A 384,280-nucleotide genomic window follows, 5' to 3' on the forward strand; every position below is an offset into this window, starting at 1 on the left:
GGCGCGGAGGGTGGATCACCTATGCCGAGCAGTGCGGGCAGCTCGCCGAGGCGAAGAAGGACCCGTACTGCGACTGGCTCGCTGATGCGCCCGCCCAGGTGATCCAGCTGACCCTCAAGGACCTGGACCAGGCGTGCCGCAAGCATGGCACGTGGAAGGTGCGCTGGAAGTCGAAGGCGAAGTGGCGGCCCTCGTTTCGCTTCCCCACCGCCGGACACCTGCCCGTAGAGCGGATCGGCCGCAGGTGGGGGCGAGTGTTCCTGCCCAAGTTCGGGTGGGCGCGGTTTCGGATGTCGCGCCCGCTCGGGGGGAGCGTCAAGTCCGCAACCGTGTCCCGGGACGGCGAACACTGGTTCATCAGTTTCCTGGTCGAGGATGGGATCGCGGAGCGTGGGGAACATGCCTGCCCTGGATGGGTGGGCGTGGACCGGGGGGTGGTCACGGCCGCCGTGACGTCGGACGGGGAGTTCTTCGACCGCCGCCACGCCGGAACCGGCGGGGTCTCCTCCCGGCAGCCGCCACAGGAGACGAAACGGGAGACGAAACAGGACCGGCAAGACGACCTCGGGTATGTCACACCCGGCGAAGCGGAACGGTATCTACGTATGCAACGCCGACTCGCCCGCACGCAGAAGGGATCGAAGCGTCGCAAGAAGGTCAGGGCCGCGATGAGTGAGGTCATGCGGCGAGTGCGGTGGCGGCGCGCTGACTTCAACGCCCAGGCCGCGCACCGGCTCACCCGCATGTACGGGCATGTGGTCATCGAAGATTTGAACACCAGGGGTATGAGCGCGGCTGTCAAGCCGAAGCCCGACCCCGATCGGCCGGGCAGGTTCCTACGCAACGGCGCGGCGGCGAAATCCGGGCTCAACAAGGCGATTCTCGACAAGGGCTGGTACGGGCTGGAAGTCGCTCTCCGCGCCAAGGCGCGCTACACCGGCAGCGTCATCCATAAGATCAACCCCGCGTACACGTCCCAGACGTGCCCGGAACCTGCGTGCGGGAAGGTGGACGGGAAGAGCCGCAAGAGCCAAGCGATCTTCTCCTGCACTTCCTGCGGGCACAGCGAGCACGCCGACATCGTCGGGGCGAGGAACATCAAGAGCAAAGGACAGGCGGCCGGGCTGGTCGTCTCAGGGCGTGGAGACCCACCCGGGTCCGCGAAACGTCAAGCACCCCGCTCCACAGCGCGGGCCGCGCAAGCGGCACGAGCTGCCGCATAGCGGCACGGGAATCCCCATCCCTTCAGGGCGGGGAGCAGGTCAAGAGCGACGTCCCCAGCGGCGCTTGGGCTTCTGCGGAGGCAGCGGCTGGATGGCGGTCACATCGGCGGGCGCCCCATCGGCGGCCAGCCCTTCGAGTGTGGGCCCTTCGAGGGTAGGCCCTCCGGCACCAGGCCCTTCGGCACCAGGTCGAGGCTGGCCAATGCTCTGCCACGGCTCGGCGTCGCCGGTCTCGGCGGCTGAGGCGGCGCCCAGCGGGCGCTCAGGCGAGTCTTCGTACGGACCGGCACCACCGGGCGGGATGTCCGCGGGCGGCTGCTCAGCAGGGACCAGAGCCTCGAACGGGGCCCGGTACGACTCCCCCTGGGGCTCGGGACGACTGAAGGCATCGAAGTCGGACTTGGCCGGCTCCTGGCTGAACGTGTCGAACTCGTCCGGATGCAGCACCATGGGCTCGCCCGCCGCCATGGGCGGCTGCGCGGGCTGGCCGTACATGTTCGGGTCCTGATAGACCGCGCCGTACTGGACCTGTCCCCCCGGATAGGTCTGTACGGGGACGAAGCTGATAATCGGCGCATACGCCGTACCGCCCGGATAACCGGGCGCCGCGAAACCGGCAGTGGCATAACCGGGGCCCGCCGGATAGCCCATCCCGCCCGGTCCACCGGGGGCTCCCGGGAAGCCGGGCTGACCAGGGCCGCCCTGTGGACCCGCCTTGCGTACGGCCGCCGCGTGGGCCATCCGGCGCAGCCGCCCCTCGAAGATGAGCACCGCGAACAGCACCAGCAGCACCAGTACGAGCGCCGGGATGCTGAGCTGCTGCGTCAGCGTCCGCTGGTCGTACTCGGGGGCCGCGTTACGCAGTTCGAGCGGGACCGACTCCTCCGTCGAGCTCTCCGTCAGACTCGGCGACGGCGTCGTCGAAGGGGTCTCGACGGGCGCCACGGTGGGCAGGACGACGTCCGTGTCCGTGGGCTCGGGCGTGGACGAGGTGGTGGTCGCGGTCGGCACCTCCACGTTCTGCGACGGCAACGACTGCAGCTGCGAGGGCGTGGTCTTGGGCGTGCTGGGGGTCGAGCTCGGCGTCTTCGACTGCTTCGGGGTGCTCGTCTTCGTCGTCGTCTTCGTGGGCGCGGTGACGGTCTTGGTGATCGTCGTTTCCGGGTCCGGAGTGGGGGTGTCCAGCGTCGTGGTGACCGTGACGGTGGTCTCCGGCGTGATGTCGCACACCTCGCCCGCTTCACAGGGCTCGACGGCGGGGTCGTAGGCGACCGCGGAGGCGCTCGCGCTCTGGAGGACGAAGGGAACCGCACCGGCACCCGTCAGCCCTAAGGCCAGGATCAGTGCGGACACGGCCGTCGCTCGCGTACGTGCCACCTGTGCCCTCCGCGCAGTCCCGGAACCATGGTCAAGGGAATCCTAGCCGGGTAAAAGTAACAGTAAAGACGGAATTACAACACCTTTCGTCGCAATCGCGCCCGTTGTGCCCTGGCGACCAGCCACAGCGCACCGAGCAGCACCGCGATCCCGCCCGCGACCCATGGCAGCCCGCGTACGCCTGCCAGGGGATTCACCCGCTCGGCCGGTTGAAAGCGGTTACCCGTAATGGCGAATGGCAAGGGCGGCCCAACTTCTTCTGCCGATGTCATGGCCCCCCAACCGGTGCCCGCACCGGCGCCGAAACCCGGAGCACCAAGTCCGGGAGTGCCGCCTTGTGGGGCTTGTGGGGTGCCGCCTTGTGGGGTGCTCACTTCTGGAGCCCCGGCTCTGGGCGTGCCGCCGACGACTCCTGAAGTGCCGCCGACTCCCGGCGTGCCGAGCCCCGATGTCGGCGGCGGGAGGACCTGGGGCAGGCTCAGTGCGGGCCCGCGCCGCAGCTCAGGCGCCGGGACCTGGACGGCCGTCCCGTTCGGTACGGGGCTGGACGCGTGCGCATGACCGGCTGAGACCATCCGCAGATGGGACTTCGCGGTATGCCCGTTTCCAGGGCGTACCCTTCCGGCGACCGCCGTCTTGTCTGGGCGAGCGTCCTTGGCGCCGTGTTCGACGCGTACCGCTCGGCCGCTCAGCGTGACGTCACCACGCGGGATCTCGACGAACGTCCCCGCGCTGTCATCGCCGGACTCCCCGCGGCCGCTCGCCCCGACAGGCACGCTCACTGGGGCCTTGACAAAGGTCGTGGTCGAGCCGACGACGGTCGCGACACCGCCGCCCGCCGTGTCACGCGCTCGAGCCGCCGCCGTGAGTACGACCTCCTTCGGCCCGTGCGGCACGGTGAGCAGCACGTCCACGAACCGATCCCCCGCCGCATCACCCAACGCACACACCCGCGCCACGGGGACCACGCCCGGAGCCACCCCGCCCGCCGCGACTGCGCCCCCTGGGCGCGTCCCGCCGGGCGCGGTCCCATCCGACCCGCTCACGCCGTGCCCCGCCACACCTTGCGCCATCGCACCCGACGCGTTGACCACTGGCGCGGTCGGCACCAGCGCGGTCCTCAGCGACGGGGCCGGCGCCGACGACGGCCCGGACGCCAGGACGCCTCGCGACATCGCCGCCTCGGCGACCGGTCGCCCATCCACCGACGCCTGTCCGTCAGTCGCCTCACCAGCGACCAGGGCGTTCAGCGCGGCAGTCCGAGCCGCCAGAGCACCGCCCGGGGTAGCCTGCCCGCCCGCAACCCGCCCATCGCTAGCCGGCCCACCCGAAACCGCCTGTCCACCCGAAACCGCCTGCCCGCCCGGAATCGCCAGCCCACCCGGGGCTGCCTGCCCACCCGGAATCGCTCGCCCCTCAACCGCCTGATCCCCCGGCCCACCCACGATTCCCGGAGCCGTGTCCAGCAACCCACCAGCAGGCAAGCTGGGGCACGTCATCGACGTCAGCGCGTTCGCCGGGCTGGTCGCCACCGCGAGCCGGGCGTCGCTGCCCATCCCCTCCAGGCTCACCCGAAACCGCAGCGCATCCCCCGTACGTACCCATCGCCCGATCCCGCCGGCATCGCCCAGTCGCTCGAAGACCAGCGCGATCCCAGCCCCGCCAGCGGCCCTGAAGACCTCGGCCGCCACGGGCTCGCACTGGATGCCCGCCAAAACCGACGCCCCCGCGAAGGCCAGTGCCCCCGCCACGATCCAGCCATGTCTGACCACGTCGCCTCCCCTCAGGCCGCGTGACATTACACTCAGTAATCGTTATGTCACCCAGGGGAGATGGTTAACCCTGTCGGAGCAGATCTTCCACGGCTTCCATGACCGGCAGATCCGCCCCGAGCCAGGCCACGTCGTAATACTCGCCAGGTCCGAGCCACCGCAGCGCCAGATGCTCCTTGGCCTCCGGTACGCCCGAGGCCAGGGAGGCCAGCCAGGCCCGCATGACGTACCCCTCGGACAGCGGCCAGTCGCCGCCCACCCGCGCGCCCACCGACACGGTCACGCCAAGCTCCTCGCGGCACTCCCGGATCAGCGCCTCGATCTCGCTCTCGCCGGGATCCACCTTGCCGCCCGGGAACTCCCACCCGCCGGCGAGGGCGGGCGGCTCGGCCCGCTGCGCGGCGAGTACGCGCCCATCCGAGGAGACGATCGCCGCCGCCACCACGATCACCGTCATACCGCCACCACGACCATCATCACGCCGTCACCACGATCACTGTCATAGTGCGGCATTCTGCAGCTTCTTGAGCTGTTCGAGCACGTCGGGGTTCTGTAACGGACGGGTGAAACCCATAATATTGCCGCGCGCTTGATACGTCGTCACCTTGATCGGCCCGCACAGCGTGCAGCGGGCCTCCACCATCTTGCCCTTCGACACGATCATTCCGACGTGCCCGGGGTTGTCCGGCCCCGTGCCCGGCCCGGCGTTGAAGAACACCAGGTCGCCCGCCTGCTCGTCACCCTGCGGGATCTTCACGCCGAACGGCCACTGCCCGAACGTGGTCCGCGGGATCGACAGCCCGGCCGCCCGGTAGGCGGCGTAGATGATGCCCGAGCAGTCGAAGGCGTCGGGTCCGGTCCCGCCCCACAGGTACGGCTTGCCGCGCTGGGCCAGCGCGAACTCCAGGATCTTGGCCACCACGTCACTCGGCGCGGCCTCGACCAGCGGATCGTCGCAGGCCTCGTCGGCCTGCGGCGGCACCTCGACGTCACCGGACTTGGCGTAGCCCTTGGCGATCTGCTCGACCTGGTCGACGTACCACCAGGCGCGGTTGTAGATGAACAGCGCCTGGCGTACCTTCTCCGGAGCGCCGTTGCGCTTGAGCATCTTCGCGGCGCCCAGGATCGCGTCGGCGGGGTTGTAGATGTCAGCCACGCCGTCACCGTCGCCGTCGGAGGCGTACCCGTTGAACTTCGACGACATCGCGATCCGCGCCTTGCCGCCCCACGTGCCGATCAGGAACTGCATCGGCCCGGCCGCGCCCGCGTAGTTGGTGCCGCTCTTGACGCCCGCCATGTTCGAGCGGCCGTGGTCGGTCTCGCGCTTGCCGACGGCGGCCAGGATGTTCCACTGGACGCCGATCTTCGTGCCGAACTTCTTGTAGAGCTCCAGATAGTCGGCCGGAATGTCGGAGGCGCCGGTGTCGGACACCTCCTGTACGGGCGTGTCGCCGTTGACGCAGTCGGTACGGGCGGTGCTCCCGCTGCCGAGGAACGACGGGATCGAGGTCATGAGCATCGGCGACATGATGACGACGGCGAGAAGCAGCACCCCGGCGGCTCCAAGCGCCAGGGCGACGCGAGCGCGGGAGGTGTTCACCCTTGGGTGTCTCCGTCCTGGCCCGCGTCGGCGGGTTGCAGGTCGAAGACCCGCCAGTCGGCGCCCATCTGACTCACGGTGACCGCGTAGTCGTCCACGACCTGCTTGTTGCCGCTCTTGGCGGTGATCTGCTGCGTGCCGGTCACCACGAAGATGACGGACGACTTCTCGACCTGCCTGATCTCCTTCATCTTGGCCGTCCCCGCCGCCACGAGTTCGTCGGCGCGGTCGCGCTCGACGGTGCCGGGCGAGGTGCGCGTCCTGGCGAGCACGTTGCCGAACTCGGCCGTGGTGAACACCTTGACCCGATCCACATAGGCCGAGGGCTCCTCGTCGTAGCGGAACGTTCCGTACGCGGCGGTGAACCGCTCGGCCAGGTCGGACGCCGCGGCGAGCTGCTCCTTGGTCATCGGCAGGTAGGAGTAGATGTCGAACGGCTTGCCGCTGGCGGTCGCCAGCGGCTTGCTCGGCGCGGCCGGTGAGACGGTCGTGGTGTGGCCGGCGGGCGCCTTCCCTGCGTCCGGTTCGCCGGAGTCCGGCCACATTGTCAGGTAGATGCCGACGGCGGCGATGACCACCACGATGGCGGCGAAGGCGACGCCCCGCCTGTCACCCGGCTGCGCCATGATCAGTCCCTGTCCGGATTGCTGGGCTTGAGCCAGAAGGGCACGGACGGCTCGCCCTCACCGGAGCCGCCGCCACGGCGGCTGCTCGGCAGCCAGAGCGGCGGCGCCTCCGAGGAGCGGCCCTTCGGCTCGTCGGCCGGACGCCGACCACCTGAACCGCCGCCCCCGAACATCCCGCCGCCCGACGACCCACGACTCGCCGACCGGGACCCGCCAGAACCGCCGGAACCCCCCGAACCGCCCGAGCCACCCGAACGACCGGAGCCACTCAGCCAGGACCCACCCGACCCTGACCCGCCCGACCTGGAGCCGCCAGAACCGCCGGAACCACCGAACCGCGTGCCACCCGACCTGGAGCCACCGGAGCCGCCCGCGCCACGCCGTGACGCCCAGCCACCCCCGGAACCTCCACCGAACCAGCCACCTCCACCGGCCCCGCCACTCCCCGCACCGGCGCTCCCGGCACCGGCGTTCCCAGGACCGGCGGCGGACCCGCCTGACGGCCGCGCTCCACCAGGCGACGGAGTGCCACGAGTGCGGGTCGGCGTGCCGCTCAGGTTGAGCGGCGGCGCGGCCCCGGCCCGCGGTGCGGGAACCTGCCGGCCCGCGGCCTTCCCGTCCTGCTTGTCGGTGTTCAGCGGCGCCGCCGTGGCGGGGACCCGGGTGCCGGACGCGGCCACGCCCTCCGCGCTCTCCTGCCCACGGGCCCGCCCCTGGGCGACCGTGGACGCCGCCGCCGCGGTGCCCGCCGACGCGCCCATCGCGGCCGCCTGGATGAGCGGCTCGGCCTTACGCGCACCCCAGCGGCCGATCCTGGCCGCCGCCACCGGCGGCAGCGCCGAGGACGACCGCTCGAGTACGGAGGAGGACGCGGCGTCGCCGAGCATGCGCGTGGTCAGCGTGTGCCCGTTCATCGAGGCGAACAGGTGCTGGAACGGCCGCCGGTAGAAGAACACCGCGATCGTCAGCAGCGCCATGAACAGGATCTGCAGCCCCCACGGCATGGCGGTCGAGATGATCAGCGCATAGCCGTACACCAGCACGCCGAGCACGAGCGCGAGCACGGCCTGCCGGAGCAGCGTGCCGATCAGCATCTCCACCCAGCGCATGGCGATGATCCGCCCGCTGCCCGGATGCACGCCGATCAGCAGGAACACCGGCCCGAGTATGAGCAACAGCAGGAAGCCGACCTTCAGCACCAGCAGCGAGACCGCGACCAGGAAGATGAGCACCCCGGCGACCAGGGCGGCGATCAGCGCGCCGATGGCCACGCCGAGCCTGCTGGTCCAGTCACGGCCGGAGAAGATCATGTAGCGGGAGTCGTTCTTCAGCTTCTCGGCGATCTCGGCGTACTTGGCCTGATGCGCGCCGACGTCCGGCGCCGGTTGGTTGGCCGTCGCGGCGGGGATCGACTGGGTCTCCAGCATCGTACGGCCGAAGTCGCGCACGATCGGCTGGTTGGGGTCGGCGGTGCCGAACAGGCCCATCAGCCACGGCTTGCAGACCAGCGTGGACCACAGCGCCTCGGCGTTCTGGTCGACCCCGGGCGTGCCGGTCTGGCCGTAGCCGCCCGCCTTGACCTGCGGGTTCGTCTGGCCGGGGCCGGGCAGGCAGGAGGCGCCGCCCGCGCCGGGCAGGCCGGAGAAGGCGGAGTTGACGACCTCGCCGGTCTTGTCCGTGACGATCGTGCCGAGGCCGGTGAAGTCGCCGGGCCGACTGAAGAACCAGGTCGCGACCGTGACCGCGAGCACCATCCAGATCACGCCTTCGGCGGTGGTGGTGGCCCGCTTGCGGATCAGTCCGTACCAGGCCAGCCAGATGGCGCCGAGGATGACCAGCGGCCGGAGCAACGGCCAGTACATCGCGTTGGACAGGTTCGTCACGATGTCATCGACCACGTCCTTGATGGACTGCAGCGGCCCTTCCGTGGCCGCTGCCTGGTAGGTGGTGATGGTCACCCGGTCGATCGCCTTGGCCCACAGGAAGATCGTGTTGGCCCAGGTGTTGCCGAGCACCGCGGCGAAGTCGGAGCAGCCCAGGTCATAGGTGTGCCAGAACTGGCCGCTCATGCCGAACTGGGCGTAGTTGGTGGTCGGCGCGGCCGTGGCGCCGCCCTCGGGCGCGGGCGGCTGCATCATGCCGTCGGAGCCGCTGCCGATCACCTCGGGCGCGAGCGCGCCGGACAGGTCACACGGGGCCGCGGCGGCGGGTGAGAGCGAGCCCACCACGATCGGCACCACGAGGATGCCCACGAGCAGGGCCAGAGCGAGCGCGAGCCGCCTGGGTAGCCGGATCTTCATGACCGCACCTCCTGCGCTCTGCCGCCCACTCCCCCTTGAAGATCATGATGCCCGTTGTCGCTGGGTTTGTCGTGTGTCGGATTGGTGTCGAGCCAGCGGAGCAGGTCTTCGGAGATCAGGTCTACTCCGATGCGGCCCGCCCTGCCATCCAGATCACGGAAAATGCATTCGCCGTTGCCGAGCGATCTCAGCACCGCCTTGTGCTCTTCCGATGCCTCCACGCCCAGCAGGGACATCACGTGATCGACCTCCACCCGCTCGGTGGACCTGAACGCGAAGACCGAGGACAGACAGTTGGTGACCTGCTCGTTCAGCAGGTCGCCGGCATTCTGTGAGACGAGCACCAGCGCGGTGTTGCGAGAACGACCCATGCGGCTGACCTCCGGCACCAGCTTCGCACCCTCGGGCGTGGACGTGATCGCCCATGCCTCGTCCAAGAAGATCGCCTTGGGCGCGCGGCGGTCCAGGCTGTTCATCAGCCGCCGGGCGAACTGGGAGACCAGGTAGAGCAGTGCTACCGACAGCCGCTGCTCATAGGAGTAGTCGTCGCGGCCCGTCGCCACGTCGGGCAGCGTCAGGCCGCCGAGCGTGAACACGGTCGTCCAGCCCTCGGTGTCGACCTGGTCGCCTCCTGAGGGATCGAAGCAGAGTTTGGCCAGCCGCATCTCCGACATGGAGCGGAGTACGGCGCCGAGGTTCTTGGAGGCGGCGTCCGTGGACTGCTCCAGGAACTCCACCACCTTGCCGAGCGACGGGTCCACGCCGTTGGAGACAGCCGCGACGGCCTGGATCATCGCCGACTCGCGTTCCTCCGACATCCGGGGCAGCAGCAGGCGCAGCGTCTCGGTGGCCATGGTCTTCTTGGCCGCGATGTCGTCGCCGAACGAGAACGGGTCGAGCAGACCGGGCGCCGCCGAGCCGAGCGGGATGACGCGGGCCTTGCGCTCGCGCTTCTGCAGCAGCTGCACCAGCGACTCGGCGTCGCCCTTGGGGTCGATCACGGCGACGGTGACGCCGCGCAGCGCCATCTGGTAGATCATCAGCAGCGCGAGCGTGGTCTTGCCGCCACCGGGCTCGCCAGTGATCGCGATGGCCGTCGGCCGGTTGCGGGTGGCCGCGACCAGCGGGTCGAAGTGCACGATGCTGCGGGCCCTGCCGACGGTCTCCCCGATGTACGGCCCGAGCCAGCCCTCGCTGCCGTCGCCCAGCCGGTCGCCCAGGTCCACGGTCGCCGTGGCCATGCCGCCGGCGATCGTCCGCAGCGGCTGCCGCTGGGCGTAGGCGTTGACCCTGACCTTCTCGCCCGGCAGCGCCTCGCAGAACAGCGAGAACTGGTCGCCCGTCGAGCTGACCACGTCGATGCCCATGTCACGGTAGTGCTCGACGACCGCTTCGACCCGTTGTACGCACAGGTCCTCGGTCGGGGCCGACACGATCAGCCGGTGCCAGCCGTACACGAAGGGCAGCCGCTCCTTCGTGATGCCGTGCTCCAGCATGCGGGCCGCGTCGATCTGCTCGGCGAGCGCGAGCGGCGCCTCCGCGCCGGCCTCGCGGATGTGGATGTCCATGTCGCGCGCGTGCGCGAGCTTGCGCGCGACGTCCTTCGACGCCTTGACCGGCGGGATCAGCCGCATCCTCGACGAGATCTCGACGGGGAAGGGCAACTGGTCGGCGAAGTGCAGCCACGGCTCGCCGTCCGGGAACGGCATGATGTCCGGGAAACGGGCGAACGACAACTGCGCCACATAGGAGTCGCCCTGCGGCTGCACGATACGCAGCAGCGACCTGCCGTTGTGGATCTCTCCCTCGACCAGCGACTCGATCTCGCCCTTGCCCCAGCGCCGCTTCGGGCTCGCCGACGGCGGCGGATCGCCGAGCGCGCCCGCGGCCGAGTGCTGGAACAGCCACGCCACCTCCACAGAAGTGGCGTGCCTGGCGTAGAGGGCGCTGGAGGCGAGTGCCCGGCCCAGCCGTTCGGCCTGCTCGGTCCATCTGCCGATCTCGCCGTCCGGCACATGGTCGTCCTCGAGCCCGAGTGCCTTCTCCGTACGCTGATAGAAACCGAACAACTGCCCCAGCACGCCCGCGCCCACCTGCTTGCCCCGGGGACCGAGGCGGACACCGATGTAGACCTCCTTGGACCAGAAGTCCTTGGCCCAGACGTGCCGGTACATCTCCTCCAGATAATCGCGCCAGCCCGACCCTTCGTCGGAGGTGGCGTTGAGCGCCATCGCCCATTCGGCCGCGGGATAGGTGCGGTGCGCGACCCTCAGGTGTACCTCGGCGTCGGGCATCCGGATCGTGGCCAGCGCGATCGTGATGTTGGTGGCCAGCGCCTCACGCTCTTCGGGCGTGACGAACTCGTAGCTGATCGTCGGAAGTCGGAAATACGCCCATGCGCAGGTGTTGGTGAGCAGGATGCGGTCGTCGAAATAACGGACCGCCAGGCGCTGATGCGCTCGGGACCCCCTGCTCATGCCGCCCCCTCGGCGCATGAACAAGTCAGACCTGCTCGCATGTTCACTTATCGCTCACCGATTCTCGTGCCCGGGGGGTCACTCGCCAACTCCTCTTCGCTCGGACGGACCGTCTGTGCCGCAAAGCCCGCGACCACGACCCCGGCGAGGGCGAGGTAGGCCCGCCGCCCGGCCGCGCGCAACTGCCCAGGATCGACCACCCCGTCGCCGCCCGGCGCCAGGTCGTCCTCCCAGGGGACCCTGACGATGGCCCGGCACCTGCCGCTGGCCACCGACTCCGCCTGCTCGACATCGGCCATCGAACGCCTGCTCACGCCGTTGACCACCATGACCGCCCGCCTGCGCAGGTCCGCGCAGCCGTGCCCGTCGAGCCACTCGTACGTCATCGCCACCGCCTCGGGCGCCTCCTCACTCGCGGGGACCACCAGGACCAGCTGGTCGGCGTACGGGAGCACGCGAGCCGCGAGCGCGGCGGCCGGGTCCATGACGGCCAGCTTGTAGTGCCGGTCGAGCAGGTGCATGGCCTGGCCCAGCCGGTGATCGGAGAACAGCGTCCGGTCGGACAGCCGCTGCTCGGCCTCCGCGTCGGTGTCGGCGCCGATCACCTCCAGGCCCGACCCGGTGCGGGTGGTGTAGCCCCGCATGGTCAGGTAACCGCTGACCCGCTCCAGCCCCGCCAGCAGCGAGGCCAGCGTCTCGGGGGTCTCCGGGTCGATCCTGCTGGTCAGGGTGTTGCCACCGATGTTGGCGTCGATGGCCACGACCCGGTCGTCGCGATATTGGGCGAAGGTGTGCCCCAGCATCAGCGCGGTCGTGCTCTGCCCGGCGCCACCGGTGCAGCCGAGCACCACGACGCGGCGACTGCCGCCGAACACCGCCCGCGTCCGGGCCTCGTCGATCTCCGATCCGTCGGTCCGCACGCTGCCGCCGCCGACGACCACCTGCGCGATCCGCCGCCAGCCACCGGAGTCGCGACCGACCACGGACTCGACCCGCCGCACCCGCTCGCCCGGCGTGGGCCCCTGGGTGATCTGCCTGGCCGCGGGCGGCCGCACGACCTGCTCGCTCTGCCCGCTCTCGAACGGCCCGATGCCCGCTGCCTCGTCCGCGTACGACCTGTTGGCCGCTGCCTCGTCCGCATACGCCCTGTTGGCCGCTGCCTCGTCCGCATACGCCCTGTTGGCCGCTGCCTCGTCCGCATCCGTCCCGCTGTCGCGGTCGCTTGCCGACGCGGCTCGCTCGCCCTTCGCGGAGCCGGTCCCTTGACGGCCTCGCTCGCTCTTCGCCGGGCCGTTCTCCTGACGGACCCGCTCGCTCTTGGCGGGGCCGATCTCGTGGACGGAGGCGGTGGTCTCGGGCCCTTGGAGGGACGCGGTGGTCGCGGACTCGTCGCGTCCCACGGGAGCCGTCCCGGCCTTCTGGGCCTCGTCGTCGCGCGTCACCGGCCGGATGAACCGCACCGGCTTGCTGTCGGGGCTGAGCGGCGGCCACAGCCGTTGCACATCCGGGAACACCAGCGGCGGGCTCTGCCTGGGCGGCTTCCCCTTCCTGTGCTGATCCCGCGCCACCTCATCCGCCCCGGCCGCACGCACCTCCTCGGGACCGGCCACACGCACCTCATCCGCCCCGGCCGCACGCACGTCCCCGGAACCGGCCACACGCACCTCGTCCGCCCCGGTCGCGCGCATGTCCCCGGGACCGGTCGCACGCACCTCTTCGGGGTCGGCGCCGTCGCCTCGCCGCGATCCCTCACTCCGGCCCACTCGCGAGGACCCGCCCGCCTCCGCCACTCCACCAGCCACGGCCTCACGAGCCGCGGCTTCGGTGTGCGGCGCCTCAGCGCTGGTCACGTCTTCGGAGGGAGTCACGTCAGCGGAGGTCACGTGAGCGCGCGCTGCCTCAGCGCGGGCCGCGTCGGAGGGGGCTACCTCAGAGGGAGCCGCCTCAGTGCGGGCCGCCTCAGCGCGGGTCGCCTCGCTGGACGCCGTCGTGTCGGCGCTCGCCGCCAGCCTGCGCAGCCGCCGCAGCGCCTCCGTGTCGATCGGCTTCCCGGCCTCTCGGGCGACGTCTTCGCGGCCCTCATCCCCCTGTACGGCGATCAGCGGCCGCTCTGTAGGCCGTGAACCGCTGTCAGCGGTCTTGCCCACCCTCGGCCCCACACCCGATGTCTTGTCCGCCGACGAGCCCGCCTTGGCCGGCCGTGAGCCCATCGCGAGTGTCTTGTCCGGGAGCACGGAGGGCTCAGGCTGGAGTACGGGCGGCTGGACCGCGAGCTCGGTGCCCAGGGCGGGCGCGGTGCCGCGGCGCGTGACCGAACCCCAGCCGGGTCGGGCGGGCCTGGGCTCGGCGACCGGGGCCTGGGCGGCCGCCGCGGCGGCGGCCGCGACCGCGGGGCGGACCTGGCGCGGGCCGGTAACCGGCTCGGCGCCGACGGCTCGCCTGGGCTCGGTGGCGAACTCCAGCGCGGCGCGGCGCTTGCGCTGGGGCTGGCGTGCCTTGCGCGGCGCCTTGACCCGCTTGGGCGTGACCCGCCAGACGCGTCCCGCGAAGGTGACCGTCTCGGGCTCGGAAGTCGGCGCCATCCGGCACCAGGCCCGCGGCTCGCCCACGTAGCGCAGTTGCGACTGCAGGAGCTCGGTCAAACGCTTGCTCTCGATCACCGGGCGGGTGGACAGCCAGGTGACTACACCCGGTGGCACCAGGTAAAGCACATGCCATGGTGCGGCGAAAGGGATGTGCAGGAGCATGAGGAGCAGGGACCATGGAGCCAGCACGCCGACGAACACGCCGATCCACACGATCGGGAGGGGCATCGGCAGCCGTAGGTCGTACAGCTTGTAGAGCCGCTTCTCAATTCGCCAAATATTGGTATACGTGGGCAGGTCCACGCGGTCCTCCTCTCCACCCGCTCGTACAATGACCGCCCTTGAGCGGTCTCAACCCTTTACTTGATGCCCAGTGCTCCCGCGATCGCCTTCGCCGTCACCTCGATGATGTTGGGCACGTAGAAGATCACGCCGATGGCGATGGCCAGGATGAGGAACTGCACGAACCTCGTGATCTCGCGCGTGAAGAGGAAGAAGAGCGCGACCACGGAGACGACGACAAGGAAGAGCGGGGCGAAGAAGGCCCGCAGGAAGTTGGCGAGCCCCTCGGAGTCGATGCCGGTGGGGGCGGGCGTTGGCGTCATTTCGATCAGGTTGAGCACTATCGTTTTCAAGATCACTTCTTTGTCCTCCCGGGGGTACCGATCAACAGGGCGTTCGTGCGTCTACCCAACGGCCCGACCGGCACCGCGGATGTCGTCGACGTACCATTTGTCGCCCTGCTTCTCGACGGTGAGGCGATATGCCTGCTCCAGGCGGGCGCCGACCGCGTTGGCGTCGGCGGCGTCCGGTTCGGCCGACGGCGTCGCGCCGCTCGGCACGCTCCACACCACGACCACCTGGATCTCTCGAGTGGCGCCCCCCACAGGCACCACGATGTCCTTGAGCTCGGCGAAGGTGAAGGCGCCGCCGAAACTCGTGATGCTCTTGCCCTGGGCGACATAGCGCTGCAATCCCGTCGTGTCGCCTGAGCCGTAGTTCTTGAAGAAGTCTTCCATCTGCGGCTTGAGCTCGGCGGCGACGGCGTCGTCGTTCTCGGGCTTGGCGAGCTGGGGCAGATCCGCCCGGCCGGGCGCGGGCAGTATGGCGGGCCGGCCGGAGACGACGAAGCTGCCGCCGTCGGCCGAGTAGTAGATCGGGACCGACAGCATCATCCGGCGGGAGCCCGACTGGAAGGCCACGGTGACGATCGCGTCGCTGGCGCTGGTGGCCTCGATGTCGTATGGCTGGATCGCGACGGCGGCCAGCTTGCCGTTGCCGTCCCAGCCCATCTGCTGATCCATGCCGTCCGCCAGAAACGCGGCCAGCTTGCCCGCCCTGCTCTGCGCATCGGCGGGAGTGAAATTCAGATAGACGCCGGCGAACTGGGCCGCGAACGCCATGCCGCGGTCGGCCGGGAATCCGTGATTGGCCACGGGCGCCTCATTCGGAGCCGCCGCGCCACTCTGAGTAAACCTCTCAAATGGGGCACGGACCCCATTAACCACGATAACTATGATAAGCGCCCAAAGAACGATTCGGCCGGTCCACACCAGCCATCTCCCGCCGGCGCCAGACCAGCCGCCACGGCGCGGCCTGCGGGCAGGCGACACGTCGAAGTCGGCCATGTCATGGCGAGCCAAAAGCTCGGGGTCGCCAGGGATCCGAGGACCCTGCTGGACGGTTGACCTACGAGCCATCACGCCTCCGCTCGCGCCGATCCCCCGGGCTGGCGCGGTGTCGTCCGTTGCCGATCCCCATCATCCGCGGTGAAGCAGTCACCCTACCGGTCTCCGCCATTGTTCCAGGAAAGCCACGCCCATGCTGCAGGCATCGCCGTCCATGGGCAAACCAGGTTGTGTATGCCACGCTGGAGTGCCAACTCTTGTCACTTCCCCTGCCAAATGGGCATTTGACCAGGCCAGAGGCCGGTAATGGCATAGCCCTGCGGCCATGGATTCCTGTCCAAACCAGCCATGGACTCTCTTTGACCTGCGGAATTGGTATAACACGCGAACGGCCGCATGCCCGCCAAGGGGCCTGCGGCCTGGCGCGTGGCGCGCCCTCAGGCGGGCTCTGGGCCCTGTCCCAAGTCGCGCGGTCTCCTGCTACGCAGATCGACCACTGTGGGCGCCACCGACCGCTCCAGCGAACCACGCAGGCCTTCGAGCATCGTGGCGGCGTCCTGCCCACGCACCCGCATGGCGAGCTCTTCGCGCTCGTCCACTTTCCTGCGCAAGTACGCCTCGCGATTGACGCGCAGACCGTACATGAGCTCGACCCGCAACAGTGCGAGCTCCTCTTCGAGGCTGATGCCCGCCAGCGAAGGTGCGGGACGTCGTTTCCGGATGATGCGACGGATCATGAGGGCCCTCCCGAGTCAGCGTAAACGCTGTGACGATTCGACGCGTAGGGGCCCAAAGTGGTTGACAGCTCACTTATCTAAGAATCAGGCGTCGAAGCAGACCTCCCGGCCGCGGTTCGTCTGTCCGCGGCCGGTTATCCACCAGCGGGGCATCGTCGGGTCCGGCTCAGGCTGACCGGGCACCCACCGTCAGGGCGCGCAGTTCCCGTGCCGAAGGCAGGGCGCGGGCCTTCTCCGGCAAGCCGTCGATGATCAGACGGGCCGCTGAGATCACTCGGGTATCGTGTCGCGTGGGGGGTAGTGCGTCGAGGAGTCGCAACGCCTGATGCGTGCCCTCGACGGGATCCGTTCGAGCGTGGAGCGCGGCACCGTGGAGCGCGAGCAGGGTCGCTGTGCGATGCCCCGCCGGGTAGAGACTCTCGGCCGTACGGCGGGCATCCTCGGCGCGCTTGGCGTCCCCCGCGAGAGTGTGGATCAGCGTTCGGTCGTACCACAGCGCACGGCCTTGATGTGGGTCTGCCGAGGAAGACAGCCGCTCGTATGCCTCCTCACTGCGGCGTAGCGCGGTGATCGCCTCAGCGTGACGCCCGATCATTGAAAGGATCATGGCCTCGACTGCGAGAGCGGACACGAGTGGCGCGTTGGGGGCATCTCCCGCGAGACGACGTGCTTCGCGCGCCACGAGAAGCACGCTGTCGAGATCCTCGCCCGGATCATATAGCCGGTAACTCGCTTCCCAGCTTCTCAGCAAGGACGCCAGGAGGTCATCACCGGACCGTTCGCTCAACTGCCGGGCTTGCGCCCACCAGCGCTGCGCCTCGCGGCGGTTGCCCAGGTCGAACCACTTGCCACCGATCAGGGCCGCGTGACGCGCGGCGGCATGGGAGAGGTCACGCTGCACGGCATCGGGTTGAGCACGGCCCAGATGCGGAGCCATGTCGGTGTAGTCGACCGCGAGCGCGGCGAGAACGGCGGCGGCCGGCTCGAAGCGTGCTCGCTGCGCGTGGACATCGGCGGCATGTTCCCAGTCGTCGATCATCCCCTGTGACACGCTCGCGCCCGGCACCGGCCGTTGCGCAACGGCCAATGCGTCAGTCAACGAGGTCAGCACAGGAGCCAGCACACCTACAGCGGCGATGGCAGCCGCGTCCCGCATCAGTCGTCTGCGCTCCACATCCTCACCCTCATCCCGTGTTGAGGCGTTTCCTTGGACGGTACCCCTGCGCAGCCGATCGGTATCGGCCATGGCCGCACGAAGCGCGTGGGCCACCAGTTCGCCCCCGGCGCCGAGTTCGGCGTCAAGGGCCGTGATCGCCTCGACGGGCGGGCGGTTCTTCCCCTGCTCCCACTTGGCGATCAATGAGTAGTCCCATCGAATCCGCCCGGCAAGGTCACGCAGGCTCAGTTCGTGCCGTTCGCGCCATGCCCGCAGAGCACAGCCGAACTCCTGCCAGGTCGTTGAAATCGTCGATGTCGATTGTCTGATCACGGCTGCCTCGCGATCCGTTGCACGCGTTGCACCGACCCCAGAGCAACGCTACGTGTCTTGTCCAACACGCTGAGTCGCTTCAACTATGGCACCAGTCAGCGCTACGTAAAGCGGAACCCCGCAGGCGGGCAGGCCATACGGGGTTCCTTGATCGCAAAGGAGTTGCGATCCATGGACGATGCTAAGACCGCTACGCCCGAACCGACGATTCCCGGTTGGCGGCTGATCCTCAGCGACAGGGGCCGCTTCTGGGCCGTCCGCCGTGAGGCGTTCCCTCCGGACGCGTTGCGCGCAGGGGCGGAGCCCACTGTGGACGCCGACACCTTCGACGCGCTGAAGGTCGAGGTCGCCCGGCAGGAAGAGATCGCCGAACGGGTGGACTCATGATCCGGCGACACCCTGCCCGCGCCCCCGGCCGCCACCGTAAGGGCCAGGCTCACACGAAGGCGTACCGCCGCCTGTGGGATGGCCCGGCCCGCGCCGAGGCCGAACTACTCGATCAGGCATGGCCCGGCTGGAGCGTGCTCTACAGTCTCGGCAACCGCCGTTTCTACGCCATAGCGGCCTGGCCGGCACCGAGCCCGTTGATCGTCGAAGACGACACTCCAGAGGGCTTGGAGGAGCGGATGCGCGAGGCAGAGTCGGCCTTCACCTGGTACGCGCCCCCCATCCCTCCCCAGAGCAGGCACGTCCGAAGACCGGCCACTCTGGAGCTCAGCTGCCATAGAGGGTGAGCAGATCGACCAGGGGGAGGCCGTCACGGCGGTCGGCCAGGGTGGCGATCCGCCGCTCACAGCGGCCAAGCGGTCAGCAATTCGCCAGGGCCGTAGGCGGCATCGAGCCCCGGGCAGTCGACTCCGCTGCGCGAGACAGCCACGACCGGAACGGGTTCGTCGGTGAGCGCGGCGCGGTGCCGGTGGAGGGCTGCCAGGTCGTGCCGGTCGAACGGGGATTGCTCCAACCACTTGATGGAGCCGACGAAGAGCAGTTCCTTGGCGATGGGGGCGCGGTCCGCCCCGACGATGTCGATCTCGATGTCGTTGGTGCGCGTCCAGTAGCCGCCCACCACAGGGGCCCCGGGCAGCCGGTCGTCCGGCAGTATCCGGGCGAGCGCCTCGCGGACGAGCGACTCGACCGCCCGGCCGCGCCAGCTGGTCCAGTTGTCCCGGATCCGCGCCAAGGCCAGATCTCCCCGTCCCCGCTCGATCTCCTGCATGGAAGGACCGAGTAGATGCAGCCAAAACCGCAGGTACGGATCCGTCACCCGGTAGCGGCGATCCTTCGACGGGCGCAAGGACACGGGCAGCTCCGCGGCGATGATCCGCTTGTTTGCGAGCAGTTCCAGCGCTCGCTGCAGCGGCGTGGCGCCGATCCCGCCGACCGCGCGGGCGATGTTGGCGAAGGTACGCTCGCCACTACCGATCGCCGCCAGCACCGCGCGGGCCTGAGCCTGCGGCGGGAACTCCGCGCCCAGCGAGCGCTCGGCGGACACCAGCAATGCCGAGACCGGATCGTTCAGCGCCTCGCCGAGGAAGTCCCACAGTCCCGCGCCGTGCGGCCACTCCGCGCAGATCAGCGGCAGCCCGCCGGTGACCAGCGCGGCGTCGAAGGCTTCGGCCGGGCTCAGTCCCAGCATCCGCCCGACCTCGGCGGGGTTCAGCGGCCCGAGCACCATCTCCCGGCCACGCTGGTGGAAAGGGCGTCCGTAGCTGTTCAGCGCTTCCATCATCGACAGATCTGAGCCGATGAGGACCAGCAGCACCGGCTTGGTCTCCAGTCCCCGGTCCCAGGCCCGCTGCAGCATCCCCTCAAAGGCGCCATCGGCATCCATCAGGTACGGCACCTCGTCGATGACCAGGACGCTGACCCGGTCGGCGGGCAGCGCCGCGGCCAATACATCGAACGCCGTATCCCAGCTCTCCGGCCGCGCGGCGGCCACCAACTGCGCGAGAGGCAGCGTCGACGCCCGGGCGTCCCGGGCCAGCCGCGCCAGATCGACCTCCGCCGACGCACCAGTGGCCGCATAGAACAAGAACGGTGCCCCGGCACGCTCCACGAACTGCTCGACCAGCCGCGACTTGCCCACGCGGCGTCGTCCGCGCAGCATCACGCATCGACCGGGCCGCTCCCCTCCGATCCCAGCCGCCACCTTCCGCAGCTCTCGCTCCAGCGTCGCCAGCTCCTGCCGACGCCCTACGAAATCCACCACGCCCACTCACCTACTCCCTCAGCGCTCTCGGCGCATGTTGCTAACATCAATGTTAGTAACATCAATGTTAGCAATGTCGTATCGGCGCGGGAAAGCGCCAGAGGCCCGACATCGCGAAGCCGGACCCCATCTGACCTGCGTACTTACAGAAGGCGGCGTCGTGGAATCGCGCCTGAACCCTGGAGCGGAACTCGCCCGTTAAGGCACCCGCGCTTGCCTCGCCCGAAGACTGATCGCTCTTGGAGTCAGTCGCCGTAGAGGGTGAGCAGATCAACCAGGAGGAGGTCGTCACGGCGGTCGGCCAGGTCGACTAGGTCGGGGTGGAAGCCGTGCAGGGAGTACAGGGCCAGAGTGGTGGCGGCGGTGTCGTACCCCTGATCTGCGAGCAGGCCACGAATGCGTTCCAGGCGCTCCAGGTCACCGGTCCCCCGGCGGGCGACCGTCGCCTTGGCCTCACCGAGGAGCGCGATCCTCGCCCGGGGGGCCTGCGGGCGCTCGCCGGCGGCCAGGGCGATGACGTCGACCTCATGCTTCGTGCGGGCGGCCTGGTCGGCGACCTCGGTGGTGCCGACTGGACCGGGCAGTCCACCGGGCAGCAGGGTGGAGGCGTATCGGCGAGTGAAGTCACGGGCCAGGTCCTCGAAGTGCGGTCCGAGGATCTTGGAGTTGAAGGTCGGAGCGGCCTGCTGCCACACCTGCTCGGCGAATCCCTGCTCGACGGCGGCGGCCTGCGGGAGAGTGATGAGCTGGTTGAAGCGGATAACGGGGTCGGCGAGGGTGATGACGGGGTGCCTGGAGCGGAGGATGTCCTGTTCCCGCCGGATGTAGCCGGTGGATTCCAGCACTCCGAGGGGGTGAGCGACGGCGTTGCGCGGGCGCTCCAGGGCAGCACCGATCTTGCTGGGGGTGGTGGCGCCCCGCGCGATCGCGGTGAGGATGTCGTAGTACAGGGTGTGCTGCGTGATCCTCGGGTCCTCGCGCAGCAAGTGCTCGGTCTCGGTGCGCGAGTACACCGCACGCCCCGGATCGAGCAGCGTCCGGGTCAGCCAGGTGTCGAAGCCGTCGTCCGGATGCGGACGGGCAGCCACCGACCGGTAGCCCGGGGCCCCGCCGAGGACCGCGTGCACCTTCAGCGCGGTCAACGGGTCATCGATCCGCCAGAAGGCCCGGCTGTCCCGATAGCCGAAGGCACCCAGTCGCAGATCGACCACCGCACGTCCGCGCAGCGGATTGGTCCCCGAGAGCAGTTCGTGCATGACACTCATCGCGGAGCCGCACAGGATCAATCGCGGGCCCGGCCCGGCACCGGGCAGGGCGCCGCGCTGGCGCTCGTCGTAGAGCTGCTGCAGCAGTCCCGGGATTTCGGGCGAGTGCTGGAGCAGGTACGGCAACTCGTCGATCACCAGGAGCGGGTGCGACGAACGGGCGGTCACATCAAGGGCGTTGGACAGGACGTCACGCCAGTCGGTCAGGCGCAGGCTCCCCGGCCGCAGACCGGCGTGGGTGGCGACCGCGTCACTGAACCGCTGGATCGCGGGCAGCCGCCCTTCCTCTCGCACGGCTGTGACATACAGGCCGCCGACCTGCTGGGACAGGGCCTGCAGAAGGTACGACTTCCCATGCCGCCGCCGCCCGGACACGATGCCGAGCCGCATCGCCGGGTCCGGATCGGTGAGGAACTCCGCGAGCAGGCCCCACTCCCGGTCCCGATCGACGACGTCATCCGGCTTGGTCGGCAGGCTCGTCTTCACTGCCCCTCCAGCATCTCGACTGCGACGGAATTCGTCTAAGTCTACTTCGACGCAATCCGTCGTACTGGGATTCACCCCTGAGCCGCGACAGCCGGGGTCGGAGGTCCGGCGGGATGCCGCGACCGAGGGAAACCCTCGGCTTCAAGGGCCCATCGCACCCACCGAGCCCGCGCGCTTCGGGGGCAGACTCGGGCAGCGTCGGGCCCAGCGAGGGAGCCGGCTCAGTCTGCCCTGGGGTCGAGCAGTTCGATTCCCGTCTGCACGAAGTCCTTGATGTTGCGGGTCGCGCACGCGGCCTTGTGGGACCGGCAGATCGCAGCGATCTGGGCGTCTGCCGTGCTGATGGGCAATCCGGCCTGTTCGCGCACAACCAGGACGTCGGCGTAGTGCGCTGCCGCCTCTTCGTCGAACGACAGCACTGCCCTGGTCTCCCGGTAGGGCTGCAGCGCGAATTCGATCGTCGCGCTTAGCGCCGACCTGCGCTTGCTGTCTGGGAGAGCACGCACGCCGGCCAGAAGCTCGGCGAGCGTGACGGAGGTGATGGCCACATCGCCGGCGAGAGACTCCAGCCATGCCACGACGCGGGCATCGGGCTTCGGTCGGAAGATCTCCGAGATGACGTTCGTGTCAAGGACGATCACTCGAAGTCCACCGCTCGCGCGACGTCGCTGCGCTCAGGGATAACAAGATCGTCGATCCCGCCAGCCTCCTGCGCGGCCCGCATGAGCGCCAGGCCGATGTGGGGCCGGCGCGCGGCCTTCGTAAGGATGTCGCGGACCTCGGCTTCCATGGAGCGGCCATGCTCCTTCGCCTGAACGGCGAGCTGCTTCTTTACGGACTCCTCGAGCCCGCGGACGACGATGGATGACATCAGAACCACCTCCTCAGCCGATATCAGTCATGATCGCACTCGGGTCGTATCAACCAACAGTGAATCGGCTGACCGCCGCGCGGGCCCCTCTCAGTGGCGAGCGACCGGACTCAGGAACCGACTCCGCGCGCGACCAGCCACTCCCGTGCGCTTCTGGCCGTGGAGCGGAGCTGCGGATGCTCCTGCACGAGTGAGGTGGAAGACCACATCCCCGCCGCGTGCAGCGGATGCGGGAAACCGCTGTCGGCCGAGGAGAGTGTCGGCTATTCGCGCCGTCAGGTACGTGACATTCCCCTGGTCACCATGACGGTGACCGAGCACCGGGCGCATCGCTGCCGGTGTGGCGGGTGCGGCCACCTCACCGGCGCGGACCTGCCGCGGACGGTGGCGGGCGCGCCGTCGTCGTACGGGCCGAACCTCCGCGCGCTGGCTGCCTACCTGCTGGTGTTCCAGCTCACCGAAGCAGCGTAGCCGCTAACCCCGCGCGCTGACCGAAGTCAGCACGCTGCGGACTCTGCGCCGACCGCAAAGGCCGCCCAACCCACTCCGCCACAGGTCAGACGGACTTTCGCCACACGTATTAGACGTTGAAGCGGAACTCCACCACGTCTCCGTCGCGCATGACGTAGTCCTTGCCCTCGATGCGGGCCTTGCCCACCGAGCGGGCGCTGGCGATGGAGCCCGCCTCGACCAGATCGTCGAACGAGACGACCTCGGCCTTGATGAAGCCGCGCTGGAAGTCGGTGTGGATCACGCCGGCGGCCTCGGGCGCGGTGGCGCCCTTACGGATCGTCCAGGCCCTGGTCTCCTTGGGGCCGGCCGTCAGGTAGGTCTGCAGGCCGAGCGTCTCGAAGCCCACTCTCGCCAGCTGCGACAGGCCGGACTCCTCCTGGCCCACCGATTGCAGCAGCTCCAGCGCCTCCTCGTCGTCGAGCTCGACCAGCTCCGACTCGATCTTGGCGTCGAGGAAGACCGCCTCGGCCGGGGCGACCAGGGTGGACAGCTGCTCCCTGAGCGCGGAGTCGATCAGCTCGTCGGCGTCGAGGTTGAACACGTAGAGGAACGGCTTGGCCGTCAGCAGGTGGAGCTCGCGCAGCTCCTCGCGGTCGAGGCCGCTCTCGAAGATGGTCTTGCCGGTCTCGAGCACGGCCAGAGCGGCCTCCGCGGCCTCCAGGGCGGCCTTCTTGTCCTTGTTGTGGCGCGCCTCCTTCTGCAGGCGCGGCACGGCCTTCTCGACGGTCTGCAGGTCGGCCATGATCAACTCGGTGTTGATGGTCTCGATGTCGCGCTTGGGGGAGATCTCGCCGTCGACGTGCGTGACGTCGGGGTCGGTGAAGACCCGGATCACCTGGCAGATCGCGTCGGTGTCGCGGATGTTGGCGAGGAACTGGTTGCCCCGCCCCTGCCCCTCCGAGGCGCCCTTGACCAGGCCGGCGATGTCGACGAACTCCACCTTGGCGGGCAGCACCTTCGCCGAGGAGAAGATCTCGGCCAGCTTGGGCAGCCGGTCGTCGGGCACGCCCACGATGCCCACGTTGGGCTCGATGGTGGCGAACGGGTAGTTCGCGGCTAGGGCGTTGCCGGTCTTGGTCAACGCGTTGAACAGCGTGGACTTGCCGACGTTGGGCAAACCGACAATGCCGATGGAGAGGCTCACGTTCGCTGAGTTTACTTGCTCACAAGACTCAGGCAGGTCACGGGCCGATAGGCGCCCCGAGCCTCCAGGTAGCGCTCGGAGCTGCCCGGGCAGCTCGCGGCGGACTCGGCGAAGGCGGTCACCCGGGCCCAGGCCCTCGGCGACGCGCAGGCGACCCGGTCGATCGCCGACCTGGTCACGGCGCCGGGGCCCGGCTCGGCCACGCACATCCCCCGGCCGAGCACCTTGCCGCCGCGGCCCAGGCAGATCACGGCGTCGCCGGACGGTGTGCCGGGTGCCGGACCGTCCAAAGTCAGCGTGTCGAGCGTGGTCACGGGGCAGCTCGACGGCGAACGGACGAGAGCGACGGCTCTGCCGTACCAGCCTGATCCCGCACACGGCCGCTCGCGGCCGTCGAGCGCGACGCAGTCGCCCGGTCTGAGCACTCCCCCGCCACCGCCCGGCGCGCCGGGGTGCGGTTCGAGGAAGTTGCGTACGCAGGCGGCGCGCCCTCCGTCGATGCGCAGAACGTCGTCGACGTCGTCGGGGCAGGCGCCCGGCCCCGGCGGGTCTGCGGACAAGGCGACCACCTCGGCGTCGCCGCCGTTGCAGGGCGTCAGGTCGTAGCGTTCGGCGGATCGGCGTACGCACGCGCCGGCCTCCCACCGCAGCGCCGGCCGGGGGTTCTGGGCGGCGACGGGGCGCGGGGAGCCGGCGCGGACGACCACCACCGCCAGCGCGACCACGCCGGCCGCCACGGCGAGCGCCGCCACGAGCGACAGCGTCGGCCGCCATCGGGTAATCATACAAGTACTGTGGGTGACTGATGATGAGGCGCACAAGCGGAATGCCCAAGCGTGTCGGAGAGATCCGCGATCGATGACCTGCCATCATCGTTGGAGTGGACAGCGAAGGAGTGGATGTCGTCTCGCTTCTCATCGGCCTCGCCGTTGGGTTGGCCATCGGGTTCATGATCGCCCGCACCCGGGCGGCGGTGCGGCTGGCCGAGTCCGACGCCAAGGCCAGATCGGCCGCCGACAAGCTCGTCTACGTCGAGGAGCAGCTCGCCGAGCGCTTCCAGGCGCTGTCCACCCGGGCGCTCGACGTCAACAACCTCCGCTTCCTGGAGCTGGCCGAGACCCGGCTGGCCGCCAGCCGCGCCGAGGCCAGCGGCGACCTCGACCAGCGCAGGCAGGCGGTCGAGCACCTCGTCGAGCCGCTGAAGGACGCGCTCACGCGGGTGGAGGCCCAGCTGCGCGACACCGAGTCGGCCCAGCGCGCCGGCCGGGCCGAGCTGGCCAAGCAGATGGAGTTCGTCCGGCAGAGCAGCGCGGAGCTGCGTTCGCAGACCATGGCGCTGGTCCGGGCGCTGCAACGGCCCGAGGCGCGTGGCCGGTGGGGCGAGCTGCAGCTGCGCAGGGTCGCCGAGATCGCCGGGATGCAGCGCTACTGCGATTTCGACGAGCAGGTCACCGAGGGCGCCATGCGGCCCGACATGATCGTGCGGCTGGCCGGCGGCAAGAACATCGTGATCGACTCCAAGGTGTCGCTGGCCGCCTATCTGGAGGCTGCGGAGGCGTCCGACGACTCGCTGGCCACCGTGCGGCTCGACGCGCACGCCAGACACGTACGCGAGCACGTCGACCGGCTGGCCGCCAAGACGTACTGGCAGGGGTTCAACCCGTCGCCGGAGTTCGTGGTGCTGTTCATCCCCGGCGAGGCGTTCCTGGCGCCCGCGCTGGAGCGGGATCCGGCGCTGCTGGAGTACGCGATGACGCGCCGCGTGCACATCGCCACCCCGACCACGCTGATCACGATGCTGCGCACCGCCCAGTACGCCTGGCAGCAGGCCGCGCTGAGCGAGAACGCGCGCGCGGTGTTCGAGCTGGGCAAGGAGCTGTACGAGCGGCTCTCGTCGTTGGGAAGGAATGTCGAGTCCCTGGGCAAGTCCCTGACCCGGGCCGTCGAGGCGTACAACAAGACTGTGGGATCGCTCGAAAGCCGCGTGCTGGTCAGCGCGCGCAAGCTGCACGATCTGGGCGTCGTCGACCGCGAACTCGACGCTCCGGAGATGCTGGAGGGCCTGCCCAGGCCGCTGGCCTCGCCCGAACTGCTGGAAACCTCGTCTCTGATCTCGCACGCGAACGGTAAGTTGGCCAACGGGTCGCAGTAAGGGGGCGGGGGCCAATGAGTGAGAGAGGCAAGCGATCAGCCGTCAGGCTGACCGCTCGCGGTGCCATCGCGCTCGCCTTGATCGCCACACTGGCGGCCTATGTCGTGGCCGCCGTGATCAATCTGCCGATCGTGGTCGGGCCGGTGTTCGTGGTGGCGAGCCTGCTCGGCGTGCTCCTGGTCAACCCGCGCGAGCTGTTGTCGCTGGTGGTGACGCCGCCGCTGGTGTTCTTCGTCGCGACGTTCTTCGTCGAGCTGGGCCGGGCGTTCGGCGCGCTGTCGATCATGCAGTCGCTCTTGGTCGGTCTGTTCAGCTCGTTGTCGCGTGGGGCGCCCTGGCTGTTCGCGGGCTCGGCGATCGTGCTGGTCGTCGCCTGGCGTCGCGGGCTGCGCGACAACGTACGGGATCTGCGCGAGGAGCTGCGGGCGGGCGCCGAAGCGCCGCGCCCGCGCCAGTCGTTCGTACCGGAGCCTGAGGGCTACTTCGAGCCCAAGGTGTACGGCACGGCGCGCACCGAGGAGTAACCCGGGCGCCGGGAACTGACCAAGCCGCCGGGAACGCCGAGCGCCCGACCAGGCCCGGACCCGCCGGACACGCCGACGAGGTTGAGTGCGTCCGAGGTCAGGAGGCTCGAAGGTCCTTGCGGAGCTCGTGCGGCAGTGCGAAGCGCACGCTCTCGTGGACCGGCTCGACCTCCGCGACGTCGTCGAACCCGTGCTCGGCCAGCCGGGCCAGCACCTCGGCGACCAGCTCTTCCGGCACCGAGGCGCCACTGGTCACGCCGACCGTGGTCACGCCCTCGAGCCACTCGTCACGGATGAAGGTGGCGTTGTCGACCAGGTAGGAGGCGTCGGCGCCGTAATCCTTGGCCACCTCGACCAGGCGCTTGGAGTTGGAGGAGTTTTCCGACCCGACCACGATGACCAGCTGCGACTCGGCGGCGATCTCCTTGACCGCGACCTGGCGGTTCTGCGTCGCGTAGCAGATGTCGTCGCTGGGCGGGTCGATCAGCGTGGGGAAGCGTTCCTTGAGCTTGGCCACCGTCTCGTTGGTCTCATCGACCGAGAGCGTGGTCTGCGACAGCCAGACCAGCTTGGACGGGTCCTTGACCTGGATCCGGTCGACGGAGTCGAGGCCGTCGACGAGCTGGATGTGGTCGGGCGCCTCACCGGCGGTGCCCTCGACCTCTTCGTGCCCCTCGTGCCCGATCAGCAGGATGTCGTATTCCTGGCCAGCGAACCTCTTTGCCTCGTTATGCACCTTGGTGACCAGCGGGCAGGTAGCGTCGATCGTGCGCAATCCGCGTTGCCTGGCCTCGTTGTGCACCGCGGGTGAGACACCGTGGGCCGAGAACACCACGATCTCGCCCTCGGGCACTTCTTCGGTCTCCTCGACGAAGATCGCGCCTCTGGCCTCCAGCGTCTTGACCACGTGTGTGTTGTGGACGATCTGCTTACGCACGTAGACGGGCGCACCGTACTGCTCCAGTGCTTTCTCGACCGCCACCACGGCTCGATCGACTCCGGCGCAGTAGCCGCGTGGCCGGGCTACGAGGACTCGGCGGGAAGTGGGGGTCTGGGGCTCCATACTTCTTATGCTACGTGGAGCGGCCAACAGGCCCGCGCGTGCGTGGTTGCCCGCCGTGCCAGACTGGCCGTCCAATACAGACCTCCCAGGGAGACGTCATGTCCCTCAGCGACGTGATACGCAACATCACGAAGACCATCACCAACAAGGACGAGCTGAAGGAGAAGGCCAAAGACCTTCCCCTCCTCGTGATCCAGACCACTTTGAGCGCGGCCGGTCAGGCGCTGCTGCTCGTCGACCGGATGAAGAACTCGATCAAGGGAATCGGCGGCAAGGAGGACAAGGAGGCGGACCACGACTCCCGCCCGTCCGCCGCCGACCAGGTGACGCCGCCCGTGACCGCGGACGAGGAGGTGGCGAAGCCCGCTCGCAAGGAGCCGGTCATCTTCGCGCCGCGCCCCACGCCGTCCGACACCCCCGCGTCCAACGGCTCCCCCAAGACCAAGCCGGACCCGGTCATCTTCGCCCCGGCGGCCAAGCCGAAGCCCGAGGCCACCACCACCGAGACCGCCGCAGAGGCTGCTGCCGCGCCCGCCCCGGTGACCGCCCCCGAGCCGGTGGCCGCGACCGTTGAGCCCGCTGTCGCGCCCGAGCCCAAGACCGTGCCGGAGCCCGCGTCCGCCACCGTCGAGCCCGCTGTCGCCCCCGAGCCGGTGGCCGCGTCTGAGGCCGCGACCGTTGAGCCCGCTGTCGCGCCCGAGCCCAGCGCCGTCCCTGAGCCCATCGCCGTCCCTGAGCCCAAGATCGCGCCCGAGCCCGAGGCCGCCACCGTCGAGCCCGCTGTCGCCGCCGAGCCGGTGGCCGGAGCGGAGCCGGTCGCCGCGCCGGAGGCCGTCGAGGTCAAGCCCGCGCGGGCCACCAAGCCGCGTACCCCTGCCAAGCCCCGGGCCGCCGCCAAGCCGAAGGCCGCCCCCAAGGCCAAGGCCGCCACGGAGACGGCGACCGCCACCGAGGCAGAGGCGACCACCGAGGCGGAGGCAAGCCCCAAGGCAAAGGCCACCCCCAAGCCGAAGGCGACTCCCAAGGCGAAGGCCACCGCCGAGGCAGTGGCAGTCACCGAGACGAAGGCCGCCACCGACCTGGCCGAGCCGCTGCCCGGCTACTCCGAGCTGACCGTCGCCTCCCTGCGCGCCAGGATGCGCGGCAAGTCGGCCGAGCAGATCACCGAGCTCATCGCGTACGAGCAGGCCACGAGCGGGCGGCCCGAGGTTGTCCGGATGTTCGAGAACCGCCTGGTCAAGCTGCGGGCCGGGGAATAAGTCGTCCTGGCACCGTAGTCTTCCGCCATGACCTCGAAGACCTCGCCCGAGTCTCCGCTGCCGATCCGCACCGTCCTGCAGATGGTGGGCGGCTGGATCGGCAAGCTGGGCACGGTCTGGGTCGAGGGCCAGATCACCGATCTGAGCGCGCGTGGCGGCACGGTGTTCATGACGCTGCGCGACCCGGTGGCCAACGTGTCGGCCCGGGTCACCGCCCCGCGCGGCGTCTACGAAGCGACCATGCCCCGCCCGGCCGACGGCGCGCGGGTCGTGGTGCACGTCAAGCCCGACTTCTGGGTCAACAAGGGCTCGTTCGCCTTCACCGCGCTGGAGATCAGGCCGATCGGCGTGGGCGAGCTGCTCGCGCGGCTCGAACGGCTGCGCCAGCTGCTGGCCGCCGAGGGCCTGTTCAACGCCGACAGGAAGCGGCGGCTGCCGTTCCTGCCCGGCACGGTCGGGCTGATCTGTGGCCGCGACTCGGCGGCGGAGCGCGACGTGCTGGAAAACTCCAGGCGCCGCTGGCCGGCCGTGCGGTTCAAGGTCGAGGAAGTGGCCGTACAGGGCCCGTACGCCGTGGGCGAGGTCACCGAGGCGCTGCGTAAGTTCGACGCGGACGCCGAGATCGAGGTGATCGTCATCGCCCGTGGCGGCGGCTCCCTGGAAGACCTCCTGCCGTTCTCCGACGAGACGCTGGTGCGCTCCGTGGCCGCCTGCCGCACTCCTGTCGTGAGCGCGATCGGCCACGAGCAGGACAGTCCGCTGCTCGACCTGGTGGCCGATGTGCGGGCCTCGACACCGACCGACGCCGCCAAGAAGGTGGTGCCCGACGTGGGCGAGCAGCTAACACTGGTGCGGCAGCTGCGCGACAGGGGTCGCAGGGTGCTCGGCGGCTGGCTCGACCGGGAGATGTCCTGGCTGACGTCGGCGCGCTCCCGGCCCTCGCTGGCCGACCCGGTGCGCGAGCTCGAACGCCGGGCCGAGCAGGTCGAGGCGCTCCGCGACCGGACCAGACGCTCGCTGGGTGGCTCGCTCGACCGCGCGGAGGACTCGCTGTCGCATCTCCGCGCCCGGCTCGTCGCCCTTTCACCCGCCGCCACGCTCGAACGCGGCTACGCCATCGTCCAGGATCCGTCCGGGGAGGTCGTCCGGCTGGCCAAGGACGTGGCTCCCGGCTCCCTACTGACGATCCGGCTCAGCGACGACCGCCTGACTGTCCGTACGGAAGATCCCACCAAACCCCGCAAGCCTCGCAAGAAGGCTTCCGACGAAACCGCCTGAAACGGCTTGCCTCATGTCCTGATCGCCTGGGTCAGGGTGTCGAATCCGGCCTTGATCTCCTCGATCGACATGCCACGTTCGTCCCGCTGGTATCGGAGCAGATGGGCGTTGATCGGCGCCAGCAGCGCGTCGGCCAGGAAACTCGCGCCTTCCGGGCGTACCTGGGCGAGGAGCCCGGCCAGGTGAGTGTGATGCGCCCGGTACGCCCCACTCAGCTGCGCGGTCGGCGGCCCGAGCAGCAGGAACAGGTCCATCTGCGCCACCACCCGATCGATCAGCGCGTGCAGGAACGCCCTGATCCGCTCGGCAGGAGGCGCGCCCGGCCCGATCGGCGGCGGCCCGTGCAGGAAGTCCTCTTGGAAGCGCCGCTCGCGGTCGTCGATCAGCGCCAGCACCAGCCCCGCCCGATCCCCGAAGCGACGGTAGACGGTGCCGACTCCCACGCACGCCTCACGGGCGACCTCGTCGAGGGAGAGCCGGCCGATACACCCGTCGGCGACCATCTTGGCGGCCACCTCGATGATCTTCTGCCTGTTGCGGGCCGCGTCAGCCCGTTCGGGCTGGGGCTGCCCGATGATCGGCAGGGATCGACGCTCGCACACAGACTGAGCATAAACGTGGTAAACGGAAATTTCTCCGGCTAGGCTTTGGCTGCCATAAATGGAGAAATTTCCGATTCGAGGAGCGATCATGGCGAACGACTTCAACGAGCAGATCATCGCCGAGTTCCGTGCCAACAAGGGCAAGGTCGGGGGCATGTTCGAGGGTGCCAACCTGGTGCTTCTGACGACCACGGGCGCCAAGAGCGGCAAGCGCACGACCAGCCCGGTGATGTACTTCGAGGACGGTGACCGCTACATCGTGATCGCCTCGTACGCCGGCGCGGACCGCCACCCGGCGTGGTACCACAACCTGGTCGCCAACCCCGAGGTGACCGCCGAGATCGGGACGGAGACGTACGAGCTCACGGCCGAGGTCGTGGGCGAGGAAGAGCGCGACAGGCTCTATGCCCACGTGGTCTCGATCGCCCCGGGTTTCGCGGAGTATCAGGAGAAGACCACCCGCCGCATCCCGGTAGTGGCCCTCCACCGCTCCGCCTGACGAGCATCAGCGGCCAGAACGAGCGTCGTCCGACTGCGGGGTGGCTAGAACGGGGCGTCGTCCGACTGATTGGTGGTGGGGTCGGCGCGGCGGGCCATGGCGGCGGCGAGCTTCACCCGGGCGCCCTGCAGCCACTCCTCGCAGATGGCGGCCAGCTTCTCGCCGCGCTCCCACAGCTCGATCGACTGCTCCAGGGTGAGCCCGCCCGTCTCCAGGCGGCGCACCACCTCGGTCAGCTCCTCGCGGGCCTGCTCGTATGAGGGTGCCTTCTCTTCTGCCACGGGCACCACCCTAGGGTCAGGCACCGACATCCCGCGCCCTGGCCCGCCGAGGAGCCCCGGCGAGGAGCGGCTCAGCCCATCGCCACGCGTCAGCCCTTCGCCTCCGAGCCGGGGGTGCGGGTCAGCTCGTCGTCTTCGGTCGCTGCTGCAGGATGGCGGCCAGTTCGCCCAGTTCGGTCCAGTCGGCGGTGCCGGTGACGACCAGTGTGACCTCGGGCAACACCCGGATCAGCGAGCGCTGTTTCTTGTCCTCGCGGAAGCGCTGCTCCCAGGGCTGCCCGGCCACCTGCTGAGTGCCCACGGCCCGGTTGGAGTTGGCCATCCGGTCGGCGAACCCGGCGGCCGGCTTCTCGTCGCTCTGCACGAACATGGCGTGCTGCCTCTTGGCCGTCGCATAGCCCAGGTAGAGGACCTTGGCCCCGCCGGAGCCCTTGGCGATCCTGTTGCTGTTGGGGATCCAGCCCGCCGGGTCCTTCGCGGGCGCCCACACCTGGTAGGGCACGTCATGCCCGAAGTTGGCGACGGTGATGGAGTAGTCGAGCTTGGGGATGTGCTCCTCCCGGCTCTGCGGCGTGACCAGCAGAAACAGCCCTACCCCCACAAGACAGACGAGCAGGGCTACCGCGTAGCCGTAGAAACCTTCCGTGAACCGTCGCACAACTGGCGAGATTACCCGCTGGTGGTGCCGCCCGACGAAGTGGCCAGGCGGATCTACCCGCCGCCCGACCGAACGGGCGGGCGGATCTACCCGCCGCCCGACGAAGCGGCCGGGCGGATCTGGCCGATGATGGCGAGCACGTCCTCGGCCAGCGCGGGGTCGTCCGACAGCACCACCTCGGAGACGGCGGCCGCGAGCGCGCCCGTGAGGACGACCACCAGCGCCCCCTGGTCCTCGAACAGCGCGGCGTTGCGCTCGGCCCATTTGCGCAGCCGGGCACGCATGACGAGCTCGAAGCCGGGCGGCCCGTCGCCGCGCAGGAACAGCGCGGCGAGCTCGCGTTCCTCGATGCACCCGTCGAGGTAGGCGCGGGCGGCGCGGATGAAGACCCGCATCGGGTCGTTCTCTCCTTCGGCGCGAGCCTCGCGGGCGGCCTGCTTGGTCCGCTGGGCCTGCCTGCCCTGCCACTCCTCGAACAGCGTGAGGTAGAGGTCGGCCTTGCCGGAGAAGTGGTGGTAGAGGCTGCCCACGCTGGCATCGGCCTTGGCCACCACATCGGTCACTCCGGCCTCGGCGAAACCCTTGGAGACGAAGACGTCTCTGGCGGCCTTGAGTAGCGCGCTGCGCGTGGCCGCGCCTCGCCCGGAGGTGCGGGCTGTCGCCGGTTGTTCCACATCGCTGCTCATGGCAGGCACATTATCCTCCGGTGACCGGGGATACAGGGACAACTACGATCGAGACAGTTTGTCCACGAGGAGGCCCTTCATCATGTCCGATCAGACGTCCGTACCCGCAGCGCTGGCCACGGGAGAGCGCGCCCCTGATCGCAACCTGGCCCTGGAACTCGTACGCGTCACCGAGGCGGCCGCGATGGCGGCGGCCCGCTGGGTGGGCCGGGGCGACAAGAACGGCGCCGACGGCGCCGCGGTCAACGCGATGCGCCAGCTGATCAACACCGTGTCGATGAACGGGGTGGTGGTCATCGGGGAAGGCGAGAAGGACCACGCCCCGATGCTGTTCAACGGCGAGCGCGTCGGCGACGGCAGCGGCGCCGACTGCGACGTGGCCGTGGACCCGATCGACGGCACCCGGCTGACGGCGCTCGGCATGCCGGACGCGGTGTCGGTGATCGCGGTGAGCGAACGCGGCTCGATGTACGACCCGTCGGCCGTGTTCTACATGGAGAAGCTGGTCACCGGCCCCGACGCCGCTGACGTGGTCGACATCGAGGCTCCGGTGGCCACGAACATCCAGGCGGTCGCCAGGGCCAAGGGCTGTTCGGCATCCGACGTGACGGTCGTCGTACTCGATCGCCCGCGGCACGAGCAGATGGTCAAGGAGATCAGGGAGACCGGGGCGCGGATCAAGTTCATCGTCGACGGCGACGTGGCGGGCGCGATCATGGCGGCCCGCGCCGACACCGGCATCGACCTGATGCTGGGCATCGGCGGCACGCCCGAGGGCATCGTGGCCGCGTGCGCGCTCAAGTGCCTGGGCGGCGTCATCCAGGGCAAGCTGTGGCCGCGCGACGATGCCGAGCGGCGCAAGGCGCTCGACGCCGGACACGACCTCGGCCAGGTGCTGACCACGAACGACCTGGTGCGTTCGGAGGATGTGTTCTTCGCGGCGACGGGCATCACGCAGGGCGAGCTCATGCAGGGCGTACGGTTCAGGGGCGGGGTGGCGCTGACGCACTCGCTGGTGATGCGCGGGCGTTCGGGCACCATCCGCAAGGTGGACAGCGAGCACCAGCTCACGAAGCTGCGCGCCTACAGCGCGATCAACTTCGACACGGCAGGATAGGGACCGGTTAGGGATAGGGCCGGATAGGGATCAGCGGCGGCGCTTGCGGCGGGGCGGCTCTTTGACCTTGACGTCGCCCGCGAAGTTCGTGGTGCGTACCTCGACCACCGGCGCTTCGGGCTCGGTCGGCTGCTTGGTCAGCCGGACCGTGTTGCCCTTGGCGACGCGGATCACCTCAAGGCCCTCGGGCACGTGGATCTCCAGGCCACCGAAGACCAGCGTCGCGTTGATGATGACGCGCCGGTTCTGCAGGATGGCTTCGCGGAGGTCCAGCTTGGTGGTGCCGAACATGGCGGTCACGCTCAGCTCGGCGGGCACCACCCAGCGTCCGCCGCGCTGCTCCTGCTTGAAGAACGCCGACACCGGCCTGCCGTCGAGGTTCAGCGGTTGCTGATCCGCCGGCAGCAGGTCGGCCGTCACCGCGGCGAGCTCGCCCAGCGTCCGGGCCGCGTAGACGACGCCGAGCCGTTCCTCCAACTCGTCGAGCATGAGGCGGCCGTCGGCGTGGGCGTCCTGGAGCACCTGGACGAACCGCTCGCGATCGTCGTCGGAGGCGCGTAGTTCGTCCGGGCGTGGGCCGCTGTCGCCCTCTTTGGGGCGGCGTGCCGAGACCCATTCCTCGGCCAGCCGTTCTCCGACTTCTTGCAGGCGTGGCAACCAGGATCCCGGGCGTTCATTCACACTTCTGACGATATCCGGCAGTCGACCACTTCGCTCGCGCCTCGGTCGCCGCGCCAGCCGAAAGTGCCTCGAAAGTCAGCCGAGAATCAGCCGAGCCGCGCGACCAGGGCCGCGATCTCCTCCGCGAGCCTCTCGTCGACTTCGGCGTGGCGGTTGAGCAGGCGGTACCACATGGCGCCGAAGATCAGATCGACCGCGAGCTCCACGTCCACGTCGGCCGGGAGCGCGCCGCGTTCCAGCACCGAGCGCAATGCCTGCCGGCGCGGGCCGATGAGCTTGTCCCGCAGCTCCGCGGCGAACCGGGGGTCGGCCTGGGCGTCGGCCATGAGACCCACGACCACCCGCCCGGCCACGCCATGGGCCACCGCGAACGTCTCGCGCAGGAACGCGACCAGGTCCGCCCCCGCGTCCCCGCTCATGGGCGGGGGCCGCATCTCGGCTCCCACCAGGTCGGTCATCGCCTCCAGCAGCACCTCGCGCTTGGTCGGCCACCAGCGGTAGAGGGTCTGCCTGCCGACGCCCGCCGCGGCGGCGACGCCCTTCAGGGTGACATTCGGGTATCCGTCGCGCTCGCACAGGTCGAGCGCGGCCTTGAGGATCGCCTTCCTGGCCACCTCGCTACGCGGTCTGCCTACCATGCCCGCCACTTTACAAGACACGATGCCTCGATATAGTTTCGAGGCAAGATGTCTTGAATTAGGAGGAAACACGATGCGAGTCGTGATCATTGGCGGCACCACGGGCATCGGGCTGGCTACGGCGGCCCGGCTGGCGGCCGACGGCGCCGAGGTGGTCATCACCGGCCGGTCCGCCGAGCGGGTGGCGGACGCGGTGAAGCTGCTCGGCGACCGGGCCTCGGGCGAGTCCGTGGACGCCCGTGACACCGAGGCGATGCGCGATCTCTTCGCCCGTACCGGTGCCATCGACCACCTGATCATCACCGTGACCGGCCGCGGGCCCGCCGGGCCGCTGCGCTCACTGACGCGGGAGGCGCTGGTCGAGGCCGTACAGAACAAGCTGATCCCGCACCTGCTGGCCGCGCAGGCCGCTCTGGACGTACTCGATCCCGAGGGTTCGATCACGTTCGTGACCGCGGCGTCGGCGGGCTCGGCCTTCCCCGGCGTCTCCGCCCTGGCGGCGGTGAACGGCGCGATCGAGGCCGCGGTGCCCGGCCTGGCGGTCGAGCTCGGCCCGATCCGGGTGAACGCCGTCTCCCCCGGCGTGATCGACACCGAGTGGTGGTCCGGGCTCCCCGACGACGCGCGGGAGGCCCTGTTCGCCCACGCGGCGGGGAGCTCGCCGGTCGGCCGGGTGGGCCGGCCGGAGGACGTGGCGGCAACGATCGCCTACGTGGTGGGCAACTCCTTCGTCACCGGAACGGTGCTGACCGTCGACGGAGGGGGCAGGCTCAAGGCATGAGGACGATCCTGATCACCGGCGCGACGGACGGGCTCGGGCGGGAGCTGGCGCGACGGCTCGCCACCGACGACCGGGTCATCGTGCACGGACGCGACCCGGAGCGGGTACGGCGGGCGCGGGCCGACCCGGAGCGAGCCGACGCGGAGCGAACGCGGGCCGACGTGGGAGGCACCGGCGAAGGCGTGCTGGCTGATGCGGGCGGCACCACCGAAGGCGTGCTGGCCGACCTGGCCGACCTGCGCCAGGTGGACCGGCTGGCCGACGAGGTGCTCGGCCGGTTCGACCGGCTCGACGTGCTGGTCAACAACGCCGGGATGGGCGGCGGTCCGCCCGGCTCCGGCCGCGCGGAGAGCCAGGACGGCATCGAGCTCCGCTTCGCGGTCAACTACCTGGCCGGATACCACCTGACCCGGCGGCTGCTCCCGCTGCTCGTCAGGTCGGCGCCGTCGAAGGTGGTGAACGTCGCCTCGGCCGGGCAACAGGCGATCGACTTCGCCGACCCGATGCTGACCCACGGCTACGGGCGCCAGCGCGCCTACAGCCAGAGCAAGCTCGCGCAGATCATGTTCACCTTCGACCTGGCCGAGGAGCTGGCCGGGCAGGGCGTGACGGTCAACGCCCTGCACCCGGCCACGTACATGGACACCACGATGGTCCGTGAAGCGGGTGCGCCGGTGATGAGCACGGTCGACGAGGGCGTGGCGGCGACGCGGCAGTTGATCGACGGGCTCGACGGCGTGAGTGGGCGTTACTTCAACGGGCTGCGGGAGAGCCGGGCCGACGCCCAGGCATACGATCTCGCGGCGCGGAAGCGGTTGCGCGAGCTCAGCGACGATCTCGTACGGCGAGCACTGGGCTGATCCGCGAGCCACCACCGTCCCAGGGCCGTGGGATGGTGGCGAAAGAGCTGGCCAAGCGGCTAACCTGACCCCGCCTCACGTTCCCCCCATCAGGAGGCCGCCGTGCCGACTCCTCGTGATCGCCAGGCCCGCATAGCCACGTTCGTCGTGTACGCGGTGCAGGGCCTCTCGTTCATCACGCTGCTCGCCCAGGTCGCGAACCTGCAGACCAAACACCGGCTCGACGAGGGCGCCCTGACGATCCTGCTGCTCATCGTGCCGATATTCGCCGGGCTGGGTAGCGTGGGCGCCGGGTGGTTCGCCTCGCGCAAGGGGAGCAAGCCGCTGCTCCGCCTCGCACAGCCGGTCGTGGCCGTCGCCGTGGTGCTCATCAGCCTCGCGCCGAGCGTGCCGCTGCTGGTGCTCGCGTTGCTGCTGTTCGGCCTCGGGCTCGGCGCGGTCGACGCGGGCATCAACATGCAGGGCGTGGCGGTCGAACGTCGTTACGGGCGGGCCGTGCTGAACGGTTTCCACTGTATGTGGAGCGTGTTCAGCACGGCCGGGGCGCTGTGGGCATCGGTCGCGGCCGAGCTTCCCTTGATCGTCACGATGACGGTTCCGATGGTCGTGGCGGTGGCGGGCTCCCTGTACGCCGGGCCACAGTTGTGCACCGTCGAGGAGGAGAAGGTCGAGGAGAGCGCCGCGACGGCCGCCGGCGGGTTCCCGTGGAAGCCGATCATCCCGCTCTGCCTGGCGATGGCCTTCCTGTACGTCGGAGACGCCTCCGTCTCGAACTTCAGCACCGTCTACATGCAGCAGGTGCTGACCGCGACCCCCGCGGTCGTCCCGCTGGCCTACGCCGCCTACCAGGCCACCACGCTGCTGATCAGGCTCGGCGGCGACGTCGCCGTCAGGAAGTACGGACCGGCGGCGATCGTCAGGATCGGCGGCGGGATCGCCACCCTCGGTTTCCTGGGCATCGTCCTGGCGCCCAACCAGCCGCTGGCCATCCTGGCGTTCGGCCTGACCGGGGTGGGGCTGTCGGTGATCGCGCCGCAGTCGTTCTCGGCGGCGGGGCGGCTCGACCCGGCGGGGACGGGGGTGGCCATCGCGCGGGTCAACATGTTCAACTACGTCGGCTTCATCGTAGGCGCGGCGCTGGTCGGCGGCATCGCCAGCGCCAGCGACATGCAGGTGGCGTTCGCCGCGCCGCTGGTGCTGTCCGCCGTGATCATCGTCCTGGCCAGGGGCTTCGAGCCGCGACGGGTCAAAGAGGCCGCATGACAGTCAGCCGACCCCTAGGTAGGCGAGGCTCCGCCGTACGTCGTGGACCGGCTCGTCCCCCGGACCGGACAGGACCACGTCCTGCTCCATGACGTACCAGCCCTGGTAGCCGCTGCTCTCAAGGCCGGAGACGATGCCCGTGATGTCCACATCGCCCTGCCCGAGCGGCCGGTAGACGCCCGCCCGCACGGCCTGCGTGTACGTGAGCTCGCCGCGGGCGATCTGCCGGGCGAGCGACGCGTCGACGTCCTTGAGATGGACGTGCGCGACGCGGCCGGGATCGGCCGCGGCCAGGGCGGCCGGGTCGGTTCCGCCGATCAGCAGGTGACCGGTGTCGAGGCAGAGCGGGATCGAGCTGCCGCCGAGCACCCGGTCGACCTCCTCGCGGGTCTCGATCATGGTGCCGACGTGCGGGTGGAGGGACGCTCCACGGCCGTACGCCGCGGCGATCCGGTCGAGGTTGGCCAGCAGCGTCGCCCAGCCCTTCTCGTCGAGGACCGGCCGGGTGTCGTAACCGTCGGCGCCGGTGGCCGCCGCCAGGACGAGCATGCCCGGCGGGTCGGGGGGCAGCCCGGGGAGCGGGTCGTGACCCGGATCGTGCAGCACCACGGGCACGAACCCGCCCGCGACGCTCAGGCCGTACTCCTCGATGAGAGCGGGTGTCAGGAAGCCGTCCGGGCCCAGCTCGGTCGCGGTGAGGCCGAGGTCGCGCATCTCGGCGAGCACCCGCTCGGGCGGGAGCTGGAAGCCCCAGCCGGGCACCTCGCACACGCCCCACGAGATGGGCGCTCCAGCCAGGTTCATGACGCTACCTCCACCACTCCGACGGGCACGCTCACCGCGCCACCTCCACCACTTGCGACAGACGAGCTCACCGCGTCACCTCCGCGACCTCGACGGGGCGGTGTTCGCGGCGGGAGAGCTCGGCGGCCTCGGCGACGTACAGGGCCGCCAGGGCGTCTTCGATGGAGCACAGGCTCACGTCGCTGCGCAGGAAGCAGTCGATCTCGGCGGCGTACGCGTCGGCGAAGCGGGTGACGAAGTCGGGCCACGGCTCCCCTGGCGGTTGCAGGCCCTCCGAGCTGCTCAGGGGCGCGCGCGGCCCGAGGCCGACGGCCCGGGTGCCCTTCGTGCCGGCCAGTTCCATGCGCACGTCGTAGCCGGCGCCGTTGTAGCGGGAGCCCTGCAGGGTGGCCAGCGTGCCGTCGTCGAGCGTGAGCAGCGCGGCGCTGGTGTCGATGTCGCCCGCCGCGCCGAAGAAGGCGGCGCCCCGGTTCGCGCCGGTCGCGTAGACGGACACCACCTCGCGTCCTGTCACCCAGCGCAGGATGTCGAAGTCGTGGATGTGGCAGTCGCGGTAGAGACCACCGGACAACGGGATGTACTCGGCGGGCGGCGGCGCCGGATCCGCGGTGATGAGGTGAACCCGGTGCAACTCCCCCAATTCGCCACCGCGCAGCGCCATCGCCGCGTCGATGTAACCGGGGTCGAACCTGCGCTGGAAGCCGATCTGCACCCGGTTGCCCCGACTGGCCGCGAGCACCTCCACGGTCTCCTTGACGCTTCCCGCGACCGGCTTCTCGCAGAACACCGGGATGCCCAGCCCGCACGCCTTCAGCAGCAGCTCGGCGTGCGTGCTGGTCGGTGAGGCGATGACCAGCGCGTCCGCCTCGAAGGGGTCGCCCGGCCTGCCGTACGGCGACTCACGGACGGGATCCGAGACGATCAGCTCGTCCACCAGCGGATGTGCGGCCAGGGTGGCCGCGTGAAACGCGCCGATCCTGCCCAAGCCCAGCAGTCCCACGCGCATGGCGCCTCCAATGAGATGGGGATTTCTTTCTAAGCGCGACCTTCTCCATCAGTCAATATTTTGTCCTGACATTCTGACTTTTAAGCCTTGGATGACCGCCGCGGCACGGTGGGCCGGGAGGCGGGCGAAGCCGACCACGACCCCGGGCGGTCCGGGTGTGAGGCGTGTCGGGCCGACCGGGTCGGCGGCCAGGCCCAGCTCGCGCGCCGGCCGTACGAAGGCGTCCTCGTCCGAGCCCGGCGGCAGGTCCAGATAGGCGTGCAGGCCCGCCGCGATGCCCCGGACACGCACTTCGGGCAGGTGCTCGGCCACGGCCTTGACCAAAGCGTCCCTGCGGCGCCGGTACTCCCGGCGCATCCGGCGCAGATGCTTGTCGTAGCCGCCGGTACGCAGGAAGTGGGCCAGGGCGTACTGGTCGATGACCGGCGAGCCCAGATCCAGCTCGCCTCTGGCCTGCCGCATGGACTCGGCCAGCTCGGCGGGGGCCGCCACCCAGCCGAGCCGCAGCCCGGGGGCCAGCGCCTTGCTGACGCTGCCGGACAGGATCACCCGGGCGGGAGCGAGGCCCTGCAGACAGCCGACGGGGTCGCGGTCGAAGCGGAACTCGGCGTCGTAGTCGTCCTCCAGCACGACCCCGCCACTCTCGGCGGCCCACTCCATGAGAGCGGCCCGCCGCGCCGGGGAGAGCACGACGCCGGTGGGGTACTGGTGGGCGGGAGTGATCAGGACCGCGTCCGCGCCGCGCGCCCGCAGTTCCGTCACGACGAGGCCCTGGTCGTCCACCGGGACGGGGACGAGCTCGGCGCCCGCCCGCAGGAGGAGGGGGACCTGGCGGTGGCTGTTCGGGTCCTCGACGGCCAGCCGCAGGCCGCGGGTCCCCTGGGTCAGCACGTGGAGCGCCAGGCTGATCCCCTGGGCCACCCCGCCGACGATCACCAGGTTGTCGGCGCGTACGTCCGCCGCCCGGACCCGCCGCAGGTAACCGGCCAGCTCGTCGCGCAGCTCCGGAACGCCGCCGGGGTCGCCGTAGTCGAACACGTCCGAGGGCATCGTGGTGAGCACGTGGCGTACGGAGGCCAGCCACCGCTCCCGGGGAAAGCAGCCGAGGTCGGGAGAGGTGGGGCGGTGGCCGTAGTGGGGGCTGTAGACCGGGCCACTCGCGGGGACCACGTCCATCGCCGAGCGGGCCGAGGTGGGGGCCACCTGGGTGCCCGCGCCGACGCGGGAGATCAGGAAGCCCTCGGCCACCAGCTGCTCGTACGCCTCGACCACGACGCCCCGCGAGACCTGGAGGTCGGCGGCCAGGTCGCGGCTGGCGGGCAGCCGGGTGCCCGGAGTGAGGCGGCCCTGCCGGATGGACGCGCGAATCTCCGCCGCGATCTGCCCGGCAATGCCCCCTTGATCACGATTTATCGTGACATGTAGGTCGGCCACATTGGTCCATCCTTTTAGCGGGACATTGGACTGCTGCTATGAGCCATTGTGTCCCTAGTCTCCTTTTTATGAGAAGCGGAGTGGCCGGCGCCGCCACCGCCATGTTCCTCGTGGGGACGCTGGCGGGCGTGTCCGGCCTGATCCAGGACTACCCCGTGTACGGCGGGCAGGCGGTGCGCTACCTGGTCGCGGCGGTGATCTGGCTCGTCGTCATCCGGGTGCTCGGCCTGCGGTTCGTCCGGCTGACGTGGCGCGAGACGCTGTTGCTCGTCGGCCTGACGCTGCTCGGGCTGGTGCTGTTCAACATGTGCGTGATCGAGTCGACCCGTACCTCCGGCCCCGCGCTGGTCGGGACCGTACTGGGCACTGTGCCGCTCGCCCTGGCGCTGCTCGGCGGCCGTCCAGCGCCCCGGCTGCTGACCGGCGCGGTGGTCGTGGTGGCGGGCGCGACGCTGGCCACCGGGCTAGGCAGCGGCGACCTGCCCGGCCTGCTGTGGGCGCTGGGCGCGTTGGTGGGCGAGGTCAGCTTCTCGATGCTGGCCATCCCGCTGCTGCCGAAGCTGGGGGCGATCCGGCTGTCGGCGTACTCGACGGTGCTGGCCGTCCCCATGCTGGCCACGATCGGCCTGGTCAAGGAGGGCACCGGCATGCTCCAGACGCCGACCACGGCACAGGCCCTCGGCTTCGTCTACCTGGCGGTGGTGGTGACCGTCCTGGCCTTCTTCCTCTGGTACACCGCACTGCCCAAGCTCGGCCCGGGCCACGCGGGCCTGTTCGCCGGCCTCATCCCGGTCGGGGCGATCACCACCGGCCTCGCTTTGGGCATCGCCACCCCAACGGTCTTCGACCTACTGGGCGCCTCATTGGTGATCGCGGGCATCCTGGTCGGGCTGACCACCACGAGGAAACGGGAACCGGTCCCCGTCAGCTGACAGCCCGCCCCCAGAAGGCCGACTCCGTCTCACGGACCGCCCAGACGGCCAACGCCGCCGCACAGACCACCCAGATGGCCGACGTCGCGCACGTCACGGCGGCCCGCCACCTCCACCGGAGGAGCGTGTCCCTGGACAGGGCCCGGCCACGGTCGGCGGGTGGGGCCCACCGGGCTGGCCGTAAAAAAGACTGGTAGAAAAGATAGGCTCTGTGCGGCGAATGGGGAGGATCATGGGCGAGTTCGATTACAGCGAGTTGCTGCCGCTGGGGGCCGACGAGACGCAATACCGGCTCATCACGCCGGACGGTGTGCGGCGGGTCGAGGCCGCCGGGCGCAGCTTCCTCGAAGTGGAGCCCGAGGCGCTGCGGCTGCTCACCGAGACCGCGATCCACGACATCTCCCACTTCCTCCGCCCTTCGCACCTCGCCCAGCTGCGGAAGATCGTCGACGACCCCGAGTCCAGCGGCAACGACCGGTTCGTCGCGCTCGACCTGCTGAAGAACGCCTCCATCTCGGCCGGCGGCGTCCTGCCCATGTGCCAGGACACCGGCACCGCCATCGTCATGGGCAAGCGCGGCCGCCACGTCCTCACCGACGGGCGCGACGCCGAGCACATCTCGCGCGGCGTCTACGACGCCTACACGCGCCTCAACCTGCGCTACTCGCAGATGGCGCCGCTGAGCATGTGGGAGGAGAAGAACACCGGCAGCAACCTGCCCGCCCAGATCGAGCTGTACGCCGAGGACCCCTACGGCCACGCGGACGAGTACAAACTGCTGTTCATGGCCAAGGGCGGCGGATCGGCCAACAAGTCGTTCCTGTACCAGGAGACCAAGGCCGTCCTCAACGAGAAGCGGATGCTCGCCTTCCTGGAGGAGAAGATCCGCTCGCTCGGCACCGCGGCCTGCCCGCCGTACCACCTGGCGATCGTGGTCGGCGGCACGTCGGCCGAGTACGCGCTGAAGACGGCCAAGTACGCCAGCGCCCGCTACCTCGACTCGATCCCCACCTCCGGCTCCCCCTCCGCCCACGGCTTCCGCGACCTGGAGCTGGAGGCCAAGGTCTTCGAGCTGACGCAGAAGCTCGGCATCGGCGCCCAGTTCGGCGGCAAGTACTTCTGCCACGACGTACGCGTGATCCGCCTGCCCCGGCACGGCGCGTCCTGCCCGGTGGCCATCGCGGTGTCCTGCTCGGCCGACCGGCAGGCCCTGGCCAAGATCACGCCGGAGGGCGTCTTCCTGGAGCAGCTGGAGACCGATCCGGCCCGCTTCCTGCCGGAGACCACCGACGAGCACCTCTCGGACGACGTCGTCACCATCAACCTCAACCGGCCCATGCCGGAGGTCCTGGCCGAGCTGTCGAAATATCCGGTGAAGACGCGGCTCTCACTGACCGGCCCGCTCGTGGTCGCCCGCGACATCGCGCACGCGAAGATCGCCGACCTGCTCGACGCGGGCGGCGAGATGCCGCAGTACCTGAAGGATCACGCCGTCTACTACGCGGGCCCGGCCAAGACGCCGGAGGGCTACGCGTCGGGTTCGTTCGGCCCCACTACCGCCGGGCGAATGGACTCCTACGTTGAGCGTTTCCAGGCCGCCGGCGGCTCGATGGTGATGCTGGCCAAGGGCAACCGGTCGAAGCAGGTGACCGACGCCTGCAGGGAGCACGGAGGCTTCTACCTGGGGTCCATCGGCGGGCCCGCGGCCAGGCTGGCCCAGGACTGCATCAAGAAGGTGGAGGTCCTGGAATATCCGGAGCTGGGGATGGAGGCGGTGTGGAAGATCGAAGTGGTCGATTTCCCCGCGTTCATCGTCGTCGACGACAAGGGTGATGACTTCTTCACCGATCGCACCGGGCCGGTCCTGTCGATCGGCCGCCGCTGACGCTCTCCGCGAACCGGTCGCCGAAAGGATGCCGGGTGAGCCGTCTCCGGCCGCTCGGCACCGGCGGTCGGATGACGCTCAGGCGGCACCCGTCAGGTGAAGCTCAGACGACACCCGTCGTGTGACACTCAGACGGCACTGGTCAGGTGGCACTCAGACGGCACTGGTCATTAACGGATCAAGCGGCCACGAGACCGCGGTGGGGCGCGACCACGGAGCCGTCTGGAAGGAGCAACCCGGTGTCCTCGAACAGCACCACGCCATTGCACAGCAGGCTCCAGCCCTGATCAGGGTGAGCCGAGATCACGTGTGAAGCCTCACGGTCGGGTGAGTCGGCGGTGGGACAAAGCGGGTAGTGACTGCACATCGTGCACCTCTCAGGTGGCGCTCCTGTTGTGGGTTTCAAAAGGGCAGCTGTCGCCCCGACGGCGTGCGAAGGTCCAGTGCGGGTGCGACCGGCCTCTTTGCCGGTCGGCGACGAACCTGACTCTGGCGCATCCTCATCACGTCCCTCAACGAACTCGTCTCGGTTATTGGTTCCGGTAAGCACCAGGGCGTTTGTCCCCAGTGTGACCGCCGCCACTGACAGTTTCGGCCGCCTCCGGGTTCATCCGATCCCCTTAACTTCAGTCTGCCCCTGGGCCCTTACGACACCCTTACAAACTGCTGACGGCTGCGTCAGACCCCTATGAGCAACCCTGCCGGACGCCTGCGAACTTCTTGCGGGCATCGCGCACAATCCTGGTGACCAACTTGGGCCGGATGCCATATCCGCAGGTCAGCGACCAGAGGCAGATTCGGACTGACGCCCTGCCGAGGCCCTGGGGGCACGACAAGGGCGAGCTCGGCGGCCGTAGATCTTGGCGCGTTCCCGAAGCGGGCGGGGGTGCGAAGCCGGGGTGTGGGGCCGGGGAGCCGCTGGCGGACGCTGGTCATCGAGCGCGTTTACCACCATCATGGGAACGCCGCTGGTGTTCGACGCCTGGGAGCACGCCTACTCCCTTATCAACCGGACCGATGTGGACGGCAGGTTTGCTGACGTCACGAGTCAGACCAGTTGACTTAACTTCGCAACATTTTATCGGCCCCGCCTCTACTGGTCGGTTTAGACAAATAGGTAAGCTGCCTGCCATGCGTGCGCCCTCCGGTTACCTACTAGCCGCGCGCTACCGGCTTCTGGAGCCGGTCGGCCGCGGCGGCATGGGTACCGTTTGGCGAGCGCACGATGAGCTGCTCGACCGGGACGTGGCGGTCAAGGAGGTCCGGCTGCCGGCCGTGCTCGACGAGGAGCTGCGGGCCGAGCTGTGCGCCCGCACCGAGCGCGAGGGCCGGGCGACCGCGATGGTCGCGCACCCGTCGGTCATCACCGTGTTCGACGTGGTCACCGAGGACGACCGGCCGTGGATCGTGATGGAGCTGCTTCAGGCCAGGTCCCTTGAGCAGCTGATCCTTGAGGGCGGACCGCTCCATCCCCGCAAGGCGGCCGAGATCGGGCGGCAGATCCTCGGGGCGCTGCGGGCCGTACACGCCAAGGGGATCCTGCACCGCGACGTGAAGCCCAGCAACGTGCTGGTGATGGAGGACCGCGCGGTCCTGACGGACTTCGGGCTGGCCGCACTGGAAGGTGACGTTTCTATTACCCAGGCGGGCATCGTGCTGGGTTCGGCGGGATACATCGCTCCAGAACGGGTGCTGGGGTCGAAGGCCAGTCCGGCCGGTGATCTGTGGTCGCTCGGCGCGACCCTCTACACCGCCGTCGAGGGCCGGGGGCTGCACGGGCGCCGTACTGCCGCCGCCGCGCTGGCCGCGCTCACCAGCGGCGAGCCGATCCCGATGACGAAGGCCGGGCCGCTGGCGCCGGTTCTCGACGCGCTGCTGCGCATCGACCCGCAGACCAGGCTCGACTCCGTACGCGCCTCGTTGATGCTGGCCAGGGTCGCGGCGGGCGGCTCCGCGGAGGAGCCGCTGGCCCCGAGCAGATCGGTACGGCCGGCGCCGGTGATCACCACTCCCTCTTTCGCGCGCCGGCCCGCGCACCGCGGGCTGCACCGAGCGGAGGCGACCACGGCCGCTTTGGCGGTCCCGCCACCACATCAGGAACGTAAACCGGGCGAAGGCGTCCATCGGAAACGGGGCGAACCCCGACCTACACCATCCGCTTATGCCCGTTTCAAAGCGACGGTGATAAAGTTGTGCCTTCCTCGACGGTTCTGGCCAAGAGAACTTCGCAAGCGAGGGTAAAGCACTTCCCAAGCGAGAATCGATATCTTCTTCTCATGCCGGAACAGCAGACACGCCTGCTCGCGGAGCGCTACGAGCTCATCGCGCCCCTCGGCCGAGGGACCATGGGCACCGTATGGCGCGCCCGCGACCGCGCGCTCGGGCGCGAGGTGGCGGTCAAGGAAATCCGCCAGGACCCGGGTCTCACCGAGGAACAGCGGTCTGAGCTGCGCGAGCGCATGGTCCGGGAGGGGCGCATCGCCGCCCGGATCCAGCACCCGTCCGTCGCCGCCATCCACGACGTGCTCATCCACGACAGCAGCCCGTGGATCATCATGGAGCTCATCGAGGCCCGCTCCCTGGAGCAGGTGATCGACGAAGAGGGCCCGCTGCCGCCCCGGCTGGTGGCGGAGATCGGCGTCGACCTGCTCGGCGCGCTGCGCGCGGCGCACTCCCAGGGCATCACGCATCGCGACGTCAAGCCCGGCAACGTGCTCATCACCGAGAACGGCCGCGTGGTGCTGACCGACTTCGGCATCGCCAAGGCCGAGGGCGACTCCCGGCTCACCAAGACCGGCATGGTCATCGGCTCGCCCGGATACACGGCGCCGGAGCGGGCCAGGGGCGAATACACCGGGCCCGAGTCCGACGTCTGGTCGCTGGGCGCGACGCTGTACTTCGCGGTCGAGGGCCGTCCCGCGTACGAGCGGTCCACGATCGCGGAGACGCTCGCCGCGCTGCTGAGCGAGAACGCCGACCCGCCGACCCAGGCCGGGCAGCTGCGGCCGGTGCTGACCGGGCTGCTGGACAAGGACCACAAGCGGCGACTGTCGGCGGCCAAGGCGGAGACCTTGCTCAGGATGATCGCCGACACGCCCACGAGCGAGATGCCGGCGATCACGGCGGAGGCCCTGATCGCCCAGGAGGCCGGCGTGCCCGACTCGAACGACACGGCGCCCGCCGTACAGCCTCCCAAGGCGGCTGGCCCGTGGGGTCCCCCACCCGCCGCCCCCGGCCGAGGAGCTCCAGCCGGTCGGGATGCGCGGACCCCGCACGCCGCGACGGGCCCGAGCGGAATGACGCCGGGCGAAGCGGGTTCTAGCGGCCAGGCGCCGGGCGGGGCGTTCGGTCCCGGCGGGCAAGCCGGTCCGCGCGGGCAGGGGCCGATGGGCGGGCCGCAGGGGCCCGGGCCCGGTCCGAACGCGTTCGGCACGCCCCCGCAGGGCCCCCAGACAGGAGCACAGGCCGCGCGGGCAGGCGGGGCGCCTGGCGCGCAGGCCGCCGGTCCGGCGACCGGAGCGCGGCCACACAGCCCTGCGGGTGCCCCTCCCGGATCTCCCGGGTCTTCCGGATCCACGGGCGCGCCATCCGGCCCTGTGGGCGGCCCGCACGGCTCCACGGGCGCTCCGTCCGGGCCCGGTGGCCCTCAGCGTGGTGCCGGAGGAGCTGGCGCCCCGACCGGGCCTCGTCCGAGCGGTGCGTACGACCCCGAGCGGACCATCAGCGTGGCGCGTCCGAAGACCCCCATGCCCCAGGACCCGTCGCGGCGTGGCTCCGACGAGCAGAGCACCGTCACCACCCGCATCCACCACCCTCCGGGACAGCAGGTCTACCCGGTGCCGCCGCCCCAGCAGAGCCCGCGGGGCCCCCAGCCCGGACCGCCGCCCGGCGGCCCGCAGGCAGGGCCGCCCTACATGGGACCGCAGGCCGGACCCCCCATGGGACCGATGGGGCCGCAGCAAGGGCCGCCGACCGGCCCGCACCCGGGCCCGCCGCGCCCGGCGGGGCAGTCGGGGCAGGAGCGCCAGGCCGGGCAGGGGCTGGGAACGGACCTGTTCGCCATCGCGAAGGAGCCCGAGCAGAGCCCCACGGGCAACCGCAACGGGATGCTGGTCCTGATGGCTGTGGCCGCGGCCGCCGCCGTGGTGATCGCCGTCCTCATCGTGGCGCTGCTGTCCAGCTGAGCCGAGACAACCGCGTCCTGTCGAGCTGAGCCGACACGACCTCACCCTGTCCGACTGAGCTGGCACGGCGTCGTCGTGGCGCCCCTTTCGGGCTGTTCCGGGATGCGTGAGCCAGACTGGGAGGCATGAGCGAGTTCCGCATTGAACATGACTCCATGGGTGAGGTGCGCGTTCCGGTCGGAGCCAGGTGGCGCGCGCAGACGCAGCGGGCGGTGGAGAACTTCCCGGTGTCCGGACGGCCACTGGAGCCGTCGCATATCGCCGCGCTCGGCCTGATCAAGGCGGTCGCCGCCGAGGTCAACGGAGAGCTCGGCGTGCTGGAGAAGGACGTGTCCGAGGCCATCGCCCAGGCCGCGGCCGACGTCGCGGAGAACGAGCACGACGATCACTTCCCGATCGACGTCTTCCAGACCGGTTCCGGCACCTCCTCCAACATGAACGCCAACGAGGTCGTCGCGACGCTGGCCGAGGAGCGGCTGGGCCGTCCCGTACACCCGAACGACCACGTCAACGCCTCGCAGTCGTCCAACGACGTGTTCCCGACGTCGATCCACGTGGCGGCGGCGACGGAGGTGACCTACCACCTGCTGCCCTCCCTGGAACACCTGGCAGCGGCGCTGCGGGCCAAGGCGATCCAGTTCGACCAGGTGGTGAAGTCCGGGCGGACGCACCTCATGGACGCCACGCCTGTGACCCTGGGGCAGGAGTTCGGCGGCTACGCCACGCAGATCGAGCACGGCACCGTACGGGTGAAGACGGCGCTTGGCCACGTGCTGGAGCTGCCGCTGGGCGGTACGGCGGTGGGCACCGGCATCAACACCCCGCCGGGCTTCGCGGAGCTGGCGATCGAGAAGCTGCGTGAGGCGACCGGGATCCCGTTCAGGGAGGCGATGGACCACTTCGAGGCGCAGAGCGCGCAGGACTCCATCGTCGAGCTGTCGGGGCAGCTGAAGGTGGTCGCGGTCTCGCTCAACAAGATCGCCAACGATCTGCGGTGGATGGGCTCCGGGCCGCGCGCCGGGCTGGGCGAGATCAACCTGCCCGACCTGCAGCCGGGCTCGTCCATCATGCCCGGCAAGGTCAACCCGGTGATCCCCGAGGCGACGGCCATGGTCGCGGCGCAGGTGATCGGCAACGACGCCGCGATCACGTTCGCGGGCGCGTCGGGCAGCTTCGAGCTGAACGTGCAACTGCCGGTCATCGCGCGGAACATCCTGGAGTCGATCCGGCTGCTGGCCAACGTCTCACGGCTGCTGGCCGACCGGTGCGTGTCGGGGATCACGGCGAACGTGCCGCGGCTGCGGGAGTACGCGGAGTCGTCGCCGTCGATCGTCACGCCGTTGAACCGGTACGTGGGCTACGAGGAGGCGGCGAAGATCGCCAAGCAGGCGTTGGCCGAGCGCAAGACGATCCGCGAGGTGGTCATCGAACGCGGCCACGTGTCGGCCGGCCGGCTCACGGAGGAACAACTCGATGCCCTGCTGGACGTACTCTCCATGACCCGGCCCGCCGAGTGACGACAGCCCTCAGACCATCCGCCGAGAGACGACGGGCCTCAGACCGGCCGCCAAGTGATGGCGGCCTCAGGCCGCTCTGTGGGTGGCCTGAGCCCAGCGGGTGAGCAGGGTCTCGGCTGCCCCTGAGTCGACGGCGTCCGCTGCCCGCTTGTAGGCGTGGCCGAGGGCCCCGGTGAGGTCGGCGGCGGGCGGTGTGCCGTCGGCCGCGACCAGGGCGGCGGCCGCGTTCAGCAGGACGATGTCGCGGACCGGCCCCCGCTCGCCCGCGAGGACCGCCCGTGCCACCGCCGCGTTGTGCGCCGCGTCGCCGCCGGCCAGGTCCGATGGGCGGGCACGTGGGATCGACAGGTCCGCCGGGTCGAAGCGGGTCTGGGTGACCGTGCCCTTGCGGACGAGCCAGATGGCCGAGGGTCCGGAGGTGGTCAGCTCGTCGAGGCCGTCGTCGCCGCGGAAGACGAGCGAGGAGCCGCCGCGCTCCGCGAGGACGCCCGCGATGACCGGCGCCAGGTCGGGGTGGAAGACGCCGACCGCCTGGGCGGCCGGCAGGGCTGGGTTGGTGAGGGGGCCGAGGAAGTTGAAGACCGTGGGCACCCCCAGCTCTCGCCGCGCCCCCGAGGTGCGTCTCAGCGCCGGATGGAAGGTGGGCGCGAAGCAGAACGTGATGCCGACCTCCTCCACGACCCGTGCGACGCCGGCCGGAGACAGGTCGATGACCACGCCGAGCTCTTCCAGCAGGTCAGCGGCTCCGGTGGTCGAGGAGGCCGCCCGGCCGCCGTGCTTGACGACCTTGGCCCCGGCCGCCGCCGCCACGATGGCCGCCATGGTCGAGACGTTGACCGTGTTGGCCCGGTCGCCGCCGGTGCCGACCAGGTCGACCGGGTCGCCGGGGATCCTGATGGCCGCCGATCTGGCGAGCATGCCGTCGGCCAGGCCCGACACCTCCGCCACCGTCTCGCCCTTGGCGCGCATGGCGATGGCGAACGCGGCGATCTGGGCGTCCGTGGCGGCGCCCGACATGATCTGGTCCATGGCCCAGGCGGCCTGGCCCGAGGTGAGCGAGGTGCCGTCGAGGAGAGTGCTGAGCAGCGCTGGCCAGGTTGTCACTGGACGCCCTTTCGTCTGAGGTGCTCGACAAGGGGGTCCTGACATGACGACGGCCGCCTCGTCGAGGCGGCCGGGGTGCGTATGCGCTAGGAGGACCGCCTAGAAGGCGGGCCACCAGGAGTACGAATACGCGTGCATGGGAGAAACCGTATCAGGCAGGCGGGTGCCATGGCCGCTGGGACACACCACATAAGGGGCTGGCGATCTATGTCGTGGACACCCATGCCGCCCTCGGCCCGCGAGCGCTTAGGCTCGAAGACATGGCGAACGAGCTGACGGGGCGGACGGCGCTGGTCACGGGGGGCGGAGCCGGCATCGGGGCCGCCTGCGCGAGACGGCTGGCCGCCGGCGGGGCGAAGGTGCTGGTCGTCGACCGGAGCGCGGAGTCGGCGGAGAAGGTGGCCGCCGAGGTCGGCGGGGTGCCGGTGGTGGCCGACCTGAGCGATCCGGAGTTCGTCGGCGTGCTGCCGGACGGGCCCGTCGACATCGTGGTCAACAACGCGGGGTTCCAGCACATGGCGCCGATCGAGGAGTTCCCGCCCGAGGTGTTCGCCACGATGCTGCGGGTCATGGTCGAGGCGCCGTTCCGGATCGCGCGGCACGTGCTGCCGGGCATGTACGCGCGGGGGTGGGGGCGGTTCGTCAGCATCTCCTCGGTGCACGGGTTGCGGGCTTCGCCGTACAAGTCGGCGTACACGGCGGCCAAGCATGGGCTGGAGGGGTTCTCCAAGGCCCTCGCGCTCGAAGGGGCGCCCCATGGGGTGACCTCCACCTGCGTGTGTCCCGCCTACGTACGGACCGGGCTGGTCGAGGGCCAGATCGCCGACCAGGCGAAGATGCACGGCATCGACCCGGGCGAGGTGGTCGAGGACATCATGCTGCAGCCCGCGGCGATCAAGCGGCTGATCGAGCCCGACGAGGTGGCCGAACTGGTCGCCTACCTGTGCGGTCCCGCCGGGTCGTTCATCACCGGCGTCTCCGTGCCCCTCGACGGCGGCTGGACGGCGCGCTAGTGAGCAGACGCTTTCTGGAGTTGCTGGCCAGAGAGGCGTCGGCTGTCGAGTTCGAGGGGCCGATCATTCAGGCCAGGGCCGAAGGTGCCGACGCGGCCACGGTCGAGGAGCTGGAGCTGGCCAAGGTCGACGCCCTCAAGGTGCGCGCCCTCCTGAAACGCCGGGCCAGGCGCGAAGCCGAGCTGTCGGCCCTCTACGACACCGCCAACGACCTGGCCGCGCTGCGCGACCTCGACGCGGTGCTGGAAGCGATCGTGCACCGGGCCAGGCAGCTGCTCGCGACCGACACCGCCTACCTCACGCTGCACGATCCGGCCCGCGGCGACACGTACATGCAGGTGACCGACGGCTCGATCTCGGCCAAGTTCCGGGCGCTCAGGCTGGCGATGGGGGCGGGGCTCGGCGGGCTGGTGGCGCAGAGCGCCACGCCGTACGCGACCGCCGACTACTTCGACGACGCCCGCTTCCACCACAAGAACCACATCGACGAGGCCGTCACCGAGGAGGGCCTGGTCGCGATCCTCGGTGTGCCGTTGCGGCTGGGGCAGCGGGTGATCGGCGTGCTGTTCGCGGCCAACCGCAGCCGCCGGCCGTTCCTGCAGGAAGAGGTGTCGCTGCTGGCGAGCCTGGCGGCGCACGCGGCCGTCGCGATCGACAACGCCAGGCTGCTGCAGGAGACCAGGAACGCCCTCGAAGAGCTGTCCACCGCGCACCGCACCGTCAGGGAGCACGGCCAGGCCGTCGAGCGGGCCGCGCTGGCCCACGACCGGATGACCTCCCTGGTGCTGCGCGGCGGCGGCATCGAGGACGTGGCCGCCGTGGTGACGGACGTGCTCGGCGGCTCGCTGGCCGTACTCGACGACCTGGGGCGGCCGATCACCGGAGACGTCGGTGAGCTGGACGCGGGCGTGTTCGAGGCCGCGCAGGCGTCCAGGGCGCTGGGCCGTACCGTGCGCAAGGCGGATCTGCTGATCGCCTCGGTGGACGTCGGCGGTGAGCCGCTCTGCACGCTGATCCTGCGCAGCGACGACGCCGACGAGCGCATCCTGGAGCGGGCGGCGCTGGTCTGCGCGCTGCTGCTGCTGTTCCGCCGGAGCGTGGCCGAGGCGGAGGGCCGGGTGCGGGGCGAGCTGCTCGACGACCTGATCTCCAGGCCCGGCTCCCCCGGCCTTGCCGACCGGGCCCGCCGGCTGGGCGTGGACCTGACCGCGCCGCACGTCGTGGTCGTGGTCCGGCATGACGGGCAGCGCGAGCGGGCCGCGTTCTGGGCGTCGTCGCAGGCCGCCGTACGCCATGGGCTGGCGGCGGGGCGGGCCGATGAGGTCGTGCTCCTGCTTCCCGGCGGCGACGCGGGCGCCATCGCGCAGCGCGTCGCGGCCGAGCTGAGCACGTCGCTGCACACGCCCGCCACGGCCGGAGCCTCGCGCAAGAGCGACGTGGCCGCGGCCTACCAGGAGGCCAGGCGCTGCGCGGAGGCGCTCATCGCGCTGGGCCGGGCGGGTGACGGCGCGAGCGCGAGCGAGCTGGGCTTCGTCGGCCTGCTGGTCGGCGACGGCCGCGACGTGCGCGGCTTCGTCGGCTCGGTGCTCGGCCCGGTGGTCGAGTACGACGCCCGCCGGGGCACCGTCCTGGCCGACACGCTCGCCGCCTACTTCGGCTCGGGCGGTTCGCCCTCCCGTACGGCCGAGGCCATGCACATCCACGTCAACACCGTCACCCAGCGGCTCGACCGCGTCGGCAAGCTCCTGGGCGACGGCTGGCTGGAGCCGGAGCGTGCGCTGGAGATCCAGCTCGCCCTCCGCCTGCACCGACTCGGCCACACATCAGCGCCACAGACTGTGGGTCGCGACGCCATATGAGTGACGCCGGTCACTCCCTAGCGTGACGGCATGGCCACTTCCATCAAGAAGATCGTCGCCGCGAGCCTGATCGGCACCACCATCGAGTGGTACGACTTCTTCCTGTACGGCTCGGCAGCCGCCCTCGTCTTCAACAAGCTCTTCTTTCCCGACGCCGACCCTCTGACCGGGACGCTCCTGGCGTTCCTCACCTACGCCGTCGGGTTCATCGCCCGCCCGCTCGGCGGCCTGATCTTCGGCCACTTCGGCGACCGGCTCGGCCGCAAGCAGTTGCTGGTGGTCAGCCTGCTGCTGATGGGCGCCGCCACGTTCCTGATCGGCTGCCTGCCGACGTACGCGGGCGTGGGCGCCGCCGCGCCGCTGCTGCTGACCCTGCTCCGGCTGGTGCAGGGCTTCGCGCTGGGCGGCGAGTGGGGCGGCGCGGTGCTGATCGTCTCCGAGCACGGCGACGCGGCGCGGCGCGGCTTCTGGGCCTCCTGGCCGCAGGCCGGCGCGCCGGGCGGCAACCTGCTGGCCACCGGCGTGCTGGCGGTGCTGGCCGCCACGCAGTCGGACGAGGCGTTCCTGGCGTGGGGCTGGCGGGTGCCGTTCCTGCTGTCGGGCGTGCTGGTGCTGATCGGCCTGTGGATCCGGCTGTCGATCAGCGAGTCTCCGGTGTTCCAGCAGGCCGAGCCGGAGGAGACCGCGCCGATCATCGGGGTGCTGCGCCACCACTGGCGCGACGTCGTCGTCGCGATCGGCGCGCGGCTGGCCGAGAACATCTCGTTCTACCTGCTCACGGTCTTCGTCATCACCTACGCGAAGGCGAACAAGATCGAGAACACCACCGTGCTCAACGCCGTGCTGATCGCCTCGGCCATCCACTTCGTCACGATCCCGATGTGGGGCGCGCTGTCGGACCGGATCGGCCGCCGCCCGATGTACCTGGCCGGGGCGGCCGGCATCGGGCTGTGGATCTTCGCGTTCTTCCCGCTCATCGACACCGGCAACTTCCTGGCCATCACGCTGGCCATCACCGTGGGCCTGCTCTTCCACGGCATGATGTACGGCCCGCAGGCGGCCTTCTTCGCCGAGCTGTTCGGCACCAGGATGCGCTACACCGGGGTGTCGATCGGCGCCCAGCTGTCGGCCATCGTGGCCGGGGCGCTGGCCCCGATCATCGCGGTCGCGCTGCTGAAGGGCTACGGCAGCAGCCTGCCGATCTCCGTCTACCTCGGCCTGGCGGCCGTCCTCACCCTGGTCGCCGTCTACGCCGCCAGGGAGACCCAGGGCCGCGACCTGGCGGAGAAGGTGAACGCGTGAAGGTCACCACGCCCCGGCTCACCCAGCACGTCCTGACCGTGGCGGGCCGGGACAGCGGCGAGGCCGTGCTGTTCGTGCACGGCAACGTCTCCTCCAGCGCGTTCTGGCGGGACCCCATGGCCGCGCTGCCTGAGGCGTACCGGCCGCTCGCGGTGGACCTGCGCGGGTTCGGCGAGAGCGACCCCGAGCCGGTGGACGCCACGCGGGGCCTGCGCGACTACTCCGACGACCTGAGCGAGCTGATCGACCGGCTGGGCCTGGAGCGGGTCCACCTGGTCGGCTGGAGCATGGGCGGCGGCATCGTCCTGCGGCTGCTGCGCGAGCGCCCCGGCGTGGTCAGGAGCGTCACGCTGGTCAACCCCGTCTCGCCGTACGGCTACGGCGGCACGGAGGGCGCGGACGGCCGGCTCACCCACGCCGACGGCACCGGAGCGGGCGCCGGGGCCGCCAACCCCGACTTCGTGTCCCGCCTCAAGGCGGGCGATATGACGGACGAATCCCCCACGTCTCCTCGCTCGGTGTTCCGGACCACGTATGTGAAGAATCCGGTCCCCGACGAGGACTTCTACGTCCGCTCCATGCTCACCACCCGCGTCGGCGAGGCCCACTACCCGGGCGACCCTGTCGGCTCGGCGCAGTGGCCGGGCGTCGCGCCGGGCAAGCACGGCGTGCTCAACGCCCTGGCCCCCACCCATTTCCGGCTCGACGACCTGCACGAGATCGACCCCAAGCCGCCCATCCTGTGGATCAGGGGCGCCGATGACGTGATCGTCTCCGACACCTCGCTGTTCGACCTGGCCCACCTCGGCCAGTTGGGCGTGGTGCCCGGCTCGCCCGGCACCACCGCGCAGCCCATGGTGACCCAGACCAGGGCCGTGCTCGACCGCTACGGCCGTTACCGGGAGGCCGTGCTGACGGAGTGCGGCCACAGCCCGCACCTGGAGCGTCCCGCCGACTTCCAGCGCCTGCTGGCCGACCATCTCGCGGAGTCCTGATGTTAGTCGCGTTAACCCTGGTGGCCAGCCTGCTGACCCCTGCCCAAGGTCTTATGGTGCCGGGCGCCGAGCACACCATCAGCGCCCGGCTCGACGACCTGACCACGGCGGGCACCGTCGGCACGGGCCACACCGATCCGGCCGACTGGGCTGGGCTGCACTCGGCGGCCACCGTCAACCCCACCGGCGTCCCCGGCGTCCAGATCGACGGCTACTTCCCCGACACCTCGGCCACCAACACCAACCACGGCTGGAACCACGACGCCCAGTTCGTCATCAGGCTTCCCGAGAACTGGAACGGCGGCCTGGTCGTCACCGGCACCCCGGGCAACAGGGAGCAGTACGCCAACGACTTCACGATCTCCGACTGGGTCCTGTCGAAGGGCTACGCGTTCGCCGCCACGGACAAGGGCAACACCGGCCTGGAGTTCTACGCCGACGGCCGCCACCCGGGAGACGCGATCGCCGAGTGGAACGAGCGCGTCACCCAGCTCACACTGGCCGCCAAGGCCGTCGTCAGGCAGCGGTACGGCCACCAGCCCCGGCGCACGTTCATGGCCGGCATCTCCAACGGCGGCTACCTCGTCCGCTGGCAGCTGGAGAACCGCGGTTGGCTCTACGACGGCGGCGTCGACTGGGAGGGCACGCTCTGGCGGGTCAAGGGCGACAACCTGCTCAACTTCCTGCCCCAGGCGCTGAAGGGGTCGCCGGAGCAGGCCGGCTTCGCCGCGGGCTCGGAGTTCCTGTGGCCCTTCCACCGGCAGTACTACTGGGAGCTCACCCAGCGGCTCTACCAGAAGGAGCTCGACCCCTCCTACGAGGGCGCCCCGGCGGACTACGACTACGACGCGCGCAAGCCGTACGCGGCCGTCGCCAAGATCGCGCTGACCGGCCGGATCACCAAGCCGCTCATCACGATCCACGGCACACTCGACTCGCTGCTGCCGATCTCGCGTGATTCCGACGTCTACGCCAAGATGGTCGGCCCGCACCGGCCGTTCCGCTATCACCGGGTCGAGGGCGGCAATCACCTCGACAGCCTGGTGGACGTCTACCCCGACAAGCTGAAGCCGATGCTGCCGGTCTTCAGAGACTCCTTCACCGAGCTGGAGGACTGGGTCAGTCCCTGAGGTAGCGATGCCTGCCCGCGCGCGCCAGCCGGACGATGTGCCGCGCGCCGGGCAGGCGCCGGCCGATCCGGTGCAGCAGCGTGTCCGTGCCCATCGCCGAGCGCCGCTCGGGGTCCACGGCGGCCGACGGCCGCACCTCGATCCTGCCCCTGCGCACCTCCAGCCCGAACCGCAGACCGATCTCGTCGTCGGCGGTACGCAGCGAGGAGAGCCAGGCCCCGGGACCGAGGCTGTCCTTTCCCGGCATCATCCGCTTGACCGGCACCTTGGCCACCAACTGGCCGGCGATCTTGCCCGGCACCCCCGGCTCGACCAGCGCGGGCGCGCTCACCTCACGTGGCCGCCGCGCGGTGTTGCGCAGCACCAGCTCCAGCGCGGGACCGCCGCTCGGCGGCACGTACGGCACGGGCAGCACGACGTACAGGTGCCCCTCCTGCCGCCGGATGATCACGCCGGGCGACACCAGCGCGATCGACTCCGAGAACGAGCGCGGCTCGACGGCCAGCCCGAGCTCGCCCGCATCGCTCCAGCAAGGCACCACCAGGCGCATCCTGGGCCGCTGAGCGAGCACGCCGAGGCAGTTCAGCGGGCCGTCCGGGCGGCGGACCCGGCTCCTGGCCTGGTGCGCGCCGCCGAACATGCGTACGTGCACCTCCCACTGGCCGGCCTTGAGCGGCTCGCCGTGCGCCGCGGCCGTCACGTCGACCCTGGCCTCGCCGACGATCCGTACGCGGACGTGGCGGCGCCCGTCCTGGACCCGTTCGACCCGGTAGGCGACCGGCAGGTAGTGGATGACGCTCGTCTCGCTGTGCCGTACGTACACCTCGATGCGGGCCCGCTCGATGGCGGCGGTGACGTCCAGGACGCTGTCGGGCAGCAGCCTGGCGTCGACCGATCGGGGTGGCTGCCAGAGCAGCCGCTCACCGTCCGTACGGAACCTGGTGGGCCACCCGTCACCGCCCAGGACCTCCACGGACAGGCCGAGCACCAGCACCTGCGCGTCCCAGCGGACCTCGCTCAGGTCCGCCCGCAGCCCGGCCCGCCCGGAGGAGTTGGCCAGGACGACGAGCTGGTCCAGCCGCCCGGTACGGACGAAGGTGGCCACGGCCCGCAGCTGGACCGGCAGGTAGCGGTCGAGGCGCTCGGGGAAGCTGTCGAGCACGAGCTGCCTGATCAACCTGAAGTGCATGCCCCGGTCCACGGACGAGGCGAAGAACCGGCTGCTCAGCAACGGCTTGAGCACGGTGGTGCGCAGCCAGTGGCCGTACATGCGGTCGCGCTGGCGCCCGTCGCTCACGTAGGCGTCGATGTCGGCCAGCAGGATCCGCAGCTCGGCCACGGTGGTGCGCGGGTCCTCCACGACCTCCTCGCGCTCGCCGATGTGGCAGCAGATCTGATCGGCCAGCACGGCGACGACCTTGGCCTGCAGGTAGGCCCGTACGGCGAACGCCTGCTCGGCCACCTGCCCGCCGGGCACGGCGAAGCCCAGCTCGTGCTCCTCCAGGAAGGCGCGGCGGTAGAGCTTGTGCGGGGTGAGCAGGCTGAGCAGCCGGTCGCGCAGGAGATCGGCGCGCCCCCGGCTGCGCACGAACGCGGTCACCGGTGGCCCCACGTCCCGCACCAGGCGGCCGACCAGCACGTCGGCGTCGGTCTCCACGGCCCGGTCGTACATGCTCAGCAGGGCGCCGCGCTCCAGCCGGTCGCCCTGGTCCATCAGGTAGATGTAGTCGCCCTTGGCGGCGGCCATGCCGACGTTGCGGCCGCGCATCGGTGAGCCGGTGTGGGGCAGGTGCAGCACCCGGACGTTCCTGCGGACCGCGGCGACGGTGTCGAGCCGCTCCGCGATCCCGTCCATGGAACCGTCGTCCACGAAGATCACTTCATAGTCGTCCGCGGGCATGCTCTGCTCCAGGACGGAGCGGATGCACGCGTCGGCACGACTTCCCGGGTTGTGGACATTAACGATCACACTGACCTTCACACCCATGTGGTCAGCGTGCGCCGACCTATCTCATGGGGCGCGGCGGCTTGCCGATTGCAGAAGAAAAGATGGTTCGTTAATACCATCCGCTGGCCTGCGAGTGCCCCCAGGCGGCGCAGGGCGTGCCGTAGCGGCCCTTGATGTAGCCGAGGCCCCACTTGATCTGCGTGGCCGCGTTGGTCTGCCAGTCGCCGCCCGCGCTGGCCATCTTGCTGCCGGGCAGGGACTGCGGGATGCCGTAGGCGCCGGAGTAGCGGTTCATGGCCCGCTCGTTCCAGCCGCTCTCCTTCTGCCAGAGCGACTCCAGGCAGCCCCACTGGTCGGCGCCGAAGCCAGCCCCGGACAGCATCTGCTTGGCGACGGCCTTGTTGCTGCCCGGCGAGGGGTTGCTGCCCGGCGGGAAGTTGGCCGGCGGGAACCCGTCGCCGCCCGGTGACTTCTTCTTGACCACGATCCAGTCGAGGTCGTCGGGCTTGCCGCCCTTGCGGCTCTCCTTGAGCTTGCGCGCCTGGTAGGCCTTGACCCCCGCCTCCTTGAGCGCGTCGCTGTCGGGGTCGGGCGCGTAGAGGTCGCCGCTGGCGATCCGGCCGAAGTCTTCCGCCGAGATGGGCGTGGGCGGCGTGTTGGCGTTCTGGATCGCTCGGTAGGCGACGAAGGCACCGCCGCCACAGACGACCACGACGGACAACCCGATGACCACCACGCGCTTCACTGTCCGCGAGGACGAACGGGCCGGTCGACGTGCCGAGCGGGGGGTTTCCGGCGCGGGGCGCTCACTCAACTGCGGACCAGGGCTCACGACCCATGAGCTTGCCCTGTCATGGGGGGTGGTCCGCAACCGAAACGGGATATCCGATTGGCGCCACATTTACTAACAGGCTGGTTGGCGCCCAGATTTACCAGCGGTGTGATTTTCATCACATCATCCGGCCCGCCCTTCGGGCGCCCGTCACCGAAGGGAGGGCCGCTTCTAGCGTGCCTGGCGTTGTTTTGGGTCTTGTGCGCGCCATGTCACAGTTTCATGACAGAACGCAGATAGTCGCAGCTGGGAAGAATAATGTCCGCGTGGCTGGCATCCTCCTCGTCGAAGACGACCCCTCCGTCCGCACGGCTCTAGAGCTGGCGCTGACCAGGCAGGGGCACTCCGTCACGTCGTACGCGACCGGCGAGGAAGCCCTCGACCACGTCAGGTCCCGCCGCCCCGAGATCGCGATCCTCGACGTCATGCTGCCCGGCATGGACGGGGTCGAGGTGTGCCGGCGCATCCGCCGACTCGACCAGCTCCCGGTCATCCTGCTCACCGCGCGCGGCGACGACCTGGACGTGGTGGTCGGGCTGGAGGCGGGCGCCGACGACTACGTGGTCAAACCGGTCGAACCCCGGGTCCTGGACGCCCGCATCCGCGCCATCCTGCGCCGGGCCGAGTCCGCCGCCTCCGACCGGATCTCCTTCGGCGACCTCATGATCGACCGGGGCGCGCTGAAGGTCACGCTCGCCAGCAAGGAGATCCACCTGACGCCGACCGAGCTGCGGCTGCTGCTGGAGCTCGTACGGCATCCCGGCCAGGTGCTCAACCGGCGCTACCTGCTGCGGGCCGTCTGGGACCACACGCACGTGGCCGACTCGCGCCTGGTCGACGCCTGCGTACAGCGGGTACGCGCGAAGATCGAACCGAGACCGGCGGAGCCGGTGTTCATCCACACCGTGCGCGGGTTCGGTTACCGGTTCAGCCCTCCGTGATCCCGCTGCCCACCGGGCTGCGCGCGCGCCTGGTCATCACGTTCACCCTGGTCGCCGTCACCGCCTCCTTCCTGGTCGCCACCATCGGCTTCGAGCTGGCCAAGTCGGCACTGATCAAACGGGCCGAGGACACCTCCATCGACCTGGTGACCAGGGAGCTGGGCCGCATCACCTTCCCGGTCGGCACGCTCCGGCAGGGCGAGGCCCCGCCCACCACCAAGAACCTGGAGAACGTCGCCCAGTCCCTCAACGGCCCCGGCCGCAGCGTCGTCGTCGAGTACAAGAACCTGGCCTACGCCGAGGGCCCGCTGAACATGAACGACGTGCCCAACGAGCTGTACGGCCGCGCCAAGCGGAACGTCGTCACCCAGCGCACCCTCATCCACGACGAGCTCTGGCTCATCGTCGGCGCCGAGGTCTACCGCAGCACCGACGGTGGACCCGAGGCCACCGGCCTGCGGGCCTTCGTGTTCTTCCCGCTGCGCGACGACGAGCGCCAGCTGTCCACGCTCAGGGGCACGCTCACCCAGGGCGGCGCGGTCATCCTGCTGATCGCCCTGGTCGTGGCCTTACTGTCGGCCAGGCAGGTGCTGCTGCCCGTCAGGCGGCTCAGCGCCGCCGCGCAGGCGCTCGGCCAGGGCCGCCTGGACACGCGCCTGCCCGTACACGGTCAGGACGAGCTGGCCGAGCTCACCTCCAGGTTCAACGACGCGGCGGCGGCGCTGGAGCTCAGCGTGTCGGAGCTGCGCTCGCTGGAGGCGCTGTCGCGCCGCTTCGTCGCCGACGTCTCGCACGAGCTGCGCACCCCGCTCACCGCGATGACCGCCGTGGCCGACATGCTCTCCGAGGAGGCCGAGCGGCTGCCCAGCGAGCCCGCGGAGGCGGTACGGCTGGTGCTGCGGGAGATCGAGCGGCTGCGCGGCCTGGTCGAGCACCTCATCGAGATCAGCCGCTTCGACGCGGGCACGGCGACGCTCAACCTGGAGCCGGTCAACGTCTGCGACGCCATCCACGACTGCCTGGAGGTACGCGGCTGGAGCGAGCAGGTGGAGGTGCACACCTCCCGCATCCTGACGGTCAACCTCGACCCGAGGAGGTTCGACGTCATCGTGGCCAACCTGGTCGGCAACGCGCTCAAGCACGGACTGCCGCCCGTGGTGGTCAACGCCAGGGCCACCAAGAACGGGCTGGAGGTCAAGGTACGCGACCACGGCAAGGGCATCCCGGTCGAGGCGATGCCCCATGTGTTCGACCGCTTCTTCAAGGCCGGCGCGGGGCGGGCGCGCAGCCAGGGCAGCGGTCTGGGTCTGGCCATCGCGCGAGCCAACGTACACCTGCACGGCGGCACCATCTCGGTGCGCCGGCAGGAGCCGGGCACGCTCTTCACCGTCTGGCTGCCTCATGGCTGACCGTCGGGCCCTCGTGGCCGCGCTCCTCGCTCTCTTCGCGGTGGCCGGCTGTGGCATCTCCCCCACGGACGTCGAAGAACGGGCCGCGCCGCCGGTCATCGAGGTGCCGCCGCCGTCGAAGACCATCTACCTGCTCAAGAACGGCAAGCTGACGCTGGAACCCGCCGACGTAGACTCCGACACGGTCAGCAGCCTGCTCACCGCCCTGTTCGACGCCTCCGGGATGCCGCTCGGCGACCGGGACACCGCCCTGCGCGGCTTCACCTTCGAGCGCATCGAGGACTCGCTGAACCCCATCCAGCGCGACGAGATCCAGCTGCCGCGCACCTCGACACTCACCGTCTTCATCAGGGGCGAGGGCACGCTCAGCAAACTGGCCAAGGCCCAGATCGTCTGTACGGCCCAGCAGGACGCCGCGTTCGAGCAGGTCAAGATCATCCACCAGTACCCGGACGACCGCCCCTCCAAGACGGAGGGACGGTTCATCTGCGGCGACCTGAAGTGACCTCTACAGGGTGATGTCCTCCAGCATCTCGGTCACCAGCGCGGCGATCGGCGAGCGCTCCGACCTGGTCAGCGTCACGTGCGCGAACAGCGGGTGGCCCTTCAGCTTCTCCACCACCGCCACGACGCCGTCGTGCCGGCCGACCCGCAGGTTGTCACGCTGGGCGATGTCGTGGGTGAGCACCACCCGCGAGTTGGCGCCGATCCTGCTCAGCACGGTCAGCAGCACCCCGCGCTCCAGCGACTGCGCCTCGTCCACGATCACGAACGCGTCGTGCAGCGACCGGCCGCGGATGTGCGTGAGCGGCAGCACCTCCAGCATGCCGCGGTCGAGCACCTCTTCGATCACCTCGGGAGAGCTGACCGCGCCCAGGGTGTCGAAGACCGCCTGGGCCCACGGGCCCATCTTCTCGCCCTCGGAGCCGGGCAGGTAGCCGAGCTCCTGGCCGCCGACTGCGTACAGGGGGCGGAAGACGACGACCTTGCGGTGCTGGCGGCGCTCCAGCACGGCCTCCAGACCCGCGCACAGTGCCAGCGCCGACTTGCCGGTGCCCGCGCGCCCGCCCAGCGAGACGATCCCGATCTCCGGGTCCATCAGCAGGTCGAGCGCGATGCGCTGCTCCGCGGAGCGGCCGTGCAGGCCGAACACCTCCCGGTCGCCGCGCACCAGCCGCACCGACTTGTCCGGCAGCACGCGGCCGAGTGCCGAGCCCTTGGCCGACAGCATCCGCAGGCCCGTGTGCGTCGGCAGGTCTCTGGCCTCCTCCAGATCCGCCGTGCCGTGCTCGAAGAGTGTTCCCACGTCCTCCGTGGTCACCTGGACCTCGGCCATCCCGGTCCAGCCCGACTCGACCACCAGCTCGGCGCGGTATTCCTCCGCGGACAAGCCGATCGAGGCGGCCTTGACCCTCATGGGCAGGTCCTTGGAGACCAGCACGACATCGCAGCCCTCGGCGGCGAGCGAGCGCGCCACGGTCAGGATGCGGGTGTCATTGTCGCCAAGGCGGAACCCGACGGGCAGGATGGATGGATCACTGTGGTTGAGCTCAACCCTGATCGTGCCGTCTCCCGTGGGCATCGGCTCGTCCAGCCGGCCGTACTGAACTCGTAGATCGTCGAGGTAGCGCAAAGCTTTCCTCGCGAAATAGCCGAGTTCGGGGTGGTGTCGCTTGCCCTCCAGTTCGGTGATGACCACGATCGGGAGGACCACGTCGTGCTCCGCGAACCGGGTCATGGCCGCCGGGTCCGCTAGCAGGACCGAGGTGTCCAGCACGTACGTGCGCTTGGCCGGGTTGATCGAAGGGTTGCTCGAGGACACTGCCACACGTTCTCCCCCGGGCGCCCATCGAGACGGGCACCCTGCAGACGAGGTGGGAACCGGACCGGACCCGCGTCCCCGACCACGATCTGCCGGCGGCGCCGGATTCCGGCCCCCCGCGGCAGGTGTTGGTGCAAAGGCGGGCCCTCTCCGGAGTGTCCGGCCTGTGGCCGGACACTTATCACGTTACGTCCTGAATACCCAGTTGTCCGGTCAGGAACCGTAACGTCGGTGTCTCGCGGCGTAATCGCGCAGCGCCCGCAGGAAGTCCACCCTGCGGAAGTCGGGCCAATATGCCTCATGGAAGTAGAACTCTGAGTGAGCGCTCTGCCACAGCATGAAGCCCGACAGGCGTTGCTCGCCTGAGGTCCGGATGAGAAGATCCGGGTCGGGTTGGCCGCGAGTGTAGAGATGCTCCGCGATGTGCTCGACATCGAGTACCTCGACGAGGTCCTCGATGCTGGCACCCTTGCTGGCGTGCTCCTGGAGGAGTGAGCGCACCGCATCGGCAATCTCACGCCTTCCTCCATACCCAACTGCAACGTTCACAATCAGGCCGGGACGGTGCGATGTGACTTCTTTTGCGTTTTTGAGGACATTCGCCGTGCGGTCGGGGAGCAGATCCAGCGCGCCGACCGGGCTGATCCGCCAGCCCGCCTCCACCAGCTCCCGCGTCACGTCCTCGATGATGCGCAGGAGCGGCTCCAGCTCCTCGCTCGGCCGGTTGAGGTTGTCGTTGGACAGCATCCAGATGGTGACCACCTCGACGCCGGTCTCGCGGCACCAGGTGACCAGCTCGGCTATCTTGTCGGCACCCTTGCGGTGACCGCTCGCGACATCACGCATGCCCATGGCCCGCGCCCAGCGCCGGTTGCCGTCGATGATGACCCCCACGTGCCGGGGGACGCTGTCCTTCGACAGCTTGGTCTCCAGCCGGTGCTCGTACAGCCGGTAGACCAGATCGCGCAGGCCCACGGAGTCCTCCCCATCGGTGCCGTGCCTATGGTCGAATGACCCAACAGGCAATTATCACCGCGTTTCACCCCAGCCTGCCCCCTCAACCGGAATCCCGGCCGCCCAGGCAGTCCTCCGCCTCGTCGACCAGACCGTGTACGAACGCGGCCAACTCGGACGATGTCAGGACCGCCCGCATCCCCACGCCGCTGGAGCCCCAGGCTTCGACGTAAGCCCTGCGGGTCACCCGCCACTCGCCCTGTGCGGGTAGCCAGATGGGGATGGTCCTGAGCTGGCAGCGTAGCTCCCCGCCGTTCACCGCGCCGGACCTCGCGCGATATCGGAACCAGAACAGCTCGCTCCCGCCTTCGTCGCCGGGGAACCTGTCATCAGGATCCGGCCATTTGCCCGCTTCGCCGTTTTCCTGCGCCTCGCGTGCCCGGCTGACGCCGCGCGCCAGCCGTTCCAGCAGCCAGCCGCACCGCTCGCCGACGATCCCGTACGGCGCGCCGTCGCGGCGGAGTTCCAGGGTGATCTCGTAGGGCATGCCGACGCTGTCCGTGCACGCGACGGGCGTGACGGTCAGGTATGAGCCGTCAACACAGCGGAGTCCTCCCATGTCAAGAGGGTATCCCCCGTCAAACTCCGCCAAACCCGTAGAAATACCCAGCTGTACCACCGAATACCTGGTCTCGATCGGTGCCGCCGAGCAGGGCCGTCGCCACCTCCCAGACCGTCCGGTAGTCGGCCGCCAGCAGGGCCACAGGCCAGTCGCTGCCGTACATCAGCCGCTCGGGCCCGAACGCCTCCACCGCGTGCTCCACGTACGGCCTGAGGTCCTCCACGGTCCACTCCTGGTGGTCCGCCTCGGTGACCAGCCCCGAGACCTTGGCGTACACGTTGGGGCACGCGGCGGCCCGGGTGAGCTGGGCGGCCCACGGCTCCCACTCATGGTCCTTGATCCGCGGCTTGGACAGGTGGTCGATGACGATCTTCAGATTCGGCTGCCGCTCGGCGAGGGTGACCACGTGGTCGAGGTGGCGCGGCAGCAGCGACGGCACATCGAGGGTCAGACCGGCGTCGGCCAGCAGTCCCAGCGACTCCAGGACGCGCTCTTGGACCACCCAGTCGGGGTCGGGCTCGTCGTGGATGAGGTGGCGGACACCGGAAAACTTCGGATGTCTCCCGTAGCGATCGATGGCCGCCGCGGCCTCCTCAGGGCGCTCCAGCGGCACCCAGCCGACGACCGCGGCGATGAAGTCGTGCGCCTCGGCCTGGGCCAGCATGGCGTCGGTGTCCTCGTAGCAGTCGGCGGCCTGCACCAGGACCGTGGCTTCTATGCCGATGGCGGCGAGCTCCGGCCGCAGGTCCTCGGGGGCGTAGGTGCGGTGCAAGGGGCCTAGGTCGGGGGTCAGCCAGGTGTACCAGCCGGTCTCGACATTCCAGAAATGCTGGTGCGCATCCACTATCACCCGACAAAACCTAGGATGTCTGGACATCCCAGATCAAGAGCCACCGACCACACGGGCGACCACCGACCACGCGGACGCCCACCGCACCGGTACCGACCACGCGAGCGCCCACCGCACCGGTACCGACCACGTGGCTGGGGACCCCACTCAGGGGGCGTCAGCTGCGCGGGCGCGAGCTTCGGCGACCGGTGAGCCCCATTCCGCGGCGGCGGGACGACCGGGGCCCTCGAAAGCGAGACCACCAGCCGCGCCCGGCCTGAGCGTGCGTCTGCCCGCGCCCGATCTTGGCGAGCAGCTCGGGCATCCAGCCGCGCCTGGACTGGGCGGGTGTCTCGGGCATCCGGCCGTGATCACGCAGCCAGGCGGCGAAGTCGTCGGCGTCCGCGCGGTAGCCCGGGGGCGGCGCCTCGCGCGCAGTGGCGTACGCGGCGAACTCCGCGATCAGGTCACCTCCGGCGGCCCGCGCGGCGTCGGGGCGGAGCCTGGCCACGATGCTTCGCCGCTTGCCGATCAAGCTCCCCGCCTGGACGCCGAGCCGTTCGGGATCGAAGCCGTCCGGCACGTCTCCCCCGGCGATCAGGGCCGCGACGAGCCTCGCCTGAGCGGCGGCCAGGCGCTGCCTGGCGGCTTCCGTGCTCATCGCGGACGGCCCACGCCGTCCTGGGACAGAACGGTCGCGTCCGAGGCCATGACGGCGCCGTCCCGGGCTACGGCGGCGCCGTCCGGGGCTATGACCGCGCCGCCTCGGGCTACGGCGGCGCCGTCCCGGACCATGGCTGCGCCGTCCCGGGCCATGACTGCGCTGCCTCGGGCCATGGTGGTCCTGATTCTGGCCAGCTCCGACGACAGCACCGCGTCGCTGGGGTACTCGTCGTCCCACTCCAGCAGCACGCCCGGCGGTGTGGTGCGGGCGCACAGCTCGGTCAGCAGGTCCAGGACGGGCTCGGGCGCCGCGGTGGTGTGGGTGTCGTGCCAAATCCCTTTGTGCTCATACCCGCCGGCCACGTGGACGTACGCGAGGTGATCCAGCGGTAGCGCGTCGAGTGCTTCCAGCGCCGACAGGCCGAGGTTGCGCTGGCTGGTGTAGAGGTTGGCCACGTCCACGAGCAGTTGTACGCCGGTGCGTGCCACCAGCTCGGCCAGGAACCGCGCCTCCGTCAGCTCGTCGCCCGGCCAGCCGAAGATGGCGGCCACGTTCTCCAGGGCCAGGGGTACCGGGAGGGCGGCCTGGGCCTGGCGGATGTTCTCCGTCACCACGTCCAGCGACTCTCGGGTGCGGGGGATCGGCAGCAGGTGACCGACCTCGTGCCCGCCGCCCCTGACGAACGCCAGGTGCTCGCTCACCAGCGGCGAGTCCAGAGCCTCCGCGCAGCCCGCCAGATGCGCGAGCCTGGCCGGGTCCGGCGGCTCCGCGCCGCCGACGCCCAGGGACACACCGTGCGGGATCACCGGCACGCCCTTGGCCCGCAGGACGCGCAGGGACTCGGGCAGCCGGGCCGGGGTGATGTTCTCGGCGACGACCTCCACGAAGTCGACGTCCGCCATCCGCTCGATCGTCAGGTCCAGCTCCCGCCGCCAGCCGATGCCCACGCCAAGAGCAACCCCCACGTCAGCCTCCTTCACCACCAGCCTCCTTAACGTCAAGCTCCCTAACGCCAAGCTCCTTAACGTCGGCTCCTTAACGTCGATCTCCTTAACGTCGGCTCCTTAACGTCAACCGCCCCCGCAGCCCCCGCCGCCGCAACCGCCGCCCCCGCAACCAGAGGAGCCTCCGCAGCCCGACGAGCCGGAGTCGCCACCGGAACCGAAGTCGCCACCCGCGCCGAACGCGCCGCTCGATCCCGGATTGCCGCCACCGCAGACCCCGGCGGCGCAGCCAGAGCCCTCGTCGGCCTCGTGGGCGTTGAGCTCGGCCTCCAGGCTCGGGTCATGCAGCTCCCCTATCCCGTACAGGGCGACGGACAGGGACAACGCCTCGCCCCCGGAGCTCGCGGATCCCATGGGCGCCCACGCCTGCCTGGCCCGGCTCAGCTCGTCGTGCCCCGCCGAGCTCAGCGCGTCGCGCATGGCCCGCTGGTGCCTGGCCACCGCGATCAGTCCGGCGGCGCCGGTGAACGCGAAGACGAGGCCGCCGACGAAGGTGAACGGCCCCATCGACAGGAAGATCACCGCTGCCACCGAGAGCGCCGCGCCGGCCAGGGCCAGCCACGACAGCAGGCGCAAGCGGCGGAGCAGCGTCTGGACCGGCACCAGCGTCTCGCCGGGAACGAGCAGGCCGAGCCCGGTCAGGTGATGCCGGATCTCGTCCATCGCGACACCGCCGCCGATCTCGCGTCTGATCACGGTCGCGGAGACGCCCTTGGAGCCGGCGGCGACGGCGGCCAGCACCGCCTCCTCGACCGGGTGGCTCGCACGGGCGCCCGCGACCGCGTGCAGGTTGCCGCCGCGTGAGACGCGCAGTCCGCCGGACTTGGCCAGCAGCGCGATGGCGGTGTTCGCGACCCGGCGCGGGCCGCCGGCGAGGTAGGCGATCTCGTAATGGCCGAGCTCATGAACGCGGAAGTTCACGGCACGCACCCTGGCGTGCTCGCGCTTGATCGTGGCCGCGGTGGTCGCGATGACCAGCGCCAAGACCACGGACAGGACCAGGGGGATCAGATCCACTTGCGGCCTCCTCTCCGGTGCGACCGGGAGACGGACGATGCCGGGTATCCGATTGACGCCTAAGCCCGACATAAAGGTTCCCCCCCGCAGGACACCTTTCTGTGGCCTACCGGACGCCTGCCTGAGCCTCGCCAGCACCGCCCGGACACGCGACCGCGCCGGCCGTCACGAAGACGGCCGGCGCGGTCGATGCCGGTTGGTGCCAGCTGGTGCCCGGCTGGTTCCGTTCGGTGCCTGGCTGGTTCCGTTCGGTGCCTGGCTGGTTCCGTTCAGTGCCTGGCTGGTTCCGTTCAGTGCCTGGCTGGTTCCGTTCAGTGCCGGCGAATCAGCTCACCCGGTGAATCAGCTCAGCCGACGAGTCAGCTCAGCCGGTCGAGGAGGGCGTTGTACTCCTCCCACAGCTCCTTGGGCAGGTGCGAGCCGAACTTGTCGAAGTGGGCCGGGATCAGCGCCGCCTCCTCGCGCCACACCTCGCGGTCGACCGTGAGCAGCGTACGCAGGTCCTCTTCCGCCAGGTCCAGGCCCTCGACGTCGAGCGCGTCCGGCAGCAGGCCGATCGGGCTGGACACGGCCTCGGCCTCGCCGTTGAGCCGGTCCACGATCCACTTGAGCACGCGGCTGTTCTCGCCGAAGCCGGGCCAGATGAACTTGCCGTCGGCGTTCTTGCGGAACCAGTTCACGTAGTAGATGCGCGGCAGCCTGGCGTTCTCGCGGCGGCCTATCTCCAGCCAGTGGGCGAAGTAGTCGCCCATGTTGTAGCCGCAGAACGGCAGCATCGCGAACGGGTCGTGACGCAGCTCACCGACCTTGCCCTCGGCGGCGGCGGTCTTCTCGGAGGCGACGTTGGCTCCGAGGAAGACGCCGTGCTCCCAGCTCAGCGACTCGGTGACCAGCGGCACCGCGGTGGCGCGGCGGCCGCCGAACAGGATCGCCGAGATGGGCACGCCCTTGGGGTCCTGCCATTCGGGGGCGATGGTCGGGCACTGCGCGGCGGGGGTGGTGAAGCGCGCGTTCGGATGGGCGGCGGGGTCGTCGGACTCCGGCGTCCACGAGCGCCCCTTCCAGTCGGTCAGGTGCGCGGGCGGCTCGGCGGTGAGCCCCTCCCACCACACGTCCCCGTCGTCGGTCAGCGCGACGTTGGTGAAGATGCTGTTGCCCCAGAGCGTCTTGACCGCGTTGGCGTTGGTGACCTCGCCGGTGCCGGGCGCGACGCCGAAGAAGCCGGCCTCGGGGTTGATGGCGTGGAGGCGGCCGTCGTCGCCGAACCGCATCCAGGCGATGTCGTCACCGACCGTCTCGACCTTCCAGCCGGGGATCGTCGGCTGGAGCATGGCGAGGTTGGTCTTGCCGCAGGCGCTCGGGAACGCGGCCGCGATGTAGCGGGTCTCGCCCGAGGGCGGGGTCAGCTTGAGGATGAGCATGTGCTCGGCGAGCCAGCCCTCGTCGCGGGCCATGACGCTGGCGATGCGCAGGGCGTAGCACTTCTTGCCGAGCAGCGCGTTGCCGCCGTAGCCGGAGCCGTAGGACCAGATCTCGCGGCTCTCCGGGAAGTGGCTGATGTACTTGGTCGAGCTGCACGGCCACGGCACGTCCTCCTGGCCGTCGGCCAGCGGCGCGCCGACGGAGTGGACGGCCTTGACGAACTCGCCGCGCTCCTCGATCAGGCGCAGCGCCCGCTCCCCCATGCGGGTCATGACCCGCATGGAGACGGCCACGTACGGCGAGTCGGTGATCTCGACGCCGAGCTGGGAGATCTCCCCGCCCAGCGGTCCCATGCAGAACGGCACGACGTACATGGTCCGGCCGCGCATGCTGCCGGCGAACAGCTTGTCGAACGTCCGGCGCATCTCGGCGGGCGCGACCCAGTTGTTCGTCGGCCCGGCGTCCTCCTCGCGCTCGGAGCAGATGAACGTGCGGTCCTCGACCCGGGCCACGTCGGTCGGGTCGGACTTGGCGTAGAAACTGTTGGGCCGCTTGGCCAGGCGCGTGAACGTGCCCTGCTCGACGAGCAGGTTGGTCAGGCGCGTCCACTCCTCCTCCGAGCCATCGCACCACTCGATCCGGTCGGGCTGGGTCAATGCGGCGATCTGGTTCACCCAGGCGACCAATTCGGCATTGCTCGTCGGGGCGGGTACTTCCACGGAAACGGACACGGCGGCGGCTCCTCCACTCTTCAGGGCCCAAACATCATTCACGACGACGGCGCGAAAAAGCCAATTGGCATAGACCTATGCCTGGATCCGGCCGTCGCCGCAGGCTGCGGCCTCGATGATTGGGGGAGCCTACCCCGAAGAAGCGGTTTCAAAAGAAAGCGACCCGCCCACTGCCCGGCGAATGAAGTTGGTCTAAACCAATTTCGCAAGAGGTTTAGTCCATTCGCCGGAGAGTTTCTCCTGCGTACTCTCAGGAATTGACGTCAGGCCCGGCGGAGCGAACTCGGTCGACGTGTTGCAGCGCGTCTCGCAGTTCGGACAGCCAGGTGTCGGTGTGCTTTCCGACCAGTCGTACACACCAGGCCAGCGCGTCGCTGCGGCTACGGGCCACGCCCGCGGCGACGAGCGTGTCGAGCACCTGGCGTTCCTGCTGTCGCAGGCGTGTCATGACGGGCACCGAAAGAGTGGTGAACATCACAGTGGTGTCGCCGCAGACGACACCCCAGGACACCTTCTGCCGGAACCGCCGCTCGGCCTCCTTGGCGATCTCGATGCGGCGCTCGCGCGTCTCTTCCCTGAACCGCCCGATGAGCCCCTCGATCAGGGCCGCCTGCTCGACGTCCGATCCCTCGGAGCTGGGCTCCGGCAGTGTGCCGAGCACCGCGATCTCCTCGCGGTCCAGGACGATCTCCGGCGCCTCGGTGAACCATTCCTCGGGCAACCGCCCGGTGAACCAGCCCTTGATCTGGGCCGCTGCTTCATCACTTGCCATGTAATTAGAATTACACGGTTGCGGGGAAAAAGCACGTACGGAAGGGCTGCCTCTTTATGAATGAAGCCGTCAGCGAACGCGGGCCGCGAGCATCGGGCTGACCCTGACGATCCCGGCCAGGTTCCGGGTGCTCATCGGGGCGATCTTGACCACGTCGCCGGTGCGCGGGGCCACCACCATCTTGCCGTCGCCCCAGTAGATCGCCACGTGCGAGATGTAGCCGGGATTGGTCGGGTCCAGGCGCCAGAAGATCAGGTCACCTGGCTGGATCTGGGCGAGGGGCACCTGCGGCCCGGCCATCCATTGCTGGTGCGTCACCCGCGGCATGCGCACGCCCGCCTGCGCGAAGGCCCACTGGACCAGGCCCGAGCAGTCGAACGTGTCAGGGCCTTCCGCACCCCACACGTACGGCCTGCCCAGCTTGGTGGCGGCGGCCCTGAGCGCGACGGTGATCTGCTCGCCGCTCATGAACGAGCCGGCCGCCCAGGTACGGACCTTGGCCTGCGCGGGGGGCAGCACCGGGTTGACCATGGCCGTCTGCGTGCCCTTGGGCAGCACCTTGAGCAGGGCCTTGCGCAGCTTGTCGGAATTGGCCTTGGGCGCGCTCACGATCAGCGCGTTGTCGCGCGGCAGGCCGAGCGTACGTCCGACCTCGCGGGAGACGACTGCGTCGACCGCCCCGAAGCCGGTCGTGGCGTAGGCCCCGATGCGCAGCGGCCCGGCGGGGCCGCGGACCCGGCTGTGCAGGCTGAGGCCCCCGTCGCTGCCGAGCACGAACGAGACCGCCACGTCGCCGGCCGCCACGTTGTTCCACAGCGCGTCGGAGGCCGCCGTGACCTTGGGCGTATAGGCGCGGAAGGTCGAGGGGTCCACCGCGAGGGTCTGCACCCGCTTGTCGTCGAGCATGATCGAGGCCGCGTCGGCCAGTTCGAGGGCGGTCACCCCTCGCAGCCGCGCCACCTTGCGCAGCAGTTCGTTGGTCAGCGGCTTGCGGGTGACCACGAAGAGGTTGGGCTTGTGTAATTGGCCGAGCGGCTTCACCGGCTGCGTCACCGATTGCGCGGTCTTGCCACTCTCGGCCGCAAGGGTCTGCTGGGGCGCGGGGCGGTGCTGCGGGCGTACGGCGGCCGCGGGCAGCTGGCCGCCCACCTGCCGCTGGCCCACCTGCGCGAGCAGCAGCAGGTCGGCGGTCAGCACCGCGACGAGCGAAACCACGATGAACGGGACCAGCTTGTGGTGGTCACGCCGCTTCCTGGAGCGGACCAGGAAGCTGAGATCCTGCCGAATACCGGAGGAACGCGAAAAATCCGCCGGACCGTCGTGGGCCCGGCGGGTTGTGTCTTCGGAAGTCAGTTGCCGATGTACGGAACGGCCTCGAGGATCTCGACGGTGTTCTGGCGACCGTTGGGCATGGAGTAGGTCGCCTTTTCGCCGATCTTTTTACCATTGATCGCCGCACCAAGGGGCGATTTCGGCGAGTACACGTCGATCGGGGCGCCGCTCTCCTCACGGGACGCCAGCAGGAAGGTCACCTCATCGTCGTCACGGACGAACCGGATCGTCACGGTCATGCCGGGGCCGACGACCCCTTCGGTCTTCGGTGCCTCTCCCACCTGGGCGTTGTCGATGATCTGCCGGAGGTGGAAGATGCGGGCCTCCATCTTGCCCTGCTCATCCTTGGCCGCGTGATAGCCGCCGTTCTCCTTCAGGTCACCTTCCTCACGGGCGGCCTCGATCTTCTTGGCGATGTCGACGCGCCCTGGGCCCGAGAGGTATTCGTACTCCGCCTTGAGACGGTCGTACGCCTCCTGCGTCAGCCATGTGACGTTCTCATCGCGAGAGTCGGCCACGGGTTCTCCTTGCTTGCCTAGGGGGCCCTGAGATCACTTGAGGTTGCGTGCGGTTGAATTGCGAAAGGCTAACAACTCAACAGCTCGTACGCTTCCTCAAACGTCTCATTCTACGAGATTGCAGTACTGGATGTGGACGGACGTGGCCTGGGCACTCGTGTCCAGGCGCTCCTTGAGCTGCTTACTACCCCCACCAGCCGGAATTCTTACTTCCCTGCTGCCCACTTCTGCGTGGTTGACATCTGTGGCCCTGATCCGGCATACGGCGACCCGGTCGGCCGGCTTGCTCACCTCGAAGGTGATCTCGGCCTCGTCCGGGCGATTGGCCTGGAACGACACCACCTGGGGGATGGCCCCGGTGTTGCCGCCGGTCATCGACCACATCACGTAGCCCCAGCCACCTGCGATGATGGCCACCAGCACGCCGATGACGACGTGCACGACGAAGCGGCCCCTGCGTTCAGGACGATCGGGGAAGTCGTCGGGTGTGCCGAGAACTGGACGGCTCTCGACATCTTCGGTGGCCATGGCGGAATCTCCCTGCACTCCCTCAGCGTTATCCGAGACAATTGTTCCCTGCGGGGGTCACGCCCTCGCGACTGCCCAGCTGAACCTAACCTCTCTGGGCGAGTGATCGGTCCAACTGAGGAGACATCGAGCCCGTGAGTGCACCGTTGAGACTGATGGCCGTCCATGCCCACCCCGACGACGAGTCGAGCAAGGGCGCCGCCACCATGGCGCGCTACGTCCGCGAAGGCGTTGACGTGCTGGTCTGTACGCTCACGGGTGGTGAGCGAGGCTCTGTGCTCAACCCTAAGATGGACCGGCCGGAGATCGTCGACAACATCGGCGAGGTCCGCAAAGCGGAAATGGCCCGCGCGCGGGAGATTCTTGGAGTTCAGCAGGAGTTCATGGGCTTCGTCGACTCCGGCCTGCCGGAGAACGAGGAGGAGGAGCTGCCCGAGGGCTGCTTCGCGGTGCAGAAGCTCGAAGACGCCTCCGCGCCCCTTGTCGCCGCCGTGCGCGCGTTCAGGCCGCACGTCATCGTCACCTACGACGACGACGGTGGCTACCCGCACCCCGACCACATCATGACCAACCGGGTCTCGGTGGAGGCGTTCGAGGCGGCCGGCGACCCCGACCGCTACCCGGGCACCGGCGACCCGTGGCAGCCGCTGAAGCTTTACTACCAAATGGGCTTCACCAAGGAGCGGTTCGAGGCGCTGCACGACGCGATGACCTCGCGCGGCATGGGCTCCCCCTACTCCGACTGGATCTCCCGCTGGGAGGACCGGCCCGCCAAGTGGCCGGTGACGACCCGGGTGCCCTGCGCCGACTACTTCGAGCTGCGCGACGAGGCGCTGCTCGCGCACGCCACCCAGGTCGACCCCGACGGCTTCTGGTTCGTCTGCCCGCGTGAGCTCCAGCAGGAGATCTGGCCGACCGAGGACTACCACCTGGCGCGCTCCCTGGTCGACACCGAGCTGCCGGAAGACGATCTGTTCGCCGGAATCCACGCCGACGAGGTCTCCGCCGCCTGCCACTGACGGCGATCCACGCCCGCCGCCTGCCGCTGACCGGAGCATGACCCCCCGGTGGCAGACTGGAGGAGTGATAACTCTCGCAGCGGGTGATGTGAGTCCGGGCCTGCTCGGCTTCGTCGTCGTCGCCCTCATCGGGGTCGCCCTGTACATCTTGATCAAATCGATGAACAAGCAGATGTCGAAGATCCAGGTGCCCCGGGCGGCCGACATCGACGACAAGAAGGCCGAATAGATGCCGGTCGAAATAGTCGACAACGCGGCGGAGAGCCGGTTCGAGATTCTTGTGGACGGCACGGTCGCCGGGTTCGCCGACTACCGCCTGCTGCCCACGAAGATCGTCTTCACGCACACCGAGGTGCTGCCCCAGCATGAGGGGCAGGGCCTGGCGGGCAAGCTGGTCGGGCACGCGCTCGACGCGAGCAGGGACACCGGCCTGCGAGTGGTGCCCCTCTGCCCGTACGTCGCCAAGTACATCCAGCGCCACCCCCAGTACAAGGATCTGGTCGACGACTCAGCCGCTGGGTGACCACGCGCTTTCAGCCGCTCAGGCGACGTCAGTCGCTGGGTGACCAGGCGCGTTCGAGGGCCTTGGGCAGGCCCCACCAGCCCAGCGGGGTGAGCACGTCCTCGGTGTCGACGATGCCCAGATAACCCCACAAGGTGACCACCGGCACGAACAGCCGCTCGGTCGCGTCGAGGTCGTCGGCGTCCTGGTCGTCGATGTCGATGTCCTCCGACTCGGCGATGAGCCGGGCCAGCCGCTCGGGCGAGGCGAGCACGCCGGGCCCCAGCCTGGTCAGGGCCGCCACCGCGGCCAGCCAGTCGGCGTGCTGGATGGCGCACAGGTTGGCCAGCACGGTGTCCTCGTGGCTGAGGTCACCGTCGATGTCCGCGAACTCCTCCAGGCTGTCGCCGGCCTCCGACAGGTCGGAGATGGGCCCGGCGATGCCGGCCGCCACCGACAGCCACAGCTCGCCGTCGTCCTCGGGCATCAGCCGGTCGTCGAGCCCAGCGCAGGCCCGCAGCACGTTCGCCGGGTAGCCGGGCAGGCCGAGCAGCTCACGCAGCAGCGCCCCGGCCCGCCGCAGCTCGTCGGCGGGCAGCTCGGGCGGCTTGGGCAGCTCGCCGACGATCCGCCGCAGCTCGGCCAGCGCGAACGCCTCCTCCTCATCCCACGCGGCGAACAACTCCTCGTCCTGCTCGTCACTGACCGCGAACCCGGGCACCCGGCCGTCAGGCTGCGGCTCGCTCAGCCAGCGCTCCTGAAGCTCCTCGTACGTCCTGCGGGCCCCCGAATCACCGGCGACCAGCGCGTCGGGGTCGATCTCCCCCGCGCTGACACGTTCCTCCAGATACCGCACGAGCAGCGAGAACATCTCCTCGGCCACCGGCCCGCGCTCGTCCTCCTCCGGCCAGACGAAGTAGCCGGGCGTCATCAGCATGGGCTCGGTGCCGGTCGACTCGACCCAGCGCTGCACGTCGCCGACCGTGGCGACACCCGACTCGATCGTGCTGAGTGTCGTCCTGGCCGACTCCCAGAACGCCAGGGAGAGCGGGTTGCCCGCGGCCATCAACGCGCGCCGCAGGTCGGGCAGCGCCACCAGCGCCACCCCGGAGGGCACGGCGAGCAAGGCGCGGGCCACGTCCCTGCGGGTGAGGGCGGCGGCGGGGCGGCCGGCATGCGTGCACACGAAGTCCAGATCCACGCTCCGTAACCTACGCCCCCGCCGTCCCCACCACACGTGTTGCCACCGACCCGACGAGCCGCTGCTGATCGGCGTCGGCTTCGCCGTGCCACCGGTGCCACGGGATTCCTGCGGACAACTGAGATCAGGACGTACGCTGAACAGCGTGAAAGGTGGTGTCATGAGCGCTCAGCCTGTCCACGGTGGCACAGCGGACCACCCCAGGGTGCCACGGACGATCGGCGGCATCTCCAGCGCGCTGCGGGGTGGCCGCCGTGCGCAGTTCTTCGCGGAGCTTCTGGAGGCTCAGCAGGGACCTGAGCTGGACGGCGTGCTCAACGCCTGGTGGGGACGGGCGATGCTCGACACCGACCCCAATCGTGACCGCGTTCGCGCGGCGGCCGAAGCAGGCACTCTGCCCACCACGACCATGGACAAGATCGTGCGCCGACGGCAGGAGCGCGGCGCGAAGTGAGCGAGGACGACAACCTACGGCCCGTGGTGCCGTCGGAGGTCGTGGCGGACACGCTCGCCGACCCGTCGGTCTCGGCGGAACTGTTCTCGACCGTGGCCGCACTCACTGTTGCCATCTGCCAGGACCCCTGGCTGACGGGAAGCGATCAAGTCGGCGCTGATCCCGACTGGCGGGAAATCCTCATCCCCAAGGGACACGGCATTGCCGAGTATCGGATCGACCGGAAGAATCAACAGGTGCTCCTCACCCGCATCGTCCTGTTCTGACGGCGTTGTGAGAGCCTTGGCCGTATGAACCGGCTAGCTGATGCAACGTCGCCGTATCTGCTTCAGCACGCTGACAATCCGGTCGACTGGTGGCCCTGGACGCCGGAGGCGTTCGAGGAAGCGCGCCGGCGCGATGTACCCGTTCTGTTGTCGGTCGGCTACTCAGCGTGTCACTGGTGTCACGTGATGGCGCACGAGAGTTTCGAGGACGCCGACACCGCGCGGCTGATGAACGAGCACTTCGTCAACGTCAAAGTGGACCGCGAGGAGCGGCCCGACGTCGACGCCGTCTACATGAGCGCCACCCAGGCCATGATCCACCAGGGCGGCTGGCCGATGACGGTGTTCGCCACGCCCGAGGGCCATCCGTTCTACTGCGGCACCTACTTCCCGCGGCTCCAGTTCCAGCGGCTGCTGCGTGGTGTGCGCGACGCGTGGGCCGGTGACCGGGCGAGCGTCACCGAGCAGGGGTCGAAGGTGGTCGAGGCGCTCAACGCGCACACGACGCTGCCCACCGGGCCGCTGCCCGGCGAGGAGACGCTGGCGCTGGCCGTACGGAATCTGCGGGAGTCGTTCGACAGGGTCCGCGGCGGGTTCGGCGGGGCGCCCAAGTTCCCGCCGTCGATGGTGCTGGAGTTCCTGCTGCGCTCCGGCGAGACCGAGATGAGCGGCCGCACGCTGGAGTCGATGGCGCGCGGCGGGATGTACGACCAGCTCGGCGGCGGTTTCGCGCGCTACAGCGTCGACGCGGGCTGGGTGGTGCCGCACTTCGAGAAGATGCTGTACGACAACGCGCTGCTGCTGCGGGTCTACACGCACTGGTGGAAGGCGAGCCGGGCGCCCCTCGCCCGGCGGGTGGCGCTGGAGACGGCGGAGTGGCTGCTGCGCGAGCTGCGTACCGCCGAGGGCGGTTTCGCCTCGGCGCTCGACGCCGACAGTGAGGGCGAGGAGGGCCGGTTCTACGTCTGGACGCCGGAGCAGCTGCGTGAGGTGCTCGGCGAGGAGGACGGGGAGTGGGCCACGCGGCTCTTCGAGGTGCGGGGGACGTTCGAGCACGGCACGTCGGTGCTACAGCTGCTCACCGACCCTGACACGGATGACGCGACGCGGTTCGACGACGTACGGGCGCGGTTGCTCGCCGCCAGGGAGCGGCGGGTCCGGCCGGGTCGTGATGACAAGGTCGTGGCCTCGTGGAACGGTCTGGTCATCGCCGCCCTGGCGGAGACCGGCACGGTGTTCGACCGGCCGGACCTGGTGGCGGCCGCCCGGCAGGCGGCGGAGCTGCTAGAAGACGTGCACATGGACGGCGGCAGGCTGCTGCGGACCTCGCGCGACGGGCGGGCGGGCCGCAATGCCGGAGTCCTGGAGGACTACGCGAACCTGGCCGAGGGGCTGATCGCCCTCTACGGCGTGACCGGGGAGACGCGCTGGCACCGGCTGGCGGGCTCGCTGCTCGACACCGTGCTCGACCGGTTCGGGGACGGCGAGGGCGGGTTCTACGACACGGCCGACGACGCAGAACGGCTGTTCCAGCGGCCGCAGGATCCCACCGACAACGCGACCCCGTCGGGACAGTACGCCGCCGCCGGGGCGCTGCTGTCCTACTCGGCGCTGACGGGGTCCACACGGCACCGTGAGGCCGCCTACGCGGCGCTGGGCACGGTGTCCGTGCTGGCCACGGGGCACGCGCGGTTCGCCGGCTGGGGGCTGGCTGTGGCGCGGGCGGCGCTCAGTGGTCCCGTCGAGGTGGCGGTCGTCGGGCCGATGGACGACCCGCGTACGCGGGCGCTGCACCGCGAGGCGTTGCTGGCCGACGTTCCCGGTCTGGTGGTCGCGCTGGGCGACGGCGAAGGCGTGCCACCGGGCGGGCCCGAGCTGCTGGAAGGCCGCGGGCCGGTCGGCGGCGCCCCCGCCGCGTACGTGTGCCGGGGCTTCACCTGCCGGATGCCCGTCACCACCCTGGAGGAGCTGCGGGCCGAGCTAGCCGATCGGTGACGGGCCTAGCCGACCAGTCACCGGCCCAACCGACCGGTGACCGATGACCGGCCTGGCCGACCCGCGATCGGCCTAGCCGACCGGCGACCGGCCGGTGTCGCTCCACCGACCGGTGTTGTTCTCGTCGGGTCCGGTCGTGGGGACGTCCGGCTGGCCGGTGGGCGGGCCGCCGGTGTCGTTCTGCCGCGGCGGATCCTGCTGGGTGTCCGGGCCCTGCGTGGTGGGCTGCTCCGTGCTCGGCTGCTCGGTGGCCTCAGGGGTGGGCGAGGACCACGGGTCGGGTGCCTGGGTGTGCTGCGGTTCCTGCGGCATGTCCTGGCGCTGATCGGGGCGGGCCCAGTCGTCGGAGCCATAGCCGTAGTTCGACGGCTCGGGGAACTCAATGACCGGCTTGCCCGCCATGGCCTCGGTCATGAACGCCCGCCAGACCTGGGCGGGCAGCTGCCCACCGAACTGCACCCCGTAGCCCGGGATCTCCACCGGCTTGTTGTCCTCGCGGAACATGTCGACGGCGACGGCGAGCTGCGGCGTGAAGCCGTTGAACCAGACCGCCTGGGAGTTGTCCGTGGTGCCCGTCTTGCCGGCCACCGGGCGGTCGTACAGCCTGGCCGCGGTGCCGGTGCCGTACTTGACGACCTGCTGCATCGCGTACGTGGTGTCGGCGGCGGCCTGTTCGCTGACCACCTGGGTGGACGCGCCCTTGATCACGTTCTTCTTGCTGTCGGGGGCGGTCACCGACTTCACGACGTGCGCCTCCATGTGGACGCCGCCGTTGGCGAAGGAGGAGAAGCCGGAGGCGTTCTGCACGGCGCTCAGCGAGGCGACGCCGAGCGGGAACGTGGCGGCCGCCTCGTGCTGCTTGAGCTGCGTCTCCGGGATGCCCGCCGCGACGGCGGTGGCGGCCACCTTGTCGAGGCCGACCTTCTGGCCGAGGTCGACGAAGGCGGTGTTGACGGAGTTCTGGGTGGCGCTGATCAGGTTGATCTCGCCGTACGAGCGGTCGCTGTCGTTGGGGATGGGCTTGCTGGCCGAGGCCACGCGCATCGGCGAGTTGCCGTTGACCCTGGTGGACAGGTCGAAGCCGTTGTTGAGCGCGGCGGCCAGCGTGTAGGGCTTGAAGGTGGAGCCGGCCATCACCTTGGCCGAGAAGGCGTTGTCGTACTCGGAGCGGTCGGGCCGCCCGCCGTAGAAGGCGACGACCTCGCCGGTGGCCGGATCGACGGCCGCGAGCCCGGTGCGCACCTTCTTGGGCGTCGAGTCGGGCAGCACGGTCTTGACCGCGTTCTCGGCCGCCTGCATGAGCTTCTTGTCGAACGTCGTGACGACCCTCAACCCGCCGCCGTTGATGTCCTCGTCGGTGTAGCCGCGCCGGTTGAGCTCGGCCGTGACCTGGTCGAGCATGTACTGGGCCTGGCCCTTGAGCTCGAACGGCTTCTTCGGCGCCTTGAGCACCGGGAACGTCTGGGCGGCGGCCTGCTCGGCGGTGAGCGTGCCCGTCTGCCGCATGGCGTCGATCACGGCCTGCCAGCGGGCCTCGGCGGCGTCGAGGTCGGCGCCCTTGGGGTCGGCGAAGCGGCTGGGCTGCTGGATCACCGCGGCCAGGTAGGCGCCCTCGGCCACGCTCAGCTTGCCGACGTCCTTGCCGAAGTACGCCTGCGCGGCCGCCTGGGCGCCGTTGGCGCCGCGGCCGAAGTAGATCGTGTTGAGGTACTGCTCAAGGACCCAGTCCTTGGACTTGGACTGGTCGACCTTGATGGAGATCATGATCTCCTTGAACTTGCGGGTGATGGACCGTTCCTGGCTGAGGCCGCTGTAGTAGTTGCGGACCAGCTGCTGGGTGATCGTCGAGCCGCCCTGGAGCTGCTGCCCGGAGATGGTGGACCACACGGCTCGCGCGGTGCCTTTGACCGAGACGCCGCCGTCTTGGTAGAAGGAGCGATTCTCGGCTGCTATCACCGCGTCACGTACGTGCTGGGGAACCTTGTCCAGCGGAACGTTCCTGCGATCGATGCCCTTCTTGGCGAGCACGCTCTTGCCGTCGCGGTAGTAGATCACCGACCCCTGGGCCGTGGCGTCCTTCTGGGTGCTGTCGGGGATCGGGGTCATCGCCCACGCGACGGCGAAAAGCCCTATGGCCAAGAGGATCCCGGCGCCGAAAACGATCAACAGCCGTTTAAGGATTCGCCGCTTTCGCATGCCCTTTTCACCACCGATCCGCACCCAAAACCCCCGATCGCGCCTCGCCAAACCCCCGTCAGCTGGGCGAATGTCAAGGTTAAGCGATCGATAACGGTGCCTCGTCCCCTCCCGCGATAGTACGGCTAGCGCGTTTCGCGCTGGGGAACATTCGCCACCAATGGCAAAACGCGGTAGGGAACAGGTGTGTCGAGGGCGATGATCGAAGAAGTCCTGAGAACACCCTGAACTTCGACGATCTGGTCGATCACCCGCTGCAGATCGGCGTTCGTCCGCGCCACCACCCGGCAGAGCAGGTCGCTGCCGCCGGTGATCGTGTGGACCTCCAGCACCTCGGGGATGTGGGCCAGCCGGTGCGCCACCGGGTCGTGCCCGGCGACCTGCCTGATCTCCATGGTCACGAACGCGGTCACGTCGTAGCCGAGCGCCACCGGCGAGATGTCGGGCCCGAACCCGGTGATCACTCCCCTGGCGATCAGCCGGTCGAGCCGGGCCTGCACGGTGCCGCGGGCCACGCCCAGCCTGCGCGAGCACTCCAGCACGCCCAGGCGCGGCTCGGCGGCCAGGAGGGCGATCAGCCGGGCGTCCAGTTGGTCGATCGTCATGGTGTACAGATCTCCTGCCTTACGCGAGGGTAGGCCGTACATATTGTCTAGTCAAAAAAGTAGCTGTTGCGCAACTCGTCCAGAGAATCCAAGTATTGATGCTATGACTGATGTCTTTCCGGTTAACGGGATGCACGCCGTGGTGTTCGCCGTGGGCAACGCCAGGCAGGCGGCTCACTACTATTCGACCGCGTTCGGCATGCGGCTGGTGGCCTATCACGGGCCGGAGAACGGCAGCCGCGACGAGGCGGCCTATGTCCTGACCTCGGGAAGCGCCAGGTTCGAGTTCAGGGCCTCGATCCGGCCGGGGACCGACCTGGCCAGGCACGTCGCCGAGCACGGTGACGGGGTGATCGACCTGGCCATCGAGGTGCCGGACGTGGAGGCCGCCTATCGGCACGCCGTCGAGCAGGGGGCCCGCGGGCTGGCGGAGCCGTACACGCTGGAGGACGAGCGGGGCAAGGTGGTGCTCGCGGCGATCGCCACCTACGGCGAGACGCGGCACACGCTCGTCGACAGGACCAACTACAGCGGCGCCTACCTGCCCGGGTACGTGGCCGCCGAGCCGCTCGTCGCCCCGCCCACGACCAGGTCCGGACGGCTGTTCCAGGCCATCGACCACTGTGTGGGCAACGTCGAGCTGGGCCGGATGGACGAGTGGGTGGAGTTCTACAAGCATGTGATGGGCTTCACCAACATGGCGGAGTTCGTCGGTGACGACATCGCCACCGAGTACTCGGCGTTGATGTCCAAGGTCGTGGCCGACGGGAGCCGCAAGGTCAAGTTCCCGCTGAACGAGCCGGCCGTGAGCCGCAAGAAATCGCAGATCGACGAATATCTGGAGTTCTACCGCGGGCCGGGCGTACAGCACGTCGCGCTGGCCACCAACGACATCCTGACCACGGTCGACCACATGCGCGCGGCCGGGGTGAGCTTCCTGGACACCCCCGACTCCTACTACGACGACCCCGAGTTGCGCTCGCGCATCGGGCGGGTCAGGGTGCCGATCGAGGAGCTGAAGAAGCGCAAGATCCTGGTCGACCGCGACGAGGACGGCTACCTGCTGCAGATCTTTACCAAACCCGTGCAGGATCGGCCCACGGTCTTCTTCGAGCTCATCGAGCGGCACGGCTCGCTCGGGTTCGGCAAGGGCAACTTCAAGGCGTTGTTCGAGGCCATCGAGCGGGAGCAGGAGCGAAGAGGCAACCTTTAGTTCGCGCCGCCGTTGCCCTGACGGCGCAGGGGGAGTCTGCCCGACTTAGGCTGGATTCTGGTCGACCCGCGCCAGCAGGCTGCGCATGCCAAAGCCGCGAAGACGGTCGTGGTCGATGCCTGACTCCGCGTAGAATTCCTGTCACTTAGCGAAGGGAAGAGCGCAGCCTATGGGGTTTGACCAGCGCAGGGCCGCTTCGCTCGTGGCGCTTCTGAGCATCCTCGCCTGCGCGCCGTCCAACGGCGCCATGGCGCCCACAGCGGCCCGGCCGGTGAGCGGAGACACGGGCGCGCCCGGCATCGGCGACCCCGACTTCCCCCTTGACGGCAACGGCGGCTACGACGTCTCCCACTACGGCCTCGAGCTCGGCTACACGCCGAGCAGCAAGCGCCTCGACGGCGTGGCGACGATCAAGGCCACGACCACGCAGGCGCTCTCGCGGTTCGACCTCGACCTGTCCGGCCTCGACGTGAGCGAGGTCACGGTCAACGGGGAGAAGGCCATCTTCTCGCGCAACGGCACCGAGCTCGGTGTGCTGCCCGCCACGCCGCTGGGCAACAAGGCCGACTTCACCATCAAGGTGAGCTACTCCGGTGTGCCCAAACCGATCAAGGACTCCACCAACCTGGGCACGTTCGGCTTCGTCCCGACGCCCGACGGCGCGTTCGTGGCCTGTGAGCCCGACGGCGCCAAGACCTGGTATCCGGTCAACGACCACCCCGCCGACAAGGCGGCCTACGACTTCGCGATCACCGTGCCCGACGGCGTGACCGCGCTGGCCAACGGCGAGCAGGTCGGCGAGCCCACGACCGCCGACGGCAAGACCACCTTCCGGTGGCGCGAGCGGCATCCGATGGTGAGCTATCTCGCGACGGCCACGATCGGCAAGTTCGAGCTGCGCAAGGGCCGCACGCCGGGCGGCATCCCCAACCTCGCGGCGGTCGATCCCAAGCACCGCGCCTCGCTCGACGACCTCTACAACATCTCGGGCGAGGTCACCGACTACTGGAGCAAGGTCTTCGGGCCCTACCCCTTCTCCTCCACGGGCGGCATAGTCGACGACTTCTCGGCCGGCTACGCCCTGGAAAACCAGACCAAGCCGCTCTACGGCGGCTTCGAGCCCGACCAGAGCATCATCGCGCACGAGCTGGCCCACCAGTGGTTCGGCGACAGCGTGAGCATCAAGCGCTGGCGCGACCTGTGGCTCAACGAGGGCTTCGCCACCTATGCCGAGTGGCTCTGGGCCGAGCACAAGGGCACCAACACCGCCGACCGGCTCTTCCAGACCTTCTACAACCGCGCCGCGAGCGAGCCGATGTGGAAATATCCCCCGGGCCGGGCCCAGCCCAAAGACCTGTTCAACGACTCGGTCTACACCCGGGGCGGGCTGACCCTCCACGCCCTGCGCAAGGCCATCGGCGACGAGACCTTCTTCACGCTGCTGAAGACGTGGACGGCCGACCACAAATACGGCAACGTCACGACGGACGAGTTCATCGCGCTGGCGGAGAAGCTCTCGGGCAAGGATCTCAAGCCGCTGTTCGACGCCTGGCTCTTCCAGCCGACCAAGCCCGCCGCCTGACCGCCTGACCGGCTGACCGCGAGCCTCACGGGCTGAGCGCGAGGCTCACGGGCTGAGCGCGAGGCTCACGGAGCGCCGGGCGTGCCCGTGGGGGCCGAGAAGACCAGGACGGACGCCGTGAAGCCGTGCACGTGGTTCTGGCCGCCCACCGGCCCGACCTCGCCGGCGGCGAAGAAGCCCGCGATCCCGATCGGCCCGAGTGTGTCGCGCAGCGCCACCGGATCGTGGTCGGCGGTGCCGAACATCGCCGACCCCCGGCCGTTGCAGGAGAACAGCAGCGCGCCGTCGATCCGGCCGAGCTCCTCCCGGTGCGCGTCGAGCAGGTCGTAGAGGTCCTCGTCCGCCGTGGCCGCGTCGCGCACGTGGAAGCGTACGGTCCTGCCGACGTCCACGACGTCGCCGATGGCCACGGCCTCGCGTTCCGGGTCGATGCCGATCACGCCTCTGATGAGGAAGTCGCCGCGTTCGTGCCGTTCGGCGTACTCGTCCATGGCCACGCCGATCTGCAGGCCGGCGGCGACCAGTTCGCGGTCGTCCTCGTCCAGCTCGCTGACGATGTCCTCCAGCCGGGCCAGGGCCGGTTGGCCGGCCAGCTCCAGCAGCAGGTTCTCCTCGGAGCGGGTGACGACCATGGTCGGGCCGATCGGCCGGCAGCCTTGGCTGACCACTGTGCTGACGCGTACGGAGCCGCTGAGCAGCACGCCGATGGCGCCCTCGGTGTAGACCTCGCCGTCGGCGAAGAGCCGGACCGACCCCCGGCCCCGCATCCCGTTGGCCAGCCCGCCGATCAGCGGCAGATTACCCAGCACGTCCACAGAACGTTCCACGAACGCGTCCGTGGGGAAGGTGTACGGATCGGCCAGCAGGATCGCCACGTGATCCTCCGCCGTCCGCTCCGGCAGCCCCACCACCACGAACCGGTCCTCGGCGGTCAGCGTCTCCAGCGCGAACGTGGTCAGCTCGGCCCCGTCCAGCGTGGCCGCCCACGCGCTCACGGCGGACGTCAGCTCGACCCCCTGCCCGTCACCGATCACGCCGGTGGCGCTGCAGCCGATCACGTGGGCCTCGGGGGCCAGCCTCATCGCGCTCTCCCCCGCCCTGGCGACCTCGTCCGGATCGTCGCCGCAGATGAAGAAGCACACCAGGTCCGCCTCGCCGCTGAGTCTCGACACGGCCTGACCGACAGCACGTTCTGCGGCCTCCACCAGGTCGGGACCCACGGCGAGGCCGTCGGCGAAGCGGCTCGTCATCACAGCCACGGATCTCGCCTCCTCAGCGGCTCGAAGTTCCCTAGGAACCGATTCTCCCCATTAAAGGAACAAGCACGCGCATGAACCGTCACGCAATAGTCAAGATCCGAAATCTCCGCCAGATGCGAAAGTGTCTGCCGCAGTGGTCCCAGGGGACGTAGTCTCGTTCCCGTGCATCAGCCTCTAAACATCCGCGAGCTGCGAGAGAGCGGTCACGTTCATCGCACCGTGAAAGCAGAGGTCCGCGAAAACCTGCTGGCCAAGCTGCGGGCAGGTGAGCCCCGTTTTCCAGGCATCGTGGGCTTCGACGACTCCGTCCTGCCCCACTTGGAGCGGGCGCTACTCGCCGGGCACGACCTCGTCCTGCTCGGTGAGCGGGGCCAGGGCAAGACCCGACTCATCCGCACCGTCACCGGGCTGCTCGACGAGTGGACCCCGGTGGTCGACGGCTGCGAGATCAACGACCATCCGTACGCGCCGGCCTGTACGCGCTGCATCGCGCTGGCGCGGGAGCTGGGCGACGAGCTGCCCGTGGCGTGGAAGCATCGCGACGAGCGCTATGGCGAGAAGCTCGCGACCCCCGACACCTCCGTCGGCGACCTGATCGGCGACGTGGACCCGATCAAGATCGCCGAAGGCCGGACGCTCGGCGACCCGGAGACCGTCCACTACGGGCTGGTGCCGCGCACCAACCGGGGCGTGTTCTCCGTCAACGAGCTGCCCGACCTGGCCGAGCGCATCCAGGTGTCGCTGCTGAACGTGCTGGAGGAGCGCGACATCCAGGTGCGCGGCTACAACCTGCGCCTGCCGCTCGACATCCTGCTCATCGCCAGCGCCAACCCCGAGGACTACACCAACAGGGGCCGGATCATCACCCCGCTGAAGGACCGCTTCGGCGCCGAGATCCGTACCCATTATCCGCTGACGGTCGAGGACGAGCTGGTGCTCATCCGCCAGGAGTCCATGCCGGACATCGGCGCGGACCTCCCCGAGCACCTGGTGGAGGTGATCGCCCGGTTCACCCGCCTGGTCCGCGAGTCCACCGCGGTCGACGCCCGTTCCGGCGTGTCGGCGCGGTTCTCGATCGCGGCCGCCGAGACCGCCATGGCTTCCGCCGTACGCAGGGGGGCGATCGCCGGCGAGGAGCAGGCCGTCGCCCGCGTCTGCGACCTGGCCAGCGTCGTCCACAGCCTGCGCGGCAAGGTGGAGTTCGAGGTCAGCGAAGAGGGCAGGGAGACCGAGATCCTCGCCCACCTGCTCCGCCGGGCCACGGCCGAGACGTTCAGGAGCCGGTTGGGCGGCATGGACCTGTCGCCGCTGACGGACAAGTTCGCCGAGGGCAACCAGGTGGAGTCCGGAGAGCTGATCCCGGCCGCCGAGCTGCTGCGCCGCATCGGCCCGGTCAGCGGCCTGGCGAAGGTCATGTCGCGGCTGGGCATGGGTGAGGGCGAGGAGTCTCCGGGGCACGCGGCGGCCGCGCTGGAGTTCGCCCTGGAGGGCCTGTATCTCATGCGCCGCCTGTCCAAGGACGACGTGGACGGGGTCTCCGTCTACCGGACGTGAACATTCGGGCGGTCTCACACGTCGAACGTGATAATTGATCACGCTGTCGGGGGAGACCGCCCATGCGTCTGCTTGTCTGTGCCACCGCCCTGAGCGCCACCGCCTTGTGCGCTTTCGCCGTACCCGCCAATGCCGCGGACACCACGATCGTGTACGGGTACGCCTGGGCGGCCGGCGCGACCGAAATCCGCATCACGCCCATGACCGCCACGTACCGCAAGCCGCTCCACACCTTCAAGGCCGTCTCCGGCGCCAAGGAGGTGCGGCTCGACTACGCCAAGGCGGCGTTCCGGCGGGTGACCGTCGCCTGCGACCTCAAGGAGACCGAGGGGCGTGTGGCGATCGACCGCAAGGGTCTGGGCACCACCGTCTGCAAGGCCGACGCCTTGACCGACAAGCTGGCGTCCGGGCCCGCGCCGGTCCGCGTCGAGTATCGCGGTACCGAGGCCGTCAAGATCAATGAAGTGCTCGCCAAGTGGCCCTCGCCGCGCACCGTCCGCGGCACGGTCAAGCGGGTGGACGACACGACGGTCCTGTTCACCGGGGCGGGCAGGACGCTCAAGCTCGGCTACACGAACCTGATGTCGTTCGCCAGGACCACCAAGCGCTGCGGCGACGGCTGGCTGGCCGGCAAGCCGGTCAACGCCGACAAGCACGGCCTCGGCAAGAAGGCGTGCCAGAGCCGCTACTTCACCAAAGCCCTCAAGTCGGTCAAGCATCCGGTGCTCGTACAGGTCGATTACGTGCCGGATGTCAACGAACTCTCCGGTGTGCGTGAGGTCTTCGGGGACGCGTAGCCCCCGTTCTCGGGTTAGCGTGTGTTCGTGATGGCCTACCGCTATGGCGAGTACAACGATGGCCCCGACCCCCTCGCCCCGCCGTACGACGTGCGCGCCGCGCTCGACGAGATGGGCGACGCCATCCTGTCCGGCTCCACCCCCGTGCACGCCCTGCGCGACCTGCTCAAGCGCGGGCTGCCCGGGGCCCAGGACCGCCGGGGTCTCGACGACATGCTCAGAGAGGTACGACGGCGCCGCAGGGACCTGCGCGAGAGCGGCCGACTCGACGGCACGCTGGAGCGGGCCCGGGCGCTCCTCGACAAGGCCATCGGCCAGGAACGGGCCGAGCTGTTCCCCGACCCGTCCGACGACGCGCGGCTGCGCGAGAGCGAGCTCGACTCGCTGCCCGACGACACGGCCAGCGCGATCCAGCAGCTGACCCCCTACGAGTGGCGCTCCGCCGCCGCCCGGCAGACCTTCGAGGAGCTGCGCGACCTGCTGCGCCGCGAAGTGCTCGACAGCCAGTTCAGAGGGCTGCGCGACGCGCTGGCCCAGCCGGACCCGGCGGCGATGGAGCGCGTCCGGCAGATGATGTCGGACCTCAACGACATGCTCGACAAGGACGCCAGAGGTCAGCACACCCAGCAGGACTTCGATGCGTTCATGAAGGAATACGGCGATCTCTTCCCGGAGAAGCCGCGCGACCTTGACGAGCTGGTCGACGTCCTGGCCCGGCGGGCCGCCGCGACCCAGCGCATGCTCGCCTCGATGACCCCGGCCCAGCGCGAGGAGCTGGCCAACCTGATGAGCCAGACGCTCGACCAGGCGGGGCTGTCCGACGAGATGCGCCGGCTCGGCGAGTCCCTCCAGGCCCGCCGGCCCGACCTGGCCTGGGACACCCCCGAACGGCTGACCGGTGAGGAGCCGCTGGGCATGGGCGACGCCGTCACCGCCCTGGAGGAGCTGGCCGACCTCTCACAGCTGGAGACCTCGCTCCGCCAGGACTATCCGGGCGCCAGGCTCGACGACGTCGACGAGTCCGCGGTCCGCCGCGCACTCGGCCGCTCCGCGGTCGACGACCTGGAGGCACTCAAGCGGATCGAACGCGAGCTGGAGGAGCAGGGCTACCTCCTGCGCCGCCGGGGCAAGCTGGAGCTCACCCCCAAGGCCGTCAGGAGGCTCGGCGAGACGGCGCTGCGCCGGGTGTTCGCCTCGCTCGACGCGGGCCGGCGCGGCGACCACGACCAGCGCGACGCGGGCTCGGCCGGGGAGCTGACCGGCTCGTCACGGCCCTGGCGCTTCGGCGACGAGCAGCCGATCGACGTGGTCCGCACGCTGGTCAACGGCGTCCGCAACGGCGGCGTCCAGTCCGAATCAGGCGCCGTACGCCTGTCGGTCGACGACTTCGAGGTGGCCGAGACCGAGCGGCGCAGCGCGGCGGCCGTCTGCCTGCTGGTCGACCTGTCCTACTCGATGGCCCTGCGCGGGACCTGGGCGGCGGCCAAGCAGACCGCGCTCGCCCTTCAGGCGCTGGTCGCCTCCAAGTTCCCGCAGGACGCGGTGCAGATCATCGGGTTCTCCAACTACGCGCGGGTGCTGCAGCCGGACGAGCTGGCCGGGCTCGACTGGGACATGGTCCAGGGGACGAACCTGCACCACGCCCTGCTCATCGCCGGCCGGCACCTGGATCGCCACCCCGACTTCGAGCCGGTCGTGCTCGTGGTCACCGACGGCGAGCCGACGGCTCACCTGATGCGCAACGGGCACTCGGCCTTCGAGTGGCCGCCGTCGCCCGAGACGCTGGAGCTCACGCTGGCCGAGGTGGACAAGATGACGCGGCGGCGGGCGACGCTCAACATCTTCATGCTGGCCGGCGACGACCGCCTCAAGGAGTTCGTGGACGAGGTGGCGCGGCGCAACGGCGGTCGCGTGTTCTCCCCCAGCGCGGATCGGCTGGGTGAATACGTGGTGAGCGACTTCCTACGGGTGCGCAGGTCTCGCTGAACGCTGGGCGCTCAGGCGTCGACGAGGGGCGCGTAGAAGTCGAGGGCGACGTCGAAGCCGTCGCGGCAGTTGCGGTGCGAGCGGTAGCAGGGGCGCCAGGCGGAGCTGGCGCCCACGCCCGTGCGGGCGTCGCTCAGCGCCGACGGCACGCGCTCGGGCCGGGGCAGCAGGCCACCCCCCAGGTAACGGACACCGTCGAGCTGGGTGTGCTCACCGCGGCCGCCGGAGACGAAGCCGCCGAGCCGCCACCCGCTCTCCTCGTCCCACACCAGCGCGCTGCCGTCCGCCAGACGGACGGTCGCGCCACGCGGCTCACAGGGGCCCTCCCACCAGTCGGCGACCTCGGCTCCGAGCAGGTCGACGACCCGCTGCACGTAGCCGGTCGGCTGCTGCAGCCACTCGTCGGTATACGGCTCGACATGCCTGATGGCCACGGACGGCACCCCCTTGTGCCCAAACGGTAAGGAAAAAGCGACGGTGGTCAACCATACCGGCGCTGAACTTATTCCGTTGCCAGAGCGTCTAGTCATTACGGACGATATTTACGTCCGACACGGGGAAGGAGGGGGGCTCCATGATTGCCATGATTCTTCTGATCGTGCTCATGGTGGTCGCGATCGCGGCCACCGAGCTGATCATGCGCTGCTCCTCAGAGGGTAAACAGAGTGTCGAGTCCACGGGCGAGATCGTCGGGGACTAGTCTCCTACGCATGTCGCCCCTGCTTCTCTGGCTGCACATCGGCTTCGCGATCTTCACGATCGGCCCGCTCACGGCGGCCACCATGGCCGCTCCGCGGGCCATCCGCGGCAAGAACGTGCCCGTCCTGCAGAACATCCAGCGGACCACCCGGATCTACAGCATCGGTTCGCTGGGCGTGCTGATCTTCGGGCTGGCCGTCGGCATGTCGATCGGCGGCGGCGTGCTCGGCAAGTGGTACATGACGGCCTCGATGACGCTGTTCATCGTGGCCGTCGTGCTGCTCGTCATCATCGACCGCGACCTGCGCGCCGCCGTCAAGGTCCTCGAAACCGAGACCCCGGACGACGACGCGAAGGTGCAGAACGGCAGGATCGCCGCCATCAGCGGGCTGCTGTCCCTGATCTGGCTGGTGATCCTGTTCCTGATGGTCGTACCGGGTTCCTGACCGAACGACCGGGCTCCTAGCCGAGCGCCTGCGTGAGGTCGGCGAGCAGGTCGTCGACCGTCTCGATGCCGACCGACAGCCGCACCAGGTCGGCGGGCACCTCCAGCGGCGAGCCGGCCGCCGAGGCGTGCGTCATCCTGCCCGGGTGCTCGATGAGCGACTCGACGCCGCCCAGCGACTCGCCCAGCGTGAACAGCTTCGCCCGGTTGCAGACCTCGACCGCCTCGGCCTCGCCACCCGCGACGCGGAACGACACCATGCCGCCGAACCGCTTCATCTGCTTGGCGGCCACCTCGTGCCCGGGGTGGTCACCCATGCCCGGGTAGAGCACCTGCGTCACGCGCGGGTGCGCGAGCAGCAGATCGACGATCCGCTCGGCGTTGTCGCAGTGGCGGTCCATCCGTACACCCAGGGTCTTGAGCCCGCGCAGCGTCAGCCAGGCGTCGAACGGTCCGGCCACCGCGCCCATCGCGTTCTGGTGGAAGGCCAGCTCCGCGCCGACCGACTCGTCGGCCGCGATCAGCGCGCCGCCGACCACGTCGGAGTGGCCGCCGACGTACTTGGTGGTGGAGTGCACGACCACGTCCGCGCCCAAGGCGAGCGGCTGCTGCAGGTAGGGCGAGGCGAAGGTGTTGTCGACGACCAGCAGCGCCCCGTTGTCGTGGGCCAGCTGGGCGAGCGCGGCGAGGTCGGCGATGCCGAGCAGCGGGTTCGTCGGCGTCTCCACCCAGATGATCCGTGTCTTCTGGGTCATCGCCGCGGCCACGGCGTCGAGATCGCCGAGCGGCACCGGATCGTAGTGCAGGCCCCAGCGCTCACCGACCTTCGCGAACAGCCGGTACGTACCCCCGTAGGCGTCGTTGGGGATGACGACGTGGTCCTGGGGCTTGCAGAGAGCGCGCAGCAGGGTGTCCTCGGCCGCCAGGCCCGACGCGAACGCCAGCCCGCGCGCACCGCCCTCGACCGCGGCCAGCGCCTCTTCGAGCGCGGTCCTGGTCGGGTTGGCCGAGCGACTGTACTCATATCCGGAACGCAGGCCACCCACACCGTCCTGCTTGTAGGTGGACGTCGCGTAGATCGGCGGCACGACCGCGCCGGTAAGCGGGTCAGGCTCCTGACCTGCGTGGATCGCCAGGGTTTCGAAACCGTTCGTCATAGGCCCACGGTAACGGAAGCGGCCCGCGGCCCGTTCCCCAACGGACCGCGGGCCGAGGCGGGCGCCGTCCCCAACCGCGCCCGCGTGGCTCGCGCGTCATGCCCCGCGCGAACCGGGTCTCAGGCCGCTTGAGGCTTCTTCCTGTCGCCACCTGCCCGCGATGCCAGCGGAATGACATCGGCGTCACGTGCGGGCACCTGGATGTGGCGGCCGCTGCCACCCTCCGCGTGCTCCCCGTTGATGCGGGAGAGCAGCACCGGGTCGGCCAGCGCCAGCAGCAGACCCACGACCAGACCGGCACCCAGTAGCACGAATCCAAGGACAATCATTTTCCCGTCCCCCTTCCGGACATACATCAGCATCGTCGACGGCCCCCCGCCGCCGCCTCCACTGAAGGGCCGGTCCTCGGCGAGCCTCCTCAGCCGAACGGTCGATGCCCGCCATCCGACTTGCGGCTTAGGCTCCTAGGGGTGGGGGAAGCCAAGCACGTCGTCTATTGGATCCGCCGGCTGAGCGACATCGCGGCGATCGGCTGGCTGGCCATGATGCTCCTCATGGACCTCGCCATAGCCGCCACCAGGGGCGGCGTCCAGTGGCTCGTACCGATCTGCGGGGTCGTGGGTGTCGCGGCCGCCATCCTGCGACGCCGTTTCCGGGTCGAGACGTTCGTCGTCATGCTGGCCCTCTCGCTCGTCTCCTCGCTGGTGATCGCCGTCTGCGGGTTCGTGGGCGTGCCCGGCGCGGCGGAGACCGGCGCGCTGATGATCCTGACGATCGGCGTGCTGCGCCACGTCGAGCCGGTCCGGCGGGCCGCGGTGCTCGGGGGCGCCGCGCTGGTCGTCCTCATGGCGGAGGGCAGCTCACGCGATCCCCAGAACAAGCTGGCCTTCTCGTTCATCCTCTTCACCGCGTGGACGATGATCGCCGCCGTCGGCGGCTACCTCCGCTTCCAGCAGGAGCGCCGCAAGGAGGCCGTCCATTCCGTACGGCGTGCGGAACGCCTGGAGCTGGCCAGGGAGCTGCACGACCTGGTCGCCCACCACATCACCGGCATCGTCGTACAGGCCCAGGCCGCCCGCACGGTCGCCGACCTGAAGCCCGACGCCGTGCTGCCCGCCCTCGACGCCATCGCCAGCGCCGGGACGGACGCGCTCACCTCGATGCGCCGCCTGGTCACCGTGCTGCGGGCCGAGGACGAGGCCGCCAGGACCCCCGGCACGTCACTGTCCGATCTGCGGCTGCTGACGGAACGGTTCTCGGAGAACGGGCCGCGAGTCGCGTTCGAGATCGGGTCCGGCATCGACGACCACACCCTGGCGCCGGAGGTCATGACGACGGTCCACCGGGTGCTGCGGGAGGCGCTCACCAACATCCGCAAGCACGCGCCGGGGGCCAGTTGGGTCGAGGCCGAGCTGCGCCGGTTCGACCAGCTCGTGATGCTGCGCATCCGCAACTTCGGCTCAGCCGCCGATCCCCGGCTCTCGCGCCTGGGCGGCGGGTTCGGGCTGGTCGGGATGGCCGAGCGGGTGGAGGCACTGGGCGGCCGCCTCTACGCCGGGCCCGGTTCCGACGGGGCCTGGGAAGTGGTCGCGGAGTTTCCCGCGTCCTGAGGCGTGCGCCGCGTCGAACTCCGCGCCCATCGCCGCGCGCAGCCTGGCGGTGATCCGGTCGACGTCGGCCCGCTCGGGGGCGGGCAGCGGCACGCCCACCGCCTCCCTGAGCGCGGCTGCCACGCCGAGCATCCCGGCCGCCTCCCGGTACTGCCCGGAACGACTCCATCGGTCCTGTCGTCCCGCCCTGGTCCGCTCGGCCGTGAGCGACAGCGCGCCTGCCAGCCCTTCCAGGGCGAGCGCGACCGCTCTCGGGTCGCCGGTGGCCTGGGCCGCCTCGTAGCCCTGCCGCTGCCTGGCCAGCGCCGTCGCGGCGTCGCCGCGCTGCTCGGCGGCGAACCCCAGCTCGGCCAGAACGAACGCGATGCCGGGCGTCCCCCGCACCTCGCGCAGCCAGCCGAGCCACGGCGTCAGGAGCCCTTCCGCCCGTACGTAGTCGCCCTGCCGCCTGGCGCTCAGTGCCAGCCCGAGCACGGCATGCTCCTCCGCGGCCTTGTAGGACTGCTCCACGGCCAGCAGTCTGGCCCGCTCGTGGAAGTGGTCGGCCCGCTCGTACCGGCCCGCCAGGAGCGCCACACGGCCCAGCCCGGCCAGTTTGAACGCGACCTCGAAGCCGAGCTCCTCCGCCAGCCGCAACTGCTCCTCGCGCAACCTGGCGGCCTCGGCGTAGTCACCCCGTATCTCGGCCAGCCGGTCGAGCGCGTCCATGGCCTCCAACCGCCCCCACGCGTCACCCAGCTCGACGAACAGCTCCAGACTCCGCCGCCCGTCCCGCTCCATCGCGGCCATGTCCGCCCGGCCGACGGCCAGCTTCGCGCGCAGACTGAGCGCGGCGGCGATCCCCCAACGGTCGCCGAGCGCCTCGTACGCGGCCAGTGCCCGGCTCGCCGCCGCCTCGTGCGCACCATGATCGCCGTACGCCCAGCGCACGTGGGTCAGGAACCAGTCGGCCAGTGCCCGCCCTCGGGCGTCGAGCCCGGCCACCCGCACCGGCGGCGCCATCTCCCCGACGGACAACGCCATCCCCGCCAGCCACACCGACGCCACAGCCGCCTGACCGGCGGTCAGATCAGTGACGGGCACGGCCGAGGTGACTCCGGGCCCCGGGGTGGCGCTGGACGCCGGGTCGGCGTTGGACAGGGCGGTGGCCAGGGAGCGGCGGGCCTCACCCATGCGGCCACGTAGGAACCAGTACCAGGCCAGCGCGTTGACCAGGCGGAGCGGCTCCGGACCCGACAGGGCGAGCCGCAGGTTGGCGGTCTCGGCGTCCAGGCGTTCGAGCCACTGTCTCTGCCTCGGGCCGCGCAGGTCCGCCCGTTCGGCCAGCGCCGTGTAGTAGCGGGCGTGACGTGCGGCGATCCGCCGGTGCTCACCCGCCTCCGCCAGACGCTCGGCGCAGTAGACCCCGACGGACTCCAGCAGCCGGTACCTGGGCCCGGCGGACACCACCACCAGCGAGCGGTCGACCAGACGAGCCAGCACGTCCACCACGTCCACGCCGGGCTCGGCGCAGACCACCTCGGCCGCCTCCAGCGCGCACCCGTCCGCGTGTACGGCCAGCCGCCGCAGCACGACCCGCTCGTGGTCGGACAGCAGGTCCCAGCTCCAGTCGATCACCGCCCGGAGCGTGCGCTGACGTGAGGGAGCGTCACGCATGCCGGAGCTGAGCAGGCGGAACCGGTCGTCGAGCCGCTCGGCCACCTCCCGCGCGCCCAACGCCCGCACCCGTGTCGCGGCCAGCTCCAGCGCGAGCGGCAGGCCGTCGAGCCGCCGACAGATGGTCGCGATCGCCTCACCCACCTCGTTCGACTCACTCGCCCTGCTGGTGGCATCTGTGGGGGTGGCGTTCGGCTCGTTCGACTTACCCGGCCCGCTGGTCGCGTCCGCGGTGGTGGCGTTCGGCTCGTTCAGCTTGATTCCGGCGCGGATGGTGAAGAGGCGTACGGCGTCGGGCTCGGTCAGCGGCGGTACGACACGGACGCGCTCGCCGGTCACCCGGAGCGGTTCCCGGCTGGTCGCCAGGATCCGCAGCCCTGGGGCGGCCCGTAGCAGTGCGGAGATCAGCTCCGCCGCTTCCTCCACCAGGTGTTCGCAGTTGTCGAACACGAGCAACGCGCGCTTGGTGGCCAGGGCGGTCGCCAGCCTCGGCGGCAGTGGCGCGGCGTCGTCGTCACGTACGCCGAGCACGTCCGCGACCGCCTCGGCCACATCCGTGATCCCACCCAGCTCCACCAGCCACACCCCGTCGGGGAAGGCGGGGCTCTCGTCGGGGAAGGCAGCACTTGCGCCAGGGAAGGCGGCGCTGTCGTCAGGAAAGGCGGTGCTTTCGCCAGGAAAGGCGGTGCTTTCATCGAGGAGGGAACGGGCGGTTTCCAGGGCGAGGCGGGTCTTGCCGACGCCGCCAGGCCCGGTGAGCGTCACCAGGCGGGCGGCATCCAGGAGCTCGCGAGTCTGGGCGACTTCCACGTCCCTGCCGATCAGCTCCGTGAGCGGCGACGGCAGGTTGGAGCGGGGCGGCTGGGCAGCGGGCGGAGGGTCCCGCCGGACGAGCGAAGGATCCTGCCGAAGGATCGCCTCCTGGAGTGCCGCCAGCTCGGGCGTGGGGTCCAGGCCCAGCTCCTCCGCCAGCCGCTCGCGCAGCTCCCCGTAGCTGGCCAGGGCCTCGCTCTGCCGACCGGCCCGGTACAGGGCCGTCATGTGCTGGGCGCGCAGGCGCTCGCGCAACGGGTGCCGGGAGACCAGGTCGGCCAGGTCGACGCCCTCGCCCAGGGCGAGCCGTACCTCCGCCTGCTCTTCGAGAGCGGCCAGGCGCAGCTCCTCCAGACGTGCGATCTCCGGACGGAGGAACTCCTCGTCGGCGAGGTCGGCGTACGCGGGACCGCGCCACAGACTCAGCGCCTCGTGAAGCTGGGCGGCCCGCTCACGCGGATCCGCGGCACGCTCGCCGACGAGCTCGCGGAACCGGTCCGCGTCCAGCGCGACACCGGGGTGCCCCGCCTCCCGCCAACCCCCGGCCCGAGAGGGGTCGGCGAACGCCAGGCGGTAGCCGGCCGGAGTGTGGACGATCGAGCCGGGGTCACCCAAGGCGCGTCGGAGCTGGGAGACGCGCGCCTGGAGGGTGCCGACGGGATTGCGAGAGGGCCGCTCCCCCCACAGGTCGTTGATCAGCCGGTCCATCGAGACCGGCCCGCCCCCGTGAGCCAGGAGGTCGGCCAGCAACGCCCGCATCCTGGGCTCCGTCACCTGGATCGGGCGGCCGTCGTCCGTCCAGGCCGCCAGCGGCCCGAGCACCCCGAAACTCACCACGTCAGAGACAACCCATAGCGAGGCGGAAGGATTTCCGTAGGGGGACGTCCCATGGTGGGGCTCATGAGTCGAGTGACAGTGATCGGAATGGGCCCGATGGGGTCGAAGATGGCGGAGACGTTCCTCGCGGCGGGCCACGAGGTGACCGTCTGGAACCGAACGAGGAGCAAGACGGACCCGCTCGTGGCCAGAGGCGCCCGGCGAGCGGACGAGGCGGCCGAAGGCGAGCTGCTGGTCATCAGCCAGGTGAGCTACCAGGCCATGTACGACAGTTTGGGCGACGCGCGGCTGGACGGGAAGGTGCTGGTCAACCTCAGCTCGGGCACCCCGGAGGAGTTGCGCGCGGCGGCGGAGTGGGTGGCCGGGCGAGGCGGCACGCTCGTCACCGGAGGGATCATGGTGCCGCCGCCGGGCATCGGCCTGCCCATGGCGTACACCTTCTACAGCGGCCCGAAGGAGGCCGTCGACCGGCACGCCGAGACGCTCAAGGCGCTGGCCACGATCACCTATGTGGGCGAGGACCAGGGCCTGGCGATGATGTACTACCAGGCGCAGCTGCTGATCTTCTGGTCCAGCCTGACCAGCTACATGCACGCGCTCGCGCTGCTCGGCACGGCGGGGGTGCCGCCCCGGGACTTCCTGCCGTTCGCCAGGGAGACGTTCACGCAGCTCGGGGGCGACGGGCCGATGGGGTTCGCCAAGATCCTGGCCGAGGAGGCCGAGGCCCGGGTGTATCCGGGCGAGCTCAACTCCCTGCACATGCAGGCGGTCGGCATCGGCCACGCCGTCCACGCGCTGAAGGACGCCGGGCTGGAGACCACGGTGCCCAACGCCCTCAAGGAGCTGTTCGAGCGCGCCGACGCCGAGGGACGCGGCTCGGAGGGGCTCGGCACCGTGATCGAGTCGATCAGAAAGCCCTAGCCCACCGACGTTCGCCGGGGGTCCGTGCTTTCCTCTTCCCCGAAGGGGGATCCCCTCCAAGGGACCCCAGCCACGACGGACCGTCACGAGCATCGAGACGGTCCGTGGCCACCGCGCCAGTGGTGGAGGCCGTAGTGACTGCGAGGCCGTAGTGACTGCGAGGCCGTAGTGACTGCGAGGCCCTAGTGGTTGGCGAGGAAGGCGAGCAGGTCCTGGCGGGTCAGTAGCCCGGCCGGCTTGCCCTCTTCGAGCACCACCGCGGCGTCCGCCTTCTCCAGCGCCTCCACCGCGCGCGCCACCGACTCGCCGCTGCCGATCATCGGCAGCGGCGACGACATGTGCTCGGCGATCGTGTCCTCGGAGGAGAGCCGGCCGCGGTAGAGGGCTTCGAGCAGGTCGCGCTCGACGATGGAGCCGACCACCTCGGCCGCCATGACCGGCGGCTCCTCCTTCATCACCGGAAGCTGCGACACCGAGTATTCGCGCATGATGGCGATGGCCGTACCGACCGACTCGTGCGGGTGCACGTGCACGAACTCCGGCAGGCCCACCCCCTTACGAGCCAGTACGTCACGGACCAGCCCCTCCTCGGAAGAGGTGGTCAGGAAGCCGTAGTCGGCCATCCAGTCGTCGTTGAAGATCTTGGACAGGTAGCCGCGCCCGCCGTCGGGCAGGAGGACGACCACCACGTCCTCGGGCCCCGCCTTGGCCGCCACCTCCAGCGCCGCGACCACGGCCATCCCGCACGAGCCGCCGACCAGCAGGGCCTCTTCGCGGGCGAGCCGCCGGGTCATGTTGAAGGAGTCCTTGTCGGACACCGCGATGATCTCGTCGCAGATCTTCGTGTCGTAGGTGGCCGGCCAGATGTCCTCGCCGACGCCCTCCACCAGGTAGGGACGCCCCGAACCGCCCGAGTAGACGGAACCCTCGGGGTCGGCCCCGATGATCTTCACGCGGCCGTCGGAGATCTCCTTGAGGTAGCGGCCGGTGCCGCTGATCGTGCCCCCGGTGCCGATGCCCGCCACGAAGTGGGTGACCCGGCCCTCGGTCTGCTCCCACACCTCGGGACCGGTCGAGTAGTAGTGGGAGTCGGGGTTGTTGACGTTGGAGTATTGGTCGGGCTTCCAGGCGTTGGGCACCTCGCGGGCCAGCCGGTCGGACACCGAGTAGTAAGAGTCGGGGTGGTCGGGCGACACGGCGGTCGGGCAGACCACGACGTCGGCGCCATAGGCGCGCAGCACGGCGATCTTGTCCTGGGCCACCTTGTCGGGCACCACGAACAGGCACTTGTAGCCACGCTGCTGGGCCACGATGGCCAGGCCCACGCCCGTGTTGCCGGACGTCGGCTCGACGATCACGCCACCGGGCCGGAGCTCCCCCGACGCCTCCGCCGCGTCGATCATGCGGACCGCGATGCGATCCTTGACCGAGCCGCCCGGGTTGAAGTACTCGACTTTGGCGAGCACCTGGGCGGGTAGGCCGGCGGAGACCTTGTGCATCCTGACGAGCGGGGTGTTGCCCATGAGCTCGACCAGGGAATCGTAAACGCGCACCGAGGTGTTCACCTTCTTTGCCGAAGCTTGGTCAGCTTGCCGAGGGCCGAGCTCCCGTGGGGGTGGCGGGCACTCGGCTAGTTTTCAAGGCAAACGCTACCGCCGTGTTCGGCTGAGGGGAGCACGCACGTGGTCTGGGCAGCGGGCACGGCGCGGGCAGCGCGCAAGATCGCGACGGCGGCGGCACTCGGCGGCGGCGGGCTGACGGCCCTCGGCGCCACCGCGTACGGCCTGCTGATGGCCGAAAGCCTGTTGGCCAGGAAGGTGATCGGCCGCCCCCACGGCATGGAGGGGCCGCCGTCCGACGGCGTCTACGGCGACTTCCCCGGCACCCCGGTCTCCATGGTCCTGCTGGGTGATTCCCTCTCCGTCGGCCTGGGGATGACCGATCCGGCCGGGACCCCGGGCGTGTTGCTCGCTCACGGCCTGGCCTCAGTCGCCGAGCGCCCCGTACGCCTTCACGTGGTCGGCAAGTCGGGAGCCCCGTCGGCCGAGCTCGCCGACCAGGTCGACCGGGCGCTCACGGCGGAGCCCCAGCTGGCCGTGATCTTCGTCGGCGCGAACGACGTCACCACCCAGACCCCGCCCGCGGTGGCCGTACGCCACCTGAGCAAGGCCGTGCGCCGGCTGCGCGAGGCGGGCGCCGAGGTGGTCGTGGGCACCTGTCCCGACCTCGGCACCGTACGGCCCATCGCGCAGCCGCTGCGCTGGGTGACGCGGCGCTGGAGCCGCCAGCTGGCCGCGGCCCAGACGGTCGCGGTGGTCGACGCGGGCGGGCGTACGGTCTCGTTCGCCGACGTCCTGGGGCCGGATTTCGCGACAAATCCGGGCGAGATGTTCGGACCCGATCGTTTCCACCCATCTGCCCGAGGTTACGCACAGGCAGCTTACGCAGTGCTACCTTCTGTATGCGCTGCGTTGGGATTGTGGCCAGAGCCTCGACCCGCGCGCGGCGAAGGACTGCAACCGATTTACCTCGCGGCGGCTACGGCCGCGGAGGAGCCCGGCACCGAGGTCTCCGCGACCACGGTCGCCGGGCGGGCGACGGGTCTCCACGGCAAGTGGGCGACGTTGTTCCGCCGCCGGCTGGGAGAGTCGCCCAACGACGCCTGATCCCGGTAACCCTCCGCACCGAAGCCGTCACTCCTCGTCCCTTTGGAGTGGATTGCTCGTGCTTCGGCCCCTCGCGAACGCCGCCCTCACTCTCGCCGGAATCCTGGCCCTGGCCGGCTGTTCCGACAGCGGCGCGGCCACGGCCCACTTCCCGACCTGGCACAACGACGAGATCGACGCGGTCAGCCGGATGTCGGCCGCGGGCGGGGTCGTCACCACCACCTCCATGAAGCCCGACGGCTCGCTGGAGACGGTCGCCGTCGACCTCACCCACGGCAACAAGCTCTGGGCCCAGCCGGCCACCATGGCGGGCCGCCTGCCCGGCATGGGGGTCTCCGCGCCCGCCATCGTCGAGACCGCCCCCGGCCAGGCCGTCGTCGTGGCGGTCGACCCGGTCAAGAAGGGCCGCTGGAACGCCACCGTCGTCGCCCGCGACGCGCGCACCGGCGCGAAGAAGTGGACGCGGCCGGTGCATTCGACGTTCGGCCCCCAGCGCTGCGGGAGCTACATCTGCCTGTCGGAGCACACCGCGCTGTCCACCGCCCGCGTGGTGGTGCTCGACCCGGCCAGCGGCAAGCAGATGTGGAAGCTGCCCGGCATCGCCGAGGTCGAGTGGTCGGATCCCGACCGGGTGCTGCTGCTCCGCCTGGCCGCCAACCCCATGATCGAGTCGTACGAGCTCAAGACCGGCAAGCTGCAGTGGCAGCAGCCGATCGAGCAGGCGCTCGGCCCCGGCATCGACATGTCGGGCGGGTGGGCCTTCGGCGCCACCAGCGACAACCTGATCGGCTACGTCGCCCCCTACACCAACCCGCGGACGAAGAAGGCCTCCACCTTCGGCCTGTTCTCCATCAAGATCGGCGACGGCACGATCAACTGGATGCGTCCCTCGGTCGTCCGCGTCTACCCCAGCGGCAGCCCCGGCTACGCCCCCGTCGTACGCCCGGTCGACCAGCAGGGCACCTACGGCGGCTTCGCCCGGCTCGACTCCGAGAGCGGCCGGGTCATCGGCCAGATCCCCGCCTCCGAGGTGCCCGGCTCCGGCTGGTGGCTGGCCTTCCCCGACCGCATGGAGAAGCTCGGCTTCCTCAAGCACGACGCCAAGGGCGCCGCCTTCGACCTGACGACGGGCGGGCCGGTCCCGGTCGAGGACCAGCGCGGCTGGTCCTTCTGCGTCACGGACCCCAAGCCGCTCCCGCTCCGCGGCCAGGCCCCCGGCTTCTACTCGATAGCCGCCGTCTGCGAGTACGACCTCGCGACCGGCAAGCGGCTCGCCTCCACGACGACCCCGCCCCCCTGGTTCACCGGCAGCCAGGACGGGTGGCGCCTCTGGCGTGACGAGAAGGGCGCCGTCCACGCCGTCAACGACGGCACGGCCACGGCACCCGGCATGTACGGCTGACGCCCCACCCACCGTGCTCCGCCACCAGGACTGGAATATAGTTCTAAAGGCCGACACAGGAGGATGAAGATGGCTGAAGCTGTGATCGTCGCTACCGCTCGCTCGCCCATAGGGCGGGCCTTCAAGGGTTCCATGAAGGACATACGTCCTGACGATCTCACCGTGCAGATGATCCAGGCCGCGCTCGCCAAGGTGCCGCAGCTCGACCCGACGACGATCGACGACCTCATGCTCGGCTGCGGCCTGCCCGGCGGTGAGCAGGGCTTCAACATGGCCCGCGTGGTGTCAGTGCTGCTCGGCCTCGACAACGTGCCGGGCACCACGGTCACCCGCTACTGTTCGTCGTCGCTGCAGACCACCCGGATGGCCTTCCACGCGATCAAGGCGGGCGAGGGCGACGTGTTCGTGTCCGCGGGCGTGGAGATGGTGTCGCGGTTCGTGAAGGGCAACTCCGACTCGCTGCCCGAGACCCAGAACCCGGTCTTCAACGACGCCATCGGGCGCAGCAAGGCCTCCGCCGAGGGCGGGCACAGCTGGCACGACCCACGCGAGGACAACACGATCCCCGACGTCTACATCGCGATGGGCCAGACCGCCGAGAACCTCGCCCAGATCAAGGGCGTCACCCGGCGCGACCAGGACGAGTTCGGCGTCCGCTCCCAGAACCTGGCCGAGAAGGCGCTGGCCGACGGCTTCTGGCAGAAGGACATCACCCCGGTGACGCTCCCCGACGGCACCGTGGTCAGCAAGGACGACGGGCCGCGGGCCGGGACCACCTACGAGGGGGTAGCCGGGTTGAAGCCGGTCTTCCGCCCCGACGGCACGGTCACGGCCGGCAACTGCTGCCCGCTGAACGACGGCGCCGCCGCCGTCATCGTGATGAGCGACACGCGGGCCGCCGAGCTGGGCATCACGCCACTGGCGCGCATCGTCTCCACCGGCGTCACGGGCCTGTCCCCCGAGATCATGGGTCTCGGCCCGGTCGAGGCGTCCAAGCAGGCGCTGGCCCGCGCGGGGATGGCGATCGACGACGTCGACCTGGTGGAGATCAACGAGGCGTTCGCGGCGCAGGTCATCCCGTCCTACCGGGATCTGGGCATCGACCTCGACCGCCTCAACGTCAACGGCGGCGCGATCGCCGTCGGGCACCCGTTCGGCATGACGGGCGCGCGCATCACCTCCACGCTGATCAACAGCCTCCGCCACCACGACAAGTCGATCGGCTTGGAGACCATGTGCGTGGGCGGCGGGCAGGGCATGGCGATGGTCCTCGAACGCCTTTCCTAAGTCTCACGACCGGGCGTTCGGCGCCCGGGTCAGTGGGCGCCAACCGCCATACGGGTTGGCGCCCACCCAGGAACTCGCGTCAGCCGGGGTAGTCCGGACCGGCCTCAGCCGTGGCGGTCCGGGCCCGCCTTGGTCGGGGTCACACGGACCAGGACCCGCTTGTCGCGGACCATCGCCGCCTCGTAGTCCGGCCAGTCAGGATGCTCGCCCGAGATCCCCCGGTAGTAGGCGATCAGGTGATCCATGGCCTCCGGGAGGGAGATGATCTCCGCCTCGCCCTCCACCTGGATCCAGTTTCCGTAGAAGGCGTCCGTGAAGGCGCAGATCGTCACCTTGTTGTCGCGCCGGATGTTGCGCGTCTTGGCGGCCGTCTCCCTGGTGCTGATGACGAGGTAGCCCTCGTCGTCCACGCCCACCGACACCGGGGACATCTGCGGGCGGCCGTCGCCGTGCTTGGTGAGCAGCACCGCGCGGTGGTTGTCTCGCAGGAAGTCGCGTGCCTTGTCTAGGTCCATCCACCCATGATTCCGCGCCCGTACCGAGGGCACGGGCGCGGGTCGGGTCGGAGTGTGGGCTCTACAGGAAGCCCATACGGTTATGGCGGTACCGCTCGTGTTCGTGCACGATGGCGGCGGCGTAGCCATGGGACAGCCCGTGCTCGTCGGCGAGCCAGTTGGCCCGCTCGTCACACCTCAGGAAGGACGGGCCGTTGTCGATGGCTTGAAACCACTCGGGGAGTTCGCGTCCCGTTATCGTTGGGACCCTTGCGATCAGCTTCGTCTGCGTCTCCGGTGAGTGGTTCAAGGACATGGGCACCTCCACGGATTAAGGTCCTTTGCTCGACACTGCAACACGTCCCCCCGAATGACAAGCCCCAACCTCCGAGGTTTTTGTAACGGCGGGTAGATTTTCGGTCGCGCAAAGAGAAGGACCCCGCCGGATCGACGGGGTCCAGGCGGGGTCCGGGAGGCGAACGGTCAGTCGCTACGCGTGAAGATGCTGATGAACCGGAGCACCTCGAGATAGATCCACACCAGGGTCAGCGTCAGCCCGAAGGCGCACTGCCAGGCGAACTTCTCCGGGGCGCCCTGCCGGACGCCCTCCTCGACCGCGTTGAAGTCGAGCAGCAGGAAGAAGCAGCCGAGCAGGATCATCGCGACGCTGAAGATCCACCCGATCGGGGAGTCGGTGCGCAGCCCGAGGCCGCCCGGGACGAAGAGCCCGACGATCAGGTTGACGAGCACCAGAGCGATGGCCGCGAAGCCCGCGGCCACCACGAACCGAATGAACTTCGGTGTCACCCTGACGACGCGCAGCGCGTAGACGGTCAGGACTCCGCCGAAAGCGAACGCGGTGCCGAGCACCGCCTGGAGGACGATCCCGTTGTAGAGGGATTCGTAGGCGCTGCTGATCGCGCCGAGGAAGATCCCTTCGAACGCGGCGTAGCTGAGGATCAACGCCGGGTTGGTGCTCATCCTGAACGAGGCGATCAGCCCCAGGACGAGCGCCACGATGGCCGCGCCGATGGCGACGCCCACGGGGACATTGAGGTACCAGGCGGCGGCCGCGGCCACGACGAGCGCGCCCAGGGTCATGAAACCGCGCACCACGACGTCGTCGATCGTCATCGTCCGGTGGGCGGTCGGTGCCGGGGGCGCGTACGACGGGGAGTCGTACATGTTCTGCAGTTGTCCGGGGGTGGGCGTCGCGCCCTGCCACCCGCCGGCCTGCCTGGACCGGTTGAAAACGGGGTTCTTGCTCTCCATCGCTGCCTCCTGTGCGCCGAGCTTATTGGACGCGGCGTCACCTAGGTCAACACGCACTCAGATCTATGTGGTTTCGAGACTTCAGCAGGAGGACAACGAACGGATCCGTTCCTGAGTTCCCGCGGTTACTGAGGGTTGTTTAGTGAGGCATTTCCTCTGGTAGATGCGGGTGCCCCCGGCGGGATTCGAACCCGCACTACAACCCTTTTAAGGGGTTTGCCTCTGCCTTTGGGCTACGGGGGCGCCGCAATCATACGAAACGGACCATGCTTCCGAGGAGCACAACTTCGTATCAGGCGTCACAACTGTGAAGTCTGCGGTGAAGTGATAGGGCTCCTGACACTCTGTCCAGGAACAGAACGCCGTCGAGATGGTCCAGTTGATGCTGAATGCACCTAGCTTCGAATGCATCCGCCTCGATGGTGACGGGATCTCCCGTGCCAGGCAAGCTGCCGAGCACTGTGATACGCGTCGCTCGCCGTACGTCAGCCGTCAAACCCGCGATCGAGGCGCAGCCTTCCCGCCCGACGCACCAGTGAGACGCCTCAGCGAGCCGTGGATTGACCACCACGAGCTCGCCGGCCCACGACCTACCCCTTGGGTGCCCGGCGGCGTCAAAGGCGATCAGCCGCCAGCTCAGCCCGATCTGGGGGGCGGCCAGGCCCGCGGTCCCCGGCTCGCCGCGCAGAGTGGCGAGGAGATCGGCCGCCGCGGCCACCACGCGAGGGTCGGTGGGATCCACTTGCCGGGCCCGGGCGGACAGGAGCGGGTGCGGAGCGTCGAGCACTCCGCGGGCGATCCCGTCCGGCGGGGTCACAACAGGTCCGGTTCAACGGGCCGGAAGGTGATCTCGGACTCGAGGCCCGAGCCGACCGTGGCCAGCCCGCGCATCAGCCCGGCCACGTCGACCTCCTCGGGCAGCTCGACGTCGGCGATGAGGACGTACAGCCGGCCGGTGAGCCGGGTGCTCATGCCGGTGATGTTGCCGCCCACCGAGGCGAGCTCGGCGCTGATGGCCGAGATGATGCCCGGCCGGTCCGGGCCGTGGACGGTCAGGACGTAACCGAGCCCGGTCGGCCGGCCGCCGAAGTAGCGGCGGGCCTCGACGGCCGAGGCGGTCACCACCAGGTCCGGCGCGCACAGGTGCTTGGTGAGCTCGTCGGCGCTCAGGTCGCCCGAGACCAGCAGCATCATCGCGACATGGCCGCCGAGCAGCGTCATGGTCGAGTCCTGGATGTTCGCCCCGCAGTCGGCGAGCGAGCCGGTGACCGCGGCGATCACGCCGGGCCGGTCCACGCCGAGCACCGTCACCGCTGAGAGCCCCACTCGTGGATCCCCTCTCGATTGAGACCGAGAATATTGAGTCAAGAATGCCGAAACGCCCCGATGCGGCCGCACCGGGGCGCTGCTGTACGCGGGCTAGCGGCGGGTCGTCGCCACGGCGGCTCTGAACCCGTCGCGCGGGTGCTCCATCTCGCCCAGTGAGATGGTCTCCCGCTTGAAGAACAGGGCCAGAGTCCAGTCGACGACGACACGGACCTTGCGGTTCAGCGTCGGCACCCGCGACAGATGGTAAGTGCGGTGCATGAACCACGCAGGGAATCCGCGAAGCTTGACTCCATAGACGTTCGCTACCCCCTGGTGCAGGCCGAGACCGGCGACCGATCCGACATACTTGTGGCGGTAGTCGACCAGTTCCTGCCCCCGGAGGTGGCGGACCAGGTTGTCGGCGAGCACCTTGGCCTGGCGTACGGCGTGCTGAGCGTTGGGCGCGCAATACTGGCCGGGGTTGGTCACGTCGGGGACACCCGCCGCGTCACCGGCGGCGAAGGCGTCCGTGACGCCCGCGACCGTCAGTTTCGTCGTGGTCTTGATCCGGCCGCGCTCGTCGAGGGGCAGGCCGCCGTCGTTGACCACCGGGCTGGGCTTGACGCCCGCGGTCCACACGAGGGTGTCGGCGTCGAACTTCGAGCCGTCGGAGAGCACCACGTGGCCGCCCTCGCAGGACTCCAGGCGCGTGTCGAGCTTCACGTCGATGCCGCGCTCGCGCAGCTGCTCCAGCGTCCACTTGCCCATCTCGGGGCCGACCTCGGGCAGCACCCGGTTCGTGGCCTCCACCAGCACCCAGCGGATGTCGGAGGGCTTGATGTTGCGGTAGTAGCGGGTCGAGTCCTTGGCCATGTCCTCGAGCTCGGCCAACGCCTCGACGCCCGCGAAGCCCGCGCCGACGACGACGAAGGTGAGCGCCCGGCGGCGCGCCTCCAGGTCCTCGGTCGACTCGGCCACGTCGAGCAGGTGCAGGACCCGGTTGCGCAGCGCGATGGCCTCGCCCACGTTCTTGAACCCGATGCCGATGTCGGTCAGGCCGGGGATCGGCAGCGTCCGCGAGATCGAGCCGGCGGCCATCACGATCACGTCGTAGGCGATCTCGCGCGGCTCGCCCTCGACCGGCTGGAAGGTGACGGACCGCTCGCCGTGGTCGACGGCGGTGACGCTGCCGTTGAGCACGCGCACCTTGGGCAGGACCCGGCGCAGCGGGGCGACCACGTGCCGCGGGGAGAGGTTGCCCGCCGCCGCCTCGGGCAGGAACGGCTGGTAGGTCATGTACGAGTGGGGGTCGATGATGGTGATGCGCACCTGGCCGTCGCGCAGCTCCGAGCGGAGCGTGCGCTGTAGCCGCAATGCCGTGTAGAGGCCGACGTAACCGCCGCCGACGATCAGAATGTGCTTGTTCATCCTCGGTTCCCCATCCCATGGGAGCGCTTGTGAAACTATTCACAAGGCTACGTCAAGGGCACCCCATAAAGCCAATCCCCAGGTGGTGCTACGCGTCACACCCCCAGCGCCCTGGCTCTGACGAAGACGTCGTCGAGCATCTGGGCGGTCACCCTGCCGGTGAAGGTGTTCTGCTGGCTGGGGTGATAGCAGCCCATGAGGGTCACCGGCGCCTGCCCGTAGGAGACCTGGACCTCGACGCCGTGCCCGAACGGTGGCCTGACACGCGGCAGCGTGTAACCCGCGTCCCTCAGTGCGGGCCACATGGCCTGCCAGGCGAACCCGCCCAGCGCGACGACCACCCGCACGCTCGGCGCGGTCAGCGTCAGCTCCCGCGACAGCCACGGCGAACACGTGGCCCGCTCCTCGGGCGTGGGCTTGTTCGCGGGTGGCGCGCACCGCACTGAGGCCACCACCCGGGCGCCGATCAGCCGCTGCCCGTCACCGGCGTGCGTGCTCGTCTCCTGTACGGCCAGTCCGGCGCGGTACAGAGAGGCGAACAGCCAGTCTCCGCTGCGGTCACCCGTGAAGATCCGCCCGGTCCTGTTGCCCCCGTGCGCGGCCGGGGCCAGGCCGACGAGCAGGACGCGCGGCCGGTCGTCGCCCCATCCGGCGACAGGCCGCCCCCAGTAGGTCTCCTCCGCGAACGCGCGCCGCTTCACCTCGGCCACTTCCTCGCGCCATTCCACCAGGCGCGGGCAGGCCCGGCAGACGGACTGCGCGGCCGTGAGCTCCGCCAGGGTGCTGCCGGCGGCGGCGATGCGGCGCACGTCCGCGGGGTCGTGGGCGACCGGGGTGTCAGCGGTCGCCGGGTCGCCGGGCCAACCGGTGCCTGGAGGTACGAAGCTCATGGCACCGATGGTGCCCGATCACTTGGTGGCCGAGGGACTCGGGCTGGGGCACGGGGCGGCGGTCTGCGTCTCGGGAGCGACCTCGACCAGCGGCAGCGGGTAGCGGTTGAGAATCGGCTCGCCGCATGAGCGGTCGACCATGTAGCCGTGCTCCTCGGGGCGGGTGATGATCGGGTTGCCGTCCTGGTCGTACAGGTAGACGTCGGTCAGTGGGGTGCCGTCCTTGGCGTACGGCTTGATGTTGTAAAACCCGTCCGACCGCGCCATGTTCCGCACGATCACGGGGGCGTCGGCCACCGCGTAGTCGACCGGCGAGGACGACTCGACCTCCTGCGCCGCCACGAACCCGGCGGCCAGCGCGAGCACGGCCGCCAGATTGACGGCGAAGGCGGTCGTCGCCGCCAGCCGTCCCCTCGACCGCCTGCCCAGCCAGACCGAGGCCCAGACGCACACGGCCAGCACCACCCAGTCCGTCAGGGTCCGCGGCACGAGCCGGCCATCGATGGCCACACTCAGCAGCACCATGGCCACCAGGTAGCCGCGCAGCACCCACCACCCGGGCCGTAACTCGGGCAGGAAGCCCGTGAGGCCCCGGTAGGGCGCCTGTCGCAGGAGCCGGGAATGCACGGTCGCCATCCGCTCCTTCGTCCGGCGGCGGGGCTTCCGGCCGCTCTCCGGCCGGCCCCCGTAGGCGGCCACGAGCTCCTCGGCGTAGGCGGCGGGCGGCCCCAGCCGCTCTTCCAGCGGCACGTCGGACTCGGCCGCGATCTCCGCCAGGTGGTCGTCCAGGTCTTCGAGCAGTTCCTCGCGCTCCGGGTGATCGGCCACGGCATCCCGTACGGCCTGCGCGTACTGTTCGGGCGTGATCATGCTTGCCCCTCCTTGAGCAGGGAGGCCATGGTGGCCGCGAAAGAGGTCCAGGTCTTGGCCGACGAGGCGTACATGCTCCTGCCGACCTCGTTGAGCCCGTAGTACTTGCGGTGGGGCCCCTCGTCGGAGGCCACCACATAGGAGTTGAGCGCGCCGGCCTTGAACAGGCGGCGCAGCGTGCCGTACACGGAGGCGTCTCCGACGTCGTCGAGCCCCGCTTCCCTCAGCCTGCGCACGACGTCGTAGCCGTAGCCGTCACGTTCGTCGAGCACGGCGAGGACCGCCAGATCGAGCACGCCCTTGAGCAGCTGGCTACTATCCACGCGATGCACACTACTCCGCAAAGCGCAGTAGTGGCAAACAGAAAAACCGGGCGGCGCCACGAGGGCACCACCCGGTTCAACTCAACTCAACTGATCAGGCACCCTTTGGGCAGCTCACCGAGAAGCTGGTGGAAGCAGAAGCCGAGTCGGGGCTGGTGACAACGAGCTGGACGGAACCCTTGGTCTCGCTGGCGCTCTGCGCACCCGCGATGCCCCAGGTCACGTCGACGCTGCCGTTGACCTGACGCTCAAGGTCCGGGTTCTCCCGCTTGCCGTCGATCACCCAGTAGTACTTGACGGTGGTCGGGGCGGTGCTGGAGATCGTCGCCTTGAAGTCGACGCCGGGGCCGCGCTTGTCGGCGCAGAACTCGTTGCGCTGGCCGGAGACCGAGAGGCTGGAAACCGAGACCTTCGGCTTCGGGGCCTCGCAGGCGGCGTAGGACTGGCTGATCGAGTCGTTGTTCCGCGGACCGGAGACAGCCAGGGTCACCCGGCCACCCTTCGTCGCGGAGCCGGAGAGAACGCGGTCGGACAGCTCGACGGTACGCGAGCCCTCACGGCCGAACCCGACCTCACCACGGTCAACGGACTGGCCGTTGACGTACCACGTGTACTCGACCCGCGCGCGGCCGGTCGAGTTGATGGTGGCGTGCGCGCCGACCTTGCAGCCGTCGTTGTTGGTCGCGGTCACCAGGTTGGTGGCCGACACCCGCGTCGAGGGAGCCTCGTCCCTGCACCAGACCTTGTAGTAGGCCTGGTCCGAGGAGGAGCCGCCGCGCCCGACGACCTGCAGAGTGGCGTAGCCCCGCTGGCTCTCACGCGGCGAGTAGCCGAAGGAGACGGTCTTCGAGTGGTAGACCTTCGTCCGGCCGTAGTCGACGACGCGACCGTTCAGCACCCAGCGGTACTTGACCCACGTCGGGTCGTTGACCTTGATCCGGCCAAGGAAGTTGACCTTGTCGCCGGGGGTACAGGGCCCGACGTACGAGCTCGGGTCGGCCCAGGCGCTGACCGAGATCCTCTTGCCGCTGCTCAGCTGATCCTTGTCGACGACGACGGCGTCCTGGCAGGTGACCGAGAAGTAGCCCTTCTTGGAGGTCACCTTGCGCGGACCGAGGACCTGCACGGCCTCCCAGCCCTTGACGTCCTCGTTGAAGGTGAGCGTCTGGCCGATCTTGACCGACTTGGTGCCGTGGCCCTTGAGCTTCAGCACCTTGACCTTGCCCTTGGAGCCGTCTCCGTGGAGCCAGCGGTAGGCGAGTTCGGTCTTGCCGTCGAGCTTGACGTTGATGTTGGCCGAGATGTCGACCTTCACCGGGCAGGAACCGTCGGTGTCGCGGCTCGACGCCTTGGGCGTGGACACCGAGACCTTGGGCCTGGCCTTGGTGGAGGTCGCCGCGGCGCCGGCCTTGCCCGCGGTGGCCTGGGTGGACGCCTGCGCGGGAGCGGCTGCCAGCCCCGCGACCATGGCGCCCAGCACGGCGGCGGAGGCGCCGAACGCCGCCGCCTTACGCGCTAATGGACGAGATGAGTTCATGTGAGAGTGCTCCATTCCGTTAGGGAAAAGATGCGCTCCGGGAACGGTCGCCACGCCGACACCACCCGTGTCCGGCAATATGACAAAGCCCCCGCAATGCCCCTTTACCTAAGCATAAAACTGATTGCACACTCAACACAGCCGAATCCCAGATTTGTCCGATTTTCCCCGGAAAAATCAGACCATGGAGTAGGCGATTCCGTCGAGGATGTCGTGTTCACTTACGACGACCTGCGGAAACTCGAAACGCCGCACGATGCGGTCCAGAATCAGGGCACCCACGCCAATCACGTCAACTCGACCTGGGTGCATCACTGGAATCTGTGAACGCTCACTATGGGTCATCGCGAGCAGCCGTCGCGTGACCTCGTGGACCTGCTCGGCGGCCATCCGCGAGTGATGGATCCGCTCCGAATCGTAGGCGGGCAGGTCCAGCGCGATGCCCGCCACCGTCGTGACGGAGCCGGCCAGACCCACCAGCGTGTGCGCCTCGTGGACGGGCACCGCCTCGGCGACCCGGTCGAGCGCGGCCTCGATGTCGGCCACGACGGCCTCCAGCGCCTGCGCCGGCGGCGGATCGCCCGCGTCGCGCAGGTGCCGCTCCGTCAGTCGTACGCAGCCGATGTCGACCGACAGCGCGCCGATGACGTGCTCGGAGCCGACCACGAACTCGGTCGAGCCGCCCCCGATGTCGACGACCAGGTAGGGCGGAAGCGGCCCCTGCGGCACCCCGGTCTCCCGCGACAGCCGGACCAGCCCCCTGGTCGCGCCGACGAACGACAGCTCGGCCTCCTCCGCGCCCGTCACCACCTCGGGCTCCACCCCGAAGATCTCGCGCACCCCGTCGACGAACTCCTGCCTGTTGGCGGCGTCGCGCGTCGCGCTGGTCGCCACCACCCGGGTCGCCGTGGCGCCGTGCTGGTCGATGAGCTTGCGGTAGGTGCGCATCGCGGCGAACGTCCGCTCCAGCGCCTCGGGAGCCAGCCGCTCCGTCTGGTCGACCCCCTCGCCCAGTCGTACGATCTCCATCCGCCGCTCGATCTCGGTGAGGTCGTTGTCGCCGACGTCGGCGATCAGCAGGCGTACGGAGTTGGTGCCGCAGTCAATGGCGGCTACACGCATGGTCCGTCACTCCACCACTCGGGGAGGGCATCCAGCGCCTCCCGGCCGAACGGGTTGGATCCGGGCACGGCCAGCTCGTGCGCGACGAGCGCGTGCAGGCACTTCACCCGCAGCGGCATGCCGCCGGTGCTCTGCATGTCACGCGGCAGCGGCTCCGTGCCCTGCTCCTGCGCCGCCTTGTCGCGCCTGGCCACGTAGTCGTCGTGGGCGGCCTGGTAGGCGGCGGCCAGCTCCGGGTCGGTGGCCAGCCTGGCCTGCATCTCGCGCATCAGCCCCGAGCCTTCGAGCGTGCCGATCGCGGAGGCCGCCTTGGGACAGGTCAGGTAGTAGAGCGTGGGAAACGGCGAGCCGTCGGGCAGCCTCGGCGCGGTCTCCACCACGTCAGGGTTGCCGCACGGGCAGCGGTGCGCCACCTCGCGCAGCCCTCTCGGCGGGCGGCCCAGCTGCCGCTGCACCGCGTCGACGTCTCTGCTGTCCAACGCTCTCCCCTCACACACCACCGACGCTCCCCCGCGCCGGTGCTCATCCAGCCTTACGGCTCGCGGCTCCGGCCCGAATCAGTGCCTTGCGGCCCTGGCTTGAGTCGGTGCTCATCCGGCCTTGCGGCCCTGGCCCGTGTCGGCGGCCTCGACCGATTCCCACAGCGTTTGGTACCACGGCGGCGTCGCGGCGGGCTGCTTGACCGTCGTCGTGGTCTTGTCCGGCTTGGCGTCCATGACCACGTAGCACTTCTCGCCCGGCCCGCAGTAGTGAAGCCGTTCCTTGGCCGTCCGCTTGATCCAGTTGGGGTCGCGGATCCGCTGCGCCTGCTCGGCCAGCGCCTGGCGGTCGGCCTCGACCCGCGCCTTCTCCGCCCGCAACTCCGCGATGCCGCGGCGCTGCGCGATGTACTCGCGTACAGGGTAGGCAAGGCTCATCGCGATCGCGCACACCACGATCGCCAGGATGGCGGCCCGCCCGGTCAGCTGCGGCCTCTTAGCCAACGGTTCACACCTCCGTGTCCAGTTCGGTGGCCGAACTTAGCGGATGGTGCTATTTGCACCCTTCTGACCGGCTCGCGGCATACCCGCCATGCCGCGAGCCGTACCCGAAACTAGCGCTGGAAACGCGGAAAAGCGCCGCGACCCGCGTAGCGAGCGGCGTCGTCGAGAATTTCCTCGATGCGCAGGAGCTGGTTGTACTTGGCCACGCGGTCCGAGCGGGCGGGCGCGCCGGTCTTGATCTGGCCGCAGTTGACCGCCACGGCCAGGTCGGCGATCGTCGTGTCCTCGGTCTCGCCGGAGCGGTGGCTCATCATGCAGCGGTAGCCGCTGCGGTGGGCCAGGTCGACCGCGTCGAGGGTCTCGGACAGGGTGCCGATCTGGTTGACCTTGACCAGCAGCGCGTTGGCCGTGCCTTCGGCGATGCCGCGGCCGAGCCGCTCCGGGTTGGTCACGAACAGGTCGTCGCCGACCAGCTGGACCTTGTCGCCGATGGCCTCGGTGATGGCCTTCCAGCCGGCCCAGTCCTCCTCGTCGAGCGGGTCCTCGATCGAGACGAGCGGGTAGTTGTCGACCAGGTCCGCGTAGAAGGCGATGAGCTCCTGGGCCGAGACACCCTTGCCGTCGATCGTGTAGACGCCGTCCTTGTGGAACTCGGAGGCGGCCACGTCGAGCGCGAGGGCGACGTCGTCGCCCGGTGTGTAGCCGGCTCGCTCGATGGCGACCAGGATCAGGTCGAGCGCGTCGCGGTTGGACGGCAGGTTGGGCGCGAAGCCGCCCTCGTCGCCCAGCCCCGTGGCGTAGCCCTTCTCCTTCAGCACGCCCTTGAGCGCGTGGTAGACCTCGGTGCCCATGCGCACGGCCTCGCGGAACGTGCTCGCGCCGATCGGCGCGATCATGAACTCCTGGATGTCGACGTTGGTGTCGGCGTGGGCGCCGCCGTTGAGGATGTTCATCATCGGCACGGGCAGCAGATGGGCGTTGGGACCGCCCAGGTAACGGAACAGCGGCAGCTCGGCGCTGTCCGCGGCGGCCTTGGCCACGGCCAGCGAGACGCCCAGGATGGCGTTGGCGCCCAGCTTGGCCTTGTTGGGCGTCCCGTCCAGATCGATCATGATCTGGTCGATGATGCGCTGGTCCTCGGCCTCGATGCCGTTGATCTCTTCGAAGATCTCGTCGGTGACGGCGAGCACGGCCTTCTCCACGCCCTTGCCGCCGTAACGCTCGTCTCCGTCACGCAGCTCCACGGCCTCGAACTGGCCGGTCGACGCGCCGCTGGGCACCGCCGCGCGCCCCCTGCCGCCGTCGTCGAGGATCACCTCGACCTCGACGGTCGGGTTGCCCCGGGAGTCGAGGATCTCGCGCGCGTATACGACCTCGATGGTAGCCACGGGTTTGCGCTCCTAAATCGAAAGGCAATATGCCTTCAGAGCCTATCGGTGCTCCGACTCCCAGCGGAGCACGCGGTCACGGTAGTCGCGAGCGGCGGCGCGGAGCTCGGCTTCGGCGTCGATTCCCGCGTCCTGTGCACGGCGGACGAGGTCGAACAGCTCACGCCCCACACCCTGCGAGATGGCGGCGGCCAGCCCGTCCGGCGCGCCCCCGCGCTCGGCCCGGCGCACCAGCTGGGCGGCCAGCGACAGCGCGGGCTGCCCCATCGGCACCCCGTCGAGCACCGACGGACTCTCGTCCTTCGCCGCCCGCTCGGCCGCCTTGATCGCCTCCCAGTTGTCGTTCACCTCGTCGGCGGTCTCCGCCCGCACCGAGCCGAACACGTGCGGATGCCGCCGCACCAGCTTCTCGACGATCCCCTCGGCCACGTCGTCCATGTCGAACCCGTCGGCCACCCGCGCGTGGAAGACCACCTGCAGCAGCAGATCGCCCAGCTCCTCACGCAGCGCCGGGTAGTCGCCCCGCTCGATCGTCTCCAGCACCTCGTAGGCCTCTTCGAGCAGGTACGGGACCAAGGTCTCGTGCGTCTGCTTGCGGTCCCACGGGCACTCGGCGCGCAACCGCTCCATCACCGCGACCAGGTCGAGCACCCGCGCGCCCGGCAGGTCGTAGGAGCCCGGCACGACCTCGATCAGCGGCGGCTCGGCCATCGCGACGGCCGCGTGGCCGACCGCCCGCATGAAGTCCTCGGAGTCCTCGGCGGCCAGCCAGACCACCGACTCCGTCACCGCCCGCCGCGCCAGGTCGGCGGGGACAGGCGTGATGACGGCCACCTCGACCCCGGCCTCGGCCAGGTAGGGCAGTTGCGGATGATCCGCGGACCCGGTCAGCACGCGGCCCGAGCCGAACGCCTGCCACGCCTGGTGGCTCAGCAGACCCGGCGCGACCCGCGGCGAGGTGGTGACGATGATCAGCGGCACGGCTAGCCCTGCGACTGCTGCTGTTGCTGTTGCTCGCCCTGGCCGGCCTGCTCGGTCGTCGCCGACGGCTTGCCGAAGCGGCCGGCGTCGACGAAGCCCTGCTGACTGATCGTGCCGTAGCGCGGGCTGAAAACCGGGGCGATCGCGTTGTAGGCGACCTTGAACTTCTCCACGGCCTGCTGGTTCTGCGGCCCGCCGAGCTTCTCCAGCACCTTGTTCACGCCGAGCGCCGCCCGCAGGTAACCGCGCGGGTCGGCCGGGGAGACGCCCTTGGACAGCAGGTTCATCTCGGCCGACTGCTGCTCGCCCTTGTCCTGGGCCGCGGCGTCGATCTCCGAGTCGCTGACCTGTACGCCGAACTTGTCGGCCAGCTGCTGCTGCCGGCTCTGCTCCGCCATCCTGGACAGAACGAACTGGTTGACCGACACACCGAGCTGCGACGGCTCGATGTTGACCTTCCGCAGCGCGGCCTCGTACTCCTGGACGTTCTTGTTCAGATCGCGCGACGAGATCCGCTCACTGCCCACGACGGCCGCGGCTCCGGCCTCCATAGGCGAGGAGCAGGCGGTCAGCGCGACACCCACCACGGCAGCGGCCACAGCCACTCGAATCGACTTCACGTGCGTCCTTTCCCGACAAAACCGCGGCTAGCTTACCCTCGCGGGCTCCAAGAACATGGCCTCGACCAGGTCACCGCACCATTTGAGCAGGTCGAGGTCACGCAACGGCTGCCCGCCCAGGGGCTTGGTCTTCGGCGCGGGCACCAGCAGCGTCTCCGCCGCCTGCTTGTAGATGGCCTTCTTGTACAGGCGGTCGAGGCGTACCTGCTGCGACTCCCGCAGCCTGACCGGACCGAACTTGATGTTCTGGCCCTGCAGTGTGACATCGGTGAGCCCGGCCTGGCGGGCGCTGATGCGGAAGCGGGCGACGGCCAGGAGGTTCTCCACCTCCACGGGCGGCTTGCCGTATCTGTCCGTCAGCTCGGCGCGCACCTCGTCGATGTGGATCTCGGCGGAGATGGTGGCGATCCGCTTGTACGCCTCCAGGCGCAGACGTTCGGAGGTGACGTAGTCGTGCGGGATGTGCGCGTTGATCGGCAGCTCGACCTTGACGTCGGGGTGCTCCTCCGTCACCTCCGCGCCCGACAGCTTGGCCTTCTGCTCCTGCACGGCCTCGGCCATGAGCCGGACGTACAGGTCGAAGCCGACGCCCGCGATGAAGCCCGACTGCTCGGCGCCGAGCACGTTGCCCGCGCCGCGGATCTCCAGGTCCTTCATCGCGACGTACATGCCCGCGCCCATCTCGGTGTGCTGCGAGATCGTCGCCAGCCGCTCGTGGGCGGTCTCGGTGAGCGGCTTCTCCGGCGGGTAGAGGAAGTAGGCGTAACCCCGCTCCCTGCCTCGCCCGACGCGGCCCCTGAGCTGGTGCAGCTGCGAGAGGCCGTAGTTGTCGGCCCGGTCGACGATCAGCGTGTTGGCGTTGGGCACGTCGAGCCCGGACTCCACGATCGTGGTGCAGACCAGCAGGTCGTACTCGCGTTCCCAGAAGCCGACCATGATCTTTTCCAGCTGGTGCTCGTTCATCTGCCCGTGCGCCACCGCGATGCGCGCCTCGGGCACCAGCTCCCTGATCCGGGCGGCGACCCGGTTGATCGAGGCCACCCGGTTGTGCACGAAGAAGATCTGGCCGTCGCGCATCAGCTCGCGCCTGATGGCGGCCCCGATCTGCTTCTCGTCGTACGGCCCCACGAAGGTGAGGATCGGGTGCCGCTCCTCCGGCGGGGTGAGGATGGTCGACATCTCCCTGATGCCGGTCAGGCCCATCTCCAGCGTGCGCGGGATCGGCGTGGCCGACATGGCCAGCACGTCGACCTGGGTGCGCAGGTGCTTCATGGCCTCCTTGTGCTCGACGCCGAACCGCTGCTCCTCGTCGATGATGATCAGCCCCAGGTCCTTGAACCGAACCTCCGGGCTGAGCAGCCGGTGGGTGCCGATCACCAGGTCCACGGCGCCGGTGCGCAGGCCCTCCAGGGTGCCCTTGACCTCGCCGTCGGTCTGGAAGCGGGAGACCGCCCTGAGCGAGACGGGAAAGCTGGAGAAGCGCTCGGTGAACGTCGACATGTGCTGCTGCACCAGCAGCGTCGTCGGCACCAGCACGGCGACCTGCTTGCCGTCCTGGAGTGCCTTGAACGCCGCCCGCACCGCGATCTCGGTCTTGCCGTAGCCGACGTCGCCGCAGATCAGCCGGTCCATCGGGACGCCGCGCTCCATGTCGCGCTTGACCTCGTCGATGGCCTCCAGCTGGTCGCCGGTCTCGACGTACGGGAAGGCGTCCTCCATCTCCCGCTGCCACGGGGAGTCGGCGGCGAAGGCGTGACCGGGCGAGGCCATGCGGGCGGAGTAGAGGCGGATGAGCTCGCCCGCGATCTCCTTGACCGCCTTCTTCGCCCTGGTCTTGGCCTTGGCCCAGTCGGCGCCGCCCATCCGGTTGAGCGTCGGGGCCTCGCCGCCCACGTAGCGGGTGACCTCGTCCAGCTGATCCGTGGGGACGTAGAGGCGGTCGCCCTTGGCGTACTCGATGACCAGGTATTCGCGCGTCGCGCCCTGGACCGTGCGCTGCACCATCTCGATGTAGCGGCCGACGCCGTGCTGCTCGTGCACCACGTTGTCGCCGATCTTGAGCTGGAGCGGGTCGACCATGTTGCGGCGGCGGGAGGGCAGGCGGCGCATGTCCTTGGTGGACGCCTTCTGGCCGACGAGGTCGAGGTGGGTGAGCACGGCCAGGTTGGGGGTGATGAACCCGTGCTCGATCAACCCCGTCGAGACATGGACGACCTTCGCCTCAGGCGACTTATCCAGATATTTCACCAACCGGGCGGGAACGTCCACGCCCTTGAGGACCTCGACCATCCGCTCGGCCGGGCCGTGCCCCTCGCTCAGCAGCACGACCGCCTTGTCCTCGGCCAGCCAGCCCTTGACGTCTTCGAGCGCCTTCCTGGTGTCGCCCCGGTATGCCTCGGAGTCCTGCGCGTCCAGCTCGACCCCGGCCCCGAACGGCGCCATCGTCCACCACGCCTGCCCCAGCACGTCGGCGTGACCGCGGATGTCGTCGAGCGAGCGGAACGCCGCCGCCCCGAGGTCGATCGGCGCCTCGCCACCGGCCGCCGCGTTGATCCACGACGCCTCCAGGAACTCCTGCGAGGTACGTACGAGCTCCTCGGCCCGGCCCCTGATCCGCTCGGGATCGCAGACGAACACCGCGGCGTTGCCGGGCAGGTGATCGAGCAGCAGGTCCATCTCCCCGGCCAGCACGGGCGCGAACGCCTCCATGCCCTCGACCGGCGTCCCCTCGGCGAGCTGGTCGAGCACCTCGAGCAGCGCCGGGTGCTCCCGGCCCAGCTCGCGCGCCCGCTCCCTGACCTCCGCGGTGAGCAGCAGCTCGCGGCACGGCGGCGCGAACAGCCCGCCGTCCGCCGCCTCCAGCGAGCGCTGGTCGGCCACCTTGAACCAGCGGATCTCCTCGACCGTGTCGCCCCAGAACTCCAGCCGCAGCGGATGCTCCTCGGTCGGCGGGAACACGTCGAGCAACCCGCCGCGTACCGCCACCTCGCCGCGCTTCTCCACCATGTCGACCCGGTGGTAGCCGTTGTCGACCAGCCGCCGTACGACCCCGTCGAGGTCGGCGTCGTCGCCCGCGCGCAGGCGGGTCGGCTCCAGGTCGCCCAGGCCCTTGACGATCGGCTGGAGCAGCGCCCTGACCGGCGCGACCACCACGCTGAGGGGCCCGGCCGCCTGGTCGTCCTTGACCGGGTGCGCGAGCCTCCTGAGCACGGCCAGCCGCTGCCCCACGGTGTCGCTGCGCGGGGAGAGCCGCTCGTGCGGCAGCGTCTCCCAGGCCGGGAAGACGGCCACCGAGCTGGGCTCCATCAGGCTGGTCAGCGCGCTCGCCAGGTCCTCCGCCTCGCGGCCGGTGGCGGTGATGGCCAGCACGGTCCGCTGATCGTGCCCGGCCAGCGCGGCCACCCCGAACGGCCGCAGCGCGGACGGCGCCACCAGCGCGATGTCGCCGCCCTCTTCGAGAGCGGCGGTCAGCTTGGGATCGGTGACGACAAGATCAAGCAGCCCGGACAGACTCATTTTCGACAGCCCCACGACGATTACCCCCAGCCGGCGGGCATGGGGGTTGTGCTACAAGCCTATTCGCATCTACGCCACGCCCCCGTCCGGCTCCGGGACCTTGCCTGGCTCCAGGAGTTTGTCCGGCTGCGGGACCTCGTACTACTCCAGGACCTTGTCCGGCTGCGGGACCTTGTAGCCCGGGACGGACGGCCAGCGGACCGTCAGGACCACCGACTCCTCCTCCGCGCGCCAGGAGTGGTCCACGCCCTTGCCCCAGACCACGTAGTCGCCCCGCTCGGCGAGCAGCACGCTCCTGCCCGGTAGTTCGACGCGGAAGCGACCCGAGATGAGAATGAGCAGCGCCGTACGCTCCTCGCCGCGCACCCACTCGGCGCGTTCGTCACCCGGGGAGTGGGTGCCCCATTTGATCTCCACCCCGTCGCTGTGTCTCGGGTCGCCGTAGGGTTTGAAATGGCCCAGGAGCCAGCCATGGTCCGTCGCGGCGTCGACATTCGCGTTGCCCACGTACACGAGATCACTCACGGCGCAGGACGCTAGCAGGGAAATGGCTTACTAATTGGCGTCGATTGATTACTCTGGGTGACATGTCTGAGGTGCGGTCGGTAGCCCCAAGGGGCGATCTCTTTGGTCAGCGCATCCGCGAGCAGTGGGCCGGACGGCTCGGCAGGCGGCTCGACGTGCTCGTCGCCGGATGCGCGCACGACGAGCCACTGGTCCTGGACCGGATCGACACCAGGGCCACCGGCGTCGACGAGGACCTGCCCCCGATCAGGAGAGTGGTCGGCGAGCGAGCCGATCTCGCCATGTGGTCACTGGGCGACCTGCGCTGCGTCCCGCTGCCCCCGAGGTCGGTGGATGTGATCCAGCTGTCGTTCCTGCTGGAGCGCATTCAGCACGCCGAACTGGTCTTCGACCGGCTGCTGCAGGCGCTGCGCCCCGGCGGGCTCATCCTGCTGCGCATGCGCGACCGGAAATCCGCCTACGGCCTGCTCGACCGGATCACCCCGTGGTGGCTGCGGCGGCTCATCTGGCGGCACCTGGTGTCGGCGGGCACACCGGGCCCGCTACCGGCCGTCTACGGGCCGGTGACCTCGCGCGACGGGATCCACACCTTCTGCCTCACTCGCGGGCTTATGATCACCGACGACCACACGGCGACCAGCGGTCCGGCCATGGGGCGTATCGGACGGATGGCTGTCAGGATGACGGCCAAGCTGACCCGCGACCGGTTTCCGGCTACGCATGATGAGATCGCCATGGTGATCAAAAAGCCGCAGAATCACTTCGCTCGGCTCATCTAGCCCCCTGTGGTTCGTCACGACCGTCTCGGGCACCGTGACGGTCCGTGGTGGCCGACGTCCCTTGAGGTGGGACACCCCCTCCGGGGGCGAAGAAGAAGACGGCACGTCGTGGCCGAGGCCCTCATGGAGGGCTCCACTCCGGGGAGCGGCAGAAGTTCCCGTGGAGGGACGGTCCCGTCGCAGGCGCGGAAGCAAGCGGCCCGCCATGACAAAGTCCTCACGAAGAGACACCCCCATAGTGGGAGCGGAATGTCTGGTGAAGGTTCGGGGACATCGCACTAGCGACACACTTGTACCAAAGGCTAGACTCCTTTCCTACCAAGTCAATCGGAATAGTTGGGATGGCAGACCGTGGAGTGGACCCCAGGGGCGTACGAGCTGGCCGACCTGGAGCTGCTGCTCTCCGGCGCGTTCCAGCCGCTGAGCGGGTTCCTTGGGCACGACGACCTGCACACGGTGCATGAGCGCGGCACCCTCGCCGATGGCACCCCGTGGCCGGCTCCCGTCACGCTCCATCTTCCGGAAGCGGCCATCCCCGGCACCGAGGTCACGCTGCTCGACCCTGAGGGCGTGCCGCTGGCCGTGCTCACCGTCGCCGAGCGCGAGCCCGACGGCCTGGCCTCCGGTCCGGTGAAGGGTCTGGGCGCCCCGGAGCACGGGCCGTTCGCCCGGCTTCGCCGTACTCCGGCGCAGATACGCGAAGAGCTCGACGGGCGGGCGGCGCTCGCCGTCACCATGCGAGGGCCGCTCGACGACCTCACCGAGATCGTCGCCACCGCCAAGGAGCTCGACGCGGTGATCGTGCTGCTCCCCCTCTCGTACGGCGAGACGGGCCCGGCTGTCGTACGCGCCGCGCTGCGCGCCAAGGAGCAACTGCCCGAGGGCACCCTGGTGGTCTCGGTGCCGCTGGCGCCGCGCGCGGAGCCCGAGATCGACCTGGAGCTGCGCGAGCACGTCGCCACCGCCTACGGCGCGACCGAGCACCTGGCGGGCCCCGAGCCGGTGCGCATCCCCGGACCGCCGCACCGGCGCGGGCTCGTGGTCTTCTTCACCGGTCTGTCCGGCTCCGGCAAGTCCACGATCGCCCGCGGCCTGCGCGACTCGCTGCTCGAACTGGGCAGCCGCCCGGTCACCTACCTCGACGGCGACGTGGTACGCCACCTGCTGTCCAAGGGCCTGACGTTCTCCAAGGACGACCGCGATCTCAACATCCGGCGCATCGGCTTCGTCGCCGCCGAGGCCGCGCGCCACGGCGGGCTGGCGATCTGCGCCCCCATCGCCCCCTACGCCGCCACCCGCGAGGAGGTGCGCGAGATGGTCGAGTCGGTCGGGGCCGACTTCCTGCTCGTGCACGTGGCGACCCCACTGGAGGAGTGTGAGCGCCGCGACCGCAAGGGCCTGTACGCCAAGGCCCGCGCCGGGCTCATCCCCGAGTTCACCGGTATCTCCGACCCCTATGAGGAGCCGGACGACGCCGATCTGATCATCGACACGACGCACATCTCTATCGAGGCGGCCGTCACCCAGGTGCTGGGGGCGCTGCGGAGCGGAGGCTGGGTTCGTTGATCGACTTCCCCCTGATCGCCGGGTCCTTTCTGGTCGCGATCGTCGTCGGGCTCACCGGCATGGGCGGCGGCGCGCTCATGACGCCGATGATGATGCTGTTCTTCAACGTCCCGCCGCTGGCCGCGGTCTCCAGCGACCTGGTCGCCTCCGCCGTGATGAAACCCGTCGGCAGCGCCGTACACCTGCGCAGGGGCACGGTCAACCTGCGCCTGGTCGGCTGGCTCTGCGTGGGGTCGGTGCCGGCGGCGTTCTGCGGGGTGTTCATCGCGCGCGCGTTCGCGGTCGGCGACGGTGTGAAGTACGCGCTCGGCGTGGCGCTGCTACTCGCCGTCGCGGGTCTGGTCGCCAAGACGTGGCTGGCCGGGAAGGGTGGCACGTCGAGCGCCCGCGACATTGTCGTGCGCCCAATCCCGACCGTACTGGTCGGTACGGTAGGCGGACTCGTCGTCGGCATCTCCTCGGTCGGCTCGGGCTCCCTGATCATCGTGGCCCTGCTGGCTCTCTATCCGGCGCTCAAGGCCAACCAGCTCGTCGGCACCGACCTGGTGCAGGCGGTGCCGCTCGTCGCCTCGGCCGCGCTCGGCCACCTGCTCTTCGGCGACTTCCAGCTCACTCTGACGGTCTCGCTGCTCATCGGCTCGATCCCGGGCGTCTACCTCGGCGCCCGGATCTCCTCCAGGGCGCCGGGCGGCCTCATCAGGGCGCTGCTCGGGATCGTTCTGCTCGCCTCCGCGCTCAAGCTGCTCGACGTGAACAACACGGTGACGGTGTGGGCGCTGGCGGGCGCCGCGGTCGCGACCGTCGCGGGCTGGCGCTGGCGCGTCAGGGCCGCGGCACGGGCGTCGAGTGAAAGTAGGGATCTCGCGCGAGCTCGCTGAACGCCCGCCCGGCGGCGGGATCGGAGTCGAAGCTCGTGTCGCCGCGCGGCGCGTGCGGCGAGTCGAAGTAGATCAGCGCCTTGATCTGCGGATAGCGCTGAATCTGCGTACGCACCGACTCGAAGAACGAGCGCTTGGCCGCACGGTCGTCGGCTCGCTCGAACACGCCCCATTCCGCGACCATGACCGGCTTGCCGGGAAAGCGCCACTGCATCCACCGGTAGAACCCCGGCCACTGGTCGAAGTCGGGCCGGGTCTTGTTGACCAGGCCGTCGAAGTCGCGGACCCGGCTGTCGGCGTAGGGGTCGAGGGCCACCCAGTCGACCACGTCGTCACCCGGATAGAGCTGCTCGAACCACGGCTTGGCCGCCCAATTGGGCGCGCCCATGTAGGTCATGACCGTGACCGCGTTCTTGACGCCCTCGTCGCGCAGCCTGAGCACGACATGGCGGTACATGGCCGCGTAGTCGGTGGCCTGCATGCCCGAGCCGGGGGCGGCGTCGACGTCGTTCTCCGGCTCGTGGTGGAGGGTGAGGAAGAACCGCTCGGGGAAGGTGCGCCTGATGTAGTCGGCCAGCCGGTCGATCCTGCGGTCGATGGCACCGCGGGCGATCTGCGCCCAGGTGTAGTCGAGCGACGGCTTCCAGTTGATCAGCAGCAGCCTGGGCCGGACCGGGTCGCGGGCCAGCGCGACCTCCTCGCTGGTCGGAAACTCCTCCTTGCCCCGGTGATAAACGTGCAGCACGTCGGCGGTGCCACCGATGCGGGATTCGGCGCCGTGGAGCGACCTTTCGATGCCCGCGCCGGTGAAGACCTCCGGGGCGATCCCCCACCAAGCACCGCAAGATGGAATAAGCCGGGCAGTGACGGCGCAGGCCGGCGAGGTCTCCGCGTTCGGCCTGGCGCTCGGCTGGGCGACCTGCGCCGGACTCCCCGCACCCTGCACAGCTGAGCAGCCCGCGAGCACGGCGACGACCAACAGCGCCACACCTTTGACGCTGATATTTACCGCTTTATGAGAAATTCCCCACCGGTTCAAGGCCGTTCAACCCCCTCAACCAAGGACCCCCGTCCTATCAAACCTGAACCATGCCATGCCATTCCCAGAACTTCAGCCGGAGCGGGTGTATCGCCAGGTCAGCAACCATCCGACCGGTCCTCAATTTCGCATTATTTCGGGCTATCGTGGGGCGAATTGCTGGCCGTACCAGAGAAAATCTTCTGGATTCAGCCTGGGTAATATCTGTCCGGCCTATAGTGGGCGGACGCCGCGACTTGTGACGCACAGTCGCCGATCGGCGACACCGCGCACACACTCGAAGGAGATCCGCTCCAATGAGCCTGTCGCCGGACTTCCCGGGCCGCCGCCACGCCAGCGACCTGGCGGACCATCTGTCGCTGGTGCGCAGGCGCTGGCTGCTGTTCCTGGGGTTCCTGCTGGCCGGCGGCACGGCGGGGCTGGCGCTGCTGCGGTTCACCCCGGCCGCCTACACCGCGACCACCCAGGTCCTGGTCGCGCCCGTGGGCGTCCAGGACCAGAACAACCAGGTGACCAACCGGCAGCGCGAGCCGCTCAATCTCGACACCGAGGCGCAGATCGCCCAGTCGTCCGTGGTGGCCGACAAGGCCGCCAAAGAGCTCAAGACGGGCACGCCCGAGCCCGTCGAGGTCTCAGTGCCGCCCAACTCGGCCGTGCTGTGGATCTCCGTCACCGCCGCCGACCCCGCCGTCGCGGCGGCCCAGTCGCGGGCGTACGCGCAGGCGTACCTGGCCAACCGCACCGAGAACGCGCAGGCGACGATGACCGCGCAGCAGAAGGCGATGCTGGTCAAGCTCAAGCAGGTCAACACCGCGCTCGACACCGTGATCAAGGAGCTCGCCCTGGCGAGCAAGGGCAGCATCGAGCACACGATCGCCGCGCACCGACAGAGCGTGCTCAACCGGCAGGCCTACAGCCTCACGCTCAAGTACGACGCGCTGCGGACCGTCGCCATCACTCCCGGGTCGGTCATCAGCCAGGCCACGCCGCCGACCGTGCCGAGCTCGCCCAGCCTGCCGCTCTACCTCGGCACCGGGCTCATGATCGGCCTGCTCCTCGGCACGGCCACCGCCTACGCCCGCGACCGGCTCGACACCCGGTTGCGCACCGCCGCCGACGTCGAGCGGCTGACCGGGCTGCCCGTCCTCGGCGACCTGTCGGACCCGCTGCGCCAAGGCCTGCCGCACGACCTGGCCTCGTCCGTGATCGCCGCCTGTCCGGGCAAGCGGCTGCTGGTCAGGGCGATCCCGGCGGAGCTCGGCGCGACGCCGGTGGTCGGGCCGCTGGCCGTAACCGCCCCGCTGTCGTTGCTGACCGGCTCCGACGTGGGCGACCTGGCCCGGGCCGACGCGGCCTTGCTGCTGGTGGGGCTGCGCCGGGCCACCTCGGCACAGGTGGCCGCCGCCGTACGCCATCTGGGCAGGCACAACGTACCGATCATCGGTGTGGTGACGACGAGGGACCTGACCCCGAGGCCCGAGCCGGTCGAGGGCAACCCGCTCGGCAAGCTGGTCGCCAGCGGCGAGCTGGAGTCCGGCGAGGCGGCGCCCATGACCTCGCTCCCCCGCCCGCCGGGCACCTCGGCATGAGAGGTCCGGCGTGGCCGATCGGCGCGCTTCTCATCGGCTATCCCGTGTGGTGGGCGCTCGGCTTCGGCGGCCTGTCGGTGATCGTCCTGGCGGTGCCCATGGCCGTCGTGCTCTGGCGGCGCCGGCCGATCCGGGTGCCGCGCGGGTTCGGGCTGTGGCTGCTGCTCCTGGCCGGTTACACGGTGAGCGCGCTGATGCTGGCCGACATGCCGCCCGACACGTACGGGGCGTTCAACGCCGGGCGGGTCATCGGCTACCTCATACGGTTCGCGCTCTACGCGGCGCTGTTGATCATGGTTCTCTATCTGGGCAACCTGACCGAGCGGGAGCTGCCGCAGCTCAGGCTCGTACGGATGCTCGGGGTGCTGTTCGTCACGACCGTGGCGGGCGGGCTGCTCGGCGTGTTCTTCCCCCGGCTGGAGTTCACCTCGCCGGTGGAGATGGTGCTGCCGGGGTGGATCAGCGACAACGCCTTCGTCCAGAACCTCATTCACCCGACGGCCGCCCAGACCCAGAAGGTGCTCGGCTACGCCTCGCCGCGCCCCGAGGCGCCGTTCGAGTGGGCCAACGCGTGGGGCAGCAACGTGTCGGTGCTGCTCATCTGGTTCGTGGTCGGCTGGTGGGTCTACGGCGGGGGCGGCCGCAAGGCGGTGGCCATCGCGTTGACCGCCGTGGCCGCCATCCCGATCGTCTACTCGCTCAACCGCGGCCTCTGGATCGGCCTCGGGCTGGCCGGGCTCTACCTGATCGTCCGGGTCGGCGGACGCACCAGGCTGGCCCTGTGCGCCACGGCGGTGGCGGCGACGCTGGCGTTCGCGCTCAGCCCGCTCGCCTCGCTGGTCGGCCAGCGCCTGGACAACCCGCACTCCAACGACATCAGGGCCTTCACCGTGTCGGCGACCATCTCGGCGGCCACGCACTCGCCGATCATCGGCTACGGCAACACCCGCAACGCCATGGGCAACCACCGCACGATCACCACCGGCAAGACCGAGTGGTGCGGCGGCTGTGGCCATCCGCCGCTGGGCAGCGACGGGCAGCTCTGGCTGCTGATCATCACCCAGGGTTTCGTGGGGGCGGCGCTGTATGTGGCGTTCTTCCTGGGCGCGATCCGGCGCCACTGGCCCGACCGCAGCCCGATCGGGCTCGCGGGGGTGCTCGTCATGATCCTCGTGCTGCTCTACATGTTCGTGTACGACGGCCTGGTCACGCCGCTCAGCCTCTACCTCATCTCCTTCGCCCTCCTGTGGCGTAACACCGGGGAGACCGCGTGAACGACGCGAAGGTGCGGCTGCGCTACCTCGACCAGACCGTGCGGGCGCTCTACCCCGGCCCCGGGTCGCCGCGCGCCTACAGCGTGCTGCCGCACCGGCTGCTGCCGCGCCGCCTGGCCCCCCGGCGCCGATGGCACGGGCTGCTGGGCCGGCCGGTCATGGTGCCGGTCGAGGGCTCGATCGAGACGTACCTGAGCGACATTCTCGGCGTCCCCGTCGAGACCGTCCTCCACGTACGCCCGGCTCGCCGGGCCAACCGCAAGCCCATCCTGGAGGCGTACGGCGAGGGCTCCCGCCTGGCCTTCGTGAAGATCGGTGACACCCCGCGCGCCCGCGAACTGGTCGACGGCGAGGCCGCCACGCTCAAGAAGCTGAGCGGTCTGGCGCTCAAGACGGTCGTCGCGCCGACCGTGCTGCGCCACGAGCGCTGGGGCGAGTACTCGGTCCTGGTCCTCTCGCCGCTGCCGATCAGGCGCGGCCGGGTCCCCGCCGCCCTGCTCACCGAGGCCGTCAAGGAGATCGCGGGCACCGGTGGCTTCGAGGGAGCGGCCTGGCACGGCGACCTGTCGCCCTGGAACGTCGCCCCTTCCGGTGACGGGCGGCTGCTCGTCTGGGACTGGGAGCGCTACGCGGTCGGCGTGCCCTACGGGTTCGACGCCGTGCACCACTTCTTCCAGCGCGCGCTGCGGCGGATGGACCCGGCCACGGCCGCGCGGGCCTGCCTGGCGCAGGCCGTACCCGTGCTCGCCCCGCTCGGGCTGTCGGCGGCGCAGGCCAGGCGGACGGCCCTGCACTACCTCATCACGCTGGCCGACCGGCACGCCGCCGACGGCCACGAACCCCTCGGGCCACCGGACACATGGCTCAACCCCCTCGTCGATCACCAGGAGCCGCTGACGTGAACACGATGAAGCAGTCGGTCCTGTCCGTCTCCCGGACCACCGGGAGGTTCACGTCGAGCGTACGGATGCTGCCGTCGTTCCTGATCGCCGGAGCGCAGCGGTGCGGCACCACGTCGCTCTACCGGGCTCTGGCGCGGCACCCGCTGCTGCTCAAACCGGTGCTGCACAAGGGTGTTCACTACTTCGACGCCGACTACGGCCGGGGTCTGTCCTGGTACCAGGGGCACTTTCCGCTCCGGGTGGCCGCCGCGCGGCTCGCTCGCCGCCACGGTACGCATCCGCAGGCGTTCGAGTCCTCGCCTTACTACCTGTTCCATCCGCTGGCCGGGGAGCGTATCGCGGCCGACCTGCCCGGGGTCAGGCTCATCGTGCTGGTGCGCGACCCGGTCGAGCGGGCGTGCTCCGCGCACGCCCACGAGCTGGCCAGGGGCTACGAGACCGAGTCCGACTTCGAACGGGCTCTGGAGCTGGAGGAGCGGCGACTGGCGGGCGCCGAGCAGAGCATCCGCGAACGGCCCCACATCGTCCACCACGCGCACCGCCACCACGCCTACCTGGCGCGCGGGCGCTACGCGGAGCAACTCGACCGGCTGGAGCCGCTGTTCGGCCGCGAACACGTCCTGGTGCTCGACAGCCACCGCTTCTTCGCCGAACCGGAACGCGCCTACGACCGCGTCCTGGACTTCCTCGGCCTGCCCCACCTGGGCTACCCGGTCTTCGAACGCCACAACGGGCGGCCGCTGCCCCGGCCGCTGCCCGATTCGGTCAGGCAGCGGCTCAAGGACCATTTCGAGGCGTACGACACGCGGCTGGCCCGCTGGCTGGGCGGTGAGCCGTCGTGGCGTCGCTGACCACGGGGCCGCTCGGTCAGGTGGCCAGGGGCGGCATCGCGGGCATCGCCGGGGCCGTCATCAGCGCGGGGGCCCAGTTCCTGCTGGTCGTGGTGGTCACCAGGGCGTTCAGCGCGCACCAGGCGGGCACCTTCTTCACCGCCACCGCTCTGGCCCTCATGGTGGCCGGTGTGGCCAAGCTCGACGCGGGCAACGGCCTCATCTATTTCATCGCCCGCGCCAAGACCTACGGCTACCACGGCATTTCCGGATATATCCGGGCGGCCCTGGTACCGGCGGTCCTGCTCGCCACCGCTTGCGGAGCGCTCCTCTACCCGCGACTCGGCCTGCTGGCGGCGGCCCTGCCCGTGATGGTCGCCGCCGACCTCCTGCTCGCCGCCACCCGCGGCTTCGGCGCCATGCGGCCCACCGTGCTGCTCGACGGGATGGCGTTGCCGACGCTCCAGTTCCTGCTCGTCGCCGCGGCGGCCGTCGCCGCCAGGCCGCAGTGGCTGCCGTTCCTCTGGGCGCTGCCGTACGTGCCGGTGGCGCTGCTCGCCGCGATCCAGCTGCGCGAACGGCTGCCGCGTACGCCGTACCTGCCGGGTACCGCCCGCGACCTGTGGCTTTACACGGCGCCGCGTTCGGCGGCGGGTGCCATCCAGGCGGTGTTCCAGCGGCTCGACATCGTGGTCGTCGCGCTGCTCGGCGGCCCGGTCCAGGCGGCCGTCTACACCGCCGCCACCCGGTTCAAGGTCGTCGGCCAGCTCGCCAACCAGGGGCTGGCGCAGGCCGTGCAGCCGCGCCTGGTCAGGGCGCTGGCCGACGGCGAGATGGGGCGGGCGCGGGAGCTGTACCAGGCGGCGACGATCTGGCTGGTGCTGCTCACCTGGCCGATCTGGCTCGGGTACGCCGCGCTGGCGCCGTGGCTGCTGCGCCTGTTCGGGCCGGGTTACGGCGCCGCCGTGCCGGTGGCGCTGGTGCTGGCCGGCACGATGATGCTGGCGACCGCGTGCGGCATGGTCGACGTCGTACTGACCGCCGCCGGACACACCACGGCCAGCCTGCTCAACCTGGTGGCGGCCATCGCCTGCACGGTCGCGCTGGACGTGGCGCTCATCCCGGCCCACGGCGCGTTCGGCGCGGTGCTCGGCTGGGCGGGCGGGATGATCGCCAAGAACCTGCTCCCGCTCTGGCAACTGCACCACCGCTACGGCCTGCACCCCTTCGGCCGCCACAGCCTCCCCGCACTCCGCTTCCGCTCCTGGACCACTGCGTGACCGGCCGCACCCCGCGCTCCGCGAGCGCGCCCTTCTCGCACTCCAGGACCACGGCATGAGCGGCCTCGTCCCGCGCCTCGCCAGCGCGCCCTTCCCGCAGTCCTCGCTTGTGGCATGAGCGGTCCCATCCTGGTGACGGGCCTGCCCAGGAGTGGCACGAGCTGGACGGGCAAAATGCTGGCGGCCGGGGGCGACCTCGTCTACGTCAACGAGCCGCTCAACCCCCAGCACCCGCCCGGCCGCTGTCCCGGCGTCCTGCGGGCCCAGGTCACCCACCGCTTCCAGTACATCTGCGACGACAACACCGCCGACTGGCTGCCCGCCTTCCGCGACACGGTCGCGCTTCGGTACCGCTACCTGGCCGAACTGCGTACCAACCGCTCGCCGTACGATCTGGCCCGCATGACCCGCTACGGCACGGCCTTCACCCTCGGCCGCCTGCTGGGACGACGGGCCCTGCTCGACGACCCGTTCGCGGTGCTCTCAGCGGGCTGGTTCGCCAAGCGGCTGGGCTGCAAGGTGATCGCGCTCACCCGGGACCCGGTGGCGTTCGTGGCCAGCTGGCAGCGCCTGGGCTGGACCGTCTACTTCCACGAGCTCCTCGAACAACCCCTGCTCGTCCGCGACCACCCCGAGCTCCTCGACCTCCGCGCCCTGATCGGCTCCCAGGACCGCATCGCCAAGGCGGCGGCGCTGTGGCGGGTCACTCAGGCGATCCTCGCCCGCACCCCCGGCATCCTGCTGACCTCCTACGACGAACTGGCCTCCGCACCGGTCCCGGGCTTCCGGCAGCTGTACGAGTACGCGGGCCTCGCCTGGTCGCCCACGGCCGAGCGCCGCATCACCCGAGCATGCACGGCCCCCGTCGGCGCGGGGAGCGCTTTCGCCTGGTCGGGCCTATCCCGCACGGCCTTCCGGCCCATGAACTCACGCCGCGCGCTCGAAACGGCCACCCTCGGCCTGACACGGGCGGAAGCGACCCGCGTACGGGAGCTCACCTCCGCCGGATGAGCCACCGGCCAGCTCATCCCGCCGGAACCCGCTGAAGGAGCCCACCCGCGAGCTCGCCGCGCCGGAACCCGCTGAAGGAGCATGCCGGCCAGCTCGTCGCGCCGGAACCGTGGCGCGTCGCCGCCCAGCACCACCTCGGCCCATCGGAGGCCGGTCGGCGTCGGCTCCGCTGGCCAGCCACCGCTCCTGCCACCGGCCCTGTCACCGGGCGGGTCCGGGCAGTTCAGGTGGTTTCGGGTCGTATCTGAGCATGTCTGGGCGCGCGTGTCTGGGCATGTCCGGGCGCGCGTGTCTGGGCAGTTCTGGTCGGGCGTGGGCGTCTCTGGGGATGTCTGGGCTGGTCCAAGATGGCCCGGTCGAGTCCGGGCGGGTCCGGGCGGGTCTGCGCGGATCCAAGATGGCCTGGTCGGGTTCGAACGGGTCTGCGCGGGTCTGAACCCGACCTAAGACCGCCCTGAAACGGTCTGTGCGGGTCCGGACAGGTCCCTGAGGAGGCGAGACCATCGCCTAGCCGACCTATTCGCCTGCGCTCCCCGACGAGTCGCGTGCGCCTTCCGACGAGTCGTGGGCACTTCCCGACGAGTCGTGGGCACTTCCCGACGAGTCGTGGGCACTTCCCGACGAGTCGTGGGCACTTCCCGACGAGGCCCGTGCTCTCAGGCAATCACCCAGCAACCGGGCCGCGAACGGCAGGTCGTCGACCAGGTAGCGCCTGGCGAGTCGACCGGGCTCGCTCACCAGCCGAAACGCCCACTCCAACCCCGCACCTCGCATCCACTCGGGCGCCCTGGGCACCGTGCCGGCGGCGAACGCGATCGCCGACCCGCACCCCACGAACCACGCCCCCGGCAGATCCTGGCTCAGCCGCGCGATCAGCCGGTCCTGCCGCGGAAACCCGAGCCCGACGAACACCATCTTCGGCTCCGCCCCCACGACCTTCCGCCGCACCCGCTCACGCTCACCAGCACCGCTCTCGAACCGGTAGGGCGGCGCGTCCACGCCGCAGACCTGAAGCGTGGGATAGCAGGCGGTGAGCTCATGAGCGGCGGACGCGGCCACGCCCGGCGGGCCGCCCAGGAGATAGACGGGCCACCCTCGGCGAGCGGCCAGCTTGCTCAACGACCAGATCAGGTCGGCCCCAGTGACCCGCTCGGGTATCGGCGTGCCGAGCAGCCGCGACGCCCACACCAGCGGCATCCCATCGGCCACGACGAGGTCAGCGGAGTTGACGAGGTGACGGAGTTTGACGTCCTTCGCGACGGCGCGGCAGATGTCGACGTTCGGCGTCACGATCCGCCCACCCCTCCCCGCGCCCAGCTCACCATCGACGTGCTCGACGACCTGGCGCTCGGTCAGCGGATCGACGGCAACACCCCCGACCAGCACCCGCACCGGCCTCGCCTGCTCGCCAACCATCCCCGGCCCCTCTCCCCACACCCCGTGAACCCCACCCGTGTCAAACCCCGGTATCCGGACCCCGTGTGACGGAGTCGACATCGGGGCTCCCTGCAACAAGCCCCACACCAGCACGCCTTGCACCGAGCCCCGCCCCAGCACCCCTTACATCGAGCCCCGCGCTGGCATACCTTGCACCGAGCCCCGCGCTGGCACGCCTTGCGCCGCGCCCTGTGTCGGGAGTCCATGCGTCGCGCCCTGTGCCGGGACTTCATGCGTCGCGCCCTGTGCCGGGACTTCATGCGTCGCGCCCCGCGCAGGGGCTCTCTGTAACGACGCTCGCCGTTATGACGCCCGCCGAGACCGCGCCCTCCGAGATGGCGCGCACTGTAACGGCGCCCGCGATGACCACGCCCGTGGCGCCCGCCGAGACCATGCCCGCCGTAGCGACGCCCGAGATAACGACGCCCGCCGTAAGACACGCATTGTAACGACGTCCGCTGTGAACACACCTGTGGTGACCACACCTGCGGTGACCACTTCCGCCGTGACGGCGCTCAAATGCCGTGCCCCCGATCGTGGAGCAGGGCGAGCACCGCCGGCGCGGAGATCAGCCCTGCGGCGACGGCGAGGGCGATCGGGGCGCGTGGTTCGGCGATGCGCTCGGCGAACGTGCGCAGGGCCCAGCGACCGGCCTCACGACGCCGCCCCAGTGCGGCGTGGTGGAAGGCGAGCTGGCCGTAGACCCGCGCCGCGCCGCGCGGATCCACGGCCAGTTCGGGGTGCCGGGCGAGCATCCACTCCAGCCCGGCGATGCGGTCGGCCCAGCAGGCGACATAGTGGGAATTGCCCCAACGGATACGTACAAGTGGGCGATCGACATTCGCGATCGGATGCCGCTTGGCCGCGCGCAGGGCCAGGTCCCAGTCCTCGTTCTGGCCGGCCGGGGCGCTCTCGTCCACCCAGAGGGCCCCGCGCTTGAACAAGAACGTCGACGAGTGCACCATCACCATGCGCGAACGCACCAGGTCGGCCGCCGTGACCGTGTCGCTGCCCGCGAGCCTCGGCACCCGACGTAGGCCGTACTCGACCTCGATGCCGCAACTGACGAACTCCGCGCCATCCTCGATCGCCTGCTGCTGCGCGGCGAGTTTGCCCGGCAGCCACACGTCATCGTCGTCGCAGAAGGCGATCAGATCGGTGTCGCACGCGGAGATGCCGGTGTTGCGCGCACCCGGCAGCCCGGCGCTGAGGGCGTTGGGCAGGACGAGCACGCGGTGGGGGGCGTTCGTGGCGACGCCCGGCGTCACCACATCGGCCACCTGCCCGGCGACTGCGATGGGATCGCCACCGTCGACGACGATGACCAGCGAGATCCGGCCGGGGTAGTCCTGGGTCAGGACGGCTCGGGCGGCCGCCCGCAGTTGTTCGGGCCGGTCACCCCGAGTGGGAATCACCACGCCGACGGACGCACTCATGCGATCCCCACTTCGAGAGGTACGGCCCACGCCACGGCGTCGGCAACCCATTCACGCGGCCCGACCACACGACGCTCGACCGCAAAAGACCCGCCTACCTGAGGCCGGGCCGCGCGGGACCCCGCCCCCTGAGACCCGACCACCGAAAGCCCGACCACCGAAAGCCCGTCCGCACGAGACCCGACCACCCAAGGTCCGTCCACACAAGACCCGACCGCGCGAGACCCGACCACCCAAGGTCCGTCCGCACCAGGCCCGACCGCGCGAGACCCGCTCATGCCGCCGCCTCCCCATACCCGTACCGCGACCTGAGCGGCCAGGTGAGTGCCGCGACCAGGTGCCGATGGTGGCGCGGGAGGCCGGAGTGCCACGCGTCGTCCCGTCGCAGTTCGACCGGGCCGACGGTGAAGCGCATGGGGTTGCCCGAGGCGGTGTGGGCGGTGGTCAGGTGGGCGGTCGTGCCGGTCAGGAACGGCAGCGCCGTGCCCAGGCCCAGGATGTCGGCCAATGTCGCCAGAGCGGCCGCTGGGTCGGCCAGGAGGTCCTCGTAGCGAAGCCTCGTCACCGGGACCCCGCGGGCGGCGAGGAGGTCCAGGGCGAGGTTCTGGGCCGTCCAGTGGGCTGCTGTGCGGGCGGGGCCCCAGCGGGTCATCGGGCGGCCGTCCTCGGGGCGTTCGACGGTCTTGCGCCAGGAGTGGGCGACGGCCCGCGGGTCTCTGACCACGTGGACCACATGCACGTCCACCCCGGCCGCCGCCAGGCAGAAGGCCAGGGAGGCGTGTTTGCCGGAGTCGATCACGACCGTCGCGCCGGCGGTCTTGGCCGCGGCGTTGTAGAGGCGCTGGTAGGTGCCGGCGTACTCCGCCAGCTCCGGGTGGCCGATGCGGGGGATCCTGCGGGTACGGTCGACGCGGTGCCGCAGGGTGAGGACGCGTTCGGCCAGAGCCCGCGTCCATCCGCCGAACGCGGTCTCGCCGACCTCGCGCCAGAACGGGCAGGCCGGGAAGGGCTCGCCACAGCCGCATGGCTCGCCGGCCAGTACGCCTCGGGCCCAGAGGTGTACGACCTCGCCGAGGGGTGCCACGCCGGGGATCTCGCCGAGCAGTCTCTCGAGCAGCGTGGTGCCGCTACGGCCGAGGCCGCCCAGGTAGACCACCCGGTAGGCGGTCGAACGGTGCGTCACGGGGGAATGGCCTTCACGTCACGGATACGGAACGTGGAGAGGCTAGCGCGGAGAGTAATCATCGCATCCGCGAAACGACAAAGGATCTACCTAAGCCCCCGAGCCACCTGCGCCAATCCGTCACAGCCCGGCGGACACCCGCGTCAGCCCCTCAGCCACGGGCGCGCAAATGCGGGCGCCCGGCCCACCGGACGCCCGTACCGAACCTCTTAGCCGCAGGCGCGCCGACGCGGACGTCCAGCCCGCTGGAACGCCTGCGCCAACTCCTCATCCACGGGCACGCAGACGCGGGCGCCCGGCCACAGGACGCCCGCGCGCACACCCAGCCCGCTGGACGCCCGTCATGAATCAGTCGGCTACCGCAGGTCCATGATCATGCCGGCCCCGACGGTCGCGTTCGTGAACTCGTCCACCAGGATGAACCCACCGGTCAACCGGTTACGCGAGTAGTCGTCCACGAACAACGGCTGGGTGATCCGCAACGACACCCGCCCGATCTCGTTGAGCGACAGCGAGGTGGCCGTCTCGTCGCGGTGCAGCGTGTTGACGTCGAGCCGATAGTGCAGGTCACGGACGAGCGCCCGAGCGGTCCGCGTCGTGTGCTTGATCACGAGCTTGGAGCGCGGCGCCAGCTTGGCGCTGTCGGCCATCCAGCAGATCATGGCGTCGATCTCCTGCGCGACCTGCGGCTGGTTGTTGGGCCGGGCGATCATGTCGCCGCGCGAGATGTCGATATCGTCCTCGAAGCGGAGCGTCACCGACATGGGCGGGAACGCCTCTTCCACCGGCCCGTCGAAGGTGTCGATCGAGGCGATCCGGGTGGCCAGGCCCGAGGGGAGGTGGACGACCTCGTCACCGGGCTTGAGCACGCCGCCCGCCACCTGCCCCGCGTAGCCGCGGTAGTCGTGGAAGGCGTGGTCGGTGGCCCGCTGCGGGCGGATCACGTATTGGACGGGGAAGCGCACGTCGACCAGGTTGCGGTCGGAGGCGATGTGGACGTTCTCCAGGTGGTGCAGCAGGGACGAGCCGTGATACCAGGGCATGTTCTCGGACCGCGAGACCACGTTGTCGCCGTTGAGCGCCGAGATGGGGATGAAGGTCAGGTCGGCCACGTTGAGCTTCGAGGCGAAGGCCGTGAACTCCTCGCGGATCTCCTCGAAGCGCTCCTCGGAGTAGTCGACCAGGTCCATCTTGTTGACGGCCAGGACCAGGTGGGGCACCCGCAGGAGCGTGGTCAGGAAGGCGTGCCGCCTCGACTGCTCAAGGACGCCCTTGCGCGCGTCGATGAGGATGATCGCCAGGTCGGCGGTGGAGGCGCCGGTGACCATGTTGCGGGTGTACTGGATGTGGCCGGGTGTGTCGGCGATGATGAACTTGCGGCGCGGCGTCGCGAAGTAGCGGTAGGCCACGTCGATCGTGATGCCCTGCTCCCGCTCGGCCCGCAGGCCGTCGGTGAGCAGCGACAGGTCGGTGTATTCGGTGCCGCGGTCGCGCGAGGTGCGCTCGACCGCCTCCAGCTGGTCCTCGAAGATCGCCTTGGAGTCGAAGAGCAGGCGGCCGATCAGGGTGGACTTGCCGTCGTCGACACTTCCCGCGGTCGCGAAACGCAGAATGTCCATGGGTTTAGAAGTAGCCTTCCCGCTTGCGATCCTCCATGGCGGCCTCCGAGGCGCGGTCGTCGGCCCTGGTGGCCCCGCGCTCGGTGATCCGGGTGACCGCGATCTCCTCGATGATCTCCTCGACCGTGGCGGCCGTGGACTGCACGGCCCCGGTGCAGGTCATGTCGCCCACTGTGCGATAGCGCACCACCGCCTCGAACAGCGGCTCGTCATCGCCCCGCTTGACGACCTCGGAGTCGGGCAGCAGCATGCCGTCACGCTCGAAGACCTTGCGGGTGTGGGAGAAGTAGATGGACGGGATCTCGATGCCCTCGCGCCGGATGTAGTCCCAGATGTCGAGCTCGGTCCAGTTGGACAGCGGGAAGACCCGGATGTGCTCGCCCTTGCGGATCCGCGCGTTGTAGAGGTTCCACAGCTCGGGGCGCTGGTTCTTGGGGTCCCACTGGCCGAAGTCGTCGCGGAAGGAGAAGACCCGCTCCTTGGCGCGGGCCTTCTCTTCGTCACGGCGGGCGCCGCCGAAGACGGCGTCGAACTCCTGGTCCTCGATCGCGTCGAGCAGCGTGGTGGTCTGCAGGCGGTTGCGCGAGGCGCGGCGGCCCGTCTCCTCGACCACGCGCCCGGCGTCGATCGAATCCTGCACGCTGGCCACGACCAGGCGGGCGCCCAGCTCCTCGGAACGGCGGTCACGGAACTCGATGACCTCGTCGAAGTTGTGGCCGGTGTCGACGTGCATCAGCGGGAACGGGATCGGTGCCGGCCAGAACGCCTTCTCGGCGATCCGCAGCATGACGATGGAGTCCTTGCCGCCCGAGAAGAGCAGACAGGGGCGCTCGAACTCCGCCGCCACTTCACGCATGATGTGAATGGCCTCGGCTTCGAGTACGTCGAGCTGCGACGTCGTGTAGTCGCGCTGGAGCATAGGGGCTTCCTCCGGCCTTCAGCGATGCAGGTCCCGAATCCCGGCGAGCAGGGCAGACGCCAAGTCAGGTAGGGAAACAAGGATATCCGGTAGTGAGGGGTCGGCTTGGTTGTAGGTCAGCGGCGAGCCGTCGATGCGGCTGGCGTGGGCCCCGGCCGCCTGCGCGACAGCGACGGGCGCGGCCGAATCCCACTCGTACTGGCCGCCGGCGTGCACGTACGCCTCGACCTCTCCGGTGAGCACGGCGGAGATCTTCGCCCCGGCCGACCCGATCGGCACGAGGTCGGCGCCGACCAGATAGGCCAGCTTCTGCACGAACTCGGGCGGCCTGGTGCGGCTGACCGCGATGCGGAAGCGGCCCTTGTCGAAGGTGGGCAGCGTGGGCGGCTCGGCGGTGTTGAGCGTGCGGCCCTGGGCGGGCAGCGCCACCGCGCCCGCGCTCAGCGCGCCCCGCTCCCAGAGCGCCACGTGGACGGCCCAGTCGGACCGGCCCTCCTCGGAGAACTCGCGGGTGCCGTCGAGCGGGTCGACGATCCACACCCGTGAGGCGCTCTGCCTGCGTGGGTCGAGGCGTTCCTCGCGGGTGGCCTCCTCGGAGAGCACGCAGTCGCTCGGCCGCAGCCGGGCCAGCGACTCCATCAGGAAGACGTGCGCGCTGCGGTCACCCTCGGCCCGCAACGCGGACGCGTCAGCGAACCCGGTGCGCCGGCGAACCTCCAGCAACCGCTCGCCAGCCTCCGTCGCCAGATCGGCAGCGAGGGCATGGTCGTCCCGAATCGTCATCAATAAGCTCCTTGCCCGCGGGCGACGGCCGACCAGGTTTTCCAAAGAATCTGTAGATCCAGCATGAGAGACCAGTTCTCCACGTAACGCAGGTCGAGGCGGACCGATTCCTCCCAGGACAAGTCGGATCTTCCGCTGACTTGCCATAGCCCGGTCAAACCAGGTCGGACCAGCAGCCTCCGGCGGACGTCGTCGCCGTAGCGGGCGACCTCTTCCGGCAGCGGCGGGCGCGGCCCGACCAGCGACATGTGCCCGAGCACGACGTTGATGAGCTGCGGCAGCTCGTCGAGCGAGTGCCGCCGCATCAGCGTGCCGAGCGGCGTCACCCGGGGATCGTTGCGGACCTTGAACAGCACACCGTCACTGTCGCTGACGAGGGTGATCTTCTGCTGCTCCGAACCGCGCCGCATCGTGCGGAACTTCACGATCATGAAGGGCCGGCCGTCCTTGCCGACCCTGATCTGCTTGAACAGCGCCGCCCCGGGACTGCTCACGCGTACGGCCAGCGCCAGCCCGCCCAGCAACGGAGCCAGGCATACCAGCAGCAGGGCGGCCACCACCCGGTCGAATCCGTTCTTGACCAGCTGCCTGACCCCCGCCAGCTCGGGGTGCTCGACGTGCAGCAGCGGCAGACCGGCGGCCGGTCGGATCATCGTGCGCGGCCCGGCCACGTCCATCAGCGCCGGGGCGACCACCAGGTCGGTGCGGGTGCGCTCCAGCCGCCAGGCCAGCCGCCGCAGCGCCTGGCCGTCCATCTCGGGGCAGGCGAGCACGGCCACGGTGTCGGCGCCGGACTGGTCGACCACGATCGACACGTCACTGAAGCCACCCGCGACGGGCACCTCCCCGACCCGCTCACCGGGCGCGTCGTCTGGCAGGCAGGCGGCCACGACCTCCATGCCGTGATAGGGCTCCCTGCGGAACAGGTGGACCAGCTCGGCGATGGCGGAGGCGTGCCCGACGGCCACCACCTTGCGCATGCACGCGCCCGCGGCCCGGCGCCGGTGGAGCGAGCGGCGCAGGGCGTACCTGCAGAAAAGAGTGAGGAGTGTCACCAGCGGCAGGGCGAGGACCACGTAGCCGCGGGCGATGTCGGTCTTGGTCACGTAGGAGCCGATGGCCGTCGCGGCGGTCAGCGCGACGCCGCACTGTACGACGCGGCGGAACTCCTCGGAGCCGATGCCGAGCATGCGCGGCTCGTAGGCCCGGTTGAAGGCGACCGTGCAGATCCACAGCACCGGCAGGGCCATGCTGACCACGAGGTACGGCGCGGCGTAAGCGGTGAAACCGCCGAACCTGGCGAAGAACGCGAACCCGGACGCCACCCCCGCGCACAGGAAGTCGCCGAGCATGGTGCGCACACGGTAGGCGCGTATCCAGGGGGGCAGGTGCGGACTGAGCCGCCCGGACCTGGCGTGGCCGGACCGGACAGCGGTCAGCAGCCCATCGCCGTCGCGCACGAATCCTCCACGTGACCGATGATCAACGGACAGTCACCAGATCGTAGCGCTGAGCGACGCGTGGGAAACCGCGAACGCCTCTATGCGATGGTCAGCGAGGAGGGCCGGAAATGTGCAGATCGGCGCGGTGGAACTCGTTCTGCGTGGTCTCGAGCCCACGCTCCATCAGCGACTCCACCACGTCGGCCGCCCGGTCGACCAGGAAGCCCAGGTCCTTGCGCTCGGCCGTGGCGAAGTCCTTGAGCACGTAGGCGGCTGGGTCCATGCGGCCGGGCGGGCGCCCGATGCCGAAGCGGACCCGCAGGTAGTCGCGGGTGCCGAGCACCTTGGTGATCGACTTGAGCCCGTTGTGGCCGTTGTCGCCGCCGCCGAACTTGGCGCGCAGCGCGCCGTAGGGGACGTCGAGCTCGTCGTGGACCACGATCAGCCGGTCGGGGCCGAGCTTGTAGAAGTCGGACAGTGCCTTGAGCGGGCCGCCCGACAGGTTCATGTACGTCAGCGGCTTGGCCAGCACCGCGCGACTGGACTCCAGGACCTCGGCCCGGCTCCGGTGCGCCTTGAACCGCCCGCCGGCCCTGGCGGCCAGCTCGTCGAGCACCATGAAGCCCGCGTTGTGCCTGTTGCCGGCGTATTCGGCGCCCGGATTGCCGAGCCCGACGATCAACCAGCGGTCCATATGCCTTCCCTTAACGTGCCTTCCTTAAGGGTGTCTCCCTCAAGCGAAACGGGGCAGCCGGCCGGCTGCCCCGTCGCCGAACAGCGGTGTGTTACTCGCCGGCTTCCTCAGTGACCGTGGCGGTCGCGGCGGCCTCAGCAGCCTCGGCCTCGGCCTCCGTGGGCTCCTCGACCGGCTTGGCGATGACCTGAAGGATGACGGTCTCACCCTCGGCGATCAGCGTGGAGCCCTCGGGCAGCTTGAGGTCGGCGGCGGTGACCACGGTGCCGATCACCAGACCCTCGACGTCGACCTCGACGCCGGTCGGGATGTGGGTGGCCTCGGCCTCGACCGAGACGGAGACGAGCTGCTGGTCAAGCAGGCCCTCGGAGTTGACGGCGCCGACCGTGGTGACCGGGATGTCGACGGTGACCTTCTCGCCCCGCTTGACCAGGAGCAGGTCGACGTGCTCGACGAAGCCCTTGATCGGGTCGCGCTGAACGCCCTTGGGCAGCGCGAGCTCGTCGACGCCGTCGCCCTTGAGGTGGATCAGCACGTTGGCGGTGCGCAGCGCGAGGAGCACCTCGTGGCCGGGCAGCGTCAGGTGCTTGGGGTCGGTGCCGTGGCCGTAGAGGACCGCGGGCACCTTGTTGTCACGACGGATCTTGCGAGCGGCGCCCTTGCCGAACGTGGTGCGCGGCTCGGCGGCGATACGTACTTCAGACACGACATCTCCTAGGGATGCTTTGCGGGATTTGCGTTCCCCCTCACCCGCCCTAGCGGAAGGCGTTACGAACGCAACCGTAAAAGTCTACCGGCTCAGGTGTCGCCCTCGAACAGGCTGGTGACCGACCCGTCGGTGAAGACCTCGGTGATCGCGCGCGCGATCAGCGGCGCGATCGACAGGACCGTGAGCTTGTCGAACCTGTTGGCCTGGGACAACGGCAGGGTGTTGGTGACGATGACCTCGGAGATCCGGGAGTTCTTCAGCCGGTCGACCGCGGGATCGGAGAACACCGCGTGGGTCGCGGCGGTGATCACGTTGGTGGCGCCCTGCTCGTAGAGGGCGTCGGCGGCCTTGCAGATGGTGCCCGCGGTGTCGATCATGTCGTCGATCAGCACGCAGGTGCGCCCCCGCACCTTGCCGACGACCTCGTTGACCTTCACCGAGTTGGCCACGTCGAGGTCGCGGCGCTTGTGGATGAAGGCCAGCGGCGTGCCGAGCGTGTCGGCCCAGCGCTCCGACAGCCGGACCCGGCCGGTGTCGGGCGAGACGATCGTGGTGTTGGCCAGGTCGAGCCGGTTCTTCAGGTAGCTCTCCAGCACCGGCATGGCGAACAGGTGGTCGACCGGGCCGTCGAAGAAGCCCTGGATCTGCGAGGTGTGCAGGTCTATCGACATGAGCCGGTCGGCGCCCGCGGTCTTGAACAGGTCGGCCATCAGCCTGGCCGTGATCGGCTCGCGGCCGCGGCTCTTCTTGTCCTGCCTGGCGTAGCCGAAGAACGGCATGACCACGGTGATGCGCTTGGCGGAGGCCCGCTTCAGCGCGTCGACCATGATGAGCTGCTCCATGATCCACTGGTTGATGGGCCCGGTGTGGCTCTGGATCACGAAGGCGTCGCAGCCGCGGACGGATTCGAGGTAGCGGGCGTAGATCTCGCCGTTGGCGAAGTCGATCAGCTTGGTGGGCGTGAGGGAGACGCCGACGTGCTCGGCGACCTCCTCGGCGAGCTCCGGGTAGGCCCGGCCGGAGAAGAGCATGAGGTTCTTCTCGCCCGGCTGCTTGATGCTGGTCATGAGATCTCCTTCGCCGGTCTCGTGACCACGGTGCGGTTGTTACTGATGACCTCGGCAAGCTCGGTCATTTGCCACTCTCCTGCTGTTCTTGCTCGGCCAACGCCTTTTCGGCCGCCGCAGCCGACTTCGTGCCCGCGCGCCTGCGCAAGACCCATTTCTCGATGTTGCGCTGTCGCGCCCTGGCCACGCCGATCGCGCCCGGAGGGACGTCGCCGTCGATGACCGAACCGGCCGCGGTGTACGCGCCGTCGCCCACGGTCACGGGGGCGACGAGCATGGAGTCGCAGCCGACGAACGCGCCGTCGCGCACCGTGCTGCGATGTTTGTTGACGCCGTCGTAGTTGACGAAGATCACGGCCGCGCCGATGTTGACGTCCTCGCCGATCGTGGCGTCGCCCGCGTACGACAGGTGCGGCACCTTCGACCGGTCGCCGACCTGGGTGTTCTTCATCTCGACGAAGGTGCCCGCCTTGGACTTGTGCCCGAGCACGGTGCCGGGGCGCAGGTAGGCGTAGGGGCCGACGTTCGCTTCCGGGCCGACCACGGCGTGGTCGCAGACCGCGTTGCGCACGACCGCGCCCGCGCCGACCTTGGTGTCGGTGAGCGTGGAGCCCGGCCCGACCTCCGCTCCGGCCTCGATGACGGTATGGCCGTGCAGTTGCGTGCCGGGGTGGACGACCGCGTCGGGCTCGATCTCGACGCCGACGTCGATCCACGTGCTGGCCGGGTCGATGATCGTGACTCCGGCGCGCATGTGGCCGTCGAGCAGCCGCTGGTTGAGCACCTTGCGGGCGATGGCCAGCTGCACCCGGTCGTTGACGCCCTCGACCTCGGTGAAGTCGGCGGCGGCGTGCGCGCCGACCCTGTGGCCGTCCTCCCGCAGGATGGCCAGCACGTCGGTGAGGTATTCCTCGCTCTGCGAGTTGTCGGTGGAGACCCGCTTGACGGCGTCGGCGAGCAACAGCCCGTCGAAAGCGTAGATGCCGGAGTTCATCTCCGTGATGGCGCGCTGCTCCGGGGTGGCGTCCTTCTCCTCCACGATCTCCAGGACGGCGCCGCCGGAGTCGCGGATGATGCGCCCGTAGCCGGTCGGGTCGGGCACCTCGGCCGTCAGCACGGTGACCGCGTTGCCGTCACCCGCGTGCCGGTGGAGCAGCTCGGCGAGGGTCTCCGTACGCAGCAGCGGCACGTCTCCATAGGTGACGAGGACGGTGCCGGCGATCGTGCCGAGCTCTTCGAGCACGGTGCGGACGGCGTGGCCGGTGCCGCGCTGCTCACGCTGGACGACGGCGCGCGCGTCGGGGCTCGTCTCCGCCAGGTGCGCGCCGACCCGTTCGGAGGCATGGCCGATGACGACGATGAGCCGTTCGGGACCGAGGTCTCGAGCGGCGGCGAGCATGTGGTCGACCAGGGTGCGGCCGCACATCTCATGCAGGACTTTGGGGGTCTGGCTCTTCATCCGGGTGCCCTCGCCTGCGGCGAGGACGATGACTGCGGCCGGGCGCGGCACACTCACGGACTGGGGCTCCCTGTGGCTGGGCGGTTCGGGGCGGCAGCTGTCGCACCGCCACCCTCCCGACACCGTGAGGATACCCAACCGACACTCGCGCGCTAGCGGCGGGGAGTGCCTCCAAGCTCCCGGAAGAGGACTCGAACCCCTACAAAGTGGACCAAAACCACTTGTCCTGCCGATTAGACGATCCGGGACCAAATCGGACACCTGAGTGTCCGACGCACTCCTACGATACCGATCCTTGGCCCACGCGCGCGCCACATAACAGACCGCCCGAAAAGCCGCAAGATACAGAAGCTACTCCTCTCATAGGACAGAAGTCGCCTTCGCCACACTCGCCGCTTAGGTCTTACTAACTTACGATGGCGTAGGTTACGGTGGCGTAGCCAGGACATTCATCCTCATACATGTCGTGAGAGGTAGCCCATGACCGTTATCGCCGAGCGCACCTCCCCAGGACCGAAGCCCGACGTCGAACCCGAGCCCCGGACCAAGGCCGAACTCGTCACCTTCGCCCTCGTGGTGGGGCTCCCCCTCATCGCGATCGTGGCCGCGGTGCCGTTCGCGTGGGGATGGGGTCTCGGCTGGAGCGACATCGTCATCGCGTTCGTCTTCTACGTGGTGAGCGGGCTCGGCGTGACCGTCGGCCTGCACCGCTTCTTCACGCACGGCTCGTTCAAGGCCAAGCGACCTCTGAAGATCGCGCTGGGCATCGCGGGCAGCCTCTCGCTGGAGATGTCCGTGCTCGACTGGGTGGCCACGCACCGCAAGCACCACAAGTTCTCCGACAAGGAGGGCGACCCCCACTCGCCGTGGCGCTTCGGGCCCGGCTTCAAGTCGCTGTCCAAGGGTCTGCTGTACGCGCACATGGGCTGGATGTTCGACGCCGACCGCACCAACCGCGAGAAGTACGCCCCCGACCTGGTCAAGGACGACGACGTCGTCAAGCTGCACAAGTGGTTCGGCCCGCTGGCCCTCACCTCGCTCCTGCTGCCCGGCATCCTCGGCGGCCTGGTCACCTGGTCCTGGCAGGGCGCGCTGACCGCGCTGTTCTGGGGCTCGCTGGTCCGCATCGGCCTGCTGCACCACGTGACCTGGTCGATCAACTCGATCTGCCACGTGTTCGGTGAGGAGGACTTCCAGGTCCGCGACAAGTCGCGCAACGTGTGGTGGCTGGCCATCCCCTCCTTCGGCGAGTCGTGGCACAACCTGCACCACTCCGACCCCACCTGCGCCAGGCACGGCGCGCTCAAGGGTCAGATCGACCTCAGCGCCGGCGTCATCAGGATCTTCGAGCGGCTCGGCTGGGTCCACGACGTGCGCTGGCCGACCCCCGAACGCCTGGCGGCGAAGCGCATTGGCTGATTCCGGCTCGTTGATGACCGGTTCGTTGATGACGGGCTCTTCTTCGAGCACCGCCATTATGGAACCCGTGACCGAACCCAGATCTCGCAGGCGGATGACCGGCAGAGAGCGAAGAGAGCAGCTGATCCAGATCAGCCGCACCCTCTTCGCCGAGAAGGGGTTCGACGGGACCTCCATCGAGGAGATAGCGGCAACGGCCCAGGTCTCGAAGCCGGTGGTCTATGAACACTTCGGCGGCAAGGAGGGCGTCTACGCGGTCGTGGTCGACCGGGAGATGCAGAAGCTGCTCAGCATGATCACCGAGGCGCTCTCCGCCTCCCACTCGCTGATCAAGCTGGAGCGGGCGGCCCTGGCGCTGCTGCACTACATCGAGGAGAGCAGCGAGGGCTTCCGCATCCTGGTGCGCGACTCGCACGCCGCCTCGGGCACCGGCACGTTCGCGAGCCTGATCAGCGAGATCGCCAGCCAGGTCGAGGACGTACTCGCCGATGAGTTCGTCTCCCGCGGCTACGACCCCAAACTGGCGCCGATGTACGCGCAGATGCTCGTCGGCATGGTGGCCCTGACCGGCCAGTGGTGGCTCGACGTGCGCAAGCCGGGCCGCGAGGAGGTCGCCGCCCACGTGGTGAACCTGGCCTGGAACGGCCTGACCGGGCTCAACCCGCAGCCGGCCATCACGGCGACCGGACGCGCCCACCCCGTCGTCGCCGCGCCGCGCGCCAGCGAGAAGGAGCTGCGCGAGCTGGAGAAGGCCCGCGACAAGGAGCTCAAGGAGGCCGAGAAGGCCCGCCAGCGCGAGTTCAAAGAGGCGGAGAAGGCCAGGGTCCGCGAGCTGAAGGAGCGCGAGCGACTGCTGAAGGAGGCCGAGAAGGCCCGCGAGCGCGAGGAGAAACTGCGCCAGCGGGAGGCCCGGCTGGTCGAGCGCGCGGCCCGGTTGGAGCAACCTGACCAGGTGGAATAAGCCGTTGCCGCTTAGTTCACGTTCTGTTCAACCAAATGGGGCATATTTCTCATATGTCCGCGGAACCGCTTCATCCCGAGAGTGACCTTCCCCTGCCGCAGGAGAGGTTCCTCAACCGTGAGGAGAGCTGGCTACAGTTCAACGAACGCGTCCTGGAACTGGCTGAGGACTCCTCCCTCCCCCTCCTCGAACGCGTGCGCTTCCTGGCCATCTTCGCCAGCAACCTGGATGAGTTCTTCCGGGTACGCGTGGCCGGGCTGAAACGGCGGATGGCCACCGGACTACTGCTCAGGACGAAGAGCGGGCTGAAGCCGCGCGAGGAGCTGGCCCGGATCGCCGCGATCTCCGACACGCTGGCCAAGCGGCACGCGGCCGTCTTCCACGAGCAGGTCTGCCCGCAGCTGGCCACCGAGGGCATCGAGATCGTCAGATGGGACGACCTGGGCCGCGAGGAGCGCACGGAGCTGCGCAAGCTGTTCAGGGAGCGGATCCGGCCGGTGCTGACGCCGCTGGCCGTCGACCCCGCCCACCCATTTCCGTATATTTCTGGACTCAGCCTGAATCTGGCGGTCCTGGTGCGGAATCCGGTCGACGATCACACCGTGTTCGCCCGGGTCAAGGTGCCTTCGCAGCTGCCGAGGTTCGTCACCGCCTCCAAGGACAGGTTCGTCCCGCTGGAGGACGTCATCGCGGCCCATCTGGGCCAGCTGTTCAAGGGCATGGAGATCGTCCAGCACCACGCCTTCCGGGTGACCCGCAACGAGGACCTCGACGTGGACGAGGACATCACCGAGAACCTCATGCAGGCGCTGGAGCGGGAGCTGAAGAACCGCCGCTTCGGCCCGGCCGTGCGGCTGGAGGTCGAGGACACCATCACGCCCGAGGTGCTCGACCTGCTCGTCGAGGAGCTCGAAGTCGCGCCGCACGAGATCTACCAGCTCGCCGGGCCGCTCGACCTGACCGGGCTGCACGCCCTCGCCGACCTGGACCGGGCTGAGCTCAGCTACCGGCCGTTCGTCCCCGCCGAGGCCGTGCTGGCCGACGACGACATCTTCGCCGCGCTGCGCGAGCGGGACGTGCTCCTGCACCACCCGTACGACTCCTTCGCCACCAGCGTGCAGCGCTTCATCGAGGCGGCGGCCGAGGACCCGAACGTCCTGGCGATCAAGCAGACGCTCTACCGGACCAGCGGCGAGTCCCCGATCGTCGACGCGCTGATCGACGCGGCCGAGTCGGGCAAGCAGGTCGTCGTGGTGGTGGAGATCAAGGCCCGCTTCGACGAGCACGCCAACATCGAGTGGGCGCGCAAGCTGGAGAAGGCCGGCTGCCACGTCGTCTACGGCGTGGTCGGGCTCAAGACCCACTGCAAGCTGGCTCTGGTCGTCCGGCAGGAGCCGTCCGGCGAGCTGCGCCGCTACTGCCACATCGGAACGGGCAACTACAACCCCAAGACGGCCAGGCACTACGAGGACATCGGCCTGCTCACCGCGGACCCGCTGGTCGGCGAGGACATCACGGACCTGTTCATCCACCTGACCGGCTACTCCAACCACTCGGCCTACCGCAGGCTGCTCGTCGCCCCGCACTCGCTGCGCGGCGGCCTGATGGCCAGGATCGAGCGGGAGATCGCGCATCAGGAGGCGGGGCGTCCCGCGCGCATCAGGATCAAGACGAACTCCCTGGTCGACGAGCCGCTCATCGACGCCCTCTACCGGGCATCCCGGGCCGGCGTGCAGGTGGATCTGTGGGTGCGGGGTATCTGCACCCTCCGCCCTGGCATCCCGGACCTGTCGGAGAACATCCGCGTACGTTCGGTGCTGGGGCGTTTCCTGGAGCACTCCCGCATCTACGAGTTCGGCCTGGGCCGGCGGCCCGAGGTGTGGATCGGCAGCGCCGACCTGATGCGCCGCAACCTGGAACGCCGGGTCGAGGCCCTGGTCAAGGTGACCAGCCAGCAGCACCGGGCGTACCTCATCGACCTGATGGACCGCGCCACCGCCGACACGACGAGCGCGTGGCTGCTGAACTCCGACGGCACCTGGGTGCGGCATCCGGGCGAAGACCTGCAGAGCATCCTGATCGGCACCCGCCGCTGGAGGAGCGTTGATGACTGACCCGCTCCACGCGGCCGGAGCCGTGGTGTGGCGCGGTGACGAGCGCCACCCCGAGGTGGCCGTCATCCACCGCCCGGCCTACGACGACTGGACCTTTCCCAAGGGCAAGCTGAAGCAGGGCGAGCACGTGATCGCCGCCGCGCTGCGCGAGGTGCGCGAGGAGACCGGCCTGGTCACAACGCTCGGCCGCGCCCTGCCGCCCGTCCACTACCTGATCACGGACCGGCTCAAGCGGGTCGACTACTGGGCGGCCCAGGCCACGGACGAGAGCGTGGCGTTCGCCCCCGGCGACGAGGTGGACGAGCTGCGCTGGCTGCCGCTCGACCGCGCCCGCGAGCTGCTGACCTGGGAGTGGGACGCGGGACTGCTCCATTCGCTGGAGGCGGCGCCGCTGGCCACCGTCCCTCTTGTCCTGGTACGGCATGGCGCCGCGGGCTCCAGGCAGGCGTGGAAGGGTGATGACGCCCTGCGCCCCCTCGACACGGACGGCCAGGCTCAGGCGGAGACGATCGCCCGGGTGCTGCCCGCCTACCGGCCCGAGGTCCTGGTCAGCTCGCCCAGCCTCAGATGCGTACAGACGCTCCAGCCGTACGGCGGCGACATCAGGACCGAGCCGCTGCTCAGCGAGGAGGGTCAGGACGCCGACAAGACGCCCGCGCTGGTCGCGGAGCTCAGGACGGCGGCGGCGGTGTCCAGCCACGGCAAGGTGCTGCCTGACCTGATCCGCTCGCTCAGCGGCAAGGACGTGCAGCTGCGCAAGGGGGCGTTCGCCGTCCTGCACCGGCTGGGCGAGCGGGTCGTCAGCGTGGAGCGTTACCCGACCTGAAGGTCACCAGGCTCGGACGGTCACCAGGTGACGGGCAGTTCGGCGACGCCTTCGGTGATCCGGCCCTCGTTGCGGCGGAGCTGATCGAGCGGCACGGCCACGCGCAGGTCGGGAAAGCGCTGGTAGAGCCGGCTGAACACCCCTTCGAGCTCGACCCTGGCCAGGCTGGCGCCGATGCAGTAGCGCGGGCCGTACCCGAAGCTCAGGTGCGGGTCTGCGGACTTCCGGCCCACGTCGAAGGCGTCGGGGTCGGGGTAGATCCGCTCGTCCCTGTTGGCGGCGCCGGGCATGATCAGCACGGCCTCGCCTCGGCGGATCGTGACGTCGCCGATCTCGATGTCGCCGTGGGCGTAGCGGGGCAGGCCGTGCAGGCTGGGCGAGGCCATGCGCAGGATCTCCTCGACGGCGGCGGGCGCCCGTCCGGGATCGGCCTTGAGCAGCGCGAGCTGGTCGGGGTTGGCCTCCAGGAACAGTACGCCGTAGTCGATGCGGTTGACCGTGGTCTCGTGCCCGGCGAACAGCAGTCCGCCGGCCAGCTGCGCCACCCTGCCGTCGTCGTCCAGGACCCCGGCCAGGTCCGACAGGACGTCCTCGCCGGGCTCGTGCCGTTTGCGCTCGATGAGCCCGGCCATGTACGCGCCCAGCTCCTCGCGCGCCGCCATCCCCTTGGCCTCGTCCGCGACGTCGCCCATCCGGCTGGAGACGCCGCTGAAGTAGTCCCGGTCCTCGAAGGGGACGCCGAGCAGCTGGCAGATGACCAGCACGGGCAGCGGGAAGGACAGCTCGGCGTGCAGGTCGGCGGGCGGCGTCAGAGTGGCTATGTGGTCCAGCCGCTCGTCCACCAGGGTGCCCACGTGGTCGCTGAGGGCCTTCATCCGGCGGGCGGAGAAGGAGGGCATGAACAGCCGGCGCATCCGCTCGTTGTCGGCCTTCTCGGTCGCGCTCTCGCCCTGGGGCCCGCCGAGCAGCGCGGAGCCGGAGACGCGGGCGGCCTTCTCCGGCTCGGGGTGCGAGCGTCCGAGCCGGGGGTCGGCGAACAGCTTGCGGGCGTCCTCGTAGCCGCTGACCAGCCAGATCTCATCGCCCACCCGGGTGCGTACCCTGGTGATGCCCTTCTCGGCCCGCAGCTCCCGATAGGCCGCGGGGACCTCCAGGGCGTCCTGTCGTTCGAAGGGTATGACTGGTAAGTCACTCATAGTAGTTTCCTAATGGCTCGCGCCGTCTCGGCCCAGACCTTGGGGAAGTCCGCGTGTGCTCGCTCCGCCGTGCCGCGTTCGAGGCCGATGAGCAGGCCGTAGGTGAAGGTGTCCTCACCCGCCTGCCGCGCGGCCTCCGCCTCCTTGGCCAGCGTCTCCTGCGCCACCACGCCGTCCTGATGGGTGCCGAGCACCTCCTGTACGGCCGCGGCGTGCTTGGCCAGCTTGACCATGCTCTTGCCGAGCGTGGGCTGGAGGGCCTCGGCAGTGTAGCGGGCGCGTTTGGCCGCCTTGCGGACATCGTGCATGGCGAGCTCGCGGCGGTCGAGGTCCGGGATCGCCTGGGCGGTGTCGTAGATCTTGGCCACCCGGTCCCAGTTCTCGGCGGCCACGTCGCTGAGCTTGTCGTGCGCCGGCTCCGCCGCGGCCTTGGTCAGCTTCGGGCCGGCCGTCAACGCGTCGAGGGCGTCGAGCAGCGCGTAGTAGCGCTCGCCGCTGAGCGTGTCCTTGATGCGCTCGTACGCCTCCAGCTCGCGGGCGTGCAGGTCGTCGCCGAGCCTGGCCAGGATGCGGCCGGTGACCAGCTCGGGGGCCAGCGCCGCCAGCTCGCGGGCGAACCTGGCCCTGATCACTTCCAGGTCACGCGCCTCGCCGAGCACTGTGGCCAGCCAGCGCAGCTCGTCCTGGACCCGCTTCGTGCCGGTGATGATGCCGCCGAACGCCCTGAGCGCGCTCCGCAGCCGCCGGGAGGCGACGCGCATCTGGTGGACGGCGTCATGTTCCGCTCGCCGTACGCGGGGATCTTGTGAGAGGAGGGCCGTCACCTGGCCCGCCAGGTAGTCCATGACGGTCTGGCCGGCCGAGCCGTCCTTCGTGGGGGCATGGGCGACAGATGGTGGTTCGAGGAGTCTGGCGAGCTTGCTGGCCGACTCCGACGGGGTGGCGCCGGCCTTCCTGAGCCGTTTGCCGACCTTGGCGAGCAGGGCTTGGTCGCCTTCCAGCAGCTCCGCCTCGACCTCGCGCCACCGTACGACCCGCGGCCCGCCTGCTGATTCTTCGGCGTCGAAGACCGTGCCCTTGACGCGGTCGTCGGCGATCTCGACGAGCCCGGTCGGGCCGTCGTGCAGCAGCGTCACGGTCCGGCGGGTGTCGAGCTCGGCCACCACCTGGAGCTCCGCGCCGCGGGTGTAGGCACGGACGAGCTCGGCCAGCTCGGCGGGCACTATCTTCGTGCTCCGGGTGAGCGGGTGGGTGATCTCCTGGCGTACGCCCTTGGCCTTGGGCAGCTTCAGATGCCAGCCGGCGTCGTCACCGCCGCGTCTTCGCCGGAGTGTGATGCCCCGGGTGGCCAGCCGCAGATCGGGCGTGTCGTAGTAGAGCGCCACGAGCTGGTAACTCTTCGGGCCCGAGATCTCTGCCAGCTTGCTCAGGTCGGGTATCGCGTAGTCGGAGGGGACGTCGAACTTGTCCTCAATTTCGATGCCCACAGCACCTCACAGCCTTGGCCGATTTGGACAATCATGCCACCGCTGGACGAACTTCACACGCCTTGGAGGAGCTCGATTCGGTTCCCCACCGGGTCCATGAGGTAGATCCGGCGGTAGCCGGGGAGCAGGTCGTCGGGTGGTTCCGTGCTGAAGGCGCCGAGGTCGTCCACCAGGAACGCCGGGTGCGCCTTCCTGGCGGGCCGAAAGTCGTCCTCGATGCCGAGATGCACCTCAACCCCCCGGCCACGGAACCAGACCCCGCCGCGTTTGTCCAGCTCAGGGGGTTTTGGCACCTCCTGGAGCCCGAGGACTCCGCCGTAGAACTCCCTCAGCAGCGGCTCACTCCCCGCGGGCGCGGCGAGCTGGACGTGGTGCAGGCCGATGATCATTTCTGCGCCCGGATCATTTCTGTGCCACCACGAAGACGCGCCGGAACAGGAACGGCGTCCCGTACGGCCTGGCCGGATAGACCTCGTCGAGCCGCTCCCCCAGCTCGGCGGTGAACTTCTTCTGCTCGTCGGGGTCCAGCCGGTCGAAGATCGGGCGCAGGGCGGTGCCGGAGATCCAGTTCAGTACCGCGTTGTCGCCGTTGTCGCTCTGGAGGAGGTGGACGTATGTCGTCTCCCAGGCGTCGACCCGGCAGCCGCTCAGGAAGTCGACGTAGTCGATGGGGTCGTCCACCGGGCGGCCCCGGTTGAGGTCGCCGAGCCGATCGGACCACTCGGGCGCGGCGCAGAGCTCGCGGATCGCCACGTGGCTGGGGGCGTCGAAGTTGCCGGGCACCTGGAAGGCCAGCCAGCCGCCGGGGTTGAGCGCGTCGACCCAGTGCTCCAGCACGTCGCGGTGCGTCGGCACCCATTGCAGGACGGCGTTGGAGACCAGCACGTCCACCGGCCGGTCGGGCCGCCACGTGGTGACATCGGAGACCCAGAACCGCTGCTGCTGGTGCCGGCGAGCCTCGGTGATCATGGCTGGGGAGGCGTCGAAGCCTTCCACGGTAGCCTGGGGCCATCGGCGGGCGAGTTCGAGGGTGAGTTCGCCGGTGCCGCAGCCGGCGTCCACGACATAATCAGGACTGTCGGCGCCGATTCTGGCGGTCAGCTCGAAGAACGGGCGTGATCGCTCGTCGGTGTACCTGGCGTATATGGTGGGATCCCAGATATCTCTCGACATAGAGATAATTGATATCGAGATATGTATCTCGATGTCAAGACAGTACACTCTGACCATGACGCAGGATGCGCTCCCCCCGACCTGGCGATCTCGTGGCAAGGCGGTGGCATGAACGAGGAGCCGCAGGACGAGGTCGACCGGCTGGTGGCGGCCTGGCGGTCAGAGCGTCCGGACCTCGACGTCGAGCCCCTTCAGGTGCTGTCGCGGGTGTCGCGCCTGGCCAAACATCTCGATCGGGCCAGGCGGGCGGCGTTCGCCGAGCACGCTCTGGAGCCTTGGGAGTTCGACGTGCTGACGGCGCTGCGGCGCGCCGGCAAGCCGTACGAGCTGAGCCCCGGCGCCCTGATCCGGGCCACCCTGGTCACGTCGGGCACGATGACGAACCGCATCGACCGGCTCGCCCAGGCGGGCCTGGTGCGACGCCGGCCGGATCCGGAGGATCGGCGAGGGGTGCTGGTGTCGCTGACGGACAGCGGGCTGGCGCGGGTGGACGCGGCGTTCGCCGGGCTGTTGCGGCGCGAGCACGACCTCCTCGCCGGCCTGCCCCTGACCGACCAACGCACCCTCTCCGCCCTGCTCCGCACCCTCCTCGCCCCGTTCGATTCCTAACGTTGCGTTGCGGTTGAGGCTGCTTCAGTCGCTCAGGCGGTCGGCGAGTTCGAGCCACTCGGCCTCGACCGTGTCCTTCTGGTCGAGGATGTCCCTGAGCTGGGTGTCCAGGGAGCCCAGTTTGGCGTAGTCGCTGGCCGCGTCCGCCATGGCCGCGTGGAGCTTGGCCTCCTGGTCGCCCAGCCGGTCGAGCTGGCGTTCGAGGCGGTTGAGCTCCTTGCGCAGCTCGCGTTCTTCCTTGGCCGACATGCCCTCCTGAGGGGCCGCCGGCTGAATCGGTGCGGGAGCCGACGACTGGGGTGAGGTCGTTCGGGCGGTCAGGGCGGTGCCTTGGGCCCGGCGGGACAGGTATTCGTCCACGCCTCCCGGAAGGAAGGAGAGCTTGCCGTTGCCCAAGAGCGCCACACATTTGTCCGTGACGCGTTCGAGGAAGTAGCGGTCGTGGCTCACCAGGATAAGAGTGCCGGGCCAGCCGTCGAGAAGGTCTTCGAGCTCGTTCAGCGTCTCGATGTCGAGATCGTTGGTCGGCTCGTCGAGCAGCAGCACGTTGGGGTCGTCCATGAGGAGCCTGAGCAGTTGCAGCCGCCGCCGCTCGCCACCCGACAGGTCGCCGACGACCTTCCACTGCGCCTCGCCCTTGAAGCCCAGGCGTTCGAGCAGCTGGGAGGCGGACCACTCCTTCTTGCCGACCTGGATGTACTTGCGGATCTCCTCGACCGTCTCCAGCACCCGGCGGGTGGGGTCGAGCTCGGCCAGCTCCTGCGACAGGTGCGCCAGGCGTACCGTCTTGCCCCTGATCATCCGCCCCGAGTCCTGCTGGACCGAGTCGGCGAGCAGCCGGAGCACGGACGACTTGCCGGAGCCGTTGACGCCGATCAGCCCGACCCGGTCGCCCGGCCCGAACTGCCAGGTGCAGTCGTCGAGCACCAGCGGCCCGCTGCCGGGGCCACCGGCGTGCAGGGTGACGTCTTCGAGGTCGTAGACGGTCTTGCCGAGCCGGACCGCCGCGAACCTCAGCAGCTCCACGCTCTCCCGCGCCGGCGGCTCGTCGGCGATCAGCGCCTGCGCGGCCTCGATCCGGAACTTCGGCTTCGACGTGCGGGCGGGCGGGCCGCGCCGCAGCCAGGCGATCTCCTTGCGCATCAGGTTCTGGCGGCGTTCCTCGGCGGCCTGGGCGATGCGCGCCCGCTCCGCCTTCGCGAGCACGTAAGCGGCGTAACCGCCCTCATATCGCTCGACCCGACCGTCCACGACCTCCCAGGTCCTGGTGGAGACCGCGTCGAGGAACCACCGGTCGTGCGTCACGACCACCAGCGCGCTCTTGCGTCCGGCCAGATGACCGGCCAGCCAGGCGATGGCCTCGATGTCGAGATGGTTCGTGGGCTCGTCGAGCATGATCAGGTCGTGCTCGTCGATGAGCAGCTGGGCGAGCGCGGTGCGCCGCCGTTCGCCACCGGACAGATCCCCCGCCTTGGCGTCGAGATCGAGATCACCGATGAGATTGCCGAGAATCTCGCGGACGCCCTGATCCCCCGCCCACTCGTGCTCAGCCTTCTCACCCAGCACGATCTCCCGGATGGGCATCGCCGGATCGAGCGCGTCATGCTGCGACAGCACGCCCACCCGCAGCCCCCGGGTATGGGTGACCCGGCCGCTGTCCGGGCGTACGTCTGCCGCGATCACCGACAGCAGTGTGGTCTTGCCGCCGCCGTTACGTCCGACGACACCTATGCGCTCGCCGACCTCGACCCCGAGGGAGACGTCGTTGAGCAGCGGTTTGGGCCCGTAGGCATGGGAAACAGACTCGAGATTTACCAGATTCATGGCCCTACCAGGGTATCGGCCTCAAGGGCGCTGTGGTGACGGCACCAGGCCGACCCCACACCCACCGCCGACCCCGCGATACCCGCACGCCCCGAGACCGGCGCGGCGCTCAGATCACCGTTGCGCTGTCGCAGGGGCCGTGAGAGATCCTCCCGTGCCGTTCTGGTCCGTCTACAGCGGGCGAAAAGACAAAGGAACGGAGTGCCTGCTCCGTTCCGCTCCTAACGTATAGCGCCCCCGGGGGCTTGCGGCAAGACCCCGGTCGTCCCGCAGAATCGGCGGCCGAGGCCAGAACCTGCGGAAATAGGAGTAGCCAAGTGCGTGTGTCGATGTCGATGACCGGGTCGTGCGGGGCCGCGACGAAAGACCGCGCGGGGCGTGGCCGATGATGGACGTCGACGTGATCATCGTGGGCGCGGGCCCGTCCGGCCTGATGCTGGCCGGTGAGCTGCGCCTTGCCGGAGTGCGTCCGCTGGTACTGGAGCGGCACCCGCAGCCCGGAGAAACCCACAAGGCCAACGGTCTCGGCGGGCAGATCCTGCGACTGCTGCGCTATCGAGGCCTGCTTGACCGGTTCGAAGCAGCCACTACCGGCCCCAGTCCGGCTCCCAAGTTCCCATTCGGCGGTATGTATCTGGACTGCACGAACCTGGCCGATCCCCCGCTGCAGGGGCTGCATCTCCCGCAGCGGCGACTCGAGCGCCTGCTCGACGAACGCGCCCGCGAACTCGGTGCCGACATACGCCGCGGACACGAGGTGGTCGGGGTCAGCCAGGACGACGCCACGGTGACCGCGGACGTGCGCGGCCCGGACGGGCCGTACCAGGTGACCGCCCGATACCTGGTGGGCTGCGACGGCCCGCGCAGCCGGGTCCGCGGCGGGGCGGGCATCCCGTTCCCCGGCACCACCTATCCAGAGGTCAACCGGCTGGGTCAGGTCACCATGCCCGATTCGGTGACCCGGCTCGCCAACGGCGACCTCGACGTACCGGGGCTGGGCACGATCCGTGCGGGTTTCACGCGAACAGACGGCGGTGTCTTCGCGTTCGGGACGCTCAACGCCGAGGTTCTGCTCGTCTTCACCACCGAAGAGGAGCTCACCGAAGTCGACGATGACGTGGCGATGACCCTGACCGAGTTCCAGGGCAGCATCCGCCGGGTGCTCGGCGGGGATCTCCCTCTGGGAGAAGTGCATCGACTGTCGCGCTGGCAATTTCAGGCTCGGCAGGCCGAGCGGTACCGCAACGGACGGATCCTGCTGACCGGCGACGCGGCCCACCTGCTCCCCGCCACGGGCGCGGCACTCAACCTCGGCATGCTCGACACGGTCAACCTCGCCTGGAAGCTGGCCGCCGACATCCACGGCTGGGCGCCGACGGGCCTGCTGGAGACGTATCACGACGAACGCCACCTCGCCGGCGTACGCGCACTGCTACAGACCCAAGCTCAAGTGGCACTGCGGCGCGGAAACAACCCGGCCGCCGAAGCACTTCGAAAAGTCTTCGAGGAACTGCTCGTCGACGAACAGCCCTTGCGCCGCATGTCAGCCCTTATCGCCGGCGCCGACACGCGCTATCCGCTGCCCAACCCCAACCAACACGCCTTGACCGGCACCTTCGCCCCCGACCTCACCCTGCACACCGACCAGGGCACGACCAGCGTCGCGGAGCTCATGCACACCGCACGGCCCGTCCTCCTCGACCTCGCCGACCGCCCGGACCTCCGCGAGACCGCGCAACGCTGGCGGCACCGCGTGGACATCCACACCGCCAAAACCGATCACCACCGACCCGCCGACGCCCTTTTGATCCGCCCGGACGCCCACATCGCCTGGGCCGCGACCATCGACGAACCCGCCGACACCGCCGTGCTCGGGCTGCGAGAAGCGCTCTCCGACTGGTTCGGCGCACCCCTGAAACACAGGTACCGATCACCGATCGACTCTCCTGACCGGCCAGCTCTCCTGACCGGCTAACGCTCCTGATCGCCACGGAAACAGGCTGACGACAAAGAGCACCGGGGCGGCGGTTTATCCGACCGCTATAGCGCGCGGCACAGGCATCCGCCTCTCGCCCCTGGCTCCCGACCTGAGAAAGTCATTACCAACAGCCCCGGACCAGCCCCGGACCAGCAGCCGCCCAGGAGCGGGCCTGCATCCGCCAACCTAAGGGCTGGAGGAGCAGGCTCTGGGTGTCCTGGCCATCGAGATCGAGCGACCAACGAACCGCCCGGCCGAACGATGACCTCAGACCACCACGGCGCCTGGGACAGGGCCGTGAGCGGGGATCGCGGTGCGGGTGACGCCGGACGTGGTGAGGGCGGCGGCCAGGCGGTCGGCGTGGGCGGCGTCGGTCGCGAGGAAGGCGCAGGTCGGACCGGAGCCGGAGACGATCGCGCCGAGCGCGCCGTACTGGCGACCGGCTTCGAGGGTGTCGGCCAGCTGAGGGCGGAGCGTCAGGGCGGCGGGCTGGAGGTCATTGGTGAGGTACGCGCCCAGCTTGCGGGCGTCCCCGGCGCCGAGCGCCTCCAGCAGGGGGTCGCTCAGCTGCGGCCAGGGGATCTCCGCACCGGTCGCGGCACGGAGCCGGTCGCACTCGGCATAGACGGCGGCCGTCGACAGCCCGCCCTCCGCCACCGCGAACACCCAGTGAAACCGGCCACCGGTCGGCAGCTCGCTGAGCTGCTCACCCCGCCCGATCCCCACCGCCGTGCCTCCGAGCAGCGAGAAGGGTACGTCACTTCCCAGGTCGCCGGCGATCTCCATGAGGTCGTCGAACGGCAGGCCGAGCCCCCACAACTCGTTGCACGCCACCAGAGCCCCCGCCGCGTCCGCGCTCCCCCCGGCCATGCCACCGGCCACGGGGATGGCCTTGTGGATCACCAACGCCGCGCCATAGGTGCGGCCCGCGTGCTTGGCCAGGGCTCTCGCGGCCTGAATCGCCAGGTTCTCGTTATCGATCGGGACCCGGTCCGCCCAGTTGCCCCCCACCGTGACGCTGATCGACTCGGACTCGTTGGCGACCACTTCGTCGAAGATCGATACGGCGTGGAAGACGTTGACCAGGTCGTGATAGCCGTCTTCCCGAAGCGGTCCGACGGATAGCTGCACGTTGACCTTCGCGGGCACCCGTACGGTAACCGAACTCATCGATCTTCTGTCACTTTCGTCGTTTGCCGAGGTTGAGGACTCTTCTCGAGCTTGTCGAGGGCTCTCGAGCCTATAGGGGCTCGCTTCCCGCTCACATGATTCTCGGCAGAAGTGGTGACCCCTGTACGGGACCGATGCAACACCAGTACCCGAGGGGGCGATTCTCCGGCGCTGCGGACGCCAGCGGCTACGGTGCCAGATGCCAGTGCGCTGAGGGCTCCTCCGGCCCGCCTGGCGGAATGTCGCACGAGTGCCGCATACGAGAGCAGCTACACGATCATGCGGGCTGCAGCCACCATGCAAGCGACATCTGATCAACTATCGACATCGGAACGGACAAGGCCGGCTGCCAGACTCTGCCTCTCAGCGTGAGGAAGAACGATGCCATCGATCGTCTTCGGGACATTCGCCGTGATCGCAGTGATCGTGGCCGTGGTGTTGTTCCTCGTGTTGCGGCGAAAGCCGCACACCCGGGTCGGGGCGTACGTCAGCGCGATGTTCCTCCTCCTGGGTGCGGGGCTGCTCGCCATGGGCTCCATCTCGTTCGCGAGCATGGAATCCGCCGCGCTGCGAATCTTCACACCAGAGGAGCGTGCGGTCGCGGTGCCGTGCAACGCGGCGGTCTTGGGGATTGAGGAGACGTCCAACAAGTTCAACGGACGTTACATCTGGCTGCTGCGGCTTCGCGTGACCCCTCAGGCCGGCAGCCCGTACGAGATCGAGCGCACGGCCCGGCTCACCTCGTCCATGGGGGAACACCTGGAGCGGGGGAACGTCGTGCTGTCGTGCCTGGTGGACCCCACCGACCACACCCGGATCGAGATCTCGGCCCTGGCCTGAGCCGTCCATGCGGGAGCCGCAGCCGACTCAGTACCCAGCATCTGGCGCAATGTCCTGCCACTCTGACGAGAGCACGTCGAGAAGCACGCGTGGCAAGATCGGGATAGCGTGGCGCCCGCTGGAGGAGGTCGGCGATGTTCGATGCGCCCAGACATCACCTTCAACCATCGCGCCGACAGAACGTTCTTTGAGAAGGAGGAGGCGTGACAGTGGCACAAGTACTGGTGGTCGGCCTCGATCCCGCCAAGATCCAGGGCTGGGACCCGGAGCCAGTTCAGGCGGCGATGGCACGCGGTCAGGCCCGTTTCGACGATCATGGTATCGAGGCCGACTGGTGCCTGTTGGCACTCGACGAGAACCCCGAAGGAGCGATCGTGGAGGCGCTGACCCGCAAAGACTACGTCTGCGTGGTGATCGGGGGCGGCATCCGCAAGCACGAGCCGTTACTCGAACTCTTCGAGAAGGCGGTCAACCTGGTCCGACAGCACGCGCCCGACGCGGCCATCGCCTTCAACAGCAGCCCCGATGACTGCGCCGACGCGGCTCTGCGGTGGCTGCGCTAGCGGCAAGCCAACCTCGCCGACACCATGCTCCGTGTCCTGCCCGTCTTGGGCACCCACCACCACACCGTCGACCTGGTTCAATGATCAGCGTGGGCGGCTGAGGGCAGCCTCAGCCAGATCCGTCCATTCCTCGGCCGAGGAGTGGGGCACGACCACCCAGTCCTTCATCACCCTGCCCTGCTCCGAGGGGTCGAACAGGGACGCCCCGGCCAGCTGGAGCGCGGCTGCGTGTTCGGGGGTGTCCCTGACCAGCCGGAACACCATCGCGCCGTCGCGCTGCAGGCTCGCGAACACCTTCCCGGCCTGATCTTTGAGCGCGGGACTCCCCATCATCCTGGAGATCCGTACACCCAGGTCGGCAAGCTCGGCGCCGACCTGCTTGAAATCCTCTTCCGCGCTCATCGTCTGTCGGTCCCGAACTCCATGGCGTCGTGGTCGAGCTCATCGTGGTCGAGCTCATCGTGGTCGGGGCTCTTCCCGCCTGACGCGATCGTCTCGGCCCCGCCTTCCGGCAACACGGCGATCAGGCTAGTCGTCCCAGCGGCACCGATCAAGGCCGGGTACGGGGTGCCGACCGTGCCGAATCCCGCCGCTAGTCCTCGACTATGCGATAGATCACCGTCCGCGACTCGGCGGCAGCGTTCGGTGGTCAAGTGCGGGGAGAAGCTGTCGCACACCGATGGCGATGCGCTTCTCAGCCTGATGGAGTGAGCGCAGGCAGCCACAGCGTGCGCTCGACGATCCAACGCCGGAGGTAGCACCAGGGACCGGCTTGGCCCCAGGGCCGAAACACGATCTTGAGGGTTGGCTGGAGGTGCTCATCGGCCCACACGACCAGCTCGCCACCATAAGCGGTACCGGCCCACACGACCAGCTCGCCACCATAAGCGGTGCCGACCCAGAGCAGGGTGAGTTGCGGGTTGAGCAGGTGCAACCGGGTGAGCACCTCGCGGGCGGTCGCGGTCCCGGGTGTGTTCAGTTGACCGGCCGAAAACCGTCCAGCCCCTCATGCGGCCTGGCAGACGACGTGTCACTACATCGTTGATTCGCTGCTCGGCGGGACACCACTCGGAAGGCACAGACCGCGCGAAGCATGGCGGCAAGTGACTCGACCCGGCCGGCGTTAGATTGGGGGAAATAAGGGCTTTTGGAGAGAAAGGGGGCATTTTGTCGGAAGTGACGGTTGTTGAGGTGCCGCAGTGGCGGGGGTCGGGGTCTGCTACGGCGGAGCGGCTTCGGGAGGGGGCCCAGTTGGTGGCCGGGATGGTGCCTGCGACGCGGCGACTGCGTGTGCAAGTCGATGATGATCTGGTCATCACGGCTTCTCGAATGCGGGCGGTGATGTCGCAAGTGGGCGAGGGGCTCATGGTCACTGCTGGAGGTGATTGCGGGGTCGAGTTGGAGCCGGTGGCGGCGGCTCGGCGAACGTACGGGGATCGGCTGGTTGTCGTCTGGTTCGATGCTCATGGGGATCTCAATACGCCGGCCGACTCACCGTCTGGGGCGTTTCACGGGATGGTGCTGCGGGCCCTCACCGGTGAAGGACCGGAGGGGCTGGTGCCCGAGGAACTGGTCCGTCCGTGGCAGATCGTGCTCGCCGGGGTGCGAGATCTCGATCCGGCCGAGGGTGCGTTCGTTGAGGCGAGTGGGGTGTGCCACCTGGGCATGCCGGACTCCGCGACGCTGGTCGATGCGATCGCTTCAGCTGGTTTCGATCGGGAGCGGGGCGACTTTCCGAAGGAGCGTGCATTCGAGGAGAAGGTCGTCTACCTACATATCGATCTTGATGTGCTGGATCCGGAAGTGTTCGCCAGCGTGGGGACGCCGGCCCCGGGCGGGATGCGACCTGATGGGTTGCTTGGACTGGTCAGCGCGGTGGCGGAGCGGTTCGAAGTGGCAGGGCTGGGGATCGTGGAGTATGAGCCGGGCAGGCCCGAGGATCAGGAGTTGCTCGCGCCTCTGGTCGAGAAGTTGGTCAAAGTCTGCGCTCGTGCTTAAGGAGCCGGGCCGCACCCGGTGAATCGGGGGGCTTCCGGCTGTTGCTTAATGCCTCATCATTGGTCACCAATCATCTATATTGATCTCGTGAGGTTGTCCGATTGGGCCGCTCGTGAGGGCGTGCACTATCAAACCGCTTGGCGGTGGGCGAAGGCCGGGAAGATGCCCGTGCCAGTGTCGCAGTCTCCGACCGGGGTGTGGTTCGTGCACTAGCCCGAGCGGCCCGCGGGCGGCCGTGTGGTGGCGTAGTGCCGTGTTTCCTCCTCCGACCAGAAGACCGACCTTGACCGGCAGGTCGCCCGCGTGGTCACCGAGGCCGCCGGACGCGGCCTGGCCGTGGGTGAGGTCGTGACCGAGATCGGGTCGGGGCTGAACGGCGAGCGGCGCAAGCTGCACCGTGTGCTCGCTGATCCGGATGCCCAGGTGATCGTGGTCGAGCATAAGGACCGACTTGCCCGGTTCGGTGTCGAGCATCTGCAAGCCGCGCTCGCTGCGACAGGCCGGGAGTTGGTCGTCCTCGATCCGGAGGAGAGCACCGACGACCTGGTGCGGGACATGACCGAGGTGCTCACGTCGATGTGCGCCCGTCTGTATGGGCAGCGGGCGGCGAAGAACCGTGCCGAGCGTGCGGTGGCGGTGGCGACCAGCGAAGACGCCGAGTGAGCGAGACGGCCGAACAGGCGCCGGAGAAGAAGCGGCGCACGTTCGAGCCGCAGCCCGGTTTCGTGGTGCAGGCCTACCGGTTCGCCCTGGACCCGAACAATATCCAGGAGCAAGCGCTGCGATCGCACTGCGGGGCCGCCCGTGCCGCGTTCAACTGGGCCGTTTCTTGGGTTCGTGCGTCGTGGTCCCAGCGGGCCGCCGAGCAGACGTACGGGGTCGGCGAGGATGAGCTGACCGAGTGGCGGCCGTGGTCGCTGCCGTCTCTGCGCAAAGTGTTTAACACGGTCAAGCACACTGATCCGCGGTTCGCCGAGTGGTGGAGCGAGAATTCCAAGGAGGCCTACAACACCGGCCTGGCCGGCGCCGCGGCGGCGTTCGACAACTACGCCACGTCGAAGAACGGCAAGCGCAAAGGGCGTCGGATGGGCAAGCCCCGGCGCAAGTCCAAGCACAAGGCCAGGCCGGCCTGCCGGTTCACCACCGGCACGATCCGGCTCGAGCCCGACCGCAGGCATGTGACCCTGCCCCGGCTCGGGACGATCCGCACCCACGAGTCCACCCGCAAGCTCCAGCGCCGCGTCGGTAACGGCAGCGCCCGCATCCTGTCCGCCACCGTCCGGCACGAGCGGGGCCGGTGGTTGGTGTCCTTCCAGGTCGAGGTCGAGCGCGAGACACAACGCGTGACGCGGCCCGATGATGCTGTGGGCGTTGACCTCGGCGTGAAGCACCTGGCGGTGACGGCCGACAGTCTGGGCGAGATCCGCTACGAGCCGAACCCGGCCCACTACGACATCGCGCTGAAGACCCTGAAGCGCCTGTCGCGCCGTGTCTCCCGCCGACAGGGCCCGGACCGGCGCACCGGGCAGGCCCCGTCGAAGCGGTGGCGGAAGGCCGGCGAGCAGCGCAACAAGGTGCACCACCGGGTCGCGAATCTGCGCGCCGATGCCCTGCACAAGCTGACCACCCGCATCACCGGCGAGTACGGCACCGTGGTGGTCGAAGACCTCAACGTCGCCGGGATGCTCAAGAACCGTCGCCTGGCACGGAAGATCGCCGACGCCGGGTTCGGGGAGATCCGGCGCCAACTCACCTACAAGAGCGGCTGGAACAACGGACGCACCGTGGTCGCGGACCGCTGGTTTCCCTCCTCCAAGACCTGCTCGGGCTGCGGCGCGGTGAAAGCCAAGCTGCCGCTGCACGTCCGAGTCTTCACCTGCGACGCCTGCGACCTGGTCATAGACCGGGACGAGAACGCCGCACGCAACCTCGCCGCCCTCGCGGCGGACTGCACCACTGGTACCGGAGTGGCCGGAGACCAGAGCGCGCCAGCGCCGAACCCTCGTGGAGCCGACCAGAAGACCCGCACCACCACCCGCAGCCATCAGGCCGCGGGTGGGCGGGCAGGTGGCGCGATCCCGCAGCAGCGGAAGGAAACGAGAGACCTTCATCAGGACGCTACAACCCAGCTTGGGCTGTCGTGACACCGTCAAGGACCTTCCCGGCCGAAAGGCCGGGATTGCTGAGAGCCGTTGAGGCTTTCAGCAACGGATGGGTGCGGCCGGAACAGGAACTCGTCCTCGTGCGGTGGTGAGGGCCGGGGTGGCTCGGTGGCTGCGGCCCGGGCACGAAAGCCGACCCTCGTGCGGTGGTGGGGGCCAGGAGTGGCTCGGGGGTGCTGTTGGCTGTCGGGATCAGCCTGGGCGTACGGCGCCTCGGTATAGGGGGCGATAGTAGGTGGAGGTTAGGAACGGGGTTCTTCTGACCACGTCGCCGGTTTTGGGGGCGTGGATCATTACGCCGCCACCGAGGTTGAGGCCAACATGTGTGGGGTCGCCGGTGCCGCCACCGAAGAAGACCAGGTCGCCCTTGCGTAGCTCGCCGAGTGTGACTCTGCGGCCCTGGCGGAACTGGGTGCCTGTGTAGTGGCCGAGCCTTATGCCAGCTTTGGACCAGGCGTAGAGGGTCAGGCCGCTGCAGTCGAAGCCCTTGGTGTGGGCTCCCCTGCCTACGCCTGTGGTGGGGCCCGACGGCGTGCCGCCGCCCCACGAGAACGGGGTGCCCAACTGGTCGATGGCGGCTGCCACCGCGATGTCGCCCTTGGTCCGGGGCTTGGTCCCGGGCTTGATCCCAGGCTTGGTGGGTCTTGGCTTGGGCGGCGTGTCTCCGGGGTCTCCGGGGTCTCCGGGGATTGTGGCCGGGGGGTTGGGGGCGGGGCAGGCTTCTGGGGGTAGGGGGATGAGGACGTAGATGGGCTGCTGGTCCGCGCCACCGGGAAGGTCGGCGCCATCAGAATGGTCCACGCCCTCAGGAGGCGGGGCCAAGAGTGTCATTGACGGGACGTCCTGGGGGAGCCTCGTATCGTGTCCGCTGTTCGCGGGACTTGTATTGCGCCCGCCGTTTACGAGGCTCCTATTGCGTCCATCGCTCACGGGGCTCGTATCACGCGCGCCGTTCACGGGTTTGGTGGGTAGGGCGATCAAGTGGAAGCACTGGATGGTCGGTGGCTTGAGTGAGGTCGCGCTGGTGCTCGCGGCGGCAGCCATGTTGGGGAATGCGAGAAGCGCCGCGAGGGTGCCTCCTCCGACCGCGAGCCCGGTAAGAGCAGGGCGGAGGGTCAGGGCGGGGCGAGGATCCAGGGCAGAGCGGGTGTTCAGAGCGGGGCCGGTGGTCACAGCGGTGTTCGCAGCATGGCTGGTGTTCGCGCTGGTGTTCAGGGCGGGGCTGGCGGCTGAGCTGGAGCGGATGTTCAGGCCGGAGTGGGTGGCTGGGCTGGAGCGGATTCCCAGGTCGGGGTGAGGGGTCGGGGCGGGGCTGGTGGCCGGGCTCAAGCGAGTGCCCAGACCAGAGTGAAGGGGCAGGCCGAAGCGGCGGGGCAGGGCGGAGCGGGGGGTCATGTGGGCCTCCTGCGACGTGCGGAACGGAGGCCCCAGGATCTTGCGATCGGGCTTGGGGGCGGGGAGCCGAGCGGGGTTCTGTGGATAACCGGGGTTGTGGAGGCGACTCTCTGTGGATAACTGGGGTGGCCGGGGGTGGCTTTTGTGGCTTCCAGGACCCGAAGTCCGATCGCCTAAGCACGCGGGCCCCTTGGGCGCGAGTCCCCCTCGGGAGCGGGATGATGATAATCCCAGTGGTGTCCCACCCAGTGGTGGATCAACGATCTCGTTGTGCGTTTCCTACGTGGGCGAACAGGGCTGAGCGGGTGAGAAAGTACACCGCCCTGCGGGACGTCATCCGGATCCCCCACACGCGGGGATCTCCTCGGGCACGGATCCCCACAGACGCGGATCCCCTCAAGCGCGCGATCGACCGGGGCTTGCGAGCCGTACCCGCTCGACCTACGAGGGCTTGGCCTCGGCGATTCGGGCGAAGGCTGTTACGTCGAGTTGCTCACCCCGCGCGGACGGGTCCACCCCGGCCGCCCGCAAGGCGGTTTCGGCCTCCGCGGGGCTGCCGGCCCAGGATGCCAGCGCGGCCCGCAGCGTCTTGCGGCGCTGTGCGAACGCGGCGTCGATCACCGCGAACACCTCCTCGCGCGAAGCTGAGGTCTCAGGCGGGTCCCGGCGGGCCATGGAGACGAGGCCGGAATCCACGTTCGGTGCGGGCCAGAAAACCGTCCGCCCCACCGGGCCCGCTCGCCGTACGTCCGCGTACCAGGCGGCCTTCACCGACGGCACTCCGTACACCTTCGACCCGGGGCCGGCCGCCAGGCGGTCGGCCACTTCCGACTGGACCATCACGAGGCCCTTGCGCAGTGACGGCAGCACTTGCAGCAGGTGCAGGACCACCGGGACCGCGACGTTGTACGGGAGGTTCGCGACCAGGGCGGTGGGCGTGTGGCCCAGCAGGTCGGCGGAGGTGATGCGCATGGCGTCGGCCTCCACGACCGTGAGCTTGTCGCCGAGGCCACGGCCCGCCACGGTCAGCGGGAGCTGGCCCGCGAGTACGGGGTCGATCTCGACGGCCACCACGTGCTGGGCCTCGGGGAGCAGTGCGAGGGTGAGTGAGCCGAGGCCGGGGCCCACCTCTATGATCACGTCGTCTGGGGCCAGTGCGGCCACTCTGACGATGCGCCGCACGGTTCCCGCGTCGATCACGAAGTTTTGGCCTAGCTTTTTCGTCGGACGAAGATTTAGCTTATCCGCCAAAATACGTATTTCTGCAGGGCCCAACAGGCTCATCATCCAACCAGTCTCCCGCATCGAAGAACCTGCGATGGCGGATGGGGGCACCACAGGGGAGGATGGGCGTGGAACAGGAAGGGACGTCCTTGATGGAGCCAACGGGCGCCGCGCCGCTCCGCCCGACGGATCTGCGGGAAATCGGCCCGTACCGGCTGCTCGGCCGACTCGGCGAGGGCGGCATGGGTACGGTGTTCCTGGCCAGGGCACCGACGGGGCGGTTTGTCGCGGTCAAGGTGGTGAAGGCCGAGTTCGCCAACCAGCAAGGGTTCGCGGACCGCTTTCACGCCGAGGTGGAGAACGCGCGACGGGTGGCATCGTTCTGTACGGCCCAGGTGCTGGACAACGGCAACACTGGCGACAGCCGCCCGTACATGGTGACCGAATACATCGGCGGCACCCCGCTGTCGGACCAGATCGCCAAGTACGGCGCGCTGGACCCGGGGCCGCTGCACGGCGTCGCGCTGGGAGTCGCGGCGGCGCTGGCGGCGATCCACGTCGCCGGGCTGGTGCACAGGGATCTCAAGCCGGCCAATGTCATATTGTCGCTGTCCGGGCCGCGAGTGATCGACTTCGGCATCGCCAGGGCGCTCGACAGGGAGACCGGGTTCACCATGTCCGGTGAGCTGCTGGGCAGTCCCGGCTGGTGGGCGCCCGAGCAGGTACGCGGGGAAACGGTCACTCCCGCCGTCGACATCTTCGCCTGGGGCTGCCTGATCGCGTACGCCGGTAATGGGCGCCACCCGTTCGGGCGCGGCGACCCCATCACACTCGCGACGCGTGTACTGAACGCGCCGCCGGACCTGGGCGCTCTGCCCGCGCCGCTCGATGAGCTGGTCCGGCGGGCTACCGACATGGATCCGGCTCAGCGGCCCACCGCCCAGGACCTGCTGATCGCCCTGGTCGGAGGCACTGCGCCCGCCCCCGCGGCGACATCGACGGCACCGGCGGTCGATCCGCCGACTCTGGTGGCTCCCGGGCTGCTCGACGACTGGGAGCCGCCGCAGAACGTGGTGAACGAGCCCGACATTACGGCCACGTTCGCCACGCCGCCGCCCAGCGACACCACGGCCAAGGGACCGGCCGTGGCGAACGACCCTTCCCAGCCGCCATCTCGGCCGGAGGCGACGCCGGGGTCACAGCAGGGCTCACAGCCTGGGTCACAGGCGGGAGCGCAGGCGGGGGCGCAGGCGGGAGCGCAGAGGCAGCAAGTGCCTCAGCCGCAGCAGGCGTTCCAGGCACAGTCGTCGCCAGGGCAGGAGCAGCCCGATCTGCAGGAGTTGGCTCGCCGGGAGGAGCAGGCGGCTCGCGAGGAACTGGCGCGCTGGGAGGTGCCCACCCCCCAGCAGCCGACCGCCAAGAAAGCGCTGCTCAAGAAGCCGACGCTCAAGAAGCCGAGTGCAAAGAAGGAGCAGGCCCGCTTACCCGAGCAGACGCAGCAGCCGGACCAGGCTCAGGTTCAGGTCCAAGCCCAGGCTCAGGTCCGTCAGGAGGAGCTGAACGTACAGGGTCGCCAGACGAATCCGGGGCTCCAGGCAGAGGCGCTGTCCACGGACGACACCCAGGCCCCAGCCCCCGGACGGTCCCTGAGCACCCGGTGGCTCATCGCGGCCGCCGCGGCCGTGGCGGCCATCGCCGTCACCTTCGCCGTCCTCATCGTGACCTCCAGCCGCAACACCACGCTGCCCGTCCAGTCGCAGACCCAGACGGCGTCCGCCTCGGCGCGGCCCAACGACCTCGGTCACCGGTTCGCCCTCGGCAAGTCCTTCGACGACCCGCAGCTCATCGTGGCGGCGGCCCCGCAGTGCGGTCTGAAGGAGTACGAGGGCAAGACCCAGACCCTGGGCCAGTTGTGCGTGGTCCGCTGGACGATGCTGAACCCCGGAGGCGAGCGCCAGGAGATCGGCGACCCGATCGTCTCGCTGCTCGACGACAAGGGCGGACGTCACGACCCGGTGGAGCCCGCGTTCCCGGCCGCGATCACCGCGGGTGACCGCATCGACAACGCGTTCGTGTTCGACCTGCCGCTGTACCGCAAACCGGTGCAACTCCTCGCGACCAGGCTCAAGAACGGTAACCAGATCGAGGTCCGGTTGTGAAGATGATCGGTGCGGCGCTTCTGGCGTTGGCCGTCCTCATAGGCGGCATGAGCACCGCGGCGACAGCCGCTGCCAAGAAGGCCGCGTGCGCGGGTACGAGCGACTTCGACGGCGACGGCGTGGAGGACGTGGCGGTCGGCGATCCGTTCGCCGACGGTGGCAAGGGTGCGGTGTACATCCTCTCCGGGGACAAGGTGATCCCCGTGCCAGTGCCCGCCATCGAGGGCGACGCGCTCGGCTGGTCGGTGACGCTGGCCAAGATCGACCCCGGCAACGCCTGCGCCGACCTGGTGGTGGGCGCGCCCTACGCCGATGTGGACGGTGTCAGGGACGCGGGTGCGGTCTATGTCGTGTACGGCGGGAACAGCAAGGGACCGGAACGCCTGACGGCTGCCGAGCCGCAGCGCAACGCCCACTTCGGCTGGTCTTTGGCCGCGAGGGGCGACGTGGTGGCGATCGGCGCGCCGTACGAGGACCAGGCCCAGATCGCCGACGCGGGCTCCGTCTACGTACGCCAGGGCCTGGGTCGGCTTATCCGGATAAATCAGGACTCGGTGGAGGTGCCGGGCAACGGCGAGGTGGGCGACCAGTTCGGCTGGTCGGTGGCGGTCGGACCGGGCAACAGCCTGCTCGTCGGCGTCCCGTACGAGAACGACGACGGCGCCGGCCGCCAGGTCGACCAGGGCAAGTCCGACTCGGGGGCCGCGGTCCGCATCGACAACGCGCTGGCGCCGAGGCTCTCGGGGGCCAAGCTCGACTCGCCCACCAAGGAGGCCGGAGACAGGTACGGCTACGCGGTGGCCTACGCCGAGGGGTCCGGCTTCGCGGTGACCGCGCCGGGCCGTGGCTACGTCCAGCTCTACGACCAGGCCATGCGCCCGACAAGGCGGGTGGGGCAGGCCGCCGGGTTCGGCTTCTCGCTGGCCGCCTCGGCCGACGGCAGGGTGGCCGTCGGCTCACCCTATGAGGGAGCGGTACGGGTGCTGTCGCTCAAGAACGAGGCCGAGGACAAGAGGCTCCCGACATCGGACGGCCTGTTCGGCTGGTCCCTGGCCTACAGCGGCAACAAGCTCTACATCGGCCAGCCCGACGCCGTCCCGACCGGCAAGGTCATGGTGCTGGCCCGCAACTCCGACGAGCTGCGGCCGCTCCAACCGCCCAAGGGAGCCGACTTCGGCACATCGATCGCCGGTTGATCCAGCCGACTTCCCCAGCGTCCCGAACGGCCGACCGCCGACCGGCCGAACCCAGCCGGGGCCTGGGGAAACGGCCGGAGCCTGGGGAAACGGCCGGAGCCTGGGGAAGTGGTCAGCCGAACAGCCGGGCCCCGCACTCCCGCCACTGCCCCTGCCACCGCCCGCCGACCAGCTGGTAAAGGAGCTGTGCCCGATAGGTCTGCTCCTCCGGCGGCCAGGTGTGCGGTAGCCCGGTGCCGCCGACGGCCGTCCACATGGCCTGGCTGAACCCGTACATCCCGTAATAGGGCCCGGCGGGGTTGACCGCCAGCGGGTCGCCGTTCGACATGCACTGAGCCAGCGCCGCCCAGTCGAGCGCCGCCACGGCCGCCGGCACGACCACGGTGTGCGGCGGCGCGGGCGGGCTGACCCTGATGACGGTCCCCTGTGCCGGGAAACTGTCGAGCGGCGGGCGCACCCGGTAGCCGGGTCGCACCGGAATGCGGCGTTGCCTGAGCACCTCGCGGATGGTCCGGCCGGTGGTCGTGGTCGCCATCCGGAGGCCGCCCGCCTCGACGTACACCTCACGCCGCGTGTACACCGAGAGCGACATCCCGGACAGCGGCACATGCTTGGTCGGCGGGGCCGACAGCCGGCCGCCCGCCGGGCTGATGTCGAGCTCGGCCAGCGCGTCGCCCACGTTCGTGGCGGTCACCAGGCGACGGGTGGTGCGCCCGTCGAGGGTCAGCGTGATCGGGCGGGCGTGGCGTACCACGATCCGCGTTCCGTCGGCGATCTCCTCCTGTCCGGCCGGGCGTACGGAGTCGCCGAACCCCACCGAAACCCCTGCCTCGCCGAGGAGTTCCTGCACCGAGCCGGCGAAGCTGCGCAGCGCCATCGGCTTGCCGTCGACGACCAGCACCACGCTCTTGACCAGCGCCGCGACGGTCCCGATGCCGCCCACGGCCACAACCGCGAGCAGGCAGATCACCGGTGTCCACGGTGATCGCCAGGCAATACGAGGGCGCGGGGCGCGCCTCTTTCCGCGCACGGACTACCTCCGGTAGTGGCTTCGGGCGGCACGACGCTAGTGGCGCCCGCGCCGCCGCCTCTACCGGTTCACGGAAAGATGGTCACCACTCTCCGAAGACCGTGACTCCATTGACACTGATGGCCTCGCACAGCTCATCCGGATGGACCCCCTTGACCTCCGCGAGACAGCGCAGAGTGAGGGGAATGAGGTAGGGCGCGTTGGGCTTGCCCCGATAGGGCACCGGCGGCAGGTAGGGGGCGTCGGTCTCGACGAGCATGAGCTCCGTCGGCGCCACCCGTGCCGCCTCGCGCAGGTAGGAGGCGTTCTTGTAGGTAACCGGCCCGGAAAAAGACATGAAATATCCGGCTTCGGCGCACTTTTTGGCCATTTCGGGGTCGCCCGAGAAGCTGTGGAACACCACCACCGGCGGCGCACCCACCTCGGCCAGCACCTTCAGCACGTCGTCGTGCGCGTCACGGTCGTGGATGACCAGCGCCTTACCGGTGCGCTTGGCGATCTCGATGTGCGCACGGAAGCTCGCGTGCTGGTCCTCTTTGGTCGCCCAGTCGCGGTAGTAGTCGAGCCCGGTCTCCCCCACCGCCCGCACCTCGTCGCGCCCGGCAAGCGCCTCGATCTCGGCCAGCGTCTCGGGCGTGGCCGCGTGCGCCTCGTTGGGGTGGATGGCGACGCCAGCGTAGATCCCCTCGTGCTCGGCCGCCGCCTCGGCGTTCCACCGGGAGGAGGGCAGGTCGTAGCCGATCGTGACGAGCCGGGTCACGCCGACGGCACGCGAGTCGTCGAGGATGCTCCGTACGCTCGCCGAAGCCGCCTGCGCCGCCTGTGCCACGGGATCGCCCGAGGACGCCTGCCGGTTGCCGACCATGATGTCGAGGTGGCAGTGACTGTCGAACACCGGTGCGGACAGGGGCTCGGGCGGGCTGGGAATCTTGCTCACGCCCTCTAAAGTAACGTCCATGCGCTTCGGCATTCTCGGCAGCACCCGTGCCTGGCGCGCGGACGGCGCAGAGGTGCCACTCGGCGGCCGGTCCCGGCGAGCACTGCTGGCCCTGCTGCTCATCCGGCCCGGCGAGGTCGTCCCCTATGACCGGCTCATCGACGTCCTGTACGGCGAGCAGCCGCCCAAGAACGCCCAGCACGCCCTGCACTCCCAGGTGTCGAGGCTGCGCGGCGACGGCATCATGGTCGAGCGGGCGGCCACGGGCTACCGGCTGGCCGTCGATCCCGGCGACGTCGACGCGCACCGGTTCCTGCGGCTGGCCGAGGAGGGGCGGCAGGCGCTCGACATCGATCCCGGCCGGGCCGCCGCGTTGCTGGGCGAGGCGCTGTCCCTGTGGCGCGGCCCCGCGCTCGCCGACCTCGACGCGACGCACGCCGTACCCCTCGAAGAGCGGCACCTGGCCGCCCAGGAGGACCGGATCGAGGCCGACCTGCGGCGCGGCGCACAGCGGGCGGCGATCCCGGAGCTCGGCGAGCTGATCGACCGCCACCCGCTGCGCGAGCGGCTACGCGGCCAGCTCATGCGGGCGCTCAGCGCGGACGGCCGGCCGGCCGAGGCACTGGTCGCCTACGAGCAGGCCAGGCGGCTGCTGGCCGACGAGCTGGGCACCGATCCCTCGCCCGAGCTGTCCGGACTACACCAGCGCCTGCTACGCGGCGAACTCGCCCACCTGGCCCCGCCCAGCGCGCAGACCACACCCGCACAGCCCGCCGCCCGACCAGCCGAGCAGCGGCTGACCGAACAGGGGCCGATTGGACAGGGGCCGACTGGACAGGGGTGGGCCGAACAAAACGGCAGGTCGGGGATACCGGCCCGGCTAACCACGTTGGTCGGCCGAGCCTACGACCTGGCCGCGGTCGACACACTGCTCGACTCGGCCCGCCTGGTGACGCTGCTGGGGCCGGGCGGCGCGGGCAAGACGCGGCTGGCGGTCGAGGTCGCCGGGCGGCGCCCCGACGCCTGCCTCGCCGAGCTGGCCGCCCTCACCGAGGGCGCCGACCTCCCGCGCGCGCTGCTCGCGGCACTGGGCATCCGCGAAGGCGGGCTGCTCGGCCCCCGGTCCACCGCCTCCGACGACTTCTTCAGCCGGCTGGTCACCGTACTGGCCGACCGGCCGTTGCTGCTGGTCCTGGACAACTGCGAGCACCTGATCGCGGACAGCGCCGCGCTGGCCGAACGGCTGCTCGAAGCCTGTCCCCACCTGCGCGTCCTGGCGACCAGCCGCGAGCCGCTGGGCATCACGGCCGAGCACCTCTGGCCGGTTCGCCCGCTGGCCGAGGCGGACGCTGTCCGGCTGTTCACCGACCGGGCGAAGGCGGTTCGACCGGATTTCGTGGCTGACGAGGCGGTCGGCGAGATCTGCGCGGCGGTCGACGGCCTGCCGCTGGCCATCGAGTTGGCCGCCGCCCGCGTACGCACGCATGAGACCCGCGAGCTGGCCCAACGCCTCGGCACCGACCGTTTCAAGCTGCTGTCGCGCGGCAGCCGCACCGCCGACGCCCGGCACCAGACGCTGCGCGCGGTCGTCGCCTGGAGCTGGGAGCTGCTCACCGAGGGCGAACGCGCGATGGCCGCGCGGCTCACGGTGTTCGCGGGCGGCGCGACGGCCGGGGCCGCCGCCGAGGTGTGCGGCCTGCCCGACGCCGAGGACTTGCTCGACTCGCTCGCCGACAAGTCACTGGTGACCGTCACGGACGGCCGCTACGGCATGCTGGAGACCATCCGCGCCTTCTGCGCGGAAGAACTGACCGGCGAACCTTCCGTACGGCGTGCGCACGCGAGCTACTTCCTCGCCCTCGCCGAGCGGGCCGACCCGCACCTGCGCGCGGCCGAGCAGCTCGCCTGGCTGGAGTCGCTGTCCGCCGAGCACGATAACCTCCGGACGGCCCTGAGCTGGGCGGCCGAGGCGGGCGATGTGCGGCTCGGCATGCGGCTGCTGGCGGCGCAGTCCACCTACCTGTGGATGCGCGGGATGCGCGGCACGGCCACGGCTCCGGCCATTGAATTGCTCAACCAGGCGGAGCCGGATCCGGACCTCGGCGACGCGTACGTGCTCTGCCTGCTGACCACGGCCAGCGACGAAGCGGCCGGCGAGCTGTGGACCCGCCACTCCGCCGTGGCCGACGCGATCGTGTCGACGGGCGAGGGGGCACGCGAGTATCCCATTCTCACGTTCCTGTGGCCGATGATCACGTCAGCCATGCACGCGCCCGAGGCGACGCTCGCGGTGATCTCCAGGGCCGCGCACAGCCCTGACCCGTGGGAACGCGCGATGTCCCGGTTCATGTGGGCCTATTCGCTGATGGCCCGGGGCGAGCACGCCCAGGCGCAGGCCGATCTGGTCTCGGCGCTCGACGACCTGCGCGCGCTCGGCGACCGGTGGGGCTCGATGCTCGCGCTCGACGCGCTGGCCATGATGGCGGGCATGCACGGCAGCCGGGAGGTCGCGCTGGCCCACACCGACGAGGCGATCGCGCTGGCCGAGGAGCTGGGCGCGACCGAGGACCTGGCCGATCTGCTGTGCAACCGGGGCGACCTCAACCTGCGCGCCGGGCCGGCCGCCGCCAGGGCCGACTACGAGCGGGCCGCCGAGCTGGCCCGGCGCGTGGGCGTGCCGACGAACGTTGCCTCCGCGCTGCGCGGGCTCGGCGACCTGGCGCTGGAGGAGGGCGACCTGGTCAGGGCCCGGGAGCTCTACGAGGGGGCGCTGCGGCGCTCGGATCCCGGGTGGCTCAGGAGCACCGGCAACAGGGTCCGGATCCTGCTCGGGCTGGGCCGCCTCGCGGAGGCCGCCGGCGACCGCGACGCGGCCAGGGCCTCATACCGGCAGGCCGTGGAGGTCGCGGTCGCGACGGGCCCGGCGCCGGAGAGCGCCGGCGCGTTCGAGTCGCTCGCCCGGCTCGCACTCACCGACCTCGGCGCGGGCGACAGACGACCCGACCTCAGCACGGGCGACAGGCGACCCGACCTCAGCGCGGGCGACGGGCAGCCCGGCCCTGGCGACTCGCGAGCGGCCACTGGCGGCGCGTGGATGGCCGCCAAGCTGCTGGGGGCCGCCACCGTGATGCTCGGCGGGACCCATCCCGTGACCCCCGCCGCCGCGGACGTCTCCGCCCGCGCGCGGGCCATCCTGGGCGAGGAGGCATACGAGCGGGCCTGGACCGAGGGCGCGACGCTCACCCACTCCCAAGCGGCCCTCCTGGCGGGCGTGTCCGAGGCGGCGATCGCCGCCTCACCGTTGCGACTGATCAGCGCTCTGCCCGGTGAGCTCGGGGTGAGACCGCGGTGAGCGCGCCCGGCGAAGCTCGTCGGCATGGACATCCTGATCTCCGGCGCCAGCGTCGCCGGCCCCGCCCTGGCCTACTGGCTGAACCGCTCCGGACACTCCACCACGATCGTCGAGCGGGCGCCCGCCCTGCGTGAGGGCGGCTACTCCGTCGACTTCCGCGGCGACGTCCACCTGACCGTGCTCCGCAAGATGGGCATACTCGGCGAAATCCAGCGGCAGCAGACCAACATGGGCGCCATGTGGAACGTCAACGAGGCGGGCAAGAAGCTGAGCGCCCTGCCGGCCGACCTGTTCGCCGGCGACGTCGAGATCCTGCGCGGCGACCTGGCCAAGATCCTCTATGAGCTCACCAGGGACCGCACCGAGTACATCTTCCACGACTCCATCGCCGCGCTCGACGAGGACGCCGACGGTGTCACGGTCACGTTCGAGCGGGGTCCGAGCAGGCGCTTCGACCTGGTGGTCGGCGCCGACGGCCTGCACTCGAAGGTGCGCGAGCTGGCCTTCGGCCCCGAAGGGGAGTTCATCTCGTACCTGGGCCTGTACTGCGCGGTCTTCACGACGGAGAACTTCCTCGGCCTCGACCACAGCGGCCACGCCTACAACACACCGGGCAAGATGGTCGCCCTCTACAGCTCCAGGCAGAACACCGAGGCCAAGGCCATGTTCTGGTTCGGCTCGCCGGAGCTGACCTATGACCGCCACGACACCCGCCGGCAGCAGGATCTGCTGGAACAGGCGATGGCGGGCGTCGGCTGGGAGGCTCCCCGGCTGCTGCGCGACATGCGGCGGGCCGACGACTTCTACTTTGACGCCATCGCCCAGGTACGCATGGACCGCTGGTCACACGGCCGAATCGTGCTGCTCGGCGACGCCGCCTGGTGCCCCTCGCCGCTGTCGGGCATGGGCACCGGGCTCGCCATGGTGGGCGCGTACGTGCTCGCGGGCGAGCTGGCGGCGGCCCGCGACCATCGGACCGCCTTCGCCGGGTACGAGGCGGCCATGCGCGACTACGTCCTCACCTGCCAGAAGTCCGGCGAGGGGGTCAGCAAGTTCATGGTGCCGGAGACCAGGTTCATGCGGTGGTTCATGAACCAGAACTACAAGCTGATGCCATATCTGCCCTTTACCGGGCTGATGGCGCGGACCGCACGAAAGACGGCCAGCGCCATCACGCTCAAGGACTATGACCTCAGTCGGCCAGCCGGGCCAGCTCCTCGTCCACGACCTTCGGGTCGAGCTTCTTGAACAGCGGCACGGGCGGCGCGAGCGGCGTGCCCGGCTTGATCTGCCGGTGCTCCCACTGGGCCGCCCCGTTGTAGTCGCCGGTGATCACCGGGTAGGGGGTGCCGCCGTCCTCGTCGACGTCGTGCATCTCCGGCATGCCGGACCAGACGCCCTCGCCACCGAGCATCGCGTGGACCTTGTTGGACGAGCCGGGCAGGAACGGCGTGAGCATCGTCTTGGCGTCGTCGACCACCTGGAGGGCGACGTGCAGGATCGACTTCTGCCGCTCCGCGTCGTCCTTGAGCTTCCACGGCTCCTGCTCGGCCAGGTAGCGGTTGGCGTCGCGGACCACGTCGAACGCCTCGGTGATGGCGTTCTTGAACCGCGAGCGGTTGAGCTCCGCCCCGACGGGCTCGAAGGCGTTGCGCGAGCGCTCCAGCAGCGCCCGGTCGGCGTCGGTCAGCTCACCGGCCTCGGGGATCGAGCCGAAGTTCTTGGCCGCCATGGAGATCGACCGGTTGACCAGGTTGCCCCACGCGGCGACGAGTTCGCCGTTGTTGCGGTTGACGAACTCCTGCCAGGTGAAGTCGGTGTCCTGGTTTTCCGGACCGGCCACGGCGATGTAGTAACGCAGCGCGTCGGCGTCGTAGCGGGCCAGGAAGTCGCGGACGTAGATGACGACCTGCCGCGAGGAGGAGAACTTCTTGCCCTCCATGGTCAGGAACTCGCTGGAGACCACCTCGGACGGCACGTTGAGCGCGCCCAGCGCCCCCGGCGAGCCGCCCCTGGCGCCCTGGCCGCTGTAGCCGAACAGCATCGCGGGCCAGATCTCGGCGTGGAAGACGATGTTGTCCTTGCCCATGAAGTAATAGCCACGGGCGTCGGGATTCTGCCACCACTGGCGCCACGCGTCGGGGTCGCCGGAACGCTTGGCCCACTCGATGGAGGCGGACAGGTATCCGATGACGGCGTCGAACCAGACGTAGAGCCGCTTGTTGGGCTGGTCGCGCCAGCCGTCGAGCGGGATCGGCACGCCCCAGTCGAGGTCGCGGCTGATCGCCCGCGGCTGCAGGTCACCGAGCAGGTTGAGGGCGAACTTGAGCACGTTGGGCCGCCACTCGCCCTGCTTGGACTGCAGGTAGGAGCCGAGCACCTCGGCGAAGGCGGGCAGGTCGAGCATGAAGTGCTCGGTCTCGGTGAAGATCGGCGTCTCGCCGTTGATCCGGCTCTTGGGGTTGATGAGCTGGATCGGGTCGAGCTGGTTGCCGCAGTTGTCGCACTGGTCGCCGCGGGCACCGTCGTAGCCGCAGATAGGGCAGGTGCCCTCGATGTAACGGTCGGGCAGGGTGCGTCCGGTGGACGGGGAGATCGCGCCCATCGTGGTCTTGGGGAAGATGTAGCCGTTGTCGTAGAGGCCCTTGAAGATCGCCTGCGTGACGGCGTAGTGATTCTTCGTCGTCGTGCGGGTGAACAGGTCGTAGGACAGCCCCAGGCCGGTCAGGTCTTCGGCGATCACCCGGTTGTAGCGGTCGGCGAGCTCGCGGGCGGTCACGCCCTCCTTGTCGGCCTGCACCTGGATGGGCGTGCCGTGCTCGTCGGTGCCGGACACCATCAGCACCTTGTTGCCCGCCATCCGCTGGTAGCGGCTGAAGACGTCGGACGGCACGCCGAATCCGGATACGTGCCCGATGTGGCGAGGGCCGTTAGCGTACGGCCACGCTACGGCGGTCAAGATGTGCTGGGACATAGGGCCAAGCCTACGGTGCGACCACGGTCGCCTCGTACCGAACACCGGCACGAGGCGGATGATCAACGCGTCTTGGACTCCTCGCGGGACACGGCCTCGGCCGCCTCCTCGGCCACCTTGGCGGCGGCGTCGATCGAGCTCTCGCGGGTGCGGCGGATGCCCAGGATGCTGATGAAAAGCGCCGCGAAGATGGTCTGGAAACTCATGATGAGCGCCGTCGCGGAGGGCACGACGATGCGCAGCGACTCGCGCGGGTCGAGCGAGCCGAAGCTGCGGACCTGCCAGTGCACCAGCGACATCACCAGGCCGACGAGACCGGCCAGGGCCAGCAACCCGCCGACCACCAGGCCCTTCTCCAGGGTGACGATGTCGATGAGCCTGCGCACGCGTGGCGACTCGGGCAGGAAGCCCTCCTCGGCCGCGTAGACCTTGGTGAACAGCGCGAACAACGCCGCCTGGAAGCCGATCACCACCGCCGCCGACGCGCCGACCAGGGTGTCGACGTCGAAGGCCAGCTCACCGATCTCGACCGGGCCGAACGTCAGCGCCGTGCCCGCGACCAGGCCGATGATCATCAGCAGGATGCCGGGATAGAAGAACAGCCACTTGGGGCTGTACAGCAGCAGGAAGCGCAGGTGGCGCCAGCCGTCACGCCAGGAGCGCAGGTGCGGCGGCCGGGAGCGGCCGTCGGGCGACAGCGTGGTGGGCACCTCACGCACGTCGAGGCCGGACAGGGTGGAGCGGACGACCATCTCGGAGGCGAACTCCATGCCGCCCGTCTGCAGCTGGAGCCGCAGGATCGAGTCGCGCCTGAACCCGCGCAGGCCGCAGTGGAAGTCGCCGATGGCCGACGGGAAGAACAGCCGGCCGATGAACGACAGCACCGGGTTGCCCAGGTAGCGGTGGAGCGGAGGCATGGCGCCGGGGGCGATGCCTCCCTTGAACCGGTTGCCCATCACGAGATCGGCACCGTCGCGCAGTTGTTCGACGAATGGGAGCAACGAGGTGAAGTCGTAGGAGTCGTCGGCGTCGCCCATCATGACGTATTTGCCACGCGCGGCACGGATGCCGCCCATGAGGGCGTTGCCGTAACCCTTCTCATCGATGTGGACGACACGCGCACCGGCGTCACGGGCGAGCTGCTGCGAGCCGTCCGTGCTGCCGTTGTCGGCGATCAGGACCTCGCCCTCGATGCCGTGCTCTTCCATGCACGCCAGTGCCTTGCGCACACAGACTTCCACGGTCTCCGCCTCGTTGAGGCAGGGCATGACCACCGTCAGTTCCACGTCTCAACCCTTCAGTTAAGGCTCTTCCAGCCCACCATCATGCCCTGTGCCCGAGGATGGTCGGGTCAAGTCCTAAAAACGACTGGCATTCTTTACAGCATGGTGAGCGCTGCGGAGATGACCCCTGTGGACCCCTCCGCCCCTGGCCGGATAGCGCGCGCATGGGCGTTCGTCGGCCGTCATCGGGTGTTCGCCGCCGCATTCGCCATTGGCGGGGTGCTGCGGCTGATAACCATGCTCGGCTACGGCCCGGCGATGTGGTTCAACGACTCCTACGAGTACGTATCCGTGGCGCTGCACCCCCGGCCGCACCCGATCCGGCCCGACGGTTACGGATTCTGGCTGCTGCTGCTCAAGCCGTTCCACAGTTTCACCCTCGTGACCATGTCCCAGCACCTGATGGGCCTGGCCACGGGCGCGCTCATCTATGCGCTGGTGCGCGCGAAGTTCGGGCTGCCGAAGTGGGGGGCGACGCTGGCGGCCGTCCCGGTGCTGTTCGACGCTTACCAGATCCAGCTCGAACAGCTCATCATGTCCGACACGCTGTTCACGCTGCTGGTCGTGGGCGTGATCACGATCGTTCTGTGGAACCGGCGGATGTCGTGGAAGCTGGGCGTCGTCGTCGGGCTGCTGCTCGCGCTCACCGCGCTCACCCGCTCGATCGGCCTGCCGATCCTCGCCCTGGTCGTCGCCTATCTGCTCATCAAGCGGACCGGGTGGAAGGCGATCGTGGCCGTGATCATGGCCTGCGCGGTCCCGGTCCTCGCCTACATGGGGTGGTTCTCAACAAACTTCGGTAAATTCGCGATGACCAACAGCGACGGGCTCATCCTTTACATGCGCACGGCGATTTTCGCCGATTGCAACAAGATGCATATCGACAAATATCGGGAGCTCCAGATGCTGCTCCTGTGCATCAACGATCCGGTCAATCAGCGCAAGGACTACGCGCAGTGGTATCTCTGGGGCCAGGGCAACGGCGACGGCCAGGGCACGGGTGAGGTGCTGCACCGCTGGGGCGCGGGCAAGAAGTTCACCGACATCACCAACGAGGCCGCCAGCGCGTTCGCCACGCGGGCGATCACCTCGCAGCCCGGCGACTACCTGAAGGTCGTGGCGCGCGACTTCTTCCGCGCCTTCAACTGGGGCCGGCCGCGCTTCCCGGACGAGAAGACGTACAACATGTATCGCTTCATCCCGTTCTACGAGCTGGATGACAGCGGCAACCCCAAGCGACTGCCCCAGTGGCCCTCCTATCAGGGCCGTACGGACACCGACGCCTACACCTACGAGCAGGGCCCGCCCGAGACGAAGATCGTCGCGCCCTTCGCGCAGATCATGAGCGGCTACCAGCAGGTGGTCTACCTGCCCGGCATCGTGCTGGGCGGCGTGATGCTGATCGGCCTGTACGGCACGGTGGTCCGCTGGCGCCGGTTCGGCGGGCCGGTGATCCTGCCCTGGCTCGGGGCGTTCGGCCTGCTGCTCGCGCCCGCCGCGACGGCGGAGTTCGACTACCGCTACGTCCTGCCGGCGGTCCCCCTGGCCTGCATCGCCGCGGCGATCACGCTGCGCCGCGGCGTCACTTTGGCGCGGGTACGACCCAAGCCCGCGTCAGCATCCGAGCCCACCACTGTGCCTGCGTGAGCGTCTCGGCGACCAGCACCGGGTAGAGCCACCAGAAGTTGATCAGGACGATCAGCGTGAACGCCCCCACGACCGCGGCCCCCACCGCCCGGCGCGCGGGTGGGGCGCTCTCCTTCCCGATCACCAGCCCCGCGACCAGGACGAGCGCCAGCACCATGAACGGCACCACGGGGATCATGTAGAAGAGATACATCGTCCGCTGGTCGGCGATGGCGTAGTAGAACCACGGCAGCCAGCCGGCGGCGAAGGTCAGCAGCACCGCCCCGGCCCGCCAGTCGCGCGTGGCGACGTACCAGGCGATGAGTCCCAGCAGGGCGAGCATGGCGGCGTACCAGAGGGCGGGCGTGCCCACCCCGAGCACCGCCTGCGAGCACTTGTCCGCCCCGCACGCCGAAGGCGGCAGGTCCGTCGGGTAGAAGAAGGAGACCGGCCGGAACAGGGCCGGCCACGTCCACGGATCCGACATGTACGGGTGATAGTCGTGCAGCCCGGTGTGGTAGCCGAGCACCTGCACCTGGTACTTCAGCCACGATCGCACCGAGTCGACGACGAAGAACAGCGGCCCCGACGACGTCGCCTGGTCCCAGTTGCGCCCGTAGCCGCCCGCGGTGACGAACCAGCCCGCCCACGAGGCCACGAAGGTCAGCGCGGGCACCAGCCCGAGCGCGGCCAGCCCAGACGGCACGTCCTTGGTGAAGGCGCCGGAGTAGGGATTGCGCAGCCCGACGGCCCGCCTGGCCCCCATGTCCCACAGCAGGCTCATGACCGCGAACGCGACCAGGAAGAACACCCCTGACCACTTCACCGCGCAGGCCGCCCCCAGGCAGAGGCCCGCGGCGATCCGCCACGGCCGCAGACCGAGCGGTGGCCCGGTCGGGGTGAGCGGCGAGTTGTCGTACCAGTCGGCCAGCCGTTGCCGTGACCAGTCGCGGTCGACCACCAGGCAGGCGAACCCGGCCAGCACCCAGAACATCAGGAAGATGTCCAGCAGCGCCGTACGCGACAGCACCAGGTGCAGGCCGTCCAGCGAGAGCAGCAGCCCGCCCAGGCAGCCCAGCATCGTCGAGCGAGTCATCCGCCGCGCCAGCCGGGCCAGGATGAGGATCGACAGCGTCCCGACCACGGCCGCGGCGAACCGCCAGCCGAACGGGTTCACGCCGAACAGCCACTCCCCCAGCCCGATCATCCACTTGCCCAGCGGCGGGTGGGCGACGAACGAGGCGCAGTCGGTCGTGTTCGGGCAGTGCTTGAAAATGTCGAGGTTGCCGGCCATCAGCCGGTGGTCGGCCTCGGGGTTCTTGGAGTCGCCCAGCGTGACCCGCTCGACGCCGAACCTGAGCAGCGAGTAGGCGTCCTTGAGGTAGTACGTCTCGTCGAAGACGATGGCCCTCGGCTCGCTTAATCTGACGAATCTCAGTATTCCGCCGAAGAGGGCGACCGCGATCGGCCCCAGCCACCCCCAGAGGGCGCCCCCTTGCATGGGCGGGACCAGCCGCTGTGCGGAAATCCCCCATTTCTTCACGATGCGCACCCTATGGGGTGGACGATCTCCTGTGAACCGCGTCGTAGAGCTCCCGCTTGGGCAGACCCGCCTCCTTGGCCACGTCGGCCACGGCCGCCTTACGCTGCTCCCCGTCGGCCACGCGGCGGTCCACCTCGGCGACCAGTGACTCGATATCGGGCTCGGTGTCGGCCGCGACGTGACCGGCGACCACGACGGTGATCTCACCCTTGACGCCCGCCGCCGCCCACGCGGCCAGCTCGCCCAGGCCGCCGCGCCGTACCTCTTCGTAGGTCTTCGTGAGCTCGCGGCAGACGGCGGCCTTCCGTTCCTGACCGAAGGCCTCCGCCATCGCCTCCAGCGCGCTCTGGAGCCGGTGGGGCGCCTCGAAGAACACCATCGTGCGCTCCTCCTTCGCCAGCGCCGAAAGGCGGCGAGCGCGCTCTCCAGGCTTGCGCGGCGGGAAGCCCTCGAAGCAGAAGCGGTCGCTGGCCAGGCCGGAGACGGCCAGCGCGGTGGTGACGGCGCTCGGGCCCGGCAGGGCGGTGACCGTGATGCCCTCCTCGACCGCGAGGTGCGTCAGGCGGTAGCCGGGGTCGGACACACCCGGCATGCCCGCGTCGGTGATGACCACCACCGTCTGCCCCTGCTTGAGCGTCTCGACCAGCTCCGCCGCGCGTCCGGCCTCGTTGGCGTCGTAGTAGGAGACCACCCGCCCGCGGATCTCCACGCCGAGGTCGCCCGCCAGCCTGCGCAGGCGCCTGGTGTCCTCGGCCGCCACCACGTCGGCGTTCTCGAGCACCTCGCGCAGCCGCGGCGAAACGTCGCCCGCCTGCCCGATGGGGGCTCCTGCCAGCACCAACCTGCCCTTTACTGTCACCCGGCCATTGTGGCAGGGCATCCCGATAAGACCCTGTTTCCTGGGTAAGCACTGGCTTGAGGCCCGTACGATGTCCGAATGGCGGTGACCGATTTCCCGTACGAAACCTTTGGCCAGTCAAGTGGCCAACCGGCGGCGGACGAGAGCAGTCCCGGGGGGCGATCCATCCGAGATCGGATGGTCCCGCCGATGCGTGGCAGCGTGTTGTGGGGCTGGTTGGGGCCGCTGTTCATCACCATCTTCGGTGGCGTGCTGCGCTTCATGGGGCTCGGCCACCCCAAGGCCGTCGTCTTCGACGAGACCTATTACGCCAAGGACGGCTATTCGCTGATCACGTGGCTCGTGGAGCGGGTCACGATCAAGGATGCCGACAAGGCACTCATCGCCGGCAACACCGACATCTTTCAGAAGTGCACGGAGGCGACGCTCGACAAGTGCGCCTCCTACGTGGTCCACCCGCCCCTGGGCAAGTGGATGATCGGCGTGGGCGAGTGGCTGTTCGGCATGAACCCCTACGGCTGGCGGTTCGCCGCGGCGGTGATCGGGACGCTGTCGATCCTGGTCCTGGCCCGCGTGGCCCGCCGGATGACTCGCTCGACCCTGCTCGGCTGCTTCGCCGGGCTCCTGCTGGCCCTCGACGGGCTGCACTTCGTGCTGTCGCGTACGGCACTGCTGGACATCTTCCTGATGTTCTGGGTGCTGGCCGGGTTCGCCTGCCTGGTGGTCGACCGCGACCGGGCGCGGGAGCGGCTGGTCGACTGGTACGAGACGTCGCCGCTGTCGCCGCAGGGGCCCTGGCTGGGGCTGCGGCCGTGGCGGATCGCCGCGGGCCTGTGCCTCGGTGCCGCCATGGGGGTCAAGTGGTCAGGGGTGTTCTTCCTGGCCGCCTTCGCGGTCATGAGCCTGCTGTGGGACTTCGGCGCGCGGCGGGCCGTCGGCCTGCGCAATCCCTACTCCGGCGCTTTCTCCAAGGACGTGCCGACCGGCCTGGTCGCCTTCGCGCTGGTCCCGTTCGTGACGTACATGGCCACCTGGACCGGCTGGTTCGTCAGCGCGGCCGGCTACGGCCGCAACTGGGACCAGGCCACCTCCTCGGGCCCGATCTACTTCGTCATCGACTCGATGCGGTCGTGGGTGCAGTACCAGTGGCAGGTCTTCTCCTTCCACAGCGGGCTGGCGACCTCACATCCCTACATGTCGGATCCGTGGCAGTGGCCGCTGCTGCTGCGCCCGGTCGCCTTCTACTACGAGGGCAACAAGGGCGGCGCCTGCGGCGCCAAGGACTGCGCCGAGGCCGTGCTCGGCGTGGGCACCCCGGTGATCTGGTTCGGCGCGCTGGCCGCGCTGATCGCCCTGATCGCCTGGTACGTCGCCACGCGGGACTGGCGGGCGGGCGCGGTGCTGCTGGCCTACGCGATGGGCTGGCTGCCCTGGTTCTACTTCGCGATCACCGAGAACCGCACGATGTTCCTGTTCTACGCGGTGCCGATGGTGCCGTTCATGGTGCTGGCCATCACGCTGTGCGCGGGTTTGCTGATAGGCCCCTCAGCGAAGACACCGGGTGGGGCTGTACCGTTGAGGCGTACGCTCGGGGCTGCGGCCGTCGGCGCGTTCGCACTACTGGCACTGATCAACTTCTGGTGGCTGCATCCGGTTTTGTCCGCCGAGCTGATCCCCTACACCGAGTGGAAGGCACGGATGCTCTTCGACAAGCGGTGGATTTGACCCGGTCACAGTTCCATATTTACTAATTTCATAGGGTAGTCGCAGTGCAAGACCCAATACGCACCGGTTTCGGTCATCGTCAGGCCCGGGGTCGATACGGCAAACTTCGAGGCATGAGTGCACCAGACGTCACCGCCCTGCTCGCCGAGTTGGAGCGCTCCGAGCCGGACCTGGCCGAAGAGGCCAGGACCGCTGTGGAGTGGTTGACGGGCGGGGAGCCGCTGGAGACGGTTACGCAGCTCGACGTCTGCGAGTTCCTCTGGTACACACTGCCGCTCAAGGTCGGTGGCGACCATGAGCGGCTGGCCCGCGCGCTCGGGCGGCTGCTGCAGGTCGGCGGGCTGGAGCGCTATGCCGGGTTGTGCGAGTCGCCCCTCACGACCAAGATCCTGCGCACCTACGCCCGTGAGGGCGAGGACGCGGGCACCAACGCCTACCAGGTGGCGCTCGAGGCCACCGGAGTGCTCCCGCCCGACGTGCCCGACCTCCAATGGAGCATGATCATGGGCCCCGAGGAGCTGGGCGCGCACGTCGCCTGCTCCGCGGCGCTGGAGCTGGCGATCGTCTCGGGCGACGACGTCGATCCCGGCGCGCTGACCAAGCGCTGGCTCACCGCGCCCCGGACCGAGCTGGGCGGCGACAGCTGGCTGCATCGCGTACACGGCGAACGGCTCAACCGCTGGGTGCTCGGCCGCGGCCCGGCCCGGCGCGAGCTGGCCCAGCCGTTCGAGGTGCGACTGCACGCTCCCGTCTCGGTCCAGCAGCTGCCCGCGCTGCACGGCCTGCTGTCGCTGGCCGCCTCCGAAGGCAGCCTCCCCATGCGCCTGGCCCCCTCACCGGAGGCACTCCGGCTGCGCGAGCTGGCCGAACGCGAGCTGGGCGCGATCAGCCGCTCCGGCGTCCGGCTGTCGATCACCGACTACGGCCGGCAGCTGCTCGACTCCCCCGAGGCCATGTGGGACGCGGTCACCAAGCTGCTCCTGGCCAGGGGCGAGCACGAGTTCGAGCTCTCGGCGCGTGAGGCCGCGCTCATGCTGCTCGCCGACGGCGCGCTGATGTCGCCCTCCGAGCTGCGCGAGCGGGTGGCCGAGGTGGTCGGCGGCGAGGGCTGGCATCCCGCCACCAGCCTTGAGGACGTCGCCACACCGGTGACCGACCTGGTCGCCCAGCTCAAGGCGCTCGGCCTGGCCTTCGCCGACGACCTCGCCGTACGAGTGACCCGCTCCGGCCAACTCGCCGCCCTGGCCGCCCTCCGCGCCCACGCCCTGAGACCGAGGCAGTACGTGAGCGCAGGCTGACCACCACGGACCCTCTTCGTCCGCTCCCCGAAGGGGGATTCCTCCTATCTCCCCCGAAGGACCCCAGCCGCCACGGGACCGTCACAGGGTCCGAGACGGTCGTGTGACGGACCTCCCTGGGCGCCTACGGGACGCTGACGCGGCGGATGGCCCGCTTGAAGTCCGGACACTCCACGAACGGGTCGTGGTCGCACACCGCCGCGTGGCGCAGGCTGTCGCGCAGCCGGGTGAGTTGCGCGATCCGCTCGTCCACCTCGCGCTCCTTGGCGGCCATCCGTTCGCGCAACACGGCGTCGGACGGCCCGGCCCGCAGGAACGCGGCGATCTCGGTGAGCGTGAACCCGGCGTCACGCGCGCAGGTGACCAGTGCCAGGCGTTCGAGCGTCTCCGGCACGTACGTGCGGCGCAGGCCGTTGCGCCCGTCGGCCGTGATGAGCCCCTTGCGCTCGTAGAACCGCAGTGCCGACGGCGCCAGGCCGGACCGCCGCGCCACCTCACCGATGTCGAGCAACGTCTCGTCCACGGCCCGCTCCTTGACTTGACTTGAACCGCGCTTCAAGTCGCAGTCTAGGGCACATGACAATCCATCACCTGAATCTCGGCTCGATGCGCGAGATCGATTCGACCGAGTCCCTGCCCTCCGCGCCCGCCGTCTGCCACGCCCTGCTGGTCGAGACCCCCGACTCGGGGCTGGTCCTGGTGGAGGCGGGGCTGGGGCTGGACGACGTGACGCGCCCCGGCGAGCTTCTCGAAGCCGAGTGGGTCGAGCTGGTCGGGCCCGAGCTCCGGCCGGCGGAGACCGCCGTCCAGCAGATCGCCGCCCTCGGCTACGACCCGGCGGACGTACGGCACATCCTGCTGACCCACCTGGACGTCGACCACAGCGGCGGGCTGCCCGACTTCCCGCAGGCCGAGGTGCACGTCATGGCGGCCGAGCTGCAGGCGGCGCTGACGGAGGCGCCGAACCGCCGCTATCGCCCCGGCCATTGGGCGCACGGCCCGCGCTGGGTCACCTACCCCGGCACCGGGGACATCTGGTACGGGGTCGAGGGGGTGCGGCCTTCGACGTTCTCGCCGGACTTCCTGATGATGCCGCTCGCCGGGCACACAGTGGGCCATGCGGGCGTGGCGGTCAGGGACGGCGACCGGTGGCTGCTGCACGCCGGTGACGCCTACTTCTACCACCGCGAGCTGTCGGCAGACGACCCGCGACCGCATCCGCTGATGGACATCGTGCAGCTCGACTCGCAGGTGGACGAGGGGTCGCGGCTGACGAGCCAGGCCCGGCTGCGCGAACTGGCGAACGTGCACGGGGTGGAGGTGTTCTCCGCGCACGACCCGTGGGAGCTGCACCGGATGAGTTGAGATCTGGTCAGTTGTCGTAGGGCGCGCTCTACTGGGCATGAACCGGTTGTCGCCCGCGCGCGTACCTCTGGCTGCCCGGCCACCGCGGCGCGCAGAACGCGGTGGCCGGGCTCCGAGCCCGGCGCGCGCCACCATCTCGCTCTCACCGAAGCCGGTCGCGCCCCCTCTGAATCACTGTGAATCACACCGCTACCCCGCCGAGGTGAGCGCGCCCGCGCGTGGACCAGCCATCTCTCCCCCAAACAGGGCAGGACCGGGCACCGCCCACCGGTTTGACGTGTGCGACATTAGCTGATTTAGTGCATCATCAATTGGCATCAAACTGGTTCGTAGAGAATGGTGCGCCGGATGCTGTCGAGGGTGCGGAGCGGATGAACGGTGACGGCGCGGAACAGCGCACCAAGCGAGAACGTCTGGCCACAGAGCTGCGGCGCCTGCGTGACCTGGCCGGGATCTCCGGGCGCGACCTGGCCCACCGGGTCGGCATCAGCCAGTCCAAGGTCTCCCGCATCGAGTCAGGGACCGTGATCCCCTCGCTGCCGGAGGTGACGGCATGGGGCGAGGCGGTGGAGGCGTCGAGTCAGACCCGGGAATGGCTGACCGACCTGACCGAGGCGGCCTTCACCGAGATGCACAGCTGGCGGGCCGCCCTCCAGCGGCAGGCGCACCTTCAGGACGAGATTCGGGAGCAGGAGGACCAGGCACAGCTGGTGCGGGGATTCCAGCCCACCGTCATTCCGGGGTTGTTGCAGACCGCCGAGTATGCCCGGCGCATCTTCGCGTTGTTCGACCCGCCATACACCGAGGGCAATCTGTCCATGGCCGTCGCGGCTCGTTTGCAGCGGCAGCTCGCCCTGTATGAGGAAAGCCGGCGTTTCGAATTCCTCATTACCGAGGCGGCGCTGCGGTGCCGTCCTGGATCGGCCAAACTCCTGCTCGCCCAATTGGACCGGATAGCCTCGCTGAGCACGCTGGAGAACGTCTCCATCGGCTTGATACCGCACAACACAGAAGCACTTGTCTGCCCCCCGCACGGTTTCACCCTCTACGAGAGCGACGGCAGCGCGGCGGACACTTTTGTGGAGATAGAAGTCGCGCACGTGAGGCTGAGCGCCGGCCACGCCGACGACATCGCGGTCTATCAGCGGCAGTGGTCCTTGCTGACCCAGATGGCGGTCTTCGGCGACGAGGCGCGGGAGTTCCTCGCCACGATCAGCGCCGACGTCCGCGCCGCGGATCGGTGACCCCGCCTTGCGCACGGCCGTCCGCCCATCCCCGGGGAGCGGGCACCTCGCGCACTCCCCGAGGCCGCCCGGGAGGTCGCGAACCGGACATGGACCAGGATCACCTCAGGTCGAACTCGCCCGCGTACACCCCGGCGAGGAACGCGCCCCACTCCTCACCGCTGAAATAGAGAACAGGCCCCTCGGGGTCCTTGGAGTCGCGCACCGCGACCACGTTCTCGCCCAGCGCGACCTCTACGCAGCCGCCGCCGTTGTCGCTGAACGTCGCCTTGAACCATTCGGCGCGCCGCGACCGGCCTTCCTTGGCAGTACCCATTATTTCTCTCCTGTCCGTCCGGGGAGACATGTGCCGCCCGCTGTCTGGTCGGCCTGGGTATCGGCTCGGTGCCGCGCCGTCGGTCAGCCATAGGGATTCTATGAACGCCGTTAGTCATATCCAATACACGTAGTACGAAGGAGTGGACCGATGCAGTTTCGATTGTTGAACGGCGTGGAGGCTTACCGGGACGGTGTGCGGGTTTATGTCGGTGACCGAAAACAACGTTTGATGCTGGCTTTGCTCCTGCTCGCCGGAACCCGGCCGGTCACCATGGAGGAGCTGATCGACAAGATCTGGGGCGCGGAGCCGATAAACAGCGCGCGCAAGGTCATCCAGCATTATGCGAGCGACCTGCGTGCTCATTTGGGACATTCCAGCGGGCCGAAATTGGGCGACATGCTGCCCAAGTACCAGAACGGCTACCGGCTGCTGGCCGACCGGAACCAGGTCGACGTCTACCGCTTCCGCGACCTGGTGAACGAGGCGCGGCCGCTGATCGGGCGTGACGACGCGCAGGCCGTACCGATCCTGCGTGACGCCCTTCGGCAGTGGGGCACCCGCGGCCTACGGCCCGGCGAGCCGCTCAGCGGCCTGACCGGCCAGTCCGCGGCGAACGCCCGCGCCAAGCTGCAGGCGGAGCACCGAGCCGCGGTGATCGACTGCCTGGAGGCCGAGCTGCGGCTCGGGCACCACGCGCTGCTCGTCCCCGAGATCCTGGACCTGGCCACCGCCGGGCCGCCCGACGAGCAGCTGACCGGCCTGCTCATGCTGGCCTGCCACCGCGCCGGCCGACCGGCCGAAGCGCTGGGCGCGTTCGCCGCCCTGCGCAAGCGGCTGGCCGACGAGCTCGGGGCCGATCCGGGCGCGGAGATCGAGCGCCTCCATCAGCGCATCCTCAGCCAGGACCCGGCCCTCGGTGATTCGCCGGGATTCGCGCCCTCCGGGGCACCCGGCGAGGCCGACAAGAGCGCCGTCCGCCGCGTGGCCGAAGCCGCCAGGAAGGGCGACGCGAAGCATCGGGATAATCCATAACGGAACTAATTGCTAAACTGGACGACATGACTGCCATGGCCCCTTCCCGCACCGCGCCGGACCTGTCGTACCTGCTGGACCACACCGGCCACATCCTGAGGACCCGGATGGCGGCGGCGCTGGCGGAGATCGGGCTGACGGCGCGGATGCACTGCGTGCTCGTGCACGCTCTGGAAGAGGAGCGCACGCAGATCCAGCTCGCCGAGCTCGGCGACATGGACAAGACCACGATGGTGGTCACCGTCGATGCCCTGGAGAAGGCGGGCCTGGCCGAGCGCCGCCCGTCCAGCACGGACCGGCGGGCCCGGATCATCGCCGTCACCGAGAAGGGCGCGGAGGTCGCCAAGCAGAGCCAGGCCATCGTCGATGGCGTCCACCGGGCGGCCCTCGCCTCGCTGCCCGAGGACGAGGCCGAGGTGCTGCTGCGGGCCATGAATCGCCTGGCGACTGGGCATCTGGCCACACCCGCCGAGGCGCCGCAAGGGGTTCGAAGGGCTCGGCAGAAGGGCTAAAAAGGTCCGAGGCATATCGTCTACAACGGGACTATCTGTTATGGTTCCTCTTGTTCGCCTTTCGAGCAGGAGATGGCCATGTCATATACCGCACCTTCCCCCCAACCATCGCGCTGGCCGGCGCTCATAGTGCTGTCCGCCGCGATGCTGATGACGGTCCTGGACGGCAGCATCGTGACCGTCGCGATGCCGGCCATGCAGCGGGATCTGGGCTTCTCGCCCGCCGGGCTCAGCTGGATCGTCAACGCGTACGGGATCGCTTTCGGCGGATTGCTGCTCCTGGCCGGACGACTGGGTGACCTCATCGGCCGTAAAAGCATGTTCCTGGCCGGAAACGCGGTCTTCACCGCCGCTTCGCTGCTGGCCGGCGCGGCGACCGGGCCCGGCCTGCTGATCGCCGCCCGGTTCCTCCAGGGCGTGGGCAGCGCGATGGCCTCCGCGGTCGTTCTCGGGATCCTGGTGACGTTGTTCACCGAGCCCGCGGAACGCGCCAAGGCGATCGGCATCTTCAGCTTCACCGGCGCCGCCGGCGCCTCGATCGGTCAGGTTCTGGGCGGGGTCATCACCGATGCGCTCAGCTGGCACTGGATCTTCTTCATCAACCTGCCGATCGGCCTGGCCACCATCGCGCTGGCGATCCGGGCGCTGCCGGGCGACCGCGGGGCCGGACTCGCCGCCGGGGCCGACGTCATCGGCGCCGTCCTGGTCACCAGCGGTCTGATGCTGGGCATCTACACGGTGGTCAAGATCGAGGAGTACGGCTGGCTCGCCGCGCACACCCTCGGCCTCGGCGCGGTATCCCTCGCTCTGCTCGCCGCCTTCGTCATCCGTCAGGCGACCGCCAGAACGCCGCTGATGCCCCTGCGGATCTTCCGTTCGCGTACCGTCTCGGGCGCCAACCTGGTCCAGATGCTGGCGCTGTCGGCCATGTTCGCCTTCCAGATCATTGTCGCGCTCTTCATGCAGAAGGTCCTCGGCTACAGCGCGCTCGGCACCGGCCTGGCGATGCTGCCCGCGGCGGTGGCCATCGGCGCCGTGTCGCTGTTCGTCTCCGCCCGGCTCAACACCCGCTTCGGCGCCCGCCGCGTCCTGCTGGTCGGCCTGGCCCTCCTGTTCGCGGCGATGGGCTGGCTCACCCGCGTCCCGGTGACCGCGAACTACGTCACCGACCTGCTCCCGGTCATGCTGCTCATCGCCGGTGGCGGCCTGGTCCTGCCGGCGCTGACCACGCTCGGCATGTCCGGCGCCAAGGCCGACGACGCGGGCCTGGCCTCGGGGCTGTTCAACACCACCCAGCAGGTCGGCATGGCGATCGGTGTCGCGGTGCTGTCCACGCTGGCCGCCTCCCGTACCGAGGATCTGCTGTCCGCCGGGCAGAGTCAGGCGGTCGCGCTGACCGGCGGCTATCACGTGGCCTTCACCATCTCCGCCGCGCTGCTCGTGGCCGCCTTCATCGTGGCGCTGACCGTGCTGCGCCGGCCCGAACGGGACACCACCGCCACCACCGCTGAGGACCCCGCTGTACTCACCTCAGCCTGACTTTCGCCGGCAACGGCCGGGCCGGTCCCGGCCGTTGCCGGCGAAACTCCGTTGCGACGGTCAAGGCGGTTCACCAAGAATGACGGCGATGAGAGCGACCAAAATGCACGCCGACGAGATCGAGACCGACGTCGCCCTCGTGCGCCACCTGCTCGCCGGGCAGTTCCCACGCTGGGCCGAGCTGCCGATCGCGCCGGTCGACTCGTACGGAACCGATCACGACATCTACCGCCTCGGTGACCACTTGGTCGCTCGGCTTCCGCGCATCGGGTGGGCCACCAAGCAGGCGGCGAAGGAGGCGGAGTGGCTGCCCAAGCTCGCGCCGCACCTGCCCCTCGCGCTTCCGGTGCAACTGGCCATGGGGCGGCCGGCCGAGGGCTATCCCTACGACTGGTCGGTGTACGAGTGGCTGCCCGGCGCGAACGCCAACGGCACGATCGACGACCTGGACCAGGCAGCCGTCGACCTCGCGGCGTTCGTGACCGCGCTCCGTCAGGTCACCACGGCCGGTGCGCCCCCGCGCTCCCCGCACAGCCGAGGCGGACCGCTCGCGGAGAGCGACACGTCTGTTCGTCAGGCGATCGCCCAGCTCGGCGACCGAATCGACGGCGACGCCACGCTCCGCTCGTGGCAGGAGTCGCTCGACGCCCCGGCCTGGGACGGCCCGGAGGTCTGGCTGCACGGCGATCTGCTGCCGGGCAACCTGCTCGTCGTCGACGGCCGTCTGTCGGCGGTCATCGACTTCGGCGGCCTCAACGTGGGCGACCCCGCCTGCGACCTCCAGCCCGCGTGGAACGTGTTCGCCGGTGAGAGTCGACGCCGATTCCGGCGCGAACTCGGCGTCGATGACGCCTCCTGGGTGCGCGGACGCGGCTGGGCGCTCGCCCAGGCGGTGATGGCGCTGCCGTACTACTGGGAGACCAATCCCGGCATGATCCGCCAGGCATCCCATGCGCTGGCGCAGGTCCTCGCCGACAGCTAGTCCCGGGGAAGCAGCGTTCCGAGCGGTCCGAGGTCGATGTTGAGGTCGGAGGGCGACAGGCCGAATTTGTCGCACATTTCGGTCATCGCCGCTTCCAGCCGCATCAAGGTCACGCCGAGTGCCTCGATCTGTTCGTCCGACAGGTCCCCTTGCTCCATCCGGCGCACACACTGACGCTCCACGAGTTGACGTACGAGCTCGACCAGGGTGAGCACCAGACGCGACAGGTCGCGCTCCACCGCCTCGGCGTCGGTCTCGATACGCAGCCGCCTCGACGGCACCTTCCGCACCGATGACGCCTTTTCCAGGTCATTCCTCATCGGTGCTCCGGACCGACATGATCAGTGCGCGTACGGAGATGCGCACCAGGTCGATGTCCGCGATGGACAGGACGAGGTCCCCGCTCACCACGACCCCGCCCGCCAGCAGCCGGTCGAGAAGGTCCACCAGCGCCACGCGTTCGGGCGGCAGCCGGTCCTCCCGGGCGAGCACGGCGCCGCGGGGCTCATCAAGCGTCATCGCCGGTCCCCCCTCCCGGCCTCTCCGGTGTCTCGGCGAAGGCGGCGAAGGAGTACGGCGCCCACGGACCGGTGAGCTCCACGTCGATTCCCTCGCCCCGCAGCCCGTCGACGACCCGCGCGAACTCCGCGCCGCGGTCGAGATCGACCAGGTAGGCGCCGTTGAGGATCATCCACTCCGCGCGGCCGGACAGCTGCGGGTCCTGGGGGCGATGCCGCTGGCTGGCGACCGCCACGGACTTGAGGACGTCATGGATGTGCTCCCCACGCGCGGCGGCCTGGCGCCAGGTCTCCTCACGGCTGCGCAGACTCGCCTGCCGCTTCTTGAGGTACGCCAGTCCCGGACTGGTCGCGCTCTCCGCCCCCGTTTCGGCGGGCGGCGGCGCGGCCGGATCGACGTACGCTTTCACCCCCCACTCCTGCCGGTCGGCGATCCGCCCGAGTGTCTCGGCGAAATCGTCATGCCGCCGGTCCAGGAGCTCCCGGATCTGGTCCTCGCCGCTGTAGACCGTGACCAGACGGACCGGGGCCGTCGGCGTCGTCCGCGCCACCGCCTCCACCACGCGATGGTGCGCCCGAGCGGTCTCGCCCAGCCAGTCCAGGTCTTCCATGGACCGCCGCAGCGGCTCTTCGCCGAACCGGTCCAGCGGGACCGTGCTCACGTACGCGACGAGACCGGCGTGCGTGATCGCGCGCACCCCCTCGCCGGCCACACCCTTCAAGTCTTCGGGAAGGGTGACACCCTCGTCGCGGGTGACCGCGTACAGGTAAGTGCCCGCGTCATTCATCACACTCGTCATTCATCATGCTCGTCCACTTCGGCTGCTCGCTCATCGACGTACTCGACCTCCGCGGTCGGTCCGCGCGGCAGTGCGGCGCCCTCCTCCGCGGCGGCGAGCCGTCGCCGGAGCCTGCGGTTCTCCTCGCGCAGCTCCTGATCCTGCCCTCTGAGCCATGGGTCGTGCTCCCACCAGTCGATCCCCATCTCCCTGGCGGTGTCGACCGAGGCGATGATCAGCCGGAGCTTGATGGTCAGCAGCTCGATGTCCAGGAGGTTCACGCGGATGTCTCCCGCGATCACGATGCCTCGGTCGAGTACCCGTTCCAGGATGTCGCCGAGGTTCGCCGGCTCGTGGTTGGACAGCCGCCCGGCGGGGGCGTTGGACTGGCGCATCACAGAGCCGGGCTCGGTCATCGCGAACCGCCCTCCGCGTTGGTGCCGCTGCCCCGCCGGTACCGCTGGATCCGCCGGTAGGACAGCAGATTTCCCTCCGGGTCCAATTCGGCCTCGTAGAGCGCGAGAATGTCGCCGGAGGAGGGAATGCGGTGGTCTTCCAGGACCTCCACGTTCACCACCCAGCCGCGCTCGACCGGCTTCACCATCGTGATGCCTTCCGGCTCACCCGCGACCAGATCGGCGATGTGCTCCAAACCGGCTTCGCCGACGTCCGCCACTGACAGGCCGCGTGGGCGGCGTTTCTGACGTGGTTCCGTCCGTCTCTCGTCGGGTTCCTCCCCTGAGCGCCTTGGTGCCTGGCTGCCGGCCGGCCGCTCTTCGCGGACACTGCGCCTGACAGGCATGCGATCACCCCTCCTCTTCCTCTTCCTCACCTGTCGGCACGACAGCCTGGCCGGGCTCGCCGATCATCGATTCGAGCGTCTGCTTCATCGCCAGCGCCTCTTCCTCCTCGGAGATCAGGCCGGCGGCCCTGGACTGCTCGATCTCCTCCAGCCGGCGCCTGACCACCGCAGGGTCATGCGTCTGCCGCTCCACCTGCTCCTGTATCAGCTCGCCGAGCCGGATCACCCCTTTGACCGGCGCGAGCGGCCAGCCGAAGATCAGGCCGATCAGCCCCATCCGTCATCACTCCTGAGTCCGCGCGGTGATGAAGTCGTACGGTGCCAGCGGGCCCAATATGCGCATCTCAACCCGGCCGGACCAGCGATCGGCGAACTCGTTCACCACCCGCTCCAGCTCCTCCTGCCGGTCCGTCTCCATGAGTACGGCCACGTGAACGGCGTCCTGTTCGTGAGAGGGCTCCCGGATGACGGTGAGGGCGGCGAGCGGGCTCACCTCCTCGGTCAGCGACTGCGTGTCGGCTTCGCGTTTGGCCACGACCGACTGGTTGATCAGCTCTCCGAGCCGGATCCGCGCGTTCCGCGTCAGATCCTCCGGTTGCCCCTGGATCTGCTCACGCAACTGCTCGGCCTCCGGGACCTCGCTCAGCACCTCACGGAACAGCGTTTGGCCGACGTAGCGTCCTTTGATGACGTACTCGGCCCGTCCCTCCAGCTCATCCAGCGCGCTGCGGAACTCATCGTGGTGCGGCGTCAGCAGCTCCTCGACGACGGATTCCTCGTTCGTCATCACCGAGCCGAAGCGGAGCGGGATGACGGGCACCTCGGCGGCGGTGGCATCGAGCAGGGCCCCATGCCGGAACAGGTCGTCGGGGGTGCCGAGCGGGCGGTCGAGCGCGACGTCGCTCACCAGAGCGGCGATCTCGCCGTGCCGGATCAGCCTGATCTCCGCAGATTCGTCCCCTACGCCCTGCGCATCGCTGGACACCTCGACGTCCTCGGGTACGAGACCGTAGATGTAGATGCCGGTCTTCTTGGTGACCTGCTCGGGAACATCCTGACCGGCGGCCTTCGCGGATTGCGCCATTTCACCGCTCCTCTCGCTCTTGCCGCCGGCTGCGCGTCTCTTGTTTCTCGCCGAGCTCGCCGACGAAGTCGCTCAGCTTCTCCCCTGCCGCTTCCAGGGCTCCTTGGGCGACGTTCTTGCCCTTGCCCTGCGTCATGTTCTGCATGATCTCGGGCAGCCCTTCTCCCCCGGACTCCTCGAGGTCCAGCCGGTTCACGGCCTCGGCGTAGCGCAAGTAGGTGTCCACGCTGGCCACGACGATGCGCGCGTCGATCGTCAGCAGCTCGATGCCCACGAGTGAGACCCGGACGTAGGCGTCGATGACCAGACCTTTGTCGAGGATCGTGTCGATGACGTCGGCCAGGCCCGACGGAGACGGACGGTCGGCTATTCCGCCTGTCGCGGGTTGCACGGTCATTACTTCTCCCTCGGTCTTGGCGGACGCCGCCCGCCGCTCTTCGGGGACGCTGCCCCGCCGCTCTTCGAGGACGCTGTCCCGCCGGTCTCTGGCGACGCTGCCCCGCCGGTCTTCGCGGACGCCGTCCCGGGTTACGTCGTCCGGGTACCGGCTCTGCGCCGAACCGGCCGCGCCGGTGGCTCCTTGGCGCGCCCCCGTCTCCGAGAGGCCGCGCGAGGCGGCTCTTCTTCCTCCTCCTCCTCTTCCTCTTCTTCTTCCTCCGGCTCCTCCTCTTCTTCCTCTTCTTCCTCTTCTTCCTCGGGCTCTTCCTCCTCCTCGTACTCGTCCTCCGGCAGTTCCTCTTCCTCTTCTCCCGCTTCCGCTTCTCCCGCTTCCTCTTCTCCCGCTTCCGCTTCTCCCGCTTCCGCTTCTCCCGCTTCCGCTTCTCCCGCTTCCGCTTCTCCCGCTTCCGCTTCTTCCTCCGGCTCCTCTTCCGGCCGTTCCTCTTCCTCCTCCTGCGCGGCTTCCTCCTCCTGGACCGCGGTCTCGTGGTCCTTGACGACTTCACCGTCGTGGATCACACCGCGCCAGCCGCCGGAGGCGATCTCCTCGGGATGCAGCATGGTCTGCGTCATGACATGCCGCCTGAAGTGCTTGAACTCCAGCCGTGCACGCCTGCCCGGCGCACGCCAGACATTGCCGACGTGCTCCACCAGTCCGCGCGGGTGATATTCGAGTACGAGCAGGACCCGGGTCAGGTTGGGGGTTATGGCGTGGAAGCTCACAGCGCCGTCGACGTAGCCCTTGGGTCCCTTGGATCGCCAGATGATCCGTTCGTCGGGCACCTGCTCGACGATGTCCGACTCCCAGTTGCGATGGGACAAGAAGACCTGTGTCTTCCACGACAGCTTCTCGTCGCTCTCGCTCTCTACGTGCTCCACCTTCTTCATGAAGGTCGGGAAGTCCTGGAACTGCGTCCACTGGTTGTAGACGACCCGTACGGGAGCGCCGATGTCGAGCGTTTCGGCGATGTTGACGAACCGTAGCTTCTTGGTCCCCTTGCCCATGCCGCCGAACAGGCCCTTGAGTGCCCCCTTGGCCGCGCCACCCAGCATCGAACCTTTGACGGACTTGCCGCCAGATTCATCCGATCCGGTGAGCGCGCTGAACAGGCCGGAAACTCCGCCGCCTGCCGCCGGATCGGCGAGCCGGCCCGCCATGTCCTCGACCTTGTCACTTACGGACTGCAGCGCTCGCTCGATGAAGGCCTGTGCGAGGTTTTTGAGCTCCTGGGTGAGCGCCTCGGTCGGCAGGGCCTCCGCGACCTTCTTGACGTCTGTCGGCAGGGCCTCAGTGACCTTCTTGATGGGCCGAGCCTTCGATACCTGAGCCATCAAGCTCGCCTCCGTGTCCTCGTGACCGGTCGCGCGGCGCGGGCGGGCTCGGCCTTGGGCTTCCTTCTCCGTGGTGCCGGCTTGGGCGGTTCCTCCTCTGGCGCCTCTTCCTCTTCCTCCTCGTAGCCCTCTTCGTAGTCCTCTTCGTCTTCGGCCGTTTCCTCAGGCGTGCCCGGATGGCGCAGACCCTCGGCCCGCTCGTGCAGCCTCGAGGTCAGCGATTCGAGCTGCCTGCTCGTCATGGCCACGGCTGCCGCCTTGCCGACGTCCATCAGCTCGCCACGCAGGCGGCCGGTGAGCTTGTCCATCTCAGGCGACGAACCGAGCATCTTGATCCCCTGCGACAGCAGGCCTCCCTGGCCGCGCAACCGGCTGAGCACCCCGGCCACGGCCAACGTGGTCGCCCAACGCAGCTTGTGGCGTCGGCCGAGGTAGTAGCCCGCGGCGATGGCCAGCCCCATCTGAACTTTGTCTTTCATGACCAGCGCTCCTTGCCCTCCCGACTCGCCTGGAACAACCGGTCTCCACCTGCCCCACAAAAAAGACAAACAAACACATGATCGGAGAAAACGGACACGCGAGGCGAATCGGGTGCCAGAGGCCCGCAGGGGCCGCGCAAGGAGCGCGATGTGAACTTCGTACAGATATGGTCAATAATTCGCTTTTTACAGCGATTTGCACGCTTTCCGTGCGGCTAGAGAACCCGCTCCGCTCGCCGCCGGACCCGCATGCCCGCGACCAGCATGACGGTCGCGCTGCTGTACCCGAGCATCGGCAGCAGGCGCCACACCAACCACGGCAGCACCCCCGCCGAGCCTGCGCAGCCGAGCATCATGACGTACGACATCGCCATGAACGCCCAGTCCAGCGCGACCACCGCCGCGACCAGAGCGGCCAGCACCCCCGCCAACGCGCCGAGCCGCCGCCCCGCCCAGGCGGAGACCGCGGTCGCCAGCAAGACGCTCAGCGTCGGCAGACCGTTCAGGGCCAGACCCCCCTCGAACGAGTACGCCACGGGCTCACGGAGATGGAGCCACATCCATTCGAGCTCGGACCACACCTCCGCCAGGCCGAACGGAAGAGGGCCATAGCCGACGCAGCCGATCGCCGCCTCGGCCTTGAAGAGCATCGGCAGCCACAGGACCAGGAAGCTCAAGACGCAGGCCGCCAGTGCGGCCAGCCACCATCGCAGGTAACGCCACCGGGGCATGGGTCGCCTTCCTACGCCACATGATCGACTACGGGAGTGCGCCGCCTACCCTAATGGGGACTATTTCCGTGATCCGCGCAGCCCGCGCAGGAAACGCCACAGCGCGGAGCGGGGCGGCTCCTCATCCACGGTGACCGTATCCGCCGACGCTGCCGGTTCGGTGTTCGCCGGGGCGTGGGCGAGTTCGTACTCGACCGGCAGGGACCGCAGCGCCCGCATGAAGGGGGAGGAACGCCACGGGAGCTGGTCGGCGGGCAGCGCGAGCCGCAGCCTGTCGAGGCGATCGAAAAGCCGCTCCACGGCGATGGTGGTGATGCGGGTGGCCAGCAGCCGAGCGAGGCAGGCGTGCGGCCCCGCGCCCCATGCCAGGTGGGCGCGGGTGCTGCGGATGGCATCCCGGTCGATCGCGCTGCCGAACAACGGATCGCTGTGGGCGCCGGCGACGGACAACATGACGGGATCACCCGCGGCGATGACGAAGCGCCCCAGCCGCACATCCGCCGTCGGGAAGCGGAACGTGAGGTTGGCCATCGGCGGGTTGGCCAGCGCGACCCGGTTCACGGTCTCCTCGATCGTCCCCGCGGACAGGCCCGACCGCACCTCCGGATTGGTCATCACCTCGAGGATCGTGTTGCAGATCAGACCCCCGGTCATGTCGCCGACGACCCCCGGCAGCATGAGGAGCTCCCGGGACAGCCCTTCGACGGTGAAGTCGGGATTGGCCGCGAGCATGTAGGAAGGCAGGTCGTTCCCGGGGCGGCTCATCTTGGCGGTGGACAGCTCCATCATCGCGGCGAACAACCGCTGCGAGGCCGCGGCCGCCTCGGGACCGGCGTCCAGCACCCGCCAGGTGTCCATGACCACGTCATCGCCACGCGCGGTCTCGAAGCCGAAGAGCCGGTTGGCGACCATCAACGGGAGCGGTCGTGCGTACTGTGCGGACAGATCCGCCCATCCGGTACGGGATTCGCCTTCGGCCAGCAAACTGATGAGGTCGTCGGCATATCGCCTGATCGCATCTTCCAGCAGTTGCGCCTGAGGGTGACCGCGGTCCTGGAAGGGCGCGAGCGCCGAGGTCCACGTGTCGCGGAGCCGGTGCAGCGTCATCCCGTCCTGGAAGGCCACGCTGTTGAGCTCGAACGCGGGAAGCACGGGCCAGTCCGGTGGCAACGCGCCTTCCACCCTCGCCCGCCAGTTGTCCAGGCGCTTGCTCCAGATGTCGCCCTCGTTCTTCATGACCCGCAGCACTTCGGCGTACCCGAGGACCAGCCACACGGGCACCCCGAGCAGGTCCACCGGCGCGACCGGCCCGTACTTGGCGCGCAGGCGGTCATGGACGAGCGCGGGATCCGCGTCGTAGTCCCTGGTGAGCAGCGGTTCTACGGATACCGACGCCAGTGGTTCAGGGGTCGATGGGGTCCACGCGCCAGGCATCAAGGTGATGCACGACCTCTCTCTCGGTCCACTGCTTCTGTGAGAGCGGTCGCATCCCGGCGCCCACGTGGAAGACCAAATTGGGGGTTTTGCATCACCACGCGGGCGCGAAAGGGACACTTTCCGGAAAAATCACAGCACAGCAGGTGACGAGGGAGATCTGACTTCTGCTATGCGACAGAGCCGTAGGAGGGCTTGCCCGCCCACTCGTAGGTGACGTAGATGACGCCGGCGTCGGTGGTGGTCGACCCGGTGACCTTCAGCCCAGCCGGCGCGGTGCCTTCGGCGAAGAGCCGCTTGCCCTGGCCGAGGACGACGGGGAAGATCAGCAGCCGATACTCGTCGACCAGCTCGGCCTCCTGCAGCGTACGCATCAGGTCGCTGCTGCCCTGCACGAGGATCTCGCCGTCGGTGCGCCGCTTGAGCTCGGCGACCGTCTGGGCGGCCTCGCCCACCAAGACCTGGGTGTTGCGCCACTCGGCGGTCATCGGCGTCCTGGTGGTGACGTATTTCGGCATGCTGTTGATCTTGGCGCCGCCCTCCTCGTCCGGCACGTTGGGCCAGTACGAGGCGAGGATCTCATACGACCTGCGGCCCAGCAGCATCCCGTCCGCCCGCTCGAGCTGGTCGTTCATGATGCGGCCGAACCCCTCGTCCACGTGCGGGGGCAGCCATCCGCCGTGCTGGAAGCCGTGGGAATCGTCCTCGCCGACACCGCCGGGGCCCTGCATGACACCGTCCAACGACACGAACGTCGAAACGACCAGCCTGCTCGCCATCTGTCTCACTCCTTTGAGGGCTGGGCGGGTCCGTCCGGTCCCGCCGTCTTCACCTGCCTTCAGCGTGGCGCGACCCGTTTACGGAATCCTTAAGGCTTCCCTACCGTCGGACGGCAGCCCAGCCCGCTCGCCGGCTCGCTCGCTCGCTCGCTCAGCGAAAGTCGTCGGTGTGGTCGAAGGCCCAGTCTCGGAATGTACGCGCCGGAGTTCCGGTGACCTCTTCCACGGTGGAGGTGATCAGTGCTGAGTGAGGCCGCGTTTCGGCACTGGCCAGCAGGGCCTCTACCAGGGCCGGCGGCCTGCCGTCCGCGAGCATCTGCTGCCGGGCGATCTCTACGGGCACCTTCTCGAAACGCAACGGGCGGCCGATCGCCTCCCCGATGGCGTGTACCTGCTCGGTCCTGCTCACCACCTGTGGACCGGTCAGCACGTATGTCGCACCCGCGTGCCCATCCTCGATCAGCACACGTACCGCCACGGCGGCGATGTCTCGCGGATCGATCACCGCGGTGGCGGCGATGTCAGGACCACGCACGACACCCGCGCCACGGATCTGCTCGGCCCACCCACGAGTGTTGGAAGCGATGGTGTTCGCCCGCAGAATCGTCCGCTGCGGACCGGACTCCTCGATCAGGCGCTCCATGTCGGCGTGGAGCTGGTTGATCGGGTCGCTCTGCCGCTCGGCCTCGTCGTTCACCCCCGACGAGGAGAGGTAGACGACGCGTCGGGCCCGCTCTTGGACCACGTCGAGTACGGCGGAGGCACCGTCCGTGGTGAGGAAGGGCCAGATCAGGAACACCGTCTCGACCTCCGCCAGCGCCTCCTTCAGAGTGCTCGGCCTGGACAGATCACCTTCGACCACCTCAACCCCCTCAGGGAGCCGAGACTGCTGACCGCCTCTCACCAGCGCCCGCACAGGGGCGCCGGCGGACACAAGCTGGGCGATAACCTGCCGTCCGACGTTGCCGGTGGCACCGGTCACAAGAATCATGCCTCGGTCAGCCGGGCCATTTGCGGAAATATTCCGACTCGGGGATGGGTGGTGCGTCGCTTGCGCCAGGCCGCGTCACCCCTTTGTACGGGTTCCGCAGGCCGTTTTGTCGGATCGGGCTGCGAGACTCCGCGCATGCGTGATCACGAGCTCCCAGAACGCCGGCGGCCGACATGAGCGCGTCCGAGCGGTTCAGCCTCCAGCCGAGCCCGGACAAGTGGCAGCCCGCGTGGCTCGCCCGCGGAACACTACGTGCGCAGCGTTTCAACCTTCCTGCCGGAGTGTCCAGTGTGACCTTCGACAAGGCGCTGCTGGTGGGCGTGGACTTCTCCGGGATTGGCTTCGTCTCCTTCAGCGCCCACGGCAGCCGGTTCGAAAGCTGCGACTTCTCCGGCACCACCTTCGAACAACTGTCGATGGGGGCCACCGCCGTGCGCGGGTCGTGGAACCGCACCCGTTGGCCGCAGTCGGTCTTCCGCGACTGCGTGTTCCGCCGCACCCGATTCGCGCCGCTCACCTTCTTCGGCAACGTCCGGTTCGAGAGGTGCGTGTTCGACGGGTCCCGGCTGAGGGACCAGACGTCCACGTCCGAAGCCGAATTCGTCGACTGCGTCTTTCTCGGCCGCGTGCGGGATGTCAACTTCTGGGGCCGTCCGACCCACGACCAGGCGGCACTGGGCAGGGACCGCAATGACTTCACCGGGAACGACTTCACCGGCGCGGAGCTCGACGGCGTCGCCTTCCAACACATCGACCTGCGGGCCCAGCGTTTTCCCGGCCTGCCCGGCTACGCGCTCCTCGACCGGGTCAGCGCGCGGGTGGAGGCGGCACTGCCTGTGGTGGAGCGCTGGCCGGACCCACGTCACCGGGAGAAGGCCCGCTTCAGCTTGGAGTTCCTCGCGGAGAGGGCTCTCAAGTACAACGACGACCACCGGCTGGTGAGCCCTTCGGAGCTGGGCCGGAAACTGCCGCCCGCGCTCCGCGAGGAGCTGTTCGAGGCGCTCAGACGCACGACCAGCGGTACATCCCCTGGTTGAGCCGTACCGCCTCGCGAGCCAGGTCCCGCAGGCCGGTGATGCGTTCGACCTCGAACTCGTCGAGCAGTTCCGCCTCGGCGTACTCGCGCAGCCGCGCATCGTCCACTGCGGCGAGCGCGGCGGTGGTCTCGGGCGCCGCCAGTTCGACGCCCGCCGATTCACCGTCGTCGATGACGACCTTGCTGTCACCGAACTCGCTGAGGTCACGTCCGCTCAGCTCGGCGGCCAGCGTGTCGAGCTCGTCGAGCCAGCCTTTGCAGTCGACGTACGGCAGATTCAACGCCGCCGGCCCACCGGACAGGGCCAGCCGGGCGGACTGCTCGGAGTCCACGGTGAAGTAATCGACGAGAACACCCATAGTGCGCGACTCTACCGATCACGCCCGCACCGGGCGCATCGATCGTCTCAGGCGCTCAGAGGAGGTCTCAGTTGAGCCCTCCGTCGACTACCTTCGGCTTCCAGTAGCCGATGGATCCGCCCTTCTCCAGGGCGTCGGCGGTGGTCTTCAGCAGGGCGTAGAAGGAGCGGATCCGGACGCCTCCAGGCGTGAAGTTCATGGAACCCTCGTGATCGGTTTCGCCGATGTCCTTACGCGCCGAGTCGACCACCAGATGGTCGCCCCCTCCGTCGGCGTCGACAGGGATCATTCGCCCGTCCCACCATTCCGATCGTGGATCGGAGAATTCCCCATCACCTTCCTCCTCGCTGTCGATGTCGCACAGCTCTCGCCACGTGTCACGCATTTCCCGGACGCTCATGTTCGAGTTGCCCAGGAAGCCGAAGGGCCAAGTGTCCTTGAGGTAGACGGCTCCGTCATGCCGCAGCAGTGAGGCCCGCAGAGCGTCGGGGAATCGCATTCCCATATACGCCTCCGCGGCCGCGATGGTTTTCGCGTTTCCGGGCTTACCGAGCGTGCGATAACTCCGGGGAGCGTTGGTCTTCAGCCAGTCCTCGATGCGCTGCCACTGCCGGTCCACTGCCCCCTTGACCTTCGCGTCGATTTTCCGTACGCGCGGTTCGGCGCCCACGGGCCGGCAGTCCGCGTCGGGACGGACCTGCGTTTCCTCACGCTCCGCCGACTGCTGGGACACGTAATCGGCGTCCGGACCGTGCTCCTCCTCGTTTCCGGCGAACGTGCAGGCCGTACCGCTGTCCGAGGTGCTCTCAAGGCATGGCCCCCAACTCACGTCAGATGAGGGCTCGGAGAAGACCGCGGATTCAAGGACTTGAGTACCGAGAGCCAGCATGAGAATCGCGAATCCGGCGACGGCCCAACGAGTCAGGCGGCGACGGGTGGCATCGTCCAGCGGCTCCCTTGGCTCGCCGCGTTCGAAGAACCTGGTGAACTCGGGGCGGTCGAAGAGGGAGGGCTTTTCGGCGCCATAGCGCTGGAGATCCGCAGCGGTGGGAGTGCCGAGGATCGGAGCCGGCGGCCACTGCGCTTTCTCGCTCTGGGCCGGAACCGAACCCCCGGTCGGAACCGAACCCCCGGTCGGAACCGAACCCCCGGTCGGAACCGAACCCCCGGTCGGAACCGAACCCCGGGTCGGAATCGAAAAGGAATCGGAAGCCACCTCCTCCCGCTGGACCGGGCCCCGTCGAGAGCGCGCGATCACCACGACCGCCGCTGCCGCCACGGCCGCCAAAAGCGCGAGCCATAGCCCACGGGATGTGATCAATCGCCGCATGTCCGGCACATTACCCGGAATTGATCTAGACGGATGCCGACTCCGCTCGCGGTCGCCCCTCCGACGATCACGCTCCGAGGGCGAGCGCACACACCCGGGCACCTGTCATTAGGATCATTGCCGTTGCGATGATCCGGCGAGCGGAGCCTCGATGAGTGACCCCGGCGGCTTCGGCCCCCTGGTGAAGGACGAGCGCGAGGCGATCGGTCCGTACCGGATCGTGGGCCGGATGGGCGCCGGCGGCATGGGCGTGGTCTATGCGGGGGTCGCGGACGACGGAGCCCGGGTCGCGGTCAAGGTCATCCATCCGGGATTAGCCGCCGATCCGCAGTTTCTTGCCCGCTTCGTCCGCGAGGTCGATCTCCTGTCCCGGGTACGCGGGCGCTGCACGGTCTCGGTGGTGGCTTCCGACACCGCCGCGATGCCTCCCTGGCTGGCCACCGAGTTCGTCCCCGGCCCGACGATCAGTACGTACGTGCAGGAGAACGCGCCACTGCCGCCGGACGAGCTGCTCTCGTTCGGCGTGGACATCGCCGAAGCGCTCACCGACATCCACCATGCCGGCATCGTGCACCGCGACCTCAAACCCGGGAACGTGATCCTCTCCGACTCCGGCGCGAAGGTCCTCGACTTCGGCATCGCCCGAGCCCTCGACGAGAGCGGCCTCACGGGCACCGGCGCGCTGATCGGTACACCCGGCTGGATCAGCCCGGAGCAGTACCGGGGTGACGAGGCGGACGCCGCCGCCGACGTCTTCGCCTGGGGCGCGCTGATGGCGTACGCCTCGACGGGGCGCCCGCCATTCGGCACCGGAGCCCCCGACGTCCTCGCCTACCGCGTCATGAGCGTCGATCCCGACCTGTCCGGGGTGCCCACGCAGGTCCGCGACCTGGTACGAAGCGCGCTCGCCAAGGGCAGGACGGCCCGGCCCACCGCGGCCGAGCTGCTCGCCCAGCTCACCGCCCTCAAATCGGGCACGACCCCACTCACGGCGGGCACGATCGTCATGCCGCCCCCATCCAGGTCGGGCACGACCCCCACGCCACCCCCACCGAGGTCGGGCACGGTCGTCATGCCGCCGCCGGTATCACCGCCGGCCAATCGCGTGCCGTGGTGGCCGGCCGCCGCCGCCCTGGCGACGGTCGTGGCCATCGGCGCGCTGGTCTGGGTGGGCTCAGAGGGGATACCGGCGGCACTCCGGAGCCTGAGCGACCCTCCCACGTCCACACCCGCGGAGAACCTGACGCCGGACACGAGCGCGACCCCGACCCCCGAGGAGACGACGGAGGCCCCGACCCCGACTCCCGAGGAGACGACCAGCACGAGCGAGACCCCTGAGGAGACGGAGACCCCCGAGGAAACGCCCGCCACAACGGAGAAGGCGAGCGCGTCCCCCACCACACATCGCTCGGCCACCGGCGTCCCGTGCGCGTCCGCGAGCTCGATCCTGCGGCAGGCCGCCACGCTGAACGGCGGCCTGCCGCAGGACGCCAGGGTCGCCCGCAAGCGGTGCGTGGGCTACTGGGTGGCGGCCGAACTCGACTCCCCGAGCGTCGGCGGCATCGACCTGATCGCGAAGCGGAACGCGACCCGATTCGTCAACGCCGAGATCGGCAGTGACTTCTGCTCGCTGGAGAACGAGTCGGCACTCCTTAAGAGCGCGCCAAACGCCATCAGAGCCTTCCTCTGCCCCAACGGCTTCGGCTGACGGGCTCCGCCAGAGACCCGAAGGAGATCAGGTTGCATCCCGCGCTCGTACGGAGGATGGGGTGGGCCGCTTGATCGCGCGTCCCAGCACCCGCGTCGTGCTCATCGACGCCGCCGATCGGCTCCTGCTGTTCTCCAGCCGCAACCGGCTCGACGGCACCGTTCGCTGGTACACCCCCGGCGGCGGACTCCAACCCGGCGAGACGCATCAGGACGCGGCACTGCGCGAGCTGTACAAGGACGAGCATCACCGGCCACCGCTGGTGGACAGCGCAAGAGCTGACCGAAACCGCCGACCGCCTGCGACCCGCCGGGCTACCGCACCTGCTGACCGCCCTTCTCGCCGACGGCCCGCCCCGCGACCCGGTCCTTGTCGACGGCTGACGTCTCCCGGCTACCGCCTGACGACGTGATCGAACCCGCCCCAGCAGCTCCAGCAGCGGCGTGCGCTCGGCTTCTGACAGTCGCCGCCTTTCTCTGCCTGGCCGCGCTGACGGTCTTCCTCATCACCGGCAGGCAGGATCGTCCTGGGGCCTGAGGCCGAAGACCGCCTTCCCCGGCACCCGCCGGCCGCGCAGCGCGTCGGCCGCCTCGGCGAAGCGAGTCCCCAGGCCGCGACCAGGTGCGGTCCGCCGACCGTCTCCACGACGATGTCGACAGGCTCCTTGACGTCGTCCAGCCCCACGATCACCTCATCGGCACCCACGTCGGCGAGGCCGTCGCCGCGCGCGAGGGATCCGACGGAGGCGATGACGTGCGCCCCGGCGCGCGCGGCAGGACGATCCCGGCCGCGTCGAGGCCCAGCGGTGCCCCTGCCGCGACGTGTCCAGACTGGGCGTTGTTGAGGTCCGCGTAGTTGAGCGAGACGTGCAGCACCTCGACGAGCACCTGTCCGGGACGGGCGATCGGGTCGGCGATCTCCCCGAATCCGACGCCTGAAGAAGCGGACGGTTCGACGATGAGTGCGCGCGTGGACATGGACATCTCCCTATCGGTGGAGCCGTGGTGACAGATAGGAAGATAGCAGATTGTTTTGTAGCGTACTATCTTCTTATGGACTTATGTTGGGCCGCTCGCGCGGATGGCGGCCGGCCCGTGGCCGTACCAGCGGCGGATGGCTCGCCGCAGGGCCCGGGGGTCGGTGAAGCCGACCCGTGCGGCGATGGACTCCACGCTGAGCGTGGTTTCCCGCAGCAGGCGGTCCACCCGTCGCTGGCGCAGCTGTTCCAACTCCTCTCGCCAGCTGCTGCCCTCGTCGCGCAGGCGGCGCTGGAGCGTACGGGGGCTCATGGCCAGTCGCCGGGCCACCTGGTCAAGGCCCGGCGGGCCGTCGGCGACCGCGGACTCGAGCGCGGTGTGGAAGCGGTCGAGCCAGCCCCGCACCGGACGGGCGGCCGCGGTGGACAGTTGCGCGTGGTTGTCCAGGATCGCGGCGAGCGCGGGGTCGGCGCGTGGCAGGGGCGTGTCGATGTCGGCCTCGGCGAACGTGATCGACGGGTGGGCGGCCTCGTACTCGACATGCCTGGTGTCGTACAGCGCGACCAGGCGTTCGGGGGCGGTCGCCGGGCGGCGCGGCAGCCCCACCCACGCCGGTGTGAGCCGCCGACCGGCCCCCGAGCCGGCCAGCATGAGCAGCATGTACGGCACGAACTCCGCGATCATCGCGTATTCGGGGTAGTCGCGGTAAGGACCCTCCCAAGCGACGGTCATCCCGCCCTCGTGGTGGGTGACCGTGAGCCGGTCGGCCGGGTCGGCGATGGCAGTGAAGCGACGGCCGGCCAGGCGAAACGCGTCGCCGAGGGAGCTCGACACCGAGAACAGGTAATCCCACACACCCAGCGCGCCCGGTCGCCACAGCTCCATGACCTTGTCGCTGCCGCCCGCCTCCCACACCGGGCCGGAGACCAGTTCCCAGATCCGCAGGATGGTGGCGGTGGGGATGCGGATCCCATCCTCATCCAGTACGGCCAGGCCGGGTACGCCGACCAGGCGCGACCGATCCAGGCCCGTCGCGATGCCCGCACGGACCAGCAGGCGGGCCAGGTGGGGCGAGACGGTGCCCTTCACCGCGCTGTCGTCGTGCATCGCGTGATCCATCTCCCAGGGACGGTGCCGACACCCTTGGTATGACATAACCGAAAAGCGGGATATGTCGCAACGGAGATGGCGCCTTCGGCCCTCCTCGTGACGCCTCCAGCCCTCCTGACCCGCGGCTCCGGCTTCTACCTTCGTGGACAGGAAGCCCCCTGGGAGGAACGCAATGCAGAACACCCTGTTCGACTACAGCCCGATCGTCGACCGCGAACCGATCCGCTGGCCGGGCGGTGCCCGCGTCGCCTTCTACGTGGGCCTGAACGTCGAGCACTTCGTGATCGACCGCCCCTCCACCAGCATCAACGAGGCGACCGCGACTCTCGTACCGGATCCGCTCAACTACGGCTGGCGCGACTACGGACCGCGGGTGGCGATCTGGCGCGTCATGGAGGTACTCGACCGGCACGGCATCCGAGCGAGCGTGCTGCTCAACGCCGACGTGTGCGAGCGGTACCCCCAGATCGTCGAGGCGGGCAACGCCCGCGGCTGGGCGTGGCTCGCCCACGGCAAGAACAACTCCACCCTCCAGGCCGACGTCGACGACGAGCGCGCCTACCTGACCGAGGTCGTCGACACCATCGAGAAGGCCACGGGGCGGCGGCCGCGCGGCTGGCTGGGTCCCGCGCTCACCGAGACGTTCCAGACGCCGTCCCTGCTCGCCGAACTCGGCCTGAGCTACGTGCTGGACTGGACCAACGACGACCAGCCGTACCGGCTGAACGTCCCGGGAATGCTGAGCGTGCCGTACTCACTCGAACTCAACGACCTGGGCATCTTCACCATGCACGGCAGGAGCGGCGGCGACTTCGTGCAGATGGTCAAGGACCAGGTCGACCAGCTCTGTGCCGAATCCGCGGAGAGCGGGCGCGTCATGGCGCTGGCGCTGCACCCGTTCGTCATCGGCCAGGCGTTCCGGGCGAAGTACCTCGACCAGGCGCTCGAGTACGTCGCCAGCCGCCCCGACGTATGGCTGACGACCAGCGACGAGATCGCCGAGCACTACACCGGGTTCCCAGGACGCTGAGTCCGAGGTTGAGAGGGAGCGGGGGGTCAGCGGAAGTCGGTGGTCACCTTGGCGGGATCCGGCGCCTTGACCGACACCTTCGCACCCCATCCGCTGTAGCGGCTGTCCACGGCGATCATGGCCTGTCGCCCGGTCTCCGTAGCCGTGAACTTGCTCTGCACCCTGCTCACCAGACCCCCCGAGGTGAGCGTGAGGGTGTAGTCGACCTTCGTGCTGTCGAACGAGTTGTCCGCCTTCGCGCCCGCCCACCAGGCCGAGACCTGCTTGAGGTCCTTGAAGGTGATCGTGCCGGTGATGGAGTTCTTCGTCGACTTGCCGTGCTTGATCAGCGCGGCCAAGGTCTTGGGCTCGGCCGGGTTGACAATCTGGCCGTAGGAGTCGGGCACGCCGTATCTCTTGACCTTGTACCAGGTCTTGCCCTCCGGGAGCACCATGGGCATGACACCGCCGGTGTGGTACGTGATATTGCCGATGCCGACGGCCCTTTGCCGTCCGTAGGTGTCGTCGTCCCAGTGGATGTTGATGTCGAACGCGGCGACGCCCTTCTTGTCGAACTGGAAGACGCCCTTGCGGTCCTGGACCTCGCTCTCCTCTGTGCCGTTCGACCAGGCGACGGTTTCGGTGAAGCGCACGCCGTGCCCGGGTACGAGCTGGGCCTTCAGCGCGCTGACGGGGTCCTTGGTCGCCGCCTGAGCGGGGATGGCAACCGCCGATAAGGCGGCTGATAGGGCGGCGCCGGCCGCCAATGCAGTGATCATCTTCTTCATGGTCAGCGATGATGCCGGAGGCGGATCACAAACGGGGCACGGTCGGCGCAGCGGGAAACGAACCGTCTCCGAACAGAACGCGCGCCGCCAAAGCCCGACCGGCGCGACCACGCAGCAACGTCACCACCGCCTCTGCCGCGGCCGGAGATCGGATACCGGCGAACACACGGCGCAGCAACAGGCGACCTCGGAACCGGGCCCGCAACACGCCCCCGTCGTACTGGCTCAAGACGCTTTGATCGCCGGTACGCAGGTACCCGGCGGCGACCGCCGCGGCCCATTCGGACATGCGTAAACAGGGGTCCAACCCGCCGGCCGTCAGCGGCGACACCGCGCCCGCCGCGTCGCCGACGAGCAGCCCGGCGGGGCACGCCAGCCGTCGCAGCACACCACCGACCGGGATCGGACCGCCTCGACGCTCGACCGGACCGGTCGGCGCCGCACGGCCGGGCGCGTTCGCGGCGAAAGCGTCCAGCAGGTGGCGGATGCCGGTGCGCATCGCGGCCGGATATCCCGCGACGCCGACATGCGCGTGCCGGCCATCGTCGATGACCCATCCCAGGTACCCCGGGGCGACCCGGGGGTCCAGCACGCAGTGGAACGCCGGGGTGGCCGTGCCGGGCGCGATCGGGTGCACGATCTCGGCACCGAGCAGGGAGCTCCGGTTGACATCGAGGCCGAGGTCACGGGCCACCCGGGAGCGGGCGCCGTCCGCGCCGACGATGAACCGGGCCGTCACCGGGTCCGCATCTGCGAACCGCACCAAACCCCTCGCTGCGCCGACATACCGTACGCCCAGCAGCACCCGCGCTCCCGCCGACTCAGCGGCGCGCCGCGCGTGCTCGTAGACGGCCGCCATGTCGGCCACGCGGTACTCGTCGCGGTCACTGGTGAGCCGGATCGGTGCCCGCCGCGAGGGCGGATACAGCAGCACATCCCGGATACCGGGCCCGAGCAGATGGTCCGGCAGGTCGAAGTCGTCGAGGGTGCGCCGTACGAAGATCCCCGTCGTACGGATGCCCGCTGACAGCGACCTGCGGCGGTCGACCACCAGCACCTTCAGTTCCCGTCGCGCGAGCGAGCGGGCTGTGCGCAGCCCGGCCAGACCCGCACCCACGACCAGTACATCGACGGCCTGCATACCTGCGACGGTAGGCGCGGCACCTCACCCATACACCCGTTTGCACGCTACCTGCCCCGTATCTCCACGCGGCCGCCACACTCAGCGGGTTTTGGCGTATAGGGATACCGCCATGAGGAGAGCGGCCAGCCCGCCGCAGATCATCACGGTGGAGACCGAGAAGGCGTCGACGACGCGCCCGCCGACGAACGCGCCGAGGGCGAACGTCGCCTGGAAAGAGGAGGTGAAGACGACCGTGGCGGCTTCGGGCGTGTGCGGGGCGGCGGTGATGAACGAGGCCTGCGAGCAGACGGGCACGCCTCCGTAGGCCAGGCCCCAGACCACGAGCAGCACCACGGCGCCGACGGTCGTGCCGCCGACCGAGGGCAGTAGCAGGGTGGTGGCCGCGATCAGGCAGCCGCAGGTCACGAAGGCGGCTCGCAGATGTGTGGCGGTGGCCTTGCCGGCCAGGAAATTACCGGCGATTCCGGCGATGCCGTACGCCAGCAGGACGGCGCTGACCGCCACGGGAGACAGGCCGGTGACGTTCTGGAGGAACGGCGTGACGTAGGTGTAGGTGCCGAAGTGGGCCAAGACGATAAGGAAGGTGGCCAGCAGGGCGATGCCGGCGCCCCGGGCGCGTAGCAGGTCGAGCAGGACGCGCGGGCTGGTGACCTGGTGGGCGGGCAGCGGCGGCAGCAGCATCACCAGGGCGGCGAGGACCACGATGGCCAGCGCGGCCAGGACCAGGAACGCGGTTCGCCAGCCGGCGAGGCCGCCGATGAAGGTTCCCGCCGGTACGCCGAGCACGGAGCCCAGCGGCACGGCGGAGAAGATCACCGCGGTGGCGGTGCCGACGGCGTGCGGCGGCACCAGACGGCCGGCCAGCCCCGCCCCGATCGACCAGAAGCCGCCGATGGTGAGGCCGACGAGCACTCTGGAGATCAGCATCACCCAGTAGGAGGTCGCCACGGCGGCCAGCACGTCGGCCACGGCGAGCACCGCCATGAGGACGCCCAGCATCACCCGGCGGTCCAGGCGCGCGGTGGTCAGCGTGACGGCGGGTGCGGCGACCGCGGCGACGATGCCGGGCAGGGCCATGGTCAGCCCCGTGGTGCCGTCGGAGATGCCGAAGTCGGCGCCGATGGCGGTCAGCAGGCCGATGGGCAGGATTTCGCTGGTGACGATGGCGAAGATGCCCAGCATGAGTGAGGTGACCGCGAGCCAGCTGATGAGGGGTGGGCGGGGCGGGGCGAGGGTGGTGGTTGACATGGTTCCCGTTCAGGCAGGTGCATGTGGACTGGGACACCCACCCAAGCAGTCATGAAGCCTCTGACACTGGCACGTTTCAGACTCAACCATCACCTTTGCGGCTTCGGCCTCAGGCGTGCGCGCTGTTCATCTCCCATGGCGCCTGCGGGAGGACCTCGCCGGTCTCCAGCAGCGACTTGAGGTTCGCCAGCACGGCCGGCCACCCGTCCGAGATGCCGGTGAGCATCTCCTGGTTGGGGAGGTTCTCGTGGGTCACGGTGAGGCGGACGATGTCCTGGTGGGGTTCGACGAGAAAGGTGACGACCGACGGCTCTCTCGGCGCTTCGGTGTCGGGGGCGTCGTCGAAGGTGATGACCAGGCGCGTCGGGGGTTCGGCCTTGATCACTCGGCCGACGACGTCGATGACGCCTGATCCGTCGGCGCGCCGGTGCTCCCAGGTCGAGCCCGGCTGCCAGTCCGAAACGTTGGCGTGTCCCCAGTACCGCGCCGTCAGGTCCGCGTCGGTCAGGGCTTGCCACACCTGCTCGGCGTTCGCGCGGATGTAGGTGACATAGACGTAGGTGGGTACTTCGGTCATGGCGTACTCCTCTGCCTGGTTCTTGATGGCACTGATCGCTTGCAGGCGGGGCTTGTCGAAGCCCGAGATCCAGCGCTCCTCGATCTCATGGATCGGCGTCGGGTTGAGGTAGTGCAGCCGCTCCCGTCCGCGTCGTACGACGGTGACGAGGTTGGCCCGCTCAAGGATGTCGAGATGCTGGGTCGCCGACTGGCGCGCCATGTTCAGGCGGTCGCACAGCTCGCTCAGTGTCTGACCGTTGTGCTCGCGCAGACGGTCGAGCAGGAGTCGTCGGGTGGGGTCGGCCAGCGCTTTGAAGACCGAATCCATCGCTCTCGCTTCGAGGCTCACGCTCCATTATGCAGGTATTTGCCTGCATAATGTCAATGGCGGCTCTCACCTCACCGCCGGAGCCCGCCCACGCGCGTCCGTTCGGCCGTACCACCAGGTGAGGCCGGCCGCGGCCACGACGAACACGGCCCCCAGGGGCGGGAGAAGCGCGGCTCCGGCGGCGTCGAGCGCGATCCCGCCGGCCGCGCCGGACAACGAGACCGCCAGATACAGCGCGGACTGATTCAGCGAGGCGACCATCGGCTGCGTGCCCGCCGGGGCGTACCCCATGATCAGGTGCTGCTGCGGCGTCGTGACGGTGAAGGAGAACACGCCGCAGGCCGCGACCGCCGGCAGCGCCATCGCGTACGAGAAGCGCAGCGCGGGCACCAAGAGGAAGACGGCGGCGAGGAGCAGCGTGCCGGCGATCACGACGCGGCGGGGCCCGCGACGGTCGGTGAAGTGCCCGGCCACCAGGTTCCCCACCGTGCCGCCCACCCCGAACACCAGCAGCAACACGGCCAATCGGCCACCCTGACCACCGGTGGCCGGCTCGTACACGGCGCTGAGGTACGTGTAGGGGACATAGATCCCGGTGAAAGCCACGACCGTGGTGACGAGCACGCCGAGCACCCGCCGGTCGGCGAGCGGGGCGAGCCGCTGCCGCAGCCCGCCGGCCGGGCCATGGCCGACGTCGGGCAGGCGGCCGGCGATGACCAGGACCACGACCGCGGCCAACGCCGTGACCAGCCACATCGTGGCCCGCCAGCCGAGCGCCGCGCCCACCGCGGTGCCCAGCGGAGCGCCGAGTGCCAGGGACGACGTGAGTCCGAGCATGACGATCGCGATGGCCCGGCCGCGGCGCTCCTCCCCGGCGAGCGCCGCCGCGGTCGCGCTGGCGGTCGCCGCGTAGAGCGACGCGCCGCCCGCGGCGACCACCCGCGCCACCAGCACCAGGCCGTACGAAGGCGCCAGCGCGGTGATCACGTTGCCCACGGCGAACAGCACCAGCCCGGCGGGCAGCACCACGCGCCGCGACCAGCCCGCGGTCAGCGTGGCCAGCACCGGGGCCAGCGCGGCGTAGGCGATGGAGAAGACCGTGACGAGCTGGCCGGCCGCGGCCACGCCGACGTCCAGCGACCGGGCGATCCCGGGGAGGATGCCGGCGATGACGAAGGCGTCCGTGCCCACGGCGAAGGTCCCGAACGCCAGGATCGCCGCGTACCCTTGCCATCCCCCGGTGAGCCTTCTCATGCTTCCCCAGCCGGCTCGGCGCGCGCGGCGTTCCGGACCGGTGCCGGGTCGTCAAGGACGTAGTCGAGGATCCGCCGGCCTAGCGGGCAGGCGGAAGCCGTAATGACGATCATGAATCTCCATGACAGATTGCTTCGGGGCAGGAAATGTGCCGATGCGACGAGAGCGGTGCGTGCTGGCCTGGCCGGTCGACCGGGCGGCACAGCCCGTCGGCGGGCGACGCATTCCGTCGGCGGGCGACACAGCCCGTCGGCCGGACCGCACGGCTCAGTCAACCGGGCCCGGCGGCGTACCTGAAGGACCGATTGGATCACCATTGATACCCTGCGGATATGAATGATCTGGAGGTACGGCAGCTCCGGTACTTCGTGGCGGTCGCGGAGGAGTTGCACTTCGGGCGGGCGGCCGAGCGGTTGGGCATGGCGCAGCCGCCGCTGTCCCGCGCGATCCAGACACTGGAGCGCCAACTGGGCGTGCGGCTGCTTGAGCGGACCACCCGCCACGTCGCACTCACCACGGCGGGAGAGGTCTTCTTGCGGGACGCGCGGACCGCCCTCGACGCGATCACCGCGGCCGCTCAGCGCGCCCGGCAAGCGGGCCGCTCCGAGCCGCGGCTGCGACTCGCGCTCAAGGCCGACCATGACGCCGGGCTGCTGCCCCGTATCCTCTCCGCCTACCAGGGCGAGGAGGCGGCACTCGCGGTGGAGCTGGTGCTCGGTGGACGGGGAGAACAGGCCCCGGCACTGCGCGACGGCCGGGCCGACGTCGCGCTGGTGACCGGCACCTTCGACGACCGCGGCCTGGACCACCAGCCGCTGCTGACCGAGCCCCGCCTGGCCGCCCTGGCGGCGGCCGACCCGCTGGCCGCCCGGTCACACCTGCGGCTGGCCGACTTCGCCGGCCGCAGACTCCCCGGCGGAGGCCGCGCCGACCAGGGCGAGTTCCCGCCTCCGTACGCGACTACCGCCCGGCGCGACGGTGAGCTCCCGCACCACGGGCTCGTGACCGCGTCCCAGCACAGCGCCATGGACATGACGCAGATCTTCAAGCTGGTCGAGCTGGGGAGCATCGTCTGGTTCCTCCCGGCCTCGATCGCACGACGCTACCCGCGGCCCGAGATCGCCTACCGCGCCGTCGCCGACCTTGAGCCGGTCACGCTGTCCGTCGCCTGGCCACAGGAGACACGCTCGGCGGCCGTCGCCGCCTTCGTCCGTACGGCCACGGCGGTCGCGGAAACCGCTCGCGCGGAGACGGAGGTGCCGCAGCGGGTGGCCACCTGATCACAGGAGCTGTCCGGCACGAGCTGGTCGGCAACTCCTGATCTACGCGGGAAGCCACGACGGCCACCACGGCAGCACGCAGTCACCTTGCGTACCCTCGGTGGCCACGTCGTACAGAACCATCGCTACCGGCCCAGCGGCCGAGACGGCGACGGTAAGAGCCAGCAGGATGAGTTCCAGCCAGATGCGACCGGCCAGCCAGGGAAGCCGGGCCAGCAGCTGGAATGGCAGCGCGACAAGTGCCGACATCGCGGAAATGACCGGGAAGAGGATAGTCCGGCTCAAGTCCCAGAAGAGTCCGGCAAACTTTTCCCCCGAACTCAGGTCGCCAAGACAGTAGAGCGTCGACCCGGCCACCAAGCGAATATCGAAGAGGGTGCCAAATGTCGCGCATGCTACGGCGATGATCAGCGGGAACGCGCACCCCGTCATCCAGCGCAGGTCACCGGCAGGCGGCGTTCTTCGATCGATCACGTCGCAATACAAGCAGCCATCTATGCGCACAATGCGCAGCAAATGTAAGGATCCGGTGCAGCAGGTTTCACCGATGGTTCCCGGGCCGTGCCGCTGTCGAGACGCCTCAGCGCATGCGGGTGGACTGTTCGAAGCCACTCAGTATCGCGGTGAGCCCCGGCTCGAAGTGGTCGTCGAGGGTGGTGGCGTCGGCGGCTTCGGCGAGCAGGTTGTAGTCGGGGCTGCCGGGCTGGGGTTTGCGGCTGCGCTGGTCGGCGCCGAGCTTGGTCATGGCGATGGCGAGGGTGTGGCCGATGGTGAACTCTCGCAGGCAGCGGATGATGCGCAAACCCTGCGCCGGGGGGATGCCGGCGTCGCTGAGCTTGGTGAGCATCTTCACGCCGGTGTCGATGGAGGCTGGTGAGCGTACCGGGCGGGTGGCGAACAGCGGCACGGCGTGGGGGTGGCGCAGGAGTGTGTCGCGCAGCCGCAGGCAGTAGTTCTGGGCTAGTTCGCGCCAGGGGCCGTCCCAGGGCAGAGTGTTGACATTGACCTCGGTGAACAGCGTCTCGGCGACGCCGTCGAAGAGGTCCTCCTGGTCGTCGTAGTGACGGTAGACGGCCATCGGGTCGAAGCCGACGGCGGTGCCGAGTTTGCGCATGGAGAATTTGCGCAGGCCATGGGCGTCGATGAGGGCGAGCGCGGCGGCGGCGAGGTATTCGCGGGTGAGCGTGGGCCGGGTGGGCGGCTCTGGCAACCTGACCGGTGGGCTGGGGTCGGCCGTCATGGCTGGAAGCCCTCCAAGATCTTCGTGAGCGTCGTGGTGAATTCGTGCGGGTGCTGCATGAATGGGACATGGCCGCCGGGGAACTCCTGGCAGGGTATGCCAAGGCGCTCAGACAACAGGTGTGCGGGCGCGTGGTACGGCTTGCCGACACTGTCGCGGCCGGTGGCCAGGCACCAGGGCGCCGTGGTGGCGGCCGGCGCGGTCAGGTCTGGCTGGTAGTCGAAGCAGAACGCGGGCAGTTCGCGGCGCAGGGTCAGCTCGGCGTTGCGGAGCTGGCGGGTCATCACGTCCGGCGTACGTCGGGTGATCTTTCGTGCCAGGCCGTCGGCGGCGAGCATGAGGTGAGTGGCGGCGGCGATCGTGGCTTGGCCTGATGGCGACAGGAACACGCGCGGCGGGTCCGGTAGCGTCATCGCGCCGAAAGCGGCGTAGGCGCGCATCAGGTGACCGTCTCGGGCGAGGCGGCCGATGTGTTCGATCTCGCGCCGTTCGGGGCTGTCGGGAGCGAGGAGTTGTACCAGCGGCGGCTCGTGCACCACCGCGCCCAGGAGGCGGTCCGGGTGCCCGATCACCATCTCCAGGGCGATGATCGCGCCCCCGCTGTTGCCGAAGACATAGGCGCGTTCCATGCCGTAGTGATCGAGGACGGCGACCGCGTCGTCAGCCTGCCGGGCAACCGTGATCGAGGCGCCGGGATCGGTGAACGGGCTGCGCGAGTTGCCGCGCCGGTCGTAGGCGATCACGGTGAAGCTCCGGGCCAGGAGCGGGATCACGTCCGCGTACATGCCGGCGTCGCCGCCGCCTCCGGAGATCAGTAGGAGCGGGGGTCCGTCGCCGGTCCGCTCGACATGCAACCGCGCTCCGGGCGCCTCCACCTCATCTACACTGTAGTTCATGTCTACAGTGTAGATGGAGTCCAGCCGTCTCAAGAACGGCCCTGAGTGGGGTGTTCAGGAGAGGGGATGACCTGGCGAAATAGGCGAACCCAAAGAGCGCTGTGACGGGTTTGGTGTTCGATGATCCCGGAAATGAAAGCCGTGCTTTCCCGAGCCGTCAGCATGCTCAGCCTCAAGAACGAGCGACTTCGCGCGCCAACTCCGACGTCGGGAAGCTCCAAGCCCTCCCACTCGCCCCAGGAGGAATGCCACGATGACGCACTGGTTCCGCAGCCACTGGGCCGACGAGGACACCTGGTTCTACATCGAGGCCGACGACGACGGCTGGGTGACCCGGCAGATCGAATTCCGCGGCCCCGACGAGCAGCCTTTCGCCGCCGCCTCCCTGGCTGAATGGCAGACGGCTTTCGAGAGCGGAGAAGTGGCACGATACGGAGCTTTCTACGACCGCATAGCCGAGCAACCCGTCCATGAATGGGAAGGCCACAACCCCGAGCCGCTGACTCTCGATGCTTTCGACCAAGCGTGGGCAAGGGCCCACGACAGCCTCAGCGGTCCGGATTACGGAACCAGCCCGCTTCGGGTTCGTGATTTCGGGACCTGAGAAGAACCTCGCCCGGCCGCGATGTGCGGGTGTTGTGGAGATTCCGGGCAATTGCGGTTACGGCACCGTCGGCGCTGTCATGATCTCGGTGGCCCCCACCGACGGGATTTACGATGTCTCGCTCACTCGCGCTGCTGGCCGCCTCGCTCTGCGTGGGCGGTCTCGCGGCTCTGGTGTACTTCCACGACTCTGACCTCGTGCTTTTAAGGGAACATCTGCACCATCCGTTCGCGCTCGGCGTGCTGGCCTGCCTCCTGATGGCGTTGGCCGCCGTCGGGCTGCGGTGGAGGTGGTTACGCGTCGTGATCGTCCTCCTTGCCGGGCTGGGCGCGAGTGTCGCGCTGTTCGGGGGGTTGCTCGCCATTGGGTTCTCCTCTGCCGAGGAGGTCGGCTTCGTCGACGGACCGCCCCCGTACAGGATCCGGCTCCAGCGGTCGATGGCGGGTCTCGGGCCGGACATGGTGATGTCGCTCAGCGTCCGCAATGACGGCGGGTTGCTCAGCAGGGAGTGGCATCTCGGCTGCTTCAACGACGACGTCCCCGACGACACCTTCGACTCGGTCAAATGGACGGGGCCGAGTTCGGTTGAGATACGGGTGGCCGACGGGCGGACGTTCCCTGTGGCCTTGGATCCCGACTCGGGCCGGCCCCAGACCACCGCCACTCTCAATTGTTAGTGGCGGCTTCACAAGCCGCAGGCAGCACAGCTCTCCGATTCAGGGCATGCCCATCGAGGCCGATGGGTTTGACAGTTGATCTCGTATGCACGAGATTGTTCGTCCCTCCGACTAATTTCCAGGGGATCGTAATGAAGCGGACCGTCGTGGGTGCAATCCTGATCGCGGGACTGGCACAGCTCGTCGCCACCCCCGCGCAGGCAGCGCCAAAGATCGACCCGGTAAAAGCGCTCCAAGCCGCATTGACCCGCGGTAAGGGCGTCAACATCGTGTCCACCGCAAAGGTTGACCACGGTCGCGGCTTCTACTACACCGTGGACGTGGACGGCACGGTCGGGTTCGGACCGCAAGGCGAGACCGCCGCTGATACGTCCCAGCACCTGCGGTTCAGCAAGACGATGATGAGCGGCCTGAAGAAACTCGGCATGGCGGACGACGCCGCCCTGGAAGAGATGCCCCTGAGGGTGATCTCGTCAGGCTACGACGACTACGTCTCAGGCCCCCAGTTCGCCGACGCGCTGCCACAGGGCACGAACTGGGTGCGCTACTCCGCCACCGATCAGCCTGTCAGCAACCCGCCGCTGGAGGTCTTGGAGCCCGCCACGCTCAAGGCGCTGCTGGCCCACCGCACGTCCTGGCGGGACGGGTTGGTGAAGGGCACGATCAAGGCCGACAAGCTGGTTAAGGTATCCAGTTCCTTCGCCTCTCGCTTCCGTGGCTACTCCATCAGCAAGCCCGTCAGCACCATCTCCTACACCCTCCGGCTGAGTGCGGCCGGACTGGTGGAGCGGGTTACGGCCAGGGGCATCCTGCACCACTGGAAGGGTTCCCTGCTCCGCATCGAGTCGGACACCCGCTACTCCGGCTGGGGACGGGAGGTCACCGTTCTGCTGCCGCTGAGAGGCGAGGTGCTCGACCAGGAGCAACTCGAGGACAAGGTGCCCTACCAGGTGCCTGGCGCCTGGAATTAGCCCCGCGTCCTGCCGCCGGTGCTCAGGTGCCGGGGTGGGCGGTGGTCCAGCCGTGTTCGATCAGGTTGAAGATTGCGTTGGCGGCCTGTTCGGGGGCCGGGTGCCGTCAGGGGCGTAGCCGGTGGAACAGCTCTACCCGGGCGCGGTGGTATTCGATGTCCGCCTCGTCATGCGTCACCCCCTTGTGGAAGTAGGCGTACTCCCTGCGGAGCTTGTGCCTGACGAGCTGAGCGAGCGACTCCTCGTCCAGGCGGGCTGCCGTGCCGCCCGCCTCGTGGTACGCGGCCACGAACTCCTCACTCGGCCCGACCAGGTCGTCGCCCCATTCCAGGGCGGCGGCGGCCAGCTCCAGCTCAGGGGCGCCGACGAAGGTCTCGTCCCAATCGAGAACCGCCACTATCCGGCCGCCCCTGGCCAGGGTGTTGCCGGTGTAGTAGTCGCCGTGCAGGGGGTGGCGCACGGGGTGCTCGGCGTGGAAGGCGGCCAGCCAGCGGTCCAGATCGGGGTCGTCCAGTTCGGCGGCGTCTTGAGGCGGATCGCCGTACAGGCCGGACTCCTGGAAGGCGGGCACCGGGCGCGGACCGGGGCGGAAGCCGGCCAGGGAGCTGTGCAGCCTGGCCAGCAGACGGGCACCGGCCGCGCGTTGGGCCGGGATGTCGGAGTCCGGCCAGGCGCCCTCGACGTACGGCCAGCAGGAGATCGGGCGGCCATCCACGACGATGACCGTCGCCCCGTCGGCGGTCGGCAGCGGGGCGACCGCCTCGGGGAGGCCGGCGGCGGCGTGCCGGGCGATCGCGTGGCACCACTCCGACTCGGCGGCGCCGCGCCACACCGGGCCGACGCGGATGACGTGCCCGTCGAGGCGGTAGGCGGCGGATTCCTCTCCGCCGTGCAACCGCTCGCCCTCCCCTGTGACGCCCCAGGTCAGGGCCGCGGCTTTGCGGATCTCACGGGTAAGGGGCGTCTTGACGTAGATCATCCGTACTTCCGTTCGGCTTGCGGGCAGGGGCGTGGCGTGACATCACCGGTGCAGCAGAGTCATGCCAAGGGCGACCTGGGCCGGTTCCAGCGCGGTCTTGCCGTCCTCGATGTCCCACAAGGCGTTCTGCAGGATGCGGCCAAGTGTCCACCCGGTCGCCCGGTGCCGGTCCAGGCCGAGCACCTCGGTAAGGAGGTCGAACCGGCGCAGGACCATACGGGTCACGTCGCCGGTCGCCACCACCGCCTCCTCCCATCGGCTGTCCAGCGCCGGCCACAAGTCGAACCCGGGGTCGCCGGCCAGCGGTTCGGGGTCGATGGCCAGCCATGGTTCCCGCTGCCCGGCGAGGACGTTGTCGTAGTGCAGGTCCCAGTGCAGCAGGCGGTCGCCGGATTCGCCGACCAATTCGGCCACGGCGGACGCGCAGGCGCGTACCAGCTGCTGCTCGACCGGGTCGCGCAACGCCGGTACAGCCCGTGGAGCCTGGTCCAGCATGGCGGCGGCGATGTCGGACAGATGCCGCAGACCGGGCGGGGCGGGCACCGCGACCAGGCGCGCCATCAGTTCGGCGAGGATCCGCATGGCGGCATCGTCATCAACCACCGATGACAGCGGCCGGGCCGCGTCCAGCCGCTCCAGCAACATGGTGCCGGTGTCGGGGTCGTGGTCGAGCAGGTGCACGATGCCGTTGCCGTTCCATACCCGCAGACCGAGCGTGGCGCCGGCGTTGTCTTCGCTGGCTTGCTGGAATTTCAGCACCGCGGGAGCGCCATCCGCGCGGATCACCGGCAGCACAAGCGAGGCCATGCCGTGTGCCGCGGGGCCGTCCGGCCGCAGTGTCCAGCGGTCGAGGAAGTCCGCCACCAGCCGGGGCAATTCGGCGATCCAGGCACGGGCGGTCGGGCTGTTGTTGCCGTACGACGCGGCGAACGCGTCAGGGATGGACATGCTCATGTGTCTCCTTCGTAGGTTGTTCGGGATACGAAGGAGGCCATGGGGGTGCCCGACTTCCGGGCAAGCGTCAAAACATGCGTCCACCCTAGCCAAGCACGATCATGTTCGGCCCTGGAGCGTGGCTTGGAGTCGGTGGATCTCGGCGGCGGTGCTGCGCTCGGCCGTTTTCATGAAGCGGACGATGGTGCCGAGCTCCGCGTCGTCGAAGTCGCCGAGGTCGTCTCGCGTACGGGCGATCAGTCCTGCGTAGGCGGCGCTGACCCGGTCGAGGCCTTCCTGGGTGGGTTCGATGAGCACCCGCCTGCGGTCGTGGGGGTCGGCCACCCGTCGGACGCAGCCTGCGGCGACGAGTCGGTCGATCATGCGCGAGGCCGATCCGGTGGTGAGGTTCACGTGTTTGGCCAGGACGCCGGGTGCTGTCGGACCGTGACGGCCCAGCACGAACAGGCATTGCACGTCGGTGTCGGTGACGCCCAGCCGCCCGGCGACAAGGCTGTTGAGCTGAACGACCAAGATCGCCCAGCTGGGCACCACGTCCGTGGTGACCTCGGCAAGTAGCGCCTCCCTGCCCGCCGCCGGCTCCGCCATCGCGACACCCATCCCTTCCATTTCACTGCGTCGTGCAGCGAAGTTTGTGGTAGATTCACTGCGTGGCGCAGTTACTGTGCTACGCAGTCATTCTATCTCATCGCCTCATAGATCGACTCCGTTCAGGCGTACGGCCGCCGTCGTTCTGACCGCGACCGTCAGCATGACGACCCCGGCGATCGGCCAGGACGCCTGCCTCACCATCCGATTCGGACCACCCCATGGAGACTCGATGACCGACGCGCCCCGTGCCACCGTCGACCCGTTCGCCGTCACCGTCCGCGGGATCGGCGAACCCCATCCCGTCCGCGCCGCCCTGCGCGCCACCGGTCCCATCGTCCAGGCCGACGCCCCAGCCGGCGGCCCGGTATGGATCATCACCGACGACGCCCTCGCCCGCGAAGCCCTCGTACACCCCCACATCGTGAAAGACCCCGCCTACGCACCGGCGCACTGGGACCCGCGTACCGCAGGTCTGGAACCGACTGCCGCCGCGCAGCCGTCGCTGACCACCTTCGACGGCCCGGCGCACACGCGGCTGCGCCGAGCGCACGCCCCGCTCTTCACCGCCCGGCGGATGCAGGACTATGCCGAACGGATCACCCGGTTCGCCCGCGATCAGCTCACCGAGCTCGCCGCGACCGGTGAAACGGTCGACCTGATGGCCGACTTCACCACTCGGTTCCCCCTCACCGTGGTCTGCGATGTGCTCGGCGTACCACTCGACCGGATCGACCAGGCCATCACGGCCTGCCGGGGCATGCACAGCGCCGATCCCCAGGAGGTGGAGGCGGCGATGGCCGGCTTCGGACAGCTGGCCGCCGCCGCGCTCAGCGAGGGCCGACCCGGCCTCGCCACCGAGCTACGCGAACGGGTCCCCGACGAACTCACCGAGGAACAACTGCACTACCTGATCTTCACACTGATCTACGCCGGGCAGCTGACCACCGACCCATCGCTGGGGTTCCTGCTCGCCCACGTCTTCGACTCCGACGGCTCTTCAGCGCGGGAGATCACGGTCGAGGAGTTCGTCAAGGAGACGCTGCGCCTGCACGCGCCCGCACCCTTCAGCCTCTGGCGGTTCACCTCCGCCGACATCGATCTCGCCGGAGTACGGCTCCCCGCCCACTCCCCCGTGCTCATCGACATCCAGGGCATCAACACCCATCCCGGCCGATCGATCGGGCCTGACCTCACCTTCGGCGCCGGTCCCCACTACTGCACCGGCGCGCAACTGGCCCAACTCGAACTGAGCGCGGTCGTATCGGTCGTACGGGCCGACTTCCCCGACGCACACCTCGCGGTGCCGATCTCCGAGTTGCAGCAGGTCGACTTCGGCGGCATACAGGGGAGCCGACTGACCGCTCTCCCGGTGAACCTGCGGTGAAATAGACAGCCGTATTTTTGTGCCGGTGTCCCGCGGGGCATCGTCAGCGGACTGTCGCTGTACTGTCAGCGCTCCCGCCGAGGCTTACCCCCGTCAACAACACGCACTCATGCGACGGGACACCATATGCACACCAAGACCTGGGGCGGCGCACTCGTTCTCGGCCTCGCGCTCACCACCGCCATCGGCCCCGCCGCGACCGCCGACGCCGACAGCCCGGCCGCTGTCGTAGCGGCGCTCAACGCCGTGGCCAAGCCCCTCGCCTCCACCTCGCCCCAGGGTGGCCTGCGCGACCTGGACGCGTTCGGCGCGATGGTGGCGGGCGCGAAGGTGGTCGGTGTCGGAGAGGCCACGCACAGCACCGCCGAGTTCTACACGCTCAACCACCGGCTGTTCCGCTACCTGGTGACGGAGAAGGGGTTCACCACCTTCGCCCGGGAGCTGAGCTGGAGCACCGGTGTACGGCTGAACGACTACGTCCTGCACGCCAAGGGCGACCCACGGCAGATCCTGCACGACGAGGTCACCGGCCCTTACGCCCTGTTCAACAACCGCGAGTTCCTCGGCCTGATCACCTGGATGCGCTCCTACAACACCACCCACCAGGCGAAGGTCCAGTTCATGGGCGCCGACCTGCTCTACCCCGGCGACGTCCTGTTCGACAAGGTCCTCGGTTACGTCGCCGAGCACCACCCCGACCTGACACCCGAGTTCACCAAGCTGTACGAGGGGCTACGGCCCACCACCCCGAACGCCGGCCAGTACATGGGCATCGCCCTGTCCCAGCCACTGGAGACCCGCAAGGACAACGCCCGCCGCGCCACCGAGGCCCTCAAACTCCTCCAGCAGCAGAAGCCCGGCGGCGACGACTACCAGTGGGCGGTACAGCACGCCCGCGCCTTGTCGCAGACCTTCACCGACTTCGCCTTCGACCAGGCCACCGCCGAGGGACGCCGGCAGGCGCAGGAATACCGGGACACCACGCTGGCCGACAACGTCGTCTGGTGGAACAAGACGACCGGCCACAAGATCCAGATGTCCGGCCTGAACGCGCACATCAGCTACACCCCGATCGACACCATGTTCGTCCCCGCCCCGATGGGCGGCGTCCTGCGCGAACGCCTCGGCAACCGCTTCGTCACCGTCGGCACCAGCTTCGACCAGGGCGGCTACAACTTCACCCTCGACAAGGGTGAGTGCCCGGCCGGCTCCACCCCAGCCGAGCGCCCCCTGACCTGCAAGGGCTCGGTCACAGCGGCCGACAGCGACTACAACGAGTACGTCCTGGACCAGGTCCGCTACCGCGACTTCATCCTCGACACCCGCGCCGCACCACAGGCGGCCAGAACCTGGCTCGCCGAGCCCCGCCCCACCCGCCTGATCGGCGGCGGCTTCTGGTCACCCGACCAGGCCACCAAGGCCGCCCTCGGCCAGTCCTTCGACATCTTGATCCACCTGCACAAGGTCAAGGCCGCCGCACTGCTGCCGTGACGCCTCCGGGGAGACAGGCGAGACACACCCGCTCGTCTCCCCAGCCCGGCATTGGCGTCGCCGTAGGGTGGCCGCGGACTTCGATGGCTATCTGGGGTTGCCAAGCGTGCTGGTGGACCGGGAGTCGTTCGCGCTCGCCGATCTACGCAACGAGCTCACACGCTGACGTCGCACAACTTCGCGGGTCACGGGTGGCGGATGCGGTAGCGCAGGTGCATGACGTGCTGTGTGACTTCCTCGACCTGCGGCGTGGTCAACCGGCGGACCGGGTCGAGTTCGATGTGCTCGGCCGGCAGGTCGTCGAACAGCCGGCGTCCCTGCCCGAGCAGGACCGGTACGACGTGTAGTTCCAGCTCGTCCAGCTGCCCTGCCCGCAGCAGCGCCTGCGCCGCCCCGGCACCGTGCACCATCACGTCGCCGTCACCGGCTGCCGCGCGGGCCTGTGCGGCGCACTCGTTTACGTCGGTGACGTAGCGGACGCTGCCCGGCGGCGGGTCGTCCGGGACGTCGTGGGTCAGGACGAAGATCGGGACGCCGTCGTGATGGTCGCCCTGCCAGCGGTCGGCGTGTTCGTAGGTGCGGCGGCCGGCGATGACGGCGCGGGTGGCCAGCGCCTCGGCGTACACCTGCCGGCTGGGTCCCGGGTCGTTGCGCCGGTCGAGCCAGTTGAAAAGCCGGAACCCGCCGATTCCCATCGGGGTGTCCAGGCTGTCCTGCGGCCCGGTGACGTAACCATCCAGGGACATGGTCATGTACAGCCGGATGAGCGCCATCGCCTCAGCCCTCCGTCCGCACGCGGTAGCGCAGGTGCGCCACACCCGGCCCGTCCACGGCACGGAGCAGTTCGAGCTCGATGTGGTCGGGCGGCATGTCCTCGAAGAGCGGTTCACCCTGTCCGATCAGGACCGGGATCAGGTGAATCTGCAGCTCGTCGAGGACGCCGGCGGCAAGTGCCAGCCGAGCGGTGCGGGCTCCATGGACCAGTACGTCCTTGTCACCGGCCGCCTCCTTGGCCATGTTCATCGCGGCCGTGACGTCGCTCACATAGGTGACTCCGGGCCATTGCAGTTCGGGATCGGGCTGACGGCGGCTCAGGACGAAGATCGGCACGCCATCGTGGTGGTCGCCGCCCCAGCCGTCGGCGAGCTCGAACGTCCGCCGACCGACGACGACCGCCCCGGTGGCCATGGCCTCGTCCGTGACCTCACGATTCGCGCCCGCCAGGTGGTCGAGGTCTGTCCTGTGATCGGCGTCGGCATCCGGCAGAAACCACTCATGCAGCCGATGCCCTTTGTCACCGAGCCCGTTGCCCGGCGCCATGTTCGGCCCGGCGATGAACCCGTCCACCGACATCGACATGTACAGCACAGTCTTGCTCACGTTTCCGTCCTAATCAGTGTTGGCGAGTTGCCTTGCGGCAGACTCGGTGGCCGTGAACTCGATCTCGATGGCGATCTCGATGGTGTCGGCGACCACGACGTTGCCGGCGCCGAAGCCGAGCTGGATGTCGACGCCGAACGCGGCGCGGCTGATGGTGGTGCTCGCCGAGAACCCGGTCCGCTCCGCGCCGGACGGGTCGTCGACGACGCCGAGGAACTCGGCCTCCATCTCGACGATCCTGGTGACACCGTGCAGGGTCAACTCGCCCACCAGGATGAAGGTCTCGCCGTCGAAGCCGCGGACCTCGGTCGAGGTGAACTCGATCTGCGGGTACTTCTCCACGTCCAGGAAATCGGCCGACCGGATGTGCTGGTCGCGCTGTTCGTTGCCGGTGCGCACCGAGGCGGGGTCGATGAGGGCGGTCACCCGGCCGCCGCCCTCGCCGACGCTCAGCGCCGCCGAGGCGAGCGCGAATCGCCCTCTGACCTTGCCGACGCCCATGTGGCGGACCTTGAACGAGATGTCGGAATGAACGGGATCGCCGACCCAAGTACCGGCGGCGAGGGTGGTATCGACGGTGATCATGGCGTACGGGACCCCCTGTGCTGCCCGGCCTGCCCGGGCGGATACTGATCTGTGCGACCAGCATGCGAGATCGTGGAGCCGGGTTGTATCCCAGATTTCTGGGATGATGCCGTCGATCGCCATAAGCTCCCGATCGTGGTCAACGCATCTGCGGCGCATGCGCGCGTCCGCGACGAAATCGTCAGGCTGGTTCACCGAGGGTTACCCGTGCCGGACTTCGCGCGGGCCGTCGGCGACGCCTTGGGCCGGGCCGTGCCCGCCGAAGGCACCTGCCTGATGACGACCGACCCGGCGACCATGCTCCCGACCGCCGAGTTCGTGGAGAACGGCCTGCCCGCGGCAGAGCTGCTCCGGCTCGTGGAGATCGAGGTGCGTGAGCCGGACTTCAACAAGTGGTCACAGCTCGCCCACGCCGGCCGCCCGGCCGGCAGTCTGAGCGAAGCCACCGCCGGTGACCTCGACCGTAGCCTGCGCCAGCGGGAGATCCGCCGCCCCGGGGGATTCTCCGATGAGTTGCGGGTGGTGCTCGCCGGCGGCACGGGGGCATGGGGGCAGCTGACCGTGTTCCGGGAGGCGAAGCGCCCGTACTTCTCCTTGGCCGAGGTGGAGTTCGTATCGTCGATCGCCCCTCTGATCACTGATGGACTACGGCGAGGCCTGTTGCTCGGTGACGCGCAGGCCGGTGACGACGACGTCGGTCTGCTGATCCTCGACGCCGATGACGGCGTACGCATGTCCAACAAGTCAGCGGATCGTTGGCTGGACGAGCTGGGCACTGGTGACAGAGCGGGCGCTCGGCTGCCGCTGGTGATCTCCGCGGTCGCTCGCCAGACCCGTTCCCTCTGCGGCCCGGCGACGAGTGCGGCACCTGCGCCGACCGATCTCCGGCCGGCTAGGGCCCGAGCGCGCACCCGGGCCGGTCAGTGGCTGATCGTCCGCGGCTCGCTGCTGAATGACGGTCCGGAACCGCAGGTCGCGGTGATGCTGGAAGTCGCTCGCCCCGCCGAGATGGCGCCCCTGATGGTCGATGCGTACGGCTTTACCGACAGCGAGCGCCGGGTCACCGAGCTGGTGGCCATGGGCTTGTCCACCAAGCAGATCGCCGGCCGGCTGCAGGTGTCGTCATACACCGTGCAGGACCACCTGAAGTCGATCTTCGCCAAGTCGGGCACCGGTTCACGCGGCGACCTGATCGCCCGGCTGTTCCTCGATCACTATGCCGCCTCCTTGACGTCAGGAGTCGCGCCGCCGACCGCATCCGATCGAAGGGCCCAGGCGTAGGTTTGATCGTTCCGCGAACCGCGTGATTTGTGCGGTAGGAAAGCAACGTGACTAACGATCAACGACATAGTCGGCGGCGGGTCCCCCTACGCGTTATCCGGTCCGTGGGAATCATGGCAAGCGCCCTGGCGATTGGCGCGGGGTTCGGCGCGGCATCTTCGGAGCGCCCTTGGGTGCCGTCGGCGCATGCGTCAAGCGGCCGGGAGTGATGGGTTTGCTCGCGAGATTGACCGTGCCGGTCGGCGCCGCCGTACAGATGGTCGTGCTCCCGCCCGGCAGGAATGAGGTGATCGAGGCCATCGGAAAGACGATCGTATGGACGGAGGCTGCCGCGATTATTGGCTTCATCCTTGTCCATTTCTTCCTCGTTGAGCGACGTCGGCGCACCGTGACGACCGCAGAGTCTCCGTAGGGAGGCTGAGCACCCGCGCTGACCCCTATGGATGGGCAGTGATCGCAGCGGAGGCTGGGCCGCCCGGCGGCCCGAGCCAGTGGACGGAGTCACCGTACGCACCCCTCACGGTCAGTTGACTACACGGCGGTACCGAATTTCAGTGAGCGCGAAGCCGCGTGTCTCGTCCTGTTTGACGGAACCGTCACTGTGCCAGCCGTTGCTTTCGTAGAAGCGCCGAGCGCGTACGTTGGCCTCCAGCACCCACAAGGTGGCCTTCTCATAGCCGGCCTGCGCCATGGTTTCCAACGCCATCGTCATGAGTTGCCTGCCGACGCCGGCACCCCAGAACTCGGGTGCCAGATAGATCGTGGTGATCTCCGCGACGGTCGCGGAATTCTCATCCCGATCTCGTGTGGGGCCAAACCCGGTGAAGCCCGCAACGGAGCCGTCGAATTCGGCTACCAGGATTCCTTCCCAGGGCCACGACGTTTTGGCCAACAGACGCTCCCAGCCGGGTTGCCGTTGGGAGGAAGTCATCCCGTCAAGATATTGCTGGGGTACCAAGCCCTGGTAGGCCGCTTGCCAGGATCGCACGTGGATAACAGCGATCGCCTCGCTGTCAGCGAGTTCAGCTGGTCGAATGCGCATCAAAAGGTCATAGCACTCCCCGTCCATCGCCGTCGACAGGCTGAATTGCCGCAAACTGATAGATCGTCTGCTGTCGCTGCTACGACTTGAAGGGAGCGGCCTTCATCCTGGGTGCCGTCAGGGGACAGGACCTATGTACGCAGGGCGCGCGGCTCGCCTGACGGACGTCCCTCTGCGGCCAGTACATCGGCCAATAACTCCGAAAGTCCCACAGGCCGCAGAGTCTCTGTGCTGGCGACAAGCTCGGCCAAGGACCACCATCGGTGGTCGACGATTCCCTGCTGTTCCTCCGGCTCCAGGTAGGCGCGGGTAACGGCCTGCGTGCCACGCGCCCGCGCCAGAAAGTACCGCTCGTGCATGTGTACGGGCTCGCCGCCCCACCGGACGTCCGCGTCGAGAGTCCATAGGCACGGCCCCCACTCGACCTCCGTCACTCCTGTCTCCTCCAGCAGTTCTCTACAGGCGGCCTGAAGGAAGTCTTCGTCCTCCGCCAATCCTCCGCCTGGGGGCACCCAGAAAAACTCCTGGACCGGAGAGCCAGGGACGACGATGACGCCGTCGTACCTGTGCCGGATCATCAGAATCCGATCGTCCTGATCCAGCAGCACAATCCGGGCACCTCGTCGGGTCCGCATCACTTGCTCCCATCCGGCGTAGCTACCGGCAACGCTCCCATAACTAGGAAGCGGCTGGGCGGTGTGCCTGTCGCTCCACGGCGTCGAGTGCGGGCGTAAGTGGTGCGAGCGTGGTGCGCAGCAGGTCCGCCAGCGAGCCGGACGGCACGACGAGCCCGCCGGCCGTGACGGAGGCGGCAGTGGTGTGCAGCCACTGTTCGATCGCGACGCGGACCGCGGCGGCCACACTGGCCGCGAGCACACGGGCGGTTCGCGGGTCGATATCGCCGAGGCGTCTGGTGATCGCGTCGGTGAGGGGGTGTTCGAGCGCGCTGGTGGTATCGGAGAATGCCTCGCGCAGCGCGGGACGAGTGGTGATCATCAGCAGCGCCTCGCGACTGGGTACGCCCGGATCCGTGTACTGATCCACGATCGCCTCGGTGATCGCGGCGGCCAGGCCGACGTCGTCGGGCCGGTCAGCCACTGCCGCCGCGACCCGCGCTTCCCGTTCGCTGTTGATGGCGGCGACGATCGCCTGTTCGCGGCTGGAGAAGTAGTTGTTGTAGGTCCGGGCTGAGACGCCGACGGCCTCGGCGATGTCGTCGACGCGCACGTTGTCCGGTCCACGCTCAAGGGCCAGCCGCAATGCCGCCGCACTCAACGCCTCCCGGGTGGCCTGCTTCTTCTGCTCACGCAACCCGGTTCGTCTTGTCGTCACCATTTCAGCATCCCAGCTTGAGTGCGTGCGCGCAAATTTGCGTGCACGCACTTTTATGCCTAGCCTCGCGTCTCATCACCATGCGAGTCCCATGCGAGTCCCCTCCGAGTCCCCTCCGAGTCCCATTGCGAGTCTCATTGCGAGTCTCATGCGAGCGAAGGAGCAACATGATCACAGATGTCGTCATCGCCGGCGGCGGCCCGAACGGGCTGATGCTGGCCTGCGAACTGAGCCTCGCAGGAGTCCGGCCGCTCGTGCTGGAGCGGCTACCTGAGCCCAGCCAGGAGCCCAAAGCGAACGGACTGCTCGGCCAGGTCGTGAAGATGCTCGACCACCGCGGGTTGCACGAACGTCTCAGCGGCAGCCCGGAACCACCGCGACCGAACTCCGCGTACTTCATGTTCGGCGCGATGGGCCTTGACCTGAGCCTGCTGGCGGACAGCCCCGTCTACGCCCTGCCGGTGCCGCAGCGACGCATAGTGCAGGTCCTGGAGGATCGAGCGATCGAGCTGGGGGTGGAAATCCGGCGGGGACACGAGGTCGTGGGCCTGTCACAGGACGACGACGCCGTCACCGTCGACATCACGAGCCCGGACGGGGAGTACCATCTGCGGGCCCGATACCTGATCGGTGCCGACGGAGCCCACAGCGCCACGCGCAAGCTGTCCGGCATCGGATTCCCTGGCGTCACCTACGACCGGATGACCGTCCGCTCGGCGCACGCAACCGTCCCCGCGGACTGGGTCGACCCCGCCAACGGCGCGCTGAACGTGCCCGGATACGGCCCCGTCATGCCGTTCCTGCCCCACCGCACCGAGCAGGGCGGGTTCTCGTACGCGCCGATGCCCGGCCATCCACCGCTGGTCACCACTACCGAGTGGGACCAGCCCGCGACTGACGCCGCGATGAGCCTGGAGGAGTTGCGGGCGAGCATCCGCCGCGTGCTCGGCGTCGACGTACCACTCGGACCGCCCAACGGCGAAGGGCCGCACGCCTTGCGCCGGCTGACCGGCGGCAACACCCGGGTCGCCGAACGGTTCGCCCACGGCCGGGTGTTCCTGATCGGTGACGCCGCCCACGTGTACGCCGCCACCGGGGGCGGCCCCGGGCTCAACCTCGGACTGCAGGACGCGATCAATCTCGGCTGGAAGCTCGCCGCCGAGATCCGAGGAAGCGCTCCGCCCGGACTGCTGAGCACGTACGAGACGGAGCGGCGATCGGCCGCGCACCGCATGGTGTTGAACGCCCAGGCGCAGTCGGCGCTGATCGCCCCCGGCAGTGACGTCACCGGACTGCGCGAAGTGTTGAGCGAACTGCTCCGCGACCCGAACACGGTACGGCGCCTGGCCGAACTCACCGCGGGCGCCGACGTCCGCTACGACATGAGCGAAGACGTGGCCGAAGACATAGGCGAAGACGTGGGCGAAAACATGGGCGGACCCAAGCCGCACCCGCTGATCGGCCGCTTCGCCCCGAACCTGGAGCTGCACACCCCCACCGGGCCGGTCCGGCTGGCCGAGCTGACCAGAACCGCACGCCCCCTGCTGCTCGACCTGACCGAAGGAGCTTCGCTGGCGCGGACACCTGCCCTGCGACACGACCAGGTCGACATCGTCACCGCGCACCCCCAGCCTCACGCGCCCACCGCCCTGCTCCTTCGCCCGGACTGCTACGTGGCCTGGGCTTCCGCATCACCCCAACCAGATTCCGCGGAGATGGAATCGCTCCGGGCGGCCTTGCAGCGGTGGTTCGGCCCCATGTGACCCACACGGGCGCCGGGCGACACGCGGCATCGTGGGCACGGACGGCCACCGCCGAGATCGAAAACTCGACTCTTCACGCTGCGCATTCGTTTTACGAACTTCGGTGGCGGGGTGAACGCGGCGAACAACTGGAACTTCACCGCCACGGCCGTCTGCCTGCAGGAGGTGGCAGTGGTGCCGGCCCTAGGAATGTGGGTGGGCGATCACACGAACAACTGCGCCACCGGCAACGTCATCGATCACAGCGGCAAGTAGGCGCATTTCCTGCGGGCCAGAAGAAGCGCGCGGCCATGGAGCCGGGCGCCGGGCCGGCTCGGCGCCGCAAACGCGTTCGCCGCCGCCACCGATCCCATCAGCCAACTCGCGGACGTGCCGGCGGACGACCTACGTACGGAACTCCTTCGCGGCGCGAGCGCGATCCTCGATCCCGCACCGATCGCCGAGCCTTAGACGCAGCAGGGAGCCTCTTTCATGGGGTCGGGTCAGCGGCGTTCGGGGCGGCCCATTCGACGAACTGGACGATCACGCCGTTGGGGTCGGTGACCTGGAACAGGGCTTCGCCCCAGGGCTCCTGGCGCAGCGGCATGGTGATCTGCGCCCCGGCGTCGCGTAGCCGCTTCTCCTGCTCGGCCAGGCCGCCGGCGAGGGTGAAGGCGATGATCAGACCGCTGGCACGCTGGTCGCGCTGCTCGGGCGGCAGCACCTCGATGCCGCGGGCGAGCAGGACGATGTCGACCGCGTCGTCGCGCGACAGGGAGGCGAAGCCGTCGGCGGCCTGCTGGATGGTGTAGCCCAGGTAAGTGGTGAAGAACGCCTGGGAGGCGGCGACGTCGTCGACGGTCAGTGAGACGGTGGAAGCGATGAACTGCACGGGATCTCCTCTGGCGGGTGGGCTTGATGTTCCATCGTCATAAACTTACGACGGAGGTAAAGTTAGTCCAAGGCGTCCAAGGGTGTCAACATAAAGATGCTACGAGGATAAGATTGCGTCATGGATACCCAGAGTCCCACCCCGGCCGCCGGGCTGCGCGAGACCAAGAAGCACGAGACGCGGCAGCTCATCTCCGACCACGCGACCCGGCTGTTCATCGCCCAGGGCTTCGAGCAGACGACCATCGCCGAGATCGCCGCCGTCGCCCGCGTCGCCAAGAAGACCGTCACCAACTACTTCCCGCGCAAGGAAGACCTGGCCCTGGACCATCAGGAGGCGTTCGCCACCTCCCTGGCCCACGCCGTCACCGCACGACGCCCAGGGGAGTCAGCGCTGGCCGCGCTGCGCCGCGCGTTCGCCGACGCCGTGGCCGTCCAGGACCCGGTCGCCGGATTCTCCGGCCAGGAGTTCGCCCGCATGATCGCCGACAGCCCCACCCTGACCGTCTGCCTGCGCGGCCTGCACGACCAGCGCGAACACCACCTCGCCCAGGTGCTCGCCGACGTCACCGCCGCTCAGCCCGGCGACATCACCGTGCAGACCGCCGCCGCCCTGCTGGGCACCGTCCACCGCGTGCTGTTTCACCGCATCCAGACCCTCACCCTCGCCGGACACCCCAACGACCAGATCGCCCACACCATCGCCGCCGAAGCCGGCCAAGCCTTCGACTTGCTGGAGCCCGCCCTGGCCACCTACGCCTCCGCCTGATGTGAGTGCTGTTGGCCCGGCCTGCGATGAGTTTTAGCGCTCCATCGGGTCTCCACTCCGGACGATCTCTACGACCAAGGAGGAATTTCATGGGCAAGGTCATCTACTGGATGAACACCTCGATGGACGGCTACATCGAGGACCCCAAGGGCGGCATGGACTTCATGGACCCGGACGAGGACTTTCGCCAGGCGGCGAACGACCACGTCCGCCGGATCGCGGCGTTCCTGTTCGGGAGGCGGCTGTATGAGGCGATGGAAAAGCCCTGGACGCAGGACCTCGGCAAGGAAGGTGCCCCGGCCCTCGAGCGGGAGTTCGCCCAGTTCTACAAGGAGACGCCGCGGTACGTCTTCTCCGACACCCTCCAGACCGTCCCCGAAGGGGTCACGATCGTCCGTCGCAAGGACGCCGTGTCCGCGGTGACGCGTCTCAAGCAGGAGATCGACGGCACCCTCCAACTCGGCGGCCCCGAGCTGGCCGTCTCCCTGCTGGACCTGATCGACGAGTTCTGGGTGTACGCGCTCCCCGTGATCGTCGGGGGCGGCAAGCCGTACCTGCCCGTGGGGGAAAAGCTGCGGCTGCGCCTGGTCGAGCACCGTTCCTTCGCCTCAGGAACCATGTTCCGGCGCTACGTACGGTCCTGACCGGCCCAGAGGCGGACCCACGAGGCGGCGTTCGGTTTTGCCGCATTGATCGCATTAAAGGGCCATGCTGGGCCTTATGCGGTTGATCCAGATCGTGTCATGTGCCGTCGTCAGCATCCTGCTGCTCGGTTTCGTCGGCTGGCCGGGCGAGACCATGACGCCGATGGGGGACTCCTCCTATCCCTGGCGCCCGGCGGGGTGGGGGACGCCAGGGATAGACGTCGTCGGTAGGGCTCCCTTCGCGGCCGAGGTCTACGGTGACGTGGCGGTGCGCTCGCGGTGGGGCCTGCGTACCGCAGGACTGGTCGGAGAGCGGATCACGGACGGATCCACGGCCTGGCGGTACGAGAACGGCTGGGCCGACGACTCGCTGGATCCCGTCCGGGTGGACGATCGCCGGGTCGCGGCCGTCTGGCGGGACGGCCGGGTCAGCCTCATCGACGTGCCGGACGGCCGCATCGTCTGGCAGGCCGACCTGCCGCCAGGCCCTGACCACGAGGCCAACCGGGCCTACGACGAGGAATGGGGGGCGGCCTGGGACATCTCCATGGCCACGGACGGCTCCGTTCCCCTCGTGGTGGCCCTGCACGAGGGCCGGCTCGACGTACTGGACGGCCGCACAGGCGCGATCCGCTGGTCCTACCCGTCTGATTCGTCCGCTTCCTGCGCCACAGGAGTCTCCAGCCTTGAAGCCCGCGGCGCGGGCGAGACCGTGCTCGTCTTCCAGGACTGCGCGGGCGAGGAGTCGAACGTCGCGCTCAGTGCCGCGGACGGCAGGCGGCTGTGGGGGTTCGACGGTGGAGAGCTGTGGCACGCGCGTGCGCTCGGCGCCGACCGCCTGGCGTCGGTGGACGCCGGCGGCGCTCTGATCGTCCGCAGGGTCCAGGACGGGAAGATCCTCTGGCGCGCCCCGTCGGCGGGGCTCAAGAACAACCCCTACGGGGAGGCGATGGGGGTGTCGGACAAACTGGTGACCGTACGCTCGGAGACCGAGGTGACCGCATACCGGATCGCCGACGGCGAGGTCGCCTGGCGCCGTACCCTGGGCAACGTGTGGAGCCGCACCGTGCTGACGGACGGCGTGGACACCTACGTCGCCGAAGACGCGACGACGCTCGTCAAGCTCGACGCCCGCACGGGACGCATCGTCGACCGGCACCGCTTCGAGGACCACATCACCCCGCAATGGATACGCGACGGACTGGCCGGGATCGGCGTGGGCACCGGCGGCGACGCGGTGATCGGCTGACTCGTCCCGAAAGCCCTGACAATCTGCGAGAGATGCAAGTTGGGACGTACCCCACCGGCTCGGGTCTCGGTCTTCGAGACTCGGTCAGCGGGGACCGGTGAGACGGACGTCGCCCTGCGCGGACAGGACGAAGACCTGCCAGTTGTAGTACGCGTAGAAGCTGCGCGAGTCGCGCTTGATCTGGCGTGCGTGCGCCAGGACGGCATCCACGTACCGGGTGTCGTGGTTGTAGGCGAACACCGCACGCCGGTAATCTCGCGGCGCCCCCGACGCCTTGAGGTAGTTGGCCGCGGCGAGCACCGCGTCATGCGCGTCCTGGACGTTGCCGCCCAGCCCGTACTGCCGCCACGTGCCCGGCATGAACTGCATGGGCCCCTGCGCCCCGGCGGAGCTCGCCGACCTGACCCGTCCGAACTTCGTCTCGACGAGCATGATCGCCGCGAGCACCTCCCACTCGACGCCGAACCGTTTCTCGGCCCGCACCATGTAGCCACGCAAGCGCTCGGCGGGCTGCGGCTCCACCAGGCGCATCCTCTTGCGCTGTGCCGCACTGATCGGACGCGCCAGGGACAGCAGCTTCGCGATGGCCGTGGTGTTGTCGCGTGCCTCAGCGGCCAGCCCCTTGGGCAGACGCCTGACGACCCCCTGGGTCAGCGCCGTACTGCGGGCCATCGCCCGGTAGATGCGCTGCTGATGAAGAGCGAGCAACACGACGTCCTGCGGCGGCCGCTCCTGCGCCCCCTTGGTCCAGCTGTCGATCGCCTCGTTCAGCGCGGTGGTCGTCTTCTTCAGGGCATCGGCCAGCTTGACGGGGTCGCTGGGAATGCGGACATCAGGCGCAGGCACCCCCATGGCCCCCGCCTCCGGAGAGGGCGTCTGGGTGGCACTCGGAGCGGTGGCCTGGGCGGGCCGCTCCGGTGCCGCCGATCCGTCCGCCTCACCACCACATCCCGCGAGGACGGCAACGACGGACGCCGCGATCATGACGTGGACCGATCTCATGATGCCCTACCGTATCGCCCGGATCATCTGCAGGACGGGACGCCGCCGCGCACCACCCGCGCCAGAGCCAACCGCGAAGGAGGTCCTCGGAAGATCGCTTCCCGGGATCGGGTTTCCCGCATCTGATGGTCCTCGCCAGGTGCTCGATGTTAAGTACCTAGGGATTCAGCGCTTCACCTGCCGATTGTCTGAGCGGCGGGCGGGGGTTTGATGGTGAGCTTCATTCCCCAATCCGAGTAGCGGACATCTTCGACGAAGCCGAACCATCCCTGCCCGCCGGTTGCGCCCTTCAGCTTGTCTCCTTCGGGCTGACGCCACTTGGACCAGGCCCGGCGTACGAGACCGTCTTCGCCGATCCACAGCCGCCAGTCGATCTTCCACTCACCATGATCGTCTTTAACGCCCACGCGCAGATCGGGCGCGACGTCCCACAGTTGACGAAAGGTGATCGACCCTTGACGAAGGGTCGTAGGTGAGCCGTCGTAGGTGCCTGAGGCTTTTGTGGTCGTCGTGGTCGCGAGCACGGCTGTCAGCAGATATCGCGAACGCCTGCCTTCCGCACCTGGAAGTCCCATAGGTCGGTCGCGACCACCTTGCCGTCGCCGAATCCGACGACGCCCTTCGTGGGCTTGAAGCGCTCCCAGCCCGAGCCCGAGTTGAATGTGGTGTATCGAAATGTGGTGTATCGAGTGGTCCGCACCCCGTGCCCTTTGACCAGTTGACGCTGGATCGCCGCAGCCGGGTCATCGGTCGTGGCCGCATCGGAAGCGGGCGCGCCAACGAGGGCCGGTCCGGCCAGGGTGAGGACCACGACCGCCATCCATCGCCTCATCGGGTTCTCCTCACGATGGGCCCGTACTTTTGCCGACATGGGCCGAAGCGCTGACCTTCGCAGAGGGGAGGTCTCGCCGTGATCACGGGAGTGTCCCGCACGAGGACCACGGGCTGGCCACAAGTCCGATCCACGGCCACCAGCACGCTCAGCAAGCGGAGCAGATACCCAGCGACGGTTACAGCGGGTTCCCTGGCAGTTAGATGTGATCAACGCCATCATGGGCATCGTGACTCCGACACCTGGCGCGTTACAGGACGGCGACTTGTTTAAAGCGCCCATCCCTGATGAGTTCTTCCCCATCAAGTCGTACGCTGACTCGCTGGACGAGCCCACCTTTACCGAGCAGGTCGTGGCATGGCTGCCTGTCCTCGCCGGAGTGGCGGCTGGGGTCGTTCTCGGCGTCGTAATCACCCTGATCATTCTTCGGCGCGCTGCTGGATCGTCGAACTGACCGCGCGGATCGGCACCGGCGTGGTCGCCGTGATGGACCAGGTCCGTAGGGCGCCACCCGTTGAAGTGGCGCTCGCCGAATGGCTCGCGCTTCTGCCCCGAGCGGGGCGCTCCTCAAGAAGCGCCAAGTCATGGCCCTAGGTCAGGTCCCCAGGTCGGAGACGGCCGCCGCAGCTGCGGTGAGAGCAGCGTGGGCGTGGGGAAAAGGCTCGCCGTGGCCGACGCAGGCGAGTTGCGCGTCGATCCGGGCAAGTCTGCGGAAGGAGCGGAGCATCTCGGCGTGGTCAAGGTTGAACACGCCGGGCATGATCTGCCCGTTGACGTGCGCGACGGTGTCTCCGGTGAACAGCATGCCGAATCGCGGCAGGTGGAGGGCGATGCTGCCGTCGGTGTGACCGGGTGTGTGGATCACCTGTGCGCCGCCGCCGAAATCGATCACGTCGCCGTCCTCCAGTTCGCGGTCCACCCTGCAGGCCGGTGCAGGGGGCAGCAGGTGGGCGCCGAGGCTGCGGTGGAGAGCGGCCTCCTCGTCCGTGAACCGCGGAGCGGGGGCGGGCTTGTCGCCGCGGATCACCGGTGCCTCCAGGCAGTGGGCCAGCACGATGACGTCTCCCCAGCGACTGATCTCGGCCGCGCCGCCGCAGTGATCCTCGTGGAAATGGGTGAGCACGACGCGCTTGACGTCGCTGGTACGGAAGCCCAGCTTTTCGATCGCGGCCGCGATATCGCCGCCGGAGGTGGCGATCCCGGTGTCGACCAGGGTGAGTTCGCCGCCGTCGTTCCACAGATACGCCTGGCCGAACTCCAGCAGGAGCAGGTGCAGCTCGGAACGGAGTTCCACGGTTTTCATCTCGTGCCCCTTCGGTAGGACAACAGCAAACCCGCGGCCGGCCGGTGACGTCCAACAACGATTTCCATCGGATTGACAACCAACGGTTTCCAATCCAGGCTCGGCACGTGGAAGCGGACATCGAGGGCCTGCGCGCGTTCGTCGTCACCGCGGAAGAGCTGCACTTCGGGCGGGCCGGCGGGAGGCTGTTCATCACCCAGCAGGCACTGTCGAAAAGGATCCGCCGGTTGGAGGAGGCTCTGGCGGTTCCGCTGTTCCGGCGAACCACCCGCGCGGTAGAGCTGACCGAGGCGGGACGGCTGCTGCTGCCGCGCGCGAGCGAGGCGGTGTCCGCCTTCGACCGGGCCGTGCAGACGGTCCGCGTAGTGGACGACCCCCTGCGAGTGGACGTCTACGACGAACGATTCACGCCGCTGCGGATGGTGCGCCGGGTGTGTGCGCGCGACTCACGCGTGCGGATCGAGCTGAGTATGCGCCAAGGGTTGTCCGTGGCGTTGCCGGCACTGCGGCGGCAGGAGATCGATGCCGCGTTCGGCCGGGTCCACGACGCGTCGGCACCGTGGCCGGCCGAGCTGGCGTACAAGTTGGTGCACTTGGAGCCGCTGCACGCATTCGTACCCGAGGATCATCGATTGGCCGACAGAAGCGTGCTGCGGCCGGCCGACCTGCGCGAGGCGGGCATCGCGATGCCCGACCCAGCGGGCGCGGCCGAGTGGCGGCATTATCTGAGACGGCTGGCCCACCGGTTCGGCGTGCCGTTGCGGTTCAACGCGCCGGCCATCGGTCAACGACATCTGGTGGAACAGTTCTTGGCGGAGAAGGCGGCGGTGGGGTTGGGTGAGATGAGTATCGACCCGGCCGGCAGCGGTCTGCGCCGTATCCCGGTCGTCGACCCGATGCCCCTGATGCCCTGGTCGGTGGTCTGGCACCAACGCAACCCCCGCCCCCTGCTGCGAGCCTTTCTACGACAACTGCGCCCATCCACGCTGCCTTCGCCGTCCGATCCGACGGTATGGCTGCCGGAGATCGATCTGACCCCCATGCGGCCCTGACCGGCAGGGCGGGCGGCTTGGTCCCGCGCCCCAGCCCACGTGTCTCGATCGTCACTTGATGACGCGGGCGCGGGTGCGTCAGGTCCAAGTCGCCGAATCCGGGTCGATGCCTCGATCGCGGGCGTTGGCGTCGATGATGTCACGGAGCCAGATGGTCAGGCCTGGCTCGATGGCGTCGTGGTATGCCGTGAACCCGGGATCGGCGGCGTACTTCCTTCCCAGGCAAACATGCATCGAAAGGGTGCAGTCGAAGTACGCGTCAATGGAGGCCCTGTGTCGTTCCGCCAACGCGTTGGCTTCGGCACTGCCTGGCCTGACGCCGGCGCGCTTGGCTTCCGCCAGGTCGTGCTCGAGCGTTGCGATGTTGTCGGCGATCCGCTGCCAGTCCTCGGGGGTCATACCCGCGGCGCGCTCGGCGTACTGTGCCCATTGAACTGTGTCGCCCCATCGGTCACGTGCGTCCGCGACCAGTGACGGCTTCCAGCGCTGCCCGAAGATCGCGACTTGTTCCTCCGCGGAGAGCAGGATGCCGGCGTGTGCGGCTTCGATCATGCGGTCGACCGCGTCGACCATTGCCTGCAAGCGGGAGATGCGATCGAGGAGCTGGGTGCGCTGTTGTCTCAGCGGCACGGTCATATCGACCGTCGGAGCATCGAGAAGTTCACCGATGTCGTCGAGCGACAGGCCGAGCTCGCGGTAGATGAGCACCCGGTGGATGCGTGCGATATCGGCCGCGGAGTAGAGCCGGTAACCGCCGGTGGTTCGCCCGGACGGGCGGACGAGCCCGATCGCGTCCCAATGATGGAGGGTGCGGACGGTGACTTTCACGTGCGATGCCGCGGCCCCGACGGTCAGCCCGCCGGGCCCCGCGGCATCGTCCATCGCGGCGTTGGTCACGCCGTCGAGTCTGACATGCGCGGCGGTTTCACCCTTTGGGGAGGGTGAAGCCGTTTGCTTCGAGGTAGCGTGCCTCGGCGCTGTCGGGGTCGAGGGGACGGGCCGCGGTCATGATCACGCGAGCGTTCTCCGGCGTGATGACTTCCAGTTCTACGGTGTTCCACGGAGTCTGTCGTGGACCCGTCGTGCATCCGGGCACCAGCGCGGTGCACGCCCGCGCGATCTCGTCGACCTGGCTCAGCACGCAACTGAAGCCGATGCTCACCGTTGAAGGGGCCGGCAGGACGTCGGTCGGGACGAGCAGAGTGTCCTGGAACGCCCACCGTCGAAGGTGCGTGACCTGGCCCGGGACCGTGAACAGGTCGATGAAACCGAGCCCGCGGGTCCAGAAATTCACGGACGCGGCCAGGTCCGGCGTCGGCACGGTGACGAACATCGGCATGCCGTAGATGCCCCGGTAAATCTCGGGTGGCGTCGCGTCGGGCCCAGGCGGAGGGACAGGGCTGATATCGAATGCCTCGTAGTACTCGGTCATGCGCTCATCGTGGAGCCTGACGCAAGGTCAGGGTCAAATCCGGATCAGCATGCAGATAGATCGAGCGACGGGCGTTACAGCATGCCCAGAAGTACGGGGCCGGCGTTCATGGCACCGTGGACAACGAGGATGGGCCACATCAGTCGGTATCGGCTCCACAGATAGCCGAGGAACAACCCCTGCACTCCTTGATTGACGAAGGCCGAGGAGAGGTCCGCAGGAAGGTGTCCCGTGCCTTGGATGCCGACATGCCAGGCCGCCCAGAGCAGGGAAGTCAGCACGATGGCGGGCCGGCGACCGATGATGTGCTCCCATCGGGTCTGCAGCCAGCGCCGGTAGAAGACCTCTTCGAGCAGGCTGTTGACGCTGAACACCACGACGATGGTGAGCACCAGCGTGACGGGATCGACCCTCGCCGCGTAGTCGCTGGGCGGCACGGCCAGCGGACCTGTGTAGGTGAGAACGAGCCAGGCGGTCACCGCTGCGATGGGGCCGTAGTGACGCCAGGCCGCGAGCCGCTCATGGATCTGGCCGCGATCCGCGCAATCGCGCCGTGACAGCCAGAACAGCAGTGCGGGTACGGCGAGCAGCAGGATGAGCTTCAGCAGCGTGTGGGCAGGTTCACCGCCGCCCGACAACCATAACCCCGCCGCGAAGAGCGTGGCTGAGACCAAGAGGAGGATGGCCTGGAGGTAAAGGCCGCCGCGTGCCGGCGCGGCGCCGGCGGGCGTCGCCTTGGGGGGCAGCAGCCGTATGAGCACCAGTCCGGTGAGGGCCGGGATCCAGCGGTGCCACATGGGCACGGTGCCGGCGTGGTCGGCCGAGTAGCGGATGCCGGTGTTGCCGTTCAGTGCCAGCCATAGTGCCGCTCCGGCGATCAGGGCCAGGCCGGCCACCAGAATGCTCAGGCCCAGCGTCGGTTGCCATGCTTTATTTCGCACGCCTGTACTTTATAGGAGACCGTACAGGTGTGCTGTAATAGAGGCATGCCGAAGATCGTGGACCACGAGCAGCGGCGCGAGGAACTCACCCGGATCGTGTGGGGCATCATCAGCCGGGATGGAATCGAAGGGGCCACCGTCCGCAAGGTCGCCGAGGCGGCAGGCGTCTCAGTCGGCGGGTTGCGCCACTATTTCGACAATCAGCGCGGCCTGCTCAGCTTCGCGGCGCAGGCGGTCGCCAGAAGCGTCACCAAGCGCATCACCGGCCACCTCGACGCGGACCTTCCAGGCATGCGGCGCGCCCAGCTCATCCTCGAAGAGCTCCTTCCGCTCGATGACAACCGCCGCGTCGAGGTGGACGTATGGCTGGCATGCCTGGTGCGCTCGCATGTGGATGAGTCCCTGGCGGAGTTGCGTGACGCGAGTTGGCCAGGGGAACGCCACATCTGCCGCCTGGCGATCGCCTCTTGCCACGGCCTGCCGCTACCCGATCGCGCGGGACAGGAGTTCGCCGACACCGGGCTGGAAGGCCAGGCCACGCGCCTCCACGTGTTCGTGGACGGGCTGACACTCCAGACAGCGACCTTCCCGCACAACTTCACGCCTCAAGCCATACGTCGAATCGTGCACGACGAACTGCGCCTCCTCACCGAGGCGCCGTCCAGGTCGCCGCGGCCCGGCACCGACCGCTGACGGGTCGAGCACTACCTCCCGCATTTGGACTGATCGTTTTCCCGTCCCGATCACTGCCTCACGAGCCGTGCGCGGCCCGTTCCGCATAGCCGTACAGGAAGGTCAAAACGCCTGCGGTGACCATCTCTCGGAGCGCGTCCTCGTTGTGGAGATCCGCCCGGTCGGTGAGGTTGTCGGCGGAGATGAGCAGCATCAGGTGCCCGGCCGCGCGAGCGGGGTCGTCGATCGTGAGGTCGCCGCGCCCGGCGATCCTGCGCAGGCGTTCGGCCAGTTCACGTCGGGTACGGCCGGGGCCGGTCTCCTGCCAGAGCTTGAGCGCGGCCGGCGGGATGTGCTCAATCTCGGCGTTGACCTGGCGGATGAGCGCGAAGTGCGGGGCCAGGTCGGAGGTCAGCACGCCGAGCCAGGCCAGTCCGAAGTCGATCAGGTCGCTCTCGAGATCGATCACCTTGGTCAGATGGCGGTCGATGATGTCGACCATGGCGTCCGCGACCCGCTGCGTGCTCTCCTGCATCACCGCCTGGAACAACTCGGCCTTGTCGGTGAAGTGGTTGTAGATGGTGCGGTTGGACACCCCCGCCTCGACGGCGATCGCGTCCAGCCCGGCGCGCGTGTAGCCGTCGCGGGCGAACAACGCCAGCGCCCCGGCCATGATCGCCCGGCGCTTGTCCGGCTGGCCGACCGGCTTCTTTCTCTCGGTCACGCTCCCCGAGCCTAGCCGATTACACCGATGTTTGCATTGAATACGCCGATCGGCGTAACGTCTACACCGATCGGTGCAACGCCTATTGTTGAGGAGACGTCAATGACCAAGATCGGCATCATTGTCGGCAGCACGCGCCCCGGCCGCCGTGGCCGCGCCGTCGCCGAGTGGGTGGCCGAAGTCGCCGCGCGGGAGCAGCCGGCGGTCGACTTCGAGATCATCGACCTCGCCGACTTCGGCCTGCCGCTGCTGGATGAGCCGCACCCGCCGGCGTCCGGCTTGTACGGCAACGCGCACACCATCCGCTGGGCGGAGGCGATCGCCGGCTACGACGGGTTCGTGTTCGTCACACCGGAGTACAACCACTCCATCCCCGGCGCGCTGAAGAACGCCCTGGACTTCGTCTACGCCGAGTGGAACGACAAGGCGGCCGGCTTCGTCGGCTACGGCCTGCATGGCGCGACCCGCGCGGTCGAGCACCTCCGGTTGATCCTGGCCGAGCTGAAGGTCGCCACCGTACGCAGCCAGGTGGCGCTGTCCCTGCACCACGACTTCACCTTCTCCGCCCCCACCGAGCCGGGCGACTTCACTCCTGGCCCGCACCAGCACTCCGCCCTCACTGCCTTGCTGAACGACGTCGTCGCCTGGTCGCGGGCGCTCGAACCGATCCGTGAAGGAGTTCCGGCATGACCGCCTTGACGACCGAGACCGCGCTCGACGACCTGGCCGACGCGATCGCCACCGGCACGACCGTCGCCGGACTCGGCGAGTCCACCAGATTCGCTCACGAGACCTTCGAGGTGCGTGACCAGCTCTTCCGCCGCCTCGTCCGCAGGCACGGCTTCCGTGCGCTGGCCGTACAAGACCACGTCTCCGTCGGGGCGACCCTCGACGCGTACGTCACCGGGGGCACGGGCACGGCGCGGTCCGCCCTGGCCAGTGCCTGGCGGCCCTGGCGCACCGCCGAAATGGCCGCGGCGCTGGAGTGGATCCGCGCCTTCAACCAGGACCACCCGGACGACCCGGTTCGGATCTTCGGCGTCAAGCCCGCCCAGGCACAGCCCGCCGACTACGACGTCATCATGGAGCACGTTCGCCGTGCCGCCCCGCACCGGCTGGCCGAACTGGCCGTACACCTGGAGCCGATCCGTACCGCGCATGAGATCGACGAGCACGTGCAGCGGGCCAGGGGCCTGCACCCGGGCCGCCCCTTCGCCGAACACGCCCGCGACGCACTCGCGATCGTCGAGCAGTCGCCCGGCGACTCCGCCCTGGAGCGGATGCTCCTCATCGTGGACTTCCACCAGCGCAGCGTCGCCGGACGCGACAACTATGCCGGCGACGCCCAGACCTGGGCCGATACGATCGTCGACCACCAGCACCGGACCGGCCGCCGCGTGGCCTACTGGGACGGCATCGCGCACACCTCGGCGGCTCCGGCGACCCTGGGCCTGGCGCCTCAACGCGGCCCCCAGCCCACGGTCGGCAGTGTGCTGCGCGACCACTACGGCCCGCGCTACGTCTCTGCGGCGATCGGCTTCCACCACGGCGACCTCGGTGCCGTCACCATCCCGGAACCGGCCTCCGACTGGCTCGACGCCCGCCTCGGCGCCACGGACGAGCCCGCCCACTGGCTCGACCTGCGTGACGACGGATGGGACGGGCCGATGAAAGCACGCGTCATCAGCGGCGTTTACCACCCCTCCAGGGACGCGGCCGAACACCTCGCCGTCGCCTCCCTGCCCGATGCGTTCGACGTGCTCGTCCACCTGCGCCAAGTGTCCCCCGTGCACTGGTTGACGACGTAGAGGTGCGCCGAGAGAAGATCGCTTCCCAGCGCCCATGGTTGCAGGGACCGCCTTATGATCTCGTTCATGAGCGAAACGATCTTCCGGTCAACCGCTCGCGTGCTGCTGGTAGATGCCGTCGATCGGCTCCTGGTCTACCGCGGGCTGCTGCTTCAGGTTGAGGAGCCTTTCTACGCCTGGTTCACGCCGGGGGGCGCCGTTGATCCTGGTGAAAACCTGCACCAAACCGCCGCTCGCGAGCTTCGAGAGGAACTGGGCTATGCCATCGCCCCCTCGACTCTTGGACCGGTCGTCGCCACCAGTTCGGGAACATGGTCACTGGGCGGTGAGACGTTCAGCTCAGTGGATTCCTACTTCTTTCTTCGCGTCGGCGAGCTGGAGGTGGATACCTCCGGCATGGACGATGAGGAACGGCGGGTGACTGACCGTTTCGAGTGGTGGACGGTTTCGCAGCTGAGGTCGGCGGCCGAGCTTGTCGTTCCAGCGGGCCTGGCCGCGCTGATGGAGCTCCTGCTGCCGGGGGATCTTCCACCTCAGCCGGTCGCGCTGCCATGGCATTTGCCCGGCGACAACGTCTGAATGAGCGTGACTTCCCGTCCCTAGGGGGTTCACGAGTACAGCTGACCTGCGGCGCGAGACCTACTTCGAGGATCGATCTCCGCGGAGAGCGCGAGGGTGAGGCGCCCGTTGACGCGCCACCCGTCGCTAACTAACTTGAGTTCAGTTTGTTTCTGAGGTTCGGACCAGGAAGAGAGCAGTGCGTGAGCGGAACGGAGTCGGGCGCCGGGCCAGCGGTGGGAGGAACGCTCATGCGTGCTCTGCAGTACATCGAGATCGGAAGGCCGCCGGAGCTCACCCGAGTGCCGCGGCCGGCGGCCGGCCCCGGACAGGTCGTGCCGCGGGTGCCGGCGGCGGGCGTGCGCGGCGCCGCACGATGACGCACTGGAGAGCGAGGTTCGACGACCGGGTGGCCGTGGTCACCGGCGCCGCATCGGGACTGGGGCTGGCGGTGGCCGAGCGGCTTGCGGAGGAGGGGGCCCACGTCGCGCTGCTGGACGTCGACGCGGCCGGCCTGGAGGAGGTGGCCGCGACACTCCCTCGCGGCGTGCCGTACGTCGTCGACGTGAGCAGCGCCGCCCAGGTGCGCGAGGCCTTCGCCGCGGTGGTGGCCGCACACGGTGGCGTGGACCTGCTGTTCAACAACGCCGGGGTGGTCGGCGAGCAGACACCGGTGCACCTCACAACCGACGAGACCTGGGCACGGGTCATGGGCATCAACGCTGATGGTGCCTTCTACGTGCTGCGCTCGGCGTTGGAAGCCATGGTCGCCTCCCGAGGCGGTGCGGTCGTGAACACCTCGTCGAGCTCGGGTCTGTCCGGCAAGCGCAACATGGCGCCGTACAGCTTCAGCAAGGCCGGGCTGGTCGGACTCACGCGCTCCGCCGCGATCGAGTACGCCGACCGGGGCATCCGGGTCAACGCGATCGCGCCCACGGCTGTGCGTACCCCGCTGGTCGAGGCGCACATCGCGCAGGCGCCCGACCCGGAGGCCATGGAGCGGTCGCTGACCACGCAGACGCCCATCCCCGGGCTCCCGACGCCCGAGGATGTGGCTGCGGTCGTCGCCTTCCTGCTCTCGGACGAGGCCCGTTGGATCACCGGGCTGACCGTCCCCGTCGACGGCGGCTACCACGCCATCTGACGGCCTGCTCCCGTCCTGCGGGCGCTCTGCCACGCGATTGGCAAACAATCTGAATCGAATCGGATGGCCGACTGTGGCGCGGCCGTGTTTGCTCTGGTGGCGCAAATTGGTCCGAACGGGTGTGGTTAAGATCGTGTCTGGCCGCGACTGGCGAGGGTGGACAACCACCGGGGAGCGTCCGCATTCTCGCGTGAGCGTCGACCGCCTGGGCGCCTGCGTCAGTGATGTTCAACTGACACAGGAGGTCGTGACGTGGACCTGCGCTACGGAATGAATCCGCAGCAGCGATCGGCTATCGCCGCACCGGTGGATCCTGGCCGTTGGCCGATCAGGGTGCTGCATGGCAGCCCGTCCTACATCAACATGCTCGACGCGCTGAACAGCTGGCAACTGGTGAGCGAGGCGAGTAACGCGCTGGACAGACCGGCAGCGGCGTCCTTCAAGCACGTATCGCCCGCCGGAGCGGCAGTCGCCGGGCCCGTGGACGAGGTCACCGCCGAACTCAACGGCGTCGACCGCGCCGCTGTCGGAGCGCTCACGAGCGCCTACCTGCGAGCCCGCGACGCTGATCCCAAATCCTCCTACGGCGACTTCGTCGCGGTCTCGCAGCCTGTCGATGCCGAACTCGCCGAGTTGCTGACCCGGCTAGTCTGCGACGGCGTCATCGCCCCCGAGTACGCTCCGGGCACCGTGGCGGCGCTCAGCCAGAAGAAGGGTGGCCGGTTCCTGGTCATGGAAGCGGACCCGGCCTACGTCCCGCCGCGGCGGGAGGCGCGGGAGGTGTTCGGGTTGCGGCTGACCCAGGAGCGCGATGAGGTTGTGCTCTCGGCCGCGCTTCTGGACGACGTCGTGTGCGGGACGCTACCGGCCACCGCGGCCGAGGACCTGCTGTTGGGCTTGATCGTTCTGCGCTACACCCAGTCCAACTCCGTGTGCTATCTGCGTGGTGGCGCCACGTTGGGTATCGGTGCCGGTCAGCAATCGCGTGTGGATTGCACCCGCTTGGCCGGCGCGAAGGTCGATACCTGGTGGCTGCGGCGCCATCCGATAGTGCACGCGCTCGCGTTCCGGCCGGACGTCCGGCTTCAGGATCGGATCAACTGGCAGATCCGCTTCATCGAGGGCGACCTGACCGCGGAGGAGAAGCTGCGCCTGTCGGGGGCGCTCTCCTCGCCGATGCCTGAGCTGACGAACGAGCAGCGCACATCGTGGCTCGCGGCCCTGGACGAGGTGGCGTTCGTCTCCGACGGCGCCCTGCCCTTCCGCGACAACGTCGACCATGCCTACCGCCACGGCGTCCGCTATATCGCCGAGCCGGGTGGTTCGGTTCGGTCCGCGGAGGTACAGGACGCCTGCCGGGAGCACCAGATCGCGCTCGCCCGTACCGGCCTTCGACTGTTCCACCATTGACGATGCATGGCCTCAGGTCACCTTGTCGCAGCACCCAGCCCGGAGTCGGGGTCGGCATGCCCAGCAACAGGAAAAACTCACGATCGCAAAAGCCCAGCTCAGGTGCTCACCTAGGACGAGGCGCGCCCATCCGGTCATCCCAGCCATCGTTGGATCGCCGTCCGAAGCGATGCGCGGGACTCCGCGTCCGGCTGCGGGACGTCGGAGGCCCATGCCACATATCCGTCGGGCCGCAGCAGCAGCGCCGAACACGGTACAGCGGAGCCGGGCAGTGCCGCGGTCGCGGGGTACCCCCAGTCGCCGCCGGTGAAGTCGATCAGGTGCGGGCGGCCGTCCCTGGTCAGCTCGGCGAGCCGGACACCGTCTTTGAGGTCCAGGTCGGGAGCCCACCGACCGGCCAGTGGATGGTTAACGCCCACGTCGTAGCGGATCTCGGCGCCCGACATGAGGTCGGCGATACGGCGGACATTGCGCGGGTCGCCGAGGAATTCGGTGAACAGCGCGCGCAGGCCGGTGACCGCGCTGCCCGGGGCGATCAGCGCGGACTGGGCGCGCGAGGACATGACCACCCGCTCGGCGACCGGGCGTCGCTCGGACTCGTAGGTGTCGAGGAGGCCGGTGGGGGCTGTGCCGCGCACGTCGGCCGCGAGTTTCCAGCCGAGGTTGACCGCGTCTTGCAGGCCGAGGTTGAGCCCGGGCCCGCCGATCGCCGAGTGCACGTGGGCGGCGTCGCCGACCAGCAGCACCCGGCCGTGTCGGAAACGCTCGGCCAGGCGGGTGTTGCCGCCGTTCAGCTTGCGCATCAAGTGCGGCCCTTGGCCGTCGGGCGGGCCGAAAGCGATGTCGACACCGAGCACGCGGCGGGCACTGGCCCGCAGTTCCGCGAGCGTGAGCGGCCCCTCGGCGTCCTGTCCGTTCCACTCCGTGGTGGAGATCAGCGGCGCGGGGGCGCCCAGCAGGGGCGCGTACACGAACAACCCGTGCTCGGTCCGGTGGTGCAGCAACGGCGGGATGGGTCCGTACCCGGGAATGTCGAGCCCACCGGTGACCGGATCGACGAGCTCGGCCGGCACGGCGGCGTGCGCGGTGCGCGCGATCGTCTCGTCGGTCGTCACACCGGGAAAGGCGATCCCGGCCAGCTTGCGCGCGATGCTGTGCCCGCCGTCGGCACCGATCAGGTAGCGCGTTTCGATCGTGTACGGCCCGGCCGGCCCGCTGACCTGGAGGGTCACACCATCCGCGTCCTGGGTGAATCCGGTGAGCTCGTGGCCGCGCCGGATCTCAACATGGAGCTCGACGGCCCGTTCCTCCAGCATCTGCTCGATCCTGAGCTGCGGGACCTGGAGGAGATAGAGGGGGTTGTCGTCCAGCACACTCAGGTCGAGGGGCAGCGCGCCGAAGACGAATCCGGGAGCGGGCCGGGGTGGGTCCTGGTTTCCGGTGAGTCGCTCGTACAGGCCTCGCCGGTCGAGCATCCGTACCACCTGGCCGACCAGGCCATTGGCGCGGTTCTCCTGGGTGCGCTCCGGCAGGCGCTCCAGGACCAGGGGGCGGACTCCGGCCAGGCTGAGCTCGCAGGCCAGCATCAGGCCGTTGGGCCCGGCTCCGGCGATGACGACATCGGTGACCATGGCGCTCCTTCGGGCATGACGGATCGACCGGCGACAGGCCGGCTGATCCTCGATAGGAAAATAGGGAAGGTCTGGGAAATCAGGGCGTGGGCAGGCCGGCGGCGACCTGGCCGAAGGCGTCGCGCAACAGCTCCTCGAACGGCGCCGGCACATCGCCGTGGAGCCACAGATGGATGGCCGCGAGTATGGCGGCGCCGACCGCGCCGGCGACCAGATGCGGATACAGATCACGATCGATATCGGTGCCGGTGCGCTCGGCGACCGCCGCGGCCAGCGCATCCACCGCGGCCATGTGGGCCTTGAGGAACTCGCCCCGGTGCTCCGGATGCTGGGTCATCAGCTTGACCCCGGCGATCCAGCGCTCGTCGGCCGGGCGCTCGTCCTCTTGCATGCCAAGTGCGAACCGGGCGAACACGGCGTTGGTGATGGCCTCCCACAGGGGTTCGCCGTCCGGCCTCGACCGCAGCTCCTCAGCGATCTGGACCGCTCGGTCGAAATGCCTGGCCGTGATCGCCTCACCCTTGCTGGAGAAGTAGTTGTTGAACGTACGGTGCGAGACACCCGCCTCGGCGGCGATGTCCTCCACCTTGACGTTGTCGAAGCCACGCTCGACGGTCAGCTTGATCGCCGCCCAGCTCAGCGCGATCCGGGTTTCTTCCTTCTTGCGCTCTCTCAGCCCCATGCGCACAACCTACCAAAATTTGCGACCCGCGCAAAGATGCGAGCCACGTAAAAATGCGTGACTCGCATGCATGCCGCGCCCTTGCTCGACATCCCCTCCTCGCGCCGCCGAATCGAGCGGCTCAGCCGCGCGCACTCGCTCGCCCGGCACCTCGAATGACTTCCTCACCGGTCTGGTTAACGCATGGCCAGCTGGACACGTCGGCGGCATCGGTCGCTACGTCCCGCCGCGGCAGGAGGCGCCCGCCCGCCAATATCGGGAAGGACCTCGGCTTGGTCGCCAAGGGCAGCGCCACCTGGCCCAGCACCCGCGAGGTGACGCTCACCGTGCGGAACAGGGGCCGCGGCCTGGCCATCGTCACCTACTGCGGGGACGGCCTCGCCGAGCGGCTCAGCCAAAGGCTGTGGGTGAACGGGCGCCTGGTCAAGGGCCCCACCCACTGCTCCTTCCCGCCGGGGGCCGGGTACCTCGACATGGGCAAACGACCGCGCAGTGAGAAGACGACAACGGTCAGGGTCCGGCTGGAGACGTCCATCCCCGAGTACCTGCGGCGCCCTGGAACGCTGACGGTGGCCGTTTATGACGGCGACCTATGACAGGGCGTGATCGTGCCATGCGGTAACCGGCTCAGGGGCATGGTCGGCACCAGCGCCCTCAGCCGGTGACGGTGATGGCGAGGCTGCCGGAGTGAGAAGATGCCTACCGGACGAGGCGACTGCAGTCACCGGCGCAGTAGACGTGCGCACGAGCTACCAGATGAAGCTCGACGAAGGTGCCGACGGTCGCGAACCCAGGGCGATGATCACGGGGAATCCGCAGCCGAAGGCCCAGCGAATGTCGACGGCTTCCGTAGCTCATGAGCACCGACAGCGGGGCTAACCCTGAGGGGGAAGCTCCAGTGCTCCAGAGGCGAAGACGTCGTCGATCCGTTTCATCGCCGTGGTCAAGTGTGCTCGCATCGCTTCCGCGGCGGCATCCGGATCCCTTTGCGCGATGGCCTTGGCGATGGCGACGTGCTCGGGCTTGGTCGCCGCGGCCTGCTGGGCGTGGTGGTAGAGCCGGTACATGTGCAGGTGGCTGCGCAGATGGACCAGCGAATCGCGTAGCCACGGGTTGCCGCTCAGCTTGGCGATGGTGTCGTGAAAGGTGGCGTCGTAGATCATGTCGAGCCGAATGGCGGTGCTGTCCTGGCCACCCGAGCCGCCACTGCGCGCGAACGCCTTGAGCGCCGTGGCCTCGTCGATCGAGGTGTGCCGGGCAGCGGCGGCAGCCGCGGCGGGCTCGACCAGCAGCCGGAAGTCGATCAGAGCCCGGAGATCGTTCAGTCCGATCAGCGGCGCCACCGTGTAGCTGCGTCGGGGCTCCTTGACGACCAGGCCTTGGGCCTCCAGGCGAGCCAGCGCCTCGCGGACCGGCGTCGGGGACACTCCCAAGGTGCGCGCCATGCTGTCGATGTTGAGCCGCGACCCGGGCTCCAGGGCATGGTTCATGAGCATGTCAATGAGCACCTCGTGAACGTCGTTCACGAGGGGCTGCCGCGTGCTCAGGCGCTGCGCGGCTTGCGTGGCGTTCAGCGCGTGCGTCAGGCCGGTCTGTTCCACGGATCTCCAGGCTCTCATCGCTGAGCGAAGCGTAGTCACGATCCCATTACGTGTCGATCCTATAGGAAATCAAAAATTGACTATAGGGATCGCTGTGCTTATGGTGTGCCCATCGGGGCCAGAGAAGGAGAGTTCAGGTGACTGAACACGGCCACGAGGCGTTCGCCCCGGTGAACGAGGTGCACCCGGCCGAGCCGGGCCTGCCCGCTCGAACGCCCCCCTTTAGATACCACCGCCTCACCCTGGCCTTGGCCGTCCTGGGCATCGGGCCGGCGGCGATCCTCGCCCTTCTGGTGGTCGTGCTCAGCTTGTTGTCCGATGTCTTCCTGTCCCTGGAGAACATCGGAAACGTACTGAAGCAGTCGGCCGTCATCTGCGTCCTGGCCCTGGGACAACTCCTCGTCGTCGTGACGCGGGGGATCGACCTGTCCGTAGGCTCCAACCTCTCCCTCAGTGCCGTCGTCGGCGCCCTGGTCTGGCGTGACCACGGCTCGGCCACCCTCGCGGTGCTGGCAACGCTGCTCACCGGCACGTTCATCGGGCTCGCGAACGGGCTGCTGTACGTCAAGGGGAGGCTGCCGCACCCGTTCATCCCGACGCTGGCGATGCTCGCGGCGGCGGCGGGGCTCGCCCTCTACTTGTCCCACAGTGAGACCATCCAGGGCGCTCCACCGATCGTGGACGAGATCGGCGCCGGCCGGATCGCGGCCATTCCCGGGGGCGGCGAGGTCGGCTGGTTTCCGGCCGCGGCCGTCGTCGTGATCGTGGTCGCCCTCCTGCTGGCTCTCGTCACCCGCCGCCTGATCTGGGGACGTTGGATCTACGCCGTCGGCGGCAATCCGGAGGCAGCCGTCCGGAACGGGATCCCGGTGCCTTCGGTGCTGATCTCGGTGTACGTCGTGTGCGGCCTCCTCGCCGCGGTCGCGGCGCTGCTCACGATGGGCAAGGGCGATGCCGGATCGCCGACCGCCGGCGCTCTGGCCGAACTCGACGCGATCGCGGCCGTCATCATCGGCGGTGCGAGCTTCCTCGGAGGGCGGGGCACGGTGCTCAACGCCCTCACCGGCGCCCTCATCATCGCGGTGCTGCGCAACGGCCTCAACCTGCTCGGGATCGACCCGAACTGGCAGTACATGGCAACCGGCGTGGTGATCGTGGTCGCCGTCGAGTTGGACGTCATGCGCGGCCACCTCGAGCGCCGCTTCCGCAGCCTGCAGGCGGTGAGTGCCGCATGAACGACGTTCTCGCCACGGCACCGGTGCTGCGGGTGCGGGCGGCGTGCAAGCGGTTCGGCGCGGTCATCGCGCTGGACGGCGTGACGTTCGACGTCGCTCCGAGCGAGGTGCTCGCGCTCCTCGGCGACAACGGCGCCGGGAAGTCCACGCTGATCAAGGCGATCAGCGGCGTGCATCGGCTGGATTCCGGCTCCATCACTCTGGACGGGGTCGACATCACGGCCGCCAACGCCATGGCGGTGCGGGCGCATGGGGTCGAGACCGTCTACCAGGACCTCGCACTGTTCGACAACCTCGACCCCGCGGCGAACTTCTTCGCCGGCCGTGAGCTCGCCGGACCCAGCTGGCTGCCGCGGAGCCTGCGCGTGATGCGGCGCCGGAAGATGGCCGATCGGACGCGGGAGCTACTCGACCGGTTACAGGTCACGCTGCCCGATCTGGAGGCGACGGTCGCCCTGATGTCCGGCGGTCAGCGGCAGGCGGTGGCAGTGGCACGAGCCGTCGCGTTCTCATCCCGGCTCGTGATCCTGGACGAGCCCACTGCGGCGCTCGGCCTACGCGAATCGGCACGAGTGCTGGATCTTGTACGCCGGCTCAAGGATGACGGGGTGGCCGTGATCCTCATCTCCCACAGCATGGACCACGTCATGGCCGTGGCGGACCGGGCACTGGTGCTGCGCCGAGGCCGGGCCGTAGGGGAAACCGTGCCCACACCGGACAACCACGAACAGCTCGTGGCCTGGATCGTCGGCGCCGCCGGCAGCCGGGCCATCTGACCTCGTCATCCCGCTACACCAAGCCAACGGGAGTTCGCTATGAGAGCGCGACAGATCCTCGTGGTGTGCATCAGTGCCCTTGCCCTTGCCCCCGCTGGCTGCGGCAGCACCGGCCCCTCGACCTCGGCGGTTTCCACCGCCTCCGCTTCAGCCTCGGCTGGTGGAGCGGTGAAGGTCGCCTTCATCACGAAATTCTCGGTGGCGTTCTTCACCGCCATGGAGGACTCGGCGAAGGCGTACGCGGCCAAGAACGGCGGAGTCGACGTCACGTACTTCAGCTGCAAGTCCCCCTCCGACGTGGCGTGCCAGACCGCGCAGATCGAGGACGCCGTCGCCAAGGGCTTCCAGGCGATCGTCATCACACCCATGGGACCCGAGGTGATCCCGGCGATGAACGCCGCCGCCGACAAGGGCGTCAAGGTCATCCTTGCCGACAACAACCTCGAGGCCTTCACCAAGAAGACGGCGGTCGCCGCGACCGACAACGTCAAGGGCGGCCAGGCGGCGGGAGTGTACCTGAAGTCGTTGCTCAAGCCGGGCGACACGATCGGGTTGATGGAGGGGGTGCGCGGCGTTCCCGCGCTGGAGGCGCGGATCAAGGGCGTCAAAGACGCGCTCGAAGGGACCGGTGTCAAGGTCATCATCGGCGGAGCGGAGACGAAGTGCGACTCCGCCAAGGGAGCCACCGTCGCCGAGGACCTGCTCACCCGTGCCCCCGACCTGACCGCGATCTACTCCGCCTGTGACGACCCCGCGATCGCCGCGGCGAAGGTCGCCAAGCAGAAGGGCAAGAAAGTCCTCGTGATGGGGTACGACGGGCTTCCGGACGCCGCCAAGGCGATCCAGGCGGGCGACATGTCAGCCACCATCGCCCAGTTCCCCGGCAAGATGGCCGCCCTCGGGGTGGAGGCAGCCGTGAACGCGGTCCAGGGCAAGTCCGTCGAGCCGTTCATCGACACCGGCACCGAGCTGGTCACCAAGGACAACGCCGCGAAATTCCTCACTTTCCAGTGAGGCGACAGACGCGGACGTAGATCAGCGCATCCGAAAGGAGATCGTCCATGCCCACCAGTACCCTCATCCGAAACAGCTTCGCCGCTGCCTTCAGGGTTGTCCTCGTGGCCGTGGTCGCTCTGGCGCTGAGCCTGGTGGCCGTGCCCCCCGCACAGGCCGCGGGCGGCGGGCCGAGCATCACCAAGAAGTACTTCGGGACCCTGTCCGGCGGCAAGAAGATCGACATCTACACGCTGCGGAACTCCAACGGGATGCGGGTGAAGATCCTCACCTACGGTGGCATCCTCCAGTCGATCGAGGTCCCGGACAGTCGGGGCAGGTTGGCCGACGTGGCTCTCGGGTTCGACAAACTGTCCGACTACGTCAAGCAGAGTCCGTACTTCGGCTGTATCACCGGCCGGTACGCCAACCGCATCGCCAAGGGCCGGTTCACCCTGGACGGCAAGACGTACCAGCTGGCCACCAACGACGGCCCCAACCACCTGCACGGCGGCAACAAGGGCTTCGACAAGCGGGTCTGGCAGGCCGAACCGTTCAGACGGCACAACAGCGTGGGGCTCGCGCTGACCTACACCAGCCCGAACGGCGAGGAGCACTACCCGGGGACGCTGCGTGCCAAGGTCGTCTACACGCTGACCGACGACAACCAGATCCGGATGGACTACCGCGCCACCACCAGCAGGCCCACGGTCGTCAACCTCACCAACCACACCTATTTCAACCTGCGCGGTGAGGGCAACGGCAGGATCCTCGGCCACGAGATGCGGATCAACGCCTCTCACTACACGCCGGTCGACAAGACGCTCATCCCCACCGGAAAGATCGCCCGGCTGGGCGGGACGCCACTGGACTTCCGCGAGCCCACCGCCATCGGCGACCGCATCAACAGCAAGAACCAGCAGATCGTGCGAGGCGGCGGGTACGACCAGAACTACGTACTCGACAGCCGCGGACATGACCTCGACCTGGCGGCCAAGGTCGTCGAGCCGGAAAGCGGACGCGTGCTCGAGGTCATCACCGACCAGCCGGGCCTGCAGTTCTACTCCGGCAACTTCCTGGACGGCACGCTGCGGGGCACCAGCGGCCACCTCTACCCGAAGCGATCCGGCTTCGCCCTGGAGTCGCAGCACTTCCCGGATTCTCCCAACCACAAGAACTTCCCCTCGACCGTCCTGCGGCCGGGCGACGTCTACCGGACGACGACGATCTACGCGTTCTCCACGATGTGACAGCCGCGTGAAACGAACACCTCCATCCCCCGCCGATCTCATGAGGCAGGACCATGAAAGACATCCATCCCAAGGTCGAGGAGGCCCTCGACACACTCAACCTGAACCGCGTCGCACGGCGTCGCCGCGACATCGGTCGGCTCTTCCTAGGTGCCAGCACCGCCTTGACCCACTTTGATACAGGCATAGACGGAAGTCATGCGTTCCTGAACCAAAGACGGAAGCCCGACCACCGACGGCATTTCTAGCGTGACCGGACCGGTGACGACCCGGACCTCTGGACCCCCACGCGCAAAAGATCCTCATGCCCGCACTCTCCACTCCTGGCGCACTCCCGCGGCTTCGGCACCGCTGGGCGGGCGTGGCCGGCCTGCTGGTGCTGTCCCCGATCAGCGCGGAGTACCTCATCGGCTACGGCGACAGCACTGATCGGCCGCTGGAGCTGCTGGCGGGCCTGCTCATCCTCGCGCCGCTCTACGGAACCGTCGCGGTGCTGGCCCGTGAGATCACTCGACGCACCGGTCGTGGCTGGCCGACGATCCTGCTGTTGAGCGCGGCCTTCGGGGTGATCCAGGCCGGCTTGATCGATCAGACCCTGTTCGACAATGAGTTCGACGCCGATGACCCCGGCTGGGCGACCCAGGCGCTGGTCACTCTCATCCCGGGCCTGGGAGCCGATGCGGCGAGCTTGCTGAACTATGTCGGGGGGCATGTGATCTTGAGTTTCGCCGCTCCGATCGCGGTGGTCGAATCCTGTGCCCCGCGCATCGCCGACCGGCGGTGGCTGAGCACTGTCGGCGTCGGCGTCATGGTGCTGCTGTGGGCGCTGGGCGCCACGCTGATCTTCAACGACACCGGAGCGGACTCCACCGCCAGCCCGGCGCAGCTGATCGGCGCCGCCGTGGCCGCCATTGCCCTGATCGCCGCCGCCTTCGCCATCCGGCCTGCGAGGACCCGGTCGCCTGCGAAGGCGCCGTCGTGGTGGCTGGTCGGCGGTGTCACAGGGGCCGCATACGTCGGTGAACTCATCGGCCAGTAGGGGTGTTCACGAGTAGGGCTGGCCAGGAGCGCAATGGGGGTCACGAAGATCGCTTCCCGAAGGGGAAATGATCGTTTCCCGTACTTGCCGCGTCACTCTGCCGCCGCCCGATGCTCATCGACGGGGGAAAGACGAGTGGATGGGTGTTCATGGGGGCTGGCCGGGCGGGCAGAGGCGGTGGCACATCACGTCTCAACTTCGCGAGTTCGATTTGAGGCCAACCGGCCACGCTTACTGCAGTACTTCGCCTGCTATGGCGCGCCCGACAGGTCCCCACGGTGAATCCGCTGGTCGAGTTCCCACAGCGCTGTCTTGTCGTCGTCGTAACGCAGCAACTCGTATGCGGCCTGATACGGCAACCACTTCGTGTCTCGATGCTCCGAGGAGAGCACCATCTGGGCCTTTTCTCGGGTGACGTCACAGGCGAAGAAGTGCTTGGGCACGATATAGACGTTCTCGGGCCAGAGCCTGCTCGCCGCAAAGCAGCTCTTCTCTACTCCGCTTACCATGTCGAGCTTGAACAGCGGTACTGCCGCAGGTAGGCCGGTCTCCTCGGCGAACTCGCGACGGGCCCGCTCTCCAGATCCTCGTCTTCCTCGACACCGCCGGCCACGCTCTGCCAATGGGAATCATCCGCTCTCTGGAAGAGAGCGTATTCCGGCATACCTGCTGTTTTCCGAAAAGGAAAAACGAGCACGGTGTAGGGCTGGCGCATATGGCGTGTCCGATCTAAGAGGCAATGTCTTGAATGCGCCGAACAGCGGGAGAGTGACAGCTCAGCGATTACTCCCTGACGATGGACGGTCTCTTCTCTCCCGGTCCACAGGCCGCCAGACCTTCCACTTTGCTTCGCTGGCGGGCCGCTCGTCCTCAACAAGCAGTTTGCGATCCTACTGGGCCGGGCGCGGCACCGCTGTCGAGCCATCCGGCAGGTCTGTGGTCGCGAAGCAGAGCTGCGCTCGGCTGTGAGGGGCCTGTTGCAGATGTGTCTCTTCACGCGAACTGCAAAGCCATCTACAGTTACGTTCTGCAGGCACTTTGTGACTCTTTGAAGTCGCAGACTTTCTGCGGGTTGCGCACGGCGCCAGTACGTGGAGGTCGGGCATGACGTTGGGCGAAGCATCGCTGCTGGAGCGGCTGGCTGCGGACGAGAAGTCCGTCCGCGGCCAGCTTGAGTCGTTGCGTGAGCAGGTGGCGGCCCTGGAAGAGCAGTTGAAGGACCTGGCCACCGCCCAGAGGATAGTCGCGCCGATACTGGCCGGGCATTCCCAGCCTGAGCAGCCGCTTCCCGACGGAACACCTGATGCCCCGACGCACGCCTCGTCGGCGGGAGCCGCGCCGACGCCGAAACCGGTCGCCGGGCTCGACAAGCAGGTCGTTGTGATCATGGCGAGCTCCGGACGGACGATGCGCGCCAAGGAAGTGGCTCAAGCGCTGGGCGAGCCCGACGTGCGGGGGCGGGTGGAGACGACCCGGGCACGGCTCAAGCGGCTGACGGCGCTGGGCTGGCTGACCCAGCATGAGCCGGGCCTGTTCTCCATCGCCGCGGGCATCAATGGCCACGCGCTGGGGGGAGTCGCCAACGACGAGGCATAGAGCAACAGACACATCGCAGGTCAGGCGCTCAACGACGACGGTCGTGCGGGCGCCGGGCCAGACGAGCAGGGTGCCGCCGAGATTAGGCCCTCGGCGGCACCCGAGGTTGCGTGAGCACCCTCCAGGTTCTAACTGACAGTGTCTCGCGCACTCCCGAGAGTAACTCGAATGGGGGCCTTTGGGGAGGCGTCGAGCCTGGATTTCGCCTGCCCTGCGATCGGCAGGGCCGGGGCGGGAAGGATCGACGATGCCCTCATCAGGGCGAGAAGGAGTCCAGCGCGGGTCAGCTTCCGCCCGTCCTGGCGGGCGAAGCAGGCCACAACCGGACGGCCAGGCCGACCTCAAGTTGGGCGATGGTGGCCACGTCCGGCCAGCAACGCCCGGCGGCCACGTCGTTGACGGTCTGCCGGTTCACCCCACTGATCTCGGCCAGCCGACGGAAGCTCAGCCTTCGCTCGGCCATCACTGCTTGCAGAGCTGCGGCGATGGCCTGGACGACGGCAGCGGCCGGATGGCCGGACAGATCCGCGTGGGGCCAGTTCTCCGGGTCGTCGGCCAACTCCCGGGGAGAGCGGGAACGCCCGCGTCCTCCGACCATGACAAACGACTCCTTTCGGTAGATGTCGTCGCCCTCCGTAACGGCAGGTTGTCCTGTCGCTATGGACGGGGTATGACCCTCGACGCGGAAACCTCGGCGAAGATCACCGGCTACCGGCCGCAGCAGGCCCTGCCGGAATGGGAACAGATTGCCGGGCACGTGCGGATGTTGGTCGCCGCCAGCGCCGACCGCTCCCCCTACCGAGTGCAGCGGCTGCTCACCGCGACCACCCGTCTGGCCGTGTGGTGTCACCGCTCCGGCCTGCCGGATGACCTGGAAGTGTGGCTGCGGCACGAGACGATCGACGCGTTCGTCCTGACCGGCTGCACCGACCTGGCCCCGAGCTCGGCGCAGACCTACCGCAGCTGGTTGCGGCACATGCGCGCCACGCTGGCCTGGCTGGAACGCGGTGAACAGGCGCCGCCACCGATGAAAGCCCCCAAGACGGTCAGCCCGCCATACTCGCCGGCCCAGCTCGGCCGCCTTCGCGGCTGGGCCGAACGCCTGCCCGGCCAGGCCAGAGGCGACGCGCTGGCGTTGATGGCGCTCGCCTGCGGCTGCGGCCTGACCTCTGGAGAATTGGCCGCCGTCCGCACCGGGCATCTGCGCCGCCTGGCCTGCGCGCGGTCGTGGTCGCCGTCCCCGGCACCGAGCGTACGCCCGACTGCTGGACAACTCCGGCATCATGCCGCTGATCGACGCCGAACTCGGCCCGAGGCCCGGCCCGCCCGGGCTGCCCATCGCCGCGGTGCTGACCTGCCTGCTGCTGTCCATCAACCACACCGGCAAGGCCACTCTCATCGAGGCCTGGCGGATCGCCGCGTTCTGTCTGACCGCCGCCGCACGCCACAGGCTCGGCCTGCCCGACATCAACCCCGAAGACATCCACCAAGTGCTCGCCTCCTCCCGCCGCTTCTACCGGCCCTTCGACCGGCTGACCACCATGCTGGATCCGGCCCGCCACGATCGGCGCGCCCGCCTACCCCAGCAACAGGCCGACGCGCTGGCCACCGCCTGGGAGGATGACGACCCCGAACACTCGCGCAAGCGGGAACTGCTGCAGGACATCGTCACCGCGCTGGTGCTCACCCCGGTGCGCTGGGCCAAAGGCCAGGGATACCTCCGCCACTTCCGCGGCGATGTCGGCATCGACACCACCGCCACCCCGGTCTTCGCCCGCCCACCCCGCGCCCGCCGCTCCACCGGCGAACTGATCGCCTCCACCGAGATCACCGCAGGCTGGCACCACTCGGCCGGAAACGGCCCACCCGAGTACGGCTACAGCGCCACCCTCACCGTCGCCGCCCGCACCCGCTCGGTTCTCGGGTCTTTTCCGCAACTGGCGCTCGGCCTGGTCCTGGACACCCCGCACAAACGCATCGGCGCCAACGCCATCACCACCCTCAAACCCCTGGCCACCCTCGGCTTTCCCACCGCCTTCGCCGCCGTCGACCGCGCCTACACCGACCAGCAACCCGCCCACTTCGCCCGGCCCGCACGCGAACTCGGCTACAAGCTCGCACTCGACTACAAAGTGGATCAACGGGGAGCGCAGGGCAGCGCCCACGGCGCGCTGCTCATCGACGGTCACCTGGCCTGCCCGCTGATACCCGGCCGACTCGCGCAGGCCACCACCGGCCTGAACGACGCCGCCATCCGCACCCCATTGGAAGAACTCACCGCGTTGATCGCCGCGCGAGAGCCGTACTTGCTGCGTCTCAAACAGAGCGCGAACGCAGACCGCGCCATCCGCTTGCAGTGTCCGGCAGCAGGAACCTCCCCGTCGGTCGCCTGCCCCCGCTTCGGCCAACTCCACCAGCGCGGGCCCAGTCGGCCCGCCGCGGTCGACCTGACCGATGCCCGGCAGCGAGCCGCCCACCCTGCGGCCAAACCCCGCGTCTTGCCCCCGACCCCCGACCACAAGACCGGCGAACTGCCGAGGATCTGCCACCAGCACACCATCACCGTCCGCAAGGACGACCTCGGCCACCTCGACAAGTTCCGCCAGGACTTGGCCTACCTCAGTCCCGCCTGGATCGGAACCTACAAGTCTGCCCGCGCCAACACCGAGGGCCTCAACGGCAGACTCAAGGGACACGACCTCGACCTCAGCGACCCCAAGAACCGGCTCGCCCACGGACGCGTCGCCCAAACGATTCTGGTCGCGCTGCTCGTCACCGTCGCCAACGACCACTTCCTCGACCAGTGGCGCCACATCCACGAGCCCCAAGACGAGCCCGTCACGCTCGCCGACCCCTCGAAGACTCCAGCCGAGCCCTTCAGCAGCGCTCCACCTGAAGGCCAGAGCAGACCACCACCCGCCCCATAAGCCGCATAACCCGCCATCCCACTGCAGCGCCCAGCCCACCGTCGGCTTCGCCATGCCCAACGGCCGGATCTCGGTCTTCCACCAGCGCCCTGACACCACCCGGGCCTTCCCGGACACCTGCTCCACAGCCCCCAAAAAGGGACGAACCCGATTCGGAAACCCCTGAAACGACAAGATCCCGCCTGATCTCGATGATCAGACGGGATCCCGTCAACTTCAGTCCAGCCGTCTCAAGAACGGCCCCTGGTGGAGATGAGGGGATTCGAACCCCTGACCCCTTCGATGCGAACGAAGTGCGCTACCGGACTGCGCTACATCCCCATGGACTTGACCAGATTAGCAAACCCCCGGCACTCCTCGCGCCACACATTCAGTCCCCCACCGCTCGCCGCGGCGGCTCCGCGTACTGATCGAACAGTACGTCCCCCTGCCGGGCCGCCAGGTCGATGATCTCGGCCTGTGCCTGTTCGGCCGCCAGCTCCGCCGCCCGCTGCTGCTCGCGCAGCCGGCGGGCGCGGGCCGTACGGGCCTGGGCCGCGCGATCGCGCCGTTCGCGGTCCACCTGCACCGCGATCCGGAGGAAGGCCATGTACGCCAGCATGATGACCCCGGCGGGCGCGACGCTCCACCAGGGGATCACCTTGACCGCGGCGGTGACGACAGAGGCGATCACGAGCAGGGCGGTGAAGAAGAGCAGTCGCCGGCGCCGGGCCACGATGATCGCGCGGCGCCTGGCCCGGAACTGCCGTGGGTCGACGCGTTCGAACTCGCCCGTGTAGTCCTCGGGCTGCTCCACCAGATCGTCGGGCTGCTGCTGGGAGAGGTCCGGTAGCTGGTGTTCGCCGGTGTAGTACTCCTCGAGCTCCACCAGCTCGGCGAGGTTGGTCTTGTCCCTGCGCAACCACATCGGAACCAGGACACACAGCCACATAACGACGATGGCCAGGTAGAGGAGGATGCTCACAGCCACCTCCGGGCAGCACAAAGACGCCTGGCTGCTGGCGGCGTCTTCGATGTGCTCACGTCACGCACCGTAAGACCGCGTGTCACTAATTGACGAGCATTCGGTGCGGTGTGTCGCGAGATCGTCAAACCTCTTCTACTGGAGACCCACCGTGAGCGGCTGACTCACGCGCGCGACGCCACTGTACGAGCAAGCCCCCGGGTACGTCCTCGACGGTCAACGCGTAACAAATGTGATCGCGCCAGGCTCCATCGATGTGAAGTTGGCGACGCCGTATGCCTTCTTCCCTGAATCCCAGCTTCTCAACCACCCTGCGGCTGGCTTGGTTCTCGGGGCGGATGTTCGCCTCCAGCCGGTGCAGGCCGGTGGTGAAGAAGCAGTGGTCGACGGCCATCGCGAGCGCGGTCGGGGTGATTCCCTGACCGGCCAGCGCGCCGTCGATCCAGTAGCCCACCTGTGCGGAGCGGGCCGAGCCCCAGACGATGGCGCCGATGGTCAGCTGTCCCGCGAACCGGCCACCGTACGTGACGACCCACGGCAGCGCGAGGCCCTGCCTGGCCTCGCGGCGCAGGGTGCCGACCATGGAGATGTACGGGCCGAGACCCGTTCGGAACAGCGGAGTCTCCGGATTGCTGGGCTCCCAGGGACGCAACCACTCGGCGTTGCGCAGCCGCGTCTCTCGCCACACACGTACGTCGGCCAGTCGCAGCGGTCGCAGGCCCACCGGGCCTTCGTTGAGAACCGCCGGCCAGCCACGAAGTCGATCCACATCTCTCATCATCCCCCTATCGGGCACGATGTCGCCACGGATCAGCAGCGGTGACTCTCCGCACACTAAGGGCGGGGGTGGTCGCCGCCCCGAATCTGATCGACCGCATGCTGAAGGACGGGCGCGAGTACGGCCACACCATCCCGTACGCCGCCGGAGGATCCGGGCAGATTGACGATCAACGTGTCGCCCGCCTGGCCCGCCAAACCACGGGAAAGGATCGAGGTTGGGACTTTGTCGCGGTTCGCCTGGCGGATGGCCTCCGCTATCCCGGGAATCTCGCGGGTGATCACCCGAGCCGTCATCTCCGGCGTCAGATCGGTCGGTGTCAGCCCGGTCCCACCGGTTGTCACAATCACCGCGTACCCCGCCGAAACGCCGTCGCGGAGTGCGGCCTCGACCGGCTCACCATCGGGCACCACGATGGGCCCCTCCACGGCGCACCCAGCGTCCGAAAGCAACGAAACCAGGAGCGGTCCCGATTTATCGGCGTAAATCCCGGCTGATGCGCGGTTCGACACGGTCACCACCAACGCCCGGATCACCGCATCGGGGATCACCGCGTCAGGCGTCACCGCGTCCACAACCCGGTCTTCCCGCCCACCTTCTCCTCCACCCGCACATCGGTGATCACCGCGGCCGGATCGACCGCCTTGACCATGTCGATCAACGCGAGCGCCGCCACGGACACCGCCGTCAGCGCCTCCATCTCGACCCCGGTACGGTCGGCCGTCTTCACCCGGCAGGTGATGGCGACCCCCCAATCCTCGACGTCGAGCGACACCTTGACCCCGTGCAACGCGATCGGATGGCAGAGCGGGATCAGGTCGGGCGTCCGCTTGGCGCCCATGATGCCGGCGATCCTCGCCACGCCGAGCGCGTCGCCCTTGGGCACCTCACCCGACCGCAGCAGCTCCACCACCGCGGCCGACAGCAGCACCCGTCCGGTGGCCGTGGCCGAACGCGCCCCGACCTCCTTGCCGGACACGTCGACCATGCGCGCGGCGCCCGTCTCATCGAGATGGGTGAATTCCGTCAAAACCGGGTCACCTCCACCACAGCGCCGGCCGGCACCTCGGTCACGTCCTCGGGTACGACGATCAGCGCGTTGGCCGAGGCCAGCGCGGCCAGCTGGTGCGAGCCCTGCCCGCGTACGGGCGAGACGGTGCCGTCGGACGACAGCACACCGCGCAGGTATGACCGCCGCCCCGACGGTGACCGCAACGGCCCGGTGACCCGGGCGGAGACCGTCTCCGGCGGCTCCACGGGCAGGCCGCGCATCTTCTGCAGCGCCGGCCGTACGAAGAGCAGGAAGGAGACGAACGACGAGACCGGATTGCCGGGCAGCGCGAAGATCGGCACCTGGTCCTCGCCCACGACGCCGAAACCCTGCGGCATGCCGGGCTGCATCGCGACCTTCTCGAAGTTGACCGTGCCGAGCGGGGTGAGCGCCTCCTTGACCGGTTCGTACGCGCCCATCGAGACGCCGCCGCTGGTCACGATCGCGTCGGCGCGGATGAGCTGCGCGTCGAGCTGGTCGAGGAAGGCGGCCGGGTCGTCGCCGACGGTGGTCGCGCGGAAGCCCTCGGCGCCGGACTCGCGTACAGCGGCGGTCAGGGTCACGCTGTTGGAGTCCCAGATCTGGCCCGGGCCGAGGGGCATGCCGGGTTCGACCAGTTCGGCGCCGGTCGACAGGACCACGACGCGAGGGCGCGGCCGTACCATGACGCGGCGGCGGCCCACCCCGGCGATGATGCCGAGCTGCGCGGGCCCGATCACCGTGCCCGGTTTGAGGACGACTTCACCGGCTTGTACGTCCTCGCCCGCCCGGCGGATGGCGTTGCCGACCGTGGGGGCGCGGTCGATCGTGACGGAGACCGTACCGCCATCCGTCCATTCCACCGGCACGACGGCGTCGGCGCCGGCAGGCACGGGCGCCCCTGTCATGATGCGGACGGCATGCCCGGGACCGACCGCCCGCAGCTCGCTCGACCCGGCGGCCACGTCGTCGATCACCGGAAGGGTGACCGGGACATCCGCGACATCCTGGGCACGTACCGCGTAGCCATCCATGGCCGAGTTGTCGAACGGCGGCAGCGGCACCGGCGAGGAGACCTCCTCGGCCAGGGTCGCGCCGAGGGCCTGCTCCAGGTCGAGTTCGAGTGGGGCCAGCGGACGCACGGTGGCCAGGATCTCGGCCAGGTGGGCGTCAACTGATTTCATCGAGGAACTCCCGCAACCACGGCACGAACTCGGGCGCCAGGTCGGGCCGGTCGGCCGCGAACTTCACGACTGTGCGTAGATAGTCGAGTTTGTCGCCGGTGTCGTAGCGACGGCCGCGGAACAGCACGCCGTGGACCGGCCCGCCCTCCTCCGTGCCGCGTGCGGCCAGCGTGCGGAGCGCGTCGGTGAGCTGGATCTCGTTGCCGCGGCCCGGCGGGGTGTTCTCGAGTACCTCGAAGACCGCCGGATCGATCACGTAACGCCCGATGATCGCCCAGTTTGAGGGCGCCTCGTCCACCGGCGGCTTCTCGACGAGGTCGGTCACCCGTACGACGTCGGACTCGGAGGTGGCCTCGATCGTGGCCACGCCGTACAGCGAGACCTGCTCCTTGGGCACCTCCATCAGCGCGATCACGCTGCCGCCGTAGGTGTTGCGCACCTGGATCATGCGGTCGAGCAGCTTGTCGCGGTGGTCGATGAGGTCGTCACCGAGCAGGCAGGCGAACGGGTTGTCGCCGACGTGCTGCTTGGCGCAGAGGACCGCGTGGCCGAGCCCCTTCGGCTCGCCCTGGCGTACGTAGTGCAGGGTCGCCAGGGAGGCCGGCTCGCGGACCTGGGACAACCGATGCTCGTCGCCCTTGGCCTCCAGCACCTCCTCCAGCTCGAACGCCCGGTCGAAGTGGTCCTCGATCGACCGCTTGTTCTTGCCGGTGACCATGAGGAGATCGAGGAGCCCGGCGGAGGCCGCCTCCTCAACGACATACTGGATCGCGGGCTTGTCGACGATGGGCAACATCTCCTTAGGTGTCGCCTTCGTCGCTGGTAGGAATCGGGTGCCCAGACCTGCGGCGGGCACGACGGCTTTCGTCACAGGGTCGAAGTCAGCCATGAGTAGACCCTAGTGGAGGTATCTGTGGACAAGATGAAACTGCGCCGCGAGCTGCTCTCAGCGCGTAGCTTCCTCTCCCCGGAGCAGTTGCGGATAAACGCCTCGAAGGTCCGCGAAACACTGCTCGATCAGCCGTGGGTACAGATGGCCGGGCTGGTGGCCTGCTACTGGTCCATCGGCTCGGAGCCGGGGACACACGGGCTGGTGTTCGCGCTGTGGAAGCACGGCGCGACCGTGATGCTGCCCGTACTGCGGGAGGACGACGACCTCGACTGGGCGGTTTATGACGGCCCCGACACGCTCGCGCCCGGCCGCTTCGGGATCATGGAGCCGGTCGACACCCGGCGCGGCGTCGACGCGGTCCGCACGGCCGCCCTCGTGATCGTCCCCGCTCTCGCCGTGGACAGGCACTCGGGGGTACGGCTCGGCCGTGGCGGCGGCTCGTACGACCGCGCCCTGTCCAGAGTGGGGCCGAACGTCCCGACTGTCGCTCTGCTCCATGACGGTGAGCTGATCGACGACGTGCCGGCCGAACCGCACGATCAGCAGGTCCGCTGGGCGATCACACCCAGCGGACTCACTAGGCTTATGTGAAGGAAACACACAGGAGGGGGCCAGATGACGCTAGATGTCTGGCTTCTCCTTGGTGCCGCGATCGTCATCGCGGCCATCGCCTCCGTTCGCATCGCGCATCGCAGCGGCCTGCCCAGCCTCCTGCTCTTCCTCGGCCTGGGTCTGGTCCTGGGCGAGGCCGGGTTCGGCATCCCGTTCGACAATCCGGAGTTGGCCCAGCAGATCGGCCTGAGCGCGCTGGCGGTGATCCTGGCCGAGGGTGGTCTGACCACGAGCTGGAGCCACGTGCGCCGCTCGGTGCCGCTGGCCCTGATCCTGGCCACCCTGGGGGTGGCGGTCAGCATCCTGGTGGTGGCGGTGGCCGTACAGGGGCTGCTGGGATTCGGCCTGAACTCCGCGCTGATCCTCGGCGCGGTGCTGGCCTCCACCGACGCGGCCGCCGTGTTCTCGGTGCTGCGGCGGTTGCCGCTGCCGCCGCGCCTGGCCGGCGTGCTGGAGGCGGAGTCGGGCTTCAACGACGCGCCCACGGTGATCGCGGTGGTGCTGCTGAGCGCCGCCACTCAATCGCCGCCGTCGCTCGGCGCGTTCCTGATGCGGACCGGGACCGAGCTGCTCATCGGCGCGGCGGTCGGCCTCGCCATCGGGCCCGCCGGCGCCTACACCCTGCGCCGCGTCGCCCTGCCCGCCTCGGGCCTGTATCCGATCGCCGTCCTGGCGCTGACCTTCGTCTCGTACGGCGGCGCGGTGCTGCTGCACGGCTCGGGCTTCCTGGCCGTCTACCTGACGGCGCTGATCCTGGGCAACTCGCGGCTGCCGCACCGGGCGGCGACCAGGGGGTTCGCGGAAGGGGCCGCCTGGCTGGCGCAGATCGGGCTGTTCGTGATGCTCGGGCTGCTGGCCGACCCGAAGGAGATGCCGTCGGCGATCGTGCAGGGCCTCATCGCGGGAACGGTCCTGGTGCTCCTGGCCAGGCCACTGTCGGTGATGGTCAGCGCGCTGGCTGCCCGGCTGCTGCGCCTCGGCCGGACGAACTGGCGCGAACAGGCGTTCCTGTCATGGGCCGGCCTGCGCGGAGCCGTCCCCATCGTGCTGGCGACCATCCCCTGGGCGGCCGGGGTCGCGGGCTCGAAGGACATCTTCAACGAGGTCTTCGTGATCGTGATGGTGTTCACACTGCTGCAGGGACCGACGCTGCCGTTCGTGGCCAGGATCCTCGGCGTGGCCGCCCCCGGAGAGGCGCACGACCTGGAGGTGGAGTCGGCGCCGCTGGAGGAGCTGAAGGCCGACCTGCTGCAGATCAAGGTGCCACCTGGATCCCAGCTGCACGGCGTCGAGATCTTCGAGCTGCGCCTGCCGGCCGGGGCCGCCGTCACGCTCATCGTCCGCGACGGCAAATCGTTCGTACCCTCGGCCACCACCCGGGTCCGGGCGGACGACCAGCTGCTCGTGGTCGCCACCGCGGCCTGCCGCGACGAGGTCGAGAGCCGCATGCGGGCCGTCAGCCGCCGGGGCAAGCTGGCCGGATGGTACGGAGAACGCGGTTCGGAATAGTCGTTTGACCTAATCGGTTACCATTAGCAGTCGCATCGCTCGAGTGCCAGAACTTGAAGGAGGAGCGCGTGCCGACCTACCAGTACGCCTGCAACGACTGCGGTGAGCAGCTCGAAGTCGTTCAGAAGTTTACCGACGATGCGCTGACGGTCTGCCCGGCCTGCGAGGGTAACCTGCGCAAGGTGTTCTCCGCCGTCGGGATCGTGTTCAAGGGATCGGGCTTCTACCGTACGGACAACCGGGCCAGTTCGACTGGTTCGTCCACCTCCTCCTCTTCGTCCTCGTCCAACGGGAAGTCGAGCGAGAGCAAGCCCGCCGAGTCCAAGCCGGCCGAGTCGAAGTCCACCACGACTCCGGCCCCCGCGGCCGCTTCCGCCACCTCCTAGCGCCCTTTACGCTGCTGGCGTGGGCAATCGGCGTTGACGCCGAGCAGGGCCGGGGCGACTCGTTCGACGAGTTGCTCCAGTTGGGGGTGCGCGCCCCAGTCCGCGACGAGTCTGCTCAATCCCTCACTCGAGCAGCGCAGCAGCCTCAGCGCGGCCCGCTGGCCGTCTTCTGTGAGCCGTAGCGAGTCGCCGTCCGGCGACCGTTCGACAAGGCCGTCCGTTATCAGCTGGTTGGCATAGGGACGGCCTTGTTCGCGGCTGACGTTCGCCCGCGCCGCCAGGTCCGCGGCCTTGACCCAGCCCTCGCCACCGAGCCTGGCCACGATCCAGACGCCCTGCGGTGGTACGCCGGTCAAACCGGCCAAGTCGCCCACCCGTTCGTAGAAGCCCCTGCGCAGGTTGGCGTCCGCCAGGCGTACGAGACCTCGCTCGACCTCGGCCAGCGACGACCGCTCCGCCGACGTGGCGCCCAACCCTTCACCCAGGTCGGTCGCCTTGGTCGTCTCCCTGAGGCGTTGCTGCGGAATCAGCCAGCTGAGCAGAAAGGCGACGAACATCACCGGCGCCGCCACCCGGAAGACAGCGGCGATCGCGTCAGCGTAGACGTGCAGGAACTCCGCGACGAGCTGGCCCGGCAGCCGCTGAATGGTGGTGGGATCCTGCTGGACCCGCGCCGGATCGAAGCCCGGCGGCAATCTGGTCCTGGCCAGCAACCCGCGCAGATCGGCGTCGAGCCGGGCGGTGAAGACCGCGCCGAGCGTGGCGACGCCGAACGAGCCGCCGATCATCCGGAAGAACGTCGCCCCCGACGTGGCCACGCCGAGGTCCTTGAAGTCGACCGCGTTCTGCACGATGATCACCAGCACCTGCATGGTCATCCCCAGCCCCACGCCCAGGACCAGCAGGTATAGACCCAGCGCCGACAGACTCGTGTGCTCGGTCACCATGGAGAGCAGGAACATCCCGACCGTCGCCACCCCCGTGCCCGCGATGGGCAGGAAGCGGTATTTGCCGGTCCTCGTGATGATCTGACCGCTCACGATGGACATCGTGAACATCCCCGCCATCATCGGCAGCAGATAGACCCCGGACAACGTCGCGCTGACCCCGTGAACCACCTGCAGATAGAGCGGAAGGTACGCGAGCGCGCCGAACATCCCGAACCCCACCACGAACCCGACGAACGCCGTCATCGAGAACGCCCTCTTCCTGAACAGCCCGAGCGGCAGAACCGGCTCGGCCGCCCGCCGCTCGGCGAGCACCCACCCAGCGAGCAGGGCGACGGCCGCCACCGCCAGCCCAATGATCATCGGGCTCACGGCGGCACCGCCGGTGGCGATCAGGACCAGGCAGGACGTGGCGCCGCCGAGCAGCACGACACCGACATAGTCGATCTTGTGTTTGGTCCGCGTCTGATCCCCCGGCAGCGCCGTGGCGATCACGAACAGCGCGACCGCGCCGATGGGCAGGTTGATGTAGAACACCCAGTGCCAGCTGAGATGATCGACGAACAGGCCGCCGAGCAGCGGCCCCACGATGCTGGACACCGCGAAGACCCCGCCGAAGAACCCCTGGTATTTCCCCCTGTCGCGGGGCGAAACGACGTCGCCGACGATCGCCTGGGCCAGCACCATGAGCCCGCCGCCGCCCAGACCCTGGATCGAGCGGAAGAAGATGAGCTCGCTCATGTTCTGGCTCAGGCCGCAGAGCGCCGAGCCGATGAGAAAGATGACGATCGCCGCGACGAACAGCCTCTTACGGCCATACTGGTCACCCAGCTTGCCCCAGAGCGGCGTGGAGACCGTCGAGGCGAGCAGGTAGGCCGTCACCACCCACGACAGCTGCTCCAGGCCGCCGAGGTCGCTCACGATCGTCGGCAGGGCTGTCGCCACGATCGTCTGGTCGAGCGCCGCGAGCAGCAGACCGAGCATGAGCGCGACGATGATGAGGACGAGGCCCTTTTGCCGCATGCGAAGATACTACTCTTCGCACTTGTGTGCTAACGCAGTGAAGTAAGTTATCCACAGAACGCCATTCAGCCCCTGCTTCCCCTCCACCAATGCCGCTAATCTCGGCGCCATGCTCACTCGTGCAGACATCGGCGTCATCGGCGGCTCGGGCTTTTACTCCCTGCTCGACGACGCGGAAGAGATAGAGGTCGCCACCCCCTACGGGCCGCCCAGCGACGTGGTCACGGTCGGACGGATCGGCTCACGCTCCGTGGCGTTCATCCCCAGACACGGGCGGGATCACCGCTTTCCACCCCACCGCATCCCCTACCGGGCCAACCTCTGGGCCCTCCGCTCACTCGGCGTCCGCCAGGTGCTCGCACCCAGCGCCGTGGGCTCGCTCCAGGTCGAGCACGGGCCGGGCGCGATCGTGATCCCCGATCAGCTCATCGACCGTACATCAGGACGGGTCCAGACCTTCTACGACATCGACGGCGCGGCGCACGTGTCCTTCGCCGACCCCTACTGCCCTTCGGGGCGCTCCGTGGCCGTGACGGCCGCTCGGGCGGGCGGCTGGGCCACGGTAGATGGCGGCACCCTGGTGGTGATCGAGGGCCCGCGCTTCTCGACCCGGGCGGAGTCGCGCTGGTTCGCGGGCAACGGGTGGACGATCGTCGGCATGACCGGCTTTCCTGAGGCGATTCTGGCTCGGGAGCTGGCGCTCTGTTACACGTCGCTGTCGTTGGTGACCGACCACGACGCCGGGGTGGAGGCCGGCGAAGGGGTGACGCATGAGGAGGTGCTGGAGTTCTTCGCCCGGAATGTGACGCGGATGCGGGGGCTGGTGGCGGAGGCGGTGCAGGGGCTGCCTAGTGAGCGATCGTGTCCGTGTGGGTCGGCGTTGGACGGCATCAAGCTGCCGTTCGAGCTGCCGTGAGTGGGGGCCTTGCGGGCGGCTGGCCGGGGCTCGCGCGCCCCAGTTCGGCGGGTCAGTCTGAGCGGCTCGGGGGGCTCGCGCATGCCGGTTCGGCGGGGCAGCCTGAACGGCTCGGGGAGCTCGGGCGGCCCGGTTCGACGGGGCAACCTGGGCGGCTCTGTGGGCTCGGGCAGCTCGGTTCGCTGGGGCGTCCTGGTTCGGCGGGGCGGCCTGAACGGGCCGGAGGGCTCGCGCGTGCCGGTTCGGCGGGGCGGCCTGAACGGCTCAGCCGACTCGGCGGGCCCGGGCGGCTCGGAGGGCTCGGGCGCCTTGGGCGGGTTGGGCGTCGTCGGCGGCGGCTTGCCGCGGCGATGGCAGCTGGCATCGGCGTCCTTTCCGCATATATCGCCCTACGCCCTACTCACGCCCCCTCCGTACTGGTGGCAACCCATGATCTCTCCCCCGGCATCCTCAAACCGGGCGACCTCCGCCCGGCCGCCCTCAACCCACCCCCGTCCGGCGCCATCCGCTCGGGCGCCGTCGGCCGCGTGCTGGCCGGGTCCATGCGCCGCGGCGAGCCCCTCACCGACGTACGACTGCTCCACTTACTCCCGCTGCCGCCCGGCACGGTGGCCGCGCCGGTGCGCATCGCCGACGCCGACACGGCTCAGCTGATCGCCCCAGGCTCGACGATCGGCGTCCTGGCGGCTTGGGAGGGCCAACCGGCCCAACTGGTCGCCGACGACGTCACCGTCGTGACCATCCCCAAGGCCGACGACGACCACGGCGCCTTGATCGTGCTGGCCACCACCCCGTCACAGGCAAGCCAGCTGGCCGCCGCCCAGGCAGGCGGCCGCCTGTCCATCACCATCAAGCCCCACCCGTAGCAACCGTCACCGACCGCGCCACAGCGGACTTCGCCTCGAGAACGTCGCTTAGAGAACTTAGAGAACCGAATCCTTCTTGGGGTCGTACTCCCAATGCCACGGCTCGAACGGGCTGCTGTAGGCCCAGGACGGATGGAACCACCCATACTTCTTGGAGTTGTTCTCCATCCAGACGAACTCCACTGACCGGAACCGCTCCACCCCACCACAAAGGTCAACGGCCAGCCCGAGACCGTGGTTGCTCCGCCCCGGCACCGCCGCGAACCCCGGCCGCCGATAGTAAACCGACTGCTGCTCAGCCAGGCTGCGGTACGCGTCGGTCACACACATCTGCTTACCGAACCGCTTCCGATAAGCCTCATTCAAGCTGACGAAGGCGATCGTCGCATCAGCCCTGAGGCTCTGCCCCTTCTGCTGCAACGGACACAACATCGCCTTCGGGATCAACCCGTTGGGATAGGAGTTGGCCGTCGCCGCCCGCAACGGATTGCACCCCAGTGCCGCCCGCCCGACCTTGTCGACCTTGATGCCCATCTTCACCAGCGCCGCGGTCAACGACTTCACGATCTTGTCCGACCGCTGCCTGAGCGTGTCGATCTCCACCGCCATCTGCGCCTCGGCCAACAGATTAGACGCCCGCAACTCCTGCGCCTCGCCGGCCAGCCGCTCCGTCTCCTTGTAAAGCGTGCTGGTCTGCTCAACCACCTGCTGCCGATTCGCCACGATATGAGCGGTATTGGTCATGGCCCGCAACGTCCCGGCGTCAGCATCACCGGACAGGAACGGCGCAACCCCATCACCACCGACAGGCTGCTCGTACAACAACTCCGCCATCTGCGCCACCGGCTGCCGAATCACGGCAAGCTTCCTCTCCGCCTCCTGCAGCGTGGTGAGCGTCGCTGTCAGCTTCTTCTCGGATGCGGCGATGTCGCTACGACGCTTCTCCAGCGCCTTGGTCGCGTCCTCAAGCTCCTTGGCCGACTTCTCGGCCTCCTTGCGAAGCTCGGTAAGGTTCGCCGGATCTCGCCGTTCGGCGTGGGCAGGCGTAGCCGCAGGCAGGATGACCAGGGAAGTCATGGCCATGGCAACCGCGATCAGACCCGCTGACCGAGGGGATGGCACCGTCGACTCCTCCGTTTGCAACTCTGTTACCAGGGTCCGGCACGCACGTTACTACAGCCCCCCGAGTGCCCGGACCGAAGTCAGAAGAGCTGTTATGACCGCGAAAGAACCACTTTGTACGTCCAACCGCCTTCACGGCTGCCTTCATGGGCTTGTCGTCCCAGGTAGGACGGGTACATCACGGACAGATCCGCCCACCTGTGCGGCTGGTGCATCCTCACGGGCATATGGCTCAGTGGGGCATGTGATGACCCTGAGGGTGGTGAGGCGGTCACATCTGGCATCCATCGGGGGTAGGTGGCGAGGCAGGCGGCTGCCGCAGTACTCACGGTCGGATCGACACGCACTCGGTTTCACATGCAAGCGGGGCCGCGCACACTCAGACGAGGCCAAGCACAGTCGGAACAGCACCATCTTCAGCGAAGGCATCAAGCAGGCCACGACCACTCCCAAACAACCACCTCCCCGCCTTCACTCCCTCCCTCGCTTCCCCCTTCGGTCACCTCTCGCTTGGGCTCGGTCACTTCCCGATTGAGCCCCGCCACCTCTCGCTTGGGACCGGTCGCCTCCCGCTTGGGCTCGGTCACCTCTCCCATGGGGCCAGCCGCCTCCCGCTTGAGTCCGGTCGCCTCCCGCTTGGGCCGCCGCTCATGTTCCCGACACGACTTCCAAAGCCACGTATCCACCCACTCCCCCGCACACGCCCGCTCCGTACGCACAGGCTCAGCCGCAGCACCTCGCTCCACGACGACAGGCGCAGGAGAGGGCATCACCACCCCTGCCTCGCCCCCCTGCGGCTTCTGCTTCGACATGGCATCGCGCACAGCCGCCGGCACCACCCCCTCGTACCACCGCTCAGGCCGAGCAGGCGCAGGCATCAAAACCGGCTCAAACCCCACCCACCCCCCAACCCCAGCCCGCATCCCCCGCTGCGCCGCCGCCCTCTCATAGCCGGTGAGCTCCCCCGCCAACAACCCCCCAGCAAGAATCCCCGGCGCCAACACAGCCGCAATCAACACCACAGGCCGCCTACGCACCTGACTACGTCGCCTTCTGGTCACAGACCCGACGCTATCGACGCGGGATGCGCAACAATCTGATCGCTTGCCATGCCTTTACTGCAGCTCAGAGCACCCATGACCCACCCCGCCAAACTCACCGCCGCCCCGCGTCCCACACACTGCCGTAGTTTCGCTAGGCTTACGGGGTCCGCCTCCGTAGCTCAGGGGATAGAGCACCGCTCTCCTAAAGCGGGTGCCGCAGGTTCGAATCCTGCCGGGGGCACTCTTCATGACCAGGCTTTTCGCCCTCTGACCTGCGGCTACTCGGCCGCAAGCCTTTTGCTTGCCAGGGCCTGGATAGGCTGCCGAAGGCATCCATACGCAGCCGTAGGACCTTGATCAGGGGACATATGGGGGATGATCTTGAAGGCATTTCCCGAGGTCAACTACAGATCGACAGTGAAGATGTCGCAGCTGCGCTGCTCGCCTCCCTGGAGCCGACGCACACCTGCATCGAGAGGTCTCTTCGGCTGACGGAACCGATCGAGGCTGCGGCCGGCCATCGCCGACGCATGCCTGAACTCGTGGCAGCGTTACCCGGGCGTCGGTAGCTGTCAAACCGTGGTCGTTCGTCATGGAGTCCTACTAGTGTAATGCGCCTGAAATTCGCCGGATAAGTTTCTATGCTGGCATGTATGACGCATCGAGGACCGGCCGCGGTGGAGATCCACTTGACGGAAGCCGAACGGGCTCGGCTGATCGGCATGTCGGTGGAATCGCCGAGGCAGGCGATTCGGGCGAAGATCGTGTTGGCGTGTGCGGTGCCGGAGGCCAGTAACGCGCAGGTGGCGCGGGATCTGGGGATAGCCGTGGGTACGGTGCGCAAGTGGCGTGCCGCCTTTGCCCGTGGCGGGCTGGATGCGTTGATGGATGAGGTCCGGACCGGGCGGCCCAAGGCGGAGTTGACGATCACCGATCACGAGCGGGCGGTTTTGCAGCGGTGGGCGCGGCGGGCGAAGTCCTCACAAGTCCTGGCGATGCGCTCGAAGATTGTGCTGGCCTGCGCGGAGGGCAAGGACAACCAGCGGATCGCCGAGCAGTTGCGGGTGCACCCGGACACGGTCTCGAAGTGGCGTCATCGGTTTTTGCGCATGCGGCTGGATGGACTGGTCGATGAGCAGCGTCCGGGCCGGCCGCCTTCGATCAGCTTGGATCAGGTCGAACAGGTGGTGGTGGCCACCTTGGAGGAGACGCCGAAGAAGGCCACGCACTGGTCACGGACCTCGATGGCCAAGCGCAGCGGGCTGAGCAAATCGACGATCGGCCGGATCTGGCGTGACTTCGGGCTCAAGCCGCACTTGGCCGAGACGTTCAAGCTGTCGACGGATCCGCTGTTCGTGGAGAAGGTCGTCGATGTTGTCGGCCTCTACCACAACCCGCCCGAGCGGGCGGTGGTGCTGTGTGTGGATGAGAAGTCCCAGATCCAGGCCCTGGACCGCTCCCAGCCGGTGCTGCCGATGATGCCGGGCATGCCCGAGCGACGCACCCATGACTACATCCGCAACGGGATCACCAGCTTGTTCGCCGCGTTCGACATCAAAGATGGAACCGTCATCGGCGAACTGCACCGCCAGCACCGAGCCACCGAGTTCAAGAAGTTTCTGATCACGATCGACAAGACGGTGCCGGCTGAGCTGGATGTCCATCTGATCTGCGACAACTACGGCACCCACAAGACACCGGCGATCAAGGCGTGGCTGGCCCGCCACCCCCGCTTCCACATGCACTTCACCCCGACCGGCTCCTCCTGGATCAACCAGGTCGAGCGGTGGTTCGGCTTCTTGACCGACCAGCTCATCCGGCGCGGCGTGCACAAAAGTGTCCAGTCCCTGGAAACCGATATCCGCGACTGGATCAGCCAATGGAACGACAACCCTCAGCCGTTCGTGTGGAAGAAGACCGCCGAAGAGATCCTCGAATCCCTCGCTCGATATTGCCGACGAATTTCAGACGCGGGACACTAGCGTGATAGACGAATTCCAACGGCATGAGTCGCGCCCGCATAGGGTGCGGCTCATCGCCGCTTCCATCGCACTATTTTTGCCGCTGGGGTGCTCCTCTGGCAGCGACGCCCCTGCCACACCTCCGGCTCAAGGCGGCAGCGCGTCGTCAGACTGGTTGAGCCGTCGTGTCGGGAGCGGCCCGCTACGATCGTCGCCTCCGACCGGATACATCCTTCGCAAGGACAAGGGGCAGACCTTCACCGATGGGTGGATGACGCTCTACAACACCGGTGACGCCCCGGTGACCATACGCAGCGTGAGGTCCAGCATGAAGGGAAGTGGCCTACGCCAGGTCGGTGTGATGGTGGCCGACCCCAACCGCAGACCCGCAATGTTCCAGGCCGTAGATGGATTCCCACCTCAGGCCCTGCCCTTCAAGAACGCGAAATTAGGTCCCATCAAGCCCGCCGAAGGCTACGTCCTCCCGCCCATCCCGCCGGAAGGAGGTGCGCAGAAGAAGAAGGGTTACCAGCTACTGATCGGCATTCAGGTAACCCAGCCGTCGGGCCGCAGTTCGCGAACCCACGTGGAGATCGAATACATATACAAGGGTCGTGCCTACACCGACCGCTGGGTCAACACGATTGCCGTCTGCACTCCCGCTACCGGGCCACTTTGTCCCCAGGAGTATGGGGAAAGTGGTTGAATTCCTGGGTCTCGCGTGCCGGGCGGCCAAGCAGACAGACCAGTGACAGGACGGGCTCTCTCGCCGAGGCTTCTATCAAGCCACACACGGCCAGCCGGCACACACCCTCGGGAGTGCTCCCCAAAAGACGCGACAGATCGTGCCGATGGCACCAGGAAGACCAAGGCCAGATAGAACAAGAGTCAACCTCAGGGGAGAACACCTCCTGCTCCTGCAACTTCATCCGCAGCCGGCCGAACACCAGCATCGCGATCATGCTGTGATCAGGGCGCGCGTCCAGGAGGTTGGAAAACGTCGGCAGGTACGGCCCGATGAACTCCCATTCCTCGTCCGTCAGTTGCCCTCGCGTCACAGACAAAGATCTACCGGTCCGGATGTCACCACGCGGGCAAATCGACAGATTGATCACAACCAGATACGCGCCCTAGCTTGTACTCGGCCATCTCGCTCCAGGACGCGCCGTCTCCCGCGGCATGAGGCGATATTGCGCTGTACCCGTATCTGGTGGCGGGTGCCGCACCTGAGCGCGGCAGCAGGTCCACATCGGTTGAGGAGTGGCCTCGGGGAGGCCGCGTCGCTCACGCAGAGCCGGCCACATCGGCAGAACCTTCATCCAGGCATGGAGCCGCTGGCCGGATGGTCATAGTCGTCACGCGTACGACCCCCGAGATCGTCTGAGGGGAGACATACGTACGATGACCATCTGACCCCATCGTAGACTTCCACGTCGCCCTGCTCGTTGAATCTCACATCACCTGGTTCGAAAGCGGCGTCGGCACTCATGATGGTCAGTATGCATCCGTCCGGCATTCCGGCTCACGATCCGCTCAGATTCGCGGAAGAAGCCAGGGAAAGGTTCGCCGCGAGGGGGGCACGGGCCGACGCGGATAAGGCGGTGGAGTTGTATCGCTGGGCGCTTCCTCGCGCCGTCGACCAGTACTCCCTGATCGTCATCGGGTTGCACCTGGTCGACATCCTGTCCAGGCGTTTTGAGCATTTCGGGGACCGCGCCGACATCGATGAGGCCATCACCCTCGCCACCCAACTGTTTGACGATTCGACCGACGACGGCGATCGGGCGGCCATTCTGGGGGACCTCGGTAACGCACTCCGCACCCGTTTCGCCGGCACCGGCGATCCCCTCGATCTCGATCGGGGAATCGACACCTTGATGTGTGCGATCTCCACGGTTCCCGACGGCGATCCAGCTCGTCGCCTGATCCTGATCAACGCGGCAGACGCGCTGCGCACCCGCTTCCAACATGCGGGCGACCACAGCGATCTTACCGAAGCGGTCCGCCTCGCGCGCGAGGCCAACCAGCTGATCACCCCAGACGACGCGCATGCCGCCTCGCTGCGCAATGGTTTGGCCGTGCTGCTTGTCACGAGGTTCGAGCATCTGGGCGACCCGGCCGATCTAGATGAGGCCATCGCGATACACCGGCGAAATATCGCGACCCATCCGAGCTCGTCGGTGGTGGCACTGATCAATCTCGCGCTCGCGTTGCTGAGCCAGTTCGAACAGACGCCTCAAGCCGACATCGACGAGGCCGTACGGCTCGGACGGCAGGCTATGAAGTGTCCCGCATCGCCCGATCAGCGGGCGGCCGCGCTGGCGGCTGTAGGGATGTGTCTGTCGGCGCGCTTCGCCCGCTTTCGGCGGAGCGATGACCTGGACGAGTCCATCGAGCTGCTACGCGCTGCCGTTGACGGCTGCGCGGCTAATAGCCGCGACTTCCCCAGCCACTGCTCGAATCTCGCCGACGCGTTGTGGACCAGGTTCATCGTCCGGGGGAGCCGGGGAGATCTGGATGACGCCGTGGCGGCGGGTCGTGCCGCGATCGGAGCCTGCCCCCAGAATGCTCCCGGTCGCGTTTCCTACCTCACCAATCTCGGCAACGCCCTACGCACCCGGCACGCGTACACGGGCAGCATCCCTGACCTGCGCGAGGCGATCGCCTGTGACGAGGAGGCGGTCGAGGCGCTGCCGCCGGGACACCCGGGACTCGCCGCCCGCCTGACCAATCTCGCCATCTCGCTGAGCGCCAGGTTCGAGCACGAGGCCAATCCCGTGGCGCTGGAACTTGCGATCGAGGTGATGCGCGACGCGGTGGACCACACTCCGGCGGGTGACTCTGACCGCTCCACAAGGTTGTCGAACCTCCTGGTCATGCTGACCAGCAAGGTCGAGCGTGAAGGCGATACGACGGCTCTGCGTGAGACGCTGACGGTGGGACGCAAAGCCCTCTCCAGCGCTGCGAGCTCTGCCCAGGGCGCCGCCGTTTCGTCGAACCTTGCACGAGCGCTGGTAGTTGGGTTCAAGACCACAGGATCGGCCGCCGACCTCGATGAGGCGATAGCACTGTACCGATCCGCGGTGGCCGGGCTGGACAGCGAGATCCATGCGGTGACTGCACAGCTGGGCTTGGCCGCGGCGCTGCATCTGAACGCGAACACGCGCGGCGACGACACCAGCTATGAGGAAGCCGTGGCCTTATGGCAAGCGATATCTACTCAGCTCACGGCGCCCGCATCGGCCCGCCTGCAGGCGGCGCGAGCTTGGGGTTCGGCTACAGCGGCCCGCGAGGACTGGGCACGGGCCGCCGAAGGCTACGCCGTGGCCACGGACCTGCTGCCGCTCGCGGCCTGGCGTGGCCTCGACCAGGTCAGCAGGGAACAACATCTGGTCGACGCAGGGACTGTCGCCGCTGACGCGGCCGCCTGCGCTCTCCACCTGGGCAGGCCGGAGTGGGCCGTCGAGCTGCTGGAGGGCGGCAGAGGTGTTCTGTGGGAGCAGGTTGTCGCGCAACGCGGCGACCTGTCCCGGCTACGCGAAGCCCACCCCAGGCTCGCCGACCAGCTGGATCTCCTTCGTGAACGTCTGGACTACGGCGGTCCTGCGGACGGGATCGGTCCGTTGAGGTTGGATGGCGTGACCGTGACCGGTGCGGCAGCCCGAGACGACCGCATGCGGGCAGCATTGGACTGGGACGCGACCCTGACGGAGATACGCGGGCATGAGGGATTCCGGCACTTCCTCGTGCGGGTTCCGCTTGCGGAGCTGATGCCGCCACCGGGCACTGCGCCCGTCGTGATCGTTAACGTCAGCGGCTACGGGTGCCATGCTCTGGTGGTCTCTGCGGACGTCACGGTCGTGGACCTGCCAGATCTGTTGGCAGACGAAGTCGCGACCCGGGCCACGAGCCTGCTCACGGTCCTCGACCGGCTCCGGAGGGGGGCTCTACCGCCCCGCGTGGGTACTGGCCCGCTGCAGCACGTCGTGTTCACCGTCATGGAGTGGCTGTGGGATACCGTGACGGAGCCGATCCTAAGCTCGCTCGGGTATGAGACGGTGAGCGACGACGTCTGGCCGCACCTGCACTGGTGTCTTGTAGGACGGCTCGCCGTCCTACCCGTCCACGCGGCTGGATACCAGCGGCCCGGTTCGGGTCGCGATCGGACCGTTCTCGACCGGGTCGTGTCCTCGTACGTCCCCTCACTCCGCGCCCTGAGTCGCGCCCGCCGGGCCGTCTCCACGGTGGATCGGCGGGCGCTGGTCGTGGCGGTTCCCGACGCGCCGGACATGCCGGAACTGCCGGATGCCACGGCCGAAGCCGAAGTCGTCACCCGACACCTGTCATGTGAGTACAGCCGCTTGGTCGGTTCGGCGGCGTCACGTGAGAGCGTCCTCGCTGACCTCGGCCGGTCCGCCTACGCGCATTTCGCCTGCCATGGCGTGCAGGACCTGAGCAGGCCGTCCGAGGGCGCGATCGTTCTGCACGACGGCGCACTGACGATCTTCGACATCGCCCGCCTGCGACTCGACGATGCCGAGATGATCTTCGTATCGGCATGCCGCACCGCGTCCGCCGGCACTCTGCTGCCCAACGAAGCGATCCACCTCGCCGCAGCCCTCCAGGTCGCGGGATATCGACATGTCATCGCGACCCTTTGGGCGATAGGCGAGCGCTCGGCCATCGTCGTGGCCGAGCAGGTCTACACGATGGTCGCCGCTCCCGGACGGCTGGAGCCTGATCGCGCCGCGTGGGCGCTCAACCGGGCGGTCCGCTCACTCCGGGAATCGGCTCCAGGCACGCCGACCGCGTGGCTGCCCTATGTTCACCTCGGACCGTGCGGCTCGTCGTTGGAGAGCGGTCGCGAGCGTCTGTCCGACGCATAATGACCCTTAGGAAGGGTACCTCAGAAGGAGGGATACCGTGGGCGAACCCGATTCGCGGCGCTTCTGCGATCCAGGCATCCTTGAGCGGCTTCCCGCAGACGCACAACCGTATCTGCTCCGCTGGCTGGTACAGAGCGGCACCAGACTACGCTACGCGGGTTGGGGCGCCTCAGGGAACTCGGGCGCCGCTGTACTCGCGGTCTACGCGCGCCAGGAAGGTGACGGCCCCCGTAAGCTCATCCTGAAGTTCTGTCCGCCCGACCGCGAGTTGCTGCAGCAACCGGGCCGGGAGCGAATGGCGAGGCAGTCCTCGTCCCCCGAGTTCGTCGAGAAACACCTCGTCACCACACCCGACACATATCCAGCAATCGGCACGCCCCGAAACGGGTGGATCCTCTTCCAGGAGATCGCGGGTGGTGATCTCGAACGTTTCCGGCCGCTGACGGCCGCCTTCGACGAACATCCCGGCGCCCCTTTCGCCAAGGCGACGCCGGTGTGCGGCGCGGCGGTCGGCCTCCTGCTCGCAGAGTGGAACCCACGCGCACAGGTGAACGAGGCCGACGCCGGCGTCTTCGGTCTCCTCCAGTCGATGCTCGGCCGTCGCCTCGAAGCCGATGGCAAGCTCACGAAATGGGCGGAGCGGCACCCTGGCCCCCGGACCTCGTCGCTTCAGGTGTCAAGCGGCAAGAGCCTGCTCGACCCGATCTCGCTTGTCCGCGACCCGGCCATCCTCGGAGAACGACGTATCTCGCTACTCACTGGCAAACGCCATGGCGATCTACACCCAGGCAACATCATCGTCACCTATCCAGAGTTCGACCCCACCAGCTGCCGGTTCATCGACCTGTCCCGCTTTGAGTCTTCGGGACCACTCTCGTACGACCCGGTCCATCTGCTGCTGTCAATCGTTTCCCGGCTCCTGTTCACGTTGGGGGACGATCAGCGCATGGCACTCGCGGAGTTGCTCGTCGACCCGGAGAACGGGCCGCACGATCGAGTGACACAAGGACTGTGCGGTCTCATCGCGGCCGTCGAACAGCAATGCACCGCTTGGGAAGTCGTCCGTGACTTCGCCGCGGAATGGCGAGAACAGCGACTCGTCGCTGTTCTCGCCAGTGCGCTGATCTACTTGACGCGCCGATCGGTTCGGGATGAGGACCGGCCGTGGTTCTACTCTCTCGCGGCGCACGCCGCCACCGCACTCACGGGCGCCTCTGTCATGCCTTTCCATGGGGCCGCGACCATGGTGCACGAACAGCACACCACCCGCAGCAGGCTTGACTGGAACGTGCCACGCCGTCTTACTTACCTCGTACCCCGGACGGGGCCCCTGCGCAAGGTGCGTCACCTGTTGCGTACGAAAAGACGGGTCGTGATCCACGGCAGCCCCGGGACTGGGAAGACAACGCTCGCCACCGAGTACGTCAGCCGGTATCTCGGCGACTACGATCACGTGGCCTGGGTCCAGGGCGCCGAGACAGGGGTGCTGGTGCAACAGCTCGTGGAGGTCTGTCTCCACTTGGGGCATCCGATTCCCGCTGGACCAGCGGTGAGCCCCGCCTCGCTCATGAGAACTCTGGCCCGCGATGGGCGCTGGCTTCTCGTTGTCGACGACGTGACCGACCTTGAGAAGGCCGAGCAAGTCCTCCCACGCGATAACTCATGGTGCGTGCTGCTCACTTCACGCAGCCCGTACTGGTCACAGCTAGTTCCCTCGGTCCCTCTGGGAGACTTCACCCGCGCGGAGTCCATCAGCCTGCTGACCAGGAGAATCCCGGAGATCGGCCCCAGCGACGCCGATCAGCTGGCCGAGGCGCTCGACGACCTGCCACTAGCTGTGGATCAGGCCGCCGAGTCGCTGCAGGGGTCGTCCATCACGCCCCACGAGTACGTCGAACTTCTCGGCGTGCGCGCGGGAGAACTGCTCCACCACGGTCGGGTGGTGTCCTACCCGCTGTCGCTGACCGCGACCTGGACGCTGGCCCTCGACTTTCTCCACGCCACAGACCCGGCGGCCGTCCAGTTGTTGGAGGTGTGCGCGGCGCTCGGCACCGCACCTGTCCCTATCACGGTGTTCATCAAGGGCGCCTCCCATCTACCTGACGCGCTCGCCGAACGGTCCCGCGATCGCTTGCGCCTGGATCAGGTCGTCCGGGCGGCGGCGACAACCGGCCTGATCCACGTGGAAGACGGCTGCCTCCAGATGCACCGCCTCTTCCACGCGTTCCTGCGATCGCACAAGCCATGCCCGCCCGACCATGAGGTGCGGAGCGCGCTCGCCGCGGCGAACCCCGGCAATCCCCGTGAACCGGCCACGTGGCCGCTCTATCACCGATTGTTTCCCCACATACTGGCACTTCCGATGGGTGATGGCGACGAACCGGCCGTGTGCAAGCTCCTGCTCGACACAGTCCAGTGGCTGACCGTCACCGGCAATGCGCTCACGGCCCGTGACGTCGCCACCGACACCCGAGACCGCTGGAGCGCCGCTCTCGGCCACACGGCCGAACCGGTGCTGGCTGCGACAAGCCGACTCGCGCAGGCTCACTTCCATCTCGGAGAGCACAGACTGGCCCGCCAGCTCGACGAACGGGTGTACGAGCGACTTCGCCTGACCAAGGGCGACGACGATCCTGGCACCATCGCGGCAGGGCACGACCTCGCCATCGACCTGACTCTCGAGGCCGCCACCGATCCACTCCTCGGACCCAAGCTCGCGTCGCGCGCCCGCGATTTGCATCTGAAGACTGTCGAGCGGCGCCGACACGCGCTCGGCGAGAATCATCCAGACACACAGATCTCCCGCTTCAACCTGTCCGTCGAGCATCGCCGATCCGGAGAGTTCACTGAAGCAGCCCCCCTTAGCCGGGACGCGTTCCGGCTGCTCCGGGATGTGCTCGGCCCAGACCACCCCGATACTTTGCACTGCGCGCACGGTCACGCGCTCGACCTGCGTACCCTCGGCAGGGCCGAAGAGGCCCTGAAGCTCGATGAGGATACGTTCGAACGGCGCCGCGCTGTTCTGGGCGAGGAGCACCAGGACACGCTCCTGTCGGCAATCAGCTACGCCAAGGACTTACGCCTGGCGCGACGCTTCCCAGAAGCCCGCCGGATTGACGCCGCCGCGCGTGCGGCGCTGCTCCGGCTCTTCGGCCGCGATCATCCGGACACCTTGCGTGCCGCCTACGGGCTCGGGCTCGACTTGCGGGCGATCGGCGAGGCCTCACTCGCACTCGAGCTGAACGAGGAAACCCTCCGGCTGCGCAGGGAGATCCTCGGGGAGCAGCACCTGGACACTCTACGGTCGTACGACAGCCTCGCACGTGATCTACGGGCCGCCGGGCAGGGCGAGCGTGCTGAGGAACTGGCCCGCCGCGCACACGCGGGGTTAGAGCGGTTGATCGGACCCTTGCGACCTCGCCGCGAAATGGGCGTCGAGCCGCTTCCGAATGCTCGTGAGCCGCTCGGCGAGCTCCAAATCGACGTCGGCAAGGCGGGACAGATCGCCGCGAAGGGCGAGCTGGGACGTCCAGAGGACGGCCCGGCCGCTCTCTAGGATTTCAACGGCGCGCGCAGGGTCGCCGGAGGCGACGATCGTGGCGGCGGCGTCGCAGGCAAGGTCGGACCAGCCGGCCAGAGCATATTCGCGATCAGCACGGGCGGTACCGTGCCATGCAAGCAGCGGCAGCAGCAGCACGGCTGCGGCGTATCCGCTAGCGGCGTCTGGCCAGCGCCCTTCGACGGCGTTGATACGCCCCCGGGCGGCCCCGGCGATGATCCGAGTTGACACACGTGCGGTCTTCGCCATCGTGGCCTCGGCGAGTGCCGCATCGGCCGCCGTGATGTCTCCTGGTCCCGGGTTAGTCGTCAATAGTGTGGCCAGATTGACCAGTAGGCCCGCGCGGTCGGGATCCCCGAGCGCGACGAGATCAACCGCTCGGGCGGCAAGCTTCCTAGCTTCAGAGCGGCTTTCCGCGATGTGCACCAGGCCGAGCGCGAGATTCGACAGCCGGGCCGGCAGCAATGGGTCATCGTCACCGCTCTCGGCGACTGCCCGCCGATACGCGGCGATGCTCTCCGCGAGGTCGGTGGCCGATCCTGTCAGCCTGTAGCGATGATCGAAGGCGATCGCGAGGTTCGTCAGCCGCCCGGCCAGTGCAGGTTGCTCCTGGTCCGTCGCTGCCACCGCTCGTCTCGCCGCCTCGATGGCGGCGTCGACATCAGCTGGCTCCTCGCTCCGGATGAAGCGGGTCGTCAGGGCGCCAGAGAGATTGATGAGATAGCGGCCATGATCGGAGTTGTCTGGCGGAACCAGGTCCACGGCCCTGACAACCGCACGAATCGCCTCGTCGAGATCCGCGGACTCCCCGTTGTACTCGAACCTGGCGTGCAGGGCGCTAGCCAGGTTGGACAGGCACCGAGCCTCGTCCTGCGGCCCCTGCTCCCGCGTCGCCACTGCACGCCGCCCCACTGCGACGGCCTCGTCCAAGACATCGCGGTCACCCGTTGTCTCGAACCGGGTCATGAGGGCCGCGCAGAGGTTCGACTGGAAACGGGCCTGGAGAGGGCTGCCCGGCGTGGTTACGTCGATCGCCGCGCGCTGGTGGCCGATCGCCGCGTCAAGGTCGGCGGCCTCGCCGGTCCGTGCGAACCTCATCCGCAGCATGGCACCCAGGTTGGCGTGCGCCCGCCCAGAGTTGGAGGCGCGCTCACCAAGAACGCGCAAGCCGAGTCCCGCGACTTGAATAGCCTCGTCGAGGTCGCCAACGCCTCCGGTCCGCTCATACCGGGTGCGCAGCGCGCTCGACAGGTTTACGAGGATCTTCCCGAACCTGTTCGCCGGAGCAGGCAGAGTGACCGCGGTCCGCTGCACACTGATTGAGTTGTCCAGGTCGTCATCCCCCCCACCCGCCTCATACCGGGCTCGCAACGCAATCCCCAGATTCGAAAGCCGGACCGCGAGTTCGGGATCGTGGCCATCGGTTTCGTGCGTGGCGAGCGCGGCCGCCTCGACGGCCTCATCGAGGTCGATCGGATCACCATGTCCTTCGTAGCGGTCCTGAAGGACCACGCCCAGGTTGGTCAGAGCGAGTGTACGCAGCCGGGGCTCGTCGCGAGCGAGCCACACCGCCGTACGCAGCGCCGTCACGGCCTGGTCGATGTCTTCTCGACGATGCTCGACGAGGTAACGCCCGTGTAGGTCCATCGCGTGATCGTTCCAGCCGGCGGCGTCGAGATTCATCATCATGGCCCCACATGAACGAACGGCACCCACAGACTCGGCCGTGTGGGCAGGCCGGCGCGGAACGCCCGGATCACTTGGTGCAGGGCGACGGCCGCGTTCTCTGGGTCGAAGTACCCACTGCGGGTGAGTGCCAAGTAGAGGGCGTGCACGAGGGGTGCGGTCACAGAGTCATCCACCGCCCACAGCGTCGCGATCACATGCCGATAGCCGGTATAGCGGAGAACAGCGGCCAAAGTGATCGCCTCGTCGGGCAGCGTGGTGCCGCCGGTCGCGGTCTTGCAGGCCGAGAGGAAGGCGAAATCGCCCTTGCGATCCTCTTCTGCGAGGTCGGTCACGGTCAGTCGTCCGTCGTAAACGATCAGCCCGCCTCGTGAGGGCGTGGTCAAGTCCTGAGTGGCGTGGCAGCTCAGATGCGCCCATCGGTGACGGGCCAACTCGGCGCGCACGTTGGCTTTGGTCGCGTCATCCCCGTGCAGCAGGGTGTGGCGCCCAGCGAACAGCTTCCGGAGCGCGTCGGTCTCCTTCACGACACCCGGAAGTGGAGGCTGCCCCGGAGTCTCGGGGAGAGAGACGATGAGCAGGCGGTCGTCATCCTCTGGCGAAACCGCAGGCGGCGTTTCGGCGAGAATCCGCAGGGTTGGCGTATAGGAGGAGACCGCACGGTCCATGACCCAGCCACCCGGGCCGCCTGCCGCGTGCAGCGGCAGCAGGGTCAGCGGGCCGGTGGGACACCACCAGAGCCTTGGCCACCGGCCTTCCGATGGCCCACTGAGCCTCTGTGCGTCGAGTACTGGACGCGCTACCGTCTCCCAGAGCCACGCGAGAGTATCGGTCAGCACGCCTTCCATCCGCTCTCGTGCCACCATCGCCTCGGGAGACCGAGAGGCGAGGTGCGCGTCCCCAACCGCCTGCAGGTACGCCCGCATGCGCGCCATCGCCGACTCCCGGCTGAGCCCGGGCAACTCCACCGACCGTACCCCTGCCCGACTGACCATCAGGGCATCGCACCGCCACTGACTGACATTCACGATGACGACGGTGCCGTCTGACGTCGCCTCAGCCAGGTCGCCGATCGACGGCGATTCGAGGAAATCGGTGAATTCCGGCAACTCACGAACCTGCTCCAGGAGACTGTCCCACTCCCGGGCGAGCGCCATCCGTTCATCAACGCCGATTGTCACTCAGAGATGCTAGCGGTGTTGTTTCGAGGAGAACATAGAGATTGACAGGCCAAGCCGATGAGTTCGGCCACCGGGCGCAGGCGTCGAGGCCACACCAACACGTAGTTTGCTGTTTCCGAGATGAAGCTGACCAGCTCATACAGACGGTCCGTGATGAATTCCATCGTCGAACCCCGTCACGTCCCAGGGTCGCGGCCTCCACCACCGACCATATCGGCCGCGCCCGTAACTCCGACAGTCGGACGACACCCGGCATCATCGTCTTTTGCCGTACAAGCCTGCTATGCCAAGCTGGAGTGCGCTCCATTCCCTTGAGAAGCGAAGATCTGGAAACGCGATGATCGTTGGCGTCATCTCTAGTCTCATTGCGAGCGTGCTCGCCGGGATTGGCGGTTTAGCGTGGCGCAATCGCAAGAATCTAGCCGTCCTGACTGTGATCCTTATGCCGCTGGGGACGATCAGGGTCTCGTTGAGCGTCCTGCTGCGTATCAAGGTGGGCGACCAGTACGTCCTGTTTCACACGCCGTACACCCCGGGTTCCTACGGGCCTCCGGGCGGCGTCTTCAAGTTCCACCACTCGGCACAGCACGTCCTAGATCGTTTCTCCTTCCGAGAGGAGTTGCGCGTGGCTCACGCTGGCGTTATGCAACGTGACCTACGCGGATTCGTGCCCGCACGTCGGCTTGCGCCTTTCCTGCGCTGGTTCCACCAAGGATCCGGCCGGGAGTCGGCCACCGAGTGTCTGCGCCGCGAGTTGCGTGAGGAGCTTTCCGAAATCGGCCATCCTGAGTTGGCGGCGGAGGTGGAAAGCATGGGGTTCCAGTTCGTGCGCAGAGTCGCGGAGCCGCCTCGCAACGTGCCGGGCCGGGACTACCGGCAGGTGCGCCTGTTCGAGGTGTACGATCTGGAGCTTGTCGACGAGGCGGCCTCCCGTCTAAGGCGTCGCTTGCTCGATCACGCGCAGGATCCCGACGATCAGCAGGTGATCCTTGTGTCGGGACAGGACATCGTCAACGGGCGCTACGGCACGCTATTCATCGGCCCGCAATCAGCGTTCCTATTCGGCACGCGCCGCTATCGTCAGGACGTCCCGCCGATCGCTCGCGCCTGAGGTGCCTAACCTGCGGCTTTCACGGCGAATTTGAGCCGACCTGATCGTTCACATAAGAAAAGTGCCTTTGAGCTGGGAGGATCGGACTTGTCTAAGGCCCCGTCCATCCCAGATCAGAAGGCACTTTCCGAGTGAACTCTATCGCTTCTCGCCGCAAGATCACCGTGTCCGCCGACGGCCACAGGCTGGTCTCCCATGGTGGTGGTCTGCTGCTGATGCAGACGCTACGCATCACCGCACTGGACAAGGCCCTGTCACAGCAGCTGGAGCGGTGGCGGCTCAGTCGCACCGTCCACGACCCCGCAAAGATCCTCACCGACCTGGCTCTCACCCTGGCGCTCGGCGGGGGACTGCCTGGCCGACGTCGCCATGTTGCGCTCCCAGGCCGAGCTGTTCGGCCCGGTCGCCTCCGACCCGACCCTCTCGCGCCTGATCGACCGGCTCGCCGCCGATGAGGCCCGCGCACTGAAGGCCATCGGCGCCGCCCGCGCCACCGCCCGCCAGCGCGCCTGGCACCTGGCCGGCGCTCGCGCCCCGGGAAACGACGCTCAGCCCATGATCGTCGATCTCGACGCCACCATCGTGATCTCGCACTCCGACAAGCAGCACGCGCGGCACCGACCTGGAGGAAAGCTACGGCTTCCACCCGATGACCGCCTTCGCCGACCACCAAGGCGACGGCGGCGAGCCCCTGGCCCTGCTGCTGCGACCCGGCAACGCCGGCTCCAACACCGCCGCCGACCACATCCAGACCACCCGGCTCGCCCTGGCCCAGCTGCCCAAACACCTGCGGCGCAACGTGCTCATCCGCACCGACTCCGGCGGCGGCACCCGAGAGTTTCTCGCCTGGCTCACCCGCCCCGGACGTCGGCTGAAGTACTCCATCGGCTTCACCATCACCGACGACATCGCCGCCGCCATCGGCAAACTCCCGACCACCGCCTGGACCCCCGCCTACAACGCCGACCGCCAACCGCGGCCCGGCGCCTGGGTCGCCGAGCTCACCGGCCTGCTGGAGCTGACCGGCCGGCCCAAAGGCATGCGGGTCATCGCCCGCAAAGAACGCCCGCACCCCGGCGCCCAACTGCGCTTCACCGATCTGGACGGACACCGCTTCACCTGCTTCGTCACCGGCACCCCCGGCGGCCAGCTCGCCGACCTGGAACTCCGCCACCGCCGCCGAACCCGCGCCGAAGACCGCATCCGCGCCGCCAAGGACACCGGCCTGCGCAACCTGCCCCTGCCCGACTTCACCCAGAACCAGATCTGGCTCAAGATCGTCGCCCTGGCCTGCGAACTGCTCGCCTGGATGCAGATGCTCGCACTGCACGGCACCGACGCCCGCCGCTACGAGCCCAAACGCCTGCGGCTGCGCCTGTTCGCCGTGGTCGGCCGCCTGGTGCACGGAGGCCGCCGCCTGCATCTCCGCATACCGACACGATGGCCCTGGGCCCGCCAGATCATCACCGCCCTGGCACGCCTGCACGCCCTACCGGCACCAACCTGACCAGCACCAACCCGCCCCACGACCAGGAAAGGAAACCCCGTGGGCCCGTGGAACCCCGCCCACCCGGCGCGACAGCCGGGCACCCACGCTGACCACAGCGAGGAAATCGACCTCCAGCCGAAGACTTCAGCCGACCAACTCCAGGCCGAGAAAGATCGAGGCTAGAAGCAGGGGCCGCTGCGCCTTTGATCACGCGCGAGTGGTCCCGGCACAGAAGCGATCAACGAGCCGCCGGTTGCGGTTCGGGGTTGCAATGCTTCGTTTCAGGGCCAGAGATCAGGCCAGGCCACCCGAACCCCCGCAGGTCTATGACCTGGTCGCATAGCATTCACGATACGCAATGTCCGCATATGAGCAGATTCGATCTATTTCTCATATCATCAAGCGCCTGCGCCGTCTTTGCCGTACAAGATATGATGCGCTACCTGTGTATCGTGCACATGGCCAGGTGATCGATGGTACGTCCCAAGAACAGACTTCCAAGCTTGCTGCTGGTCGTCACCACCCTTCTCGGGATCGTGATAGGTCTGCCGGTCAATGTGGTCAGCGATTATCTTCCGGCCGCCGTGGTCGGCTATAAGGGCATCTGGATAGCAGGTCTCCTCATTCTGGCCCTGCTGATCGGATGTCTGACCTGGGCAATCCCACGGTTGCAGGAACGACGTCCCGTCGGAGCACTGTTCAGCGTACCGGTGCGGGAATCCTGGATGGACCGGCCCGAACTGGAGGCGGTCATCACGGAATTGACGAAGGAGCCGAAGAGGTTCGCGCCTCTGCGTCGAATCGCTCAGAAGGTTCGCCGGCATATTTTCCCACCCGTGGGTAAGCGCGTACTCATCGCTTCATGGGGCGAGCCGGAGGATCCGGGAAGTACTACGAACAGTGTGAGTGTCGTGGGAATCTTCGGCCATGGGGGCGCCGGCAAAACCAGCCTGGCCACGGCTTCATGTTATAGCCCCGGCGTTCGCCGCTATTTCAAAGGTGGAATAGTCTGGATAACCTTGGGCCGCGACAAAGGCGGACTGGATCTGGTGGAGCGCATCAATGACGCGGTCGCTGAAATAAGCGAGGTGCGTCCGATGACCTCTGATCCGGAGCAGGCGAGCCACTGTCTGAAGCGAGCCCTCGCGGATCGCAAGATGACCCTGCTGGTCGTCGACGACGTATGGGACGACCGGGAGCTGGAGTTGTTCCTGCCCAATGAACCGACGTATCGCCTGCTGTTCACCACCCGGCTGCGTGCTCTGGTGCCTCCTTACGCCTGCCCCGTGAGCGTCGAGGATCTGTTCGAGGGCACGGCGTCCCAAATTCTCCGCGACGGCCTGCCGGTGCTGCCGGTGGGCGCGGAAGGCGAATTGCTCGATGTCGCAGGCCGTCTGCCGTTGCTGCTGAGCTTGGTGAACCGGCGCCTGCGGGAGGAGGTGGCGCGAGGCGGAGACATCAGCCTCGCAGTCGACCAGGCGATCGGACGGCTGCGCGAGAAAGGCCCGTCCGTCTTCGACATGCGGTCTCGAACCGTCCGCAAAAGGTTGGTCGCCGACACCATGGAATACAGCCTCTGCATTCTTGAACCTCAGGAGCGAGAGCGGTTCCTGGAGCTGTCCATTTTTCCGGAGAACACGGACGTACCCATCGAGATTGTCGAGCTTCTCTGGTCCGGGACCGGCGGACTCGCACCCCCGCAGACGGTTCAGCTCTGTGAGCGCTTGGAGGAGCTATCGCTGGTGTCGAGGAAGTGGAACTCCGGGCGCCAGCTTCTCGCTCTGCACGCGACCGTCCGGGCCTACGCTCGTGTGACGCTGACCGCGGAGGGGGTGGTCCGCTGCAACACCCGTCTGCTGGAGTCCCTCCCGGTCTCCTCAGCCGCGTCCGAAAAGCGTCGATGGTGGTCGTTGCCCGTCGGCGCGGACTACTTCTGGGACAACCTTGTTTATCATTTCAAGGAGGCCGCGCTGGCGCACGACGTCGAGAAAGTCGTCTGTGACCTGCGATGGCTCAGCGGCAGGATGGCTCGATCCGGTGTCTCTGCGGCCGAAAAGGACCTGTCGGAGCTGCGGACGCCTCTCGCGGACAAGCTTTGCAGCGTCATTCTGCAGAACGTTCATCTCTTCGACCCGGCCGATCCCGCCGAGGTCGTGGCGGCAACGCTGCTGACCCGCCTGGATGACATGCCCGAGTTATCCAAGGGGATTAAAGAGTATGTGGAGTCGTCGGCGGCATGGCACCTGAACATGCGATGGCCGTTTCCCGACCAATCCCCTGATCCCTGGCTGGCCGTACGAGGGCACAGGTCCAGCGTGGCCGCCATCGCCATTGCCTCCGGGGGATCCTGGTTCGCGTCGGCGGGTTTGGACGGGGTGCTCAGCAAATGGAGTGTGGAGGGGCTTCAGCAGACGACATTGATCGCCCAGAGCTCCGGAATGACGTCAGTGGCCATAGCGCCCACGGAAAAATGGATGGTGGCCGGCGACAGCGAAGGTGTCGTACACGTGGTCGCGGCCGATGGCGGCGATGTCGTGTCGCTGCGAGGCCATCAGGAGGCGATCAATTCGGTCGCCATTTCTCACGACGGCTCGTGGTTCGCGTCCGCGGGAAACGACGGAAGCATTCTGCTATGGGGAGTCGACGGCTCTCGCCACGGCCGTCTGTACGCCCGCAGGGGCGAGGTGCAGGCCGTGGCCATTCCGGAGATGGGGCCATGGCTGGCCTCGGCGGATTCGGACGGCGCGGTGCGGCTGTGGGACGCAAAGGGCGGCATCAGCCGGGTGATCTTCGGCCGTTCCCGGCGGCTGCGGGATTTAGCGATATCGCCCGACGGACAATGGCTCGCCGCGGCCGGCGACTTGGGCGTTGTCCAGCTCTGGGACTCCGACGGACGGGAACGGGCTTTTCTGCAGGGACATCGGGGCGTGGTGCGCACGGTGGCCATAGCGCCTGACGGTGAGTGGCTCGTGTCCGGAGGACTGGACGGGACTCTTCGTCTCTGGACGGCTGACGCGACGAGAAGTCGTGTCACCGAGTGCGACGGCGGCGGTGTGTCGGCGCTGGCCGTTGAGCCCCACGGTGCCTGGCTCGTGTCGGGAGGGCTGGACGGCAGCCTCCAGATCTGGAACAGCGAAGCTCTCTGGCGAAGGGGATCCGCCAGCCATGGCGTAGATGTCAGGTCGGTCGCTGTTTCGCCCGACGGGACCTGGCTGGCGTCCGCCTGCAGTGACGGTTCCGTCCGTCTCTGGGATGCGAACGGAGTTTCGCGAGAGCTGCTGGGGCGGCATGGCCGCTGGATCAGTCAGGTCGCCATCGCCGCAGACGGCACCTGGTTCGCGTCTGCGGGATGGGACGGCCGGGTGTGTCTCTGGGACCGGGACGGTTCCCAGAGAGGAATGCTGCCTGGACATCGAGGCGGTGCGACCGCCGTCGCGATCGCGCCGGATGGGTCATGGCTCGCCGCTGCTGACTGGAGCGGCTCGGTGCGCGTCTGGGATGTGGGCTGCCGGGAGGTTCGCCGTGTGCTGACCGGTAGCCGGCTGTGGGTGAGCTCCATCGCGATCGCACCCGATGGCGGCTGGTGGGTGACGGCTGCAGAGGACGGTGCGCTGCTTTTGTGGGAGGCGGATGGCTCGTCCCGTGGCGAGCTGCGCGGACATCGGAGCGGAATCCGCTCGGTGGCGATCGCGCCCGACGGCTCATGGCTCGTCTCGGCCGACACGAACGGTGAGATGCGGCTATGGGACGCAAAGGGCTGCCTCAGACGCGTGCTCTCAGAAGGTGGCGGCGCCATAGAGAGCGTCGCCATCTCGTTCGACGGCTCGCTGATCGCTGCGGCCTATTCGGATGGCCTGGTCCGTTTGTGGGATCCGCATCGCGCCAGCAGCCTGGTCGTGGTCCGGCTCTCCGGACCGTTGCGTTCGTGCGCATGGTTTCCTGACACCCTCACCCTGTGCGTAACCGGCGCGATGGGCATGTACTGCTTCACGGCCAAAGGACCGTCGGCGAGTGGCGAGCGGCAGCCGCTGGCGTGAACGCGACGCAAGGCCGGATGCTGGATGATCTTGGTGGCGCTTTCCCAGGCCACTCAGGGATTTGTTGGCCTCCACGTCGTAGCTGCGCCGACCGTTCTTAGGTTTGAGACCATGCAGCCCCTCGTCGTCTTCGGCGCGACAGCTCCTCTGCCAATGATCCCACCAGTGATTGGTTTGGTCCCGCGGTTGACAGGCACGATCGGACTCATCCCCAGTCGCAGGAGTAGCCGTAGTGACTCGTGCCCACCGGGTGGCCCGCGGGGAGCGGCTCGCCGGTGAGCGGCGGTATCTCGACCGCGTCCCAGTCGAGTAGGCCGTCGGCGGTGAAATGCTCGCCGAGGTTGATCGAGCCGGCGAACCGCCCGTCCGAATAGGTGAAGAGGCTAAGTTCTACGCCGAAGGGAGGTTCTTCCACCTCCGCCACCACCGGAGCCATGAGCCATGAGCAGGCCCAGCGCACCTCGTCCGGATGAGTGGTGACGACGGACTCGGAATGGAGGAACGAGCCTGACCCCGCCTCCAGACGGAGCTCGTAGTACGAGAAGGGAGGTTCCTTCTCCAGTGCGTCGATACCGCCAGTGCCATCGGCCCAGGCGTTCAGGGTCGCGGCTCCGGCGCGCGCGGCGGGATTGCCGGGATCCGCTTCCAGCACTCGCACGTAGAGGGCGTGTGCTTCGTCCCGCCTGCGAGCGAGGGTGTGGTCGTCCTCGCCCTGCGCGATCGCGTGGTCATCATCGATCTGCCAATAGGCGATCTGCTGGACGAGCCGCCCGGCGAGCAGGACGGCGGCGAGCTGATCGTCGGGGCGGGCGCGCAAGGCGGCGCGGAGCCACGGCTCCTCCGGCCAAGCAGCGAGGAATTCCCCGTCCATGATGCTTTCCCAAGAGTCGGTCCTGAGCATGCACAGCAGGCGACCTAGCTCGCGAGCGGCGTCCGGATCCCCAGCAGTCGCCGCGGCCCGCAGCCTCGTGACCAACTCCTCAGTGATCGCCATGGCACGCCATGCTAGCCGGATCATCATAGTTCGATCGTAGGTTCGAGAGAGTCGTCCCCTGCCGGAACGCGGTCGACCGCCTGACAAGGAACGTGATCAGGCGCGGGCCCATAGTGAGCTGTAATGATCAAGGCGATTCTGGGCGCGGCTCTGAGCCATGCGGTAGGAGCTGGTACTGGTGTGTGCCGACAGTGATGCACAGATCGTCGGTAGCGGCGATCCGCGCATCACGGTCGGGCTGATCCCTACTGCGGGATAGCTGCGGGAACCGGCCGTACGGCGAGCGACTGGCTCAGCGGGCGCTTCCCACCGGTGCTGAACGGCGATCCGGGAGCCTGCTTCAGCGTGCCGCCGGATCCGATCGCGAACGCGACCACCTGGCTCGTGTCCTGGATGTTGGCGAAGATGTCCCGGCCGTCCGGTGTGATCGCGACCGCCGCGGTGCCGGCAGTGGGGGCGGGCGAGTCGGCGGTCGGCGTGAGCGAGCCGTCCGCGTGGATCGTGAAGCCGAGCAGACCGCCGGGGGGCGAGCCGGTGTCGAGGTTGGCGCAGACGTACAGGTGCTGCCCATCGGGCGTGACCTTGAGACCGACCGGGAACGGCACGGAGACCGGCAACCCGGGCACGGGTTTCAACGAGCCATCCTTACCGACCCGGAAACCCTGCACGTTCTGCGCGACGTTCGAGGTCACGTACAACAGGCCGCCGTCCGGGCTCATCGTGATTCCGTAGTTGGCCGGCCCGGCCTTCGCCACGTCCTGCGGGGGTCCGAGCGAGCCGTCCGTCAGCACGGCGTATCTGGTGATGGGCCGCGCCGGGCTGTTTTCGGTCTCGTCCGCGTCCGCGTACGAGAGGTAGAGGAAGCGCCCATCGGGGGACAGCACCGTCTGCTTCGGGTGGTCCGAGGTGGTGCGGAATACGGCGAACCGGCTGGGCGTGCCATCGGCTCCGATGCGGTACGCCGAAATGGTCCGGTCGGCGGTATCAGTGACGTACAGGGTGCGGCCGTTGGGCGCGACCGTCGCCCCCCACGGCTCCTTCCCGGTCTCGACGAGCAGCGGGTGCGGCTGGAGCGCACCCCGCACTCCCACTCGGAACACCGCCAGCGTGCTCGAGTCGCTGTTGACGACGTACGCGGTGGCCCCATTCGGGGTGAGTGCTATGCCCCGCGGGGTGCAGCCGGGGCCTGTGCCCTCCAGGGTGCAACCGCCGGTGGACACGGGCGTGCCCAGTGGCGACAGGGTGCCCCCCGGGCCGATCGCCAGGGACGAGACATCGCCGGAGACCGCGTTGGTGACGTAGAGCACGCCGCCGGAGGGTGGCAACACCGGGTACGCGGCGGCCGGGGACGGGGCGAGAGCAGGGACGCAGAGCAGTGCGGCGGCCAGGACGGCAGCACGCGCTCTCCTGAATACGGATGACACGAACGTCTCCTTCATCACTCCTTGAACCTGATTTGTCGACACCCTCATAGGCGTTCCACCGGGGTGCCATACCGTTCCATGGGCTTCCACCGTCCCTACAGAGGTAGTCGGCCGACGGTTCGGCGGAACGTGGCGAGAAACGCGCTCGGTGACAACCGGCGCTGGCGGTCTTGCCTCTACCTGGCACAGCGCCTTGCCCGCTCGTAGTCGTGCAGTCGGTCCACGACGCGCCCCGTTTCCATGTGGACATTGAGACCGACGACGTCATGATCGTGAGCTCATGACGTCTGCGTGATCAGGTATTGGAGCTCATGCCGCCGTCCCCGCATAGTGGGCGCATGACGCCTTCCTTGCAGGTCGCGGTCATCGGCGACTATGACAAGACATACACCCCGCACGTGGCTACCGATGATGCGCTGCGCCACGCCGCCGACCACCTCGGGATCGAGATCGAGGTCCGCTGGCTGGCCACCGAGCCGCTCGAAGCGGACCTGTCCGCCGTCCGCGCCGCAGACGTGCTGTGGTGCGCTCCAGGGAGCCCGTACCGCAGCCTGCGCGGCGCACTGGCCGCGCTCCGGCACGGCCGCGAGCACGGCGTCCCCACTCTGGGGACATGCGGCGGCTGCCAGCACATCATTCTCGAGTACGCCCGCCACGTGCTCGGGTTCGAGGACGCGCAGCACGCCGAGTACGACCCTTACGCCTCCAGCCTGTTCGTCACCGAGTTGGCCTGCTCGCTCGCCGGCCGGACCATGCCCGTCACGTTCACACCCGGCTCCCTGGTGGCCGACGTGTACGGGCGCGAGGAGGCCAAGGAGCAGTACTACTGCAACTTCGGCCTCAATCCCGCTTACCAGAGCGCCCTGCACGTGGGCGGACTACGGGTGACGGGCGTGGACGACACCGGCGAGGCCCGGGTACTGGAGATTCCCGGCCACCCGTACTATCTGGCCACGCTGTTCGTGCCGCAGACGAGCTCGTGGCCCGAGCGCCCACACCCGCTGGTCGTGGGGCTGCTGCGCGCGGCGCTATGACGTTCACGCAGCTCAGGATCCTCCAGGCGGTCGCGCGTACCGGCAACATGACCCGCGCGGCCGAGGAGCTGAACACCACGCAGTCTGCGGTCAGCCACGCCGTGCGCGGCCTGGAGAGGGAGCTGGGGCTGGCCCTCCTCATCAGGAGCGGCCACGGGGTGAGCCTGACCGCGGCCGGGCGGGCCGTCTGCCGTCGCGCCGCGCACATCCTCACCCAGCTCGAAGCCCTAGAGCAGGAGGCGGCCGCGGCGCGCGGGGACGGCCGCGGCAGCCTGCGCGTCGGCGCCATCCCCAGCGCCAACGCCCGCCTGCTGCCGCAGATCCTGCGAACGTTCGGCGAAGCGCATCCAGACGTGCGGCTCACCGTGATCGAGGGGTCGGACGGGGAGGTACTCGACTGGCTGCAGACCGGGGCCGCCGACATCGGCACCCTGACGGCCGGGGTTGTCTCCGCCAGCGTGCCCGATCTGGTCATGCGCCCGCTGGCCACCGACCAGATGCTGGCCGCCCTACCCAGCGGCCACGACCTGGCCGTACGCCACAGCGTGCCGGTCGCGGACCTGGCCCGGCAGCCGTTCATCATGTCGACGGGCGGATGCGAGCCGCTCATCACGGCACTCGCGCAGGAAGCAGGTGTGAGCCTGCGCTGCCACTATCGAGTCCGCGACACCAACAGCATCCTCGCCATGGTCGCCGAAGGGCTCGGGGTGAGCATCCTGCCCGAGCTCTCCCTACCCGCTCACCACGCTGGCGTTCACACCATCCCTCTCGAACCGGCCTCCGTGCGCACTATCCTGCTGGCCTTCCCGGCCGACCCGCTCCCTGCGGCTACCGCACTCCTTGAGCATGCGCTCGAAACGGTCTGAAGCACGCTGGCGCTCTCACCCCAAGCCCTCAGCGCTTCTACTTCTCAGCGACATCGTCTTCAGCAGCCAGAGCCGGCTTGGTGGCGAGGTCCACCTCGTCGGGAGAGCCCGCCCCCCTTGCGCCGCGTCGCCCTTCTTGATCGCGCTGGTGTCATCGGCGATCAGCACCCCGTCTGGCCAGCCCAGACGTCCAGCACATAGGAGCGCAGGGCATCGGCATCCCATGGGTGATTTTGCTGGTGAGTAGCAGCAGCGTTTGTCGGTCAGTTTGGACAGCACTCGGGGGTTGATCGGGCCCGGAATGTCGGTGAGAAGTAGCAGCACCCGGAGGCTCGGCTTCTCACCTAGCGTGTTCATGCAACTGCTGACAGGGACGGTGGCTGGCGTGGAGGGGCCAGCACTCCGGGCGCATGGTGAAACCTGACAGGGCGCGCATGCCCCACGCCTCCGAATTTGCGTTAAAGGGCACTCCAACTCCTAGGTTCGGAAGCGTGCGATACATCAAACTTGGAACGACCGGACTGGAAGTCTCCGCCATCGCCCTCGGCTGCATGAGCTTCGGCGAGCCGGACCGGGGCGGCGAGCCCTGGTCGCTGGGCGCGGACGCCAGCCGGGACATCATCAAGCAGGCCCTCGAGAGTGGCATCAACTTCCTCGACACAGCCAATGGGTACAGCGCCGGAAGCAGCGAGGAGATCGTCGGCCAGGCCGTCAAGGACTTCACCCGGCGCGAGGAGGTCGTTCTCTCCACCAAGGTCTGGATGCGGATGCGCCCCGGCCCGAACGGCGCCGGGCTGTCCCGCAAGGCGATCTTCGCCGAGCTCGACGCCTCCCTGAAGCGCCTGGGGACCGACTACATCGACCTGTACCAGATCCACCGCTGGGACTACGACACCCCGATCGAGGAAACCCTCGAGGCGCTACATGACGCGGTCAAGTCCGGGAAGGTCCGCTACATCGGAGCCTCTTCCATGTACGCCTGGCAGTTCGCCAAGGCCTTGTACCTGGCTGACCTGAACGGCTGGACCCGGTTCGTGTCGATGCAGGACCACTACAACCTCATCCACCGAGAAGCGGAGCGGGAGATGCTCCCGCTCTGCGCCGACCAGGGCATCGGCGTGATCCCGTGGAGCCCGCTGGCGCGGGGCAGGCTGACGCGGGCCCGGGACACCGCGACGGCGCGTGCCGGGACCGACGAGGGCGGCAAGATCCTCTACCGTGACGAGGACCAGGCAGTGGCCGAGCGCGTCCACGAGATCGCGGGCAAGCGGGGTCTGTCCCCGGCCCAGGTCGCCCTGGCCTGGGTCATGCGCAACCCGGTGGTGACCTCGCCCATCGTCGGGGTCACCAAGCCGGCCCAGCTGGCCGACGCGGTCGCCGCGGTGGACGTCGAACTCGACGAAGACGAGGCCGCCTACTTGGAGGAGCCCTACCAGCCACACGAGGTCGCCTACCTGGAGGAGTCCTTCTACAAGTCGCGCCCTGTGGCGGGCTCCCGGTAGTCCGGGCTACCGTCGGGGGCCATGGCCGCCTTGGGCGGCATCGTGCGGGCCGCCCGGGCGGGGCAGGTTGGTGACCAGGTACCAGGTGGACACATCCGGGAGCGTTGCGGGGTCGGTGGTGGCGATCACCAGCCGGGTGGGGGCATCCGGACCCCATGCATCCAAGGTGGCCTCGGCCGCCCACCAGGTGCGGGTGCGCCCGTCGCGGAAGCGGCGCCGGACCGGCCGCCAATCTCCCGGGTTCTCCGGGCCGCCCCAGGTCAGCGCGCGGGCCGCATCGCGCGGGGTGGGCGGATCGTCGGCCCGTCCCCACCTGCCGTGGGTGGCGCGCACGCCCAGCACAAACGGCAGGCCCGCCGTCTCCAGCGCGGCCCGGAAGGCGTCGATGTCGCCGTAGCCGCAATCACCCGGCAGACGAAGCCGTTCTCGGCCGCGCGCCCGGCCAGATCGGCGGCCAGCCACCATTTGGTGTGAAAGGCTGGGTCTTTCCTGCCGCGGGGCAACCGCCCGGCCGGGGTGTAGGGCTCGGCGAACACCGGGTAGTAGACCCCGTTCATCGGCCCACACCGCCGTCACCGTGACGATCCCGTTGTCGGTCTTCCCCACCCGGCCCAGGTATTGGCGGGCGACGAACGCGGTGGCGGTGCCGTCCTTGCGGTCCCCCGCTGTCATCGACCACCAGCACCCCGCCCGGCTGCGGGCGGGTGGCCGGATCGGCCAGCAGCAACTCCAGTCGCCGTCCGTTGACCGTGTCGGGATCCCAGCACGATTCGGACACGAAGTACTGCAGCCGCTGCACCGCCGCGTCCTTGCCGCCGACCACCGGCTCGGCCCCGGCCAGGGCGGTCAGCCTCTTGTTGCGCTCCCGCGGCGCCAGCAGACCGCTCAGATACTCGCGAAACCCGCGCCGCTGCGCCAGGTGCGTGAACAGCTCATCGAAGTGGGCCGCGAACTGCTCCAACGGCCCCGGTGCGGGAGGGCAAGGCGCCAGCCTGGACATCACCGGCCTCCTCTACGGCGAAGAACCGTATCCTCTATCCCTGCCCGCCAAGATCCAAAGGACTACCGTTAAGTAGCGACACGCTACTAGCGTGTCCGTGGAACGGCTTGGTCCTTGCTCATGCGCAGGATCAAGGCGACCGCGTCCTCCGAGTGAGCTGTTGGAGTCAGAAGCTCCTGTAAGAGCAGGCCACGCATCGCGGCAATGGTGACGGTGGCCAAAGTCAGCGCTTCCTTGGTGTCGAGCCCTTCGCGTTCCGCGAGTGAGGCCAGAATCTTGGTCAGGTCGTCGAGCGAGTCGATGAACTCACGAAAGTTCTCTGGGCTGTAAGCGGCCAGTCCTACGACGTGAAAGAAGCCGCGGACACGCGACAGCTGCTCCGGGCGAGTGTAGGTCTGCCAGATCGCCACGACGAGGTCGTCGAAGGTGCCTTGCTGGGCGGCCTCGAACAGTGCCTCGTTGTCACGGGATCGTTGCGCCTTGAGCATGGCTGCCAGGACGCCTGGGAGCGACCCGAAGTGGTATCGCAGGAGGGCGTGGCTGGTCCCGGCCCGGACAGCGATCTCACGGAGTGACACCTCCGGCGAGGGAAGGGTCTCCTCGAAGGCGTCGAGAAGCCGAGCCAGGAGGCGCTCGCGTGCGTCGCCGGTGCGTTCCGTGTTTGACAGGATCACTCCCACAGTTTATCCATTGGAAAAGACTGGCGGTGCCGTGCTGCTTCACACATGGTCGCAGTCAGCTCGCAGGCGGCGGAGGGAACGACTCGTGGGACCTTTTCAGGTAGTCGGCGCGGCGGTCGTCGACGGGTCGGGTCGCGACCCCGTCGACGTCGACGTCACCGTCGAAGACGGGCGTATCGCCCAGCTGGGTGCCTCCAGGGCACACGGCGAGCGCCTTGATGCCGGGGGACTGACGATGACGCCTGGCCTGATCGACGCTCACGTCCACTTGGGCTTGTCGAGCCCGATCCAGCCGCAGTTCTCGTTTCGGTTCAGTGCCGCGGAGATCGCGGCAGACATCTTCGCCACGGCCGGCGCGACGCTCGACGCCGGCTTCACGACCGTTCGGGATACCGGCGGGATCGACGGCGGCGTCGTCACCACGATCGCCAAGGGCAAAGTCAGGGGACCGCGCGTGCTGTCGTGCGGACCTGTTCAGTGCCAGATCGGTGGGCACGGCTACTACGGAGCCGAGTGGGAACCCACCGAGCTGTGGAGCAGCCACCACCTACCCGGTCTGTGCGCCCTGTCCACGATGTCCGGCAACGCCGACGAGCTGCGGCACAACGTGCGCGAGGCCTTCCGTCGCGGAGCCTCCTTCCTGAAGCTCTGCGTGACCGGCGGAGTGGTTGGCGCGCACGACCGGCTGACCGACACCCAGTTCACCGTCGAGGAGATCGCTGTCGCTGTCCAGGAAGCCGCGGCGCGGGGCACCTACGTGACTGTTCACGCCCACAACAACGACGGCATCCGGAACGCGGTCGAGGCCGGGGTGCGTTGTGTCGAGCACGGCACCGACCTCGATGCGTCCACGGCCACCCTGATGGCCACTCGCGAGGTCGCCCTCGTGCCCACGTTTGCCGTCATTGAGCAACTGCTGCACGACACCGCTGGGGCGGGCCTCGACGAATCGACCCGCGATCGTGTGATGGGTGTTCGTGAGCGGATGACCGAAGCGCTCGCTGTCGCCAAGGAGGCCGGAGTGCGGATCGGGCTGGGTTCCGATCTCATCGGCCCGGCTCAGGACCGCCGAGGCGAAGAACTCACGTTGCGCGCAGAGCTCGAAACACCGATGGAAGCTCTCGTGGCGGCCACCAAGACCAACGCCGAGATCCTCGGCCTGTCCGGCCAAGTCGGTGTCATCGCTCCCGGCGCGCAGGCAGACCTCGTGTTGTGGAACGGCAACCCGGTCGAAGACCCGGAGCTGTTCGCTGATCCCGCCAATGCCGTCCTCGTTCTCAAGGCCGGCCGAGTTGTGAAGGACCTTCGATGAGCACCATGTGGCACGGCTGCCTCGCCGACACCGACTACTTCGAGATGCGCTCCAGCGGTGGGCACGACTACGGCGTCTGGGTCACCACACCACCGGGCTACGACCCCGCCACGACGCGAGCACCTGCCGTGTATGTGCTCGACGGCAACTGGGCCGTGGGCATGACGGCTCCGCTCATCGTCACCCAGGCGGACCCCATGCAGCGGATCCAGCCCTACATCCAGGTCAGCGTCGGCTACGCGGGCGAAGACGCACAGCACTGGGATCGGCTGCGCAACAGAGACCTCGTGCCACCCGGCGAGCCCATCGCCAAGGAGCTCATCGATGCCGTGGAGATGGGAGTTCGAGCGGGTGCGAGGACACGCGAGGAATCCGACGCCTACCTCACCGAACTGCGCGACACCCACGCCGATGCGTTCCTGAGCTTCCTCACCGCGGAACTGCACCCGCGGGTCGAACGCGACTACGGCACAGCCGCGAGCGGTCACGGCCTCTTCGGCTACTCCTACGGTGGACTCTTCAGTCTCTACACCTGGCTCACCGGAAGCACGCTCTTCGAGAGCATCGGAGCGGGCAGCCCCGGTGTCGTCAGTGAAGACAGTCAGGTCTTCGCGCGGCTCGAAGAAATGGGCGACAGCCTGCCTGCCGCCAAGCTTCACCTGACCGTCAACGACCGAGAGCTTCTCGGAGACCTGGCCGTCTACCAGAACCTCACGAAGAACACGGCCACCGTCCTGCACCGCTTGACCGCCCGCGGCGGAGCCGTCACCAGCGCGGTCCTGCGCGAAACGCACGTTACCGGCCTGCAGGCCTCGTTCCTCAGCTACCTTAGGACCTGCCGTGCCCGGTGAGCGCTTGAGTACCGATGTGGTCGTGATCGGGGCAGGGGTGATCGGTTCGTCGATCGCCCTTGAGCTTGCACGTGCGGGGCACCGGGTTATCGCGCTCGATCGGGCCCCAGGGGCTGGACAGGGGTCGACCTCGGCATCGAGTGCGATCGTTCGGTTCAACTTCTCCACCACCGCCGGGGTGACGATGGCGTGGGAGGCGCATTTCGGCTGGCTCGACTGGGCCGGCCACCTCGGGCACGATGTCGGCGACCTCGCAATGTTCCGCAAGACTGGGCTGGTCATGCTGGACGTCGAGGCGGCTCCGCGTACGTCATGGCTTCCGTTGTTCGATGAGATCGGTGTTCCCTACGAGGAATGGGACAGCGCGACCTTGGCCGAGCGCGTTCCAGGTATCGACGTCGGCCGCTATTGGCCGCCGAAGCGGCTCGACGACGAGGAATTCTGGGAGGACGCGAAACACTCGCTCGGTGGCGTGTACACCCCGGATGCCGGTTACGTCTCGGACCCGAGCCTTGCCGCCGTAAACCTCGCCTCCGCGGCCTCGGCCTGCGGGGCGGAGTTCCGCTTCCGCAGCACGGTGACAGCGGTGGAGAAGGCCGGCGGGCGCGTGACGTCAGTGCGACTGTCGGACGGCACCCGGATTCCCTGTGCCGTCGTGGTCAACGCGGCCGGTCCGTGGTCGGGCGCGTTGAATCGGTTGGCCGGCGTGGGTTCCGACTTCACGGTCGCTGTGCGCCCTATGAGGCAGGAAGTAGCGCACGTGCCGGCCCTGGAGGGCTATGGAGGGCCCGTGGTGGCGGACATGGATCTGGGCACTTATTTCCGCGGTGAAGTAGGAGGGGAGCTGCTCGTCGGCGGAACGGAACCGGAGTGTGATCCGATGCAGTGGACCGACGACCCGGACGCCGTCGACATCCACCCGACGGCCGCAGTCTTCGAGGCTCAGGTGATGCGGGCCGCGCGGCGGTTGCCCGGTCTGGCGGTGCCCAACCGGGCGCGCGGCGTGGTGGGCGTTTACGACGTCGCCGACGATTGGACTCCGATCTACGACCGCACCGAACTCGAGGGCTTCTACCTCGCGATCGGAACGAGCGGCAACCAGTTCAAGAACGCGCCGGTCGTGGGACAGCTGATGACGGAGCTGATCAACCAGGTGGAGAACGGCGTCGACCACGACGTGCTGCCCGTCCGGTTCCGGGCCCCGCGCACCGGCCTGGAGATCGACCTGGGTGCGTTCTCTCGTAAGCGCAACCGGAACACCGCGAACTCGGGCACGGTGATGGGCTGAGCCGGAACTCGGTCGAGGCGTTGCGTCCGGGCGACCTTGATGCCCAGATGCAACGCCAGTTCGCAGGTCCCACGCGCCAGACGTACCCGCTGGCGCAGGTGTCAGGGGCGAACGCGGTCTCGGCGCCGGCCCCCCGTAACCCCGAGCACCGACATCGCCAGGCATCCCGACGCGGTCATCGCCGCGAGCTTGCCGGAACGTGTGAGCATGTTCTTCCTCTGGGAGAGATCAAGGAACGGATCGCGGGCGGGCACTCCCAGCCCCGTGATCGCATCCTGTCCCACCGCCGGACATGAGTAGCCCCTACTCATATTCGGCTCTCCGGAGTGGGCCCTTGCTCAGGCCGCCACGACCGGCGCGACCCCTGCCTGGAGCACGGCCCCGTACTACCCGTGGTTCGTGGACGGCGAGTAGAGCATCGACACCGGGCGGGTGGCGGCGTCGAACGACGCCGCTGCCCCCGTCGCACCCATCCCGCTGACCCCCCACGGCTCGTAGACCATGTTGACGCCACCGTGTTGCCACTCGTTGATCCACACGAGAGCGGCGTTGATCTCCCTGCAGCGCCGCAGGTTCTCGGGGGTCGAGGAATAGACCGTCGCCGCGAGTCCGAAGCTTGTGGTGTTGGCCAGGTCGATGGCTTCGGCGAAGGAGTCGACCACGGTGACGGGGGCGACCGGCCCGAAGGTCTCCTCTTTCATGATGCGCATGTCCGAGGTGACCTCGGTCAGCACCGTCGCGGGGTAGAAGTATCCGGGCCGGTCTGGTTGCCCGCCACCGCAGAGCAGCGTCGCCCCGCGGTCGACGGCTTCGTGGACGTGGTCGTGCACGATCCTCCTCTGGGTGTCGTCGACCAGTGGTCCCAGGCCCGGGGAGTAGGGGTCGTCGCTCATCGTCCAGCCTTCGGCTTCGGCCACGAGGGCGGCGATGAACTCGTCCGCGACCGCGCGGTGCACGTAGATCCGCTCCGACGATGTGCAGATCTGTCCGCTGTTGAGGAACGTCGACGTCGCGACCGCCTTGGCGGTGGCGGCCACGTCGACGTCGGCGTCGACGAGGACGGGGTCGTTCCCTCCCAGTTCCAGGATCGTTCGCTGAAGGCGCTTGGCCGCGGCGACGGCGACGCTGCGGCCCGCCTCGACAGACCCGGTGAAGTGCACCAGCTTGACCGCCTCGTGCTCGGCCAAGGGCTTGCCGGCGCGCGCGTCGCCCAGGAGAAGGTTCACCACGCCTGCCGGAAGGTCGCACAGCTCCACGAGCCGGGCCGCGGACAGCGGCGCCTTCTCCGAGGGCTTGATCACCACTGTGTTGCCGGCGGCGAGCAGGGGGCCGAGGGCTCCCAGGATCGAGGTCACCGTGAAGTTCCAGGGCACGAGGAGTGCCAGCACGCCCAGCGGCTCACGGATGACCACTGTCCGTCCGGACTCGCCCGGAGCTGTGACGTCGGCGACGAACGGATAGGACCGCGCCCGCTCGATGCCGAGCCGGAACGAGGCGATTCCGCCCGCGATGAACTGCTCGGCGAGCGGGACAGGCTTGCCCATCTCCCGGTTCTCGAGTTCCGCCAGCTCGCGCACATGCCGTTCGAGGAGGTCGGCGGTGCGGCTCAGCCGGCCGAGGCGGTCCTCGAGGTCGAGCCTCGCCCAGCCCGCGTGCGCGGCCTGCGCCGACTCCACCGCCGCCGCGGCGTCGGCGGCCGATCCGGCCGGAATCAGTGCGACGACCTGTTCGGTGGCCGGGTTGACGACGCTGCGGAGTTCCGGGTCCGCGGCTTCGACCGGGGTGCCGTCGATGATGTTGCTCAGGCGCTTCATCTGCTCATACCTTCTGGATCGAAGCCGGCTTCAGTGGAGCCTGCGGGCCATGTGCTCGCCGAACATCACGCAGGCGAGATGGGTGTTGGCGCGTGGGACGAAGGGGAAGACGGAGGCATCGACGACTCGGAGACCCTCGAAACCGAGGACCTCGCACCGGGGGTCGACGACCGTCTCCGGCGCGTTCGGATCTCCCATCCGGCACGTGCTCGTCGCGTGCTGCGTGTCGACCACGCTGGCGCGCAGGTAGTCGCGCAGTCGCCCTGGTGTGTCCAGGGCATCGCGCAGCGACGAATTGACCCGCCAGAGATCGCCGTCGGCGATCTCCACGAAGCTGGAGTGGGCCACCAGGTCGCCGAGGAGCCTGATGCCCGCTTCCAGGCGGTCGATGTCGCGCTCGTCCGACAACATGTTCAGCGCCACCCGGGGCTGCGCGCTCGGGTCGGCGCTTCGAAGCTTCAGCGTTCCGCGCGAGTAGGTCCGGTTGACGAACACCCCGACGGCACCGGCGCCGGCGCGCACTTCGGCCGCCGCCATGGCCAGCGCGTTCTGGTTGAGGGCGACCAGCATCATGTCGTTCCCGCCGGGCACGGTGCCGCTGCTGTAGCGCACGCAGCAGTTCGTGTGCCGGTCGGCGGGGCCGGCCGAGGCCGCTTCGGTGAGCGGGATGCCTATCAGGGCCATCGGATGGTCCTGGAGCCCACGGCCCACCGGCAGATCGGCACGGACCTCGATGCCCAGCCGTCGGAGGTCATCGGCGGGGCCGATGCCCGAGCGCATGAGGATCGAGGGCGAGGCCGTGGCGCCCGCGCTGAGCGCGACCTGGTTCGCGTGGAAGGCCGATCCGTTGGCCAGCCGGACGCCGACTGCCCGAGCACGTTCGAAGAGAACCACGTCGACCAGGCTGTCGCCGCGGATGGTGAGGCCCGGGTTGTCGCGACGTGGCTCCAGGTAAGCGTCGTGGCACGAGACCCGTCGACGGTCGATCGAGTTGATGGGGTAGGGAGAGACGCCGGTCGCGCCGGGTGCGTTGACGTCCGGGGCCCACCCGAAACCCGAGGCGAGCGCTGCCGCGCGGAGCGCCTGGTCGACCGAGCCCCACGTGTCGACCGGGGCCCGGTAGACGGGGATCGGGCCGGCGGTGCCGTGGTAGTCCTCGTCGCCGAAGCCGGCGTCGGACTCCAGGGCGACGAAGTCCGCCATGACCTCCGCGGACGACCATCCGGTGCAACCGGAGGCCGCCCACTCGTCGAAGTCCTCGATGGGCGGCCGGATCGCGATCTGCCCGTTCACCGTCGAGCTTCCGCCGAGGCCCTTGCCTCGCCAGTACAGGTAGGGCTCCTGGGCCTCGGTCCTGGTGGCCAGATGCCCGTCCCACAAGAACGCGTTGTAGTCGGAGTTCAGGATCGCGTTCAACGGATTCGGCGACCTCCATGCCTCCGGAAGCTGCGAGGCCGCGTAGTCCCGGCCGGCCTCGAGCAGCAGCACCCGCTGTCCCGCGTCGGCGAGCCGTGCCGCGAGTGCCGAGCCGGACGAGCCCGCTCCGACGACGATGGTGTCGTAGCTGCCTGCTGATCCCATCTGGCCTGATCCTTGGTCTCGTCGCTAGGCGGTGAGGTCGAGCGTGTGAACGGTCATCTCGCCGAGTGCCGCGGGAAGGGGTTCGACGCCGAACCCGGGTCCGCCGGGGATCGACACCGCGCCGTCCTTCATGACGATCGGCTCGGTGATGTCCTGGGCGTAGAACCGATCCGAGCCCGAGATGTCGCCGGGCAGCGTGAAGCCCGGGAGCCCGGCCAGCGCCGCGTTGGCGGCTCGGCCGATGCCGGTTTCGAGCATGCCGCCGCACCAGACCGCGACGCCGTGCGCCAGCGCGAGGTCGTGGATGCGTGCCGCCTCGAGGTATCCCCCCACTCTTCCAGGCTTGATGTTGATGACACTCGCCGCCCCCAGCGCGATCGCGTCGGCGGCCGACCGCGCGTCGACGATCGACTCGTCCAGGCAGATCGGCGTGGTGAGCAGGCCCGCGAGCAGAGCGTGTTGCCGCAGGTCCTCCTCGCCCAGCGGCTGTTCGATCAGCAGCAGATCGAAGGGGTCGAGTCTGCGCAGCCGCTGGGCATCGGAGAGACGGTAGGCGGTGTTCGCGTCGACCTGCAGCGCGATGTCGCCGAACCGCTCGCGCACCGCCTTGACCGGCTCGAGGTCCCACCCGGGCTGGATCTTGAGTTTGATGCGCGCGTAGCCCTGGTCGACGAAGTCGGCCACCCGGCCGAGCAGGTCGGGAATCGACTTCTCGATGCCGACGCTGACCCCCGAGGGCACCGAGGCGCGGGTCACACCGAGCTGCGCTGCGAACGACATGTTCCGAAGCCGCAGCTGGGCATCCAGGATCGCCATCTCCAGAGCGCCCTTGGCCATGCGGTGGCCGACCACGTGCTCAAGTGCCGCGCCGACCGTCGATGCCGACACGGCGTGACCCGCGGCCTGCCACTCGAACAGCGCGGGCACGAGGAATCGCCGCAGGACCTCTCGTGCTCCCTCAAGGTATTCCGGCGAGTAGAACGGCTCGGCGAGGGCGACACACTCACCCCACCCTGTCACGGTGGCGCCGTGGTCTGAGGCCGTGACCCGGATCAGGAGCGGAAGGCGCTCCGTCTGGGTGGAGAACGAGGTGGTGAACGGGTGGATCAGCGGCATCCGGACCGTGATGAGCTCGACACGCTCGATGTGCATTCTCAGGTGCTCCTCGTGAGGCAGTAGTGACCCCGGCGGTCGAAATCGACGACGACCCAGCCTTCTTCCAGCAGCCCACCCAGCGCCCGTCGTAGCGCGAGCCGCCATGAGATCGCGAGCTCGGGTTCGTGGCGCCTTAGAGCCTCGATGTCCGAGGGGATCTCCACGACGCATCGGGTCAGCGACTCCGCCCGGCCGAGGTCGAGCTGGGGTCGCCGGTCCACGGACCTCAGTACGGCGGGGCCGTGCTTCTTCTCGGCTCGTGAGGGCGCCGTGGCCTGCCCGATGTGCCAGGCCACCATGATCCGGTCGCTGTGCTGGCCCTGGTTGAGCCCGTCACCCATCGGTCCGTAGAAGTCGGGCAGGTAGACCTCGACCTCACAGCCGAGCTTGTGGAGGTTGAAGTACGCGTTCCGGGCCACCAGGGGGTCATAGGTCCACGTCACGCGAGTGACACCCCGGGCCAGGCACCAGTCGCGCTGGTGGTGCTTGAGGGCTCTGCCCCATCCTGTGCCCGCCGCGTCTGGTCGCACGCCGGCGATGTGGGAGTGCAGGGCATTCTCCCGGGGCGAGTAGAAGAACCCGACGCAGACCGCCATGAGCTCATGGCCGCGGAAACCACCGGCGACGTAGTTGCCCGCGTGCGCGAACGCCGTGAGGAGCTCCGGGCTGACATGCGACTGGGTGTTTTGGACCTTCCAAATCTGCGCCACGAGCTCGGAGGCGGCAGACATCTCCTCCGGGCGGTGAAGCAGCCGCAACTCCATGGAGGTCGAGCTCGGCGCCTGGGTCGTCATGAGCGCTCCTGCCGCAGGAAGCGGGATCCGTTGTAGACGCCGCCGGCGACGGGCCGGAACTGCTTCTCCCCCGCGAGCTCAGCGGTGGTGTAGGCGTAGCCGCCCGGGATGTTCGAGGCATGCAGCGCGACGAACTCCGGCTCTGCTGCCGTGCCGTCGCGCACATGCCCCTTCCGCTCCCACAGTGTCAGTCTGAGACCGTCCGCGTCGGGGGCCACCTCCACGCGATAGCCGGCGCACTCCCAGGCGCCCTCCAGCGGTTCGGGCGGACGTGTCATGTCGGCCCGGACCCGGACCGGGGGCAGACTGCCGTCGATCGACGACGTGACGTCCGCGAACAGCTCGTAGAAGAGACCATCCGGTTGACCACCGCTGGTCAGCAACGCCACCGCGTAGTTCGTACCGGGGATCAAGCGCAGGTATGAACGTTGGCCGATCGTGCCGCCGTCATGGCCGTATACGAAGGTTCCCCGCCAGTCCTCGAGGAACCAGCCCAGTCCCCAGCCTTGGACGGTGGCGACGCTCTGTCTCAGATCGACATGCTCGATGGTCATCAGGCGAGCGCTGCCGGCTGACAGCAGACGAACGCCTTCCCGGGTCACCCCTCCGCGCAGTGACATCTCCGCGAACGTCAGCAGGTCGCCGACGCTCGCCACGATCAGGCCCGCGGGTCCCATGGATCGGGTGATCGACCACTGGGGCACCGGGGCCGACTCGTCGCCGAAGCCGGCGTGGCCGGTCGCCGTGGCGAACTTGGGTGCGTCCTCGCTCAGGGTGATGGTGTGCCGCAGGCCCATCGGCTTGATCAAATAGTGGAGCAGCGCCTCGTCCCACGTCATGTCGCGGAGCACCTCGACGATGCGGCCCGCGACGACGAAGCCGGCATTGCAGTAGGAGAACCTCTCTCCAAGCGGGTGGATGTGGGAGACGGCGGCGAGGTGCTCCACGTACCGCGCGACGCAGTCGTCTCCCCTCCCGGTGTCGGTGAAGACGTCCCCGTCGATGCCGCTGGTGTGGTTGAGCAACGCCCGTACCGTCACCGAGGGCGACTCGTCATCGGCCAGCCTGAAGTCCGGCAGGATTTCGCGCACGGGAGCGTCGAGATCGAGCAGCCCCTCGTCGACGAGCTGCATGACGAGCATCGTCGTCCAGACCTTCGTGATCGACCCGATCTGAAAGACGGCGTCGTCGATGACGGGTTCCCGGGTCGAGACGTTCAGGACCCCGGAGCTGACCGTGATGCGGTCGAAGACCGTTCCGCTCCGATCGAGCTGCACGATGCCGAGTTGCGCCCCGACGACTCCGTGCCGTTCTCGGAGGAGGTCCAGACGGCGGCGCCAGTAGTGCTCCCTACGTGGAGCCGGCGACAGCGCGGCCGGCCGTGCGGCGGCGCGGGTGTGCAGCTCGACCCATTCCACGACCCGGGCGTGGTAGTCGACGCGGTGATCGACCTCGCCGTCGGCGATGAAGAGGTGGCTGCCTCCTGGATAGACCACCAGGCGAGTCGGCACACCCTGGATCCGCAGTGCCGAGAACCACTGCTGCGCCTGTCCGATCGGGCAGGTGTTGTCGTTCTCGCCGTGCAGCACCAGCGTGGGTGTCTTCACCTGCTCGACGCGTGCGATCGGAGAGCTCTCGATGAGCCGGACCACGTCTGTCGGCGCGGCACCTGCGGTCGCCGAGGCGAAGAAGCCTTCCGGCAGCAGTCGCTGACCGGCGATGGAGGCGAAGTCGCAGATCAGGCCGCCGGCCACCGCGGCCGCGAACCGGTCGGTGTGGGCGGTGAGGGCGCAGGTCGCGACGCCGCCGTAGCTATAGCCGGCGACAGCGAGCCGCTCGGGGTCGGCGATCCCCTCGGCGATCAACTGGTCGATCGGCTCGATGAAGTCCGCCAGATCAGCTCGTCCCCAGCCGCCGTCGACGGCTCGGTAGAACTCCTCGCCGTACCCGTCGGATCCACGGGGGTTGAGCGTGAGGACACGCCACCCGCGTGCGGCGAGGAGCTGTTGGTACAGATGGATCTCGTCGGCCACACCGGCCCAGGCGTTGTGCGGCCCACCGTGGATGTCGAGCAGGAGCGGAGCGGTTCCGGTCGTGTCCGGTGCCGCCATCAGCCACCCGTGGACGACGACGCCATCGCTGATCGTGAACTCTCGTGGCTCCGGTCGACAGAGCTGGACCCCGGGGAGGCTCTCTTCCATCAGCGAGGTGAGGACCTCGACTTCGCCGGTGACGAGGTCGACGATCGCGACCTCGGCGAACGACTCAGGAGTGGTCAGGACGATCGCGGCACGAGGTGCCTCGGCGGCCACCGAGAGCGCGGAGACGACCTGATGCGGCTCCGCGACGATCGGCCTGCCCTCTCCGCCATCCGGACCGACCCCGTACAGATGGGTCCAGCCACGGTCACGCAGGCAGAAGACGATCTCGCTGCCGTTGTGGCTTTGCGCCGGGTGGCCACCTGGGTAGCCCGTCGCGCCCGGCAGCACATTGCGGTCCAGCCCAGCCGTGATGTCGGTGTCGGGCCTGCCGTCGCCGTACAGCCGGAGAAGCCGGGCATGACCTGCCACCATCGCGGGTGATCCCACGGCGAGCAGCGACGCGCCGTCGCGAGCCCACATGACCGGACCGGTCACTCCTGTGGCCTGTCCGAGCACCTGCACCGGAGCGAGCGGGTCGTCGACCTCGACCGCGTAGGCGCGGCGTTCGAGCTCGACGTCCGCGCGGTGGGCCATGGAGGCCGTGAATGCGAGGCGGTCGCCGTCGGGCGACCATGCCGGGCCGTCCGCGTCGTAGTCGCCGTCGGTGACCTGTCTGATCTGCCTGGATCCCAGGTCCATCACGAAGATCTGGCGGCGGACACTGCCGATCCAGCCGATCTCGTCCGCCTTCTGGTCGAGCGTGTCGATGACGATGGGCGCAGCGGCGTCGCCGGGCGCGCGGTTCACGGGTGCGGAGAACGCGACCCGGCGACCGTCCCGGCTGACGGCCGCGGCCCCGGCCCCCAGCGGCAGCTCGGTCAACCGCGTCGGCTCACCCATGTGCGGCAGGAGATGCAACTGCGGGAATCCGTCGACATCGCGCAGGAACATGATCCCCGTTGGGACGATGCGAGGTGCTCGATCCGTCGGCCCGTGGGTCAGCGGCTGTGGCTGAGAGCCGCGGGAAACCGCCCACAGCGAGGTCTCCGTGCGGTGGTCTGCCGCCTGGCGCCGCGTGAAGACGACCGTTCTTCCATCCGCCGTGATCGCAGTCTCGGGAACGGTGACGACCTGACGGACGTCATCGAGACTGAACAGGCGAGAGTTCATGGAGTGGTTCCTTTGCCGAAGAGAGGGGTGCCGATCCGGGGGACGGCACGGACCAGCTCACGTGTGTAGGGATGTTCGGGGTGGTCGATCACCTCGGTCGCTGATCCGGCCTCGACGACCTCCCCGTCCTTCATGACTGCGACGTCGTCGCACAGCTGCCTGACCACAGCGAGGTTGTGGCTGATGAAGAGAACCGTCAGATCGAGGTCCCGCTGGACGCGCATCAGCAGATTCAGCACGGTCCCCTGCACCGAGACGTCCAGCGCCGAAGTGATCTCGTCAGCGAGCAGCACCCGGGGCTCGGCGGCCAGCGCCCGCGCGATCGCGACGCGTTGACGTTGACCCCCCGACAACTGCATGGGCAGATCGTCGGCACGGGCCGGGTCGAGCTCGACCATCTCGAGAAGTGCGGCCACCTCGCCGCGCCGGTGAGCGCGATCGCGTCGCGTGGATCTTCCGCGTACGGCAAGCGCCTCCTCGATCGAGGCGCCGATGGACATCCTTGGGTTCAGGCAGGAGTTGGCGTCCTGGAAGATCAGCTGCACGGTGCGGCGAACGGACGCGGCGCTCCCCCGGGCACCGACGACATCGGTGCCGTCGACCAGGATGCGGCCCGTATGCGCCTCGTGCAGGCCGACGACGGCGCGAGCCAGCGTCGACTTGCCCGAACCTGACTCGCCCACCAACCCGACCGTCCGGCCGCTCGGCACGTGGAGACTCACCCCACGGACCGCCTGATGGGCGGCGGGTCCGTGCCCGTACCTGACTCCCACGTTCTCGAAGGCGAGGTCGCTCACACCGACCCCTCCCTTACAGCGTCGAGGGGAAACTCGGCATCCTCGGTGATCGTGGCGAACTCGGTGCCCGGGACGGCGTCCATGTGCGGCACCGCCGCCACCAGCGCCCGGGTGTAGGGATGCGCCGCGCGTCCGCTCGCGAGATCCTCGGTGCTCAGGCTCTCCACGATGGCTCCCCGGTACATGACCAGGACCCGCGTGCAGAATGACGAGACCAGCGAAATGTCATGCGAGACGAACATGACGGCCGTCCCATGCTCACGGTTCACCCTCCGCAAGAGCGCCAGGACCTCCCGCTGCACCGTGACGTCGAGGGCCGTTGTCGGCTCGTCGGCTATGACCAGCGCCGGTTCGCCCATGAGCCCCATCGCGATCGTGGCTCGTTGCCGCATGCCACCCGAGAACTCGTGGGGATACTGGCGGGCGCGGCGAGCCGGGTCGGAGAGCCGTACCGCGGCAAGCCGGTCGACCGCACGCCGGCGTGCCTCGCGCCGGCTGAGGCCGCCGTGCAGCAGACCGACCTCCGCGACCTGCGTACCGACGTGAAGGGCGGGGTTGAGCGAGGTCGAGGGATCTTGGAAGACGAATGCCAGCCGCGTACCGAGCTGTTGGGCCAGCGACTTGGAACGCGGTCTGCCGGGCACCTTGCCCCTGACGACCAGTTCCGTGCCGTCGAACTGGACCGATGACGCCGTCACGTGAAGTGGCTCTTCCAGGAGTGACGCGACCGCCATGCAGGTCAGTGACTTCCCCGAGCCCGACTCACCGACGATGCCGACGATCTCCCCTCGATCGATGTCGAAGCTGACGCCACGAACCGGCGTCGCCCATCCATCCCCCCGGGGCGCCTCCACGCGCAAGCCGCGTACGCGGAGCACGGGGTCCTCCGCGACCTGCGGGACCGGTGCCGCCGCCGTCGAGCCGGTGGTCTTCCGCCGCCGGCGGCGGCCGGAGGGCCGGTGCAGCCCGAATGCCTGGGCGAGCACCTCGCCGGCGAGCGCGAACGTCACGCCGGCGAACACGATGGCGGCGCCTAGCCCCAGAGACGGAGCGGGGTTCACGTAGATGGCTCCCATGCTCTCGTTGAGCATGCGGCCCCAGTCGTAGTCCGGCGCCTGTACGCCGAGGCCCAGGAAGGACAGCCCCGTCGCCGCGACCAGCGCGGTGCCGGCGCCGATGCTGGCGTTGACGATGAGCGGGTCTCGCACGTTGGGCAGAACGTGCCGTACCAGGATCCGTGCTCGGCTGACGCCGAGGATGCGAGCGGCGGCCACGAAGTCACGCCCGGTCACCGACGCACCGAGGGTCTGAGTGAGCCGGGCGTAGGACGGCGCCATGGCCAGGCCGATCGCCAGTGTGACACTGGTGGCGCCCACACCGAGGGTGATCGACACGACGATGGCGAGCAGGAGAGCCGGAAAGGCGAGTGCCACGCCGATGGCGCTGTTGACCAACCGCCCCAGCCGCCGGGGCGCGATCGTCGGCAGCAGGCCGATGACCACACCGACGAACACGCCGAGGGCGGCCGACAGGACGGCGGTGACGATCGAGAGCCGGGTCGCGGTCAGCACCCGCGCGAGAACGTCCCGGCCACCCGCGTCGGTACCGAGGAGGTGGTCCGCGCTGGGCTTCGCGGACAGTTGGGTCAGATCGGCCTGCCGCGCGGCCTCGCCCCACAGCACCGGTCCGAACACCGCGAAGAACGCGACCACCATCAGGGCGGCCAGCGCGCCGATGCCGAGGGGAGAACGCAGGACGGTCAGGAACCTGCGGCGAGACGAGACCGCCATGGGCATCGGCTCGCCCACCGCCGTCGCGGCGGCCGGCCCCGCCAGCGCGGAGTCGGGAGTGGACATGCTTGTCACCGCCATCACGTGTCTTTCAGCGCTGAACGCGGGTCAAGGCCGACCAGGACGATGTCGATCAAGAGGTTGGAAACGAGGACGATCAAGCCGTAGACGATGACGATCCCCTGCGCGAGCGGAAAGTCCTTGCTCCGCACCGCGTCCACGATCGTGAGCCCGAGTCCGGGCCACGAAAAGATGGTCTCGATCAGCACCGTGCCCGCGACGAGGGAGCCGAGCACGATTCCGGCCACGGTGAGCGAGGAGGTCACCAGGTTCGGCAGAGCGTGGCGGAAGTACAGGCGCCACCTCGACATGCGCTTCGCCCGCGCCGTCCGGATGTAGTCCTGCTCGAACACGGTGAGCGCCTCGACCCTGACGATCCTCGAGACGCCCGCGGCGACCGCGATCGACAGTGCCAGGACGGGCAGCACGTACGAGCTCGGATCGGTTCGGCCCGCCACGGGCAGCAAATGGCTCTGAACGGCGAAGAAGTACACCAGAGCGACTCCCATGAGGAACTCGGGGATGACGGCGAACAGGCCGCTCGCCGAGGTGTAGGCCAGGTCGACGGTGGGTCTGCGGCCGCCTCGGGTGAGCGCGGCGACGACGATGCCGAGCGGGATCGACACCAGGAGCGCCAGCGCCAGCGACAGGAACGCGAGTTCCAGGGTCGCCGGCAGGCGCTGCTCGATGATCGTGGTCACCGGCAGGTGAAGGGAGAAAGAGTCTCTGAGATCCCACGTGAGCAGCCCCTTCCAGAAGTTCAGGTACTGCGTCCACAGCGGGTCGTTCAGTCCCAGGCTTTCGCGTTGTGCCTCCACGACCGCGGCCGTCGCGTTGATTCCGAGGGCATTGCGGACCGGGTCTCCTGGGATCAGCCGGACCATCAGGAAGACGACGGTCACCAGGGTGACCACCGAATACGCGAGCCGCACCAGCCGCCGCACGATGAAGGCCCCCAGTCGCCCACCTCTGCCCCGGAACGTTCCGGTCGCGGAATCCGGTCCCGCCCCGGTTCCCGTCAGCAGGGTGACGGTCGGTTCCGTGGTCACTTCAGCACGCGGATCGCGGAGCCGCCGACGGGCAGGTAGAGCGCCGTCGCGCCATTGAAGTACATCTTGTACGGCGTGACGGACACCGGTATGAGGTCAGCGCTTGTCATCAGGGTCTTCTCCGCCTCGGCCCAGGCCTTGCAGGCATCGTCACCGGTCCGGCCGGCGGCCGCGGCGACGCTGCGGTTGTAGTCCTTGTTGTCGATGGAGGCGAAGTTTGTCCCCGCAGGGGCGGCAGGTCCGGAGAGGTACTGCGGGAAGATGGCCGGTGTGCCCGTCTGGAGGTTGAGCCCCAGCGATGCCGTCCAGCCCGACGGGTCTTTGGCCGCGAAGGTCCGGCTGATGATGTAATTCTCGTCACCACCGTCGAGTTTCACGGCGGCGCCGGCGGTCTCCCACTGCTTCGCGACGTATTCCGCGGCGGCGCTGCCCGTGTCCGTGGAGTTGTCGTAGACAAGTGTGATGTCGACCGGCTTGCCCACCGCGCGCAGGGCCTGGCCGGCGGCGTCCGGGTCGTGGGAAGGCAGATTGCCCTGGACGGTGTCGTAGGCGCACCGGCTCGGGCGTACGGAGAGCAGCGATTTCGCCCGTTCGCCCTTGCCGCCGGTCAGAATCTTCGCGAGGGTGTCGAGGTCGATCGCCTGGGTCAGTGCGCGCCGTACGGCGGCCTCAGCGGTCGGGAGACCTTGATGGTGGTTGTAGACGATCATTCCGGACATGGCCGGCGACGGCTGCGACTTGAGAGCGGCGAGGCGTTCCTCGTCCTTGCCGCTCACTATGGCCGCGTTGAGTTGACCGGACAGCAGCAGGTTCGCTCTGGTCGACGGGCTCGGCACGATCTTGGTCGTCACGGTCTTCGGCATCCCCGGCGTGTTCGAGGTGCTGTTCTTGGGGCCCCACGTGTAGCCCTCTCGGCGGGTCATCGTGATCGAGTCTCCGGCCACGACGCGATCGATGGCGAACGGGCCGGTGCCGTGGCTCCCCGCGGAGAGGCTCTTGGGGTCCTTCAGGCCGCGCTCGCACACCAGCTGCTGCGAGCCGATGTCGTACAGCATGAAGGGCCGCGGCTTGGAGGTGGTGACGGTGAGAACGTTCCCCTTCGCGCTCGCCTTGGCATCTGCCGGCACGACGGATTCCAGGCGCGGCGACTTGTTGGCGGGGTCGACGATCCAGTTGAGGTTGTCAGCGGCGGTCTGCGCGGTGAACGGCGTGCCGTCGGCGCAGGTGATGGCGTCGTTCAGGGTGTAGGTGACCTTGGTCGGGCTTTCGGTCCAGCTCTTCGCCAGGAAGGGCGCGGGCTTGGCCGTCTCGGCGTCGAGGAAGATCAGCGTGTCGTAGGAGTACATTCCGACGATCTGCGCGTTGACGAGGTTGGTGACGAGCGGATTCAGGTCGCCTGGGTCGGAGTCGATCGCGAACGCGAACGTGCCGTCCGTCGCGAAGCCCGCCTGGCCCCCGTCCGAGGCCGAGCCCGAGCCGCCGCAAGCCGCAAGAGCTGGCAGAGCGATGAGGAGGGCTGCGAAAGCAGCGGCGCGTCGATTCATGGCAGGCCCGCCTTAAGGTCCGAGTCGGGGTGTGACGTTGAACACCAAGACTCACCCGCCTGGTCGGAGAGGCGCATCGTACGTCCGCCTGATCTGCGTGCACGGACCTTGGACGATCGACCAACCCGGGACCGGCTGACGCGGTCCCGGTCGCTACGCGGGTGGCCGCGGCGATCGCCGACCGGGGCCGAGGCGGAGTTGCAGCATCAGAGCGAATCGTTCGTCGGGGTCGGCCAGATCCACGCCGCCGATCGTCTCGATCCGGCCGAGCCGGTATCGGAACGTGTTCTTGTGCACGTGGACGGCTCGTGCCGCGGCGGCGACGTCCCCGAAGTGCTCGAGCCAGCTCTGGAGTGTCGGCACCAGCTGGGTGTCGTGTTCGGTGTCGTAGTCCTCCAGGTCGGCGAGCGGGCCGGTCAGTTCGATGCGGTCGGCTGCCATCAGGTCGCCGAGGCGGAGCAGGAGGTACTCGATCGCCACGTCCGCCAGTGACGCGACGCGTCTGCCCGCGCGCGGATTGGAGCTCAGCACCCGCATCGCGGCATCGGCATCGCGCCGGGATGAGCCGAGTTCGCTGACGTCCTCGACGATGCCGCCGAGTCCGGCGCAGAACTCGGTGGTGGTGTCCAGACGGGCGATGAACTCGGCGGCCAGGTCCTTCATGGCGGCCAGCGCCGGGGCGGCCGCGGCACGCACGGGGACGACGGCGTAGACCGCGCCGCCGAGTTGGGCGACGATGGCACGCGGATAGGTGGGCCTGAGGTGTGTCCGAAATGCGGAGGCCGTTCGCTGGATGTCGGCCGCCGTGCGGACCTCGTCGTCGGACTGCAGCGGCCCCAGGACCAGGACGCAGGCCGGCGACGAACCGAAGGCCAGCTGCTGCGCGGCTTCGCGCGCGCCGGTCCCTCCCTCAAGGAGCATGGACAGCAGGGCGACTCCGAGTCGTTGGGAGGCATCGGCGCTGACGCGGGCACGCAGCATCTCGAGCGCGATCACCCGTGCTGCCTCGATCATGGCGGTTTCCCGCTCGGGGGTGAGCGGCCCTGCCACGGCGGCCCAGATGGAGCCGAGAAGCTCATTGCCCGCCTGGACCCTCATCGCCGCCCGAGGACGGGTGCCGGGGGCGGGGTTCTGCATGAACACCGGTCGCTCCGAGGCGTACACGCGGCGGAACATGCCCTGTTCTCTCTGGTATTCGCTGTAGATCTGCGGCACCTGGAGGCCGAGGATCGTCAGGCGGCGCGGCTCGTCGGCGCCGGCCTGGTCGGCCGAGAAGGCGACCACCCGCGACGACAGATCCTCGATGGTGACCGGGGCGTCGAGGAGAGCCGACAGCGAGTTCGCCAGGGCGAACAGGTCTCGGTCCGCATCGCCGCCGACAGCGGGCGCCCCATCGGCACCGAGATGCAGAGCGCCGCTCAGCAACGTCGCCACCTGGATCCACGATGCGCCCTGCACCAGGCCGAAGACGGACACCTTGCCGCGCTCCGCCTCGCGGGCGACCTCCTCGTCGACGGCCAGCGGCTCCCGGATCACGAGGGCCGTGGCCCTGGCTTCGCCCAGCGCTCTGACCAGGGTGACCAAGCTGTCGTCAGCCGCCACGCCGACGCCCAGCACCACTGCGTCCGGCGGGACGTCGGGTTGGTCCAGAGGATCGTGAAGGATGACGGTCGTCACGGCACGAGCCGGCTGACGTGGCCCCGCCTTGATGGTCAGCAGTGTCGAGCCGAGCCGCTCGACCACCCGCCCCAGGTCCGCTGGACTGCTCGTACCGCCTTGCATTGTGTGATCGTACATCTGTGTCCGATTTGATTCGGTCGATCGACCCAGTGTTGGCGCGAAAGCCTCGACAACAATGGGAGTGACGCGTGGCACCGACGAAGGAGCAGCTCAGCGATGAAGGCGTACATCTCCGTCGACATGGAGGGCGTCGCCGGCATCGCGACCCTCGACCAGATCGTGCGCGGCGGGTACGGCTACCCACGAGCCCAGGAGCTCATGACCGAGGAGGCCAATGCCGCGATCGCGGGCGCCTTCGACGGCGGAGCGACGAGCGTGCTCGTGAACGACTCCCACGGGACGATGGACAACCTGATCCACGAGCGCCTCGACCCGAGGGCGCGGCTGGTCTTCGGGCAGCCCAAGGCCCAGTGCATGGCCGAGGGCCTGACCGAGGACTGCGCCGTGGCGCTCTTCGTGGGCTACCACGCGCCGGCCGGCACGCCCGGGCTCTTGGCGCACACCTTCTCCGCCTACTTCGGTGAGGTCAGAGTCAACGGATCACCGGTGTCGGAGGCCGAGGTCAATGCCCTGTACGCGGCATCGCTCGGTGTCCCGGTGGGCCTGGTCACCGGCGATGACGTCATCGGCGCGATCGCGACCGAGATCTTCCCCGAGGCCACGATCGTGACCGTGAAGAAGACACACGGATTCTCGGCCACGGACTCCGTCGCGCCGAGCGTGGCGAGGAACCTGGTGCGGGAAGGGGCCGCCGATGCCGTGGCCCGCGCGTCGGCACTTAGCTGTCCGCCGCCGCCCCCGTCGTTCGAGGTCGAGGTCGACCTGCCCTCGCCGGTGGCCGCCGAGCTCGCCGCCTGCATCCCCGGCTGCACCCGGACGGCCGACCGGACGGTGTCGACAGTCCTCACGGCGTCGGCGGATCTCCTCGGATTCATCACAGTCCTGTACGAACTCGCGGCGAGCAGCGAGCGCGCGCGTCAGGTGCTCTCCGCCCGCCGTTGAGGCCCGGCGCTCCTACCTGTGAGTTCTTCGATGAGGGTGGTGAGCAGTCGCGTACGCGGGAGGATCCACGCGATCTCCGCGTGCTCGTCGCGGGCGTGGGCGCCGCCGCCGACGGCACCGAGCCCGTCCAGGGTGGGCACTCCCATACCCGCGGTGAAGTTCCCGTCCGATGCGCCGCCGACCGTCATCTCCTCCAGCGGAGGATGGCCGAGGCGGCGTGCGATTCGTTGTGCCTGGCTGAACAGCGCCGCCGCCGCGCTCCGTTCCATGGGCGGCCGGTTGATTCCGCCCCGCACCCGGATTTCCGCCGGGACGAGAACGGGCGTGACCTCGCGGATGGCCCGGTCCACGCGGTGCTGCTCCTCGGCGGTGCCGGCCCGGACGTCGACAGCCACGGTGGCCGTCGCGGGCACGGTGTTGGGCGTCGTGCCCGCGCTCATCACCGTCGGGGTGACGGTCGTACCGGCCGCCGGGTCAGCGAGCTGGGCGATCGCCAGCACCACCTCGGCGATCGCGATGGTCGCGTTCACGCCCTTCTCCGGATCGAGACCGCTGTGCGCGGCACGACCGAGCACTTCGATCCGGTAGAGGGACACGCCTTTGCGCCCCGTCTTCAGTGCGCCGCCGGGGCCGGCCGCCTCCAGCACGAGGGCTGCCCGGCAGCGGCCTGCTTCCTGCTCGATCAGTGCCCGTGATGTCGTGGACCCCAGCTCCTCATCGCCCGTGATGAGAAGGGTCACCTGGTCGAGGACGCCGGTGCCGCGGCATCGCCGCAGCCACGCGAGAGCGTGGATCGCCTGGACGAGGCCGAGTTTCATGTCGAAGCAGCCCGGGCCACTGACGACGCCGGCAGTTTCGGTGTAGGGCAGCTCGTCCAACGTGCCGAGCGGCCATACGGTGTCGTGGTGCCCGAGGAGCATGACCTTCGGATCGGCCCCGCGCAGCAGGACATGGTCGACTCCGTCGACGCACAGGATCTCTGGCCGACGCCCCAAGCGCTCATGAACCAAGTCCGCGACCACCCGCGCGGAGCGGCCGACCGCGTCCAGGTCCGTCGACGGCGACTCGGTACGAACGAGTCTGCTCAGATCCTCGAGGAGGAGCGACAGGTTCCCGGACGCCTCCGGCCCGGTGGAATCCTCGGGTGTCGGCTTTTTCCTCATGAGCCGGCAGAGTTCGCGAGCCGGGTGCGCAGGAACGCGGCGAGCAGGTCCGCGGAGTGGTCGTCGAGGTTGGTGAGGACGACGACGGTCATCGCGGTCGCCGGATCGTGGCCGGCGAACGATTGGAATCCGGGCAGTTCGCCGTTGTGGCCCCACATGCCGTCGAAGTTCGCGATGCCGAGGCCGTAGGTGAAGGTGCTGTCGGGCACCGGGTGGGTGCGCATGAGTTCACGCCGGGTCTGCTCCTGGAGGAGGTCGCCGCGCACCGATGCCTCGATGAGCAGTCTCAAGTCGCCCACGGTGGACACCGCGTTACCGGCGGTCCACGCCCAGGACGGGTTGACGCGCGTCGCGTCGACGAGTTCGCCGTCCCGGCGGTGGTACCCACGCAGCCGAGGATCCGGCAGGGCGGCGGCGTCGTGCGTCAGCGGCGGGAGCTCGGTCTCCCTCATGCCGAGGGGGTCGAAGACCAGCCGGCGCGCGACGTCCTCGACTCGTGCGCCGGTTACGTGCTCGATGAGCATTCCCAGCATGATGTAGCCGGCGTTGCAGTACGCCCAGGAGGTGCCGGGCTCGAACTGCTGCGGGTTCCGCAGGGCGACTTTGAGCAGCTCGGAGGGAGTCCAGAGCCGGTCGGGCTCGAGGAGCAGACCGGCGACGAACTCCTCCGAGGTGTAGTCGGGCAGGCCCGAGGTCATGTCGAGGAGACGGCGAACGGTGACTCCTCGCGGGACCTGTGGCTCTGCCAGATGGACCTCTATCTCATCGTCCAAGGAGAGGTCTCCGGCTTCCGCCAGGCGTAGGACGATCAGCGCCACGATGGTCTTCGTGAGGCTCCCGATCCTCATGCGGCTGCCGGCGGTGAGCCGCACCCCGGTGGCCAGATCGCAGACGCCGAGCGCACGGGTCCAACTGCCGTACGACGGACCGCTCACGTGGACGACGGCACCCGGGATGCCCAATCGCCGGCGCTCTCCGTCCAAGGCGCCGAGCAGGTCTGGAGTCGAGGACGCATACGCATCCGATGCATTCTCAGGCAAGCGGAATCCTCACTCGTGGGTGTTATGCCGACCTTCGCATCATTGTCCTCACCAGGTATCGGCGCATTGTGCCGAAGGCCGGAAGCGGCGCGAATCCCTCGTGCGATCGACCGAATGCCCGGGAGAGAGCTCTGACTACTGTGAGGCCCAGAAGACGGGGGCCGGTCACCTTGGGAGGAGAATCGCGTTGTCGAGCGTTGAGAAGGACGAGCTCGCGGAGTCCGGCGACACAGGGATCGTCGGACCGCCCGATTCCATCAGGCAGCTCCCGCGTTTCGCGGGGCCCTCCACGTTCGCCCGCCTGCCGCGGCTCGACGAGGTCTCCCGGGCCGACGTCGCGATCTTCGGCGTGCCGTTCGATGCCGGTACCACCTACCGGCCAGGCGCACGATTCGGCCCGGAGGCCATTCGCGCCGGCTCCAAACTCCTGAGGCCCTACCACCTCGGGCTCGAGATCGAGCCGTGGTCGAGGTTGCAGATCGCCGACGCCGGTGACGTCGGCGTGACTCCCTTCGACATCGCCGAGGCGGTGAGTCAGATCGAGTCGGCCGCTCAGCGGCTCTACCGAAGTGCTGACCGGATCATCACTCTGGGCGGCGACCACACCGTCGCCCTCCCGATGCTGCGAGCCGCCCATCGGCACCACGGCCCCGTGGCACTCATCCACTTCGACGCCCATCTCGACACCTGGGACAACATGTTCGGTGCGCGGCTCACTCACGGCACTCCGTTCCGCCGGGCCACCGAGGAGCGACTGCTGGCGGTGAACCACTGCGCCCATGTGGGCATCCGCCACACAACCCCGGCCGCCAAGGATCTGGAGGACGACAGGGAGCTGGGATTCGCGACGATCTCCACACTCGACGTCGCGCGGCGCGGCATCGAGCACGCCGCCGACCGGCTCCGGGAGAGAGTGGCTGATCGGCCGGTCTACATCAGCATCGACATCGACGTGCTCGATCCCGCCCATGCGCCCGCGACCGGCACCCCTGAGCCCGGCGGACTGAGCACTCGGGAGCTTCAGCTGCTGCTGTACTCCCTCGCGGACCTCGACATCGTCGGTGCGGATGTCGTCGAGGTCTCACCCGCCTACGACCACGCTCAGATCACCGCGCTGGCCGCCGCCGGTCTCACGTTCGACCTCCTGGCCATGGTTGCCCGGGGAAGGTAGTCATCGGAACGGCCCCAGTCCGGGCCGCGATCTCGATGGCGGGCACGCCGTCTGTCAGCGCTCTTGGCGAACGCGACCACCGAAGGGGTCGTCCGCGAGCCCTTGGTGTTGGTGACAACGGTCGGCTCACCGCCTTCCAGCACGCACACGACCGAGTTCGTCGTGCCCAGGTCGATACCGACGGGTCGGGTCATCACCGGCCTCCTTCCTTGCGGCCCTCCTCCTCAGCACCAGATCCGCCTTGCGCGGTTCACCGCCACCACAGGCGCGCCGTGGGCCAGCCGAGCCGCGGCACCTCACGCGTATCACGGCCGCGTCTTCTCGGGACGGCAGGTCCTCCCAACCCTCCAGCAAGTGCCGCCGTACCCCACTCCGCACCGCGTCCTGCGGTATCCAGAACACCCGCCGACTCGTCACTCTGCGATCCCTCTCGACGTACATCGACACGCACATTCAATAGGGAATGGATGTTGCCGCCGTAGGTGAACTGGTCCACGATGGCCGCCCGCGCCGTCCTCGCTGGAGACGACGTCGATGCCGAGGATCTCGCGGTGGCCGTCGGCGTTGACGCCGGTCGCGACCAGCGCGTGCACGTTGACCGTCCGCCCGCCCTCACGCACCTTCTGTGTGAGTGCGTCGATCCAGACGAACGTGTACGGCCCGGCATCCAACGGCCGGTTACGGAACTCGCTCACCATCTGATCCAGCTCCCGGGCCATCACGCTGACCTGCGACTTCGTCAGCTTGGTCACCCCGAGTTGCTCGGCCAGCCGTTCCACCCGCCGGGTCGAGACGCCCAGCAGGTACGGGGTCGCCACCACCGAGGCCAGCGCCCGTTCGGCGCGCCGCTGCCGCTCCAGCAGTCGATCTTCCCTCACGGGTATCAAGGTGACGAATAGGTTTGAAACCCGTACACCACTCCCATGGCCGCTAACCAGCGAAGACATCGTCTTGCTGCCGAAACGATCGCTGTCGCAGGAGACCGACAAACGCTGTCACTTGTCACCGACAGCACCACATGTGGCGCCGTTCAGCAGATGCTCGAACCGATAGGCCTTGACGTGCCCGCTGTGATCGGCCAACTGCCGGGAATTCTTCCGCGGCACATCGGCCAGCAGGCTCCGGAACAGGTCAGGAAAGGCCGCGCGACTCAGGCCGGGTGAACATCGGCCCAGTAAGTGTGCGCTCATCCGCCATGGCCTCAGCGTGTCGACCGCAGCGCACCCGCACGTCGGTGGGTAAGGATGCGTGCGGACACGCAAGCCCGTACGGCCGAAAACCGTTTGCCCCGATTGGCGGGCTCAGGGGAATGTGGTGTCCATGAGGCTCTGACGGACAGCACCCCCTCTTTCGAGATGCCACGGCGCTCACTCGCCGCCGTGATGCCGCACGCCCATACCCCTGTTCAGCGAAGAGAGCGTCCTTGTCTCAGCACCCTTTCCCCACGGCCACGGTCACCGTGTTCGCCTCCCCCACCAGCTGGATCGAGTCCGATGCCGTCGCGCAATGCCATCAGGTGGCCGCCCTCGACGGCATGACGCACGTCGCCGCCATGCCAGACCTGCACCCCGGCAAGGGCGCCCCCATCGGCGCCGCCATGGCGTCGACCATCCTGTACCCGTTCCTGGTGGGCTCCGACATCGGTTGCGGGATCGCCGTGTTCCCCGTCAAGCTCAAGCGTGCCGTGCCCGAGAAGCTCGCCGCCCGGTTCCCCGACCTCGATCGCGCGCTCGACCCTGAGCAGGATGCCGACGACCCGGCCTGGGCGGTTGTGAAGGGCGATATTCCCGCCGGTCACGTCGAAGGTCTCGGGACGGTCGGCCGAGGTAACCACTTCGTCGAGCTGGCGCGAATCGGGACCGTCTTCGAGCCGGACCACGCGAGCCGACTCGGGCTCGCCGCCGATGACCTGGTTCTCATCGTCCACAGCGGTTCCCGAGGGTTGGGCGAACGGATCCTGCGCGCGCACACCGAGGTCCACGGCGCGGGCCCCGCTCCTGATCCCGATGCCTATATGGCAATGCATGACGACGCCGTACGCTGGGGATCACTCAACCGGCGGCTGCTGGCCGCCCGGGTCGCCCATGCCCTGGGGGCCGAGCCCACCGAGCCGATCATCGACCAATGCCACAACCTGGTCGAAATCCGCGACGGGATCTACCTGCACCGCAAGGGAGCGGCGCCGGGTGACGGCCGCGACGTGCTCATCGCCGGTACGCGCGGCACCCCTTCCTACCTCGTGGCCGCCCACGCCGGGCCGGGCGCCGGCCATTCCGTGGCGCACGGCGCCGGTCGCAAGATGTCCCGTGCCGACGCCCTGCGCCGCGGGCGGGCCAAGCACACGGTCGAAGAACTGCGCCGCACACCGGTGGGATCGCTGGTGGTGTGCGGCGACCGCCAGTTGCTCTTCGAGGAGGCGCCGACGGCGTACAAGCGCATCGAGCAAGTGATCGCCGACCTCGTCGAGCACGACCTGGCCACGCCCGTGGCCACCACGATCCCGCTGGTCACCTACAAGACGCCCGACCTCGGGTCGGCGCCCCAGAGGGCCGGCCGGGAGCAGCGCCGCAAGCGGGGGCGGCGGTGAGCGACCAGGCGGTGAGCGACCATCTGACAGTGAGCGTCCACCTGCTCCTGTCGGCCGGGCGCGGCCCACAGGAGTGTGCCTGGGCGCTGGCCCGGCTGCTGCACCGCCTGGAAGCCGACGCCACCCAGCAGAATCTGGAGACTCACCGGGCCCATATCGCTCCCGGTGACCGGCCCGGCACCTACCGATCGGTCCTCATCCGGATCGCGGGAGACGGCTCCGAGGCGTTCGCCGCCTCATGGACCGGAACTCTGTGCTGGCAGGCGCCCAGCCCCTACCGGGTCAACACCGGCCGGAAGAACTGGTACGTCATCTCCCAACCGTGCCAGGTCGACGCCCCGCGTACGACGTTCGCGGAAGGAGACGTCGACATCGTCGCCTGCCGCACCGGCGGCCCCGGCGGTCAACATCGCAACAAGGCCAGCACGGCAGTACGAGCGACCCACCGGCCCACGGGGCTCGTCGTCGTTGTCGACACCGAGCGGCAGTTCACCCTCAATCGCCGGATCGCCATGCGGCTGCTGCGGGAGCGCATAGAGCATGGCGACGAGGCGGCGGAGCGCGCCGTCATCGCCGCCCGGTGGCGTGTCCACGATGAGCTCGTACGCGGTAATCCCACCCGCGTCGAACGCCCGGAACCGTCGAAGCAGGACCTGATCCCGCAGGTGCGGACACGCCGGCGGCGGTGACAGTCCACCCCGGTCACGCCCACCGCTCTGGGTCAGGTGGAGATCGACAACCTCGGATCGACCAGGCGCTCGTTGCGCGGGTGGTGGATGTTGAGCTGCGGCCGCAACATCGCGAGCTGTCCTCTGAGTGAGAGCATTTCGGAGTCGTTCCACAGCTCCTTCGCGCCGAGCCCGGTGCAGTTGATGATCACCTTCTGCGTCAAGGACGTGAGCACGTCCGCGCTGTTGATGAATCTCCGATTCACGAACGTGACGCCGCGCGCCCTCAGGTCGCGTTCCAGCCTGGGTATGAAGATGGGCGGTTCGACGAGCAACGTCCGGTACCTGCATCCGGAAGTGTTGTGCCCCTCGAACGGCAGACGCCGCAGGTATTCGCGCTGCGGAAACAGCCCTGGCACGCGGTCGTGCACCACCTCGATACCTGAGGTGGCGTTGACGCTGTAGTTGTCACACTCGGAGACGCCGAAGCCCTTGCCGATGCAGGCCTTGAACATCGTGTAGGCGGTTCTGATGATGTATTGGAACCTGCCGGTCAAGGGCCGCGACGGGTTCCTGTGCGGCGCCGTGTGGGCCTCCATTCGCACTACTTCAGCGATCCCAGGGTGCCACCGAAGCCCCACGTCCTGCTCAACCAATGGGACTTCGTCAAGCTGGCCAACAGCCTCGGCGTCCGGTCCCACCCACTCCGTCGACACTGCGGCGGAGCTCGACCTGGCGCTCGCCACCGTGAAGACATCCACGGCCCCGGCGCTGATCGTCGCGAAGGTCAACCCGCGCGGCCTGCCGGCGCGGTTGCCCTGACCCGCGCGGCCGCTGGACAGGCTGCCGGCCCACCTATGAGCGGATCGTGAGCAGGCTCACCAGGAGGGTGGTCAGTTTCGCCAGGGACAGTTCGCGTCCCCGGGCCGTCAGGCGTTCGTACTCGTCCTGCGGGAGGGCTTCGCGTACGGCGGCGGCCTCGCGGGGGCCGTCCATCGGGTCCATCAACTCGGGGGAGAAGCCCACCCGGCGGCCGACCGCCGCCACACCGCCCATCAGCACGGCTGCCTGCTCGGCCTGCCCGGTCAGTACGAGGGCGTGGGCGGCGGTGTGGATGAGCACAAGCCTGGAGGTGACGTCCTGGTGACGGTCGAGCGCGTTCAGGATGCCGGCGGCGATCTCCAGAGCACGCCGGCCGTCACCACGATCGCACGCGGTCTTCATGGCGGCCCACGCGGCGGAGCCGGCCGCCCAGTCGTGGCCGCAGGAGTCAGCAGTCGTGATGGCTTCGGCCAGGATCGCGGCAGCGGCCGGAAGATCTCCTAGAACGCGGGCGAGCGTGCCCTGAACCATCAGCGCCTCGGCCACCAGCCAGTCCTCGCCGGCCCGCCGGGCGAGTTCGACCGCGCTGCGGGCGAGCGCCGGAGCGTCAACGGGCATTCCGGCGAGTACGCCGAAGTGCGTCTGGTAGACCCGCGCGGAAGCCTCGACCACCAGGTCACCGGCCTCCCGTGCCTCCTGCTCCGCCAGCACGACGGACTCGTACGCCCGCACCGGATTCCCGGCCAGATAGCTGAGCCCGCTGACGGCGAGCCGGGCCCTCCCCCGGACCGCCGGCTCGGCGTGCGGCGCCGCGGCGAAAGCCTTCGACATCCAGGACAGGCCTTCGGCGATGTGGCCCATGCGGTACCAGAACCAGTACAGGGCTCCGCCCAATCGCAGCGCGTAGTCGCCGTCACCGGCGGCCAGCGCGGAGGCGAAGGCGGCGCGGAACTCCGGCTGCTCCCGGGTCAGCCGGCCCAGCAGCACGGCCGCCTGAGGGCCGTGGAGCCTGCGCTCGGCGCTCTCCGCCTGGGCCAGGACCCAGGCACGGTGCCGTTGCTGGGTCCGCGCGAGGTCGTCCAGGTCGAGTTCGCGCAGCGCGTACTGACGCAGCGTCTCCAGCAACCGGTAGCGGCGTGGAGCGGTCCCGGGCTCGACACCGACCAGCGACTTGCGGACCAGGGCCGACAAGGGAGGCAGCACGGGAGTCTGGCCTCCGACCACGCCGGCGGCGTCGAGGTCGAACCCGGCGGCGAACACGCTCAGCCGGTGGAAGAGCCGCCGTTCTTCGGGTTCGAGCAGCCGGTGGCTCCAGGCGATCGTGGACTCCAGCGCACGATGCCGGGCGGGCAGGTCGAGAGGGCCGCCGACCAGGATGCCGAAGCGGTTTTCCAAGGCGTCGGCGATCTGGCCGATGGAGAGCATCCGGCATTGCGCGGCGGCCAGTTCGATGGCGAGCGGAATGCCGTCGAGGCCGGCGCAGAGCCCGGGGATCCGGTCGAGGTCGTCCACGTCGGGGGACCATGTGGACAGCTCGGCAGCTCGTTCCCGGAAGAGTTCGGCGCCATCGCCGTCAGGGTCGAGCGGCCGTACCTCGTAGACCGCCTCGCCCTCGACGCCCAGCGCTTCGCGGCTGGTGGCCAGCACTCGCAGGCCGCCGCAGCGGCTCAGCAGCACACCGGTCAGGGTGGTGACCGCGTCCAGCAGGTGTTCGCAGTTGTCGAGGACCAGCAGCAGCCGCCGTCCGGCGAGCACAGCCGACAGGTCTTCGGCCGAGGATGCCCCGGGGATGCCGACGGCGGTGCCGATCGTGGCGGGCAGCAGCTCGGGTGAGGTGAGGCCGGCCAGTTCGACCAGCCACGGCCCGTCGGTGCTGTCGGTACGGGCTCTGGCCGTCTCCAGCGCGAGGCGGGTCTTGCCCACTCCGCCCGGGCCGGTGAGGGTGACCAGCCGGTACTCGGTCAGCAGACGCTCCACGGTGGCGATGTCGTCTGTACGTCCGACGAGGCTGGACAAGGCGAACGGCAGGTTACCGGCGGGCGCCGCCGCCGGACGGTTGTCAGAGGCGACGGAGGCGGTGCGGGGCCCGGTAGCGGCGGGAGTGGCGCCGCCGACGTGAGCGCCGGCGGTTCCGGCGGAGCGGGCGGGCGGCGGGTCGAGCCGGGGGTCCTGGGCGAGCACCGCGGACTCCAGGTCGCATAACGCGGGTCCGGGGTCGATGCCCAGCTCGTCAGCGAGCCGTCGCCGTGCCGTGCGCAGCGCCGCCATCGCATCAGCTTGCCGCCCAGACCGGTACAGGGCGAGGACGAGCAGCTCCCAGCCGCGTTCGCGCAGCGGTTGCTCGGCCACCAGGGCCTCCAGCTCGCCGACCGCCGCGGCGTGCCTGCCCAGGTCGATGGTGGCGGCCAGCCGGTCCTCGTACGCGGCCGCACGCAGGTCCTCCAGCCGGGCCGCTTCCGTGAAGGCGAAACCGGCCCCGCCGAAGTCCGCGTAGGCGGGACCACGCCACAGCTCCAGCGCCTCGGTGAGCACTTCCACGGCGGGGCCCGGTCTGCCGCCGTCCAACGCCCGCCGCCCCGCCATGGCGAGGTCGGCGAAGCGCTCGGCGTCCACCGCGGCCGGATCCGTCCGCAGCGCGTACCCCATCCCCTCACGGACCAGCAGCCGGGGCGGAGCGCCGGCCGGGCGTTCCGGCTCCAGGGCCCGGCGCAGCTGGGAGATGTACGCGTGGAGGGTCGTCGGTGAGGAGGGTGGTGAGCCTTCCCACGCCTGGGACGTGATCCGCTCGGCGGAGACCATCCTGCCCCCGGCGATCAGCAGGACAGCGAGGATTGCCCGCTGTCGTAGACCCCCCAGGCCGACCGCCTGTCCCGCCAGCTCGGCCCGGAGCGGACCGAGCACCCCGAACCGCACGATATCGGGAGCGACCCCACCCATCGGCCTCCCTCTCGCACGTTATGAAGATCTCCTGCGAGAGTAATCGAAGGGCTGCGGCCCAGGAAGGGGCGGGAACGGGTGCCTGGTGCGGCTGTGGAGACGGTCAGCTCGAGCAGGTGGCCGTGACCGAGACGTACCGGCGGACGGCGTCTCCGTTCGTGGCCGTCACCGTGAGCATGTCGCGGCTGAAAGCATCGGAGTCCGTGTCCAGGCTGGTCGAGACCGACACTCCGGTGACGGCGGTGATCTTGATCGTCCCGGTCAGCATCGTGGGGGCGTACGAAGGGCACATGACCAGGAAGGATCTGGTGGCGCCGGGCTCGACCCAGACCGCGTTGCCCGCGCCGGCCGTCGCCGCCGAGGCCGGAGCCGCGATGGCCGTCAGCCCACCGGCCACGGCGGTCGCCAGGATGATGCCCGCGGTGATGTTCTTGAACATGATGATGTCCTTTCGGGTTTCGGATGCCGAGGCTCGGAATGAGCCCCGACTCAGGTTTCGGATGCCGAGGCTCGGGATGAGCCCCGACTCGGGTTTCGGATGCCGAGGCTCGGGATGAGCCGCGACTTCATTGACCGGCCGGGATCTGCTCCCGGGCCGGAAGTCGGAGGTGTCCCGGGCCGCCGCCGGACCGCGGCCGGAGCACGCGGGCCAGGACACCGGGCGACAACAGGAGCTGTGGAGGGGCCTGCAGGTTGGCGACGCTCAGGAAGGCGTGCCCGACCACCGGGTCCGCTGCCGCGGCCACGTGGAGGCGGGCGATGTAGCGGTTGAGCAGCTTCACGCGCAGCGGGCGTGGCGCCTCGACGGACGGGAACCGCAGATCACCACCGACCGACAGGTCCCAGGGCACGTCGATGATCCGCGCCGCCCGCTCGAAGAAGCGGCGGGCCAGGCCGTCGCGCCGGCCGTCCGCCAAGCACTCACGCAGGGCGACGGCCTCGCAGGCGGCCACCGTCATGCCCTGCCCGTAGCTGGGATTGAACTGGCACAGGGCATCGCCGAACACCACATAGCCCTCGGGGAAACGGCCCATCCGTTCGTAGCGGCGCCGGATGCTCACGGGAATGCGCATCCGCCGCGGCTCCCCCAGCGGTTCCAGGCGCTCCAGGAGGCGGTGCAGGTCCGGGACCGGAAGCCGGGCGGCGAACCCGTGGTACCCGTCCGGGTCGACGGGTGGGACGTCGTCGCCCATGCCGAACAGGGTGACGAGCCAGCGGTCTCCCTCGCCGCTGAGTGCGACCCCACCCCTGGGGACCGACGCGCTGTGCCCCACCACCATGGCGGCGAAGTCGGCGTCGCCCGGCCGCCGGCGGTACTCACGCGAGACGTACTGCAGCCCGGAGTCGACACGTTCCTCCGGCGCGGGCTCGTATCCCAGCCGGCGCAGCCACTCCGCGCCCCGGTTTCCCCGGCCCACGGCGTTCACCACGAGATCGGCCGCCATGTCCTCGGGCCGGTGCCCCGAACGCTGGAGGCGTACTCCGGTGACCGCGCCGTCCCCGCCGGCGATCGGCTCGACCACCTCGCAGCGTTCGTGGATCATCACGCCGGGAAGATTCGCGACGCGGGACCGCAGGTACCGTTCGAGTTCCGGCCGGCTCACCGTCAGGCCGCGCAGCCGCGAAGGCGCGGGGTGCAGCAGCCGGCCGTCGTTGTACCAGCGGACGTCGTCCTGGATGTCGCAGGCGGTGGCGCCCGCGGCGACCAGGTCCGCGGGCAGCCCGGGGAACAGCTCCTCGAGGATCTCGCAGCCCCGGGACAGCAGCCCGTGCGCGTGATGCCCCTGCGGCACACCCCGCCGGGGGACACCCTGGACGGGCAATGCGTCGCGGTCGATCACCGTGACCCGGTCGAACGTCTCGCGCAGCACCCTGGCCGCCAGGAGCCCGCCGATCCCCGCTCCCGCGACGACGGCGTGTCCGGTAGGCGGGTGTCCGATGCTTGTCATGGCGCCACCGCAGTACGGATCATCCGCTTGATCATGATTCACCTCGTTGTTCGGCCGCCCGGACCAGGCGGCGCCGCGTTCACAACAACGAGAGTGGGCCGGCCTGCTTCGAGGCCGGTGGGAACCGGCTTTCCCAGCGACTTCCAAGGCTCACTTGGAACGCCCCGATCAGCGAATGAGTGAGGTGAGCAGGGCGCTCGCGTCCCGCCGGGACATCGCGCGCCCGTGGGCCGCGTGACGTTCGTACTCCTGCGGCGGAAGTGCCCCGCGTACGGCGGCGGCCTCGCGCGGCCCGTCCAACGGGTCCATCAGCTCCGGGGAGACGCCGGCTCGCTTGCCAATGGCCTCCACGGCCCCCATGAGCACGGCCGCGTGCTCGGCCTGCCCGGTCAGCGCGAGGGCGCGGGCCGCGCTGTGCACCGTCACCAGCCAGAAGGAGATGTCTCCGTAACGGTCCATCGTGGCCAGGATGTCCGCCGCGATGGCCAGTGCCCGAGCGCCGTCCCCGCGGTCCGAGGCCGTCTTCATCTCGCACCAGGCCGCCCCGTCCGCCGCCCAGTCGTGGCCACTGGCGCGAGCGGCGCCGATGGCCTTCTGGAAGACGCTGTCGGCGCCCGGCAGATCCCCCAGCAGCCGCAGGACCATGCCCTGGATCATGAGCGTTTCCGCTTCCAGCCAGTCCAGGCCGCTGCGCCGGGCCACCTCGACGGCCTCGCGGGCGAGAGCCTCGGCGTCGAGCGCCGCCCCGGTCAGCAGCCCCAGGTAGGCGGCGTACGCGGTCGCGAGCGCCTCCGTCACCGGGTCGCCCGCCTGACGGGCCTCCCCCATCGCCGAACGGGCCGCCTGGTACGCCTGTGGCGGCTGTCCGGCCAGGTAGTGCAGTCCCACGACCGCGAACCGGGCACGCGCCCGCACATCCGCGCCGGCTCGCGGGGCCGCCGCGAACGCCTCGGACAGCCAGGCCAGGCCCTCCGCGACATGACCCATGCGGAACCAGAACCAGAACAGCGCGCCGCCCAGCCGTAGCGCGTACTCGCCGTCACCTGCCGCCAGCGACGAGGCGAACGCGGCCCGGAACTCAGCCTGATCGCGGGTCAGCCCGTTCAGCAACGCCGCTCCCTGCGGGCCGCGGAGATGACGTTCGGCGTTCTCGGCCCGGGCCAGAACCCAGGCGCGGTGGCGTTCCCGTGCCCGGGCCAGCTCATCGGCGGAGAGCGAGGCCAGGGCGTACTGGCGCAAGGTCTCCAGCATCCGGTAGCGGCGTGGCGCCGTGCCGGTTTCCGCGGTGACCAGCGATTTGCGGACCAACCCCAGCAGCGGCGCCAGGACGGGATCGACCCCTCCCACAGCGGCGGCCGCCTCCAGGTCGAAGCCGGCTTCGAACACGCCGAGCCGGTGGAAGAGCCGGCGTTCGGCCGGCTGCAGCAGTTGATCGCTCCAGGCGACCGTGTCCAGTAGCGTGCGATGACGATCCGGCCGTCCGGCTGATCCGTCCACCAGCAAGGTGAAGCGGTCCGCTACGGCATCGGCTATCTGGGCCACGGACAGCGCCCGGCTCTGCGCGGCGGCGAGTTCGATGGCCAGCGGGATGCCGTCGAGCCGTACGCACAGGGCGGCGATCCTTTCCCTGTCGCCCGGCTCGGCCGCCCAGCCGGGCGAGACGGCCGCCGCACGGCGCAGGAACAGGTCCGCGGCCTCCGTGGCGGCATCCAGCGGCGGTACTTCGTAGACCGTCTCACCCGAGATGCCCAGGGGTTCGCGGCTGGTGCACAGCATCCGTACGGTGCCGCAGCGGGTCAGCAGGGTGTGGACCAGCATGGCGGCGGGGACCAGCAGATGCTCGCAGTTGTCCAGGACGATCAGCATGTCACGGTCGGCGATCATCCCGGCCAGCTGATCGGGGGACGCCGCGGTGGGCAGCCCAAGGGCGGCGGCCATGGTCCCGGTGAGCAGTTCGGGTGCGTGCAGACCGGCCAGTTCCACGAGCCAGGGCCCGTCGGCGTCGGTACGGGCGCGTGCGACCTCCAAGGCCAGGCGGGTCTTGCCGACCCCGCCCGGGCCGGTGAGCGTGACCAGCCGGTGCCCGTCCAGCAGGGACGCGATGGCCGTGAGGTCGCCGCCGCGGCCGACGAAGCTGGACAGTGCGAACGGCAGATTGCCCGAAGGCTGCGCCGAAGCCGCGGCCGGAGGGTATGACATGCGGGTGGGCTCAGCCGGCACCGGGGCCAGCCGCGGGTCCTGGGCGAGTACGGCCGCCTCCAGGTCGCGCAGGCCGCGTCCCGGGTCGATGCCCAGTTCGTCGGCCAGCCTTCCGCGTACCGCTCGAAGGGTGGCGAGCGCGTCGGCCTGCCGTCCTGACCGGTATAAGGCGAGGACGAGCAGCTCCCAGCCGCGCTCCCGCAGCGGTTGCTCGGCGATCACCGCCTCCAGCTCGCCCACGGCGGCGGCGTGCTCCCCCGACGCGATGACGGCCGCGAGCCAGTCCTCGCGGATGGTGGCCCGCAGATCCTCCAGCCGGGTCGCGTCGGGCACCGCGAAGGCGGCTCCGCCGAAGTCGGCATAGGCCGGACCTCGCCACAGCGCGAGCGCCTGTCCGAGCAGGTCGGCGGCGAGTCTCGGCTCGCCACCGTCCAGCGCGCGCCGGCCACGAGCGGCCAGATCGGTGAAGCGCTCGGCGTCAACCGCGGCGGGTACTGCCCGAAGGGCGTATCCGGGCCCCTCACGCACCAGCAACCGGGCCGGGGCGCCGGGCGCTCTTTCCGGCTCCAGGGTCCTGCGCAGATCGGCGACGTATCCATGGAGTGTCGTCAGGGAGGGAGGTCGCGAACCCTCCCACACTTCGGACAGGATCCGCTCCGCCGAGACGCTCCTGCCCCGCGCGATCAGCAGCAGCGCCAGCACGGCCCGCTGGCGAGGTCCGCCAAGCCCTGCCGGGCGACCGCCGACCTCGGCCCGGAGCGGCCCGAGAACACCGAATCTCACGTCCTCGGCCACCACGCTCACCAGCAGACCTCCCGCCGCACCAAACGCGCTGTGAGAATATCTTCCGCATCCTGAAGCGCCGCAAAACTCGCGTGTCGGGCGGCTCCTGCGCTGCCTCGAACCACGTGACCGGAGGAGTTGATGCTGGGATGACGGCAGAGCGACCGATGCCCACACAGGACGACGTGCTCGGGTACTTCAACACGCTGTCGAACTGGGGACGGTGGGGCGACGACGACGAGCTCGGCACCCTGAACCACATCACCGACGACGTCCGGCTGGCGGCGGCTCGGGCCGTGCGCCACGGCAGGAGTGTGTCGTGCGCGTGGGAGGTCGCCGTACCGGAAGACATGGAGCGGTCGACGACGGCGTGCCCGTGCGCCGCCGACATGCCGGGTGCCGAGAACATGCCGGTGCCCGCATTCCACAACGACCGGCGCTGGGGCTTCTCGAACGAGCGGCTCGGCATCATGTTCCACGGCAACACCGTCACCCACATCGACTCGCCGTGTCACATCTTCTGGGACGGCACGATGTACAACGGGCGGTCGCACTCGCTGGTCGACGCCGCGACGGGATCGGCGTGGGCGGCCGTCACCGCGGCGGCGAACGGGATCATCACGCGTGGCGTCCTGCTGGACATCGCGAGGGTCCGCGATGTGCCGTGGCTGGAACCGGGTCAGGGTGTGTATCCCGACGACCTCGAGGAGGCCGAGCGTCGCCAGGGTGTGCGGGTGCGATCGGGCGATGCGGTACTCCTGCGGACCGGCTACGGCCGCGTCCGGCACGAGGCCGGTGCGGCCGGCGGTTTCACGCAGGCCGGCTGGCACGCGTCCTGCCTGCCGTGGCTGCATGAACGGGGAGTGGCGCTGATCGGCGCTGACACCCCCCAGGACGTTCAGCCGTCGGGGTACGAAGACGTGTTGATGCCGGTTCACGCCGTGAGCCTCGTCGCGATGGGTCTGTGGCTGCTCGACAACTGCGACCTGGAGGCGTGCGCGACGACGGCCGCCGAGCTCGGCCAGTGGGACTTCCACCTCGCGGTCGCGCCGGTCCGCTTCGCCGGTACGTCCGGCAGCCCAGTCAACCCGATCGCGACATTCTGACCCCGGTTCACGAGGGGGGCGATGCCACTGTCTGGCCGCCCCCTCCCCCGCTCAGCCGCGCTGACGCTCCTCCCGCTGTCGGAGCAGTTCCTCGACCGCGCTCGGCAGGGTCGTCTCGAAGTCGATCAGCTTCGCCCACGTCGGGGTCACGACGATCCGGACCATGCCGTCGTGGTAGAGCGAACGCACCTCCGCCTCCCACACAACCCGTTGCTCGGGCGTCATCTCATAGGTGCTGGTCTCCTGGAGATACTCGTCCGGGATGCCATCGACGAAGTCCAGCTCGGCCCGGCCCCGGATGAGCAAGATCTTGGGCGGGTGCACCTCGGTGTCGATCGTCAGGGCGACCATCGGGTTGTTGCGTAGGGCCAGGAGCTTCGGCGCGTTCTTCGCCGTGCACATGACGATCTCCGAGCCGTTCCAGGCGAACGCGATCGGGACATTACGGGGCGTGCCATCGTTGGCGACGTAGGCCAAGCGGGTCAGGTCGCGGGCCAGCAGTTCCTGGCTGATCGGTCGGTTCAGAACCTCGGTGACTTCGTTCGATCGCACGGTCATCTCTTTCATTGTCGTTTTCTTGGTCCGTCCAACGGATCGTTCTGGTTGGTCGCAGGTCGGCCGCGACGGGCTGTCAGCTGAGCTGCTCGCCCAGCGCGACGATGATCCCCTCGGGGCCGCGGACGTAGCAGAGCCGGTAGCTGTCCTCGTACTGGGCCAGCTCACCGATGAGTTCGGCGCCGTGAGTGCGCAGGCGGGCAACGACGTCCTCGATGTCGTCGACGGCGAACATGACACGATGCATGCCCAGCGTGTTGTGCGGCGGGTTGTGCGGTGTGGCGCCGATCGCCGCGGGGGTGAGGTATTTCGCCAGTTCCAGCCGGCCGTAGCCGTCTGGGGTCCGCATCATCGCGATGTCGCAGCGGACGCCGTCGAGTCCGACGGTGCGGTCCGCCCAGAGGCCCTCGATCTGCCCTTTGCCCTCCAACTCCATGCCGAGTTCTACGAAGAACGCAATGGCCGCCTCAAGGTTGTCGACGACAATGCCGACGTTGTCCATCCGCTGGAGCGTCATGGTGGTTCTCCTTCTTCGTTGCGCGGCCCGTTGTGGCCACTGGTGTACCTGGGACGGAGCCAGCACCACGTTCTCGACGCTGCGAAGCGTGCTGAGTTCTGGCTCCTGCTTCTGGACCCGGACGGCACCGATTTCACCTGTTACGCGGCGTGATCTAAGGAAGGCCTGCGCGATTCAACCGGCGTGGAGCCGTCAGCCGGGCTGGTCCGACGGAGCGACTGAACCGGATCCGACAGCCGCAGACCTGGGCTGAGGGCCGCGGTGACGGCGAGCGCCGCCACGGCCATCAGGCCCATCGCCGCGCCCGCGGGTACGTACTGCGCGATCAGGCCGGCCAGCGTGGCGCCGATCGCCTGCATCGCCTTCATTCCGCTGACGTGCAGGCCCAGTGCCTGGCCGCGGACGTCCTCGCCGGTCAGCGCGATCAGGCGCTCCTGCAGCAGCAGCGTGGAGGCGAAGCCGACCGAGGCCACCGCCGCGGCGCCGGCCAAGACCGGCGTGCCGAGCGGCAGCGCGAACAGCAGGTACGGAGCCGCGAGCAGGAACCGCAACGGGGTGACGAACCGCCCTCGCGCCCCCGGCGGCACGAACCGCCCGGCCGCCAGATCGCCGAACAGCATCCCCAGCGCCGCTGCCACGAACAATACGGCAGCCGCCCCCGGCGCGTACGGTACGAACAGCGCCTCGCAGCCCACCACCAGCCCGTTGGGCACCCACATCGACAGATAGACGGCCCGGCGGGCACGCGTGGACAGCAGGTGACGATTGACCCGCCAGGTGGCCGCGACGGACGGACGCCCGACCGACCGCGCCGGCCGGGCGCCGAGCCCGCACCGCAGCACCAGCGCGGCGACGAAAGCCAGCGCCGCACCGATGGCCAGCGTCATGCGCGGCGACACCACTGCCAGCAGGACGCCACCGACCGCGAACCCGGCGATCTGCATCGCGCCGACCGAGATGTTGAGCACCGAGCGGCCGAGCACGTACCCGTCCGGCGGCACGATGTCGCTGAGCAGCCCGTACCGGACGCCACTGCCGATCGAGTTGACCAGGCCCAGCGCGAGGATGACCGCGAACATCGCCCACAACGGCATGCCCGGCGCGGCCAGCGCCGCGCTGGCCGCGCCGCCGGCGAGCGCGGTCAGTGTCAGCGCCGTACGCGGCCGCACCCGGTCGGCCACCGACAGCAGCAGGGTGGCGCCGGCCAACTCGGCGAACGACGGCCCGAACATGCCCAGCGCCGCCAGCAGCGCCGAGTCCGTACGGGCGTACACCAGCGTGGCGAGCGCCAGCCCGTTCAGCGTGGTCGAGGCCACCTGCGCGCACGAGGCCGCGAACAGCGGCGTGAACTCGGGCGTGCGGAACAGTTCCCGGTACGTGTACATATCGGCGACCCTCCAGGTGATCTCACCGCCGAGTCTGCCCATGAGGTGCCACATGCGTCTAATGCCACTATTGGCGAAAATCCATAGATACCCTTGATGAATGCTCGATATCGTCCGGCTGCGCGTCCTGGCCGCGGTCGCCGCCCACGGCTCGGTCACCGAAGCCGCCAAGGCCCTGCACTACTCGCAGCCTTCGATCAGCCACCACCTGGCGCGACTGGAGACGGCGACCGGCGCCAGGCTCATCCAGCGCGTGGGGCGCGGCATCCGGCTCACCCCCGAAGGAGAACTGCTCGCCCGCCGGGCCACGGAGATCGTCGGCCGGGTCGACGCCGCCGACGCCGAACTGGCCGCCCAGCTCGGGCTGCGCACCGGCCGGGTCCGAATCGTCGCCTTCAGCTCCGCCCTGAGCGTCCTGGTCCCCCCGGCGGCCGTGGCTCTGCGCGAGTCGTACCCGAACATCGAACTGCACCTCGGCGACGCCCATCCCACGGCCGCCCGCCGGATGCTGCGCGAGGGATCGGCTGACCTGGCCATCATGTTCTCGTACGAGGACACGATGCCGGACGACGGCATCCGCTACTCCTACCTGCTCGACGACCCGGTGTACCTGCTCAGCCGCGAGCCCGGGCAGACCCTCACCGACCACCGGGACTCGGCCTGGATCGCCGGGTGCCCGAACTGCCGCGGCGACCTCGTCCGGATCTGCGAGGACGCCGGGTTCACCCCCCGCATCGCCTACAGCAGCGACGACATCCTCGTCCAGCAGGCCTTCGTCGCCGCCGGGCTGGGCGTCACCACCATGCCGGGACTGGCTCTGCGCACCCACCACGCGGACGGAGTCAAGGCCACCGAGCTGGCCGCCGCGCGGCGCCGGATCCACCTGGCGGCGTTCGGCGAGCCACCCGACCCGCCCGCCACCACCGCCTTCATCACCGCCCTGCGCACCACTCTCGACGAGCGCCCCTTGAAGAAGGCTGTGAGCGACATCACGCGTTGACCGTGACATAAGGGTGTCGCGGCGTGGCGGCATGGTTGGCCGCATGAACGTACCCACAATTCATCTGCTCGGCCTGGATCTCGACGAGTTGGCTGAGACCCGTGCCGTCAATGACCGCATGGAGAAGCTGCTCGACGGCCAGGTGCCGCTGCATGTCCAGGACGACCCCGTGGCGGCTCGTGAGTTTCAGCGCGCGGGCGGAGGCGGGTTCCCCACCCTCGCGACGGTTCCCGAGGCGAGTTGGCGGACCGTGACCACCTCCGACGGCGGCCGGCTCCGGCTCCGGGCCTTCCTCCCTCCGGACGGGCGCACACCGGAGGGCGTGTTCCTGCACTTCCACGGCGGCGGCGGGGTGATCGGCTCGGCGGACGGGCAGGATCCGCGCCTTCGCGATGTGGCCGCCAACTGCGGTGTGGCGGTGCTCAGCGTCGAGTACCGGCTGGCCCCGGAGCATCCTTACCCGGCGGGCAACGACGACGCCGAGCAGGCGGCGCTCTGGCTGGTGGCGAACTCCGCCGCCGAGTTCGGCACGCGGCGGTTGCTCATCGGCGGCGAGTCGGGCGGCGCGCGGCTGGCCGTCACCACGCTTCTGCGGCTGCGTGACCGGTACGGCGTGGCACCCGCCGAGGCGTTCCTGGCCGCGCAGCTCTCCTTCGGCGGCTACGACGTGGGTCACGGCACACCCAGCGGCCGCGCGTCGGGCGATCGAAACCGGCTGATCAACAGGCCGATCCTGGAATGGTTCCGGAGCAAGCAGTTTCCGGGACTGTCGCCCGACAAACGACTCGACCCTGACATCTCACCCCTCTATGGCGACTTGCGTGGTCTGCCGCTCGCGCGGTTCACGGTGGGAACAGCCGATCCCCTGCTCGACGACACACTGTTCATGGCGGCCCGCTGGGCGGCGGCGGGCAACGCGGCCGAACTGGTGGTGGCGGAGGAGGGCTGGCACGGGTTCACCTTGCATCCCACGACGCTGGCCCAGCGGGAGTTGGCGGCCCAGGAGGAGTTCCTACGCAGATGTCTGGCCTAACCTGGTACGCGTCCGTGCCTGTGACCCGATGACGCGATGAACCGTACCGAACGCCTCTATGCCCTGGTAGACGAGCTGCGCGCGACCGCGCCCCGGCCGCGCACCGTGGGCTGGCTGGCGGACCGGTTCGGGGTGTCGCGGCGTACCATCCAGCGCGATCTACAGGCGCTGATGGAGGCCAGGGTGCCAGTACGTGCGGAGGCCGGGCCGCGCGGGGGCTGGTTCATCGACCGCGACACCGCTCTGCCGCCGATCAACCTCACCGCCGCGGAGGCGCTGGCGGTGGCCGCGGCGCTGGCCGGGGCCGAGCAGACGACGCCGTTCTCGGCCGCGGGGCCGGCCGCCATGCGCAAGCTAGCGGCCGCACTGAGCGAGTCCGCCGTGGAGGAAGTGCGCGCCCTGACCGAACGCATCCATGTGCTGCCCGCCCGCACCGCCTCAGGCGTACTTCCGGTGGTTGAGCAGGCGGTGGCCCGTCGGCGAGTGGTCTGGATCCGATACGCCGACTCGGCGGGGCGGGAAAGCGAGCGCGAGGTGGAGCCGGGCGGCCTGCTCACCGCCTCGGGCTCGTGGTATCTGATCGGCTGGTGCCGCAGCCGCCGAGCTGGACGAGGCTTCCGCCTGGATCGCATCCTTGCCGCCGAACTGCGGGACGAGCCCTGCCCAGCCCGTACGGTGCCATCCTTGGACCACACGCTGGCCGAACGCGTCCGGCGGGCCGAAACGCTACGGACCCTCAGCCGGAGTACGACGCCCTCGTGATCCAGGCCCTCGCCCGCCCGAAGACGACGGTGATGTTTCCGTAGCGGAGACTATTCGCAGCGTATGCGCGCGTTTATCGTTCGGAGCCTGGCGAAAGCGAACCAACAAACTGGGGGCTCCATGTCAGCGCGTTTACGACTGGCCGTGGTGACCATTCTCGCCGTCACATGGATCGGCGGAGGAGGCGCGAACGGAGCCGAGGCGGGGGTGAAAGCCGACGGCCTCCAGGAGGACATCGGGACGGCCGTCTACGCGGTCAATCGATTCTGGTCGGATCACTGGTCCGACTATTTCCCCGGCAGATATTCGCCGCCCCGCGTCCTGGGCTCCTACGACGGGCGCAGCCCGAACCGGCCCGCGTGCTCGGGATACAAGATGCTGCCCTACAACGCCTCCTACTGCACGACCCAGCATTTCATCGCCTGGGACATCAACCTGATGAGGATGAGCTACACCTACGGCGACGGGCTCGTCTACCAGGTCATCTCCCACGAATGGAGCCACTCCATCCAAAATCGTATGCCGCCCGGATATCTGGTGCCGCAGGTCGAACTGCAGGCGGACTGCATGGGAGGGGCGGCACTCGCGGGGGCGTCGAGGGACGGCACACTCACGTGGGAGCGGGGCGACAGCCGAGAGATCGCGGCGACGCTGCGGGGGCTGTCGGGTGACACGCCGTGGACGAACCCCCGCGATCACGGCAGCGCCACCGAACGGATCAACGCGTTCAACACCGGCGTCCGGTACGGCGTCAGGGCGTGCCTGGCCTAGCTTGTCCGCGGAACGACGCTTGTCCGCAGATCGACCTGGTGTTCGCCCCCGACGAGTACGCAGTAGTGCAGCACTCTGGTGACTACTTTGGTGACCATGTCCGCGCGACCCCTGTCCAGCCAGACGTATCCGGCCTGGGCCATCGCCCGCAGGGCGGGGTCGTCGGACGAGGCGACATGGTTGATGAGCCCGGCCGCCAGCACGTAGTAGCGCTGGTCGGTGTTGAGCGCGTCGCGCACTCCCGGGCTGGCGAACACGCCCAATGCGTGGCGACAGGCGTCGAGCTGCGGAACCGAGCCCGGCTTGATCGGCTGGTCGGCCGCCTCCATGACCGCCCGCTGCCAGGTCATGCGCGCCGCGGGGATGGCCCCGACGGTCAGCCGCCAGTTCAGCAGGGCGCCGTAGACGCCGGCCGCCAGGGCGAGCGTCATCACGATCGTCGCGCTCGCCACGACCGGGCGGTTGACGCTGCGACGCGGTTCTGAGACAGGCGGTCGCCTCCGGGCTCTGAGGAGGCTGCCGCACCCGGCGAGCAGAAGACCGGGGTAGATCGCGTACGTGTACGTGAGGGTGGCGTAGTTGCCGATCGTCACCTGGAGCGGTGCGCCCTGCGCGAAGCAGGCGCCCGCCCGCTCCCACCCGCATTCGGCTACGGCGACATGGCCGAGGATCACCAGGGCCATCGGAACGGCCGCCGTCAGAAGCATGATCCCCGCATGAGCCACGGCCCACGCTCCCGAGCCGCGACCGCCGACCAGGATCCCGGCCGCCAGCGCGGCCAGCGCCAGCAGGCCCACGGCCACGCCCATGGTCACGTAGACGGCCTCGAGGAACTGCCCCGTACCCCTCTGCCGGCTGGCCACGGTGAGCATGGGTTGCAGCGCGAAACCGCCTACCGCCATGAGGCAGCAGGCCACGGCGAACGGCAGGAATGCCCGTACGAGGTGGGCGGACAGGCGCTGGAGCGGGACGGGCGCGGCGTCGTCTAGATGAAGCCGCAGGCCGCTCCCCGGTGCCGGCCGCGCTCGCGTCCCGGCCGCCACTAGGTAGGCGCAGGCCAGCGCGATGGTGAGCACCAGTGGGGTATATCTGACCATCGTCACCAGCGTCACCACCAGCAGGTCCCACGTGACACCGGCCTGGACGACAGCGGCGATGCCATAGAACCAGAAACCCAGCCACGGACCGATCACCACCGCCGACACCACCACGGCCGCCAGGGTGATCGTCCGAGGGTGGGTGGAGCCGGCCAGCCAGGCCGAGGAGCAGGCCTTGGCCCAGGAGAGGAACGCCCTGATGATCAGCAGAAGCACGAGACAGTAGGTGAGTCCGATCAGCGGGTTCGCGAAGGCGAGGGTCCAGATCCACACCTCCGCGCGGATCATGGCCGCGTACTGGCCGGCGATGACGCCCACCGTGAAGCTGGCCGAGGCCCACCACAGACTCATCCGCGAACCATGTCCCGCGAGCCGCCCGGTGCTCGCCCTCCAGACGGCCACGACGAGGACGCCCGAGATGAGCAGCCCGAACATGAGCCCGGGCATGAAGTAGCGGGCCTCGATCACCCCCTCGGTGTCGAGCTGGGAATAGGAGTGGTAGACGGGTGCGAAACCCAGGCCCGCCAGCGAGCCCGCGCTGAACATCTCCCACTGGTCCAGGCGCAGGAGCCGGCCCGGCTCGTTCAGTACGTCCAGGCGATAGCGCCGGGCGGGATGGCTGGTGAAGAAGCGCAGCGGCCCCGGGTAGCGCCGGTTCGACGAGGCGGTCTCGATCGCCGCGGCCATCGTCTCCTGTCGTTCGGCGGTGTCGCCCGCCCTGACGTCCGCGTGATGCTCGCGGGCGCGAAGTACCGCGGTCCTGGCCAGCCACAGCACCAGGGTCATCACCGCCAGCCTGGCGCACTGCGTAAGCAGACCGCCGGGAACCCAGATCGCCGTGGCGACCAACGCGGGCACGCAGGCCGTCAGCAGGAACGACCACCAGATCGCCACCGTGAAGTGCGCGATACCGACGTCGCGGTTGCGAATGTGCGCCAGTTCGTGCCGCAGGACCGCCTCGGTAACAGCGGGCGTCGTCGCGTGCGCGAGGACCAGCCCCATGCTCAGCACCACCATGTGGCGTCGCGGCAGGCCGAGCGCGCGTCCGGTGACTTCTCCCCTTCCCGGATCCACCAGCAACCGGACGTTCTTGCCGGGAGCCTCCTCCTCGGCGATGGCGGTGAACGTACGTACCAGGTTCGCGTGGGCTTCGCCGTCACTCACCTCCGCGAGGGCCATGAGTCCGCGGCGGAAGGCCCACAGCGGGTGAAGCGCGTAGAGCAGCAGGGCGAACAGCGCGGGCACGACGAGCGACCCGATCGGCAGGAGTGCCTCGCCCGCCGTCACTGCCGCGGCGCACTCGCCGTACCTGTCCACAAGGAGGGTCGGTTCGACCGAGCCCACGCCGGAGCGCAGCGAGGACAGGCACTCCGCGTGCCGGACGTGCTCGGGCAGATAGGCGACGCGTAGCCGGAGCTCGAACAGGAACAGGGCGAGATAGAGGGAGCAGGCGATCGTCGCGGTGATCAGGATGAGGAACCGGGACGTAGTCGACGACGGCAGCGTGAACGGATTCAGCCTGCGGCCTGACACCATCTCCCCCGCCGTGGTCACCTCTCGCCCGACAAGTGGCCGAAGGTCGCCTGTCGCAGGCGGAGGGCGGTGGCCTTGTCCACGCCCAGCGCGAGCGCGATCTCCTCGACCGCTTGCGCGGTCTCCTTCACCTGAGCGGGGTCGAGAACGGGAACAACGGTCTCAGAGCCGGCGATCGGCGCCGGGCGCGAAGGGAAGAGCTTGTTCCGCACGCTCTTGGAGACCTGTTTCGAGGTACGTTCGACGGCCTGCGTGAGCGTGTTGGTCGCCGCGCCGGTCAGGACGGTCAGGACGATGGGCGTCAGGAGCGTCACCGCGTCCGCGAGCGAGAACCCGAGAAGGTCGTCACCGCCGCCGCGGAAGGCTCGCCGGGGGTTTCTCCGGGTGGCCTGGGCGATCGCCGGAAAGTATTCCGCCTCTTTGGGGGCGGCCTCGGCGACAATGGCGCGAGCGATGTCGTCGAAGCGACGAACGGCCCCGTTCTCCGATTCCAACGCCATATCCGTCCTTACCGAATGAATGGCCAGAGTCACCGCATGTTAACTACCGTTCCGGCAGGAACACCAGAAAGAAAAGTTCCGGCCGGCGTGGTACGTGTTGCGCGTCAAGTCCAAAAGTAATTCCGATTCGGGCGGAAATGATGCGCTATGTCCGGCTGGGCAGCCAAGGAGGGCCGCCCGCAAGACCTTTATGTGCTCGGGCAGTCGAACGCGCCCTTGGGCCCCCAGGTGGTCCTGAGGTCGTTGGTGTCGCGCTGCCCGCACTCCATCACGATGGATGGTCCCGTAGGCGTCGCGCGGAGCATCAGGAACCGCTTCTGGAGAGGCGCGGGAACCGCGGTCGCCCATGGATCCTTGACGAAACGGATGATCCCTGTCGCGCCCCGAAGCCCGGACTCTCCTCCGATGCGGTAGCGGAAATGGCTGGCCACTGATCCCCTCCCGCAGCCGGCCGGCCCGTTCTCCCGGCACACGGTGTTGATTCCCGACACCATGGTGACGAGACCGTCATAGGCGATCGGTCCTCGCCAGTTGTCGTACCAGGGATCATTGGTGGTCTTGTACAGGTCCAGGTAACGGTGGGTGTAGTCATCGCCGGCGCTGTTGGGCGGGCTGCTCGGCAGCGCGTGCGCGGAGTAGAAGAGCGTCACGCCGGCGAAGTCGGTGGGAAATCGCTCTTTGAGGACGGACGTGGTCGAGATGTCGCCACCGCTGACCACCGTGAACGACGCGGGGCAGGCGGCGCTGTCCTTGGCCGCGACGAGAAAGTCCCGCAGGCGCTCCCCCCTGCCGGACCAGAAGACCACGGTGCGATCGTCGGCACTTTGAGCCAGTTGCGCGCACGCCTTTTCGAGCAACTCCGAGTCGCTGGTCACGAACGTGCCCATGGGATGGACGGACGTCGCCGATCCCGGCGGCGGGAACCAGATGACGTGAGCCTTGTCCATGGGGAACTCGGTCACGAGGTCCTCTCCGAGCCGGAGGCTGTAGTTGTCAGTGGGGTCGCCGATGACCAGTGCTTTGTCAGCGGGGACACAGCGGCCGGATTCACCCGCCCGGATGATGTTGGCCTGTCGAGCGAACGCCGCGAACATGCGCGCCTGGTACGGGTTGTCGAAGGAGATCTGATGGTAGAGCGGATGGGCCTGCATATCTTCGGAGGTAGCGCCCATACCGAGGATGGGCAGCCCGCCGTCGCCAAGGGTCTTCAGGGCCTCGAGTGTCTGCTGTCTGCTCTCGCCAAGCCCGATGACACCAAGGACGGTCTCGGTTGACTGCCGCACCACCTGCTGAGCGATCTGAGGCGCTTGGGCGTAGTCCTTGCCGGCCTCCCGGATGTCGACGATGACGAAGACGTTGCCCGAGAGCTGATCCTTCGTTCGCGGATTGCCCTCGGCGAGTTCGTTCATCTTCCGTTGCGCCAGTCGGATGCCGTGCAGTTCTGGGATCACGCCGTTGTAGGCGACTCCGGCGTCGAAGGCGCCCGCGACACCGGAGCCCAGGTAGACGATTCTCTTGATCGTGTATCTCATGTCGGGGTTCTTACTGGCCAGGCCCCTGACTCGGGTGTTCTCGGCGTCGATCGCCTGCTTGTCGGCGTTGTAGAGACGGGTCGCCTCCTGAGAGGAGAGCAGGCCGACCGGCGTGGCCGCCGTCGCCGCATGACCAGCGGTCTCGCCGAGACAGGTCTCATCCCTGGACCAGGGCCAGAATTGGAAAAGCCGCGCGGCGCCGAAATAGCCGCCAACGGTGGGGATCACGATCTGCAGGACAGCGACGGCGACAACCAGGGCGGAGCTTCTCAGCCGCACCGGAATCTTGTACGCGCCGGCGAGCTTCTCCGCGGTGGCACCCGCCGCTATGTCCCTCGTCGTCACCTGAAGCTCGGTGTCTCCGTGCAGGATGAGACGGAGCGTGGCCTCGGCGAGATTCGGCGCACCCGCGGCCTGACCGGATCGAGCGAAAATCACGGTGATGTGTCGCGCCTTGGTGTCCTCTATCGCCTGCCGAACGAGATCAGCCAGCTCGTCGCCGTTCTTGATGAACACCATGAATCCGCTCTGCCGGCGTCGCCGCCAAGGAGACAGACGCGGGGTGAACGCCGCGTCCAGATCGCACAGGAGCGCGCGGAGGAGCACGCCTTCCTTCTTCTGCTCGTCGCTGCCGCGCATGATGGTCGCGGCCTGCTCGAAAAAATCCTCGTGGCTCGCCCCGGCGAATTTCGCGAACCAGTTGCGGCGCATGCGACGTCGCCATGCCCCGCCGAACCGCAGCTGTTCGAACCAGCCCGCGAACACGATGACGAAGCCGACCAATCGGATCCACCAAAGAACCGGATCAGGCGCGCCCGGAAGTTGGATGAACCGGCACAGGAAAGGGTGCAGCTTTCTGAAGGCGCAATCCTGCGGATCCATTCCGGCGCAGGCATCCGACTCAAGCGCCCTGAAGACGTTGTATTGGGGGAAGCGAAGCGTGCCCCACCCTCTCGGAGCTGTCAGCCCTGTCGCGATCTGCCGCGCCACACGAGCCCGCTCATCCACCACCGCGTGCGGCACCAGTGGTGTCTTGCCGAGCCGCAGCCGGTTTGTCAGGGCGTCGATGAGTACCGTGGGCGCCAAAGTGGCCGGACCGCCCGCGGCTCCCTCATGAATTCCTATGAGCAGGCGGCCCCGCCACTTCCTGCGGCGAAGCACCTTTGCGAAGACGGCTTTGGCGAAGTCGTCGAAGATCTGCTCCCGGCTGGTCATGTAGAGAAGTATTTTCCGGCAAGCGCCTGTGGCGGGTAAGAGAGGTCAAGCTGCAACACAGATGTAACGGGCACGGCCATTTCAAGATCGGCCCCTACCGTTAGAACAAGAGAGCGGCCAATAGCGATAAAGGCGGCCCTCAACTCGAATAGCCGCTATTACCCGAAATGTAGCTAAAGGTCACATGCCCGGCTTCGGCTGCGGACGGCCATCATCTGGGCCCGCCAGGCGCGGTGGAACAGGCCACCCTGGCCCCGACCCGGTCACGCAGGGGTGAAAATTTCACTGACCGGCCGAGTCAGCGCGGGTATCCGACCACATGAGGCGTTTGCCGACCGCTGAGGGCGCCTTTTTCCGAGGACCGATGTTGACAGTTCACGATCACCTTCCAGAAACTCGTTGGGAGCGCTCCCAATGTCCTTCCAGCGGATCATGCCATGGCACGGCATCGCGGCCGCCCTCCGCCGGGCCGGCTGCCGACATGCCATGAACCCGCTTGTCGATCTCTTTCTGAAAGGGATGCGCCATGGAGCTTCTGGCCAAGAATCAGGGACTGGTCCTGGCCCTGTACCGGTTCGTGGTGGGTCTGCTGTTCGCCTGCCACGGCGCCGCGACCCTCTTCAACGTGCTGGGCGGGCCGCACGGCCAGGCACCCGGCTTCGGGCAGTGGCCCGGGTGGTGGGCCGCGGTCATTGAACTGGCCGGCGGGATCTTCGTCCTGCTCGGGCTGGGCACCCGCACCGCCGCCATCGTCTGCTCCGGCACCATGGCGTACGCCTACTTCGTGGTCCACCAACCCCAGGCGTTGTTCCCGATCCAGAACGGCGGCGAACCGGCCGTCCTCTTCTGCTGGTCGTTCCTGATCATCGCCGTCTTCGGGCCAGGACGCTGGGCACTGGCCACGCTGCTGCCCTCGCGAACTCTGGAGTACGACAGCGGCAGATGACGGCCTGCCGATCCCTGAGCAGCCCCGGGTTGGTTGGAGGCTCCCAAAACGAAGGCTGGGAGCCATGCCCGCACTGGGGAAGTACCCCCCGAGAACTGCGTGATCGCGCCATCAAGATGGCCTGCGTGAGGAGACCGGAGGTAAGGCCGGCGTCTGCCGGCTCAGGGCCGTGCATGCCCAACTGAGCGCGGCGGAGGCCGCCATCGTTGGGGGGATGCGGTCTGCGGGCGTGTAGCTGAGCCACTGGTCAATGAGCCGGCTCAGGCACTCGGGTACGAGCGGGTTGTAGCGGTCAACGGGTTCGGGCCGGGTTCCGGCCCGCATCAGGTGGTGCACCTGCAGCGGATCGGTGCCGGCGTCGGTTTCGCGTCGCAGCGGGGCCAGGCCGGTCAGCAGCCAGTAGGCCAGGGCACCGACGCCGTACAGATCGGACAGACTGCTGGGGGCGGCGTCGGTGACGCCGAGTTGCTCGGGGCTGGCGAACCATTTGGTGCCGCCGGGCAGGACCGTCGACACGCTTTTGCCGGCCTGGTGCAGTTGTGACATTCCCCAGTCGATGATCTTGATGGTGGCGGGGCCGTCCAGGACGATGTTCTGCGGCTTGATGTCGAGGTGGATGATGTCGCTCAGGGCGGCGGCCTGCAACCCGGCCAGCACCTGGCCCAGGATCCGCAGGCTCCACCTCAGGGAGACGTCGGCGCCTGGCCTGCCGTGGAGGTGGAGGTTGAGGCTGCCTGGCTGGTAGAGGGGCGAGATGAGGTAGACCGCCTGGGATCTGGGATCCTGGCCGGCGTCGATGATCTGCCCGATGTGCCGGTGGTGCAGGCGCATGCTCCGTGCCTCCCGTAGGAAGGTGCGAAACCGCTGGGGGTCGTTGTGGGCCTGGTGGAACACCTTGGCCACGACGGTGGTGGCGGGGTCGGCGAGCTCGTAGGCCTGGTACAGGCTGGCCATGGCGCTGGCGTCGGCGTTCAAGGGCGCGTAGATCCGCCAGCGGTCGTTGAGCACCATGATCGGCGCGGGGCCGGCAGCGAGTGCGGGCGCCGGCTGCGTGACCTGGCCTGCCTGGGCCCGGCGCGGGGGCGGATGCCGGCATCGCACTCGTTCTAGCTTGGCCGCGGCGATGATCTGCTCGGCGTCGGTGCGGGCCTGGGCGAGGATCGCGGCGGCTTGGATCCGGGCTTCGCCCAGCACCTGATGGCGTAGCCGAACCAGCTCGGCCGTCGCCTCAACGGGAAGGCAAGGGCGCGGCCCGGCGGTCATCCTGGTGGCAGCGGCGGCGAGAACAGACATGTGCCGACGACGTCTCAGCGCGCTGCCGCGGAGCCGAACCCGGCCCTGCCTCGGCCCGGGGTGCCGTACATCGGGAAGCTGTGGTCCGGGCCGGTGAGGCGCAGCACTCTGGCCAGGTGCGAGCGGGGGGCGGCCAGGCCGAGGACGATGTCCAACTCGTCGCACAGGCGGACGACAGTGGCGGTGGCGGGGACGAGCCACAGACCTGTCCCGATGCGGGGATGGAGGGCCGTCATGAGGTGCTCCGATCCTGTAGGCGAAGACCGGCCGTCTGGTGCCAGCCGGTGAGCTGGAACAGGCGTCGCAGCTGCGGGGAGGGCGAGCGCAACGTCAGAGCATGGCCGTCGCGCATACCGGCGGCGGCGGCGACCAGGGCGCGCAGTCCGCCGACGTCGCAGAACACCAGGCCGCTCAGGTCGACGCAGAAGCCGCCGCCGCCCGCCAGCGCGGCCAGTGCCCCGGTCAGGGCCGGTAGGGTGGCGTGGTCGAGATCACCTTCGATCCGCAGGCCCACGGGATCGACCAGCGGCGTGATGCGCAAGAGCCGATCGGCGAGCGTGTCAGGGGTGCGTGCGCCGAGTGTGTCCGCGGTATTCATGCTGGCTCCTACGGGCGGGGAGTGCGGGATAAGGTGGCCGCGGGTGTGAGGCGGTCATGAACACGTTGCGGAGGGGCGGCGTGAGCGGAGCCGTCTGGTGCGATGGTCTGATCATCTGGCGGGCTCGACCAGGTGGAAAGCGGCAATCGGCACAAGGCTTATCATCAGCCGTGATCATTGGGGCGGATCGCGGTCGGAGCTCAAGGACGGCATGGTGAATGGCGTTGACTGCTCAACCTCCGCTGCCGCCGGATCAGAACGACGGCGTGGATCAGGCGCTGACCGACGTCTTGATGGCGATCGGTACCGCTTCGCGCGCCCTCGCCTTTCAGCACGCGATGCGCATGGCCTGTCGTGGTGACCGGCAGCGGCTGGCCGCCTGTCTGGAGACGATGACGCCTGGTCGGCTCGCCGAGGTGGCCGCCGCCTCCCGATTGCTGAGCGCCGCGGCCGAGCAGACGCTCGCCAGGAGGAACCCGTAGCGCTCGGGCAGTGTCCCGCCAAGACGTGTGATCAGGAGGCGTGGTCGCCGGGGCGGGGAAAGTGTCCGCCGGTCAGCGGTTCTGACGGCGTCGCCGGCTGGCCAGACGCCGGAGTTGGGTGATGCGAGCGGTGCCGAGCACAAGAGTGAGCAGGACCCCGCTGAGCATGGCGATCAGCATCGCGACCGCGAGCGGCAGCGTGCCGTGCAGGCCGAGGAAGGACACCTGCGTGGCGGTGGTGTTCTGCAGCATGAACACGATGAAGGCGACGGACACGAGCGTGGCGACCCACACACCCGCCCAGGCCACGCTGGTACGGGTGACGGGCACCGGCCTGGAGTTCTCGGCGCTTGAGCCCGGGCCCGCGGGGCGCTCGGCCGGCGCCGATAAGCTTTCGCCTTGAGGCACATCGGCTTCAGCCGTCTCAGCAGATGGCCCGGATCTGGTGCGGAAGCGGTGCAGGATGTCCATGACAACCCTTTCGGTGAGCCGGCCTGGCAGGCACCTCTAATGCGGCGGGATGTCGTCGTTTCCGGATACCTCGAATCTACGTCACTCACCCGGCACGCCAAGCGGGCGCTCACCAGAGCGGCCGGCCAGGCGGTCAACGCCGCCAGGTCCCGTTCCGGGCCTTCGGTCATGCGGGATGCGAATCCCGGGTACCCGGGACGCCGGCAGCTCCTTTGCCGCCCGCTCGATATTTGAAGGCCGGCATAAAAAATGCCCGCGCCATGACGCGAGAATATTCTCGCACGCCACAGCACAGGCTTAGCTTTCCGCGATGTTCAGTTGATGATCAGCTCTTGTCGCGAATCACATCGTAGTTGGAGAACTCGATCGGGCCCTCGCACAGTTTGGCCATGTGCGCGTTGAACCGGTCGGTTTCCGGCAGCTTGCTGTTGCTCTGGGCCTCCTCGTAGGAGGAGAACTCCACGATGGCCACGTAGTGATCGGGTCGATCGCGGCGCTTCGCCACGACCTCGCGCTTTACATAGTGCTTGCCCTTGGCCTGCGTCCGCCACTCGTTCATGAGCGACTCGACTTCGCCGGCACGCTTGGTATCGAATTCCAGAATCTGTACGAAGCTCATAAGAGCCTCCCTTTTCTTTGGCTTGCATTCCTCATTCAATACCCATCCGCAATAAATAGCAAGGGAAATTTCGCACAACTGAGCGAATTCCACTCTCGGCATAAGATGGCAGGAGGTTTCGCACCGCTGAATTCTCCGGCCGATTTCGCTGTCCGGCGGGCCTCGAAGTCGCGATCCGGCAGGTCAAGCCGATCCGGTGGCCTCTTGAAAGATCTCTCCGCCCCTGGCAGGGCAGACATGGCGCGGCCGACGTGCTCGCAGGTGGCTATCGCCGCAGCTGATGAGGCGAGCTGGGATTGCGTGTTTCCGCCGGACGGCTGAGCACTTTGACTGGTGAGTGACCAGCTGGCGCACCTTGCGTCGCTGTCACCGTGAGGGGGTCGCGATGACCCTGGACGCACAGGGCATGGACGCGACCGACCGTGCAGGCCTGAACGGTCAGGCGCCCCGCTGCGATCACATCGACCAGCTTCCCACCGTGCGGTATGGACCGCCCGAATGCAAGGAATGCCTGGCCCTCGGCCAGACCTGGACACGCCTGCTGGCGTGCCTGACCTGCGGTTGGGTGGCCTGTTCCGACGATTCGCAGGGCGGTCACGCCAAGGCCCACTACCAGGAGACCGACCATCCGGTGGCCGCCACTCTGGGGCCCAGGTCGACCTGGCGCTGGTGCTACGTGCACCGGCGGACGGTATAGATGAGGAGAAGGCTACTTCATGACTGTTTCCGAACGACCGGTTTCCGAACGACCGGTTTCTGAACGAGCGGTTTCTGAACGAGCGGTTTCCGAACGACCGGTGAAACGTCGGCAGGACTACGACGGCACCTCGCCGTTCCCCGGGGCCGGAGAGCACGTGCCGGCCGGGCGGGCGCAGACGGCACTGACCGCGTCGATCGTGATCGCGCCGTTCGCCGCGCTCGGCGCGGTGATCTACCTGGCGTGGGGGCAGGGGGTCGCGCTCACCGACATGCTTCTGGCCGCGGGCTTCTACGTGGTGACCGGGCTCGGGGTGACGGTCGGTTTCCACCGGCTGCTCACCCACGGCTCGTTCACCGCCCGGCCATGGCTGCGCGTGACGCTGGCGGTCGCGGGGTCGATGGGCTTCCAGGGCAACGTGATCGACTGGGTGGCGGTGCACCGCCGCCATCACGCCTTCACCGACCGACCGGGCGATCCCCATTCGCCCTACCGGTACGGGACCGGCCTGCGTGGGCAGCTTCGGGGGCTTGCCCACGCCCATCTGGGCTGGCTGTTCGCCGACGATCAGACTCCGGCCGAGCGTTACGCCCCGGACCTGCTGGCCGATCCTGCCATGACCCGGGTGGCCCGCGCCTTCCCCGCGCTGTGCGTGGTGTCGCTGGCACTGCCGTTCCTGGCCGGGTGGGCGATCACCGGCACCCTGTACGGCGGCCTGACCGCCTTCCTGTGGGCCGGGCTGATCCGCATCGCGTTGCTGCAGCACGTCACCTGGAGCGTCAACTCGCTGTGCCACCTCATCGGCAGCCGGCCGTTCAAGACCCGCAACCACGACCGGGCGACGAACCTGTGGCCGCTGGCCCTGCTGTCGTTCGGCGAGAGCTGGCACAACGGCCATCACAGCGAGCCGACCTGCGCCCGTCACGGTCTCGACCGGGGCCAGATCGACCTGTCCAGCGGGGTGATCCGCCTGTTCGAGCGGCTGGGCTGGGCAAGTGACGTGCACTGGCCCGACCCCGAACGCCTCCGGCACCGCCGTACCGGCCCGCTCTCACCGGCCGGAGACTGACCGATTCCCCGTCAATTCCGCTGCCGCCGAATCCCGGATACGCCCAGCGCTCATCGGTTCCGGTGATAACCGGCGCCGCCATTGCTCGTTTCCTCCCATCAGGCCGGGACGGACACTGGGCTTCCAAGCCGCCTGACCGCGGCACAGCAGTGAAGGAAGATCACGATGAGTCTGCGTTGGGAAATCAGCAACAAGGTCCAGGTCCTCAAGGGCAGGGTCAGGCAACTCTTCGGCCGCCTCACCGGCGACCGGCGCCAGCAGAGCGCGGGCAAGAGCGATCAGGTCGCAGGCAATCTGAAGCAGGCCGGCGGAAAGATCTGGGACGCCTTCAAACGCTGACCCTCCGCTTCGACAACCGCTCGGCGGCTACGGAGTCGAAGTCGGACGCCGGCGAGCTCCGCGATGACCCCGTCCACCCCCGTGCAAGCACGAAGATGGAGGTAGAACCGATGCGCGTAGCATCAGGAGCGCTGATCCTTTGGCTGATCGTCGGTGCCGTCGCCGCAGGCCAGCGCAACTACTACACGGGGCCGGTGGAGAACTGCAATCAGGTGGCCACTATCGCGGTGACGATCCTGGCCGGCCCCCTCAACTACTTCGGCATGAAGCCGCAGATCGCCTGCCAGACACCTCAGCCCAGCAAGTAGGGCCCGGCTCGCCTCCAGAAGTTCACCCGCCCACGAGGAACCTAGAGTGGGAGACGACAGTCCGCATCGGCGCCGCCTGGGCAGAGAGGGTGGCGAGCATGGAATTACGGCAGCTACGCTATTTCGTGACGCTGGCCGAGGAGCTGCATTTCGGCCGCGCGGCCGCCCGCGAGCACATCGTGCAGTCGGCACTGAGTCAGCAGATCCAGCGGCTCGAACGCGAGCTGGACGTGCGACTGCTGGACCGCAGCACCCACCACGTCGACCTGACCCCGGCCGGCGCGGCCTTCCTCGTCGAAGCGCGCCAGATCCTCGATCACGTCAGCCGAGCCGCGCAGGTCGCGCGCACCGCCGCCGCCTCGGCGCCCACGCTGCGCGTCGGCATCATCGACGCCGGCTACGACACCATGCCGCAGATCCTGCGCGAGCTCCAGCGCAACCATCCCGGCATCACGATCCACCAGGTCGAGGCGGGCACCCCAGAGCAGTACCGGCAACTGGCCGACGGCCGCCTGGACATCGCCATCGGACACGCCTCCCAGACCCCGGCCGAGGTGACCTCCAAGCTCATCAGGCTCGATCCGCTCGGCGTGCTGGTACCCGACGACCACCGCTTCGCCGACCTCGACGGCGTGCCCGTCGCCGCCCTCGCCGACGAGCTGCTACTGCTCGGCGAGGAATCGCAGACGCCGGAGCTCAATCAGTTCGTCCTCGCGCTGTGCCGCTCGGCCGGGTTGACGCCCACCCTCTACGAGGGCACCGTCGAAAGCTCCCGGGCCGCCGCCGACCTCGTACTCCAGCATCGCTGCGTGCACTGTGTCCCTTCCTCGTTCCGCTCCTCCAACCGGCCCGGCACCACCTGGCGGCCTTTGGCCGACCCCGCGACGCACTACCCCTGGTCGCTGCTGTGGCACGACGCCAACCCTTCCCCGCACATCGCCATCGTCATCGAGATCGCCCGGCGGCTGGCCGAACGGCTCGACTGGCTGGAGCCCGTCGCCCCGGCCGCCGAGCCGGCATCCGGCGAAGGTGCTCCGGCAGCCACCGGCCGCCGCAGCGGTGATCCGTTGTGACGCGCCGGGCTCAACCCTGGTCGCGCCGCACCCTGGTGATCGGTCCTGGAGATTAATCCTTCACATATCGCCGGTTTCTGCCCCATTACGCAGGGTGTTGGCTGGAAGTGTTCGACGGTCGGTGCCGCCAATCATGCGATGGCCGGCCTCCTGCTTCGACCGGTCCGGAAGACCGATCCCGCGCAGACATCGACGCACCGCCACAGGGAGTTCGGTCATGGGCATCATCGCTTGGATCATCCTCGGACTGGTCGCCGGACTGCTGGCCAGAATGCTGGTCCCCGGCAAAGACCAGCAAGGCTTGATCATCACCCTCGTACTCGGCGTCGCCGGCGCGCTGCTCGGCGGTTTCGTGGCCACCAAGGTGTTCCACGTCTCGGGCATCCAGGGATTCTTCAACCTGTCCACCTGGGTCTGCGCCATCGTCGGCGCGGCAGTCCTGCTGCTCGTCTACAACCTGATCACCGGCCGGCGCACTGGCCGTCGTTCGGGCCGCTGGGCCAGCCGACGATGACCCCGCCCAGCACGCCTCTCACCTCTCCCCCGTGCTCACACGCCTGCCGCAGCGGGGGTGACTGCCCAAGCGCGCAGGCCGAGGATGTCCACAGGGTGGCCGGGCCACGAGCCCGCAGGGCCTGGTAAGGCGATCTCAGCGAGACAGCGGCCGGGTGCAATGCAGCACAATCCAAGCATGGATCTTGCCGCCCTGGCCGCCGTCATCGGCCCGCCGCCCCCTGCCGCCTTTCCCGTCGACTGGCCCGGCGTTGAACAGTGGCTCGGTCTCCGGCTTCCCGACGACTACAAAGAGTTCGCCGAGAGGTACGGACCTGTGCTGGTCGGGGAGTGGATCTGGGTCGTGGTGCCCCATGACTCCTACCGCGGCGGCGCTTTCCGACAATACGACCAGCGGCAAGGGCTGCAACGCGCCATCCGTGCCGGCGACCCGCCGGCTCACCCATACGCCTTTCATCCCGAACCGGGCGGGCTCCTGGTCTGGGGTGAGTCGCGCGGAGGCGAGTACCACTTCTGGGACACCTCGGTCTCCGCCGACCCGAACGACTGGCCGACCAGGATCTTCACCCAGCATGGGCCGAATGAGACGTGGCGGCTGGTGGACGCACCCATGACGGAGGTGCTCGCCGCACGGGTGAGCGGCAGTCCGGATCTGGGAGAGGCCCTGCCCGCGGTGTCGCCTCCGTACGCCTGGGACTTCGCCCCGCTCGTGCTGAAGGACGCGCCTGAGCGGGCCTCCTTCCCGGGCACGCCGCTCGCGCTCGAGGTCGCCGGGCAGGCGGCGAGGGTCGAGGCGGTCACGGGCATGCCCGAGGACTATGCCGCGCTTGTCGGCGAGTACGGCGGTGGGAGGCTGGCCGGCGTACTGCGACTGCTTGCTCCGGGGGCGCCGAAGGGCTTCGACCTGGATGCGGAGGAGGCCGTGGTGAGCGAGCGGTTGCGCTCGCGGCGGGCCGCGGGCGAGCGGGTGGTCCCGTCACCGATCGCGCCCGAGCCGGGCGGGTTGCGGTTGTGGGGGGTGTTCGACGGAGGTGAGACGTGCTGGTGGCTTCCCGTCAGCGGTGAGTCGGACGAGTGGCCAGTGGTGCTGCTGGATGCCGACGGGCTGGGGTGGCAGCGGCTGCCGTACGGCGCGTCGGGGTTCCTCGACCGGTGGCTGGACGGGCGGCTGGACCTGCCCGTGCTGTCGCTGTCGGCGGTGCCGCGTCCGCGCGTGCTGTTCCCGCCGGGCGTCGACCCCGCACCTCCCGCCACGCCCGCAGAAGAGGGGCCGCGAGACGCGCTGGCGCAGTTGGCGACGATCATCGGCGAGCCGCGGACCGGTGGCCACACCTATGACTGGCCGCGGATCGAGCAGTCGCTCGGCGTACGGCTTCCGAGCGACTACAAGCGGTTGTTCGCGGCGTACGGGACGATCGGGATCAACGGCATCATGATCGGGCAGCCGGAGGACCTCCAGCCGCAGCACGAAGAGCAGGTCGAATATCTCGACTGGGACGAAGACGAGGCGATGCCCGTACATCCCGCGCCGGGAGGGCTGCTGTGGTGCGCGAACACCGAAGGCCGCGACTGCATCTGGTGGGACACCGGCGATCCGGACCCCGACCGGTGGACGATGGTCTGGGACGTCGAATTCGACCGGCACACCTTCCCCGGCACCCTCACGGAGCTAGTGATCGCCGACCTGACGAGCAGGCTGGCCGCATCGCTCACCGGCCTGAATCCGTCAGCTGACGGGCCCATGATGTGGTTCTGAGGGGCGAGAACGGATCGGTCGTCGAGTGTTCCACTATGACGGCTGATCGACCGACATACCAGCCATCCGGGCCTCGGTTTCCGCCGTGGATGATGATCGCCGTTCCACCGGTGGTCGCCTGTGCAGCAGGAGTGCGGTCAGGCCGCCCGCGACCAAGCCCCAGAACGCCGCGCCGATGCCCAGGATCGTCATCCCCGATGCTGTGACCACGAAAGTGACCACCGCCGCCTCCCGCCCCTCCGGCTCGGTCACCGCGCCCGCCAGCGACGAGCCGAGCGCCGGTAGCAACGCGAGTCCGGCCACCGCGATGACCAGTACGGGTGGGGACAGCAGCACCAGAGCCATGGCCAGGCCGGCGCCGAGGCCGAGCGTCAGCTGCCCGGCGCCGAGGGCCACCGTCGCGATCCACCGGCGACCGGGGTCAGGGTGGGTGTCCGGGCCGGCGGTCAGTGCCGCGGTGATCGCGGCCAGGTTGACGGCGTGACCGCCGAACGGTGCCGCCGCCGCGCTCGCCAGACCGGTCGCGACGAGGACCGGGCGCAGGGGCGGCTTGTACCCGTATGTCGCCATGACCGCCATACCGGGGACATTCTGCGCGGCCATGGTGACGAGAAACAGCGGGATGGCGATGCTCACCACTACGGACAGGTTCAGCGTCGGGGCGGTCAGCTCGACCACGGGCCGCAGCGACGCGCCGGACAGGCCGTTGCCGGGCCCGTGCACCGCGATGGCGATGACCGCCACGACGAGCGCGCCCGGAACGGCCCATTGCCGCAGGTACCGCAGTAACACCGCCCAGGTCAGGACGACGGGCACGGCCAGCAGCGGGATGTCGACGATGGCGCGGACCGGCGCGGTGCACAGGCTGAGGATGACGCCCGCCAGCATGGCACCGGCGATCGGACGCGGGATGGCGCCGATCGCCCGGGCCAGCCAGGGCGACAGGCCGGCGAGGACGATGAGCCCGGCGCAGACGATGAACGCGCCGACCGCGGCCGGGAAGCCGCCGGGCACGGGACCGGTCGCCACCAGCAGCGCCGCGCCAGGGGTGGACCAGGCGATGCTGATCGGCATGCGGTACCGCAGCCCGAGGACGACCGCCACCGCCCCGATGCCGCAGCACAGAGCGAGCAGCCCGGACGCGGCCTGCCCCGGCGTCGCCCCAACGGCACGCAGTCCGGCGAGCACGACGGTGAACGAACTGGCGTAGCCCACCACCGCACTGACCAGCCCCGCCATGACGGCCTGCACCCGCACGCCCACCACCCGCTCCATCGTTCCGTTTACGGAACGAACCATAGCCACGCGGCCAGAGCGGGACAAGTCCGGCGGCGGACTGCGAGGATTGCCGGGTGGACGACCGTGACACGGAAATCGGGAGCCGGTTGCGGCGACTGCGGGAGGCCCGCGGCATCTCCCTGTCGGCGCTGGCCCGCAGCGCCGGCATCGGCAAGGCCACCCTGTCCGGCCTGGAACTGGGCACCCGCAACCCGACGCTGGAGACGCTCTACGCGGTGGCCGGAGCCTTGGGCCTACCGTTGACGGCCCTGGTTCTGGAGCCCGGCGCACCGCCCGCGGAGGCCGTCCATGTGCCCGGCGCCGCCGTAACGGCCACGCTGCTGGAGGTCTTCGAGGAGCCGACCGCGACGTTCGAGTTGCTGCGCATGCGCGTCCGCCCCGGCGTCGTACAGCACTCGCCACCCCACGCCCCCGGCGTGACCGAACACATAACGGTCTACGCGGGCGTGCTGCGCGCCGGCCCGGCCGACGTCCCCCTGCTGGCCGCCCCGGGTGAGCACATCTCCTGGCAGGCCGACGTCCCACACATCTATTGCGCTGTCGGCCCAGACGAAGTCCTGGCCACCCTACTGATCCGCTCCCCCCGGCAGACCCCGTGACACGGCGGCGGCGAACCGGCCGGGAGGCCGCTGTCGGCTTCTACTGCTCGTCCTGGGGCAGGTGCGTCTTGGCGTCGTCGTAGGAGGCATCGGCGGCGGTCTGAGCAGGCCGATAGACCAGATACAACACCCCCGTCGCGAACGTCTCGGACCTGATCAGCTCCAGCGGGACCGTGGTGTCTCCCTCGTCGAACAGCCGCTCGCCCTTACGGACCGCGATCGGATGCACCAGCAGGTGCAGCTCGTCCAGCAGCCCCGCCTGCAGCAGCTGCCGGACCACCGACACCGAGCCGCTCACCGCGATCCGGCCACCCTCCTCGCTCTTCAGCGCCGTCACGGCCTCCACCAGATCGCCCTGAAGCAGCTCGGAGTTGCGCCAGGTGAACTCCAACGGCTGGCGCGACACCACGATCTTCCGCGCCTCGCCCAGCGTCTTGGCGAAGCCGGCGTCTTCGCCGCCCTCCGCCTCCCGCTCCGGCCACGCCCCGGCGAAGCTGTCATAGGTCTTGCGGCCCAGCAGCAGCGTGTCAGCCATCTGGCCGCCCACAGCCGCACCCATCTCGTCGTTGAAGTACGGAAAATGCCACTCCGCCGGCTCCTCAACAACGCCGTCGAGAGAGATGAAAAGACTCGCGGCGATCGTCCTCATGATGTTCCTCCTGGTAAGGACCGGTTTTCGATGTGCCTGTAGCCTCGCAGAGCCGACTTACGACTCTCTTAAGGTCTTCCTCCCGCCTGAGAAACCCTGTCCAGGAGGTGGTTCGTTGCCCGGATAGGTTGCCGACCAATCGGGAGTCTCCGTATGGAAGTCACCGGCATCATCTCCGGCCTCATCATCGGCATCGTCATCGGCGCGCTGGGACGGCTCGTCATCCCCGGACGCCAGCGCATCCCCATGTGGCTGACCATCGTGATCGGCGTCGTCGCGGCGCTCGTCGGCACCGCCTTCGCCGCCGCGCTCGGCGTGGCCGACACCCGCGGCATCGACTGGATCGAGCTCGGCATCCAGGTCGCCCTGGCCGCGCTGGGCGTCTCGCTGACGGTCGGCCTGTACGGCAAACGCGGAAAATAGGGAAGCTGGAGCGTCCCGGCCACGGGTTGTGCCCGTGGCCGTTCGCTTGCCAGGGAACCCAGGGAACCGCCGTCTAGGTCACCCCAAGCGTGGTGAGTTGCTAAATTCCCTACGCAATGAGGCATATGTTGCCTATGGGGGAGGTTGGATGCGCAGGTGGACTGCTCCATCCGTGATCGGCTGGACGCTCGCGTCGGTCGTCGTTCCGGGCGTCGCGCACTTTCTGGCGGGCCGTAAGCGTACCGGCATGATCATGATGGGCACCTTCGGCGTGCTGCTGATCGGTGCCGTGATCGCGCTGATCAACCGTAACGCGCTGGCCGGCCTGTTGCTCGATCCGACCTGGCTGGCCGTGATCACTGGCCTGTGCGTGGTCGGCGGGCTGGCCTGGGCCGGGGTGGTGATCAGCTCGTACATCGTGCTGCGACCCGCCAGGCTCGGCAAGTGGGGACAACTCGGTACGGCCACGGTCGCGGGCGTGCTGTCGGTGACCGTGGCGCTGCCTTTCGGGCTGGCCGCCACGACCGCTCGTACCTCTGACGACGCGATCGGCAGCGTCTTCAAGTCCTCACCGTCCAAGCCGATCGATCACAAGGATCCGTGGCGGGGACGCGATCGGCTCAACATCGCGCTGCTGGGCGGGGACGGCGCCGCCTCCCGCAAGGGCGTGAGCATCCGTACCGACAGCATCAACGTGGTCAGCATCGATGTCCACACCGGCAACTCCGTGGTCCTGGCACTGCCGCGCGAGTTGGAGAACGCGCCGTTCCCGCCGGGCTCCGCGCTGGCCAGGCGGTTCCCCCCGCCGAAGAACTTCTCGTTGCCGCCGGGCCAGGGCCGCGGTTCGGCCGACCTGCTCAACGGGGTCTGGGCGTACGCCGACATGCACCCCGAGGTCGTCGGCCGCTCCGCCGACCGCGCCCCGGAGGCCGTCAAGGGCACGCTCGGCCAGATCCTGGGCCTCAAGATCGACTACTACATGCTCGTCAACATGTGGGGCGTGGCACACCTGATCGACGCCCTCGGCGGCGTCACCATCAACGTCGAGCGGGACGTCTGCTACGGCGTGGGCCGCTCCGACGGCGGCGTGGTCAAGGCCGGCACCCGTACCCTCGACGGCAACGAGGCCCTGTGGTACGGCAGGGCCCGCGACCATCCGGGCAGCACCTGCGCCGGCGCCGACAACCACACCCGCATGCTCCGCCAGCAGTGCGTGATGAGCGCCATGCTCAAGCAGCTCAACCCGGGCAACGTGCTGTTGAAGTTCAACGCGTTGGCCAAGGCCGCCAAGCAGACCTTCCTCACCGACATCCCGCGCGATCTGCTGCAGGACCTGGTGCCGCTCGCTCAGCAGGTCAAGGGCGCCAAGGTGGCCAAGGTGAACTTCGTACCACCCAGGTACAACCCGGCCTATCCCGACTACCCGCGCATCCGCCGGGCGGTGAAGATCGCCATCGCCCGCGCCGGCAAGGTAGCCGCCCCCTCACCGACCAGTTCGCCCACCACCACGCGGTCACCACGCCAGCCCGCCCAGCAGCTGGACACGCTGGACTCGTCATGCGTGCCCGCCAAGGCGAAAACCTAGCGGCGCGACTCCTTTGTTAGCGAGATGCAAGCGGCGGGACAGAAGTAAGGGGAAAATTGTGGCGATTGGTACTTTTCGCACATCCCCTACCGCCACTGGCGAGAGGATGCCCAAAACGACGGGTTAGGTCATGGCCACACGACGAGAACGTCTGCGTTACCGGTTCGACAACAGCATGTCGAAGGGCACACCCGCCCTCATCGGCTGGCTCGCCCTCGTCACCGTCGTGATGGTCGTGATCTTCGCGGGCCTGTCCATAATCTTCGCCGACGACGACGTCCACGACAGCTGGTACCAAGCCCTCTGGGGCAGCCTCATGCGCGCCATGGACCCGGGCACGGTCGCGGGCGACAACGAGGGCAGCACGATGTTCACGATCCTCGGGTTCGCCATCACCATCGGCGGCCTGCTGATCGTCTCCAGCCTCGTCGGCGTGCTCACCACCGGCCTGGACAACAAGCTGACCGAGCTGCGCAAGGGCCGCTCCCGCATCGTCGAGTCCGGCCACACGGTGCTGGTCGGCTGGTCGGATCAGGTTTTCACGATCATCCCCGAGCTGGTCGAGGCCAACGCCAGCGAAGCCAAGTCCTGCATCGCCATCCTCGGCGACGGCGACAAGCTGGAGATGGAGGAGGAACTGCGCACGCGCGTCGGCGACACCGGCAAGACCCGCGTCGTCGTACGCAGTGGCAGCACCATAGAACCGACCGATCTCGACATGCTCAGCCTGGACACCGCCCGATCCGTCATCGTCCTCTCCCCGGCGGGTGAGGATCCGGACGCGCATGTCGTCAAGACGCTCCTCGGCTTGACCAACCGCAACTGGCGCCGCCGCCGCCCGCCGATCATCGCCTCGGTGACCGACTCCGGCAACCGCGTCGCGGCCGAACTGGCCGCCAACGGGCACGCGCAGGTGGTCGACGCCGACGACATCGCTTCCCGGCTCATCGTGCAGACCTGCCGCCAGTCGGGCCTGTCGGTGGTGGTCACCGATCTGCTGGACTTCGGCGGCGACGAGATCTACATGCGTACGGAGCCGAAGCTGACCGGTTTCCCGTACGGGGAGGCGCTGTTCGCGTACGAGACCGCCTCGCTGATCGGGATCCGGCGCGGCGACGGCTCGGTGGTCCTGAACCCGCCCATGGACACCCAGGTCATGGAGGGCGACCAGATGATCGTGATCGCCGAGGACGACTCCACCGTCCGGCTCGTCCGCAGCTTCCCGCCCGTCGTCCAGCAGGCGATCACCCTTCCCGTCCGCGAGGCCGCACCCCCGGAAAGCACGCTGATGCTCGGCTGGAACAGCCGCGCCCCGAAAATCGTCGCCGAGCTCGACCAGTACGTGGCCCCCGGCTCGATCCTGAACGTGGCCGCCGCCGTCGACGAATCCGAGTTCGCGTTCGAGCTCACCAACCTGGCCCTGAACGTCAAGGAGTGCGACACCACTGACCGGATCACGCTGGAGTCGCTGGAGCCGGGCATGTTCGACCACATCATCGTGCTGGCCGACGACCGGCTGGAGTCGCAGTACGCGGATTCACGCACGCTGGTGACGCTGCTGCACCTGCGCGACCTGGCCTCCCGTACCGGGCAGCGCTTCCCGATCGTCAGCGAGATGAACGACGACCGCAACCGCCGCCTGGCCCAGGTGACCAAGGCCGACGACTTCGTGGTCGGCACCAAGCTGATCAGCCTGCTGATGACCCAGCTGTCGGAGAATCCGCACCTGGGCGCGGTGTTCCGCTATCTCTTCGACGCCGACGGCTCGGAGATCTATCTCAAGCCCGCGACCGACTACGTCCACCCCGGGATGACGGTCAGCTTCGCCACCGTCATCGCCGCCGCCCGGGCCCGCGGCGAGACCGCCATCGGCTACCGGCTGGCGGTCGAGTCCTCCGCCCCGCCCAACTTCGGCGTGGTGCTCAACCCCGGCAAATCCGACCCGGTCACGCTCGGCCCCCGCGACCTGGTCATCGTCCTCGCCGAAGACTGACCTGCTGGGAAACAACCCGACGGCCGAGGCGCTGCATGGGGCCTTCGATGAAGCGGTGGCTGAGCCAGCCGGCCGGCATGAGCAGGCTCAGGAAGACCACGCTGATCCCGATCTGCAGCGGCAGCGGCGACCAGCGCATCTCACCGGCCAACTCCATGACGATCAGCAGCAGCGGCAGGTGGACCAGGTAGAGGGAGTAACTGATCGTGCCGAGCCAGGTGAGCACGGCGGGGAGGGGGCGAGCACGCAAGGCCATGCCACCGGCGAAGGTGAGGGCGGCGAGCAGGACGGTCAGCCCCCACACGTCCGGCCGCACCCACCACCAGCCGGCGTTGAGCGCCCAGAGCGGCGTCGCGGCCACGACCATCGCGGTGACGATCACGGGCCAGAGCGGTGCCTGCCCGCGTTCCCAGCGACGGATCGCCGTACCGGCGAACATCACCGCCAGGATCGCCAGCCCGAACCAGGGGACACGGCTGCTCAGCAGCACCAACGCCAGCGCCATCAAACCCAAAGCGCAGGCCGCGACCGTACGCCCGCGCCCGGAGATAACGCAGCCCAGCCCCACCACGAAGAGGCCGGACGACACCCAGGCCAGCCAGCCGCCCGACAGCGGCGGCCCGGTCAGGACCAGCCCAGCGACGGCGGCGATCAGCGCTAACGCGGCCGGAAGCAGGTTCCGTCCGTCGCGTACGCCGGTCACGAACAGGGCCGCGGCCAGCAGATAGAACACCATCTCGTACGACAGCGTCCACATCGTGTTCAGCACACCGGCCACACCCACCGTGTCCAGCAGCATCGTCAGGTGCGCGGCCACCGAGGACAGGTCCCTGGGCACCTCCGGCCGTACCGGGATCCACCAGGCCAGAGCGAGGACCAGGGCGATGACCGCCAGGTAGAGCGGATAGAGGCGGAAGAACCGGCCGATCCAGAAGGCCCGCACGTCGCCGTGCCGTTCCAGCGAGGACGGGATGATGTAGCCGCTGACCAGGAAGAACACCAGCACGCCGTAGACGCCGAGGTTGAAGGAGGTAGGCCGCAGCCACGGCATCGCCCAGGTCGTCAGATGCTCCCCCACCACGGCCAGCGCGCCGATGCCGCGCAACGCGTCCAGCCAGGCGAACCGGGACGGAACCTGTCGCACGTCAGCACGAGCGGCTTGAGGGAGAGCGGGGAGCATATGGCCCAACGTATCGGAATCGTGATCCTTCGGACGCCGAGTCTGGCCCGCCAGTCAGCGGGGCTGCCATGGGAGGACGATCTTGCGTATCGAATTCGCCAAGGCGGGGGAAACACTATCCCTCCACGTGCCTTTACATCCCTTTCTGTCGTGTTTGTCGGGTTGATGAGGGAAGCAACTGGGGTGCGGCCTCGAACAAGGGAGCCAGGCCCCACGACACCGCCGCGGCACACGGAAGTCAGAGCTCAAGGGGGATTTCGATGACCTATCACCAAGCACGCCATGTGACCGGCTGGGTCGGCTGGATCTGGTTCGGCGGGATGATGATGGTCCTGGCCGGGCTGTTCAACATCATCACCGGTCTCGCCGCCGTCTTCGCCAACCGGGTATACGTGCAGACGCCCGCCCGGCTCCTGCTTTTCGACGTCACCGGCTGGGGCTGGCTCCATCTCCTCTTCGGCGTGCTCGTGCTGGCCACAGGCATCGCCGTCACCCTGGGCCAGGATTGGGCCAGAGTGGTCGGCATCGTTCTGGTGATGCTGAACGCCCTCACGCAACTGACCTGGATCGCCGTGAACCCCTGGTGGTCACTCGCCGTCATCGCGGTCGACGTGCTCGTGCTGTACGCGCTCATCGTCCACGGCCGCGAAGCCAAGCTCGATTAGCCACCCGTTAGGGGAGAGGGCCGAGGGTGAGGTGTCGGCCGTCAACCTGGGATTCGATCGTGCCGGTCATGGCATTGGGCTGGATCAGTACGTTGTCCGCCTTGAGGTATCCGCTGTGCCGTCCGGACACCGCCAGGTCGGCGCTGTAGCGGGAGGTCGTCCCGTAGAGGCCGGGCTTTCCGTGGTCGCTGCGCTCGACGCCATTGATCACGAATCCCGGCTCGTCGGAGTAATTGGTGTAGGTCACCTCCAGCAGATACTCGAATCGCGGTATCGGCGAGGGCCGGCGCGTGATGTCGATGCTCCCGGAGATCTTCCCGGCGTGGTGGGTCACCTGGCGAGGGTCGGGCGGCACATAGCCGGCGATCGGTGACGCCCAGGACGGGGACGGCGTCGAGCGGATGGGGCCGCGCCCAGCGGGCGGACGTTCCGGGAGGTGGGCCACGACGACCCTGGTCTGTGTGCCGCGCACCTGTTGCTGCCAGAACAGCACGGCCGTGCCGTCGGGCTTCCACCTGAAGTTGGGTTTGGCGTCCCAGCCTGCGGCGATGGCGCCGGGGGCGAGCGGCTGTCCACGGGTGTCATGTTCGTCGACGAGCCACGGTTCGGCGATCTGCGGGTTGCGGGTGGTGAACACCGCGAACGGCAGCGCGGGGACGCCCTCTTCGATGAACGGCGGCCGGCGGATCTGCGAGAAGGTTTCGAGCAGCCCAGTGGTACGGGCGCTGCCGACGGTCATCCATCGCCGGCCTTTGTAGGAGTACGGCGAGATGTCGACGTCCTCGTCCCAGTCCAACGCCGAGGTCACCCGGCTCTCGCGCCCGGAGCGCAGGTCGACCTTGACGACGTCTGGATTGCCCGCCTCGTACGCGTTGAGGAATCGCGCGAACGTCACCGCCTGCCCGTCGGGCGTGAAGCCCTTCAGTTCGCCGTCCGTCGCGACGACCCGGGCGTCCTCCACATGGTAGGCGTCGCCGCGACGAGCCAGCCTGCCGACAACACCGACCCCCGTGGGCCGTCCTGACGCCGTACGGCGGATCTGGGTGAGCGCCACGTGCCGGCCATCCGGCGCCAGCCGGAACTCCCGCTGGTCCTGCTCGACGTTCGGATCCCCGGCGGCCGGCGGCACGATCGGCACGACCGTTGCCCGGCGGCAGTCGATCACCGATGGGGCGCATTCCACCACCCCGTGATCCGCCGGCGCGTCAGGCGTTTGGGCACCGATGCGGACCAGCACCCGTCGGCCGTCGGGGAACGCGATCGGCTTGAGCAGGTCGAGGCCGTGCCATGCCTGGCAGGTCAGGCAGCGTAGCCGGGTGCCGTTCTCGGTGAAGGACACGAGTTGGGTGCCCTGGAAGCCGGTGGACGTCGCCGACGCGACGATGCGCGAGCCGTCCGCGGTGTAGCCGGGGAAGCGGACACTGGTGATCGAGGCGGGCAACGAAGCGACCGTCGACACGACCTTCTCCGGTTTGGGAGCAGGTACGAGAAGGAGAGCCCCAAGGCCGAGCGCGATGAGCTTATGCGTGGGCATCGTGGCACTCCTTCCGGTCCCCGGAGCAGGCCGTCCCGATCTTGACCGAGACGGAGCGCCATCCCTTTGTCGCGTCCGGGCCGAAGTCGGTCTGCTGGACGGTGTGGCTCGGGCCGAGATCGATCGAGAACGCCAGGCGTCCGTGCCGATCGGCCTTGACCACCAGGGTCCGGTCTCCGATCTTGATCGGGTACCTGCTGCCCTTCCGGTGATTCGGCGGCGTCACCACGTCGAGACGGCCGCTGCCGGTGGCGGTGAGGGCATCGCGGCGTACGGCCAGGTAGCTGAATTCGCGGACCTTGCGATGGGCCGCGAACGTCCATCCCCAGGCTGTGAATGACGCACGAGCATTGGAGACCTGGAAGGGCGACGGCGTGCTCATGCGTGGCCGCAGCAGCGGTTCGAGCCACGAGACGAAGTCCCGCAGGTCCCGCTGCCAGTACGGCGGGGAGTGCGAGCCCGGCAGGAAACGTGCGTTCACGTCCTTGATGCCAGACTTCTCCAGCGCCGCGAGGAAATGCTGCGCCATCTGATGGGCCCCGGCCTCGACGAGCAGGCGCGTCTGCCATTGCTGACGCTGGGCCGGATCATCCGGCGGCTTCGGCGAGTCGTAGGGCCCGGGAGTGCCAGTGCCGGAACGTACGAAAAGGTGTGTTCCCCGCAGATTGCCGGCGAGGTCGGTGGGATTGTTGTCGCGCCACACGACCTGCTGCTCGTCGGGATTGCCCCGGACGCAGTTCTGCTGCCGCCCCGCGCCGACCGTGTTGTCCAGCGAGCCGGAGAACGATCCCGCGTAGCCGAACGTCCCGGGGAACGCCGCGGCGTACTTGATCGCACCGCCGCCGCCCATCGAGATGCCGGCGATGGCACGACCCGCGGCGTTCGCCTGAGTGGGGAGGGTCCGGTCGATGAACGGGACCAGCTCGCGAACGTGATAACTCTCCCAGGCCGGCACCGGGCCGGAAGTCCCCTGGGTGAGGCCGAACCAGTCGGTGTAGCCGCCGTTGCGGTTCTTGCCGTCCGGGCCCTGATCGGAGCCGTCCGGCATGACCACGATGATCGGCAGGTCGCCTATGACGGAGCGGATCTGGTCCCGCTCGGTCCAGTTCTTGCGGTTGCCGCCCGCGCCGTGCAGCAGGTAGAGGGTCGGATAGCTGGTACGTCCCGTGGCGTCGAACCGCTCGGGGAGCAGCACGTCGACGCGCTGCTCACCCCGCATCGCCCGGGAACGCAGCGTATAGGTGACCAGGCGCCCGTCAGCCGACCGGCCGACCTGGCTGACGCCCGGCCGGATGGGGGTGTCGCGTACGACGCAGACCGGCCAAGAGGGTCCAGCGGGTGCGGCGAGGCCCGTACCGAGGAGCACGGCGGCCATTGCTAGAGGAATCATGAAACGCCATGGTCGTCCAGGATTCCGCCGTTCCCTGGATGTTTTCCTGACGGTTCCCTGACGATCACTACGGGGTTGGGAAGCCCGTCGTTAGCATGCGGATGGCGACGGCATGGCCTGGAGGGGATCGGATCCATGGGCACCACGCGCTATGCAGCAGGCGACGCGAGGGACACGGCGGGCGCTCGGGTGCTGGTGGTCGACGATGACCCGCACATCGCCGAACTGCTCGTCACCACCCTGCGCCTCGCGGGCTTCCAGGTCGCCTCGGCCGGCAGCGGAGCCCAGGCCCTTGAGGCGGCGACCGCGTTCCGGCCGGCGGTCGCCATTCTCGACGTGATGCTGCCCGACATCGACGGCTTCGATGTCATTCGCCGCCTGCGACGCGGCGGCCACACCTTCGCGGTGCTGTTCCTGACCGCTCGTGACGGTGCGGAGAACAAGATCGAAGGGCTCAATCTCGGGGGTGATGACTACATCACCAAGCCGTTCAGCATCGGGGAGGTCCTGGCGAGACTGCACGCGGTGCTCCGGCGGGCGCAGGGTGCGGACGAGCGGGCCGTGCTGCGCTACGCCGATCTCGAGATGGACCAGGACGCCCACCGGGTACGGCGCGGCGAACGCCTGGTCGAGCTCTCGCCCACCGAGTACCGGATGCTGCACTACCTGCTGGTCAACGCCGGCCGTGTGGTGTCCAAGGCGCAGATCCTGGATCAGGTCTGGCAGTACGACTTCGGGGGTGATGCCGGGGTGGTCGAGAAGTTCGTCTCCAACCTCCGCCGCAAGATCGACGTCGGGGAGCCGCGGTTGCTGCACACGGTCCGCGGTTTCGGCTACACGCTGAGGCTGCCGCCGGACGACGCCAGGTGAATCTGATCCCGCGTACAGTGCGCGGCCGGCTGCTGGCCGGCATCACGCTGCTGGTGTCGCTCGGGCTCCTCGGGTCGGCTCTCGCCGCGTACGTCATGCTGAGCTCGTTCTTCGAATCCCGAGCCGAGCGGCAGCTGACCGCCATCACCGCGCGCGTGGACCAGAGCCTGTCCCGCCAACGAGACCTCCTGAGCGTCGAGCGGGCGCTGCGCCAGCTCGACGGAGACCGCATCGAGGCGGTGTTCGTGGACACCAGCGGGAACGCCGTCGTACAGCGGAGCAAGGGCGCTTTCGCCCGCGTGCTGGACGCCGCGACGATCGCCCGGCTGCGCGGCTCCCCTGGGAAGATCATGAGGCTTGAAGCCGCAGGAAATCCCTACCGCGCCCGCTACCACCGCCTGAACGCGACAGTCGGCACCGAAGGCGTCATTGTCGCCCTCTCCCTGCACAACGATGAGGACACCCTTGACCGGCTCGCCCTCAGCGAGGCGATCGTGACCTCGGTCGCCCTGCTCGCCCTGGTCGGCCTGGCCCTCGCCGTACTGCACGTGGGACTCAGACCGCTGCAGACCATGGCGGCCACCGCGACCGCCATCGCCCAAGGCGACCGGACCCGGCGCATCCCCGCCGGCGTCCCGCACACCGAAACCGGCCGGCTCGCGACCGCACTCAACCGCGCGTTCGATGAGCAACACCAGGCCGAGGAACGGCTGCGCCGTTTCGTCGCGGACGTCTCCCACGAACTGCGTACGCCCCTCACGACCATCAACGGCTGGGCCGAGCTGTACTTCCACAACGATCTGCCGGCGACGACCGTGACGACCGCGATGAGCCGGATCGCCGAGGAAGCCGCAGGCATGCGCAACCTGGTGGAAGAACTGCTCCTCCTGGCCCGCCTCGACCAGCAACGGCCCCTGGAGACGGCGCCCCTCCGCCTGGTGGAGCTGGTCGAGGCCATCGTCGACGACGCCCGGCTGATCGACCCCGATCGCCCCATCACCCTGTCGGCGCCGTCCGACGATCCGCTGGTCATCACCGGCGACGCCGAGCGGCTGCGCCGGCTCGTCCGCAACCTCCTCGGCAACGCGCTCCAGCACACTCCGCCCGGTACGGCGGTCCGCGTCACGCTGTTCACGCTGCCAAAGAACAGCGCTGTGCGACTCGTGGTGGCCGACGATGGCGCAGGCATCGACCCCGGCCTGCGCCCTCACCTCTTCGAGCGGTTCTCTCAGGGCGATCCGGTACGCCGCCAGGGCAGCGGACTCGGCCTCTCCATCGCCCGCGCGATAGCCGAGGCACACCAGGGAACCATCGAGCTACGCAGCCCGGCCCAGAGCACGGGCTGCGAGTTCGTCGTGACCCTCCCCTCGATGAAAGGCTAGGCGGCGCCGGTGGCGAAGACAGGCACGCGAATGTCGGTCATGATCTTCCTTTACGGTTGCCCGAAGCCTGCCGCTCGTACGCAACGACCCGGGTGCTGAGCATGCTCAATCGGAGGTTGTTGACCAGCGTGAAGGCGACCAGGCAGCCGGCGACGAGCCCGATCGTGCCGTAGCCGGGGCGGTCATGAGTCAGCGAGCCCACGGTGGCGAGCCCGCCGATGACGACGACGATCCAGCCAAGCCGCAGCCCGGCCGCGATGCCCTCAGTGCCTCCGTGCCGCACCAGCTGCCCGCACCGGAGAAACTGGATGCCGAGCAGCGTAGGTATCCCGGCGAGGAAGCAGCCGATGACCATCACAGTGGCGATCGATCCGCCGCTGCTGCCGTTGTCGTGCGGGATCCGATAGGCGAAGACCAGGATCGCGACGGCCGCGAGGAACCACAGCACGCTGTAGGCCATAACGAGCACGGCGACGCTGCGGAAGTTGCGCCGTATCGCGGGATCCGCCATCGCCGGTGAGCGCCGGAAATCTGTTGACGTCCAGTTCGCGATCACATGACGGACCAGCAGGCCCGCCGGCACTCCGGCGAAAACGAGTCCGACGACGAACAGCGGAAGTCCCGCCCGTACGTCACCGTCCACGAGGTTGCCCAGCCCGATCGCGAGCGTCAGCACACCCGCGGCGACGACGAAACGCAGAAGCCGGAGACTCACGCGACCCTCCAGTCACCCTCGAAAGCCCCTATAACCGGCTGTCCGGTCATCCTCGGGTCCTGGCCACCTCGGCCGCCACGGCGCGGAACGCGACGATGGCCTCTTCCTGGTCAACAGCGCTTCCCGCGATGGACGACTTGACGATGACGACGCCCTGCTCGGGTGAGACGTAGATGTACTGGCCGCCGAGCCCGACCGCCATGAAATCTCCGCCGTCGCCGCCGAGCCACCAGTGCAGGCCATAGTTCGGGTTGACCGAGGACGGTTTGGTGGACGCCTTCACCCAGGAGGCCGGTACGACCTGGTGGCCCTTCGCCTTGCCGCCGTGCAGGTAGAGCAGGCCGAAGCGGGCGAAGTCGCGGTCGGTGGCGTAGTAGCAGCAGTAGCCCAGGCTGTCGCCGTGCGAGTCGTTGCCGACGGTCGCCGTGGACTCCATGCCGGCGGGCTGCCAGATCTTGCGCTCGACGTAGTCGTAGTACGGCATTCCTGTGGTTTTGGTGACGAGCCGGGCCAGGACGAAGGAGTTCATGCTGGTGTACTCGAACCGGCTGCCCGGCTCCCAGCCGCGCTTCTGGAGGGCGGCCATCTTGCTGATCGAGTAGCCCTTGTTGGCCGCGGCCATCAGGCGTGGCGCGTCGGTGGCCTCGTCCCAGTCGATGCCGGATGACATCTGCAGCAGCTCGCGAATGGACACCCCGGCGTAGCCGGAGTCCTTCAGCTCGGGCAGATATTTGTCCACGGAGTCGTCGATCGATCCGATGTGCTTCTCTTTGAGCGCGATGCCGACGGCGGTCGCGGTGAACGACTTGGCCATCGACCAGGACTGGAAGCGGGTGTCACGGTTCGCGCCGGTGTAGCGCTCCGCGACGACGTCCTGGCCGTCCAGGGCGAGGAAGCCGTTGGTTTTCGTACGGGTGAGGAAGTCGTCCAAGGTGTGCTCTTCGCCCTGGTAGGTGTAGGTCACCGAGAGTTCTCTGAGGGCGGTACGCAGCTTGACCGGGTGCGTCGATGGCTGCATGACGTCAGTGGTCTCGGCCAAGGCCGCTGACGGCATGAACAGCGTGACCGCAGCCGCGACCGCGACCGCGTAATGGGTGATGCGCATGTCATCTCCTCCGAAGGGTTAGTTCGGAGGGATGGTGGCGTGCTTTTCTGGCATTTCTCTGGCAAGAAGCTATTCCAGCCAGGACCGCCCGGATCGCGGAGCTTCCCGCTCGGTCACCGGCAGCCGTACCTCGGCCCGCGTACCCGGACCGTCAAGGGAGGCGCCCAGCCAGGCGGTGCCGCCGTGCAGGGCCGCCTGCTGCCGTACCAACGTGAGACCGAGCCCCGAGCCCGGGCTGCCGGGGCGACGGTGGAAGCGGGCGAACACCGCCTCGCGGCACTCGGGCTCGATCCCCGGCCCCGTGTCCTGGACGGCGAGGACGATCTCATCCCCACGCTCCAGGGTGATCGTGATCGAGGTGCGGCCGGACGCGTCCGTACCGTGCACGGCGGCATTGTCGAGGAGGTTGTCGGCGACCAGGCGCAAGCCCTCCGCCCAGCCGCGTACCCGGACGGCGTCCGGCACGCGCGCGGTGATCGTGGCGTGCGGGTGGCGGCGCCGGGCGTCCTCGATCGCGTCGTTGACGATGCCGGCCAGGTCGGTCTCGGCGAAGGCGGAGGCGTCGAGCAGCTCGCCGCGCGCGAGCCGGCGCAGCATGGTGATGAGCCGCTGGAGGCGGCCGTGTTCGGCGGCCAGGTCGGCGACGGTCTCGGCGCGATCCGCCGCATCCAGCCCGGGGTGGTCCAGCAGGGTGAGGTTGGTGCCCATGCTGGTGAGCGGAGTGCGCAGCTCATGCGCGGCGGTGGCGGCGAACGCGCGCGCGGTCTCCAGAGCCTCGCCGGTACGGGCCACGGCCGCGTCACGCCGGTCGAGGAGGTCGTTCAGGAGGTGGGCCAGCTCATCGATCTCGGTGACGCCGGCCGTGGTCGCCAGTCGCGTACCGGAAGAGGAGGGCGCGTCGATCGCACGTGCCTGCCCGCCCAGCCTCGACAGCGGCCGCACCGCGAACCTGCCGAGTACGAGCCCCGCGACCACGCCCACACCGACCGCGACCAACGTGACCGAGCCCAGCCGGTTACGCAGGGCGGCGATCTGGCCGGTGAGGCGCTCATCCGGCTCGAACAGGATCAGCCGCGCCCTCCCCCGCGGCCCCAGCTCGGCGGCGACGAATCGCCACTGCCGATCCCCCTCGACGTAGTCGCCGGGACCGGCACCGGCCGGGAGCGTGCCGGGCACGTCCCCGATGACCAGCGGTTTCTCGTCATCCACCACCACCGTCGCCCCGCCCGGGCCGGTGGCCGCGGCCAGCAGCCGCCGCTGCAGGAAGTCGGGCGGCACGGCACGCAGCACATCGGTTCGCCAGGCGTACGTCCTCGCCATCGGGGCCAGTGTCCGCAACCGCGCCGCGAGCTGATCATCCCGCTGGGTGCGCAAATCCTGTGAGACGAGCATCAGCACGACCAGCCCGGCCAGCGCCACCAGCAGCGGGACGGCAACGGCCAGGCAGAGCGCGAAGCGCGTGGACAGCTTCATGGCTCTCTCTCGCGGTTTCATGGCTTTATGGCTCGCGCAGCACGAACCCGACGCCGCGTACGGTGTGCAGCATGCGCGGCTCGCCGCCCGCCTCCAGCTTGCGCCGCAAGTAGCCGACGAACGTGTCCACCGCGTTGTCGCTCACCTCGAAGTCGTAGCCCCAGACCCGCTCCAGCAGCACGGCACGGGTCAGCACGATCCCGGCGTTCCGCGCCAGCACCTCCAGCAGGTCGAACTCGCGCCGCGTCATCTCGACCGCTTGGCCGCGCAAGGTAACCCCACGGGCATCCGGCTCGATGACCAGCGGCCCGATGCGTACCGTCGTGCCGGTGGCGGCGCGCCCGGCACGGCGGAGCAGTGCGCGCAGGCGCAACACCAGCTCGCCCAGGTCGAACGGCTTGATCACGTAATCGTCGGCACCCGCCGCCAGCCCGGCCTTGCGGTCGGCCACCTCGTCCATCGCCGACAACATCAGCACCGGCACCTGCGACCCGGCCTCCCGTAATCGACCGCACACCTCGATGCCCGACATTCCCGGCATGGACACGTCCAGGACAATGGCATCGGGCTGCCCGACCGCCCGCTCCAACGCCTGCCGCCCTGACTCGGCGGTGTCCACGACGAACCCCTCCAGCCGCAACCCGCGACGCAGCGACCGCAGGATGGCGTGATCGTCGTCCACAACCAGGATCCGGTACGTGGTCACCCGCCGCAGACTACAGATGTTGCCCCGCCGGGTCGTCCCGGCGGGGTGGGGTGGTTAGAAGTACGGGGTCCAGCCGGGGCCCATCTCGATGGCACTCGAGAAGTTGTTGCTGCCCTTGCCGTTCCAGAGGTAGAGGGTGCCGGTGCCTTCGCGGACGGAAGCGATGTCGGTGTTTCCGTCCTTGTTGACGTCGCCCAGCGTCATCAAGGGAGCAATCGTCAATACTTGTGGATCAAGATCTTTTAAGCGGCGATGGGCGACTCCTCCTCGGAGGGCGCTTCGTCCGGCCGCTCGACGAGCTTGC

General features: G+C 68.9%; 354 protein-coding genes, 4 tRNA genes, 6 pseudogenes and 1 riboswitch. Of the genes and pseudogenes, 156 read left to right on the top strand and 208 right to left on the bottom strand.

The features are described 5' to 3' along the window. Positions 1–1,223 (top strand): transposase (locus AB0J16_RS20310; protein ID WP_358541436.1); only part of this gene is annotated, 1,223 nt, incomplete at its 5' end. Between the two features lie 39 nt (positions 1,224–1,262). On the opposite strand, the gene AB0J16_RS20315 is transcribed toward AB0J16_RS20310, so the two are convergent. From AB0J16_RS20315 to AB0J16_RS20370, 12 genes are all read right to left on the bottom strand, one after another. After that, positions 1,263–2,600 carry a hypothetical protein gene (locus AB0J16_RS20315; protein WP_358541438.1) on the bottom strand — a complete coding sequence of 446 codons (1,338 nt, stop codon included), beginning with the start codon at positions 2,598–2,600 and terminating at the stop codon, positions 1,263–1,265. Positions 2,601–2,674: 74 nt separating this feature from the next. Continuing rightward, the gene (locus tag AB0J16_RS20320; RefSeq protein ID WP_358541441.1) at positions 2,675–4,372 is read right to left on the bottom strand and encodes a hypothetical protein; all 1,698 of its coding nucleotides are present in this window, start codon (positions 4,370–4,372) and stop codon (positions 2,675–2,677) included. Positions 4,373–4,436: 64 nt separating this feature from the next. Beyond that, positions 4,437–4,829, bottom strand: a complete 393-nt coding sequence (locus AB0J16_RS20325) for a (deoxy)nucleoside triphosphate pyrophosphohydrolase (protein ID WP_358541444.1) — start codon at positions 4,827–4,829, stop codon at positions 4,437–4,439. 42 nt (positions 4,830–4,871) lie between these two features. Beyond that, positions 4,872–5,972, bottom strand: coding sequence for a bifunctional lytic transglycosylase/C40 family peptidase (locus AB0J16_RS20330; RefSeq protein ID WP_358541447.1), 1,101 nt, complete (start codon positions 5,970–5,972; stop codon positions 4,872–4,874). Beyond that, positions 5,969–6,598, bottom strand: coding sequence for a hypothetical protein (locus AB0J16_RS20335; protein WP_357944126.1), 630 nt, complete (start codon positions 6,596–6,598; stop codon positions 5,969–5,971). Before AB0J16_RS20335 ends, AB0J16_RS20330 begins: the two co-directional genes overlap by 4 nt. A 2-nt stretch (positions 6,599–6,600) precedes the next feature. Then, entirely contained in the window at positions 6,601–8,898 is a 2,298-nt protein-coding gene (locus tag AB0J16_RS20340) for a type IV secretion system protein (protein WP_358541449.1), read from the bottom strand. Then, entirely contained in the window at positions 8,895–11,375 is a 2,481-nt protein-coding gene (locus AB0J16_RS20345; protein WP_358541452.1) for an ATP-binding protein, read from the bottom strand. The genes AB0J16_RS20340 and AB0J16_RS20345 overlap by 4 nt, the downstream gene beginning before the upstream one ends. Positions 11,376–11,422: 47 nt before the next feature. Beyond that, positions 11,423–14,263 (bottom strand): TcpE family conjugal transfer membrane protein, encoded by a 2,841-nt coding sequence (locus AB0J16_RS20350; protein ID WP_358541455.1) that lies wholly within the window; start codon positions 14,261–14,263, stop codon positions 11,423–11,425. Between the two features lie 56 nt (positions 14,264–14,319). Further along, positions 14,320–14,565, bottom strand: a complete 246-nt coding sequence (locus tag AB0J16_RS20355) for a hypothetical protein (protein WP_357652102.1) — start codon at positions 14,563–14,565, stop codon at positions 14,320–14,322. 81 nt (positions 14,566–14,646) lie between these two features. Further along, a complete protein-coding gene (locus AB0J16_RS20360; protein ID WP_358541458.1) occupies positions 14,647–15,396 on the bottom strand; it encodes a conjugal transfer protein in 750 nt (249 codons plus the stop codon). Between the two features lie 629 nt (positions 15,397–16,025). Then, complete coding sequence (locus tag AB0J16_RS20365) at positions 16,026–16,325, bottom strand: hypothetical protein (protein ID WP_358541460.1); 300 nt, start codon at positions 16,323–16,325, stop codon at positions 16,026–16,028. Positions 16,326–16,491: 166 nt separating this feature from the next. Further along, positions 16,492–17,814, bottom strand: a complete 1,323-nt coding sequence (locus tag AB0J16_RS20370) for a helix-turn-helix transcriptional regulator (RefSeq protein WP_358541464.1) — start codon at positions 17,812–17,814, stop codon at positions 16,492–16,494. Between the two features lie 171 nt (positions 17,815–17,985). On the opposite strand from AB0J16_RS20370, the gene AB0J16_RS20375 reads away from it, so the two are divergent. Next, complete coding sequence (locus AB0J16_RS20375) at positions 17,986–18,201, top strand: hypothetical protein (protein ID WP_358541467.1); 216 nt, start codon at positions 17,986–17,988, stop codon at positions 18,199–18,201. Continuing rightward, positions 18,198–18,548, top strand: coding sequence for a hypothetical protein (locus tag AB0J16_RS20380; RefSeq protein ID WP_358541470.1), 351 nt, complete (start codon positions 18,198–18,200; stop codon positions 18,546–18,548). The genes AB0J16_RS20375 and AB0J16_RS20380 overlap by 4 nt, the downstream gene beginning before the upstream one ends. Positions 18,549–18,604: 56 nt before the next feature. Here the strand turns inward: AB0J16_RS20380 and AB0J16_RS20385 are convergent, their stop codons facing one another. From AB0J16_RS20385 to AB0J16_RS20400, 4 genes are all read right to left on the bottom strand, one after another. Further along, positions 18,605–20,023 carry a DUF234 domain-containing protein gene (locus AB0J16_RS20385; protein ID WP_358541475.1) on the bottom strand — a complete coding sequence of 473 codons (1,419 nt, stop codon included), beginning with the start codon at positions 20,021–20,023 and terminating at the stop codon, positions 18,605–18,607. 245 nt (positions 20,024–20,268) lie between these two features. Then, positions 20,269–21,774: an ATP-binding protein gene (locus AB0J16_RS20390; protein WP_358541478.1), complete on the bottom strand. Its 1,506-nt coding sequence runs from the start codon at positions 21,772–21,774 to the stop codon at positions 20,269–20,271. Positions 21,775–21,995: 221 nt separating this feature from the next. Then, positions 21,996–22,415, bottom strand: a complete 420-nt coding sequence (locus tag AB0J16_RS20395; protein WP_358541481.1) for a type II toxin-antitoxin system VapC family toxin — start codon at positions 22,413–22,415, stop codon at positions 21,996–21,998. Continuing rightward, positions 22,412–22,645, bottom strand: coding sequence for a toxin-antitoxin system (locus AB0J16_RS20400; RefSeq protein ID WP_357944107.1), 234 nt, complete (start codon positions 22,643–22,645; stop codon positions 22,412–22,414). The genes AB0J16_RS20395 and AB0J16_RS20400 overlap by 4 nt, the downstream gene beginning before the upstream one ends. 195 nt (positions 22,646–22,840) lie before the next feature. On the opposite strand from AB0J16_RS20400, the gene AB0J16_RS20405 reads away from it, so the two are divergent. Then, the gene (locus AB0J16_RS20405; protein WP_358541484.1) at positions 22,841–23,116 is read left to right on the top strand and encodes an IS66 family transposase zinc-finger binding domain-containing protein; all 276 of its coding nucleotides are present in this window, start codon (positions 22,841–22,843) and stop codon (positions 23,114–23,116) included. A gap of 109 nt (positions 23,117–23,225) precedes the next feature. Here the strand turns inward: AB0J16_RS20405 and ychF are convergent, their stop codons facing one another. Both ychF and AB0J16_RS20415 read right to left on the bottom strand, forming a co-directional pair. Next, positions 23,226–24,302 (bottom strand): redox-regulated ATPase YchF, encoded by a 1,077-nt coding sequence (ychF, locus tag AB0J16_RS20410; protein ID WP_357944103.1) that lies wholly within the window; start codon positions 24,300–24,302, stop codon positions 23,226–23,228. Positions 24,303–24,313: 11 nt separating this feature from the next. Then, the gene (locus AB0J16_RS20415) at positions 24,314–25,087 is read right to left on the bottom strand and encodes a hypothetical protein (protein ID WP_358541487.1); all 774 of its coding nucleotides are present in this window, start codon (positions 25,085–25,087) and stop codon (positions 24,314–24,316) included. A gap of 95 nt (positions 25,088–25,182) precedes the next feature. Between AB0J16_RS20415 and AB0J16_RS20420 the strand changes: the two genes are divergently transcribed. Beyond that, on the top strand, positions 25,183–26,454 hold the full coding sequence (locus AB0J16_RS20420; RefSeq protein ID WP_358541490.1) for a DNA recombination protein RmuC: 1,272 nt from the start codon (positions 25,183–25,185) through the stop codon (positions 26,452–26,454). 14 nt (positions 26,455–26,468) lie between these two features. Further along, a complete protein-coding gene (locus tag AB0J16_RS20425; RefSeq protein WP_357944099.1) occupies positions 26,469–26,978 on the top strand; it encodes a DUF6542 domain-containing protein in 510 nt (169 codons plus the stop codon). A gap of 97 nt (positions 26,979–27,075) precedes the next feature. On the opposite strand, the gene AB0J16_RS20430 is transcribed toward AB0J16_RS20425, so the two are convergent. After that, positions 27,076–28,041: a 4-hydroxy-3-methylbut-2-enyl diphosphate reductase gene (locus tag AB0J16_RS20430; RefSeq protein WP_358541493.1), complete on the bottom strand. Its 966-nt coding sequence runs from the start codon at positions 28,039–28,041 to the stop codon at positions 27,076–27,078. Positions 28,042–28,139: 98 nt separating this feature from the next. Between AB0J16_RS20430 and AB0J16_RS20435 the strand changes: the two genes are divergently transcribed. Beyond that, on the top strand, positions 28,140–29,300 hold the full coding sequence (locus tag AB0J16_RS20435) for a hypothetical protein (RefSeq protein WP_358541497.1): 1,161 nt from the start codon (positions 28,140–28,142) through the stop codon (positions 29,298–29,300). A gap of 27 nt (positions 29,301–29,327) precedes the next feature. Then, the gene (gene xseA, locus AB0J16_RS20440; RefSeq protein WP_358541501.1) at positions 29,328–30,578 is read left to right on the top strand and encodes an exodeoxyribonuclease VII large subunit; all 1,251 of its coding nucleotides are present in this window, start codon (positions 29,328–29,330) and stop codon (positions 30,576–30,578) included. A gap of 11 nt (positions 30,579–30,589) precedes the next feature. Here xseA and AB0J16_RS20445 read toward each other — a convergent pair whose 3' ends face one another. After that, positions 30,590–31,180, bottom strand: a complete 591-nt coding sequence (locus AB0J16_RS20445) for a helix-turn-helix domain-containing protein (protein WP_358541505.1) — start codon at positions 31,178–31,180, stop codon at positions 30,590–30,592. 88 nt (positions 31,181–31,268) lie between these two features. Here AB0J16_RS20445 and AB0J16_RS20450 point away from each other — a divergent pair, with 88 nt between their 5' ends. Next, entirely contained in the window at positions 31,269–31,679 is a 411-nt protein-coding gene (locus AB0J16_RS20450; RefSeq protein ID WP_358541508.1) for a nitroreductase family deazaflavin-dependent oxidoreductase, read from the top strand. 44 nt (positions 31,680–31,723) lie between these two features. On the opposite strand, the gene AB0J16_RS20455 is transcribed toward AB0J16_RS20450, so the two are convergent. From AB0J16_RS20455 to AB0J16_RS20465, 3 genes are all read right to left on the bottom strand, one after another. Continuing rightward, entirely contained in the window at positions 31,724–31,990 is a 267-nt protein-coding gene (locus tag AB0J16_RS20455; protein ID WP_358541511.1) for an exodeoxyribonuclease VII small subunit, read from the bottom strand. A 91-nt stretch (positions 31,991–32,081) separates the two neighbouring features. Beyond that, complete coding sequence (locus AB0J16_RS20460; RefSeq protein WP_358541514.1) at positions 32,082–32,618, bottom strand: DUF4245 domain-containing protein; 537 nt, start codon at positions 32,616–32,618, stop codon at positions 32,082–32,084. Between the two features lie 86 nt (positions 32,619–32,704). Continuing rightward, positions 32,705–33,304, bottom strand: a complete 600-nt coding sequence (locus AB0J16_RS20465) for a TetR/AcrR family transcriptional regulator (RefSeq protein ID WP_358541517.1) — start codon at positions 33,302–33,304, stop codon at positions 32,705–32,707. Positions 33,305–33,386: 82 nt separating this feature from the next. Between AB0J16_RS20465 and glpX the strand changes: the two genes are divergently transcribed. Then, complete coding sequence (gene glpX, locus AB0J16_RS20470) at positions 33,387–34,421, top strand: class II fructose-bisphosphatase (protein ID WP_358541520.1); 1,035 nt, start codon at positions 33,387–33,389, stop codon at positions 34,419–34,421. Between the two features lie 30 nt (positions 34,422–34,451). On the opposite strand, the gene AB0J16_RS20475 is transcribed toward glpX, so the two are convergent. Together AB0J16_RS20475 and AB0J16_RS20480 are read right to left on the bottom strand one after the other, a co-directional pair. Beyond that, entirely contained in the window at positions 34,452–35,102 is a 651-nt protein-coding gene (locus AB0J16_RS20475) for a DUF1707 domain-containing protein (RefSeq protein WP_358541523.1), read from the bottom strand. Between the two features lie 86 nt (positions 35,103–35,188). Then, positions 35,189–35,740, bottom strand: a complete 552-nt coding sequence (locus AB0J16_RS20480) for a TetR/AcrR family transcriptional regulator (protein WP_358541526.1) — start codon at positions 35,738–35,740, stop codon at positions 35,189–35,191. Positions 35,741–35,813: 73 nt separating this feature from the next. On the opposite strand from AB0J16_RS20480, the gene AB0J16_RS20485 reads away from it, so the two are divergent. The 3 genes from AB0J16_RS20485 to AB0J16_RS20495 all read left to right on the top strand — a co-directional run bounded on the left by AB0J16_RS20485 (position 35,814) and on the right by AB0J16_RS20495 (position 38,644). Further along, on the top strand, positions 35,814–36,521 hold the full coding sequence (locus AB0J16_RS20485) for an SDR family oxidoreductase (protein ID WP_358541529.1): 708 nt from the start codon (positions 35,814–35,816) through the stop codon (positions 36,519–36,521). Continuing rightward, the gene (locus AB0J16_RS20490; protein WP_358541532.1) at positions 36,518–37,381 is read left to right on the top strand and encodes an SDR family NAD(P)-dependent oxidoreductase; all 864 of its coding nucleotides are present in this window, start codon (positions 36,518–36,520) and stop codon (positions 37,379–37,381) included. Before AB0J16_RS20485 ends, AB0J16_RS20490 begins: the two co-directional genes overlap by 4 nt. A gap of 102 nt (positions 37,382–37,483) precedes the next feature. Further along, positions 37,484–38,644, top strand: coding sequence for an MFS transporter (locus AB0J16_RS20495; RefSeq protein ID WP_358541535.1), 1,161 nt, complete (start codon positions 37,484–37,486; stop codon positions 38,642–38,644). A gap of 3 nt (positions 38,645–38,647) precedes the next feature. Here AB0J16_RS20495 and AB0J16_RS20500 read toward each other — a convergent pair whose 3' ends face one another. From AB0J16_RS20500 to AB0J16_RS20510, 3 genes are all read right to left on the bottom strand, one after another. Continuing rightward, positions 38,648–39,448, bottom strand: coding sequence for a TIM barrel protein (locus tag AB0J16_RS20500; RefSeq protein ID WP_358541537.1), 801 nt, complete (start codon positions 39,446–39,448; stop codon positions 38,648–38,650). 67 nt (positions 39,449–39,515) lie between these two features. Continuing rightward, complete coding sequence (locus AB0J16_RS20505; RefSeq protein ID WP_358541540.1) at positions 39,516–40,454, bottom strand: Gfo/Idh/MocA family oxidoreductase; 939 nt, start codon at positions 40,452–40,454, stop codon at positions 39,516–39,518. 48 nt (positions 40,455–40,502) lie between these two features. After that, entirely contained in the window at positions 40,503–41,888 is a 1,386-nt protein-coding gene (locus tag AB0J16_RS20510; protein WP_358541543.1) for a PLP-dependent aminotransferase family protein, read from the bottom strand. A 68-nt stretch (positions 41,889–41,956) separates the two neighbouring features. Between AB0J16_RS20510 and AB0J16_RS20515 the strand changes: the two genes are divergently transcribed. Next, positions 41,957–42,820 carry a DMT family transporter gene (locus tag AB0J16_RS20515; protein ID WP_358541546.1) on the top strand — a complete coding sequence of 288 codons (864 nt, stop codon included), beginning with the start codon at positions 41,957–41,959 and terminating at the stop codon, positions 42,818–42,820. 232 nt (positions 42,821–43,052) lie between these two features. Continuing rightward, on the top strand, positions 43,053–44,705 hold the full coding sequence (locus AB0J16_RS20520) for a fumarate hydratase (protein WP_358448808.1): 1,653 nt from the start codon (positions 43,053–43,055) through the stop codon (positions 44,703–44,705). Positions 44,706–44,883: 178 nt separating this feature from the next. On the opposite strand, the gene AB0J16_RS20525 is transcribed toward AB0J16_RS20520, so the two are convergent. Beyond that, complete coding sequence (locus AB0J16_RS20525; protein WP_214639679.1) at positions 44,884–45,072, bottom strand: DUF5999 family protein; 189 nt, start codon at positions 45,070–45,072, stop codon at positions 44,884–44,886. Between the two features lie 764 nt (positions 45,073–45,836). Here AB0J16_RS20525 and AB0J16_RS20530 point away from each other — a divergent pair. The 3 genes from AB0J16_RS20530 to AB0J16_RS20540 all read left to right on the top strand — a co-directional run bounded on the left by AB0J16_RS20530 (position 45,837) and on the right by AB0J16_RS20540 (position 50,406). Then, positions 45,837–46,946 carry a serine/threonine-protein kinase gene (locus AB0J16_RS20530; protein WP_358541549.1) on the top strand — a complete coding sequence of 370 codons (1,110 nt, stop codon included), beginning with the start codon at positions 45,837–45,839 and terminating at the stop codon, positions 46,944–46,946. A 35-nt stretch (positions 46,947–46,981) separates the two neighbouring features. Next, positions 46,982–48,889 carry a serine/threonine-protein kinase gene (locus AB0J16_RS20535; protein ID WP_358541552.1) on the top strand — a complete coding sequence of 636 codons (1,908 nt, stop codon included), beginning with the start codon at positions 46,982–46,984 and terminating at the stop codon, positions 48,887–48,889. Positions 48,890–49,014: 125 nt separating this feature from the next. Further along, positions 49,015–50,406 carry a class II fumarate hydratase gene (locus AB0J16_RS20540; RefSeq protein WP_358541554.1) on the top strand — a complete coding sequence of 464 codons (1,392 nt, stop codon included), beginning with the start codon at positions 49,015–49,017 and terminating at the stop codon, positions 50,404–50,406. A gap of 66 nt (positions 50,407–50,472) precedes the next feature. On the opposite strand, the gene trpD is transcribed toward AB0J16_RS20540, so the two are convergent. Then, on the bottom strand, positions 50,473–51,510 hold the full coding sequence (gene trpD, locus AB0J16_RS20545) for an anthranilate phosphoribosyltransferase (RefSeq protein WP_358541556.1): 1,038 nt from the start codon (positions 51,508–51,510) through the stop codon (positions 50,473–50,475). A gap of 260 nt (positions 51,511–51,770) precedes the next feature. On the opposite strand from trpD, the gene AB0J16_RS20550 reads away from it, so the two are divergent. From AB0J16_RS20550 to AB0J16_RS20570, 5 genes are read left to right on the top strand one after another with little or no spacing between them, the layout of a single operon-like run. Then, positions 51,771–52,523, top strand: a complete 753-nt coding sequence (locus AB0J16_RS20550) for an SDR family NAD(P)-dependent oxidoreductase (RefSeq protein WP_358541558.1) — start codon at positions 51,771–51,773, stop codon at positions 52,521–52,523. Further along, on the top strand, positions 52,523–54,382 hold the full coding sequence (locus AB0J16_RS20555) for a helix-turn-helix domain-containing protein (protein ID WP_358541561.1): 1,860 nt from the start codon (positions 52,523–52,525) through the stop codon (positions 54,380–54,382). Before AB0J16_RS20550 ends, AB0J16_RS20555 begins: the two co-directional genes overlap by 1 nt. A gap of 30 nt (positions 54,383–54,412) precedes the next feature. After that, positions 54,413–55,684, top strand: a complete 1,272-nt coding sequence (locus tag AB0J16_RS20560) for an MFS transporter (RefSeq protein ID WP_358541563.1) — start codon at positions 54,413–54,415, stop codon at positions 55,682–55,684. After that, the gene (locus tag AB0J16_RS20565; RefSeq protein WP_358541565.1) at positions 55,681–56,679 is read left to right on the top strand and encodes an alpha/beta hydrolase; all 999 of its coding nucleotides are present in this window, start codon (positions 55,681–55,683) and stop codon (positions 56,677–56,679) included. The genes AB0J16_RS20560 and AB0J16_RS20565 overlap by 4 nt, the downstream gene beginning before the upstream one ends. Next, a complete protein-coding gene (locus AB0J16_RS20570; RefSeq protein WP_358541567.1) occupies positions 56,679–57,809 on the top strand; it encodes a tannase/feruloyl esterase family alpha/beta hydrolase in 1,131 nt (376 codons plus the stop codon). The genes AB0J16_RS20565 and AB0J16_RS20570 overlap by 1 nt, the downstream gene beginning before the upstream one ends. Here AB0J16_RS20570 and AB0J16_RS20575 read toward each other — a convergent pair. Next, complete coding sequence (locus AB0J16_RS20575; RefSeq protein WP_358541570.1) at positions 57,799–59,796, bottom strand: glycosyltransferase family 2 protein; 1,998 nt, start codon at positions 59,794–59,796, stop codon at positions 57,799–57,801. The genes AB0J16_RS20570 and AB0J16_RS20575 overlap by 11 nt on opposite strands. 70 nt (positions 59,797–59,866) lie before the next feature. Beyond that, entirely contained in the window at positions 59,867–60,502 is a 636-nt protein-coding gene (locus tag AB0J16_RS20580) for a lytic transglycosylase domain-containing protein (RefSeq protein WP_358541572.1), read from the bottom strand. A 353-nt stretch (positions 60,503–60,855) separates the two neighbouring features. Between AB0J16_RS20580 and AB0J16_RS20585 the strand changes: the two genes are divergently transcribed. The 3 genes from AB0J16_RS20585 to AB0J16_RS20595 are packed head-to-tail and all read left to right on the top strand — an operon-like array spanning position 60,856 to position 63,444. After that, the gene (locus tag AB0J16_RS20585) at positions 60,856–61,530 is read left to right on the top strand and encodes a response regulator transcription factor (protein ID WP_358448785.1); all 675 of its coding nucleotides are present in this window, start codon (positions 60,856–60,858) and stop codon (positions 61,528–61,530) included. Then, entirely contained in the window at positions 61,527–62,939 is a 1,413-nt protein-coding gene (locus AB0J16_RS20590; protein ID WP_358541575.1) for a HAMP domain-containing sensor histidine kinase, read from the top strand. The genes AB0J16_RS20585 and AB0J16_RS20590 overlap by 4 nt, the downstream gene beginning before the upstream one ends. Then, the gene (locus AB0J16_RS20595) at positions 62,932–63,444 is read left to right on the top strand and encodes a hypothetical protein (RefSeq protein WP_358541577.1); all 513 of its coding nucleotides are present in this window, start codon (positions 62,932–62,934) and stop codon (positions 63,442–63,444) included. The genes AB0J16_RS20590 and AB0J16_RS20595 overlap by 8 nt, the downstream gene beginning before the upstream one ends. Positions 63,445–63,447: 3 nt before the next feature. Here AB0J16_RS20595 and AB0J16_RS20600 read toward each other — a convergent pair whose 3' ends face one another. From AB0J16_RS20600 to AB0J16_RS20655, 12 genes are all read right to left on the bottom strand, one after another. Beyond that, on the bottom strand, positions 63,448–64,767 hold the full coding sequence (locus tag AB0J16_RS20600; RefSeq protein ID WP_357944034.1) for a PhoH family protein: 1,320 nt from the start codon (positions 64,765–64,767) through the stop codon (positions 63,448–63,450). A gap of 207 nt (positions 64,768–64,974) precedes the next feature. Beyond that, on the bottom strand, positions 64,975–65,736 hold the full coding sequence (locus tag AB0J16_RS20605) for an isoprenyl transferase (RefSeq protein WP_214639665.1): 762 nt from the start codon (positions 65,734–65,736) through the stop codon (positions 64,975–64,977). Positions 65,737–65,818: 82 nt separating this feature from the next. Further along, a complete protein-coding gene (locus AB0J16_RS20610; RefSeq protein ID WP_358541580.1) occupies positions 65,819–66,334 on the bottom strand; it encodes a hypothetical protein in 516 nt (171 codons plus the stop codon). Between the two features lie 19 nt (positions 66,335–66,353). Then, positions 66,354–67,187, bottom strand: coding sequence for an amidohydrolase family protein (locus AB0J16_RS20615; protein ID WP_358541582.1), 834 nt, complete (start codon positions 67,185–67,187; stop codon positions 66,354–66,356). Between the two features lie 157 nt (positions 67,188–67,344). Further along, the gene (locus tag AB0J16_RS20620; RefSeq protein ID WP_358541584.1) at positions 67,345–67,827 is read right to left on the bottom strand and encodes a hypothetical protein; all 483 of its coding nucleotides are present in this window, start codon (positions 67,825–67,827) and stop codon (positions 67,345–67,347) included. Continuing rightward, positions 67,824–68,795, bottom strand: coding sequence for a DUF692 domain-containing protein (locus AB0J16_RS20625; RefSeq protein WP_358541586.1), 972 nt, complete (start codon positions 68,793–68,795; stop codon positions 67,824–67,826). The genes AB0J16_RS20620 and AB0J16_RS20625 overlap by 4 nt, the downstream gene beginning before the upstream one ends. 105 nt (positions 68,796–68,900) lie before the next feature. Beyond that, positions 68,901–69,851, bottom strand: a complete 951-nt coding sequence (locus AB0J16_RS20630; protein ID WP_358541589.1) for a TIGR04222 domain-containing membrane protein — start codon at positions 69,849–69,851, stop codon at positions 68,901–68,903. A 359-nt stretch (positions 69,852–70,210) separates the two neighbouring features. Further along, positions 70,211–72,004, bottom strand: coding sequence for a phosphoenolpyruvate carboxykinase (GTP) (locus AB0J16_RS20635; RefSeq protein ID WP_358541591.1), 1,794 nt, complete (start codon positions 72,002–72,004; stop codon positions 70,211–70,213). 250 nt (positions 72,005–72,254) lie between these two features. Further along, complete coding sequence (locus AB0J16_RS20640) at positions 72,255–72,776, bottom strand: hypothetical protein (RefSeq protein ID WP_358541593.1); 522 nt, start codon at positions 72,774–72,776, stop codon at positions 72,255–72,257. A 69-nt stretch (positions 72,777–72,845) separates the two neighbouring features. Beyond that, the gene (locus AB0J16_RS20645) at positions 72,846–73,991 is read right to left on the bottom strand and encodes a C40 family peptidase (RefSeq protein WP_358541595.1); all 1,146 of its coding nucleotides are present in this window, start codon (positions 73,989–73,991) and stop codon (positions 72,846–72,848) included. 134 nt (positions 73,992–74,125) lie between these two features. Beyond that, positions 74,126–74,626 (bottom strand): transcription elongation factor GreA, encoded by a 501-nt coding sequence (gene greA, locus AB0J16_RS20650; protein ID WP_225296428.1) that lies wholly within the window; start codon positions 74,624–74,626, stop codon positions 74,126–74,128. Positions 74,627–74,731: 105 nt separating this feature from the next. Then, positions 74,732–75,154, bottom strand: coding sequence for a DUF4307 domain-containing protein (locus AB0J16_RS20655; RefSeq protein ID WP_358541597.1), 423 nt, complete (start codon positions 75,152–75,154; stop codon positions 74,732–74,734). 134 nt (positions 75,155–75,288) lie between these two features. On the opposite strand from AB0J16_RS20655, the gene mca reads away from it, so the two are divergent. The 3 genes from mca (at position 75,289) to AB0J16_RS20670 (ending at position 76,696) form a co-directional block, all read left to right on the top strand. Next, positions 75,289–76,173 (top strand): mycothiol conjugate amidase Mca, encoded by an 885-nt coding sequence (gene mca, locus AB0J16_RS20660; protein ID WP_357944021.1) that lies wholly within the window; start codon positions 75,289–75,291, stop codon positions 76,171–76,173. A gap of 64 nt (positions 76,174–76,237) precedes the next feature. Continuing rightward, a complete protein-coding gene (locus AB0J16_RS20665; RefSeq protein ID WP_358448767.1) occupies positions 76,238–76,402 on the top strand; it encodes a hypothetical protein in 165 nt (54 codons plus the stop codon). Next, positions 76,403–76,696, top strand: coding sequence for a GNAT family N-acetyltransferase (locus AB0J16_RS20670; protein ID WP_358541600.1), 294 nt, complete (start codon positions 76,403–76,405; stop codon positions 76,694–76,696). A 28-nt stretch (positions 76,697–76,724) separates the two neighbouring features. On the opposite strand, the gene AB0J16_RS20675 is transcribed toward AB0J16_RS20670, so the two are convergent. Next, complete coding sequence (locus AB0J16_RS20675; RefSeq protein ID WP_358541602.1) at positions 76,725–77,876, bottom strand: hypothetical protein; 1,152 nt, start codon at positions 77,874–77,876, stop codon at positions 76,725–76,727. Positions 77,877–78,036: 160 nt separating this feature from the next. Here AB0J16_RS20675 and AB0J16_RS20680 point away from each other — a divergent pair, with 160 nt between their 5' ends. Genes AB0J16_RS20680 through AB0J16_RS20690 form a run of 3 tightly spaced genes read left to right on the top strand, consistent with a single transcriptional unit; the run spans position 78,037 to position 80,591 of the window. Further along, a complete protein-coding gene (locus AB0J16_RS20680; RefSeq protein ID WP_358541604.1) occupies positions 78,037–78,330 on the top strand; it encodes a hypothetical protein in 294 nt (97 codons plus the stop codon). Beyond that, positions 78,327–78,596, top strand: coding sequence for a hypothetical protein (locus AB0J16_RS20685; RefSeq protein WP_358541606.1), 270 nt, complete (start codon positions 78,327–78,329; stop codon positions 78,594–78,596). The genes AB0J16_RS20680 and AB0J16_RS20685 overlap by 4 nt, the downstream gene beginning before the upstream one ends. A gap of 24 nt (positions 78,597–78,620) precedes the next feature. Then, positions 78,621–80,591, top strand: a complete 1,971-nt coding sequence (locus AB0J16_RS20690) for a thioredoxin domain-containing protein (protein ID WP_358541609.1) — start codon at positions 78,621–78,623, stop codon at positions 80,589–80,591. A gap of 72 nt (positions 80,592–80,663) precedes the next feature. Here the strand turns inward: AB0J16_RS20690 and AB0J16_RS20695 are convergent, their stop codons facing one another. Continuing rightward, positions 80,664–82,787 (bottom strand): transglycosylase domain-containing protein, encoded by a 2,124-nt coding sequence (locus AB0J16_RS20695; protein WP_358541611.1) that lies wholly within the window; start codon positions 82,785–82,787, stop codon positions 80,664–80,666. Between the two features lie 125 nt (positions 82,788–82,912). Beyond that, complete coding sequence (locus AB0J16_RS20700) at positions 82,913–83,392, bottom strand: Lrp/AsnC family transcriptional regulator (RefSeq protein ID WP_357944009.1); 480 nt, start codon at positions 83,390–83,392, stop codon at positions 82,913–82,915. A 103-nt stretch (positions 83,393–83,495) separates the two neighbouring features. Here AB0J16_RS20700 and hppD point away from each other — a divergent pair, with 103 nt between their 5' ends. Further along, a complete protein-coding gene (hppD, locus tag AB0J16_RS20705; RefSeq protein ID WP_358541614.1) occupies positions 83,496–84,605 on the top strand; it encodes a 4-hydroxyphenylpyruvate dioxygenase in 1,110 nt (369 codons plus the stop codon). Positions 84,606–84,807: 202 nt separating this feature from the next. Next, a complete protein-coding gene (locus AB0J16_RS20710; RefSeq protein WP_358541616.1) occupies positions 84,808–86,187 on the top strand; it encodes a M1 family metallopeptidase in 1,380 nt (459 codons plus the stop codon). Between the two features lie 65 nt (positions 86,188–86,252). Here AB0J16_RS20710 and AB0J16_RS20715 read toward each other — a convergent pair whose 3' ends face one another. Then, positions 86,253–87,437 (bottom strand): FIST N-terminal domain-containing protein, encoded by a 1,185-nt coding sequence (locus tag AB0J16_RS20715; RefSeq protein WP_358542257.1) that lies wholly within the window; start codon positions 87,435–87,437, stop codon positions 86,253–86,255. A 171-nt stretch (positions 87,438–87,608) separates the two neighbouring features. Here AB0J16_RS20715 and AB0J16_RS20720 point away from each other — a divergent pair, with 171 nt between their 5' ends. The 3 genes from AB0J16_RS20720 (at position 87,609) to AB0J16_RS20730 (ending at position 91,783) form a co-directional block, all read left to right on the top strand. Further along, positions 87,609–89,000 (top strand): sigma 54-interacting transcriptional regulator, encoded by a 1,392-nt coding sequence (locus tag AB0J16_RS20720; protein WP_358541618.1) that lies wholly within the window; start codon positions 87,609–87,611, stop codon positions 88,998–89,000. A 62-nt stretch (positions 89,001–89,062) separates the two neighbouring features. Beyond that, on the top strand, positions 89,063–89,797 hold the full coding sequence (locus tag AB0J16_RS20725) for a hypothetical protein (protein WP_358541621.1): 735 nt from the start codon (positions 89,063–89,065) through the stop codon (positions 89,795–89,797). Positions 89,798–89,827: 30 nt separating this feature from the next. After that, complete coding sequence (locus AB0J16_RS20730; RefSeq protein ID WP_358542259.1) at positions 89,828–91,783, top strand: hypothetical protein; 1,956 nt, start codon at positions 89,828–89,830, stop codon at positions 91,781–91,783. Between the two features lie 11 nt (positions 91,784–91,794). Here AB0J16_RS20730 and AB0J16_RS20735 read toward each other — a convergent pair whose 3' ends face one another. Beyond that, positions 91,795–92,217: a DUF6292 family protein gene (locus AB0J16_RS20735; RefSeq protein WP_358541623.1), complete on the bottom strand. Its 423-nt coding sequence runs from the start codon at positions 92,215–92,217 to the stop codon at positions 91,795–91,797. A 140-nt stretch (positions 92,218–92,357) separates the two neighbouring features. On the opposite strand from AB0J16_RS20735, the gene AB0J16_RS20740 reads away from it, so the two are divergent. Together AB0J16_RS20740 and AB0J16_RS20745 are read left to right on the top strand one after the other, a co-directional pair. Further along, on the top strand, positions 92,358–92,483 hold the full coding sequence (locus AB0J16_RS20740; protein WP_263655728.1) for a hypothetical protein: 126 nt from the start codon (positions 92,358–92,360) through the stop codon (positions 92,481–92,483). Between the two features lie 10 nt (positions 92,484–92,493). Beyond that, positions 92,494–92,928, top strand: coding sequence for a hypothetical protein (locus tag AB0J16_RS20745; RefSeq protein WP_357943996.1), 435 nt, complete (start codon positions 92,494–92,496; stop codon positions 92,926–92,928). A gap of 16 nt (positions 92,929–92,944) precedes the next feature. Here the strand turns inward: AB0J16_RS20745 and AB0J16_RS20750 are convergent, their stop codons facing one another. Then, on the bottom strand, positions 92,945–94,084 hold the full coding sequence (locus tag AB0J16_RS20750; protein ID WP_358541627.1) for a cystathionine gamma-synthase: 1,140 nt from the start codon (positions 94,082–94,084) through the stop codon (positions 92,945–92,947). A 119-nt stretch (positions 94,085–94,203) separates the two neighbouring features. Further along, positions 94,204–94,413 (bottom strand): hypothetical protein, encoded by a 210-nt coding sequence (locus AB0J16_RS20755; protein ID WP_358541630.1) that lies wholly within the window; start codon positions 94,411–94,413, stop codon positions 94,204–94,206. Positions 94,414–95,001: 588 nt separating this feature from the next. Between AB0J16_RS20755 and AB0J16_RS20760 the strand changes: the two are divergent. Further along, positions 95,002–95,268, top strand: a pseudogene (locus AB0J16_RS20760) (histidine kinase dimerization/phosphoacceptor domain-containing protein); the annotation flags it as partial. Positions 95,269–95,544: 276 nt separating this feature from the next. Here AB0J16_RS20760 and AB0J16_RS20765 read toward each other — a convergent pair. Then, positions 95,545–99,000 (bottom strand): BTAD domain-containing putative transcriptional regulator, encoded by a 3,456-nt coding sequence (locus tag AB0J16_RS20765; protein WP_358541633.1) that lies wholly within the window; start codon positions 98,998–99,000, stop codon positions 95,545–95,547. A 63-nt stretch (positions 99,001–99,063) separates the two neighbouring features. On the opposite strand from AB0J16_RS20765, the gene AB0J16_RS20770 reads away from it, so the two are divergent. Beyond that, positions 99,064–99,921 (top strand): NAD(P)-binding domain-containing protein, encoded by an 858-nt coding sequence (locus tag AB0J16_RS20770; protein ID WP_358541636.1) that lies wholly within the window; start codon positions 99,064–99,066, stop codon positions 99,919–99,921. Positions 99,922–100,103: 182 nt separating this feature from the next. Here the strand turns inward: AB0J16_RS20770 and AB0J16_RS20775 are convergent, their stop codons facing one another. Then, the gene (locus AB0J16_RS20775; RefSeq protein WP_358541638.1) at positions 100,104–101,474 is read right to left on the bottom strand and encodes a cystathionine beta-synthase; all 1,371 of its coding nucleotides are present in this window, start codon (positions 101,472–101,474) and stop codon (positions 100,104–100,106) included. A 129-nt stretch (positions 101,475–101,603) separates the two neighbouring features. On the opposite strand from AB0J16_RS20775, the gene AB0J16_RS20780 reads away from it, so the two are divergent. The 3 genes from AB0J16_RS20780 to AB0J16_RS20790 all read left to right on the top strand — a co-directional run bounded on the left by AB0J16_RS20780 (position 101,604) and on the right by AB0J16_RS20790 (position 105,276). Continuing rightward, positions 101,604–102,587, top strand: a complete 984-nt coding sequence (locus AB0J16_RS20780; protein ID WP_358541641.1) for an SGNH/GDSL hydrolase family protein — start codon at positions 101,604–101,606, stop codon at positions 102,585–102,587. A 58-nt stretch (positions 102,588–102,645) separates the two neighbouring features. Beyond that, positions 102,646–103,989 (top strand): PQQ-binding-like beta-propeller repeat protein, encoded by a 1,344-nt coding sequence (locus AB0J16_RS20785; RefSeq protein ID WP_358541644.1) that lies wholly within the window; start codon positions 102,646–102,648, stop codon positions 103,987–103,989. 69 nt (positions 103,990–104,058) lie between these two features. Further along, positions 104,059–105,276, top strand: a complete 1,218-nt coding sequence (locus AB0J16_RS20790; protein ID WP_358541647.1) for an acetyl-CoA C-acetyltransferase — start codon at positions 104,059–104,061, stop codon at positions 105,274–105,276. Positions 105,277–105,380: 104 nt separating this feature from the next. On the opposite strand, the gene AB0J16_RS20795 is transcribed toward AB0J16_RS20790, so the two are convergent. From AB0J16_RS20795 to AB0J16_RS20885, 19 genes are all read right to left on the bottom strand, one after another. Beyond that, a complete protein-coding gene (locus AB0J16_RS20795) occupies positions 105,381–105,791 on the bottom strand; it encodes a PPOX class F420-dependent oxidoreductase (protein WP_358541649.1) in 411 nt (136 codons plus the stop codon). 61 nt (positions 105,792–105,852) lie between these two features. Then, the gene (locus AB0J16_RS20800) at positions 105,853–106,086 is read right to left on the bottom strand and encodes a DUF4287 domain-containing protein (RefSeq protein WP_357943976.1); all 234 of its coding nucleotides are present in this window, start codon (positions 106,084–106,086) and stop codon (positions 105,853–105,855) included. A 167-nt stretch (positions 106,087–106,253) separates the two neighbouring features. Beyond that, positions 106,254–107,042 (bottom strand): Bax inhibitor-1/YccA family protein, encoded by a 789-nt coding sequence (locus AB0J16_RS20805; RefSeq protein WP_358541652.1) that lies wholly within the window; start codon positions 107,040–107,042, stop codon positions 106,254–106,256. Between the two features lie 170 nt (positions 107,043–107,212). Beyond that, positions 107,213–107,285 (bottom strand) — tRNA-Leu (locus AB0J16_RS20810). Positions 107,286–107,334: 49 nt separating this feature from the next. Continuing rightward, positions 107,335–107,859, bottom strand: coding sequence for a peptide deformylase (locus AB0J16_RS20815; protein ID WP_358541655.1), 525 nt, complete (start codon positions 107,857–107,859; stop codon positions 107,335–107,337). Further along, on the bottom strand, positions 107,856–108,368 hold the full coding sequence (locus AB0J16_RS20820) for an ACT domain-containing protein (protein WP_357943970.1): 513 nt from the start codon (positions 108,366–108,368) through the stop codon (positions 107,856–107,858). The genes AB0J16_RS20815 and AB0J16_RS20820 overlap by 4 nt, the downstream gene beginning before the upstream one ends. Before the next feature lie 93 nt (positions 108,369–108,461). Continuing rightward, positions 108,462–109,778 carry an NAD(P)/FAD-dependent oxidoreductase gene (locus tag AB0J16_RS20825; protein WP_358541658.1) on the bottom strand — a complete coding sequence of 439 codons (1,317 nt, stop codon included), beginning with the start codon at positions 109,776–109,778 and terminating at the stop codon, positions 108,462–108,464. A gap of 95 nt (positions 109,779–109,873) precedes the next feature. Next, positions 109,874–110,668, bottom strand: coding sequence for a uracil-DNA glycosylase (locus tag AB0J16_RS20830; RefSeq protein WP_358541661.1), 795 nt, complete (start codon positions 110,666–110,668; stop codon positions 109,874–109,876). Positions 110,669–110,686: 18 nt separating this feature from the next. After that, positions 110,687–111,538, bottom strand: coding sequence for a hypothetical protein (locus tag AB0J16_RS20835; protein WP_358541664.1), 852 nt, complete (start codon positions 111,536–111,538; stop codon positions 110,687–110,689). Then, positions 111,535–111,861: a PadR family transcriptional regulator gene (locus tag AB0J16_RS20840; protein WP_358444342.1), complete on the bottom strand. Its 327-nt coding sequence runs from the start codon at positions 111,859–111,861 to the stop codon at positions 111,535–111,537. The genes AB0J16_RS20835 and AB0J16_RS20840 overlap by 4 nt, the downstream gene beginning before the upstream one ends. Before the next feature lie 94 nt (positions 111,862–111,955). Beyond that, a complete protein-coding gene (locus AB0J16_RS20845; RefSeq protein WP_358541667.1) occupies positions 111,956–113,398 on the bottom strand; it encodes a hypothetical protein in 1,443 nt (480 codons plus the stop codon). 177 nt (positions 113,399–113,575) lie between these two features. Beyond that, positions 113,576–114,520: a Ppx/GppA phosphatase family protein gene (locus tag AB0J16_RS20850; RefSeq protein ID WP_358541670.1), complete on the bottom strand. Its 945-nt coding sequence runs from the start codon at positions 114,518–114,520 to the stop codon at positions 113,576–113,578. Beyond that, positions 114,511–114,999, bottom strand: a complete 489-nt coding sequence (locus AB0J16_RS20855) for a DUF501 domain-containing protein (protein ID WP_358444350.1) — start codon at positions 114,997–114,999, stop codon at positions 114,511–114,513. Before AB0J16_RS20855 ends, AB0J16_RS20850 begins: the two co-directional genes overlap by 10 nt. Before the next feature lie 111 nt (positions 115,000–115,110). Further along, positions 115,111–115,503 carry a septum formation initiator family protein gene (locus tag AB0J16_RS20860; RefSeq protein WP_357943959.1) on the bottom strand — a complete coding sequence of 131 codons (393 nt, stop codon included), beginning with the start codon at positions 115,501–115,503 and terminating at the stop codon, positions 115,111–115,113. Positions 115,504–115,613: 110 nt separating this feature from the next. Beyond that, positions 115,614–116,891: a phosphopyruvate hydratase gene (gene eno / locus AB0J16_RS20865; RefSeq protein ID WP_358541673.1), complete on the bottom strand. Its 1,278-nt coding sequence runs from the start codon at positions 116,889–116,891 to the stop codon at positions 115,614–115,616. Positions 116,892–116,933: 42 nt separating this feature from the next. After that, positions 116,934–117,872: a MazG family protein gene (locus AB0J16_RS20870; RefSeq protein ID WP_358541676.1), complete on the bottom strand. Its 939-nt coding sequence runs from the start codon at positions 117,870–117,872 to the stop codon at positions 116,934–116,936. Positions 117,873–117,874: 2 nt separating this feature from the next. Next, positions 117,875–118,492, bottom strand: coding sequence for a SurA N-terminal domain-containing protein (locus AB0J16_RS20875; RefSeq protein ID WP_358541679.1), 618 nt, complete (start codon positions 118,490–118,492; stop codon positions 117,875–117,877). 27 nt (positions 118,493–118,519) lie between these two features. After that, positions 118,520–122,008, bottom strand: a complete 3,489-nt coding sequence (gene mfd, locus AB0J16_RS20880) for a transcription-repair coupling factor (protein ID WP_358542261.1) — start codon at positions 122,006–122,008, stop codon at positions 118,520–118,522. A gap of 141 nt (positions 122,009–122,149) precedes the next feature. Then, complete coding sequence (locus AB0J16_RS20885; RefSeq protein WP_358541682.1) at positions 122,150–122,533, bottom strand: signal peptidase I; 384 nt, start codon at positions 122,531–122,533, stop codon at positions 122,150–122,152. A gap of 62 nt (positions 122,534–122,595) precedes the next feature. On the opposite strand from AB0J16_RS20885, the gene AB0J16_RS20890 reads away from it, so the two are divergent. From AB0J16_RS20890 to AB0J16_RS20900, 3 genes are all read left to right on the top strand, one after another. Continuing rightward, positions 122,596–123,312 (top strand): methyltransferase domain-containing protein, encoded by a 717-nt coding sequence (locus AB0J16_RS20890; protein ID WP_358541684.1) that lies wholly within the window; start codon positions 122,596–122,598, stop codon positions 123,310–123,312. 351 nt (positions 123,313–123,663) lie between these two features. Beyond that, positions 123,664–124,878, top strand: a complete 1,215-nt coding sequence (gene cysC / locus AB0J16_RS20895) for an adenylyl-sulfate kinase (RefSeq protein ID WP_358541687.1) — start codon at positions 123,664–123,666, stop codon at positions 124,876–124,878. After that, positions 124,875–125,756, top strand: a complete 882-nt coding sequence (locus AB0J16_RS20900; protein WP_358541690.1) for a sulfite exporter TauE/SafE family protein — start codon at positions 124,875–124,877, stop codon at positions 125,754–125,756. The genes cysC and AB0J16_RS20900 overlap by 4 nt, the downstream gene beginning before the upstream one ends. On the opposite strand, the gene AB0J16_RS20905 is transcribed toward AB0J16_RS20900, so the two are convergent. Then, entirely contained in the window at positions 125,701–126,744 is a 1,044-nt protein-coding gene (locus tag AB0J16_RS20905) for a hypothetical protein (RefSeq protein WP_358541693.1), read from the bottom strand. The two genes, AB0J16_RS20900 and AB0J16_RS20905, sit on opposite strands and share 56 nt — an antisense overlap. 347 nt (positions 126,745–127,091) lie before the next feature. Between AB0J16_RS20905 and AB0J16_RS20910 the strand changes: the two genes are divergently transcribed. The 6 genes from AB0J16_RS20910 (at position 127,092) to AB0J16_RS20935 (ending at position 133,681) form a co-directional block, all read left to right on the top strand. Beyond that, positions 127,092–128,384, top strand: a complete 1,293-nt coding sequence (locus tag AB0J16_RS20910) for a Wzz/FepE/Etk N-terminal domain-containing protein (RefSeq protein ID WP_358541696.1) — start codon at positions 127,092–127,094, stop codon at positions 128,382–128,384. Next, positions 128,381–129,658, top strand: a complete 1,278-nt coding sequence (locus tag AB0J16_RS20915) for a hypothetical protein (protein WP_358541699.1) — start codon at positions 128,381–128,383, stop codon at positions 129,656–129,658. The genes AB0J16_RS20910 and AB0J16_RS20915 overlap by 4 nt, the downstream gene beginning before the upstream one ends. Then, positions 129,655–130,560 (top strand): hypothetical protein, encoded by a 906-nt coding sequence (locus AB0J16_RS20920; protein ID WP_358541701.1) that lies wholly within the window; start codon positions 129,655–129,657, stop codon positions 130,558–130,560. Before AB0J16_RS20915 ends, AB0J16_RS20920 begins: the two co-directional genes overlap by 4 nt. Before the next feature lie 5 nt (positions 130,561–130,565). Then, complete coding sequence (locus tag AB0J16_RS20925) at positions 130,566–131,411, top strand: sulfotransferase domain-containing protein (protein WP_358542264.1); 846 nt, start codon at positions 130,566–130,568, stop codon at positions 131,409–131,411. Then, positions 131,399–132,670 carry a polysaccharide biosynthesis C-terminal domain-containing protein gene (locus AB0J16_RS20930; protein ID WP_358541704.1) on the top strand — a complete coding sequence of 424 codons (1,272 nt, stop codon included), beginning with the start codon at positions 131,399–131,401 and terminating at the stop codon, positions 132,668–132,670. The genes AB0J16_RS20925 and AB0J16_RS20930 overlap by 13 nt, the downstream gene beginning before the upstream one ends. Before the next feature lie 114 nt (positions 132,671–132,784). Beyond that, entirely contained in the window at positions 132,785–133,681 is an 897-nt protein-coding gene (locus tag AB0J16_RS20935; protein ID WP_358541706.1) for a sulfotransferase, read from the top strand. A 516-nt stretch (positions 133,682–134,197) separates the two neighbouring features. Here the strand turns inward: AB0J16_RS20935 and AB0J16_RS20940 are convergent. The 12 genes from AB0J16_RS20940 to AB0J16_RS20995 all read right to left on the bottom strand — a co-directional run bounded on the left by AB0J16_RS20940 (position 134,198) and on the right by AB0J16_RS20995 (position 146,677). Beyond that, positions 134,198–135,097 carry a WecB/TagA/CpsF family glycosyltransferase gene (locus AB0J16_RS20940; protein ID WP_358541709.1) on the bottom strand — a complete coding sequence of 300 codons (900 nt, stop codon included), beginning with the start codon at positions 135,095–135,097 and terminating at the stop codon, positions 134,198–134,200. Positions 135,098–135,633: 536 nt separating this feature from the next. After that, a complete protein-coding gene (locus AB0J16_RS20945) occupies positions 135,634–136,554 on the bottom strand; it encodes a glycosyltransferase family A protein (protein WP_358541711.1) in 921 nt (306 codons plus the stop codon). 274 nt (positions 136,555–136,828) lie between these two features. Then, positions 136,829–137,737: a sulfotransferase gene (locus tag AB0J16_RS20950; RefSeq protein ID WP_358541714.1), complete on the bottom strand. Its 909-nt coding sequence runs from the start codon at positions 137,735–137,737 to the stop codon at positions 136,829–136,831. Between the two features lie 356 nt (positions 137,738–138,093). After that, positions 138,094–139,356 (bottom strand): sulfate adenylyltransferase subunit CysN, encoded by a 1,263-nt coding sequence (gene cysN, locus AB0J16_RS20955; RefSeq protein ID WP_358541717.1) that lies wholly within the window; start codon positions 139,354–139,356, stop codon positions 138,094–138,096. Positions 139,357–139,360: 4 nt separating this feature from the next. Continuing rightward, positions 139,361–140,275, bottom strand: a complete 915-nt coding sequence (gene cysD / locus AB0J16_RS20960; protein WP_357943925.1) for a sulfate adenylyltransferase subunit CysD — start codon at positions 140,273–140,275, stop codon at positions 139,361–139,363. Between the two features lie 18 nt (positions 140,276–140,293). Next, complete coding sequence (locus AB0J16_RS20965) at positions 140,294–141,058, bottom strand: 3'(2'),5'-bisphosphate nucleotidase CysQ (RefSeq protein WP_358541720.1); 765 nt, start codon at positions 141,056–141,058, stop codon at positions 140,294–140,296. Then, the gene (locus tag AB0J16_RS20970) at positions 141,058–142,410 is read right to left on the bottom strand and encodes a sugar transferase (protein ID WP_358542267.1); all 1,353 of its coding nucleotides are present in this window, start codon (positions 142,408–142,410) and stop codon (positions 141,058–141,060) included. The genes AB0J16_RS20965 and AB0J16_RS20970 overlap by 1 nt, the downstream gene beginning before the upstream one ends. Positions 142,411–142,609: 199 nt before the next feature. Beyond that, entirely contained in the window at positions 142,610–143,194 is a 585-nt protein-coding gene (pth, locus tag AB0J16_RS20975; RefSeq protein WP_357943921.1) for an aminoacyl-tRNA hydrolase, read from the bottom strand. A 91-nt stretch (positions 143,195–143,285) separates the two neighbouring features. Then, positions 143,286–143,900, bottom strand: a complete 615-nt coding sequence (locus tag AB0J16_RS20980; protein ID WP_358541724.1) for a 50S ribosomal protein L25/general stress protein Ctc — start codon at positions 143,898–143,900, stop codon at positions 143,286–143,288. Between the two features lie 92 nt (positions 143,901–143,992). Then, on the bottom strand, positions 143,993–144,970 hold the full coding sequence (locus AB0J16_RS20985; RefSeq protein ID WP_357943919.1) for a ribose-phosphate diphosphokinase: 978 nt from the start codon (positions 144,968–144,970) through the stop codon (positions 143,993–143,995). Positions 144,971–145,034: 64 nt separating this feature from the next. After that, entirely contained in the window at positions 145,035–146,486 is a 1,452-nt protein-coding gene (glmU, locus tag AB0J16_RS20990; RefSeq protein ID WP_358541727.1) for a bifunctional UDP-N-acetylglucosamine diphosphorylase/glucosamine-1-phosphate N-acetyltransferase GlmU, read from the bottom strand. A 119-nt stretch (positions 146,487–146,605) separates the two neighbouring features. Next, positions 146,606–146,677: transfer RNA gene (locus AB0J16_RS20995), tRNA-Gln, on the bottom strand. Between the two features lie 232 nt (positions 146,678–146,909). On the opposite strand from AB0J16_RS20995, the gene AB0J16_RS21000 reads away from it, so the two are divergent. The 4 genes from AB0J16_RS21000 to AB0J16_RS21015 all read left to right on the top strand — a co-directional run bounded on the left by AB0J16_RS21000 (position 146,910) and on the right by AB0J16_RS21015 (position 151,749). After that, positions 146,910–147,848, top strand: a complete 939-nt coding sequence (locus AB0J16_RS21000; protein ID WP_358541729.1) for an acyl-CoA desaturase — start codon at positions 146,910–146,912, stop codon at positions 147,846–147,848. 94 nt (positions 147,849–147,942) lie between these two features. Next, positions 147,943–148,809, top strand: a complete 867-nt coding sequence (locus AB0J16_RS21005) for a TetR/AcrR family transcriptional regulator (protein ID WP_358542269.1) — start codon at positions 147,943–147,945, stop codon at positions 148,807–148,809. Between the two features lie 53 nt (positions 148,810–148,862). After that, positions 148,863–150,923, top strand: coding sequence for an RNA degradosome polyphosphate kinase (locus tag AB0J16_RS21010; protein ID WP_358541732.1), 2,061 nt, complete (start codon positions 148,863–148,865; stop codon positions 150,921–150,923). Beyond that, a complete protein-coding gene (locus AB0J16_RS21015) occupies positions 150,916–151,749 on the top strand; it encodes an NUDIX hydrolase (protein ID WP_358541734.1) in 834 nt (277 codons plus the stop codon). Before AB0J16_RS21010 ends, AB0J16_RS21015 begins: the two co-directional genes overlap by 8 nt. Before the next feature lie 20 nt (positions 151,750–151,769). Here the strand turns inward: AB0J16_RS21015 and AB0J16_RS21020 are convergent, their stop codons facing one another. Genes AB0J16_RS21020 through AB0J16_RS21035 form a run of 4 tightly spaced genes read right to left on the bottom strand, consistent with a single transcriptional unit; the run spans position 151,770 to position 155,605 of the window. Beyond that, a complete protein-coding gene (locus AB0J16_RS21020) occupies positions 151,770–152,945 on the bottom strand; it encodes a cytochrome P450 (RefSeq protein WP_358541737.1) in 1,176 nt (391 codons plus the stop codon). Continuing rightward, a complete protein-coding gene (locus AB0J16_RS21025) occupies positions 152,942–154,432 on the bottom strand; it encodes a CYTH and CHAD domain-containing protein (RefSeq protein ID WP_358541740.1) in 1,491 nt (496 codons plus the stop codon). The genes AB0J16_RS21020 and AB0J16_RS21025 overlap by 4 nt, the downstream gene beginning before the upstream one ends. A gap of 53 nt (positions 154,433–154,485) precedes the next feature. Then, a complete protein-coding gene (locus tag AB0J16_RS21030; protein ID WP_358541742.1) occupies positions 154,486–154,821 on the bottom strand; it encodes a glyoxalase in 336 nt (111 codons plus the stop codon). 13 nt (positions 154,822–154,834) lie between these two features. Then, positions 154,835–155,605 carry a trans-aconitate 2-methyltransferase gene (locus AB0J16_RS21035; RefSeq protein ID WP_358541745.1) on the bottom strand — a complete coding sequence of 257 codons (771 nt, stop codon included), beginning with the start codon at positions 155,603–155,605 and terminating at the stop codon, positions 154,835–154,837. 108 nt (positions 155,606–155,713) lie between these two features. Here AB0J16_RS21035 and AB0J16_RS21040 point away from each other — a divergent pair, with 108 nt between their 5' ends. Then, positions 155,714–156,214 carry a MarR family transcriptional regulator gene (locus AB0J16_RS21040; RefSeq protein WP_358541748.1) on the top strand — a complete coding sequence of 167 codons (501 nt, stop codon included), beginning with the start codon at positions 155,714–155,716 and terminating at the stop codon, positions 156,212–156,214. A gap of 24 nt (positions 156,215–156,238) precedes the next feature. Here the strand turns inward: AB0J16_RS21040 and AB0J16_RS21045 are convergent, their stop codons facing one another. Then, positions 156,239–158,038 carry an ABC-F family ATP-binding cassette domain-containing protein gene (locus AB0J16_RS21045; RefSeq protein WP_358541751.1) on the bottom strand — a complete coding sequence of 600 codons (1,800 nt, stop codon included), beginning with the start codon at positions 158,036–158,038 and terminating at the stop codon, positions 156,239–156,241. A gap of 385 nt (positions 158,039–158,423) precedes the next feature. Between AB0J16_RS21045 and AB0J16_RS21050 the strand changes: the two genes are divergently transcribed. Then, positions 158,424–160,013, top strand: a complete 1,590-nt coding sequence (locus AB0J16_RS21050) for an FAD-dependent monooxygenase (protein ID WP_358541754.1) — start codon at positions 158,424–158,426, stop codon at positions 160,011–160,013. A gap of 270 nt (positions 160,014–160,283) precedes the next feature. Here the strand turns inward: AB0J16_RS21050 and AB0J16_RS21055 are convergent, their stop codons facing one another. Then, a complete protein-coding gene (locus AB0J16_RS21055; protein WP_358541756.1) occupies positions 160,284–161,186 on the bottom strand; it encodes a 4-(cytidine 5'-diphospho)-2-C-methyl-D-erythritol kinase in 903 nt (300 codons plus the stop codon). A 381-nt stretch (positions 161,187–161,567) separates the two neighbouring features. Between AB0J16_RS21055 and AB0J16_RS21060 the strand changes: the two genes are divergently transcribed. Both AB0J16_RS21060 and AB0J16_RS21065 read left to right on the top strand, forming a co-directional pair. After that, a complete protein-coding gene (locus AB0J16_RS21060) occupies positions 161,568–162,026 on the top strand; it encodes a hypothetical protein (protein WP_358541759.1) in 459 nt (152 codons plus the stop codon). A gap of 203 nt (positions 162,027–162,229) precedes the next feature. Next, positions 162,230–162,589 (top strand): hypothetical protein, encoded by a 360-nt coding sequence (locus AB0J16_RS21065; RefSeq protein WP_358541762.1) that lies wholly within the window; start codon positions 162,230–162,232, stop codon positions 162,587–162,589. An 84-nt stretch (positions 162,590–162,673) separates the two neighbouring features. Here AB0J16_RS21065 and AB0J16_RS21070 read toward each other — a convergent pair whose 3' ends face one another. Beyond that, a complete protein-coding gene (locus AB0J16_RS21070; RefSeq protein ID WP_358541765.1) occupies positions 162,674–162,991 on the bottom strand; it encodes a hypothetical protein in 318 nt (105 codons plus the stop codon). 292 nt (positions 162,992–163,283) lie between these two features. After that, on the bottom strand, positions 163,284–163,523 hold the full coding sequence (locus AB0J16_RS21075) for a hypothetical protein (RefSeq protein WP_358541767.1): 240 nt from the start codon (positions 163,521–163,523) through the stop codon (positions 163,284–163,286). Positions 163,524–163,879: 356 nt separating this feature from the next. Here AB0J16_RS21075 and AB0J16_RS21080 point away from each other — a divergent pair, with 356 nt between their 5' ends. The 3 genes and pseudogenes from AB0J16_RS21080 (at position 163,880) to tnpB (ending at position 166,731) form a co-directional block, all read left to right on the top strand. After that, positions 163,880–164,587: an arginase family protein gene (locus tag AB0J16_RS21080; protein WP_358541770.1), complete on the top strand. Its 708-nt coding sequence runs from the start codon at positions 163,880–163,882 to the stop codon at positions 164,585–164,587. Between the two features lie 87 nt (positions 164,588–164,674). Then, positions 164,675–165,250 (top strand): annotated as a pseudogene (locus AB0J16_RS21085) (IS607 family transposase). After that, on the top strand, positions 165,247–166,731 hold the full coding sequence (tnpB, locus tag AB0J16_RS21090) for an IS607 family element RNA-guided endonuclease TnpB (RefSeq protein ID WP_358541772.1): 1,485 nt from the start codon (positions 165,247–165,249) through the stop codon (positions 166,729–166,731). Before AB0J16_RS21085 ends, tnpB begins: the two are co-directional and overlap by 4 nt. 210 nt (positions 166,732–166,941) lie before the next feature. Here tnpB and AB0J16_RS21095 read toward each other — a convergent pair whose 3' ends face one another. Both AB0J16_RS21095 and rsmA read right to left on the bottom strand, forming a co-directional pair. Beyond that, on the bottom strand, positions 166,942–167,550 hold the full coding sequence (locus AB0J16_RS21095) for an NlpC/P60 family protein (RefSeq protein ID WP_358541775.1): 609 nt from the start codon (positions 167,548–167,550) through the stop codon (positions 166,942–166,944). A gap of 1,035 nt (positions 167,551–168,585) precedes the next feature. Next, complete coding sequence (gene rsmA, locus AB0J16_RS21100) at positions 168,586–169,449, bottom strand: 16S rRNA (adenine(1518)-N(6)/adenine(1519)-N(6))-dimethyltransferase RsmA (RefSeq protein ID WP_358541778.1); 864 nt, start codon at positions 169,447–169,449, stop codon at positions 168,586–168,588. Positions 169,450–169,520: 71 nt separating this feature from the next. Here rsmA and AB0J16_RS21105 point away from each other — a divergent pair, with 71 nt between their 5' ends. Together AB0J16_RS21105 and AB0J16_RS21110 are read left to right on the top strand one after the other, a co-directional pair. Beyond that, on the top strand, positions 169,521–171,527 hold the full coding sequence (locus AB0J16_RS21105; RefSeq protein WP_358541781.1) for a serine/threonine-protein kinase: 2,007 nt from the start codon (positions 169,521–169,523) through the stop codon (positions 171,525–171,527). 2 nt (positions 171,528–171,529) lie between these two features. Further along, positions 171,530–172,723: a hypothetical protein gene (locus AB0J16_RS21110; RefSeq protein ID WP_358542272.1), complete on the top strand. Its 1,194-nt coding sequence runs from the start codon at positions 171,530–171,532 to the stop codon at positions 172,721–172,723. A gap of 112 nt (positions 172,724–172,835) precedes the next feature. On the opposite strand, the gene AB0J16_RS21115 is transcribed toward AB0J16_RS21110, so the two are convergent. Beyond that, on the bottom strand, positions 172,836–173,693 hold the full coding sequence (locus tag AB0J16_RS21115) for a ubiquitin-like domain-containing protein (protein ID WP_358541784.1): 858 nt from the start codon (positions 173,691–173,693) through the stop codon (positions 172,836–172,838). A gap of 142 nt (positions 173,694–173,835) precedes the next feature. Continuing rightward, entirely contained in the window at positions 173,836–174,690 is an 855-nt protein-coding gene (locus AB0J16_RS21120) for a TatD family hydrolase (RefSeq protein WP_358541787.1), read from the bottom strand. A 19-nt stretch (positions 174,691–174,709) separates the two neighbouring features. Between AB0J16_RS21120 and AB0J16_RS21125 the strand changes: the two genes are divergently transcribed. After that, complete coding sequence (locus AB0J16_RS21125; RefSeq protein WP_358541789.1) at positions 174,710–178,042, top strand: BTAD domain-containing putative transcriptional regulator; 3,333 nt, start codon at positions 174,710–174,712, stop codon at positions 178,040–178,042. A 24-nt stretch (positions 178,043–178,066) separates the two neighbouring features. Beyond that, positions 178,067–179,290: an FAD-dependent monooxygenase gene (locus tag AB0J16_RS21130; protein WP_358541791.1), complete on the top strand. Its 1,224-nt coding sequence runs from the start codon at positions 178,067–178,069 to the stop codon at positions 179,288–179,290. Here AB0J16_RS21130 and metG read toward each other — a convergent pair. Then, on the bottom strand, positions 179,235–181,016 hold the full coding sequence (gene metG, locus AB0J16_RS21135; protein WP_358541793.1) for a methionine--tRNA ligase: 1,782 nt from the start codon (positions 181,014–181,016) through the stop codon (positions 179,235–179,237). The genes AB0J16_RS21130 and metG overlap by 56 nt on opposite strands. Before the next feature lie 62 nt (positions 181,017–181,078). Next, positions 181,079–182,302 carry a glycosyltransferase family 2 protein gene (locus AB0J16_RS21140; RefSeq protein ID WP_358541794.1) on the bottom strand — a complete coding sequence of 408 codons (1,224 nt, stop codon included), beginning with the start codon at positions 182,300–182,302 and terminating at the stop codon, positions 181,079–181,081. A 99-nt stretch (positions 182,303–182,401) separates the two neighbouring features. Here AB0J16_RS21140 and AB0J16_RS21145 point away from each other — a divergent pair, with 99 nt between their 5' ends. Beyond that, the gene (locus tag AB0J16_RS21145) at positions 182,402–183,946 is read left to right on the top strand and encodes a hypothetical protein (protein WP_358541796.1); all 1,545 of its coding nucleotides are present in this window, start codon (positions 182,402–182,404) and stop codon (positions 183,944–183,946) included. Here AB0J16_RS21145 and AB0J16_RS21150 read toward each other — a convergent pair. Together AB0J16_RS21150 and rsmI are read right to left on the bottom strand one after the other, a co-directional pair. Beyond that, a complete protein-coding gene (locus tag AB0J16_RS21150; RefSeq protein WP_358541798.1) occupies positions 183,882–185,468 on the bottom strand; it encodes a phospholipid carrier-dependent glycosyltransferase in 1,587 nt (528 codons plus the stop codon). The genes AB0J16_RS21145 and AB0J16_RS21150 overlap by 65 nt on opposite strands. A 10-nt stretch (positions 185,469–185,478) precedes the next feature. Next, positions 185,479–186,327 (bottom strand): 16S rRNA (cytidine(1402)-2'-O)-methyltransferase, encoded by an 849-nt coding sequence (gene rsmI / locus AB0J16_RS21155; RefSeq protein WP_358541800.1) that lies wholly within the window; start codon positions 186,325–186,327, stop codon positions 185,479–185,481. 189 nt (positions 186,328–186,516) lie between these two features. On the opposite strand from rsmI, the gene AB0J16_RS21160 reads away from it, so the two are divergent. Both AB0J16_RS21160 and AB0J16_RS21165 read left to right on the top strand, forming a co-directional pair. Continuing rightward, a complete protein-coding gene (locus AB0J16_RS21160) occupies positions 186,517–188,052 on the top strand; it encodes a phospholipid carrier-dependent glycosyltransferase (protein WP_358541803.1) in 1,536 nt (511 codons plus the stop codon). A gap of 113 nt (positions 188,053–188,165) precedes the next feature. After that, positions 188,166–189,350, top strand: a complete 1,185-nt coding sequence (locus tag AB0J16_RS21165) for a hypothetical protein (RefSeq protein WP_358541805.1) — start codon at positions 188,166–188,168, stop codon at positions 189,348–189,350. A gap of 124 nt (positions 189,351–189,474) precedes the next feature. Here AB0J16_RS21165 and AB0J16_RS21170 read toward each other — a convergent pair whose 3' ends face one another. Continuing rightward, on the bottom strand, positions 189,475–189,873 hold the full coding sequence (locus AB0J16_RS21170; protein ID WP_358541807.1) for a MerR family transcriptional regulator: 399 nt from the start codon (positions 189,871–189,873) through the stop codon (positions 189,475–189,477). A gap of 53 nt (positions 189,874–189,926) precedes the next feature. On the opposite strand from AB0J16_RS21170, the gene AB0J16_RS21175 reads away from it, so the two are divergent. Beyond that, positions 189,927–190,715, top strand: a complete 789-nt coding sequence (locus AB0J16_RS21175) for an MBL fold metallo-hydrolase (protein ID WP_358541809.1) — start codon at positions 189,927–189,929, stop codon at positions 190,713–190,715. A gap of 371 nt (positions 190,716–191,086) precedes the next feature. Then, positions 191,087–191,959 (top strand): Scr1 family TA system antitoxin-like transcriptional regulator, encoded by an 873-nt coding sequence (locus AB0J16_RS21180; protein WP_358541813.1) that lies wholly within the window; start codon positions 191,087–191,089, stop codon positions 191,957–191,959. A 100-nt stretch (positions 191,960–192,059) separates the two neighbouring features. Here the strand turns inward: AB0J16_RS21180 and AB0J16_RS21185 are convergent, their stop codons facing one another. Continuing rightward, complete coding sequence (locus AB0J16_RS21185; protein WP_357943849.1) at positions 192,060–192,275, bottom strand: DUF397 domain-containing protein; 216 nt, start codon at positions 192,273–192,275, stop codon at positions 192,060–192,062. Positions 192,276–192,425: 150 nt separating this feature from the next. Between AB0J16_RS21185 and AB0J16_RS21190 the strand changes: the two genes are divergently transcribed. From AB0J16_RS21190 to AB0J16_RS21205, 4 genes are all read left to right on the top strand, one after another. Next, positions 192,426–193,310, top strand: a complete 885-nt coding sequence (locus AB0J16_RS21190; RefSeq protein WP_358541816.1) for an AfsR/SARP family transcriptional regulator — start codon at positions 192,426–192,428, stop codon at positions 193,308–193,310. Between the two features lie 26 nt (positions 193,311–193,336). Beyond that, a complete protein-coding gene (locus tag AB0J16_RS21195) occupies positions 193,337–193,822 on the top strand; it encodes a MarR family winged helix-turn-helix transcriptional regulator (protein ID WP_358541818.1) in 486 nt (161 codons plus the stop codon). Between the two features lie 78 nt (positions 193,823–193,900). Beyond that, a complete protein-coding gene (locus AB0J16_RS21200; RefSeq protein WP_358541820.1) occupies positions 193,901–195,361 on the top strand; it encodes a DHA2 family efflux MFS transporter permease subunit in 1,461 nt (486 codons plus the stop codon). 88 nt (positions 195,362–195,449) lie between these two features. Further along, positions 195,450–196,343: an aminoglycoside phosphotransferase family protein gene (locus AB0J16_RS21205; protein ID WP_358541823.1), complete on the top strand. Its 894-nt coding sequence runs from the start codon at positions 195,450–195,452 to the stop codon at positions 196,341–196,343. Here AB0J16_RS21205 and AB0J16_RS21210 read toward each other — a convergent pair. The 14 genes from AB0J16_RS21210 to AB0J16_RS21275 all read right to left on the bottom strand — a co-directional run bounded on the left by AB0J16_RS21210 (position 196,340) and on the right by AB0J16_RS21275 (position 205,710). Next, positions 196,340–196,663 (bottom strand): gas vesicle protein K, encoded by a 324-nt coding sequence (locus AB0J16_RS21210; protein WP_358541825.1) that lies wholly within the window; start codon positions 196,661–196,663, stop codon positions 196,340–196,342. The genes AB0J16_RS21205 and AB0J16_RS21210 overlap by 4 nt on opposite strands. Next, positions 196,653–196,862 (bottom strand): gas vesicle protein, encoded by a 210-nt coding sequence (locus AB0J16_RS21215; protein ID WP_225296244.1) that lies wholly within the window; start codon positions 196,860–196,862, stop codon positions 196,653–196,655. The genes AB0J16_RS21210 and AB0J16_RS21215 overlap by 11 nt, the downstream gene beginning before the upstream one ends. Further along, entirely contained in the window at positions 196,852–197,661 is an 810-nt protein-coding gene (locus AB0J16_RS21220) for a GvpL/GvpF family gas vesicle protein (protein ID WP_358541828.1), read from the bottom strand. The genes AB0J16_RS21215 and AB0J16_RS21220 overlap by 11 nt, the downstream gene beginning before the upstream one ends. Next, positions 197,658–198,035: a gas vesicle protein GvpJ gene (gene gvpJ, locus AB0J16_RS21225; protein WP_358542275.1), complete on the bottom strand. Its 378-nt coding sequence runs from the start codon at positions 198,033–198,035 to the stop codon at positions 197,658–197,660. The genes AB0J16_RS21220 and gvpJ (AB0J16_RS21225) overlap by 4 nt, the downstream gene beginning before the upstream one ends. 17 nt (positions 198,036–198,052) lie before the next feature. Then, positions 198,053–198,442, bottom strand: a complete 390-nt coding sequence (gene gvpO / locus AB0J16_RS21230; protein WP_358541830.1) for a gas vesicle protein GvpO — start codon at positions 198,440–198,442, stop codon at positions 198,053–198,055. 4 nt (positions 198,443–198,446) lie between these two features. Next, complete coding sequence (locus tag AB0J16_RS21235) at positions 198,447–198,719, bottom strand: gas vesicle protein GvpG (protein WP_358541833.1); 273 nt, start codon at positions 198,717–198,719, stop codon at positions 198,447–198,449. A gap of 6 nt (positions 198,720–198,725) precedes the next feature. Beyond that, complete coding sequence (locus AB0J16_RS21240) at positions 198,726–199,526, bottom strand: GvpL/GvpF family gas vesicle protein (protein ID WP_358541836.1); 801 nt, start codon at positions 199,524–199,526, stop codon at positions 198,726–198,728. Position 199,527: 1 nt separating this feature from the next. Then, entirely contained in the window at positions 199,528–199,923 is a 396-nt protein-coding gene (gvpJ, locus tag AB0J16_RS21245) for a gas vesicle protein GvpJ (protein WP_358541839.1), read from the bottom strand. A gap of 131 nt (positions 199,924–200,054) precedes the next feature. Continuing rightward, a complete protein-coding gene (locus tag AB0J16_RS21250) occupies positions 200,055–201,122 on the bottom strand; it encodes an SRPBCC family protein (protein ID WP_358541841.1) in 1,068 nt (355 codons plus the stop codon). Positions 201,123–201,295: 173 nt separating this feature from the next. Beyond that, positions 201,296–201,775 carry a hypothetical protein gene (locus AB0J16_RS21255; protein ID WP_358541844.1) on the bottom strand — a complete coding sequence of 160 codons (480 nt, stop codon included), beginning with the start codon at positions 201,773–201,775 and terminating at the stop codon, positions 201,296–201,298. Between the two features lie 215 nt (positions 201,776–201,990). Continuing rightward, entirely contained in the window at positions 201,991–202,506 is a 516-nt protein-coding gene (locus AB0J16_RS21260; RefSeq protein WP_358541847.1) for a hypothetical protein, read from the bottom strand. A gap of 60 nt (positions 202,507–202,566) precedes the next feature. Then, entirely contained in the window at positions 202,567–203,940 is a 1,374-nt protein-coding gene (locus AB0J16_RS21265; RefSeq protein WP_358541850.1) for a cytochrome, read from the bottom strand. Between the two features lie 170 nt (positions 203,941–204,110). Beyond that, complete coding sequence (locus tag AB0J16_RS21270; protein ID WP_358541853.1) at positions 204,111–204,719, bottom strand: dihydrofolate reductase family protein; 609 nt, start codon at positions 204,717–204,719, stop codon at positions 204,111–204,113. A 151-nt stretch (positions 204,720–204,870) separates the two neighbouring features. Then, a complete protein-coding gene (locus AB0J16_RS21275; RefSeq protein ID WP_358541856.1) occupies positions 204,871–205,710 on the bottom strand; it encodes an NAD(P)H-binding protein in 840 nt (279 codons plus the stop codon). Positions 205,711–205,883: 173 nt separating this feature from the next. Here AB0J16_RS21275 and AB0J16_RS21280 point away from each other — a divergent pair, with 173 nt between their 5' ends. Continuing rightward, a complete protein-coding gene (locus tag AB0J16_RS21280) occupies positions 205,884–206,747 on the top strand; it encodes a hypothetical protein (protein ID WP_358541859.1) in 864 nt (287 codons plus the stop codon). Here AB0J16_RS21280 and AB0J16_RS21285 read toward each other — a convergent pair. Further along, on the bottom strand, positions 206,713–207,105 hold the full coding sequence (locus tag AB0J16_RS21285) for a hypothetical protein (protein ID WP_358541861.1): 393 nt from the start codon (positions 207,103–207,105) through the stop codon (positions 206,713–206,715). The genes AB0J16_RS21280 and AB0J16_RS21285 overlap by 35 nt on opposite strands. A 67-nt stretch (positions 207,106–207,172) precedes the next feature. Further along, positions 207,173–208,435, bottom strand: coding sequence for an SMI1/KNR4 family protein (locus tag AB0J16_RS21290; RefSeq protein WP_358541864.1), 1,263 nt, complete (start codon positions 208,433–208,435; stop codon positions 207,173–207,175). Between the two features lie 151 nt (positions 208,436–208,586). On the opposite strand from AB0J16_RS21290, the gene AB0J16_RS21295 reads away from it, so the two are divergent. After that, positions 208,587–210,143 carry a serine/threonine-protein kinase gene (locus AB0J16_RS21295; RefSeq protein ID WP_358541866.1) on the top strand — a complete coding sequence of 519 codons (1,557 nt, stop codon included), beginning with the start codon at positions 208,587–208,589 and terminating at the stop codon, positions 210,141–210,143. 70 nt (positions 210,144–210,213) lie between these two features. After that, complete coding sequence (locus AB0J16_RS21300) at positions 210,214–210,555, top strand: NUDIX domain-containing protein (protein ID WP_358541869.1); 342 nt, start codon at positions 210,214–210,216, stop codon at positions 210,553–210,555. A gap of 274 nt (positions 210,556–210,829) precedes the next feature. On the opposite strand, the gene AB0J16_RS21305 is transcribed toward AB0J16_RS21300, so the two are convergent. Then, a complete protein-coding gene (locus AB0J16_RS21305; protein ID WP_358541871.1) occupies positions 210,830–211,120 on the bottom strand; it encodes a hypothetical protein in 291 nt (96 codons plus the stop codon). An 81-nt stretch (positions 211,121–211,201) separates the two neighbouring features. Then, positions 211,202–212,227 carry a helix-turn-helix domain-containing protein gene (locus tag AB0J16_RS21310; RefSeq protein ID WP_358541873.1) on the bottom strand — a complete coding sequence of 342 codons (1,026 nt, stop codon included), beginning with the start codon at positions 212,225–212,227 and terminating at the stop codon, positions 211,202–211,204. A gap of 175 nt (positions 212,228–212,402) precedes the next feature. On the opposite strand from AB0J16_RS21310, the gene AB0J16_RS21315 reads away from it, so the two are divergent. Beyond that, positions 212,403–213,260, top strand: coding sequence for a polysaccharide deacetylase family protein (locus tag AB0J16_RS21315; RefSeq protein ID WP_358541876.1), 858 nt, complete (start codon positions 212,403–212,405; stop codon positions 213,258–213,260). Between the two features lie 26 nt (positions 213,261–213,286). On the opposite strand, the gene AB0J16_RS21320 is transcribed toward AB0J16_RS21315, so the two are convergent. The 5 genes from AB0J16_RS21320 to AB0J16_RS21340 form a co-directional block, all read right to left on the bottom strand. Next, positions 213,287–214,018 carry a hypothetical protein gene (locus AB0J16_RS21320; protein WP_358541878.1) on the bottom strand — a complete coding sequence of 244 codons (732 nt, stop codon included), beginning with the start codon at positions 214,016–214,018 and terminating at the stop codon, positions 213,287–213,289. A 34-nt stretch (positions 214,019–214,052) separates the two neighbouring features. Continuing rightward, a complete protein-coding gene (locus tag AB0J16_RS21325; protein ID WP_358541880.1) occupies positions 214,053–215,168 on the bottom strand; it encodes an NAD(P)/FAD-dependent oxidoreductase in 1,116 nt (371 codons plus the stop codon). An 81-nt stretch (positions 215,169–215,249) separates the two neighbouring features. Then, on the bottom strand, positions 215,250–216,419 hold the full coding sequence (locus AB0J16_RS21330; RefSeq protein ID WP_358541882.1) for an MFS transporter: 1,170 nt from the start codon (positions 216,417–216,419) through the stop codon (positions 215,250–215,252). A gap of 109 nt (positions 216,420–216,528) precedes the next feature. Further along, positions 216,529–217,326 (bottom strand): metalloregulator ArsR/SmtB family transcription factor, encoded by a 798-nt coding sequence (locus AB0J16_RS21335; protein ID WP_358541885.1) that lies wholly within the window; start codon positions 217,324–217,326, stop codon positions 216,529–216,531. A 45-nt stretch (positions 217,327–217,371) separates the two neighbouring features. Next, on the bottom strand, positions 217,372–218,559 hold the full coding sequence (locus AB0J16_RS21340) for an MFS transporter (protein WP_358541887.1): 1,188 nt from the start codon (positions 218,557–218,559) through the stop codon (positions 217,372–217,374). A 332-nt stretch (positions 218,560–218,891) separates the two neighbouring features. Between AB0J16_RS21340 and AB0J16_RS21345 the strand changes: the two genes are divergently transcribed. Continuing rightward, positions 218,892–219,839: a LysR family transcriptional regulator gene (locus tag AB0J16_RS21345; protein WP_358541889.1), complete on the top strand. Its 948-nt coding sequence runs from the start codon at positions 218,892–218,894 to the stop codon at positions 219,837–219,839. A gap of 42 nt (positions 219,840–219,881) precedes the next feature. Here AB0J16_RS21345 and AB0J16_RS21350 read toward each other — a convergent pair whose 3' ends face one another. The 3 genes from AB0J16_RS21350 to AB0J16_RS21360 all read right to left on the bottom strand — a co-directional run bounded on the left by AB0J16_RS21350 (position 219,882) and on the right by AB0J16_RS21360 (position 221,975). Continuing rightward, positions 219,882–220,355, bottom strand: coding sequence for a hypothetical protein (locus AB0J16_RS21350; protein WP_358541891.1), 474 nt, complete (start codon positions 220,353–220,355; stop codon positions 219,882–219,884). 64 nt (positions 220,356–220,419) lie between these two features. After that, positions 220,420–221,079, bottom strand: coding sequence for a TetR/AcrR family transcriptional regulator (locus tag AB0J16_RS21355; protein WP_358541893.1), 660 nt, complete (start codon positions 221,077–221,079; stop codon positions 220,420–220,422). Next, positions 221,076–221,975 carry an alpha/beta hydrolase gene (locus tag AB0J16_RS21360; protein WP_358541896.1) on the bottom strand — a complete coding sequence of 300 codons (900 nt, stop codon included), beginning with the start codon at positions 221,973–221,975 and terminating at the stop codon, positions 221,076–221,078. The genes AB0J16_RS21355 and AB0J16_RS21360 overlap by 4 nt, the downstream gene beginning before the upstream one ends. Positions 221,976–222,228: 253 nt before the next feature. Here AB0J16_RS21360 and AB0J16_RS21365 point away from each other — a divergent pair, with 253 nt between their 5' ends. The 3 genes from AB0J16_RS21365 to AB0J16_RS21375 all read left to right on the top strand — a co-directional run bounded on the left by AB0J16_RS21365 (position 222,229) and on the right by AB0J16_RS21375 (position 224,227). Next, positions 222,229–222,579 (top strand): hypothetical protein, encoded by a 351-nt coding sequence (locus AB0J16_RS21365; RefSeq protein WP_358541898.1) that lies wholly within the window; start codon positions 222,229–222,231, stop codon positions 222,577–222,579. A 113-nt stretch (positions 222,580–222,692) separates the two neighbouring features. Beyond that, positions 222,693–223,256, top strand: coding sequence for a hypothetical protein (locus AB0J16_RS21370; protein WP_358541900.1), 564 nt, complete (start codon positions 222,693–222,695; stop codon positions 223,254–223,256). A 131-nt stretch (positions 223,257–223,387) separates the two neighbouring features. Further along, positions 223,388–224,227, top strand: a complete 840-nt coding sequence (locus tag AB0J16_RS21375; protein WP_358541903.1) for a hypothetical protein — start codon at positions 223,388–223,390, stop codon at positions 224,225–224,227. 106 nt (positions 224,228–224,333) lie between these two features. On the opposite strand, the gene AB0J16_RS21380 is transcribed toward AB0J16_RS21375, so the two are convergent. The 3 genes from AB0J16_RS21380 to AB0J16_RS21390 form a co-directional block, all read right to left on the bottom strand. Next, the gene (locus AB0J16_RS21380) at positions 224,334–225,206 is read right to left on the bottom strand and encodes a phosphotransferase (protein ID WP_358541905.1); all 873 of its coding nucleotides are present in this window, start codon (positions 225,204–225,206) and stop codon (positions 224,334–224,336) included. A 42-nt stretch (positions 225,207–225,248) separates the two neighbouring features. Continuing rightward, positions 225,249–226,160, bottom strand: coding sequence for an aminoglycoside phosphotransferase family protein (locus tag AB0J16_RS21385; protein ID WP_358541908.1), 912 nt, complete (start codon positions 226,158–226,160; stop codon positions 225,249–225,251). Between the two features lie 99 nt (positions 226,161–226,259). Then, positions 226,260–226,760, bottom strand: a complete 501-nt coding sequence (locus AB0J16_RS21390; protein ID WP_358541911.1) for a MarR family transcriptional regulator — start codon at positions 226,758–226,760, stop codon at positions 226,260–226,262. A 220-nt stretch (positions 226,761–226,980) separates the two neighbouring features. Between AB0J16_RS21390 and AB0J16_RS21395 the strand changes: the two genes are divergently transcribed. Together AB0J16_RS21395 and AB0J16_RS21400 are read left to right on the top strand one after the other, a co-directional pair. Then, on the top strand, positions 226,981–228,135 hold the full coding sequence (locus AB0J16_RS21395) for a cytochrome P450 (RefSeq protein WP_358541914.1): 1,155 nt from the start codon (positions 226,981–226,983) through the stop codon (positions 228,133–228,135). A 126-nt stretch (positions 228,136–228,261) separates the two neighbouring features. Further along, positions 228,262–229,626 carry an erythromycin esterase family protein gene (locus AB0J16_RS21400; RefSeq protein WP_358541917.1) on the top strand — a complete coding sequence of 455 codons (1,365 nt, stop codon included), beginning with the start codon at positions 228,262–228,264 and terminating at the stop codon, positions 229,624–229,626. 185 nt (positions 229,627–229,811) lie between these two features. Here AB0J16_RS21400 and AB0J16_RS21405 read toward each other — a convergent pair whose 3' ends face one another. From AB0J16_RS21405 to AB0J16_RS21415, 3 genes are read right to left on the bottom strand one after another with little or no spacing between them, the layout of a single operon-like run. After that, on the bottom strand, positions 229,812–230,399 hold the full coding sequence (locus tag AB0J16_RS21405) for a dihydrofolate reductase family protein (protein ID WP_358541920.1): 588 nt from the start codon (positions 230,397–230,399) through the stop codon (positions 229,812–229,814). Between the two features lie 4 nt (positions 230,400–230,403). Further along, positions 230,404–231,006 carry a dihydrofolate reductase family protein gene (locus AB0J16_RS21410; RefSeq protein WP_358541923.1) on the bottom strand — a complete coding sequence of 201 codons (603 nt, stop codon included), beginning with the start codon at positions 231,004–231,006 and terminating at the stop codon, positions 230,404–230,406. A gap of 9 nt (positions 231,007–231,015) precedes the next feature. After that, positions 231,016–231,591 (bottom strand): YceI family protein, encoded by a 576-nt coding sequence (locus tag AB0J16_RS21415; RefSeq protein ID WP_358541927.1) that lies wholly within the window; start codon positions 231,589–231,591, stop codon positions 231,016–231,018. A gap of 135 nt (positions 231,592–231,726) precedes the next feature. Between AB0J16_RS21415 and AB0J16_RS21420 the strand changes: the two genes are divergently transcribed. Both AB0J16_RS21420 and AB0J16_RS21425 read left to right on the top strand, forming a co-directional pair. Next, complete coding sequence (locus tag AB0J16_RS21420; RefSeq protein WP_358541930.1) at positions 231,727–232,872, top strand: helix-turn-helix transcriptional regulator; 1,146 nt, start codon at positions 231,727–231,729, stop codon at positions 232,870–232,872. A gap of 169 nt (positions 232,873–233,041) precedes the next feature. Next, positions 233,042–233,284, top strand: a complete 243-nt coding sequence (locus AB0J16_RS21425; RefSeq protein WP_358541933.1) for a hypothetical protein — start codon at positions 233,042–233,044, stop codon at positions 233,282–233,284. Positions 233,285–233,395: 111 nt separating this feature from the next. On the opposite strand, the gene AB0J16_RS21430 is transcribed toward AB0J16_RS21425, so the two are convergent. The 3 genes from AB0J16_RS21430 to AB0J16_RS21440 all read right to left on the bottom strand — a co-directional run bounded on the left by AB0J16_RS21430 (position 233,396) and on the right by AB0J16_RS21440 (position 235,249). Beyond that, positions 233,396–233,968 carry a GNAT family N-acetyltransferase gene (locus AB0J16_RS21430; protein ID WP_358541936.1) on the bottom strand — a complete coding sequence of 191 codons (573 nt, stop codon included), beginning with the start codon at positions 233,966–233,968 and terminating at the stop codon, positions 233,396–233,398. A 77-nt stretch (positions 233,969–234,045) separates the two neighbouring features. Next, complete coding sequence (locus AB0J16_RS21435; RefSeq protein ID WP_358541939.1) at positions 234,046–234,549, bottom strand: NUDIX domain-containing protein; 504 nt, start codon at positions 234,547–234,549, stop codon at positions 234,046–234,048. Between the two features lie 43 nt (positions 234,550–234,592). Beyond that, positions 234,593–235,249 (bottom strand): helix-turn-helix domain-containing protein, encoded by a 657-nt coding sequence (locus AB0J16_RS21440; RefSeq protein WP_358541942.1) that lies wholly within the window; start codon positions 235,247–235,249, stop codon positions 234,593–234,595. A gap of 164 nt (positions 235,250–235,413) precedes the next feature. Between AB0J16_RS21440 and AB0J16_RS21445 the strand changes: the two genes are divergently transcribed. Continuing rightward, positions 235,414–237,009, top strand: a complete 1,596-nt coding sequence (locus AB0J16_RS21445) for an FAD-dependent oxidoreductase (RefSeq protein ID WP_358541945.1) — start codon at positions 235,414–235,416, stop codon at positions 237,007–237,009. A 111-nt stretch (positions 237,010–237,120) separates the two neighbouring features. Then, a complete protein-coding gene (locus AB0J16_RS21450) occupies positions 237,121–237,264 on the top strand; it encodes a hypothetical protein (RefSeq protein WP_358541947.1) in 144 nt (47 codons plus the stop codon). Between the two features lie 214 nt (positions 237,265–237,478). On the opposite strand, the gene AB0J16_RS21455 is transcribed toward AB0J16_RS21450, so the two are convergent. Then, positions 237,479–237,880 carry a VOC family protein gene (locus tag AB0J16_RS21455; RefSeq protein ID WP_358541949.1) on the bottom strand — a complete coding sequence of 134 codons (402 nt, stop codon included), beginning with the start codon at positions 237,878–237,880 and terminating at the stop codon, positions 237,479–237,481. A gap of 120 nt (positions 237,881–238,000) precedes the next feature. Between AB0J16_RS21455 and AB0J16_RS21460 the strand changes: the two genes are divergently transcribed. The 3 genes from AB0J16_RS21460 (at position 238,001) to AB0J16_RS21470 (ending at position 240,541) form a co-directional block, all read left to right on the top strand. Further along, positions 238,001–238,648, top strand: a complete 648-nt coding sequence (locus AB0J16_RS21460) for a TetR/AcrR family transcriptional regulator (protein WP_358541952.1) — start codon at positions 238,001–238,003, stop codon at positions 238,646–238,648. 89 nt (positions 238,649–238,737) lie between these two features. Further along, a complete protein-coding gene (locus AB0J16_RS21465) occupies positions 238,738–239,292 on the top strand; it encodes a dihydrofolate reductase family protein (protein ID WP_358541955.1) in 555 nt (184 codons plus the stop codon). A gap of 76 nt (positions 239,293–239,368) precedes the next feature. Beyond that, complete coding sequence (locus AB0J16_RS21470) at positions 239,369–240,541, top strand: PQQ-binding-like beta-propeller repeat protein (RefSeq protein ID WP_358541958.1); 1,173 nt, start codon at positions 239,369–239,371, stop codon at positions 240,539–240,541. Between the two features lie 84 nt (positions 240,542–240,625). On the opposite strand, the gene AB0J16_RS21475 is transcribed toward AB0J16_RS21470, so the two are convergent. The 3 genes from AB0J16_RS21475 to AB0J16_RS21485 all read right to left on the bottom strand — a co-directional run bounded on the left by AB0J16_RS21475 (position 240,626) and on the right by AB0J16_RS21485 (position 242,363). After that, positions 240,626–241,543: a lytic transglycosylase domain-containing protein gene (locus AB0J16_RS21475; protein ID WP_358541960.1), complete on the bottom strand. Its 918-nt coding sequence runs from the start codon at positions 241,541–241,543 to the stop codon at positions 240,626–240,628. A 173-nt stretch (positions 241,544–241,716) separates the two neighbouring features. Then, entirely contained in the window at positions 241,717–242,067 is a 351-nt protein-coding gene (locus tag AB0J16_RS21480) for a hypothetical protein (protein ID WP_358541963.1), read from the bottom strand. A gap of 5 nt (positions 242,068–242,072) precedes the next feature. Next, positions 242,073–242,363 (bottom strand): hypothetical protein, encoded by a 291-nt coding sequence (locus AB0J16_RS21485; protein ID WP_358541966.1) that lies wholly within the window; start codon positions 242,361–242,363, stop codon positions 242,073–242,075. Positions 242,364–242,580: 217 nt separating this feature from the next. Here AB0J16_RS21485 and AB0J16_RS21490 point away from each other — a divergent pair, with 217 nt between their 5' ends. Next, positions 242,581–242,829, top strand: coding sequence for a hypothetical protein (locus AB0J16_RS21490; RefSeq protein ID WP_358541969.1), 249 nt, complete (start codon positions 242,581–242,583; stop codon positions 242,827–242,829). Between the two features lie 141 nt (positions 242,830–242,970). Here AB0J16_RS21490 and AB0J16_RS21495 read toward each other — a convergent pair whose 3' ends face one another. Further along, complete coding sequence (locus tag AB0J16_RS21495; protein WP_358541971.1) at positions 242,971–243,678, bottom strand: MBL fold metallo-hydrolase; 708 nt, start codon at positions 243,676–243,678, stop codon at positions 242,971–242,973. A gap of 107 nt (positions 243,679–243,785) precedes the next feature. On the opposite strand from AB0J16_RS21495, the gene AB0J16_RS21500 reads away from it, so the two are divergent. Further along, the gene (locus tag AB0J16_RS21500) at positions 243,786–244,730 is read left to right on the top strand and encodes a LysR family transcriptional regulator (RefSeq protein ID WP_358541973.1); all 945 of its coding nucleotides are present in this window, start codon (positions 243,786–243,788) and stop codon (positions 244,728–244,730) included. A 78-nt stretch (positions 244,731–244,808) separates the two neighbouring features. On the opposite strand, the gene AB0J16_RS21505 is transcribed toward AB0J16_RS21500, so the two are convergent. The 3 genes from AB0J16_RS21505 to AB0J16_RS21515 all read right to left on the bottom strand — a co-directional run bounded on the left by AB0J16_RS21505 (position 244,809) and on the right by AB0J16_RS21515 (position 247,103). Then, positions 244,809–245,627 carry a MerR family transcriptional regulator gene (locus AB0J16_RS21505; protein WP_358541975.1) on the bottom strand — a complete coding sequence of 273 codons (819 nt, stop codon included), beginning with the start codon at positions 245,625–245,627 and terminating at the stop codon, positions 244,809–244,811. 28 nt (positions 245,628–245,655) lie between these two features. Next, positions 245,656–246,162 carry a VOC family protein gene (locus AB0J16_RS21510; protein ID WP_358541977.1) on the bottom strand — a complete coding sequence of 169 codons (507 nt, stop codon included), beginning with the start codon at positions 246,160–246,162 and terminating at the stop codon, positions 245,656–245,658. Between the two features lie 74 nt (positions 246,163–246,236). Further along, the gene (locus tag AB0J16_RS21515; protein WP_358541979.1) at positions 246,237–247,103 is read right to left on the bottom strand and encodes a type II CAAX endopeptidase family protein; all 867 of its coding nucleotides are present in this window, start codon (positions 247,101–247,103) and stop codon (positions 246,237–246,239) included. 45 nt (positions 247,104–247,148) lie between these two features. On the opposite strand from AB0J16_RS21515, the gene AB0J16_RS21520 reads away from it, so the two are divergent. Further along, positions 247,149–247,796 (top strand): TetR family transcriptional regulator C-terminal domain-containing protein, encoded by a 648-nt coding sequence (locus AB0J16_RS21520; RefSeq protein WP_358541982.1) that lies wholly within the window; start codon positions 247,149–247,151, stop codon positions 247,794–247,796. A 58-nt stretch (positions 247,797–247,854) separates the two neighbouring features. On the opposite strand, the gene AB0J16_RS21525 is transcribed toward AB0J16_RS21520, so the two are convergent. Then, entirely contained in the window at positions 247,855–248,499 is a 645-nt protein-coding gene (locus AB0J16_RS21525) for a TetR/AcrR family transcriptional regulator (protein ID WP_358541984.1), read from the bottom strand. A 102-nt stretch (positions 248,500–248,601) separates the two neighbouring features. On the opposite strand from AB0J16_RS21525, the gene AB0J16_RS21530 reads away from it, so the two are divergent. The 6 genes from AB0J16_RS21530 to AB0J16_RS21555 all read left to right on the top strand — a co-directional run bounded on the left by AB0J16_RS21530 (position 248,602) and on the right by AB0J16_RS21555 (position 253,419). Continuing rightward, positions 248,602–249,189 (top strand): NAD(P)H-dependent oxidoreductase, encoded by a 588-nt coding sequence (locus AB0J16_RS21530; RefSeq protein WP_358541986.1) that lies wholly within the window; start codon positions 248,602–248,604, stop codon positions 249,187–249,189. Further along, positions 249,186–250,307, top strand: coding sequence for an erythromycin esterase family protein (locus tag AB0J16_RS21535; RefSeq protein WP_358541988.1), 1,122 nt, complete (start codon positions 249,186–249,188; stop codon positions 250,305–250,307). Before AB0J16_RS21530 ends, AB0J16_RS21535 begins: the two co-directional genes overlap by 4 nt. 66 nt (positions 250,308–250,373) lie before the next feature. Next, the gene (locus tag AB0J16_RS21540; protein WP_358541990.1) at positions 250,374–250,886 is read left to right on the top strand and encodes an NUDIX domain-containing protein; all 513 of its coding nucleotides are present in this window, start codon (positions 250,374–250,376) and stop codon (positions 250,884–250,886) included. Between the two features lie 230 nt (positions 250,887–251,116). Beyond that, positions 251,117–251,245, top strand: coding sequence for a hypothetical protein (locus AB0J16_RS21545; protein ID WP_358541992.1), 129 nt, complete (start codon positions 251,117–251,119; stop codon positions 251,243–251,245). Beyond that, on the top strand, positions 251,242–252,009 hold the full coding sequence (locus tag AB0J16_RS21550) for an SDR family NAD(P)-dependent oxidoreductase (RefSeq protein ID WP_358541994.1): 768 nt from the start codon (positions 251,242–251,244) through the stop codon (positions 252,007–252,009). The genes AB0J16_RS21545 and AB0J16_RS21550 overlap by 4 nt, the downstream gene beginning before the upstream one ends. A 133-nt stretch (positions 252,010–252,142) precedes the next feature. Beyond that, a riboswitch (ZMP/ZTP riboswitch) is annotated at positions 252,143–252,227 on the top strand. 34 nt (positions 252,228–252,261) lie between these two features. Next, positions 252,262–253,419, top strand: coding sequence for a phosphoribosylaminoimidazolecarboxamide formyltransferase (locus tag AB0J16_RS21555; protein ID WP_358541996.1), 1,158 nt, complete (start codon positions 252,262–252,264; stop codon positions 253,417–253,419). Positions 253,420–253,553: 134 nt separating this feature from the next. Here the strand turns inward: AB0J16_RS21555 and AB0J16_RS21560 are convergent, their stop codons facing one another. Together AB0J16_RS21560 and AB0J16_RS21565 are read right to left on the bottom strand one after the other, a co-directional pair. Next, positions 253,554–255,050: an FAD-dependent monooxygenase gene (locus AB0J16_RS21560; RefSeq protein WP_358541998.1), complete on the bottom strand. Its 1,497-nt coding sequence runs from the start codon at positions 255,048–255,050 to the stop codon at positions 253,554–253,556. A 79-nt stretch (positions 255,051–255,129) separates the two neighbouring features. Then, complete coding sequence (locus AB0J16_RS21565) at positions 255,130–255,732, bottom strand: TetR family transcriptional regulator (RefSeq protein WP_358542001.1); 603 nt, start codon at positions 255,730–255,732, stop codon at positions 255,130–255,132. Between the two features lie 272 nt (positions 255,733–256,004). Between AB0J16_RS21565 and AB0J16_RS21570 the strand changes: the two genes are divergently transcribed. Continuing rightward, positions 256,005–256,328 carry a hypothetical protein gene (locus tag AB0J16_RS21570; RefSeq protein ID WP_358542004.1) on the top strand — a complete coding sequence of 108 codons (324 nt, stop codon included), beginning with the start codon at positions 256,005–256,007 and terminating at the stop codon, positions 256,326–256,328. 279 nt (positions 256,329–256,607) lie between these two features. Here the strand turns inward: AB0J16_RS21570 and AB0J16_RS21575 are convergent, their stop codons facing one another. Then, entirely contained in the window at positions 256,608–257,351 is a 744-nt protein-coding gene (locus AB0J16_RS21575; protein ID WP_358542007.1) for a GntR family transcriptional regulator, read from the bottom strand. Between the two features lie 119 nt (positions 257,352–257,470). On the opposite strand from AB0J16_RS21575, the gene AB0J16_RS21580 reads away from it, so the two are divergent. The 5 genes from AB0J16_RS21580 to AB0J16_RS21600 all read left to right on the top strand — a co-directional run bounded on the left by AB0J16_RS21580 (position 257,471) and on the right by AB0J16_RS21600 (position 262,626). Continuing rightward, positions 257,471–258,568 (top strand): ABC transporter permease, encoded by a 1,098-nt coding sequence (locus AB0J16_RS21580; protein ID WP_358542009.1) that lies wholly within the window; start codon positions 257,471–257,473, stop codon positions 258,566–258,568. Then, complete coding sequence (locus AB0J16_RS21585; protein WP_358542012.1) at positions 258,565–259,344, top strand: ATP-binding cassette domain-containing protein; 780 nt, start codon at positions 258,565–258,567, stop codon at positions 259,342–259,344. The genes AB0J16_RS21580 and AB0J16_RS21585 overlap by 4 nt, the downstream gene beginning before the upstream one ends. Positions 259,345–259,512: 168 nt before the next feature. Further along, on the top strand, positions 259,513–260,358 hold the full coding sequence (locus tag AB0J16_RS21590) for a sugar ABC transporter substrate-binding protein (protein WP_358542015.1): 846 nt from the start codon (positions 259,513–259,515) through the stop codon (positions 260,356–260,358). Between the two features lie 47 nt (positions 260,359–260,405). Further along, the gene (locus AB0J16_RS21595) at positions 260,406–261,587 is read left to right on the top strand and encodes an aldose epimerase family protein (RefSeq protein ID WP_358542018.1); all 1,182 of its coding nucleotides are present in this window, start codon (positions 260,406–260,408) and stop codon (positions 261,585–261,587) included. 361 nt (positions 261,588–261,948) lie between these two features. Further along, positions 261,949–262,626 carry a hypothetical protein gene (locus AB0J16_RS21600; protein ID WP_358542020.1) on the top strand — a complete coding sequence of 226 codons (678 nt, stop codon included), beginning with the start codon at positions 261,949–261,951 and terminating at the stop codon, positions 262,624–262,626. A 251-nt stretch (positions 262,627–262,877) separates the two neighbouring features. On the opposite strand, the gene AB0J16_RS21605 is transcribed toward AB0J16_RS21600, so the two are convergent. Then, a complete protein-coding gene (locus tag AB0J16_RS21605) occupies positions 262,878–263,249 on the bottom strand; it encodes an NUDIX domain-containing protein (protein ID WP_358542023.1) in 372 nt (123 codons plus the stop codon). Positions 263,250–263,730: 481 nt separating this feature from the next. On the opposite strand from AB0J16_RS21605, the gene AB0J16_RS21610 reads away from it, so the two are divergent. After that, positions 263,731–264,222: a hypothetical protein gene (locus AB0J16_RS21610; RefSeq protein WP_358542026.1), complete on the top strand. Its 492-nt coding sequence runs from the start codon at positions 263,731–263,733 to the stop codon at positions 264,220–264,222. Between the two features lie 283 nt (positions 264,223–264,505). Here the strand turns inward: AB0J16_RS21610 and AB0J16_RS21615 are convergent, their stop codons facing one another. Continuing rightward, positions 264,506–264,820, bottom strand: coding sequence for a helix-turn-helix transcriptional regulator (locus tag AB0J16_RS21615; RefSeq protein WP_358542029.1), 315 nt, complete (start codon positions 264,818–264,820; stop codon positions 264,506–264,508). Between the two features lie 685 nt (positions 264,821–265,505). On the opposite strand from AB0J16_RS21615, the gene AB0J16_RS21620 reads away from it, so the two are divergent. Further along, entirely contained in the window at positions 265,506–267,149 is a 1,644-nt protein-coding gene (locus AB0J16_RS21620; RefSeq protein WP_358542032.1) for a hypothetical protein, read from the top strand. Positions 267,150–267,393: 244 nt separating this feature from the next. On the opposite strand, the gene AB0J16_RS21625 is transcribed toward AB0J16_RS21620, so the two are convergent. The 7 genes from AB0J16_RS21625 to galU form a co-directional block, all read right to left on the bottom strand. After that, positions 267,394–267,470 (bottom strand) — tRNA-Ala (locus AB0J16_RS21625). 49 nt (positions 267,471–267,519) lie between these two features. After that, a complete protein-coding gene (locus tag AB0J16_RS21630; protein WP_358542035.1) occupies positions 267,520–268,113 on the bottom strand; it encodes a hypothetical protein in 594 nt (197 codons plus the stop codon). Positions 268,114–268,237: 124 nt separating this feature from the next. Then, positions 268,238–268,882, bottom strand: a complete 645-nt coding sequence (locus tag AB0J16_RS21635) for a GNAT family protein (protein WP_358542038.1) — start codon at positions 268,880–268,882, stop codon at positions 268,238–268,240. 65 nt (positions 268,883–268,947) lie between these two features. Further along, entirely contained in the window at positions 268,948–269,466 is a 519-nt protein-coding gene (locus AB0J16_RS21640; RefSeq protein ID WP_358542040.1) for a MogA/MoaB family molybdenum cofactor biosynthesis protein, read from the bottom strand. Continuing rightward, positions 269,454–269,921, bottom strand: coding sequence for a cyclic pyranopterin monophosphate synthase MoaC (gene moaC, locus AB0J16_RS21645; RefSeq protein ID WP_225296114.1), 468 nt, complete (start codon positions 269,919–269,921; stop codon positions 269,454–269,456). Before moaC ends, AB0J16_RS21640 begins: the two co-directional genes overlap by 13 nt. After that, on the bottom strand, positions 269,918–271,105 hold the full coding sequence (gene glp / locus AB0J16_RS21650) for a gephyrin-like molybdotransferase Glp (protein WP_358542043.1): 1,188 nt from the start codon (positions 271,103–271,105) through the stop codon (positions 269,918–269,920). Before glp ends, moaC begins: the two co-directional genes overlap by 4 nt. Then, positions 271,092–271,994: a UTP--glucose-1-phosphate uridylyltransferase GalU gene (galU, locus tag AB0J16_RS21655; RefSeq protein ID WP_357943683.1), complete on the bottom strand. Its 903-nt coding sequence runs from the start codon at positions 271,992–271,994 to the stop codon at positions 271,092–271,094. The genes glp and galU overlap by 14 nt, the downstream gene beginning before the upstream one ends. Positions 271,995–272,027: 33 nt before the next feature. Here galU and AB0J16_RS21660 point away from each other — a divergent pair, with 33 nt between their 5' ends. From AB0J16_RS21660 to AB0J16_RS21670, 3 genes are all read left to right on the top strand, one after another. Next, positions 272,028–272,588 (top strand): 5-formyltetrahydrofolate cyclo-ligase, encoded by a 561-nt coding sequence (locus tag AB0J16_RS21660; RefSeq protein WP_358542277.1) that lies wholly within the window; start codon positions 272,028–272,030, stop codon positions 272,586–272,588. A gap of 24 nt (positions 272,589–272,612) precedes the next feature. Then, positions 272,613–274,118, top strand: coding sequence for a potassium/proton antiporter (locus tag AB0J16_RS21665; RefSeq protein WP_358542046.1), 1,506 nt, complete (start codon positions 272,613–272,615; stop codon positions 274,116–274,118). A gap of 68 nt (positions 274,119–274,186) precedes the next feature. Continuing rightward, positions 274,187–274,504 (top strand): FmdB family zinc ribbon protein, encoded by a 318-nt coding sequence (locus AB0J16_RS21670; protein WP_358542049.1) that lies wholly within the window; start codon positions 274,187–274,189, stop codon positions 274,502–274,504. Here AB0J16_RS21670 and AB0J16_RS21675 read toward each other — a convergent pair. Beyond that, positions 274,501–276,474 (bottom strand): DHA2 family efflux MFS transporter permease subunit, encoded by a 1,974-nt coding sequence (locus AB0J16_RS21675; protein WP_358542052.1) that lies wholly within the window; start codon positions 276,472–276,474, stop codon positions 274,501–274,503. The two genes, AB0J16_RS21670 and AB0J16_RS21675, sit on opposite strands and share 4 nt — an antisense overlap. A 109-nt stretch (positions 276,475–276,583) precedes the next feature. Here AB0J16_RS21675 and AB0J16_RS21680 point away from each other — a divergent pair, with 109 nt between their 5' ends. Both AB0J16_RS21680 and AB0J16_RS21685 read left to right on the top strand, forming a co-directional pair. Further along, a complete protein-coding gene (locus tag AB0J16_RS21680) occupies positions 276,584–277,390 on the top strand; it encodes an S-methyl-5'-thioadenosine phosphorylase (RefSeq protein ID WP_358542055.1) in 807 nt (268 codons plus the stop codon). A gap of 419 nt (positions 277,391–277,809) precedes the next feature. Beyond that, complete coding sequence (locus AB0J16_RS21685) at positions 277,810–278,256, top strand: SAF domain-containing protein (RefSeq protein WP_358542058.1); 447 nt, start codon at positions 277,810–277,812, stop codon at positions 278,254–278,256. A gap of 57 nt (positions 278,257–278,313) precedes the next feature. Here the strand turns inward: AB0J16_RS21685 and AB0J16_RS21690 are convergent, their stop codons facing one another. Then, positions 278,314–279,333: a D-alanyl-D-alanine carboxypeptidase family protein gene (locus AB0J16_RS21690; RefSeq protein ID WP_358542060.1), complete on the bottom strand. Its 1,020-nt coding sequence runs from the start codon at positions 279,331–279,333 to the stop codon at positions 278,314–278,316. 1,256 nt (positions 279,334–280,589) lie between these two features. On the opposite strand from AB0J16_RS21690, the gene AB0J16_RS21695 reads away from it, so the two are divergent. The 5 genes and pseudogenes from AB0J16_RS21695 to fxsT all read left to right on the top strand — a co-directional run. Continuing rightward, positions 280,590–280,662: transfer RNA gene (locus AB0J16_RS21695), tRNA-Arg, on the top strand. A 412-nt stretch (positions 280,663–281,074) separates the two neighbouring features. Further along, positions 281,075–282,403, top strand: a complete 1,329-nt coding sequence (locus AB0J16_RS21700; RefSeq protein WP_358542063.1) for an IS630 family transposase — start codon at positions 281,075–281,077, stop codon at positions 282,401–282,403. A gap of 250 nt (positions 282,404–282,653) precedes the next feature. Then, on the top strand, positions 282,654–283,088 hold the full coding sequence (locus AB0J16_RS21705) for a hypothetical protein (RefSeq protein ID WP_358542066.1): 435 nt from the start codon (positions 282,654–282,656) through the stop codon (positions 283,086–283,088). 793 nt (positions 283,089–283,881) lie between these two features. Continuing rightward, positions 283,882–287,268 carry a CHAT domain-containing protein gene (locus AB0J16_RS21710; RefSeq protein WP_358542069.1) on the top strand — a complete coding sequence of 1,129 codons (3,387 nt, stop codon included), beginning with the start codon at positions 283,882–283,884 and terminating at the stop codon, positions 287,266–287,268. Positions 287,269–288,511: 1,243 nt separating this feature from the next. Further along, positions 288,512–290,623, top strand: a pseudogene (fxsT, locus tag AB0J16_RS21715) (FxSxx-COOH system tetratricopeptide repeat protein); the annotation flags it as partial. 33 nt (positions 290,624–290,656) lie between these two features. On the opposite strand, the gene AB0J16_RS21720 reads toward fxsT, so the two are convergent. Then, positions 290,657–292,516: a tetratricopeptide repeat protein gene (locus tag AB0J16_RS21720; protein ID WP_358542072.1), complete on the bottom strand. Its 1,860-nt coding sequence runs from the start codon at positions 292,514–292,516 to the stop codon at positions 290,657–290,659. Next, positions 292,513–293,694, bottom strand: coding sequence for a CHAT domain-containing protein (locus AB0J16_RS21725; protein ID WP_358542074.1), 1,182 nt, complete (start codon positions 293,692–293,694; stop codon positions 292,513–292,515). Before AB0J16_RS21725 ends, AB0J16_RS21720 begins: the two co-directional genes overlap by 4 nt. Before the next feature lie 337 nt (positions 293,695–294,031). Here AB0J16_RS21725 and AB0J16_RS21730 point away from each other — a divergent pair, with 337 nt between their 5' ends. The 3 genes and pseudogenes from AB0J16_RS21730 (at position 294,032) to AB0J16_RS21740 (ending at position 300,331) form a co-directional block, all read left to right on the top strand. Next, complete coding sequence (locus tag AB0J16_RS21730) at positions 294,032–294,805, top strand: hypothetical protein (protein WP_358542077.1); 774 nt, start codon at positions 294,032–294,034, stop codon at positions 294,803–294,805. Between the two features lie 131 nt (positions 294,806–294,936). Continuing rightward, positions 294,937–296,312: pseudogene (locus AB0J16_RS21735) on the top strand (IS1380 family transposase). 485 nt (positions 296,313–296,797) lie between these two features. Then, positions 296,798–300,331 (top strand): NB-ARC domain-containing protein, encoded by a 3,534-nt coding sequence (locus AB0J16_RS21740; protein WP_358542079.1) that lies wholly within the window; start codon positions 296,798–296,800, stop codon positions 300,329–300,331. Between the two features lie 205 nt (positions 300,332–300,536). Here AB0J16_RS21740 and AB0J16_RS21745 read toward each other — a convergent pair whose 3' ends face one another. Together AB0J16_RS21745 and AB0J16_RS21750 are read right to left on the bottom strand one after the other, a co-directional pair. Continuing rightward, a complete protein-coding gene (locus tag AB0J16_RS21745) occupies positions 300,537–301,325 on the bottom strand; it encodes a hypothetical protein (RefSeq protein ID WP_358542082.1) in 789 nt (262 codons plus the stop codon). A gap of 245 nt (positions 301,326–301,570) precedes the next feature. After that, a complete protein-coding gene (locus AB0J16_RS21750; protein WP_358542084.1) occupies positions 301,571–302,749 on the bottom strand; it encodes a beta-propeller fold lactonase family protein in 1,179 nt (392 codons plus the stop codon). Positions 302,750–303,087: 338 nt separating this feature from the next. Here AB0J16_RS21750 and AB0J16_RS21755 point away from each other — a divergent pair, with 338 nt between their 5' ends. From AB0J16_RS21755 to AB0J16_RS21765, 3 genes are all read left to right on the top strand, one after another. Beyond that, the gene (locus AB0J16_RS21755; RefSeq protein WP_358542087.1) at positions 303,088–303,783 is read left to right on the top strand and encodes a hypothetical protein; all 696 of its coding nucleotides are present in this window, start codon (positions 303,088–303,090) and stop codon (positions 303,781–303,783) included. After that, positions 303,780–304,649, top strand: a complete 870-nt coding sequence (locus AB0J16_RS21760) for a LysR family transcriptional regulator (RefSeq protein WP_358542090.1) — start codon at positions 303,780–303,782, stop codon at positions 304,647–304,649. The genes AB0J16_RS21755 and AB0J16_RS21760 overlap by 4 nt, the downstream gene beginning before the upstream one ends. A gap of 491 nt (positions 304,650–305,140) precedes the next feature. Next, complete coding sequence (locus tag AB0J16_RS21765; protein ID WP_358542092.1) at positions 305,141–306,151, top strand: aldo/keto reductase; 1,011 nt, start codon at positions 305,141–305,143, stop codon at positions 306,149–306,151. Positions 306,152–306,157: 6 nt separating this feature from the next. Here AB0J16_RS21765 and AB0J16_RS21770 read toward each other — a convergent pair whose 3' ends face one another. The 3 genes from AB0J16_RS21770 to AB0J16_RS21780 form a co-directional block, all read right to left on the bottom strand. Continuing rightward, positions 306,158–306,823: a transposase gene (locus AB0J16_RS21770; RefSeq protein ID WP_358542094.1), complete on the bottom strand. Its 666-nt coding sequence runs from the start codon at positions 306,821–306,823 to the stop codon at positions 306,158–306,160. Continuing rightward, positions 306,705–307,151, bottom strand: coding sequence for a transposase (locus tag AB0J16_RS21775; RefSeq protein ID WP_358542096.1), 447 nt, complete (start codon positions 307,149–307,151; stop codon positions 306,705–306,707). The genes AB0J16_RS21770 and AB0J16_RS21775 overlap by 119 nt, the downstream gene beginning before the upstream one ends. 86 nt (positions 307,152–307,237) lie before the next feature. After that, the gene (locus AB0J16_RS21780; protein ID WP_358542098.1) at positions 307,238–307,831 is read right to left on the bottom strand and encodes a TetR/AcrR family transcriptional regulator; all 594 of its coding nucleotides are present in this window, start codon (positions 307,829–307,831) and stop codon (positions 307,238–307,240) included. A gap of 85 nt (positions 307,832–307,916) precedes the next feature. On the opposite strand from AB0J16_RS21780, the gene AB0J16_RS21785 reads away from it, so the two are divergent. The 3 genes from AB0J16_RS21785 to AB0J16_RS21795 are packed head-to-tail and all read left to right on the top strand — an operon-like array spanning position 307,917 to position 311,282. After that, on the top strand, positions 307,917–309,143 hold the full coding sequence (locus tag AB0J16_RS21785; protein ID WP_358542100.1) for an amidohydrolase family protein: 1,227 nt from the start codon (positions 307,917–307,919) through the stop codon (positions 309,141–309,143). Then, the gene (locus tag AB0J16_RS21790; protein ID WP_358542102.1) at positions 309,140–309,994 is read left to right on the top strand and encodes an alpha/beta hydrolase-fold protein; all 855 of its coding nucleotides are present in this window, start codon (positions 309,140–309,142) and stop codon (positions 309,992–309,994) included. Before AB0J16_RS21785 ends, AB0J16_RS21790 begins: the two co-directional genes overlap by 4 nt. Then, positions 309,984–311,282, top strand: coding sequence for an FAD-dependent oxidoreductase (locus AB0J16_RS21795; protein ID WP_358542106.1), 1,299 nt, complete (start codon positions 309,984–309,986; stop codon positions 311,280–311,282). Before AB0J16_RS21790 ends, AB0J16_RS21795 begins: the two co-directional genes overlap by 11 nt. Positions 311,283–311,668: 386 nt before the next feature. On the opposite strand, the gene AB0J16_RS21800 is transcribed toward AB0J16_RS21795, so the two are convergent. The 10 genes from AB0J16_RS21800 to AB0J16_RS21845 form a co-directional block, all read right to left on the bottom strand. After that, positions 311,669–313,096, bottom strand: a complete 1,428-nt coding sequence (locus AB0J16_RS21800; RefSeq protein WP_358542108.1) for an aldehyde dehydrogenase family protein — start codon at positions 313,094–313,096, stop codon at positions 311,669–311,671. A 30-nt stretch (positions 313,097–313,126) separates the two neighbouring features. Next, a complete protein-coding gene (locus AB0J16_RS21805) occupies positions 313,127–314,677 on the bottom strand; it encodes a GMC oxidoreductase (protein ID WP_358542110.1) in 1,551 nt (516 codons plus the stop codon). A gap of 24 nt (positions 314,678–314,701) precedes the next feature. Beyond that, entirely contained in the window at positions 314,702–315,829 is a 1,128-nt protein-coding gene (menC, locus tag AB0J16_RS21810) for an o-succinylbenzoate synthase (protein WP_358542112.1), read from the bottom strand. A 2-nt stretch (positions 315,830–315,831) separates the two neighbouring features. Then, a complete protein-coding gene (locus tag AB0J16_RS21815; RefSeq protein ID WP_358542114.1) occupies positions 315,832–316,626 on the bottom strand; it encodes a GNAT family N-acetyltransferase in 795 nt (264 codons plus the stop codon). Next, entirely contained in the window at positions 316,623–319,937 is a 3,315-nt protein-coding gene (locus AB0J16_RS21820) for a serine hydrolase (protein WP_358542116.1), read from the bottom strand. Before AB0J16_RS21820 ends, AB0J16_RS21815 begins: the two co-directional genes overlap by 4 nt. Continuing rightward, positions 319,934–320,734, bottom strand: coding sequence for an ABC transporter ATP-binding protein (locus tag AB0J16_RS21825; RefSeq protein ID WP_358542119.1), 801 nt, complete (start codon positions 320,732–320,734; stop codon positions 319,934–319,936). The genes AB0J16_RS21820 and AB0J16_RS21825 overlap by 4 nt, the downstream gene beginning before the upstream one ends. After that, positions 320,731–322,590, bottom strand: coding sequence for a dipeptide/oligopeptide/nickel ABC transporter permease/ATP-binding protein (locus AB0J16_RS21830; RefSeq protein ID WP_358542122.1), 1,860 nt, complete (start codon positions 322,588–322,590; stop codon positions 320,731–320,733). Before AB0J16_RS21830 ends, AB0J16_RS21825 begins: the two co-directional genes overlap by 4 nt. A gap of 14 nt (positions 322,591–322,604) precedes the next feature. Continuing rightward, positions 322,605–323,633 (bottom strand): ABC transporter permease, encoded by a 1,029-nt coding sequence (locus AB0J16_RS21835; protein ID WP_358542124.1) that lies wholly within the window; start codon positions 323,631–323,633, stop codon positions 322,605–322,607. Continuing rightward, positions 323,630–325,177: an ABC transporter substrate-binding protein gene (locus AB0J16_RS21840; protein ID WP_358542127.1), complete on the bottom strand. Its 1,548-nt coding sequence runs from the start codon at positions 325,175–325,177 to the stop codon at positions 323,630–323,632. Before AB0J16_RS21840 ends, AB0J16_RS21835 begins: the two co-directional genes overlap by 4 nt. A gap of 153 nt (positions 325,178–325,330) precedes the next feature. Then, positions 325,331–326,959, bottom strand: coding sequence for a helix-turn-helix domain-containing protein (locus AB0J16_RS21845; protein WP_358542129.1), 1,629 nt, complete (start codon positions 326,957–326,959; stop codon positions 325,331–325,333). A 114-nt stretch (positions 326,960–327,073) separates the two neighbouring features. On the opposite strand from AB0J16_RS21845, the gene AB0J16_RS21850 reads away from it, so the two are divergent. After that, the gene (locus AB0J16_RS21850) at positions 327,074–327,919 is read left to right on the top strand and encodes a M55 family metallopeptidase (RefSeq protein ID WP_358542131.1); all 846 of its coding nucleotides are present in this window, start codon (positions 327,074–327,076) and stop codon (positions 327,917–327,919) included. Here the strand turns inward: AB0J16_RS21850 and AB0J16_RS21855 are convergent. Further along, the gene (locus tag AB0J16_RS21855; RefSeq protein ID WP_358542134.1) at positions 327,895–329,082 is read right to left on the bottom strand and encodes a M20 family metallopeptidase; all 1,188 of its coding nucleotides are present in this window, start codon (positions 329,080–329,082) and stop codon (positions 327,895–327,897) included. The two genes, AB0J16_RS21850 and AB0J16_RS21855, sit on opposite strands and share 25 nt — an antisense overlap. Beyond that, positions 329,079–330,122: a serine hydrolase domain-containing protein gene (locus AB0J16_RS21860; RefSeq protein ID WP_358542136.1), complete on the bottom strand. Its 1,044-nt coding sequence runs from the start codon at positions 330,120–330,122 to the stop codon at positions 329,079–329,081. The genes AB0J16_RS21855 and AB0J16_RS21860 overlap by 4 nt, the downstream gene beginning before the upstream one ends. Positions 330,123–330,309: 187 nt before the next feature. Here AB0J16_RS21860 and speB point away from each other — a divergent pair, with 187 nt between their 5' ends. Then, complete coding sequence (gene speB, locus AB0J16_RS21865; RefSeq protein ID WP_225301984.1) at positions 330,310–331,293, top strand: agmatinase; 984 nt, start codon at positions 330,310–330,312, stop codon at positions 331,291–331,293. A gap of 59 nt (positions 331,294–331,352) precedes the next feature. On the opposite strand, the pseudogene AB0J16_RS21870 reads toward speB, so the two are convergent. Together AB0J16_RS21870 and AB0J16_RS21875 are read right to left on the bottom strand one after the other, a co-directional pair. Further along, positions 331,353–331,487, bottom strand: a pseudogene (locus AB0J16_RS21870) (Hsp70 family protein); the annotation flags it as partial. Between the two features lie 312 nt (positions 331,488–331,799). Further along, positions 331,800–332,162, bottom strand: a pseudogene (locus AB0J16_RS21875) (transposase); the annotation flags it as partial. Between the two features lie 54 nt (positions 332,163–332,216). Here AB0J16_RS21875 and AB0J16_RS21880 point away from each other — a divergent pair. The 3 genes from AB0J16_RS21880 to prfH all read left to right on the top strand — a co-directional run bounded on the left by AB0J16_RS21880 (position 332,217) and on the right by prfH (position 334,569). Further along, positions 332,217–332,456 (top strand): hypothetical protein, encoded by a 240-nt coding sequence (locus AB0J16_RS21880; protein WP_358542138.1) that lies wholly within the window; start codon positions 332,217–332,219, stop codon positions 332,454–332,456. A gap of 260 nt (positions 332,457–332,716) precedes the next feature. After that, positions 332,717–333,880, top strand: coding sequence for an RNA ligase RtcB family protein (locus tag AB0J16_RS21885; RefSeq protein ID WP_358542140.1), 1,164 nt, complete (start codon positions 332,717–332,719; stop codon positions 333,878–333,880). Further along, the gene (prfH, locus tag AB0J16_RS21890; RefSeq protein WP_358542143.1) at positions 333,877–334,569 is read left to right on the top strand and encodes a peptide chain release factor H; all 693 of its coding nucleotides are present in this window, start codon (positions 333,877–333,879) and stop codon (positions 334,567–334,569) included. Before AB0J16_RS21885 ends, prfH begins: the two co-directional genes overlap by 4 nt. Before the next feature lie 32 nt (positions 334,570–334,601). Here prfH and AB0J16_RS21895 read toward each other — a convergent pair whose 3' ends face one another. From AB0J16_RS21895 to AB0J16_RS21915, 5 genes are all read right to left on the bottom strand, one after another. Further along, entirely contained in the window at positions 334,602–335,147 is a 546-nt protein-coding gene (locus AB0J16_RS21895; protein WP_358542146.1) for an FAD-dependent oxidoreductase, read from the bottom strand. A 256-nt stretch (positions 335,148–335,403) separates the two neighbouring features. Continuing rightward, on the bottom strand, positions 335,404–338,307 hold the full coding sequence (locus tag AB0J16_RS21900) for a BTAD domain-containing putative transcriptional regulator (RefSeq protein ID WP_358542148.1): 2,904 nt from the start codon (positions 338,305–338,307) through the stop codon (positions 335,404–335,406). A 103-nt stretch (positions 338,308–338,410) separates the two neighbouring features. Then, positions 338,411–338,746, bottom strand: a complete 336-nt coding sequence (locus AB0J16_RS21905) for a hypothetical protein (protein WP_358542151.1) — start codon at positions 338,744–338,746, stop codon at positions 338,411–338,413. A gap of 127 nt (positions 338,747–338,873) precedes the next feature. Continuing rightward, on the bottom strand, positions 338,874–340,256 hold the full coding sequence (locus tag AB0J16_RS21910; protein ID WP_358542152.1) for an FAD-dependent monooxygenase: 1,383 nt from the start codon (positions 340,254–340,256) through the stop codon (positions 338,874–338,876). 168 nt (positions 340,257–340,424) lie between these two features. Continuing rightward, on the bottom strand, positions 340,425–343,259 hold the full coding sequence (locus AB0J16_RS21915) for a BTAD domain-containing putative transcriptional regulator (RefSeq protein WP_358542155.1): 2,835 nt from the start codon (positions 343,257–343,259) through the stop codon (positions 340,425–340,427). A gap of 128 nt (positions 343,260–343,387) precedes the next feature. On the opposite strand from AB0J16_RS21915, the gene AB0J16_RS21920 reads away from it, so the two are divergent. Then, complete coding sequence (locus tag AB0J16_RS21920) at positions 343,388–344,344, top strand: cyclase family protein (protein WP_358542158.1); 957 nt, start codon at positions 343,388–343,390, stop codon at positions 344,342–344,344. Positions 344,345–344,395: 51 nt separating this feature from the next. On the opposite strand, the gene AB0J16_RS21925 is transcribed toward AB0J16_RS21920, so the two are convergent. The 3 genes from AB0J16_RS21925 to AB0J16_RS21935 all read right to left on the bottom strand — a co-directional run bounded on the left by AB0J16_RS21925 (position 344,396) and on the right by AB0J16_RS21935 (position 346,855). Then, the gene (locus tag AB0J16_RS21925) at positions 344,396–344,902 is read right to left on the bottom strand and encodes a pyridoxamine 5'-phosphate oxidase family protein (RefSeq protein WP_358542160.1); all 507 of its coding nucleotides are present in this window, start codon (positions 344,900–344,902) and stop codon (positions 344,396–344,398) included. Between the two features lie 73 nt (positions 344,903–344,975). Beyond that, on the bottom strand, positions 344,976–345,401 hold the full coding sequence (locus AB0J16_RS21930) for a VOC family protein (RefSeq protein WP_358542279.1): 426 nt from the start codon (positions 345,399–345,401) through the stop codon (positions 344,976–344,978). A 155-nt stretch (positions 345,402–345,556) separates the two neighbouring features. Next, complete coding sequence (locus AB0J16_RS21935) at positions 345,557–346,855, bottom strand: MFS transporter (RefSeq protein WP_358542162.1); 1,299 nt, start codon at positions 346,853–346,855, stop codon at positions 345,557–345,559. 46 nt (positions 346,856–346,901) lie between these two features. On the opposite strand from AB0J16_RS21935, the gene AB0J16_RS21940 reads away from it, so the two are divergent. The 4 genes from AB0J16_RS21940 (at position 346,902) to AB0J16_RS21955 (ending at position 350,367) form a co-directional block, all read left to right on the top strand. Beyond that, complete coding sequence (locus tag AB0J16_RS21940; RefSeq protein ID WP_358542164.1) at positions 346,902–347,801, top strand: LysR family transcriptional regulator; 900 nt, start codon at positions 346,902–346,904, stop codon at positions 347,799–347,801. A gap of 43 nt (positions 347,802–347,844) precedes the next feature. Then, positions 347,845–348,834, top strand: coding sequence for an alpha/beta hydrolase fold domain-containing protein (locus AB0J16_RS21945; protein WP_358542166.1), 990 nt, complete (start codon positions 347,845–347,847; stop codon positions 348,832–348,834). Between the two features lie 36 nt (positions 348,835–348,870). Next, on the top strand, positions 348,871–349,596 hold the full coding sequence (locus tag AB0J16_RS21950) for a WYL domain-containing protein (RefSeq protein ID WP_358542168.1): 726 nt from the start codon (positions 348,871–348,873) through the stop codon (positions 349,594–349,596). Positions 349,597–349,716: 120 nt separating this feature from the next. After that, a complete protein-coding gene (locus AB0J16_RS21955) occupies positions 349,717–350,367 on the top strand; it encodes a hypothetical protein (protein WP_358542170.1) in 651 nt (216 codons plus the stop codon). Here the strand turns inward: AB0J16_RS21955 and AB0J16_RS21960 are convergent. From AB0J16_RS21960 to AB0J16_RS21970, 3 genes are all read right to left on the bottom strand, one after another. Beyond that, positions 350,364–353,018, bottom strand: coding sequence for a M48 family metalloprotease (locus AB0J16_RS21960; RefSeq protein ID WP_358542173.1), 2,655 nt, complete (start codon positions 353,016–353,018; stop codon positions 350,364–350,366). The genes AB0J16_RS21955 and AB0J16_RS21960 overlap by 4 nt on opposite strands. After that, on the bottom strand, positions 353,015–353,497 hold the full coding sequence (locus tag AB0J16_RS21965) for a hypothetical protein (RefSeq protein ID WP_358542175.1): 483 nt from the start codon (positions 353,495–353,497) through the stop codon (positions 353,015–353,017). The genes AB0J16_RS21960 and AB0J16_RS21965 overlap by 4 nt, the downstream gene beginning before the upstream one ends. A 188-nt stretch (positions 353,498–353,685) precedes the next feature. Further along, positions 353,686–356,244, bottom strand: a complete 2,559-nt coding sequence (locus tag AB0J16_RS21970) for a hypothetical protein (RefSeq protein ID WP_358542177.1) — start codon at positions 356,242–356,244, stop codon at positions 353,686–353,688. A 526-nt stretch (positions 356,245–356,770) separates the two neighbouring features. On the opposite strand from AB0J16_RS21970, the gene AB0J16_RS21975 reads away from it, so the two are divergent. Continuing rightward, a complete protein-coding gene (locus AB0J16_RS21975) occupies positions 356,771–357,190 on the top strand; it encodes a DoxX family protein (protein ID WP_358542179.1) in 420 nt (139 codons plus the stop codon). Between the two features lie 111 nt (positions 357,191–357,301). Here the strand turns inward: AB0J16_RS21975 and AB0J16_RS21980 are convergent, their stop codons facing one another. The 3 genes from AB0J16_RS21980 to AB0J16_RS21990 are packed head-to-tail and all read right to left on the bottom strand — an operon-like array spanning position 357,302 to position 359,081. Then, positions 357,302–358,483, bottom strand: coding sequence for a serine/threonine-protein kinase (locus AB0J16_RS21980; RefSeq protein WP_358542182.1), 1,182 nt, complete (start codon positions 358,481–358,483; stop codon positions 357,302–357,304). A gap of 14 nt (positions 358,484–358,497) precedes the next feature. Further along, positions 358,498–358,719, bottom strand: coding sequence for a hypothetical protein (locus tag AB0J16_RS21985; RefSeq protein ID WP_358542184.1), 222 nt, complete (start codon positions 358,717–358,719; stop codon positions 358,498–358,500). Then, on the bottom strand, positions 358,716–359,081 hold the full coding sequence (locus AB0J16_RS21990; protein WP_358542187.1) for an STAS domain-containing protein: 366 nt from the start codon (positions 359,079–359,081) through the stop codon (positions 358,716–358,718). The genes AB0J16_RS21985 and AB0J16_RS21990 overlap by 4 nt, the downstream gene beginning before the upstream one ends. 224 nt (positions 359,082–359,305) lie before the next feature. Here AB0J16_RS21990 and AB0J16_RS21995 point away from each other — a divergent pair, with 224 nt between their 5' ends. After that, positions 359,306–359,563, top strand: a complete 258-nt coding sequence (locus AB0J16_RS21995) for a hypothetical protein (RefSeq protein ID WP_358542190.1) — start codon at positions 359,306–359,308, stop codon at positions 359,561–359,563. Positions 359,564–359,635: 72 nt separating this feature from the next. On the opposite strand, the gene AB0J16_RS22000 is transcribed toward AB0J16_RS21995, so the two are convergent. Both AB0J16_RS22000 and AB0J16_RS22005 read right to left on the bottom strand, forming a co-directional pair. Then, positions 359,636–359,893, bottom strand: a complete 258-nt coding sequence (locus AB0J16_RS22000) for a lipopolysaccharide assembly protein LapA domain-containing protein (RefSeq protein ID WP_358542193.1) — start codon at positions 359,891–359,893, stop codon at positions 359,636–359,638. Between the two features lie 466 nt (positions 359,894–360,359). Then, positions 360,360–360,653: a hypothetical protein gene (locus AB0J16_RS22005; protein ID WP_358542196.1), complete on the bottom strand. Its 294-nt coding sequence runs from the start codon at positions 360,651–360,653 to the stop codon at positions 360,360–360,362. A 385-nt stretch (positions 360,654–361,038) separates the two neighbouring features. Here AB0J16_RS22005 and AB0J16_RS22010 point away from each other — a divergent pair, with 385 nt between their 5' ends. From AB0J16_RS22010 to AB0J16_RS22040, 7 genes are all read left to right on the top strand, one after another. Then, on the top strand, positions 361,039–361,350 hold the full coding sequence (locus tag AB0J16_RS22010; protein WP_358542199.1) for a UBP-type zinc finger domain-containing protein: 312 nt from the start codon (positions 361,039–361,041) through the stop codon (positions 361,348–361,350). 100 nt (positions 361,351–361,450) lie between these two features. Beyond that, the gene (locus AB0J16_RS22015) at positions 361,451–362,419 is read left to right on the top strand and encodes an acyl-CoA desaturase (protein ID WP_358542202.1); all 969 of its coding nucleotides are present in this window, start codon (positions 361,451–361,453) and stop codon (positions 362,417–362,419) included. A gap of 165 nt (positions 362,420–362,584) precedes the next feature. Beyond that, entirely contained in the window at positions 362,585–362,758 is a 174-nt protein-coding gene (locus tag AB0J16_RS22020; protein ID WP_358542205.1) for a CsbD family protein, read from the top strand. 110 nt (positions 362,759–362,868) lie between these two features. Beyond that, complete coding sequence (locus tag AB0J16_RS22025; protein ID WP_357943573.1) at positions 362,869–363,066, top strand: hypothetical protein; 198 nt, start codon at positions 362,869–362,871, stop codon at positions 363,064–363,066. 98 nt (positions 363,067–363,164) lie between these two features. Continuing rightward, positions 363,165–364,139, top strand: coding sequence for a LysR substrate-binding domain-containing protein (locus AB0J16_RS22030; RefSeq protein WP_358542208.1), 975 nt, complete (start codon positions 363,165–363,167; stop codon positions 364,137–364,139). Positions 364,140–364,356: 217 nt separating this feature from the next. Further along, positions 364,357–364,653, top strand: a complete 297-nt coding sequence (locus AB0J16_RS22035; protein WP_358542211.1) for a GlsB/YeaQ/YmgE family stress response membrane protein — start codon at positions 364,357–364,359, stop codon at positions 364,651–364,653. Positions 364,654–364,830: 177 nt separating this feature from the next. Further along, a complete protein-coding gene (locus tag AB0J16_RS22040) occupies positions 364,831–366,408 on the top strand; it encodes an SMI1/KNR4 family protein (RefSeq protein WP_358542214.1) in 1,578 nt (525 codons plus the stop codon). A 33-nt stretch (positions 366,409–366,441) separates the two neighbouring features. Here the strand turns inward: AB0J16_RS22040 and AB0J16_RS22045 are convergent, their stop codons facing one another. Continuing rightward, positions 366,442–367,671: a benzoate/H(+) symporter BenE family transporter gene (locus AB0J16_RS22045; RefSeq protein ID WP_358542215.1), complete on the bottom strand. Its 1,230-nt coding sequence runs from the start codon at positions 367,669–367,671 to the stop codon at positions 366,442–366,444. 89 nt (positions 367,672–367,760) lie between these two features. On the opposite strand from AB0J16_RS22045, the gene AB0J16_RS22050 reads away from it, so the two are divergent. Then, entirely contained in the window at positions 367,761–368,306 is a 546-nt protein-coding gene (locus tag AB0J16_RS22050; protein WP_358542217.1) for an XRE family transcriptional regulator, read from the top strand. Positions 368,307–368,346: 40 nt separating this feature from the next. Here AB0J16_RS22050 and AB0J16_RS22055 read toward each other — a convergent pair whose 3' ends face one another. Continuing rightward, the gene (locus tag AB0J16_RS22055) at positions 368,347–368,955 is read right to left on the bottom strand and encodes a dihydrofolate reductase family protein (protein ID WP_358542219.1); all 609 of its coding nucleotides are present in this window, start codon (positions 368,953–368,955) and stop codon (positions 368,347–368,349) included. 153 nt (positions 368,956–369,108) lie between these two features. On the opposite strand from AB0J16_RS22055, the gene AB0J16_RS22060 reads away from it, so the two are divergent. The 3 genes from AB0J16_RS22060 (at position 369,109) to AB0J16_RS22070 (ending at position 372,956) form a co-directional block, all read left to right on the top strand. Then, positions 369,109–369,378, top strand: a complete 270-nt coding sequence (locus AB0J16_RS22060; protein WP_358542222.1) for a GlsB/YeaQ/YmgE family stress response membrane protein — start codon at positions 369,109–369,111, stop codon at positions 369,376–369,378. 148 nt (positions 369,379–369,526) lie between these two features. Next, complete coding sequence (locus tag AB0J16_RS22065; protein ID WP_358542225.1) at positions 369,527–370,963, top strand: LCP family protein; 1,437 nt, start codon at positions 369,527–369,529, stop codon at positions 370,961–370,963. Between the two features lie 130 nt (positions 370,964–371,093). Then, entirely contained in the window at positions 371,094–372,956 is a 1,863-nt protein-coding gene (locus AB0J16_RS22070) for a potassium transporter TrkA (protein WP_358542228.1), read from the top strand. On the opposite strand, the gene AB0J16_RS22075 is transcribed toward AB0J16_RS22070, so the two are convergent. Further along, positions 372,934–374,100 carry an acyltransferase gene (locus tag AB0J16_RS22075; RefSeq protein ID WP_358542231.1) on the bottom strand — a complete coding sequence of 389 codons (1,167 nt, stop codon included), beginning with the start codon at positions 374,098–374,100 and terminating at the stop codon, positions 372,934–372,936. The genes AB0J16_RS22070 and AB0J16_RS22075 overlap by 23 nt on opposite strands. Positions 374,101–374,396: 296 nt before the next feature. On the opposite strand from AB0J16_RS22075, the gene AB0J16_RS22080 reads away from it, so the two are divergent. Beyond that, positions 374,397–374,801 carry a hypothetical protein gene (locus tag AB0J16_RS22080; RefSeq protein ID WP_358178744.1) on the top strand — a complete coding sequence of 135 codons (405 nt, stop codon included), beginning with the start codon at positions 374,397–374,399 and terminating at the stop codon, positions 374,799–374,801. A 7-nt stretch (positions 374,802–374,808) separates the two neighbouring features. Here the strand turns inward: AB0J16_RS22080 and AB0J16_RS22085 are convergent, their stop codons facing one another. Together AB0J16_RS22085 and AB0J16_RS22090 are read right to left on the bottom strand one after the other, a co-directional pair. Continuing rightward, positions 374,809–376,335 (bottom strand): hypothetical protein, encoded by a 1,527-nt coding sequence (locus AB0J16_RS22085; RefSeq protein WP_358542234.1) that lies wholly within the window; start codon positions 376,333–376,335, stop codon positions 374,809–374,811. Beyond that, a complete protein-coding gene (locus AB0J16_RS22090) occupies positions 376,322–377,725 on the bottom strand; it encodes an alpha/beta hydrolase family protein (protein ID WP_358542237.1) in 1,404 nt (467 codons plus the stop codon). The genes AB0J16_RS22085 and AB0J16_RS22090 overlap by 14 nt, the downstream gene beginning before the upstream one ends. A 135-nt stretch (positions 377,726–377,860) precedes the next feature. Between AB0J16_RS22090 and AB0J16_RS22095 the strand changes: the two genes are divergently transcribed. Next, complete coding sequence (locus AB0J16_RS22095; protein WP_358542240.1) at positions 377,861–378,595, top strand: response regulator transcription factor; 735 nt, start codon at positions 377,861–377,863, stop codon at positions 378,593–378,595. Further along, complete coding sequence (locus AB0J16_RS22100; protein WP_358542243.1) at positions 378,592–379,977, top strand: HAMP domain-containing sensor histidine kinase; 1,386 nt, start codon at positions 378,592–378,594, stop codon at positions 379,975–379,977. Before AB0J16_RS22095 ends, AB0J16_RS22100 begins: the two co-directional genes overlap by 4 nt. A gap of 37 nt (positions 379,978–380,014) precedes the next feature. On the opposite strand, the gene AB0J16_RS22105 is transcribed toward AB0J16_RS22100, so the two are convergent. From AB0J16_RS22105 to AB0J16_RS22125, 5 genes are all read right to left on the bottom strand, one after another. Next, positions 380,015–380,692, bottom strand: coding sequence for a hypothetical protein (locus AB0J16_RS22105; protein WP_358542246.1), 678 nt, complete (start codon positions 380,690–380,692; stop codon positions 380,015–380,017). A 46-nt stretch (positions 380,693–380,738) separates the two neighbouring features. Continuing rightward, positions 380,739–381,797 (bottom strand): serine hydrolase, encoded by a 1,059-nt coding sequence (locus AB0J16_RS22110; RefSeq protein ID WP_358542248.1) that lies wholly within the window; start codon positions 381,795–381,797, stop codon positions 380,739–380,741. Between the two features lie 69 nt (positions 381,798–381,866). Beyond that, the gene (locus AB0J16_RS22115; RefSeq protein WP_358542251.1) at positions 381,867–383,270 is read right to left on the bottom strand and encodes a HAMP domain-containing sensor histidine kinase; all 1,404 of its coding nucleotides are present in this window, start codon (positions 383,268–383,270) and stop codon (positions 381,867–381,869) included. Positions 383,271–383,295: 25 nt separating this feature from the next. Beyond that, positions 383,296–383,976, bottom strand: coding sequence for a response regulator transcription factor (locus tag AB0J16_RS22120; protein WP_358542253.1), 681 nt, complete (start codon positions 383,974–383,976; stop codon positions 383,296–383,298). A 54-nt stretch (positions 383,977–384,030) separates the two neighbouring features. Further along, positions 384,031–384,280 (bottom strand): VCBS repeat-containing protein (locus AB0J16_RS22125; RefSeq protein ID WP_358542255.1); only part of this gene is annotated, 250 nt, incomplete at its 5' end.

This window comes from Nonomuraea sp. NPDC049750 (assembly GCF_040659625.1).
In the GTDB taxonomy this organism is placed as follows: Bacteria; Actinomycetota; Actinomycetes; order Streptosporangiales; family Streptosporangiaceae; genus Nonomuraea.

What these genes read in the sequence shown, in the direction of transcription:
- AB0J16_RS21200 (WP_358541820.1), top strand. Translation starts at nt 193,901, where the DNA reads ATGTCATATACCGCACCTTCCCCCCAACCATCGCGCTGGCCGGCGCTC.
- AB0J16_RS22030 (WP_358542208.1), top strand. Translation starts at nt 363,165, where the DNA reads ATGGAATTACGGCAGCTACGCTATTTCGTGACGCTGGCCGAGGAGCTG.
- AB0J16_RS20530 (WP_358541549.1), top strand. Translation starts at nt 45,837, where the DNA reads ATGCGTGCGCCCTCCGGTTACCTACTAGCCGCGCGCTACCGGCTTCTG.
- AB0J16_RS20830 (WP_358541661.1), bottom strand. Translation starts at nt 110,668, where the DNA reads ATGAGCTTCGTACCTCCAGGCACCGGTTGGCCCGGCGACCCGGCGACC.
- AB0J16_RS21790 (WP_358542102.1), top strand. Translation starts at nt 309,140, where the DNA reads ATGAGCACCATGTGGCACGGCTGCCTCGCCGACACCGACTACTTCGAG.
- AB0J16_RS21185 (WP_357943849.1), bottom strand. Translation starts at nt 192,275, where the DNA reads ATGGGTACTGCCAAGGAAGGCCGGTCGCGGCGCGCCGAATGGTTCAAG.
- AB0J16_RS21910 (WP_358542152.1), bottom strand. Translation starts at nt 340,256, where the DNA reads ATGACAAGCATCGGACACCCGCCTACCGGACACGCCGTCGTCGCGGGA.
- AB0J16_RS21700 (WP_358542063.1), top strand. Translation starts at nt 281,075, where the DNA reads ATGACGCATCGAGGACCGGCCGCGGTGGAGATCCACTTGACGGAAGCC.
- AB0J16_RS21000 (WP_358541729.1), top strand. Translation starts at nt 146,910, where the DNA reads ATGACCGTTATCGCCGAGCGCACCTCCCCAGGACCGAAGCCCGACGTC.
- AB0J16_RS21745 (WP_358542082.1), bottom strand. Translation starts at nt 301,325, where the DNA reads ATGGCGATCACTGAGGAGTTGGTCACGAGGCTGCGGGCCGCGGCGACT.
- AB0J16_RS22040 (WP_358542214.1), top strand. Translation starts at nt 364,831, where the DNA reads ATGGATCTTGCCGCCCTGGCCGCCGTCATCGGCCCGCCGCCCCCTGCC.
- AB0J16_RS20680 (WP_358541604.1), top strand. Translation starts at nt 78,037, where the DNA reads ATGAGCGCTCAGCCTGTCCACGGTGGCACAGCGGACCACCCCAGGGTG.
- AB0J16_RS20965 (WP_358541720.1), bottom strand. Translation starts at nt 141,058, where the DNA reads ATGACGATTCGGGACGACCATGCCCTCGCTGCCGATCTGGCGACGGAG.
- AB0J16_RS21010 (WP_358541732.1), top strand. Translation starts at nt 148,863, where the DNA reads ATGTCCGCGGAACCGCTTCATCCCGAGAGTGACCTTCCCCTGCCGCAG.
- AB0J16_RS20375 (WP_358541467.1), top strand. Translation starts at nt 17,986, where the DNA reads ATGGACGATGCTAAGACCGCTACGCCCGAACCGACGATTCCCGGTTGG.
- AB0J16_RS20805 (WP_358541652.1), bottom strand. Translation starts at nt 107,042, where the DNA reads ATGGAGAGCAAGAACCCCGTTTTCAACCGGTCCAGGCAGGCCGGCGGG.
- AB0J16_RS21205 (WP_358541823.1), top strand. Translation starts at nt 195,450, where the DNA reads ATGAGAGCGACCAAAATGCACGCCGACGAGATCGAGACCGACGTCGCC.
- AB0J16_RS21495 (WP_358541971.1), bottom strand. Translation starts at nt 243,678, where the DNA reads ATGAAAACCGTGGAACTCCGTTCCGAGCTGCACCTGCTCCTGCTGGAG.
- AB0J16_RS20945 (WP_358541711.1), bottom strand. Translation starts at nt 136,554, where the DNA reads ATGAGTGCGTCCGTCGGCGTGGTGATTCCCACTCGGGGTGACCGGCCC.
- AB0J16_RS21970 (WP_358542177.1), bottom strand. Translation starts at nt 356,244, where the DNA reads ATGACCAGCCGGGAGCAGATCTTCGACGACTTCGCCAAAGCCGTCTTC.
- AB0J16_RS22055 (WP_358542219.1), bottom strand. Translation starts at nt 368,955, where the DNA reads ATGAGGACGATCGCCGCGAGTCTTTTCATCTCTCTCGACGGCGTTGTT.
- AB0J16_RS20485 (WP_358541529.1), top strand. Translation starts at nt 35,814, where the DNA reads ATGCGAGTCGTGATCATTGGCGGCACCACGGGCATCGGGCTGGCTACG.
- AB0J16_RS21980 (WP_358542182.1), bottom strand. Translation starts at nt 358,483, where the DNA reads ATGTCTGTTCTCGCCGCCGCTGCCACCAGGATGACCGCCGGGCCGCGC.
- AB0J16_RS21175 (WP_358541809.1), top strand. Translation starts at nt 189,927, where the DNA reads ATGACAATCCATCACCTGAATCTCGGCTCGATGCGCGAGATCGATTCG.
- AB0J16_RS21340 (WP_358541887.1), bottom strand. Translation starts at nt 218,559, where the DNA reads ATGAGAAGGCTCACCGGGGGATGGCAAGGGTACGCGGCGATCCTGGCG.
- AB0J16_RS20570 (WP_358541567.1), top strand. Translation starts at nt 56,679, where the DNA reads ATGTTAGTCGCGTTAACCCTGGTGGCCAGCCTGCTGACCCCTGCCCAA.
- AB0J16_RS20430 (WP_358541493.1), bottom strand. Translation starts at nt 28,041, where the DNA reads ATGGAGCCCCAGACCCCCACTTCCCGCCGAGTCCTCGTAGCCCGGCCA.
- AB0J16_RS20400 (WP_357944107.1), bottom strand. Translation starts at nt 22,645, where the DNA reads ATGTCATCCATCGTCGTCCGCGGGCTCGAGGAGTCCGTAAAGAAGCAG.
- AB0J16_RS21240 (WP_358541836.1), bottom strand. Translation starts at nt 199,526, where the DNA reads ATGGCGCAATCCGCGAAGGCCGCCGGTCAGGATGTTCCCGAGCAGGTC.
- AB0J16_RS20325 (WP_358541444.1), bottom strand. Translation starts at nt 4,829, where the DNA reads ATGACGGTGATCGTGGTGGCGGCGGCGATCGTCTCCTCGGATGGGCGC.
- AB0J16_RS22020 (WP_358542205.1), top strand. Translation starts at nt 362,585, where the DNA reads ATGAGTCTGCGTTGGGAAATCAGCAACAAGGTCCAGGTCCTCAAGGGC.
- AB0J16_RS21845 (WP_358542129.1), bottom strand. Translation starts at nt 326,959, where the DNA reads ATGCAAGGCGGTACGAGCAGTCCAGCGGACCTGGGGCGGGTGGTCGAG.
- AB0J16_RS21380 (WP_358541905.1), bottom strand. Translation starts at nt 225,206, where the DNA reads ATGATCTACGTCAAGACGCCCCTTACCCGTGAGATCCGCAAAGCCGCG.
- AB0J16_RS20480 (WP_358541526.1), bottom strand. Translation starts at nt 35,740, where the DNA reads ATGGTAGGCAGACCGCGTAGCGAGGTGGCCAGGAAGGCGATCCTCAAG.
- AB0J16_RS21510 (WP_358541977.1), bottom strand. Translation starts at nt 246,162, where the DNA reads ATGACCGAGTACTACGAGGCATTCGATATCAGCCCTGTCCCTCCGCCT.
- glpX (WP_358541520.1), top strand. Translation starts at nt 33,387, where the DNA reads ATGTCCGATCAGACGTCCGTACCCGCAGCGCTGGCCACGGGAGAGCGC.
- AB0J16_RS21760 (WP_358542090.1), top strand. Translation starts at nt 303,780, where the DNA reads ATGACGTTCACGCAGCTCAGGATCCTCCAGGCGGTCGCGCGTACCGGC.
- AB0J16_RS21770 (WP_358542094.1), bottom strand. Translation starts at nt 306,823, where the DNA reads ATGACAGCGGGGGACCGCAAGGACGGCACCGCCACCGCGTTCGTCGCC.
- AB0J16_RS21255 (WP_358541844.1), bottom strand. Translation starts at nt 201,775, where the DNA reads ATGAAAGACAAAGTTCAGATGGGGCTGGCCATCGCCGCGGGCTACTAC.
- AB0J16_RS21535 (WP_358541988.1), top strand. Translation starts at nt 249,186, where the DNA reads ATGACCGCCTTGACGACCGAGACCGCGCTCGACGACCTGGCCGACGCG.
- AB0J16_RS20610 (WP_358541580.1), bottom strand. Translation starts at nt 66,334, where the DNA reads ATGGGAGGACTCCGCTGTGTTGACGGCTCATACCTGACCGTCACGCCC.
- AB0J16_RS21585 (WP_358542012.1), top strand. Translation starts at nt 258,565, where the DNA reads ATGAACGACGTTCTCGCCACGGCACCGGTGCTGCGGGTGCGGGCGGCG.
- AB0J16_RS21945 (WP_358542166.1), top strand. Translation starts at nt 347,845, where the DNA reads ATGAACGTACCCACAATTCATCTGCTCGGCCTGGATCTCGACGAGTTG.
- AB0J16_RS22025 (WP_357943573.1), top strand. Translation starts at nt 362,869, where the DNA reads ATGCGCGTAGCATCAGGAGCGCTGATCCTTTGGCTGATCGTCGGTGCC.
- AB0J16_RS21470 (WP_358541958.1), top strand. Translation starts at nt 239,369, where the DNA reads ATGCGGTTGATCCAGATCGTGTCATGTGCCGTCGTCAGCATCCTGCTG.
- AB0J16_RS21905 (WP_358542151.1), bottom strand. Translation starts at nt 338,746, where the DNA reads ATGTTCAAGAACATCACCGCGGGCATCATCCTGGCGACCGCCGTGGCC.
- AB0J16_RS21720 (WP_358542072.1), bottom strand. Translation starts at nt 292,516, where the DNA reads ATGATGATGAATCTCGACGCCGCCGGCTGGAACGATCACGCGATGGAC.
- AB0J16_RS20490 (WP_358541532.1), top strand. Translation starts at nt 36,518, where the DNA reads ATGAGGACGATCCTGATCACCGGCGCGACGGACGGGCTCGGGCGGGAG.
- AB0J16_RS21375 (WP_358541903.1), top strand. Translation starts at nt 223,388, where the DNA reads ATGAAGCGGACCGTCGTGGGTGCAATCCTGATCGCGGGACTGGCACAG.
- AB0J16_RS20790 (WP_358541647.1), top strand. Translation starts at nt 104,059, where the DNA reads ATGGCTGAAGCTGTGATCGTCGCTACCGCTCGCTCGCCCATAGGGCGG.
- AB0J16_RS21475 (WP_358541960.1), bottom strand. Translation starts at nt 241,543, where the DNA reads ATGAGATCGGTCCACGTCATGATCGCGGCGTCCGTCGTTGCCGTCCTC.
- AB0J16_RS21565 (WP_358542001.1), bottom strand. Translation starts at nt 255,732, where the DNA reads ATGGGGCTGAGAGAGCGCAAGAAGGAAGAAACCCGGATCGCGCTGAGC.
- AB0J16_RS20575 (WP_358541570.1), bottom strand. Translation starts at nt 59,796, where the DNA reads ATGGGTGTGAAGGTCAGTGTGATCGTTAATGTCCACAACCCGGGAAGT.
- AB0J16_RS21330 (WP_358541882.1), bottom strand. Translation starts at nt 216,419, where the DNA reads ATGTCAACCACCACCCTCGCCCCGCCCCGCCCACCCCTCATCAGCTGG.
- AB0J16_RS20425 (WP_357944099.1), top strand. Translation starts at nt 26,469, where the DNA reads ATGAGTGAGAGAGGCAAGCGATCAGCCGTCAGGCTGACCGCTCGCGGT.
- AB0J16_RS21540 (WP_358541990.1), top strand. Translation starts at nt 250,374, where the DNA reads ATGAGCGAAACGATCTTCCGGTCAACCGCTCGCGTGCTGCTGGTAGAT.
- AB0J16_RS21880 (WP_358542138.1), top strand. Translation starts at nt 332,217, where the DNA reads ATGGCCGCTAACCAGCGAAGACATCGTCTTGCTGCCGAAACGATCGCT.
- AB0J16_RS20715 (WP_358542257.1), bottom strand. Translation starts at nt 87,437, where the DNA reads ATGACGAGCCGCTTCGCCGACGGCCTCGCCGTGGGTCCCGACCTGGTG.
- AB0J16_RS22115 (WP_358542251.1), bottom strand. Translation starts at nt 383,270, where the DNA reads ATGAAGCTGTCCACGCGCTTCGCGCTCTGCCTGGCCGTTGCCGTCCCG.
- cysD (WP_357943925.1), bottom strand. Translation starts at nt 140,275, where the DNA reads ATGCTCCAGCGCGACTACACGACGTCGCAGCTCGACGTACTCGAAGCC.
- AB0J16_RS21925 (WP_358542160.1), bottom strand. Translation starts at nt 344,902, where the DNA reads ATGACCGTGCGATCGAACGAAGTCACCGAGGTTCTGAACCGACCGATC.
- AB0J16_RS22035 (WP_358542211.1), top strand. Translation starts at nt 364,357, where the DNA reads ATGGGCATCATCGCTTGGATCATCCTCGGACTGGTCGCCGGACTGCTG.
- AB0J16_RS21365 (WP_358541898.1), top strand. Translation starts at nt 222,229, where the DNA reads ATGACGCACTGGTTCCGCAGCCACTGGGCCGACGAGGACACCTGGTTC.
- AB0J16_RS20520 (WP_358448808.1), top strand. Translation starts at nt 43,053, where the DNA reads ATGGGCGAGTTCGATTACAGCGAGTTGCTGCCGCTGGGGGCCGACGAG.
- AB0J16_RS20750 (WP_358541627.1), bottom strand. Translation starts at nt 94,084, where the DNA reads ATGACGAACGGTTTCGAAACCCTGGCGATCCACGCAGGTCAGGAGCCT.
- AB0J16_RS21345 (WP_358541889.1), top strand. Translation starts at nt 218,892, where the DNA reads ATGAATGATCTGGAGGTACGGCAGCTCCGGTACTTCGTGGCGGTCGCG.
- AB0J16_RS20755 (WP_358541630.1), bottom strand. Translation starts at nt 94,413, where the DNA reads ATGATTGTCCTTGGATTCGTGCTACTGGGTGCCGGTCTGGTCGTGGGT.
- AB0J16_RS21855 (WP_358542134.1), bottom strand. Translation starts at nt 329,082, where the DNA reads ATGAGGAAAAAGCCGACACCCGAGGATTCCACCGGGCCGGAGGCGTCC.
- AB0J16_RS21295 (WP_358541866.1), top strand. Translation starts at nt 208,587, where the DNA reads ATGAGTGACCCCGGCGGCTTCGGCCCCCTGGTGAAGGACGAGCGCGAG.
- AB0J16_RS21045 (WP_358541751.1), bottom strand. Translation starts at nt 158,038, where the DNA reads ATGAATCTGGTAAATCTCGAGTCTGTTTCCCATGCCTACGGGCCCAAA.
- AB0J16_RS21460 (WP_358541952.1), top strand. Translation starts at nt 238,001, where the DNA reads ATGGATACCCAGAGTCCCACCCCGGCCGCCGGGCTGCGCGAGACCAAG.
- AB0J16_RS22060 (WP_358542222.1), top strand. Translation starts at nt 369,109, where the DNA reads ATGGAAGTCACCGGCATCATCTCCGGCCTCATCATCGGCATCGTCATC.
- AB0J16_RS21130 (WP_358541791.1), top strand. Translation starts at nt 178,067, where the DNA reads ATGGACATCCTGATCTCCGGCGCCAGCGTCGCCGGCCCCGCCCTGGCC.
- AB0J16_RS20835 (WP_358541664.1), bottom strand. Translation starts at nt 111,538, where the DNA reads ATGATCACGCCCGAACAGTACGCGCAGGCCGTACGGGATGCCGTGGCC.
- AB0J16_RS20770 (WP_358541636.1), top strand. Translation starts at nt 99,064, where the DNA reads ATGAGTCGAGTGACAGTGATCGGAATGGGCCCGATGGGGTCGAAGATG.
- AB0J16_RS21285 (WP_358541861.1), bottom strand. Translation starts at nt 207,105, where the DNA reads ATGGGTGTTCTCGTCGATTACTTCACCGTGGACTCCGAGCAGTCCGCC.
- AB0J16_RS20340 (WP_358541449.1), bottom strand. Translation starts at nt 8,898, where the DNA reads ATGAAGATCCGGCTACCCAGGCGGCTCGCGCTCGCTCTGGCCCTGCTC.
- AB0J16_RS21190 (WP_358541816.1), top strand. Translation starts at nt 192,426, where the DNA reads ATGCAGTTTCGATTGTTGAACGGCGTGGAGGCTTACCGGGACGGTGTG.
- AB0J16_RS21050 (WP_358541754.1), top strand. Translation starts at nt 158,424, where the DNA reads ATGATGGACGTCGACGTGATCATCGTGGGCGCGGGCCCGTCCGGCCTG.
- AB0J16_RS21315 (WP_358541876.1), top strand. Translation starts at nt 212,403, where the DNA reads ATGCAGAACACCCTGTTCGACTACAGCCCGATCGTCGACCGCGAACCG.
- AB0J16_RS22110 (WP_358542248.1), bottom strand. Translation starts at nt 381,797, where the DNA reads ATGCGCATCACCCATTACGCGGTCGCGGTCGCGGCTGCGGTCACGCTG.
- AB0J16_RS22010 (WP_358542199.1), top strand. Translation starts at nt 361,039, where the DNA reads ATGACCCTGGACGCACAGGGCATGGACGCGACCGACCGTGCAGGCCTG.
- AB0J16_RS21360 (WP_358541896.1), bottom strand. Translation starts at nt 221,975, where the DNA reads ATGAACTACAGTGTAGATGAGGTGGAGGCGCCCGGAGCGCGGTTGCAT.
- AB0J16_RS21260 (WP_358541847.1), bottom strand. Translation starts at nt 202,506, where the DNA reads ATGCCCCGGTGGCGTTACCTGCGATGGTGGCTGGCCGCACTGGCGGCC.
- AB0J16_RS22080 (WP_358178744.1), top strand. Translation starts at nt 374,397, where the DNA reads ATGACCTATCACCAAGCACGCCATGTGACCGGCTGGGTCGGCTGGATC.
- AB0J16_RS21620 (WP_358542032.1), top strand. Translation starts at nt 265,506, where the DNA reads ATGCCGCTGATCGACGCCGAACTCGGCCCGAGGCCCGGCCCGCCCGGG.
- AB0J16_RS21830 (WP_358542122.1), bottom strand. Translation starts at nt 322,590, where the DNA reads ATGTCCACTCCCGACTCCGCGCTGGCGGGGCCGGCCGCCGCGACGGCG.
- AB0J16_RS21930 (WP_358542279.1), bottom strand. Translation starts at nt 345,401, where the DNA reads ATGGACAACGTCGGCATTGTCGTCGACAACCTTGAGGCGGCCATTGCG.
- AB0J16_RS21275 (WP_358541856.1), bottom strand. Translation starts at nt 205,710, where the DNA reads ATGATTCTTGTGACCGGTGCCACCGGCAACGTCGGACGGCAGGTTATC.
- AB0J16_RS20505 (WP_358541540.1), bottom strand. Translation starts at nt 40,454, where the DNA reads ATGCGCGTGGGACTGCTGGGCTTGGGCAGGATCGGCGCGTTTCACGCG.
- AB0J16_RS21160 (WP_358541803.1), top strand. Translation starts at nt 186,517, where the DNA reads ATGCGTGGCAGCGTGTTGTGGGGCTGGTTGGGGCCGCTGTTCATCACC.
- AB0J16_RS21705 (WP_358542066.1), top strand. Translation starts at nt 282,654, where the DNA reads ATGACGCTCTACAACACCGGTGACGCCCCGGTGACCATACGCAGCGTG.
- AB0J16_RS21030 (WP_358541742.1), bottom strand. Translation starts at nt 154,821, where the DNA reads ATGATCATCGGCCTGCACCACGTCCAGCTCGCCGCGCCCGCGGGGAGT.
- AB0J16_RS20890 (WP_358541684.1), top strand. Translation starts at nt 122,596, where the DNA reads ATGTCTGAGGTGCGGTCGGTAGCCCCAAGGGGCGATCTCTTTGGTCAG.
- AB0J16_RS21665 (WP_358542046.1), top strand. Translation starts at nt 272,613, where the DNA reads ATGACGCTAGATGTCTGGCTTCTCCTTGGTGCCGCGATCGTCATCGCG.
- AB0J16_RS20535 (WP_358541552.1), top strand. Translation starts at nt 46,982, where the DNA reads ATGCCGGAACAGCAGACACGCCTGCTCGCGGAGCGCTACGAGCTCATC.
- AB0J16_RS20695 (WP_358541611.1), bottom strand. Translation starts at nt 82,787, where the DNA reads ATGCGAAAGCGGCGAATCCTTAAACGGCTGTTGATCGTTTTCGGCGCC.
- AB0J16_RS21055 (WP_358541756.1), bottom strand. Translation starts at nt 161,186, where the DNA reads ATGAGTTCGGTTACCGTACGGGTGCCCGCGAAGGTCAACGTGCAGCTA.
- AB0J16_RS21610 (WP_358542026.1), top strand. Translation starts at nt 263,731, where the DNA reads ATGACGTTGGGCGAAGCATCGCTGCTGGAGCGGCTGGCTGCGGACGAG.
- AB0J16_RS21040 (WP_358541748.1), top strand. Translation starts at nt 155,714, where the DNA reads ATGAACGAGGAGCCGCAGGACGAGGTCGACCGGCTGGTGGCGGCCTGG.
- AB0J16_RS21465 (WP_358541955.1), top strand. Translation starts at nt 238,738, where the DNA reads ATGGGCAAGGTCATCTACTGGATGAACACCTCGATGGACGGCTACATC.
- pth (WP_357943921.1), bottom strand. Translation starts at nt 143,194, where the DNA reads ATGGACCGCTGGTTGATCGTCGGGCTCGGCAATCCGGGCGCCGAATAC.
- AB0J16_RS21840 (WP_358542127.1), bottom strand. Translation starts at nt 325,177, where the DNA reads ATGAATCGACGCGCCGCTGCTTTCGCAGCCCTCCTCATCGCTCTGCCA.
- AB0J16_RS21985 (WP_358542184.1), bottom strand. Translation starts at nt 358,719, where the DNA reads ATGACGGCCCTCCATCCCCGCATCGGGACAGGTCTGTGGCTCGTCCCC.
- AB0J16_RS21900 (WP_358542148.1), bottom strand. Translation starts at nt 338,307, where the DNA reads ATGGGTGGGGTCGCTCCCGATATCGTGCGGTTCGGGGTGCTCGGTCCG.
- AB0J16_RS20730 (WP_358542259.1), top strand. Translation starts at nt 89,828, where the DNA reads ATGGCCTACCGCTATGGCGAGTACAACGATGGCCCCGACCCCCTCGCC.
- AB0J16_RS21545 (WP_358541992.1), top strand. Translation starts at nt 251,117, where the DNA reads ATGCGTGCTCTGCAGTACATCGAGATCGGAAGGCCGCCGGAGCTCACC.
- AB0J16_RS20690 (WP_358541609.1), top strand. Translation starts at nt 78,621, where the DNA reads ATGAACCGGCTAGCTGATGCAACGTCGCCGTATCTGCTTCAGCACGCT.
- AB0J16_RS20365 (WP_358541460.1), bottom strand. Translation starts at nt 16,325, where the DNA reads ATGATCCGTCGCATCATCCGGAAACGACGTCCCGCACCTTCGCTGGCG.
- xseA (WP_358541501.1), top strand. Translation starts at nt 29,328, where the DNA reads ATGACCTCGAAGACCTCGCCCGAGTCTCCGCTGCCGATCCGCACCGTC.
- AB0J16_RS21730 (WP_358542077.1), top strand. Translation starts at nt 294,032, where the DNA reads ATGATCGTTGGCGTCATCTCTAGTCTCATTGCGAGCGTGCTCGCCGGG.
- AB0J16_RS21310 (WP_358541873.1), bottom strand. Translation starts at nt 212,227, where the DNA reads ATGCACGACGACAGCGCGGTGAAGGGCACCGTCTCGCCCCACCTGGCC.
- AB0J16_RS21235 (WP_358541833.1), bottom strand. Translation starts at nt 198,719, where the DNA reads ATGGGGCTGATCGGCCTGATCTTCGGCTGGCCGCTCGCGCCGGTCAAA.
- AB0J16_RS21325 (WP_358541880.1), bottom strand. Translation starts at nt 215,168, where the DNA reads ATGCAGGCCGTCGATGTACTGGTCGTGGGTGCGGGTCTGGCCGGGCTG.
- AB0J16_RS21710 (WP_358542069.1), top strand. Translation starts at nt 283,882, where the DNA reads ATGCATCCGTCCGGCATTCCGGCTCACGATCCGCTCAGATTCGCGGAA.
- AB0J16_RS21270 (WP_358541853.1), bottom strand. Translation starts at nt 204,719, where the DNA reads ATGGCGAGCAGGCTGGTCGTTTCGACGTTCGTGTCGTTGGACGGTGTC.
- AB0J16_RS21435 (WP_358541939.1), bottom strand. Translation starts at nt 234,549, where the DNA reads ATGCGGACCCGACGAGGTGCCCGGATTGTGCTGCTGGATCAGGACGAT.
- AB0J16_RS20745 (WP_357943996.1), top strand. Translation starts at nt 92,494, where the DNA reads ATGTCGCCCCTGCTTCTCTGGCTGCACATCGGCTTCGCGATCTTCACG.
- AB0J16_RS20455 (WP_358541511.1), bottom strand. Translation starts at nt 31,990, where the DNA reads ATGTCGGTGCCTGACCCTAGGGTGGTGCCCGTGGCAGAAGAGAAGGCA.
- AB0J16_RS21820 (WP_358542116.1), bottom strand. Translation starts at nt 319,937, where the DNA reads ATGAACTCTCGCCTGTTCAGTCTCGATGACGTCCGTCAGGTCGTCACC.
- AB0J16_RS21935 (WP_358542162.1), bottom strand. Translation starts at nt 346,855, where the DNA reads ATGTGGCACCTCATGGGCAGACTCGGCGGTGAGATCACCTGGAGGGTC.
- AB0J16_RS21280 (WP_358541859.1), top strand. Translation starts at nt 205,884, where the DNA reads ATGAGCGCGTCCGAGCGGTTCAGCCTCCAGCCGAGCCCGGACAAGTGG.
- AB0J16_RS21215 (WP_225296244.1), bottom strand. Translation starts at nt 196,862, where the DNA reads ATGACGCTTGATGAGCCCCGCGGCGCCGTGCTCGCCCGGGAGGACCGG.
- AB0J16_RS20970 (WP_358542267.1), bottom strand. Translation starts at nt 142,410, where the DNA reads ATGCTCGGCGACTTCCTGTGCGCGGGGGTGGCGTCCGGGTTCGCGTTC.
- AB0J16_RS22095 (WP_358542240.1), top strand. Translation starts at nt 377,861, where the DNA reads ATGGGCACCACGCGCTATGCAGCAGGCGACGCGAGGGACACGGCGGGC.
- AB0J16_RS21390 (WP_358541911.1), bottom strand. Translation starts at nt 226,760, where the DNA reads ATGGGTGTCGCGATGGCGGAGCCGGCGGCGGGCAGGGAGGCGCTACTT.
- AB0J16_RS21755 (WP_358542087.1), top strand. Translation starts at nt 303,088, where the DNA reads ATGACGCCTTCCTTGCAGGTCGCGGTCATCGGCGACTATGACAAGACA.
- AB0J16_RS21680 (WP_358542055.1), top strand. Translation starts at nt 276,584, where the DNA reads ATGCTCACTCGTGCAGACATCGGCGTCATCGGCGGCTCGGGCTTTTAC.
- AB0J16_RS21405 (WP_358541920.1), bottom strand. Translation starts at nt 230,399, where the DNA reads ATGGCGCTCATCCGGCTGTACATGACCATGTCCCTGGATGGTTACGTC.
- AB0J16_RS21660 (WP_358542277.1), top strand. Translation starts at nt 272,028, where the DNA reads ATGAAACTGCGCCGCGAGCTGCTCTCAGCGCGTAGCTTCCTCTCCCCG.
- AB0J16_RS22070 (WP_358542228.1), top strand. Translation starts at nt 371,094, where the DNA reads ATGGCCACACGACGAGAACGTCTGCGTTACCGGTTCGACAACAGCATG.
- AB0J16_RS21815 (WP_358542114.1), bottom strand. Translation starts at nt 316,626, where the DNA reads ATGACGACCCAGGCGCCGAGCTCGACCTCCATGGAGTTGCGGCTGCTT.
- AB0J16_RS20335 (WP_357944126.1), bottom strand. Translation starts at nt 6,598, where the DNA reads ATGGCGCAGCCGGGTGACAGGCGGGGCGTCGCCTTCGCCGCCATCGTG.
- metG (WP_358541793.1), bottom strand. Translation starts at nt 181,016, where the DNA reads ATGTCCCAGCACATCTTGACCGCCGTAGCGTGGCCGTACGCTAACGGC.
- glp (WP_358542043.1), bottom strand. Translation starts at nt 271,105, where the DNA reads ATGAAATCAGTTGACGCCCACCTGGCCGAGATCCTGGCCACCGTGCGT.
- AB0J16_RS20595 (WP_358541577.1), top strand. Translation starts at nt 62,932, where the DNA reads ATGGCTGACCGTCGGGCCCTCGTGGCCGCGCTCCTCGCTCTCTTCGCG.
- menC (WP_358542112.1), bottom strand. Translation starts at nt 315,829, where the DNA reads ATGCACATCGAGCGTGTCGAGCTCATCACGGTCCGGATGCCGCTGATC.
- AB0J16_RS20800 (WP_357943976.1), bottom strand. Translation starts at nt 106,086, where the DNA reads ATGTCCTTGAACCACTCACCGGAGACGCAGACGAAGCTGATCGCAAGG.
- AB0J16_RS21355 (WP_358541893.1), bottom strand. Translation starts at nt 221,079, where the DNA reads ATGACGGCCGACCCCAGCCCACCGGTCAGGTTGCCAGAGCCGCCCACC.
- cysN (WP_358541717.1), bottom strand. Translation starts at nt 139,356, where the DNA reads ATGGACATTCTGCGTTTCGCGACCGCGGGAAGTGTCGACGACGGCAAG.
- AB0J16_RS20450 (WP_358541508.1), top strand. Translation starts at nt 31,269, where the DNA reads ATGGCGAACGACTTCAACGAGCAGATCATCGCCGAGTTCCGTGCCAAC.
- AB0J16_RS20915 (WP_358541699.1), top strand. Translation starts at nt 128,381, where the DNA reads ATGAGAGGTCCGGCGTGGCCGATCGGCGCGCTTCTCATCGGCTATCCC.
- AB0J16_RS20560 (WP_358541563.1), top strand. Translation starts at nt 54,413, where the DNA reads ATGGCCACTTCCATCAAGAAGATCGTCGCCGCGAGCCTGATCGGCACC.
- AB0J16_RS21195 (WP_358541818.1), top strand. Translation starts at nt 193,337, where the DNA reads ATGACTGCCATGGCCCCTTCCCGCACCGCGCCGGACCTGTCGTACCTG.
- AB0J16_RS22005 (WP_358542196.1), bottom strand. Translation starts at nt 360,653, where the DNA reads ATGAGCTTCGTACAGATTCTGGAATTCGATACCAAGCGTGCCGGCGAA.
- AB0J16_RS21385 (WP_358541908.1), bottom strand. Translation starts at nt 226,160, where the DNA reads ATGAGCATGTCCATCCCTGACGCGTTCGCCGCGTCGTACGGCAACAAC.
- AB0J16_RS21015 (WP_358541734.1), top strand. Translation starts at nt 150,916, where the DNA reads ATGACTGACCCGCTCCACGCGGCCGGAGCCGTGGTGTGGCGCGGTGAC.
- AB0J16_RS21105 (WP_358541781.1), top strand. Translation starts at nt 169,521, where the DNA reads ATGGAGCCAACGGGCGCCGCGCCGCTCCGCCCGACGGATCTGCGGGAA.
- AB0J16_RS20670 (WP_358541600.1), top strand. Translation starts at nt 76,403, where the DNA reads ATGCCGGTCGAAATAGTCGACAACGCGGCGGAGAGCCGGTTCGAGATT.
- AB0J16_RS22090 (WP_358542237.1), bottom strand. Translation starts at nt 377,725, where the DNA reads ATGATTCCTCTAGCAATGGCCGCCGTGCTCCTCGGTACGGGCCTCGCC.
- gvpJ (WP_358542275.1), bottom strand. Translation starts at nt 198,035, where the DNA reads ATGCGCCAGTCCAACGCCCCCGCCGGGCGGCTGTCCAACCACGAGCCG.
- AB0J16_RS21800 (WP_358542108.1), bottom strand. Translation starts at nt 313,096, where the DNA reads ATGAAGCGCCTGAGCAACATCATCGACGGCACCCCGGTCGAAGCCGCG.
- AB0J16_RS22085 (WP_358542234.1), bottom strand. Translation starts at nt 376,335, where the DNA reads ATGCCCACGCATAAGCTCATCGCGCTCGGCCTTGGGGCTCTCCTTCTC.
- AB0J16_RS21595 (WP_358542018.1), top strand. Translation starts at nt 260,406, where the DNA reads ATGCCCACCAGTACCCTCATCCGAAACAGCTTCGCCGCTGCCTTCAGG.
- AB0J16_RS20435 (WP_358541497.1), top strand. Translation starts at nt 28,140, where the DNA reads ATGTCCCTCAGCGACGTGATACGCAACATCACGAAGACCATCACCAAC.
- AB0J16_RS21035 (WP_358541745.1), bottom strand. Translation starts at nt 155,605, where the DNA reads ATGTCGAGAGATATCTGGGATCCCACCATATACGCCAGGTACACCGAC.
- AB0J16_RS21210 (WP_358541825.1), bottom strand. Translation starts at nt 196,663, where the DNA reads ATGAGGAATGACCTGGAAAAGGCGTCATCGGTGCGGAAGGTGCCGTCG.
- AB0J16_RS21775 (WP_358542096.1), bottom strand. Translation starts at nt 307,151, where the DNA reads ATGTCCAGGCTGGCGCCTTGCCCTCCCGCACCGGGGCCGTTGGAGCAG.
- AB0J16_RS21950 (WP_358542168.1), top strand. Translation starts at nt 348,871, where the DNA reads ATGAACCGTACCGAACGCCTCTATGCCCTGGTAGACGAGCTGCGCGCG.
- AB0J16_RS20940 (WP_358541709.1), bottom strand. Translation starts at nt 135,097, where the DNA reads ATGGTTGGCGAGCAGGCGAGGCCGGTGCGGGTGCTGGTCGGGGGTGTT.
- AB0J16_RS21320 (WP_358541878.1), bottom strand. Translation starts at nt 214,018, where the DNA reads ATGATCACTGCATTGGCGGCCGGCGCCGCCCTATCAGCCGCCTTATCG.
- AB0J16_RS20825 (WP_358541658.1), bottom strand. Translation starts at nt 109,778, where the DNA reads ATGAACAAGCACATTCTGATCGTCGGCGGCGGTTACGTCGGCCTCTAC.
- AB0J16_RS21110 (WP_358542272.1), top strand. Translation starts at nt 171,530, where the DNA reads ATGATCGGTGCGGCGCTTCTGGCGTTGGCCGTCCTCATAGGCGGCATG.
- AB0J16_RS21395 (WP_358541914.1), top strand. Translation starts at nt 226,981, where the DNA reads ATGACCGACGCGCCCCGTGCCACCGTCGACCCGTTCGCCGTCACCGTC.
- AB0J16_RS21560 (WP_358541998.1), bottom strand. Translation starts at nt 255,050, where the DNA reads ATGGTCACCGATGTCGTCATCGCCGGAGCCGGGCCCAACGGCCTGATG.
- hppD (WP_358541614.1), top strand. Translation starts at nt 83,496, where the DNA reads ATGACTGATGTCTTTCCGGTTAACGGGATGCACGCCGTGGTGTTCGCC.
- AB0J16_RS21675 (WP_358542052.1), bottom strand. Translation starts at nt 276,474, where the DNA reads ATGCGGCAAAAGGGCCTCGTCCTCATCATCGTCGCGCTCATGCTCGGT.
- AB0J16_RS21920 (WP_358542158.1), top strand. Translation starts at nt 343,388, where the DNA reads ATGACGGCAGAGCGACCGATGCCCACACAGGACGACGTGCTCGGGTAC.
- AB0J16_RS20515 (WP_358541546.1), top strand. Translation starts at nt 41,957, where the DNA reads ATGAGAAGCGGAGTGGCCGGCGCCGCCACCGCCATGTTCCTCGTGGGG.
- AB0J16_RS21975 (WP_358542179.1), top strand. Translation starts at nt 356,771, where the DNA reads ATGGAGCTTCTGGCCAAGAATCAGGGACTGGTCCTGGCCCTGTACCGG.
- AB0J16_RS21020 (WP_358541737.1), bottom strand. Translation starts at nt 152,945, where the DNA reads ATGAGTGACTTACCAGTCATACCCTTCGAACGACAGGACGCCCTGGAG.
- AB0J16_RS20620 (WP_358541584.1), bottom strand. Translation starts at nt 67,827, where the DNA reads ATGAGCACGGAAGCCGCCAGGCAGCGCCTGGCCGCCGCTCAGGCGAGG.
- AB0J16_RS21575 (WP_358542007.1), bottom strand. Translation starts at nt 257,351, where the DNA reads ATGAGAGCCTGGAGATCCGTGGAACAGACCGGCCTGACGCACGCGCTG.
- AB0J16_RS21400 (WP_358541917.1), top strand. Translation starts at nt 228,262, where the DNA reads ATGCACACCAAGACCTGGGGCGGCGCACTCGTTCTCGGCCTCGCGCTC.
- AB0J16_RS20525 (WP_214639679.1), bottom strand. Translation starts at nt 45,072, where the DNA reads ATGTGCAGTCACTACCCGCTTTGTCCCACCGCCGACTCACCCGACCGT.
- AB0J16_RS21850 (WP_358542131.1), top strand. Translation starts at nt 327,074, where the DNA reads ATGAAGGCGTACATCTCCGTCGACATGGAGGGCGTCGCCGGCATCGCG.
- AB0J16_RS21485 (WP_358541966.1), bottom strand. Translation starts at nt 242,363, where the DNA reads ATGGCGGTCGTGGTCCTCACCCTGGCCGGACCGGCCCTCGTTGGCGCG.
- AB0J16_RS20740 (WP_263655728.1), top strand. Translation starts at nt 92,358, where the DNA reads ATGATTGCCATGATTCTTCTGATCGTGCTCATGGTGGTCGCGATCGCG.
- AB0J16_RS20925 (WP_358542264.1), top strand. Translation starts at nt 130,566, where the DNA reads ATGAAGCAGTCGGTCCTGTCCGTCTCCCGGACCACCGGGAGGTTCACG.
- AB0J16_RS21220 (WP_358541828.1), bottom strand. Translation starts at nt 197,661, where the DNA reads ATGACGAGTGTGATGAATGACGCGGGCACTTACCTGTACGCGGTCACC.
- AB0J16_RS21060 (WP_358541759.1), top strand. Translation starts at nt 161,568, where the DNA reads ATGCCATCGATCGTCTTCGGGACATTCGCCGTGATCGCAGTGATCGTG.
- AB0J16_RS21250 (WP_358541841.1), bottom strand. Translation starts at nt 201,122, where the DNA reads ATGGCGGGCCGGCTCGCCGATCCGGCGGCAGGCGGCGGAGTTTCCGGC.
- AB0J16_RS21940 (WP_358542164.1), top strand. Translation starts at nt 346,902, where the DNA reads ATGCTCGATATCGTCCGGCTGCGCGTCCTGGCCGCGGTCGCCGCCCAC.
- AB0J16_RS21165 (WP_358541805.1), top strand. Translation starts at nt 188,166, where the DNA reads ATGAGTGCACCAGACGTCACCGCCCTGCTCGCCGAGTTGGAGCGCTCC.
- mfd (WP_358542261.1), bottom strand. Translation starts at nt 122,008, where the DNA reads ATGAGTCTGTCCGGGCTGCTTGATCTTGTCGTCACCGATCCCAAGCTG.
- AB0J16_RS20415 (WP_358541487.1), bottom strand. Translation starts at nt 25,087, where the DNA reads ATGATTACCCGATGGCGGCCGACGCTGTCGCTCGTGGCGGCGCTCGCC.
- gvpO (WP_358541830.1), bottom strand. Translation starts at nt 198,442, where the DNA reads ATGCCTGTCAGGCGCAGTGTCCGCGAAGAGCGGCCGGCCGGCAGCCAG.
- AB0J16_RS20910 (WP_358541696.1), top strand. Translation starts at nt 127,092, where the DNA reads ATGAGCCTGTCGCCGGACTTCCCGGGCCGCCGCCACGCCAGCGACCTG.
- AB0J16_RS21895 (WP_358542146.1), bottom strand. Translation starts at nt 335,147, where the DNA reads ATGGAGGCCCACACGGCGCCGCACAGGAACCCGTCGCGGCCCTTGACC.
- AB0J16_RS20850 (WP_358541670.1), bottom strand. Translation starts at nt 114,520, where the DNA reads ATGCGTGTAGCCGCCATTGACTGCGGCACCAACTCCGTACGCCTGCTG.
- galU (WP_357943683.1), bottom strand. Translation starts at nt 271,994, where the DNA reads ATGGCTGACTTCGACCCTGTGACGAAAGCCGTCGTGCCCGCCGCAGGT.
- AB0J16_RS21125 (WP_358541789.1), top strand. Translation starts at nt 174,710, where the DNA reads ATGCGCTTCGGCATTCTCGGCAGCACCCGTGCCTGGCGCGCGGACGGC.
- AB0J16_RS21955 (WP_358542170.1), top strand. Translation starts at nt 349,717, where the DNA reads ATGTCAGCGCGTTTACGACTGGCCGTGGTGACCATTCTCGCCGTCACA.
- AB0J16_RS21550 (WP_358541994.1), top strand. Translation starts at nt 251,242, where the DNA reads ATGACGCACTGGAGAGCGAGGTTCGACGACCGGGTGGCCGTGGTCACC.
- AB0J16_RS21615 (WP_358542029.1), bottom strand. Translation starts at nt 264,820, where the DNA reads ATGGTCGGAGGACGCGGGCGTTCCCGCTCTCCCCGGGAGTTGGCCGAC.
- AB0J16_RS20795 (WP_358541649.1), bottom strand. Translation starts at nt 105,791, where the DNA reads ATGGACCTAGACAAGGCACGCGACTTCCTGCGAGACAACCACCGCGCG.
- AB0J16_RS20845 (WP_358541667.1), bottom strand. Translation starts at nt 113,398, where the DNA reads ATGAACTCATCTCGTCCATTAGCGCGTAAGGCGGCGGCGTTCGGCGCC.
- AB0J16_RS20935 (WP_358541706.1), top strand. Translation starts at nt 132,785, where the DNA reads ATGAGCGGTCCCATCCTGGTGACGGGCCTGCCCAGGAGTGGCACGAGC.
- AB0J16_RS21690 (WP_358542060.1), bottom strand. Translation starts at nt 279,333, where the DNA reads ATGACTTCCCTGGTCATCCTGCCTGCGGCTACGCCTGCCCACGCCGAA.
- AB0J16_RS21990 (WP_358542187.1), bottom strand. Translation starts at nt 359,081, where the DNA reads ATGAATACCGCGGACACACTCGGCGCACGCACCCCTGACACGCTCGCC.
- gvpJ (WP_358541839.1), bottom strand. Translation starts at nt 199,923, where the DNA reads ATGACCGTGCAACCCGCGACAGGCGGAATAGCCGACCGTCCGTCTCCG.
- AB0J16_RS20355 (WP_357652102.1), bottom strand. Translation starts at nt 14,565, where the DNA reads ATGACGCCAACGCCCGCCCCCACCGGCATCGACTCCGAGGGGCTCGCC.
- AB0J16_RS21005 (WP_358542269.1), top strand. Translation starts at nt 147,943, where the DNA reads ATGACCGGCAGAGAGCGAAGAGAGCAGCTGATCCAGATCAGCCGCACC.
- AB0J16_RS20655 (WP_358541597.1), bottom strand. Translation starts at nt 75,154, where the DNA reads ATGGCCACCGAAGATGTCGAGAGCCGTCCAGTTCTCGGCACACCCGAC.
- AB0J16_RS21520 (WP_358541982.1), top strand. Translation starts at nt 247,149, where the DNA reads ATGCCGAAGATCGTGGACCACGAGCAGCGGCGCGAGGAACTCACCCGG.
- AB0J16_RS22065 (WP_358542225.1), top strand. Translation starts at nt 369,527, where the DNA reads ATGCGCAGGTGGACTGCTCCATCCGTGATCGGCTGGACGCTCGCGTCG.
- AB0J16_RS20540 (WP_358541554.1), top strand. Translation starts at nt 49,015, where the DNA reads ATGAGCGAGTTCCGCATTGAACATGACTCCATGGGTGAGGTGCGCGTT.
- AB0J16_RS20380 (WP_358541470.1), top strand. Translation starts at nt 18,198, where the DNA reads ATGATCCGGCGACACCCTGCCCGCGCCCCCGGCCGCCACCGTAAGGGC.
- AB0J16_RS21965 (WP_358542175.1), bottom strand. Translation starts at nt 353,497, where the DNA reads ATGGCGTTGGAATCGGAGAACGGGGCCGTTCGTCGCTTCGACGACATC.
- AB0J16_RS20465 (WP_358541517.1), bottom strand. Translation starts at nt 33,304, where the DNA reads ATGAGCAGCGATGTGGAACAACCGGCGACAGCCCGCACCTCCGGGCGA.
- AB0J16_RS21440 (WP_358541942.1), bottom strand. Translation starts at nt 235,249, where the DNA reads ATGGTGACGACAAGACGAACCGGGTTGCGTGAGCAGAAGAAGCAGGCC.
- AB0J16_RS21445 (WP_358541945.1), top strand. Translation starts at nt 235,414, where the DNA reads ATGATCACAGATGTCGTCATCGCCGGCGGCGGCCCGAACGGGCTGATG.
- AB0J16_RS20985 (WP_357943919.1), bottom strand. Translation starts at nt 144,970, where the DNA reads ATGACCAGCATCAAGCAGCCGGGCGAGAAGAACCTCATGCTCTTCTCC.
- rsmA (WP_358541778.1), bottom strand. Translation starts at nt 169,449, where the DNA reads ATGCGGGAGACTGGTTGGATGATGAGCCTGTTGGGCCCTGCAGAAATA.
- AB0J16_RS20345 (WP_358541452.1), bottom strand. Translation starts at nt 11,375, where the DNA reads ATGAGCAGGGGGTCCCGAGCGCATCAGCGCCTGGCGGTCCGTTATTTC.
- AB0J16_RS20640 (WP_358541593.1), bottom strand. Translation starts at nt 72,776, where the DNA reads ATGGCAAGTGATGAAGCAGCGGCCCAGATCAAGGGCTGGTTCACCGGG.
- AB0J16_RS21805 (WP_358542110.1), bottom strand. Translation starts at nt 314,677, where the DNA reads ATGGGATCAGCAGGCAGCTACGACACCATCGTCGTCGGAGCGGGCTCG.
- AB0J16_RS21370 (WP_358541900.1), top strand. Translation starts at nt 222,693, where the DNA reads ATGTCTCGCTCACTCGCGCTGCTGGCCGCCTCGCTCTGCGTGGGCGGT.
- AB0J16_RS21415 (WP_358541927.1), bottom strand. Translation starts at nt 231,591, where the DNA reads ATGATCACCGTCGATACCACCCTCGCCGCCGGTACTTGGGTCGGCGAT.
- AB0J16_RS21180 (WP_358541813.1), top strand. Translation starts at nt 191,087, where the DNA reads ATGAACGGTGACGGCGCGGAACAGCGCACCAAGCGAGAACGTCTGGCC.
- AB0J16_RS20700 (WP_357944009.1), bottom strand. Translation starts at nt 83,392, where the DNA reads ATGACGATCGACCAACTGGACGCCCGGCTGATCGCCCTCCTGGCCGCC.
- AB0J16_RS20500 (WP_358541537.1), bottom strand. Translation starts at nt 39,448, where the DNA reads ATGAACCTGGCTGGAGCGCCCATCTCGTGGGGCGTGTGCGAGGTGCCC.
- AB0J16_RS21305 (WP_358541871.1), bottom strand. Translation starts at nt 211,120, where the DNA reads ATGTCCACGCGCGCACTCATCGTCGAACCGTCCGCTTCTTCAGGCGTC.
- AB0J16_RS21070 (WP_358541765.1), bottom strand. Translation starts at nt 162,991, where the DNA reads ATGAGCGCGGAAGAGGATTTCAAGCAGGTCGGCGCCGAGCTTGCCGAC.
- AB0J16_RS21290 (WP_358541864.1), bottom strand. Translation starts at nt 208,435, where the DNA reads ATGCGGCGATTGATCACATCCCGTGGGCTATGGCTCGCGCTTTTGGCG.
- AB0J16_RS20725 (WP_358541621.1), top strand. Translation starts at nt 89,063, where the DNA reads ATGCGTCTGCTTGTCTGTGCCACCGCCCTGAGCGCCACCGCCTTGTGC.
- AB0J16_RS21145 (WP_358541796.1), top strand. Translation starts at nt 182,402, where the DNA reads ATGGTGAGCGCTGCGGAGATGACCCCTGTGGACCCCTCCGCCCCTGGC.
- AB0J16_RS21530 (WP_358541986.1), top strand. Translation starts at nt 248,602, where the DNA reads ATGACCAAGATCGGCATCATTGTCGGCAGCACGCGCCCCGGCCGCCGT.
- AB0J16_RS21265 (WP_358541850.1), bottom strand. Translation starts at nt 203,940, where the DNA reads ATGCCTGGCGCGTGGACCCCATCGACCCCTGAACCACTGGCGTCGGTA.
- AB0J16_RS20550 (WP_358541558.1), top strand. Translation starts at nt 51,771, where the DNA reads ATGGCGAACGAGCTGACGGGGCGGACGGCGCTGGTCACGGGGGGCGGA.